The organism is Cytobacillus sp. FSL R5-0569 (assembly GCF_038007265.1).
Lineage (GTDB): Bacteria > Bacillota > Bacilli > Bacillales > Cytobacillaceae > Cytobacillus > Cytobacillus kochii.
In genome coordinates this window covers 4034333-4495705 of the sequence record NZ_JBBOWW010000001.1, presented here as the reverse complement: position 1 = coordinate 4495705, position 461373 = coordinate 4034333, and the positions used below count along the sequence as shown (strand labels likewise).

Genomic DNA, 461373 nt, shown 5'->3' with positions numbered 1-461373 from the left:
CTTGTGCTAGTTTTTTCATTTCGAGTTTTATTTTATCTTCTGGTGTTAACTCTATTTCTGTTTTATTCCTCCCTCGTTTGTCTTGAAGACCTTCCTCTCCACTCTCTTCATATTTTTTAACCCATGTATAAACTTGTTGGTAAGACACTTCAAAAGTGTCAGCTGTCTTCTGATAATCTTTTCCGTTCCCCAAGCAATCAAGTACCACTTGAATTCGTTCCTTCCAAGTTGTTTTTCTTCCTTTAGTCATAGAGCTCGTCCTTTCTTTTGACGTATCCTTTATTTCACTATGACTATTATACTTCTTCAACCATAACCTGAGGACAGACTCATCTGATATTTTATATCTTTTGGCAATTTCCTCTAAAGAATAGTGGCCGGACAGATAGTCCTTCATGGCTAATATTTTTAAATGCTTCGGGTACGTTTTCCAGGAGGTCGATTCTTTAAGACCTTCAAATCCATACATATCAAATTTATACTTCCAAATTCGAATGGCACTTCTACTAACTTTATACTTTCTCATTATCTCCGCTACAGATAAAATACCATCTTTTAATGTATTTATTACTTCTATCCTAACTTCGAGTGGATGAGCTCTTTTAGACATAAATATACTCCCCTTTTAGTAGCCAGATTTTATTTTTTTATCTGTCTACCTATAGGGGAGCATATCATAGGGGTATGAAGTGTCTAATCATTCGGTTTTTTTGTGATTTATATCCTTATATGAAAAAAATAGAGGAATAGAGCAAAAGACACTCGACTCCCTCAGGGAAATAGAGGGAAATTTGAGACCTCACAGGTAATGCAGAGAAGGCTCAAGCGTTCCCTCCCCGTGGAAAGCAAATGTCTGTAGTGAAATGGAACGGGCTTTTTGGCAACTGATTTTTTATAGATTACAATTTGTTTTTGTTCGTTTTGAAGTTAGGTCATTTAGTTTTGCTCCACCCTGTTTTTATCCATTCAGTTCGGGTTTTTGTATGGCCGGTTTTATATATTTACATAGTAATTTCCTCGAGATAGGGCCAACGATTAATAACTGTGAAGGAAGGGCAACAATAATATTTAAGGCTAATGTCTTTAGATAAGCGGTAAAAATAGAACCTTCAATCCCTGTTGTTATCAAGGTCAAGATGATTCCGTATGCTGACATGATGGCAACCATTATAGGAACCATACAAAAAGCAAAAACAATAATAAAGTTGAATTCTTTTGATTGGTCATAAGGTAGAGACCTTGCAAGTTTGTGTGCGACTGGCTCAACGAAAGACTCTGCGATAAAAGCAACAATAAAAGTTATTGCAAATTGAATCAATGCACTACCTAAGCTATACGATGAAAAGCCGTGTAAAGCTGAGTTGTAAACGGACATGATTAAAACCATCCCAAAACACATGAATAGGCCAAAAATAAGGCCTTCTTTTTTATTACTAGGCAAATGAAAAACAACCTTTCTTTTAAGAGAATAAATGTAATTATATCGGTTCAAATTTTTCTTCATAAGTGACATATTTGTGAATTTTACTAAGAGATTTCATTTCCTTATATATCTTTTGGGGGTTTTTAAAGGTTATGAAATTAGTTTTGCTAGTTTAAAAATAAAACATATAAGTTTAACTAATAGGGCTCTCGTTAAAACCGTTCTTTTGAGGGCATTTTTCATTTGTCCATAGAAGGAGAGAAAATTGAAGTTGAGAAATTGTTTAATAAATAGCGATGGAAGCTTCTCATTACGAATTTGCTTTTTAACTAAATATTTAAAATTTATAAATAACTACTATATTGAATGTTGAGGAATATGTTATGGTAAAGTTACACAATGAAAAAATATTGCGAAATGAGAGGATGACCATTAAAAAGACTAAATATTGGACAGTTGGAGACTTATCAAAACTAACGGGGCTTACGTTTCGAACTTTACGATATTATGATCAAATTAGTTTATTATCTCCATCTGAATATTCCGAATCTGGACATAGGTTATATGATGAGGAAGACATTTTAATTTTATTTCAAATTCTTACTCTGAAAGATTTGGGGTTATCACTCGAAGAGATTAAATCTACTTTGAAAGATGAAGATTACACACCTAAGAAAGTCATTAACCTTCATATAGAGCGGTTGAAAATTGCGATAAAAAATCAGGAAGGTCTTTTAAAAGAATTACAAAATTTATCTTCTCTTATGCAACTAGAACAACATATAACGTTTGATGATTTAGCCCAGGTCTTAATGATGAAAAAGAATGCAACCCCTACCCAGAGAAGAAGTAAAGCATTAACCTTTAAAGAAATCACATAGTATGATATTTGTTAGGAAGAAGGAGCCCATTTTTCAACATATGTATTATTACTTTGATATTTGCATGGATTGAATCATAGGTTCAAAAAAGTAAGTAAAAAGCCCGATTACCCTCAAAAAACTGGTAAACGGACTTTTGTTTTATAAAGTGATGGAAAATCATTTCTAATTATGACGATGCGTGTTTTTTCGATTCTTTTGGAAAAATTGTGTAGGAAAAAGAAATTAATCCATCAATAACTAAAATAATTGTCCAAATCCTACTTAAGTTATTTGTTGCTGAATGATCAAAAGGGAACGCAGCGTTACTTGATGCAAACCATTGTTGAAAGAAGTCCCCTATAGAACTAATCGTGGAGAATTGGTTTGATAATCCAAGAAACAGGGCTAAAAGAATATGCACACCTAAAAATATGAGAAGATGCATAAAAAAGTGTTTTCTTTCTACAGCAGCAAATTCCTTTCCATCCAACTCTTTTACTTGATCTTCTATATTAATTGTTTCGCCTCTCCAGTTTGCTACTTTTTTCTGTATAAATCGATCAAGCTTTCTGAAATCTGATTTCCCATAGGTAAATGCGTATACAATCACAATTAATATAACAACCTGGTAGCTTGTAAATTCACCAGTTCTCATATAATCCATAAAGCCCATTGTGGCAATCCATAGGTCGTTCACTATAAAAATGCCGAAGAAAAGAAAACTGAGCTTATTTAACTTGAACCAATATCTTAAAATGAGAAAAGATAGTATTGAAATCCAGAAAATAACTTCAGCAGCAATAAAAAACTCCCATTTATGGTCTAAAATAAAATCCATTTAGTAAACCCTCCTAATTTTCTGTTAGCATTTCTATCCATTTCATTTCAGCTTCAAGATGCAGTATCTTACCATCAATTAAATAATGAATGGCCTCATTTTCTTCAGAAAATACGTGACTATTTCTTAGTTGTTGTAATTGAAAGATGTTTTTAATGATGAGTTCCTTATGTTGTTTAATCATCTCGCCAAGATTTTTAAATGATAGTTGTTTTGCACAAAGTAATTTAAAGTAAAACTCATCTTGAAGGAGGGAGCTTTCAACCGGTAGCAATAGCCATTTTTGAAGCTCAGCTTTCCCCTTTGGTGTAATGCGATAAATTTTCAGTTCTGACTCTTTTTCTTGTGCTTCTTGTACAAATTCATCTCTAATTAATCGATCAATCGTTGTATATATTTGTCCAGCGTTTAAATCCCACTGTTTATAAACCATAGATTCGAAAGAGACTTTTAAATCATAACGATGGCGAGGAGACTGGGATAAAAGCGTCAATATGGCATGCTTTACTGACATATAAATTCCTCTTTCCTCTTTTTAATAATATGAATGGGTAGTTGTAAAAATTCTACCCATCTAATCTTGTTTAAGTGATTTTGATATCGTTATTTTATTGACTGTATATGAAGGTAATACTGAAGCTGCTATGCTGACAATTAAGCCACAAATGATAGAAATAAGTATTGTCTCTAATGGTACAATAAATTCTATCAGTATATCCTCTGAGGTTTTGGCGTTTAAATAGATTGTGGCAATTCCAAGAAATATGCCAATCAAAATACCGTTTAACCCAATAATAAGCCCTTCACTTATGATGGTTTTATAGATTTGCCATCTTGTAAAAGCAATAGCTCTCATCACGCCAATTTCCCTAACTCGGTCCATTACATTCATTGTTAATGTGTTTAATATACCAATTCCCGTTATGATGATAGCAATCATTAATAATCCACTGAAGAGTGATTTTACGCCTGGAAGGGCACGCTCTTGTTTAGATATTTCTTCATTTAAAGTCTGTACAGAGCTTAAATCAAAAGGAAAAGTGTTAAGAAGTTCATTTTTTACAGAGCTTTCATCTGTATGTTCATCTAAGACTATTAATCCCTTAGAAGGAGAAACATTTGGATGCAGTTGGTTGATATTCTCTTCTGAAATAAACGCAGTATAGCCACCATATTGTGTTGTATTAACTTTCCCAACAACTCTTAAGCTGTTTTCTTTTCCATTTTGATAAATAGTCATAGTATCGCCTATTTTTCCGCCCCACTCACGAAACGCATATTCTCCTAGTAAAATGGTATCTTTTTCTTCAAGTGCATCCAATATTTGCTTTTGCTCAGATTCATGAGCGTAAAATAAAGGATTATTACTATACCAATCATTCTTCACTTCTATCATTGTAAATTGGCGATTCTCATCGCCTATGCTCCAAGTGGCTGGGCTTTCGCTATAAGCCATAACATCTTTTACACCATCCATCTGACTAATCTGTTCTAGTTTTTCATTAGAGATCGGAGTCTCGCTGCTAAACTGAATATTACCACCAAAGGAACGGATGACATCTCGGCTTATGTTTTGTTCTAAAGAAGTAAAGATAGATGAAACGAGTAAGCCAAGACAAATAGCAATTGCAAGAATTAATGACATATTTGAAGAACGATTTAATGTAAGCAATGTGCTCTTTCCGGCAATACTTCCCTCGTATCCCAAAAATGAAGTTTTAGAAAAGAGAATCGTCAAAGCCTTCATCATTATAGGATATAGAAGTATAACAGCTACTAAAAGAAAAACGATGGATATGGCATGAGGAATAAACACACCTAATAATACAATACACCCAATGATCGTTCGCTTTTTTTGACCGCTGACCTTTTCAGTAGGTATGGACTTTAAACTACTAATTACATCTACTTTGCTAGCATAAGTAACTGGAATTAAAGATGCGAGCATAGGTATGATAATACCTAATAAAATGGAAAGGGGAAGTGCATACATGAATTGCATTTTGACTTCAATGTTTGTTTGGAAAGAACCGAATAACCCATCTTGGAGCAAGTTTGCTAGCATAAACCCTGCTGGAATGCCAAGAATAAGTCCAATAATTACGAGATATAAGACTTCCATAAGAAATAGGATTTTGACTTGATTAGGTGTATAGCCGACAGTCTTCATGATGGCTATTTCATTCTTTCGTTCCGATACACTAACATAAAGGGTGTTGTATAAAATGAAAGCCCCAATAAGCATGGCGAGTCCACCAATGGCATAAAGCATGAAATACAACTCTTCTAATTGATTGGTTTGTCTTTCATCTAAAACGACCTTTTGAAATATGAGTTCTTCATTTTGTAAGCTGTCCTTTATTGCTGTTATACTGCTTATTTGTTCCACATTCTCTTTAAACTTTATTCTTATTTCACCAATTTGGTTTGGTGCATTATACAATTCTTGAATATTATCTAAAGTTGTAAGAGCTCGCCAATTCTTATTACTTGCCTCATTCCAGCTTGCTGGACCTTCCAACAAAGCTGTATCAGCTACAATTGCTGATATGGCTACATCTTTATTACCTTTAGGAAGTTGTATATTCAATATTTCTCCTGCGCGTAGATTCCACAATTCGGCGGTAGTCTCTGATATAATAATGCCCTTTTGATCAAGGTTACCAGCAATGACATCTAATGATAATAACTCGTTATCAAAGGAAGAAAGCCCGGTTAATCTCAGATTGCTTTCAGCGGAATGATGTGCACTATCTAAATTAATTTTTGTTTGTCTATGGACTAGCCCTGTTATGCTACTAATATCTGAGTTTGTTTCAACTTCATCCAATATTTCTTCTGAAAAAGTATTGGATGTTGAATGGATAGTATAATCAGCGTTCCCTGTGAACTCCTTTAGTTGCTCCGTTGTAAGATATTTTGCCGTTTCGACAGTGCTGATAACTGCGAACATAGTGGTAATCCCAATGAGAATGGCCAATAAAGTAAAGAAGGAACGTGATTTTTTACGAATTAAGTTTCGTAATGATGCTAGCCATAGCATTTTGATCCCCGCCTTCTGCTTGCTTAATATCTGATTCAATCATTCCGTCTTTTAACAAAATAATACGATTCGCAAAGCTTGCTGCATACATATCATGAGTAACCATGATAATCGTGAGTTTCTGGTCTTGGTGAAGAGAAGAGAGTAGTCTTAATATTTCTGTTCCCATTTTTCTGTCAAGATTGCCAGTCGGTTCGTCTGCGAGTACTAATTTTGGTTCCATTGATAATGCTCTTGCTATAGAAACACGTTGTTGTTGACCACCACTTAATTGCGAAGGATAATTTTTTTCTTTGCCTTCCAGTTTTGTGGATTGGATGAGATTAGTAACAGTTGTTTGAATACTTGCTTTTGGCAAACGATCGGCGTGCATAGGAAAAGCAATATTTTCTTCAACTGTCATGTTAGGAAGAAGCTGATAATTCTGAAATACAAATCCAATATTCTTTCTGCGGAAAAGTGTTCTTTCCTTTTCTGACATGTCTTGAAGTTTTGCATGATTAACTTGGATGTTTCCAATATCCGCTTGGTCAAGGCCACCAAGAAGGTTCAATAGCGTACTTTTTCCAGAACCTGAGGGTCCCATAATTGCAATAAATTCCCCTTCATTTATTGTTAAATCAATGCCCTTTAATACTTCGTATGATTCCTTTCCAATTTCATAAGTTTTCTTTATACCTTCTATTTGAATCATATAAAGCCTCCTATTCAGTATATACTCAGTATATATATTGTATACTCAGTATATACCACTAATTTATACTGAGTATACACTAAATGCCAATTTTTAATAAAAATAGTTCAATCTCCCTGTTAAAACATTTCACTAAAAGAATGAATCATACTTATAAAAGAAGGGGGAGACAGGCTGTGATGTACAAAGCGACAATATATAACTGGAAAGAGTGTAAGTATTTAAAAATAATGAATCGGTAGGATAGTTTCTTAAACAAACATCCTTTGAAATGATGGTATGAATTAATTTAGGGTCAGTATAAAAACCAACACCTAAATGTTTTAGTATGGATTCCTTTTGTGTCCAGCAGTGGATGAAAGCTCGTTCGCCATCTGATTCTATTTTCTTCAACTGGTCCAATTCTGTATTGGTCATGAATAGCTTAGCAGTATCATTCATATCTAGTTGGTAAGGTTTGAGTTCCTCGATATCAATTCCAACTGAATGGCTTAAACTAATTGCAATACAGGCCCAATTATTTGAGTGGCTTATATTAAAAGTATAAGGATGTTTATGCTTGTTAGATATGTACGGTTTGCCGTATTTAGAGTATTGGATATGGATTGAAGCAGGAGGAGTATGCAAATAATACCCGAGCAGATTTCTAAGTGCATATCTACAGGTTAAATAGCGATGTCTTTCCGTCTTATGTATAAATTGATTGGCTTTAGTGATTTCGACTGCTGAAAGTATACTGTATTGTTCCGTGTATGTTTTACTCAGGTCAATTAACCATATGGCACATTCCCCGTCGATGATGTGATGCATCTTCTCTTTAAAAACAACCATTTTCCCACCTTCTCGTTTTTTTATTTTACATTCTCATACTAATAACTTACTAAAATATGGCTATAACGCAATAGAATCAATTTAATTTTGCGTAAAATACGGATTTTTGAAACCCTTTAGACTATTAAACTTTAGGAGAAATAGTACAAGAAAAGGAGCCGTGATATGGGAAATGAGATGCATATATTTATAAAAATGTTAGTAGTTTTTATCCTAATATTGATTGCCTCCAGAAGTGTTGGAAGGCTATGCACTTATGTCGGACAACCACGTGTATTAGGGGAAATGTTAGCAGGGGTAATATTAGGACCAACATTATTTGGAGCAGTATTTCCGGGCCTGTATGCAAATTTGTTTGATGCTGATATTAAAAATATCCTGTACATGTTTAGTCATTTAGGACTGGCACTTTATATGTTTCTAGTTGGAATAGAGGTTAATTTTAAAAAGTATGATAAAAAGTTTTATCGAAACTCAGCAAAATTATCGCTATCAGGTTTTTTGGTACCCTTTGTAGCAGGAATCGCTTTGGCTTTTATTTTGAAGGATGCTTTCTTTCAAGGAGATAATTTCCTCCATTTTGCATTGTTTATTGCCATTGCAGTTTCCATGACAGCTTTTCCTATGTTGGCACGTATTCTCCAAGAAAAAAACATGATGAAGACAAAAATAGGTGGGATTACACTTTTATCTGCGAGTGTGATAGATGTCTTAGGTTGGTTGTCGCTAGCTGCAGTTATTGCTTTAGTAGAGACAAATTCCCTCAAAGGTGGAGGAGTGACATTTCTCGGAACTATAATCTTTGTCATTGTTTTATTTAAAGTATGTAAACCATTACTAGAGAGAATATTTGTAAGCGTAGTAGAAACAGGAAAGATGCATCAGGGGCTTTTAGCGCTGATACTTGTCCTCGTTTTAAGTGCAGCAGCATTTACTGATTATATAGGGGTGTATTCAGTATTTGGTGGTTTTATGATGGGGCTCATTATGCCTAAGAATAAAGTGTTTGAACAGCAGGTTCGCTCAAAATTAGAAGACATTGTAGTGGTCTTCCTTGTCCCCATTTTCTTTACGTACTCTGGGATCAACACGCAATTTACTACACTGAACGTCTCGCTGCTCATCATGTTTTTAATCATTCTTATTTTTTCATCTATCAGTAAATATGCTAGCTGTTTGATTACTATGAGGGCAGCTGGATTTGGATGGAGGGAGTCATCAGGGGTAGGTTCATTAATGAATGCCAGAGGATTAATGGAATTAATCGTACTTAATGTTGGCTTAACATATAACATTATTTCTCAAGACTTATTTAGTTTAATGGTTTGGATGGCAATTATCACGACTGCGATGGCGTTACCTGCTTATCATTTTTCGGAAAAATTCAAATTCAAGAAGGCGCTACCTTCAAATACTATCACAATAAAATAAAAGGAGAGATTTATATATGGAAGTAAAAATGGACAATCATATCTATGATGTATTAATTATTGGTGGAGGACCTGGTGGAATACAAACGGCACTTACTTATTCAGAGATATGTAGAGAAAATGGGGCTGAACCTAATATGGTTGTTCTAGAGGCTTTTAACAGAGCTGGATATAGCTTCACAAAGTATCCCGTTCACGAAAAACTTATTAGTAATAATAAATTGTATACTGGTAAACCATTTAAAAGCCGATATGCAGAAAGGTTCGATTGGAATAGCTTAATTACAAAAGAGAAGAATATATTAATGAGAAATTATAGCCAGGATTTTTATCCAAATAGGAAAGCAATTGTTGATATGTTAAATGATCTTATTGACGAATGTAATATCCCGATTAGTTATGATACTCAATGGATTCAAACGAATAAAACAGAACAAGGGTTATTTGAGGTCATTACTACTAAAGGAACTTTTACAAGCAAAGCAGTTGTTGTAGCAACAGGTCTAAAACCTGTTATCCCAAAAATAGAGGGAATAGAGCATATAACCATGTATGAAAATATGAAAACAAAAGAATCATACAGGGACAAGCGTGTTCTAATCTTAGGGAAAGGCAATAGTGGACTTGAATGTGCACAGGAGATATTAAATGAAGCGAATGTGATTATGGTAGCAAGCCCTTCCTCAGCAAAAATGGCTTACAAAACCCACTATGTTGGAAATATCCGAGCGGTTAATTCGATTTTTGCAGAAAACTATCAACTTAAACATCAAGCAGCACTGCTTGATTGCCATATAAAGAGTATAGAGAAAGTAGCAACAGGTTTTAATGTAACCGTTGAATATATTCATGCAGACGGTGAAGTTGAAACACTTTTCTTCAATGAAGTAATTGCAGCAACAGGCTTTAAGTCAAATATAGATCAACTGATAAAGGATTTTAACATCCAGTTGTTGCATAAAAAATTCCCATCGATTAATGGGGTATTTGAATCGACAGAGGTATCCAATTTGTATTTTGCAGGAGCACAAACACATGGTCTAGATTATAGAGGATATTCTACAAGTGGATTTATTCACGGATTCCGTTATAACTCACAAATACTTGCGAACCATCTAGCTGAAAAATTTAATATCAGCAAAATGGAAAAATCATTAGAACAAGATCCATCAAAGAGAATACTAGATGAGTTGAATGAATCGCCAGAATTATGGCTTCAGCCTGGATATGTTGGCTATCAATTAAAATTTGATGGGCAGCATTGGTATGAAAATGGTCATCGGACAATTAATGAATTCAAAGATTCAACATTGAACACTAATGAATTAACCATCTTTATTTCGCTGGAATATGGGGACATTAGTAAATTTGAAGAAACATTTAGTATTCCAAGAGTACCAGGGGATGCTACACAAAGTGTGCATATTCATCCAGTTATTAGAGTGAAACAAGGTGACGAAATAATTAAATATGACTTGGAAGAACATTTGGAATCAAAATTTGATGCTGATCTTTATGTTCCAGTAATAAAAGAGATAGTGACAAATGCAGTGGAAAAAGAGTCGTCATTATCCTACTAGACTATTGATTTTTTTTACAAGTTTAAAAATCTATTTTTGCAGTAATTAGGGAGGATAAAAATTGAAACAAAAAGCAGTTGTAACCGGAATGGGCGTTGTAACTCCTATTGGAATTGGGGTAGAGCAATTTTGGGCAAATTTAATTCGTGGTAAAAGTGGGGTAGAGCCCATTTCTAATTTTGATACCGAGCATTTTACTACTAAGTTTGCAGCACAAATCAAAGATTACCAAGCCGAAGACTATTTTAATAGTAAGGAAATTAAACGTATGGATGCATATACTCAATATGCATTAATTGCGACAAAAGAGGCACTCAAACAATCGCGTTTGCCCTTACAAAATATTGACCCCTATCGGATAGGTGTAATCGTTGGTTCGGGTTCTGGTGGGCTCAAGACAGTATTAGAAAATGATAAAAGGCTGATTGAACGAGGGGCTAAAAGGGTCAGCCCCTATCTTGTTTCATCTATGGTAGTAGATGCAGCCTCTAGTGAAATCACTTTATTAACTGGGGCTAAAGGGAAGAGTGGAGCCTTTGTTACTGCTTGTGCCACGGGTACAAATTGTATAGGTGAAGGTTTAAGAGCAATCCAGTGGGGTGAAGCGGATGTAATGATTGTTGGCGGAGCAGAAGGAGATTTGACCCCATTAGATCTTGCGGGATTTTCTAATATTAAAGCGTTATCAACTAGAAATGACGACCCACAAGGTGCAAGTAGACCATTTGATAAAGATAGGGATGGATTTGTACTAGGAAGTGGTGGGGGAGTTCTTATTCTTGAGTCTGAAGATTTTGCAAGAAACAGAGGGGCTACTATTCTTGCTGAAATCGCTGGATATGGCTCTACTTCAGATGCCTATCATCAGACTGCTCCTGACCCAAATGCTGAGGGAATGATGATGTCAATGAAGAAAGCTATTGAGGATGCTGGCGTAGAACTCTCTGAAATTGATTATATCAATGCTCATGGTACGAGTACAAAATACAATGATTATTATGAAACCATGGCCATTAAAAAACTGTGGGGAGAAGCAGCAACAAATATTCCTATAAGTGCAACAAAATCAATGACAGGCCATTTATTGGGGGGAGCAGGAGCGGTTGAACTAGTAGCAAGTATCTGCTCTATAAGGGAAAATCTTATACATCCTACAATCAATTGTGATCATATTGATCCTGAATTAAATCTTAACTTTGTCCCACATGAGGCATTAGCGAAACAGGTAAAAGTGGCTTTGAGTAACTCATTTGGGTTTGGTGGTCATAACGCAAGTTTAGTAGCGAAAGAATGGAATGAGTAAAGGGAGGGTGGATTATGGATATAACGAAGATGGGTTCATCATCAGCTGAAATAAATTTTCCAAACAGTGAGAAAAGTATTCATGAATTAATTGAAATGCAAGCGATTCAAACACCTAACCTTCCTGCAATTATTTTTGAAAACAAAGCTATGTCATATGCTGATTTAAATCAAAAAGCAAATCAGTTGGCAAATTATCTACTCAGTGAAGGTCTTCAGCCTGAAGAACCTGTACTTGTATGTTTAGATCGTTCCTTTAATATGGTGATTACGCTTTTAGGTATTTTAAAAGCAGGAGGCGCTTATGTGCCGTTAGATTCAGATTACCCATCAGATAGGCTCTCATATATGGTGGAGGATATTCATTCTCCATTTTTAATTACCTCAAAAGAAAAAGAAAACTTATTTATAGCAATGAATCAATTAATAAATAAAAAAATTCTAGTAGATGAGGAGAAATGGAAAGTTCACTCTGGAGAATCCCCTTTGGTACAAGGAGATAATAATCGTTTAATGTATATTATTTACACTTCGGGCTCAACAGGAGAACCTAAAGGAGTGGCAAATACACATCAAGCATTAAACAACCGCTTACAGTGGATGCAGAATGAACATGTCTTAGGAACTGCCGATAGAGTACTCCAGAAAACCCCGTACAGTTTTGATGTTTCAGTATGGGAAATCTTTTTGCCATTAATGACCGGTGCTGCTATCGTACTGGCTAAGCCAGGAGGACATAAAGATCCCACTTACTTGTTGAATTTAATTAAAGAACAGAACGTAACAACCATACATTTTGTCCCGTCCATGTTATCTGTCTTTCTTGAAGTAATTCCAGCTAAACAGATAACATCATTGAAAAGGGTGATTTGCAGTGGTGAAGCCCTAACAAAGAAAATTGAATTAGATTTTTTTTCTAAATATGAAAATACCAATTTATATAACTACTATGGTCCAACAGAAGCAGCAATAGATGTTTCATTTTGGAAATGTACGGGTGATGAAAGTGAAAGAGTTGTACCTATTGGTTATCCGATAAGTAATACTCAATTATATATTTTAAATGAAAATCTGGCACCAGTTGTTCCTGGTGAGAGTGGCGAATTATATATCGGAGGGATTGGCCTTGCAAGAGGCTATTACAACAGAGAGGAATTAACTAGACATTCCTTTATACATCATCCAAATAAAGAGAGGGGTCGTTTATATAAAACAGGGGACTGGTGTAAGGAAAGGTCAGACGGAGCAATAGAATATATAGGAAGAAAAGATTTTCAAGTAAAGGTTCGTGGTTTTCGAGTTGAACTTGGAGAAATTGAAGCTTCTCTAGAAAAAAGAAAAGAAATAAAAAAGTGCATAGCAACACCGTGGGACCAATCTGGTGAAATGAGTATAGTAGCATATGTGCAATTTAGTAAAGGTTTTGTGCTCGAGGAGTCTGAATTGAGAGATTATCTTAATACTAAGTTGCCTGAACATATGATTCCTTCCGTATTTATAGAAGTGGAATCTATTCCATTATCATTAAATGGAAAAGTCGATAGGAAAAAGCTGCCAACTCCTTATAGAAGCAATATAGAAAGTGTCCCAACCAATGTAACGGAGCAAAAGGTGGCTGGGATTTGGAAACAACTTCTATACTTAGAGGCTGTTGATATGGATACGCCTTTTATCAAATTAGGTGGTAACTCTCTTTTCGTAGCAAGATTAGTAGGAAGAATTAATGGAACATTTAACCTTTTCCTTACTATTAAAGATGTTTTCGAAGCAAAGACTATAAGACAATTATCTATTCTCATAAATGAAAAGTATCAGGATGGTAAAAATGAGGAGTTGGTATGCAAAGAAGTACAGAAAGGCGAAGCATCTTGGCTATCTGATGCACAAAAACGTTTATGGTTTTTAAATAAATTGGATGGTGACAGTGCTCTATATAATTTACCTCATTATATAGAAATCAATGGGTTCTTGGATACTGCTGGTTTAAAGGCGAGTCTCCATCAAACATGTATAGAAAATGATATTTTTTCATACCGGTTTGGTGACAAGGATGGAGAACCTTACCAATATAAAGAAGTCATTGAAGGTATAACTGTATCGGAAGTTGATCTGTCAGACTATCCATTAGAATTGGCAAGAGAACAGGCAGTTAATTTTATGAAAATCGATGCAAAAATTCCTTTCTATATACAAAAAGAAAGGGTTTTTCGATTCAAGCTTTATAAATTAGCAGAAAATACGCATATTTTTTATTTTAATTTCCATCATATCATTTCAGATGGTTGGTCTGATCATGTTTTTATTCAAGCGCTCTTTAGACATTATCAATCATATATTCAAGAAAAAGAATTGAAAGAAAAAACGAAGGTAACATACCAAGATTATATTTCAATGCAATCTGCCCATTGGAATCAGCCATATATGGATGAGCAACTTGCCTTTTGGAAAAAGGAACTAGAAAAAGAGCAACCGATAGTAAACTTATCAGCTGGTAAGCAAAAGCAATCCAATTCAATGCAAGGTGAAGAGATTACCTTTTCATTACCAGAAGGAATAATAAAGGAGCTAAAAAACTATTGCAAGCATAAAGATGTAACGGTGTACACTGTATTTTTGGCTATTTATATTATATTTCTACATAGACTTTCAGGTGAACATGATATTTCTGTAGGGTCCCCTGTGGCCGGAAGAAAGCAAGCAAATTTTGAAGACATTATCGGCTTATTTGTTAATACGGTTGTTATACGAAATGAAATAGATAATGATCACAGCTTTGAACAATTCTTAAAGCAAATAAAAAATAAAGCGATGAATGTGTTTTCAAATGATGATGTTCCTTTTGAAAAGGTTGTTGAAGAGGTTAGGCCTAATAGGAAGTTGTTTGGAAGTCCTTTCTTTCAATATATGTTTGCTTTTGAAGAAATGCCAAATACAGATGTTACAGTTGAAGATTTAAACCTCAGTCCCATTAAATCTGTTTTTAATGGTTTATCGAAATTCGATTTAACATTATTTATTAAAAAAGAAGGGGCAGAATATCTAGGCAAGTGGGAATATAGAAGTGATTTATTTAGTGAAAAGATTATGAAGCAATATAATAATATTTTTCTTCAAATCCTTCAATCGGTGATGGAAAACACGCAGATTAAAATTAAAGATATTTCTATCATTAAGGAAGAGAGTAAAAGGGAGTTAATAGTAGATTTAAATAATTCGAAGGTGGATTTTCCTAACTGTTGCCTACATGAGCTTTTTGAAGAACAGGTCAAAAGAACACCTTCTGCTACTGCAGCAATTTTCGAAAATGAGATTTTAACTTATGAAGAACTAGATAAGCGCGCCAATCAATTAGCACATGTTTTGATAGAAAGAGGTGTGCAACCTGATCAACCGGTAGGGTTAAGGATGGATAGGTCGTTGGGGCTTGTGGTTGCTATGCTTGGTATTTTAAAGGCAGGAGGCGCCTATTTGCCAATCGATAAGGAAGCACCTGTACAACGTGTGTATAGTTTATTAAAAAGTGCTAAATCAATTGTTTGTATCACAGATGAAAAGGGATTAGCAGCTAAAAATACTACATTTATAGAATATGAATTAATAGATTCTTTCAGTACCTACAAGAGTGAAAAGCCAACGGTGAAAATATCTCCAGATCATTTGGTATCTGTATATTATACTTCGGGATCAACTGGGGCCCCTAAAGGAGTGAGTAGTACACATAGGGGTTGGGTTAATCGTATGTGTTGGATGCAAAATAAACATAAACTACAAGAAAATGAAGTAGCCTTGCAGAAGACAACTTTAACTTTCGATGATTCAGCAGTAGAGTTTTTCTGGCCATTGATGATAGGAGGAGCAGTCGCATTCATTCCTGCAGGTGCACATCGTGAACCGACAAGTATTATCGAATATGCAATACGATACAAGGTGGCTCTGCTACAATTTGTGCCAAGTATGCTCAAGATGGTTATTGAAGAAATCACACCTTTGCAGAAAGAGAAATTATCTAATTTAAGGGTTGTTGTTTCTAGTGGCGAAGCATTAAAGGCTTCATTGGTCAAAAAATTCTACGAAAAAATGCCTGGTAAATTATTTAATACCTGGGGAGCAACAGAGGTATCTATTGATTCAACGTGCTATGATTGCACGCCTGATGACGAATTTGAAACAGATATTGTATCAGTTGGACGCCCTATTGATAATAATCGGGTATACGTGCTTGATCATCAATTAAATCCACTTCCATATGGGGTCCCAGGAGATCTTTATATAGCTGGCATTGGTCTTGCCAGAGACTATTTGTATGACCCTAAAAAAACAAATGAGTCCTTTGTTGCTGATCCTTTTTTTGAAGGGGAGAAGATGTATAGAACAGGGGACAGAGGATATTTAAATGAACATGGCGAGATTATGTTCCTTGGAAGAGATGATAATCAAATTAAAATTCGAGGAATGAGAGTAGAACTTGGAGAGATAGAAAGTAGTATTGCAGCTTTAGATTTTATAAAAGAAGCCATTGTCACTGCAAATGGACAGCAATTAAGTTGTTATTACATTTTAAATGTAGGTGAAGATAAGCAGGCTGTTGATATAAGAGAACATCTAACAGAACACTTACCTTCTTATATGATACCTGCCTATTATATGAAGTTAGAGAGTTTTCCGCTGAATGCAAATGGAAAAGTAGATAGAAAAGTTCTTCCTCAACCCAATGCGGAACATCTTATGATTAATCAGGATTACGCAATCCCTGAAAGTGAGATAGAGAAAAAAGTAGCAGATATTTGGAGTGAAAGATTAGGCATTGATTCTGTTGGACTGAATGATCATTTTTTTGAATTAGGCGGCCATTCCTTATTAGGCGTACAGATTATCTCGCAAATAAACAAAGCCTTTCAAATCTCTTTAACCGTACGATCATTATTTGAAAATCCTACAGTTAAACAATTATCCAATTTGATTCAAGCTTCTACTTCTATTTCAGAATTGTCACCGATTGTTAAGGTAGCAGATAGACAAGTTTGGCATCCTTTGACTGATGCACAGCAAAGAATTTGGTTTTTAGAAAAATTAAATACAGATAATACGAGTTATAACCTTCCGCTTATCTTAAAATCAACTGGCAGGTTTGATATAAATCGTTTAAATGATGCAATAAACAAACTTATTATTCGGCATGAATCATTGAGGACTCAATTTTTAGAAATCGATGGTTTTCCTTTTCAGAAGGTCATTCCTGGATATGAACAGTGTGTGAAGGTTATAGAGGCAAGTGAGGCTACTTTACAAGAGTGCATTAATCTTGAGATGAAAATGAAATTTAACCTAGAAGACCCTCCGTTAATTAGAGGAAGTGTTTTGCGATGTGAGGAACGAGATATCTTCGTACTAATACTTCACCATATTATTTGTGACGGTTGGTCTATAAATGTACTAAAAAATGAGCTTATTCAAGTTTATATGGGGAATGAGGATTGTTTTGCAGAAGAGCCAATTCAGTATTTAGATTATACTTATTGGTTGTCTAATAAGCAGAGTAAAATCCAACATCAACTAGAATATTGGAAAAAGATATTTAATGAAGATATTCCAATTATTCAGCTTCCAATGGATCATTTAGAAAATAACACAAGATATAATCATACGATTCACAAAAAAATTGATTTGAATAAAGCCAATGAAATTAGGGCTTTTGTTAGAAGCAATAAAGTAACCCCATTTATGTTTTTCTTGAGTGCATTTTATGTTCTTTTATCCCGCTTAAGTGGGCAAAAGGAAATTACTCTAGGTACACCGATTATTAATAGAAGTAATACCGAATTAGAAAAGGCAGTAGGGTTATATTTAAATACGCTACCACTTAAAGCGGATATCAATGAGCATTTGAGTTTTACCGAGTTTTTAATGAAGACAAAAGCAATTGTCTTGGGCGCATTCGAAAATCAAGATATTCCTTTTGAACAAATTGTTGAGGCTGTTCAACCTGAAAGAAATATAGACCGGAATCCGTTATTTGACATATTAATAAATTATCGGAAGTTTGAAGAGCAAAAAACGTTCAGCGTTCATGGTGAGGAAATAGCTGAACTAGAAGTAGCGGATATAACGTCTAAATTCCTGATGACTTTATATATTGAAGAGACAGCAGATCAATTTAAATTCAGTATAGCTTATCAAAATCATTTATTTTCAGTTGAGCGAATGGAAGACTTTTTTGAACAATACTTGAGTCTATTAAATACTTTTATCGCTAACAAAGAACAATCGATCCTACAACCGAGTTTAATGACGGGAAAATCAAAAAAAATATTACCTAACCCAGAGAAACCACTGTACAAAAAAAGCTATCCTTCTGTTACCGAACAGGTTGAATATTGGGCAAAGAACACGCCCGAGAAAATCGCCGTGGAAGAAGGTAATAAATTTTACTCGTATACGCAATTATCTAATTATTCTAATAAAGTGAGCGTTGGTTTACGAAGATGTGGCATTAAACCAGGGGATGTTATTGCTATTCAAGGCAAAAGAAGTTATTCGATGATAGGCACAATCGTAGGTGTATTAAAGGCAGGCGCAACATTTTTAAATATTGATAATGATCTACCTGCACAACGGGTTACTCAAATGATTGAGCAGTCAAAAGCTAAGGCTATTATTCTTACTGACAATTTAGGCATTCATCAGAGCGTTTTTTCAATTAGTACTCTCGCTACATACCATGTAGATGAGTTTGTTAATAGGTTGGAGAATTCAAGAAGTATGAAACCTATCAATCATGACAATGCTTATATATTCTTTACTTCAGGTACTACAGGTCAACCGAAAGGAATATTAGGATCGCATAATAGCCTTTCACATTTTCTCAATTGGCAAAGAAACCATTTTAGTGTCAGTAATGAAGATAGAAGTGCCCAGCTGACTCATACAACGTTTGATGTATACTTACGTGATATATTTTTACCGTTAACAAGTGGATCTACAGTTTGTGTACCTGTAGAGGATGAGGAGGAAGATATTTTTCATTGGCTCAATGAGAAAAAAATCACGCTCCTTCACGCTGTCCCGTCTATTACCATGCACTGGTTTAGAAGCGGTTTGAAGATAAAATTGCCTTCATTAAGGCACATATTTTTTGCCGGTGAACCGTTACCTGATTATTTGGTAGAGAAGTGGAGAGAGGTAACATGTGCCCAGGTCAATAATTTTTACGGTCAAACGGAAACAACTTTAGCCAAGAGCAGTTGTCCCATCGATTCAGCATTACAAAGTAATACAGTAATGCCTATTGGTAGCCCTATTTCTGATGCTCAACTTCTTATTGTGAATAAAAGTGGTGATCAATGTGGAGTTGGTGAAATGGGTGAAATTACAATAAGAACACCTTATATGTCTAAGGGCTATATTAATTCCCGAGACAAGATATTTGAACAACATAAATGGTCAGGTTCTTCAGATGATGTGTTATATAGGACAGGTGATTTGGGGAGATATCGTCCAGATGGATTAATTGAGATTTTGGGTAGGAAAGATCATCAAATAAAAATAAGAGGTGTAAGAGTAGATAAGAATGAAGTAGCAGCTGCTATCGTTAATGAAACTCAAATCACTGATTGTGCAGTAATAGATGTAAATACAGATGACGATGTTCACTTAATTGCTTTTGTTGTAGTAAACAAGGAAATGTTTAATCCGAATGAACTACGGATTCGGTTGAGAGAAGTACTGACATTGTCGATGATACCTAATAAATTTATATCCATACCAGAAATTCCTGTTACGAAAAATGGAAAAGTAGATGTATCGAAGTTAATGGCTTGGTCTAGTCAACAGGAACACATCACTGGCTCTTATTCTTTTCAAACAAATATGGAAAAGGATATGAAAAGAATATGGGATCATCTTCTACCAGGAAAAGTGATACGTCCCGATGACAATTTCTTTGAATTGGGTGGCTATTCTTTGCTAATTGTACGTATGATTGCCGCTGTAAAAGATGAAATTGGCAAGGATTTATCCTTAATTGATATTTTTAAATACCCTACGATACGAAGCTTAACGGCCTATCTTTCTCTAAAATCAGGTCAAAGTGGTAATAAGACCGTAGCTGTGAGAAAAGTTGAGCGAATAAAAAGAACAGTTACTTATAGTGGAAAGGAGTGAAAAAATGGACGAGTCATTAGAAGAAAATGTGTACCTTCTCCCGGCTTCTTTTGGACAAAAGAGAATATGGTATTTTGAAAAGTTATTTCAAAAGAGTCCAACTTATAATATTCCTTTTATCTTTAAGCTTAGTGGTAGATTAAATGAAAACATACTAGAACATTCAATTATGAAAATGATTGAAAGGCATGAAATATTTCGAACGACATTTCTTGAAGTGGGCGGAGAGCCAGTACAAAAAGTTTCTGTCTCTTCTCCAACTTTTAAATTGATAATGAAAAATAAGCAAGAAATTGAAGAGGAAGTAAAGTTAGAAGAGTATATACAGAGCTTTGCCAAAAAAGCATTTGATATCGAAAAGGGTCCTCTCATTAATTTTGAATTAATTAAAATCGATGAGCATTTTCATTACTTTCTTTTTAATGTACACCATATTATTTATGATGCGTGGTCCTTAGATATATTCAAAAAAGAACTTTTAAATATATATACACACTTAGAAAAAGGGGATGAGCTTCAAATTAGCGATCCTGAATATCACTATGCGGATTTTGCTAATTGGGAAAGTGAGTCACTTCTTGATGGGAAACTAGAACAGAGTATTGGCTTCTGGAAGGAGTACTTGAAAGATGCTTCTCCCTTTTTACAATTACAAGCCGATTTCCCAAGACCAAGAGAACAGACCTACAGCGGTAACAATATTAGGCTATCTTTTCCTAACGAGTTGGTAGGAAAGGTAAGGGAGTATACTCAAAAGAGTGGATCCACAATGAACGCCTTTTTTATGGCAGCCTATTTTATTTTGCTTTATAGATATACCGGTCAAAAAGATATTGTCATAGGTAGTCCAATATCTAATAGAAAAGCAGCATTTACCGAAGATATGATTGGATTTATTGTTAATACACTTCCTATTCGTATGTCTTTAAAACCCTATAGTAAATTTTCATCCGTATTGAAAAAGACAATCAAATCTTTTCTAAATGTATACGAAAACAGTACGGTTCCATTTGAGAGAATTGTCCAAGAGGTTAATCCCAAAAGGGAAAACTCTTATCATCCTATATTTCAGGTTCTATTTACTTACCATGAGCAAAGAACAGAAGTTGAACAATGTTTAAAAGTCGAGTATGAAAAAATTAATACAGGTACATCAAAGTTTGATAAGGTGCTGTATATAAATGCTGAAGGAAATCAAGCATATGCAGAAATTGAGTACAACCCTGATATTTTAAGCAAGCAATCAATGGAAAGGTTCATTAACCATTATATTCAATTAGTTCAAGATATTATGGCGGATCCTAATAAGCCAATATCTAAATTGAGCTTTATGAGTAAGCATGAAATTGCCGAATTAACAAGCTTTAATATGAAGGGAAGGCCGCCATCTTATATCCATGATAGGATTGCCTATCACTCTCTTCATAAGCCAAATGCCTGCGCTGTCAAAACAGATTCAGGCAGTTATACTTTTGCAGAATTGGAGAGAAAGAGTAATCAAATTGCAGCCATAATAAGAAGAAGCGGTAGTAAACAAGGGAGCATAATAGGTCTTTCCATGAGTCGGACTTTAGAACAAATAGCGGCAATATTGGGAATTATCAAAAGTGGGTGTGCGTATTTACCAATTGATCCGTCGCTTCCTGTAAACAGGATGAATTTTATGCTTAGTGATGCAAATGCTCCGCTTTTGTTGACTGATAAAGTAGTGAATCAACATGGGGTTCCTTATCAGATTATCAACATAAAAGAAGCAATGCAATCAGAGCTGGATAAACCACTTCTGTGTTTAAAGGAATTGCCTCCAGATGAGATGCTAGCATATGTAATATATACATCGGGTTCATCCGGCAAACCAAAAGGAGTTAAAGTTACACATGCATCATTGCTCAATCATATTGATGATTACTTAGAAGTGTTTCCTTATCAAGGAAGTGAAAGGGTCTTACAAAACATAAATTTTACATTTGATGCGTCAATAACCGAAATATTTGGTTCGCTGATAGGAGGAGGTACACTGGTTCTCACGAAACAAGAGAATCAATTTGATATCGCTTATTTAGCGAATTTAATGTATCAAGAAAGAGTCACGAGAGCACAGCTGTTTCATAGTTTAATAGATAAATTGAATGATCAACCTCTATTTAATAATAATGACTCGCTTCGAATGGTTTTCACAGGAGGTGAAGCACTTAATAGGAAAATAGTGGAAAAATTCTATGAATCGATTAATATCGATGCAACACTAGTCAACTTATATGGACCAACAGAAGCGACTGTTGCGGCAAGTTATCATATATGTAGTAAAACATATCCTAACGTTACGATGCCAATAGGGAAAAACTTTGGAGGTTACCGACTAATAGTATTAGATGAGAATCTTCAACTCGTTCCTAAAGGCGTTGAAGGAGAATTGTTTATTGGTGGTCCAAGTGTATCACAGGGGTATATGAACAATGAAGAGTTAACAAAAAACACATTTATTACTTTAGATGTAATTGGACAAAATCAAATGTTTTACAAAACAGGGGATATTGTGAAGCAACTGGCAAACAATGAGTTTTTGTTTATATCAAGGAAGGATTCCCAAGTAAAGATTAGAGGTTTTCGAATAGAATTAAACGAGATAAAAAGTACCATTCTAGATTACCCTGAGATAACAGATGCTGCAGTCGTTACACATATAAATAATGGAGAAAATCAAATCTATGCTTTTCTTGTTAAAAATAAAGATAGTCAAATAATAGCTGCAAACATAAAACGGAGACTGCAACAAGTGCTTCCGCATTATATGGTACCAGCATCCTTTGTTTGGGTGGATGAAATTCCCCTCTCCTCAAATGGTAAACTTCTCGTCAACGAATTGCCTTTTGAGCGAAATGACCTTGTGAACAAAGTGAAGTTAATGCCAAAGAGCAATGTGGAAGTCAAACTTTGTCACATTTGGCAAGAGGTATTAGGTATTAAAGAATTGGGGGTTAAAGAGGATTTCTTTGATCTCGGTGGTTACAGTATTAAAGCCATTGAAGTAGTTGCCGCCGTTCGAAAAGAGTTTAATGTCAGTATGACGATTTCTGACTTATTTAAGTATAGAACGATTGAGCAATTGAGTGAATTTATTGAAGATGGGAACAAAGTGAAAGTTGATAATAATGTAGTTGTTTTAAAGCAATCAGATACAACTCACCCTCCATTATTTTTGATTCATCCGGGAGGTGGGGGGGCACTCTGTTATATGCCACTCGTGAAAGATATGTCTATAAATCTTACTATATATGGAATAGAATCCATTGGATATGGAGATAATCAGCAGCCATTAAATACTATACAAGAGATGGCAGTTAAATATGTGGAGGAAGTATTACAAATTCAAACGGAAGGTCCATACAGAATAGCTGGTTGGTCCATGGGTGGGACAATTGCGGTAGAAATGGCAAGAATATTAGAAGAGCGAAACTATCATGTGTCATCAGTTATACTTTTTGATGCTCACCCTTTTCATAACTTGCAGTCAGTAGCTAATAGGGATCCATTAATCGTATGGGCACATAGTTTAGGGATGGACTTAGAGGCATTTAGTCAACTTTCAAATAAGGATAAATATACAGAAGTCTTAGAGAGAGCGATTAGAAAAGGTGTACTACCTAAAGGCTCAGAACAAGAGGATGTAAAAAGAATCATTGAAGTAATGGGGAAGAATAACATTGCATGTGAGTCGTATAAGTTTGTTCAAGAAATTACTTCAGATTTAGTTCTTTTTAAATGTAAAAAAATTGATGAGACTCAGCCTCATGCACTTGTAGATGAAAATATTTGGCGGAATAGGACGTTAGGCAAGGTAACGGTCATACCAGTTGATGGTAATCATAATAATTTACTGGAATCTCCACATTCTGTAGTAATAGGAACAATGATGGATCAATTATTATCGTTAAAGGAGATGAAGCAAATTGAGAATGACAGGAAGAGTCAAGAGTCCCCCGCATGAAATCATGAATAAGCTTATATTATATCCGCAGCTATTGTTTGAGTCAGATAACTATCTAGAACATTATCTATCTATTGAAAAAGTGCTCATAAAATCTTATGAGGAAATGAATTTAATTAATACAACAGATGCTGTAAAACTCTTAGAAAGTGTAAAATCTGTACAAAAAGAAAATATTATTAAAAGCGCCTATTCTAATATGAATGATATTGCCTTTTCTATTGAAAAGGCAATTGATGAGAACTTGGGTAAGCCAGTATTAAATTGGCATTTAGACAGAAGCAGAAATGATTTACAGGCATGCGGACAGTTAATGTATGCAAGGGATTCATGGATCAGTCTAATTCAAAAATTTCAAAAGCTCTTGATAGAGTTATGGGCACTGGCTTCTAAGTATAAAAGGACGATTATGCCAGGCTATACACACTTTCAAACGGCGCAGGTGATGAGTGTCGGATTCTATTTGACTGCCATAAGCCGTCATATACAGAAGACATTGGAGAAAATGGTTCTTTGTTTGGAGTCTATAAATGAAAGTTGTCCATTAGGCTCTGGGGCAATGTCAGGTCAGGAGTATCCATGGGATTTGGAAATGATGGCAAATGATCTAGGTTTCGATTCATTTGGTGGACATGCTTTAGTATGTGTGGCATCACGGGATTGGATTTTAGAAATAGGAGAGAGTCTGGCATTCTTTGGTGTTAATATGAGCCGTTTCATGACAGATATGATGAACTGGGGGAGTAGTGAATATCAATTCCTTCATTTTCCTGATGAACTAGTAGGTATCTCTTCCTCCATGCCACAAAAAAGAAATCTTCCTATACTAGAGAGAATTAGAGGAAAAACAAGTCATCTAATTAGTTATTATCAGGATTTTATGTTGGGTCAACGGAATACACCCTTTAGTAATCTAGTGGAGGTTTCAAAGGAATCATCGAGCAACCTTCCACGGCTTTTCCAAACAGCAAATGACATTGCCGATCTTCTGCTACTTATTTTTGAGAATATTGATTTCAATATAAATAAGATGAAAAAAAGGTGTGAAGAGGATTACCTTGGTGGATTTACGTTAGCCAATTATTTATCAGCTAAAGAAGGCATTCCTTATCGTAAGGCCCAAGTCATTTCAGGTGAATTCATCACCTTAGCAATCAATGAGGGAATTGCGCCAAAAAAACTACCCATTTTATTATTATCACAAGTCTGCGAGCGGTATGGCTATAAACAGCTTCAGATAAATCAAGCTACTTTAGTTGATATATTTGACCCAGAAAAAGCCTTGTTTGTAAAAATTACAGCCGGCTCTGTTCACCCTGAAGAAGTAAATGAAATCATAGAGTGTCAGAAAAGGCAAAACGCAGAGTTTATTCGTCGTTTTAATCGGATAACAGAAAAGGTGACCGAGGCAAAGCAGAGATTGAATAAATGGGTGCCCGGAAAGGAAAATGTAAATGATTAAGGAAGCCAAAATGGTATGTGATAACGAAGTGATTACCGGTGTTGGTAGAGCATGTGGTACCTTTGGAGAATTCCTACAAGGGATCCTACCAGATAATCAGGAATTTTTAGTCACTTTTCCAATTAATCGGTTTTCGACTTGCTATTTTAACTCATCCCCATCTGCTCAAGAGTTAGAAGTTTTTCCTCCCCATAAGAAAAAAACTAGACAATTAGCTATTAATATTTTGTCTTATTTTAACTTACCTACAGGAGGAAGACTGGAAATAGATAGTGAGCTTGTTGAGGGGAAAGGGTTGGCGAGCTCGACTGCTGATATGGTGGCAGCTATAAGGGCAATAGAAGACTGTTACCCAATTAAGATTCCTATTTATCTTTTAGAAGAGATGATGAGAAGAATTGAGCCCTCCGATGGCATTATGTATGAAGGCGTTGTGTCTTATTACCATCGCGAAGTTAAGATTAGAGGCAACTTTGGTAGTTGTCCACCATTAACCGTTCTTGCAATTGATGAAGGTGGGGTAGTAGATACAATTGAGTTCAACAACCAAATTAAACCATTTGATCAAAAAGAAAAGGTAGAATATGAACGTCTTTTACAACAGGCAGAAGGTGCTATTGTAGTAGGCGATGTGAACTTATTGGGGCAGGTAGCGACAAGAAGTACAGAGATGAATCAAAAGGTTAGACCGAAATTGTTAATAGATAAAATGAAAAGAATTAATCAAGAAATAGGAGGGGTTGGTATAGTTACAGCTCATAGTGGTACTTATATTGGAGTTTTACTATCGGATACGGATCCCAATTATATAGATAAATTGAAAAAGGGTATTGAAAAGTTTAAATCCTTTGGACTAAGTGCTGAAGTCTTTCACTCCCTACCCTCTACAAGAGAAGGCGGGGGGTGGCTTTGGTGAATGATAGTATGATCAATCTGATAGGTAGGACACCAGCAGTCAGGCTACGGCTGGAAGCAAATAGTGTCGCACCGGTTTATGCAAAGTTAGAGATGAATAATCCTTTCGGTATGAAGGATCGCGTAGCAAAAAAGGCAATTTATGAAGCAATCAATGCGGGAATTTTAAAACCTGGAGGCGTCATTGTAGAAAGTTCTTCAGGTACATTGGCTATGGGAGTCACATTAGTAGGAACGTATCTTGGCTATGATGTGCATATTATTACGGATCCACGTATTGATCAGTTAACGTTGGCGAAAATGAAGGCTTTGGGAGCCAATGTTCATATTGTAAAAGAAATGGAAGAGGAGGGAGGGTGGCAAAGGGCGAGACTTAATTACCTTCATCGCTTTATGGAAAGCCACCCCAATGCCTTTTGGCCAAGACAATATGAAAATCCTAATAACCCCCTTGCTTATGAGGATTTGGCCAATGACTTAATCAATGATATCGGTAGAGTTGATTATTTGGTAGCGGCAGTGGGAAGTGGAGGGTCCTTATGTGGAACGGCTAAAGCTTTAAAAAAGGAGAATCCCTCATTAAAGGTAATTGCAGTAGATGCAGTAGGAAGTGCGATTTTCCAACAAAAAGATCAGCCTCACAGACTCCAAGGAGGATTGGGGAATAGCTTGAAGCCGCAAAATGTTGATTACTCCATAATAGATATTGTGCATTGGCTGAATGATCAGGAAGCTTTTTCATGGACTTTAGAACTTGCTAGACATGAGAAGATATTTGCTGGAAACAGTTCGGGGAGTGTTTATGCTGTAAGCAGATGGCTAAGTACACAAGTCAACAAAGACAATGTGATTGTTGGCATTTTTCCAGACAGAGGAGATCGATATTTTCATTCAATATATGATGAGAAGTATTTAAGGAAACACGGTATCATAAGCAATTGTTTAAACATGAATCCTGTCGAGGAAAAGGATATTAAGGATGTGTGTAATTGGTCATATACCCATATCAATCGAGGGGAGAAAGTGAATGAAAAAGTTGCTGTTTATTGAATCTAATACGACTGGTACAGGAATGCTGGCACTGGAAAAAACGGTGGAACTAGGGTTAAGGCCAGTGTTCATAACAAATAATTCTAGCCGTTATGAGCAATTGACATTAATTGATTGTGAGGTTGTTATAGCAGAAACGAATGATTTAGAAGGCTTGAAAAATACAATTTTGAATCACTTTACATTAGAAGAGATTGCAGGTATTACAACAACAAGTGAATTTTATATTTATACTGTCGCATGTTTGAATCGCCTTTTTCATTTTTCTGGTAATTCGCCAGATACAATCAAAATTGTAAGAAATAAGTCTGCTGTTAGACAGGTATTAAGAGAATGCTCAGAACTCTATCAGCCATATTTTAGATTAGTAGAATCAGAGCAAGACTTAGAATTATTAAAAGGTGAACTTATTTATCCAGTCATTGTAAAGCCAATTGATGATAGCGGGTCCAATTTCGTACGTAAATGTATGGACTATCCATCATTATCTGCATATGCAAAAGAGATAATGAGAATTACTCATAATGTCAGAGGTCAAACGAAAAAACAAGGAGCTTTGATCGAAGAGTATATAGAAGGGCAAGAATACAGCGTAGAAGTTTTTTCCGTTAAAGGTAAACATCATCTGATAGGAGTGACCGAAAAACAATTAAATAAGGGAGATTTTTTTATAGAAAGTGGTCATGTATTTCCAGCTAGGATAGATGAAAATCTTAAAGGAATAATTGAAAAAGGGGTTTTACTTATTCTTGAAAGTTTACTTTGGAAATCAGGACCTGCTCATCTAGAGATAAAGATAAAAGGTAATAAAGTATTTTTAGTGGAGTTTAATGGGAGACTTGCAGGAGGTATGATACCTGAACTTATAAAATATGCAACTGGAGTGGATCTGCTTAAAGAACAATTAAAGAATGCATCAGGAATTGAACCGTTAATTGAGGAAAAAAAGTCATTAACTGCAGGTATCAAATTTTTAGTGCCTAGTGTGTCAGGGGAAATAAAAGAATTGCATAATGTTAAATCTCATAGTGATATAAAAGAGGTTCGTTATTCTAAAGTACCTGGTGACTATGTAAAGAAAGCGGAAAATGCGTATGGCCGAATAGGTTATATGGTGGTAGCCTCACGAACTTATAGTGAAATGAAATGTTTATTGGATGGTTTTGAACAATCAATGCTAATTGAGGAGTGTGTACATGATCAATTATTTAAGTGATACAATTACGTTGCCAACAGATGCCATGATGCAATCAATACAAGAAGCAAAGCTAGGTGATGATGTCTATGGGCAGGATGAAACAGTAAATCATCTTGAAGAATTTGCTGCAAAGTTAACAGGGAAAGAAGCGGCCTGCTTTATGCCGAGTGGTACAATGGCGAATTTAGCATCTATCATGGCTTACTGTCCAAGAGGAACAAAAGCACTCGTTGGTGATGAATCTGATATCTATATTTTTGAAGCTGGAGGAGCTTCAGTTTGCGGGGGGATTATGTACGAACCTATTCGTACACAGTCAGATGGAAGTCTCTCTATAGAAGATTTAACCAACGCTATTCCAATCGATAAGAACGATCCTCAATTTGCTCTGCCGGCGTTAATCTGTCTTGAGAATACACATAACAGGTGTGGAGGGAAAGCGTTAAGCTTAGATTACTTAAGTGAGATAAAGCGTTTTGGGGATGAAAATCATATCCCTATCTATATGGACGGGGCCCGTGTCTTTAATGCAGCTCTCTCATTAGGTGTCGATATAAAAGAGATTACACAGCATGTGGACTCTTTACAATTTTGTTTATCAAAAGGGTTATCGGCACCTGTAGGCTCGATTGTATCAGGTACAAAACAACACATTAACGAAGTACGAAGAATTAGAAAAATGTTGGGTGGAGGAATGCGCCAGGCGGGAATTTTAGCAGCTCCCGCCTTGGTGGCCCTTCAAACCATGATAGATAGACTGACAGAAGATCATCAGAAAGCGAAAAGACTTGCGAAAGAATTAGAAGCGATTGATGGGATTGAGGTTGAAACAAAGGATGTACATTCAAATATAATCATGTTCAAAATCATTAATGAAAATTTCACTTGGAAGTCATTTCTTGAGGCTGCAGAAAAAAATAATGTAATATTTTCTGAGATGGGATATGGTAGAATACGAGCGGTTATTCATAGACATATTACAGATGACGATATCACTTCAACAATTAAGATCATAAAAGAGATACTACATTCTAATATTATTAAAGCCTACTAGCATACTGTTTTATAGTATGCTTTATTTCTTCTTTGATGGCGTTAGATATTTCTTGATCATTAATTGAATCTGCTATGCTTAATGCTTTGTTAACATGTAACTCACCATTTCTGGAATCCCCTTTTAAATAGTGAATTTCAGCAAGGGAGTGTAGTGATTGGCTACAGAAAGCATATTTCCTTTCAAAAGAAAATATATTTACTGCTTCATCGAAGTATTGTTGGGCGATATCTAAATCGTTTTTTCGCTTATGTAGAATGCCCAATAGATATCTTACTTCTCCTGCACAATAAAATAAGTGATTAGATTGTAAGTAGTACTCTAGGCGATAACAAATATCAAAGCATTCACTATCTCTATGATTTTCATAGTAAAGACAGGCCAGATTATAGGCTACTCTAGGGAAGAGGGACTTATCCTCAATATAGGGACTATTTTCTAAAGCTTTGTATGATGAAATAAAAAGACGAAGAGCCTCTTTTAGTTTATTTTGTTCTAAGAGTAATAATCCAAGAGAATTCGTAATATTAATATCTATTTCGTTAATTATTTTTCCGTTTTGGATGAGTTTCCGCAGCAGTATTTCAGCTTTTTCAGGGTTTTGGTCTCGTTTATGATAAAGAACTGCCTCAATCCAACTTAGAAATCTGAGGAATTGTCGGTTGTTTAATAAAGGGTTGTTATTAGAGAAATTTTTTGCCTCTTCATAGTGGTATTGTAAAGTGATAAAATCTAATTGATAGAGACTCTCTCGGCAAAGCCTCTTAAATTTTTGTACGTAGGATATAAGTTCTGCTTCATCATTATCTGATAAAATGTATTCAATAGGGATATTAAGTTTCATGCAGATCTCTTTCAGTATATCCAATCTAGGCAGTTGCTGTCCTTTTTCGATACGATATAAAGTGGATTCATCACATATATTATCAGCTAAATATTGCCTAGAAAACCCGTTTTTCTTTCGATAATAGGCAATTTTTTCACCTGTTTTCTCCAAAAGACCAATCCTCCTAATGAAATATGTCTAAATATTGCGTAAATACATATACATTTTAACAAATTTTTGGGTGATAATGGTATTAGATAATCAAAAGGAGGGGAAAAAGAGGATGAAAGTCCTAAATAAATTTATTATTGGTTTACTACTTACTATAGGCGTATTTAATGGAGTGATTAAATCTGAAGTAGTACAAAGTAATGGTGCTGATAACATCGGTATAGGTATATTCGAAGATAAACCTATCCCAGGCCATCACTAGGAGAAAAAGTTATGAAGCCTAAAAAAGTTTTGATTGTGGGGAAAGAGAAGGCGTTCAAAAAAGGCTCGATACATTCCGTATTATTGAATAAGGAGAAATATCAGCTTCATTACTTAAACAATGAAAATCTTTTACAAGATCCACTATTTTTAAAGGGATTCTCCTTGGCAATTATTAATAAAGTTAAAAGCATTTATATAGACAGTCTTCTAGAAAATAAAGTTCCTAGCATTGTATTAATTGGAAAAAGGGAGCAGCATTTAATCTCTGTTGTAAGTAATGTCCAAGGAATCGTTTCAAAGGAAAAACCAGAAGAGATACATTTTGCCATTGAAATGATAGAAAAGGGCGGCTTTTACTTTTCGACAGCTTTAAAGCAATATATCTTTCCTTTAATGGGTAATAAAATTCCGTTTGATCTTGACGAAGAGTTGAAGTATATACCTACGATTTTAACTGAAATGGAGTTAAAAGTCGTAGAAGAGTTAATAAATGATAAAACCAATCAACAAATCGCAGATACCTTGTATTTAAGTAAGCGGACAGTTGAATACTATATTACATCTAGTATGCAAAAATTAAAAGTAAACTCAAGAGTAGGTCTGGCGGTTAAGATGACGAAGGCCATACTATTGCAGAATCAATCAATAAGTATAAGAAAAGTTCAAACGGTATATGCCTAGAGTCTGACCAAATGTCAGACTTTTTTTTATGGAAAAAGAAAAAATAGAGGGAAGTAGTTCAAAAGTGAGATTGGCATCCAATTTATTTATACAGTATACACATCTCAACTAGTAACACAGAACTAAGATAGGAGAATGTAAGAAGACGACTTACATTTGCGTGATTTACGGGTTCTTTTGACCCACTCCTATTTTATGATGAGCTTAATAAATACAAATAGGAGGAAATTATGAAAGGTAATTTTGTTAAACTACAGGCTCTTGAAGAAGAAGATTTTAAGTTGTTCTCAAAATGGGTTTGTCCATCAAAAGTAAGTGCATTGGCGAGAGGGGCCCAAGACTTTGCCACATTGGAGGACATTAAGGCTGATATTAGAACAGGGAATACAAATTATGCCACAGTGCTTACACATGACAATGAAAAGATAGGATTTATCTCCTGGCAGCCTCAGAAGTATGAAGGAAGTTATTTACTTGGTGGTGTAATAGGAAATCCCGATTTATGGGATATGGGTTACGGGGCAGAAGCCTCATTATTGATTTTAGATTATTTATTTCATTTTAAAAATGCTCACAAAGTTCAATTCATTAATGGTTTATACAATTTGAGGACTATTCGTTTTCTAATAAAGAATAAAGTCACAATAGAAGGGGTTCTACGTGATTATTTCTTCTTAGATGGAGAGTATCATGATGCTGTGGTTTCTTCTATTTTGAGGGAGGAATATTACTCTCAGGATGAGGGGAATCTGCCAGAGGATATGATCCCCAAAAGTGAAAAAGAGAAAACTAGAAAAGAATTATATGAATATCTCAATCATCAATGGAAGGATGAGTGCTTTCCAAGTTTGGTAAAAGGTGTTGGCGTTAATGTGGAGTGAAAAGGTAGTAGTCATAACAGGAGCTTCAAAAGGAATAGGAAAAAGTATGTCAAAGCATTTTACTGAATTAGGTGCAACTGTAATCATGCTTTATCGATCTTCGTTATCAGAAATCAAACAAGTAGTTGAGGAGATAAAAAAAGAAACGGGTCATGAGCGCGTGTTTTTTGAAAAACTGGATGTCAATGATATTGAAATGGTCAAAAATGTTTTTCAAAATATAATATCCACGCATAAGCGAATTGATGTACTTGTTAATAATGCGGGTATCAGTTTTGGTGGTGCATTAATTCCAAGTAATCCGGTAGAGAAGTGGAAAGAGATTGTGGACACCAACATTATGGGAACAATTAATTGCATTCATGCTGTTTCTTTTCACATGTTGTTAGCACAAAGCGGTTCAATTATTAATATATCATCCCTTTCAGGGTTGGTAGGAATAGAACGACTAAGTGCGTATAGCGCAAGTAAAGCGGGAGTAATTGGTTTAACACGCTCACTTGGAAAGGAGTATGCCCCTTATAATGTCAGGGTGAATGCAGTTGCTCCAGGATATATTGAAGACACTGGAATGGTAGATCGAATTCCAGAAAAGCAGATGACTGAGTTTCGAAAGAAAATCGCCATGGGCAGATTAGGGACTGCAAAAGAAGTTGCTGAAGCTGTATCATTTCTTGCTTCAGATAAATCAAGTTATATCACGGGGCAAACGTTAGTCGTTGATGGAGGACTAATGTGAATGGATGGAGGTAGAAAAATTGAGAACAGCCATATTGTTTCCACCTTTAATGAAACTTAAAAAGGGAGATTTCAAAAATTTATATGATCGTTTCCCTTTAGTAAGAGAACAGTTTGAACAAGCAAGTGACATTATCGGTAAAGACTTAGCAAAAAGTTTTTTTTTAGAAAATGAGGCCATGACAAATCGTGGAGATATTGCCCGAACGAGCATTGTAACAATCAGTTCAGCTTTATATAAGCTGATTAGAAATGAAATTAGTCAGCCAGATTTTTATTTAGGTCCAAGTCTAGGCCAAGTAAATGCTATCCATTGTAGTGGAAGTCTTGATTTTACAGATACTGTTAAAATGATTCAAGCTATGTGCTTAATGGAGGCTGAGGAGAAGAGAAATAAGGGCAATGGAGTTTATTTCTTCTACAACATTGATACCGAGGTACTGGATGATCATATTACTGAATTACGTAATAAAGGCTGTACGCTAGAACCATGTATGTACGGAACTTCCAATCAAATGATTGTTAATGGAGATACAAAAAGTCTTGAGGAGCTAAGTAGCAAAATATCACCTCTTGGGGGCCTTGGAATCACAATTCCTTATGGACCACCAGGTCATTGTTCTCTTCTTCAATCTGTTAAAGAGAGATTTGAGAATGAATTCATGCCCATGATCAAGCCGGTGAATCCCATTAAACCTTTGGTTAGTAACGTAACTGCCACACCCTTATATACCGGGAAAGAGATAGCGAATGAGCTAGTTAATCAGTACACCAAACCTGTTCAATGGTATCAATCGCTAAAGTTTTTAGCAGAAAATAATGTGCAAAAGTTGATTGTGGTAGGGCCTGGGAATTTTGTAGCCAAATCACTACAATTTACAGATATTGATTTTGAAGTGGAATCATATCTTGTGGCGGAGGAGATCAATAAAATATGTACAAGAAGTAGTAGTTCGTCTATTGGAGGTTAAAAGATGATAGGTCTAGTGTTTCCCGGTTTAGCACCATCATACTATGAAGATATTAAAACTTTTATGCAAAATAGTCCATTTTCAAAAAGAAGATTTGAAGAGGCGAGTGAAGTTTTAGGTTTTTCATTGATTGAGGCTTTCAAAAATGTAGGAGATAAAGATTACGTAGTGATGGAATGTGCTTTCCTTGCCAATACAATGGCTGTGTTAGACCATTTCTATGAGGAATATAGCCTTTCTCCTCAAGTGGTAATTGGTCCGAGTTTTGGTGGAATTGTTGCAGCGATTTACGTGAAAAGCATTTCTTATAAAGAAGCTGTATGGATAACAAAAGAATCCAATAAATTATCAGGTGAATGGTATGAACGGCTGGGGGATTTCAAAACCCACTTTGTTTATAATCTTTCATTGAATGAGTCCAATAAAATCATTGAGGATTTCAAGTCGAAAGGGCATTTTTTAGAATTGGTTGGAAATATGGAGAGTGTAATGTGTTTTTGCGGTAGCGCTTCTACAATTGATCTATTAAAAAGAACCTTAAATAATAGGCCAAAGTGTTTTTCTCTTCATACTATGGGACATCCAATCCATAGTGAGGTATTAACTCCTTTACGACTAGATGTAGAAAGGGAAGTTTTTGCTAATGTTCAATTTAAGCCCCCTACTCTACCCATCATCTCGGATGTAGATGGAAGATTAATTAATCAGTCAGAGCAATTAAAAGTGATGATGTCGGAAGGATATGACCTCCCTGTACGTTGGGACTTAGTAACTGAACAGATGGAATCTCTCGGAATCAAAGAGGTGTATGTTGTAGGTCCTAAAAATTTATTTTACCAACTTCTGAAAAATAAAATTAAGACCATTAAGGTTGATCCTGATTCGATAATTAAACAGGCAGTGACCCATTAAAGGACGGAATAAAATGATATTTACAGAGAGTGGATCCTATACAAAACAAATACTCTTCCACGATATAAGACAATCTATCGAAAGTTTATCTTTTCACAGTATCTCCAGTGGAGATCGAGTTGTAATTTCCGCAGAAAATTCTTATGAGTTTATTGTTACCCTATTTTCACTAATCCATTTAGACTGCTCCATTATACTTCTAGATGGACAGGTAGGTGAACAAAAAATTAAGAGAGTTATGGAAGAAACCAATGCAAAGATTTGCTTAATAGATCGTGATTTGCCTATCGTGAATTCAATAAGTATAAAGTCATTGGCATCATCAGATGAAATATCGTATATAGAATTTAAATTAAATATCGAAAAATGGAAATCAAGAAAGGATGCACTAATACTATATACATCAGGCTCAACGGGACAATCAAAAGCAATAATAAAGTCTGGACAGTCCATGTTTATCAATTTAGAAAGTACGATGAAAAGCATGTGCTACCTTCGAAACGACATATTATTACCGGTTATTCCTTTTTCGCATTTTTACGGATTATCTTTAGTGTTCATTTGGTGGATGATGGATTGTCATTTGGTCTTATGTGATTACAAGAAAGTAAGGAAAATTCTAAAGGCTATTTCTGATTACAAAGTAACGGTTGTTGATGCTATTCCTTCTACGTATCATGTTTTAATACAGCTAATGGAAAAAAGGCAAGAGGTTAGAAATGATTTAAAAAGATCAAGTGTTAGATTGTGGTGTATTGGAGGTTCTCCATTATCGGCTAAATTAGCTGCTGATTTTGAAGGTTATGTAGGCAGGCCCTTGCTTGACGGCTATGGTCTATCTGAAGCAGGAAATATAGCTTTAAATACAGGTAACGAGAAAGGCTGCGGTAAACCTTTAGAGGGTGTAACAATAATGATAATGGATGAATATGGAAAAGAAGCTCCAACTGGAAACATTGGTGAAGTGTTAATAAAAAGCCCCGGATTAATGGAAGGATACCTTGGTTTAAAGAAAGAAACAGAAAGAGCCTTTCTAGATGGATGGTATCGTACAAGTGATTTGGGATATATGACACAAGATCAGCATCTTTACGTAGTTGGGCGAAAAGGGGAGGGGTTCCTAAGGAAAGGTTATCTCATATACCCAGCAACAATTGAAAAAGAAATATTTGATTCTTTGGGATATAGAGGGAAGGTCTTTTCCTTTAGAGACGAAAAGAAAGATTCATATGTACTTATCTTTATAGAGGAAGATCCTGCAAAAATAGCTGAAATTAAACGAAATATTTATACACATATAGATCCTTTCTATCAGCCAAATAAAATCTTAGTGTTAAAGGAATTTCCATACTTGTTAAATGGAAAGGTTGATCAGGTTGGATTACAAAAACTTGCATCACAATGGAATCAAAATAGAGAGGAGGATTCAAATTGCATAGCACTATCATAGTTGATTCTTTCCCATCTTTAGTTCTGGAGAGAAAGGAAGCGATTGAGCGTACAATTGAATATCTCGAAAAAAACAGAGAATGTATGATGGAAATATTGACAGAGGTTTCACCTTATCATACAGCTAAAGATGAAATAAATATATCTATTCAAGCTCTCACCCGCGCGATTGCAGAGGTCAATGAAAATAGGCCACCAACATTGAATAGTATGTCAGTATTTATGCCATCAAACGTTTTGTTATACTCATATGTCCTCTACTTGTTAATCCCTTCGCTTTATGTAGAAAAAATTGAATTTAGGGGATCAGGGCTTGTTATTGAACAAGTTAGAAAGCTACACAATTTGTTAAAAGAAATACATCAGTTGCCTATTCACTTATTAGAATTGTCTCATCGAAAGTACATTAAAGAATCAGCTCTACAGGCGGAACTAGTCATTTTTACTGGTGCCTATAAAAATGCTGAGGAAATTAAATTCCAACTTTCAGAAGATCAATTCTTTGTTTTCTTTGGTCACGGAGTCAATCCATTTATCTTAACTGAATCAGCGGATGTAGAAAAATCCATCAATGACCTTGTTTCTATACGGACATATAATTCCGGGCAAGACTGCTTAGGTCCAGATGTTATTTATGTGCCAGAACATTTGAAAGAACCATTCGTTTCAATGTTAAAACAAAGATTAGAGATACTCAAATTCGGTAGCAATAAGGACGAAGTAATGGATTATGGCCCTATTCACTACCTATCTGCAATAGACGTTGTGGCCGTACATTTAAATCAGTTTAGTAACTATATCTACTCAGGAGGTAATATTCATTATCGTGAAAGAAGAATAGAACCAACGATCTTGTTAAGCAAAATAGAGGATGATTTGCCAATGGCTGAATTCTTTTCTCCTATCTTTAATGTGGTTACGTATAAGAATGTTGACGAAATCTTGGAGGTTTTTAATACAGGTTATTTTCTTGAGAGAGCGATGGGGGCAACGGTGTATGGAGATTGCAATAAAAATTTAATCGATGCATTACATAAGAGGCATACGGTATCAATAAATGAAACCTTATTAGATATAGAAAATGGAAATGCCCCGTTCGGAGGTTATGGTCCGATGGCTAATTATGTTTCTTATAAAGGTCAATTAATCATTAAGCCTATTTTACTTTCGAAAATCCTCCATGATTATTGGGAGTCGAAGCATGACTAGTAATACAGTGTGGTATGCAATTACACAAGCCCTAAAATGCAATGGAGTAACTCAAGTTTTTGGTTTACCTAGTGATGATCTTGCACTAATGATAGAAATAAAAAAGAATAACATTAATTTTTTAATAACAAAGGATCAAAGAAATGCGATGTTCATGGCAACTGGTTATAGTTTGGCCATGAATCAATTAGGTGTATGTGTTGTTGGAAAAGGACCAGCAATGATGAATTGTATGACGGGTGTCCTTGAGGCAGATGCACAATGTGCACCGGTTTTAATCATTGCAACTAGCACTAAAACAGAAAAATATGGCTTTAATAGGTCCTTCCAGGAAGCTAATCAATACGAAGTTGTGTCTCCTCTAGCAAAGTGGGCCCACCGTGTGGAGAGCGCTGATTCAATTCATTGGGTAATGAAGAAAGCAATATTTCTTGCCACATCAGGATCACCTGGACCTGTTTATATAGAAATACCAGAGGACATTGGTTTTCAACAGGTGCAGAAAAATGAATTTTCCTCATATATACCTACCATTCATTCAAAGCTTTCTGCAGATGTAGAAAATATAAACAAAGCAAGAAGGATGATTAAAGAATCAACAAAGCCGATCATCATTTACGGGGGCGGAACGAAACGGGGAAGAGATAGACATATATTAAAGGCATTTGCGGAATGGCTTAGGGCACCTATCTTTGTAACAGCTTCAGGACGTGGTGCGATTTCTGAAGAGGATCCTCTTTTTTGTGGTTTAGCAGGATTATATTGTCCAGCTCATATGATGGAACTTATCACACAATCAGATTTATTTATATCAGTGGGTAGTAGACTCGAAGAAACAGCTACTTTCGGTTGGGAAGCCTCACTAAAAGCAAATAAAATAATTCAAATTAATATCAGTGAGCAAGGTTTCAATCTTTTGTATGATAGTTTCAATCTCCAGGGGGATGCAGAAGAAATTTTAAGTAAATTAATGGAGACTAGTATTCCAAGAGAAGATTCATATCAGTGGATAGAATTTGCGGAAAATTTAAAGATTCATCTCTTTAGAGAAAAGGATGCAGTAACTTATCATTATAATCAATTAAGGGTTGCTGACATTCTTAACGTGTTAAATAGTTATTTACCTAAAGAGGTTGTTTTTGTTCATGAAAATGGTTTGCAAGACATGTGGAGTTATTTTTATCCTTATCATGCTCTAAAAGCGGGTCAGGATGCTATTACTCCTAGCGAACAAACGCCCTTAGGGTTTGGAGCAGCAGCAGCAGTAGGGGTTGCCCAAGCTCAAAAAGACAAAATGGTTGTGGCTATAGTAGGCGACGGTGCATTTAATCTTTTCCAAAGCGATCTTTCAACTGTAGTACAAAATAAAATTCCCATCATATATGTTGTTTTAAATAATGGTGGATATGGATGGTTAGCTTATCAAAATAAAAATAATGGGGCATCTTCCGTTTTTATTCATGAAGAGGAATCGGCGCTTATAGGTGTACATTCAAATCTGCATCACCTACAAGTAAAATCCTGTCATGAACTCGTAGATTCAATTAAAGAAGCTATGGCTGCGTATAGAGTAGGTAAATCAGTTATACTAGAATGCTTTGTACAAGTAAATGATGTAGCATCTGCTTTAAAAGATATATATGGGGATTTTCCAATAAAGGAGAGGTGAATAAGGTAAATGGAAGCATTACTCACTGAAAAAATATTGAATCAAACGGGTTTAGAAATCCCAGTTAATATTCAAGGGATAGGATTTCGTGTACCAGGCAAAATTGTAAAAAATGAAGATCTGGTGAAAGAACTAGATACAAGTGATCAATGGATACAGGACAAAACCGGAATAAAGGAAAGGAGGTACTTAGAAGATGAGTATGTGACTTCTGACCTCTGTGCAAGTGCAGCGGCGGAGGCACTCTTGGATGCCGATATTCAAGCAGAAGAGATTGATGCCATTATTGTAACCACTACATCACCTGATCAAGCATTACCTTCAACTGCAATGATTATCAAAGAAAAAATAGGTGCAGAAAAAGCGATTCCGATTGATCTTACGCAAAGTGGCTGTGCAGGTGGGATATATGCTATGTATGTCGGGACTCATCTACTCCAAAATAGCAATGTGAAAAATGTATTAGTGATCGGTTGTGAAATCCTTTCGAGGATTAGTGATCCAAAGGATCGCACTACACGTGTGTTTTTTGGTGATGCAGCTGGAGCAATGGTGTTGCAAAAAACAAGAGAGGGTGGAGGCATTCTTTCCTTCCATTTAGATTCAGAGCTTAATTATGCAGTTCAAATCCCTGGAGGCGGGACAGTACCATTGGGTGAAAATGAAGATTATAGAACAAGCCAATTTGTTAAGATGAATGGTCGTGAAGTCTGGAATACTGCAACAAGGGTAGTTCCAACCTCTATAAGGGAAGCCATATTATCTGCAGGATTAACAATAGGTGATATTGATCATTTCTTAGTCCATCAGGCAAATCTTAATATAGTAAAAGAAGTTATGCATGATTTAAATGTCCCACTCGAAAAAACGACCATAACTGTACAAGAATATGCCAATACTGGTTCAGCGACATTATATTCAGTTTTATATAAAGCCTTGAAAGATGGAAAAGTGAAAGAGGATGATACGATTGTTCTTTCAGCTATTGGTGCGGGTTTCTTATGGGGTTCTATCTGCTTAAAATATACTAAAAATGAGAAAAGGGGTTAGGAAAATGAAAGAAAAAATAAAAGAAAAATTTATTGAGGTCTACAAAATGGACATTAAACCGGAGGAATTATTGGATGATAGCTATTTATTTGGGCCAGATTCAGTATATGGTTTAGATTCTATGGATGTTTTGGTTTTCATTAATGAATTAAAAAAAGAATTTGGCTTAGAATATAGCACACTAGATACTGATTCCTTTATGACTATCAATAATATTATTAGTTTTATTGAGAAACAAAAAAAATCTGAATCTGTTTAAGGTTATGGAAAGCTTATCGTATTTACCGCACAAATACCCTTTCCTATACGTAGATCGAGTAGTTGAAAGAGACCCGATGAAGTGGGTAAAGGGTTATAAAAATATAAGCAATAACGAATGGTTTATCAGTGAAAGTCAAAAAAGTATGCCCTCTACACTTATTATTGAAGCAATTGGTCAAATAGGCGCTTTTGTCCGTATTGAAAAATCAGAAAAATATGAAATATTAGCTGGGATTAATGGTGCTCAAATACATGGTTCAGCCTATCCAGGGGATAAGTTAGATTTGTACTTTGAGGTTACAAGGATAAGAAATGGATTAATGAAAGGGAAGGGTATTGCTTCAGTTAATGGTTCTGTAATTGTTTCTATAGATGAAATTACAACTGTTTACCTATGAAAAAACCTCCTTTTTTAGGAGGTTTTTAGCATTTTTTAATAACAGGCGAAATTTGCGTGATACTCTAATCTTTTTGTTGTTCAAACTGAATACAATAGAGAGGTGTTTGTAGGTGATAATAAGTAAAATATAGAAGGAGTCGAAGAATGAAGTCAATCATTAATTTTTCAATTAAGAACAAGCTCGCAATTTGGATCGTCACAATCTTTATTATAGTCTTTGGTATGTTTTCTGCCTTTCAAATGAAAATGGAGCAACTCCCAAATATTAACGAGCCAATCGTTGATATTACAACTATTTATCCCGGTGCATCGTCTGAAGAAGTTTCGGATAAAATTACCAATCAGATAGAAAATGGTGTGCGGAATTTAGATGGGGTAAAAAATGTGGTATCAACTTCCATGCAAGACGCGTCATCGATCCAAGTAGAATATGGATTTGACAAGGATCTTAAGGAAGCAGAGCAGGAAATTGAAGAAACGATAAAAAACCTGAATCTTCCGGAGGATGCCCAGACACCAAAGGTTGCGAGACTTAGCTTTAATGATTTACCAATTTTAGTAGTATCCGTATTAAATCAGAATAGTAACCTTTCGGAAGTAAGCAATCTCGTAAAAAATGAAATACAGCCGGCTTTTGAAGAAATTCAGGGAATCTCTACAGTAAATATCGTTGGGAATGAGACGAAAGAGGTCAGAATCAATCTTTTACCGGAAAGACTACAAGAATATCAACTGCGTGATCAAGACGTAGCAGAATATTTGAATAGCGTGTTAAATGAATTTTCATTAGGTGTGAAAGAGGTTGATAATCAAGAAAAGGTCGTTGCGATTCAAAGCGAATTGGATATAGAAAAACTAAAGGATATTAGTGTGCCAATTAATCCGCAATCTGTAATAGAAGGAGTAGATCAAACAGCAGAAGCAACACCTACCCTTAGTGATATTGCCGAAATTGAGTTAGAGCAAAGCTCTTCGTCCATCTCTAGATTTAATGGGGAAGAGTCAATTGGTATCCAAGTAGTACAAGGAGTAAACGGGAATACGGTTGAAATTATTGACGCAATAACCAATAAAATGGATGAATTAGAAAAACAGTATGACGGTTTAACATTTGAAACAGTATTGAATAGTGGCGATCCAATAAAAGATTCCATCAGTATGATGTTCAAAAAGGCTCTAATAGGAGCCGCCTTTGCAGTATTGATTATATTACTGTTTCTGAGAGATATAAAATCTACCCTTATATCGGTTATTTCAATTCCACTATCATTACTCATTGCATTATTGTTACTTCATCGAATTGGAATTAGCTTGAACTTAATGACAATTGGAGCGATGACAGTTGCCATTGGAAGAGTAGTTGATGACTCAATTGTTGTTATTGAGAACATTCATAGAAAAATAAAGTTATCTAAAGAACCATTGAGTGGAAATGCATTAATTGTAGCAGCTACAAAGGAAATGTTTTCACCAATTATGTCCTCTACGATTGTAACAATTGCAGTGTTCCTTCCATTAGGGCTTGTTGATGGTCCAGTAGGAGAACTATTTTATCCTTTTGGATTAACAATCGTATTTGCCCTTTTAGCCTCACTGTTAGTTTCTATAACAATTGTGCCAATGATGGCTCATTTTATGATGAGTAGAAAAGTTGAAAAGCGTGCTTCTAGAGATAAGAAACATAAAGGAGAAACGTATAGAAAGATACTAAGATGGAGTCTTAATCATAAAATCGTATCTTTCACATGTATCAATATTCTTTTAATTGGTAGTTTGTTTTTGATTCCATTTATTGGCGTCACCTTCATACAAGAAGATGAAAATAATTTACTTATTATCACTTATGATCCAAAAACAGGTGATACAAGAGAAGAAATTAATGAGCAAGTGGAGACTGTAGAAGATTATTTGCTTGGCAGGGAACATATTGAGCTCGTTCAATCATCACAAGGTGGAGGAAATCCACTTAACCCAGCGGATACGCGACAAGTTTTATTCTTCATTAAATATAAAGGAAGCGTTGAAGACTTTGGAAAAGAGCAGGAAGTAATCTCTGCTGAAATTCGGAAGCAAACCGAGGGAGAATGGAGTTTTCAGGATTCTGGTTCAGGCAATAGTCAAATGAATATTTATGTTTACGGTAATAATTTTGAAGAGATTAATCAGTCAATAGGTCAGATTGAAGATAAACTATCAAATAGAGAAGAAGTAAAGAGCATAAAAACTAATGTCTCTGAGTTGCATGATAAGCTTGGTTTTCAGCTGAAACTGGATGAATTAATTGATAATGGTGTGCACCCAGAACAGGTTTATTCAGCACTAGGTGGAGGGGTTGACATGAGACTCACCACTATAAATGAGGAAGGAGACGACTTACCTGTTTACTTGAATACAGCAAAAGCGATTGAAAAACAGGAGGATTATCTTAAGTTGCCTATTTCCACTTTGTCTGGTGAAGAGATAGAACTATCAGAGGTGACAGAACTTATTGAGCAAGAAGCTCCCTCAGCTATATACAATCGTAATGGCAAGCAATATGGTGAAGTAACGATTAATGTTCAAAGCAATGATATCAATAAGACAATCAAAGGTTTAGAAAGTGAATTAAAAGGGATTTCATTTGGGAATGGAGTCAACCTCGAATTTGGCGGTGTTTCAGATCAAATTGAAGACTCTTTTAATCAATTAATTATTGCTTCAGGTCTTGCTATCTTCGTTGTATTTTTCGTTTTAATTGTCACATTTGGAGGTGGTCTAGCACCATTTGCTATCCTATTCTCCTTGCCATATGCAATTATTGGGAGTTTGGTTGGACTCTTGTTAACTAGAGAACCAATTAGTATTTCAGTAATGATTGGTGCCTTAATGTTAATCGGAATAGTTGTAACAAATGCGATCGTTTTAGTGGCGAGAATTATTCAGAATGAAAAAGAAGGTATTGATTTAAGGGAGGCAATATTAGAAGCGGGTACAACACGTTTGAGACCGATATTAATGACCGCTTTTGCAACTGTAGGGGCATTGGTTCCACTTGTGTTTACTGGTGAGACGGATGGAAGTGGCTTAATTTCGAGGGGGTTAGGGATAACAGTCATTGGTGGTCTTACAACTTCAACAATACTCACTTTGATTGTAGTTCCAGTTGTTTATGAAGCTTTAATGAAGATGAAAAAGAAGTTTAAAAAGAAAAGAGCTCAAAAAGAAGAAGTAAACATTGAGGCTTAGTGGTGTTTTCACTAGGCTTTCTTTTTCTCAATTCTGTGGGTATTTTGGACGAGAATAAGATCGTTTATGCTTTTAAATTTGTGTGAAAGTATTCAAAAAGGAGAATGAAAGGTGAGTTCAATTTTTAATAACCGCTTTATTTATTGTATCCTTTTCTCTGCCTTATTTCTTCAAATGGGTATTTGGATTAGGAACTTTTCGATATTACTATTTGTTACTGAACAAACGAATGGGAACGCTATAGCCATTTCTTTTATTATGCTTGCGGAGTATGCCCCCATTTTCTTGTTTTCTTTCCTAGGAGGAACATTTGCAGACCGTTGGCGACCAAAGAAGACGATGGTATGGTGTGATATTCTTACGGCAATATCAATTTTTGCTATTTTTGCTGCGCTACTTTTTAGTACTTGGAAAGTTGTCTTTTTTATTACTTTAATTTCTGCAGTACTTTCCCAGCTTTCACAACCAGCGGGTATGAAGTTATTTAAGCAAAATCTCCCAGACAAACTATTACAGCCTGCGATGTCTCTTTATCAAACCTTATCTGCTGTTTTTATGATAATGGGGCCGGTCATTGGTACCATTGTTTATGAAAACTTAGGCCTTCTCCCTTCCATTTTAATAACTGGAAGTGCCTTTCTATTATCTGCTTTTTCGTTGTTTTTCATTACAGAGAGTAAAAATATTGAAAGGGAGTCGTCCATACATATAGCCAATATTTTGGATGATATGAGGGGTGGAATAAAATACGTCCTTAAAAATAATCAATTAAAAGCGCTGGGAGCATGTTTCTTATTTGCAGGACTAGCAGTAGGGCTCATTCAACCAATGAACATTTTTATTGTCATGGAAAAATTGTCATTAGGAACAGAGTATTTACAGTGGCTTCTCATGATAAATGGCTTAGGAATGGTGATTGGTGGAGTAATATCATTTACTTTATCTAGTAAGATACAACCGATGAAGTTTTTAGCAATAGGAGTGGCAATGACCGCGATATCTATAAGTATAATTGGCTATTCAACAGTACTTATGCTAACACTATTAGGACAATTTTTATATGGGGTATTTCTTCCGGTTATTCAAATTGGCATTCATACAATGGTATTAAAAAATACGAATGATCATCTTATAGGGAGGGTCAACGGTATTTTAGTGCCTCTGTTTAGTGGGTCTATGGTAATGAGTATAACATTAGTAGGCATATTAAAAAGTGTGGTATCAGTAACTTTTATCTTTCAAGTGTCTGCTTGTTTATTCCTTGTTGCTTTGGCGATTATTTTACGAAACACAAAGCAGCAGTCATTGAATGAACCAGGACAAGCTAGAAATGTTTAATGTGTGAAGCTACTAAATAGTGAGCAACTACTATATGAATTTATCATTCCTTGTGAATAGGTGGCTTCATTTGAATCCGTATCGATACAAACATTTCTTAATAAAAATGAACAGTAGAGCAATTTAGTAAATAAAAGAAACAAGCAGTGATTATGCTTGTTTCTTAAATCATTTTTGCAGTATATATTGAAAACACCGTTTCGCAGTTGCTTCCGGTGCAACAAGAATAGGGGTGTTGGGTGTTACTTGGTTAGCTACATGTGCCATGCTGTATTGCGAGAGGACGATGACATCTACCTTTCCATCCATTTCCGCCACCATTCTCCTGACTCTTTCGTCATGCTCTTCTTTTTTTCCTTCAAAAAGTAGATGGATGATGCCAGGATCAACAACAGATTCAATGGCACAGTTCGGTTGACGTGCTTGTAGGTAATTAATTAGCGCTTCGGGTGTTTCTCTGACGGTAGAGATTAAACCGATACGATTATATTCTAAAGCCTCATCTAGCATCGCTTCGTCTGAACGGAACATTTTCACTCGACAAAGTGGTTGAAGGATAGCTGTTAAAGGATTGAATGCCGAACAAGTTAGCTGAATACAATCAGGGCGAGCTTCCGCTGCTAAAGAGACAGATTTTGAAAAGCGTCGAGCAATTTCTGGTGTCAATGAGCCGCTTTCTTCAATCATCGTCAGTAAGTGAGTATCCATGAAATGTAATAATTCAACCTCAGGCGCCACTTTTCTAAACGCTTCTTCTATAGGCTTTAAAGCAGTCGTTGTTGCGTGTATTAAGGCAACCTTCATTTTATCTATCACCTCATCCTTTCCGCTTTCGTGCTTTCATTTCCGAGCAGTTAATTGTATTCTCTATAGTATATCTAATAATCAATGAAAATAGTATAAAAACTAATGAAGGAGAGAAAGAGATGAATTCGGATTGGCAGAATAGACTTTCTCCGGAGAAAGAAAAGCCTTACTTCCAAAAGTTGATGAGCTTTTTAGAACAGGAATATCGGCATCATACGATTTATCCTGTAAAGGGAAATATCTTTAATGCATTGGAATATACGAGCTTTGAAGAGACAAAGGTGGTTATCCTTGGTCAAGACCCATATCATGGTGCCAATCAGGCGCATGGCTTAAGCTTTTCGGTACAACCTGGTGTGAAAATTCCGCCCTCTCTACGAAATATATATAAAGAATTAGAAGCAGATATTGGTTGTCCCATACCTAACCATGGTTGCCTCATTTCTTGGGCGAAGCAGGGGGTATTATTATTAAATACGGTATTAACAGTAAGAGAAGGAGAGGCCAATGCTCATCGTGGACAAGGGTGGGAAGAGTTTACGAATCATATTATTACTTCTTTAAATCATAGAGAGAAGCCTATTATTTTTGTGTTGTGGGGGAAGCCCGCGCAAGCGAAGTTAAAGTTAATTAATACAGAAAAACATGCCACTATCCTCGCGCCCCATCCGAGTCCGTTATCTGCTCATAGAGGCTTCTTTGGTAGCAAGCCATTCTCAAAAATTAATCAAAAATTGTTAGAATGGGGAGAGAAACCGATAGATTGGAAAATAGACAATTTATAAGACTTTTCGTCATGTTTCACGTGAAACGAGAGGGGTGCTGTCGAAATGCCGGAGAAAAAGGTAAGCTGTGTCAAATGTAAATTTTTCTATGTTACATGGGATCAAAGATTTCCCAGAGGCTGCAAGGCATTTGGTTTTAAAACAAAAAAATGGCCATCGATGGAGGTTCATACTGCGTCAGGGCAATCGTGTTTGCGTTTTGAAAAGAAGAACTGATACACTATAAGAAGAAAAAGATGGTAGATGAAGTAGGTGAATACATGAGTATTTCAATCGAGAAAATGCTAAGTAAAATGGAAGCTGAGATTAGTGAGGCGAAGGGGTTAAATGAATCGGCAGTAAGAGAAAGAGTCCATGCTATTAAAACGTTGTGTGAAGTGATTCTTGATCAACAATCAACGGGAGCAGTCCGGGCGGCGCAAACGCAGCAACAACCGATGGTAACTACCCAGACGAATATCCCCAGTCCTCAACAGGTAAGCCTGAATGAAAAACCAATGAAAATGGGTGATGAGGCAAACGGTGAGTCAATTTTTGACTTTTAAGGAGTGGCTTTGCTTTACCTGTTATACTAAATATATACTTAAAAGAAAGAGGCTGAAAATAAATGAAGCTTTTCATCATTATTGGGGCGATTTTTGCCTTTCTAGCAGTTGCATTTGGTGCATTTGGTGCCCATGCTTTAGAAGGTAAAGTAGTAGGCAAGTATATGGATAATTGGCAAACGGCTGTACAATATCAAATGTTCCATGCTATTGGAATTTTTATTGTTGCTTTATTATTATCGAAAATGCCAGACTCTTCCTTATTAACTTGGTCGGGCTGGTTAATGGCATTTGGTATCTTATTTTTCTCTGGAAGTTTATATATCTTAGCATTAACGAAAATATCCATATTAGGCGCCATTACACCTATTGGTGGTGTAGCATTCCTTGTAGGTTGGGTACTTATTCTTGTATTTGCTGTAAAACACCTATAATAATGAAGGGCTGAACATTTATGATGTTCAGCCCTTTTTCAAAAGAAAGTATAAAATTGTTCAATGAGTTATCATGTCTAGCTCCAGCGTCATGGAGCTCGAGGTCATAAGTCAAAGCTGTCTATGAGGTAAAGGACAACCTCACAGCCATCTTCGTCTTATGCTTGTCGCTCCAGAGCGAGCCGCTTCCGCTTTTCATCATGTCTAGCTCCAGCGTCATGGAGCTCGAGGTCATAAGTCAAAGCTGTCAAAAAGGTTAAAGAACAACCTTTCCGCCGGCTCGTCTTATGCTTGTCGCCGAAAGGCGGGCGCCTTCCGCTTTTCTGCTTACCTTGGGTTGTATTGTGTTAATTGTGCTGGATAATAGTATTCAATCTCCTCAGGAAAAACAACATAATCTAAATAAATCATTGGGATTAAGTAGCGCTCACCCGTTTCGGGGTCACTAATAATGACATGATCACGTCCAGCTGCTTCAATGATTCCTTTAAACACTTTGGCATTCCATTGTGAATTATTTTCAAATGTTGTATAAATGGATGCAAGCTTGCCGCGATTTAATCTGAGAATATTTTCAATAAAGGATTGTTCCATTGGCAGTTGACCTGTTGATTGACCTTGAACGTTTGTTGGCATCCCTTGTGTTGGTATGTTTACTTGAGGTGGTTGAGTGTTGTAATTCTGTTGAGGCTGCTGCTGATATTGGTTGCTGTATTGCTGTTGTTGTTGGGGATACCCACCATAATAAGGATAACCTTGTTGAGTCATTGCACTTCCCTCCAAATAAATTAATAAACAGATGGGCAATCTGATTCGGTAGGGATATAGAAACAGTGTGATTTGAACCTACCTGAATTCCATTGGTTATACCATTGTGCTGGACAATCGCCACCTGGTCTAAAAAACCATAAAGCATTACTAGCAGGGTGTTGCCTTTCGCCTTTTAAAACTCTTCTTGCTAAGTTCAATTCATTCGATCGTGCCGCTTGATAAAAATAGCCTTTCTGCGTTGCTTCAAACCCACCAGGATTTTGAAAAACCATTTGCCTAATGGATGTAATGTCTTTAAAATCCAAGCAATTACCAAGGACGCGATTGACGCCGACATTGCCAACCATTAACATACCAAGATTTCCTTCACCTTCTGCTTCTGCACGCAAAAGTCTTGCTAGTAGCTTTACATCTGCTTCTGTGTAGGCTATCACGCCCATACAATCACCTCTTAAAAGTTTTGCCATGTTGCTAGATAGAGGCTTATTCATAAACTCACTATTTATAACTATGTATAAGCCTTTTCTTTTATGACAAAAAAACTCCCGCCAATAAATTGACGGGAACAATATCGATTAATTAACATGTAAAAACTTACTTAAGCCACTTTCTGGTAATAGGTTGCCTACATAGAAGGCACCGAACTCTCCGTAACGAGCACTTACTTCATCAAAACGCATTTCGTATACGAGCTTTTTGAATTGTAGCACATCGTCGGCAAATAAAGTGACGCCCCACTCATAATCGTCAAATCCAACTGAGCCAGTGATGATTTGTTTAACTTTGCCAGCATAAGAGCGCCCGATGAGACCATGGCTGCGCATTAATTCACGACGTTGATCCATTGGGAGCATATACCAGTTATCCTCACCTTGTCTACGCTTATCCATTGGATAGAAACAAACATATTTCGCTTGTGGAAGTGTTGGATATAGTCGACTTCTCACATGAGGATTCTGATAAGGGTCTTCATTAGAATCTCCTGCCATATAGTTACTTAATTCTACGACAGAAACATAAGAGAAAGTCGGAATCGTATATTCTGCTAATTTTGTTTTATTGAATTCGTTTTCTAGCTCATTTAATTCTTCCATTGTTGGGCGTAAAAGCATCATCATAAAGTCTGCTTTTTGACCGACAATTGTATATAGTGCATGGCTACCTTGCTCGGCAGCTTGCGTGGTGTTCCATTTATCAACCAGTGATAGAAATTCGTGAATAGCGGCTTCACGCTCATCGCTAGAAATCATTTTCCATGTAGTCCAATCGATGGCACGGAAGTCATGGAGACAATACCAGCCGTCAAGAGTTTTTGCTGCTTCGTTCATTGTCATCGCTCCTCATATATGTACTATTTACTTCATGTTTACTATACCATAGTTTAGCCAGCAAACCACACGATTAAAACTAGCTAGTGTTGATTAGTTATTTTGCTTAATGGATAGGTTATAAGTATGATATGAATGAAGAGCTTCAGTGCACTGTTTTATTTAAGAGAATTCATTTTTTGGAATTAACCGACATTTGCCTTTTCTATTGCTATTTAACGAGCGGTCTATTGTAATGGAAGAAGAGAAGAAATAATTGCATTTAAATGATTAATTGGAGGGGCTTAATATGAGCAACTTATTTGAAATAATGAAAGCAAAAATAAACGGGAAGAGCTTGAAAATCGTTTTTCCTGAAGGTACAGACGATAGAATTCTTATTGCTGCCAGTCGCTTAGCTGAGGAAGGCATTCTTGTACCTATTTTACTTGGAGATGAAGAGGGAATTACTAATCAGGCCACTAAATTAGGGGTTTCTTTAGAAAATTGTACAATCATTGACCCAAAAAATAGTGAGTATATGGATGAATTGCTTCCTGTATTCGTCGACCGGAGAAAAGGGAAAGTAACAGCGGAAGCAGCAAAGGAAATTCTTTTGGATGAAAACTATTTTGGAACGATGCTTGTTTATGCAAACAAAGCGGACGGCTTGGTAAGTGGAGCGGCACATTCAACAGCAGACACTGTCAGACCGGCATTACAAATTATTAAAACAAAAGCAGGGGTGAAAAGGACCTCTGGTGTATTTATTATGGTTCGTGGGGAAGAACAATATGTTTTTGCTGACTGTGCGATCAATATTTCCCCTGATGCAGAAGGATTAGCAGAAATCGCTGTAGAGAGTGCAAAAACAGCAAAAATGATGGATATTGATCCTCGTGTGGCTATGTTGAGCTTTTCGACAAAAGGATCTGCAAATTCTCCAGAAACTGATAAGGTCATTGAGGCAGTAACTATGGCAAAAGAAAAAAATTCAGAGCTTGTCATTGATGGAGAGCTTCAGTTTGACGCAGCGTTCGTACCTTCTGTCGCAGAGAAAAAAGCGCCGGGTTCACCAATCAATGGACAAGCAAATGTCTTTGTATTCCCAAGCCTCGAAGCAGGAAATATTGGCTATAAGTTAGCGCAAAGATTAGGTGGATTTGAAGCGGTAGGTCCGATTTTACAAGGTTTGAATCAACCGGTTAATGATCTTTCCCGCGGTTGTAATGAGGAAGATGTCTATAAGCTTGCGATTATTACGGCTAGCCAAGCTTTAGTCGAATAGTTCTTAAATGGTAAAGGAGCAGAAGGAATGGAAGAGGCTTTAAATTTATTAGAACAAAAAGAATGGCGTATAATTGATCAGTCGCAATCAGGGCGATTTGTCAGTGCACTTCACTCTTTCGGTATGGATGATACTTTATGCGCTTCGGTTGGGGCGGGACTCTCTCCTGCTACTGCGAGAAGCTGGGTGCATGACCGCACAGTCGTACTTGGTATTCAAGATACAAAACTGCCTTTTATTAACGCAGGGGTTCAATTTTTACAGCAACAAGGTTATGACTGTATTGTGCGGAATTCAGGTGGGCTTGCGGTTGTTCTCGATGAAGGTGTCTTGAATATTACTTTAGTGCTGCAGGAAACGGAAAAAGGTATTGATATTAACCGTGGATATGATGCGATGTGGTTTTTAGTGAAAGAAATGTTCGCCGATTTTCCCGTAGAAATTGAAGCGAAAGAGATCACCAAGTCCTACTGTCCGGGGAGTTATGATCTAAGCATTGGCGACCAGAAATTTGCAGGCATTTCACAACGCAGATTGAGAAAGGGTGTCGCTGTGCAAATCTACCTTTGTGTAAATGGCAGCGGCAGTGAACGAGCGCAGATCATTCAAGAATTTTACCGTATTAGTAAAGAGGATGAGAAGACTAAGTTTACTTATCCTGACATTGATCCAACAGTGATGGCTTCGCTAGCTGAACTACTCCAAACGGAATTCACCATAGAAGATGTGATGCTCCGCTTCCTACAAACATTAAAGAAACATAGTGGCACGCTTCATTCAGGTCAGTTAACCGTCACTGAAGCACCAATGTTTGAAAACTATTTCGACCGTGTAGTCGATAGAAACGAAAAAATCATGAACAAGAAATAATATGGGTCCAGGCAACTCCCGAATAATTTGCAGATTTTAGAATGAAAACAGGTGCTCTTTTGCTCGTTTTACCACTGGTGGAGGGCCTATCAAATGTACGAATAAATCTTAATCTAGTAAGTCACGCTAAATAGAAAATAACTGAGTAAGCTGGTTCAGCCTTTTACTCAGTTATTTTTGTATGTGTTTGTGGTAAACCACAGTCTAATCATTTATTCTGCTAGTTTTTCTAAATTGCCATTACGATCCATTTTGAATTTAGTGGCGGTTCTTTCCTCATCATCTAAAATCGCTAATTTTCGAGCACGGTTCATAATATTCATTAATGTCTCGTAATCTTCTTGGATAGTGACACTATTCTGCTCTAGCTTGCTTACTCTTGCCGCTAATTCTTGGTTTCTAGCCTTTAAAGAAGCATTCTCGCGCTTAAGTCTTTCATTCTCATTTTTTAAGATATCCAGTTTAATACTTGAGTGACTTAATGATTCAAGGTATTGAATGACACTTGCCATCGTCATATTAGATGATGAAGTTTCCTCCGTTTTGAATACAGGTGTCTTCACTTCTTCAGTAGGAGCCGCATTAGGTGTTGTGACTTCAGGTTCTTCAAATAGCAAATCATTCATCGGCTCCATCGCTGTTTCTACGTCATCTAATGTAGGAACTGGTGGTGAATATAATAGTTTTTTCTTTCCACCTTGCTCTTTGCCAAGCATTCTTTGTCGTTGCTTTCGTTGTTTTTTTGCTAGTTGAAGGGCTTTTTCATATTGGTGCCGTACAACTGCATTCCAGCGAAACCCGCAAGCTGCTGATGTGCGATTCAACTTATCTCCAACTTCTTCAAATGCATTTAATTGCGTACTACCTTCACGGACATGCCTTAAAACCGTTTCTGCTAATAATAAATCATTTTCCTCTGACCATGCATCTTGACGTACTTTCATGATCTCAACTCCCTAAATTTTTATAATAGTTAAGCTTTAGCAATAGGATTGTCAAGAATACAAGGTTTTATACATTCTATGTTTGAAAGGATAGTAGAAGATGGTTTCTAATAGATACGTATGGTAAATCATGTTAAAAATGTCGAAAAAAATTCTCATTTCGCCAAAAAACAACTAGGACAGGGGTTCGTATGTGCAGGAGAGGTTGGTCTATTACATTCGGGGGGTGAAACAAGAGAAAGAGAAAGATATAATAGGGGAAGTAAAAAAAAACTGATGAAGAGCAATCAAATGTTTAAAGGTAAAAAAAGAAGTTAATATATTGGTTATGTCTATATAAAAAGGGAGGTGTCATGATGTCATATGCGACAGAAAAATTAACTGAAGAAAAGGTATTTAAAGATCCTGTTCACCGTTATATTCACGTGAAAGATCGTCTTATCTGGGATTTGATTGGTACTAAAGAATTCCAACGTCTAAGAAGGATTAAACAATTAGGAACAACCTTTCTTACCTTTCACGGAGCGGAACATAGCCGATTTAATCATTCGCTTGGTGTCTATGAAATTGTTAGGCGAATTGTCGATGATGTCTTCAAAGGACGTCCAGAGTGGAATGATGACGATCGTTTATTAACCCTTTGTGCAGCATTGTTACATGATTTAGGTCATGGGCCGTTCTCGCATTCCTTTGAAAAGGTATTTGGCTTAGATCATGAAAATTTTACAAAGAAAATTATTCTCAGTAACACAGAAGTCAACAATGTGTTAAGAAGAGTAAGTGATGATTTTCCAAAAAAAGTAGAAGAAATAATTGCGAAAACGTCTAAAAACAAATTAGTTATCAGTTTAATCTCTAGTCAAATTGATGCCGACCGGATGGATTACTTACAAAGAGATGCCTATTTTACAGGCGTGAGTTATGGTCATTTTGATATGGAACGTATTTTACGAGTGATGAGGCCAAGGGAAGACCAGGTTGTGATTAAACAAAGTGGCATGCATGCTGTTGAGGATTACATAATGAGTCGATACCAAATGTATTGGCAAGTGTATTTTCACCCTGTAACGAGAAGTGCAGAGGTGATCTTAACAAAAATACTCCATAGGGCAAAGGCTCTATATGAAGAATCTTATCAGTTCAAACAAGCCCCTGCTCATTTTTATTCTTTATTTAAAGGCGAAATAACGGTGGATGATTACATTCATCTGGATGAATCAATTGTTCTATACTATTTCCAAATGTGGCAGTGGGAAGAAGATGAGATTTTAAGTGATTTAGCGCAACGTTTCTTAGACCGTCATCTCTTTAAGTATGTTGAATTTGACCCAGCCAAGGAATATAAGAAACTGTCAGAGCTGTCTATCTTATTTTTAAAAGCGGGAATTGACCCTGAATATTACTTAGTTGTCGATTCTTCCTCTGATTTACCTTATGATTTTTATCGACCGGGTGAAGAAGAGGAGCGTTTACCGATTCATTTATTATCGAAAAATGGAGAGGTAAGGGAATTATCTCGGGAATCATCGATTGTTGATGCTATCTCAGGTAAAAGAAGGACCGATCATAAATTATACTATCCTGCCAATCTCCTTCATGATGAAGGGCCACATAAAGAGATTAAGAAACAAATACGAAAATTACTAGACTTAGAATAAAAAAGTTCGAATGGAACGTAATAAATAATTAGGAGATGAATCAATGTGCTGAAAGACCATGCAAAAATCATTCATGCCATTGCTGCCTCGGATGAAATTGTCGGCCGTAAAAAGCTACAAAAAATGATTTACATTGCAAAAAAAATCAATTACCCTTTTCATGAGAAATTTGCCTTTCACTTTTATGGACCTTATTCAGAAGAACTCACTCTTCGTATTGAAGAGCTATGCAATATGGGATTCTTGAATGAAATTAAAGAAAAAAAAGGTGGATACTATCAATATCGTTATACACTAACCGAATCGGGAACAGAATTTCTAGAATTAAATGAAGTAAGTATGCCTCATTTAAAAGACTGTCTCGTTGATATGAATGGCCAATCAGCAAGATTTCTAGAGCTAGTATCCACTGTCTTATACTTCGAGGAACTGCCTAAAGAAGAAGTAAAGGAAAAGATCTTCACGCTCAAAAGCAAACAACGATATACAGAAGAAGAGATTAACCAAGCTTATCACTATATCGATGCCTTAAATACAAAAGCCGCTATCCTATCATAGGAGCGGTCTTTTTAATATTGAGGTTGTTCATATATATGCTCGTGTGAAAATGATATTGCGTGCCTTAATCGGTAATATGAACTGAGTGCTTCTGTTTTGATGGATTAGAGTTTGTGAGTCACTCAAGTTGAGCAAAGAGAATGAGCGCTTCGCAAATGAAGTTTGCAAGTCACTCAAGTTGAGCAAAGAGAATGAGCGCTTCGCAAATGAAGTTTGTGAGTCACTCAAGTTGAGAAAAGAGAATGAGCGCTTTGTAAATGAAGTTTGTGAGTCACTCAAGTTGAGAAAAGAGAATGAGCGCTTCGTAAATGAAGTTTGCAAGTCACTCAAGTTGAGAAAAGAGAATGAGCGCTTCGCAAATGAAGTTTGCAAGTCACTCAAGTTGAGAAAAGAGAATGAGCGCTTCGCAAAAGAAGTTTGCAAGTCACTCAAGTTGAGAAAAGGAACTGAGCGCTTCGCAAAAGAAGTATGCGATTCACTCAAGTTGAGCAAAGAGAATGAGTGCTTCACAAATGAAGTTCGCGAGTCACTCAAGATGAGCAAAGAGAATGAGCGCTTCGCAAAAGAAGTTTGTGAGTCACTCAAGTTGAGAAAAGAGAATGAGCGCTTCGCAAAAGAAGTTTGCAAGTCACTCAAGGTAAGAAAAGGAACTGAGCGCTTCGCAAAAGAAGTTTGTGAGTCACTCAAAGTAAGAAAAGGAACTGAGCGCTTCGCAAAAGAAGTTTGTGAGTCACTCAAGGTAAGAAAAGGAACTGTGCGCTTCGCAAAAGAAGTTTGTGAGTCACTCAAGTTGAGAAAAGAGAATGAGTGCTTCACAAATGAAGTTCGCGAGTCACTCAAGTTGAGCAAAGAGAATGAGCGCTTCGCAAATGAAGTATGCGAGTCACTCAGAAAGAAAAATGGAGATGAGAGCACAACTAAACCGTAAATATACACATATCTCATGCTGTATTTTTACGCTCTTACGATTTATAGTTATACACGCATAAAATTTAATTTGTTCCGGCTTCTCCTCACCCTGGGAAGTTTCTTTTCTTGTCTGAAAAGAAAACGTTGTATTTCCCTCAGAATTGGGTAGTTCTCTTAAATCTAATGGGATCCGGAAGGGAACGTTACAAAAAAAGGTGGCAGAGCCAAAGTTTGATTGGGTTCGGTCGAAAATGAGTCAAAAAGAGGAAGCGAGATGGAATTTTGATATGGAGAACCTAGGCAAAATCAATAATAGTGTACAAGAACAATAGAGAATCCTACATTAAGGGATTCACCAAAAAAAATAACCGGCACCAATGAATAACTAACATTGTCAGTGCCGATATATTTAATCTTGTATTTTATTGGTCGCTCAGACGCTTGCCACCAACAGCATAATGGTTCTTGCTCATTTCTTCGATAAATACAGTGATTTTTTCATTTGGAGCACCTGTTGTTTCGCTCACGGCTACTGTGACTTTTTCTACGAGTGCTTTCTTTTGATCTTCTGTACGTCCTTCAAGCATTTTAACAGTTACGTATGGCATAAGTTCTTCCTCCTAAATGAATTCGCGCTGTTTCTGAACAACGATTATTTTAAGTTTTCCATATTTTCTTCATTTAGACAAGCAAATTTATAGTAGCGCATGATTTCCTTATTGCAGGAATGATGCGTTATACTTTAATATGTATGACAAAGATAAGGTTTACATATGGTTAATGAAAAGGTATAAAACACTCATTCATGAGTTAAAAAAGGGGATTAAAGTGTGGAACAATTCTTAGCCTATCCACTTAGGGATATTCCCTATGTAGCTATCACGTTAATTATTGCCTTCACTCTTCATGAGCTTGCCCATGCGTGGGTCGCCTATAAATTTGGTGATCCCACGGCAAAAAATCAAGGCAGATTGACGTTGAATCCCATTAGTCATTTAGATCCGATTGGGACACTCTTAATTTTTATAGCGGGTTTTGGGTGGGCGAGACCAGTCCCTGTTAACCGCTTCTTTTTTAAAAATCCGAGGCTTGCTGGTGTATGCGTTTCTTTAGCTGGTCCATTGAGTAATTTTGTTTTGGCTACATTTGCTTTAGGTTTATGGTATTGGTTAATTGGAAATGGTTATACAGTGCCGGAGTCGTTGCTCGCGTTTCTCAATATTTTTATTGGTCTAAATATGCTTCTTTTCATATTTAATTTAATCCCTTTGCCGCCTTTAGATGGCTATCGGGTGATTGCAGATTTAGTACCAAATGATTGGCGAGCGAAGATGACGTCAATTGAGAATTATGGAGGTCTTATTTTTCTCATCCTTGTGATTACACCGCTCAGTCAATATACGATTAGCCCTATCCTGAATACATTACTTCCAGCGATTATGGAAAACCTAAGCGCATTCTTTTATACATTATTTATGAGAGCATAGATGAAGGAGGAGTTTCAAATGGCAGAGAATAAGAAAAAAATGGAGTTTAATATTATTAAAAGTGACCCAACTGAGGGGCATGGTGGATTCGGGGCCGGTGCTTTTAGTTTAGATAATGTTTCGCCGGTTATTATAGATGTCAATGAAAAAGAGGCTTCAATCGAGGTTGGGGCAATGCATGCCCGCAGCCCACAAGAAAAAGGCATTAAGTTTTTAAAAACAAAAGAAGAAGTCCCTAATGGTAAGCCATACTGGTTAATCTGGGTAACGGTAGAACGTGGAGCAGAAGGTACGTATTATGCGGGTGTAACAGCTTGTGAGTTTACAGTTGATCGATCAATTAGAAGAGGGTATAAGTCACTTCCTGAACATGTGAATCGAATGGATAAATCAATTAAAGGTCAAGTGATCGTGGATCATATGGATGTTTCTTCTAAAGAAGTATTAGCTAAATTCCTACAAGATTATGATGCAGGTATGTGGGAGAGATCATCAGAACAACTAAAAACAGATTTGCAAGCATAAGAGACAAATTCAGCCATAATTGTGGCGTATTTGTGACAGTTTATTGAAGGAATTTACAAAGTATTGCTTCAAGTGGATAAAAAAAGTAAACTTAATATTAGTGCAAAGCACTGTATAGAACTAGGACACGAAAAACCTCGACAGCTACTGTCGAGGTTTTTCATTATTTCTACTATTGTCATGTTTGTGTGCGAATTATGAAGTCCATGGTAATATCTTCTTGTACCAAGGCTTTTTTTCCTTAGGGGCTGGCCCTTTCTCTTTTTGTTTTTCCTCTGCTTGGTATTCAGGCAGGTGAAGCGAACAGTATTCAGTTGGTTCGGTTCCCTTAATAAAGTAGGTAAAACGTTTGACAGGGCAATTTTCTGTTGCTAGTTTGCCAGTGAAAGGTTCAACATAAACGCCTACTGTATTTTTTGTTGGTGTGAACTGGCGGATTGGTAGGCCCTGGTGCGCATCTTCCATATAATTCCCCCAAATTTCCTTTGCAAACGCCTTTTCCTTCACAAGGTCGATCGTTTGATTATCATCGTAACCTGTCCATACAGCAGTAACGAGCTGGGGAGAGAACCCAGCCATCCAGCTATCAGTCTCCGTCGAACCAGATTTTGCTGCGTATGGTCTTGTGAGTTGATTGCTAATAGTAGATCCAGTCACACTAGCATATCCATTTAATGTCTGATCAAAAATGCCCGTCATCATCTCTGTTACGACAAAAGCTGTATCCTCATCTAATACTTGCTCATGTGACCCCTTAGCCTCGTAAAGGACATCGCCTTTATAATCCTCAACTCTTGTTATAAAAACAGGGTCAGTACGCTTCCCACCATTAGCTAACATGCTGTATGCATTGGCAAGCTCTGTTACTCTTAATCCGGATGTACCCAGGGCGAGTGAAGGGACTTTGGCCATCTTAGACTGAATACCAAAATCTTTAGCGGTCTTAACGAGTGTTTCTTCACCTAAAAAAAGGTGGGTTTTCACAGCATATATATTATCCGAGAGCGCTAGTGCCTGCGCCATTGTTATATCCCCATCTGCATACTTATTATTATAATTATGAGGTGCATATGTTGATTGTCCATCGTCAAACCGAAAAGTAGTAGGTTTGCTCATTACTGTTGATGCTGGTGTAAATCCTTGTTTAATGGCCGCGTAATATAAAAGGGGCTTCATCGTAGATCCAGGCTGTCTAATCGCTTGTAAAGCTCTATTAAATGAGCTCTCTTCATAATCTGTTCCTCCAACCATGGCTTCTACATGTCCATTTTTAGGATTCATTGATACAAGCCCGACTTGCATTGAAGTATCTTCTGTCATCACTTCTTCAATTGTTTTCTCTGCTATCTCTTGTTTTTGGCGATCTAGTGTTGTGTAAACTCGTAATCCACCAAGTTCAATCATTCTTTCATCAAGGTCTAATTGGGATTTTAGTACGGCTTTGACTGCATCTTGAAAGTAGGGGGCAACAGTGTTCACGTAATATTGATGCTCACCAACGAAAGTAAGCTCTTCATTGAAAGCATTTGCCATTTCCTTTTTCGTAATATATTGATTCCCTACCATAGAAGTTAAGATTAACTTTTGCCTTTGTTTCGCTTTCTCAAATGAGGCAAGAGGTGAATAGGCACTTGGTCCTTTTGGAATACCTGCGAGCATAGCGGATTCGGCTAAAGTTAAATCAGCTGCATCTTTTCCAAAATAAAACTGACTAGCTGCTTGTGCACCGTAAGCCCTGTTACCGTAATAGATTGTATTTAAATAGCCTTCTAGTATTTGCTCTTTTGTGTAACTCATTTCTATTCTTAGGGTATAAAACGCTTCTTTTATTTTCCTTGTCCACGTTTTATCTTGATCGAGAAAGAGGTTTTTAGCGTATTGCTGACTAATAGTACTCGCACCTTGTACCTTTGCCATTGCTTTGAGGTCTGCCAGCAAGGCGCCAGCAATTCTTTTATAATCAAAGCCATGATGTTCATAAAAACTCTGATCCTCAATCGCGATCGTCGCATGAATTAAGTCTGGGGAAATATCAGTAATATCTGCCCAATACCTTTTCTCCCCTGTGTGACTTTCACCAATAATAGACTCGTCACTTGCCATATATAAAGTGGATTGTGGTACGGCAAGTGGTGGTGGACCTAAAATTTTGGCATAAATGAAAATACCGATGAGCAGGCAGACCATTAACGCTAAACCTATTAAGCTACAAATGACGAGTGCTCGCAAATATTTACCTGCATTTCTAAAGCGCTGATTTGTCATGATTTCCACATATACCACCCCCATTTTAATGTGCTTCGTTTACATATAGTATTGAAAACTATAGGGTATTTTAAACATGCATATTTGTGATTACACGAATATCTAAAGTCTGCATGAAAACCCCCCGATTGGGTCAAACATGAATAGTAGAGAGAGCCAGGTCAGCAAACATCTACATCGGTTCAATCATATAGCTGAAACGCCAAAGACTGTTCCGATTTCACAATGAATGAGTGCGAAGATTCTATTAGCCCATTCCTCTTTTTAGCGGGTATCTGCTTTTTAACAAAATTTTCACTTGCAATTTTGCTAGAATCCTCTATACTTTTCTCATGTTTGTCATTTTGCTTTTCGGGAACGATAAGGTTAAATGAGGCACTTTTTTAATAGAAAGGATTGAAGAATAATGAGCATTTGGTTTACTGAAAAACAAACAGAGAACTTCGGTATCACGATGAAGGTGAATCGAACTTTACATACGGAACAGACAGATTTTCAAAAGCTAGACATGGTAGAAACAGAAGAGTGGGGCAATATGCTTCTTCTTGATGATATGGTCATGACTTCTGTGAAGGATGAGTTTGTTTATCATGAAATGGTCGCTCATGTGCCTTTATTTACTCACCCAAACCCTGAGAATATCCTCGTTGTCGGTGGTGGAGACGGAGGCGTTATTCGTGAAGTGTTAAAGCACCCTAGCGTGAAAAAGGCGACACTTGTAGATATTGATGGGAAGGTTATTGAATTCTCGAAAAAATACTTGCCAGAAATTGCAGGAAAGCTTGAAGACCCGCGTGTAGAAGTAAAAGTGGGCGACGGCTTCATGCATATTGCTGAAAGTGAAAACGAATATGACGTTATTATGGTCGATTCAACAGAACCAGTGGGTCCGGCAGTTAACTTATTTACTAAAGGTTTCTATGCAGGTATTGCTAAAGCATTGAAGGAAGATGGTTTATTCGTAGCGCAGTCAGATAATCCGTGGTTTAAAGCAGACTTAATCCGCAATGTTCAAAAGGATGTAAAAGAAATTTTCCCAATTACACGTCTGTATGTGGCGAATATCCCTACTTATCCTAGTGGATTATGGGCATTCACTATCGGTTCGAAAAAGCACGATCCACTAAAAGTAGAAGAAGAGCGTTTCCACGAAATTGAGACGAAATATTATACAAAAGAACTACATCAGGCTGCATTTGTACTACCGAAATTTGTTAAAGATTTAGTGGAATAAGGAGGGCTCACTATGCGTTTTGATGAAGCTTATTCAGGAAATGTGTTTATTAAAAGTCATCCGCATTATGAAGACAGCAGTGCTGTAATTTATGGGATGCCAATGGACTGGACAGTTAGTTATCGTCCGGGTTCAAGATTCGGCCCAACCAGAATAAGAGAAGTGTCCATCGGCCTTGAAGAGTATAGTCCTTATTTAGATCGAGATCTAGAAGAAGTGAAATTTTTCGATGCAGGAGATATTCCATTACCATTTGGAAACCCGCAAAAAAGTATCGATATGATAGAGGAATACATTGACGGACTACTTGCAGATAATAAATTCCCTATTGGTATGGGTGGGGAGCATTTAGTTAGCTGGCCAGTCATAAAGGCGATGTATAAGAAATACCCTGACTTAGCGATTATCCATATGGATGCACATACAGATTTACGAGACGATTACGAAGGCGAACCACTTTCTCATAGCACACCAATCAAGAAAGCGGCTAATCTCATTGGTCCAACAAACGTCTATTCATTTGGGATTCGTTCTGGGATGAAAGAAGAGTTTCAATGGGCTAAAGAAGTAGGGATGCATATTTCTAAATTTGAAGTATTAGCACCTTTGAAGGAAGTTTTGCCACAATTAGCTGGTCGTCCTGTCTATGTGACAATTGACATCGATGTCCTTGATCCTGCACATGCGCCGGGTACAGGTACTGTTGATGCTGGAGGCATTACTTCTAAGGAGCTTTTAGCCTCTATTCATGAAATTGCTCGTGCCAATGTGAATGTGGTTGGCTGTGACCTAGTTGAAGTGGCACCCATTTATGACCCTTCAGAACAAACTGCGAATACAGCTAGTAAGCTTATTCGTGAAATGATTTTAGGTTGGGTGAAATAAATTGATGATGCGAACAAATTCTATTATAGGAGAATTTGTTCGTTTTTTATTTGGTTTTGTGTGATATCTGGTGTTTAGTTCAAAAATACTAACTACGTGAAAAGCTTTATCATACGCTTTTCATCAGAAAAGTTCTGTGGATGCCCGTGGTATACTAGTGGTCAAAGTTGTTGTTGTATAATTATTCATGACTGGAAGATAACATTAATTTGTTTTATACTAATAAGGTTATAGAAATTTCGTTTGAAACGGTATAAAAGGATGTGGAGGGATTGTCGAAAGTTTTAGATGATCAAATTCCTGTAAAAATAAATGTGAAAACGACCATCCATGATGGGAATAGTAAGGATACTTTTGAATTAACGGCGGCTGGTCGATACTATAAAAAAGGAAATGCCAGATATCTTCAATATGAAGAAGAGATGGATGTAGGCATGGTGAAAACCATTGTAAAAATGACTGAGGATGACGGTTTAATCTTACGAAGTGGTTCGATAAAAATGCGCTTGCCATTTAAAATGCATCAGTCTTTAAGAGGTAATTATACGACCCCATATGGTGTATTTAATTTAAAAACTTTAACGAAGAGAATGGTGCATGAGTTTAAAGAAGAGACAAACATTGGCTCTATTGATTTGATGTATGATTTAAACATGCAAGGATCTAAAGCAGGAACCTATCATCTAACCATTGCATTTGAGGAGGAAAACTGAGTGAATATCGTTGAACAGGTGCAACAAAATCTGAAACAAGAAATTAAACAAGCGGTCATAAAAGCTGGCTTAGCTGAAGAGGGACAAATTCCTGATGTTATTCTAGAAATACCAAAAGACAAAACGCATGGTGATTATTCTACAAATATGGCGATGCAACTTGCAAGAGTGGCAAAAAAAGCGCCAAAAATGATTGCTGAAGATATCATTACTCACTTTGATCAATCAAAAGCTTCGATTGAAAAGATGGAAATCGCTGGGCCAGGATTTCTGAATTTTTACATGGATAATCGTTATTTAACGAACTTAATTCCTACCGTGTTAGAAGCAGATGAAGCCTACGGTCAAACAAATGTAGGTAATGGCACAAAAGTTCAAGTAGAGTTCGTATCTGCTAATCCAACAGGTGATTTACACCTAGGCCATGCGCGCGGGGCAGCTGTTGGTGATTCATTATCCAACATTCTAGCGAAGGCAGGCTATGATGTTACGCGTGAATACTATATTAACGATGCCGGCAACCAAATTAATAATCTCGCTTATTCTGTAGAAGCCCGTTATTTCCAAGCATTAGGTATGGAAAAGGAGATGCCGCAAGACGGTTATCATGGGGAAGATATTATTAATATCGGTAAAACACTTGCTAAAGAACATGGTAATGAGTATGTCGATTACGATGCCCAAGAGCGTTTTGACACTTTCCGTGAGTATGGTTTGAAATATGAAATGGAAAAATTAAAAAATGACTTGGAAGATTTCCGTGTTCCTTATGATGTATGGTATTCAGAGACTTCACTTTATCATAATGGAAAAATCGACCGTGCATTGGAAGCATTAAAAGAAAATGGTCATATATACGAAGAAGATGGTGCGACATGGTTCCGCTCTACTACTTTTGGTGATGATAAAGATCGTGTTTTGATTAAAAATGACGGCTCCTATACGTATTTAACGCCAGATATTGCTTATCATAAAGATAAATTAGAGCGTGGCTTTGAGAAAATTATTAACGTTTGGGGTGCAGACCATCATGGTTATATACCGCGTATGAAAGCTGCCATTCAAGCACTTGGCTATAGTAAAGAAGCCCTTGAAGTTGAAATTATTCAGCTCGTTCATTTATATAAAAATGGCGAGAAAATGAAAATGAGTAAACGTACAGGTAAAGCAGTAACCATGCGTGATCTTGTAGAGGAAGTCGGTTTAGATGCGACTCGTTATTTCTTCGCGATGAGAAGTGCGGACACTCATTTAGATTTTGATTTAGATTTAGCTGTATCACAGTCTAACGAGAACCCAGTATATTATGCACAATACGCACATGCGCGTATTTCAAGCATCTTAAGACAAGGTGAAGAACAAGGGTTAGTTCTTGACGCCCAAGCTGACTTATCATTAATCGGAGCAGAAAAAGAACTAGATGTATTGAAGAAAATTGGCGAATTTCCACAAGCAGTAGGTGAAGCTGCTGAAAAGCGCATGCCTCATCGAATTACCAATTATATCTTTGACTTAGCATCTACTTTCCATAGCTTCTATAATGCCGAAAAAGTTTTAGATAGCGAACAGCCTGAAAAGTCAAAAGCAAGACTAGCACTAATTAAAGCGGTACAAACAACATTGAAAAATGCATTAGCGTTAATCGGTGTGTCAGCTCCTGAAAAAATGTAAGAGACGTACAGCAAGCGCCCCACTCGTGTAGTGGGCGCTTTTTTTCTTGAAATAGAATTAAATTCACAAAGAGTAGTAATGGAGGAGAATTAAAACGTTTCATATAAAAAGGTACGAATTGCACGGTAGAGGATTATCTACCATGACCTTATTTTATATTAGGATGGGGAAAATACAGGTAGATTTCCTTAACCGAAAAAGTAAATAGATGCTGGTAGACTAAATAACGCTATCATGCCCACCTCTCTTTATAAAATTTAAGGTCCGTACCCTTCAAAATATTGAAAAATTCATTCCAATCAGTAGAGTAACTAAGTTGTGTTTGTACGCAAAAGGCAAAGGGAGAAGGAGAAGAATTGCGCGAAAGTCGTGTTAGCGCGCAAAAGACGAAGGGAGAAGGAGGAGAATTGCGCGAAAGTCGTGTTAGCGCGCAAAAGACGAAGGGAGAAGAAGAAGAATTGCGTGAAAGTCGTGTTTGCACGCAAAAAGGTAAAGGGAGAAGGAGAAGAATTGCGCGAAAGTTATGATTGCGCGAAAAAGACGAAGGGAGAAGGAGGAGAATTGCGCGAAAGTTATGATTGCGCGCAAAAGACGAAGGGAGAAGGAGAAGAATTGCGCGAAATCCATGTTTACGCGCAAAAGACGAAGGGAGAAGAAGAAGAATTGCACGTAAGTCGTGTTTGCGCGCAAAAGGCAAAGGGAGAAGGAGGAGAATTGCGCGAAATCCATGTTTACGCGCAAAAGGCAAAGGGAGAAGGAGAAGAATTGCGCGAAAGTCATGATTACGCGCAAAAGACGAAGGGAGAAGGAGAAGAATTGCGTGTAAGTTATGTCTCCACAGTAAAAGACAGAAGAAAGGGGATTGGTGTTATTAAGTTTTACATGGCACTTCTAACATTACACATAGAAAGAACCTAAAGCAGATAAAAAGATCATTAGTATACTTTAGGTTCTATTTATTTTTATAGGTATGAATCAGAGCATATATTGTCTTATCCACTACTTCCATTCAACCGTTCCGCCACCAACACGCTTGACTCCGCGAATGCTAGCGACATCCTCAACAAGTTGTAAACATGCTAAGTTCTTTGCTTTCGCTTCAATCATTAAATCCACATCTTGACCTACTTCGCGAATGGCCGTTAGCAGGGGTTGTACAAACTGGAAATCCACATAATCAGCATGCGACCGATAGGCTTTATCTGATTTAGGCGAAGACACATGGATTTTAGGTCGCAAACCCTTATGGCTCCATGTTTGAAATACGCGTGGTAATAATTCTCTTAAAGGAATGTCCACGAGATTAGCCATATGGTGATGATAATCAAAAATCATTGGCACCTTTTCCTCTTCACATACAGCAAGTGTTTCCTCGGCATTATAGGTTTTATCATCGTTTTCTAACGTCATTCTCGCTTTAATATGTGAGGGTAAAGTTTTAAGATTTTCCTCGAAACGTTTTAAGGATGTCATCTTATCACCATAAGCACCGCCTATATGTATATTGATAATAGCGGTCTGGCTTAAACCCATTGCTTCGAGCATGTCAAAATGATATTGCATGTCGATTACGGCATTTTCGGTTACTTCCTGTCTAGGAGAAGTAAATAAAGTAAACTGATTAGGGTGGAAGCTTACACGTAAATGATGGTCTTTAATCAATTTACCCAATTCATACCATTCATTCTTAAAGGGCGATTGGAAATCCCATTTCACATCGGGGTGAGTAGCAAGTGGCACTATCGAACTTGATAATCGGTATAATGGGATTTCATGAGCAATATTATAATGAAGCATTCGCTTTGTGTGAGCAAGATTAAGTGCAGTAATTTCCCTCAGTTTATCTAATCTTTCATGAGCATTTAATTGTTGATAGCGAGCGTAAGTAAGTGTTTTTGCAGGGGAGGCATCCCATAATGTAATCGCATGAGATACATACCCGAAACGTATTGAAATCAATAGTTATCGGCTCCTTATAAAAAGAGATCTACACATCGTGCTAATAATTCTTTCCCTTGTCTCTTCAGGTTGAAACCAGAAATATCTTGATATTGCAGTTTTTCTGCATTCGCTAAATCCTTATGAAATACTTCGCTTAGTTCTTTATGAAAATGAAGATCCTCACTATAACAATTTATTTCATCATTAAGAAAGAAGCTTCTTTTATCAAAATTAGCTGTTCCGACGACAGCAACTTCATCGACGATCATTGCTTTTGCATGATAGAAACCTTTTTTATACTCATACACTTCTGCTCCTGCCTTCAGTAATGGACGTAAGTAACGATGGGAAGCTTCTTTGACAAGAAAGTGGTCACTCGTATAGGGAATCATAATCGTTACTTTTACCCCTCTTGTTAATGCGGACAATAGATGCTGCATTACTTCTACATCGGGAATAAAATAGGGTGTACCAATTTCAATGAATTGTTCAGCATTTTCAATCAGTGCGATATATTCCTCCTTCAAGAATGCACCATCATTCACTTTAAACTGATGTTCTACACTGCCTTTTGTTATATCTTCTGGAAAATACTTTTCAGTTTTACTTATTAGTTGGTTGCTAGCATCTGCCCAATCTTGTAGGAAAACACTTTGTAAAGTATGTGCACCTTCTCCACTTACTTTTAAATGGTAGTCTCGCCATGGTGTAAGTTTACGGTCAAGGTTGATATACTCAGGGCCTACGTTAAATCCACCTAAATATCCTACTTTTCCATCAATTACAGAAATTTTCCTATGATTTCTTGCTTGTACGTTGTAGAATAGAAAGGGAAACGTAGGTGTATGGGCAAAGGCTAATTGAATACCATGAGAACGTAGCTCTTTTTTGAGTTTAAAATTCAGAATAATCGGTAAACTACCAGCCCAATCTAATAGCAGACGTACCTCTACACCTTCATTTGCTTTTTGTTTTAAGATAGTTAAAAATTCCTGTCCTATTCCTTCGTCTTTAACAATATAAAAGAGAATATGGATATGGTGTTTTGCTTTTTTTAATTCCGTAAAATAATCATCAAATAATGAAGGTCCGTCCGCAAAAAGGACAAAGTTAGCGAAAGCGGGGGAGGGGTTCATTCGGCTGACTGTTTTTAAATGTTTTTTACGACCAAGGGCATAATCGACCCATAGAAGAAAAATAAATACGATAGCAATCAGCAAGATGACCGCAACAGAAAGAAGGATTGTCAAGTTGATCATCTCCCAAAACAGTATGTTTAAATAGTATCTCCATAGAGACCTATTCTATTATCGCTTTTATTGCCTGAAGAAAAAAGGATAAAATAAATAAAAAGTAGTTGACTGAATGCTCATTCATTATATAATGGAACTAAGATTTAAATTCAGAAAATTTTAATACGATAAAATTTTCTTTTTACATTGAATAATCTTCTTATACACATGGATTAGTCGAGAAAGGAGTAGAACACACGTGAATGGATTATTATGGGTTAACCTTATTGCGACCGTTCTTGTAATCGCTTACGCACTTAGTTTGTTTGCTTATTTGCTCAAGACCAGATATGAGTACATTAAGCTTGGAAAGAAAACGGCATTTGACAATAATGTTAAAGAGCGTATGAACAAAATTTGGGTCAATGTATTTGGACAAAAGAAGCTTTTAAAGGATAAAAAAAGTGGCGCTATCCACGTCATGTTCTTCTATGGCTTTATTTTAGTCCAGTTTGGTGCAATCGATTTTATTATCAAAGGAATTTCGCCTGGATCACATCTTCCATTAGGTCCGTTGTATCCAGGATTCACTTTTTTCCAAGAAATCGTTACTTTAATGATTTTGGTTGCCGTCATCTGGGCATTTCACAGAAGATATGTTGAAAAGCTTGTTCGTCTAAAAAGAGGTTTTAAATCAGGGATTGTTTTAATTTTTATTGGCGGCTTGATGTTATCTGTTTTATTAGGAAATGGCATGTCGATGATTTGGCACGGACATGATCCTGTATGGACGGAACCGGTCGCTTCGCTTTTCGCCATCGCCTTATCATGGATTGGTGAAACAGCTTCTATTGTAGTCTTTTATGTTTCTTGGTGGATTCACTTATTATTCCTACTCGCTTTCCTAGTCTATATTCCGCAATCGAAGCATGCTCATTTGATTGCAGGACCAGTAAATGTATATTTCAATAGATTAGATAACCCAGGAAAGTTAAAACCAATCGATTTCGAAGATGAATCACAAGAGACATTTGGTGTTGGACATATTGAGGAGTTTTCGCAATTACAAATGATCGACTTTTATGCTTGTGTTGAGTGTGGTCGTTGTACAAATATGTGTCCGGCGACTGGAACAGGTAAAATGCTTTCTCCGATGGATCTTATTATTAAGTTGCGTGACCATTTAACATTCCACGGGGCAGCGGTGACTAGAAAACAACCATGGGTACCGACATTTGCCTTTTCGAATACGAAGGGAAATCAAATTGCTTTATCAGCTGGGGCAGAGGGTGCTGAAGAGGCGGCAGCGGGCCTCGCTTATAGTCCGAGTTTGATTGGGGAAGTCATTACAGAAGAAGAAATATGGGCATGTACAACTTGCCGTAATTGTGAAGACCAATGCCCAGTTATGAACGAACATGTAGATAAAATTATTGACCTACGCCGATATCTTGTTTTAACAGAAGGTAAAATGGATGCCGATGCACAACGTGCGATGACGAATATCGAACGTCAAGGAAATCCTTGGGGACTAAACAGGAAAGAGCGAGAAGATTGGAGAAGTCTTCGTGAAGATGTACATGTTCCTACAGTGAAAGAAATGAAGAAAGCAGATGAATCTTATGAGTATCTGTTCTGGGTAGGAGCAATGGGTTCTTATGATAACCGTAGCCAAAAGATTGCCCTTTCCTTTGCTCGTCTTTTGAATGAGGCAGGAGTTAAATTTGCTATCCTTGGCAATAAAGAAAAGAACTCAGGTGATACACCAAGACGTCTAGGGAATGAGTTCTTATTCCAAGAGTTAGCAACAAAGAATATCGAAGAGTTTGAGAAAAATGAAGTGAAGAAAATCGTAACAATCGATCCACATGCTTATAATATCTTTAAAAATGAATATCCAGACTTTGGGCTTAAAGCCGAGGTATACCACCATACGGAAGTATTAGCGAAATTGGTGAAGGACGGTGTGTTAAAACCACAATATGCCGTTGAAGAAACGATTACCTTCCATGATTCTTGTTATCTAGGGCGCTATAACGAAGTGTATGATCCACCTCGTGAAATTTTAAAATCGATTTCAGGTGTGAAACTAATTGAAATGGAGAGAAATCGCGAAAAAGGAATGTGCTGCGGTGCTGGTGGTGGATTAATGTGGATGGAAGAAGAAACAGGTAATCGTGTCAATGTTTCACGTACAGAACAAGCATTAGCGGTCAATCCAACGATTATTAGTTCAGGGTGTCCATATTGCTTAACGATGTTATCAGATGGAACAAAAGCAAAAGAAGTAGAAGAAAATGTACAAACATATGATGTAGCTGAGCTTTTAGAAAAAGCTGTTATCGGTGAACAAACACTCGCTTCATAGAAATAAGGAGAGAGGAATTGAAACGTATAAAAATTCAGTAAAAATAAATTTTATGAATTTTTAGGATATTGTTTTAATTCTTCTCTTTTTTCGTGTAAAATAAAGTAAATAAAGCGCTTTCATGATATTTGTAGAAATTTTACTTTTTTCTATGGACATCCTTTGAGCGAGCGTTCAGTCAATAGCCTCTTTAGTTAAAAGAAAATTTAGTGAATAAGAGATATATAGGAATGGAGTGAAAGTTTTGAGTAAAACAGTCATTGTTGCAGGTGCGAGAACACCTTTTGGTAAGTTTGCTGGTGGGTTAAGCTCTTTCACCGCTTCAGATTTAGGTGGAATCGTTGTTAAAGAAGCTCTAAAACGAGCGAATGTTGCTGGGCAAGATGTAGGCGAAGTAATTTTAGGCTCAGTCTTACAAGGAGGACAAGGACAGCTCCCGTCAAGGCAAGCAGCGCGAAAAGCTGACTTACCTTGGGAAGTGAAAACGGAAACAATCAATAAGGTATGTGCTTCAGGAATGAGGAGTGTGACCTTAGCAGATCAAATTTTAAGATTAGGTGAAGAAGAGATCATTGTTGCCGGTGGAATGGAATCGATGAGTAATGCTCCTTATCTTCTGCCAAAGGCTAGATGGGGATTAAGAATGGGCGATGGCAAAGTGCAGGATTTAATGACATATGATGGTTTAACTTGCAGCTTTTCTGGTGTGCATATGGGCACTTATGGGAATGAAACAGCAGAAGCATTCAACATTAGTAGAGAAGAACAAGATAGATGGGCATTGAGAAGTCATCAGCGAGCAGCAGAAGCAATTAAATCAGGTAAATTAGCTGAAGAAATTGTGCCAGTTGAAGTACCGCAAAGAAAAGGTGAGAGCATCGTCGTTTCAGAAGATGAAGCGCCTAGGAAAGATACATCCTTAGAAAAGTTAGCTAAACTAGGTTCCGCGTTTGGTCCAGGTGGAAGTATTACTGCAGGGAATGCTCCTGGTGTAAATGACGGTGCGGCTGCCCTTGTACTGATGAGTGCAGAAAAGGCAGAGCGTGAAGGAAAAGAGATAGGGGCAGTAATTCTCGGTCATACAGCAATTGCGGTAGAAGCAAAGGACTTTCCGCAAACACCTGGCTTAGTCATTAATGAGTTATTAAAAAAGACAGGTAAAAGCTTAGATGATATTGATTTATTTGAAATAAACGAAGCCTTTGCAGCAGTTGCCTTAACAAGTGGAAGAATTGCTAAATTAGATGAAGAGAAGGTAAATGTGAATGGCGGTGCGGTTGCCCTCGGTCACCCGATTGGTGCAAGTGGTGCAAGGATTATTTTAACACTCATGCATGAATTAAAGCGTAGAGGTGGCGGTATTGGCATTGCTGCTATTTGTTCAGGTGGAGGTCAGGGTGACGCAGTAATGATAGAAGTAGCTAAACAATAAATTCCTGGAGGGGATAAATAAATGAGTATCAATACAGTAATGGTTATCGGTGCAGGACAAATGGGTTCAGGGATCGCGCAAGTTTGTGCGCAAGCGGGATTTAGTGTTTATTTAAATGATTTAAAGCAGGAGTTTTTAGACCGTGGATTAAGTGTGATTAAAAAGAATTTAACTAGACAAGTAGATAAGGGCAGAATGCAAGCAGAAGAAATGGAAAAAGTTCTTGCTAATCTGATTCCCTCTACTTCATTAGAAGATGCAAAACAGGTTGATTTAGTGATAGAAGCAGCTGTTGAAAATATGGAAGTGAAGACAAAGATATTTAACCAACTAGATGAAATTACGCCAGCACATACGATATTAGCATCAAATACATCTTCTTTACCGATTACGGAAATTGCCGCAGCGACTAAACGTCCCGAAAAAGTGATTGGTATGCATTTTATGAACCCTGTACCAGTCATGAAATTAGTCGAAATTATACGTGGTTTAGCAACAACAGATGAAGTGTATCAAGCAATTGAGGACATGACGAAACAATTAAACAAGGTGCCAGTAGAAGTGGAGGACTTTCCAGGTTTTGTGTCTAACCGCATTCTCATGCCGATGATTAATGAGGCTGTCTATACATTATATGAGGGAGTTGCAACGAAAGAAGCAATCGATGACGTTATGAAACTGGGTATGAACCATCCGATGGGACCGTTGACTTTAGCAGATTTCATCGGTTTAGATACGTGTCTCTATATTATGGAAATTTTACACGAAGGCTTCGGTGATGATAAGTATCGTCCATGTCCTTTATTAAGAAAGTATGTAAAGGCTGGATGGCTAGGTAAGAAAACTGGTAAAGGTTTTTACGAATACGCTTAATGATTAAGTAAGTTAAATAATTAGTCGAAGTGGATAAAAATCTTTTTTGAACCTTGCTAAGACACATACAATTGACGACATCGGGGGTTAAGTATATGCATTTAAAGTTTACTGTAGAGCAAGAGATGATGAGAAAAATGGTGAGGGATTTTGCTCAAGCCGAGATAGCTCCATATGTGGATAGGATGGAAGCTGGCGAGTTTCCAAGGGAAGTCTTGAGGAAAATGGGAGAGCTTGGATTAATGGGGATTCCCATTCCAGAAAAATACGGTGGCTCTGAAATGGATTTTATGTCCTATATCATTGCTATTAATGAAATCTCTAAAGTAAGTGCAACAATTGGTGTGATTTTATCTGTCCATACATCTGTAGGTACGAATCCAATTGTTTATTTTGGTACAGAAACACAAAAACAAAAGTATGTTCCCAAGTTAGCTAGTGGAGAATATTTGGGTGCGTTTTGCTTGACTGAACCAAGTGCTGGTTCTGATGCAGGAAGCTTAAAGTCAAAAGCGGTAAAAAAAGGAGATCAATATATTATCAATGGCTCCAAAGTATTTATTACAAACGGTGGAGAAGCGGATGTCTATATTGTCTTTGCTTCCACAAACACAGCATTAGGAACAAAAGGAATATCGGCTTTTATTGTTGACAAGGATACCCCTGGACTAGTCATCGGAAAAGATGAACATAAAATGGGACTTCATGGTTCAAGAACTTTACAGCTTAGCTTTGAAGATATGGAGGTACCTTCGGAAAACCTTTTAGGTGAAGAAGGTGAAGGCTTTAAGATTGCCATGTCTAATTTAGATGTGGGGAGGATTGGCATTGCTGCCCAAGCCCTGGGGATTTCTGAAGCTGCCCTTGAGGCATCCACTCGTTATGCTAAAGAAAGAGTCCAATTTGGTAAGCCGATTGCAGCCCAGCAAGGTATTGGCTTTAAGTTAGCGGATATGGCAACGGCAGTTGAAGGAGCAAGACTACTAATCTATCGTGCTGCTCATATGAGACAAAACGGTCAAAAATGTGGGAAAGAAGCATCAATGGCTAAATTATTCGCTTCTAAAACAGCTGTTGAAGTCACAACGGATGCGATTCAAGTATTTGGTGGCTATGGCTATACAGAAGATTATCCAGTAGAAAGATATTTCCGTGATGCAAAAATAACGGAAATATACGAAGGTACAAGTGAAATTCAAAAGCTAGTAATCAGTAAACAACTTTAACAACTTATCTTGGAGGAGTAATCATGAATTTTCAATTAAGTGAAGAACATGAAATGATTAGAAAAATGGTAAGAGATTTTGCTGAAAACGAAGTGGCGCCGACCGCTGCTAGTCGTGATGAAGAGGAACGCTTTGATCGCAATATATTTAATAAAATGGCTGAACTAGGTTTAACAGGTATTCCTTGGCCAGAGGAATACGGTGGTATTGGGAGTGATTATTTAGCATACTGTATAGCGGTGGAAGAACTGTCACGTGTATGTGCATCTACCGGTGTAACTTTATCTGCACATACATCCCTAGCCGGATGGCCAATTTATAAATTTGGTTCAGAGGAACAAAAACAAAAATATTTAAAGCCGATGGCACAAGGTGAAAAAATAGGTGCTTATGGTCTAACGGAACCAGGTAGCGGATCTGATGCTGGCGGTATGAAAACAACGGCGAGATTAGAGGGCAGTCATTACATTCTTAATGGCTCAAAAATTTTCATCACAAATGGTGGTGAAGCAGAAATCTATGTTGTATTTGCTTTAACTGATACTTCAAATAAACATAAAGGAACAACGGCCTTTATAGTCGAGTCTAATTATGAAGGATTCTCTGTCGGTAAAAAAGAGAAAAAGTTAGGTATTCGTTCTTCTCCTACAACTGAAATCATTTTCGAAGAGTGTAAAGTACCAGTTGAAAATGTGCTCGGCGAAGTCGGTGAGGGCTTTAAGATTGCGATGATGACGTTAGATGGTGGTCGTAATGGTATTGCTGCACAAGCTGTCGGAATTGCTCAAGGTGCGTTAGATGCGGCAACTGCTTATGCAAAAGAGCGTGTTCAATTTGGAAAACCGATTGCGGCCCAGCAAGGAATTGGTTTTAAATTAGCAGATATGGCAACAAGTGTAGAAGCAGCTAGACTATTGACCTATCAAGCAGCTTGGTTGGAATCTGCCGGACTGCCTTATGGAAAAGAATCAGCTATGTCTAAACTTTTTGCTGGCGATGCGGCGATGAAGGTGACAACGGATGCTGTGCAAGTATTTGGTGGCTATGGTTATACAAAGGATTATCCTGTCGAGCGTTACATGAGAGACGCAAAGATTACACAAATTTATGAGGGTACTCAAGAAATTCAAAGATTAGTCATTTCAAGAATGGTTACGAAATAACAAATAAAGAAATGGGGCGCCGATTATGTTTAGGTACGCAATTAGATCGTTGCCCCGCATTAAATGATTCTTCTCATAGATCCATTAAGTAAAGAGAGGTTTATACAGTCATCAACATGGATGGAGGGTATAAAAGGACGGTAGATAATCATGTCAAAGAGAGAAGTACAGGCCTCTGTCAAAGATGAAAAGCTTGTAAAAAAAAGAAGAGATCAAATGATCAAAGGCGCGGTGAACCTATTCATCGAAAAGGGGTTCCACCGAACGACGACAAGAGAGATTGCGAAAGCTTCTGGATTTAGTATTGGTACATTATATGAATATATCGGAACAAAAGAAGACGTACTATATCTTGTCTGTGACAGTATTTATGATAAGGTTCGAGAGCATCTACAAAAGGGGCTAGACACAAAAAAGGGAACGATTGATAGCCTGAGACAAGGGATAGCAGATTATTTCCGAGTCGTTGATGGTATGCAGGATGAAGTGCTAGTGATGTATCAGGAAGTAAAGTCTTTATCGAAAGACGCGTTACCTTATGTTTTAGAAAAAGAAATTGAAATGGTGGCAATGTTTGAGAAAGTAATCGTTCTTTGCATAGAAAATGGAGAGCTTTCATTACCTGAGACAAAGGTCAAGATGATCGCTCATAATATTTTTGTCCAAGGACAAATGTGGGCGTTTAGGCGTTGGTCATTACAAAGAATGTTTACGATTGAGGAATATATTGAACTACAAACAGATTTACTTTTTCAAGCAATTCATGCAGAGAAACGATAATAGATTAACTGTAAAAATAACTGAAAATAAAATATTTTCACAACTAAGATTACCTTCACCGAAAGAAAGAACAGTGATGATTAATGCTGGATGAAGAGGAGGATTTATCCATGAGTACGATAGAGGTTTATAAACCAAAGAATCATGTCCGATTTGTAACAGCTTCAAGTTTATTTGATGGTCATGATGCATCTATTAATATCATGAGGCGTATTATTCAAGCGAGCGGGGCAGAGGTCATTCATCTTGGGCATAATCGGTCAGTTGAAGAAGTAGTGAATGCTGCCATACAAGAGGATGTCCAAGGAATTGCCATGTCTTCCTATCAAGGAGGTCATGTTGAATATTTCAAGTACATGTATGACCTCTTACAAGAAAAGGGAGCACCTCACATTCGCATCTATGGTGGCGGTGGAGGCGTTATTATTCCACGTGAAATTAGAGAATTGCACGAATATGGGATAGCAAGAATTTTTTCACCTGAAGACGGCAGAAAGAATGGCTTGCAAGGAATGATCAATGAAATGCTAGAAGAATGTGATTTTCCTACGTTTACTCAACAAGATGATAACCTAGTTAAGAAGCTTCCAGAAGGCAATGTGAACTCGATAGCAAGGTTAATTACAATCGCCGAACATCACATTAGTTTAGAGAAAGAACTTGCGGCCAGTCTGGATCCCGTAATGGATAAAGTGAAGAAACTAGAGAAACAAGTCCCAGTCGTTGGTATCACTGGAACAGGGGGAGCGGGTAAAAGTTCATTAACGGATGAACTAATTAGAAGGTTTATCCATGATATCCCTGATAAGAAAGTAGCTATTCTTTCAGTTGATCCGACAAAACAAAAAACAGGTGGGGCATTACTCGGAGATCGGATAAGAATGAATGCGATTTTTCATCCGAGAGTCTATATGCGAAGCCTGGCAACAAGAAAAGCGAGAAGTGAATTGTCACTGGCTATTAAGGATGCGATTTCAGTAGTAAAAGCTGCTGGTTTTGATTTAGTCATTGTCGAAACAAGTGGTATCGGTCAAGGGGATGCAGGTATTACGGATATTTGTGATGTCTCTATGTATGTGATGACTAGTGAATTTGGCGCTCCTTCACAGTTAGAAAAGATTGATATGATTGATTATGCTGATTTAATTGTTATCAATAAATTTGAACGTAAAGGGTCGGAAGATGCGAAAAGACAAGTGCAAAAGCAATATCAGCGCAGTCACATGCTATTTGAAAAAGAACTTGATGACATGCCTGTCTTCGGTACGATTGCCAGTCAATTTAATGACCCGGGCACGAATGCCGTATTTGCTAATCTTGTTGAAATCATAAATAAACAAGCGGGTTTAAATTGGGTAACCACTTATGAGAAAACGGCTGATGTAGAAAAACAAAATGTCATCATTCCGAATGATCAACGTTACTATTTAAGAGAAGTTTCTGATACGGTACGCACCTATCATAAAAAAGCCGAAGAACAAGCGGATTTAGCAAGAAAGCTTTTTCAGCTAGAGGGTGCAATGACCATGTTATCTGAAGAAAAAGATACAAGTGCGCACAGTGCCCTGCAAATGTTAAAAGATAAGACATATGAACAATTAACAATTGAATCTAAGAAGATATTAGAAGGTTGGGAGCAGTTAAGAGAGCAATACAAAGGTGATAAGTTTGTCACAAAAATAAGAGATAAAGAGATAGTAACTATTCTGCGGACGAAGAGCTTATCTGGCTTAGAGATCCCGAAAGTGGCTCTACCGAGTTATAAAGATTACGGGGAAATTATCAATTGGGTTTATAAAGAAAATGTACCAGGCTCTTTCCCTTATACAGCTGGTGTTTTCCCTTTTAAACGAGAAGGAGAAGATCCGAAGAGACAATTTGCAGGTGAAGGTACACCTGAAAGAACCAACCGTCGTTTTCATTATTTATCTAAAGATGACGATGCGAAGCGATTAAGTACAGCTTTTGATTCAGTTACTTTATATGGAGAAGACCCGGACTATCGCCCAGATATATATGGAAAAGTAGGAGAGAGTGGCGTTAGTATTTGTACACTTGATGATATGAGGAAGCTCTATGCGGGCTTTGATCTTTGTCACCCAACGACTTCTGTCTCTATGACAATAAATGGTCCGGCCCCTATCATCCTAGCGATGTTTATGAACACAGCCATTTCTCAGCAAGTTGAAAAGAAAGAAAAAGAATTAGGTAGGAATCTCACAGTAGAAGAGTTTGCAGAAGTCAGAGCTTTCACTTTACAAACTGTACGCGGAACCGTTCAGGCTGATATTTTAAAAGAAGACCAAGGCCAGAATACTTGCATATTCTCCACTGAGTTTGCCTTAAGAATGATGGGAGATATTCAACAATATTTTATTGATCAAAAGGTTCGAAATTATTATTCTGTTTCCATTTCAGGCTATCATATTGCCGAGGCGGGAGCGAACCCTATCTCTCAATTGGCGTTTACCTTAGCCAACGGTTTTACTTATGTGGAATATTATTTAAGCAGAGGGATGAATATCAATGACTTTGCGCCAAACCTTTCATTTTTCTTCTCGAACGGTTTAGACCCAGAATACACTGTTCTCGGTCGAGTCGCGAGACGTATATGGGCGACGGTTATGCGCGACAAATATGGTGCAAATGAGAGAAGTCAAAAATTAAAATACCACATTCAAACGTCTGGTCGTTCTTTACATGCACAAGAAATAGACTTTAATGATATTCGTACAACGCTGCAAGCATTAATGGCACTCCAAGATAATTGTAATTCTCTTCATACTAATGCATATGACGAGGCGATTACAACACCGACAGAAGAATCAGTTAGGCGAGCGATGGCTATCCAAATGATAATTACTAAGGAACATGGATTGTCTAAAAATGAAAATCCTTTACAAGGTGCATTCATTATTGATGAATTAACAGATTTAGTCGAAGAGCAAGTATTGGTTGAATTTGAGCGAATGAATGATCGCGGTGGCGTACTAGGTGCGATGGAGACACAATATCAACGCGGTAAAATTCAAGATGAATCGATGTATTATGAAATGAAAAAACATACAGGAGAGCTGCCGATTATTGGTGTCAATACGTATATCAATCCAAATCCACCAGCAGATGATGCAGTTGACAGTATGGAGATTGCCAGGGCATCTAAAGAAGAAAAAGAAACACAAATACGTAATCTGCAACTTTTCCAAGAAAGAAATCAAGCAGTTGCTCAAGAAGCACTGCAACGATTAAAAGAGGTTGCAGTAAGCGGTGGGAATATTTTTGACGAACTAATGGAAACGGTTAACGTAGCAAGTTTAGGACAGATAACAAATGCATTATATGAAGTGGGCGGACAATACAGACGGAATATGTAAATTGTCATAATTGAATAATAACCCGGACCATCTAAAAATGTTAAAAGGTGAGTTCGGGTTTTTAAACGTCTAGAGAGGATATTTTATTCATTGACTTTTCCGGAATGAATAAATTGGGTACAATGGAGTAAAGTGATCGTATTCAACAAAATTTCTTGAGTAAATAAGATATACAATTGCTAACCATCATCATATAATAGTATCGGTATGGATTTTGTTTTTTAAGGTGGGTGCGAGTGTGAAGCAAATTATGATTGTTTTTGCATTCATAGTGTTTATCATATGTGCACGATATCTTTATTCAATACAACTAGGGGCCATCCCCTTCTTTTTGTTGTCTGTCTTTTTTACTCTTTTAGCAATAAGATTGTATCAAAAGGAGAGACAACTCGAAGGTCAATGTAAAAAGTAGGAAAACTTATCGTTAAAGGTAGCATAAACACTAATAATTTGTTTATAATGAAGAATATGCGTTTTTTTCTTTTAAGAAGGCACCGCTGCTTGTAACCTAGAGATTGGACGAGTATGTTTAGGTTGTCTTTTTTATTTTTAGCGTTATACTATTAGGCACGAAATATTTGATTACATGTTGCTAATACATAGCTTGATATAGGGAAAGGAAGTGCTGGTCTTGAGTTTAAAAGGATACTCAAAAGAGCAATTAAAAGAAATGGCATTAATTGAAGTGGCTCATGAATTATTAAATGAAAGAAAAGAGCCTTTGGCGTTTGCTGACATTGTGAGTGAATTAAAAAACCTTTTGGATCTTAGTGAAAAAGAATTCCAAGAGAAGATTGCCCAGTTCTATACAGATTTAAATATCGAAGGGCATTTCATTGGTCTTGGAGACAATCGTTGGGGACTGCGTGCATGGTACCCTGTAGAACAGTATGAAGAGGAAGTTGTTACAGTTATTAAGCCGAAGAAGAAAAAGGCGAAAAAATCTGTAATAGATGAGGAAGAGGAAGATTTTGAAGAAGAAGACATCGATTACGATGATTTAGAGGATTACGATGATCTAGATGAAGACGATGATGTGGATGATCTTCTTGATGATGAAGACGATGACGATGAAGATATCGAAGAAGATTTCGATGAAGACGATGATCTCATCGATGATTTAGAAGATGATGATTTAGATGAAGATGAAGACGATGAGGACAGAAAATAATAGCCTTGACTTTTTTCTTGTAGCCTTGTAGAATCATTTTTGGGCTCCTTTAAAAAGGAACGATCATAAATTGATACGCTAAAAGCGCTCCCTTACTTAATTAAAGTAAGCGGGGCGCTTTTTATTTTTTTGAGTAAGGCTTGATAGTTGAGCATGTGCTGCTTCTACCAAGTTTTTCAAATAAAAGGTCGTGCATGGGACAATTTTTTATGAAAGATAAGATTCATCTTTTTAAACAAAGGATAAATGCACAAGCTATGAATAGTTAAGGGGGAATCATTCATGACAAAATATATTTTTGTTACAGGCGGCGTTGTTTCGTCATTAGGTAAAGGAATCGTTGCAGCATCTTTAGGACGTTTGTTAAAAAATAGAGGGCTTAGCGTAACGATACAAAAGTTTGACCCGTATATCAATGTGGACCCAGGTACAATGAGTCCTTATCAACACGGTGAAGTTTATGTAACAGGAGATGGCGCAGAAACGGATTTAGACTTAGGTCACTATGAGCGTTTCGTAGACATAAACTTAACTAAATACAGCAGTGTAACAACTGGGAAGATCTACTCAACGGTTCTACGTAAAGAGCGTCGTGGAGATTATAACGGAGGAACGGTTCAAGTAATCCCTCATGTTACAAATGAAATTAAAGATAAAGTTTTCCGTGCGGGACATGAAACGAATGCAGATGTCGTTATTACTGAAATCGGTGGAACTGTCGGTGATATCGAATCATTACCATTCCTAGAGGCGATTCGCCAAATTAAGAGTGATATCGGCCGAGATAATGTTATGTATATTCATTGTACATTGGTGCCGTATATTAAAGCGGCTGGAGAAATGAAAACAAAGCCGACACAACACAGTGTAAAAGAATTAAGAAGCTTAGGTATTCAACCAAATGTTGTCGTTGTCCGTACAGAAATGCCTATCTCTCAAGAAATGAAAGACAAGCTTGCACTCTTCTGTGATATTGATAAAGAAGCAGTTATTGAATGTAGAGACGCTGAAACACTTTACACTATTCCATTAGCTTTACAAGAACAAGGCTTAGATAAACGTGTATGCAAAGAGATGAAATTAGATTGTGCAGAAGCAGATATGACTGAGTGGAAACAACTTGTAGACAAAGTGCTTCACTTAACGAAGAAAACAAAAATTGCACTTGTAGGGAAATACGTTGCTCTTCAAGATGCTTATATTTCTGTTGTTGAAGCATTAAAACATGCAGGTTATGCACATGATGCAGATATTGATGTAAAATGGATCAATGCAGAGCATGTCACTAAAGAAAATGTTGCTGAACTTTTAGGGGATGTTGACGGTGTTCTTGTACCAGGTGGATTTGGGGATCGTGGGATTGAAGGAAAAATCCTAGCAACACAATATGCCCGTGAAAACAATAAACCATTCTTAGGCATTTGTCTGGGTATGCAACTGGCTACTGTTGAATTTGCTCGTAACGTTCTTGGATTAGATGGTGCACACTCAGCGGAAATCAATCCTGAAACGAACCACCCAATCATTGACCTTTTACCTGAACAAAAAGATGTTGAAGATTTAGGTGGTACACTACGTTTAGGCTTACAAGCATGTAAACTAGAAGAAGGTACAGCTGCTTATGAAGCATACCAAGATGAAGTCGTTTACGAACGTCATCGTCACCGTTATGAATTTAATAATCACTACCGTCAAGAAATGGAAGAAAAGGGTCTTGTCTTCTCTGGTACAAGCCCAGATGGTCGACTAGTAGAAATCATTGAATTGAAAGATCACCCATGGTTCGTGGCATCTCAATTCCATCCAGAATTCACATCTAGACCAACACGTCCACAACCACTTTTCCGTGACTTTGTCGGTGCTACAATCAATATCAATGAATAAATTGTTATAAGGAGGAGATTTCCGGATCTCTTCCTTTTTTTGTGTAAAATCAAGAATTCAAAAGGGTACAAAAATAAAATTTGGTATTTTTATTACAATCAATCTTCATGAAGCTAGCTTCTGTAAGTGGTATGACATTACTCAGAAGGAAAAACCAAAGGTGAGCGCTTCGCAAAAGGGGTTTGCAAGTCACTCAGAGAGAAAAGCAAAGGTGAGCGCTTCGCAAAAGGGGTTTGCAAGTCACTCAGAGAGAAAACCAAAGGTGAGCGCTTCGCAAAAGGGGTTTGCAAGTCACTCAGAGAGAAAACCAAAGGTGAGCGCTTCGCAAAAGGGGTTTGCAAGTCACTCAGAGAGAAAACCAAAGGTGAGCGCTTCGCAAAAGGGGTTTGCAAGCCGCTCAGAGAGAAAACCAAAGGTGAGCGCTTTACAAAAGGGGTTTGCAAGTCACTCAGAGAGAAAAGCAAAGGTGAGCGCTTCGCAAAAGGGGTTTGCAAGTCACTCAGAGAGAAAAGCAAAGGTGAGCGCTTCGCAAAAGGGGTTTGCAAGTCACTCAGAGAGAAAAGCAAAGGTGAGCGCTTCGCAAAAGGGGTTTGCAAGCCACTCAGAGAGAAAAGCAAAGGTGAGCGCTTCGCAAAAGGGGTTTGCAAGTCACTCAGAGAGAAAAGCAAAGGTGAGCGCTTCGCAAAAGGGGTTTGCAAGTCACTCAGAGAGAAAAGCAAAGGTGAGCGCTTCGCAAAAGGGATTTGCAAGCCACTCAGAGAGAAAACCAAAGGTGAACGCTTCGCAAAAGGGGTTTGCAAGTCACTCAGAGAGAAAACCAAAGGTGAGCGCTTCGCAAAAGGGGTTTGCAAGTCACTCGGAGAGAAAACCAAAGGTGAGCGCTTTACAAAAGGGGTTTGCAAGTCACTCAGAGAGAAAACCAAAGGTGAGCGCTTCGCAAAAGGGGTTTGCAAGTCACTCAGAGAGAAAACCAAAGGTGAGCGCTTCGCAAAAGGGGTTTGCAAGTCACTCAGAAGGAACACTAAAGGTGAGCGCTTTACAAAAGAGGCCCGCATGTCATTCAGAAAGAGAAAGAAACATGTATCAGTGTATATCGTAAATTTGTCACTGAAAAATGTATGAACGAAACAAAAAAGTTCACAGTAAATAATTTAGAATCGCTTCACACTTGCAAAGAAAAGTAATATTGGTTTAAAGAGACAATGAAACAAACACTAATCATTTATTTCAAAGCCGTTGTGTAGTTAAGAATATATGCGCCCGAGAAATGAGCCCTTCTATAACATATAAAAAAAGCAAGGAACCCCGTCAAAATGGAATCCCTTGCCTCATATAAATACACATATTAATAATCTGCTAATATCTCGTCTAACGTAAATTTAATTCCATGATAGATAAATAATGCTCCTATCGCAGATGGATAACCAACTCGTTCCCCGCTTTCATTTGGAACAAGTCCTTGCTTCAGTTGTAAGTCGAAATGTACATCGGAATAGGAGGCTAATTGCTCCGTGTTATCAGATGGAAGGGCACTTATTGTTGCAAAAGGTATGAATTGATTACTCAAATGTTGTGCTAATAGGAGTGCTTCCTTGTCATCACTCTCTCTGGTGATAATGAGAAAACGGTCACTAGCTGAGATATCATCAAATGATGCAGAAGAATCCCAGACTTTTGCGTTTGCCAGTGCGTCTACTCCCTCAGTTGCTTCGATACCGACAGCTTGCATCTCCTGTTTTCCGTAAATATATATATGGCCCTCACCGACACTCGCTTGAGCTAAAATTCGAGCAGCATCTTCTATTGATTCTTCATGATTGTCTTGCCATTTTTTAAATAAACCGAATAATTGTGTAGAAAAAATCTTTAACATTAATAATTCCTCCTGTACTTCTCCCAATATTATCATTATATTGAAATAAGACGAAATCACAAAATAATCAGGCTGCTCACTTTGGTTTTTTGGTGCTACAGTAATTGATTGATACACAACGAAAAGAGAACCATCAACTTGTCGAAATATAGCAATTAACGGCGATGACTCATTCTAGTTATTTTCCTAACAAATGCAGGAAAAAAACACTTAGAGTCGAATTTAAAAACATTAAGTATTCTTGATTAAACGAGAATGGGGTGTATTATGAAAGGGAAAATATTGATTGTCGATGATCAGTTTGGTATAAGGATTCTATTAAATGAAGTTTTACAGAAGGAGGGCTATGAAACGTACCAAGCAGCAAACGGAATTCAAGCCCTTGATATTGTAGCGAAGCATGACCCAGACTTAGTATTATTAGATATGAAAATCCCAGGTATGGATGGGATTGAAATTCTAAAGAGAATGAGAGAAGGGCATCATGATATAAGAGTCATCATTATGACTGCTTATGGAGAATTAGATATGATTCAAGAGGCAAAAGATTTAGGTGCTTTAACACATTTTGCTAAACCATTCGACATAGATGACATTCGGGCGGCAGTTAAGAAATATTTACCAGTACCTAAATAAGGTTATACAATTATGCCTTTTTTAATTAATAGTACATCTTATTTATGAAAAGTTATAACCTAATCATAGATTTTCTCTGCACATTTTGGTATGATACAAATGGAATTTATATGTTCATTTCATTTTTTCCGTTTGATGGAGAGCTATTAGGGTACATAAACATGTAGCTGGAAGGAAATCCTTTAAAAGGAATGACTGAAGTGAATAAGACAAGGAGGATTTTTACATATGCCTTTAGTTTCTATGACTGAAATGTTGAAAAAAGCAAATGCAGAGGGCTATGCAGTTGGTCAATTCAACTTAAATAATTTAGAGTTTACACAAGCAATTTTACAAGCAGCTGAGGAAGAAAAATCACCTGTAATTCTTGGTGTTTCTGAGGGTGCAGGTCGTTATATGGGTGGATTTAAAACGGTTGTTAAAATGGTAGAAGGTCTAATGGAAGACTATAATATTACTGTTCCAGTGGCCATTCATCTTGATCATGGTTCAAGTTATGATAAATGTAAAGAAGCAATCGATGCAGGATTTACTTCTGTTATGATTGATGCTTCTCATGATCCATTTGAGCAAAATATCGAAATCACTTCTAAAGTAGTAGAATATGCGCATTCAAAAGGAGTATCTGTTGAGGCTGAGCTTGGCACTGTTGGTGGACAAGAAGATGACGTTGTTGCAGATGGCGTTATTTATGCAGATGCAAAAGAATGTGAAGAATTAGTTCAGAGAACAGGGATTGACTGCTTAGCGCCTGCTCTTGGGTCTGTTCATGGACCATACAAAGGTGAGCCTAACTTAGGGTTTACAGAAATGGAAGAAATTCGTGGCTTAACAGGTGTACCACTTGTATTGCATGGTGGGACAGGTATCCCAACGAAAGATATTCAAAGAGCAATTTCTCTAGGAACAGCAAAGATTAACGTAAATACAGAGAACCAAATTGCATCTGCGAAAAAAGTACGTGAAGTCCTTGCAGCAGATGAAAAAATGTACGATCCACGTAAATATTTAGGGCCTGCTCGGGAAGCGATTAAAGCAACAGTAATTGGCAAAATGCGCGAGTTTGGTTCTGCTAACAAGGCATAAAATAGAAAAGAAGCCGTTGTCCATTCAACGGTTTCTTAAGCTTATTTAAAGCAACTTCTCAATTCAATCCCTCTTGACTCTCGGAAAACTCATTAGTCAACAATTTCCATCGGTGAATGAATCCATGATGCAAATGTTTCCTTAAAAATTTACATATTCATAACAATTCGAAACAACAACTACATTTCCAATTGTTATGGTGTAAAATAGGAGAAGGAAGATGCATCTAAATGCCTATCATATGTGAGCTTTTTAAAAATTGTTAGACATGTTAACATAAAGATGCTTATTTTTTCAATAGATAGACAACAATGGTAATGTAGATTACACCTGTGTTTTTTTAAAATGCGGGTTTGTTTTATGACTGATAGAGCAAAAGATTCCACATAGGACAAGCTTATTCTTATAGAGCATCCTCTATAAAGGGGTTGCGTTAACGGCTTAGAAGGGAGTTCAAAATGGAAAAGCTTATGATTGCAGGCGGGTACCCATTAAAAGGAACAGTGAGAATTAGCGGCGCGAAGAATAGTGCAGTTGCCTTAATACCGGCAACAATACTAGCAGATTCGCCTGTAACAATAGAAGGTTTACCAGATATTTCGGATGTGCAAATCTTAAAAGGTTTACTAGAGGAAATCGGTGGTGAAGTAACATTCGCTGATGGAGATATGCAGGTTGATCCTTCTGCAATGATCTCCATGCCTATGCCTAATGGCAAGGTGAAAAAGCTTCGTGCTTCTTATTATTTAATGGGGGCCATGCTTGGACGATTTAATAAAGCAGTCATTGGACTTCCGGGTGGTTGTCATTTAGGACCGAGACCGATTGATCAGCATATTAAGGGTTTTGAGGCACTCGGCGCAAGTGTAACAAATGAACAAGGCGCGATTTATTTACGTGCAGATGAACTAAGAGGTGCACGTATTTATTTAGATGTCGTCAGTGTTGGTGCAACCATTAATATTATGCTCGCTGCTGTAAAGGCAAAGGGTCGTACGGTTATAGAAAATGCGGCTAAAGAACCTGAAATTATTGATGTTGCTACATTGCTGAATAATATGGGTGCAAAAATAAAAGGCGCAGGTACTGATGTCATCCGTATTGACGGTGTAGATCAGCTCCATGGATGCCAACATACAATTATTCCTGATCGTATTGAAGCAGGGACTTATATGGTGCTTGCTGCAGCTTCTGGAGAGGGCGTTTTAATTGATAATGTTATTCCCCATCATCTTGAATCATTAACAGCAAAGCTAAGAGAAATGGGTGTACAAATTGAAGCGGGTGATGATCAAATTTTTGTCGGTCCCGCTGAAAAAATGAAGGCAGTAGATATTAAGACACTTGTATATCCTGGTTTTCCAACCGATCTTCAGCAACCATTAACGGCATTGTTAACGAATGCAGAAGGAACAAGCATGGTAACTGATACGATATATGGGGCTAGATTTAAGCATATTGATGAATTGAGAAGAATGAACGCCAATATTAAAGTAGAAGGTCGTTCGGCTATTATTAACGGCCCTATGAAGTTACAAGGTGCCAAAGTAAAGGCAAGTGATTTACGTGCTGGAGCGGCGCTAGTCATCGCAGGCCTTATGGCTGAAGGTGTAACAGAGGTTACAGGCGTTGATCACATTGATAGAGGTTATAGTCATTTAGTTGAAAAACTCAATGGTTTAGGGGCAACGATTTGGAGAGAAAAGCTAACTGATCAAGAAATTGAACAAATGAATAATGCTTAATGATGAATTGACAATGTTAAAAATGTACATCTAGATTCCGCATCGATTTCAGTACATACTGAGACGAAGTGAATATTGGGGAGGAAGTAAAAATGGAAAGAAGTTTATCAATGGAGTTGGTTCGTGTTACAGAAGGTGCAGCACTAGCATCTGCTCGTTGGATGGGCCGTGGATTAAAAGATGAAGCTGATGGTGCAGCAACTGAAGCAATGAGAGATATCTTTAATACAGTTCCTATGCAGGGCAGAGTAGTGATTGGTGAAGGTGAAATGGATGAAGCACCAATGCTATATATTGGCGAAGAGCTTGGAACAGGTTCTGGCCCTCAAGTTGATATTGCAGTCGATCCTGTAGAAGGTACAAGTATTGTTGCCTCTGGTGGTTGGAATGCGCTTGCGGTTCTGGCTGTGGCAGATAGAGGTAACTTACTATATGCACCAGATATGTATATGGATAAAATTGCCGTTGGACCTGAGGCGGTTGGGCAAATCGATATCAATGCTCCAGTGATTGATAACTTGAGAGCTGTTGCGAAAGCAAAAAACAAAGATATTGAGGACGTTGTTGCAACTGTACTTAATCGTGATCGCCACCAACATATTATAGAGCAATTGCGTGACGCTGGCGCTAGAATTAAGCTAATTAATGAAGGTGATGTAGCAGGAGCCATTAATACGGCATTCGATCATACAGGCGTAGATATTTTATTTGGAGCAGGTGGTGCCCCTGAAGGTGTTGTTGCAGCTGTAGCATTGAAATGTCTTGGTGGTGAATTGCAAGGTAAACTGCTTCCCCAAAACGATGCGGAACTAGAAAGATGTATTAAAATGGGATTAGATGTTAACAAAGTATTATTGATGGAAGACCTAGTTAAAGGCGATGACGCAATCTTTGCTGCGACAGGTATTACGGATGGAGAACTTTTGAAAGGCGTTCAATTTAAAGGATCTTACGGTTCGACGTCTTCTGTCGTTATGCGTGCTAAATCGGGCACAGTAAGGTTTATTGATGGTCGTCATAGCTTGAAGAAAAAACCTAATCTTGTAATTAAATAATTGATGATAGACCTAAGAAGTGCATCCTTGCATTTCTTAGGTTAAATTAAAATAGAAAGAATCCTTCCAAATATCCTACTATAAAATGTAGTTGCCTAACATAGAGGTTAGGGGTAAAATAAAAGATATTTTCAAAGGAAGACCAATCATTCCTCTATTACAAAGTAGAGTTGATTAAATCAAACTCTTCGTTTACTTCAGGAAGCCTCAAACATACTTTCCTTTCCAACCATATTCGAATGTATAATGAATCTTATTTCTTTAGCATATGGGGGAAATAATCGAAAAATCTAAAGAGTGGTGTAGAAATGGGACTAAATATTTCAAGTCTAGAGAATATGAAATTGAAAGAACTTTATGAACATGCAAGAGAATATAAAGTTTCTTATTATAGTAAATTATCAAAGAAAGAACTTATTTTTGCGATATTAAAAGCGAGAGCGGAACAAGAAGGATACTTCTTTATGGAAGGTGTTCTAGAAATCATTCAATCAGAAGGTTTCGGTTTCTTAAGACCGATTAACTATTCGCCTAGTTCAGAGGATATTTATATCTCTGCATCGCAAATTCGTCGCTTTGATTTAAGAAATGGTGACAAAGTTTCTGGTAAAGTTCGTCCGCCGAAGGAAAATGAACGTTATTTTGGTTTGTTACAAGTGGAAGCGGTTAACGGAGATGATCCAGAGACATCAAAGGAACGTGTTCATTTCCCAGGTTTAACGCCTCTATATCCTGATCGTCATATGAATTTAGAGACAAAAACAAGACATATTTCAACTAGAATTATGGACTTAATTTCACCAGTTGGTTTTGGACAACGTGGCTTAATCGTCGCTCCTCCAAAAGCAGGGAAAACGATGTTGTTAAAAGAAATTGCCAACAGTATTACAACGAATCATCCTGAAGCAGAGCTTATCGTATTACTTATTGATGAAAGACCGGAAGAAGTAACCGATATTGAACGCTCTGTTGCTGGTGATGTTGTTAGTTCAACATTTGACGAAGTGCCGGAAAATCATATTAAAGTGGCCGAGCTCGTATTAGAGAGAGCGATGCGTCTAGTTGAGCATAAGCGCGATGTTGTCATCTTAATGGATAGTATTACACGTTTAGCTAGAGCTTATAACTTGGTCATTCCTCCAAGTGGTCGTACGTTATCAGGCGGTATTGACCCAGCCGCATTCCACCGTCCGAAAAGGTTTTTCGGTGCCGCAAGAAATATTGAGGAAGGCGGAAGCTTAACCATCTTAGCTACTGCTCTAGTTGATACGGGATCACGTATGGATGATGTGATTTATGAAGAGTTTAAAGGAACGGGGAATATGGAATTGCATCTTGATCGTTCGCTTGCGGAAAGAAGAATTTTCCCTGCAATTGATATTAGACGATCTGGTACACGTAAGGAAGAATTGTTGATTCCTAAGGATCATCTTGATAAACTATGGGCAATCCGTAAATCAATGACTGATTCTCCTGATTTTGCGGAAAAACTCATGAGAAAATTAAAGCAAACGAAATCAAATGAGGATTTCTTTGCCTTATTGAGTGAAGAGATGAAAGCAAAACGCTCACATTAGGTTTGGAATCAAATGGTAAAGCTGATTCGTAATCGATGATTGCAAATTAAGCTCGACCTTGTTATAATGATTCCAGTGCGTTTCTAAGATTACGGTGAATCCGTAACTATATAACTCTGTTTCAGAATGATTCAGGGCGGAAGGAGATGAAAAGAATGAAAGCAGGAATTCATCCTAACTATAAAACAGCAATGGTGAAATGTGCATGCGGTAACGAATTCGAAACGGGTTCTGTACAAGAAGAAATCCGTGTAGAAACTTGCTCAGAATGCCACCCATTCTATACTGGACGTCAAAAATTCGCTGAAGCTGGCGGACGTGTTGACCGTTTCAATAAAAAATACGGCATCAAACAGAAGTAATTTAAATAACAATCAAAGCAGGCAAGTCATGATACTTGCCTGTTTTTTCATGAATGTCGAAAAATAGTGGTGCACACCACCACTATTTTTCGGCATTTAACATAAGAATGTTTCTTTTGTGAGACCTTAACAGTAAGGACTGTAATAGGTGTTTATAGATAGATTAGATTGTTGCGGAAGGAGAGACCTTTCATGTATGTTATCAATCATCATGGATGGGTTGAGGTAATTTGCGGGAGTATGTTCTCTGGTAAGTCAGAGGAGCTTATTCGCAGAGTAAGGAGAGCGCAATTTGCCAAACAGCAAATTGCTGTATTCAAGCCTCAAATCGATAAACGTTATAGTGAAGAATCAGTTGTTTCTCATAATGGGGCATCGTTTATTGCTCAACCTGTAGCCTGTTCAGAGGATATTTTGTCATTTGTTATGTCTGATACAGAAGTCGTAGCTATTGATGAAGTTCAGTTTTTTGATAATCAAATCATTGAAGTTGTGGAGATGCTTGCGGGGAACGGTCATCGTGTCATTGTGGCTGGGTTAGACGTTGATTTTCGTGGTGAGCCTTTTGGTCCGATGCCGGATTTAATGGCTACTGCTGAGTTAGTGACAAAACTACAAGCCGTATGTGCTGTTTGTGGTTCACCTGCTAGTCGAACGCAGCGTTTAATTGATGGTAAACCAGCATCATATACAGATCCCACCATTCTTGTTGGCGCATCGGAATCGTATGAACCTCGGTGCCGTGAACATCATGAAGTGATTGGCAAACCAAAAAGTATTAAAAATCACACGGAAATGATGAAATAACACATTTTTAATTGGAGACGCTAACTTTGGCGTCTTTTTTGGAACGAAAAAACTCCCTGGCATACATTTTTTTACATAGGAAATATTGCTTGCTGAAATTTTAAAATGAATGGGCATTTTATTTAGTAGGGGGTGCCATTCATTCATGAAAAAAACCATTACAGGTGTTTTGTTAATCAGTCTACTAACTGGTTGTTCTTATAATTACGGTGCAAACGCTGATAAAACTTATGATATCAACAAACATACCGATACCGTTAGAATAAGCAGCCCTTCTGGTCATCGTTCCGAAGATGTTCAGGAATGGTCGATGTATGAACAAAATCCCAACTTATTAAATACCAATGGCGATAAAAAATCAGACCGTAGTGATATTAATCAAGCAAGATCAACGATTAATAAGCTTACTGATTATGAACCAGGTGGTATATGGATTGACGGGGAATATATGCATGTAACTGTGTATACGAATAAAGACTTTTCATCAAAAGCAGAACGTGAAAAAGCTGAGGAAAGTTTGCAAAAAAAATTAGTTGGTGCGGTGCCGACCTATTATATAAATGTGAAAATTAGAGAAGACCATACAGACTAAAGAGACGGTGAATTAAACCGTCTCTTCCTTTTCCTTTTTAAATCCCTTTTGAGGTAAATTGGATACATAACTATGAAGTGCCATTCCTAGTATTACTAAACTGATTCCAACCGTAGCAGTGGCAGAAGGAAGAGGAGCAGATAAAATGATCACTTCACCAATCATTGCGAAAAGCACTTCAAAGGACTGTGTTGCCTCCACAGCTCCAAGTTTTTGCATGTTGCCTTGAACGAGATCGGTGGCAGCAAAGAATAGTACCGTTGCAAAAACACCTGAAAATAAGGCTACTAACCCCGATTGATAAACTTGACTCATCGATGGCATGCCAGCTGTTTGTAAACCAATAAATGCAAGTAAGAGCCAAAAGGGAAGGCTAGCTATTGTCATACCAAGCACTCTTTGATAAGGATCTAAGCGCTTGTTTGTTAAGGCCATCATTTTTCGATTCCCTAGAGGGTAAGCAAACGATGCAATAAGAATGGCTAAGGTGCAAATAAAAGTATCTTTCACCGATACAACAGAGGCATGGTCCCATTGGATAACAAATACGCCAACTAAAATAATGAGACTCATGAGTAGTCCTCTAAAAGGAATTTGCCCTTTTATGCGAATGACTCCTTGAGAAGTGTGGCGCATTTCATAAAATAATGGGGCAAGTAGACTGCCAGAAATAATCGTGATTTGCCAGGTGGCAGCAATTAGCCAGCCGGGACCATAGGCAGCAGCAAAACATATAGGGGCATAAAATAGCCCAAAGCCAATTGTGCTCCATAGCATCCATTTTCCAGGAGCTTTTTTCAATTCAATCATAAGTGCACGTAAGCTCTTACGGTATAAAACAATGATAAGTAGAAGTGGAATCATAAAGAAGTAACGGAGCGATGCACTCCAATACCAGCTTCCTCCATTCATTTCCATAGCTGCATTTAAAACAAATGTAAAAGCAAAAAAGAATGCGGAGAGTATTCCAATCATAATGGCTTTCATGTGCTGCACCTCATTTTTAATTAGATAACTTTACTATAGTAAACGATGAAAGATTCATCAATCGAATAACAGAAATTTCTAAAATAATCTAAAGTGGTTTTGACTGAACAAGGCGGCTATACTATAATTAGAATGTTATACGTTGGAAATAAAACTGCATACTGATAGCAGTGATAAGATAGATGCTTGTTAATAATGAATTAGAGGTGAATAACCGTGTTTGATCGTCTTCAATCTGTAGAGGAACGCTATGAACGTCTTAATGAATTGCTTAGTGATCCAGAAATAGTAAATGACCCAAAAAAATTACGTGAGTATTCAAAAGAACAGTCTGATATCCAAGAAACAGTGGATACATATCGTGAATATAAAGAAATACATGAACAATATACAGACGCAAAGGCCATGTTGGAAGAGAAATTAGATGCTGAAATGCGTGATATGGTGAAAGAAGAGATTTCTGAATTAGAGGGAAAAGTGGAGCAATTTGAAGAAAAATTAAAAATCCTTCTCATTCCAAAGGACCCTAATGATGACAAAAACGTTATCGTAGAAGTTCGTGGCGCAGCTGGTGGAGATGAAGCTGCACTGTTTGCGGGTGATTTGTACCGTATGTATAGTCGCTATGCAGAGGTCCAAGGTTGGAAAATTGACGTCATTGAAGCAAGTAGTACAGGAGTCGGTGGCTATAAAGAAATTATCTTCATGGTAAACGGAAACGGTGCTTACTCTAAATTAAAATATGAGAATGGTGCGCATCGCGTGCAACGTGTACCGGAAACAGAATCAGGCGGTCGCATTCATACGTCTACGGCAACAGTAGCGGTGTTACCTGAAGCAGAAGAAGTGGAAATTGAGCTTCATGATAAAGATATCCGTGTCGATACTTTTGCATCTAGTGGACCGGGTGGACAAAGTGTTAATACGACTATGTCCGCAGTAAGACTTACCCACCTTCCTACGGGAACTGTCGTTTCTTGTCAGGATGAAAAGTCGCAAATTAAGAACAAAGAAAAAGCGATGAAAGTTTTGCGTGCACGTGTATACGATAAATTCCAACGAGAGGCACAAGCTGAATACGATCAGCAGCGTAAATCAGCTGTAGGGACAGGGGATCGTTCTGAACGTATCCGTACGTATAATTTCCCACAAAACCGTGTAACTGATCACCGAATTGGTTTAACTATCCAAAAGTTAGACCAGATCCTACACGGTAAGATTGATGAAATTATTGATGCTCTTATTTTAGAAGAGCAATCGGCTAAACTAGAGAGTGCGACTAATGAGTAATCGCAGAGTATTCGAAGCCCTTAACTGGGCTTCTTCTTTTTTAGAAGAAAATCAACGGGAAGCATATGCTGCTGAAATTTTACTAAGACATTATATGAAGATGAGTCGAGCTGAATTCTTAACAAGATTACGTGAAGAACTTCCTGAGGAGATCGATCAACTTTTTTCAAAGGCGATACTCACTCATATTGCTGGTGAGCCTATTCAGTATATTATGGGCTATGAGGAGTTTTATGGTAGAAAATTTAAGGTGAACAAGGAAGTTCTAATTCCTAGGCCAGAAACAGAAGAGTTAGTCCTTGCTACGCTTGAGCGTATTCGTGCACGTTGGCAAGATGATACAGGGTTAAAAGTGGCCGATGTTGGCACAGGTAGCGGTGCAATTGCTATTACTCTGAAACGGGAAAACCCTCAGCTTGATTGTTTTGGAACTGATCTATATCCTGCAAGTTTAGAAGTAGCTAAGGGTAATGGGGCTTATTTAGACGCAGACATAAATTGGATAGTAGGGGACTTGCTGCAGCCTTTTATCAACTCTGGAGTAAAATTAGATGTAGTTATCTCCAATCCCCCTTATATTCCAACTGCAGATCGTTCGTGGATGTCAGAGATTGTAACTGAACATGAGCCTAATCGTGCCTTGTTTGCTGGAGAGGATGGTTTAGACATCTATCGCCGTTTAGTAAATGAATTACCATATGTACTAAACGAACAAGCACTTGTTGGATTTGAAGTAGGTGCAGGTCAAGGGGAATTGGTCGCAAACTTATTAAAAGGTGCCCTCCCACAAGCACAGGTCGAAGTCGTCTTTGACATTAACGGGAAAGATCGAATGGTATTCGCTGAAATAAGTAGCTAATGAGGATTTATAGCATTAGGAACTGATTGAAACCACCGCTCTCGGTAAGGAAATAGGAACCGAGAGCGGTGGAAAAAGAAAAATGACGGCACTTGGTGAAACGTCCAAGAGTGAGAGCGTTGTAAAGTGAACTGTCCTCGGTAAAAAAAGCTAACAGTCGTAAAAATTTAAAAATCCCCAAAGATACTTTCTGCAAGCTTCTCCCATTATAAAAGAAAAAGACTCGCCATGGACATATGTATGGATTATAAACAAAGTAACGCTTTGTACATGTTAACTTAATCCGTTCACCATCTAAATTTAGTCTATCTTGCCTTCTTATTTTTATAACTTTTTAATTTTAATAGTTTAAGATGTTCTCTTTCTGACCACACTGTGGATAGTGAAGGGATGGTGCAGGAAGATGAAAACGAAATCGATTGTGAACTTATATATCTTAATTTTATCATTAGGTACTTTATTTAGTTTATATATACCGCAAACAGAGGTAGTGGCTGATGAATCACTAGTCATTCCTAACGAAGCGATCCGTTTAAGAATTCTAGCGAATAGCGATATGGAGAAAGATCAAAAGATTAAACGTGCGGTGAGAGACGAAGTAAATGCAAATATAACAGAGTGGGTATCCGATTTAACCTCTTTAGAAGAAGCAAGAGCATTGATTCAATCAAAATTACCAGAAATCCAAAAAATAGCCGAACGAGTAGTAGCTGAAGCAGGCTCTAAACAAACAGTTAAGACGGAGTTTGATAAAGTAGATTTTCCGACGAAACTTTATGGCCAGTTTTTATACCCTGCTGGTGAGTATGAAGCGATTCTAATTACGCTTGGTGAAGGAGACGGTGCGAACTGGTGGTGTGTTTTATTTCCACCATTATGCTTTCTTGATTTTTCAAATGGTGTGGCTGTGAGCGAAGGGTTTAGTGATGAAGAACAGCAAGAGGAAGAATTAGTAGTGGAAGAAGAGAACGTAGAAGAAGAAATGACCGAAAAAGAAGAAGATCCTGTTTATGCAGGTGAACAAGATGAAGAAGAAGTGGAAGTAAAATTCTTTTTAGCAGAGATATGGGATAAGCTATTCGGATAATATTTTAACTCTAGCAAATTTTTAGTTCTATCAATTTCAATTAACTCATATTCATAGACTATAAAATGAGGTAGAGGGTGAAGTGAATGAAAACAAGTATTGTAAGAGTTGCACAGAAGCAAGATGAAAACGAGCTCATGAAATTTTTAACAGAAGCGTCAGTTCGATCGGAAGGTGTAGCGGACTTAATTGATTACTTTTTAATTATGGAAGATGAAGAGGGAGAAATAAAAGCGACAATTGGCATCGAACCTTATGATACGGTTGGTTTGTTACGCTCGCTTGTTATGAAGTCAGAAACAACCGTGCAGACAGATTTATTGTATTTATTGCAACAAATTTTTCTATTAGCAAAAGAAAAAGGGTTATCCACAGTATATTTAGGGTCAAATCGCAAAAGTACACTACAATTATTTTTATTAATGGGTTTTCAACAAGTGGATAAATCGGAATTGCCAACATTTTTAGTAGAAAAAGAACATATTAAAAATGTCCAATCTGTGGATAACTCTTTCTTTTTAAAATATTCACTCGAATAATGTGGATATATCCACAAAGTTATACACAAAAACGATGTGTTTATTCACAATTTGTGGATAATACCTTGAGTTATCACCTTGCTTCTTTTATACTGTCTTAGATGATAGACTGAAAATAGGGGGATTTCTCCTATTTAGAATGAAAGATATTGAAGGTGGATAACAATGAAAACAATTAGATGGTCAGTGGATAATAATGTGGATAATTTGAATAGTTACCCACAAATTGTCCAAGCCTCTGATTTACTTAAAGAAAATGAGGTTGTTGCTTTTCCAACTGAAACCGTATATGGGTTAGGTGGGAATGCAAAGAGTGACGGTGCCGTAGAGAAGATCTTTGCTGCCAAAGGAAGACCGGCAGATAATCCCTTAATTATTCATATAGCAAAGAGAATGCAACTGCAGGAACTGGCTGAAGAGATACCATTAAAGGCAGAACAATTGATGAATGCCTTTTGGCCAGGGCCATTAACGATAATTCTTAAGAAAAAAAAGGGTAGCCTTTCTGATTTAGCAACAGCAGGATTAAAAACTGTTGGCTTCCGTATGCCTGATCATCCTGTAGCATTAGCCATTCTTGCCCAAACGGATTTACCAATAGCTGCTCCAAGTGCAAATAGCTCAGGAAGACCGAGTCCAACAACAGCGGATCACGTGTGGGAAGATTTAGAAGGAAAAATTGCTGGTCTGGTAGACGGAGGAGCCACTGGTGTTGGTGTGGAGTCAACCGTAATTGATTGCACAGAAGAGATACCTGTTATTTTACGGCCGGGTGGTGTGACCAAGGAACAGATAATTGCGGTGATAGGTGAGGTAAAATTAGATCCCGCGCTACATAATCAACAAGCCAAACCAAAATCGCCTGGTATGAAATATACACATTACGCACCAGATGCACCATTAACATTAGTCGATTCAACTCCGATACAGTTGCAACAATTGATCAATGAAAAAAGGGCAGAAGGACTGCGAGTAGGTGTACTGACAACAGATGAAAATAAAGATTTCTATGAAACGGATGTTGTTCTTTCTATGGGAGCGCGGGAAACGCTAGATACCGTGGCTGCAGGTTTATACTATGCATTGAGAGCATTTAATCATGAGAATGTCGATATCATTTTAGGTGAGGTTTTCCCATATGAAGGTGTCGGTGTGGCGATTATGAATCGCTTAGAGAAAGCTGCAGGCCATAGGCGCATTCAATTATAAGTAGACTTGGGAATGAGTGTTTCAGAACCTGAACAAAAAATTGTTCAGGTTCTGATTTGTTATCCCTTTTCACCTTAGAAGCTAAAAACAGAGGCTCAGTTTTTTTAAATGATTCTTATAGCGTGCTATTTCAGCAGAAATCCGGTAAGCTGTGTGGGTAAAATGATCATATTCCGATTGTATTACTTATGAGCGGAGCTTTTTTATTTTGTGCGTAAAAAAGAAAATCTGTCCTTGACAGCTCATAAAAAGAGGAAATCCGCGACTAAAAAAGCGGTGAAACTCTTAATAAGTCGCAAAAAGGCAAGAATCGCGACTAAAAAAAGAGACCGGTCTATGATCAGTCGTGAAAAGGTCAAATCCGCGACTAAAAAAGCAGTGAAACTCTTTATAAGTCGCAGAAAGGCAAGAATCGCGACTAAAAAAGGAGAACCGTCTATGATCAGTCGTGAAAAGGTCAAATCCGCGACTAAAAAAGCAGAGACACTCTTTATAAGTCGCAGAAAGGCAAGAATCGCGACTAAAAAAGGAGAACCAACTATGATAAGTCGTGAAAAGGTCAAATCCGCGACTAAAAAAGCAGAGACACTCTTTATAAGTCGCAAAAAGCCAAGGATCGCGACTAAAAAAAGAGACCCGCCAATGATAAGTCGCGAAAAGAGGCAAATCCACGACTAAAAAAGAAATCTCATCCAAAATCACTCGCGAAAAGCCCTACTAAAAATGATTTACCCTGCAAATAATGTACATTTCAGCATCCATAAACAACGGTGGTTTCCTTCTGCACTACACGATATCCGCCGGCAATCAACTCTATTGATGCATCTTCGCTAGTGAAAATCACTATGAAAACAGAAAGAACCTGCCTTAATTGTGAGTCCTCTTATGGCAAAACAAGCATACAAAAAATCCCCATATGTATGCACTTTGCATTATCCTGCCGCGTAACTACATCCCTAGCCTATAGAGATGCGCTGAGATTTTTGCAACCATCATATTTCGATCTATCGAAGCAGTTTTGTTTTCGCCTAAAAAAACAATTCTAATTCTCCTTGGACATGCATATCTTCAAAAGAGCAAGTCCCGAGGAGGCTAAAGAGATGACGTTGTTAGTAGGTGAAGTCTTAACTTTAAGTTTAATGGCGTTTGCCTTAGGAATGGATGCATTTTCAGTTGGATTAGGTATGGGGATGTACAAATTAAGGTATCGGCAAATATTATATATAGGCTTTACGATTGGAGTATTTCATGTCATCATGCCATTGTTAGGAATGATGGCAGGGAAGTTTTTATCAGTTTATTTTAGTGAGATTGCTGCCTATATTGGTGCCGGTTTGTTGATGCTTTTAGGCCTGCAAATGTTCTGGTCAAGCTTAAAGGCTGAAAAAGAAAGTCTGTTGACCCCTGTTGGTTTTGGCTTATTAATTTTTGCTTTAAGTGTAAGTTTAGACAGCTTTTCAGTTGGGCTTACATTAGGTGTGTTGGGGGCAAAAGCGGCTCTTGTTCTTACATTATTTGGTGTGATTGCCATGGTTCTTACTTGGGCAGGATTAATGATAGGAAGAAGAATGCAAGGGTGGTTCGGTAAATATAGTGAGACACTTGGAGGGGCGATTCTTTTTGCTTTTGGCGTCAAAATGTTATTCATGTAATATGGTTAAAATTTCCTAATAAAAATCAGTTAAGGTGCGTATTATTGATGTGTTTCGACAAAAAATTCTTAAAATTGTCGAAATATGTCGGTGATAGACACCTTATTTTGTCTATATCAAATAGGAGTTTTGGATTATAATGTAAGAGAAGGAGGCGAGCTTTATGGCTCACGTTTTATTTATTTGTACAGGTAACACATGTCGAAGCCCCATGGCTGAAGCGATATTACGTCATATAGACATTCCAGATGTAAAGGTGAAATCTGCGGGCATTTTTGCAAGTCAAGGTGGACCTGCATCTGCTTATACATCTCAAGTTTTAAAAGAAGAAGGCATAAGCATCAATCATCAATCAGCTCAATTGAATGAAGAGCTTATTCAATGGGCGACACATATATTAGTGATGACAAATGGACATAAACATGCGATTTTATCACATTTTCCTAATGCTATGGGAAAAGTTTTTCTAATAAAAGAGTTTGCTTATGATGGTAAACAAGAAGATATCATTGATCCATTCGGTGGGACGTTGCAACAATATAAAGAAACCTATCATGAACTACATGGAAGCATAAAAAAAATAGCAGAAGTATTAAAAGATAGTAATCAAGATAAACAAAGATGAACAGGTTGAAGTAGGGGGCAATCATGGAGACGCGTAAGATGAAATTTAGTTTAAGAAAAAAATTGGTTCTTCTCATCTCAGTATTAGCCGTTATTACATACTCAATAAGTGCGATATGTATTCAGTTCGTATATCCTTTAATGGGAAATGTGCCGATAAGTAAAGAATTTTTTACGATTATTGTTCTTTTGCTTGGAGCGATTTGGTCTGCGATCTTAGCATTTATTGCAGCAGGGCTTATTACAAAACCACTTAAAGACTTAGAGCATTCTGCTATAAAAGCAGCGAATGGTAATTTACAAGAAAAGGCACAGGTTTCGCGTTCGGATGATGAAATACGTTCTTTAGGATTAGCCTTTAATCAAATGCTAACGAGTTTAAGAGAAATGATTGAACGAATTGATGAGAACTTTGCTATGACAAATAAAAAAGTGCACGAAATTTCCGCGGAGTCTTCGGTTGCTAATGAGCAAGCTGAAGCAATTGCTACAACTATCTCAGAAATATCTCAAGGAGCAGAAAACTCAGCGGTCGCAACTCAGTCTGTTGCCGAACTTGTTGATGAAGTCATTCGAATTGCTGAAGAAGTTCAGGTGCAGGCAAAGCAATCTGAGCAAGTATCTGAAGAGCTTTTCGGTGATCTGAATAAATCCAAACATGCCATGCATTCACTTATTTCTGGAATAGAAAAACTAGCAGTAGGTAATCAGAAATCGTTAGAGACTGTAAAAATTTTAGAAGAAAATGCAGTCAAAGTAGAACAAATTATCCAACTTGTTGGCGATATTGCCACGCAAACAAACTTATTAGCATTAAATGCTTCTATTGAAGCGGCGAGAGCAGGAGAGCATGGTAAGGGCTTTGCTGTGGTAGCCGAAGAAGTGCGTAAGTTGGCTGATGAAAGTGCGAAAGCTGTGCAAGGAATATCGGAATTAATTAAAAATATTCAAGAAGAAGTGCGTAATGTGGTCAGTCAAATTTCCAATCAAGTGGAGTCTGCTAATCAAGAAGCACAAAAAGGGACCGAGACACATGCCGTCATTGAAGAGATGACGCAAACTGTAGATCAAATGAATGCTGCAGTGACCATGATTAAAGATTTAGTAGATAAACAAATGCATGCTATGCAGGAAACTTCAGCTCAATCGCAACAAGTAGCAGCGATTGCGGAGGAAACGTCTGCCGGTGCACAACAAGTTGCTGCTTCAACTGAGGCTCAAACATCTGTGATTGATACAGTCGACATACTAGTAAAAGAATTACAAGAGCAAGCCAACCAGTTAAAAACAGATATGAATAAATTTAAAGTGTAGCCTACCCAACTGAAAAGTAATTGCATCTTTATAATTTTTAAATTTTGTGTCAGAATAAAGTGATAATCATACAATCAAGTTTGATTGGAGGCATAAAAAATGAAAGTTGCAATTGCATCAGATCACGGTGGATTAAACATTCGTGCGGAAATAAAGTCATTATTAGAAGAACTCAATATTGAATATGAAGATTTTGGTTGTGAGTGTAGTACTTCTGTAGATTACCCTGATTATGCTTTGCCGGTTGCTGAAAAAGTAGCGAGCGGTGAATTTGATAAAGGTATTCTCGTTTGTGGGACAGGGATTGGGATGTCTATAGCAGCCAATAAAGTGAAAGGCATTCGCTGTGCGCTTGTTCATGATACTTTCAGTGCGAAAGCAACAAGACAGCATAATGATAGTAATATGTTAGCGATGGGAGAAAGAGTCATTGGCCCAGGGCTTGCAAGAGAGATTGCCCAAGTATGGCTTGGCACGGATTATGAAGGCGGTCGTCATCAAAACCGTATTGGGAAGATAGATCAATACGAAAAAGAAAATTTATAAAACTTTGTTGCATATGTTGACTTCATGAAAGGAAGGAAGACATATGCATCTTTTTTATCTTGAGAAGAGAGGGAGCATATGATGATGGAAGAGTTAAAACAACAATGGCGGGATATTTTAACAGAGTTTACACAAAAAGTATCACTTAACGAAGACAAATTAATTGTTATTGGCTGTAGTACGAGTGAAGTGATGAGTAATCATATCGGCACGGCTGGTTCAGAGGATGTGGCTGAATTCATCTTTTCAGAACTAATGAACTTACAAAAACAAACAAATGTTCAAATCGCTTTTCAATGCTGTGAGCATTTAAATCGCGCCATTGTTCTCGAACGAGCATCCGCTAAGAAGTATAACTTAGAAGAGGTGAGTGTTGTGCCAATCCGAAAAGCGGGTGGTGCGATGGCGACTTATGCGTTTCAACATTTCGATGCCCCTGTTGTAGTCGAGCATATAAAAGCTGATGCAGGGATAGATATCGGTGATACCTTCATTGGCATGCACTTGAAGCATGTGGTTGTACCTATTCGTCTTTCATTAAAAGAAGTAGGTGGTGCACACGTCACATTAGCAACGACTAGGCCGAAGTTGATTGGGGGAGAAAGAGCGGTCTACCAATAAAAATAGTCATTGTCTGATAATGCGCCGCTAGCGATAAGTAGATAAATGACGTATGTACCTAATTATTTCTGCATAACTTTTATTCGAAAATACCAACTTTACCCTACATTTCATAATCATTTACATGTAACCGTTTTCCGTTAATATGGATAATTTTTTTCTCTTAATAAACAGTAAGCTTGCCTGTATCCTCCCGAAAAAACATGATAGAATAAAGGAGAATTTTCATAATAGCTATTCATTTTTGATAGTGTGGTAGAGATAAGGGAGGATTATTGTATGAAGCATTTAGCGCAGCAGGACGAGCAAGTTTTCAAATCAATTCAAGATGAATTAGGACGTCAGAGAAGTAAGATTGAATTAATCGCTTCAGAGAACTTTGTGTCAGAGGCGGTAATGGAGGCACAAGGATCTGTTCTCACGAATAAATATGCTGAAGGGTATCCTGGTCGTCGTTACTATGGTGGCTGTGAGCATGTTGATGTAGTGGAAGATTTAGCTAGAGATCGCGCGAAGCAAATCTTTGGAGCCGAGCATGCGAATGTTCAGCCTCATTCAGGTGCGCAAGCAAACATGGCAGTGTACTTCACGATTTTAGAACAAGGAGATACTGTCCTTGGTATGAATCTATCCCACGGTGGCCACTTAACGCACGGGAGTCCTGTAAACTTTAGTGGTGTCCAATATAATTTCGTTGAATATGGTGTAGACGAAACATCTCATACCATCAATTACGATGATGTATTAGCAAAAGCGAAAGAGCATAAACCGAAGCTAATTGTAGCAGGTGCAAGTGCGTATCCTCGTGTGATTGACTTCAAGCGTTTCCGTGAAATTGCAGATGAGGTTGGCGCTTATTTAATGGTCGATATGGCTCATATTGCGGGCTTAGTGGCAGCTGGTCTTCACCCTAATCCAGTACCATACGCTGATTTCGTGACAACAACAACTCATAAAACATTAAGAGGTCCACGTGGTGGTATGATTCTTTGTAAAGAAGAATTTGCGAAAAAAATCGATAAATCGATTTTCCCAGGTATTCAAGGTGGTCCATTAATGCATGTCATTGCCGCTAAAGCTGTAGCTTTCGGAGAAGCATTAGAAGATAGCTTTAAAGAATATGCGGAAAGCATTATCACAAATGCTAAGCATTTAGCAGAGTCACTTAAAAAAGAAGGCATCGACTTAGTATCTGGTGGAACAGATAACCATCTTTTACTTGTAGATGTTCGTTCATTAGGTTTAACGGGTAAAGTAGCAGAAAAAGTACTTGATGAAGTAGGTATTACGGTTAATAAAAATACAATTCCATTTGATCCAGAAAGCCCATTTGTGACAAGTGGTATACGTATTGGTACAGCAGCAGTTACTTCTCGTGGATTTGCAAAGAACGATATGGAAGAGATTGCTTCTATTATCGCGTTCACGTTGAAAAATGCGGAAGACGAAGAAAAGTTAGCTAAAGCTTCACAACGAGTAGAAGCATTAACAAGCAAATTTATTTTATATCCAGAAAGATAATCATCTAGTTTATCCAGCCTTCGCTTGAGGGCTGGATTTTTGTTAAGTTATGCCAACTATAACGAATGTTCTAAAAGCATCTTCTACATTTTCTTTTCTTCCAATGGAAATAAATGTTTCTATGTCAAGAATCGTAGTTGCCCCACAAACATTTTTTCTGTAAAATAGTACGAAGTGTGATTTGTACAATCAGTAAAAGGAGAGATATTTATGGCAAAAGTATATGTTTTCGATCATCCATTAATCCAACATAAGCTTACATACATTCGTGAAAAAAATACAGGTACGAAAGAATTCCGTGAACTCGTTGATGAAGTATCAACTTTGATGGCTTTCGAAATCACGAGAGATATGCCTTTAGAAGAAATTGAAATAGATACACCTGTTCAAAAAACAAATTCAAAAGTTCTTTCTGGAAAGAAAATGGGAATTGTGCCGATTTTACGTGCAGGTATTGGGATGGTAGACGGTATTTTGAAATTAATCCCTGCAGCTAAAGTAGGTCATGTTGGCTTATATCGTGATCCAGAGACTTTAAAACCAGTTGAGTACTATGCAAAATTCCCTGGTGATATTGAAGAGCGTGATTTCATTGTAGTTGATCCAATGCTTGCAACAGGCGGATCTGCAATTGAAGCAATCAATTCTTTGAAAAAACGCGGTGGAAAAAGCATTAAATTTATGTGTTTAATTGCTGCACCTGAAGGGGTAGAAGCATTAAAAGAAGCACATCCAGATGTAGATATATATATCGCTGCATTAGATGAAATGTTAAACGAAAAAGGCTACATCGTTCCTGGTCTTGGGGATGCGGGAGATCGTTTATTCGGTACAAAATAAAAAAATAAAGTTAATTATAGAAAATGAGCCCGTCCTAGGACGGGCTTTTTTACAAGAATGCTTCCCTTTAAGTGGATCTGATAAAGATCTGTTCGACAAATGTTTGTCGGAAGGTGAGTGCAACCAGCACTTCTTTTAGAAAGGTGGACGAGTGTTTTATGCAAAGACCGATTAAGGTAATGAGTATATTTGGAACAAGACCTGAAGCGATAAAGATGGCACCGCTTATTCTTGAGCTCAACAAGCACCCACAAGACTTTCATTCTATCGTTACAGTGACTGCTCAACATCGAGAAATGCTTGATCAGGTGCTTAAAATTTTTCAAATAGAACCGGATTTTGATTTAAATATTATGAGAGCAAGACAAACGTTAGTAGAAGTGACAAACCGTGTATTGTCTGGTTTAGATGAAGTAATGAAAGAGGTTGAACCAGACATTGTTCTTGTTCATGGGGATACAACAACATCATTTGCGGCCAGTTTAGCAGCTTTTTATAACGGGATTACTGTCGGCCACGTGGAGGCAGGCTTACGCACTTGGAACAAATTTTCTCCTTACCCAGAAGAAATGAATCGTCAGCTGACAGGTGTAATCAGTGATCTTCATTTCTCGCCAACAGAGAAATCGGCCGATAATCTATTGCGGGAAAATAAATCTGCAGAGCAAATATTCATTACAGGTAATACGGCGATTGATGCGTTAAAAACAACAGTGCGACCGGAATATCAGCATGAGATTTTAGAGAAAATTGGTGACGATCGCTTAATCTTGATGACAGCCCATCGCAGGGAAAATCTTGGCGAGCCGATGAGACATATGTTTAAAGCGATCAAAAAAATTGTCGAAACGCATGAAGATGTACAATTAGTATATCCTGTTCACCTAAACCCTGCTGTAAGAGAAGTTGCGAATGAAATTTTACAAGGGCATCCACGGATTCATTTGATTGAGCCACTAGGGATGATCGACTTTCATAATTTTTCCTCGCGTGCCCATTTAATTTTAACTGATTCAGGTGGTGTACAAGAAGAAGCACCATCGCTAGGAGTGCCTGTGTTAGTGTTGCGTGATACAACAGAACGCCCTGAAGGTATTCAAGCAGGCACATTGAAACTCGTTGGTACAGATGAAGAAGTTATCTATGCAAACGCTCATAAACTGTTAACTAGTAAACAGGCGTACAATGCGATGTCGAAAGCTTCTAATCCATACGGGGATGGTCACGCTTCTGAAAGAATTGCAGAGGCCATTAAGTATTATTTTCGTGAAGGTTTAAAGAAGCCAGCTCCATTTAAGCCCTTAATATAAGAACGCTATTTTCGTAATGGTTGTAGCTTTTAACTCACTTACGATACTAGATTCTTTTTATTGTGCACTAGACACTCGCTTTTTCGCGAAGTTCCTCGGATTTTTCCTGCACGGCAACTCGAGGATTTCTGCAGCATTACACATTGGTTTTAAACGGCCTATAATAAAAAAGGTGATTACCTAAGTTTTAAAAAGGGTATTCACCTTTTTTATTTGCGCTTCCCATTAAATTCCGTAGTATAGGGAAGCTAGAAATCGAAGACGCTAACAAAAAAAGGAGGCGTCGTAATGAAGAAAAATCTATTTATTCTCGTTATTATTCTTTTTCTTTTTCCTTGTACGTTAGGTATGACTGCGTCTTCATCTCAACTAATTGTGCCTTCCTTGGATGAAATTCAAACAGAAGAACAAGTAGCTATCATCGTTTATAGTGATGACGCTGACTTACAAGTAGAAAAGGAGAAGCTCAAAGCACAAGGTATCGCAATAAGATACATATTTAACTATGCCCTAAAAGGGTTTTCTGTTGAAGCAACAAATGATAAGTTAGCACAAATAGAAAGGAATCAAACAATTCATCACCTTACGACCGTAAAAAATTATACTGTGCAAGCAGAGAATGACAATATTCAGCTTATTGGTGGAGAGGCTATTAGAGGATATTTTGATGATGATAATCACCGCCTTACTGGAGAAGGTGTTAAGGTTGGCGTCATTGATACGGGGATTGATTATCGTCATCCAGATTTACGCATTAGTTATGGTGGTGGGAAAGACCTCGTGGACCAAGATGACGATCCGATGGAAACAGTGAATATGGGACGGTTGGATACATTGCACGGCACCCATGTGGCAGGTATCATTGCAGCCAACGGAAAAGTTAAAGGTGTGGCACCAAAAGCAGAGGTTATTGCATATCGTGCTTTAGGCCCAGGAGGAAGCGGGACGACAGAGCAAGTGTTACAAGCAATAGAACAAGCGATGAAAGATAAAGTGGATGTCATTAATCTTTCATTGGGAAATAATGTGAACGGACCTGATCTCCCTATTAGTCTTGCTTTAAATAAGGCAGTCGATAGTGGAATTGTTGCTGTTACATCATCGGGTAATTCAGGGCCTGGCATTTGGAGTGTTGGCTCACCGGGTACGGCTGCCAAAGCGATATCTGTAGGAGCTTCTACCCCTACATTAAAAGTACCTTATTTACATATTGGTAAAAAAGAAATGAAGTTGTATCCACTGCAAGGAACGATTCCGTGGGATTTAAACAAATCATTTGAGTTATATAACGGTGGCATTGGGAAAGAGGAGCAATTAAAAGGAGCTAATGGAAAAGTAGTTATTGTGGAGAGAGGGGAATTAACTTTTACGGAAAAAAGTAAGAATGCCAAGGAAGCAGGAGCACTTGCTTTGCTCATTTACAATAATACACCGGGCTCCTTCATGGGCAATTTAGATGGGGTGTTAGATATCCCGGTTGTGTCATTAACGAAGGAAGATGGGGAAGAGATTAATCAAGAGCTTTCACAAGCTAAAAGATTATATGGACAAACAGTGATAAAGGAAGAAAAAGACATCTTAGCTGAATTTAGCTCAAGGGGTCCTGTGACTTCTACTTGGGAAATAAAACCTGATGTGGTTGCACCAGGAGTAGCCATTAATAGTACGGTACCTGGTGGGTACACACCATTACAAGGAACAAGTATGGCAGCGCCTCATGTGGCAGGGGCAGCCGCTTTGTTAATACAGGCTCATCCTGAATGGCGCCCTGAGCAAGTAAAAGCAGCACTAATGAATACGGCCTTATCTATGGTGAATGAAGATGGTACGCCATACCGGACCTTTGAACAAGGTGCGGGCCGGATTCAATTGAAGGAAGCATTAATGACATCTACATTAATCTATCCATCGTCCATACAGTTTGGTAAGTTTAAGTTATCAGAACAACATCATGACCATGTAGCAAAAATTACGGTAGAAAATACAACCGATGAAAAGCAGTCCTATGCTTTTGAAATCCCGAAAAAACAAAAGGGGATTGAATGGCGTCTACCATTATCATTTATGCTTGAGCCTAAGGAGAAGAAAACCATTCGATTACATATGATCGTTAATCCAAAGGAACTCACTGAAAAACTGGCAGACGGTACGATTCGATTGAATAGTAATAAGCAAACGATTCAGCTTCCTTATTTATACGTATTGGAAGAACCGGATTATCCCCGTGTCATGGGCTTTAGTTTTGGTAAAGGTGATAGTAAGAAAACGTATCGCTATGAAGTATATTTACCAGGTGGAGCTGAAGAGTTTGGGATTGCTTTATTCGATTCAACTTCATTAACTTTTATAGGCATGCTCGATTGGAAGAAAGATGTAAAGAAAGGCCAGGTAGAAGAGGATTTAGTCATAAGCGATTTACCACAACCTGGTTTGTATATTGCAAAAGTATTTGCTCGCAAATCTGGACAAGAAGATTGGATAGAGACCCGTTTATTCATTGGGGCTAATGGTGAATTAGAAATGATAGGAAATTAAGCAGTATAAAAATATTATAATTGAAAAACAATAGCCGAAAAGAACGCATAAATTTTCAGAATTTGCAAGAAAAATCTAGTGAAGATTTTATGAAAAAAGTGTGAACATCCATATTTTGCCCAAAAGAGAACTGGCGAAATTCCCATTAAACGCATTGACATTGACATGCCCCTATTGTATGCTTACAAAGGGTATTATTGATAAGGTTTTCATGAGCAGATTTTATAGTTTTATATCATATGAAATAGACGATTTATCATACTGCTTTCCTCAGAAAACCTCTTACCATTCTCGATTGAGAGGATGCGTTTTAATGCGTCATAATGACCGTCGCCCTTTTAAAGCGATGGCACTCATGTCCGCCATTCTTTCCCAATTAGTAGGCGCCATCCTTCTAGGTGTTTTTGCTGGAAGATGGTTCGATCGGTTACTAGAGACCGAACCACTGTTTCTAATAATCGGTTTATTACTAGGTTTGACAGTGGGCATTTATGCCATGCTTCGTTTAATCCAACAATTTTTTTCAGGAGAATAAACAAATATGCCGGAAATACAAGAAAGATTTAGTAGACAACGTAAATACATGCTTTTCTTGTTGTCGTTCTTTGTACTCGGCTGGGGCTTTACGTCTTATCAATCTATCTTTCTTGGCCTGATTTTGGGAACCGTTCTCAGCTTCTTTAATCTTTGGTTAATTGTAAGGAAGATGATTCAGTTCCGAGAAGCAGTAGAGAAAGAGCAAAAGGTGCGTTCACTAGGAACGATGTCGCGAATGGCATCTGCCGCTTTGGCAGTTATCATCGCACTGGAGTATCCAGCGTATTTTCACCTTATAAGTGTAGTGTTGGGATTAATGACGTCCTATTTAGTCATTATGATAGATTTTTTTCTTCAATCTTTTCATTTACGTAAAAAGCGGGAAGAGAGGTGAATAATTTATGGATCATGGAGCTCCATTGATAAAATTTATGGGGTTAACCTTCAACTTATCTAATATTTTGATGATAACAGTAGCAAGTGCGATAGTTTTCTTAATTGCTGTCATTTCAACTCGTCGTTTAGCAATGAAGCCGACAGGCATGCAAAACTTTTTTGAATGGGTGATGGACTTCGTTAAGAACATCATCAACAGCAACATGGCATGGAAAGATGGTGGTAGATTCCACGTACTTGGAATCACACTCATCATGTACGTATTTGTATCGAACATGCTAGGACTTCCATTTGCAGTCACCTATAACCACGAGCTATGGTGGAAATCACCAACAGCTGATCCGGTCGTAACGCTTACACTAGCAGCGATGGTGGTAGGTCTTTCACATTATTATGGTGTGAGAGTGAAGGGTCTGAAAGAATATGGGAAAGATTTCTTCAAGCCAATGTGGTTTATGTTCCCATTGAAAATCATTGAAGAGTTTGCCAACACATTAACACTTGGTTTGCGTCTTTACGGTAATATTTATGCAGGGGAAATCCTACTGACATTACTAGCAGGCTCACTTGCAACAGGGTTCTTAGGAACGGCTGTAGCAGTATTACCAACATTATTATGGATGGGATTCTCCGTATTTATCGGTGCTATCCAAGCATTTATTTTCTGTATGTTAACAATGGTTTATATGTCTCACAAAGTGAGTCACGACCATTAATATATACCTGTTCATTACATGAACAAAACATGTTTGTTAAAAATAATTTTATTCCAAAATTTTAAGGAGGAAACAAATAATGGGTCTTATAGCAGCAGCAATCGCAATCGGTTTAGCAGCACTTGGTGCAGGTATTGGTAACGGATTAATCGTTTCAAAAACAGTTGAAGGTATGGCACGTCAACCAGAAGCTCGTGGTATGCTTCAAACTACTATGTTCATCGGGGTAGCGTTAGTTGAGGCGATTCCGATCATCGGCGTAGTTATCGCATTCATGGTTATCGGTGGCTAATTTTTTGTATTTGTAAAATGGCGAAGATCATCACAAGTGGACCTTCGCCTTTCCTTTATGTAAATTCAATCGAATGACTTTAAAATAGTTTGACCTTAAGTGAACGTCTCTTGAAGGGAGTGAATCGAGGGTGTTATTAGATAGTTATGTATTAGGTGCATCTGGCGGCTTTAATGGTGGCGATATCATTTTCCAATTGATTATGTTCATCATTTTGTTAGCTTTAATTAAAAAGTTTGCATGGGGCCCACTTATGGGAATCATGAACCAACGTGAAGAACATATCGCTGGTGAAATTGAAGCAGCAGAAGCAAGTCGTGTAGAGGCGAAGAAATTACTAGAAGAACAAAAACTTCTATTAAAAGAAGCGCGTACAGAAGCGCAAACGTTAATTGAAAGCGCGAAAAAGCAAGGTGAAGCGCAACGCGAAGAGATAATTGTTGCGGCACGTGCTGAAGGCGATCGTTTGAAAAATTCTGCAAAACTTGAAATCGAGCAGCAAAAAGAACAAGCTGTATCAGCTATTCGTGAACAAGTTGCTTCATTATCTGTCCTAGTTGCTTCGAAAGTCATTGAGAAGGAATTAAGTGCAGCCGATCAAGAAAAACTAATTAACGAATATATTCAAGAGGCAGGCGAGAAGCAATGACGAGCTCAATAGTGGCAAAACGTTACGCGTTAGCTCTATTCCAGCTTGCGAATGAACATCAGCTTCTTGACCAAATGGAAGATGAGCTTCGTGCAGTGAAAGACGTAGTGAATCATGACTCTGAATTTAAAGCAGTGCTAAAGACTCCTAAGCTCTCTATTCAAAAAAAGAAAGAGATCGTAAAGGAAGCTTTTGCATCTGTTAACACATATGTGATAAACACTTTACTCATCATGGTGGAGCGTCATCGTGAAGATGAAATCACAGGTATGGTCGAGCATTTCTTAGACCTATCAGATGAGCAAAAAGGAATTGCTGAAGCGAAAGTTTACTCTGTTCGTCCTTTAACTGATGAAGAGAGAAACGCTTTATCTGCAACATTTGCAGCTAAAGTGGGCAAGCAATCCCTTCGTATAGAAAATATCGTTGATTCAAATTTATTGGGCGGTGTCAAGCTTCGCATAGGAAACAAGATTTTCGATGGCAGCTTACGTGGCAAGCTAGATAGACTTGAGCGACAATTGTTAGGCTAAGATTCGTAGATAGGGGTGAAACTCATGAGCATCAAAGCTGAAGAAATCAGTGCGCTGATAAAAAAGCAAATTGAAGGTTATCAGTCGGAAATTCAAGTGAGTGATGTCGGTACAGTTATCTCAGTAGGTGATGGTATCGCGCGTGTTCATGGTTTAGATAACGCCATGGCTGGCGAACTTGTTGAATTTTCGAATGGCGTTATGGGTATGGCGCAAAACCTTGAAGAAAGTAACGTCGGTATTGTTATTTTAGGACCATTCACAGAGATCAAAGAAGGCGATGAAGTACGCCGCACAGGACGTATCATGGAGGTACCAGTAGGTGAAGAACTTATTGGCCGTGTTGTAAACCCTCTTGGACACCCTGTTGATGGAATGGGACCAATCAATACAACAAAAACTCGTCCGATTGAAGGACCGGCTCCAGGTGTTATGGATCGTAAATCTGTACATGAGCCATTACAAACAGGTATTAAAGCGATTGACGCATTAGTGCCAATCGGTCGTGGTCAACGTGAGTTAATCATCGGGGACCGTCAAACAGGTAAAACATCTGTTGCAATCGACACAATTTTAAACCAAGCTGACCAAGATATGATTTGTATCTATGTTGCAATTGGTCAAAAAGAATCAACTGTACGTAATGCTGTTGAAACATTACGTAAAACAGGTGCACTAGATTACACGATTGTTGTAACTGCATCTGCATCTCAACCAGCTCCATTACTTTACTTAGCACCATACGCTGGGGTAGCAATGGGTGAAGAGTTCATGTATAACGGTAAACATGTACTAGTTGTTTATGATGACTTAACAAAACAAGCATCTGCTTACCGTGAACTTTCATTATTATTACGTCGTCCTCCAGGTCGTGAAGCATATCCAGGGGATGTATTCTACTTGCACAGCCGTCTTTTAGAGCGTGCAGCTAAACTAAGTGACGCAAAAGGTGCCGGTTCAATCACTGCGCTACCTTTCATTGAAACACAAGCAGGTGACGTTTCTGCCTATATTCCAACAAACGTTATTTCTATCACTGACGGACAAATCTTCCTTCAGTCTGACCTATTCTTCTCTGGTGTTCGTCCAGCGATTAACGCAGGTCTTTCTGTATCACGTGTTGGTGGTTCTGCACAAATCAAGGCAATGAAAAAAGTAGCTGGTACATTACGTCTAGACCTTGCTTCATTCCGTGAACTTGAATCATTCTCTCAATTTGGTTCAGATTTAGATGCAGCAACACAAGCGAAGTTAAACCGTGGTGCTCGTACAGTTGAGGTTCTTAAACAAGACCTTAATAAACCACTTAAAGTAGAAAAGCAAGTTGCGATTCTTTATGCGTTAACTCGTGGTTTCCTTGATGATATTCCAGTTGAAGATATCCGTCGTTTTGAAGAAGAATATCTTACTTGGTTAGATCAAAATCATAAAGAATTGCTTGACCATATCGCTACAACTCAAGGCCTTCCGGCTGATGAAGATATGGCAGCTGCAATTAACGAATTCAAGAAAACGTTTGTGGTTTCTGAATAATCATTGCAGAGTTAGACAGGATGGGATCGTTGTCCCTTCCTGCCTTTTCATGCATTGTTTTTACAGGATCTAATGATATATAAGGATTGGGACAGCCTACGCGCTAACCAATCAAACACACTTAAGTATAAGGGTGGTGAGAACCTGTGGCATCATTACGTGATATAAAGAACCGAATCAATTCTACGAAGAAAACAAGTCAAATTACAAAAGCTATGCAAATGGTATCAGCTTCAAAGATGACTCGTGCGGAAATGAATGCAAAAGCATTTGTACCTTATATGGAAAAAATCCAAGAGGTAACAGCGTCTATCGCAATTGGTAGTGCAGATGCATCACATCCAATGTTAGTGAGCCGTCCGGTTAAGAAAACGGGTTATGTCGTCATTACATCTGACCGTGGACTAGCTGGGGCATTTAACAGTAGAGTTCTAAAAGCCGTTAACCAAACAATTCAACAAAGACATAAGTCTAATGATGAGTTTGCGATAATAGCGATTGGTAGAATGGCCGTTGATTTCTTCAAAGGAAAAGGGATGAATGTAATCGTCGATATCGTCGGCGTAGCAGACCAGCCATCATTTGCTGAAATCAAAGACTTAACAACTAAAACGGTTGGTATGTTCTCTGATGAAACATATGATGAGCTATACATTTATTACAATCACTATGTCAGCGCAATTACTCAAGAAGTAACATCGAAAAAAATCTTACCACTAACAGATATTTCTAGTGGGTCAGACCAGTTAACTTCGTATGAATTTGAGCCTTCCGCTGAAGAAATTTTGAAAGTATTGCTACCTCAGTATGCTGAAAGCTTAATCTATGGTGCATTATTAGATAGTAAAGCTAGTGAGCATGCCGCGCGTATGACAGCGATGAAAAATGCTACGGATAATGCGAAGGATCTAATCAATGCATTAGACTTAAGCTATAACCGTGCGCGTCAGGCTGCAATTACTCAAGAGATTACTGAAATTGTCGGTGGAGCAGCTGCTCTAGAATAATTAAATAGCATTTCTTATTAGGAGGGAAAAAGATGAACAAAGGACGCGTTCTTCAAGTTATGGGTCCGGTTGTTGACGTAAAGTTCGAAAACGGTCAATTACCAGCAATCTATAACGCATTGCAAATTGATAACACTTCGCGTAACGAATCTGAAGTTGGAATCAACTTAACCCTTGAAGTTGCCCTTCATTTAGGTGATGACACTGTACGTACAATTGCTATGTCTTCAACAGATGGTTTACAACGTGGAACTGAAGTAATAGATACAGGTGCAGCCATCTCTGTACCAGTAGGTGATATCACTCTTGGCCGTGTATTTAACGTACTAGGTGATACAATTGACCTGGATCCAGCCATTACTGGTGATGCTCGTCGTGACTCTATTCATAGAGAAGCACCTACATTCGAAAAACTTTCTACAGAAGTAGAAATTCTTGAAACAGGAATTAAAGTAGTAGACTTACTTGCTCCTTACATCAAAGGTGGTAAAATCGGTCTATTCGGTGGTGCCGGTGTTGGTAAAACCGTTTTAATTCAAGAGTTAATCAATAACATCGCTCAAGAGCACGGTGGTATTTCTGTATTCGCTGGTGTTGGTGAGCGTACACGTGAAGGTAATGACCTTTACTATGAAATGACTGACTCAGGCGTTATTAAGAAAACTGCGATGGTATTCGGACAAATGAATGAGCCACCTGGAGCACGTATGCGTGTTGCCCTAACTGGTTTAACAATGGCTGAATATTTCCGTGATGAGCAAGGACAAGACGTTCTTTTCTTCATGGATAACATCTTCCGTTTCACGCAAGCAGGTTCTGAGGTATCTGCCCTACTTGGTCGTATGCCATCTGCCGTTGGTTACCAACCAACACTTGCAACTGAAATGGGTAAATTACAAGAACGTATTACTTCAACGAATGTTGGATCTGTTACATCAATTCAAGCGATTTATGTACCTGCCGATGACTATACTGACCCGGCTCCAGCAACAACTTTCGCTCACTTAGATGCAACAACAAACTTAGAGCGTAAATTATCTGAAATGGGTATTTACCCTGCCGTGGATCCATTAGCATCTACATCACGTGCACTTTCACCTGAAACAGTTGGTGAAGAGCATTATGAAGTAGCTCGTACTGTACAACAAACGTTACAACGTTACAGAGAGCTTCAAGATATTATCGCGATCCTAGGTATGGACGAGCTTGGAGACGAAGATAAGCTTATCGTTGAACGTGCGCGTCGTATCCAATTCTTCTTATCTCAAAACTTCCACGTAGCAGAGCAATTTACAGGCCAACCAGGTTCTTATGTTCCTGTAAAAGAAACTGTTAAAGGATTTAAAGAAATCCTTGAAGGTAAATATGACCACCTACCAGAAGATGCTTTCCGTCTAGTTGGTCGTATTGAAGAAGTAATTGAAGCTGCTAAAAAAATGGGCGTAGAGGTATAATTTAGGACCAGGAGGGTAAAAAATGAAGACGATTAAAGTCAGTGTTGTTACTCCCGATGGCCCGGTGTATGAATCCGATGTGGAAATGGTAAGTACCAAAGCTGAAAGTGGAGAGCTAGGTATTTTAGCAGGTCACGTCCCTATGGTTGCACCGTTACAAATTGGAGCTGTCCGTCTAAAGAAAGAAAATCAATCTGATTTGGTTGCTGTTAGCGGTGGTTTCCTCGAAGTACGTCCGGACCAAGTAACGATTTTAGCGCAATCTGCGGAACAAGCGACTGATATCGATCTTGATCGTGCCAAAAGTGCAAAAGATCGTGCAGAACAACGTTTGAATGAAACAAAGCGTGAAAACGTCGACTTCAAACGTGCAGAACTTGCACTAAAACGTGCGATGAATCGTATCAATGTTTCGGAGAGAAATATATAATCATCATGAAAACGAATCAATCCTGTTTTTATCATCAGGATTGGTTCGTTTTTTGTTTTGCGTGGGTCTATTTAAGCGTGTCTTTCGGGTGGTAAACGAACCGTGGAATGAATCGATGACATAAATTTGTGCTGTGATGCCTCTATAATACCAATACGTTTCAGAAATCCCGTGAGTGAATTAAATTGATTGGATGAGTTCAGCTGATAAACCAAAACGAGGCAAATAATGTGTGGTTGGAAAAATATGATTTGATTCGATGATAAACGAGTCAAAAAAATGAGGTAGCGGAAAAATTTGATTGGATTCAGTGATAAACGAGTCAAAAAAATGAGGTAGCAGAAAATATGATAGTATTCGGTGCTAAACGAGTCAAGAAAAATGAGGTAGCGGAAAAATATGAGTGTATCCAGTGTTAAATAAGTCAATTACGCTCAGTTTCTCAGCCTTCATCTTTTTGTAATTGCAAGCAAACATGCTCATAGTGAATTGAATTTCACTCATCCTGCTGATAAGATTTCTGACCCCTTGTGAGCAAAAGCTATATAGATCTATCTATTTCCTCACAATAATATAAACCTTCTCTTTATCCTACCAACAGTTCTTATTTTTTTCGGATAAGATTCAGTAAAAAAGATATATCCTATACAACTTGTCATATAAATGAAGTATGGGATAGATGGAAATGACTAGTGGCTTATCGACAGAATATGGCAAGGGTGTTATAATGTATCCGATTACATTTTAAAAATTTTGAATAGTCTCTATATTATGGAGGGGATGATATTGGAATTATGGCATCTGTATCAAAATAATTATTTGATAGTCCTTTCTTTTATAATTATCGGTGTGCTATTACCATTAGTTGCTCTATTTTTCGGGAAATTGTTGCGACCATATCAACCTAATGAGAATAAGTATACTACTTATGAAAGTGGAATTGATCCCTTTCAAGACTCAAGGGTACAATTCACGGTTCGTTATTACATGTTTGCTCTTCTTTTCGTCATTTTTGATGTGGAGACAGTGTTTTTATATCCATGGGCCGTAGCATATGAAAAATTAGGCATATTTGCTTTAATAGAGATGCTGATTTTCGTGTTTATGTTAGTGATAGGTTTAATATATGCTTGGAAAAAGAAGGTGCTGAAATGGATTTAAAATTAGATCAAATGAGTGAAAAAGAAATGGCTGAAATTCAGCGTAATATATTCATGTCTACATTAGAGCAGTTAAAAGGATGGGCTAGAAGTAATTCATTATGGCCGATGACGTTTGGCCTCGCCTGTTGTGCCATTGAAATGATGGGTGTGGGTTCTTCTCACTATGATCTCGATCGTTTTGGCTCTTTTTTCCGCACTTCTCCACGACAATCTGATGTCATGATTGTATCTGGTACCGTCACGAAAAAAATGGCTCCAGTAATTAGACGGCTTTATGATCAAATGCCTGAACCGAAGTGGGTGATTGCTATGGGCTCTTGTGCAACTGCAGGTGGTCCATATGTTTATTCTTATTCTGTTGTAAAAGGGGTAGACCAAGTGGTCCCAGTTGATGTGTACATACCAGGTTGTCCACCTAATCCTGCAGCACTCATATACGGTGTCAATAAGTTAAAGGCAAAAATCCGTTATGAGGCGAAAACAGGAAAGCGGGTGATCTGACTTGGATGAAAAAGATAAAGAGCAGTTAAAAAAGGAAGCAGCCGAAAAAGCAAGAGCAGCTGCACAAAGAAAACGGGAAGAGAGGGAAAAGAAAAAAGAAGAATCGCATGACTCAGTATCCGAAGTGAACCAAACAAAAGATGATGTTACCTCCAATCAAGATCTAGAAAAACAAAAAGCAGCGGCCGCCGCCAAGGCAAAAGCAGCCGCAATAGCAAAGAAAAAAGCAAAAGAGACAGAAAGAAAAGAAACAGAGCCAACCTCCAATCAAGATCTAGAAAAACAAAAAGCAGCGGCCGCCGCCAAGGCAAAAGCAGCCGCGATAGCAAAGAAAAAAGCAAAAGAGACAGAAGGAAAAGAAACAGAGCCAACCTCCAATCAAGATCTAGAAAAACAAAAAGCAGCGGCCGCCGCCAAGGCAAAAGCAGCCGCAATAGCAAAGAAAAAAGCAAAAGAGACAGAAGGAAAAGAAACAGAGCCAACATCTAACCAAGACTTAGAAAAACAAAAGGCAATCGCTATTGCCAAAGCCAAAGCAGCCGCTGCAGCGAAACGAAAGGCAAAGAACGCGAATGAAAGTGGCGATTCAGAGAAGGCTAAAGCCATCGCAGCCGCCAAAGCAAAGGCAGCTGCAGCAGCAAAGGCAAGAGGGAAAACAACTCAAGCAAAAGAAACAGAAGAGCCAGAACCTATCACACCATCACCTCAACAACCAATCTTAGATCGTTACCTCAACATTGTAAAAGAACACTACAAAGAAGATATTTTAGAAGATTCCTATATTAATCGTATGAGCAAGCATGTGCCCACTATTGTTGTTAAGCTAGAACATTACTATTCCCTTGCCTTGTTATTCAAACAACATAGCGGTCTTCATTTTGAATTTTTATCAGAATTACATGGAACTGATTTTGAAACATATATGGAGATTTATGTTCATTTATACTCCTTTAAAAATAAGCAGTCTGTCGCTTTGAAAGTGAAAATGGATCGTGAAAATCCAAGAGTTGATTCTATTGCAACTATATGGCCAGGTGCGAACTGGCCAGAGTGTGAAGCATATGACCTCCTTGGTATTCAATTTACCAACCACCCTGACCTACATCGCATTATGCTTGGGGAAGATTGGGTTGGTCATCCTCTCCGCAAGGATTATGAACCTTATGATGTGGAGGTGTAAAAGGCAATGATCAGAACAGAAGAGATGCTATTGAATGTAGGACCACAGCATCCCAGTACACATGGCGTTTTTCGTCTTGTTATCAAAATAGATGGAGAAATGATTATTGATGCCAAACCAGTCATCGGTTATCTCCATAGAGGAACAGAAAAAATAGCTGAAAATCTGCAATATACACAAATCATTCCCTATACAGATCGCTTAGATTACTTGGCCGCGATGACAAATAATTATGTGCTTTGCCACGCAGTTGAAACGATGATGGAGCTAGACATTCCTGAACGAGCGGAATACCTTCGCATCATCACGATGGAACTCGGTAGAATTGCTAGTCATCTTGTTTGGTGGGGTACATATTTGCTTGATTTAGGGGCGACAAGTCCATTTTTATACGCTTTTAGAGAAAGAGAAATGATCATCAATTTGTTAAATGAAATCTCAGGTGGCCGCCTAACATTTAATTATATGAGAGTAGGCGGAGTGAAATGGGATGCACCAGACGGTTGGATAGAAAAAGTGAAGGCGTTTATTCCTTACATGAGAGAGCAGTTAGCGGGTTACGGAGATCTCGTAACCGGCAATGAAATTTTCCTTAATCGTGTAAAGGGTATCGGTCAATACACAAAAGAAGAGGCAATGGACTATTCCTTAAGCGGAGCCAATTTACGTTGTACTGGGCTTGCTTGGGATTTACGGAAAAGTGAACCTTATTCCATTTACGACCGGTTTTCTTTTGAAATATGTACAGCTGATACAGGTGATGCATGGGGAAGGTACCAAGTGCGTATCCAGGAAATAGAACAAAGTTTACGGATACTTGAGCAAGCGGTGGAGCAATTCCCTGAAACAGGTGAGGTCATGGGTAAGGTTCCTAAGGTCATTAAACCGCCTAAAGGAGAAACGTTTGTACGCATCGAGTCTCCTCGAGGAGAAATCGGTTGTTATATTGCCAGTGAAGGTAAGAAAGAGCCATATCGTCTGAAATTTAGGCGGCCGTCTTTTTATAATCTGCAAATCTTACCGAAGTTACTAGTTGGTCAGAATATGGCTAATTTAATCGCAATCCTTGGCGCAATTGATATCGTGCTTGGGGAGGTGGACGGATAATGATTGAGGGATTATTAACTTCTGAAGCGACATGGCTCCATTTCTTCATTTATTTTGCATTAACGGTTCTGCTGTTATTTATTGTTCTAGGGTTTGTCACTTATGCCATTTTAGCAGAAAGAAAGGTTATGGGCTTTATGCAATTGCGGCATGGGCCTAACCAAGTAGGAGGAAGATGGGGACTATTACAAACAGTTGCGGATGTCTTGAAGCTACTGATTAAGGAAGATGCCATTCCACGGGCAGCAGACAAACCATTATTTATTCTTGCACCGTTAATTGCTTTTACACCTGCTTTTATGGTATTAGCAATCATTCCATTCACTGATCGATTTCAATTCGCTGATATCGGTGTTGGTTTGCTTTATTATATTGCTGTCTCGGGTATTACGACTGTCGGAGTTGTGACCGCAGGGTGGGCTTCTAATAATAAATATGCATTAATGGGGGCAATGAGGGCAGCCGCACAGATGATATCATATGAAATTCCACTAGTTATGTCGGTCATTGGTGTCATTCTTCTGACAGGAAGTATGAACTTAAATGATATTGTGTTAGCGCAAGAAAATGGCTGGTATATTCTTTGGCAACCGATTGCCTTTATCGTCTTCTTTATTGCAGCAGTAGCTGAATTGAATCGGGTGCCGTTTGATTTGGCTGAAGCGGAGTCGGAACTTGTTGCAGGTTATTTTGTTGAGTATACCGGTTTTCGTTGGGCGTTCTTTATGTTAGCTGAGTATGTGTATATGTTCGCAATGTCAGCGTTAATAACTGTCGTCTTTTTAGGTGGTTGGCTACCATTACCCTATTTAGGGTTTATACCGGGAGCCGTTTGGTTTGCACTTAAATTTATGGTTGTTATCTTTCTGCTTATTTGGTTCCGTGTTACTTTCCCAAGGATACGTGCCGACCAACTAATGGAGTTCGGCTGGAAGGTATTATTGCCAGTAGCTATAGCGAATATCTTCCTCACTGCATTATTAAAAGAATGGATCAATCTATTTTAAAAGGGGTGACAAAGGTATGTTTGGATTAGCAAAAGGATTGAAATACACGTTGAAAAATATGACGCGCAAGAAACTAACCTATGATTATCCTAATGAACCCTTACCACTTCCCGATCGCTTTAGGGGAATTCAAAAATTTTATCCAGAAAAATGCATCGTCTGTAATCAATGTGCCAATATATGTCCGACAGATTGCATTACACTCACGGGGAAAAAGCATCCCGATTCAAGTAAGCGGGGGAAAATTATTGATACGTATGATATAAATTTCGAAATTTGTATACTATGTGACTTATGTACGGAAGTTTGTCCTACTGAGGCAATCATTATGACAAATCATTTTGAACTCGCAGAATATAGTCGTGATGAATTATTTAAAGATCTTGTGTGGTTGGATGAAAATGATACCCAATTACGAAAGGAGAATAAGGCATGAGCGGCGAGTTTTTCATATTTATTGTTTTATCACTCATCGCTATAGGCGGTGGGATCATGATGATCAACTTAACAAAGGTTGTTCATATGGTCGTCGCTCTCGTCTTTACTTTCATTAGTATTGCTGGCATTTACGTCATGCTTTCTGCAGAATTTATTGCAGTAGTCCAAATCCTTATCTATTCAGGTGCGATCACAATTATGATGCTTTTTGGCATTATGTTAACGCGTCATAATGACAAGAGCGAGACGAGTGGAGGAGGCTTTAGAAAATTTCTCATCTTTCTAGCCATCCTTGGGTTCGGGCTCGTCTTTTACTTAGGTATATACCAACTTGAACTAGGGGAACCATCCACTTCATTGCATGAAAATAATACAGAGCAAATAGGGATTGCCCTTTATTCGAAATATATTATTCCTTTTGAATTAACTTCGGTTATTTTACTCGTCGCCCTTATTGGTGCGATAGTGTTAGCGAAACGGGATGATGAGGAGGGGGAAGAACGTGAGTAGTGTGCCGTTATCTGCCTATTTAACACTAGCCATTATCCTCTTTTGTATCGGATTATACGGGGCATTAACGAAGAAGAATACTGTCATTGTACTTATTGCCATTGAATTAATGTTAAATGCGGTTAATATTAACCTCGTTGCTTTTAGTAAGTATGGCATGATGCCTTCAATAGATGGCCAAATATTTGCCCTTTTTGCCATTGCAGTTGCTGCGGCTGAGGCGGCAGTCGGGCTCGCTATCCTCATAGCTATCTATCGAAATCGTAAATCCGTCAATGTAGATGATTACAACTCTTTGAAAAATTAACTTGAATGAACATACGTCATTCGTATGAATAAAAGGGGACATGAAGAAATGATGGAGATTGCATGGATCATACCGCTTTTTCCGCTTTTCTCCTTCTTAGTGCTACTTATTTTTGGAAGGAAGTGGCGGAGAGGGCAAATTGATTTCGCAGTAATTCTTTCCTTAGTTAGTTTTATATGTGCTTTACTGGTTTTATTTGCGCGTTTCACGCAGGAAAATGTAAAGGTAGAGTTCATATGGCTAACCATAGGAGAGACTCAATTGACTGCAGGTTTTGAGGTCAATCAATTAAATGCCCTTATGCTTGTCATTGTCTCGCTCGTTAGCTTCCTCGTACATATGTATTCAAAGGCATACATGGAGGGAGATGAGCGCATAACAGTATTTTTCTCATACTTAGGATTATTCACCTTTGCGATGCTTGGACTTGTTCTTTCTCCTAATCTATTACAAACATATATATTCTGGGAGCTTGTGGGCGTTGGCTCATTTCTATTGATTGGTTTTTATTTTTATAAAGAAGAGGCAAAAGTAGCTGCCAAGAAAGCATTTATCATGACGAGAATTGGTGATATCGGCCTTCTCATTGGTATGATTCTTCTCTTTTGGCAAGTAGGGAGCTTTGAGTATGATGAGATTTTTGCTGCTATCTCAGCGGGTGGTCTATCAGAAACGATGGCTACCTTAACAGCTATTCTTATCTTTATCGGAGCCGTTGGGAAGTCTGGTCAGTTCCCGTTGCATTCGTGGTTACCTGATGCGATGGAAGGACCCACGCCTGTATCGGCATTAATTCATGCTGCCACAATGGTAGCAGCTGGTGTTTACCTTGTAGCAGCACTTTATCCGTTATTCGCCTTCAGTGAGGTGGCCATGCTTACCATAGCTATTGTTGGTGGATTTACCGCCATTTTTGCTGCAACGATTGGGATGACCCAAAAAGATATTAAAAGAGCTTTAGCGTATTCTACTGTAAGTCAGCTAGGTTATATGATGCTTGCATTAGGGGTGGGAGGTTACGTGGCCGGTGTATTCCATTTAACAACACACGCCTTTTTTAAGGCACTATTGTTTTTAGCAGCTGGTAGTGTCATTCATGCTGTTCATACCCAAGATATTGAGAAAATGGGTGGCTTATGGAAGAAGATGAAATGGACTGCACCGTTCTTTCTAATTGGGACAATGGCGATTAGCGGAGTACCTTTATTATCAGGCTTTTTTAGTAAAGAAGAAATATTAGTGTCTGCCTGGGTGAGTGGTCATTACTTATTATTCACACTTGCAATCATTGCTGCTTTCTTCACTGCATTTTACATGTTCCGCTTATTTTTCTTAGTATTTGGTGGAGAAGAAAAGAAAGAGCATTCAATGGTAAAAGATTCATCCAATTGGATGACCGTTCCCATGCTGGTTCTTGCGTTGTTAGCGATTGTTGCTGGTTATATACAAACCCCTTGGTTCGGAACATTTTTAGGAGATTGGTTAACAACGGGGATAGCTGCAAATGTGCATGGTCATCTCGATGGTCCGCTTTGGGTGATGATTGTAGCCACGATTGTAGCATTCTTAGGTATCTTGCTTGCTTGGTTGATGTATAGTAAGAAAGTTATTTCCAGAGATTGGTTTACATCAAGAGCTCCTTATACGTATCAGCTTGTAGTAAATAAATATTATATCGATGAAGTGTATCAGTATATCTTTGTTAAAGGTAGCCGCTTTGTAAGTCAAGTTCTACATTTCGTGGAGGTTTATTTAATTGAAGGTCTCATTTCTCTTGTAACCATCACCATTAAACAGTTGAGCATGATTGGTTCAAAGTTTCAAAATGGGCAGACTCAATTGTATGGAACGGTTGCTTTTGTTGGGTTAGCCATTCTGATCGTAGTGTTTGCAGTGACAGGAGGTGGCTTATAGTGGGATTCCCGTTTATATTGAGCATTATTGTATTTGCGCCCCTTCTCGGTGTCTTATTATTAACACTGGTTGCAAAAACGAAGGAGAAAACGATTAAAACAGTCGCTACACTTAGTACCCTTCCTTCTCTTTTTCTATCAATCTACTTAATTATCTCATCTAAGATGGGTGTAGAGTTAGTTAGTTTTTCTGGGAAATTAAGTTGGATGCAATTTGGTAATCCCGAAGTCTTTGGCAAATTATACAGTATTGATTATGAATTAGGAGTAGACGGTTTTTCTCTTATTCTATTGTTATTAACTGCCTTACTCTCTACGTTAGCCGCCTTTGCTTCATTTCAGATCAAAGCAGGGTGGAAAGGTTATTACATGCTATTTCTATTATTAGAAGTTGGCATGCTCGGGGTGTTTGCTGCTGAGAACTTAGTATTATTCTTTATCTTTTTTGAAGTGACTTTAGTGGCAACCTTCTTTTTAATAGGCAAATGGGGGCTATATGAAAAAGAACGAACAGCCTTCTCTTTGCTCATTTATAACGGGATTGGGTCAGCAATCCTTTTAGTTGTCATCATGGTATTGTTTGCTAAAACAGGTACGGCGAATATCGAGGCCTTAATGTCTATTTTAAGTGCAGATGATGGAACGGTTTTTTCATCAAAAGAGAAAACGGGCTTGCTGCTTGCCTTATTCATTGCCTTTGGGATTAAGCTTCCTATTTGGCCGTTTCACAGCTGGATGGTTAAGGTTCATGCTGAAGCGCCAGCAGCAATTGTCATGCTTCATGCGGGTGTACTGTTGAAAATTGGCGCCTATGGTCTCATCCATTTTGGTTTAGGCTTCTTTCCAAACCAGTTTCAATCGCTCACTTTATGGCTGGCGATACTTGGTGTAATCAACTTGCTTTATGGTGCGTTTTTAGCATTATCCCAACAAGAACTGAGAAAAATTTTAGCTTACTCATCGATTTCGCATATGGGTATCGTGCTTATCGGATTGGCTGCATTAAATGAAGCGGGGATACAAGGAGCGATGTTTCAAGTGGTCTCACATGGGTTAATTGCCGCCTTGTTCTTCTATCTTATCGGTATCTTTTACGAGAGATATCAATCTAGTTCCATGGATGATTTAAATGGGCTAGCGAAAACAATGCCAATCGCTTCAGGTTTTTTGTTAGTAGCAGGTCTCGCCTCATTAGGTTTACCCGGTATGTCAGGGTTTGTCGCGGAATTTCTCGTGTTCCTGGGTCTATTTCAAGAATGGCCAGTGCTTGCAGTTATCGCATGTTTAGGCATTATATTGACGGCTGTATATATATTACGAGCAGTGCTAGGGATTACTTTTGGCCAACAAGAGAAGGCGAAAAGGGTAAGAGATATGACGTCATTAGAGATTTGGCCAGCAATTATTTTGCTTTTATGTATTGTTGGTATTGGTGTTTATCCAGATATTATCGGTTCAACTTTAAAATCAATCATCATTGGATTAGGGGGGTGAAATAAAAATGGATCTTGATACATTATTATCATTTAGTTGGCATGCGATGGTTCCAGAATTCATTATTCTTGGTACAGCTACTCTACTATCCCTCCTAGATTTATTTCTACCGAGGTCGTTTCATCGGAAATGGCTCGGTTGGCTTGGTGTAGGAAGTATCGTTGCAGCTTTAATCTTTTTACTTACACTCATAGGGGACACACCTTTTGCGATCCTCTATGACACCTTCCGATTAGATTCCTTTGCGATTGCTTTTAAATTAGTGTTATTAGTTGCTGCCGGCTTTGTGTTGTTGTTAGCTATTTCATATGAACCGAAAGAAGAATTAACGGAGTTCAGGGGAGAGTTTTTCTATTTATTTTTAGTGGCATTACTTGGTGCGATGATTATGTCCTCCAGCGCTGATTTAATTACTCTTTTTGTAGGTTTAGAGCTAATGACCTTATCATCCTATATATTAGTAGGAATAAGAAAGAAGCATCTCCCTTCAAACGAGTCAGCAATGAAATATGTCATTAATGGTGGAATTGCCACAGCTATTACTTTGTTCGGTATGAGTTATTTATATGGGATTGCTGGGACAACCAATATTTTAGAAATGGCGGGTAGGCTTCAAGAGTTAACGAATACTCAACATCTATTTTTATTAGCACTAGCTTTTCTGATGATTTTAGCTGGTTTAGCATTTAAAATCGCTGCAGCACCTTTTCATATGTGGACACCAGATGTTTATGAAGGAGCGCCGATACCAGTTACCGCTTTTTTGAGTATTATTTCAAAAGCAGCAGGGTTTATTTTAATCATTCGAATGTTCATCACGGTTTTTTATCATATTCCGGATGTGAGTAACAATTCTTCTTTATTAATGGCGCTGCAAAACTTTTTAGCCGTTCTTGCTGCCGTGACGATGATATGGGGGAATTTAGTGGCACTAAGGCAAACGAAGATTAAGCGGATGCTTGCCTATTCAAGCATTGCACATGCGGGATATTTATTAGTTGCGGTAACGGCTTTCTCCGCCTTTATGGTAGAGACGATTTGGTTTTATTTAACGGCCTATTTATTTATGACAATCGCTGTTTTTTCCTTGTTACAATTAATGAATATTGAAGAGCTAAAGCAATTGTCTGGGCTTTCCAAACGCGCTCCCCTTTTAGCTGTTGCACTCGCACTTACTATGCTAGGGTTAGCGGGGATACCAGGAACATCAGGGTTTATTGGCAAACTGAATATTTTTCTAGGCGCATTAAGCACAGAACCAACGCATTATCTATTAGCTGTTATCCTAATCGCCACTACGGTGATATCTTATATATATTATTTTAAATTGATTATTTACGCTTTCTTCCGAGAAGCGAATCATACTTTTCAAATGAGTGGGAAGAAGTTGAATAGCATTATCATAAGTATTTGCGTGATGATGACAGTATTACTAGGCGTTTTTCCACAATTAGCTTATGATTTCCTCCATCAAAATTTTTTATCATTTTATGATTTCTTACAGTAGAAACGGGTATAGAAGAAGGGAGAGCTCCTTCTTCTTTTTTATTTATGGAAAGCAAAGAGCTTAAAGTAAAGTAAATTATGGAAAAATAAATTTAGGTGAAACGAAAACTGAAACAAAAACGTCAATTGTTAAGAGGGTGTGTGCTATCTTTCTGAAGGTGATTTGAGTTAAAATAAATGGTGTAGTTTTTGATTGAAGGAGTGGGTCATGTGATCTCTGGATTTGGCCAACAGGCATTGGTTAGTATTATTGTACATTTAATATTTATTGCTGTAGCTTGGTATGCTTTGCAAGCGATTAAAATTGATACGTGGATCAAGGCGAACCATGTTTTGCAAGCAAGGGTATTATATGTATTGTTATCGATCGCACTTGGATCGATTGTCGGTAACTTTGTGCTTGATTATCTTCTTTGGTCTCAACAACTTCCATTTATTTTGCAATAATCCATTTGTCAAAAAATAGACCTTAAATATAGGTCTTCGTACATGTTTTCATTTGCTCAAAGTTTGAGTACAATGCATGATGTTGCTATAAATTTTCTTAAAACTATACATATAATCTGACTTAATATTCACTCAACTAGTGGATGTCAAAATGTGACGATAATTCCCAAGTATGCCGATCTCTCCTTTGGTAACAATGGTAGTAAGGGAGGGAGTTAAATGAAGAAGTATTCATTTATATTTTCTATAATGGGAATTGTCGGGTTAGTTTGGATTATTTTCGGCAATCATTCGGATGCAGCATCTGTAGAAGAGCTTTCACTAATACAAATCGCTCAAACTGTTCAGGACGAGAATATTTTGATTCAAGAATGGTCAGTTCATGCAAGGGAAAACTTGGAAACACTACAAACCTTTGCAGAAGTAAAAGCATATACTAAAGAGATGAAAAAGAGTTTTACGGACTGGAAATGGTCTGTCCAAAAGGAATCTCAAGAAAGATATGAAGTCATAGGAACGCTTAAAAAAAATGATCTGACTGAAACGATAAAAATACTTTCAACCGACACAAAAAACAATGTACAAACGTATGTCATTTATGAGGCGAAAGGTGCTGGCTACGAAGGCAGTATCCAGGAAAATATGGGGAACTATATGAAAAGTCAGATGTCTGACATTTTTACTAAAAAACCCAATATTTTCTCTTGTATCATTGGTCATTATGATGGTAATATGAGGGAGTCTATGCTTGAACAAATGAACGGATTATTGTCCACATTTAATGCGAAAGAAATAGAAGCGTTAGAAGAAGAGCAATTTATTTCGACATCGGCATATTCACCTATGTTCAAAGAGTCTGTTACAACGGATGGCAAAGATATGAATTTACAAATTGGCTTAAGAAAAGAAGGGTTGGGCGCTAAGACAACTATTGTTATCGGCACACCCATCATAACGATTGAATATTAATATAGAGAAAATGGACGCGGAGGGGAATACACTTTGGAAAAAATCATCGTCCGCGGCGGAAATCGGTTAAGTGGCACAGTCAAAGTAGAAGGCGCAAAAAATGCTGTTTTACCGGTAATCGCTGCAACATTGTTAGCAAGTGATGGAAAAAGCGTAATTCGTGATGTCCCAACTCTCTCCGATGTATATACAATTAATGAAGTATTACGTTTTTTAAACGCCGAAGTGGGGTTTGATAACAATACAGTAACTGTTGATGCATCTAGAGAGTTAAAAGTAGAAGCACCATTTGAATATGTTCGAAAAATGCGTGCATCTGTTTTAGTCATGGGTTCACTATTAGCGAGAAATGGAAGAGCAAGAGTAGCATTGCCAGGCGGCTGTGCGATTGGTTCACGCCCGATAGATCAACATTTAAAGGGTTTTGAAGCAATGGGTGCAACAGTTAAGGTTGGCAACGGTTTTATTGAAGCAGAAGCTCCAGAAGGAAAACTGCATGGTGCGAAAATATATCTTGATTTTCCTAGCGTAGGCGCAACAGAAAATATTATGATGGCTGCTACATTAGCAAAGGGTACAACGATTCTAGAAAATGTAGCAAAAGAGCCAGAAATTGTGGACCTTGCGAACTTCCTTAATAAAATGGGTGCAAAAGTTCGTGGTGCTGGAACAGGAACGATTCGTATTGAAGGTGTGGATGTATTATTTGGTGCTGAGCATCATATTATTCCAGACCGAATTGAAGCAGGTACATTTATGGTAGCAGCAGCCATTACAGGCGGCGATGTTCTTGTCAAAGGCGTTGTACCAGAACATGCAACATCTTTAATAGCAAAAATGGAAGAAATGGGCGTTCAGTTTATCGAAGAGGAAGAAGGCGTTCGCGTCATCGGCCCGTCAGAACTTAAAGCTGTCGATATTAAAACGATGCCTCACCCAGGTTTTCCAACAGATATGCAATCTCAAATGATGGCACTATTGCTTCATGCCAAAGGCACAAGTGTTATTACGGAGACTGTATTTGAAAACCGCTTCATGCATGTGGAAGAATTCCGTCGCATGAATGCAGATGTGAAAATCGAAGGTCGCTCTGTTATTATGGAAGGACCATCCAACCTACAAGGTGCAGAAGTTGCCGCAACCGATTTACGTGCTGCAGCTGCTCTCATCTTAACAGGACTTGTAGCAGACGGCATAACACGTGTAACAGAATTAAAACATCTTGACCGTGGCTATGTCGATTTCCATAAGAAACTAGCGAGCTTAGGTGCAGACATTGAACGTGTGACTGAAGCAGACGAAGATATGTCTACAACTGAACAAACCATCATTACTGATTTGAATGCATAAAAATGGCGAACCACTAATCTTTTTAGAGATTGGTGGTTTTTTTTAGCTAAGGATGAAAATGTAGATGTACATATATGTGAGATCAAAAAAGCCAAGTTATATTAGGGAATGGGTGCACAGAGTATATAAAACTGATGAGATGTTGGGCAAACAGGAAATGCGCACAAATGAAGTCACATAACCATCGAGATGTGATTGAGGGCAAAAAAGGACAAAGGTTCATCCACAATTTTTTTTAGGTGTTGTAGGACTCTATCTATGATTTGGTTGTGGACTCAAAACTATTCATTACCATAGTGAAGGTGAACATTTAGCTCTCGCAATTAGCCCTAACTCCATTTTCACTCGGTTCTCTATCTCTACCATTACACAAGAAATAGCTACTTTACTAGAGAAATTCAATAGTGGGATTTTGTCATAATGGCTCTATTTCGACCATATGATTGAATGAGACGTGAATCTTGATGGAGGCTAGCATATGACAAAATTCAAACCATTCATCGTACTATCAGCATTACTCTTTACACTTGTATTAATTATTCCAGCCTTACTAGTAGTTCTTCCTTTGGGAAATGATGAGAAGCAAGAGAATCGAGAAACTGTAACTGCGGAGAAGAAGAAGGGGGAGGCAACACCTTTCACCTCGATGGAACCTGCAGTTGATGTGGCTGTTTACCGTACCGATGCCAACAAAGTGGAAACCTTTGCTTTTGAAGACTATCTTATTGGGGTTGTTGCTTCTGAGATGCCTGCTGAGTTTGAGCTAGAGGCGTTGAAGGCACAAGCATTAGCAGCGCGAACGTATACAATGCAGCATCTACTGGCAGATGAGGGTTCATTACCAGATGGTGCCATGATTACTGATTCCACTGATGATCAAGTTTTTAAAAACAAAGAAGAGCTCAAGAAAATATGGAAGTCCGATTATGATTGGAAAATCGAGAAAATTACGCAAGCAGTTCAAGAAACAAGTGGGCAAATTCTTACCTATGATGGTAATCCTATAACAGCAGCGTTCTTTTCAACAAGTAATGGCTATACGGAAAATGCAGAAAATGTTTGGGCTAATGCGACCCCGTATTTAAAAAGTGTCAAAAGCCCCTGGGACATTGATACACCAAAATTTGCTGATCAAATCTCTATCCCTGTGTCCGAATTTGAAAAAAAATTAGATGTGAAAGTACCTTCGGGTCAAACTGTTGCTAAAATTGTTGAGAAAACAGATGGTAATCGAATAGGGAAAGTAAATATTAATGGAACCATGATTAAAGGAACAGATGTTAGAATGAAATTAGGATTGCAATCAACTGACTTTACCCTGAAGAGAAATGGCGATCAGATTAATATACAAACAAAAGGATATGGACATGGGGTTGGCATGAGTCAGTATGGTGCAAACGGTATGGCGAAAGAAGGTAAATCATATAAAGAAATCGTTTCTTATTATTATAAAGGAATCGAAATAAGTGAATCTGATACGATGGTGGCAAAATTAACTGCACAAAAGTAAGTTTAAACAAACAGCTTCAATCGGAGCTGTTTGTTTTCTGTTTGAATGTAGATCTCTTAGTACTTAAGTATTCAGAAAATAATTATTTTGATAAAACATGTATATAAAAATCGAGTTAGTAAAAAATAAATCCAAAAAAATTTTTAGATGATGTATATATCTTCTGGAATCTGTTCAAACTGATGCCAGAGGTGATGAAAAATGAGAGAGGAAGAAAAAAAGACTTCTCAAGATTCTAGTTTTAAAAAGTTTATGAAGAAACGTTGGGCATATCCAGCAATTTACATCGCGAGTGCAGCACTCATACTTAGTGGCGTTCTATGGTTCCAAAACAGCAATGAAAATGCTTCAGACACAGATGGATTCGATTACGGTGAGACAGATCTTACTGGCAAAGGTAATGAGGATGCAGTTGAAGTAAATAATGCAATGGAGAACTTTGTGCTACCGGTAGAAAAAGCGGACGGAGCAGTAATCCAAACTAAATTCTATGATGTACATGGTGAGGAAGCGGCTCAAGAAGAAGCTTTGGTATTCTACAATAACACATACCAACCAAATGCAGGTATTGACATTGTTATGGAAGATGGGAAAACATTTGAAGTTCGTGCAGCATTAAGTGGAACAGTTACTAAGGTGGAAGAAGATGCAACACTAGGTAATGTCGTTGAAATTCAGCATGCTGAAGGAATTGTGACACGCTACCAATCCATTACTGATATGAAAGTAAAAGAAGGTAGTGTAGTGGAGCAAGGAGATACAATTGCTCAATCTGGTCAAAGCCAAATTAACCAAGAAGCTGGAGAGCACGTACATTTTGAAATCCGTAAAGATGGTGTAGCTGTAAACCCAGAAGAGTTTGTTGGTAAAACGTTAAGTCAATTGGAAAAAGCTGAAATAGCTGAAGAGAGTACACCTGCTGAAGATGCAGCCCAAGAAGGTTCAACGGAAAGTGCTGATGATGAATCAGATGCTGCGCCAAGTGATGAAGGCCAATCAGAAGATGATGGTGCAAGCAATGAAGATGAAACAGACGCTGATACTTCTTCGGATTCACAAGAATCATAAATAATGTTGAGACAAAAATGGAAAAGTTTCGACATTTCTCGGGAAATATTCATTCGTGAATATTTCCCTTTTTATTTCTTATGGTGTTTGAGTAGAATGTATTGATAGTAATGAATTTTTTTTATATGTAATGAATAAATCTTGACCAGTAAATGCTTGAAGTCTAGAAGCAGACTGTAGAGGTGCCAGTAAAGTGAAGAACTCTTCATCGGCTTGGAATTCGAGCACACGATCATCTGCAGCTCCAATAAGTTTAGCTTGCGATGTATACATTTCATCAATGATGGTTAATGGCTGAAAAGCGTTAATATGATTATCTTTAAGGTTGTTGAGTGTTTTTAATTCTTCAACGCTTAGTCCGTATCTACCGGCAATTCTCCATAATGTTTCCCCAGGAGCGACAATATGTATAAATGGTTCACCTGATAAACCTTGATAGTTTGTAGGATATGGAATGTCTAGCAATTGCCCTACAGTAATATAATTGTCTACAAGTTGGTTATGTATTTTTAATTCTTCGACAGAAAGATTATGTTTTTTGGCAATACGATAGAGTGTATCATTTTTTTTAACTTTATAAGTAGCGGCTTCTGATGATTGCTCATTCAAGCTGAAAATGACAGCAAGAATAATGACTGTAGCAGCCAAGATGCCTGTTAATTTCATTCTTCTTATTTTCATCCTTCTTTGTCTCGCTTCAAAGATTCTCTCTTTCCGTGGCTTTAACACTGTCAAAATAAATCACCCTTCAATTGGAAAATAATTGTTATATAACCATGTTTTATCTATTGGCTCGATTTTTAGTGTAAGTCAGGGATGGATTAAACAACAATAGGAATAAAGAATCTCTTGTTCATTATAAAGAATTGGGTATTTGGATTTTATGTATGGACTTTTATCACTTTTCATTGGTTACTGAAATACATTTAATTGAGTGATTAGAACTAAAAAATGCTCTTTTGTAATATAGAGTAAGAAAAAGGGTTTGCGAAACTTGTCGAAAAATAAGAATTTATAATCAGGTCTAATCACCCTTTTTTAAGTCATAAGTCGCAGGTATTAAATAACAACCATGTTTTATAGAGAATGTCTTCTTGAAAAAGATTGCTTAAAATGAAAAAAACATACAGCTACTTGTCCTACTTGTGTTTTTTGTGCATATATTTTAATCCAAGCTAATAAACTGTTACAAACCTTACAAAGAGAATGTTTGAGGTGAGGGATCGTTTGTTTAGTAACAGCTGTATAATCTCTAGGATATGTTTAGCTACTGCTCGGCAGGTTTACCTGCTACTCTTTTAACAACTAGTAAAAAACACACTATAAGACAAAGTAAAAACGAGTCTCATTTCACACTTCTCACATCCAATTTAGGGAGGGCGAGTAGTGTGCACGATTACATCAAAGAGAGAACCATCAAGATTGGAAAGTATATCGTGGAGACGAGAAAAACGGTTCGCGTAATTGCGAAGGAGTTTGGCGTATCCAAAAGTACAGTCCATAAAGATCTTACAGAAAGATTGCCTGAAATAAATCCTGACCTTGCTAATGAAGTAAAAGAAATATTAGATTATCATAAGTCCATTCGTCATTTGCGAGGGGGAGAAGCAACAAAGTTAAAGTATAAAAAAGAAGAGCTTGAAGAAGAACCCATCAAATAATGTATGAAGCGGGCAGAGGGAGGTAAGATACAACCACCATCTGCCCGTTTAACCATCACTCCTTTATTACTTCAAAGTGTTCTCACCAGCTTTTATCCCAAGAATCAACCAATTCGACAATTTCTCCTTAAAAAGTCACAATATATTTTGACAAATAGTTATTTATTCTCCTAGAGATGTGCTAAAATAATTAACTAGGATATAATGAACTTGATATGTGCTTTTGTTAACGTGGAAGCCCTAGGATATACATAAAACAACTCTTTTCTCAGGTTGCTTGAGAAAGGCTTTTGTATGGGGAAATATTCGTGCGGAAACGAAAAATCAATGATAGATTGCTTACATAAGCAAAAAACACAAAAGGCATTTTACATGCCTATTAAGCCATTTGAACTGTAAAAATGAGAAGAAGATTTAGTTGCGAGGAGGAAGTTAGGAACAATGTTTGCAAGAGATATTGGAATTGACTTAGGTACGGCAAATGTACTGATACACGTAAAAGGAAGAGGGATCGTATTAAACGAACCTTCTGTTGTAGCCATTGATAAAAACACGAATAGAGTACTAGCTGTTGGTGAAGAAGCACGCCGTATGGTGGGGAGAACACCTGGAAATATTATTGCTATTCGCCCGCTAAAAGATGGTGTTATTGCTGACTTTGATGTAACTGAAGCGATGCTTAAGCACTTTATTAACAAATTAAATGTAAAGGGCTTTCTATCTAAACCACGTATTCTTATTTGTTGCCCTACAAATGTAACGAGCGTCGAGCAAAAAGCGATTAGAGAAGCCGCAGAAAAAAGTGGCGGTAAGAAAGTCTATCTTGAAGAAGAACCGAAAGTTGCTGCAATTGGTGCGGGAATGGATATTTTCCAACCAAGTGGTAATATGGTCGTAGATATTGGTGGAGGAACAACGGATGTGGCTGTTCTATCTATGGGTGATATTGTTACATCTTCTTCAATTAAAATGGCCGGTGATAAATTTGACAATGAAATTCTCCAATACATTAAAAAGGAGTATAAGCTTTTAATTGGTGAGCGTACGGCTGAAGATATTAAAACTTCTATTGCAACAGTATTCCCTGACTCTAGAAATGAGAGCATGGAAATTCGTGGACGTGATATGGTTTCTGGATTACCTCGCACAATTACTGTTCATTCAAAAGAAATCGAACAAGCTTTAAAAGAGCCTGTAGACGTGATTGTTCAAGCTGCAAAAAGCGTTTTAGAGCGGACACCACCTGAACTATCAGCAGATATTATTGATCGTGGCGTTATTCTGACTGGTGGAGGAGCATTGCTTCATGGTATCGATATGCTTCTTGCTGAAGAATTAAAAGTACCTGTTCTCATTGCTGAAAATCCGATGGACTGTGTCGCAATTGGAACTGGAATTATGCTTGATAACATTGATCGTTTACCACGGAAAAAATTAAGTTAACAAATGATTAAGGCTGACCTAATGCTTCTCCTATAGGCCAGCCTTTTCGTTGAAGAGGAATGCATTTACCACTAAGTAAATAATGTTAATTAATTATGCAGCCTTTCCGATATAAAAGGGAGACGATAATATACGGGAGTGACCGATATGTTTAGAGGGTTTTACACTGCAGCATCAGGTATGTTAACGCAGCAAAGAAGAACGGAAATGTTAGCTAACAATATGGCCAATGCAAATACACCTGGTTTTAAAGCAGATCAAACAGCAATTAGCAGTTTCTCTGATATGTTACTGCAAAGAATAGATAGTCAAAATATCCCTACTGAAAACGGATTTCGTATACCAGTTAACGAAACAGTTGGAAGTATTAGTACAGGTGTATATTTACAAGAAGCAATGCCTTTATATACCCAGGGTGATTTGAATGAAACAGGTCTGGCTACAGACTTATCGCTTGAAAATGGTAATCTTCCGGACGGTAGTGCATTGTTTTTTACTGTTGCTGGTGAAGATGGGAATACAAAATATACACGCAATGGTAATTTTACATTAGATAGCCAAGGGTATTTGACTTCAGCAAGTGGTTTATACGTCTTAGATACAAACGGGAACAGAATCCAACCAGGTAGTGAATCATTTACCGTTAATGATGAAGGGTATTTAACAAATGCAGCTGGAAATACCACACGAATTGGCGTAGCTTATGCGGAAACAACAGAGAATCTTCTAAAACAAGGAGATGGACTCTTCGCTACGGAAGATAATACTGCTTTGCAAAATGGTTACGGTAATGTAGCCTTTCGTATCCACCAAGGTTTCTTAGAACGTTCCAATGTTGATACCTCAAGAACGATGACAGATATGATGGCAAGCTATCGTACGTTTGAAGCCAACCAAAAAGTGTTACAAGCATACGACCGCAGTATGGAGAAAGCAGTAAACGAAGTTGGCCGTCTTGGATAACAACCAGGAAGTTATAAGGAGGCGATGAAATGAACCGTGTAATGATTACAGCAACAAACACCTTATCACAATTACAAAAGCAAATGGATATACACGCCAATAATATGGCGAATGTCGATACTACAGGTTTTAAAAGAAGAGAAGCGTCTTTTGGTGAACTTCTCGTTCAACAATTTAATAATCAACCTGCTGAAGAACTAATGGGCGTACAGAGAATGACTCCAGAAGGCGTTAGACAAGGTGTAGGGGCTAAACTTGCCCAAGCTAAGCTAGTGAGCACACAAGGCAGTCTAAAATCAACTGATCGGGCATTAGACTTCGCTTTAACAGGAGAAGGTCAATACTTCCGCATTCTTCAACAAACCGAAAACGGTGCTGAAATCCGTTATACCAGAGACGGCTCTTTCCATCTTACGCCGTCAGGGAATAATGAAGTGATGCTTGTAACTGGGAATGGTGATGCCGTTTTAGGACAGAATAATGAACCCATTACTTTTTCTTCAGATGTAAACCAGTTTACATTATTGGAGCAAGGCAGACTCCAAGCTCATACTGCTAATGGAGGCATTGAAACGGTAAATCTCGGGATTACGGTCGTACATAAACCACAATATTTAACACAAATCGGTGAAAATATGTTAAGCTTGCCTGCAGAGGCTGAAATGGATGGCATTGATATTTATACTGATTTAGCTGGGCAGTTCAGTGGCGATATTTCACTATCACAAGGTGTCCTAGAACAATCAAATGTCGACCTTTCAAAGGAAATGACCGACCTAATGAACACACAACGTTCATACCAATTTCAATCACGTTCAATAACGATGGCTGATCAAATGATGGGCCTCATTAATGGAATTCGTTAAAGGGGAAGAAAACGATGTCACTTAATAACGAGCAAGATTCGTCAACAAGAATAACTAAACAAAAAGCGCAACATAATTCAACTACTACACGTGAAGATAAAACCACAGTGAACCGAATTAGAGTGCGACTTATACCGATCTGGCTACGAATTATTATTGTGCTAGTTTTACTTGCCATTTGTATCATCGCGGGTGCAGCGTTCGGATATAGTGTGCTTGGTGATGGCCAGGCAACAGATATTTTTAAAAAAGAAACGTGGATGCATATGATTGATTTGGTTAATAAAGAGAACTGAAGAATGGGGAGCGCATGTATATGCCTCCTTTTTGTTTTGACTTATTTTAAGAATTTGAAAATGAAATTGTTTTATCTTTGCATTTGGGCTTTTTTTTAGTACAATAATAATTAATATTATACCTATTATTAGTAGGAGGTGCTAAAAATGCTTGATATTAATGAAATAAAAGAAATTATTCCTCATCGTTATCCCTTTTTATTAGTAGATAAAATCCTTGAAGTGGAAGAAGGTCAAAGAGCTATTGGCATTAAAAATGTTACGGCTAATGAAGAATTCTTTAATGGCCATTTTCCTGATTACCCCGTCATGCCTGGTGTTTTAATTGTGGAAGCATTAGCACAAGTAGGCGGAGTGGCGATGCTGAAAAAAGAAGAAAATAAAGGAAAGCTCGCTTTTTTCACCGGGATTGATAAATGTCGATTTAAAAAACAAGTGAAGCCGGGCGATCAGCTGCGATTAGAGGTCGAAATGACTCGTGTGAAGGGCCCGATTGGTAAAGGAAAAGGTGTTGCAACCGTCGACGGCGAACTAGTTTGTGAAACAGAAATGATGTTTGCATTGAAATAACATCAAAAGAAGTAATGCCCGCTTTATATAGGGCATTACTTCTTTTTTTCTCTGCAAGGCACTATCACAGGCGGAAAATTTTACAATCAATCAATTTGAAATTTTGTTCAGGTTTTCGGGAACGATAACAAAAGACCACAATAGAGGTCAAAAATTTTTGAAATTGGAAGGGAGTTTTACCCATGAATACAAAGCTGTTAAAATTACTGTCTGCATCTGCTTTAGCGGCGACAATGCTTGTTGGTTGTGGAGCAAACAATGAGCAAGAGCCACCGCCAGAAGATAATGATAACATTGAAGAGCCAGCAGAATTAGAGGATGGAAATGACATTAATAATAATGATCAAGACGATCTAAACAATGATGATGATGGTATGCTTGAAGATGACAATAATACAGATGAAAATTTAAATGAAGATGCACCTGCGGACGAAGAAAACAAAGATAATATGTAAATAAAAAAGAGGTTCCGATTAAACAATCGGAGCCTCATTAAAGTTTAAAGATATCCACGCGAATATTACGAGTATGAACATCTCGAAAAATCGGGTGGAGATCCTCGGAGAAAGCATATATTAGCTTTTCCTTATTTTTTATTACTCGTCAATCTTTGTGCTCTTTTCATTTGGCCTTTAAACTCAGCAAGAAGTTTTTCGCCACTTAACCCTTTAGAAACGAGGTCACTAAGTAATATCTCTGCGAATTCATTTCTTTTATGACGAATGCTCCCTAAGAAAAGGACACTCATATGTTCTTCAAATTCATTAATGGATGCAATTTTAGTAATGAAATGTGCTGGATCATTATCTTTTTTCGTAATTACTACTTGTAGCGGTACATCGATTTCTTTTTTGCGGAGATTGGAAAAGAAGGAAAGGTGCTTTTTATCAATAAAGGCCTCGAGTAGCCACCGACTATTCTCATCCTCTTTATTAATAATGAGTCCGTCCTCCAATTCGACATCTACTAACTCATCCTCATCCCAAACCTGCATGGAAACTAGCTTAAATGTCTTCATGCGACCCCTCCCTTTCTCAAAAGTTAACTGAGTTGTCTAAATTATATCATAGAAGATATACAAAACGAAAATATCTTACAAAAGGTAAGTTATAGTTTATTTACCCCTTTTTAGGTCCCCTTTACACATATAAAAAGAAATAGGATATGCTTAAGGAAAACAGTTTGAAGGAGATAAATATTGGAAAAATATCGGACCAATACCTTACATTTTACATACCATTTCACATGCTCTCCCAATGAAATAACAGCAAGCGATAAACGTGACACTGCAAAAATTCTGTCGATAGATATTTTTTTTACAATAAAGATTAACAATCAATTATATTTCCAAGCAGATTTACCTGCCTTTGAATTTTATAAAGCATTGGCGAAATGGCAAAAAATGGTTGAAAAATCAACAAGCGGCATTTTATTATTTTTCAATTGAGTATGATGAAGGAGCTATTTTGGAAATGATTCCTTTTCATCAGTTAGCACGATTGAACACTAGCTGGCCAGAAGCTGAGGTTTATAATGTTTTTGCCCACCAATTTCTTGTAAACGAGCTAAGCTTACTAGAAGGAAATTTAAAAAACGATATAGAACGTTATTTTGATATTAAAATCAGTTCATTTATGCCTCATATTCCTTATAGAGAAAAATGTTGAAATATGTCGAAATTTATCTTACCTTTATTGCAAAAGTTAATTTTTTGCCATATTTTTATGGGAAAATTTAAATTCTGACCGTCTATCCGCAGTTTTGAAAGCCAATCGTAAATGAAAATTATTTTTCCGTTTTTTTACAAGTTATACAAGCTATATTAACCTAGTGTCAGAAAGGAGGAGGATGATGAATCAAGTTGGCATTGTTGGAAGGTTAACAAAAGAGCCGGATTTAAGACTTGTATCAGATGGAAGGTCGGTGGCAAATATAACGGTTGCGGTCAATCGTCAATTTCGCAATCAAAATGGAGAGATAGAAACTGATTTTATTCAATGTACACTTTGGCATAAATCTGCGGAAAATCTCGTTCAGTATTGTACGAAAGGGTCACTTATAAGTGTTGTTGGCAGATTACAATCAAGATCATATGAAAAGGATGGAAAAAGGAAGTATGTGATGGAAGTGATTGTCGAGCAAGTACGTTTCCTCGATAATCGAAAGAAAGAAAAACAACAAAGGGAGGAGATGAATCCAGATGACTCAAGAACAAAAAGTGATGGAAACACTCATAGAGAGTCTTATCAAAATGCTTGGTAATGCAAACTATCGAATGAGTGAGATGGAGAGTAGACTGGCACAATTAGAATGTATATTGAAAGAATCGTATGATAGAGGAAGAAAAAGAGCTTAAAGGAACCTCAATTTACTTTTATCCCCTTATTACCTTCTATTAGAAAGAATCAATGAACATCCTCATAATATCCCCAACTTGAAGCAGTGCCTATCGCACTGTTTTTTTCTTGTAAGTATTAGGACGTATAGGATATTTAAAAGTAAATTTTGAAGTCAACAAAATAAGGAAGCAAGTGGAGAATGGAGAAACCCCACACTCAAATAGGAAGGCTAAAAGCATTGTAGCAAAAGGGTACAATAACAGACTTAGCAGAATAGGACCATGACAATATATCATTTTTCGTTTCCTTTACCATTTGATGCTGAAAACAAGTGCGCTTGTTATAGTTACATTTCTCCACTATACCATTTATGATTTCCCGTTTGTTTTTATTTTGAGAGAGGAAAAAGTGGGTATATGTGAATGGTTCATTAATAAAAAATATTTAGAATTATAAAATAATTATATTTTACTAGGCAAATTAGCATAAATTGGTACTTTAGTACTCTAAAACTAAATTTTTCCTTATGTTAATTTAATAGAGAAACGAAAAATTCTGAATTTTATTTACAGAGGGGGAGTTGAATGTTGAAAAAAAGCAGGATTCTTGTCGTATTAATGGCCTTTTTACTTATTTTCTCTGGGTCAGTGTCAGCAGCAGTACCTGAGAAGAAGGTAGAAAATACTAAAGGGAAAGAAAATCAGCTCAATCTACAAAAAATAGAAAAAACGGATGCCGAGGAACAGTATAAGAAGTCTGATATTGTTCGTGTAATTGTCGAAATGGATAGTGAGCCGACCATTGCATACGCACAGAAAACAAAAAAAACATTTAAAGAACTACCCGCAGCAACGAAAAAGAAACTGACAAACGAGAAACTAGCAGAACAAAAAGCGGTGAAGCAAAAAGTTAAAGACAACAAAGTGAAGCTCGTCGAACATGAAAGTTTCACAACAGTTGTGAATGGATTTAGTGCAGATGTAATGTATGGGGATATTGAGAAAATTAAAGAAGTAAAAAATGTATCCTCTGTTGAAATAGTGAATGAATATGAACGCCCAGAGGAAAAACCTGACATGGTTTACAGTAAAGAATTGGTACAAGCTCAAGAGGCTTGGAGAGAATATGGCTACAAAGGCAACGGTATGGTTGTCGGGGTTATTGATACAGGTATTGATCCAGATCATCAAGATATGATTTTATCAGATGAGACGGAAGTCGATTTAACAGAATCTAAGGTTAATAGAATAAAAGCAGATAACGAGCTACCGGGAAGCTATTATACTGAAAAAGTACCATATGCTTACAATTATATGGATGAAGACGAAGTAATCGGTGATGTGGCTGAAGGAGCAAGTATGCATGGTATGCACGTATCAGGGACAGTAGGCGCAAATGGAGATGAAGAAGATGGTGGAATTAAAGGTATTGCACCGGAAGCGCAAATTCTCGGTTTGAAAGTATTTGGTAACGATCCTGAATTCGGTTCTACATATGGAGATATCTATGTAAAAGCCATTGATGATGCGATTATTTTAGGAGCGGACGTATTAAATATGAGTCTTGGGTCAACAGCAGGATTTGTCTCGCCAGAATCTGCCGAATATAAAGCGATTGAGCGAGCAGTTGATAATGGCGTCCTTATGTCTATTTCAGCTGGTAACTCTGCTCATTTTGGTAATGGCTTTGCCAACCCAACGCCAGAAAATCCGGACTTTGGTGTAGTTGGTTCGCCAGGAGTATACACAGATTCATTACAAGTGGCATCTTCTGAGAATTCATTTATGGATCTCGATGCCATTAAGGTGAATATAAATGGCGAAGAGGTGGATGCTCCATTTCTTTCAGCTGGTGACAAGCACCCTAACGATGTCGACACAAAAACGTTCGATGTTGCAGATGGAGGACTTGGCTACCCTGATCAATTAACAGAAGTTGCAGGGAAATATGCAATGATTCAACGTGGAGAATTGTCATTCGTTGATAAGGCGATAAATGCACAAGCGGCAGGTGCTGTTGGCGTAATTATCTATAATAATACAGATGGTTTCGTCAATATGCAGTCAGATCCAGCTATTACAATTCCACAATTATTTATGCCAAAAGTGAATGGTGATCCAATTGTTGAAGCGCTTCGTGCTGGAGAAGAAGTAACATTTACTTTTACTGGTGAAAAAACAACAGCACCAAACCCTGAAGCAGGCAAGATGAGTGCCTTCACTTCATGGGGTGTGACACCGAACTTAGACTTTAAGCCTGAAATTACGGCGCCTGGTGGGCAAATTTACTCGACATTAGAAAATGGCCAATACGGCATGATGAGTGGTACATCCATGGCAGCTCCACATGTGTCTGGTGGTGCAGCACTCGTTCTACAAAGAGTAGATGCTGACTTTGATTTAACTGGTTATGATCGTGTATATACAGCGAAAAATATTATGATGAACACATCTCAACCAATCGATGATCAAGGCCTTGTTAATGAGTCACTTGAGTGGGATGTTCCTTATTCACCTCGTAGACAAGGATCGGGCATCATGCAATTGCACTCAGCTCTTTCTACACCAGTCGTTGTAACAGAGGTAGAAACGGATGAGGCAAAGGTGGCCTTAAAAGAAGTTGGGGATACTTTTGAGTTCACATTGCAAGCAGAAAACTTTAGTGATGAAGACGTCACTTATGACGCAGCTGCGAATATCCAAACAGATTTTGCTGCATATGGAGAATTAGGCTGGAATCCAAATGAACTTGAAGCACAAGAATTATTGAATGTTGAGGTCACTGTTGATGGTCAAGAATCGGCTGAAATTACTGTTCCTGCAGGAGAAACAGTTACGTTTACCGTTCAAGCCGATGTAAGTGATGCACAAGTAGTTGAACCGAGCCAAACGGGTAATTGGACAACACCAGTTGATGTTGATGAAGTATTTCCGAACGGTTATTTTGTGGAGGGGTATGTGACATTAACTGATTCAGCAGATACTCACCCAGAACTTTCTGTACCATATGTAGGATTCAAAGGTGAATGGGATCAATCCCCGATATTAGATGGATTAAAGTATGATGAATCATCCTTCTATGGTATGGGTGGTGCTGTTTATGAATCTGGCGACAGTTACTATTATCTTGGTTATGACCCGATAGCTGATGCATATAAAGCGGATAAAGTAGCAATTTCTCCAAACGGAGATGGTGTACAAGATGCCATCATTCCTGCTCTATCATTCTTGAGAAATGCCCATCAAGTGGTATTTAATGTATTAGATGAAGATGGTAAGCAATTGCGCAAGTTGAGAACAGACAATGATCTGAGAAAAGACTATTATGACGCTGGTCAAGGTAGTTATTACAAAATTAACTCAGCATGGAAATGGGATGGAAAAGTAAAAAATAAACTTGCTGCAGATGGTAAGTATTATTTTGAAATTAAATCTGTCATTGACTTCCCTGGTGCCGAATGGCAGTCAGTAAAAATTCCTGTTATCATTGATACAAAAGCACCGGAATTGGCTTTCAAAGTGACTGAAGGTAATAAAAAGTTAACGATTAATGCATCAGATCATGAAAAAGGTTCTGGCGTATCTTATCTTGATATTTTAGTAGATGGTGAGTCTGTATTAGAAACACCGCTTGCAGGGGATACAGAGGAATATACATTCTCAGAACCATTAGAGGTTGGTTCGACTGTAACTGTACAAGCATTTGACTATGCGGGCAATGTAACAACGAAGGAGCTAGAAGTGAAACCTGCCGATCAAAAGGCACCAACCGTTCGTTTAACGACTCCCGAAGCTTTAAGCACAGTGAATACAAATGATATTCAATTTACTGGTACCATTACTGATGAATCTGAGATTAGTGAATTTACTATTGCAGGTGAGGAAGTAGAACTGACTTATGATCAAGAGAAGAAACAATATACTTTTGATACAATTCTTCATTCTGAAGATGGTGCACCTTCCTTTGCCATTAAGGCAGTCGATGCAGCAGGGAATGTGGCCCAGTTCAAACGAACAATTTTAGTAGATGCAACCGCACCAGAGGTTGAGGTACTTGGATTACCTGAAAGTGAATATATTGAACATGATGCTGAAAATCCAGTTGTGGATGTAAGAGTAGCCGATAATTTTGATCAAATTCGTCTTTATTTAGATGGCGATGAGGTTTATTTCAAAGAATTCCAAGAACCTTATGAAATGAGAAGCTTTGAACATGTTGTGGCAGATATTGAGCTTGAATTACAAGACGGAGCGAATGAATTTACGTTCGAGGCAATTGACATTGCAGGCAACAAAACGGTACAAACAGTGGAATTATACAAATTAGGTGAAGGAGAAGAAGCACCTAATGGAGACGGACCAAACAACCAATTCCCGATTTCTCCAGAAAAGCCTGGAAATGTTGTGAAACCAACACTACCAGGTAGCGGAGGTGGCATTAAAGCACCGAATCCACTACCAACAAATCCAATTGCACCAGGAAAACCTGTGATTGGTGGTAAAATAGGGTTCTAAATAAGCGTAAGAGTCTAGCAGATTGCTAGGCTCTTATTTATTACGTATAGAAAAGACTAGAAATGGGTGAGGGGGGGCAATACAGTAGTTAAATGAAAATAAGGGCCAGTGGTATTAGCAAGTCTCTTAGAAGGGAAACTAGAGCTGAGCGCGTAGCAAATAGGAGTTGTGAGTCATTCAGAAGAAAACCAAGAGCTGAGCGCGTAGCAAATAGGAGTTGTGAGTCATTCAGAAGAAAACCAAGAGCTGAGCGCCTTGCAAATAGTGTTTGTGAGTCTCTCAGAAGTGAACCCAGAGTTGAGCGCGTAGCAAATAGGATTTGAGAGTCTCTCAGAAGAAAACCCAGAGCTGAGCGCCCTGCAAATAGAGTTTGTGAGTCATTCAGAAGGAAACCAAGAGCTGAGCGCCTAGCAAATAGTGTTTGTGAGTCTCTCAGAAGTGAACCCAGAGTTGAGCGCGTAGCAAATAGGATTTGAGAGTCTCTCAGAAGAAAACCAAGAGCTGAGCGCGTAGCAAATAGGATTTGAGAGTCACTCAGAAGTGAACCAAGAGCAGAGCGCCTTGCAAATAGGATTTGAGAGTCACTCAGAAGAAAACCAAGAGTTGAGCGCCTAGCAAATAGAGTTTGTGAGTCATTCAGAAGAAAACCAAGAGCTGAGCGCCCTGCAAATAGGATTTGAGAGTCACTCAGAAGAAAACCCAGAGCTGAGCGCGTAGCAAATAGGATTTGTGAGTCTCTCAGAAGTGAACCCAGGGTTGAGCGCGTAGTAAATAGGATTTGAGAGTCTCTCAGAAGAAAACCCAGAGCTGAGCGCCCTGCAAATAGAGTTTGTGAGTCATTCAGAAGGAAACCAAGAGCTGAGCGCCTAGCAAATAGGATTTGAGAGTCACTCAGAAGAAAACCAAGAGCTGAGCGCCCTGCAAATAGAGTTTGTGAGTCCTTCAGAAGAAAACCAAGAGCAGAGCGCCCTGCAAATAGAGTTTGTGAGTCCTTCAGAAGAAAACCAAGAGCAGAGCGCCCTGCAAATAGGATTTGAGAGTCATTCAGAAGAAAACCAAGAGCAGAGCGCCTAGCAAATAGTGTTTGTGAATCATTCAGAAGGAAACCAAGAGCAGAGCGCCTAGCAAATAGAGTTTGTGAGTCCTTCGGAAGAAAACCAAGAGCAGAGCGCCTAGCAAATAGAGTTTGTGAGTCATTCAGAAGAAAACCAAGAGCAGAGCGCCCTGCAAATAGGATTTGAGAGTCTCTCAGAAGAAAACCAAGAGCAGAGCGCGTAGCAAATAGTGTTTAAGAGTCATTCAGAAGAAAACCAAGAGCATAGCGCCTTGCAAATAGGATTTGAGAGTCACTCAGAAGAAAACCCAGAGCTGAGCGCGTAGCAAATAGAGTTTGTGAGTCATTCAGAAGAAAACCAAGAGCTGAGCGCCGCGCAAATAGGTTAAGCAAGTCACTCAGAAGCAATAACAAAAATGAGAGCGTAACACAACCCATACAGACATGCCATCACATTTGCGAACTGCCATCTAATTAAAAAAGTAAAAACAACCATTTTCCAAAAGGATATTCAGCAAACTTTGTCGAAATGGTCATAAATACCTATAGAGAGGAGGTGAAGTTATGAATGAACCTCTTGTCTACCAAAGAAAAGAAGTTCTATGTCCGATTAGTTTTTACGATGCCCTCCAATTAATCTCAAATCCAACTTCTAAAGATTTCCACCGTGTTTCCTTCCAACAACGCACACCCATCCAAAGAACTACTCCCATCAATGATCCGTTATTGAAGCAAACGCTATTTATGTGTAACGAAGCGGTTATCTTCTTAAGTAATCATAAGAAAGATAGGCAGGAATTAAAGGTTTAAAAAGAAGAAGCTGCCCGAATAAGGCAGCTTTTTCAACACACTATGACAGCAAGATCAAATCGCGTAACTCATCCGTAGATAATTCTGTTAGCCAGGCTTCGCTTTGAATAATTTGTTCATTAAGTGATTGCTTCTGATCAAGCATGCGGTCAATTTTTTCTTCTAATGTTCCTGTGCATATTAACTTATGGACATGGACAAATCGTTTCTGCCCAATTCGATAAGCGCGGTCAGTCGCTTGATTTTCAACAGCAGGATTCCACCAGCGGTCATAATGAATGACGTGGTTTGCAGCGGTAAGGTTTAGCCCCGTTCCACCAGCTTTTAATGATAAAAGAAAGACCGGGAACTCCTTGTTTTGGAAACGTTCAATCATGATATCACGATTCCCTTTAGGCACACTGCCATTTAAAAAAGGGACTTCAAAGCCATATTTCTTCTCAAGCAGTTGCTGAATCATATGACCCATCTCGATGTATTGCGTAAACACTAAGCAGCTTTCTCCTTGCTCGTGGACAGCAGCAATTAATTCATCAAGTTTCTCTAATTTTGAAGAGCGGGAAATTAATGCATGATTTTCGACTTTTTCCTTTAAATAGAGAGCTGGGTGATTACATAATTGCTTTAGGCGACTAAGTAACTGTAAGATAAGACCCTTTCTTTCAAAACCAGTTAGCTTTTCAATCTGCGCAAATGTATCTTGCACCAATTGCTCATAAAGAGCAGCCTGTTCTGAAGTGAGTGGACAATATTCCTTCTGTTCGAGCTTGTCGGGCAGATTTAACGCCACTTCTTCATCTTTCTTCGTTCTGCGTAAAAGGAAGGGACGAATATATGCTTGCAGTTGTTTAACTTTTTCCTCATCCTGGTCTTTTTCAATCGGAAGAACAAAGCGTTTATGAAAAGCACCTAGACTACCAAGGTAACCATGGTTGGTAAAGTCAAAAATGGACCAAAGCTCAGAGAGACGGTTCTCCATGGGTGTTCCTGTCAAGGCGATATGATGCGTTCCCTGTAATTGCCTGACGGCTTGCGATTGCTTTGTTTGTGCATTTTTAATATTCTGTGCCTCATCAATACTTACAGAACTCCATTCGATTTCCTTTAGGCTATCAATATCTAAGTGAGTTAGCCCATACGAAGTAAGCACAACATCTGCTTCCTTCACTGCTTTTTCTAATACTTTTCCTTTGGCACGATAAGAACCGTAATGAAGATAAACATTTAAATCAGGGGCAAACTTTTCAAATTCCTTTTGCCAATTTCCTAAAACAGAAGTAGGACAGACAATTAGGGCAGGTTGTGTATGGTTTCCGTCCTCTTGCTCTTTTACTGCCAGTATATATGAAATCAATTGGATCGTTTTTCCAAGGCCCATATCATCAGCAAGGATGGCACCAAATTTAAACGAACGTAAAAATAATAACCAGCTCATGCCGAGTTTTTGATATGGTCGTAAGTCTCCTGCCAATCCAGCTGGAATAGGCTCAATGGGGATATCATGAATATTCCGTAGTTGATTAACCATTTTCCTCCATTGACGATTTAATTCTATTTGTACTTTTGCGAATGCCCGCTGGCTTTGTGCTTGATCTTCATCATTTTCCCCACCAAGCAATTCTTGTTCGATTAAATCCCGGACATGAAGTCCTTCTTGCTCGGCTTTCTTCATTAAACTTTGAATATGCTTTACAAAATGGGGATCAAGCTTAATCCATCGGCCGCGAATATATACAAGGCGACGTTTCTCTTCAACCATTTGCCGAAATTCTTCTTCAGATAGTTCGACACCATTCATCGAGAAGCGCCAATCATAATCAAGCATAGCCTGCAATCCAACAAAGGATGGCCTGTGACTGCTTGATGCTTTAACCTTTGCCTTTACATTCATGCTTGCCTTTTTCATTGCTTGCCACCAAGAAGGGAGAAGGATTTCAACGTCAAGAGCAAGTAAGGTCTCACTCGCTTCAGTTAAGAATAACCATGCTTCTTCTTCTGTAAGTTGAGTGGTCAATTGTTGTTTCTTTCCTTCTAACCATGGAAACATCTCGAGAATACGAATCATTTCCTTGTCTACTTCCCCCTCGTAATCGAGCCAACCAGGAGGATAATTCCCTTCATCTTTGTAATCAACAAAGAGATCTGGATTTTCTCTTCCTCTTAAAAATACGGAAAGGGACCATGTGAGGTCATCTTCTGCTGGCTCCTCAAGTTTAATCCCGAGTGAAAATGGTGTAGGAATTTCTTTTATCCCTATCCATTCCTGCCACTTTTCTTCATCAAAATACGCAGCTAATGCTCGTGCAGAGAGATATTCGTTGCGTAAAGTAAGTAGCTTCTCTCCGAACGCCGCTTTCGCCTGCTTGTTTTTTTGTAAATAATGGTCAAGGGCATGATGGAAAAGCTGCTGAATCATCGGTTTGATTGGTTCATCTAACAATGACTGTTCCCAAAAATCAGGGTGAAATTCATTAATGACATCAGCTGGCAATGCCCAGCGAAAGTGGTCACTTTCCCAAGCGTCAAAATCGGGCATCCATTGACGCTCATCGATGCAATCTTTGAGGATTGGAGCAGCAGCTAGTAGAATCTCAGCTGTTTCATCCCATTTCCAATGAATAAAACGATTAAACTGCTCGTTGGAAAATAATGTAACAATCTCCCAACTATCTAAAAGAAAACCACTGATACCATCGATAGTTTTTTCATTAATCATCGTGCCAAAGAAGCTTTCGCTATGAGAGTAAAAAAGCATGGGCTTCCAGTCAACAGGAGGTATCGTTCTTTCCTTATCATCTTTAGCGAAAATGAAAAAGGCATCCGCTTTAATCATATTTATTTGTATGGAGATCATCCTCGTTTTAAGCATGAATTAGTTTCCCTCTTTTACATTCTTCCTGAAAAGCACGTAGTCGTTTTGTGCTTTCTAACAGCTCCTCTAGGAATTGTTCCCATTCACTAGCCAATGATAATTTTTCATAAAGTGAACGAAGTTTTTGCATTTTCTTCACTGCTTGACGGTATTGCTCACGACTTTTTAAATGGATATCGTGTTGAATTGCTTGATGGTATAAGGGAAGTAGCAATGTGGGCTCTGCTTTTTCAAGACGCTCTAGCCGCTCTTGTGAAATGTCAGTGAGTCGGATGCTGAGCAGTGCTTGGAGATCAACCCATTTCTCCCATTGTTCATATTCATATAAGAAATCATCGTAATAATAAAAGCTATAAGGTAATGTTTCAGTTAAAACTTTTTCGTATAAGTCATTCCGTTTTGTTTGTTGGCAATAAGGTGTAATGACCTCTAAAACCATTTTTACGAGGTCTGAGCATTTATGAAAGTCATCTTCTTCCTCTAAGTATTTAATTGCATAAGGAAGGAGTGTTTCGATATATTGTTCTGCACGTTTCCATTCTTTTTGAGCATTTAGTTGATATATCCAATAAAAGAAATAAGGTGTATAATCATAATCGCCCTCATCGATCAATTGAAACACTTTTTGATCATCATGTAGTAAAAAATGTAAATGGGCCATGCCGATAGTACATGATAGCGAGGCATCAGTTTCATATAGTGTACGTAGTTTCTCTAACTCTTCTTCACGCCAACTCTTTTGTTTGAAAAATTGTGTCCAAAGTCTACGGTATAGTTGAATTCTTTCAAATTGAACTATCTCAGAACGGTGGTCTATTAAGGCTGTTGCTTCATTTCTTAACCGTTCGATAAATGGATCAAAGGCAAATGGGACTGTTTGCTGGGAAAGTCTTTCCATCATGACAGAGGACTCTTCCATTAAGTCTTGAAAAAGGTGGAGATAATGGCGTTCTATCTCCTTTTCACTATGTTTACATTCAGTGGCAAATTGTTCGAGTAGCATAAATGTATGCATGCTACCAATTAATTGGTATAGCAATTTCCATTCTTTTTTTATAGGGGCATAGGCATTTATTTTTCGTAAATATATATAAAATAAATCAGAAACGACGTATGGCTTTGGATATTGTCCAGATTGATACATAATTTGCTGGAAATTCTCTGTAAAGGTACGAATCCAATTATCATAATCAGGTTGTTTTGTTGGGTTCGTTTGCATAAGGTCACGTGCGCGCTTCAAGCCAAGGTCTGCTAAGGTCTTCCGTTCCTTAATGGGGGCACGCCAACTCTCTATCCAATTAGAAACACTGTTATTTTTCGCTAACAGATAAAAGAATACCGCCATCATATGTCTACAAGTATCTTCTGCAGGACAAGAACAACGACTTATATGATAATCTTCTATATTAAGGGACACTTGGACTCGGTTTACATCTAATACAGCTGCTGTGATGGAGTGTGACTCATAGCGAATCTGCTTCACGAGCCCTTGACGGTATAGAATTAACCCTTTTTGCACAAGTGCTTGATCAGTAGCTGCGTGTGCGTCTAGCTCTTCCTTCACTTTGCGTGCCATATCCTCTAACGGCTCTAAAAAACGCTCAGGAATCCCATTATCCATAGCCTTCACTCCATTCACATCAATTATTGTACCTTTTTAGCATTCCTCCATTATACCATTTTCTAGGCAAAGGTTGAAGCCGCCCGCAGGATTATGGAAAGAACGACTTTCGTAAAAATATACTCTTTAATCAAACGAAAATATCCATTTCTTAATCGGTCTATTTATGTAAAAAGAACGATAGATGACGAATCGTGTCGAACCTTGACATAAAAGGGTTTTTCGTGCCTTAATGGTACCTTTAAACTATTCAAATATATGATTTTTCAGTTACAATATAAATAGACTAGAAATTTTTGGCTTGGGGGACATAGTATGAGTGAACGAGTACCTCTTTTCCGTGGATTGAAACAGCCGCAATTTGTCGCTTATCAATTGGGAAAAGAGGAGGAAGTTGTCGGTTTATGGAAACCGGTTGTTTGGCTTACTTTAGCGAGTATCATTATTGCAGGCATTTCAGCTTTTTTCGGTATAGGTAGTGAGTATGTTTCAAGATCATTGCCGGATTTAACGAGGAGTGGATATGAAGCCTATCAAACTTTTTTTGCTGTGGGACAGGTAACATGGGGACTCATCTGGATATTATTAGCTATCTTTATTCCTTCACTCTTTTTTTGGACCATATTAGAAGTAGATTATCGTAAATTATTATTTGTACAACTGATTATTACGATGATATTTTTAATAGAAAAATTAGTTCTCATTCCAGTACATTTGTTTTTAGGAATCAGTGCTGAATCGAATATATTTTCACTAGGAATTATTGCCCAAACGTTTACTTCGATTGAGCTCATTATATTCTTTCTAGGCAATATTACGTTATTCAAAGTATGGGCTATCATTCTTACATATAAGTATTATCGCCACTTATCTGAGCGATCCCCACGTTTTATTATTGGGACTTTAATAGGTTTTTATTTATTTGTTGCAGTTATATCATCCTTACTTTCATACATTAAATTCGAAAATATTATTTAAGAAGGGGTTCTCTCATGAAGCTGAAATGGAAGCTTTTGATAGCAGCAGTGATTACGTTATTCATTGCTTTGAATATCACACTTATATTTACAAGTGAAAAAGAGATTAACCGCGTAAACTATATTTCAAAATGGACCGTTGCCAACGAACAGGATTTAATAGAAACGCTACCTGTTGCTGGTATGTTTATGCCAAAAGAAGAGCAGTTTTTCTACCACGATCAAGATAAAGGGAGTTTTCAGGGCTTTCTTGTGGAAAAAGGTCAGGCAGTAGAACCAGGAACAGCCGTACTTGAATATTCCCCACAAAATATTAATGCAACAAAGAGTGCTTTTCAAATGGAAATCGATCGTCTCAATCAGGAAGTGGCGAGTTTAGATCAGCATATTTCTCAGATGGAACAGTTACTTGCCACATCAAACACAATGCCAGCTTCGTCAACAGGTACGAGTCAGCAATTGCAGACCCCAAATGATGATTCAATTATTGTACAAGTAGAGCCCTTTGATAGCACAGCGTATATACAACAATCGATCGCTCGCGATATAGAGAATAAAGAATTGGATAAAAGTAAGTTGGAAAGTGAAATCGAGAAATACGAAGAAATGCTAACCGCAGCTGATTCAAGCATGATAGAACTCACTGCAGAAAGCATGATTTCAGGAACGGTAAAGGAACTAAAGCATACGCTTGAAAATCCGATTCTCACAATCATCTCTAACGAGCAAAAAATCGAAGGGGAATTAACAGAGGATGAAGTGCAACAAATCTTACCGGGCATGAAGGTCCTGATTACATATGAAAATAGTAATAAACAATTAGAAGGGACTATTGATACCGTTTCCGTATATCCAGAAGAAACACCAGAGATTGGCAAGGAGAATAGTTACTTGTATACGGTACAATTAACCGAGCCAGAAGATGGAACAAGCGTTTTTGGCCAGCATGTCAATGTAAAAATCGTTACCAATGAAGTACAGGGAGCAACGACTGTTCCCGTAAAAACGATTAAACACACAGATAAAAAACAAGTGAGTTATATCCTTGGTGCTGGAGGTTATGTCGAACGAAGACAGTTGGATACAGGGATGAAACTCGACCATACAGTAGAGGTACAAAAGGGAGTAGAAGCAGGAGAACTAATTGTACTCGACCGTCCACTACTAATCAAATCTAACCACCCGTTCATTACACCACTCTCGCCAACCAAAAACACAAAGGCCAGCTACGGGGCTATGTCAGGTATGGAGATCTTTAAAACAATCTCTAAAGGATTTTTATCTAGATAAATTGGAGGCACGAGCAAATTTTTTTGTTCGTGCTTTTTCGTGGTACAAGCGGGTTCTAAAAAGAGCGGTTGGTAAAATAAAATAAGTAAGTCAGGAGGTTAAGAGAGATAAAACCAAGCGGGTAGACTGATCAAGTGGAATGGGAATGAGCCACAAAATGAGTCGAAATTAGCAGGAAGTATGAGTGAATAGGTAATACTCACACGAGCGGGTACAAAATGAGCAAGAAGTATGGCAAATTAGGAATGCCCACACAAGAGGGTACCAAATGAGCAGGAAGTGTGGGCAAACAGGGAATGCCCACACAAGTGGAAACAAAATGATTAAGAAGTGTGAGCAAATATGTTTAGTTTTCTCCTAATCTGTTAGAGTGAAGTGATTCATAATCATCCACTTTTAATCGGATGGTAGGTTGCTTTTCCTTCACGATTTTCAAAGTCGCGACAATCAGAAAACTCACGATAACAAGTAAGAGCCATGAACTTACTTTTCCTAAATGAACTAAACTCCATGCTTCTGTTTGGTTTGGATATTGCCACGCCCCAAAATAGGTGGCAATATTTTCAGCAATCCAAATAAAGAAGCCAATGAGTACAAACGAGAGGGCCAGTGGCATATGGTAAAACTTGTGACCAACTTTATACGCTACCGCAGTCCTGAAGAATACAACTATTACAGCCGCGCCCAACCACCAACGTATATCAATCCAGAAATGATGAGTGAAAAAGTTTAAATAGATAGCTGTAGCGAGTGGCACTGACAATATAAAAGGTGGCCATTTGATCAATTTAACATCTAGTCTTCGCCAAGCCTGACATAAATAACTCGCCACACTTGCATACATAAAGCCACTATACAAGGGAACCCCGAAAACCTTCGAGTAAGCTTCCTCTGGATAAGCCCATGACCCCATATGTACTTTGAAGATCTCCAATGCCAACCCAATGATATGAAAAAGAGTGATGACTTTCAACTCATCTTTTGTTTCAAGTCCAGAGCGAATCATTAACCACTGAGTCACTATACAAATGAGCAGGAGCCAATCGTATCTTGGTAATAGAGGGAGGGGGATGATCTGCGTAATCGCCAATGATGCAAAAATAACAACTGGAAAAATACAAGATAACGCCTGTGACCAACCAAATCGTACGAGCTGTTGTATGGAAAAAAACATGAATGGATACCTCCGAATTTTGTTAATGTTACTTTAACAGGTTATTTATTGTTTTTCAATAAAAAAATAATGAAATAAGAAAAATAATTATTCTTTTGCTGCGTACTTAACTAGGTTCAACAGCGTATCTGATAATGGAAGACTACTGAATCACATCAAGAAAGACAAAATTTATTGAGCATGAATCCGACTTGCGCGCAAAACCAAAATACGCGCAAAAGCGAAAGGAAGTTCGAGTAGAATTGCGCGCAAAGCTAGAATATGCGCAAAAGTGAAAGGAAGTCTGAGAAGAATTGCGCGCAAAGCTAGAATACGCGCAAAAGCGAAAGGAAGTCCGAGCAGAATTGCGCGCAAAACCAAAATACGCGCAAAAGCGAAAGGAAGTCTGAGCAGAATTGCGCGCAAAACCAAAATACGCGCAAAAGCGGAAGGAAGTCCGAGTAGAATTGCGCGCAAAGCTAGAATACGCGCAAAAGCGAAAGGAAGTCCGAGCAGAATTGCGCACAAAACCAAAATACGCGCAAAAGCGGAAGGAAGTCCGAGCAGAATTGCGAGCAAAACCAAAATACGCGCAAAAGCGGAAGGAAGTCAGAGCAGAATTGCGCGCAAAACCAAAATACGCGCAAAAGCGAAAGGAAGTTCGAGTAGAATTGCGAGCAAAACCAAAATACGCGCAAAAGCGGAAGGAAGTCCGAGTAGAATTGCGAGCAAAACCAAAATACGCGCAAAAGCGAAAGGAAGTCAGAGCAGAATTGCGCGCAAAACCAAAATACGCGCAAAAGCGAAAGGAAGTCAGAGCAGAATTGCGCGCAAAACCAAAATACGCGCAAAAGCGGAAGGAAGTCCGAGCAGAATTGCGCGCAAAAGCGAAAGGAAGTCCGAGCACAATTGCGTGGAAAGCCAAAATACGCGCAATACATCAATAGATACATTCGTTCTTTTGCATGAAAGCAGTAGATCACATTAGAAAAGGAAAGTTATCTGCCAAAACACCTAGCCTAAAGTAAGTACAGATTCACTGAGGTGAAGCGACCGACATGATAAAACTACTCACAATATCTTCATCCATTTAATTCAATCCATTCCCGCAAAAATAGGGGTTCTGTGCTCACAGAGATTTCATTATAACGGTGTATCAAGTACACGAAACGATCAAATGTACCTTGCTCTGCATAATCAGTTATTGTAAAGTAAACTTAACATTTAATATGGATAAACAAATGCATGATTATCTAGATTGTTTTGAAAGGGAAGTGGGGAAGATGGTAGGTAAAGCGAAAGAAAATCGTTATCTGTACTTAAGTTTAGGTGTGTTACTAACTATTTTAGGTATTTATTTTTCTTATGAAGATTTTGCTCGAGGGGAGTTTGTTGATTCTGTCATGATCTTGGCATTGGGTGTGAGTCAACTTTTCTTTGCATATTTATCTCCGCATATTTTTCCTAGGGATGAACGAGCAAAAGCAATTATTGGTAAGGCAATGACTGCGAATTATTTTATTTTGTTTGTTGTTATTTTGATATTATTCTTAATTACTGGACAAGGGTCTTTAGGTATGTGGCAATTGAGCGCGAACCAAGTATTAATTATCCTTTTCAGTATAATGATTATTGCGATTCCTGGGACAATGGTTGTTTTTACGAGATTGATGTAAAAAAGAGAAAGAAATTCCCATATTTAAATGAACTTCAGGTGAATTCAGTTCATCGGGAGGCACCAATCTAATAAAATGAGTGCGGTTCGTCGATCGTTTAATCTTTTCTCTTTCTCATTAAATCAGTATTTAGTTAACTTTTGACTGCTTCGCTATTGCTCTATCAAAAGGAAAAGGTGCATGGTTAATTGCGGGTTTTAATACAATGTCGGATAGTGAGAAAGCTAAATACAATCGGGTCGCTTTGTGTAAATTCATGAGCAAGGTAATCTATGGTATATGTTTAAGCCTCCTATTATGGGCATTAAGTGATCTATTGAAATTAACTTGGCTCTATATACTAGGTATGGTTCTATTTGTAGCCCTTCTTCTTTTTACCATCATTTATGCAAACACAGGAGATCGTTTTAAGAAATGAAACTTTATTCCATTTAAAACGTAAAGATATCATTAGAACCTTTCCAAGGGGGATGGCAATGTTTCAGAATATTAATGAGCGTTTGGCTAAAACGAAGGATAATCAAAGAAAAAAACAAAAATACGAAATGCATATAGAACGTCTGACGGACCATATTCGAGAAGAGGGCCAGAAGAAGGAACAATTACAAATTCAGTTAGAAAAAGAAAAAGAAGATGTGAAAAAGCTAGAAGGATTTAGTTTAACAAACATTTTCTATACGATTACAGGCCAAAAACTTGAGAAGTTAGATAAAGAACAACAAGAGGTCTTAGCGGCCAAATTGAAATATACAGAAGCGATTGAAGCGATTGATGATATGAATGCAGAGCTTATTGAATATAAAGGGAAGTGGCAAGAAGTTGCCGATGCAGATGTGCAATATAAGTCATTATTAAAAGAAAAAGAGCGAATGATTCACTCTCATGATGAGATGGGAAGTAAGCGATTATTTGATTTGGCAAATGAAGAAGCGGAAGTGCACGCGAATTTAAAGGAATTTGAAGAAGCGATTGAAGTTGGTAGCAGGACAGTAAGAGCATTTGATCAAGCTTTAGATTCACTCTCTTCGTCAAAAAGTTGGTCCACTTTTGATATGTTCGGTGGCGGAGCCCTTTCTACTGCGATGAAGCATAGCCATTTAGATCAGGCGAAATCAGCGATCCATATTGCACAACGGTTGTTAAGACAGTTCCAAGAAGAGCTTTTGGATATAGACAACCATTTTTCCTCTCAACATGAGATTGGTAATCTGTTAACCTTTGCTGATTATTTCTTCGACGGTATCATTGTTGATTGGGTCGTTCATGGAAAGATTAATGATAGTTACGACGAGACAGAGAAAACAAAAAGAAAAGTGCAGGCAGTGCTTCATCAAATTAGGGGTGAAAAAGATGTCATGCAGAATAAACTACAGGAAATAGAGAAAAAGCGTATGCAAATATTTGAAAGGTAACGTTATAGGTCTCTTCTATTGTGTTTTTGCACATACATTGCACTTGTTTGATTCGCATATTGGCCAATAATACTAGCGATGCATATGAATAACCCTCCAACAAAAAAACCGACAAGATAATATCCGATAAAGAAGAGTACAAAAGAGGAAACAAGTGAGGCGATCAAAATTAAGATGATAGCAATTTTGAATTTTTCTTTCATCTGTATTTCACTCCTTATGACTAATAGGTAAAGAGTATAAAAATGAATGTTGATACAAACTAATAAGGAAATCAATAGAAAGGACAAGAGTGGATGATTTCCTTAGTTATCACAATAGGCCGACTGCTGTCGGCGGTGTATAGAGCAATGAAGGAACCTGTATTTAAATCGCTATTAACAACTCTGCTATTTATTCTTTTTTCTGGTACGATGTTTTATCACAATCAAGAGGGGTGGAATTGGATTGATTCTTTTTATTATGCATTTGTCAGTCTTATTCCTTCCAGTGTAAATACAGGTCTAGTGCCAGATACAACAATAAGTAAATGGTTTACGATTCTTTATTTAGTCGTAGGTGTAGGAGTAATGCTGATGCTATTAGTAACAATTGGGCAAGCTGTCATCAAATTCGAAAAGAAGGAAGATCAAAAACGTCACAAATAAGCATGGCGTTTCTAGTTAGCTGTTATAATCTTCTCCTGTTTCATCTCTTTCCACTCTTTATATATATTGATGGAGGCAATGATGCTTGAAAACCAGAATAGATAACCATCAAAAGAAAAGCCGATTTGGGATTTCCCCCCTAGAAAAGTGAATAGACTCATTAAAAAGATCATATAAAGAAAGGAAATGATTTGATCTTTCAAACTGTAGGCATGTTTGTCCAGATACCCCTTCCCAATTAGGGTGCCAATTAACAAAAGAAGTAAAATGCCTTGTGGTATTGTCTCTGCTACGATACTTTTAGGAAAATAATCAGCAAAGAAAAGAACGGTGAATAATATGAGAGTCAGACTATTTAATACAGTTATCCATTTCATTTCATCATCCCTCAATTAAGACCAAGCTGGATTCCATACAACTTCCCAAAGATGTCCATCCGGATCTTGAAAATATCCAGCATATCCGCCCCAAAAAGTCTCATGCGCATCCTTTGTAATCGTCGCACCTGCTTCTTTTGCACGCTGCATGATTGTATTTACTTCTTCCTTACTACTCACATTGTGACCAAGTGAACACTCCGTGGCACTAGCTGGCCCCTGCTGAATATGAGCATCATGAGCCAAATCCTCCCGTTTCCATAATGCCATTTTCAAACCTGGTTGTAAGTCAAAAAAAGCGACAGCACCATGTTCATATTCTGTACCAGCAATTCCGTCTGTTGGAAATCCAAGACCATGATGATAAAAATAAACAGCCTTCTCTAAATCATCGACTCCTAGTGTAATCACAGTGATCTGAGGTTTCATGCACATCACGTCCTCTACTAGATTAATAGTAAGATTTTTCTTAATTGTACTAAAAATGGATAAAGGAAACAATAAAAGATAGATGATAAATGGAATTGAAAAAAAGAATTATTAGATGTGAAAGTGATTTTTACTATCATTTCACCCTCGGACTCTTTCAAATAGAAAATAATATAATGTCGTCTAAACACCGTTTTTTTCTAAGATAAGTAGCGCAAAAGCGAGAACCGCGACTAAAAAAAGAAGAGAGGAGAAGATAAGTAGCGCAAAAGCGAGAATCAGGACTAAAAAAAGAAGAGAGGAAAAGATAAGTAGCGTAAAAGTAAGAATTGCGACTAAAAAAAGAAGAGAGGAGAAGATAAGTAGCGTAAAAGCGAGAATCAGGACTAATAAAAGAAGAGAGGAGAAGATAAGTAGCGTAAAAGCGAGAATCGCGACTAATAAAAGAAGAGAGGAGAAGATAAGTAGCGCAGTAGCGAGAATCACGACTAATAAAAGAAGAGAGGAAAAGATAAGTAGCGTAAAAGCGAGAATCGCGACTAAAAAAAGAAGAGAGGAGAAGATAAGTAGCGCAAAAGCGAGAACCGCGACTAAAAAAAGAAGAGAGGAGAAGATAAGTAGCGCAAAAGTGAGAATCGCGACTAATAAAAGGAGAAAGGAAAAGATAAGTAGCGTAAAAGCGAGAACCGCGACTAATAAAAGGAGAAAGGAAAAGATAAGTAGCGCAAAAGTGAGAACCGCGACTAATAAAAGAAGAAAGGAAAAGATAAGTAGCGCAAAAGCGAGAACCGCGACTAATAAAAGAAAAGAGGTTTATGGAGAATTGACCACAGCGAATATATGAGATTCAACTAGCTCAGATTCGTTATAAATGCGATAAATTTGTCCAGTTTCATCATGATATGTCCGCATTGCCAAAACTGTTGACGATAAAATGGTTGGATGCATTGAAAACAAATCAAAGGTTAGTCATTTAATTAGAAAATCGCTACTAACAAACAAGCAGAACTTGCAGATTAGTAGCGAACGAATCATATTTATATCACACCAATGACTACAGCAGTCAGAACGAGCACAATACTTAGTCCCCAAAGCCAGAAGAGCGAATAGCGTAAATGTTTGCCCATCTCTAGGCCAGCAAGACCTAGGGCAAGCCAAACAGCTGGAGCAAGTGGACTGACAAAGGTACCAACAATATTACCAATAATCATAGCATAAGCCGTTGATAAAGAGGCGACTCCGTATGTGGCTGCAATTTGATCAACTACTGGTAATAAAGCAAAGTAATATGCATCAGTACTCAAGACTAGATCAAAAGGAACACCAAATATTCCAACGATAATATGGACAAATGGGCCAATAAAGGCAGGTAGAATACTAGCTGCATCCTCAGCAATAGCTGTTAACATACCGGTTCCATTGAGGACACCTAAAAATAGACCTGCTGCGATGATAATGGATGCCATTGTCATTGCTCCTGGTGCATGAGCTTTAACTCTCGCCATTTGCTCATCGACTGTTCTAAAGTTAATAGGTAAGATGATACTAACACCAATTAAAAAGGCCAGTCCTGCAGGGATAATACCTGATACGAGAACCCCTAAGACGAGCAGGGCTAAGATTGCATTGACCCAAATTAGCTTGGGTCTAGCGAGGTGATTTGCCGCTGCCTTTTCTGCTTCTTGATCATGGAAGTCTTCAGCAACTTCAATCGCAGCAGCTGCTTCTAAGGAACCATACATTTTTGTAATACGTTTCTTCTCCCTTATACCCATATAAACAGCCAATGAGAGTATTAATAATAATCCAATTAATTGGATAGGAATAAGCGGCTTCCAAAGCTCCGTTACATCCATTTCTAATACCGACGCTGTTCTTCCTAATGGGCCGGCCCAAGGAATCATATTGACAATCCCTGCACTTCCCGCAATTAACAGAAGTAATAGGTAAGGATTCATTTTTAATCGTTTGTACAGAGGTAATAGTGCAGGAATGGTTAATAAAAATGTTGATGCACCAGAGCCATCTAAGTGAGCAACTGTTGCGACCAATACAGTACCGACCGTTACAGCGATAATATTTCCATTTGAAAAGGAAACAAGCTTATTAATTAATGGATCAAATAGGCCAACATCTTGTAATATACCAAAGAAAATAATAGCAAACATAAACATGACTGCGACGTTAATAACAGAACTTATACCGCTTTCAAAAAATCCCCCAACCTCAGCAAAACTATACCCTGCAAGCATAGCGCCGATAATTGGTGGAATCACCATCGCAACAATCGGACTGACTTTTCCACTAATCAGTAAAGCGACAATAATTATAATTGTAATAATACCTATTAAACTCAAACTCAATTTTTTCCTTCCCCTCTTCGTTCATTCATTGATGAATGCGTTTTCAAATATCATAAAAATAAGATTAGTATGAAAATAACACGAGGAGGAAAAAGAAAGAATATTTTGTTCATAATCTGAATATTATTCTTTCTTATCTATTTTGTTCATAAGTTTCATGAACAGATCACGTACTTTCTTTGTGGTCGACCGACACTACCGTAAATGAGTCGCGTCTCTACCCGATTCATAGATACGAGATATTCTAAATATCTACGAGAGGTTGAGCGACTTATACCAGTTTGCTCACTTAATTCAACTGCTGTTAAACCTTCTTCTACTAATCCTTCAAACAAGTGTAGGATCTTTTCTAGCGTAATCGCATCAATGCCCTTTGGGAGTAATTGCTCTTCTTCCACATGGGTAGGATGAATATGAAATACGTTTGTTAGTTCATCCACTTGTTCTTGATCTAATTGCTCATCTGTCCATTGTTGTCTAAAACGTTCATAGCGATTTAAACTTTGGAGGAGTCGATCCATACTAACGGGTTTCACTACATAATCAAATACCCCTGCTCTTAATGCGACTCTAACAGAGTGGGCTTGTTTTTCAGCACTAATAATAATGATATCAATGGATGGATAAAGCGAACGTATTTTCCAAAGTAATGACATACCCTCCACATCAGGAATATATATATCTAGAAAAATAACATCAATTTCATGAGCATTCTTTTCTAAATAAAATAGTGCATCCGCAGCGCTTCGAGCAACCTCTTTAACGGAGAATTGATGATTTTGCTCAATATAACTTTTGTTAATATCTGCTACTCGGAAATCATCTTCAATAATGAATACGTGGTATTTTTCCATCCTTACTCTTCCCCTTCTTTGGTAAAATAATGATAAAACTCGTTCCACTATTTTCCCCACTTTCTACAAGGATCTCGCCGTCTACGTCGTTAATCATTTTTTTAGAAATAGCTAAGCCTACCCCACGATAGTCGCCTTCTTTCATCGTAAATCCTTGATCAAAGATTTTCTCCAGCAACTTGTCTTCAATGCCAGTACCTGAATCTTGAACCTCGAAAACACAATCATTTCCGATATCTGTAAAGTAAATACTTACTTCGCGCACGCCATTTTTTTGGCCTCTTACAGCTTCTAAGGCATTTTCAATAATATTCCCTAGTGCTGTTAAAATAGCATTCTGTCTTTCTAGCGAAAATGATATCATCATTCTACTCTCTTCATGGATCGTCATCTCGATGCCCCACTCATTTGCCTGATTGTACTTACCTTGTAATAATGCTTGCAATAGGGGATCAGCAATCCTTTTCGTTAAAAAATTTAAACGGGTCATTTGCGAATGATTTTCTTTACGAATAAAGGACATCGCTTTTTGCGTTTCATTATTTTGTAATAGTCCAAGAATGATATGCATTTTGTTAGAAAATTCATGGGTGAATGCCCTTTGCGCATGAGCATATTGTTTAATTCGACTCAATTCTTTGACTACGCCTGCTAACTCTGTTTTTTTCCTAAAGGTATAAACGGCCCCAGGCTGTTCTCCTTGAAGGGAGACTCCGTTTAGGAGAATAATCGTCTCACCTAATATTAATTCTTGATCACGAATAAGTCCTGTTATCTGCTGAGGAACTGGCAGTAATGCGCGAATCTCGCGCCCTATAAATTCGCTTTCTTCGGCATCTGTCCCGATAATCTCTCTCGCGTTCTTATTAACGGCAGTGATGTGTCCTAAATGATCAACAGCGATCATTCCTTCATGTGTGGACTGTAGAATCGCTTTATTTTGATAATATAATTGAGAGATCTGCTCCGGCTCCATATGAAATAATATTCTTTTTATATAGTTAGTAATTAAAACGGCCCCAGCCATACCTAATAAAATCGCTAATACGAGTGCAACGAATAGTGGTTTGCTCTTATCTTGAATAATTTCTTGAATATTCCCGTTGAGAAAACCAACGGAAACGACACCAATGATTTCCCCATCCTTTTTAATCGGTACTTTCCCCCGAATAGATAATCCCAATGTTCCCTCTTTTTTAGATTGATAAGATTCACCGTTCAAAATCGCCCGTTTATTATCGCCGCCAACCATTTTCTTCCCAATAAAATCAGGGTTAGGGTGAGAATATCTAATGCCATCTCTATTGCCAACAACAATAAACTCAGCTCCTGATGCCTCTTGAATAGGTGTAATGATTTTCTGAATGGTAGAAGCGGGATTACTTAGCTCAAAGGCATCCTGAATTTCAGGTATATTGGCAACTGTATGTGCTAAGCTTAACGCTTTTTGTCCTGTTTGTTCTTCAACCATATCGGATAGGTAGCGAAATAAATAAATAGTAAAAATCAAAAATACAAGCAAAATGAGTAAGCTAATTAAAGCAATCATTTTTCCTTTTAAGCCAAAGTTTTTCCACTTCATCTGCTCCGCCCCTACTGAATTTGTAATAGTGAAAATAATGATATTATAACACGAGATAGTCGTTACTTTAACAAATAGAAAGCGCCCGAAAATGGACCTCGGGGCGCCTTCTATTTATTATCAATTTCCCTTACAACATCTTCAAGCGTCACATTTAAGAGAACCTTTTCCATGGCAAGCTGTGCTGAGATAAAAATAGGTTCTATCGTTTGTTGAATATTTCTCCCTACAAAACAATCAGGGTTCGGTTGGTCATGGAGACTGAATAACTCATTTTCCGAAACGACTTCAACGGCTTGATAGACGTCAAGTAGAGTAATGTCTGCTAAGCCTTTTTTAAGTTTAGCCCCAGCTTTCCCAGGGTGGACTTCAACGAGATCGGCTTTTTTCAGCATCCCGATAATTTTGCGAATGACGGCTGGATTTGTATTAACACTGCCTGCTATCGTTTCAGAGGTATTAATCTCTTTATTTAATTCAAGTAATGTTAATATATGAATTCCCACAGCAAATCGACTGCTTATGGTCATGTTTATCACCTTTCTTTAAAAGGAAGAATCATAGTGAATATTATTATACCGCAATCACAAGAAAAGGAAAAAGGTGAGAATTGACAAAAAAGATACCTGTAACTATAATGATTACATGTAATTAACTTAATTACAACATGGAGGTATTTTTATTATGAAAATAGGCATTATCGGGGCAAGTGGAAAAGCAGGTCAATTCATTTTGGATGAAGCAGTAGCCAGAGAACATGAAGTAACGGCAATCGTAAGAAATGCAGGAAGAATAAATAATAGCCAAGTAGAAGTGATAGAAAAAAACATTTTCGATATACAAGCTAAGGACGTAAAAAAATACGATATCATTGTGAATGCTTTTAAATCACCTCAAGGCCAAGAGGAACAACATGTGGAAGCAGGCAAAGTACTAATTGATGCGCTAAAAGGTCAGCAATCTAGGCTAATCGTTGTTGGTGGTGCAGGCAGTTTATATGTAGACGAAGAAACTCGTTTATATGAAACAGCAGATTTTCCTAAAGCTTACCTGCCAACTGCTACACAAATGGGGAAAGATTTAGCGCAACTTCAAAACAGCCAAAACGTCAATTGGACATATATTAGCCCAGGTGCTTTCTTCGACGCAGAAGGTAAACGAAGCGGAAGCTATCAAAAAGGAAAAGATAAACTATTCTTCAACAATCAAGGAGATAGTTATATAAGCTATGCAGACTTTGCTATCGCTGTCCTTGATGAGGCTGAACAAGGCAAACATGTAAATGAACGCATTGCTGTTGTTGGCGACAGAGCATAAAGGAATCGAGAAAAATGAACTTACCCCTTCTATATAGATGGGGTATTTTTTATGAGCAAATGAAGATGCGAACACAAGAGAGGAGAAAAAACAAAATAGCCCAGGTTAGTCCTGAAATAAGTGAATTCAAGTTGTAGGGTGTGTATGGAGCTTATCCTCTTTTCCTAGGTGTTTAAATTGATTCTCCAACAAACGGACGTGAAAGTAGAGGTGCTTGGGCGCAAATCACTAGTTGGACGTATATAAATAAATCCAGCCCACCTCAATAGCGAAAACTCATCACATACTCGTAATCCCGCTGCTTAAAACCCTGTTATTATTATAGTAAGTGAACAAGTATCTTTCATTATGATTTCCCTGTTCTGGCGATAAAAATTAGTACTTACTGGCAGGATTCGACATGTTTCTACCGAATGTATAGCCTAGACATAGCGATAAAGTGAGGAAAGAATAACATGGAATTAACCATTTGTAAGTCTACATTGCAGGGCATACTAAAAAATATTAGTAAGGTGTTAAAAAATAGTCAATCTCCTATGAAAATAATTGTAAACAGTCATCAAGTCACGTTCATTGCTGGAAATGAAGATGTGCTTATGGAAATAAATATACCCTCCGAAACGGACGAGGGGCTCATCATTAAACGCACAGGCTCTGTTATTATTTCTGCCAAATACTTTTCTGATATTATTAAGAAGTTACCAGCCAATATACATATTTACTTGAGTGAGCATAGTACGATTAACATTCAATCAGAAGAAATTCATACAAGAATTTTCGCTTTAACAGACGTAAAGACACTAAATATTCCTGATGTGCCAGCAGAAGGGGTTCTTTCATTGAATGCAGCAGAACTTCATACGCTCATCCGGCAAACAGTGTTTGCTGCTGCTGTTCATGACAATCGTCCGGTCTTAACGGGTGTTAAAATCGTTGCTCGTCATGGCGAGCTCACTTTCATAAGTACAGATGCTCATCGTTATTCTATTAGTTCATTGACGATACCTTCACAGTTAGAAACAGAAATGATTGTTCCAAGTGAAAGTCTACTTGAATGGTCGAAACTTAGCTTACATACAGAGGAAGAGGTTGCATTATCACTTTCTAAAAACCATCTAGCTTTGAAAAGTAAACATTGTCATTTTTATATAAGACTGATAGAAGGACGATATCCGGTCACAAGTGATTTTATTCCAAAGCAAAAGGTCAGTTCTTTTCATATCCATACTGAAACCTTTTTACATGGAATTGAGCGAGCAGCACTCTTTTCGGATGCTAAAAAGAATCATCATATTAAATTACAAATACAAAATGGGAGACTGCTGATATCTTCCAATGCCAAACAAATAGGCAGGATTGAAGAATGGCAACCAATTGAAGAGTTATCAGGGAAAGGTGATGTAGAAGTATTTCTTGATAATCACTTTTTATTAGATTATTTGCGCGTAATAGATGATGAATATATTTGCTGTACATACAGTGGAACGATGAAGCCCGTTTTATTTGAACCAGTGAAGGGTTCTCATTTCCAACATCTGATATCGCAAGTGCGATCTTTTTAAGAAATCATGTTCATTTACCTTTTAATAACCAAAAACCAACCAATATCACTACAATTCCGAACCCTGTCCGAAGAGTAGGTGTTTCTTTAAAAAAGAGGTACCCAATGATTAGACTAACAAGAATCTCAATCCCTTTAGAGGCGATGAGGGAAAAAGAAAGGTTATCGACATGTTTGCTTAAAAACTTTACACCATAGCCAATCATTAAACTGGCAGCAATAAATAAAGGAACAAGTTTAATATAGTACCAAAGTGTAGAAAGAAAAAAGGTATCAATGTGCTTCGTTTGATAGGCATAAATGCCGTTGATAATAAATAATCCACAAACCATCAATAGAATCGCTAAGAATATCATATGTTGAGCTCCCTATATAAAAAGAATACTTTAGTTTGCTCAGTTTGTTATTTAACTATGTGTTTGAGTAAGGAGGGATGAAAATGCAAAAAGACAAGGTAAAATTACTTATATTATTATTAGGAAGTGTGTTTATCCTGGGTGCAGCGATGGTTATTATGCTCAAAATATATAACCAACATGTCGAAAATGAACAGATTATTGAGCGCTGTTATGAGGAGTCAGGTGACCGATCATTAACGATTGAGAAAAACGGTGTATTTTCAGAAGTATCTTGCAAGTATCATTAAAGTAGGGATGGTGGAGAAGGATGTGGAAAAGAAAAATGCTCCAAACCCAAAGAGGTGTGTTTGAAATCTTTCAAAAGGGAGTTGGAAAGCCTTTATGCGTTGCGCATCTTTATGCCGTCTTTAATGAAACAGGAGACTATTTTGCTGATACATTCTCTAAGCGTTTTTGCGTAACGTTAATAAATATACGCGGGGTGGGAGAATCAGAGCAAGCTCATGAGCCATATGAATATAGTATGGTAGATAGCGTATTAGATATAGAGGCAATAAGAGTAGCATTAGGCTATGAAAGATGGATTTATGCCGGTCATTCAACAGGTGGAATGATTGGCCTTCTTTATGCACTGCTTCATCAGTCTTCGTTAGAATCACTTGTTATTGTGGGTTCAGCAGCAAGAGACTACACAGAGTCCTCAGCATGCATCTATAATGAAAAACATCCCAAATTTGCTGAAATGCAACAGTATCAATTTGCATTAACTCAGCCAAATGTAACTGCAATAGATAAAGAACAGTTAAAAAAGAAACGTATCCAGCTTTCTCTATTTGAACCCGAAAAATACACCCAATATTTTACGGGCAACATATGTAAGGATATGTCAGGGGTGAGGTTGGATTTTTTCAGTAGAGAAGCCGTTCTTTTTGATATAACAAGGAAATTAAAGCAAATCAACATACCGACGAACATTTGTTGTGGACGTTATGATGTCCAGTGCCCGGTTGAGTATTCGAAGGAAATCCACCAAGAAATACCCCAATCACAGCTATTTATTTTTGAAAATAGCAATCATTATCCATTTTTGGAGGAGAAAGACTTATTCCAGAAAGTAATCGTTCAAGCCTTGAATTAATGACGGTACATCTCACTTTCTTCGGAAATATTCACACGGAAACGAAAGAAAATACCTCCAAGAAGTGTAATGACAACTAAAGTCCAAGTAAGAAAAAAGACGGTTCCGATTGTTGAAAAATCAATTAGATAATTCGTTGTTCGCACTTGGTACATCACAGAAAACAGAGGAAAAGAGACGGCACCGAAAAGTAAAATCAATAGACTTAATCGTGTAGCTGTTTTTCGATAGAGCTTTGAAAAGATCAGTAGAAAACTAATTAAAAGCAATATCAATGTCATGATGCTAATAAACATAAAGATACTCAATTCGATTCACCTCTTTTAGAAATTGAAAGGGGGTGAATTGACATGGACCCCCCTTTTATTTATTTACCATTGACGGTAAAGATAAACTTGTTTAATAAAGTCGCTTGAAACTATCAAAATGTTTGCTCCAATAAGGGTTGTCTAAGCTGGTAATCATAACACCACTTGATGAAGCATGGATGAATTGATTATTTCCGATATAAAACCCTAAGTGAGAGATTCCTTTTTTATAAGTACCCTCAAAGAAAACAATATCACCCGGTACAGGGTCGTTTACATAATACGAACGGCTAAAATAACCCTCGGCGTTTGTTCTCGCAATGTTTGTTCCTGTTTGCTTCAGTACGTAATAGATAAATCCACTACAATCAAACCCACTTGGCGTTGATCCGCCCCAAACATAGCGCGTATTTAAGTGCTTCTTAGCCTCATTAATTATGGCAGCGGCATTTCCTGAGATATTGTCATTTGTTGGATTAGACGGCTTCGTCTCTGTATCCTTACCAGCATTATTACTGGTTACATATAATTTTTTTCCGGCAAAAATTAAATCAGAACTTAACTGATTCCACTTTTTTAAATTGCTAACAGTCGTGTTTGTCTTTTTAGCGATGCCACTTAGTGTGTCTCCAGGCTGAATAACATATGTATCCTTCTTGGAATTGGAATTCCCGCTACTTCCATTTGAACCGCTTGATGGTTTGGAAGAAGCATTTCCAGAATTACTTGAGGATGAACCATTCACTTTAAGTGCTTGTCCTGGGAAAATGAGATCGCCTTTTAAATTATTGAGATCTACTAAAGCTTTGACAGTCATATTATGTTGGCGTGCAATCTTAGATAAAGTATCTCCTGACACCACTTTATATGTACCTGAACTAGACTGATTAGAAGAATTATTCTCTTTTGCAGGTGCTGAGTTTTCACTAGAGACAATGAGCTTTTGGTTAATTTGTAAGAAGTCTGAGTTTAAATCATTCCATTTTTTTAGCTGAGAAACAGATGTATTGTATTTCTTAGCTATATCCCATAATGTATCTCCTTGTTTTACAGTATGAGTTGAGTCAGCGGACGCTTGAGCGGCAAAAGCAGAGGAAACGACAGCAATCGTGGCCATCGACACCATATGTTTTTTCACGTCTAGTAATCTCTCCTTTACTCCAAGATTTCGTCAATTCTATCATAATATCGTCTATAGAATTATATTTTTTACAACCTTTTACAAAATAAGATGAAAAAACATTATTTTCGAGGACTTTCGACTTGGTTCTTGAAACATACGACATAATGTGACAGCTTATGATAAAGTTCTTGTCGAAGAAAAATGTCGACTATCATCGAATGAGCAGACATATGTCAAATGATGTTGAAAAATGGGGGTAAATTAGGTGGAAGGATATATTTAAATGCTTCCATATAAGTATATTTACAAAAACGGAAATTTTTTGACAATTTAATATTGATTCATATTGGGAATTTTAGTATAATATTCCTAAGAAATACTAGGAGGATAGTTTGGTTTGGATGCAGAAAACCCTATTAATCTACTAGAATTATTATTGAAGGCGCACGAAAATGGAATGAGTCAAGGGGATGTAGATGTAGAGAAATATGTCGAACAATTGGCAGTGGATCTTAAACACTTACTAAGCCCACGGCGTTCCTTTTAACAAGAAAAAGCACCTTCTGGCGGGAAAGTGCTTTTGCTCAAACCTTATTAATGTTGGGTAGGTAGTGGTGCACCATGTTGAGTCGGCAGCGGTTCAGCGCCATGTTGAGTTGGTAGTGGTGAAGATCCGTGTTGAGTTGGAAGCGGCTCAGCACCGTGCTGAGTAGGAAGTGGTTCAGCGCCATGTTGGGTCGGTAGCGGTTCAGCTCCAACAAATCCTCCGAAAGCAACCATTGAAAGTGCAACAACTGATGCAGAAACGAATTTTTTCATTTTCCTTTCTCCTTTCAATATAGAAATATCTTACAATACAAATATTAACACTTTTCTAATAATTTATCTAGCTCTATCCCTACTAATTTGGCAAATTTTTCATCATTTTGTAGTAAAAAGATAGATTTTGCCCGATTAATATACTCCGTACCTATATCTATCTCACCAATTTTGATGTAACTTTCGCCCGATTGGAAGTAAAATTCCCCAAATAAATAGAGAATCTCATTATTAATGCAATAATTAATCCCTAAATTACTATATTTCAACGAGTCCTCATAATTATTCATTGCTGCTAATGTTTGTGACAGCCCATACAAAATCCGCAATTTCACTTTCGGATCCAGTATATGCGGAAGCGAATCCAAATTATCTAACGCATCCTCAAACATATTAGAAGCAAATATGAAGTCCTTTTCTTCAAGTTTAATAATCGCTAAGCTCGTAAGAATTTCAATTTCGTTCTCTGTCAGTCTACTTCTATCAGGGTTCGTTAAATCGATTGCTTGATAAAGGAGTTTTACCGCATCATCCTCATTTTGGTGTAAATAATACTCACAAATCCCCTCATGCCAAAGCATAAATTGCATAGAAATTCGCTGCTTAAATAAAGGGTTGTCCCTCTCTTGTTCAATAATCCCATAAATCGCTTGATAATCACGTTCACGCTTATACTTCTTAATTAATAAAAAAACAGCCGTAACATAATTGAAGGTACTTGATGATGCATAGTCAATGAAATGGCTGACTTCTACATTCAACCGTTCAGCCAATTCATATAACTGATCTAATGTTGGATACTTCTTGCCTTTTTCATATTCGATGATTTCTTCTGACGAACAAATTCCTTGTGCTAAATCCTCAATTGATAGTTTTTTAAATTGACGAAGATCGCTGAGAATTTCTCCAAAACTTACTGGTGCAAGGCTCATAAACATACCTCCTTTTCCTTTTATAATAAGTAAATTTTGTATATTTATCAATAATTTTAAATGTTCAGATATAGGTAAAATTAAGTATTTTTTCGATTTTTTATATTAAGTATGAAATTATATTGCGGTGGATAAACTGTTAGTCGGGTAAGAATACCAAAAAAAGGTCAATAAATCGACATTATTTCCTAGCGTTTTTTTGTTATAATACTGTCAGTAAGAAAATGGTGTAAAAAACCTATTGAACCATTATATCTTGCAAATATAAAAAGAATAGGTGAAGAAAATGGAAGGAAAGAATAACTATCGCGTATTGTTATACTACATGTACGTACCAATTGAAAACGGAGAAGAGTTCGCGATTGAACACAAAGCATTTTGTAACGAACTAGGATTAAAAGGCCGTATTTTGATTGCAGATGAAGGAATTAATGGGACTTGTTCAGGTACTGTAGAACAAACAGACCGCTACATCGAGCATATGAAAGCAGACCCACGTTTTGCTGATATGATTTTCAAAATCGATGAAGCAGATGAACATGCGTTTCCAAAAATGAAAGTACGTTATCGTCCAGAGCTAGTTACTCTTCGATTAGAAGACGATATCAATCCAAATCAATTAACAGGTAAACATTTAAGCGCGAAAGAATTCTACGAGAGCTTAAATGATGAAAATACAGTTGTTTTAGACGCAAGAAATGATTATGAATATGACCTAGGTCACTTCCGTGGTGCCATTCGCCCAGATATTACAAACTTCCGCGACCTCCCTCAATGGGTAAGAGATAATAAAGAATTGTTAGGCGAGAAGAAAATTGTCACTTATTGTACTGGTGGTATTCGTTGTGAAAAATTCTCTGGCTGGTTACTTCAAGAAGGCTTTAAAGATGTAGGTCAACTGAATGGCGGTATCGTCACTTACGGAAAAGATCCCGAAGTCCAAGGCGATCTATGGGATGGCCAATTATATGTATTCGATGAAAGAATCGCAGTACCCGTCAACCGCAAAGAACATGTAGTTGTAGGGAAGGATTACTATTCTGGTGAGCCATGTGAACGTTACGTTAACTGTGCCAACCCAGAATGTAACAAAAAAATCCTTTGTTCTGAGGAAAATGAACACAAACATTTACGTAGCTGTTCCGAAGAATGCCGTTCACACCCACGCAACCGCTACATCGCAGAGCACGGGTTAACTGAAGAAGAAGTTAAAGAAAGATTAGCAGTATTATCATAATTAATGGAACCCCCGCAGGCTTTGGTCTGTGGGGGTTTTTGTGTTTTTGGAAAAGGTATTTGTGTAGGTGCGTAATTGATTGATATATGTAAATGAAAGTTGATTTGGGGTAAATATTGCGCGCGAAAGAGAAAGGGAAGAAAGCAGGAATTGTTCGTAAATGGTGGATACGCGCAAAAGGGAAAGGAAAGAAAACGGGAATTGCGCGCGTGTAAGATATCAAAAAGGTAGATGCGTAATCGTAACAAATGGTTTTTCCTCTTAGATCCTAAGTTACAGTCAATATTTGTTTTGTTTATAATAAGTAGATTTTCCTAAGCCATGACTTTCAAATTTGTTAAGCATGAAATAGTTAATGAATCTTTTACTAACCTCTCCACCAATCCAGTCAAAAATATTAGCCGTAGTTACCTTACGTTCTGGAAAAAGTGCCATATAATCTTGAATATTGTATAAGACAGTATCGTTGACTGTAGCAGAGTGATGACATTTCATGCAGGAAAATGTCTTTTTATGTTTTCTTTTCATCTTCCCTCCACAAACCCCGCAAAATAGCCCTTTCGCCATCTGATCAAAGTGATATTCAGGTTTATGGAGCAAGTGGATATCGTTTATGTGATTTGTTAATAAGGTATCAATAATTTTTGTGTGCATCCGTTGGGGTGAAAAGGTTTGTTGTTTGAGACCATCCAAGAATTCAGGGATTTGTCCTGGAAGAATGAGTTGTTCTTGATGAGAGGCACCGTAGAGGATAAAAGTAGGGTGGACGAAAATAAGGTAATAGTCAAACGGCATGTTAAGTTGGTACTTTTTTAAGAATTGATGGAATAAGGGTTCGGCACGTTTGATCTGGTTGAGGGGATTTTTCATTTCTTTGTGAGAGGGACTATACCACTTATCTCCATCTACTGAAAAATTTCCTTGGAAGTTTTTTACTTCAAAAAGTACTAGTTTGTTTTGGAGAATACAGAGGGCATCAATTTGAATCGTAGATTGGTTCACTTCAAATTGAAGATCATATAGAATCGGGATGTTCTTCGGGAGTTCATTCAGATAGGTGGCCCAATTCTTCTCACCATTATAGCCTTTTTGTAAAGATTGAAGATAGTACGCAGATTCTGGAGGTAATTCGGTGCGACTGTGGATTGCTCGATAAAAACGGAGAGTAGTCGAAACTTCGAGTGGTTTATAAATAGTCAAAAACATCATCCTTTCTTTTCCAAAATTATAACCGATAAGAGTGCCACTGTCATTCTTTTTCACCAGTAAGTCCAGTCCTTCATATGTTATAAAAGGACATGCTCAGATAGGAGTGAACATGATGGTTTCGGTTTCAACTTTTGCAGAACTGCAAACGGCAATTAGTAATCAAGAGGATGTTATTACGGTTACGGATAGTTTTGATCTTGAAACAACTCTATCAATTAACTACACAGTGGAGATAAGTGGGGAAAATACATCTATTATCTTGACCAGACTTACGGGGTTTACAGGATACCTTTTTAATGTTGCTACAAATGGGAACCTACTTTTGCAAGGTTTAACTATAGATGGTAATAAACAAAATACTGTCGCCTCTTCGATTGTTTTTTGTACAGGTACGGGTATTGTAACGCTTAACGATTCATCCTTGCAAAATTCTTCTGTGCCAAGGGGAGGTGCCTTCTATCTAACTGGATCTGCTATTTGTAATGTAAACAATTCAACCATTTATAATTGTGATGCCTCAGAGTTTGGTGGAGGTATATATATTGCTTCAAGTGCACATGCGAATATCACCGATTCAATGTTAGTGCAGAATGTTTGTGCTAGCTTTGGTGGAGCTATTTTTGTGAACCAAGGAAGTGCCACTATTAATGGGTCAGTTATCTCCAATAATATCGCGACCGTTGGTGGGGGCATTTACTTTAATACAGGTACAAGTTTTACTATTGCTGATACGGATATTATCGGGAATCAATCAACAGAACCAACTGATACGAGGGGGGCAGGTGGGGTCTTAATCAACCCGGACGTTATTGGAAGCTTCATGAGAGGTAGCATCGCAAACAATACTGCGTTAAAAAATGGAGGCGGCTTGTATATTAACCAGCGATCTCAAATCGCCTTTAACGATGTTTTGCTAACTGGAAATTCGACATCAAGTAATGGTGGAGCTTTCTTTGCTAACATTAATAGTGTGATAAATATCGTTAACTGTGAAGTGGCGGACAATATTGCCAGTAATGGAGCTGGTTTATTTATCAATTCAAATGCAACGATTACTCTATCTCTTTGCCGTATTTTCTCTAATCAAGCCAACCTTAATGGCGGTGGGGTATACTTTAATAATGAAACAAGTACGATATTCGACCAATGCACGATATTCGAAAATATTGCTGCTAATGGTGGAGGTGTGTTTGTCAATTTAAATGCGGGGCTTCAAATCATGGAGAGTATCATAAGAAATAATCGGGTAACTGAAAGTGGCGGCGGTGTGTTTGTTAATGATATTACAGAAGTCGTTCTCACTAATATTCAAGTAACTGATAACTATGCTGGTGAAACAGGTGGAGGCATATTTACGAATACAAATAGCCAAACAAGGATAACAGAATCTCTAGTTGAACGTAATGAAGCTGCCCTAGTTGGCGGAGGTATTTTTAATACAGGTGAAATTTCTTTTGTAGGTAGTAATAGTGTTGGGGATATTGGTGTGAATATGGCTGAAACTGCACCAGGTATATATAATGGTGGTATTCTACTCATGCAAGATCAGCTTGGGGATGCGAACGGGCTTTATATTGTTGGTCGAAGTAACGTAGCCTACATTACCGCACCGCTTATCCAAGGGACTGTTGTGCAATTAGATTTAACCAATTATGTCACACCAAATGATGCTGGTACACCAATCGTAGTTGCTGAATCGACCGCAACTTATCCGATCTTAGTACAATCAGATGCGGATAAATTTTTTAAGCCGACAACCGAGTTTGAGGATTGGGTGATTCGTTTAAGTGATGACAATACGCAAGTCCTGTTGGTCAGATTACCTAATGATACAATTACTTATCAAAATATATTTAGAACGGTGAGTCCAAACCCACAAACGTACACAGCCTCAGAACTGCCAATTATATTAAATCCACCAGGACCAGTACGTGGTTACCGATTTGTGAATTGGTATAATACTGCGGGGCAGGTGGTAACGGTTATTCCAGCAGGGACAACAGGGGATCTTATTCTTTATGCAAGGTGGGCTCCAGCTAGTGATATGTTATCATCCACTTCTGATGTTCGATTGAAACAACATCATTCCAGTGCTAAAATAAATAATCGTTAAAATCAGACGAAACAGGAGATAGAATACAAGATGTATCATGCAGAAACGTGGAATGAGAAAATTAAGCTATTTTTGCAAGTGCTATGGCCGATTATGGTGACGCAAATAGGGCTATATGCAATGAATTTAACGGATACGATGATGTCTGGCCGCGTTGGAACGGATGATTTGGCTGGAGTGGCAATTGGGTCCAACATATGGATGCCGGTATTTACAGGGATCAATGGGATTATGCTTGCTATAACTCCTATTGTGTCGCATTTACTAGGACAAGGTAAAAAGGAGAAAATATCCTATAGTGTGACACAAGCGTTATACTTAGCTGCTATTATTGCTGTTATTATACTTTTAATCGGTATTTTTTTCCTGGAGCCGATTTTAAGTTTAATGGGCTTGGCTCCAAATGTTGAATATATTGCTTTTCATTATTTACTTGGATTATCTATCGGGATTGTGCCGTTATTTTTATACAATGTGCTAAGGAACTTCTTTGATGCACAAGGATTCACACAAATCACGATGATTATTACCATATTAGCGGTACCAGTAAATATATTCTTGAACTACTGCTTAGTTTTTGGTCACTTTGGTTTTCCAAGGCTCGGCGGAGTTGGTGCAGGTTATACAACGGGCTTTACGTATTGGTTCATTCTAATTATTAGTATATTGATCAGTTTTAAAATCGGTAAAATAAGAAACTACAAAATTGGGAAAGTTTGGTTTAAGCCATCAATAAAAGCATGGAGAGAACAATTATCCATTGGAATTCCAATAGGATTAACAATTTTCTTTGAGTCTAGTATTTTTGCGGTTGTGACCCTTTTAGTTGGTATGATGTTTTCAACGATTACAGTAGCAGCCAACCAAGTGGCGTTTAGTTTCACTTCCTTATTATTTATGATTCCTCTTAGTCTATCAATGGCGATGACAATTATGATCGGGTACTCTGTTGGGGGCAGACGTTTAGACAACGCAAAAAAATACAGTTTGCTTGGTGTTATAGGTGGAATGGCATTTATGGGCTTTGCTTCTATCTTCTTGTTGTTCTTCAAAGAACAAATTGCCGCCATCTATTCGAATGATCCACAAGTGATTTTACTTGCGGCTAACTTTTTTGTGATTGCTATTTTTTATCAGATTTCAGATGCGGCTCAAGCGGGATTACAAGGTGTCTTACGAGGCTATAAAGATGTGAAAATACCATTTATCATTGCTTTTATATCCTATTGGGTGATTGGTATTCCAGTTGGCTATGGTTTAGCTGCCTTTACAGAGCTTGAGGCATACGGTTTTTGGATTGGTATTTCCGTAGGGCTAACTGCAGCGGCAATCGGTTTCTACATTCGTTTGAAAACCATTCATCATAAGGAAAAGGAAAAACAAGTAGGCATATCCGAGCTGTCATAAAGGCTCGGATTTTTTTGTTCATAAAATGTTCGCATGAAACCGTTGTTCTATATATGGTATGAAAGTGACCGTAGTGTTAAAATGGTTGATGAGGGGGAGAGACATGAAAAAGATAGTCTATTTATTTGTGGCCATTACGGTTTTAGCCATTCTTAGCGCATGCAATAAAGAGGTTGATCCAGAACAACGGTTATCTCAATATATAGAATATTGGAATAAAGAAGAGTTCGCAAAAATGTATGGCATGCTCTCAAAAGAGGCAAAGGAATCAGTTAGTGAAGAAGACTTTGTCAGTCGCTATGAAAAAGTATATACAGATTTAGGCATTGCTAACTTAGACATTTCACATAAAAAATCAGAGAAAGAACAAGATACAGATCAGCAATCATTACAACTACCATTTTCGGCAAAAATGGACAGTTTAGCAGGAGAGATTGCCTTTGATCATCAAGCAACATTAGTTAAAGAAGAGAGAGACGATGAGGAAAATTGGTATATTGAATGGGATACGACTTATATTTTCCCTGAACTTGGCCCGAATGATGAAATTACATACAACACAGTGAAGGCAAAACGGGGAGAAATTGTCGATCGTTCAGGCGATCCACTTGCTTTCAATGGGACGATTTTAGAAATCGGCATTGTCCCAGAACAAATGGACTCTGAAGATGAAACGGTTAAGCAAGTGGCAAAATTACTTGAGATCTCAGAGAACTCTGTTAAGGATAAACTAGGCGCGAGTTGGGTACAGGCAAATCAATTTGTGCCAATCAAGAAAATTGCGACGAATCAAGAAGAACTATTAAATAACTTGATGAGCATACCAGGTGTATTAAAAAAGGATATTGAAGGTCGAGTATACCCTGGCGGCGAGGCGGCCTCACACTTAATTGGTAATGTCGCTCAAGTGACGGCTGACGACTTGGAGGAACACGAAGGAAAAGGATATGGCAGTAATGATGTCATCGGACGCCGCGGCTTAGAGAAAGTATATGAGGAAAAGCTGCGTGGTTCAAATGGTGTCTTAATAGGGATTAAGAAAGAGGACGGTTCAGAGGTAGTAGTGGCCGAAACACCAGTAGAAAATGGTAGCAACGTTCAGTTAACCATTGACCTCACATTACAAGAGGACTTGTATAAAGAACTGGATCATAAGCCAGGCACTGCGGCCGCCATTGACCCTGTTACTGGTGAAACATTGGCCCTTGTCTCTAGTCCAGGGTTCGATCCGAATCAAGCAACACTTGGATACTCTGCCTCGCAATTAGAAGAACTAGAAGAGAGTGGTGATAATCCATTCTTGAACCGTTTTCAACACACGTATGCACCAGGTTCCGTGATTAAACCAATTACAGGTGCGCTTGCACTAAAAGAAGGAGCCATTAAACCTGAAGATACAATAGAAGTGAAGGGCTTGCAGTGGCCGGATGATAATCGCTGGGGTGATTACCGAATCACAAGGGTAAGCGATCCTGGAAAGCCAGTCAATTTCGATTTGGCGATGATGTATTCGGATAATATTTACTTTGCAAGGGCAGCATTAGAGCTAGGAAAAGACAAATTAACTGCTGGGTTAAAAGAATTTGGCTTTACAGAGGATATTCCCTTTGCCTATCCACTCGAATCTTCTACAATCGGCGAGCTGGATAAAGAAACATTAATTGCCGATTCCGGTTACGGGCAAGGACATGTTGAAATGAGCATCCTTCACTTGGCTACTTCTTATACACCTTTTATCAATAATGGGTCAATGATTAAACCGATCTTGCTCCTGAATGATGAAGAAAAGAGCCAAGTATGGAAGGAAAATATAATTGATGAAGCTACCGTTAAAACTGTAGCTGAATCGATGAATAAAGTAGTGAACGAACCAGGCGGTACAGCACGTACGGCACGTATTGAAGGCTACCCGCTAGCAGGGAAAACGGGGACAGCGGAACTGAAACAAACCGCTGATGAAGAGGGTAAAGAAAACGGCTGGTTTGTTGCCTATAACCCGGATGACCCTCGTCTCCTTATCTCAATGATGGTTGAAGGTGTCGAAGAACAAGGTGGCAGTAAAATCGTCATCGAAAAAGTGAAAGATACATTTGAGAAAAACAAAGATCGTTTCTAATAAAGAACAAAGTTGAAGGTTGGGACTCGGTGGTTCCAGCCTTTTATTATTTTTAGATGCTTGATGTAATAACATGGGGGTGTAGTGGAAAAGAGAGGGGTGCTGCGTTGAGGGGGGGTGTGGAAATGTACCAAAAACCTGAGTGAGCAAGAAAAAATGGTAGGGTACGGCGGAAAGCGTACCAAAAACCGGAGAGAGCAAGAAAATATGGTAGGAAACGTCGAGAAGCGTATCAAAAACCGGAGAGAGCAAGAAAAGATGGTAGGAAAAGCCGAGAAGCGTACCAAAAATCAGAGTGATCCGAAAAATATGGTAGGAAACGCCGAGAAATGTGCCAAAAATCAGAGTGAGCAAGAAAATATCGTAGGGAAAGACGAGAAGCGAACCAAAAACCAGAGAGAGCATGAAAAGTTGGTAGGAAACAGCGAGAAGCGTACCAAAAACTGGGGTGAGCCAAAAAATATGGTAGGATTCGTCGAGAAGCGAACCAAAAACCAGAGAGAGCATGAAAAGTTGGTAGGAAACAGCGAGAAGCATACCAAAAACTGGGGTGAGCCAAAAATATGGTAGGAAAAGCCGAGAAGCGTACCAAAACCAGAGCGAGCATAAAAAAAATGTAGGAAAAGACGAGAAACGAACCAAAAATCAAAGTAAGCCAAAAAAATGGTAGGATAACGGACAGAATCGCCTCAACAGAGCTTATCCCTATGGCTACCAACCCGATCCACGATTCTCCTTTCTCGAGGAGTTACCTTTCAAAAAAATTTATCACTCCTATAACCACCCCCAACCGATCAAATCTTCGGGAGAGATAAGCAGCACATGCCGTGACTACATCGTAAATCAACGATCAAAACATCCTCTGACGTATCCCGCGCAATCGCTTATCAAACAAGTACTCCGGTGATTGGGATAGCAACCTAGCCAAGTCATGTTTCGACAAAAACCTTTATTTTCCTCAAGGGATGATGTCGAAAAATATTTTATCGTAAGTATCTATACAAGCCCATCTATTCGTTATATGATACATCTGTATTGAAAGGAATATATTTCTAAAAATAGAGAGAATAGGGGAATTGGGAATGAAAAAAGCTATCCATCTACTTTTATCCATGATGCTCGTTTTTTCTTTCATCCCTGCATCCGTTCTAGCGGAGACAGAGAGTACGGAGGAAACACCGACTTCACCAGGAACAACTGATGTGGAAAAACCATTAGATATTCAATTGCAAAATCCAGAATATATTGATGGGCAAGTGAAATTGAAATGGCGAGTGAAATATGAAGAATCTGCAAATGAGAATGCAGAATTGTTCACCCTCGTTAAAAACGGAGAACGTTCGGTTCTTGCCAGCCAACCAGAAATGAGTCAAGAACAAACTGGGGAAGATGGCGTTTATCGTATATATGAATTGATTGATTCTGAGGTGAAACCTGGAGATACAGTGACTTATGCGATTGCGCAAGGTAAGGCGCAAAGTAACGAAACAACGTTAACGGTTGAAATGCCGGTTGTAGAAGAGGAAGCTAGCGAAGAGTCACCAAAAGAAGATGAAACAGTTGTTGAGGAAGAAGAACAAGTTGCGGATGAAGAAGCAGCAGTAAAAGATGAAACTGTCCTTTCCTTAAATATTGTTGCACATAAGATAACTGATACAACAGCTGACATTTCGTGGAGTTTAGTGGATGTTGATGAATTTAGATTATACGTTGATGGCAATTTAAAAGAAGTCGTTTCACCAAATAAAACAACCTATGCATTAACGAAATTAGCCCCTGCTACTACATATAAAGTGAAAGTAGAAGGTGTTCAAAAAGGTAGTGTAGTATCTTCAGCAGAGGTAGAAGTAACAACATCGGCAGTACCTACAGGAGAAGTTATTCCATTCGAAGACAGTACCCTTGAGCAAGCAATTAAAGATGAATTAGGGTTAAAGCGCGCTATTTATCAAGCTGACTTAGACCGTTTAACCAGTCTATCAATCTCGAATTTATGGGTAACATCTATTGAAGGATTACAATTTGCGACAAATTTAGAAACATTGCATCTCGGTTATAATGACATTGCTGATTTAACACCAATCAAAGCATTAACAAAGTTAAAAGACCTTGATGTCACAGGATTAGCTATTAAAGATACAAGTATTTTTAGTACAAGTTTAGTGGAATTAAATATCTCTCATACTTCACTAGCCAACCTGGATTTCCTAAAAAAATTAACGAATCTTCAAACAGTTTATGCTTATGGTCTGCCTTGGATTGGTGAAAATGCTGGGGCACAAGCTGTACTGAAAGATTTAACTGCAAAAGGCGTAACCGTGTACAGCAATGAAGCAGATGATGTAAATATGATGGTAGAGCGTGGATTTGTCAATGAATCAAGTATCCAAGTGTATTGGAGTTACTGGCCTGAAGCCAATTTCAATTTGTACCCAGATCATTATATTGTTTCTATTGACGGGAAAGAAACGAAAGTATCTGGTTTAGAAGAACATGTATTTAAGAACTTAAAGGCAGATACAACCTATAATATCGTTATTAAGGCTTACGACGGTAAACAATTAATTGGTCGGGCAACAATGGATGTGAAAACGGCAAAATTACCTGAAGGAAAAAAAGTGTCGATTAAGGATAAAGGGTTAAGAGACATGATTAAGATGACTCTTGGCATTAGCCGTGACATATATGAAAGTGATATGAAAAATTTAACTTCACTGTATGTTGATTATGAAGGTGTTCGGAATTTAGCTGGACTAGAGCTGGCTACAAACCTTGAAGAGCTATCGATAACAGGGAACCCAGTCAGTGATCTAACAGCGATTAAAGGCTTGAGTAAGTTATCGGTATTATTTATTGATGACACGAAAGTGAAAGATTTAAAACCATTGTCGGGCTTAACAAACTTAAATATGCTTGTTGCTTCCTACAATCCTGGACTCGATTTATCACCAATACAAGGTTTACCTAACTTACAATCGCTTTCAGCAGATAGCAATGGATATAAGAAGCTCCCTGTTTTGCCAAGTAGCTTAATCGAATTATCACTATATGATAATGAACTAACAAGTCTTAAAGGAATCGAAAAAGCAGCCAATCTGCAATACTTAATCGTATCGGATAATCCAATTAGTGATTTCAAATCACTAGCGAAATTACAGTTACTATTCTTACTTGCAGATTATACAAATATGACGAATCTTGATTGGTTAAATTCTGAGAATGCTCATGTTTTACAAGGTCTTATTATTTCGGGTAATGCTATTACTGACATTACGCCACTTAAGAATGGTAATAATCTATTATTCTTAGCAATGGATGAAACAGCTATTACGGATATTTCGCCATTACTAGATTTACCTTACTTAGCTATTGTCTCTTTCATCTCGGTCCCAACGCTTGACATTTCGGAAGGATCGAAAGCGATGGAAGTGATTAAAGAATTAAGAATGCGCGGTGTGGAAGTTTTCTATGAAGAAGAAATGGGGAACTTAAGCTTTACCTCTTTAACAGCGACGCATGATTCAATCTATGCAGAATGGGAATATATTGGGGAAGAAGAAGTAGCAGATTATGAATTGTATATAGATGGTGAATTAGTAGATACAGTACCTGGAACAGAATCTAGTTATGTATTTACTGGACTATCTCCGGGAACGCCGTATGAAGTTGCTATTGCAGCACTAAATGCGGATGGAGAAGAAATTGAAATTTATTTCGATTATGTATTCACGATTAGTGAAGATCTTTACTTCACAAAAGTAGAAGCAACAGAGGACTCTATTGAAACAGAATGGATATACGATGGTGAAGGAGCAGTCTATGAATATGAAATCTCTCTAAATGGAGAAGAGTATGAAATCGTGGATGCAGATACACTCTCGCATATTTGGACAGAACTTGAGAAAGACACAACATACACTATTGAATTGATGGCATATGACGAAGAATATGAAATCCTTGGTTATACTTATGTAGAAGCAACAACTACAGTAGATGAAGACGGAACGGGCGAGGGCAACACCCCTCCTCCACCAACGAAAAAACCAGACCCAGGCAATGGTAATAAAAAACCAACTGATGGTAAAACACCATCAGATGTCATCAAAGGGAAAAAAGAACAAATGAAATCTGGCGCCAAACCAGAGGAGAAAACAGGTAAGTCTCTACCAAATACGTCAACCAACAGCTATAACTATTTAGCAATGGGTATGACGATCTTACTAGCAGGTACCATCATGTTATTCCTTGCAAGGAAAAAACACCCGTCAGTGAAATGATGAACAAAGAGTGACCCTAAAATGGTGTCACTCTTTATTAAGTTCCGGCGAACAATGTGAGGAAAATTAGTTTCTATTGTGTTTGTTTTGCTCTAGCCTCTTTACAACCAAACACATGAGCATAAGTTATACCTATACCTTTGGGGAAAAGGTATGGGCAAAGCCAAAATGCGAACAACAGGTATGAAGATGTGCAAGTTACCTAGAAACAATTGGTTTGAATCGGATAGGAAATCATGGCGCGAATTTCCTTAAACTTCTTTCATGCCATAGAAATGTATAAATACTTAAAGAATAACCTCAAAGGGTCCGGTCGACTTTCATTACTTCCACCTGCTATTAGTGTCTTATCTGTCATTCTTTTTATGGTAATATTTGGTTGAAAACTTCTCCGCCATTACCGTGAATTTTTATCACTTTAAGTCGATTTGTTTTCTTGATGAAGATAGTTTTATATTGTTTTTCACCATTTTGCTCAATAATAAACACGCGTTTACTTCCAGTATCTGATTCTTTTGTGAAGAGATAATCTTGATCACCGATTAGTTCTATGATTTTGCCGTATTCTGGTAATGAAGACAAATCCTTTTCGTTAGAAATCTTATCATTTGCTATGTTTTGTACAGGGACTGAATGGTTACCTGATTTTGAGTTTGCCTCTTTTTCATCAGATGATTGAGACACTTCATGGGTCTTCTCTTTATTCATGTCCGATTCCTCACCGGAATTACTGTTACAAGCAGAGAGGAGAAGTATCCCAGTAATTAGTGCAAGTTGCCATTTATACATGATGCAATTTCATCTCCTGTAAATATAATTTTAATTAACCATAACAAATGCTCCGGTTAAATTCATCCAATAAAAGTCTCAATTCAAAAACAAACGATTGTACTAGATAAGTCCTTTCAAAAAAAGAAAGCTCATATTTAATTGCCTCTTTTAAAAAATGATGAGAAATGAGCCATTTGGCCGTTTAATAAACACGGATTTTAACAGAAACTGGGGTTGAAAGGTATTAATATAAATATATTCATAAAGTAATAGAATCTTAATAAAAAGAATCTACAATCAATCATAAAGTGGATTGTAAAGGGTGGGTATTTAATGGACAAAAAATCAATTCTCGTCATTGAAGATGAAGAAAAAATTGCACGGTTATTAGAATTAGAGCTGGAATATGAAGGATATGAAGTGACAAAAGCGCTTGATGGGTTAGAAGGATTCCATACTTATAAAAGCAAAATATGGGATCTCGTATTATTAGATATTATGCTTCCGGGGATTAGCGGAATAGAGTTGTTAAGAAGAATTAGGGCTAATGATAACCATACACCGGTCATACTTTTAACTGCGAAAAGCTCAGTTGAAGACAAAGTCTCTGGATTAGATTTAGGTGCGAATGATTATATAACAAAGCCTTTTCAAATAGAAGAGTTGCTGGCCAGAGTCCGTGTGGCATTCCGAAATAAAGTCACTGAGGAAGTAGAAAATGAAGAAGATGTGCTTACGATTGCTAATTTAAAAGTGAATGAGAAAACAAGAGAAGTTTTTCGTGGGGATACATCTATTGAATTGACACCGAGGGAGTTTGATTTGCTTGTTTATTTATTGGTAAATAAACGACAAGTACTGAATCGTGATCAAATTGTTGAAGCAGTCTGGGGATATGATTTTATTGGTGATACAAATGTTGTTGATGTTTATATTCGTTATATAAGGAAGAAAATTGACGTTGAAAATCTCCCTGCGCTTATCCATACGGTACGAGGTGTAGGTTATGTAATAAGGGAGATGAAATGAAGTTAAAAAACAAAATCAATCTATATACTTCTATCTTGTTCATCATATTACTAATCGTCATGAATATCTCTATTTATTTGCTGTTTAGCAATATGATGATGAATAGTGAACTTGACCGTGGGAAACTGGAATTGGAAAGAAATGCTGCTGAAATCGATCAGTCACTTGCCACGGTACCAATGGACACGTTACTTCGGGCTTATATTCCTATCGACGGTATGGTTCGTATCGTTTATGAGGATAGCCAAAAAGCAGCTAGTACATTTGTGGATCCTTCTTTTAATAAAGAGGCTCATAACATAGAGAAATCATTTAGTTCCTCATTAAATGTCGAGATTAAAGAGGGTGAAACCTCATATACTTTTGGTTCGATTCCGATTATTTTGAGCAATGGTGAAATAGCTAACCTGCAAATCGCCAAAAGCATTGTAAGAACGACAGAAAATTTAAAAGTATTACGGTTGGTTTTAATCATTGTAACCTTAGTTGCAATGATTCCAGTTATTATTTCTAGTAGGTTATTAGGCAACCTTATTATTGCGCCGATTACTTCAATGATTAAGACGATGAGTGAAATTAGAGAAAGTGGGAAATTTAAACGGCTGCCATTAAATAAAGATTCCAATGACGAATTGCATGAAATGGGTACGACTTTTAATCATATGATTGATTTACTCGAGGTCAACTTTGATAAGCAAAAACAATTTGCTTCAAGTGCTTCCCATGAACTAAAAACACCACTAACTGTAATTGAAAGCTATACCAGTCTTTTAAAAAGACGAGGATTGCATGATGAGGAACTTTTTAAAGAATCAATTGAAGCGATTCATTCTGAAGCCATTAGAATGAAAAATTTGACAGAACAACTATTACTCCTAGCACAACATAATCAACAATGGAATATAGAAACAACCAAAATTAGCCTAAGCGACTTTTTGGTAGATTCAGCAAAAGCTTTCCAGAACGGCTACAATCGAAGGATTATTTTTGAAAGTGAAATTGATGGCAATGCGTCCATTTACTCAGATGAACAAAAGTTAAAGCAATTACTTTTTATATTCCTTGATAACGCAAGAAAGTATAGTAATGATGAAATTACAATCACTTTGAGTGAGAAAAGTAACGAAGAAATACTTATTCATGTTTCTGACCGTGGAATAGGTATAGATGAGAATGAGCTTCCCAAAATATTTGAACGTTTTTACCGTATTGATAAAGCAAGGTCCAGAAAAACAGGAGGAGTCGGACTTGGACTTTCTTTAGCGAAGGAAATTGCCGAGGCTTTAGCCATTGAGATAAAATTACAAAGTGTTGAAAATCTAGGAACAACGGTTACTATGGTGTTTAATAACGAACATAGGAAAACAAAAATTAATTAATCGATCAGTGCTTTCTCATTTTCTTTTAATTTTTTTATTAGATAATAAAGGAAAGGGATATAGAATGGAGGATAATAATGAGAAGAAAAGGGTTATGGATTACTCTTGGGTTAGTTGTCATCGCAACCTTTATTATTATTGTTACATGGCAAGGAGTAACTACTTCTGCGAAAACAATTACTAAAGATGACGCCCTTTCCTTAATTGAGGAAAGGTATAAAGGCAGCAAAGTAACAAATATCGAATTACAACAAAGTGCTTATCACATAAAAATGACGAGAGAAAGCGGAATATATGAAGTTTCTTTAAATGCAGAAAATGGAGATATAATATCTTTAAAGAAACTTGGAGATAACTCAAGTGGCGGTGATGATCGTAATAAAACGATAAAGAATGAAAAGGAAATAGAAAGTATCTTATTACTGTCAAGCGATGATATTTTATCTATTAGTAAAAAAACCGAAAATCAGAAAGATGTTTATGTAGCTAAAGTTCTGGAGAATAAAGAGGAGTATATTGTTAAAGTAGATGCAGTAACAGGTTCAATTGTTTCAAAAGATAAAGCTGAAAAACCTAAAGAAGAAAACCCGGAAGAAGGCAAACAAAAAGAAGAAGATCGTCCAGTGGCTATTTCTAAAGATGAAGCAATTAAAATCGCGTTGGAACATGTAAAAGGGGCAGTCGATGATGATATCGAAATTGAAAATATTGGAGGCCAAACTTATTATCTCATTGAAATTGAAACCGATGATGATAATGAGGCAACCGTACAAGTTCATACTTTAACAGGGAAAGCTACTATTTCATTTGATGATTAATCTTACTTTTTAGCAAATTCTAATGTTACTCACCTCATTCCTTAATCATACGCGATTATATTATAAGTAATCAGAAGATTAAAGGAGGATATTAATCATGAAAAATAAAATTTTTGTTGGTTTAATCATAACTGGTGTAATTATGGGTGGAGCGGTTGCTGTTGGGGCTACAAATAATGATGAAACAAATGCTACTTCTATCAATACAGAATTAGATGAAAAAGTATCTCAGGCCGGAGAGGCGGATGTCATTGCCATCAGTAAACAAGATGATGGGGAGAATCAATCTGACGATAGGGGATACGATGACGATAACGATGATGTACAGGACGTAAAAGTAGATGCCTCTTCAGGTGATTCTATCCAAAGGGATCAAGGTAATGAAGATGATGATATCGAAAGAGATAGAGACGACGCTAACGATGATGATAAGCAATTAATCAAGCAACGGATCATACAAGAAAAAGATGCGATAGCAATTGCAGAAAAGGCGTCTAACGGTAAAGTGAATGAAATTGAACTGGATGAAGAAGATGGTCTCATTGTTTATGAAATTGAAGCTGATTCCAAAAAAGGCGAAGTGGAAATAGAGGTTAATGCAAAAACTGGAGAGATAATAAAAAAAGAGTTGGATTAATGAGGCCTGGCATGTATTTGGTGAGAACCATTTACATGCCTTTTTTATTACGGTTGATTATTTGGGTTCATTCTTATTGATTTCTAATCTAACTATCATAGTTCTTACATAGAGTTCTCATCTTCAAAAACTAGTATAGAAGATAACAAGGAAAGTGAAAAAGCTTAGAAGTGACGGATTTAAATGGAAATGGCTCATTTTCCTAATAAAAAAATGACTTGGAGGCAGTAAAATGAAAATAGTGATTATCCCATCTGGTTTTAAGGAGTGTTTGGAAGCTGAGGAAGTAGCGAGTGCGATTGATAAAGGGATCAGGCGTTTTGATTCCGCTGTGGATACGCATGTTATTCCAATGGTTGATGGTGGAGAAGGTTTTGTCAAAACAATTATTAAAATTAAGAAAGGTGAACTTAAATTTATTGACGCCACAAATCCTGTAGGTGAAAAAGTACAGACATACTTTGGGTTGTATGAGGAAAACAACGTAAAAACAGCCGTAATTGAAATGGCCGCTATTGCTGGGCTTAGAATGGTTCCTCTTCACAAACGTAACCCTTTAAATACTCATACTTATGGTGTAGGAGAATTAATTTTAGCTGCCTTAGAATCAGGAGCGACTCATATTTTATTTGGCTGTGGTGATTCGGGTACATCCGATGGTGGGGCGGGTATGGCACAAGCGTTGGGTGCTAAATTTTTTAATCAAAATCATCAACCAATAGAAATTACGGGAGGGGGCTGCTTAAGTGATATTGCATATATGGATTTAACCAATATAGATCCTAGATTATCTCAAGTACAAATAAATGTCGCGTGTAATTGGCATAATGTACTTTGTGGTCCAAAGGGAGTGGCGCACGTATTTGCACCCCAAAAAGGAGCTTCCTTACTAGAAGTAGAGATATTGGCTAATGGTTTATCGCACTTTGCTAATTTAATAGAGAAGGCTACGGGGCATGATGTGAAAACGCTACCAGGTAGTGGCGCATCTGGGGGATTAGGGGCAGGTTTAGTGGCATTTGCAGGTGCAAAACTATTTCCACGTTATGAAATTATTATGAAATATATTCAAATTGAAGAACATCTAGAAGGTGCTGACCTTGTATTAACTGCGGAAGGGTGTATAGATAGACAGACACCAAACGGAAAGATTCCTGCGGAAGTTGCTAGATTAGCAAAACAATTGGGCATACCGGTGATTGCAATTACTGGGTCCATTGGAAAGGATGCATGGGTAAACTATACAAGTGGGATTGATGCTTATATGAGCATTATTCAGAAGCCAACTTCATTAGAAAAGGCGATGGAAGACGCAGCAAATTTAATTGCTGATTGTGCAGAGGCAGCTGTACGTCAAATTCAGGTTGGCTATCGTATTGCTGAAAGGAAATTGGGTAAAGGTATCATATGAAATCTAATCGTTTACTAGAAAACAAGCAACAATCTACTAAAACATACTTAACTAAGCTGCCAAATGTAACACAAATCATCGTCATTCTTCTCTCATTTGTGTGTTCATTTATTGTTTTCACAGACAATATAGCTTATGATGCAAAGGTTTCTATGATTGTTTTCATTATTACACTAGCTTTATGGGTATGTACAAAACTTCCTGCCGCTTATGTGGCTTTAGGTGCATTACTATTACTCATTTTATTAAATGGTGCAAATACGGATGTGCTCTATTCGTCCTTTTCTTCGGAGATCATTTGGTTGATGATTGGTGCTTTTATTATTGGAGAAGCATTTAGTTCTTCTGGTCTATCTCTTCGAATGACACGAGTGATTATTCATAAAGCTAAAAACACAAACCAACTATTATTGTATTTGATGTTGTCTCTGTTTCCATTGGCTATCTTTATTCCTTCCACTTCCGGCAGGGCGGTACTCATGTTGCCAATTGTAAGAGAAATAGCGAATCTTGTTAAGAATAAGCAACAAAGAGAAATCATTGCATTGTTCGTACCAGTCATTATTTTAATGACAACCTCTTCAACTTTATTAGGAGCGGGTTCACATTTAATCGGGATTGAAATATTAGAGAAGACCACAGGAGATAGTATCTCTTATATAAATTGGTTGATATGGGGGCTCCCTTTTACCTTGATCATCAGTTTCATCACATATTTTGTTTTTAAATTATTTTTTTCAAAGGAATTAACTGCAGCCCCATTTGACGCGAACAATATCAACAATATATATGAAGTAAAGCCTGTTTCCAAAAAGGAGAAGCAAACCCTTATTCTTTTAACTGTCTTGATTTTGTTGTGGCTAACAGAAGCACTTCATGGATATGAAATAGGTTTGATTACAATTGTAGGTGCCTTTATTTTTATGCTGCCTAAGTATGGCGTCATTACCTGGAAGAAGGGTTTACAGGCTGTATCGTGGAATTTGATTTTATTTGTCGCTGCTGCAACAGCATTAGGTAAGAACCTGGTGGAAACAGGTGCGGTAAGCTGGATAGAGCAGGGGGTATTTCAGTTAATAGGAGCTTTTCCCCCTATCCCTGCATGGGGACTTGTGATTCTTATTATCCTCATCGCTATAACCAGTCACATCTACATTACCTCACATACGACAAGGGCGGTAGTAATGGTACCAGGTATATTAATGCTTAGTATGACACTTAATTTAGAGCCATCCTCTATGCTCTTTTTAAGCTTAGTAGGGATGAACTATTGCTTAACTTTCCCGGTCAGTTCGAAGGCATTATTAGTATACTATGAGCATGACACGATGAGTTATCGTGCCAATATTTTATTAAAGTTAAATATGTTCTTAATGCCGATTTATTTTATATTGATGATTTTGTTTTACTTTACTTATTGGAACTGGACAGGGTTATAAGTGTAAAAAAAGAGCCTTTATTCGGCTCCTTTTGCATTATATTAGTAAAGCTATAATCATTGAGCGTGAGATGTATGTGCAGTTTTAATCACTCTTCTGCTATAAAATATTCTCGTAAATATTCTACCCATAGATGATGACCTTGTTCATTCGGGTAGTAATCTTCCTCCAAGTACTCTCGTATGAATGGATCATTAGTATTTGGCCTAGCTTGCCAATGGTCGAGATATGTTAAATGATTTTCCTCAGCAAAAGCTTTAATTGCCTTGACTTGCTCGTTATATTTTTGTGGTAAATAAAATGGGTTAGCTGGCTGAAATATGACAGTGGTTGCAGGGTTCACTTTTTCTAAAGCTTCTAGCCACTTCTCAATGTGATGTATCGGTGCTTCTACATCCTCTTACCAATCATTATCCCTCTTTAAGAAGGGTTTTAATAAGACAAGGTCAGGTCCAAATTTGCTTACATCTGCGATATCAAATTCACCTGAAATACCATCAAAAGGAACAATCTCGACTGTTATTGTCTTTTGATAGGCTTGATTTATTTCTTGTTCTAATTGATTTGTCCAACTTTTATCTTCCTCGATATCGTTGATGGTGATCCAAATCAAGGTTTTTATTAAAGTAGTTTAGAGTTCTTTTGCCTACTTGGTATAGTAGAAAGCTAACGTTATTTGATTTGACTATAAATATTTTGAAAAGATGAAAAATTTACTGGAAGAGGTATCTAACATTTCTCTATGTTGACCTGTAACGCAAACAACAGTATCCAAATTTTCTCGTGATTTTAATTCCTTTACAAGGGGATACATTTTAATAGCCTCTCGCCTTGTTCTGAATACAACCATGACTTCCTCCTCAAATAATATAATAAATAACTAAGCCAGCAAAAATATTTGGCCAATAAAAACTTGATAGCTGCTTTTTAGTGATACTTTGTCTATGAATTATTGCATTAGACATTCCCATATCAGCAAATGCTTGTGAAACAACTATAAACAATCATGATCCTACCCATTAAACCTAAAGCTGATGGTCCTAATATCCTACGATTAGTGGAAAATAGGAGTAAATCATGATCCGGAAACCAATAAATTAATTCTTGAATCTTTGGCTCTTGGTAAAAGGATGAGACAAAAGGAGAGATTAAGAACAAGAGGGTTCATTTAAACAGTTTTTTTTGGAGATAGAAGATTTAGACGTTAAGCATGTAATTTTTCATAATGTAACACAAGAAATTATATCTAATTTATATTCTTACAGAGGATGGTACTTGTATCAGAGATTATATTCATGTAATGGATTTAGCATCTGCTCACTATTTAGCTTTAGAATATTTAAGAAAAGATAATACAAGTGATATTTTTAATCTAGGTAATGGTAGTGGCTACTCAGTTAAAGAAGTAATTGAGGTAGCAAGAAAGGTCACAAATCATCCGATTCCTGCGGAAGTAAAAGAGAGAAGAGCGGGAGATCCAGCTGTACTAATTGCTTCATCGGAAAAAGCAAGAAAGGTATTAGGATGGAAACCACAATTTAATTCATTAGAAAAAATTATCTCTGATGCATGGAATTGGCATAAGACTCACCCCAATGGTTATTTAAGCAAATAAATATCTATGTAAATAAAAATTACCCGCTAGCCTTAATGGCTCGGCGGGCTTAATTGTGTTGTTTACTGTTTTCTGAAAATGCAATCCTCATTATCACTTCCCTGTGAAAAATGATATTCGCCTCAATGTCTAAATGAACCGTTTAATTTGAATGAATTGCTCTATTAATACACGTTTACATAACTATCGAGTTATTTTGTAATTGGTTTATTATATACAGCAAGCCTTTCCAAACTTAGAAGTAACTATTGTCTTCTCATTACAGTTGGCTACTTACTAACATCTCTGGTATAAAGAAATTTAATATGCCATATTTCTTTCCCCTTGTTTGCAACAATAGCTCCTACAGAACCTTATATCCCTGTGAAATTAAGTTTGGAGTTATATATAAGACTGTATAATTACACCGGTACCTCCACCCCCAACAAAGGAGGATACTGCTGACACCCAAATATATCTCCTTCACCTGGACTACCACTCGGGGCGGTTCTGCTGATTGTAAATTTAATGGCGTAGGCAGGGTCAAACTCTACTAAATCAGTGATGCGATCTTTGTTGATATGGAAGAGTGCGGCAATGCTTTCTTTGTTTATTACACCGCTATTTTTGACTAAATCATAGTTTTCTTGTTCTCGAAAAATAATGTCAAATGTGATGCGATCGGTTCCTGCGTTTTTACTACGAATGGTCTTGGCTAATTCGCCTAAGGGTATTGTGTTCATGTTATTCACTCCTCATTACACTTTAATGGTTTCTTGTATTGTTTCAATGTTTAGTTTGAAAAGGGACATAGGGTCTTTAACTGGTAAAGTATGATTAATGGTCCACGAATAAGAAGCGGTGGAAGGAAGGACCTCGTCTACAATAAATGCAGCTGTACCAGCCGTTCCCTTTACTTCTGGTAAGCGTGCGTAGAAGATTTGTCTTGTGCCCATGAGTGTAATCGCTTCGGCTAGTTCTTTTGTGTCTGCAATCCCTTCGACTACAATGCCGAGTTCGTGTGATTGAATATCTCGAATAGGTTCCATTTCACCCATCACACCATTTTTGCCGAATATACGGTAGTTCAGATGATAGTTTGTAGTTGGGAATTCTTCTTTTACTTGTTCTTTGCTTAACTGTATGACTTTATCAATATGTTGAATGGTATAGGGGTCACGAACTCCTGCGATGCCAATATATTTTTCGCCGACTTTACCAGAGCCTTCTATTTTTATTTTTGTGTCTCCCTGAATAGGTATATATTTTTGTCCTGTAATTCTTGTTGTCTTTTCATCATATTGTTCGTACTTGCAATGGGTCATGTCAAGCATACCCCCGGCAAAGTATTCAAAATAAGGATTTGACCTCTCATACATTGCATGGCCCGCAACGCTAGCAATGGTACATTTTTGATGTGGTGCCATTGCAGTAACCTTTACATCATTATGTGTAATCGTACCAATTACACTTTCTTTAGCGCCGTAAGGTTCTGCACAAAATGAGGCACATTCGAGAACTTTACCTAAATAATAGGCATGTTCCTCTGGAAATCCTTCAAAAATAGCTGGGGCTGCGAAAACAGCGCAATCGCTTGAGCGACCACCTATAATAACATCTGCCCCCATTTCTAAAGCTTTTATATAAGGGTGGATGCCTGCTACCGCTACCGCCCTAGTTGTCTTTTCAACATCTACTTTTGTTAAATCCTCTCGATTATCTAAACCTTCTATTCGAGCACCTTCTTTGATTCTGTCAGCTAAATATACAGTGTCTACATCAGAGTAGAAATAGGCAATCTTGAAAGGTGGAAGTTGATGTTCCTTAGCTAAATCCTTTATGATCTCTACATATAAATCTACTCTACTTTTCGTACCGCAATCACCCGCAGAACCGACAATCATTGGTACATTTTGTTCACGTGAGGCGAGCAACATTAGCTCAAGATCATGCTTTTGCCATTGGTACATACTTACTGATCGGTCTGCACCTAAAGCGGCAGCTCCAATATCGTCGCTTCCTGAATCGCAACAATAATAATCAGGTTTTGTAGCAGCTGCAATACGAAAGCTCTCCTCTTTTGTTGGGGCAAATCCTAAATGTCCATTCGGACTAACGATTCTTAATTGTTCTTTTGTCATAAAGATTCCTCCTTGCGCTAAGTTGTTATAACCACTTAATACAATATAATACACTGATAAAATTATTTGTCAATTCAGAATTTAATTAACAAATAAAAAAGCCAACAAAAAAGTTGGCTAGGCAGGTTTCACAGTTTTCTTTTTATAAAAAAGCGATATTGGTCACCACGATAGAAGGCTTCCCTATATTCTAAAGGATAAGCATCTTTATACATGATAGAAGTTACTTGGAAAATGGGCCAACCTTCTTCAATTTGCATTGTAGATGCAAGTTCCTTATTTGCTGTATGAGCTTCAAATGTTTGTTCTAAGTGAGTTGGCTGATATGTATTTGTTAAAGGGTAGAGATCCAATGTTGAAAAAGGTTTACCTTGTGTTTCCATTGCTTGTGCATTTGGCATGATGGATTGCCCGACAGGTATAGAAAAATAACTATTATAATAGACCATTGGTTGTTCATCACCGTATCCGATGAGCTGAAGATTACTAACATAATCGGTCGGTTGAAGATTAAGTATTTTAGCCATTTGGACAGAACTGAGTACTTGTTTGTTTGCTAATATTTTGGTTGAAGCAATGACCCCTTGTTGTTCTAACATTTGTTGAAAACTATTGATTTGCTCTAAAGGTTGTTGTAACTTGGTTTTTCGTGAAATAAAAGTGCCCACTCCATGTGTTCTATAAAGAATACCTTGGTCTTCTAATTGTTTAATAGCTTGACGAATGGTAATGCGGCTTACAGCAAAAAGATCGCAAAGTTCCCTTTCGGAAGGGAGTTTTTTACCGGCCTGCCAAGTTTCTTCATTTACTTTTTCTTGAATAAGCTGTGCAACTTGTTCGTAGAGTGGTGTAGAACTATGACGATTAAGCATTTTTAACACCTTCCTGATCCAACTTAGTTTATGTGATTATAACATCTAAAGGGAAATAACTACCATATTTTAATATGATTTAGAAACTTCTGAATACTTATTGAAAAAATAAAAATACCTGCTATAATATCAAATAAATTGATATAACCACTTATGACAAATTGGGGAAAGAGGGATGTTAATGCCTGCTGCTTTATGGATACTATTAGCATTATTAGTCTTTGTAGCTGTATTTTTTGTGGTTTTTAAGCGACCTATGTATGAAATAATGGCTCTTACCTTTGTTTTTATCATTGCGATTACAGGACAGTGGAATAAGTTTTTAGAGTATTTATTGTATCCTTCCACAAGTAGTTTATTTTATGTGATCTTTGCTTTTATGGTCATTGCTGTACTTTTCGATGCAACAAATGTTGTTAATAGAATTGTGCAGATTATAATTTCCTTAGTTGGAAGATTTAGAGGAGGATCAGGCTATGTTGCCTTATTAGGGAGTACATTTATGGCATCATTGTCGGGGACAGGTCCAGGTAATGTTGCAACAACTGGTGTATTTACGATTCCGATGATGAAAAGGACAGGATTTCCCCCACATTTTGCAGCAACAACAGAGATGTCAGCAAGTATGTTAGGTAATATTATCCCTCCAGCTGGAATTATTATTTTGTCCTATGGTGTGCTTGAAAAAGTCTCGCCTGGTAGTATCACATTAAGTGGTTGGATGATTGCTGCTTATAGTATCGGTATTTGGTTTTTTGTTCAAAGGTGGCTCACATTGTATGTACTTTGTCGGGTATATAAAGTACAACCAATTCCCTCTACAGAAATTCCTTCATTTAAAAAAAGTTTAAAGTCAGGTTGGGCTACTGTATTCATTCCAATCATCATATTCTTGCCTCTTTTCATAGATGCGCAGGCAAAGGAGTGGTTGCTAGGTAGAATTGGGGAAAGTGGGAGTGGGGCTTATTCTAGCTCTGTATTAATGTTTACCCCTGGAATAGCTGGAGCTTATGCTGTGATTATTGGTAGAAAGGCATTTGCAGAAAAAAGAGAATTTTTTTCTAAAATATTGTCTACTTTTTCGGGCTCACTTCAACAAGTAGTACCTATTGCAGTTACTATTTACTTTGCATATGCCACTTCTCAAGCTTTTTCAGGAATTGGTGCCGAAAAGGCAATCGAAGAATGGTTTGTTTCATTAGGTTTAAGCATTACCCTCCTGATCGTTATGATTCCTATATTTTTTATGGTTCTTGGAATGGTGTTACCTGGAACCGCGCAAGTAGCTATTCTAGGTGGGGCTGTAATTGCGGCCGCCAGTGCACTTGGAGGTGACCCTGTTCTGTTTGCTGCATTATTACCAGCTATGACTGGTGCGCTTGAGGGTATGACCCCTCCGCTCGCCTTAGGAATGTACGTAGCGATGGGGATTGCAAACTCAGATTTCACCAAAACTGTGAAGTTATCCGTTATATGGGTCATCCTTCATCTAATATTAAGCATGATTTTACTAACTGGTATACTACCAATCTTAGGATTATAGGGGTGATGATATGAGTATATTTAAAAAGATCTATGGAATGATTGCATTGATTACATTAGCGTTGGGGTTCGTTGTAGCTATCCTTTTTCTGATAGCGATTATTATTGGTGGGAATCAGGGAGAGTTAATAGCCGTTTTTGCAGGTGATGTTATGAATTGGTGCATTAAGTTAGCAGCAATAGCAGTATTGTTCGGTATTATTGATATGTATATTCGAAAGGAACACTCATTAACCATGAAAAGTGAAGAGAAGAAGGATGATAAGTTATTTATGTAATGTTTGCTATTAATGCATTTGATAACGAGACATAAGATATTTAAAAAATCAACGTATGATTTTTATTGTTTTTAGCGTTCCTTATCGTTATTTCCCGGAAAATGATTATTTATGTCGAAGGTTAACTTTTTAGGGGGAATGGACTCTGTTTAACATAATAACTGGTTGTCCATTCCCTATAGAATTTCTTCAACTTTTTCCCCTCAACTAACTATATCCCGAAATATCCGCACTATCATAAGCACTGTACCGATCGAGTGACTTGAAAACACCTTGGGTTTGCCCGTTAACATCATGTATTGTGATCTGTGTATTAATAGAATCTGTCCGTCAGTTAATTGGATGATGCTTCATTTTTTTACACACGCAAACCTTTGTTTTTACGATGTGTTTGACTGTTGGAAGTTATTAGAGTAATGGAGGTAAGGGAGAACATAGACTTTACATCAACAAACTAGTAGTTTACAAAGGCCAATCGTCGAAGTTCTTCACATTCAACAAAAAATCGACGAAATCGAGAATACCTTAACCATTACCCCACATTACTCTTTCCCTTAACGATAAGTGGGATTGCTACCAGCATCATATAAGAGAAGAGATGATTTACACAATGACCTCTAAGTCGCGAAATATACCATCTGTCACCAAGCAATGGGGAAAGAAAGCATTTTCATAAAGGAATGAAACAAAAACGTATTATGGAACCTTTTAATTAAACATCTATTTGAATTTCAAACAGTTGAAGAAGATCTGAAGAAAGAGAAGGTGAAAATGCCTATTTAGTTATATAAATGAAATTTTAAGAGGGGAGATACTGCTACATGATCTTTCGTCAATGATGAAAGATGTAATGGTTACAGTAAAAGAAATGAATATTACAGTAACCCCATGAAGAATAATGCAAAAGGTGTTAATTTGTTAACATAATTTCACTGATTTTCCTGTTTATAATAGTATTAAATTCGAAGAGAAAAATGAATATTCTGATTGGTTCGCGGTGTTATAAAAGCTAAAGAAGATAATGATGGAGGAGATACTTTAATGGAGACGATTGTACAAACAAATATTAATACGATTAAATTCAAAGAAAAATATGGTCCGATTATCAATGGTGAAATGATAGAGCCTGTAAATGGATATATGGATGCGGTTGATGCGGCTTCAGGTAAAGTTCTTTCAAAAATTGGGCGTGGAGGGAAGGAAGATGTAGATCGTGCTGTAGAAGCTGCGAGGTCGGCATTTCCTGCATGGTCTAATACAACAATTGAAGAACGCTCTCTGCTACTTAACAAAATTGCCGATGTACTTGAAGAAAATCAAGAGCGTTTGAAATTAATGGAATCTATGGATACAGGTAGAGCTATACATGAATTCGATCCAGATTATAAAATTGCGATTTCCCAATTTCGTTATTTTGCCTCCGCTATTCTAACTTATTATGAAGGTTCTTCCCGTTCTGTAGAAAACGGATATTTAATTACGAAAAAAGAACCATTAGGCGTTTGCGCTCAAATAATTCCTTGGAATGTCCCAATGGTTATGACATCATTTAAACTAGCGCCTGCCTTAGCAGCTGGTAACACTGTTGTATTAAAGCCTGCAGAAGATGCCTGTTTATCAGTGATGGAGTTTACTAAACTCGCAGCGGAAATTCTCCCAAAAGGCGTTCTAAATGTGGTTCCAGGATACGGACATGAAGCTGGACAAGCATTGATTGATCATCAAGACACAAATAAGCTTGCGTTTACAGGCAGTACTCAGGTAGGGCGCTTAATTGGTAAAACAGCGGGTGAGAGAATTATTCCTGTCACTCTCGAACTTGGTGGCAAATCACCTCATATTGTCTTTCCTGATGTCGATATAGATAGAGCAGTAGAAAATGCTACTTTTGCTTATACAAGTTTCAATGGACAAAGTTGTATTCTTGGATCTCGCTTATTTATTCATGAAGATATTTATGATGAGTTTGTTGAAAAATTAATACAAAGAGCAAAACAAGTCAAAATCGGTCCTCCGACAGACCGTTCAACAAGAGTAGCGGCAATCATTAATGAAAAACAAGGGAAACGGGTCTTAGAATTTTTTGAAATTGCTAAAGAAGAGGGGGCAAAAATCCTTTATGGAGGAAAGCGAGTTACGGTGTCTGGTTATGAGCATGGATATTTTATCGAGCCAACAATCATAGAGGCTGATTCTAATATGAGGATTGCCCAAGAAGAAATTTTTGGACCAGCTGTGACTTTAACTCGTTGGAGCGAAATTGATGACGTGATCAAAATGGCTAATTCCGTAGATTATGGACTGGCAGCAGGTATCATGACAGAAAATCTAGAACTGGCTTTAAAGACTGCCAATCAAATTGAAGCAGGAAGTGTTTGGATTAACTCTTATTTTAATTTCCAAACAGGTGCGCCATTTGGAGGTTATAAAAGTAGCGGTGTAGGAAGAGAATATAGCAAAGAAGCTTTAGATGCTTATAGTCAGTCAAAAACGATTGTAGCAGGCTATCAACTTCCTTCATCAGGTTTCTTTATCTAAGTAGAAGAATAGTTATTAATAAAACATCCCTCAGTTGTATAAATGGTTTGACAACCTGACAACTGAGGGATGTTTTTGAATAGTAAAGGACTTTTGCGAAATAAAGAATGCCTTTGTTTTTTTCTATGGCAATAAGAAGCAAAGTATAGTAATCAAAAATGATAATAAATTTACTAGATATGTTAATTATTTAACTAAAAGATTGTGAAGTTGTATTTATTATATAGTTAGGGTTTGGGAGGAATTAAAATATATTTTAGGAGGAATAGCATTGTACACAACTGGTACGGCATTTTTAGAGGCCCTAAAAGAGGCAGGTGTTTCTTATATTTTTGCTAACTTAGGAAGTGATCACCCGTCTATTATTGAAAGCTTGGCTGTGGCGAAGCAAGAGAATCAAGAATTACCGACAGTGATTACATGCCCTCATGAATTTGTAGCTTTGAGTGCAGCGCAAGGTTATGCGCAGGCAACAGGTGAACCACAAGCGGTTATTGTCCATGTAGAATGTGGTACACAAAACATGGGTGGAGCGATTCATAATGTTTATAAAAGCAGAACACCTGTATTGATTTTTGCAGGGGCTTCTCCTTATACGCAAGAGAATGAACTACTTGGTAGCAGAAATGAATTCATTCACTGGATTCAAGACGTATTTGATCAGCGCGGAATAATGCGGGGTTATACAAAATATGACAATGAAATACGAACTGGTACAAATGTGAAACAGCTTGTACATCGTTCATTACAAATTGCTAAGAGTGAACCAAAAGGGCCGGTTTATTTAATGGGACCTAGAGAAGTGATGGAAGAGGAAGCAACACCAGTAACAATACAAAAAGAACTATGGGAGCCGATTGTTCCGGCAGCGATCCCCCCTCGACAGGTTGGAGAATTAGCCAATGATCTATTGGCAGCAAAGAATCCTGTTATAGTCGTTTCTTATTTAGGAAAAAACGAGCAAGCAGTATGGGAGCTGGTTCGTTTAAGCGACCGTTTAGCTATACCTGTCATTGAATCTGTTCCGAATCGCATGAATTTTCCGGCTAGTCATGAGATGCATTGCGGATCTTATTGGAATAACCCAAAACAAAATGATATTCTTGCTGAGGCGGATTTTGTACTTGTACTCGATAGTGATGTGCCATGGATTCCTGTAAAAAATAAGCCATCAGATGATGCAGTTATTTATTATATAGATGTGGATCCGCTAAAGGAGCAAATGCCTTTGTGGTATATCCCATCTAAGCGTTTCTTTAAAGCAGATTCATATACGGCCTTACAACAAATTAATGACTATTTAGAAAAAATCGATGATATCGATAAGGAACTTGTCTCTCAACGTTGGCAAAAATATGCGAATTATCATAAGCATTTGCTCGAGAAAAGACGCGAGATCGAACAGGTGGAAAGCGAAGTCATCACTCCTGAATATCTTACAGCCTGTGTGAGGGAATTGATAGATGATAATACCATTGTAATCAACGAGGGGATTACAAGCCATGAGGTCATATCTAACCATCTTGAGACAACTGTTCCGGGCTCCTATTATGGAAGTAGCGCAGGTTCTCTAGGATGGCATGGGGGAGCTGCGATTGGCATGAAATTAGCAAATCCAGATAAGACCATCATCAGTCTTACTGGAGATGGTACCTATTTATTTAGTATTCCATCGACTGTACACTGGATGGCGAAGCGGTATAATACGCCATTTTTAACCGTTATTTATAACAACTCTGGTTGGAAAGCGCCGAAAGAATCGACTTTAGGTGTTCATCCACATGGTGTAGCAAATGAGAACCAAGATTTCCATGTACATTTTGATCCACCGGCGGATTTGTCAGGGATTGCTTCAGCAGCTGGTGAAGCGTATGCTGTAACGATAAAAGACAAGAAAAGTTTGCAAATAGCACTTAAAGAAGCATTGAAGATGATAAAAATGGGTCGTTCTGCAGTGTTAGATGTGTATATTCCACATGTCTATGAAGAGGGGAAAACAACTTTGTTAGAGCAGGAGGTTATCCAATGATTGTAAAAAATAACATTTTAGAAGAGCTTATAAAAAGCATTGGAGACGAAACAATTGAAGTAGTAGACCTCTCTCAAACTTTAAGTGAAAATACACCTGTTATTCAATTACCTGAGTCTCTTGCTAGAACAGCGGGCTTTAAGTTAAAGCAACTCTCAAAATATGATGAGAAAGGTCCAACCTCTTATTGGAACGATTTTGTTGCTGGCGAACATTGCGGAACACATTTTGATGCACCTATTCATTGGATCAGCGGAAGAGACAATGACAGTGTGGATAGGATTCCATTGAAAAATATGATTGGCCAAGCTTATGTAATTGATATCAGTCAAGAAGCGAAACAAAATCCAGATTATTGTTTAACTGTGGAAGATATACAGTTATTTGAGGAGAGAAATGGATCGATAAAAGAACATTCCTGGGTCTTGATACGATCCGGGTGGTCAAATTATGTTAGTGATCATGAGAAATTCTATAATATCGGTCAAGACGGACAACCTCATACACCTGGGATCACGAAAGAGGCCTCTATTTTCTTAGCAGAAGAAAGGGATATTTTAGGGGTGGGCGTGGAGACTGTTGGAACGGATGCAGGGATTGCTGGGACATTCAATCCTCCTTTTCCTAATCACCATTATATGCACGGGGCAAATAAGTATGGTCTGGCACAATTAACAAATCTAGAAAGGTTACCCGAAAAAGGGGCTATCTTAATTGTTAATCCTCTTAAAATAGAAAATGGAAGTGGAAGTCCTGTTAGAGTGCTGGCACTAGTTAGAAACTGAATCCGTGGTGTTTGATAAATACTCTTAAATTACTAACAGTCAAGTTTTTTTGGGAAGAACAAGAGATTATATGTTTGTACGACTAATATCATACTTGTTCTTCTCAATTGTTTTAACAAAATTTATTGCATCCTATGAAGAATTTGTAGTATTTTTAGTGATTGAATCATCCATTTGGTAGTCTTGTTTCAGGATCATCTATTTAACTGCAAATAATTGCACTTAAACAAAAGGGGTACTTTAGTTACATAATAAATTTAAAAGTCTTTTGTCTCTTTAATAGACAGAAGGCTTTTAAAGCTGTTTGAAGTGAAGGTTAAATAACTTTATTGATATAGTGTTACTTTAGTTAAATAAAACGTAAAGTCCAGAATTGATAGTTTTTAAAATTTTGGGAGATAAAGTGTATAACTTATGTATGGATTATCTGTCATTATAGTAGACATATTTTTAACATAGTAAATATAAAAGATGCTGATTATACTATTAATATAGTAATTTTTTTTTGAGTAATTCTATATTTTTAATGGAAATTTTTTTGTTATAAAGCTCGATGATATGCTCAGATGACCAATTTTTTAAGATTTTATAAATGGTGATCCTAGATAATCCAACATATTGAGATAGCTCTTGCTGCGTTAAATTAATATCTGTACCTTTATAGATGTTTATCAAGTGCAAAAGTGAGTAAGCAATCTGATATTCTGTACCAGTACTGGATGCATTCAAATTATTCAAAAGCGATCTTTGCTTTTGAAAAAGAGACTGAAAGAATAGAGCTGTTGTTTCTGGATGTTGGTAAATGAGCTTTTCATAATCATCCTTAGAAAAAAAGTATAGAATACAGTCTTCGTGGCAAACAGCTGAAGAAAAATATGGTTTACTATCAGTGTCTCCAACTAAATCCCCTTGTCCAACAATATCTAGTATTCTTTTATCATTTCTAGAATTTGTAGAAGTTATTTTTATGATTCCTTTAAAAAGATAATAAAATCCATTTCTTACATCCCCTTGTTGAAAAATAATTGAGTTCTTTTTGTAAAAGAGCCTCTTTCCGTATTTCAAGTAATCATTCCACGAGTATTCTGAAGTAATCAAAAGCTCCATTCCCTTCATCTAAAGTTGAATATTACGACCCTTCAATCTAGCTATCTAATACAGATAGATTGAAACAAATGTATGTTATTTTATAATTTAGATTGAATATTACGAATGTTTAGTGCCTAAAACTAGGGATGAAAAATTATTAGACGTTTGATTAAATTTTTATAAAAGCAATTTGATTTTATTAAGGTCTAAAATATCAATTTGATTCTTTCCTTGGGATACTATTCCATCTTTAGACCACTTTTGTATGATTTTATAGACAGTTATTCGAGAGGTGCCCATATATTGGGCTAAAGAAACTTGGGTAATTGGTACAGAAAGATTATTATGCTTATTATAAAGCTGCACTAGGAAATGAGCCATTTGCTTTTCATAAGACTTATCCATTATAGCAACTGTTTCTGTTAACAATTTGATTTGATTGCTAACAGATTTAATAAACACCTTCTTTGCATCTGGATGTTTTTCACAAATAGAATTAAAAATTTTAGTTGGGTAATAATAGAGTATTACATCCGTTTTGCATTTTGCAGAAGTTGGATAAGGTTGTCCGTAAATTCCTGTAGCTCCTAAAAAAGATTTTTCTAGAAGATAATCGACAATTCTTTCTTTCCCATCTTCCGAAAGCAGCAAAATACTCATTTTTCCATTTTCTAAGAAGTAAACCCCACTCCCTTCTTCTCCTTGTAAAAACAATGTGTCACCTTTAAAAAACACTGTTTTTTGACCGAATTTGAGATAAGGATCCCATTCGTGATTCATTTCATTTTCCCCCATCATTTATAAAGTATTTTGCGAGAATTTATTCTTTATTTGAGCGCTAAAAAAGCACAAAATAAAAATCTAGGTAGATAAAAGTTAGAGAAAAATATAGATTAGAAAATCTATTTGTTAATTATGTATGAGTCTATTAAATAAAAAATATATAAGATAACTCCCACTCTATATATGATATACCATTTGTCCTTCAAGACGATTAGTTTCCCATCAGTTACTTCCTTTTCTTATTAGCTTCCATACTCGTCATTAACTCCCGATGGGCCCTTTAGAGGCTTTTTTTACTTAAACAAGAGAAATTTCGGATGAAGTTTGAAATAGAGATTTTAAGCAAAATGTTATTTTACGATTATATCGATACTAACATATTTAGAATTATTCAGTAAAATAAATGGCGATAAATCGGATGTTATTGTATGTACTGAAGGCATTGAAATGAATGCTTATATTCTTCAAATAAGATTGATAATTTGGGAAGATATTGGTGATGGACCCTTATTTATTTAATCATCAGAATTTTAGCATTACAAGAACGTAGATTCCCCATTCACGATATTTGGAAGAAACACAGAAGATAAAAAAGTTTAGAAAGAGAAGATTGTACATAAAATTATCTGAACATTAAATTAATTTTTAAAAATTAAAAAATATGTTAATCAGTTAACATGTCCCTTCATTAAAAAAACCTATAATAAATTATATCAGAGAATGATTGATTTGTAGAATGACAGTTTTTAAATAATTTACAAAGGGGGAAGAGGTTAGCTCTATTCTTTACTAACTCATTTTTCTGTATGAACACAGTTTAGCTTATAAGTGAACCAAAAAACATTCTTTAGCCACGTGGAGGTGCAAAAAAATGTGCAACGAAACTTCCCTTGAAAAAAACAGTAATAATAAAATGTCTGTCAAAGCAATCGCAGGAGCAGCATTTGGAACCCTTATTGAATGGTATGACTTTTTTCTATATGCTACAGCGGCTGCATTAATTTTTCCAAAGCTTTTTTTTCCAGGTTCTGACCCGTATGTAGCAACTTTATTATCGTTTGCTACTCTGGCAACAGGATTTCTTGCAAGACCTTTAGGAGCAGCAATTTTTGGGCATTTTGGAGATCGGATAGGAAGAAAGACTGCTTTAGTGATTACATTGTGGATCATTGGTATAAGTAGTACTCTAATCGGGTTATTACCTACATATGATTCCATTGGGATCTGGGCTGCAATTATCTTACTACTTATGCGCATTCTCCAGGGAATCGGAGTAGGAGGAGAATGGGCCGGAGCTGTCTTGTTGTCAATGGAATGGGGAGATCGCAAGAAGAGAGGGTTTACGGCTAGTATACCGAATGCAGCTATAGGTGGGGGCATGTTATTATCATCTGCAGTAATAGGTCTTTGCATGTATTTAACGGCAGATAATTTTTATGTTTGGGGATGGAGAATTCCTTTCCTATTAAGTTTTGTTTTATTAATAGTAGGAATAGTGATTCGTAATAAAGTGAACGAAACGCCTTCCTTTCAACGGGCATCCGATGAAAATCAAGTGGTGAAAACACCTATTCTAGAGGTGCTCAAAAGACACCCGAGACAAATTTTATTTGTGGCAATGGCGAAGTTTTCTGAGCATGTTCCTCATGCGATATTTGCAACTTTTATGATTACATATGCTACAGGTAATTTTAACGTCAGTTCGGGCTTCATGGTTAATGTAATCGCTTTCGGAAGCTTATTATCTTGTTTTGGAATTCCTTTATTTGGCTACATTGCCGATAGAACAGGGGTTAAACGAACCTATATTTTGGGCATTGTTCTAACCTTTTTATGGGCTTTCCCTTATATAGGATTAATTAATACAGAATCACCGATGTTTATTTTACTTGCTACTATTGTTTTTTATCTTGCACACAACATTCAAGCAGGTGCACAGCCAGCATTGGTTGCTCAAGCTTTCCCAGCACATCTACGTTATAGCGGTACGGCACTAGGTACTCAAGTAGCTTCAGTTTTTGCAGGTGGTATCGCTCCGATGGTTTGCACGTACCTAATTCATACTACTGGGACTTTGTATTCTATTGCCATATATATCGGGATTGCTACAGCCATTGGTTTTACAGGTTCTATTTTTCTGAAAAATTTATCTAGTACAGCAATTAAAAATAAAGAAGAAGAGATAAAGAGACCTATGACTTTTATGTAGTCGATTTATTTTCTCATTATCAATATTCTCTGAAACGATACAAACAAGAAAGAAGATTTGGAGGGGAAGAGATTGGAACGCTCACTAAGAGATCGATCATGCATTATAGGTGTTGGTGAAACTGAATTTGTTAGGGGAACAGAAAAATCTTTAGCTCAACTTTGTATTGAAGCATCACTTAACGCCTGTAAGGATGCTGGGATTGATCCTGCAGAAATTGATGGGGTCATTTCCCCTTGGAAATTTAATATTCGACATGAAGAATTTGTCCATGGGTTAGGAATGAAAGAGCTTAAATTTAGTGGACGCTTTGAATTAGGGGGAGCTAGTGTAATAGCTGCCATCCAAAGTGCTGCAATGGCGGTTGACTCGGGTGTTGCCGAATTTGTTCTTGTAGCTACTGGGCAAAGGGGCTATTCGGGAACAAGGCTGGGAGCAGGAGACTCCGGTATTTTAAATTTAAACAATGAATTTATGCCTAATAGCGAATACCGTGATAATTTAGAATATCCTTATGGACTTAGTGTCCCTTTACAATACTATTCGCTTCATGCAAATAGATGGTTTCATGAATATAATCCTGATCCGGTTGGGATGCAAATTGTAGCTATGACTTGCAGAGAGCATGCACAGTTGAATGAAAAAGCATATATGAAAGGACGTGCAATGACAGAAGAGGACTATCAAAACTCACCAGTGCTTGTTGCTCCTTTCCGCTTATTTGATTGCTCCTTGGAGACAGATGGGGCTGGAGCGGTTATTGTAACTTCCAAAAAAAATGCACATCGTTTTAAAAAGCCAATATATATTGGAGGAATTGCAGAAGGACATCCAACTTATCCTGATGATTTGGCAACAAGGCCAGATATTTTGGATATGGGCATTACTCATGCTGCACCACGTGCATTCGATATGGCAGGGGTGAGACATGATGAGATTGATTTTGCAGAAGTTTACGATTGCTTTACCTTTGTTCTGCTTAGGCAACTTGAAGAAATGGGTTTTTGTGATCGTGGAGAGGCGCCTGAGTTTGTAAAAGGTGGTCGTATTAAACTTGGAGGACAACTGCCAATAAATACACATGGAGGATTGCTCTCGCAAGCTCACATTGTTGGGATCAATCATGTAACAGAAGCAGTTTATCAGTTAAGAGGAGAAGCTGGAAAAGCGCAGGTCAAAGATGCGAAAGTGGGTCTTGTGACAGGTTACGGAGACCTTAGTGATGGCTCGATTGCCATATTACACAACTAGTGTAATCCAAATGAAAAAGTTTATGGAAAGGAAGTTTTAATATGGAAGTCACTGAAACTGTTCAGCGACCATTACCTACCCGAGCTAATGATCGAGATTGGAATTTGTTTGCTCCATTTTGGGAAGCAACTCGTAATGGAGAACTGATAGTACAAGAATGTTCAGTCACAAAAAAGAAAGTTTGGCCACCAAGGTTTGTTTCTCCGTATTCCCCTGGAGCTGATCTCTTATGGGTCCCTGTAAATAGAAAGGGAACAGTTTATACGTATAACATTTCAAACAGAGGATTCCTTTCTTACTTTGAAGATAAAACACCTTATTCTTTGGTTGTGGTTGAATTGGAAGAAGGAGTGAGAATGTTAGGAAAAGCAGTTGGAGTAGATCCAACTGAAATACATTGTGGTATGGAAATGGAAGTAGCATTTGAAAAAATAAATGATGAAATGACATTAGTAAATTGGACACCTTCGGAAAGGAGTTAAAAAATAATATGGCTAATCAGAAAGAAGTACTTAGCGGAGTTCGAGTGTTAGATTTTACTTGGAGTGTTTCCGGTTCTACTACGGCAAGAATTTTAGGGACTTTAGGTGCCGAAGTTATAAAGGTTGAATGGCCGAAAAATCCGGATTACATGCGGTTTTCTATGTATGCAGAAGGTGATAAGCCAGGACTTGATAATGGAGCATTCTTTAATAATTTAAATGCCGGCAAAAAAAGCTTAACGCTGAATGTTAAGTCCGAGCAAGGAATGGAAATTGTTCATGAGTTACTAAAAAAATCAGATATTGTATTAGAGAATTTTAGTGCAGGTGTTTTTGAGAAATGGGGATTAAGTTATAAAAACTTAGAAAAAATTTCACCAGGTATTATTTATATGAGTATATCTGGATTGGGGCATACAGGTCGTAACAAAATGTATGGAACATGGGGACCAACAGCTGCAGGTCTAAACGGCATGACGTATATTTCTGGACTTCCTAATACACACCCAGCAGGTTGGGGATATTCGGTTATGGATGTTGTAGCAGGATATACGGGTGCTTTTAGCGTATTGACAGCCCTATTTCATAAAAAGCGAACCGGAGAGGGCCAATCTATCGATATTTCTCAAGTAGAATCAGGACTACACCTAACTGGGGCAAATTTATTAGACTTTACTGTCAATCAAAGGTCATCAAAAAGACCTGGTTTCCCACCGGGTAATCGATCAATCACCTCTAAAGAACACCCAGAAAATAACTATCGTGGTAAAGTAGGATGCCCACATAATATCTATCGTTGTAAAGGAGAGGGCGATAACGATTGGTGTACGATTGCCGTTTTTTCTGATGAAGAGTGGGTTTCTTTAAAAAAAGGAATGGGTAATCCAGAATGGGCAATGGATGCGAAATATGACACATTTGAAGGGCGACTAAGCCATCAGGATGAATTAGATCGAAACATTGAGGCTTTTACAATTAATAGAAACAAGTATGAAGTAATGGAACTTCTCCAAAAGTATGATATTTCGAGTGCAGCTGTTCAAATGAACGAAGATTTGATGGAGAAAGATCCTCAACTGAAAGCACGTAATTTATTTGAAAGACTTAATCACTCATTATTAGGTGAACGGAACTTCGTAGGTATTCCTATAAAAATGTCAGAGACACAGCCCTATATACACAAATCAGCACCTTTAATGGGAGAGGACAATAGCTATGTACTACGTGAAGTGCTTGGGCTTAGCGATGAAGAAATAAAGACTCTAGATGATGAAGGGGTTCTATGGCCTAAAGATATGCCGAAAGATGAATTCAAAGAAGTTAGATCACTATGGTAAGGAGGATGATGTTTTTATGCAAAGAGCTTTAGAAGGTATAAAGGTTCTTGAGATAGGCGATCAATTAACTCAGTTTGCAGGTAAAATGTTGGCAGATATGGGGGCAGAGGTTATAAAAGTGGAACCTCCTAGTGGCGTTGAATCTCGACGAGTAGGCCCTTTTTATAACGATGAACAAGACCCTAACAAAAGTCTTTACTTTTGGCATTACAACACATCAAAAAAATCTATCATTCTCGATCTTAGTAAAGAATCAGACAGAGAAGAGTACATTAAAATATTGCCTGAGTTTGATTTAGTCCTAGAAGATTTTAGGCCCGGATTATTGAAAGAATGGGGACTTGACTATGAGACATTATCTAGTCAATATCCGGAATTAATCGTTTGTTCCATTACACCATTCGGGCAAGCTGGACCATGGAGTCAGTATAAAATGTGTGATCTTACCCAATTAGCACTTGGTGGAGTCATGGCTGTAAATGGATATGATGATGTGGAGGGCGCCCCACCAATTGCTCCAACAGGAGGGCAAGCGGCCCACATGACTGCATATTTTGCTGCTATAGGAATTATTAGTGCCTTATTTCATAGAGATATTGGGCAGGGAAAGGGCCAGCATATAGATATAGCTGTTCATGAATGCGTAACTGTTTCAACGGAAATGTCCCTTCCATATTGGGAGTACCAAAAAGCTCATGTGAAACGTCATACAGCTCGCCATGCCTTACCAAATAAATCAAGCAGATGGATATTTAAATGTAATGATGGAAGGTATATCCTTTGTTTGAATACTTACCTTAATGAAAAGCGTTGGCGAGAATTGGTGAAGTGGCTTTCTTCCAAAGGAATGGAAGGAGTATTAAGTGATGAAAGGTATGTGGATGATCAATTCCGTGCAAGCCGGATGGATACTGTATGTGAGGTACTAGAGAAGTTTTGTTCAGTTCATGAGTCCGAATATATTTTCCATTTTGCTCAAAGTATCAATTTGCCATGGTCCCCTATCCGTGTTCCAGAGGAAATGTTGGCGGATCCACATTTGACTGAGGATCGAAATGCCTTTATTGAAGTTGAGCATCCGGAATTAGAGAAATCATTTGTTTATCCTGGATCTCCTTACATTTTTAATAAGACTCCGTGGGAAATTTCTTCAAGAGCACCTATGTTAGGTGAACATAATGATGAAATAGAAAGTCTTAATAAAGTTTTAATGGAGTCAAATGAATAAAACCCGCATTCAAACGAGGTATTGCCAAAGATTAATGAGTTAAACAAAACGTTAGATGCCTATAGTAAGAATAATGCTACAAACATGAGACTCTGTATGGGCGGAGCTGAGCTTCCTCGGCATTGCCCGCCTGCAAGGTTGAGTGCCCTCCGCTCCATTCCTAAGGAGATCCGAATGATTAGATAATCGATACCCCTAATTACTCGGAGCAATCTTTAGCTAGCGTGTTTATGTCCTGAGTCTTTTTAACTACTTATTATAGTCATTTCTTCTATAATGCTATCTAGATAATTTTGTATTTATGAAATCTAGGGGTAGCTATTAAATAAAGGGTATATTAAGCATTCATTTTAACTTTCAAACAAGAATTTGCTTGCACTTCTTCACAAGAAGGGCTGCTAACTTGAAGGGGGAGTCTAGTATGATTGGATCTGTGAAGAAGGCTTGTCAAATAATCAGTTGTTTTTCTAATGAAGATCCTGCATTAGGTATTAGGGAGATCTCTCATAAACTAGGCATGAATCCCAGTACAACGCATCATTTAGTTAGCACACTCTGCTATGAAGGAGTGTTAATGAAGGATAATCGAAAAAGGTATCGACTGGGATGGAAATTGCTTGAATGGAATAATCACGTGATGTTTCAGCAAGATATTTATGATAAAGCTTTCCCTTTGGTGAAAGAATTGATTTATAGATTTAAGGGGACAGTTCATATTGCCATGTTTGATAAAGGAACGGTTGTTTTTGTATTGAGGGTATCTTCACAGGAAGAAACACCGATCCAAACATATGTAGGGTCTAGGAAACCAGCTTATGCTACTAGTTCGGGAAAGGTATTACTATCCTACAATCCAACATATTTGCAAGAGACGATAGAAAGGGGTTTAGCAAGTGAGACTCCAAATACTATCACTGATATTCATCAATTGAAAGAGGAATTAGAAACAATCCGTAAAAATGGCTATTCCATAAGTAATAATGAAAATTCAGATGGCATGTATGGAGTAGCAGCCCCTATCTTATCATATTCGGGGGGAGTCATCGCAGCAGTTAATTTAGTTGGTCCTACTTCCTATATGCAAAGTGGTCAACGGAATATGATTATTCAGAGCGTAAAGAACACAGCGCAATCTATTTCAAAAGAATTGGGCTACATTGAAGTGTAACCTTTGTAGATTCATTTATAGTGACTGAATAGGAAGCAGGTGATTTATGGTGTAAAGCATTCTATCAAACACTTAAATTACCATTTAAGTGTTTAATTTAGCCCCCTGCTGACTCCAAATTCATTTCACCTTTTTTCTAATGAGTTTGTCTCTTCGTCACTAATAGCCTGAACCGCTGTAGCAAGGATGGGGAAACATAATAAGGTTCAAGTGAATGGACAAAATGGCAATCGAATATAACGGCTATTCTAACGATTGTGGACACCATCTCTCATGCGATGATGCTGATAAAGTAATATGAAACATAGTCTTATCCCGTATTTAGTTTTTTAGGAAAAATACTTAAGTTCTAAGCGCTCAAGGAGCTTGAATGATTTGAGGTTTCTGTTTTGTACATTAACACAGACTGATGATCTCAGTTAATACTAACCTTTGTATCAATCTTTATTTTATTTTTATATTATTTCACATGATGAAATAACTATGTTTTGCTGTGAAGGTATTTTCATTATATTAGTGGCAGAGCATTAAATGCATCATAAAGAAGAAGTCGGCTAGATAAAACACAACTGGAATTGCTCAAGTTTTTAGGTAACTGTCTATGTGGTGAAGATTTATTAATTTGCTAGTAAACAATTAAAACAGTGGAGGTAAGATGACAATGACGAAATCTACAATGACTAAATTAGCAGCATTTAACTTATTGAGCTGGATTGACGAAAATAAGGACCAACTTAAACCACCGGTCAATAATAAAGTTCTTTGGGAAGACTCTGAATTTATTTGTATGATTCTCGGTGGACCGAACAAGCGTCGTGATTTTCATGTGGACCCTTCAGATGAGTTCTTTTATCAAATTAAAGGTGATTGTTATGTTGAAGTCATTAATAAAGAAGGAAAACGTGAAGTGGTGACGGTTAAAGAGGGTGAAGTATTTATGTTACCAGCTAATGTCCCGCATTCCCCTCATCGCGTGGCTGATACGTATGGCTTAGTAATTGAACGGAAACGGGATCAAGGTGAATTAGAAGATTTTGTTTGGTTCTGTGATAACTGTGATCAAGAAATGCATCGTGTATCTGTTCAATTAACAAATATTGAGAAACAAGTAAAAAGCGCAATTGAAGGATTTAATGGGGATAAGGAAGTACGGACATGTAAGAATTGTAGTCACATTATGCCTGAGGAAGTTGAGGTATGGAAATGCGAGTAGATTTCCATACGCACATTATTCCCGAAGATATTCCGGATTTCACAGAAAAATATGGCGGTGAACGGTGGCCAACAATGGAAAAAACCTGTTCATGCGGTGCAAATATTATGGTTGCCGGAAAAGTATTCCGAGAAGTAACAGATCAAGTGTGGAGCCCAGAGAAAAGAATTCAAGATATGGATGCTGAAGGGGTCGACATTCAAGTATTGTCACCAATACCTGTGACTTTTTCATACTGGGCAGATGCGACTGCCTCAGAAGAAATGGCCAAGATCCAAAATGATTTCATTGCTAAAACCGTTAATGAATATCCAGATCGTTTTATTGGCTTAGGGACAGTCCCATTACAGGATGTAGAAGTATCTATTCGCGAAATGGATCGCTGTATACATGAGCTTGGTCTGAAAGGCATAGAAATTGGCACAAATATTAATGGTAAAAACTTGGATGATCCTGAGTTTACTAAATTTTTTGAAATGGCTGAAAAATGGCAGGTGCCATTATTTGTTCATCCGTGGGAAACGTTAGGAAGAGAACGGATGCCCCGCCATAACTTTATGTATACGGTCGGGATGCCAAGTGAAACCGCTTTGGCTGCAGCGAGTTTAGTAAACGGCGGTGTAATGGAGAAATTCCCGGGCTTGAAAATCTGTTTTGCCCACGGAGGAGGGTCATTCCCTTATATTTTGCCCCGTTTAGATCAAGGGTGGAAAGTTTGGCCACATTTGCGTCAAACCGAGCATCCGCCTAGTACTTATGTGAAGAATTTTTACTTTGACTCTTTAAATTACGATCCGTTAAATCTCAAATATTTAGTTGATCGTTTTGGTTACCACAACATTGTCATGGGTTCTGACTATCCGTTTCTATTAAGAGAAATCCCACCCGGGAACGTAATCGATAAAACGGATGAGTTAACTGAAGAACAAAAACAAGCTATTCTAGGTAAAAATGCCCTGGAGTTTTTAAATATAGCGGTAAAGGAAGAGATAAAGCGATGAGTACACCTGAAGAAAAGCTTGCGAGATTAGGCTTAGAGCTTCCGCCCTTAAGACCTGCGGTTGGGAGCTATGTAAGCTGTGTGAGAACTGGAAATTTACTTTTTACAGCCGGACAAGGCGTCGACCAATATCATGGGAAACTTGGCAGAGAATTAACGACAGAAGAAGGTTACTTGGCTGCTCAACAATCGATGCTTAATCTACTAAGTGTGGTCAAAAATGAAATTGGCGAACTAAGCAAGGTAAAACAATTTGTTAAAGTACTTGGAATGGTGAATTCTACGGAAGAATTTACTGAGCAGCCAAAAGTAATGAATGGTGCCTCCGATTTAATTGGGCAAGTTTTTGGAGAAAAGGGCAAGCATGGACGTTCTGCTGTGGGGATGGCACAACTTCCGAATAATACAGCAATTGAAATTGAGATGGTTATTGAAATAGAAGAATAGGAGGAATGATGGTGACCAAAGGCGTAGTAGCAGAGAATACAATGATTCAAGACGCAAAACTTTTTATCAATGGTGAATATGTCGATGCCCTTTCAGGAGATACGTTTGATTCCCTGAACCCGGCTACGAATAAAAAGCTAGCTACAGTTGCTAATGGCGGAATTGAAGATGCAAAATTAGCAATCGATGTTGCCCAAAAGACATTTGCAAGTGGTATTTGGAGCAATATGGCTGTTGAGGAAAGATCGAGAATCTTGTGTAAAATAGCAGATTTAATAATGGAAAACGTAGACAAACTTGCTTACGTTGAAACGTTAGATGTTGGAAAGCCAATTAAAGAAAGTCGCGGATTTGATATACCACGTGCTGCTTCCAACTTCCGCTTTTTTGCTGAAATGGCGAAGTATATGGTGCATGAGCATTATGATATGAATAAGCATATGTCTTACGTACAATATGCTCCTGCAGGTGTCACGAGTTTAATCATCCCTTGGAACCTTCCATTTATGCAAATGACTTGGAAAGCTTCTGCTGCCTTAGCAGCTGGAAATACTGTTGTCATTAAGCCAGCTTCTTATACACCTTTAAGTGCTGTTTTACTTGGGGAGATTGCGAATGAGGCCGGCTTGCCCCCCGGTGTACTGAACATTTTAACAGGACCGGGAAGTACGGTTGGAACAGTTATGGCGACACATCCATCTGTTCGCAGAATTTCATTTGTCGGTGAATCGAATACAGGAAAAACAGTTATGCGTAACGCAGCAGAAAATTTAATTCCTGTTTCATTAGAACTTGGAGGCAAGTCTGCAAATATTGTTTTTGAAGATGCCGATTTAGATGAGGCAGTGGCTGGTTCCATTGAAGCCATTTACCGTAATCAAGGTGAAATCTGTTTGGCGGGTTCAAGAATTCTTGTTCAAGAAAGTATTTATGATCAATTTTTAGATAAGTTCGTTGCAGCTGTAAAGAAAATTAAAGTGGGAGATCCAACAGACGAATCGACAGACATGGGAGCGCTTGTGTCGCGAGGGCATTTGCAGGTGGTTGATGAGTATGTTCAAATTGGGCTCACAGAAGGTGCAAAGCTTGCACATGGAGGCAAGGTTAAGGTTGTTTCTGGATTGGAAAAAGGGAATTTTTATGAGCCGACCGTACTGTATGATGTAAATAATAAAATGCGAGTAGCGCAGGAAGAAATTTTTGGTCCTGTACCGGTGATCATACCATTTAAAACGGAAGAAGAGGCAATTGACATTGCGAATGATTCAATATACGGATTGGCAGGCGTTGTCTGGACAAATGATTTGCGCCGTGGTCAGCGTGTCACATCGCTTATTCATTCAGGTTTGCTATGGGTGAATTGCTGGTATGTTCGTGATTTACGTACGCCTTTTGGCGGTGCAAAGGCAAGCGGAATTGGTCGTGAAGGTGGACGTCATAGTTTTGATTTTTATACGGAAGCAAAAACAATTACGTTAAAAAAATAAACACAAATGAAAGGTGGCATGACGTCCGCCTTTTGTTTGTTTTAGTAGTGTGGGGAGGGTTTTTAGATGACAGTAAAGAGTGCAGAGTTTGCATCGGAATTATTAGAGGCAGAGGAGTCTTGTCAAGGTTTATTGCCTTTAACAGAAAGAGATAAAAGTCTAACGGTGGAAGATGCCTATAGAATTCAGTTGGAAACGGTCCAACTGAAGTTAGCTAAGGGAAAAGAAGTAATCGGTAAAAAGGTAGGACTAACAAGTGTAGCGATGCAAAAAATGTTGAATGTCAATGAACCAGATTACGGTCATTTACTAAACGATATGCGCGTAGAAGACGGGGCTGCAGTTAAAGTGCATTCGATGATTTCTCCTAAAGTGGAAGCTGAAATAGGTTTTGTTTTAGCGGAGGATTTGGTAGGGCCGAACGTCACTTACCTAGACGTTATGATGGCAACGAAATATGTTGTGCCGACCATTGAAGTGATCGATAGTCGGATAGCTGATTGGAAAATTAAATTAGTAGATACAGTGGCTGATAATGGCTCGTCAGGAAAAGTAGTTGTTGGTGATAAAAAGACAATGTTAGACTCGATCGATTTACGCACGAATAGCATGGTGCTATTTAAGAACGAGGAGCTTATTGCCACAGGTGCTGGGGCGGCTGCTTTGGGTCATCCAGCTCAAGCGATTGCCTGGCTAGCAAATAAATTACATCAGTTTGGGATTACATTGAAAAAAGGTGAATTGATTCTCCCAGGTGCTTTATCTGGGGCAGTGGCAGTTTCTGCTGGAGACACGATTGAAGCGAAGTTCGGTACTCTTGGATCAGTGACGGTTCATTTCGAATAATATTTCTACCAAGAGAGTATGGGAATAAATGCAGGTATTCATTAATATCAATTGCTGGATGTAGCTGAGGGTATTGTTGGAGCAAAGATATCCCGCCGAGCACACCAGCCTTTTGGAACGGTCATCTTGTTTTAACAGGCGTGTATTCCCTTTTCATTCCACACTGAACGTACGGGGGAGAAGTTTGAGAATCCCGCGAGTCATATTTATTGAGTAAGAGAAAATGAAAGTTGTTGGCGGACAGGAAGAGAGGATTCTGAACGTTGCAATTAAACTAGCAAAATAAAGTGAGGGTATAAGCTATGACTCTACTAACGAATAAAGAGAAAGACATTATTGAATATTTATATACTGCTGAACGTGACGTACGTGAGGTGGTTAAAGTAACTGACCAATATCAAGAACTAACGATAGAACAAGCTTATGAACTACAAGACGGCTTGCTTGCCCGAAAGATGGTAGAGGATGGAACAAAACGTGTGGGGATTAAGTTAGGTTTAACAAGTAAGGCGAAGCAACAAATGATGAAAGTTAATGAAGCTATCTATGGTTATTTGCTTGACGATATGTTGGCATTCGAGTGGGAGCCAATCAAGCAATCACAGCTTATTCATCCAAAAGCTGAGCCGGAAATTGCCTTCTTAATGGCTGAGGATTTACAAGGTGAGAATATAACCGCTGAAGACGTAATCAAGGCAACAAAATATATTGCACCAGCTATTGAAATTATTGATAGCCGCTATAAAGACTTCCTTTTTACTTTAGTAGATGTTGTAGCAGATAACTGTTCATCTGCTAAATTTATTGTGGGCAGTCAATGGGTTTCACCAAACTCTATTGATCTCGGAAACATCGGCATGGTAATGTCCAAAAATGGTCAGGTAGAACAAACAGGTTCAAGCGCAGCTGTATTGGGACATCCAGCAACGGCAATTGCCTGGGCTGTAAACCAACTTTCCATCCAAGGAAAGGGATTGAAAAAAGGAGATATTATCCTAAGTGGTGCCATGTCTGAGGCTATTGCGTTCAATTCGGGAGATTCAATTGTTGCGGAGTTTGGTGGATTAGGTAGTGTATCTATGTATTGTGAATAAGAAAAAAAAAGAGGAGGGGTTTCACGCTTGTTAATATGCCGCTGCTCTTTTTTTAGGATGATAATATATGAATTCTATAGTAGAAAGAAATCATACAGACTCTATTAGCGACGCTTGGAAAATGCTTATCTGGTTGCTAGTGGCTCAAATCGCAGTTGCTTTTGTAGGAAGAAGCTTGGCGCCATTAAGTATCTTAATTGGAAAAGACTTATCGCTTACAAATGCACAAATAGGTATGATGCCAGCAGCCCTGTTTTTTGGGCAATTACTCGTCTCCATTCCATCCGGTCTTTTAGTTGATCGAATTGGAACGAGAAAACAATTGTTAACCATCACCTTTTGTCTTGGGTGTAGTTTCACTATCATTACACTAAGCAATTCATTTTGGCTTCTTTTAATGGCTGTAGTGTTAGGAGGCGGTGCATATGGTGCCATGCATCCAGCGACAAATCGCGGTATTTTTAATTGGTTTTCACAACAAAAAAGAGGAACGGCGATGGGGATTAAACAAATGGGAGTCACATTTGGTGCCGCATTAACAGCATTACTTTTATTACCTATCTCAAAGGAAATTGGTTGGAGACCCGTTCTTTTTATGAGTTGCATTTTCCTCATTTGTATAGGTGTACTGACCAATTGTTTTTATCGGGACGCAATGCCTATTCAGAAACATGAGGCTTCAGTTCAACCTCCAGAGAAAAAGCAATCGATTATCAAGCAAGTAATGACGATGTTTCAACATAAACCGCTTCTTTTTATTAGCATAAGTTTAATGGGGCTGCAAGGCGCACAGCTATGTTTAACCACTTACCTTGTCATTTTTGCTTATGAAAAATTAGGCCTTTCTCTTTTAACAGCTGGTATACTCCTTGTGATTGCTGAGATTGGAGGGTCATGCGGAAGAATCGCATGGGGAGGAATTAGTGATTTTTTCTTCCGTGGTGAACGGCTAATCATATTAATCATCATAACTGCTTTTTCAGGAGTGTTTGCTTTTATTTTTGCCTTTTTAGGAGAGGGAACACCATTATTTGTTGTAGGCATATGTGTTTTCTTATTTGGTTTTTGTATTTCTGGATACAATGGTATATGGATGAATATCGCAACAGAGCTAGTGCCGCGTGAACAGACAGGGTTAGCAACAGGGGTGACCATTACAATTAGCTCATGGGGAGTCATTTTCATCCCGCCATTATTTGGCTACATTATTGATAGGAGTGGGTCTTTTTCAGGAGGATGGATTTTTTTACTAATATTAATGGGGTTGGTCTTTCTACTATTAAAACACACGGACAAACATTTACAACAAATGAAAAATGATGTCAGTTAAATTTATTTATGCTATTTATCTTAATAACTAGGATGTTTTTACACGATTAATAAATGTAAGACGTGCTTGTCTAAGTGAATACTTAGATGTAAAGGAATAAAACAGGTAAAAATAGTGTAGAGAAAAAGATGGATCATGCTAAATAGTGATCAAATTTAAAGGTACGGTGTTGAGGATGGAAGTTCTACGATAGCAGCATTTGATAAATGAAGGAGTACTATTGTTTTAAAATTATTACAAAATATTAGGAGTTTTTTTATGCCAATTATCCAAATCCAAGTGTTAGAAGGCAGAAGTAATGAACAAATTAAGAGTTTGATTAAAGATGTAACTCAAGCCGTAGTGGAAAATCTTTCTGTAAATTCTGAGCAAGTTAGAGTGTTAGTAACAGAAATTCCAGATACTCATTGGGGAGCTGGTGGTTTTACGATGAATGTTATGCGAAAGCAAGGGGACTGAAGAAGTAACAAAGGATCAGTGAATTCTTAATGTGGTGAGAACGAAGTCTTGATCGATGAACTTATTTCTAATGCATTATTAGTTGGTTATCATTTATTTTGTCAATAACACATTCAAAAAAGAGGTAGTAGGAAAAGGTGGATGAAAAAGATAATCAAAAAGGCCGCCATCTCTAGGCGACCTTCATCCACTCATTCCCCGCAACTATACCCCGAAATATCGCTACTACCAAATGCACCATATCGGCCAGATGGCCAAAATATCCCTTGTGTTTGCCCGTTTGCATCGTGTCTTGTGATATACATGAGTAGAATTTGTCCGTCTGTTAGTTGGATGACGCTCCATTTGTTGACGCAGGAGGAACCTTTGCTTTGTAGAATGTTTTTGGCGGTTTGTGGGTTTTTTAGTAAAGAATGATATTTGTTGACGATATAGTGTGATGGTGGTTCGGGTAAGGAAGGTGCAGCTGATCCTTCCTCGCCAGCGCTTTCACCTGAGTGTCCGTTGCCATTTGTCCCGCTACTGCCTTGTGATTGCCCGTTTGACTCGTTCGGTTGTGGAAGAAGTTCGCTCAGGTCCTCTAAGTTTGGCATGCCGCCATTTGATCCGGAATCCCCTTGTCCAGGAAGGATGTCTTGTAAGTTCGGTAACCCTCCGCCATTACTGTTCGATCCGTTTTGTCCTGGTAATAATTCTTGGAGGTTCGGCATGCCCCCTCCATTCCCGTTTTGCCCTGGTAGGAAGTCAGCTGGATTGGGTATACCGCCCCCATTATTTTGTCCTGGCATAAAGTCACCTAAGTTTGGCATGCCACCGATATTTGGTGAGCCTTGGCCAGGCATGAAATCATCTAAGTGCGGGGCACCGCCTGATGGGGGCCCATCTCCTCCAGGAAATCCACCAGCTCCAGGAAATCCTCCCGGTAAGCCGCGAACGTTATGGTTATAGCTCTGAAGTTGATAATAAGGTTGTGGCCCGAACGGACCGTAATAATAATACATATTGTGCCTCCTCATGTAAATCTCCGTATAGTGTCTAGATAATTTATGATGAAATCACCCATTTGTGCTTCGCCAAAAAAGGAATCCTTCGATCATACTAATAAAAATCTTATATTCTTCTCCATGCCTGGTATTTTTCGTACGCTTAGTAAAGGGAATTCACTAGGGTAGATTTGTCAGTAGTTATCACTATTCAATCATTATAAAAAGTCTCTTCTTCATGCAGCCATCTCAATTTGCCCTCTGCCTATTCATTCGGAATCTTGAGAAAATCGGGGCATGTCGCTCATTAAACGTTATCGCTAGTAGCGTCCAGTAGGAAGAGAATAGGGTTTAATTGAAGTGACTAACTATATAGCCGATTGATATGTTTAAAAATTTAATAATATCTGAAAATAATATTGACATCTTATCAGTTACCGTATAAGATATGGTTAATTTATTAAACCGTTCGGTAGCCGACTAGATCACTAGAGGCTCTCTACACAGCTTGCGCAAAGGCTGAGTGGAGAGTCTTTTTATTTTTATAATTCCAACTAAAACAGTTGGAATAAATGGATTAAAACAGTAAAGGGGAGTCGTGATGATGACTGATAAAGCGATAGCATCTAAAGGACCAATTGCAATAGATTCCCATGAAATGGATGAAATCTTAACAGCAATCGCGCAAGATGCAAGAAAGAGAAGAGAGGAGAATAGTGAAGCTAGACCTTTTTATGCTTTGAGATTAATTAAGGAAAAGAAAATTGGTGCGTTACGAGTACCAAAAGTGCTTGGTGGTGGTGGGATTCAACTAAGAGAATTGCTGCAAGTAGTCATTCGATTAGCCGAAGCGGACCCAGACGTGGCTCATTTATTAAGATCTCATTTTTCACATGTGGAAAGATTGCTTCAATTAGGGGACGAAACGAAGCGTCAACAAGGGATAGAGAAAATTGTCAACGGTGAAATCATCGGTAATGCCTATACAGAAATCTCGAAAAACGCAGCAGGCAGCTCAAAATTCGAAACTACCTTAACCGAAAGCGGAGAGAATTTTCGATTAAATGGCACAAAGTATTTTTGCACTGGAACGATGTATGCTGACTGGGTTAGTGTCATGGCAGAAACGCCGACAGGCAAAGTTGTCTCTGCTTTTATTCCGACAGATAGAGAGGGCGTCATCATCAAGGATGATTGGGATGGATTTGGTCAAAAAGGCACAGGAAGTGGCACGACCATCTTCAAAAATGTCACGGTCTATCCAGAAGAAATGAAGGAACTTCAGGAAGACAAGAAATCATTTAATGCTTTTCTACAACTGATTCTACAAGCCGTGATTGCTGGTATTGTCCGTAATGTGGTGACAGATGCAAAGGAATTGGTACATAAACGAAAACGAACATTTAGTTATGCACCAGCAGAACAACCGAAGGACGATCCGTTATTGCAACATAAAATCGGTGAGATTGCGAGTATTGCCTTTGCTGTAGAAGCAACAGTGTTAGCAGCTGCGGAGGCGTTAGAGAAGGCGACGAATAAAACAGGTGATTACGAGCTTGATCACGAGGCATCATTACAGGCAGCAAAGGCAAAAGTAGTAGTGGATGAATTAGCCTTAAAGGCAGCGACCCTTCTTTTTGAAGTGGGAGGTGCATCTGCGACGAAACAGTCAGCCTACCTAGATCGCCATTGGCGTAATATCCGTACGATTTCTTCTCATAATCCAACTGTTTATAAAGCACAAGCGGTTGGGAAGTACATCATTAACGATGAAAAACTCCCAGTAGGAGTTGTTTATTTCTAATTACATCTAAGATAAGCCGACTAGACCAACTAAAGGCAGACTTCTTTCATAGAGGGCTGTCTTTTTTGTTGTATAAAGATTTGAGTTTGTAGGGGGGAGAATGGTTTGATTCGATTTACGAATGTAAGTAAAACATTTGGAACAAAGGACAACGTCGTCAAAGCCGTCCAAAATGTGAGTTTAGAAGTAGAAAAAGGGGAAATCTTTGGCGTGATTGGCTTCAGTGGCGCAGGGAAAAGTACATTATTACGTTTAGTTAACCTGCTTGAGCGACCCACTTCAGGGGAAATCATTGTCAATGAAAAGAGAATAGATGCACTCTCGCAGAAGGAGCTGCGCCAATTAAGAAGTCGCATCGGGATGATCTTTCAATCTTTTAATCTCTTTAGTTCGAGAACGGTGTATGGCAATATTGCCTACCCGCTTAAGCTTGCCGGTTGGCCGAAAGCAAAACTCGATCAAAGAGTGAAGGAAATGTTGAAGTTCGTAGGTTTAGAGGATAAGGCAAGTAAATATCCGGAAAGCCTTTCAGGGGGACAAAAGCAAAGGGTGGGCATCGCACGTGCTTTGGCAACATCACCAGACATTCTCATTTGTGATGAAGCTACATCTGCTCTTGATCCAGAAACAACGGAAGAAATCCTCCAGCTTCTACGGAAGGTGAATAAAGAGTATAACATCACGATTATGCTCATTACCCATGAGATGCATGTGATTAAGAGAGTTTGTAACCGTGTGGCTGTGATGGAGGATGGCAGAGTAATAGAGGAAGGTCAAGTATTTAATGTGTTCACAAAACCACAGCACGCGACAACTAAGAATTTCATTCGTTCCGTTCAAAATGACCAACTCCCCTCACATCTGTTAAGGAAATTACAAGAGGGTCAGCATGGGAAACTGTATCGCATCATTTATAAAGAGGGGGTTAGTAATCAGCCTATCCTATCAAAAATTAGTAAGAAATATCAAGTAGACTTCAATATCCTCTACGGCAATATTAGTGAGCTGCAAGAAAGGTTGTTTGGTAGTTTAATAGTCGAATTTATTGGTGAGGAAGCAGAAGTAAATCTGGTGATTGAGGAATTAGAAAAAATTGTTGAGTTGAAGGAGGTATATGATGCAAGTTGATTGGGCGACATTTTGGCCAAGAATTATAGAAGCCACTGGGGAAACGATATTGATGGTGATTCTGACTTTAATTTTTGCTACCATTCTTGGCCTTGTAATTGGTTTGTTACTCTTTGTCTCGCGTAAAGGCAATATTTTAGAGAATCGTTTGGTGTTTTATTCATTGAACTTATTGATTAATATTATCCGACCAATCCCATTTATCATTTTTCTCGTTGCCATTAGTCCCTTTACGAGAATGATTATGGGGACGACGATAGGAACGGCAGCCGCGGTATTGCCAATGACGATCGCAGCTGCTTTTGCCGTCGCACGAATTGTAGAAAATAATCTCGTATCAATCGACCCTGGAATTATTGAAGCAGCACAGGCGATGGGTGCTAGTCCATTAAGAATTATATTTACGGTACTTATACCGGAAGCACTTGGTCCGTTGATTCTTGGCATTACCTTTATCACTGTCGGTTTGATCGACTTCTCCGCGATGGCAGGTACTGTAGGTGGTGGTGGATTGGGTGATTTAGCCATGACGTATGGTTATCAACGATTTGATACATCAGTCATGATCGTCACAGTGGTGATTCTTATTTTACTTGTACAAATTGCACAGTTTTTAGGAAATATACTTTCAAGGTTCTTTTTAAGAAGATAAGGGGTGTTCAAATGGGGAAAAGAAAATTTGTTTTCATGTTATTACTATTGCTTGCAGCATTTTTAAGTGGCTGTGGGTCTGATTCAGCTTCGGGTGATACGAAGCATGTCAAAGTTGGTGTCACAGGATCAGATGGTCAGTATTGGCAAATTATTCAGGAGAGAGCGAAGGAAGAAGGAATTGAAGTTGAATTGGTCGAGTTTTCCGATTATACATTACCGAATAATGCCTTGATAAACGGGGAAATTGATGTGAACTCCTTTCAGCATTTGGCGTTTTTAAGTCAATTTATCGTTGAGAATGACGATGCGGATATTAAACCTATTGGCTCAACGGTTGTTGCACCAATGGGGTTGTATTCGGAGAAATATGATAGCCCAGAAGACATTCCAGATGGCGCCACGATTGCTATCCCTAATGACCCTGCCAATACGGGTCGAGGATTAAAAGTGTTAGAAGAAGCGGGTCTGATTACATTGAAAGAGAATGTTGGTTTATACCCAACACCTGATGATATTGTTGAAAACCCGCGAAATATAGAAATCTTAACGGTTGTTGCCCAGCAAACACCTAGAGTCTTACCTGATGTCGCGGCTTCGATTATCAATAGTGGAATTGCGGGTCAAGCAGGTTATCTTTTAGAGGATGCGATTTATCATGACGATCCACATAGTGAAAAAACAAGACCTTATTTAAACGTTTTTGCGGTTCGTGGGGAGGATGCGGATGATGAGACCTATCAAACGATTGCCAGAATTTATCAAGAAGAAAAAGTTGTAGAAGCTGTGAAGGAAGATTCGAATGGCGGGAATGTTGTTGTTGATATTCCTATTCCTGAATTGCAGGATACACTTGATCAATTATTAGAGGACATCAAATCTGGTAAACAGTAGAAAGGAGAGAGTCGATGAGTAAGCAGATCCAATTAAATGCTTTTGAAATGGCAGGTGCGATGCATAATTCACATGGGTTATGGAAGCATCCGCAAAGTAAGCGGCATCTCCATTACAATGATTTGTCTTATTGGACAGATTTAGCAAAGCTATTAGAAAGGGGCAAGTTTGATGCCCTTTTCTTTGCTGATGTGGCTGGAGTGTATGATGTGTATCGTGGCAGTAAAGAACCAGCTATAAGAGACGGTTTGCAATTTCCCTTAAATGATCCAGCGATGATCATTTCGGCGATGGCAAGTGTGACAAAAGATTTATCATTTGCTGTGACAGTGAGTACGACATATGAACATCCCTTTAGTCACGCCCGTCGTTTTTCGACATTGGATCATCTAACAAAAGGAAGATTGGCATGGAATATAGTGACGTCTTATTTGCCGAATGCAGCAAGAAATTATGGTTTAACAAATATGGTTAAACATGATGAACGTTACGAGCGTGCAGATGAATTTTTAGATGTTACCTATCAATTATGGGAAGGTAGTTGGGAGGATGGCGCACTAATAGCGGATGTCGAAAGTGGCACTTTAGTCGACCCGGCAAAAGTACATCCTATTAACCATGAAGGTCATTATTATCAAGTCGAAGGGCCACATCTGACAGATCCCTCTTTACAAAGAACGCCTGTGATCTATCAAGCGGGTACTTCTGAGAGAGGAAAAGAATTTGCTGCTAAGCATGCGGAGTGTGTATTCATTGGCGGACCAACAAATGAGAAAATACGTGAGCATATTAAAGATATTAAGGCACGTGCAGAAAAGTATGGCAGAAACCCTGAACATGTGAAGTTGTATACATTCTTAAATGTGATTGTAGCGGAAACGACGGAAGAGGCAGAAGCGAAGTATATCATGTATCAAAAGCTGTGGAGTGCGGAGGCCGCAAAGGCGCAGTATGGTGGATCAAGTGGATATGATTTATCACAGTATACCGATTTAGATGGTTATTTTGAATATAAGCATACTGAGCATGGTCAATCTCGAGCAGCATCACTAACGAAGGATGCGCCAAAAAAACTAACGGTACGGGAAGTATTGAACCGTTTTGAAACCATCAATCGCGATCATGTAATTGTCGGTAATCCTAAGGAAGTAGCCGATGCCATCCATTTTTTCTTTGAAGATACGGGAATCGACGGTTTTAACTTAGCTCATTTTGTCACTCCACAAAATTTACAGGAGTTTATTGACTTAGTGGTTCCGGAATTACAAGCAAGAGGCGTGTATAAAAAGGATTATTCAGAGGGAACTTTCCGCGAAAAAATATTTGGTCAAGGCCAACGGTTATTACCTAGCGGACATCCGGGGAGTAAATATCGAAGAACATATACGACAAAACTTTAAGGAGCGATAACAGTGACGGAGCGATTAGTAGGGAAGACGGGTATTAAGGTGTCCAATCTTTGTTTTGGCACAATGTCTTTCGGTGGAAATGCAGATGAACAAACATCGAAGGAAATGTTCCATTTAACAAGAGAGGCAGGCATTAATTTTTTTGATACAGCGAATGTTTATAGTCAGGGGAGATCAGAAGAAATTTTAGGAGAATGCATAGCAGATTGTCGCAATGAGGTGATTATTTCTTCTAAAGTAGGTTTTCCTGTTGGTAAAGATATGAATAGTAAAGGGGCCTCAAGGCGTCATATTTTTCAAGCAGTGGAAGATAGTTTAAGGCGATTAAAGACGGATCGGATTGAGTTTTATTTCATCCATTTGTTTGACCCTCATACAGATATAGAAGAAACGGTTCGCGCACTTGATGATTTACAAAGGCAAGGAAAGATTCTTTATCCGGCGGTAAGTAATTGGTCAGCATGGCAAATCATGAAGGCACTTGGTATATCTGGAAAAAAAGAGCTGGCGCGATTTGAACTTATTCAACCGATGTACAATTTAGTAAAGCGCCAAGCGGAAGTGGAACTGTTACCGTTAGCTAAGGAGGAGCAGTTAGGGGTTATTTCATATAGTCCTTTAGGTGGTGGATTATTAACTGGAAAGTATAATCATAAAAACTTACCAACTCAAGGCAGATTGATAGAACTAAAAAACTATGCAAGACGGTATGGAACGAAGCAATATTATACGACGACCGAACAATTTATAAAATTGGCAGAAGATTACGGTTATCACCCAGCTTCATTGGCCATAGCCTGGGTACTGAAGAATCCTGTGATTACAGCCCCAATCATCGGCGCACGGAATGTGAGACAATTACAAGATGCTATCCGTGCAAGGGAGATAGAGTTAAGTGATGAATTATATGATGCTATTACTAATTTATCAGACACACCACCTCTTTCAACGGACCATAGTCGTGAAGAGGATTTATTCAAAGGGGTGAGACGATAAATGCTCCAAACTAAAATAAAGGATGTACAAATTCGGAATGAACGAGAAGCAGCTTTAGCGGAGAAATACGACGAAATCGCAGCGCGACTGGAGGATTACGCAGCCGGAAATGATGAACAGGGTACGTTTCCTTACGCTTCTTTTGACCTTTTAAGAGAAGCAGGCTTCTTTTCCTTAACCGTCCCGCAGAAATATGGTGGGTACGAGGCGTCATTATATGAAATGACCATTGCCTTAGAGCGGTTAGCTAAAGGAGATGGTGCGGTTGCTCTTGCGGCCGGTTGGCAATCTTGTTTATTCCTGAATTATCGTGAAGGCAACCGTTGGAGGGAGGAGATATTTGCAACGGTCTGTCAAGGTGTTGTGCAAAACGGAGACATCCTTAATATCTTTGCCACTGAAAAGAAAGGCGGAAATATTTTTAGAGGAAGCCAACCGGAAACAGTTGCGAGAAGAACTGCAGGTGGATACCTCATTTCAGGGGAAAAGACGTTTGCCACATTAGCACCGATTGCTGATCCATTGATTGTGATGGCATGGGTGGAGGATGAAGGTGTACTTGGGGAATTCCTCATTCGTAAATCGGATAAGGTAGTAGTGAAAGAAACGTGGAACACAATTGGCATGCGTTCGACAGGTAGTGATACAATTGTATTAAATGAAGTGTTCGTACCAGAGGAGGCACTGCTGGCAAAAGCAACTGGCAAGGATGGTGGATTAAAAAACCGCTCGACCTTTTTATTTATCGCCTCTGTCTTTCTTGGTGTCGCCCATGCAGCCAGAGACTTTATAATTGATTTCGCAAAACATCAACAAGCTGGGAGTTTACAAAAGCCAATCGCCGAAGTTCCGCATATTCAACAAAAAATCGGCGAAATCGAGATTGCCTTAACTACATCTCGCACACTACTCTTTTCACTCGCCGACAAGTGGGATCGCTACCCCCATCTAAGAGATGATTTACTCAATGACTTCCAAGCAGCGAAATACACCATCTGTCACCAAGCAATCCAAATTGTAGAACGAGCCATGAGAGTCGCCGGAGGAAGAGGATTGTCTAAAGACTTTAAATTAGAGCGCCTTTTCAGAGACGTGCAATGTGGCTTGTCAATGCATCCAGCTGACGATATGATAGTGCAGGCGTTGGCAAAATCGGTTTTAGCTTAGAGAGAATGCTTTTTTTATAGCATACAAAGGAATTTGAAAAGTCCAATGTATGCTATAAATGCCATCTTGGATACAGAAATGAGCTTAGGTAATGTATTTTTTTTAACCAGTATTGTAAGTTGCTAGTTATTCTGATTCACTCTTTATTTTAAATGATAGGTATTTAATACAGCTCGATAAAGAATATCTACCCCATTCATCAAATAATCCTTATCGAATGACATTTCCGGGTGATGCAGGCCTGGACTTAAATTACATCCTAGTCCAAGCATGGTTGCTTTAAGATTAGGCTTTTTAACTGTGTAAAAATGAAAGTCGTCTCCTCCTGGAGTGACCAATGGTTTGTCTAGATTTACTTCTCCGATTGCTTCAATGATAGATTGTTTCATGATCTTAGTAGCTTCATCATTAGTTAAAGCGGCTACTATACCATCTACGTGTGTAACGTTGATATCTAAATCGTAAAGGTTACGCATAGATTGAAAGATATCATTTACTTTGCTTTCTAACTTTTCCATTAATGAATTGTTTTGTGCTCGTAGGTCTAGTGAAAACGAAGCGTTTCCAGGTATGATATTGGTGTTTTTTCCTCCTGATTGTATCTTTGTCATCTTCACAGAATGTGGAATACGAGGATCTAGGTGTATTTGACTAATCATATTTAGTATTTGCGCTGCAATTTCTATGGCGTTATGGTTCAAATGGGGTCTTGCTCCGTGAGCGTCTTCTCCTAAGATTTCCACATCATACATTTTTGTTGCCCCATGAACAATCACTGGTGTAGCTCGACCAGCTTCAGTTTCCTGAACTGGGCGTAAATGAATGCCAAATAGGTAGTCGACATTATCAATGACACCTTTATCAACCATTTTAAGAGCGCCCGTTCCATTTTCTTCTGCTGGTTGAAAAATGAATTTAATTGCGATTTTATCTTTTAGTTCCTTGATAGATTGTAGTTTCCATAATACGCCTAAAACAATAGACATATGAGCATCATGTCCACATGAATGGTTTGGTTGGAAAAAGCCATCTACTTCCTGCCATAGAGCATCCATATCTGCTCTAATACCCACAATAGGTAAGTCACGATCGAAGTTTCCATACTCACCAATTACCCCTGTACAATCATCAAACCTGACAACATTACATCCGTTTTCTTCAAGCAACTCACTAATATAATCGGTCGTATTTTTTTCTTCCCAACTTATTTCTGGATGACTGTGTAAGTAATTGAAAGACTCTAGTACTTTCTGTTTTATTGTGCTCAACATAGCGTTCCCCTCTCTAATTTTCAATTGAATTCTCCTTTATAAAATATTTGAATGTTGAAGTGGTTTCCCCAACATGATCCACTTTTATTAGCAATTCATGTAGAAGTGCGTTCATGATTGATAGTGTAATAGGGCCTTTACGGAAAATAGAATGGTTATCTACTTGAATAGGAATGATTGCATCGGCATGTTCAGTGATGGGTGATATTTTTGAGTCGGTAAAGGCTATAACTTTTAGCCCCTGTGCCTTTGCATCTTTAGCGAATTTAATCGTGTCAAGAGCATATCTGTAGAATGAAAAAACAATAACACAAGAATTTATTGGGAGTAGTTCTAGGAGACGAGCATCCGATTCAGGTCTGTATAATGTGGCATTTCCTAAGATGTAATTTAAATTAAAATATAGCCAGTGTGCGAAGCTATAAGATTGGTAGTAACCTAATACGATGATTCTCTCACTATCTAAAATTTGATCAATGGCTTTATGAACTTCTTCTATATCTATACTTTCAATATTTTTTTTAATCAGTTCTCCATCTATTAATAGTTCATTAGTGAAATGATTAAACTGATTGCTGTTTATATTTGAACTACTGCTAATTGTCATTAAGCTCTTTCGTACCTCTTTTTGAAGAGCAGTAAATCCATCAAAACCAATTGAACAACAAAATCTAATAATCATGGTTTCGCTTACACCAATAACTTCGCCAATTTTTTTTGCAGGATGAATAGCAAAAATAGTTGGGTCTTGTAAAAGGTGATTAGCTACTTTTTTTAAGCCTTTAGTTAAAGAGGCATAATGGATTTCTGTTTTTTCAACATATGTAGAGATAGTCTCACCACCTTTTGAAGTATAGACATTATTTTATGTTTATTTGAATTATACACTTTACTATAAGAAAGAAACAAGTTATAATTTTCTGAAATAAAGAAAATTCAAAAAAAATGAAAATATAAGGAGGATTAGTATGGTGAGTTTAAAAAAGAGGTTAATCATAATATTTGGTTTGATGATTGCATTAGTAATTAGTGGCTGTTCGAATGAGACAAGTTCATCTGGTGAAACAGGTGAGGGAACTCCAGCAGGTGGAACTTTGAATGTTGCATATCCTACCCAACCTCAAACAATTGATCCTCATGAAACGACGGCTGAAGCTACACGTGATGCAGCGAAAGTAATATATGAATCATTAGTAACTTTAGATGAGAACTATCAAGTGATACCTCAACTAGCTGAATCTTATGAAGAAAATGAAGATGGTACAGTTATAACATTTAAATTAAGAGAGAATGTTAAATTCCATAATGGTGAGACAATGGAGGCGGATGATGTTGTAGCATCAATGAAGAAATGGGGAAAGAAAACCCCTGAGCTAGGAGAGCATGAATGGAAAGAAGTAGATAAACAAACTGTGGAACTACATCTTAAAGAGCCCTCCTCTTTAACAACTTACTTCTTGGCGGATGTAAGCAGAATTGCAGCTATCATGCCAAAGGAAATTGCTGAGGATGCAGGTGCTACAGGTGCATCAGAATATATAGGGACTGGGCCTTTTAAATTTGTTGAATGGAAACAAGATGAAGTTATCAAGTTTGAGAAGTTTGAGGATTACCAGAGTGTAACGACCGAAGCAAGTGGTCTAGGTGGTAAGAAGGAAGCAATTGTTGATGCTATTAATTGGAATTTTGTTCCTGATTCCTCGACGAGAGTAAATGGACTGATGAGTGGTCAATATGATTTTGCTCATATGCTAAATTATGATTCCATCCCACAAGTAGAGAGTGCAAATGGGGTAACAGTGGATATTTGGTCTTATGGAATCGAAGCTTTGATTTTCAATAAAAAAGAGGGATTATTCTCTGATGTAAAAGCACGTCAAGCGGTGAACTATGCATTAGATATGGACGAGATTATGGGGGCAGCGTTTGTAGGTCCAGATTATTATGAACTTGATTCAGCGTTATTTCTATCAAGCCAAAAGAATTGGTATAGTGAATCAGGTAAAGACAAATATAATCAACAGAACCCTGAGAAAGCAAAGGAGCTGTTAAAAGAAGCAGGATATAACGGAGAGGAAATTGTTATTTTAACAAGTCGTGACTATGAGCATCATTACAATGCAGCAGTGGCAACACAACAAGAGTTAGAGAAGATAGGAATGAATGTTAAATTAGATGTGTATGATTGGCCAACATTATTAGAGAGAAGAGATAATCCATCGACTTATGATATTTTCTTTACTGGCTTTTCAACTACTACTACACCAAATCAGTATGTTTTCTTAAATTCTGAAACAGAGTGGGCAGGTTGGACAAATAGTCCTGAAATAGATGAGTTGTTAGATCAAATCAGAGTAGCAAAGGAAGAAGAGATCCAAGGGTTGAATGATCAATTACACGAAGAATTATGGGAGTACCTCCCAGTTGTGAACCTTGGTAAAAACTCTCGTGTGTCTGGATACTCAGAAAAGATTAGTGGCTATACTAATTTCTTAGGCCCTAACTTCTGGAACGTCAGCAAAAGTAATTAATAGATAAAGTACTTCCTTAACTAGGGAGTACTTTATTGGAGGTGGTTAAATTGAAAGCATATATTTTGAAACGATTATTATCAATGATCCCTGTTCTATTTTTAGTAGCCGTTTTTGTGTTCTTTCTTATCCATTTTATTCCGGGAGACCCTGCGGCAGTTATGCTTGGACCGGACGCAACCCCTGGCGAAATAGAGTCACTAAGACAGGAGTTAGGTCTCAACCTACCAATCTACCAACAATTTACCCAGTGGATTGGAAATGTATTACAAGGTGATTTAGGTACTTCATTATATATGAATACGACTGTAGTAGCTGCTTTTTTTAGCCATATCGGTCCGACTCTTTCTCTGGCACTTTTAGCGCAGGGTGTATCCATATTGATTGCTATTCCTATAGGTGTTATTGCAGCAAGAAAAAGAGGAACAGGTATTGATAGTACATTTATGTTAATTGCTATGATAGGAATGTCTATACCTAGTTTTTTATTAGGGTTAATGCTTATGTTGGTGTTTGGAGTGAAGATGCAAATACTTCCTGTAGCAGGATATGAATCATTAGCAAACGGATTGTGGAATCATTTGAAATATTTAATCTTACCAGCTATTTCTCTAGGTGCCATTCAAGCTGCGGTTATTACTAGAATGACAAGATCATCTATGGTCGATATTCTCTCGACCAATTACATTAAAACAGCGAGGGCAAAAGGTGTAAAAGAAAGAATGGTTATATATAAGCACGCTTTTAGAAATGCTTTTATACCTATATTAACGATACTAGGGGAGACCTTTGGTTCGTTAATTACAGGTGCTGTAGTAACAGAGACGGTATTTAATTTACCAGGAATTGGGCAATTAGTTGTTAACGCAATAACGAGAAGGGATTATGCTGTCATTCAAGGAACGATTCTCATTATAGCCCTAACCTATTTGTTTTTGAACTTGTTCATTGACTTACTGTATGGTGTTGTGGATCCTAGGGTACGATTAAATCGCAAGTGATGGGAGGATAGATAATGGAAATAAAAACAAACTCAATTGACATCGGGAAAATTTCTAATTTAAAGCATAATACTCAATCAGAAAGAAGAAAACTAATAGTTAAACGGTTTTTTTCAAATAAGTCAATCGTTATTGGTAGTAGTATTTTAATAGTGTTGTTACTTTTTACATTAATAGCTCCAATTATCTCTCCACATTCACCGCTAGAAATGGAGAATGCGAATAGATTACAGCCTCCTAGCGCGGATCATTGGTTTGGAACTGATAACTTCGGAAGGGATTTATTTAGTAGGGTAGCGAATGGGGCGCAGGTGTCTTTAACAGTTGGTTTATCAGTGGCGATAGTTACAGCCGTAATAGGTTTATTAATTGGATTATATTCCTCCTATTATTCTGTTTTGGATCATATATTGATGAGAATTTGTGATGCTTTAATGGCATTTCCAGATATTTTGTTGGCAGTTGCTATTATGGCGGTGCTTGGCCCGCAACCAATGAATGTAGTAATTGCTGTTTCCTTAGCCAAGATTCCAGTTGTTGCAAGGGTTGTACGTTCATCCTCATTAGTGATTAAAGAACAAACGTATATAGAGGCGCTTAAGTCACAAGGTGCTAGCTCCTATCGGATTATTTGGAAACATATTTTACCGAATATTTTGTCTCCTTTAGTTGTTCAAGTCACTTATGTTTTCGCCATAGCGATTATTTTAGAAGCATCCCTAAGTTTTTTAGGGGCAGGTATTCCCGCACCAGATCCAAGTTGGGGGAACATATTATTAGATGGGAAAATTGTTATATTTAACGCTTCTTGGATGACGATCTTTCCTGGGATATTTATTATCTTGGCTGTGTTAGGCCTAAACTTATTTGGAGATGGGTTGCGCGATTTATTAGATCCACACTCTAATAAATCATTGAAATAAATTCCCTCTATTCCTACAAGCAAAACGAATAGGTATGAATTGATAATAAGGGGAGATAGAAATGAATGATTATCTATTAGAAGTAGAGAATCTAAAAACTGTTTTTTCTTCAGAAAGAGGGCCGGTTACTGCAGTAGACGGTGTTACTTTTAAGGTGAAACATGGTGAGGTATTGGGATTGGTTGGAGAATCTGGCTGTGGAAAAAGTGTTACAGCGGAATCAATAATGAGGTTATTAAATGAAAAGCATACGAAATATGAAGGCAAAATCCATTTCAATAATACAGATCTACTAAAGCTATCGATGAATGAAATGTTAGATATTAGAGGAAATCAAATCTCAATGATATTTCAAGATGCTATGACATCATTAAATCCAGTCTATACCATAGGAAACCAAATAGTCGAAGCAATAATGATTCATCAGAATTTAAGCAAAAAAGCTGCTTATGAAAAGGCAATAGAAATGTTAAGACTCACTGGAATTCCTTCACCGGAAAAAAGGATTTTTGAGTATCCCCATGAAATATCAGGTGGGATGCGTCAGAGAGTTATGATTGCGATGGCCCTTTCGTGTAAACCAAATTTATTAATTGCTGACGAACCAACAACCGCTTTAGATGTTACCATTCAAGCGCAAATTTTAGATGTCATTAATGACCTGAAAGAAGAGCTGAATATGGGTGTGATTATGATTACACATGATTTAGGTGTTGTTGCGGAAGTTTGTACACGTGTAGTGGTGATGTATTTAGGACAAATCATCGAGGAAGCAGAAGTAGATGAATTATTTACTAACCCTCTTCATCCTTATACTAAGGGGCTGCTTAAATCTATTCCTAAAATGGATGGAGATAGAAATGTAAGGTTACACACAATTCAAGGTGTCGTGCCATCGTTAAACGAGGTACCTGAAGGATGTAGGTTCGCACCAAGATGTGAGTTTGCAACAGAAAGGTGTTTAAATGAAGCGCCAATGATAGAAGAGTATGAAGAAGAACATAAAATTAGATGTTGGAATTATCGAGATATTTTAGTAGAGGAGGAGCAATATGTCCCAATCATTACTAGCTAAAGATTATCAAGAGGCCTCTTCTCCAGTATTAGAAGTGAAAGATATGCAAAAGTATTTTCCGATTCAGAGTCCTTTTGGTAGAACAAAGGGTTATGTACAGGCTGTAGAAAAAATAAATTTTACATTATACGAAAGAAAAACACTTGGTATTGTAGGAGAGTCTGGTTGTGGAAAGTCAACTACAGGACGCACTTTATTGCGTCTGATTGAACCAACTAGAGGTGAAGCCATCTATAAAGGCAAGGATATATTTAAATTAAAAGGAAAAGAATTAATGAACGTTCGAAAAGATATTCAAATGGTCTTTCAGGATCCCCACTCTTCGCTAAATCCTAAGAAAAGAATTGGCTCGATTATAGAAGAGCCCATGAAAATTCATCAAATGGGGTCAAAGTCTGATCGGATAGAGAAAGCAATGGATTTATTGAAAAAAACGGGTATACGGGAGGATCAATATTATCGTTTCCCACATGAATTTTCGGGTGGCCAAAGACAAAGAATTGGCATTGCACGAGCATTAGCGGTAAACCCTTCAATTGTCGTTCTCGACGAGCCGGTTTCTGCTTTAGATGTTTCTATACAATCACAGGTAATTAACTTATTAGAGGATGTTCAAGATGAATTTAATTTAGCTTACTTATTTATTTCGCATGATTTAAGTGTAGTGCGTCACATTGCTGATGAAGTTGGAGTGATGTATTTAGGTAATTTAGTAGAAATAACCTCAACTGACGAACTTTTTAATAATCCACTCCATCCATATACGAAAGCATTGTTGTCAGCGATACCTATACCAGATACAACAAAGAAAAGAGAGAGAATCATTATTAAAGGAGATATACCATCTCCAATTAATCCACCTCCTGGATGTGTTTTTCATACTCGATGTCCATATGTGATGGACGAATGCAAAAAAATCAAACCAACGTTATTAGATAAGGGAAGTGAGCATAAGGTTGCATGTCACCTCTACAAATAATTATTAGGAGGAAAAGAGGATATGAAGATAAAGAATATAAGCTTAAGAAAAATGAAATTAAAACTAAAGGAGCCATTTCAAACAAGCTTCGGTACACAAACTGAAAGAGAGTTCATTATAGTTGAAGTACAGGGGGAAAATCATGTTGGATATGGTGAGTGTGTAGTTAACTCAGCACCTCTTTATAATGAAGAGACAGTAAAAACAGCTTGGCATATAATGGAGGATTTTCTTATTCCGAGGATATATAGTCAATCGGAAATTAACCATCCAGATGAAGTGAGTCAATTATTTAAACCTTTTAGAAGAAATAATATGGCTAAAGCAGCAATTGAAGGTGCAATATGGGATTTATTTGCGAAAGAAAATCAAATGACGCTAGCTAAAGCTCTCGGTGGTAGTAAAAAATCAATAGATGTAGGAATAAGTATAGGAATTCAACCTTCAGTACAAGAACTTGTTCGTGTTGTCGGGAAGTATGTAAATGAGGGATATAAACGAATAAAAATTAAGATTAAACCTGGTACAGATGTCGAGGCATTAAAAGCTGTGAGAAAACAATACCCGATGATTCAAATGATGGCAGATGCCAACTCTGCATATACCATTGATGATATTGAAACCTTTAAAGAACTCGATAAACTAAATCTAATGATGATCGAACAACCATTGGCTCATGATGATATTATTGATCACGCAAAGCTCCAAGCACAAATAAAAACACCAATATGTCTTGATGAAAGCATTCATTCATTAGAGGATGCTAAAAAAGCAATCGAACTAGGTAGTTGTAAAATCATTAATCTGAAGATTGGTAGAGTAGGAGGACTAACTGAATCTAAGAAGATACATGATTATTGTAATGAAAAAGGAATCCCATTATGGTGTGGTGGTATGTTAGAGTCAGGTATTGGTCGTGCACATAATATTGCAATTACTAGTTTATCGAATTTCACTTTACCAGGCGACACTGCAAGTTCATCCCGTTATTGGGATGAAGATATTGTACATCCAGAAGTTACTGCAGTAGAAGGTGTTATTCAGATTCCAACATCACCAGGGATTGGTTATGCTCCTCAACAGGAATTACTAGATAAATATACAGAAGAAGTTATAAATGTTGGAGAAGGATATTACGTAAAGTAGAAAAATCTTGCTAAATACGAAATCGCACCGACCTCTACAATAACGCGATCAATCCCAATATAAGGATTTGATCGCGTTTGATTTTATTTATTCCAATCAATTTTTTAAATAAAAACCTAGCCATGAAAGGTAGAAATTTCTTTAATTATAAAGGATGATACGATAGAAACGAATACCAAGGTCGCTTACAATCAGAAGCAGGCTTATTCTAGCTGGGGGAACATGGTCCAGAGAATTGGGGAAAATGATTGCTGTTCATATTCCTATGAATCAAGTAAGAGGACAAATATTAGTTTCTGAACCGCTTAAACCTTTCCTAAATTATACAGTGAGCGGCTTAAGACAAGCTAATAATGGTGAGGTCTTGATGGGTATTCGCTGGAGAATAAAGGGTTTAATTGTTCCACTACGCTCAATGTGATGCAAGAAACAGCCAATATGGCCATCCGCTATGTGCCAGCCATCAAAAAAGCAAAAATTGTGCGTGCATTCTCTGGCATACGTGCCATGTCGGAAGATGGATTTCCTATCATTGGTGCCGTGCCTAATATTGAGAATCTTTATGTAGCAGCTACTCACAGTGGTGTAACCTTATCACCGCTAATAGGCACATTAATTACTGAGTTAATAATTGATAAGGAAACATCCATTCCGATTGAGAGATATGGAAATAGTCGGTTTGGCTGAAGTGTGTGAAGTATTTTAAAGTTCATTTTTATTTACTGACGGAAAATAATTACTGTTAGTCGAATGCTTATCTTATTTCCCGAGAAATGATTGATGATGTCGGAATTTGTTTAAAAGTTATTGTCGGTATAGAAAATAAATGAGAAATAGCACTTGAAAGGGAGTCATTTCATCTTATTTTATAGTCCAAAAAAGTCTTTAAACCCGGATTTTCCCACGGTGGATATAGTGATTTCTCGTGAGTTTGCTTTAGATTCTATCCACTCCAATTCGATATATCTTTCAAATAGAGCATTCCCTAAAGCGCCGCCTAAATGATGTGTGCGTTCACTCCAGTCAAGGCAGGCATGACAAAAGGAACGACGCTTTTTAGATAAAGCAATTAAATCTAATCCTAAGTCTTTGAAAAAGAGCTCTCCTTTTGTTGTTACGATAAACTTCTTGTTGGATCTCTCAATATATCCTTCTTCTTGCATAATATTTGTTAGCTTCACACTCAGGCGTCCGGCTAAATGGTCGTAACAAGTTCGGGCATTTTCTAATCTTTTTAATTGGCTTGATTGTTTTAAAGAGCGAACTTCAGGTGGAGAGGAGATGGACATAAATATTTCTAGTGTGTTTGCCACTTCATCATTTGCTATGCGGAAGTAGCGAAATCGACCATTTTTTTCACTGATTACGAGATTGTTTTCTAGCAGTTTGGCAAGATGAAAACTGGCTGTCTGGGGTTTAATGGTGGCCATGTAGGCTAATTCGCTTGCTGTATGGAATTTCCCATCCATTAAAGCTGCAAGTATAGTGGCTCTAGATTTTTCAGCAAGTAGAGCGGTTAGTGCCGTAATGTTCGGATGTATACTCATTTTTCTCACCTCTGTAATCCATACTTCGATAAGTATCGTATGATATAGGATTTATAATAATACGAAGAAGACCTATTTACAAGGTAGATGGGGAAATGGTTTGGGAGGGGAAGTATACATGAAAAAATTTAACTTTTTTACTTTAATTATTTTGACAACAGCACTAATGGGTTCATCTTTTGCTATCGGAAAAATAGGGTTAGACTACTCATCTCCTTTGTTATTGGCAGGGTTACGCTTTTTTCTAGCTGGTTTAATTATGGTGGTAATTGTAATGATGCAAAAGAGGGAGCATCCTAGTAGTATGAAAAATTGGGGGAGAGTGCTATTAATAGGGTCTTTTCAAACGGCAGGGGTCATGGGGTGCATATTTATCAGTTTAAGAACGATCACAGCAAGTGAATCTTCTATTTTAACTTTTATGAATCCGCTATTAGTCATTATTTTAGGCACTATTTTAATAGGTAACCGTTATAAATGGTATCAATGGAGTGGTGTGGTCTTAGGTTTTATAGGTGTAGGAATTACATTAGGAGGCATTAATGATTTTAGAATAGGTCTAGTGTTTGGTGCCTTTTCTGCGGTTTTTTGGGCTATTTCAACTTTATTAGTTAATCGTTGGAGTGGACATTTCGATACATGGGTGCTATCCGCCTATCAAATGTTGTTTGGCGGTAGTATTCTCTTATTTTTAAGTAGCATACTGGAAGAGCCGTTCTTCCATGTGACGAAGCATTCAGTATTTATTTTGTTATGGCTAAGTATCATGTCTTCTATCGTGCAATTTGCGGTTTGGTATTTCCTTTTACAAAAAGGTGATCCAGGTAGGACGAGTTCCTATTTATTTTTAGCTCCATTCTTTGGTGTTTTAACGGGTTATGTCCTGCTTGATGAACCTATTTCTTATTCACTGTTAGTTGGGGGCTCATTTATTTTAATTGGTATCTATCTTGTCAATAATACATTCAAAAAAGAGGTAGTAGGCAATACCCGTCTCGATCAAAATAAAGCAAAAAGTGAATGATAAAAGATAAACAAAAAGGCCGCCTTCTCTAGGCGACCTTCATCCACTCTTTCCCGCAACTATACTTCGAAATATCACTATTATCAAATGCACCATATCGCCCAGATAGCAAAAATACCCCTTGGATTTGTTCGGTTGTGGAAGAAGTCCGCGATCATTTACGATTAGGTTGCTAGGCTCTCTACACAGTGTTTTGAAAAGAATGTATGGAGTGGTCTTTATCAAAAGGTTTAAGAGATATGCAATGCGGGCATTATCAAATGATTAGAGGCTTGAGAGACGAGGGTTACTTCTTTTCAATTATATAGGAGCCAAGTCTTTCTTGATGAGGTTGCCCACTTTTAGACAGATGTCATTAAGATTGGCGTTTTCTCAGGGGGTGAAGGGGAATCCTCTGTTTTCTAAACAAAGCTTGTCCTAACCTCTTCTCCTAAAAGAATAGGAGAAACAACAGTGGTTCATTCATGATAAAGCTTGAATATATGGTTGAGTCCACTGAGGGATTCTTTTTGTAAGAATCTTGAGGTTACCTTCGTGATATTTCGCTATTACGATGGCTGTTAAGGATGAGTTATCAAGTAAAACGAGCGAGTCAATAAGTGGTGCGACTCTTTGGAAGTTTTCTGCCCCTTGTTGTCGTGATTGTTCGACTTCTTCTATAGTTGTTCTGTTGCCTTCCCCTTGTTCAGCGCGTAAATTGATCCGTAATAAATTGACAGTCACGTCGTTGATGCCAATATAGATCATGGCAATTTGGAAACCATTTCTTTTCGCTTGGTGAATATAATCCAATGTTTGTGCGGATAAAGGGGAGGTGAGGGAAAAGTCTATGCGATTTTTTATGCAATGGTGTATAAGCGTATCGGCTTCCTCCTCCGCCTTTTGTTTTGCGGCTGGAATCTCACATATTTCATATTTTCTTTCTAACATATCTGTTTCAATATGCACTGCTATTCCGAAGTTTACTAGGTATAAATCTCGAAATGTACTTTTCCCTGCACCGTTTTCGCCAGAGATGACATACATAATCGGTTTAGTAGCGGTCATTTTCATCTACCACCTTTTTATTACCATTTGCTGATAAAATAATAATATTGCCACTTCTACGATCATAATAAACGACGCTGCTATCATGAATTTTTGCATCTAAAAGAGCACTTAGTCCCATTAACCGACCTGTTTGTTTCACTGCTTTCATATCAAACGGAAAACAATCCATCGATCCAACTCCTTCCTTCCATTCAATGTAGTATATGTGCCTCATGACATTATGTGTTTGTACTGTGGTTCTAGAATGAATGACTATCTGTTATGGGATGAATAATAATTAATCAATTGAAGGATTCGTTAAACCACATTCTCTCTCTTATCGTTTGCTTTTTTCTCTTTTTCGGTCATTATGGAAATAACCCTTTTAGAAATCCATCATAAATAAATAGGTTCAGAAGGAGAAGAGTATAGATGTCATTAATCTTTGAAGGTTTTGGGAAGGTGGTTGGCAATCAGGTTGTCCTCCCGTCAATCCAATTGATTGTTGAACAAAAAGATGTGGTTGCGATTCAAACTGATATGGAATATATGCATGCATTTTTAACGCTCATGGAAGAAGATCGAAGTTATTTGGCAAATGAAATTCGTCTCTCAGACGGTGTCATTCGTGGTATGGAAGACTTATTTTTCTACCGTACGGAGATGGGAGAATATAAACGGTTAACGCCTGATGAGACCGTTCGATTTTGGTGCGATTTGTATAGTGTAAAAGTAGATATCGATCGTATGATGACATTAGCTGAATTAAATGAAGTACGGAAAAAAAAGAATAAAGGTTTGACTTACTCTGAGAAAAAAAGATTACAATTTGTCCGTAGTCTGATTCAGCCAGCGACTATTTTTATTTTCCAAGAACCTACTTACCAACTTGATCTTCAATCGAAGCAAGTGTTTAACCGAATAGTCAATGAATTAGTGAAAAGAGAAGGGAAGATTATGATATTCACTTCGTCTTTAGAGGAAAGTATTCGTATGGGTACAAAAGTATTTCGTTTGACGAGTAGAGGGCTGCAGCAGCTCGAATACAACGATGATGCCGAAGAAGTAATAGTGGAGAAAGAAGCGAATGATCCAGATGAAGAACCGACTTATCAACAAAGGTTTGAGAAAATATCAGCGAAATTAGATGATAAATACATTTTGTTTGATCCATTAGAAATTGATTTTGTTGAAACGAGAGATAGACAAACGATATTGCATGTGAATAATGAAGAGTTTATTTCAACTATTTCAATGAAGGATATCGAGAACAAGCTTCATATTTATGGTTTTTTCCGATGCCACAGGTCTTATCTCGTGAATCTACAAAGAGTTAGAGAAGTGGTGGTCTGGAGTAAAAATAGTTATAGCTTAACGTTGGATCAAGCGAATGAAAAAACAGTGCCGCTATCGAAGTCGCGATATGGTGACCTAAAGGATCTATTGAATTGGTAAAAGGGGTGATATGAAGATGAACTTACGACATATACGGTTATTAATGGTCAGAGAAATGAAGGATATACGCTTCAATGGGCAAGTATTACTCCTTTTTTTCACTGCCTTTGCGATGATTTTTTTCATTTATGTGTTAAATAATCTTACAATCACCTTTTCAAATCAACAAGTTATCTTGTTTCAGGGGATGACCTCAATGTTAAGCTTTATTAGTATATTGGTAACGATGTATACACAAGGGAATTTAATGGTTGAGGAAAAAGAGCAGGGAACAGGGATGCTCTATCGCATAATGAAAATGAGACCTATCAATATATTTTTAGCGAAAGCGATTGTCACTTTTCTTATGTCATATTTGTTATTTGTCATGGGTATGGTGATTTACGGTTATAGTTCTCTTCAAATACTAATGGCAAGTTTCTTTACGCTCCCCTTTTTTTGTATGTGGCTCATTATAGGCACAACTATCGCTGAATATGCCAAAAATACAATCGATGTGAGCTTATATGGTTGGCCGATTATGATTATTTATTTCTTTTTAGAAGGCATGGTGTCTGCTTCTTTATTAAAACCAGTAACTATTCTCTTTCCAAACTTTCATATGCAAAGAGGACTTATGTTGATAGAGAATGATGAATTTGGCTCTGTGTTAAAGTTCATGATTGTCCCGTTGTTATGGGTCGGTCTCTCTTACGTTTTTCTGAAAAAGGGAAGACGAAAATCCATCTCCATTCAGGCATAATTAGTCTCCATTCGTACCAAATTCCCCTCCTTTTATGCAGAAAGTGCTGTTATAGAAGGGTCTATCCTTCATACTAAAAGTAGGTAAAAACGAAAGGAGAGATGGGCATGCAAGAGATACAAGAATTCTATATAAACTTATTGCCAGCATTAGAAGACAACATATTCCTTCAATTATTAAGCATTTTTGTTCTATCATTTATTCCATTTTTCGAATCATATGGGGCGATCCCATTTGGCCTTTTATTAGGATTTCCTTCTATTCCTGTTATCATTGTTGCGATTGCAGGGAACTGGGTTTCTGTTATGGCTTTCATTTGGATTATCAATGCACTGAGGACAAAAGTGATAAAGGGTAAGAAAAAAGAGAAGGAACCGAGCAAACGAATGTTGAAGGCGAAAAAATATTTTGACAAGTATGGTGTCCCCGGTGTTTCTTTAGCTGGAATCGTGTGGGGCTTCCATATATCAGCTGCGATTGCTTTGGCAGCTGGCTCAAATAAGGGGAATGTTTCCTTGTGGAACACGATTGCCATCATTGTTTGGGCATTAGCCATTGGGATATTACTTATGTCTGGCATCAGTTTCTTAGCGTAAGTCACGCGGTATTTCCAGATATGATGTATTTTCAGCATTCATCGTCTAATGGCCCATTGATCTTTTGAATACGCTTAACAACCAATTTGTAAGGGGTGTTAAAACATGTTTAAGAAAAGGGAGACTCGCTTTGTAGAAATATTGAAGGAAAGTTACTCTTCTGGGCTACTTTCTATCCTGGTAGACCGTGAAACAGGCGTCCATTATCTTCATACATGGGCCAGTACAGGGGGAAGTGGACTCACACCATTATTAGATGAAAAGGGGAATATTGTAGTGCAGAAGCCGGAATAAGAAAAGTGCAGGCTTTTGAATCGAGCTAGACATCAATACTCATACTTTTCCTTTAAAGAGGTTGGGACATAAGTAATCTAGCTAACGATTGATCCGAGTGATTAGACGTATCTATTATCTAATCACTCGGCTTTTTTATAATGATCTCCTTATATAATGAGCGGAAGACACCCGACTCCTGCGGGAGATAGAGGGAAAGGCTCAGACCCTGCAGGTAACTTAGCCTATCCCCGAGGAAAGCGAGTGTCTGTAGCGCAATGGAACGGACTTTTTTGCAAATGATATTCTTAGGATCATCAGTGTTATTGTTCGTTTTTAAGGTTATGACCCACTCCCTTTGATTTACTTAAATTTCTATTTCCATTTCTAATAGGGCGCTACTTATGCTTTTGCCATGGGCATCCCATGCGACGGAAGTAGTCACACCGCCTAGAAGGGAATTTGTGCAAACGAAATTAAAAGCGTGTATGTTAGGAAGGTCATATCTGACTACTTCACCCTTTATTATTGCTTGTAAATGGCCTTTCACTTTTTCACTTGTTATCTGTTCGGCGATAGAAGCGTAATCTTTTTTATTATAGGGAATAAGAGAAAAATTCAATGTATCTCCTTTATCGCCTGTTCGACTATGTGCAATGTGCAATAATTTCACTGTTGCCATCTTATCACTCCATTATCTCAGTATGAATCGTTATTGCTGAGCGATTAATAAAGGTAGAAACGATTCCTATCACTTCTTCTGTATTTTTTCGTGCGCCTCCTCCTCCAGCAGGTCCGTTAGTATAGAGTGCTTCCACTTCATGTCCAATCATTTTAGCTGTCTGCTCTTCTTTACATAAAGCGGCAGCTCTCACAGTGACTTCGTAAGGTGTTGTGTGAGTATAAGTTGTATGATGAAGAGCCGTTAAGCCGATTAGGTCTGTTCGTAATTGAGGTACATTGGCACGTAATCTCTCGTTTATCACCCATTCTGCCAGTTTGGCGCGATTGACGGCAGTTGATCCGGCATAAGAAATCATACCTTCTCCAAGGTAACCTGCATGGTAACCGATAGATACTTTCAGTGTATCTGGTTTTCTTTTACCTGTAGCTCCCCAAACAAGCACTTCGTTTGGTTTTATTTCTTCCATTTGTGTTGTACTAAAATTCGCAATACAATCAGGGGTATAGTACTGACTTGGGTCATGCACCTCATAAAGTAATTGCTCTTTTACTGTTTGAGTATTGACGACACCACCACTATTAGGGAGTTTTGTAATTATCGCCTTGCCATCTTCAGCTACGATGGCGAAGGGGAATCCAAGATCTGCTAGGTTATTTACTTCTTTCAGGCCAGGGTCAGCAAAATATCCACCTGTCACTTGCCCTGCACATTCAAGTAAATGTCCAATTAAAGTCCCTTGTCCCATCAAGTCAAAATCATCTTGATTCCATTGAAAGTGATGAACCAGTGGGGCTAAAAAAAGTGAAGGGTCAGCCACTCTGCCAGTGATAATTATATCTACATTCGCTTCTAAAGCAGGTAAAATCGCTTCGACACCAAGGTAGGCATTAGCAGAAACAATCGGTTCAAATGTCATCAAGTTTTTTCCATCTTCTGTTTCGAAATGATGAAAGTTCAAATCGTTTAAGACATCGTCGCCTGAAATCGCTGCCACTTTACAAGTAAGGTTTAAATCGCGAGCCATTTGTAAAATAGTCTTTGCTGCGGCAATTGGATTAGCCGCCCCCATATTAGTAATAAGTGTGACTTTATTTTTTAAAAGAGAAGGGAGTAATGGGCGAACCCTGTCTTCGAGATATTCGTTATAACCTTTGTTGGCATCCTTCTGTTTCTGTTTTTGAGATAGCGCAATGGTTCGTTCTGCTAATCCTTCTAGTACTAGGTAGTCAAGTTGTGCATTTTCTACTAAAGAAATGGCAGGATCAATACGGTCACCCGCAAACCCTGCTCCTGATCCGATTCGAAGCAAGTCGAACACTCCTTTGTTATTAATATTAGATGGTGATCGCCCCAGTAATAAGAGCAACAATGGTCATTACAATGGTTGTGCCAAAGGCCCAGATAAAAATAAATCGTTGATGATCAGCTAACTCTACTCTTGCTAATCCTAAAAGTAAAAAAGTAGAAGCAGTTAATGGACTAAGAGGAAAGCCCGTTGTCATTTGTCCAAGTACAGCTGCACGACCAATATTTTCAGCGGCGATCCCGTAGTTAGCGGCTGTTTCACTCAGAACGGGCAAGACTCCGAAATAGTAAGCATCTGGAGTGAATACGAGGCTAAGAGGCATGCTTGTAATAGCAACAATTAGGCTCATAAAGGAACCTGTGCTCTCAGGAATAATAGATACAAGTGTATTGGCCATTGCTTCGATCATGCCTGTGCCTGAAAGAACACCAGTAAAAATACCTGCTGCAAAAATAATTGAAACGACAGTAACCATCCCTGTAGCCTGTTCGGTAATTCGCTCCTGTTGATCTTTTGGATTCGGGTAATTCATAACTAATGCCAGGGCGAATGCGACCATGAATATGACGGGTAAAGGAAGCCAGACATTTACTAAGGCAACAATGGTTAAAATGGTAAGCAACATGTTGAGCCAAAGAAGTTTAGGTCTTCTTGCCTTTTTTTCCTCTTCACTTAATTCCTGATTAAAATCATATTGGAAATTCTGAATACCGATGCGTTTTCTTTCTTTTTTACCAAAGTAATAACTAACAAATACCACCCAAATAAGCCCGGCGATCATAGCGGGAATCAGGGGATTGAATAATGTTGCAGTATCTATACCAAGTGCACTTGCTGCGCGTGCAGTTGGACCACCCCATGGAACAATATTCATGGTCCCGGCACTAAGGGCAACCACACCAGCGAGCACGAGTCGGCTCATTCCTAAACGTTCATATAAAGGAAGGAGGGCAGGAATGGTGTTAAGAAATGTAGAAGCACCTGAGCCATCTAAATGTGTGACCATTCCAATAATGGCTGTACCAATGACAATTTTTAACGGATCCCCTTTCACAAGCTTTAGTATTCGAGAAATAATGGGATCGAAAAGGCCTGCTTTACTCATAAGACCAAAGAAAAGAATGGCAAAGGCGAGCATAATCCCTGTTGGTGCTACAGAAGTAACCCCTTCAAGAATCATCGCACCGAGCCTGTTTAAGTCAGTTGTGAAGAGTCCAAAGAAAACGGGGACTAATATTAAAGCGACAATCACAGACACTTTTTTCGATAAAATTAAATATAGAAAAATGGCGATGGTTAAGAACCCCATAATGGATAACAAATAAAAACCTCCTTAACTGTATGAAGCGCTTACATTTCGTAATGCATGATTTATGCCAAAAAGTAAGCCTTGATAGGAAGGGGATTTTTTAAAATGATAAATGGTCATTTCTAAAGAATTAGAAACATGAAGGTTTAAAAGAGCCCTTCATACAAGTGATGGCGTCATTTCTAGAAAATTAGAAAAGGGTTTATGCTTTCTAATTTCTTAGAAAGAAGGCTTAAATATGATATTTCGTTAATTTATTGTATAAGGAAGCAAGTGATATACCTAAGATTTTTGCTGCTTTCTTTTTTCCTTTCACTGTCGTTCCTGTTTGATTAAGTACACTTTGTATGGCTGTTCTCTCTGTATCATTCAATATCTTTTCTAGTGGTTGGAGCGTGATTGATTGTTGTTGAGTGGTATTAAACGCTTTCTTTATTGTGTCAGGTAGATGTTCCTGGCGAATGACTTGATGATCACACATACTAATGGCGTATTGAATCGCATTCTTCAGTTCTCTGATATTCCCTGGCCAATGGTAGTGTTGAAGGATAAAAATGGTTTCTGGATCAAAAGTAATGTGTGCTTCATTTTTTAATAAAAAGGCGATAATTTCTGTAATATCATTTCTTCTTTCTCTAAGAGGAGGTATGGTTAAATGAACCGTATTAATTCGATAAAAAAGGTCTTCGCGGAATCGTTCTTTTTCTACCATGCTTTGCAATTCCTTATTCGTTGCTGCAATTACTCGAACATCAACCGTTTGTTCCTCGAGACCCCCAATTTTTCTAAAAGAGCCCTCTTGTAAGACCCGCAAAAGCTTGGCCTGCAGTTCAAATGACATATCACCGATTTCATCGAGAAATAGCGTGCCATGATTGGCTAGCTCAAATAACCCAATCTTTCCGCCGCGGTTAGAGTTAGTAAAAGCTCCTTCCTCATAGCCAAAAAGCTCGCTTTCTAATAAGGTGCTTGGGATAGCAGCGCAATTAACTGGAACAAAGGGTGCTACACGTCTTTTACTTTCATTATGGATGGCCTGTGCGAATAGCTCTTTGCCAGTACCAGATTCACCGGATAATAAGATATTCATATCTGTTTGTGCAGTTCTTTTGGCTTGTTCTATCGTCTGCTTTAATTGGACATCACTACCGATGATATTTGCAAAGGTGTATTTTGCCTGATGAATTCTATCAACAGCTCTCTCAAGCATAGTGACTCGTTTACGACTTTTTTTCAGCTCTTTATTTAATCTGTAAACTTCAGGAATACTTTTACAAACAGAAACGGCACCAATGATTTCCCCTTGGTCCCAAATGGGAGCCATATCAACAACATATTCCATTGTCATTTCTTTTCGGAAAACACCTTCTCGTGCCAAGCCGTCTTTTAAAACAGTGGGCAAAAGCGCTCCTGGTCGTACCTCTTGTAATAGCTTACCTACTATCTGTTCTGCACTGACACCTGTAATATGTGTATACTCCTCATTTATTAATTGCACCACACCAATGTGATCGATTACCAGAATCCCATCATGGATGGCCTCAATAATCCCTTCAAGCCAGCCAATCTTATTATTTTGTAATTGCATAATTCTCAACTCCTTAAAAAATACGGAATATTTAAATTATATGGCAATTGAAGAGTTTGTACTACCTACGAATCTAGTTGTTTAAAACACCATAGTAAATTCCCTGAGAATGAGATGAAGTGATATTTGCAGACTTAAAATAGCAACCTGTAAATGAGGGTACTATTTGAATAGTGATGGGGATGTCAGATGAGAAAATACAAAGGTTTGTGATACTTATGGTAAGATTTCAACATACGGAAGTAAATTTTAAAAATTAGATTTAAGTGTTGGAGGATTAATTTATACATGAGTAAACTGCATTTTAAAGATATAGATGTTACAAATGAATACAACGTTAGAAATATAAAATTAAAGTCTGGGCAAGAAAAGTTCATTGAAACCGTAGATGAATGTTTAAATGAAGCGAATGCCCATCGAGAGTGGCATCCAGTAGCTATATATTTGGATGAAGAAATGATCGGATTTGCTATGTACGGTTCTTTTGGTCCTAATAAAGAGACTTGGATTGATAGAATAATGATCGATGAAAACTATCAAGGCAAAGGCTATGGGAAAACTGCGATGAAGAAACTTATTGATATCGTGTCAAAAGAATATGGGGTAAACGTGATATATTTAAGTATCATTGATGAAAATAAAACGGCCTATCGCTTATACGAAAGTATTGGGTTCGAATGTATGAATGAAAGGGACCCTAATAATGGGGAACTCTTATTTAAGTACACAATTAAATGAGAGTAAATAAAATCTAAACCCTTTGCTTTAAATGTAGAACAACTTATTAAAGACACCAAAAAGCTTTGAAATCCAAGGCTTTTTGGTGTACTAAATATTTTGTTGTTTTAATTGATATTTTTTCTTTGTCCTCATAATAATGCCTATCTCGGTTGCTGTTTAAACCGACCATGAATATTATTCCACTTATACGTACCAGCTTCGCTAAATTCATACAGTTCCATTGATACAGCAAAATAGCGTTGATTATATAGTTCCTTGAAGTGATCCTTCATCATAGTAAAGAGTTCGTCACATACAGATGCCTTTACCTGCTCACTTCGTCCGGAGCCGATTTTGAGTGTTGCATGAACGAAGGCATCGTCTGCCTGACCATCTGCAATATAATAGTCTTCTAGTTCAATGGCCCTTGAACGGATCCCACCTATTGGAAAAGTAGGCGATTTACTGATGAGGATTTTGTTCGCTTTCTCTAATAAGGCGGGAATATGTGCAGCGTTTTTGATGTTGCTCGTATATTCAATAATGAAATGTGGCATGAAAATCCTCCTTTCACTGATAGACAGGTTCGCTTATAATGGTGTTCTTGAGTCGGCCGATGCCTTCGATTTCAGTGATGACCGTGTCGCCCACTTTCGTATCGACTGAACCTTTTGGTGTCCCAGTGAGAATGATATCGTTTTTATTGAGTGTCATGAAACTGCTTAAATAGGCGATGAGCTTTGGAATACTAAAAATCATATCTTTCGTTGTTCCTTCTTGGACGACACTGTCATTTACATAGGTGCGTAAAGTGAGATTCATTGGATTTTTTATCTCATCTGCACTGACAAACCAGGGGCCGATGGGTGTCAATGTATCACGATTTTTCACACGTAGGTTCGGGCGATAGTAGTTTTCCAAATAATCGCGGATGGCGTAATCATTGGCCACAGTATATCCAGCGACATAGTTATAAGCATCCTTTTCTTGAATATTTTTACCAGATTGACCAATGACAACTGCTAATTCACATTCATAATGCATATAGGTAACATCGGCAGGGCGGAAAGTTTCCCCGTTGTGACCGATAAGTGTATTAGGTCCTTTTAAAAAAACGAGGGGCTCTTTCGGTGCGTTAAAAGAAAGCTCTGCCGCATGATCGGCGTAATTGAGTCCTAATGCAAAAATCGTTTGTGGCACAATTGGAGGGAGCCAAACAACATCATCCTCTGAAACGATGGCGCCCGTATCTAATTGTAGCTTACTGTACCATTCTATTGCCTCATGGATATTCCCTTTATAGGCGACACGTGCGGTTTTCATATCGTATTCTCCTTTACTTGTTGTTTTGTGATAACAACTTGGTTTTCAAGTGAGCCGATGCCAGCAATCGTTATTCTGACAATATCCCCATTACGAGCAAGTGGAGGGTTTTCTGGTACACCGACTAGTAATGTATCGCCTTCAAATAAGGTCATAAAGGAAGTAACCTCTGCGATCAGCTCAGCGACGGGGCGGATTAAGTTTCTAGTTGTTTGCTGTTGCTTTAACTCTCCGTTGATATGGACGGTAATGTCTAAGTCGTCAGGGTTCGCCACCTCTTTTTGATCAACAATCCATGGACCGATTGGGCAGAATCCATCTTGCGCTTTTTCTTTGATGGCAGGACGGTAAACACTGCTATGTGGAATACTGACATCATTAGCAATTGTGTAGCCTAAAATGTAATTTTGTACTTCATCTTTTGATACTTTGCTTGCTTTTTTACCGATGACTACTGCAAGGGCAGCGCCTATTTGTAAGGTATCTTCTTCTTTTGGCATAGGAATGCTCGCTTGATGGTAATTGATTGTATTGACTGGTTTGATATAAAGAATGGGTGCTTTCGGTGGTTGTTGGTAAGGGCTTTCATAAACAGCTGAACCAATTGCTTCTAACTCACCTTTGTAATTAAGTAATGTTCCGTAAATCGTTCCAGATACTGGAGGATGGACGACAAGCTGTTCAATTGGGGTTGTCTCTTCTCCTCGGGTTATTACTTGTTTAGTAGAATCGACATAAACCTCTTGTAAAAAGAATTGTCCATTATATCTCATCATTGCTTTCATCAATGTGATCAACACTCCTTTAACAAAATAATGATTAAATCATAATTTATTATTTTAAATATTTCAAATAATGTAAAATAAAATGTAAAATCTATCCTTTTATATTTGAAATCTCTGAAATTTGTCTTTTGATTACTTCAAATCTAGTGGTAAGAGAGGGAATCGAGTCAGACATACAAAAAAACATAATATACCAAACTTCACTTTAGAAGGTGTTCTCTTCTAATTGCTGTTAGAAAATATTCAATCAAACGTTTGTTTGAAAGGTCTCTATCATCCGACTCGCACTTTTGGAGAGGTAACGATTTTTCAACCAAATAATGGCTGATTCCGATTGGATGGTTGCATCTTCTAGCTCTATGACAATCGCTTTATCTGCATAATAGGATTGCAATGTAGACTTAGGTACTATTGTTGCACCAACCCCAGCAGTAACAAGAGATAAAAGCATAGAGGCATCGGGACATTCCAAAATCACTTTCGGTTCAAAGCCGTGACGACGGCATTCATTTGTGACGATTTCGAATTGACCTTTGCCATTGATGCGATGGAGTAAGAGTAATGGGAAGTTTTTGATATCTATCATTTTGATGGAGGTCTTGTTGTGGATATGTTGTTGCCATGATTCTGGAATGACTAGTACGTAAGGTTCTGTCGGAAAGCGAATCATCTCAATATCATCCATCTCTAGCGGAAGGCGAGTGACAGCTAGTTCGATTTCGCGATTTTTCAACAGCTCGCCAATGTAGTAAGTATCGCCTTCTCTTAACTGAAAGGTAACAAGAGGATATTTTTCACGAAACGCCCGTAAGCGGTCTGGTAAAAAGGCGAAACAAGATTTGCTCGCACCAATAGAAAGCTTTCCTTTCACGCCTTCATTTGTTTCTTTGACTTCGTTTTTAGCTTCATCTAACTCAGATAATATTTGCAAGGCACGATCATAAAGGACGCTACCTGATTTGGTCAGTTCCATCTTCCTACCAATGCGATCGAATAATTTAACGTCGAGTTCTTCTTCTAGTTGTTTTAGTTGGTGGCTAAGTGGGGGTTGTGCCATATGTAACTTCTTTGCTGCGCGTGTGATTTGCCCTTCTTGAACAATTGTACAAAAGTATTGCAGCTGCTTTATGTCCATATTGTCCCTCCTTGAAACGATACTTTTTTTATATCCAAAACAAACAAAAACAATATTTTTTATATAATCTAACACATGTTAAACTGCAAATGAAAGAGCTTACAATAAAAATATTCAAAAATTTCAGAAATAACTTTAAAGAAGGAGTGTTTGTAAATGACGAAGTTTGCTGAAGTAAAACAAAGATTAAGAGGTTCGATCGCACCGATTATTACACCATTTCATGAAGATGAATCGATAGACTTTGAATCATTTAAAAAGCTCATCCATTGGCATATTGAAAGCGGAAGTCATGGTATTTCTGTTACAGGAACAACTGGAGAACCAAGTTCATTAACAATCGATGAACGATTGAAAGTGATGGAAGTGGCGAAAGAAACAATTAACGGAAGAGTACCATTTGTACCAGGTACAGGCTCAACAAACCATCAGGAAACATTGTACTTAACGAAAAAAGCAGCGGAGATGGGTGCAGATGCTGCCCTTATCATCGTTCCTTATTATAATAAACCTTCGCAACATGCGCTATATAAGCACTTTAAACTTGTCGCTGAATCTGTACCAGATCTCCCCCTCATCGTTTATAACATCCCAGGTCGAACAGGCACAAATATGCATGTGGAAACACTTGCGAAGTTAAGTAAAGATTGTCCAAATATTATTGGTGTAAAAGAATCAAATAAAGATTTCGAACATGTGAATCGTGTGTTATTAAATTGCGGTCGTGACTTCCTACTCTATTCAGGAATTGAACTGTTATGTTATCCGATGCTGGCCATTGGTGGCGCAGGACATATTAGCGCAACAGCAAATATTGTCCCAGATAAGGTGGCAGCGATTTATGATGCATGGAAAGCTGGCGATGTAGAACGATCGCAAAACTTGCATTACGAACTCATGCAGTTGAATGATGTTTTGTTCAAAGATACGAATCCTGCACCATTAAAAGCAGCACTTGGTCAAATGGGCAAAATTAAGCCGGTACTTAGACTGCCGATGGATTTACCTACGCAGAGCTTACAAGATGAAATTGCAGAAGTCTTAAAACATTATGTGGACCTTCCTGGTAGTGTCGTGCAGAAGTAAAGTGATTTAAACAAGGAGTGAAACAATATGACTAATCATGTGACTGAGACGAATCAATCAAAGCAAAATTTTGCAGTTGAGGATGTATCCCTATTTATCAATGGTGAATTTGTTGATAGTGTTTCAAAGAAAACATTTGCCAATCTAAGTCCCTTTTCAAATGAAACGATTAATCTTGTAGCTGAAGGCGATAAGGAAGATATTAATGTTGCAGTGGAGAGTGCGAAAACAGCTTTCGAGACCATTTGGAAAACGATGAAAATTTCAGAGCGGATGGAATATATTAACCGCATTGCTGACCTTATTGATGAAGAAGCGGAAGAGATTGCGAGATTAGAAGCGATTGATACAGGGTTGCCTATCAGCCAAACGAAAAAACAAGCGGCACGTGCAGCGATGAACTTCCGATTTTACGCGAAAATGGTTGAATCGACCTTGCATGGTGAAGCCTACCAAGTGGACGATGAATTTATCAATTATACGATCTACAAACCGCTTGGGGTGGTGGGGTTAATTACGCCATGGAATGCCCCATTTATGTTAGAGACATGGAAGGTGGCGCCGGCATTAGCGACTGGGAATACGGTCGTCCTTAAACCTGCGGAGCTATCTCCATTAACGGCGAATAAACTGGCTGAAGTGATTCAAAAAGCAGGTTTACCTAAAGGGGTATTCAATATTGTCCATGGCTTCGGGGAAACAGCAGGTGATGCCCTTGTTCGTCATCCTGATGTGGAAGCGATTTCATTTACGGGTGAAACAACGACTGGTTCAACCATTATTAAAAATGCTGCCGATACGTTGAAGAAAACCTCAATGGAATTAGGGGGGAAATCACCGTTGATTGTTTTTGAGGATGCCGATTTAGATCGCGCCCTTGATGCAGCTGTTTGGGGGATATTCTCCTTTAACGGTGAACGCTGTACATCGAACTCCCGCGTGTTTTTGCACAAAAATATTAAAGAAAAGTTCGTTGCAGCACTTAAAGAGCGGGTGAAGAATATCGTCGTTGGTGATCCCATGGATAAGGCCACTGAACTTGGCCCGCTGATTGAAACAGCCCATTATAACAAAGTGAAAAAATATATTGAAATCGCGGGAGAAGAAGGCTGTGACGTTTTCCAAGGGGATGTGCCAGCAGCATTCTCTGCCGGTAATTATGTTCCACCAACTTTATTATTAAACGCAACGAATGATATGAAAGTTTGCCAAGAAGAAATCTTCGGACCAGTGATGGCTGTGATTGAATTTGAAACAGAAGAAGAGGTCATCAAAGTGGCAAACGACGTAAAATACGGCTTAGCTGGCTTCGTTTGGACGAATGATATTAAGCGTGGTCATCGTGTGGCCCAAGCTGTAGAGGCAGGAATGATTTGGATTAATTCGCAAAACACACGGGATTTACGAATTCCGTTTGGTGGAACGAAGGCGAGTGGTATCGGCCGAGAAGGTGGACATTATGCCATTTTCGAATTTTATACAGAACCTAAGGTCATTCATGTCGCCATCAGTGATCACCATATTCCACAATTCGGTAAGAAAAAATAAGGAGGGGAATAGATGGGGGCAAAGAATGGAAAGCAATATATCGAGCGGCTAAAAAAGGCGAGCAATAACATTTATTTGCACGGCGAAAGAGTGCAAGACGTAACAGCACATCCTGGTTTAAAAGGTGTCGTGAAATCAATGGCAGATCTATATGATTTGCAGTTTGAAAAACCGGAAAAAATGCTTTACACGTCACCAACAACAGGTGAACAAGTAGGAATGACATGGCTGCAACCAAAAACGATTGAAGATGTAATAAAAAGACGAGAAGCCATTCAAGAGTGGGCCCTTACATCAGGTGGTATGATGGGCCGTTCACCCGATTACTTGAATGCAGAAGTGATGGCTATGGGTGTATCAAATGAATTATTTGCTGAAGCAGATCCGATGTTCGCAGAAAACGCACGTAAGTATTACGAATTTGCTAGGGAAAATGATATTAGTTTGACACATACATTGATTCATCCACAAGTGAACAGGGCTAAGGCACAACATGAACAGAAGGATGCCAATGTCGCTCTCCATTTAGTGAAGAAAACAGATGAAGGAATATATGTGGATGGTATCCGTTTATTAGCAACGCAAGGCGGTATCACTGATGAAATTCTTGTATTTCCATCGACTGTGAAAAAAGCAGGTGAATTGGATGATCCGTATTCTTTAGCGTTTGCTATTCCGAATAATACCCCAGGATTGAAGTTTATTAGTAGGGAATCATTCGATTATGGGAGGAATAGTTATGACCATCCACTTAGCTCCCGTTTTGAAGAAGGAGATGCAATTGTATCATTTGAAAATGTATTTGTTCCGTGGGAGCGTGTATTTGTGTGCGGGAATTCATCAATTTGTAACCGCACCTTCCGCGAAACAAATGCGGTCGTGCATATGTCGCACCAAGTCGTTTCAAAAAATATCATTAAGACAGAATTTATACTCGGAGTAGCTTTGTCGATGATGGATGCCATTGGTATTGATACTTTCCAACATGTGAAGGACAAAGGAACAGAAATCATGTTGGCACTTGAAACGATGAAATCTCATATGTACCGTGCTGAACATAATGCAAAGCTCGATAAGTGGGGGACCATGACACCTGATTACGAGGCACTCGATGCTGCACGCAACTGGTACCCAAGAGTTTATCCTCGTCTCATAGAAATTCTACGTGTACTAGGTGCATCTGGATTAATGGGAATTCCGACACAAGCTGATTTTCAAAATGAAGAAATTGGTGATATTATTCACCGTGGATTACAAGGGAAGAATCTAGAAGGTTACGAGAGAGTTCAACTATTTAGGTTGGCTTGGGATATCACGATGAGTGCATTTGGCAGCAGGCAAATGCATTATGAATACTACTTCTTCGGCGATCCTATCCGTATGGGGATGACCTACTTTGATCATTATCAAGCAAAGGATGAGCTAAAGGCCAGAGTACAAGACTTTTTAGGCAAAGCGTCCAATTCAAAGTTTTTAAACGTATAAGGGGGAGCGCGTGATGAGTGTAGATTTTGATATTATTCGCACGGCTAGAGCGATTTTACATGTGACCGATTTAGAGCGATCTCGTGATTTTTATATCAAAGGACTTGGTTTAGTAGAAACCGAATCGGATGAAAATACGATTTATTTAAGAGGCTTAGAGGAACATGTTCATCATAGTCTAGTGTTGAAGAAAGCAGACGCACCACATGTTGAAGTCACTAGCTATAAGGTAAGATCAGATGCCGATTTAGATGCATTGGCAGCTATGTTTGAAAAGCACGGTATGAAGACAAAGTGGTTAGAAGAGGGCAGCCAGCATGCCATTGGCAGGGCTTTACGGGTACAGGATGTCTCAGGAATCCCGTTAGAATTTTTTGCGAAAATGGATACAGTTGAGCGCCTATTACAACGCTACGATTTATATCAAGGCGCAAGGGCCCAACGGATTGACCATTTCAATAATATGGTCTCTGATGTGGAAGCCGCTTATGTTTTTTATACAAAAGAACTCGGTTTCTCTTGTTCAGAATACACGGCAACTGAAGAGGATAAAATCTGGGCAGCCTGGATTCATCGAAAACCATCCGTCCATGATGTCGCCTTTATGAATGGGGAAGGCCCTCGTGTACATCACGTCGCCTATTGGCTCAGCGATCCGATGAGCCTAATTCATGGTTGTGATGTGCTAGCAGCACTGGGTTATGCAGAAAATATTGAACGTGGCCCAGCAAGACACGGCTTATCCAATGCCTTTTTCCTCTATTTAAGAGACCCAGATGGCCACCGTATCGAGCTATATAATGGCGATTATTTAACGAGCGATCCCGACTTCAAACCAATCCGTTGGGAGCTCAACGACAAACGCCGCCAAACATTCTGGGGTGCAGCAGCACCGGACTGTTGGTTTAATGAAGCATCAACCGTTCTAGATGTACACACTGGCAAACCACTTGAAACTGTGGCAGGGAAATTGAAGCAGGCTAAACCGATATTTATTGTGTAATGGGAGTGAGTGAGTCTTCATTGGAAGCACTCCCTCTATTTCTAGTAAGAAAGCTAATTTTTTTGAAAATAGAATGACTGCGAGTCGTTTCATCTAAAAAAGGAATAGTCGCGACTGATCTGGATGGGAAAGAAAAGAAAAGTAGAGGAAAAGAGAGAGTCGCGACTAATCTCGTTGGGAAGGAAAAGATAAGTAGGGTAAAGGGAAGAATCGCGACTAATCTAGTTGTGAAGGAAAAGATAAGTAAGGTAAAAGGAAGAATCGCGACTAATCTCGTTGTGAAAGAAAAGATAAGTAGGGCAAAGGGAAGAATCGCGATTAATCTCGTTGGGAAAGAAAAGATAAGTAGGGCAAAGGGAAGAATCGCGCCTAATCTAGTTATGAAAGAAAAGATAAGTAGGGCAAAGGGAAGAATCGCGCCTAATCTCGTTGTGAAGGAAAAGATAAGTAGGGCAAAGGGAAGAATCGCGACTAATCTGGCAGTGAAAGAAAAGATAAGTAGGGCAAAGGGAAGAATCGCGACTAATCTCGTTGTGAAAGAAAAGATAAGTAAGGTAAAAGGAAGAATCGCGACTAATCTGGCAGTGAAAGAAAAGATAAGTAGGGCAAAGGGAAGAATCGCGACTAATCTGGCAGTGAAAGAAAAGATAAGTAGGGTAAAAGGAAGAATCGCGACTAATCTAGTTACGAAAGAAAAGATAAGTAGGGAAAAAAGGTAAAGCCACGACTTTTCCTCCTTCCGGTCATTTGTTTATGGCTTTGCCCCAAATCGCCAAAAAAGTGTTTAGCCTCTTGTTTAATCAAGGACTTTCATGACCTGAGGTACGGTTAAAAATTGCTATTTATGAGTTCATAATAGGTTGCTCGGCCATTTCCGAGTCTTTTAGCGTTTTTCTGCAAAATTCTATGAATAATGGCAGTGCTTACTTGCTTCCCAATCCAATCGTATATATCTAATGTTTTAATTTTCCTTTCAGGAAATAGGATTGAATAGTCTTTAATATTGTTGAAGATGATGTCATTTACAAATCCCGAATGGGAGCATTTCTTGCATTTAAACCTTTTTTTACTCAATCGCTCCATCCTCCCACAACACTTACTACAAAACACACCCTTCGCTAATTCTTCATAATGATATTCTGGTTTAACAAGCATGTTTAGTTTGTTTTTGTGGTTGTTTAATAATGTCTCGATGATTTTAGTGTGAAGTAATGTTGGAGAGATAGTTTGTTTTTTTAATGAGTCAAGGTATTGAGGAATTTGTCCAGGAAAAATGATACTTTCATTTGGTTTTGCACCATATAAAATAAATTTGGGATTAACGAATATGAGGTGGTATTCAAAGGGAATGGGGAGCTGGTACCTCTTAAGAAACTGGTGAATGAGTGGTTCATTTCGTTTGATTTGGATGAGTGGACTTTTCATTTCTTTTTTTGAAGGACTAAGCCATTGGTCACCAACCAGTGTATAATTTCCACTGAAATTTTTAATTTCGAAAATAACTATTTTATTCTGCAGAATACAAAGAGCATCCAATTGAATAATGGATTGGTTTATCTCTAAATTGAGATCATAAAGAATGGGAATGTCATCTGGCAGTTCGCTTAAGAGGGTTGTCCAACGTATTTCACCATCTGCTCCTTTTTTCATTGCTTGTAGGTGATGAAGGTGGTCTGACGATAATTCCTTTCGAGCATGGAGTGCAAGAAGAAAACGGAGTTGTTGGGGAGGGTATAGAGGTTTCATAATGGGCAATCAAAATCATCCTTTCCTACTTTTTCTTATATTATAAAGGAGAAAGTTCGCCATGTTAACTATTACATTAGAGCATGTGAAAGATTCTTAAGTGTGTTTCATAATTAAAGTTTTGTAACCAAATAGAGTTTGGACAAACTTTTTGGGAAAATAAAGCGTATATCCCTTTTCTCTCGTTCATACCATGTACTACAGCCTAGTGCTGACGAGCATGTTAGGGGGAGTAGGGAATGAATCGATTAGCACACCGTTTTTCAAAAATGGTTGAGAGATTTTTACCGGATGCCTTTGTCATTGCTGTTATTCTGATGTTACTCATGATGGGTCTTGCTTTAATCATGAATCCAAGTGAGCCATTGGTGATTGTGGAGTCTTTCGGTGATGGCTTTTGGACTTATTTAACCTTTACTATGCAAATGGTTTTATTATTAATGACGGGAATGGCATTAGCTAAAGTCCCTTTTATCCAACGTTTTCTCAGCCGTGTAGCATCATTAGCCAAAAGTGCAAATCAAGCTTATATTCTCACCTTTCTCGTATCCTCATTTGCCTATTATATTAACTGGGGATTGGCGGTCATTGTCGGTGCAATCATCGCCCGAGAGGTTGGTAAAAGAAATCAGCAGGCGCATTTTCCATTACTGGTAGCAGCTGCATATGCACCCACGGTATTGTACACAGCTGGTTTATCGAGTTCAATTGGATTATCAGTGGCAACAGAAGGTCATTTTCTTCAAAGTGTTATTGGTGTCATTCCAACTTCCGAGACAATATTTCATCCAGGTACAATGACGATTCTTATTGCCTTAGTGATAACGATGCCACTATTCATCATATTAATGGCACCAAAAAAAGACATTATTCCTTTTGTAGAAAAAGAAAAAAAGGTAACTTCTCGACAAAAGGAACAGAAAATAGATAGTCCGGCTATGAAGTTAGAGCGATCGAAGGTTTGGGGAACGGTAACAGGTTTGATTGGACTCATTTATTTACTGGTTTCATTTTGGAATGGTAGAGATTTAGATTTAAATATTATTAATCTTGCGTTTCTATCTTTAGGTTTATTATTTCATCAGTCGCTTACTCAATATGCAGAAGCGTTTAAGGATGCGGCCTCATCGATATCACCGATTATTTTGCAATTTCCGTTCTATGCTGGCATTATTGCGGTACTCGGTAGCTCAGGGATAGCCGAGTCTATTATCAATTGGATAACCAATGTGGCCACATCAGATACTTTTGTTGTTTTTACTTATTGGACTGCAGGCGCGGTGAACCTACTCGCCCCGTCTGGTGGGGGACAATGGGCATTACAAGGTCCATTACAAGTAGCGGCAGGAGCACAACTAGGAGTAAATCATGCCATCACTGCAATGGCTGTCGGTTGGGGAGATGGTTGGACGAATCTCATTCAACCCTTTTGGGCTCTACCTATATTAAGTGTTGTTGGTCTGCATATTCGCCATATAATGGGTTATTGTATTTTGTTGAGTGTTTGGGTCGGCGTGATTACTACTATTCTTATCTATTTTGTCTACTAGAGAATCCCCTATAAGAAAAGCCGACCGAAAATGAATGGCCGGCTTTTCTTTTATATTCCCACTGTTACCTTCGGCTGAGCAACCCAATGCCCAGGCGTTACTTCCACAAGTTCAGCATTATCGAGTTGATATTCCTCACGTCGCTCTTCTTGTGCGGACAAAGTTTCGCGTTTCTTCTGCCGTTCAATCGCTGGGTCAGGGATTGGGATGGCAGCGAGTAGCGATTTTGTATATGGGTGCAGCGGGTTAGCATAGAGTTCTTCACTTTCTGCGAGTTCGACGATTTTTCCCCCGAACATGACGGCTACACGGTCACTAATATGTTTAACCATGGAGAGGTCGTGGGCAATAAATAGGTAAGTCAATCCAAGCTTTTGCTGTAAGTCTTCAAGTAATTTAACGATTTGCGCTTGGATGGATACGTCTAGTGCAGAGAGTGGTTCATCACAGACGATGAATTTTGGTTCGACGGCAAGTGCGCGGGCAATCCCAATTCGCTGTCTTTGTCCCCCTGAAAATTCATGGGGATAACGCATTGCATGTTCCTTCTCCAAACCCACCATTTCTAGTAACTCTTCTACGCGTTTCCGGCGTTCTTGCTTATTTTTTACGAGCTTATGAATATCTAGTGCTTGACCGATGATATCAATTACTTTAAAGCGCGGATTTAATGAAGCATAAGGATCTTGAAAAATCATTTGCATATGTCTGCGCATCATCTTCATTTCCTTTGCTGTTAGTTGATTCACAGGAATACCCTGGTACAACACTTCACCAGCAGTTGGTTCATTTAATCTTAAAATCGCACGCCCGGTGGTGGACTTTCCTGAACCAGACTCTCCGACAAGACCAAGTGTTTCACCAGGTTTAATAAAGAAGCTAATATCATCAACAGCCTTCAACACTTGGCCTTTGCCTAAATCGAAGTGTTGTTTCAATGCTTTTACTTCGAGAAGGGGTTCTTTTGCATTGATCTCTTCACTAATACGCGGTGCTGGTTTTGCTTTCTTTTTCTCATGAAGCTTTGGTAAAGCGTTGAGTAATCGTAATGTATAAGGGTGAGTGGCATGCTCAAAGATTTCTTCGGTTGTGCCTTTTTCAACGATTTCCCCGTCCTTCATTACGACAACACGGTCACACATGCCAGCAACAACGCCAAGGTCATGGGTGATTAAAATAATCGCAGTACCAAATTTTTCTTGCATATGCTTCATTAGGTTCAGTATTTGCGCTTGTATGGTTACATCAAGTGCTGTTGTTGGTTCGTCAGCGATGAGTAGCTTAGGACGACAAGCAAGAGCGATAGCAATCATTGCCCGTTGCCGCATCCCGCCAGAAAACTCATGTGGGTATTGGGCAAAACGAACTTCTGGCTTTGGAATCCCTACTAATCTTAAAAGCTCAATGGCTTCAGCCTTTGCTTGTGTTTTACCTAGTCCTTTTGTATGTTTTAGCATCGTTTCAGTTAATTGTTGACCAATACGCATCGTCGGATTCAACGAGGTCATTGGATCTTGGAAGATCATGCTAATATCTTTCCCTCTGATTGCTTCCATTTCTTGATCACTTGCATTGACCAAATCTTTACCGAGAAACATAATTTCGCCGTCTTTTAAAAGGGAAGGAGGAGACGGGAGCAGTCTCATAATCGAGCGGGCAGTGACACTCTTGCCACTGCCTGATTCACCGACAATGCCTAATGTTTCTCCTTTATTGACAGTAAAGCTGACACCTTTGACAGCTTCAAATTCCTTCTCTCGAGACATAAAGGATACTTGTAAATTTTCTATTTTTAATAACGGTTCCACATTCTCCACCTACCAAACTTTGATGTTTACTCTCGAACAATATTGACAGTCATATTATACTAGAATTAAAATATAGTATACAACTAGGAATTATCGGGACTAAAGGGGGTGAACGGATGAATGAATACAGTCAATAATGCGCCACAGAGACATTCATCTAGCGTTCCTAATGTGCTTTCGACACTCAGTCAAACCTTTGGGAAAATGAACCAATACCCATTTTTAAAATGGGTGATGTTGATTATAGGATTACCAGTTTATGTGATTAGCTTCATTATTTACCTAATAAAGAGAAAAGATGACGCTTATCAGCGGTTATGGCGTGAGCTCCATCAAGCATGCACAGAAGCCGGTTTAAAGGAAAAATTAATTACGAAGCATATAGAACAGCAAAGGCGAAAGCAAACGTTCTTTCAGCAAAAGATAGATGAGTTGAAAATGAAACAAGTGGCTGAAAAGAGAGCAGAAGATGAGTTTCTTCAGGTAGTAGAGGATAAAGTTCAGGAGGAATTAGCGCAGCGAGGAGATGATCAATTAACTTTTGCAAGTATCATGCGATCATTATTAGAACATCCAGTATTTGTTGTTCTAACGTTCATACCTGGATTATTGTTCTATATCCTCCTTTTCTTGTATATGAATCCGTATATAAAGTATATTTTTGAAAGGCTTGTTTCCACCCTATTTGTTATTGTTGGGGTCGCTTTTTTTGTGTTTACGATTTTGTATATTTCACCGTTTGATCCAGCTGCCAATATTTTGGGAGTAACGGCTACAAAGGAACAGATCGCGACATTTAACCAAATTTACGGGTTAGATCAACCGTATTGGATTCAATTATGGCAAGCAATTCAAGGTATTTTCACATTTGATTTAGGTGCTTCTTTTGCCGGAAATGAAAATGTTGTGGATGCCATCGCTAGAAAAATTCCAATTACATTATTACTAACGTTTATTGCCTTAATTTTAGCGATTGTTATTGCCATTCCTATTGGAATCATTTCCGCTACAAGGTCAAATACTTTTTTAGATTATACGCTTATGTTCGTAGCTTTAATTGGGTTATCGATTCCGAATTTTTGGCAAGGTTTAATCTTTATTTTAACATTTTCGATTGAGTTACAGTGGCTGCCGGCTACTTTTACACCAGGTAATTTGCTTTCGATTATCATGCCAGCGGTTGTCCTGGGAACCGGTTTAATGGCTTCCATTGCTCGGATGACTCGCTCATCTACGCTAGAAGTCATCCATGAAGATTATATTATTACAGCAAGAGCAAAAGGTCTTAATGAACGCCGAATACTTTGGCGCCATGCTTTTGGAAATGCTTTGATACCAATTATTACTGTAATTGGTTTAATGTTTGGCGGTATGCTCGGTGGAGCTGCTGTTACAGAAAAAGTTTTTAATATTAGTGGAATTGGAAGTTATATTGTTGATAAACAATTTATCCCTGATATTCCCGCTATTATGGGCGGTGTTGTATACATTGCCATTACAATCTCATTAGTGAACTTATTGATTGATATTTTATATGCATTTATCGATCCAAGAATTCGTTCAAAAATGAAACAATATTAAAAGTAGGTGCAGCATGTCTACTCATAAAGATAGCTTGTTAAAAAAATTCGCCTTAAAGGCGACATCTGAATATGCGCAGGCCAACTTTGCCCTTGTTGTCTCTATTGCCTTAACGCTGATCTTTTTGCTTGCAGGTATTGATTTTTCAACAGGGGCAATCAAGCCAGTTTTCTTTTCATTATTTATTGCTTATGCCGTTTTCTCTTTCATTCAAGCTTTTATTGCTTACCAAGTGAAGCGGGATTTGAAAAGAGATGGCGTTATACGCTCGTCGACAAGAATTTGGGGTTATATCCAACTATTAAGTGTATTGGTCGGTAATATTTTCACAGCCGCTTTTGCATTTGGTCTTATTAAAAAGAAAAAAAGCCCACAATACTTATTTACTATGTTTATGTTGATGACGCAATTCTACGTGATTGCGGTATCTTCATTAAACTTGTTTAAACCTTACGTAGCTAATACATTCCTTATGGGTATGTTTTTGTTACTGGCCATTTTCGTTTTTCAGTTGGTTGTACTCCTTTTAGTAATAAAAGATAACGGACAATCATCGAAATGGAAGTTGTATGTAGGAATCCTATTAATACTTACTTCTTTAACCGGTAATTTATTTGCCCTTGCCTTAGGTTTATTTATGCTATTAGAAGTGCTCAGCAAAACGCCATCTACTGTTGCTAAATGGTATGCGATGTGGGAGAAAATTGCGAGTAATATGACAGCGATGCTAGGATTATTTTTCATTCTGTTTATTTTCACCTTATCGATTTGCAGTTATTGGACCTTCGATTATGGTATGGCGGTTGATAATAATTATGGTGCTACATTACAAATGCCAAGTCTTACCTATCCTTTAGGTACAGATAATTTTGGTCGCGATGTGTTCTCACGCATTGTCTTTGGGGCCAGGATATCTCTGATTGTAGGGGTTTTATCGACCTTCATTCCGTTTGTGGTTGGTGGGATTCTAGGTGCTATCTCTGGTTATTATGGGAAACGCACTGATAATATTTTAATGCGATTACTCGATGTATTATATGCTATTCCAGGTATTTTACTTGCGATCGTCATTATCGCAGCTTTCGGGGCAAGCACAACGACACTAGTGATTGCCTTAAGTGTTGGTTCAATTCCAACGTATGCAAGAACGATGCGAGCAAATGTGCTGATGATTTCCAATATGGAATATGTTATGTCGGCTCGTGCGCTCGGAGCAAGTAATCTATCGATTATTTTTAAACAAATTGTCCCAAATAGTATGGCACCAATGATTGTAAAGGCAACGTTAACAATTGGAGGAGCAGTAATTGCTACAAGTAGTTTAAGTTACTTAGGATTAGGAATTGAGCCGCATATACCGGAGTGGGGTAATATCTTAAAAGTAGGTAGTGCTTATCTAGAATCACATTCCTACTTAGCAATTTATCCTGGTATTGCTATTATTGCATTAGTTTTATCGTTTAACTTTCTTGGGGACGGGTTGCGTGATGCACTTGACCCTAAGCTTGATTAATAAATAAAAGACTTTCAGGGGGGAAAGCAGATGAAAAAGGCGATACTATCATTCTTGTTAATATTTACATTGATTCTAACAGGATGTGTGAATACAAAATCTGATGTTGAGAATGAAGGTTCAGGTAGTGGTGATGGCTCTAAGCCAACAATAGAGATTCTGGGCATGAGCAGTAGTGAAGAGGACATGAACATTGTTCGTGACCAATTAACGAAAAACGGTTTTGATGTAAAATTAAACATCCAACCTGACTATGGTAGCTTTAAAGCACAACAAGATGCAGGAAACTATGATGTTGCTTTATCAAGTTGGACGACTGTAACAGGAAACCCAGATTACGCTGTGCGTTCATTGTTTATTAGCGGTGGAGATTACAGCATTATGGCTGATAAAGAGATTGATGAGTTAATAGATAAAGCAAGTACTGAAACACCAGAAGAATACGCAAAAACATATAAGGAATTTGAGGAAAAACTTGTATTTGATAAAGCTTATATTGCACCATTATATAGCTCTTACAAAACACAAGCATTGAATAAAGATGTGTTAGTACCAGATTCTGTTCGCCTTTCTAAATCGCGCTCTTTAGCATGGGAAACGATTGATTTCCAAGATGAAGCGAAGAGAGAATCAGATCCACTCGTATTATCGCAAACACTTTCAACACTGACTTCCCTTGACCCAATTAAAGGGAACGATGGTTCTATTAATATGTTGAATTCGAATATGTATATTCGCCTTGTAAACTTAAAAGATGATGATGTTGTGACGGCTGATGGTTCCCTATCTCGTAATTTTAGTATTGCAGATGGCAATTCTGAGTATTATTTCTTATTAAGAGATGACGTTAATTTTGCCAAAGTTACTGATAAAAAAGCAGAAGAAACAGATGACCTTGTTGGTGCAGAGGATGTTGTCTTCTCACTAGAACGTGCGAAGGATAAAAATTCTGTACCAGATCACCGCACATATAGCTTACATGAGCATATTGAGACAGCTGAAGTTGTGACAGATGTTTCAGAATTAGAGAAAGTACAAACTTCAGGTGGCGAGGGAACGGTTAAAGCAGCACTTGAAGAAGGATTAGATACAAAGATTGCCGAGTTAGTTGCTGAAGATGTTGCAGCAGATAACGCAGCAGGTAAATACCAAGTGGTGAAAGTAACAACTACAGAACCATTCCCACAAGTATTAAACTACCTTGCGCACCAATCTGCAGGTATTGTATCAAAAGAACAAGTCGAATCAATCAACACATATAAAGTGGAAGACTTTGATGTGAACAAGGACATCGCTTATGGTGACCAAAACACAGTAACTGAAGGCGATAGCTATGACAATACGTTATATGCAAGTGGCCCATACATCTTATCTCATAAAAATGATTATGAAGCTGTATTCTACAAAAACCCAGGTTATATGACGGACACTGAAAATGAACCAAATATTAATCAAGTAAATGTTCGTTTCATTGCCGATATTGATAGCTCACTTTCTGCCTTACGTAACGGAGAAACACATATCCAATACAGCGTACCAGAAAATAAATATGAGACAGTAGAAGGCGATAGCAAACTACAATTACAAAGCATTCCAAGTAATGCTGTATCATACCTTCTATTCAATACAGAAGGTCGTGCCGTTTCTGAAAGTGCCGATCTAAGAAGAGCCGTACTTTACTCTATCAACCAAGAGGAAATCATTGACTACTACCAAGGTAATAAAATCAAAGCCTCATCTACAGTAAGTCCACTAGTAGATACTGGCAATGAACTAAAAGCCGATGCTGATAAAGTGAAGGAATTCTTAGGTAAGTATCAAGCTGAATAATGGATAAAAATGAAAGATACCCCTCACAGGAATTTGTGGGGGTTTTTTTTGTATGGAGCTATCGTTCTAGATGTGTGATGGGGTCAGTAAAAGGAGGAGAACAAATTTCAGTGTGACATATCGCGCTAGCAAGAGTAATCATTGCTTTCGATATAAAATACTGATTGGTTACTTGATAATAAAGTAATTTAATATTGAAGCAACAAATTCGTATTCCAACGTTCACAAATGCATGAACCCTGTGGTAACTAATTATTTTTTTCGTTTGTCAACTTCATTCGCAATGAACAGTGGCAAATAGCTGGGAGTACAACCTTTTGCTACCTTTTCATCTTTGTAAAGACCCGTTTTCTCACCAAGATTCATACAACGTGTACGATTCTTTTCATCATAAACGCCTATCCAGCCTGCGGTAAAATTCATAGCCCATTGAACTTCCGGTTCCTCCTGCATAATATTAGCTTCTAATGCAGATAGCAAGTCTGCGGTGTTATCAGGCGGTGTTTGTCCAGTCCATCTCAATCGCCCTTGATAATACCAGAAAGCTCGCCTTTGAAGAGCAGAAGGACTATTTTGCCATGACTCCATCAATGCAATTTTCTTCTTGTCTTTGGTGAGTTGATTAGCCATTAACCAATCCATTAAGTTATTTCGCTCATCAAAAGTGTGAGTCTGCATATCCTTATCAAGCTTATTTAGCACATCTTGAGAAAGAAGTTTTTTGTCCATAATTAAGATTGCTAATAGTCTAGGCAAAAACTCTTCAGTTGACCAAAGTTCCATAGCTAGTTCGTGATCTTTTTTAATATCCTTCGCGATCTTTCGTAAGTCGCCTAGCTTTGTTTTACTATTGATCTGAAGTAGAATGTCTTCTGCTTTTGAAGATCGCTTTATTTCTGTATCTTTGTTTTTATCCATTTTATCCAACTCCTTTTTAAAAGCACTGTTTCACAATATGTCCGTGATGGTCTATATAATTTTAATCCGTGGTGGTGTGCCCCCAAAGTTCCCCGTTTTTTATATGTTAGCATATATCGTATTAATGCATTAGGTGTATATGTAGTACGTTTCGTACACATTACAAAATTGTCCTTTCCCATATAATTTCTTTATATTATTATTCAACATCAATAATCATGTACCTTCTCAATTAACCGTCCCTTTAGATAAACAAAAATATCTATTCCATTGATTCTTGTAACCAAAAGTTAATTTTAAGTTTATATTCCTTAAGTATGATTACATTCGAATACTTTAAGGAGGTTTGATTGTGAACAAACTGCTATATCCTATTACAAATTGGGTTTCAACTAAGCGAGGAATGTGGATAACGATTATTGCTTGGTTAGTACTAATGGTTGGATTAAGTGCTGGACCAAATCTTGGTGATTTTAAAGTAACAAATTTCCAGTCTCTGCCTGATGAAGCGAAATCCATCATCGCTGAAAAAAAAGTAGAAGACATTTTCCCAAATGAGCAAGGAACACCAGGAATACTTGTATTTCATAATGAAAATGGAGAAGACATAAATATCGACGAATCTAAACAGATTTTAGATGGCATACTAGCTGAAGAAATTAATGGGGTCGAATCAATTCTCAATATTAACCAACTCCAGCCACAAGCGTTGAATACCTTTATCTCTGAAGATGGTTCAACTTTAATTGTTCCAATGGAGCTAGAACAAGGGCTTGGTAATGACGAATATTCGCAAATCAATGAACAAGCTTCTGAAATTGGTAATCATATTGCTAAAAATCTTGAAAGCACTTCCTTTTACATCACAGGCCCGGCAGGAATTGCGGGAGATACGGTTAAATTGTTCGAACAAGCTGATTTTGTCTTACTTATTGCTACAATTGTCATTATTTTAATATTGCTTATTGTCATCTATCGCTCACCATTACTTGCCTTTATTCCTTTACTCGCTACAATTATTGTTTACCAGGTAGTAAATCAAAGTGTGGCCTTAATGGGTGCAGCGGGCCTTGAGATTAATAACTCAACGACTTCAATTATGAGCATCTTGTTGTTTGCAGCTGTCATTGATTATTCATTATTTGTTTTCTCTCGTTACCGTGAGGAACTTAACAAATATGAAAGTAAGTACGAGGCGATGAAATATGCGATGTATGCAACTGGAGAACCTGTATTCTTTGCAGGTGGAACAGTTTTAGCTGCGATGCTCATTTTATTCTTCGCTGATTTTCGTGATTATCAAAACTTTGCTCCTATTTTCGGGATAGCAATGTTCATTATTATGCTGGCATCAATTACGTTAGTTCCAGCTTTATTTACGTTGTTTGGCCGTAGAGCATTCTGGCCAAAGGTGCCGAAATTCAAGATGGAAAAAGAAGTGAAACATGGTATTTGGGGCCCAATTGCAAAATTTGTTGTTAATAAACCCGTCTTATCCGGTGTATTCGTTGCCTTATTTATGTTGATCACTGCTTTGAATGTCATAAATCTTAATTATGAATTTGACACAGTGAAAAACTTCCCAGAAGACCTTCCTTCGAGAGTAGGATATGAAATTGTTGAAACAAAATATGACAAAGGAGAGCTGGCTCCTTCCATATTTCTGATTGATAGTGATGAAGCTCTGACACAAGAAGAGCAAACGGCAATTATTGAAGAACTGTATACCTTTGACGAAGTTGCAGCTGTCCGATTGACTGCAATAAATGATGATACAAGCGCCATAAAATTGAATGTAGCTTTGTCTATCAGTCCCTATTCTACAGAAGCCATTGACTTTATTCAGGAATTACAGGATCAAACACCTGAGATTCTTAAGGACCTTTCAGTGGATGGAGAAGCCTATATTAGTGGAGTTACTGCCAAGTTAGTAGATGAGCGAGCAATTAATAACAATGATCTTATTAAGATTGTTATTTTAGAAACTTTACTAATATTAGCGTTATTATTCGTTCTTACACGTTCCATTAAGATGCCAATTTATATGATAGCAACAATCTTACTTTCCTACGTCTCAGCTTTAGGCCTCGGGATATTTCTCATAGATACCCTGTTTGGCTATGAGGCATTAAGTACTCGTGTCCCAATTTATGCTTTTATCTTCCTCGTAGCATTAGGAATAGATTATAACATCATTCTTGTTTCACGTTTTATTGAAGAAAGGAAAACACATCGAGTAAAAAAGGCACTTGAAATCTCAATACGAAATACAGGAGGAGTCATTTCATCCGCCGGTATTATTTTGGCCGCTACTTTTTCTGCTTTAACAACTATGCCCATTGCGGATCTGTTTGTTTTTGGATTCATAGTAGCAATTGGGATTCTGATAGATACATTCCTTGTTCGCGGAATGCTACTACCAGCTTTAATGCTGTTATTTGAGAAAGAAAAAAATCCTTCTCACAATGATCAGTAGACTACAAAGAGATTCTTCTTTGTATAATAACTTTAAGGAGGGTCTCTTTATGAAAATACTTGTTGTAGATGATGATATCTACATTCAACAACTAGTTTCTATACACTTAAGCCGAGAGGGCTATCATGTATATCGGGCTAATCACGCTGAAGAAGCACTATCTTTTTTAGAAGATTCGATAGTTGATTTAGCTATTGTTGACGTCATGATGCCAGGGATGAATGGATTTGAATTGACCAAGCTGTTATCAGAAGACTTTCTTATCCCAGTCATCCTACTAACTGCGAAGGATCAACTGGATGATAAGGAAAAAGGCTTCCTATCCGGTTCGGAAGATTATATTGTTAAGCCATTCGAAGTGAAAGAATTATTGTTCCGTGTTGCTGTCATATTACGGCGTACGCAACGGGCTATGGAAACTGTGATTAAAGTGGGGAATTTAATGATGGATCGTCGAAGCTTCGAGGTAATGATTAATCAACAAACCATTCTTCTACCGTTAAAGGAGTTTGAACTACTCAGTCTCCTTGCTTCACGTGTAAATAAAATTACACCTCGTGCTGCTCTAATCGAGCAAGCGTGGGGATTGGAATATGAAGGCAGCGAACAAACACTTAATACGCATATCAATCGCATCCGAGAACGATTAAAAAGAAATCAATCATTGGTGGAAATTCAAACGATACGAGGAATTGGCTATAAGCTTAAGGTCATACAATGAAGACGCTTTATAGAAAATTCATCTTTGCCACAATTGTCATTTTAACTATAAGTATCATAATTGGGTTTTTATTAGCCAATTGGGTTTACATGACTTCGACAAAAGATAAAGTTGATCAGCAAAATGTAGAGATTGCAGAAGAAATTGCTTCGGGAATTGAGAAAATGCATTCCTCGAGCACCTCTTTTAAGCCTTATTTAGAATCACTTTCTAACCTGGGATATCAGATTTATGTGCTAAGTGAATCGGGTGAAGAGTACTATTTTGGCCAACCTTTTTCTGACAAGGAACTCCCTGAAGAAGCCTTAAAAGTGCTTAATAATAATGAGATTTATCATGGAATGAATAATTTCTCAAATCAATTTTTCATGATGGGTCATTTTTCAAATGAATTAAAAAATACTGTAGGTGTGCCCTTAACCAAGAATGGACAACAATATGGTCTATTCCTACGCCCCGATAACAAGCTGCTTTTTTCTGATATTCACATGATTCTCATGGGTTTCATTGTTGCTGTTGCTTTTGTAAGTATTAGTGGGATGATTTGGTTTGCTAAATACCTTATACAACCAATAACAAAGTTAACTGAAGCGGTAAAAGAAGTAGCACAAGAGAACTTCCATTACTCTTTAAAAATTAAAAGAAACGACGAGATTGGCCAGTTGATAGACAGCTTCATCAGGATGCAAACACAATTGAAACATAATGATGAAGCCCGAAAAGCCTTCATCAATAATGTATCGCATGATTTCCAATCACCATTGATGAATATTCAGGGATATGCAGAAATTTTGAAAGGGAATAAGTTAACAGAAAGGGAGCGTAACGAATATCTGCAAATTATTAACGACGAATCTAAGCGCCTTTCAAATCTTACTAAGCAACTGTTGCTTTTAACATCGCTTGATCAAAGATCTTATCCTATTAAGCTTTCGAACGTCCGATTAGATAAACAGCTTATACAAACGATACGTAGATATCAATGGAGGTTAGAAGAAAAAGAAATTGATATATCTTATAAGCTTCCCCCTCTTTATTTTAGAGCGGACCCTGAACTGATGATTAATGTTTGGGACAACCTGCTTACAAATGCGATAAAATATAATGTTCATGGGGGGAGTATTTTAATTAACCTTTCTCAAACAGATTCTCTGATTACAATTATTATTAAAGATACAGGTATTGGGATGAATGTTGAAGCTATCAGTCAGGTTTTTGATCGCTTTTATCGTGTTGACTCAGCAAGAAGAAAAGATGGGACAGGACTAGGGCTGGCTATAGTTAAGCAAATTCTCGATTTGCATGAAGGGAAAATTACAGTCGACAGTACGGAGGGCGAAGGAACGGCGTTTACAATTTTACTAAAAACAAAAAAAAATAAGGGAGAATGAAGAAATGGAACAAATATGGAGTATTCGATTAATTCGTTTCGCTGCGATATTTGGAATAATAGGCACATTCATTGGCTCTCAAATGTCTGGGAATATGGATTATTCATTAAGGCCCATCCATGCACATATTCTGCTAGTAGGATGGCTATCTGTCTTTGCATGGGGAATTTTTTATCGTGTATATACAATTAAGTATAAAAAGCTTGTTTCTATCCACAGTATTTTGGGAATGATAGGGGCCTTCGGATTGACTATAGGGATGTGGATGTACAACCTAAATCCATTTAATTTAAATGACATTTTTGTGATGGTACTTTTTATTATTGGAGGAACATTACTATTGATGGCATTTTTATTATTCGTCCCTATTACTTTTCTTATTGAAAAACAGGATAAAGATTTATAACTCTTTTATTTTTATATAAATGCGTTCTAGATATCGATTTAGGGCGCATTATTTTTATTGCAAGGCGTCAACTTTAGATGCATGGCAGCGTTGAATTCATTTGTCATTTCTCCTTTTTTATCACCTTGTGTTAGATTGATAGAATTAGATTAAGTTACTATCATAACATTTACCGAACCTGCTCCGTTACCTTAGCAACAGATTAATTTTCGACCTTCATTTCTATCCTCATGATAAAGTAACAAATAAACATAATATAAAAGTAATACCTGATAATGGTGTCATAATAAGCCTTTCTTTCTTGCTTCGAGATATTAGGTTTGCTATTGTATTAAAACCGAGGAATAGGGTAATAACCCATACTAATATGTTTGTAGGTAAAGAACTAAACCCATTCAAGACACCTGTATGTTGCAGAAAAACAAAGCCCATAAATAAGAGAATTATGGCATTTATTACACTCACAATACGTAATTTTTGGGGTAAAACCTTATAATAGCCACCCATTGCGTATTCACCTAATGGATAACCAAGTGAAAGTAATATTTGAAAGACTGATATGGATATAAAGATAATTGCTACAATAATTGATGATAGAGACGCGAATTCCATTTCCTTATCTTTCCTCCAAACTCTTTTTAGTTTTTCTTTTGGTTAAAGCACCCTGCCCTAAGACGAAAAAGAGCTGACGATCCATTTTGATTCCACACTATTAATTCCTGGGCGCTCTTTTCAATGAATACCTCTTACCAAAACATATCTATTTTCCTACTAAAATTTATATTCTCTCTTGGCTAAAAATATCCTTGTTCAACTAACCTGCTCCATGAGTAGAAGGAAAATATTTAAAAAACTATTTTTTAAAAGAGACTTTATTTTATCTCTACACTGATTAGAGAACGTTGCAAAATGCGAATCACGCATTCGAGAGAGAAAGTTGAACTGAGAGTGGTGCAAAAGAAGAAACCTCCACAATTGATAAGGAGAATAATGAGCAAAAAGTGATAAACCGGTCATCAAAGAGCTATTCACACCTTGTCTACCACCAAATTCATTGCATTGATTTCAACAATAATCTTTTCGCATTTCCCCATTGCCCACAAGTAGTGCTTGGATGTATTCGCAGCAAAATAGCTATATAGATTGCTTGTTTTTGTCCATTTGTAATGCTTTTTGGTTATGATTTCTTCAGTGGTATGGGTCCTGATAATGTTCATGATTCGCTCATGGCTTAATTTACATTTCATGATTGCTTGGTTGAGTTTCATATCTTGGTAGTTTTCCCAAATTTGTTGATTAAGCGGTTGAATATCTCGCCACTTATACCCGGGTGCCGGCATGGATGGTGTATCTCCGGCCATGCCTTCTCTATACCAGCGTTCCAACATCGCATGCCATTCATATAGGTGCATAAGAATATCACGAAAATTTTTATCCCGCTCAGCTGTCTCGATAGAAAGGCTTCTCTTTCTTACAGGAACAGATTCAATCAGTTTCATTAATGAGTGGAAATGTTGTTCACTTTCCTGTATGAGGCGTTCCTTTGTATCATCCATTTCGGCCATATCCCTCCATTTTCAAATCTATTGTTGCACCCCGTAAATAATAATGCTTAAAAAAACACTAATAAATAAAGTAATCAGCCAGTCTCTTTTTCTTGTCATTTTCAACAGAATATTAAGCATAGCACTAATAAGAAATAGAATAAGAAAAATAATAAAAACGTATATTAATTCCATAGTATACCCCTATAAACGATATTTTGTATGAAAACAATCATATATATGAACATCACAATGGCGCAAAATAAAGCGATCCCTTTATGACCTTGTTGAAATAGAGTAATAGTCATAATAAGTAACATCAACCCTAATAGCAGTAACGACAATGGCTGCAATGTGAAATCTTCCGTTATGAAAATATATGTAATGGTAATTAAAGCGAGAATAGATAAGATCATTTGTAGAATTTTAAGCACACTTTCTCTCCATTCTTAAATTCTTATAAAGGCAGAATAAAAGATTCTTCTACTACAAAAATAATAACAAATATTTCCTTGTTTTACATGATAATGTTTTTAAATTTTGAAAAAATGTGTATGTTCAGTCCATAAAGTCAATAATTGTTCAAATTACCTTGTAATACGATGTACATCGCATTACAATATAGTTAGATACTTTCCAAATAAAGGAGAAACAGAATGGACAAAGAAATCATGAAGGGTAGTATTGATATTTTATTGCTTTCATTATTATCTAAAAAAAATATGTACGGATATGAGATGGTGAAGAGCTTAAAGGAAAACAGTCATGAGTTGTATAACATGAGTGAAGGGACATTGTATCCGGCTTTAAAGAGGCTGGAGAAGAATGGCTGGATTGAAGCGTATTGGGAAGATTCACAGCTTGGTGGTCGAAGGAAGTATTATCAATTAACAAACGGGGGAAAAACAGAATTAAGTAGGAAACTAGGCGAGTGGCAAAAAGTAAATGATTTGATTAACGTAACAACGGAGGGGCTCAAGTGGACAAAGAGATTGAATCCTATATCAACCAAATTGTAAATACAATTGATTGTGATCATGTTGAAAAACAAGAGATCATTGATGAAATGAAAGACCATATTTTTTTACTGAAACAAGAACATAGGCAAAATGGCAAGAGTGAAAAAGAGGCCGTACAGTTGGCTCTAGCTGATTTTGGCAATCAGAAAAGTATTGCACATGGTTATAATCAATCTATCTTCCCATTCTATCGGCTCTATAAAGTGAGTAGCTGGTTGCTGTTTTCATTGTTTACGCTAGTCGTCTTATGGCAGTTAATTATCGGTCGGCTCTTGGAGAGAGTAATGAATTACGCTAATGGTTATGTAGATAATTTTTATTTTTTCTCAAGAGAAGCACAAATGAGCTTTTTTAACTTTAATTTATCTGAATGGGGCATGAATGTAAATATTATCCCTTTTAAAACGACAATCACCTATCTTTTAGGTGCTGATCGCTTTAATTTGGATATTATTATCACTAACACAATTGGAAATATCCTTATTTTTCTGCCATTAGGATTATTGCTCCCGGTGCTTTTTAAACATTGTCGTCTTTTTTCAGTCGTAACCATCACGGCCATTACTGCGAGTTTTTCTATTGAGCTTCTACAGTTTTTCTTGCAGGTCGGCCAGTTTGATATTGATGATATTACCCTCAATACGATGGGTGCAATGGTAGGTTACTTGATGTTTAAAACGATCTTTAAGGTGAATTTGTTCATAAAGGAAGCTAATTTAAAACTGAATAAAGGATAAAAGAAGAGTTGGTTCGAGTTTACGAACCAACTCTTTTTAGGTATTTATTCTCAAAAATTAGATTTTTCATAAATAAACGTTTCTAAACGAGCTTGAAAAGTGTATAATTACACTAAATTAAACAAAATGAGGTATAAGATGATTGTGATCATTTGTTTACTTCTTGGCTCGGTATTGGCCATTTTTGGTCAAGATTTTGCTTATTCCCTTCATGCCATTTTGCCTAATGTTTATCCACTCACTTTTTTAGCAATCGTAACGATAAGCAGTTATTTATTTTATATGCTAGCGATTGCGATAACATTTTACAGAGTAATTAAACATAAAATGAAGGTAAAATACTTGGAGATTCTTGGAGTGGTAGTTATTATAAGCTTCATCATGTCAAGCTGGTCAACTTTTGTGTTAGCCATGTGGTGGAGTTAAGAAAGGTGGAGGTTATATTGTCGAGTGATGAAGAGTTGATGGTAGAAAAGGCGAAAAAGACTAGTAATAAAGGGAAAGAAGAAAGAAAAGAAGGGGAACCATCAGCAGCTTTTAAAGGTGCTTCATGGGCAGCCCTATTAGTAGGTGTGACTGCTTATATAATTGGTCTATTTAATGCTGCAATGGAACTCAATGAGAAGGGCTATTATTTTGCTGTTCTAATATTTGGATTGTATGCCGCTGTTTCTTTACAAAAGGCGGTAAGAGACAAGGAAGATGGTATTTCTGTGACGGGTATTTATTACGGGATCAGTTGGTTCGCTTTAATTGTCGCCGTTTCATTAATGGCCATTGGGTTATATAACGCTGGTAGTATTATTCTAAGTGAAAAGGGATTTTATGCGATGGCTTTTGTCCTTAGCCTATTTGCAAGTGTGGCAGTGCAAAAGAATATTCGTGATACACAAGCTGCAAGGGATCGAGAATAATAGAGGAAAAAAGGGAAAATGCAGTAAATATAGCTATCTATTGCTTTTCCCTACAGTCCGAAACAAAAAGGGGTGTATGAATGCCATCAGAAGATAGAAAGAAAAAGGAAGAGAACCAACCCACAGTTACGCTAAATGATAGCATCAATAAAAGTCAGAGTCCGTCCCCTGATGTAAGTGGGATGGGTTGGAAAGATGTATTGTTACTCATAATCATTGTTATTGGGGGTTTTTTCTTTTATCAGTGGTTCTTTTGATACTGGGAAAAGTAGCTCTCGATAGAAACCTTTATTATCCCTGTTTTAACAAATAGCGTCTAATCGGTGGTGGGTATATCAATAAACAAACAATATTCGAACAGTTAATGGAAAAAAGGGAAAATCTATATCATCCCATGCCTTTTGAAGACTTAACAAAGATCTATCATGATTTTGGTGATTCATATCCATTAGAAGATTTATCTGCAGATTTAAATACATACTGGATGAATATAGCAGGTAGTCTAAGTTACATTGCCAATAACCGCATAGATCAGCTTTCACAAAGGCAAGTATCATTATTGACATCCAACTTTTTTGAGCATTTCCCTACATATGAATTTTTAAAATGGATAATGAGAAATTATCCTCATTTTTTAGATGAATATAGGATGTACGATGAGGTACGTGTGTTACTGTTAACTTATTTGGTGGAATAAAAGTTAATGAATATGGAAACAAATTTTTATTAGCTGAAGTTTCAGTTTATGCTATTAGTTGTTTCTTATATATTTAGGTACATAAAGAGTGGCTATAGGAAAATGTGTCCTATATACTAATTAAGCAATAAGATTTTCATTTAGTTGGGAGTAGAAGCCATGGGGTTTGGGGATATGTTTTCATTGGTGAATGGAATCATAATATGGACATTTGTTCTTATCATTCCTACCTTACTTATCATTGTATTTGTAGCAGCGAGTAAGGTCATAAAAAGGTATTTAAAAAACGGAGAATTGATGGAGGAGAAATTAAGAATGGAGCTTGATGAAAGGCAGAAACTAGAGCATCGTGTAACGGAGCTAGAAAATCAATTGAAGATGAAGCAAAAATAAAGTAAACCGTTATTTTGCAATAACGGCTTAAAGGTGTTCAAGTCATTTCTATCAATACTCCCCCTATTGCGCCAGCTAAAACAATGAGCCACGGGGGGAGTTTCCAATAAACCAACATAAAGAATAATATAGCTGCTAAGGAAAAATCTAATGGCGTAATAATAGCACTCGTCCATATGGGCATATAAAAGGCTGATATTAGTATTCCAACAACAGCTGCGTTAATGGCAATAAATGCTCCTCTTATGTGATGATTCTTCCTTAATGCATGCCAAAAAGGTAAGACACCAAAGATAAGTAGTATGGCAGGTAAAAAGATAGAAAATGTTGCAATCATGCCTCCTAACCATCCATTCATATCAGCGCCAATAAATGCTGCGAAGGTAAATAGTGGACCAGGCACAGCCTGCGCAGCGGCATAACCAGATAAAAAGGCTTCCTCACTAATGAATCCAGTAGGAACAAATTCTCTTTCTAATAAGGGAAGAACTACATGTCCTCCTCCAAATACCAATGCCCCAGCCCGGTAGAAACTGTCAACCATACTTAGCCAAGTACTTGAAATTAAACTGTTTAAAATCGGAAGGATGGTTAAAAGCCCGAAAAATAAACTTAAACAAACCAATCCTACCTTCTTTGATAACGGTACTTGTAATGATAAACCGTCATGCTCCTCTTTTTTACTAAACATAAAATAACCAAGCAATCCAGCTACCAGAATGACCCCAATCTGCGATAGGTTATGGGGAATAAGTAAGGTAATTAATAGCGCGAATAAAGCGATTGATTTTCGAGTCAAGTCAGGGGTTAAACTCTTAGCCATCCCTAAAATGGCATGAGCAACAATGACTACAGCAACTATTTTCAACCCTTGGATGATGCCAAATTCCACTAGACCAAGCTGTTGAGCAAAATAAGCGAATAAAATAAGAGCAATGACTGAGGGCATTGTAAAGCCAATAAAAGATACAATCCCACCTAAAACGCCACCTCTCATGACACCAATGCCAATTCCGACTTGACTGCTTGCAGGGCCAGGTAGAAATTGACTTAATGCTACGAGATCAGCATAACTTTTTTCGTCCATCCATTTTCTTTTTCGAACATATTCCTGATGAAAATAACCTAAATGTGCGACTGGTCCTCCAAAAGAAGTGAAACCAAGTCTTGTTGATACAATGAAAATCTCAAGTAGTTTTTTAAAGTATTGCATGCAGGACTCCTTTACTCTTTAATTTCTTTGAATAATTCATAGGCCTTTGCTCTTGCTTCAATTAAAATAGCTTCACCTTTTTCAGTAATGCGATAATATTTTCTTATTTTCCCATCTACCAATTGGTCTTCTTTTAGCAACAAACCATCAGCTTCCATTCCGTGGAATATAGGGTATAGTGTACCTGCACTAATGGTATAACCATGTTCTCTTAATTCGTCTAACATCCAGCTTCCATATATGGGATGCTCTTTGGCATGATGTAAAATATGAATATGGATAAAGCCTAAAAATAACTTTCTTAATATCTTATTGTTTTCCAACCATAAGGACTCCCTTTGTTTTCTAATAACGATATCGGTTTTCGATAACAATATTAATATAAAAGACTTTAGATGTAAATAATTAATAAATGAAAATTAACTTTGACTACTTATTGTTTTTTCTGATAATATAAATATGTTAAAACAAAATATATAAAAAATTACGGTCATGTGTTGACGTGAGACCTCATAAATACATTAGCTAATGTTTAGTTAATGGGTATTTATGAGGTCTTTTTTATTTGAAAAGGAGAGATTGGATGTCTAAGAAGAGAAGAATGCGTCGAATATTTGCTGAAGACGGTAAAGCATTAGTGCTTGCCCTAGATGGCTATTACTTTTCTAACAGTACAGAGGGGATTGATAGGGCCATTCATGTGTTACCTCAAATGGTAAACCAAGGTTTAGATGCCATATTAGTTACTTACGGAATGGCCAATATCTATGAGGAAGACTTTCCAGATGTAGGGATGCTTTTGCGAGTGGATATGTCGAGTAAAATTTATGATCCAAGTGTACCGTATACACAAGCTGCTTTTTCAGTTGAAGATGCAGTGCGCTTAGGAGCAGATGGGGTCATTTCTATGACTTTCCCTGGTGCTGAAAATGAGGAAGTAGCTCATGATATTGCTTTGAAATTAGCGAAAGAAGCAGATCACTGGCAGATGCCTTATATGTGTGAAACATTACCTTATGGTTATGCTGTAACAAATGAGGCTTCCAAAAGTCCTGACGTTATTGCTACTGCTGCTAGACTAGGAACGGAACTAGGTGCAGATATTATAAAAACTAGATTTACTGGTACAAAAGATGATCAGTTAATTATTCAAGCTGCTAAACGGCCTGTATTAGCATTAGGCGGGCCTAAAACAAATGATTTTCAAGAATATCTTGAATTTGTTCATCATTGTATGAGTGTGGGAGCGAAAGGAGTTGCGGTAGGGAGAAACGTAACGCAAAATGATCATCCTGTTGCTGCTATAGCGGCACTCTATACGATTATTCATAAAGGTGGCACTGTTGCCGATGCCTATCAGGATTATAAGGCATTAAGCCAAAGATAGGATCATAGACTTGAAGTAAAACAGATTGACACTATTATGTAAGCGTTTTACGATAAAATTATCAAAAAATAGAAGGTGTCATATGTTTAATGAAAAAACAGTTATCCCATCCATTCGACAGTTAAAATATTTAGATGATGCTTTAAAGAGTCAGTCACCATTTATATTGTTATCTGATGTTCATATTGGGAACTTAGGTCAATTAACAAAAAGATGCCATGAACATAATAAAAAGGTACTTGTTCATATTGATTTAGTCGAAGGGTTAACAAAGGATGCAAAAGGAGTAAAGTGGTTGAAGGATTTATTTAAAGTGGATGGGGTCATTTCACCTAATCAGCGTGTACTTCAACAAGCGAGGAAGATAGGATTAATAGCAATCTATCGAATTTTTCTATTGGATTCACGTTCTTTTGAACAATCTCTCAGTGCTTTAAATGGATCGCAATTCGATGCAGTAGAAGTCTTACCAGGTCCATTTGCAACACAGTATATTAAACGTATTAGAGAGGTTTTACCACATACACCTTTGTTGGCAGGTGGATTTATTGATCAAAAAGAACAACTTGATTCTGTTTTTAAAGCTGGCTTTTTGGCTGTAACAACTAGTCAATCTTCTTTATGGTTATTTTGACAACAAAATAGATTTGAGGGTTCAGTGTCCATGAGAAATAACCCCCATAAGGAATTGGTATGTCTAGTACCGTTTCTTTGTGGGGGATTTTTTATTTAAAAAAAGTTTAGGGGGAGCGTTATGGAGCTTATAAATTGGGTTATTGATTTAGGTCCATCTGTCATGATGCCGATTATTTTCTTTCTATTGGCATTATGCTTTAGGGTACCTATTGGTAAAGCGTTTAAAGCAGCCATGCTAGTTGGGATTGGTTTTGTGGGTATTAATCTCATTATTACCTTATTGCTTGAAAGCATTGGACCAGCAGCAGAATCTATGGTTGAGCGTTTTAATTTGAACTTAACGATTATAGACCCAGGCTGGCCAGTAGCTGCAGCAATTGGTTGGGGGTCACCAATAGTGCCATTCGCTGTTTTTGGGCTTATACTAGTAAATATAATTTTGCTTTTCTTGAAGGCAACAAAAACAGTGAATATTGATATCTTTAATTTTTGGATTTTTATGATTGTTGGCGCAATTGTTTACACGCTATCAGGGAATATTTGGTTAGGAGTTATAGCATCGATTGTCCATTTTCTGGTAACACTCTATATCGCTGATAAGACGGCTTCACGTATACAAGAAGATTATCAATTAAAAGGGATTTCATTTCCGCATGGGACCACAGCCATTTTTGTTCCTGTAGGTATAGCGATTAATTGGATCATAGAAAGAATTCCAGGTTTAAGGGATGTAAAGGCAGATCCTGAAACGGTTACAAAGAAGTTTGGGATATTTGGAGAGCCCATGACATTGGGCGCATTAATTGGAACATTATTGGGGATTTTAGCTGGTTTCGATGTAGCTGCTGTCCTGACTCTTGGTATAACGGTTGCGGCAGTAATGGTTCTACTACCTAAAATGGTCGATGTGCTTGTGGAAGGATTAAATATTATTAGAGAAGCTGCCGAGGCGTTTTTAAAAAGAAGGTTCCCAGATCGAGAGTTTTATATTGCGATGGACACGGCATTATTGATTGCAAGACCGTCGGTGTTAGCTACGGGTTTACTAATGATACCAACGACATTATTACTTGCTGTTATTTTACCAGGTAATCGTTTATTGCCATTCACTGATTTGGCATCGCTTTCATTTCTGTTTGCCATGTGTGCGCCCTACCTTAAACAAAATATGGTGAGATTATATATAACCGGAATAGCGATTATGACATTAGTGCTCTATATAGGGACCGATATTGCTGCTGGATTTACAGAAGCTGCTAACCTATCTAATGTCGCTTTACCTAGTAGTTTTCATAAAGAGACCGAGCTTGCTAATCTTGTTGGGGGAGCGACCACACCGTTAGGGTGGATAATTATTAAGATTGTTGGATTATTATCTTAGGGGGTAGAACAATGGAGAAGTATATTATGGGAATCGATAATGGAGGTACGATCACAAAAGCAGCATTATATACTTTGGGTGGCAAAGAAGTTGGCATAGCATCTAAGAAGACAAAAATGATTATGCCAAAACCCTATCATACAGAGCGTGATATGTATGAGTTATGGGAAGCGAATCTAGCAGTCATTCGAGAGTTAATTAATCATTGTTCAATTGATACAAGTAAAATTGTTGGTCTTGCGATTACTGGACATGGGAATGGTTTATATCTTTCAGATAAAAAAGGAGAGCCAGTATATAACGGGATTATCTCAACAGATAATCGTGCCAAGAAATATATAGAAGAATGGTACGGCGATAGTGATTTTGAAGAAAAGGTGCTACCAAAGACAATGCAATCTGTTTGGGCGGGTCAGCCTGTAGCATTACTGCGATGGTTAAAGGATTACCAACCATCTGTTATAGAAGAAGCAGATTATATATTTACAGTGAAAGATTATGTACGTTTTAAATTAACGGGCGAAGCTTTTTTAGAACTAACAGATGTCTCAGGAACAAATTTGTTAAATGTCCGTGACCGCTGTTATGATCAACAATTATTATCCTTTTTTGGTATCGACGATCTCATTGATAAATTGCCACCACTTAAACAGTCAACAGATTATTGTGGGGCCATTACTAAAGAGATTGCTGAAATGACAGGGTTACAGGAAGGGACGCCTGTAGCAGGTGGGATTTTTGATATTGCAGCTTCGGCAGTTGCCTCTGGTTTGGTAAAAGAAGACCGATTAGCGATTGTTGCAGGTACATGGAGTATAAATGAATATATTACGAAAAAACCAGTTATTGATTGTGAACTATTTATGACATCGATTTACTGCTTGGATGACTATTGGCTAACCACGGAAGCAAGCCCAACCTCAGCAAGTAACCTGGAGTGGTTTATTGATCATTTTATGATAGAGGAAAAACAACAATGTGCACTGACAGGACAATCGATTTATGATATTTGCAATGAGTTGGTGGAAGAAACGACACCAGAGGAGAGTCAGCTTGTATTCTTTCCGTTTTTATTCGGTTCGAATACAGTGCCACATGCGACATCATGCTTTATTGGAATGAATAGTTGGCATGAAAAGAAACATTTTATTCAAGCTGTTTATGAGGGGATTGTTTTTGGACATATCTATCATATTGAAAGATTATTAAAATATATTGAAAAACCTGAAGCCTCTAGAATAGCTGGCGGTGTGACAAAATCTGATGTGTGGTTACAGATATTTGCTGATAGCTTGCAAATACCATTAGAAATTGTTGAAGTAAAAGAACATGGAACGCTGGGAACTGCGATGTGTGCAGCCGTTATGAACGGGGACTACGAATCAATTAAAGAAGCGGCTGAAGCAATGGTGAAAGTGAATCGTATGATTCAACCTCGCCCTGAGAACAAGGCAATCTATGAAAAAAAATATCAACAATATAAACAGACACTAGCGAAAATGGAAGAGGTATGGAAGGTAGGGATATAAGAATGGATTTAGGTTTAAGAGGAAAAACAGCTGTTGTGACCGGCGCCTCTCGTGGCGTAGGCAAAGAGATTGCTAGAACCATCGGTAAAGAGGGGGCGAATGTGGTCCTTACTTACCAAGGGAACAGAGAACAAGCAGAGGCAGTAGTTAAAGAGATACAAGGATATGGACAAAAATCAGTGGCCATTCAACTCGACCTTTCGAATGAGAAAGCAGTAGCAGAGTTAATGGAAAAGGCAAGTGAACGGATAGAGGAATCGATTGATATTTTAGTGAATAATGCTGCAGTATGGCCAACCAATTATATTAAAGATATGTCCTTACAAGAATGGCAGAAGACAATCGGAATTAATCTTGATAGTGTGTTTCTAACTTCACAAGGGTTTATAAAACACTGTTTATTTCATAAGAAAAGTGGTCGTATCCTCAATATTACGTCACAGGCAGCGTTTTATGGCTCAACAACAGGTCATTCACACTATGCAGCTAGTAAGTCTGGGATGATTGCGTTTGCGATTTCACTTGCTAGAGAACATGCAAAGGATGATATTACAGTTAATAACTTGGCACTCGGTATTGTAGAAACCGATATGATTAAAGATTCCTTGCAGCAAAAAGGTGATTATTATGTCAATCGAATTCCAGTTGGGAGAGTAGCAAAACCAGAAGAAATGGCAGATATTGCAGCTTTTTTAGTATCAGAAAAATCTAAGTATATGACCGGGGCGACAGTTGATGCTACTGGTGGAATGTTAATGAGATAAGGAGAGAAGCACAGATGAAATGCTTAGCAATTGCGGATTTATTTATTACGAAGGAAATGATGGAACAAGGATTAAAAACTTTAATAGATAACGGTATCGAGCTGGCGATTCGAGAATGGCGACATGAGAATTTAGAAGCGTTGCAAAAGGATAATCTTGCTATTGAGCAACAAGGTAGTGAAGCAGTATGTTTACCAGAAAACTTATATGACGATATCGATCAGTATGAGGTGATTATTACACAATTTGCACCAATTGGTCAAAAAGTGATCGAGAAAGCCACAAATCTTAAATTGATAGGGGTTTTACGTGGAGGTGTAGAAAATATTCACATTAATGAGGCTAAAGCAAGAGGGGTAGAAGTGATTAATACACCCGGTAGAAATGCAAGAAGTGTAGCTGAATTTACGGTGGGGATGATTCTATCTGAAATTCGAAATATTGCCCGTTCACATGCTGCCTTAAAACAAGGAGATTGGCGCAAAGATTTTAGTAATGCTGATTTCGTACCAGAATTAGAAGATAGAACAATAGGAATCATTGGCTATGGTCATATTGGTCAACTTGTTGGCAAATTTCTAAGTGGATTTGATACTAGAATTATTTTCTATGATCCCTATTTTCAGGGGGAAACGGCTTTTGAACAAGTAGATTTAGAAACTATATTGTCAGATTCAGATGTTGTGACTCTACATGGGAGATTAACGGAGGAAACGAAGCATCTTATCGGGTATGAACAGTTAGCGATGATGAAAAGTACTGCTGTTCTTATCAATACAGCTAGATCAGGACTAGTATGTGAAGAAGATCTTATTCGAGCATTAAATGAGAAACAAATTGCTGGTGCAGCGATTGATACTTTTGACCATGAACCTTTAGGAGAGGCAAGTCCGTTTTTAGATCTTGATAATGTAACAATTACTGCACATTTAGCTGGGAGCACAATAGACGCTTTTAAAAATACGCCAAAAAAGTTAGCTAAATCGATTGTACAATGGAAAGAAAGTCAGAAAGCATAAGAACGTTTATATTCGAAAGAGGAAGTCGGGCTTGTTATGTTTAAGGGGCAGCCCGACTTTAACTTTTAATATAAAATAGTTGCTTTATTTCACCCGCAAAACTTGCCCAGGATAAATCGTATAATTAGCGTCTAATCCATTCCAGCTTCGAATTTGTGCAATTGTGCTTCCATACCTTTGAGATAAGGCGTAGACAGTATCTCCGCTGACAACTGTATGATAGATAGCTCCTCCTGATGGAACCAGGTTGAAGGCACGTACGAGTCCATTTACATGTCCTTGGGCAATGGCTTGAATAAATGACGCTTGTTTTAATTTGTTGGCATCAGCAACTGTGTCAATAAAACCGTTCTCTGTTAAAATAGCAGGCATATTGCTTTCTCTTAATACGTGAAAATTGGCTTGCTTTCTGCCACGATCGGCGAAGTTAACGACTTTCATTATTTCTTCATGGATGATATTTTGATAGGTTGTTGTAGGTGTGCCGGATCCAGGATAGATATAATCCTCATAGCCAGTACCGCCACCGGCATTAATATGAATGGATAAGAAGTAATTGGCCCCCCAAGCGTTGGCATCGTTTGTTCTTTGGGCAAGAGAAACGGTTTGGTCACCTGTTCGACTCATTCGTACCTCAGCATTACTATATCCTAATAATAAATCTCTTACCTTTGTAGCTATTTGTAGTGTAAGGTTCTTTTCCTGTAAACCATTACCTACTGCTCCAGGGTCAGTACCACCATGACCAGGATCGATATATATTTTTACCATATGAAAATACCTCCTTTTCTAATAGTTTTATGCAAAGGATGCATTTAGTGCTTGTACACTTAAACTACTTTTTAACCATTTGATTGATTCGCACAAGGAAGGTTGGTAGGAAGAGGTAGATTCTAAACAAGGCCATTAAAGAGGTATGGAGATATTTAGCTTATAAAAGCGGGAATGACTATGCTGTCAAAGAGAGAAGAGGAGACTTTCGTCTAATAGGAATGTTAAGACATGGGAACGTGAAGAAGAGCAGTAGGAGTTACTGCTCTTCTTCACGTTCCACAATTTGATAACCTAATTTTTTTAGTCCATCTTCAATACTTCTGACAAATGTTACTTCTAAATCTTGGAATTGGTCTCTCATTCTTGTTGAGCTAGCAAGTGCTGTTGGAATACCAGAAAGCATTACCTTCACGCCCATAAGTTTAAGAGCCGAGACTAATCGATTAAGTGCATCAGAAAATTCATAATTAGAGATTTGCATTTCAGATAAGTCAATGAGAAAAGAAGAAATTTTATGGCTTAATGTATAATTTAATGTATCTTCAAGAATTTTTCTTTCCCTTTTATCGTTGACGTTGCCTTGTAGTGCCAAGATAGCAATCCCTTTTGATATCGGAATAATGGGTACGCTGAGTAAATCAATATCTTCATAAAGGTCATCGAGTTCAATAATATAGGAGAGGACATCGGCAATGGACAGGACCATTTCCACTTGTTCATTGGTAAAGGTTTTTTCATCTTTATCCATTAAACAGAGCGTGCCGAAGTTTGATCCATCTGTGCGATTTAACGGAACCCCAATAAAGGCTTTCACACCAAGCTCATCGGTGATTTTTCGCTTTTTTGTTTCTTCATTAGCCATTAAATTCATCACGGTTTTCGCAGGTTCATTATTTTCTAATACAAGTTTGCAATTCGATTCTTGATAATCAACAGCAATATCGTCTGGTATGATAAATTCCACTTTATTATAGGAATTAATAACAGTCATTTTATTGCCTACTTTTTTGGCTATATATGCAGAATTGACATCTAAGTTTTTAGTTAACAACTCAAATAATTTAGTAGACGTAACCACTAGTGATTGGTAAATTGTTTTATCCTTTACTTTACTGATCATCGAACATCTCTCCAAAATTGATTGATACTATAATTTTAGCATAAAAATAGAATCACTGATTACAGATGCAAGAACTTAATTCTTTTCGCACTTCATCAATTCTTCTTCAAAGAAAAATGTACCAGGATATTTATTAACGACATAAGAGTATCTTTTCATATTTTTTACATACTGGCTTTTTGATATAATCACTTGCTCTTTCGTCCTTTTTATATTTACCATTTCCCCGATACGAAACATTTCTACGCTCATAATCTCAATCCCTTTCATTAGTGAAGATAATGTGTCCTTACCGTTAATGAAAAAAAGACTCCTAGATGGAGTCTTTTTTTCTATAGTAATTATGCTTTGTTAACGTTAGCTGCTTGAAGACCACGTTGACCTTGTTCGATGTCAAATGTAACTTTTTGACCTTCGTCTAAAGATTTGAAGCCTTCGCTTTGAATTGCGCTGAAATGTACGAATACATCTTCTCCGCCTTCTTGCTCGATAAATCCAAAACCTTTTTCTGCGTTAAACCATTTTACTGTACCTGTTTCCATGTTATCGTCTCCTGTTGTGGGGTTACCACAAATGTATTACTACCCTTGTTCAAACATACGATTTTAAGACAAAAAATTCCTTAGAAGAGATTTCCTCTCTCTCAATTTTACACCGAACAAAAATAATTATATTCATCATACCATTTATCAATGATATTAGCAAATACAGGAAGGTGTTATTTACTGTAAAAAAAAGAAACTCGCTCATTTTACAGAAGCGAGTTTCTTGTTCTTATAACGATTCATTTACTTGTACATGGTATCTGCCCCTAGGTACAACCATAGGTGAGAGGGAGACAGGGTCAGTGATGACAGTGCAATCTAGACCAAAGACTTGTTTCACAAGATCAGTTGTGATGACTTGAGAAGGTTCACCTTCTGCGATGAGCTGCCCTTTTTCTAATGCAAAAATGTAATCTGCGTAACGTGCAGATAAGTTAATGTCATGCAAAACCATGACGATAGTTGTCCCGTATTTACGATTGAGATCGGTTAATAAATCTAAAATTTCTACTTGATAGGCAATGTCCAAAAACGTAGTCGGCTCGTCTAAAAATAAAATATCTGTTTGTTGTGTAAGTGCCATGGCGATCCATACTCGTTGTCTCTGACCACCAGATAGTTCGTCAATATTACGATCGGCAAGTTCTGCGATATTCATAATTTCCATTGCTTCAGCTACCGCTTCATAATCCTTCTTAGACCAACCACTGAACATTTTCTGGTGAGGATAACGCCCTCTACCAACGAGGTCAGTTACTGTAATTCCCTCTGGAACAATAGGGGACTGTGGTAAAATACCGAGTACCCGAGCGAGTTGCTTCGGTGGAATTTGATCAATTGATTTCCCATCAAGAATAACCTGACCAGACTGTGGTTTAATTAGTCTCGCCATCGTTTTTAACAAAGTTGATTTTCCACAAGCATTTGCCCCGATAATGACATTTATTTTATTGCTTGGAATCTCCACATCCAACCCATGAAGAATCGTTTTCTGATCATAACCGGCTACGACTTCCTTCGTTTCAAATTGGTGTATTGTTTTCATTATAAACTACCCTTTCGATTCATACGGATAAGTAAGTAAATTAGATATGGTGCCCCGAGTAAACCAGTAATAATACCAACAGGATATCTAGTTGTAAAAGCAAACTGACCAATCAAGTCAGCTGCTAAAACAAGATTCACACCAACGAGACCTGCAGGAATGACATTAGAATACCCGACACCAACTAGTCTTTTGGCAATCGGTCCAGCTAAAAAGGCAACGAAAGCAATTGGTCCGGTCGTTGCGGTGGCAATGGCTAGCATGGCAACCGAAGTTAGTACAAGGAGTATTCTTGTTTGATTCGTATTGAGTCCGAGCGATGTCGCGGATTCTTCACCTAATTCAAGAATGCCGAGCTGTCTACCCAAAATGGCAACAATAGGCGCGCATAGGATGACAGTAATCATTAATGGAATCGTTGAATCTAGCTGAGCACCATTCAAGCTGCCGTTTAACCATCGTAAGGCAGTAGGTATATCTTCTTGCGCCCCTCGCATTAATAGAAAAGAAATGGCTGCACTCAACATAGCTTGAATACCAATACCGACTAGTATTAATCGTCCGATGGAAAAAGATTTTCCTTTAGATAAAATAAAAATAAGGAAAACCGTTAATAATCCGGCAATGACAGATGCAATAGATACGACCGTGTTACTTGTATGGAAAATAAGAATACAAATTAGAGCAGCCACACTTGAACCAGCAGTAATACCCAGAATATCGGGGTTAGCAAGCGGGTTCCTTAGCATCGTTTGAAATGTATTCCCTGCTATGCCGAAAGCAATACCAGCAAAAAAACCAGCTAACATTCTCGGGAAACGGATTGTATTGACGGCAAAGGAAGCACCGCCAGCAGCATTCCCTGTTAGTGCACTCCAAATCTCTTGTGGCGGATAATAGGAGTTACCAAACATGAGTATGGCACAGCATAATGCTAAGGCTGTAGCAAAGAGTATGCTATTAATCAGTAACCAGCGCTGTCTTCTTTTTATTCGTCCTTGTTTAATAACGGTTAATAATGGATGTCTCATAGTGAACGCACCTTCATTCTAATCGCTAAAAATATTAATAAAGGCGCTCCAATAAAGGCTGTAACAACTCCAGCTTCTAACTCCCCTGGGCTACCGATGATACGACCAGCGATATCTGCGATTGTTAAAATGACTGCACCTGATATTGCCGACATGGGAATGGTGAATCTAAGATCAGCACCTAGAATGAGTCGCATCAAATGCATCGCTAATAAACCGACAAAGCCAATTGGACCGGCTAGCGCAGTTGCGGCACCACATAAAATGACCCCTGCAAATGCAGCGATTAAACGAATCATACCGGTTCTGACACCTTGTCCGGTAGCCACTTCGTCACCGAGTGCTAATGCATTCAAAGCAGAAGCAGTCATGATCGCAAGCAAAATCCCTGCAACTAAAAAAGGTAAAAAAGTGAGGATTAAGTTCCAGTTAGCAGATCCTACACTACCTACTTGCCAAAATCTAAATTGATCCATGACATATGTACGAGATAGCATAATGGCACTAACGAGGGAAGAGAGAGCGGCACTTGTTGCTGCCCCAGCTAAGACGAGCTTAAGTGGGGTCGCACCTGAACTCCCCATTGAACCAATTCCATATACAAAAATCGCTGTTAGCATAGCTCCAACAATCGCAAACCAAATATATTCAGCTGCACTGCTAATTTGAAAAAAAGCTATCCCACAGACGACAAAAAGCGCTGCCCCTGTATTTACGCCAAGAATACTAGGGTCAGCAATTGGATTTCTTGTTACAGATTGCATGAGTGCACCGGAAACACCAAGAGCAGCACCGCATAATAAACTAAAAATCGTACGAGGGATGCGTTCTTGCACAACACTTGAACTAAATGATTCTATTTCTGGGTGAAATAGACCGGTAAGTAACTCATTCCATGATACAAACCTTGCGCCAAATGCCAAAGAGGCAACAACACATAAGCATAGTAGAATGATAGATGCGACGAGCACAATTATCAAATGCTTTGGTAGATGCCTTTTTGGGACTTGCTTTTCAATTAAATTATTCATCAACTTTCTCAACAGCATCTGCGATTAATTCTAAGTATTCATCGATTGTATATTCGATAGAAAGCGGGTTAGGGTTCCCGGAAGCTGCAAGTGGTGTGTTGTTACCAATAAAGACAACCGATCCTCTTTCTATAGCTTTAATTTTGCCAAGACGAGCGTCTGCTTTTACTGCGTCATATGTGCTTTCATCATTATAACCGATGATAATATCAGCATCATTAAGTACATCAGCATTTTCAGCACTTAGAGATAAAGAGAATGCATTTTCATCTTGGATTAGATTGGTAATACTCTCAGGTGTTTCTAATCCCATTTCCTTTAGGAATGCCACACGTGGATCAGCAGGTGTATAGAGGTGGAACTGAGACAAATCGTTTGCTGAGAAGTTAGCCCAAACTACTTTTTTCCCCTTTAATTCAGGATACTCTGCAACTTTTTCCGCAACTAAATCCTCTGTATCTTTAATGAGTTGTTCTCCTTCTTTCTCCATACCCATCCCTTTGGCATTAAGAAGCACTTGTTCACGCCATGTTGTTGTCCAAGGAGTAGTTGGATATGCGACAACTGGTGCAATTTGTGTTAATAAATCGTAATCTTCTTGTGTAATTCCAGAGTAACCAGCAAGGATAACATCAGGGTTGGAGTCTGCAATCGCTTCAAAATCAAGACCATCTGTATCTTGATAAATATTAGGATCTTTAATATCAAGTTCTTCAAGTTTCTTCGTAGTCCATGGAAGTAAGCCACTACCATCTTCTACACCATAGTTTGCTGCAGAAAAACCGACAGGCTCAACGCCAAGGGCTAGTACAACATCATGGTTCGCCCATTGAATTGTTGCCACTCTTTCAGGTTTTTCTTCTATCACTGTTTCACCAAAAGCATGTTCAATCGTAATTGGATATTCTGTTTCGGATGATTGATCTGTAGTTGTTTCCGCCTCTTTATCTTTTTCATCTTCAGAAGCGGTTGATTCATTATTTGAGCAACCAATTAAGGCAAACATGGCGGTAGATACAAGTAATAGTAGTAATAAGAACGACTTCTTTGCTTTCATTTTTTTCCCCTTCTCTTCTATTAAACTGTGACAATCGTATGTAGTAATTTAATAACGATAATCATTCTCATTCAGTGTATAATTACCTAGAGTAGAAGTCAATCATTTTCGGAAATTTATAATAACTTTAAAGATATGTGATAGAGAGGATCTAGCTATTTTTGGAAGATTGCTATAATGTGGGGAATTAACGAAAGGAAAAACCATAGTTACAAGGGGAAATTCATGAATGGGGGAGCATAGTAAGTAGAATCACCGGAAATATGATTTAAGGGGTGAAATACATCATATGAGAAGATTGATTGTCAAGATGTGTTGGCAAAAGTGAAATACCCACATGGGCAACCAATTTAGCAGAAGAATTGCGTGTATATGGTATTTGCACGCAAAAGCCACCGGGTTCCGTAGAAGAATTGCGCGTAAAGGTTGTTTGCACGCAAAAGTGGCCTGGTTAAGCAGGTGAACTGCGCGTAAAGGTTGTTTGCACGTAAAAGTGGCCTGGTTAAGCAGGTGAACTGCGCGTAAAGGTTGTTTGTACGCAAAAGTGGCCTGGTTGAGCAAGTGAATTGCGCGTAAAGGTTGTTTGCACGCAAAAGCGGCCTGGTTAAGCAGGTGAACTGCGCGTAAAGGTTGTTTGTACGCAAAAGTGGCCTAGATAAGCAGGTGAACTGCGCGTAAAGGTTGTTTGCACGCAAAAGTGGCCTGGTTGAGCAAGTGAATTGCGCGTAAAGGTTGTTTGTACGCAAAAGTCGCCGGATTTAACAGATGAATTGCGTGTATTTCAGTTTGTATCTACTGAAATAGTCAAATAGGTAAATAGAAAGCCCACACCAACAGATGTAATAAGAGAGTGCGGCAATAAGAGAAGTCACTGTTCTTAGTCATAGAGAGTAGCAAACATAAGCACGCCTATCCTTCCCTTATCGAGTAAAAACAAACTTCTACTATTACTTCATGGAATGTATAATAATACCAAATGAATAAAAGGAGCATATTTAAATCTATGAAGTTCACTCAAGCAGTTTTACCTCTTCTAGTTATCGTAACGATAATGTACGTGATGGTTAATCTTTTGCTATTAATTTTGTTTTCGATGACTGATGCCAATTTGAATCTGGATTCGGTGTTATATGTCATTTTACCAAGTGTGTTGTATGTAATATGTGTATGGTTTGCTATAAGAATCATGCGCCCAGATAGGAGGAAAAAGCGTAAGCAACTTTGGTGGTTTTCTTTAGCATTGGTATTACCAATCGCTTTGATTAGCCTTCTACTTGTCAATGAAGTAAAAGCCAAATTTAATGAAGAGTATTGGAAAAGTAATCCACATAAACGAGTGGAAATGATAGACGATTTGTTGCATACATATGATTTGGATAATAGGCATTATAATGAGGTAATTGCAAGATTAGGAGAACCAACTAAAAATGCGCTTTTTAAGGAGGAGCATAACATCGTTTATTATCTAGGTAATGAAAGAAGTTTGATTAGCATTGATAGTGAATGGTTAGTTATTACGTTTGAAGATCAGCGCGTATCCAAATATGAGTTGAGAACAGACTGAAAAAAGGGGCTGCAATCTAATGCGCCCCTTTTTCAACCTCATTATGCTTTTACTAAAGCTTGATCCACTACCTTACCTTCGAAGGCGGCTTTATAAATTGTATATATATCCTCTTTACACAATTCCATTGGACTTCGCGCGAGTAAACGAGTTTGTTTTGTCGCATCTTCTGTTAACGAATCAAGTGCATCATGGCCAATGTTAAAGCCTTTTAAAGAAGACGGGATGCCAACATCTTCGACTAAGCGTTTTAATTCTTCTACACAACGGTGGGAAGCTTCTTCTTGTGAAAGATGGGTAGAGCTAAAGCCCATTGTATCGAGAATATCCTTCATCCTTTTTTCACATGCAGAACGAATATAGCCCATCACATATGGCAGAAGAACAGCGTTTGAATCACCATGGGCAATATGGAATTGCCCGCCTAATGGATAAGCAAGTGCATGAACCCCAGCTACACCTGCGTTAAAGAAAGCAATACCAGCTAAATAACTACCATAGCTCAAGTCAATGCGTGCTTGTTTATTGTCGCCATGATGAACAGCTGTGCGGATGGATTGACTGATTAGGCGAATGGCCTGTAGTGCTAAAGCGTCCGTGACTGGGCTAGCATTTTTAGACACATATGCTTCAATCGCATGTGTAAGGGCATCGATCCCAGTAGCAGCTGTTACCTTTGCAGGAAGAGACATTGTGAGTGCTGGGTCAACAATAGCTACATCTGCAAGTAAATAATCATGCGTGACGACATCTTTTGTTGTTTCCAATGAAAGGACGGAGATATTTGTTACTTCTGATCCTGTTCCAGATGTAGTTGGAATTAAGATACTCGGTAATCCTTTTTTTGTAATCGATTTTGTGCCGGTTAGATTTAAATAATCAGCTACATCACCTTCATGAACAGCGATAACACCAGCTAATTTTGTTAAGTCAAGTGCACTTCCGCCACCGATGCCAATGACCATATCAAAAGCGTGTTCGCGCGTATAGGAGACCAGTTTTTCCCCAACGGCAAGTGGTGGTTCAGGAACAACATCAGTGTAAACATCAGTGATATATCCTGCCTCATTAAGTGGATGCGTCACTTTATCCGTTAAGCCAATTTCTTTTAAAAAAGGGTCAGTAATCACAAGGATTTTTTTGACGTTAAACTTTTCTACTTCTTCAACGAGGTGGGAAAGAGCATCCCAGCCTGTGTAGCTTATAGGTGTAAAGGTGATTTTCTCAGACATGATGGTCACTCCTCTAATTAATTTTGGTTCCAAACAATTAATTTAGTTTCAGTCATTTCGTGAATCGCGTATTTCAAACCTTCTTTGCCCGTACCGCTTTCTTTCACTCCGCCATATGGCATTTGGTCTACACGATAGGTCGGAATATCATTAATCATCACGCCGCCCACTTCAAGTGCTTTAGAAGCATGGAAGGCAGTTTGAATATCATTAGTGAAAATACCAGCCTGCAAACCATAGTCAGAATCATTGATTGCAATAATACCATCTTCAATTGAAGAGATACGGTTAACAATAACAATAGGGGCAAACACTTCTTGGCAAGAAACCTTTGCAGTCGCATCGACATTCGTTAAGATGGTTGGTAAAAATACGCCATTTTCAATTTTTCCGCCTGTAATAATCTCTGCTCCTAAGGAGACTGCTTCATCAACCCAACTCAATGCTCGCTCCTGTTCAGCTGGATGAATCATCGCTGATAGGTCAGTTGTTGCATGCATTGGATCTCCGATTGTTAACGCCTGAGTAGCTTCGGCAAACTTTTCAACGAACGCAGGAAAAATCTCTTCTAGTACGTAAGTGCGTTGCAGAGAAATACAGACTTGCCCTTGGTTAGAAAAGGCACCTGTTACACATTTAGCTACGATTTCTTCTAAGTCTACGTTTCTATCAATAATCAGTCCTGCATTAGAGCCGAGTTCTAAAGCAACTTTCTTTAGTCCTGCTTTATTGCGAATACCAATACCAACGGCTGGGCTACCAGTGAAAGTAATCATTTTCACAAGCGGATTCTCGACAAGGGCATCTCCGACAATACGACCACTGCCAGTAACTACGTTAAATGCACCCTTAGGTAAAGAAGTTTGGTCAAGGAGTTCAGCAAGAAATAGAGCAGATAATGGTGTTTGCGATGCTGGTTTCAATACAATCGGGTTTCCAGAGGCAATCGCTGGTCCCACTTTATGTGCTACTAAATTTTGTGGAAAATTAAATGGTGTAATGGCACCGATTACGCCAATCGGTTCCTCGATTGTATAACCGAATCGGTTAGCCCCGTTTTTAGCTGCGTCCATCGGAATCATTTCACCTGTTAAGCGTTTTGCTTCCTCAGCCGCGAATTTATATGTCTCAATCGTACGGTCAATTTCACCTAGTGAGAATTTCAATGGTTTCGCTGATTCTAAAGAAATGATTTCAGCAGCTTTTTGTCGATTTTCCTTAAATAATAGAACAAGCTCTTCTAGTATTTCTGCACGCTCGTAGGCAGTCAAACGAGCCATCGCTGTTCTTTTTTGATGCGCCATCTCAATGGTTTCTTCCACTTCCTCCTTTGAAGCTTGTGGAATTTCCGCAATCACTTTATTTGTATAGGGGGAAAGGAGTTCAGCATAGTTTGCTGAGTCTCTCCATTCACCATTGATATATAATTGTTTCTTCATATTAACTCACCTGCTTTTCTTGTTTTTTGAGATCTTCACTATCTTTATTAAACGTTTTGTCTACTTCTCCTTTAAAGAAATCTTTTCCGTATAATAATAGACAAAGAATAATACCTACAGCAAACGCCCAAGCAGCGCCTTTAATACATAGAACAGCTGCGACAATCCCAGCTACACCAAGATCTTTTTGACTTCGTGCTTCTAAAATACCAACTTTCACACTTACATATCCTTGAATGAGAAGAGTTAATGCCATCGCAACACCTAGTATAGGCTCAACGAAACTTACGATTGGCAGTAACCATAAGCCGGTATTCGTTCCCCAGCGGAATGAACCCATACCACCGAAAATCGAGTCCATAGCTTTTCTTCCTTTTTTGAAACGCTCAACCATTACCACCTGCATCGCACTCCATACGGGTCCTGCCATCGTGACGTCAGGTCCAATAATACTCATGGCACCATTACGAATACCGAAAATCCAGTGAGATCGGTTAGGGTTGTAATCAACCTTTTCATCAGGGCGGATAGATTGACCATCTTCCACTAATGCTTTTACTTGTAATACATCACCGAAAAGAACAATATAAGCAGCGAGAACAGTAGGGATGGCTGTAATAAACATCATGAATGGGGGTAAGCCTAATCCGAATACCGTGTACTCATTCCACAATGTAATAAAATCTGGAGATGAGAATCCCCATTCAATTGTTGGCCACTTTGCTTCCCCAAATAATGGGGCAATAAATACGGCTACAAGTATCACAGGGAAAATACCTAGTTTAGCAATGGTTTTCCAAAAGGCATTGCGGTTTTGAAATTGAATAAAATGTTTTGAAAATAAAAGATAAAACCCAATTCCAATAGCAATCGAGATGGTCCAAGGGAACAATTCAAAACGGCCACCAACTTGGAAAACAGAGATGACAGCTGCTAAACCAGCTCCTAGGATAACACCAGCTTTTAATGCGGGCGGAATAAAGCGAACAACCTTTGATGCCAACCCAGTAGCACCGAGTAATAATGATAGAATACCGAGTGTTAATTGGAAGGCGATCAGTGAGTGAACACGTTCAGGTCCTTCAGGGAATTGCTGACAGTACAGCATGATTAAAGGAATGGCTGGTGTAATCCAACCAGGTACAGCCGGATCACCTAGTAAATGATGTAATAAGTAAAAAAGTCCATTTAAAACAACAATAGCGAGTGCTACTTCAAAAGGCATACCGAGTAATTCCATTAAAAGCGGGATGGCTGATAAATCAACAGCACACATTAATAGTCCTTGCACATAATCGGGCCATTCAAAACGGTAATGGATAAAAGGTAAGCGAACCTTAAAAGGTCCTGCTGGGATATACGGTGATTCTTCGCCGTATTTTCTGTTTTTCCATTTCATGACGGTTTTTCTCCTCCTTAATTGTAAACCCTTACAAGTTAGAATATTAAATTATGAATACGTAACCATTTTTATGTAAAGCGATTCCACATGAGTCGTTCAAGCTCATATGGAAGAGGGTAAGGGATTATGCTTCCAAAATGGTTACGTATTCATTTTTGCATAAATAAAAACTATTGATATGCCTTTGTTGTTTTCCTATTAAATACTTTAACAGATTCAGTGATTTTTACGCAACTGTTTTTTTTATTTTCAATCATTTCAATCAGTTCATTGATGGCTAGAAAACCTAAATTTTGCTCAGAGATACTTCCGACGGTTGTTAACTCGATACTACCGTGTTTACTTAAGTCAACATTATCGATACCGACTACGCTAATATCGCCTGGGACACGAAAACCGGCCTTTGTTGCTTCATCAATTGTCTGTAGAGCGATTGCATCTGTTGCAGCACAAATAGCTGTCGGTGGAGTCGGTAATTGCATCAGTTTTTCAAATGCTTCTTTTACCGCTTGTTTTGATGTATTCGTTTGAATCACATATTGCGATGCAAGGTACTCAGTGTTCATCCCTTCAACGAAGCCATCGTATCTATTTTTAAATGTACTAACGGTAGAGGGACCTCCAATCCAAGCAATTTGTTTATGACCTAACTCTAGCATATGACGAGCTGAAAGTATGCCAGCCTGAAAATTATCGATTTCAACAAAATGTTTATTATTAATATGTTTTCGATTATATGTAATAAATGGTATATCCATTTTCTCAAACTTCTCGAAAATAGGATCATCAAGTAAGATACAGGACATCACGACTCCATCTACCTTATTTTCAACTACTGAAGTATATGCCTCATTTAATTTCTCATCATTCACAAATTGAACATGCACACGATAACCTTTGCTATTAGCGTAATTAACAATTGCAGCTGTTGTATCGACAAAAAAAGGATTATGAAGGGGTCCGGAAAGTAACGCAATCGTGTTTGTTTTATTTTGTACAAGAGAACGGGCATGGGCGTTCGGAATGTAATGAAGTTCTTCAATCGCAGCCATCACTTTATCTACTGTTGGTTTTTTGACTAGGTTTGGAGTATTAAGTACACGTGATACGGTCGTTTGAGAAACGCCAGCATGTTTGGCAACATCCTTAGAAGAGACCATCTAGTTTCCTCCTTTCAAGAAAAACTGTGCTTCCTTATTTTATCAGATTCCCATGGGAGAGAGAAGTCAAAATGACCTAGATTAAGTACCAGTGAAAAGGGTAAGCAGAGAGTATGAAAGGAAGCGAATAAAATGAAAAAAACGATGATTTTAGTGTTTACGAGTATTTTATTGTTTTCTGGCTCTGCTGTGTCGGCTAAAACAATCCATTCATTTAGCGACCAGACAACAATTTATGATTATATTGTCTCTGAAAGCTACAGTAAGAACGGTGCAAAAGTAGCCGTTATTGGCAGTAGTGTTGCTCGTGGGAAAGGGGCATCTCATCCGATGTTTTCTTGGTTTCGTTTATTAGAAAAGGAAGTGCGAGAACGCCATTTGCCACATAAAAAAAAGCTGTCATTTCATAACTTTGCTAAAAGCGGTTACACCTTAAATATGCTACTTAAGGATGGAACGGTTGAAAAGTTGGTAAAATCAGAGCCTGATTTGGTAATGATTGAAACAGGTGTCGTTAATAGTTATCAATATCATCAAAGCATAAAAGAAACGGAGCAAGCGATTAAAAAAACCGTTGATAAAATTAAAAAGGCCTCTCCTGATACGAAAATTCTATTTCTTTCTCCCAATCCGACAACTGTTCTTTATAACGGAAAAATTGATAATAAGCGCAATCATTCTTATCAAGACTATTTAAAAGCAACAGAACAGTATATTAAAGAAAACGAGTGGCCATATATAGATATTTATCGACCGATGGCAAAAAAAATGGCGGACAGTTCCATTGATTTACAAGACACATTGGCAGATGGGGTGCATCCGAATAATATTGGTTACTATATTTGGTTTCAAGTAATGAATGAGTACTTCAATCAGCCAATCCCGTGGTAAAATGAAAGAAAACCTCGGAGCTGATGAATGTTGAAACAACAATTAACTTTAATGGAAGCATATATGATTGAGCTGTTACGTAATCAAGGTGTAACGGATGAAGAAATTATAAGAAAATCTTTGTCAAAGGAAGTGACAGAGTGGAGGAAGTATAACGAGCAGTTCGATTTTGAACAATTAGCTCATCTGGCCCAAAAAGATGAGGCAAACTTTGCTTCAATGATTAACAATGGTTACCGCATCAAATTCCTTACTTTTCCTGGATTGCAACGCATGTTAAGTATGAAGTTCGGATTAGAGAAAGACCAAGATTACAAGCTCGTAGAAAACGGAGTAACTAATGTAAAAGTAAGTGAGAGTCAATTAAAAGAGATAGAAAAAGTTTTATCGCTCAACTGGTAAATAAAGAGAGAAGAAACTTCGGTTTCTATCCAAAATGGCTAAAGAAAGATAGCATTCGTTTCTTCATTAGGCGAATGCTTTTATCATTTTTCTTTACTAGAAGACCATAAATAATAGAATATAGAAAAGAATAAAGAAGCTCCTATTGCGTATGGTATGGGAGAACGAAAAAGAATTAATAGACAAAAGGGCATGGTAATCAGAATGGTTTTTTTCCAAAACAAGCAATGATCTTCCTTTCCAAAAAAGGTTGAATATGTGAAAGAGAAAACTTAGGAGGAAATATCACTTGATGAATTATAAATTTTCACCTGAATTAAGTCAGGCGATTGTTGATGGGATATTAAAAGGATATAGGCATTACATTCATGAGCGTGAACAGAAGAAACGTGAAATGCTTATTAGTACAGGTTATGCATGGGTAAAAGGCAATCATATTGAAGATGCCGTAGCACAAGAATGCCGCAAACTTGGGATTCAATTTGAATTTTCTAAAGCCGGTTATGCATGGGGTTATCTTAAATTCGAAAATAAGGCAACAAACTCTTTATTTATCATTAAAAGTGGAGGACCTTCACCACAATCATCACCGAGTCGAAAAGAGGAGCACTATTTAGTTGAACTCTCCAAGATTAATCGTCATATTGATTGGCAGCAATTAGAACAAATGAATGAAGTAGGAGAACAGTTAATGTTAGAAGACGTCACTTCTCAGAATTTTGAACAATTAAGCTTCGGTGAATTCGATTCTCTTAAACAAACGTTTGATCAATTTTATATTGTCTCCTATGAAATGGATGAAACAAAACTATTATCAAAAATTCAACTGCTTATGCCAACTCCGGGCATGAAGAAAATTCATTTAGTTGAAGACTGGTTACCTCTGGCATTTCATTCATCTTATCATATTACAGAGATTGAAGTAGAAGGAATTAGAGGAGAATAACAGGAGGGCTATCTATAGGAGATAGCCCTTCTTAATTATTGTTTTTGTTCTTTTATCCAGTGAGTAATGGTATCGATGATCGTTTCTTGTTGTTTCTTAATAGAAATGTCGGCTGGGTTGTCACCAGATTGTTCTCCGTATACACCAAAATAGGCATGGTTTCCTCCTTCGATTTCTACGAAGTCTGCTTCATCTGGAAGAAAAACCTTCTTCTCGTCAACTTTAGCGGGCGTACTTAGTCCATCATTTGAGCCACTTATGGATAAGACAGGTAGTTTCGAATTTGTCAGTGTATCATTATCAGAGGCATAGGCACCCAGTAGTATTAAACCATGTACTTGATCTATGTTTTTATCGGCGTACATGGCTGCTGCTGCACCACCCATTGAATGGCCTCCAACAAACCAATCTACATCTTTATACGTACTAATGATTTCGTTAGCTTTAGAAACATCAAGTATGGCGATGTTTAGTGTTACATGTGGTATAGCGATAAATAGATTTTCTTTAGCTAATTCTTGACCGATATAAGCATAAGCTTCGGGTTCTACTTTTGCACCCGGATAAAGAATCAGACCTATTTGACTATTAGGGTCACCGAATAAGAGCCAATCATCTTCAACGCTTATTTGGTTGTCTACGGGGATCGTTGGCTCATTCACTGAATGATAAGTGAGCTGAGTCCAGATGAAAAATCCACCGATTGCTGTAACTACTAGAGCTGATAGGATAAGGAATACTTTTGATTTGATTATTTTCTTCATAATTTGCCTCTTAAGTTGTATTTACTTTTTGAAAAATTTGTAGAGCGTATAGATAAAAATAACGATTAATAAAAGGATGAGGATCATCACAAAGGTTTTCACAGCATCATTAGGTGTTTCTGCATATATACCAATGTATGCCCAGATGAAAACAAGTGTATATATAAAGTCTTTAAATCGAATAGAGAAAACAATCGCTAATATTGTAGCAACTGCTAACATAATAAAGGTCCAAGTCACTTCATTCAATCCGAGAAAAACAGTCTGTTCCATCCCTACAAACCAAACAAATACATTTAAAATACTTGCTACAGAAACCCAACCAATATAAATGGAAAATGGTAGTTTTTCAAAGAAAGTATGAGTGGTATCGTTTATTCTGCCATAGATCAGAATTAAGGTGACAAGTAAAGCAAAAATGATGATTACTGATGTAAGTAGTGCTTGAGCAGTAAAAGCTAGAATCCAACAGCCATTTAATAAAAAGTTAAGAGCTGGTAGGTAGCTAGTTTTTACATAAACAGCATCACCTTTCACGAAAAAAGCTCTGATAATCCAAATAAATAAAAGGAAATAAATGAACCCCCAAATGGAAAATGCAAAACCAGCAGGTTGTAATAAAGGTTGATTAGCATCAGCAACATTGCCAACATTTGTAGCGGACCAATAATTTAAGAAAATCATTATAGCGAAAGTAATAAGGTAGACAATACCTAGTTTCTTTGACTGATTCATGAATGAGCCTCCCCTTGATAAATATAATGATGGTATTAATTGTAATACCCTAAAGTGAACGGTAATAATCATAGTTATCTACCATAGGGAAGGCGAAGTGACATATGTCTTAATTTGATAGTAGTTGTTTTATTTTTTCCTCAAAATCACTTGGTTTGTCTGTAGGGCCGAAGCGCTCTACCACATTACCATTTTGATCAATGAGAAACTTAGTAAAGTTCCATTTAATGCTTTTGCTCAGAAAACCTTTTGCTTCTGTCGTTAAATAATTGAATAAAGGGTGTGCTTCTTTTCCATTCACTTTAATGATTTCATGCATAGGAAATGAAACACCATAGGTCATCCGACAAGCTTCACTCGCTTCCTCAGCAGAGTCGAGTTCTTGTTTAAATTGATCCGAAGGAAATCCTAATATAACCAGTCCCGCATCTTTATATTTTTGATATAGGTTCTCAAGTTCTGCAAATTGTGGGGCCAAACCACATTTTGTTGCGGTATTGACAATTAGTAATACCTTGCCTTCATATTGCTCCAATTGATAATTGGTACCGTTTTCGAGTTTTACGTTTATATCATATAAATTCATTTTTTCTCCTCCCCGTCATTTAATTGAGATAACTGTGTATTCAATTCTTGTAATTTTAATTTGAATTGGTCATCAAATATAGCAAATGAATCCCATTTTGTAGCCTTAGTTGCAATCATTTCTGATATCGTACTTTCGGAGTTTCTTCCTTTTGTGGTCAATGAAATGACTACAGATCTTTTGTCCATTGGTGAGGGTGTTTTCGTTATATAATCTTTTGTTACTAGTTTAGAAATAATGGGGTTTAAGGTACCAATCCCTAACGATAACTTTTCACTTAATTGTTTAATAATCATATGATCATTTTCCCACAGAGCGAGTAAGACAATATATTGAGGGTAAGTGAGGTCAAACGGTTCCAGTGCTTTCCGGTATAACTTAGTATATTGATTTGTTGCTTTATAAATAGCAAAACATAATTGATTCTCTAAGGTCTGTGCTTTTACTTTGGCCACCTCCTTATTTACATCGTACACGATACATTATATATCGGGTACGATGTAAATGCAAAAATAAGATGACAATTAAATCATATGTAACAGTTGTTTTCAGTTTCTGTAAATTCCTCCTTTACAATAACTCAGTGATGTTATAATACGAGCAATAATTGTAAGGAGGTCCATTTTTATGATACTTCAAGAAGAAATTAAAGGACTAACGACGAAAGTATTTGGAAAAAACAATCAACTATTATACGATGAAGAATCGTTTGTTTTTAAAAATGCTGAATTAAAAATCACTGGTTCAAATAATAAAATCCATATTGGAAAAGGGACAAAACTATCCAATATATTAATTCACATACGAGGTTCAAATAATGAAATTATGATAGGGGAAAATACCGACTTAATTGGTCATATATTATTAAAAGGCAAAAAACAATCAATTAAAGTGGGTGACCGAACGACCTTTAAGAATGTCTATCTATTATCACAAGAAGGAAAGAATATTTCCATTGGAGCGGACTGTATGTTTTCTTATGATATAGCCGTGAGAACAACAGATGCTCATTCCGTTCTTGACCTTGAAACAAATGAAAGATTGAACGGTGCAAAGGATGTGGTCATTGGTAATCATGTTTGGGTTGCTGCTAGTTGCTTGATCTCCAAAGGCGCGGTGATTCCCGACGATACGATCATCGGAGCAAGATCAGTTGTTACTAAACCTTTCTCCGAAGCACATACAACCATTGCAGGCTCTCCAGCTAAGATAATCAAAACAGGGACAACTTGGAGTCGAGAGCGGTTATAGGAGTGGAGTGATAATTATGATGAATTTTATTTCAATAATGAAGAGCCTTATTATATTTCAAATGTAATAAGGCTTAAAATTTATAAATTAAATGGAATAGTGCTTATTGGTCAAGCTTAAGTGAGTAGTATGATAATCTTATAATCTCTTGAGTTATCAGTTGGGTTTGTATTATTCATACTTTACCAAGTTTTGCAGGAGTACAATTAAAGGAGTTAGAAATGCGTGGAAGGTCGTAAGAAAAATAGAATAACTTTTACTCTTGATTATTTAATATATCCAAGTTACAATTGGATATATTTTTCAATATAGGAGTTTTGCCTCGATGTTGGTATTTGTTCTTAACTAATCAACCAATTTTATATGGTTCTTTCTATTACATGGAAAAATCCACTTTTTGAAGTGGTTTGTTTGTCTTGGACAAAAATAGATGAATCAATATAGGTTAAGAACACAACGGCCATCCTTAATTTATAATTGACTACAAAAGCCGTGCTCGTTTGCACGGTTATATTTTTTACTCTCACGTTAGAAATAGGTTTTTTTAACGACCGGTATCATTCTGACAAAAAAGTCATTTGGTAGTCAATATCCTAAAAAGGACAGAAGATGGACTATATGTTCATTTTCTGTCCTTTTTTATTTGGGATTAAGTATCTGTTTGGATGACGTGTGTGTTTATCCACAATGAATAAAGCACATTAAAATATCGACAATAAGCGAGTGATTCCATGAATAATTATATTGAACAAGTTAATGCAAAGGTATGTCTTCAAGAGGGTCCTTTGGTAATTGAACAACTTTTGGTTGAATGTTTTATACAACCTGGGATATCAACAAAAGAACTAGCACGAAAAGTCCTTCTTCCAGTTCCAGTGGCTACTGCGGTTAAGAAGGAACTTATAAAGGCAGGTGCATTAATCCAGGATCGTGGGGTGCGTTGTACCTATAAAGGGCTTTCATATATCGAAAATGAATTAGGATATGATGGATTAGACAAAGCCTTATATCAAAGGCTTATGACTAATGAGACAGATTGGAAGGTAGAGCTTGAAGGTATATTATCGTTACTAACAAGGTTATTTCAATTACGCCCACAAGTTAATGTGCAAATTGATCAATCAAAATGCACACCCGAAACAAGTTTGCGTCGGGCAATACTTTGCCTAAGAGAGCATGCGTTGATAGGAAAAAAAATCTTGTGTGTTGGTGATGACGACCTAGTCAGTGTGTCGCTCGGCCTTCTTCTTAACCGGTTATTTCCGGATAAGAGGAATAAAAAAACCATGATTACCGTCATAGATAATGATTACCGATTCTTACAATATATTCTTCATATAAATGAACGAGAAGGCCTATCTATTAATGACCTTCATATGGATTTGCGACAATTACTACCAGAGTATTTTCACGAACAATACGATTGCTTTTTTACAGATCCGCCTTATACGTTACAAGGAATGTCTTTGTTCCTTTCTCGCGGAATAAGCGCTTTAAAGAAAGAAAAAGGCTTCCCAATCTTTTTGTCATTTGCCCATAAATCACCAGACTTTATGCTGGCATTGCAGCATGAGCTAATACACATGAGTCTCTCAATTAAAGAGATTATAGTAAATTTTAATGAATACGAAGGGGCACAAATGATTGGAAATAAAGGACAAATGATCGTTCTTCAAACAACAGAATCAACGAAGCCTAATATTATAGGTCGATTCGAAGATGCAATCTATACAGGTGAGGTAAGGCAAACAATCCGTACTTACCAATGTAAGTCGTGTAATAGAGCAACCCTTGTTGGCATCCAGGGAGACTTTCCTACAATAGAAGCGTTGAAAAATCAAGGATGTCCGGTGTGCAATCAAAATAAATTTGTGTTAGTAAAAAAACAAGTTAGGAGGAAATGAAGTTGAATAATATTGATATGAAAAATTTAGGACTTACTGAAGAATTTATACAGGAGTCTAAAAAATATAAAGACCTTTTTATTGGTAGAGTTTCATCACAATCTAAAAACTTATATAAGGTAATCACAGAAAAAAGTGAGATAGTTGCTGAGATTTCTGGTAAATATCACTATAATGTAAAAGGAATTTCTGAATATCCTGCTGTGGGAGATTTTGTAATGATTGATAGAACAAATAATTCACAGGGGAACGGAATTATTCATCACATACTTTCACGAAAAAGCGCATTTGCACGTAAAATGGCAGGAACTAAAGAAGATATACAGATGGTAGCTACAAATATTGATACGGTTTTTATTTGTATGTCATTGAACGATGATTATAATCTACGTAGACTAGAGCGTTATCTTTCTATCGCATGGGATAGTGGTGCAACACCGGTTATTGTACTTACAAAATCAGATTTATGTAATGAAATAGAAGCAAGGCTTAATGAAATATCTTCTATTGCAATAGGTGTAGCAGTACATGTTACAACAAGTGTTTCTGATGAAGGGTACCATTCCTTAAAAAGTTATCTCTCTAGCGGTAAGACAGTAGCGTTTATAGGTTCATCTGGAGTTGGAAAATCAACCTTAATCAATTGTCTGATAGGGCAAAAAATATTAGATACGAATGGTTTAAGAAATGATGATAAGGGCAGACACACTACTACAAGACGAGAACTGATTATGTTGCCAAATTTAGGTGTTGTTATAGATACCCCCGGTATGAGGGAACTTGGGATTATAAGTGCAGATTTAACGACATCCTTTTCTGATATTAATCAACTTGCTTTTGATTGTAAATTTAATGATTGTACACATCAACATGAGCCGAACTGTGCAGTACAAAAGGCAATTAAAGATGGTTTTTTGTCTGTTGAGAGGTTAGAAAGCTATTGGAAACTAAAAAAAGAGACTAAGTATCAAGGTTTGAATTCTAAAATGATTGAAAAAGAAAAGACAAATGAAATGCTTAGTAGTATGGGCGGCATGAAAAACTTTAGGAATTTCAGAAAGTCCATCAAAGAACAGAGTAGAGATAAAAAAAGATGAAGTCTAAGAAAGGATTAAAATAAAGAATAGGGTAACATCTCCATGTTGAGCTGTTACCCTATTTTTTGATAGATAGGTTGTATAGTTAAATAGGATTTTTATTTTTGAAATAGTGTACATAAACTGAAGGACGAGATTGACACGCAATATCTTATGAACATAGAAAGAATAAGTTCTGAAGATAAAAGAACTGAAAAATGACTCTGTTTATTCCAAAAAGATCCATTTAATAGAAGCTATTTAATACAAATGTTGATATCTCTTATTTAGATATCGTTATCTATTCACATCTACCAAAAATTGCTATACTTAAGAATAGACCAACCATTATATATTAAGTACCTCAAAAACTCTTCCATTCCAAAATTTGAAATGCAGGTGAAGCTTGTGTTAATTAAAGATTCTTGGTTTACTGTGCAATTAATTGATAGTAAAACGTATGCGATTAGTGAATATGGCCACTGGGAAAAAGTACATTCGTTTTTGCTCATTGGTGAAGAAAAAGCGGTACTCATTGATACAGGTCTTGGAATAGATAACATTAAACGTATAACCGATCAATTAACTTCCTTACCTATTGAGGTCATAACAACGCATGTTCATGTCGATCATATTGGTGGACATGGATTGTACGATACGATTTACGTTCATGAGCTAGATAAAGACTGGTTAGTTAATGGTATTAGTGGTCTTACGCTCCAACAAATCCGCACTGATATACAAAGAGATATTACAATCCCCAAACCGAAAACATTTAATCCTGAAACATATCAGCCTTTTACAGGAGAGCCGACCGCTTTACTAGCGGATGGTGATGTGCTGCAATTAGGGAATCGAAAACTTAAAATCTATCATACGCCAGGACACTCACCGGGGCATATTACTATTTATGATGAAACACATAACTACCTATTTACAGGCGATTTATTGTATGATACCGAGCCTATATTCGCTTTTTATCCTTCTACGAGTCCATCTGATCTCGTGCGATCAATTGAAAAAATAGCGATGATTCCCAATGTAGCAAAAGTGTTCGGATCACATCATACATTAGGATTAGCACCGACTGTTTTGCAGGAAGCTTATGATGCAGTTCAGTATTTAAAGAGTCATCAATTGGATCAATTTGGGACAGGTATACATTCCTTTCAACAGATAAGCTTTCGATTTTAGTTTTTGTACAGAAAGAAGGGTGAATGGTGAAAATATACATGACAAGACATGGTCAGACAGAATGGAATAGAGAAAGAAGGCTACAGGGAAGATTAGATTCTGACCTAACAACAATTGGGAGTGAGAACGCCAAATTATTAGGAGAACATTTAAGCAAAGTCCCGTTTGATGCGATTTATGCCAGTCCAAGTGGAAGAACGATGATGACGGCGAGCCTGATTAAAGGCAATCGCCCAATTAAGGTTTTTACTGATGAGGATTTACAAGAGATTTATATGGGAAGTTGGGAAGGGCAGCAACAATCAGATGTCCAAAAACAATACGCAGATGAATTCCATGCCTTTTGGTGTGCGCCTCATCTCTATCATCCAACAGAACGAGAAAGTTTTCAGCAAGTACAGGATCGAGCAGTAAAAGTGCTAAAAAGAGTGATGACAAACCATAAGAATGGAAATGTTTTGCTTGTTACACATACGGTCGTAATCAAAACGCTTCTTGCCTACTTGAAACAAATACCTATGGAAAAACTTTGGGATGCCCCGTACATTCATGATACTTGTCTTTCAGTAATTGAAATTGTAAATGGTCAGAAAAACATCCTATTGGAAGCAGATATGTCTCATCTTCAACCTGACCAATATGAATTCACTTAGGGAGGTTATGTTGTGCAGAGAGAAATGACGGAAGCGGGCCATCTATTAAATGATAAAGGGGAACTTGTTCAATCAGGGTATGCAAAACAACTCCTGCTTACATATGATCGAAAGGCCATCAAGGCTCAAGCGTGGAGAATAAAGGAATGGGATTATTATTTAGTTTGTAATGATGATTTTGGTGTGGCTCTGACCATTGCCGACAATTCCTACATGGCTTTATTGAGTGTGTCTTTTCTTGATTTTAAGCGTGCTTCCTATCGAACGACAAGCATTATGAAGCCTCTTACATTTGGGAAGTTGAACTTACCGTCGACTTCAAAGGAAGGCGATATTGTTTATGAAGATAAGCGAATTAAGATGTCTTTTTCGCATATAAAGAATGGTAGGAAATTATGTTGTCATATGAAAAATTTCGATGGTAAAACTGACTTTGCCTGTGACATTGATTTAGTTAATGTGGCTAAAGATTCTATTGTAATGGCTATTCCATTTAAGGAAGATCGACAAGCGTTTTACTATAATCAAAAGATCAATGGGATGCGTGCAAAGGGCAGTGTCCACTATGGGCAAACAGAATATCAATTTCAGGAAAAGAATAGCTTTGCTACATTAGACTGGGGCAGGGGGGTATGGACATATAAAAATACGTGGTATTGGGGATCAGCATCTGGCGTTGTCGAGGGGAAAACATTCGGCTTTAATATCGGCTATGGTTTTGGCGATACTTCACTTGCCAGTGAAAATATGCTCTTCTATGATGGAGTGGCCCATAAACTGGAAGAGGTTACTTTCCATATCCCACAGAATAATGGAATCTTTGACTATCTCTCACCTTGGCGATTCACTTCAAGCGATGGAAGGTTCGAAATGGACTTCATCCCCATTTTAGATCGTAAAGATTACACCTCGGTCATAGTTATTTCTAGTGATCAGCATCAAGTATTTGGTCATTTCACTGGTAAAGCGGTATTAGATGATGGAACAACCATTGTACTGAAAGACTTTCTTGGTTTTGCTGAGAGGGTGGAGAATAAATGGTGAGCAAAAGGTGGTTATTATGGGTTGGTTAAATATAGGGAGTCTGGTTTTAGGCATAGTTGCTTGGATCTTACCGTTGCTTAATCTTGGTCGAGAACAAGAAAATGCCAAACGGTGGATGACGTATTCATTTTTAAGTTTCATCTGTTGTAGTACGGCTATTTTATTTCAATTAATGGTGCAAAAATTTCTTATAGAAATAGAAGATTTTAGTGCCTTGATGGATATAACAAGTTCGGTTGTCCTTGCTTCAAGTGTGCTTTTAATCGTGACAATTCTATTGAATGTATTGGCATGGGTAAAATATACGAAAACGATATAGAAGGGGAATGAGGTAGGGTCGATGATAAACGGAGAATTTATCAAAGTGTGGAGTCATTACTTATCGCGTCTATTAAGTGATCGTTTTTATGAACTTATCCTTCCCCTCATTGTTCTCGGTATGTCTGGGTCTCCTATTGTAACGACGGCTGTATTAATGGTGCAAAAGGCGGCATCGATTCTCTTTGCCATTCCAGTAGGAACGTTTATTGAAAGAATCAATGTGGTGACTGTAGCTTGGGTTGCCAATTTCGTATACGGCTGTTTGTTATTTTTTCTTTCTTATATTTTCGCTAGAGATATAGGGGATCTATGGTTGATTACTATCATTATATTTTTACTCGGTTTTGTTGGTCTTGTTATTCAAATTGCCCAACAAGCAATGATTCCCCGCATTGTTTCGAGGGAAAGGCTTTTAAGTGCGAATAATTTACTTGAGGCAGCGGATGCCATTGTTACATTCATTGGCCCAGCCTTAGGTGGCTATCTCTTTGCAACATATGGTGGCTCGACTACCCTCATCATTTGTGGCACGCTCTATCTCGCAGCCATGCTTCTGCTAATTTTCACAAAATACAATCATCAACCAACGGTGAAAAAACAACAAACTTTAGTAAAAAGTGTAAGGACTTTTATCGAAGAATCGAAAGCAGGAATGGGCCATCTTTTTATTAATACGCCACAAATGTTAATTACTTTAACAGCGATATCTCTCTCTTTTAGTACCACCTTTATCATCCTCAGTGTCATCATGCATGCAGATTTAACGCTATCTTTTTCAGAAACACAAATTGGACTGTTACTGTCATGCGCCGGTATTGGTAATCTGCTAGGTGTTTTTCTCATGCCGCGGTTTAAGCAGATGAATTGGCTACCTTTCCTAGGTATCCTCATGGCTGTCTCAGGGGTTGGGATTATACTTTTGACCACTAGTCATTTTTATTTGATGTGTTTGGGGATGGTTCTATTTGATGGTGCGCTATCAATGGGATTTGTTGTCCAAATCTCTGTCCAACAAGGAATTACACCCGATCATTTAATCGCCCGCGTCAGAAGCGCAGTATATGTTCTGACAAGTCTTACCGGAATGCTCGCTACTTTCTTAGCAGGTGTGATAACTGAATGGAACACTTATTTGCCCTTCTTAATCGGGACCACAATATTAAGCTTATTATCTCTGTTTCTATTCAAATATAGACACAATGGTGTGAGGCTAAGTGAAATGAGACCACTGGATTGAAGGAAAATAGGGATAGTGAAGGTAATTAGGTAAAAAAAAGATAAAAAGAAGCCTTGGGAAATGTAAAAGGTTCAATACGAACACAACTAGGATGAAAAGCAGATAGATGAGTTGTCAAATTGGAGATACGAACACAACTCGGATGGAAAGCAGGTAGATGAGTTGCCAAATTAGGAATACGAACATAACTCGGATGAAAAGCAGGTAGATGAGTTGTCAAATGGGGGATACGAACACAACTCGGGTGAAAAGCAGGTAGATGAGTTGTCAAATGGGGGATACGAACACAACTAGGATGAAAAGCAGGTAGATGAGTTGTCAAATGGGAGATACGAACACAACTAGGATGGAGAGCAGTGAGATGAGTTGTCAAATTGGAGATACGGACACAACTAGAATGGAAAGCAGTGAGGTGAGTTGTCAAAATGGGAATACGAACATAACTCGGACGAAAAGCAGTGAGATGAGTTGTCAAATTAGGAATACGAACACAACTTGTATGAAAAGCAAGTAGGTGAGTTGCCAAAATGGGAATACGAACATAACTCGGACGAAAAGCAAGTAGGTGTGTTGCCAAAAACGAAATCCGAACACATCCCAAATAAAAAGCAAAAAGATGTGGGGACGGACCTAAAATAGTCATTAGTAAAAGCAAGCGGTAAGATAGATTGCCAAATTCGTGATGACAAAACATTACAAGTGACAAAGATGCGCTGAGTCGAAGTCCTCAATTTCCCTACTAATCCCCACAGTTTTAAAATACTCAACTCCTTACAAAACTCTCCCCTAACGCCACAAAAAAAGACACGGAGAAATCTCATTTTGGAATTCCCGCGTGTCTGATTTTAGCTTGCCCTTATTTATACTGAGCAATCGCTGATTCGGCAAGTTTTTGAATGGTGATATTGTCCATTGGCGGATTATGAAGACCAGCACGGACGTCTCGGTAATATCTTTGAAGTGGATTATTACGTTGTAAGCTTTTTGCTCCTGCGACACGCATCGCTTTATCGACAACGGTAAGTGCTGCATGTGTGACTTGGTATTTAGCAACAGATAGTTCGTTTTCAATATATTTTCTTCTATCTATATCATCGTATACTTCGGCCACGTGATAGAGTAGGTGTCTTGCGGCAAGCAAAGCGGCATCGATTTCACCGAGAAGTGTTTGTACATTCGGTAATTCACTAATAGACCCCTTTATACTATTTGGTTTATGCTCTAAGGCAAATTGTACGGCATAATCTCTAGCTGCTTGAGCAATTCCGAGATAGCAGGCGGGGATATGTAATACCCATCCATTTAAAGATTTTCCCCTGTCAGCAATTGTTTCAACGAGTGCCTCTTCAGGAATGACTACTTGATCTAATACGAGATCATGACTTCCTGTTCCTCTCATAGCCACGACGTCCCATGTTTCGTCAATAGATAATCCTGGCGTATCTTTATGAATTAAGAAAAAGCCAATCGTTTGTTTCTCCTCTATCCAGGCAGAAGTGAGAAAATAGGTTAAAGCAGGCGACATGGTTGTAAAATTTTTACGGCCATTAATAACCCACGAACCTTTTTGGCGCACAGCAGTTGTTCCGGGTCTGCCACCTCTTGTCGGGCTACCTGTTTGTGCTTCGCTCACAGACCGGTTCACAAGTGCGCCTTTTTGTACATCATTTGCAAAAGAGGCAAGTTGTTTCTCTGTCCATAATTGCTTTTCATAGATTTCACCTAATCCACCAACATGCCAGCCGATACTTAAGGCAGTGGCACTATCGTAGGAAGCAAGGGTTTCTTGGAAAAGAACCATGTCATACACACCAAGCCCCTCACCCCCATATTTTTTAGGTAATGTCACTTTTGTATAACCTAATTCCACTAATTCACGAATATTCTCATGAGGGAATTTCGCCTCTTCATCTATCTCTTGTGAACGACTAAGAAACGTCGCTTTTTTTGTCTGTAATGCATGTAACCACTTTCTCTGCTCTTCCGTCTTCACGAATAATTGTGAAACCAATGTCTCTTCCTCCTCTAATGAACGATCTAATCCCTACTTCCTTTGTTGGTTTAAATGTTAAACAAGTGGTTCAGGTTCGTCAAGGAGGGGATACTGGTTTGTTGAAATATTTAAAAAATAATAAAATTCCGACTTTACATATAGAAATTGTTTTGTTAATCTTTTTTTATAAAATTCTAACACCGATGCAGTAATGCAGGAAAGTGAGGTTTAAATGATCTTACTGAAGCATATTCATAAAAAGTTTAAAAATAACCATGTATTAAAAGGTATTGATTTAGAAGTATCAAAAGGGGATGTTGTTACAATTATTGGTCCGAGCGGTTCAGGAAAAACAACGCTCCTTAGATGTGTGAACTATTTGGAAAAACCAGACGAAGGAACAATATCAATCCATGATTTAACGATACAAACAAAAAAACCAGTAAAGAAAGACATTCTCCAATTAAGAAGAAGGACGGCGATGGTTTTTCAACACTATAATCTTTTTGAGAATAAAACGGTTCTAGAAAACGTCACAGAAGGTTTAATCGTCGCACAAAAGAAATCGAAAAAAATAGCGAGAGAAATCGGGATAGACATTCTAACTAAGGTAGGTTTAGCAGATAAGATCAATGCGTATCCACAACAACTTTCTGGAGGTCAAAAACAAAGAGTGGGGATTGCCCGGGCATTAGCGCTCAATCCGGACGTTATATTGTTTGACGAGCCAACTTCAGCACTTGACCCGGAAATGGTAGGAGAAGTGCTAGAAATTATTCGAGAAATTGCTAGTGGTGGGGTTACGATGATGATTGTCACCCATGAGATAGATTTTGCTCGTGAGGTTTCGAATAGAGTGGTATTTATGGATGATGGCCAGATTATCGAACAAGGGCCGCCTAACGACATTCTTATTCACCCGAAACAAGAGAGAACAAGGAAGTTTTTAAAAAGAATAATGAAAGAACCAGACTTTACTATCTAAGAGAATGGAGGACTAAAATGAAAGGGTTAAATATTGCATTTTTAATTATAATAAGCGTTTTATTCATTGCTGGGTGCTCGTCTTCAAGTAATGGGACAACTGAAGATGGTAAGAAAGTTATTACTGTCGCCATAAGTGACGAGGTGAATCCACCATTCCTATATGCGGACGATAATAATGAGCCAATTGGTTACGATATGGATTATTTGAAAGAAGTAGAAAAGAAATTAGAAGACTACCATTTTGAATATGTTTGGGGAGAAGAGGAAGCAAATTTAGTTGGTGTGGATACAGGCAAATATGATTTTGCGATTAATTGGTTTTTTAAAAACCCTGAAAGAGAAGAAAAGTTCCTTTATCCAGAACAGGAATTTGGTTATTCACTCACTTCTCTTGTAACACAACCAGATCGTGAAGATATCAAAACATTAGAAGATATGGTAGGCAAAAAATTAGCACCGATGTCTCCTAGTGGTGGTTTAAGAACAATATTAAATAGTTATAACAAAAACAATCCTGATGAGCAAATTGATATTGAGAGTATTGAATTTCCTTCTAATGCAGATAACCTAGAGCGGGTTAATGATGGTAAGGATGATGCCATGTTTATTAATGTAACAACATTCAATGCTGTCCAAAAAGAGTTGGATTTAAATTTGAAAGTGGCTGGGATTGTGTCAAAAGAGCCTGTTTATGCCGTTTTTAATAAAGAACACACAGAATTAGCTAAAGAGTTCGATGATGTGACGAAAGAGCTGATTGAGGATGGTACCTTACCAGATTTGGCTGAAAAATGGTTTGAAGTCAATTTCTTCGAGAACTTAGATTATATCAATGAGGAAAACTATAAATTTAATCCGTAATCACATCGAATTACGGATTATTCTTTGTTATTAGAAAGGGGAGAAGGTTGAATGTCTGTGGTGAATGATTGGTTTAGTTTGTTTATACAAGTATTAGATAAGCTACCAATCACCTTATTTATGTTACTCATTTCATTAGTTTGTTCATTAGTCTTAGGCGTAGCTATAGCGATTATCCGTATTAAGAGATTCAAAGTACTTTATCAAATCGCAACATTTTATCTCTCATTCTGTCGATCGACACCTTTATTAGTGCAATTATTTCTTGTTTATTTTGGGTTACCACAGCTGTTATTAGCTTTTCAAATTGATATTAATAGTATGGATCGGATGATTTTTGTTTTAATTAGTCTCTCCCTGCATAATGCTGCTTATCTTTCAGAAGTTGTACGTTCTGCCTATTTGGCAGTTGGTGAGGATCAATTTGAAGCAGCATATAGTGTAGGAATGACTTATACACAAGCATTATGGAGAGTGGTGTTGCCTCAAGCCTTCGTTTTATCCTTACCGAATTTAGGTAATAACATTATCGAGCTATTAAAAGATACTTCCTTAGCATTCACGATTGGTATTATCGATATTATGGGTCAAGTAAGGATTATATTAGGTAATAACCATGGTATAGGTATGTTTGAGATTTATGTCGTCATTTCTCTTATATACTGGGGCACTTGTATTTTAATAGAAATGGTCATTAGTACATTAGAAAAGGTTTTAAAGAAAGGAAAGATCAGTTTATCCAAATCATAATGAAGGAATGAACACTTAATGCCTATGATCAATTTTGAATTTGCTATTGAGCAGATTCCAGAGGTTTTAAAAGGGGTGCCTATCACCTTAGCGATTGCTGTTGTTGCAATGGTGTTTGGATTGATATTCGGTCTGCTAATTGCTCTTTGCCGAATTTATCGCGTCCCTATCCTTAATCGCCTCTTCATTATTTATATATCATTTATTAGAGGTACGCCATTATTGGTACAATTATATGTATTCTTCTACGGTGTGCCTGTTCTATTAGAAAAAATGAATCAATCTTTCGGTACAGCCTATAATGCTGATCATATTTCACCACTGCTTTACGCTTTTATTGCATTCACAATTAATGTATCAGCTTATCAAGCAGAAATTATGCGGGCATCCTTAAATGCTGTACAAATCGGACAAATGGAAGCGGCCCATTCTGTGGGAATGACTACTTTTCAAGCGTTAAAAAGAATTGTCCTACCGCAAGCTTTCTTAGTGGCCTTACCAAACTTGGGAAATACATTTATTGGTTTAATTAAGGCGACCTCACTAGCATTTGCGGTAAAAGTTGTAGAAGTGATGGCACTGGCAAAAATCATTGCTAATGATGGTTATCACTTTTTGGAAATGTACTTAGTCGCTGCTCTGATCTATTGGTTGATTTGTTGGTTATTGGAAGTGCTATTTACCTATATAGAAGGAAAAATGAGGAATAAAGAGATAAAGCAAAAGAAAATGAACACAACGATTAGTAAAGATGTTCCTTTAAGAGTCTAAAGCTAAAATGAAGTCTACGGGCTTCTTTTTTTTGGAAAATTTCATTCAGTACCTTGCAATGTATAATACTACCTGCTATAGTATGATTACAGAATTTAATAACACATATTGTTTAGTACTATATAATATATAGTAGTGGAAGGAGGAAGAAAATGAACGTCCAGTTTAAGAAGGGTGTGCTCGAGTTATGCGTCTTAGTTTTGCTTGATAAGCAGGATCATTATGGATATGAGCTCGTACAGAAGATATCTGATCAAATTCAAATATCTGAAGGTACAGTTTATCCATTATTGCGCAGGTTAACGAAGGAAGAGTATTTTACAACTTATTTACAGGAATCTAAAGAAGGTCCACCAAGAAAATATTATCAGTTAACAGATAAAGGACGCATCTATTTACAGGCGTTGTTAGCAGAGTGGTACGAATTTACAAACGGGGTTAATCATTTAATAAAAGAAGGTGTTAAAGATGAATAAACGGGAATTTCTCATCACCTTAGAAGCGGAATTAAAAGATATTGATAAACAAGAAAGAATAGAATTACTTCAAGATTATGAAGCCCATTTCGAATTTGGATTAGAAGAAGGGAAAAAAGAGGAGGAAATTGCTAAAGATCTCGGTTCACCGAGAGGCATTGCTAAGGAGGTTAAGGCGAGTTACCATATCGAGCAAGCAAAAGGTGATGGTGGCATCCAAAATATTTTGCAGGCGACATTGGCTGTCATTGGTTTAGGTCTATTTAATCTAATCATTGTCCTCGGTCCCTTCCTTGCCCTCGTTAGTATAATCTTTTCCGGTTGGATTGTAAGTTTTGCAGGTATTATTTCACCCTTATTAGTGCTCATCGACATTTTTATAACCTCATCATTTGAATTAGTGAACTTATTTGCTGCTATTCTTTTTTGTGGGTTGGGGTTATTATTATTGGTCGCTATGATGTATGTTACTAAATTCATGAAGAAAATTTTTATTCGTTATCTTTCTTATAACGTCTCGATTGTTAAAGGAGGTATGAAGGGTGATTAAGAAGTTATTATTAATTGGTGGATTGCTCGTTTGCGTTGGTGGAGTAGGGTTTGCGTTTACCTATGGGCAATTGCAAGCAGAAAATGTTTCGGAGACGAAAACAATTGAAGAAGCCTTTAACAATGTAGAGGTTAAAACAGAAAATGCCCAAGTTATCCTCGCTCCAACCGACGGCGAAGCAGAGGTGAGATTAAGTGGTGAAATGAAAGGAAAAGAACATGAGGATTTCAAAGTATCCGTTGCAGGAGATACTTTGAAAGTAGAGCATCAAACGGATAAAAGAACGTTTCGCTTATTTAATTTTGATTTAGAAGAGTTTAATAAACAAATAGAAGTTTATTTACCAAGAGAAGCATATGAAGAAATAAGTGTCGAAAGCAGCAATGGTGTCATAGATGTATCGGAGTTGAATGCCAATCAAGTCATATTAGATACGAAGAATGGAAAGCTACGATTAAAGCAACTTGATAGTGATTATATTCATGCAAAAACGAGTAATGGTGCAATCATTGCAAATGATATACAAGGTGAAATAAAAGCTCAAACGAGTAATGGCGCTATCCAAATGTCACTACCAACTATTCACTCTCCGTTAGACTTGGCCACTTCCAATGGTGCGATTATTGTTGAGGTAGAAGAAGCAGTTAACAATACAACCATCACAGCTAACACGAGCAATGGTTCGGTGCATATCCTTGGATCGAATGAAGGAAATCGAACCATTGGTGACGGGTCGGTCGAAGTGAAGTTGAAGACAAGTAATGGGAGAATTGAATTAACGGAAAAATAAGGAAGGTAGGAGGCAGTCCCCCTGAGGCTGTCTCTTTTTTCTCGGCAGAAACCCATTTGTGGTAAATGTTGTAATTTAGTATGTTAGGGGAGGTTGTCCGGGTGATTAAGAGTTGCTAAAAGGAAGGAACGTTGTACTCCGCTTGGAATCGAGGGTTAGTATAGAAAAATAAGTAATCACGACACTCAGACAGGAGGGAAAAACGAATGCGGTGTGCGCAAAAGGGAAATACGCGCAAAAACTAAACAAAACTCAGTGCAAACTGCGCGTAAAAGGGAGATACGCGCAAAAGCAAAGGAAGACCCAGTGGCAACTGCGCGAAAAAGGGAAATACGCGCAAAAGCAAAGGAAGACCCAGTGGCAACTGCGCGTAAAAGGGAAATACGCGCAAAAACAAAGGAAAACTTAGAGCCAACTGCGCGTAAAAAGGAAATACGCGCAAAAGCAAAGGAAAACTTAGAGCCAACTGCGCGTAAAAGAGAAATACGCGCAAAAGCAAAGGAAAACCCAGAGCCAACTGCGCGTAAAAGGGAGATACGCGCAAAAGCAAAGGAAAACCCAGAGCCAACTGCGCGTAAAAGGGAGATACGCGCAAAAGCAAAGAAAAACATAGAGTCAACTGCGCGTAAAAGGGAAATACGCGCAAAAAAAAAGGAAAACATAGAGCCAACTGCGCGTAAAAGGGAAATACGCGCAAAAGCAAAGGAAAACTTAGAGCCAAGTGCGCGTAAAAGAGAGATACGCGCAAAAACAAAGGAAAACGCAGAGCTAACTGCGTGTAAAAAGGGAATACGCGCAAAAGCAAAGAAAAACCCAGAGCCAACTGCGCGTAAAAGGGGAATACGCGCTAAAGCAAAGGAAAACATAGAGTCAACTGCGCGCAAAAGGGAGATACGCGCAAAAACAAAGGAAAACGCAGAGCTAACTGCGTGTAAAAGGGTAATACGCGCAAAAGCAAAGGAAAACGCAGAGCTAACTGCGTGTAAAAGGGAAATACGCGCAAAAGCAAAGGAAAACGCAGAGCCAACTGCGCATAAAAGGGGAATACGCGCAAAAGCAAAGAAAAACCCAGAGCCAACTGCGCGTAAAAGAGAGGTACGCGCAAAAGCAAAGGAAAACATAGAGCTAACTGCGCGTAATACGATCTTATTGCATATGGTATTCCTCGTTTTGTAGAAGGCGACTTATGACAACGCACATAAAGTGGTAAGAGATTGCTGCCACAAGTGTATAAAAAGAAGCATTCGCCGCCCTCAGTAAACCCTACACCCTCTTAGAGTGGATCACATCAATCATGATTCTAAAACAAAGTGCCTCAGAACAGATTAAAGCGTCTCAATAACTGTGGTATCCACTACACCTTGCTGTTCCATATACTTTACTGTTGCTGTGGCGAGCATATTTGCTGCAATGAGCATGCCTCTTTCATCAATATCAAATTTAGGGTGATGATGAGGGTATGGTGTTCTTCCAACAATAGCTGCACCGGTATTGAAGAAGGTGCCAGGTACTTTTTGTAAATAGTAAGCGAAGTCTTCACCACCCATACGAGGGGCAATTTCAACAGCCGCAGTTACACCAGGAACCTCACTAGCTAATTGAGCAACAAACTTTGTTTCAGCTGCATGGTTGACAAGAGCTGGGTAGCCATGAACATAGTTATAATCATAACTTGCAGCTGCAGTTAAGCAGGTTCCTTCAATTACTCGCTCGATTTCTCTTTCCATCTTATTCCTTATGTTTTCGTTAAAGGTTCGAACTGTTCCTGTAAGTGTGACAGAATCAGCTATGACATTGAATGCATTTTTGGCATCGAATTCACCAATAGAAAGAACAGCAGATTCGAGTGGATCAATACGGCGGCTAACGATTTGTTGAAGATTAACAATGAGTTGAGCGCCGAGAACGATACTGTCATTGGCTTCGTGAGGATGGGCGCCATGTCCACCTCTTCCCTGGAGTTTAATATGGAAGCGGTCAGCTGCTGCCATGAGTGGTCCAGAACGATAGCCGATTTCACCTAATGGTTCACCGGATGAAATATGTTGACCGAAAATAACATCGACCCCTTCCAAGCAACCATCTTCAATCATCGCAATCGCACCACCCGGCATATATTCTTCCGCATGTTGATGAATGAAGACAATTGTGCCCTCAATTTCATTTTGAAGTTTATTGAGTACTTTTGCTAAAACAAGTAATGTCGCTGTGTGTGTATCGTGACCGCAAGCATGCATGACACCGGGTTTTTTAGACTTATAAGGAAAATCATTTTCCTCATGAATGGGTAATGCATCGAAATCCGCTCTTAAAGCGATGGTTTTTCCGGGCTTTGCTCCATGTAATTTAGCGACAACACCACGCTCTCCTACACCAGTTCGGACTTCATGTCCAAGCTTTTGGTGATAGTTAGCAATGAACTTGGGTGTTTCTACTTCTTGAAAAGAAAGTTCAGGGTGCTGGTGCAAATGTCTTCTGATTTCAACCATCTCGTTATAATGTTCTTGTAGTAATGAATAAAGCTTTTCTAACATATACATCCTCCTTCTATGTAAAAAAATATGGTGAATCCTTCATCACGTTTGAGTGAATAAGTTTATAATAGTTGAAGAGGAGAATAAATTCCAATATATTTTTTGAATATTTCGTTTCATTTCTTGCAGGAGGTGCCTTTCATGTTTATTGAAGACCGTTCAAATACAAGGGAAAAGCTAGAAAGAGAGGAATTCTTGAAAGTAAGGTATTGGATGTCGCCTGATCCACCTTGTATTTCTTTAGGAGAAACATTAGGACAAGCTGGTGAAAAGATGAATCGATATCAAGTAAGTAGCTTACCAGTCATTGATGATTATAAGAAGCTAGTTGGCATCGTATCTATGAAAAAATTATTTTCTTATCTACTTAAAGGTCAAGATAGAGATATCAACATTCATCCGGTGCCAACGAGGAATTTTGCCTATGTCCGGTTGGATGATTCCATCCTCTATGCAGCTTCCTTTCCTTATGAGGAACTGCCAGTAGTAGATGAAAATGATTGTGTTGTCGGAATGATTCATACAAGAGAGATGATGGATGGATATAAAAAATGGATTCATCGCCTTGAACAGCAAGAGAATGCCACAGAAGTATTGAAGGTTATTTTAGAACGAGCCTACGAAGGGATCGCTGTTGTTGATCAGTATGGGGTCGTGCAGGAATTTAATGAAGCTTATAGTCAGTTTGTTGGTGTGAAGAGAGAGGATGCGATTGGCCGTCATGTGACTGAAGTGATTGAAAATACGAATCTTCATCAAACGGTTAAAACAGCTACACCAGAACGTGGGGTAGTCCAAAGAATAAATGGCCAAGATATGATCGTTCACCGTATTCCACTATGGCAAGATGGGAAAGTGATTGGTGCCATTGGCATGCTTATTTTTGAGGGTGTGACAGAAGTATACAAAATCTATCAATCATTACAAAAGAATCAACATGAAAACAGTAATAATCGTCCGCCCTTTGTCGAACAACTTAAAAACGATCGCCATGTTACATTAGACGATATTGTTGGTGAAAGTAGGGAAATTAAAGAGATTAAACGATTAACAAGGCGTGCTGCGCGTACAATGGCTACCACACTGATTACGGGAGAAAGCGGAACAGGAAAAGAAATGGTTGCGAAAAGCATGCATGTATTGAGTCCGTTTGCCGAGGGCCTTTTATTAGTGTGAATTGCGGGGCAATCCCAGAAAGTCTGTTTGAATCAGAGCTATTTGGCTATGAAGAAGGTGCTTTTACTGGAGCAAAGAAAGGTGGGAAATTAGGTAAATTTGAATTGGCGCAGTATGGAACGCTCTTTTTAGATGAGATTGGCGAATTACCTTTAGTCATGCAAACGAAACTATTACGAGTCTTGCAAGAAAAAGAAGCGGAGAGAATTGGTGGTAACAAGAAATACCCGATTCGTGCGCGGATCATTGCCGCAACTAATCGTAACTTGAAAAAATGTATTCAAGAGGGGAGCTTCCGTGAGGATTTATATTATCGTCTAAATATCATCGAAATTCTTCTTCCTTCCTTGAAAGAGAGGAAAACAGACATTCCGTTATTATTAAATGAATATACGAAAAAAATCTGCAAGCAATATCAAATCAAAGAGAAGATCTACACACCTGAAGCAATTGGAATACTTGTACAACGGGATTGGCCGGGGAATATTCGTGAACTTGTTAATGTCATAGAAAGGTTAGTTACCCTCGTCGAACAATCCGTGATTGACATTACCCATATACATACTTATTTAGAAGAACAACCAAAATCTATCACAAAGGAACCTTCTTTAATAGAAGAAGCGAAAGATATGGGGAGAAAACGGGAAAGAGACCTTATTATAGATACTTTGCGTCAAGTTGGTGGCAATAAGAAAAAAGCAGCGGAACGTTTAGGTATTCATCGAACCACATTATATCAAAAGTTGAGAAAGTATCAAATATGAATGAGTGTAGATGTTTCACTACATAAAATCTACACATGTAGTGATTCTACTACACTACAACCCTTACAATCTTTTGAATGTAAGGGTTTTCTTTTTGGCACATCAATTGCATATAAATAAATGTATAGAGGAGGGAGAAAAATGAGTACGCAGATTTTTAGAACACCACAAACGGTCTTATATGGGAAAGGTTCTTTTGAAAAACTTGGCGAGGAAGCCAGTTTAAGAGGAAAGAAAGCCCTTATTATTAGTGACCAAATTATTGATGGCCTAGGGTGGACGAAAAAAGCGAAAGCCAACTTAGCAAAATCTAATGTTGAAACTATTCTTTATTTAGGTGTATCTACTGAACCAACTGATAAGTTTGTGGCAGAGGCATTATCTCTTTTTCAAAAGGAAGCCTGTGATTTAATTATTTCGCTTGGAGGTGGAAGTTGCATTGACACAGCCAAAGCGGTAGCTGTATTAGCTACTAACGGTGGATATATTGGTGACTATATGGGCGCAGATAAATTAGCAAGTAGTGCGGCTATCGATCATATTTCTATTCCAACAACTGCTGGAACTGGATCTGAAGCAACAGATGCAACCATCATTACGAATACGACTAATGATGTCAAAATGATGATTAAACAACCAGTCTTTATGCCGACTGTAGCTATTGTGGATCCAGTGCTTTCGATGTCATCTCCCCAACATGTCACTGCAGCTACCGGGGTCGATGCGCTCAGTCACGCGATAGAAGCGTACATATCGAGAAAAGCACACCCAATGACAGATATGATGGCTTTATCAGCTATGAAATTAATTGTCGAGAATATCGAGACAGCTTTTACAGATGGTGAGGATTTAGAGGCAAGAGAGGCAATGGCATTAGGTTCAATGCAAGCAGGGATGGCATTTTCTAACGCAAGTGTTTGTCTTGTGCACGGGATGTCAAGACCGATAGGTGCCCTTTTCCATGTGCCCCATGGCTACTCCAATGCTATGCTATTGCCGGCTGTTCTAGAGTTTAGTAGAGAATCTTGTGTCGATCGGCTAGCCGATTTAGGAAGAATCTTTACTAAAGGAAGTGAGCCTCTAACAAATGAGCAAGCAGCTGATTTGGCAGTAGAATCCGTTAAAACGTTATGTGTGAACTTAAATATTCCTAATCTGTCTGGATGGGGAATAGATGAGAGTCTATTTAAACAATCGATTAGTAAAATGACGCATGATGCCATGGCAAGCGGTAGTCCTGGGAATAACCCAAGAGTGCCAACAGTTCCTGAGTTAGAAGATTTATATCTTGCTTGCTATCATTATCAATTTGCTCAAAAGGAACAAGTGAAGTAATAGTCCGGGGGAGGGCGTTTAAATGTTAGGAATGCTAGGGTTAATATTAGGTTTAGTCCTACTGATGTTTTTAACATTAAGAGGCATTAATATCATTATTGCTGCCATTCTAAGCTCGATTGTTGTTGCCATAACAGGTGGCTTAAATTTAGAGACGGCACTGGCAGGTTATTATATGGACGGCTTCACAAATTATTTTGCCTCTTGGTTCTTAATTTTCTTACTAGGAGCGATTTTTGGGAAGATAATGCATGAGACAGGTGCCGCTGAGAGCATTGCCCAATGGATTAAGAGAACATTAGGCGCGAAAAGGGCTGTATTTGCCGTAGTGGCTGCAGCCGCAATCATGACTTATGGTGGAGTAAGTTTATTTGTGGTCGGTTTTGCTGTTTATCCTATTGCTGTTTCATTATTTAGAGCGGCGAATCTTCCACATCGATTTATCCCTGCTGCTCTTGTGTTTGGATCGATTTCATTTACGATGACCGCACCAGGTAGTCCAGAAATTCAAAACTTAATCCCAACTGAGTTTTTCGGTACAACTCCCACGGCTGGCGGTTGGGTCGGGGTACTCATGGCACTTCTTGTAATGATTACGGGAGGCCTGTTATTAAGCAAATTCGTTCAAAATGCTGTTAAAAGAGGGGAAACTTTCTCATTGCCAGGAAATAGGGCAAAAGAAGAAGTATCTGCAGGTTTGGCGGAGAAAACAGAAGGAGAACTCTTGGTAGAGGAAAAAACATTACCTCATATTGTTTTCTCAATTTTGCCATTAGTCTGTGTTATTGTTATGCTAAATATTATTGCACAGTTTGCTTCTTCTACTGCAGCAGCCCTTATTTCATTAACGGCTGGTATTGTCCTTGCATGTCTGACAATGTACAAGTTTTTAGCACAATTTTGGAATGCGTTAGCAAAAGGAGCACAAGATGCACTTGTCGCCGTTGCGAATACTTGTGCGGTCGTTGGCTTTGGTAGTGTAGCTGCTCAAGTGTCTGCATTCGATACCGTAGTCGATGGACTTGTAAGTTTGCCAGGTCCACCTATATTAGGTTTGGCGGTGGCGGTCACATTAATTTGTGGAATTACAGGATCAGCCTCAGGTGGTCTAGGTATTGCTCTACCTATTTTAGCGCCGATCTATTTAGCTCAAGGTGTCGATCCAGGAGCCATGCACCGTGTAGCGACATTGGCTTCAGGTGGTCTAGATTCTATGCCGCATAACGGTTATGTTGTTACAACAGTGCGAGCGATTTGTGGAGAAACACATAAACGTGCGTACTGGCCAATATTCTGGCTCAGTGTAGTTATTCCAACCATTGCTATGTTACTAGCAGTAGTCTTGTATTCTATATTTTAAAATTTGAGAGGAGTATAACAAATGACAACAACTACAACATCTACATTAAAGAATTTTATTAACGGACAATGGGTAGAGGCAAAGACAGAAAACTATCAACCGGTTCCTAATCCAGCAACTGGTGAAGAGTTAGCGCAAGTACCGATCTCAACTATTGATGATGTCAATGAAGCAGTAAAAGCAGCAAGCGAGGCATTCAAAACGTGGAGTCAAACGCCAGTACCAAAAAGGGCACGCGTACTTTTTAAATATCAACAACTACTGGTCGACCACTGGGATGAGTTGGCACAGCTTGTAACCGAAGAAAATGGAAAAAGCTTTAAAGAAGCATATGGTGAAGTACAACGTGGGATTGAGTGTGTAGAATTTGCTGCGGGTGCACCGTCGTTAATGATGGGTAAACAATTACCTGATATTGCATCAAATATCGAATCGGGTATGTATCGCTATCCTGTGGGGGTAGTGGGTGGTATTACACCTTTTAATTTCCCGATGATGGTCCCATGCTGGATGTTCCCATTAGCCATCGCTTGTGGTAACTCATTTGTATTGAAGCCATCAGAAAGAACACCTTTACTTGCTAATCGCTTAGCAGAATTATTTAAAGAAGCAGGATTGCCAGATGGCGTATTGAATATCGTTCACGGTGCACATGATGTCGTGAATGGTTTATTGGAACATAAGGACGTTCCAGCTATTTCATTCGTTGGTTCCCAACCTGTTGCTGAATATGTATACAAAACAGCTTCCTCTCACGGCAAGCGAGTACAGGCGTTGGCGGGAGCGAAAAACCATTCTATCGTTATGCCAACAGCTGATTTAGACGCTGCAGTTAAAGAAATTATTGGTGCAGCATATGGCTCTGCAGGAGAGCGTTGCATGGCATGTTCAGTTGTCGTGGCAGTAGATGATGTGATTGAGCCCTTATTGCAAAAATTAAATACCGCTGCTGATCAAATTACAATTGGTAATGGTATGGACGAAAATGTATTCTTAGGACCAGTGATTCGCCCAGAGCATAAAGCACGTACAGCTAGTTATATTGAATCAGGGGAAGAAGAAGGTGCCGTTTTGGTACGTGATGGACGTAAGGATGAAGCTTACCATGAAGATGGTTATTTTATCGGGCCAACCATTTTTGATAAAGTAACACCGGAAATGAAGATTTGGAAGGATGAAATCTTCGCACCCGTTTTATCAATTATCCGTGTATCATCTCTCCAAGAAGCAATTGATCTAACGAACCAATCAGAATTCGGAAACGGTGCTTGCTTGTTTACAAAAAGCGGCAGCGATGTCCGTCAGTTCAGAGAACGTATCCAAGTGGGTATGCTAGGGGTAAATATTGGGGTACCAGCACCAATGGCCTTCTTCCCATTCTCAGGTTGGAAAAATTCATTCTATGGTGATCTTCACGCAAATGGTAGTGATGGTGTGGAATTTTACACACGTAGAAAAATGCTCACTCAACGCTGGGAGTTTTGATCGATTTAAAAGGAATTTGTCGAAAATAAAGGATTCTCTTCCTTTTTTCAAGAATATTTCTGGGGAAATAAAATGAATCGGAGGGGAATATGTTGGCAAATGACAGTTTGTATCAAAAATCAAAGATTAGAAGAATTGGAGAATTAGGAAAGTCAGCAGCGGAAGCCAATAAAACCTTTTTTGCCTTTGATAAGGCAGCATTAGCGGATGGCGCCATTACGGAAAGAACGAAAGAAATTATTGCTGTCGCCTGTGCTCATGTTACGGGGTGTCCATATTGCATTGAAATCCATGTAGGTAATGCAAAGAAATTGGGGGTTTCAAAAGAGGAAATTACAGAAGCAGTCTTAGTAGCGACCGCTCTTAAAGCAGGCTCTGCCTTCGCACATGGCACTCATGCGTTAAATGCTTATGAGGAAGTAGAAGCAGATAACCTCTACCAAGCGGCTAATATGAAGAAAATGACTGAGTTGAAAGACTATGCTCCAGATGCGGTAAAAGGTTTCTTTGGCTTTGATGAAGCAGCTATGAAAGACGGGGCTATCAATAAAAAAGATAAAGAGCTAATTGCTGTCGCCGTTGCTCATATTACAGGTTGCGCCTACTGTATTGACATACACACAAAGAATGCGAAAAGACTCGGAATTACAAAAGAAGAACTTGTCGAAAGCATCTTTGTCGCAACTGCTTTAAAAGCAGGTTCCGCGCTAGCACACGGTATCAATGCATTAAATGCCTATGACGAATAGGTGAAATTAGATCACTCCACGGACATCATTGCCCGTGGGGTTTTTTTGATAGGTTAAATGGGGAGTCTAATAGTTTAGATTAGGGTTACAACTAAGAGAATTGGCGTAGCTGTTAGCGTATGGGGGTCACGAGCACAAGAGGGAGGGGGACTGTTAGAAGTGTTAGCAGAATGAGAAATGTACACAAAAGAATAGAAAAATACCAGTTGTACTGACAAATCACAAATGTGAACAAATGCTCTTTTTAGAAAACCGTCACTTGCCATATCTGTGCGTAATAACCGTGAAGGATGTCATCTACTAAGGTATAATAGAGTTATGACATATAAAGGACGACATGCTTATGAAAAAACAATTATATTGGCTCCCTAGTATTTTGTGGATGGCAATGATCTTTATTTTATCTCATCAACCAGGGACACAATCAAGTCAATTAAGTGGTGGGATTACAGAAGTTATCGCTGCTTGGGTTCCATTTTCAATTGAAAACTTACATACTTTAGAGACTTTTATTCGCAAAAACGCGCATTTTTTTGCTTATTTTATTTTAGGGATATTTATTCTTTTTGCTATAAGACAAGGGAATATACTTACTCGTCAAAAGCTGCTTATATCCTGGATTCTCACAACAGTTTATGCGGCGTCTGATGAATGTCATCAACTTTTTATTCCAGGGCGTTCGGGTGAAGTAAGGGATGTATTAATTGATAGTGTCGGCGCAGCAACAGGGCTTATTTTATTTTCTATCGTTTATTATTGGCGGAAAAGTAAAAATCGTGGGTCCGTATAGTTACAAGAAGGTTTAAAAGGGAAACGCCCACACAAAGACGGTTCAAAATCAGCATGAGATCGAAAATCACAAGAAGTGTGGGCAAATTTATAAAGTCCGCACTTGCTCCAATCACCCATTATGCAGACATCAGTCGCTTTTATCTAGAAAGACTTTTACATTACAATTAAACTAAGCACCAATACAGCATTAATCACATGCTTAATGACGAGGCGCTAGTAACATCACGCCAACACCAACCAAGCAGATGGCAGCTCCAATCCAGTCATACATATCAGGTGCTTTTTTATCAATGCCCCAGCCCCAAAGGACAGACAAAATAATGAATACACCACCATAGGCAGCATACACACGTCCGAAAGATGGGAAGGTTTGAAAGGTAGCAATCACACCATATAAGGCTAAGGCAACACCACCGCCAATTCCCCAATAAAAAGGTTTCCCCTCCCTTAGCCATAGCCAAATGAAATAACCGCCGCCAATTTCTGCAATTCCGGCTAATAAAAATAGTATAATCGCACTCAAGATTTACTCAACTCCTATTTTCTATTTATGGTAAAATATAGGTAAAGATAACAAGGAGAGGTCATCTGATGAAAAAATTTTTAATATTCTTACTAAGTTTCATCGTACTTATTTATGTATTTGAAATCGGATCCGGTCTAATCATGACACTTATGTATACACCAGAGATTACATTTGCTACAACACAAAGCCAAACAGTTGAATTTGGCACAATTTCTCATCCATTCTCCTATGTATTTGCATTATTCGCTAGCTGTATTGCTTATTTTCTATCTCAACGATTATATCATGCGAAGTAAACTTGAGGTCATGGTCATTGAAAAAGAAAAAAGATGAAGGGAGCAAAATAGAGACAGATGATGATTGGAAGAACTTTTTACGATGCATCAACTGTTGGGGGAATGGCTATTGTTCTTGCCATCATAGGGTATATCACTTATCTAATGAGTTAGTACAATCATGATGTTCTTTAAGAGCATCTTTTTTTATGGAGCATGAATATAAGGAGTGATTCAATGCTAACCTACAGTTTCATCGGCATCTATTTGATGCCAGTCCTATGTATTGTTTTTTGCTTAAATTTGGTTTCCCTTTTGAAGAAAATCCGTGATGAAAAAGAAACAGAGAAAAATACTTTTTGGCTGACAGTATCGTTTAGCTTAATCATTTATACGATTATGAGTCTAGCAGCTAGGTAGAAAACAAAAAAAGCCCCTTCGATTGAAGGGCTACTCCTTTTTCACTAATTGCGGAGCTTTACGGCCACCGGCAACTTTTTCATAGGCATAGGCCATACCAAGTATGTCACCTTCGCTCCACATTGTACTGAAAAAAGCGAGGTTAAAGGGGGAGCCGTTACTATAAAACCCTGCTGGTATTGTTATGAGTGGCAATCCACTAATATTAATTTCGGATATGGTAGAAGTCGCAACATCCTCACGATCTAAAGTTGGTACATCTTCTAGCATTGTTGGGTAAACAAAAGCATCTAATTGTTGCTCAGCCATAATGTAGGTAATGGTGCGTAACAGTTCGTTCTTCGTTTCTTTAAAGCATGTTAAATCAGGTAAGCGTTCAGCATTTTCGAAAGCTTTGTCGGTTTCAAGTGGTCGGACAAAGGAAGTTAAGGGCTGGTCTTCTTCCCAAGGTATCGCTCCTGCTTTTAAGAAAACTTTTTCCATATTTAACGAAGGATCAAGGTTTTTGAAGTATTGATTAAGGTCGTAAAAGAAGGATTCTCTTCCAATCATTGTATCAATAGTTTTCATATATGGAGCCAGTGGCTTTACATGAAAAGGATCTTCAATCACCTCTGCACCCAGTGATTGCAATATTGAAATACTTTTTTTATAAAGTGCTTCCGTTTCTGCCGTCATTTTCGTTTCTCGCCAACTAGGGCCGTATAAACCAATCTTTTTCCCTTTCAAAGCATGTGATGAAAGGAAAGAGGTATAGCCCTTCTCTGGAATCGTACTAGAAATGGTTTTAGCATCATCAGGTGAATAGCCAGCGATAACATCAAGCATAATCGCTGCATCCCGCACCGTTCTGGCATGCGGCCCTAGTACATCTCTTGTACTGCCAGCAAGCGGAGTCACACCTGTAGTAGGAATGAGTCCGAATGAAGGTTTAATGCCAACAATTCCTTGCGCTGCTGCTGGTACTTGTATGGAACCCGCTGTTTCTTCTGCTACTCCAAGAACGGTAAAATTACCAGATACGGCAGTAGCCGTGCCACTACTACTACCACCAGGTGTTAATTTTCTATTTACCGCGTTGTATGTAGGACCTTTCCAACTAGTATTTGCGTGGTATGCACAACTAAAGGCAGGGATATTTGTTTTGCCGAGTATGATGGCATCAGCTGCTTTTAATCTAGAGATAATGGTGGCATCTTTCTGCGGTAATAATTCTATTCCACCTGTATGTTTAGAGAGTGGAGCCCAGCCAAATGTAGATGGAAAACCAACCATATCGACAGCTTCTTTCACAACTACGGGGATACCTGCTAATGGACCCACCTTTTCCCCACGCATCCGTTTCGCATCGATGGTTTTCGCATCAGTAAGCGCCTGTTCGTTCATAAATGTAAAAGCATTATATGTCGATTCATATTGTTCAATGCGCTCAAGAAAAGATCGAATGACTTCTTCAACTGTATACTCACCTGTATCATACAATTTGTGAAGCTGTTCAATTGTTATTTCCTCAAATAAAAATAAATGCTGATTTTCTGATCGTAACGAGTGCGTTTTCATCACATCATCTCCCTTCAACATTTGTGTATTTAATCTATACTATTACAATTGAGGAGAATTTGCATGATTATTGTTAGAAAATTTAACAAAATATGTTATTGTGTTTGTGAGATGGGTTGATTCAAATCGGCCAGGAGGTGGTTAAATGTTATCGAGAAAGAACTTTTTTATTTTACTCTTGCCATTCTTTCTTCTCTTTGGTTGCCAAGGTGCAGAAGAAGAAGAATTATTCCGATATAAGGGTGCCTATATTGGTGACAATAGTGCCGTTGGAAATATACTGAATGAGACAACGGACTCGATCGATTATTTTGAATTAAAGACAGATCAAGAACCGTATGGTTTAGAAGTATTTTATCATGAAGTCAATGATGGAGAGGCATTAATGAAAAAACAAGCGACTGTTCTTTTTTCCTTAGTGCGAAACGTGGAATGGATAAGTTTTCATGTAAATGGAAGTGAAACGAAAGTAACGAGAGGTGAAGTAAACAGTTGGTATGAAAAAGATATAGCAGGTGTAGGGAGCCAAAAGGAGCTAGAGCAATTAATAAACAGTTGGAACTAGATCCATTCTACCTATGACTGCTGAACTACAGGCCTGCACCGTCACTTTTGCAGGTCTTTTTTTATACTAAAACTACCTAGTAAATTGGAATGAGAGATAAGTATTTGGTAGAACAAGTGACCTATTAAATGGATGTGGAAGGTTGAATATTTTTCCTTATTTTTCTTGTTGTACATATAGGTAATTGGATTTAAAAGTCTTGCTAGCAAAGGAGTGGAAGCACTTCTTCTCTATTATTCAAGTGTGAATGAGTGTAAATAATAGGAAAAAAGAGAAAAACATAGATATCAATAATATATTCTGAATTTTTGGTAAATTATTACGTTTTTCATTATGATGCGTCTCATTTATACTACGTGTAGTGTTTTTTATCAAGAACAATATAGAACATATGAAAGAACAAATGACAAATGAAAGGGGGAAAGTGATGATTCTAGGATAAAAGTCACAGCAGTTGAATACTAGCTTTACTTTGTCCTAAAAATGAACACACATCTATGGTTGATTCCCCTATGAAAAATAAATGTGAGCAAGAAAGGACAGTATGAGAGTGAAAAAGGTAACGACCATCACAATCATTATTTGTCTCATGATTGGTCTAACAGGTGTCTTCGTTCAAGCATTTTCGAGCGAATCTCTAGGAAAGTGGAGTAATGCATTATTCGAGATAAGTGAGGAACAGACCAACAATGAGCTGGCAACCGCCTATGAATCTTGGTCTGAACAAATGAAACAGCAAAAGCTAGATGCACAACTAACCTATGAAAAAGCAATGGAAAAAAACGTAGTAGTTTCAAGTGAAGAAGCGAAAAAAGAGATTAACCAATACTTAACTTTATACAAAGTAGATATTCAAAACATAAAAAAAGAACTAAGCGACTCATTTGATACGTATGAAGGTGAAAAGAAGGAAGAACTTAAATCTGAGATGGATCAAGAAATACTATTATTTTTAGAAGAAACGTTAGAAAAATAAATTTCGACAAAGGGGTCGGGAAGATGAAAAAGAAAATCATAGCTGGTGCAGTTACAGTCGGATTGCTAACCGGAGCAGGCTTTTCGTTAGCGAATACAGATGCGGGACAGGCTTTGAAAACTTGGTATGATAACTTATTTAACCAAACAAGTGCTGAGGTTCTGAGTGAATCGGATGCCAATTTTGAACAGTTATTAACAGAGCTCAGAGCAGAAAATGAAACATTAAAGGAATTAGCAGCCAGTCAAATTGACGAGAAAACATTGCGTGAAATTGAAGGTTCTACTTTAGCTATTGACCAGGCCAAATATGAACATATTGCATCCCTAGATGGTGAGAAATTGTTGATCTTGGAAAATATGGATTATCAATTCTATCAACTATTTTTAGAAGGCTATTTTCATATTAAGGCAAAAGGCGATTTAATGCAGGAGGAAGCAACGGCTGGTTTCCAAGCTTTTGCTAGTGAGAAGGGCCAGTCGGCTTTAGAGCAAGTCACAGCGGAATTAAATCAAGCGAAAGCTGATGCAGTAACAGAACTTGAGCAAGAGATTGTAGCAGCGAAACAGGAAATTGTTACAAAAGTGGAATCTCAAGTTGAAATTAGTAGCCGAAATCTTCGTAATCAGGCGAATTGGAAGGCTGAAGAAATTCGAGAGGCATTAGATGCCATCCTAGCTAATTTAGTCGCAGAACAAGAGGCTGCTATAACAGCGAAAGCTGCTGAATTAGAGGCAGATGCAAAGATGAGTTTAGATGACGTTGTCAACAATATTGTCAATGATTAATTCGTTTCAGGGCCAGCTTGCTTGGCCCTGGAAATCTCGTAAAGGGAGGAAAACAAAATGAGTCATAAAAAAAGGAAATATATCAAAATATTGTTTAGTTGCCTTTTCGCAGGTTTCCTTCTTTCTGTTAGTTTTCGATTTGTTTCTGCAGGTGAAGATATGGAATCGATGCTAACGAATTGGTTTTCTGCAAAAAAAGCAGCGTCCATTGCCGAGATAGAAACGGCTGTCAACGAAGAAAAAAATAAACAAATTGCTAAATTAAAAGAAGAAATCCCACAAAAACTAGCGGAAGCAGATCAACAAATAAAAGAAAAAACACAGTCAGAAGTGGCAAAACGTGTAGCTGAATTAGATGCGTACACAAATGAACTGATCAAAAATTACGATCCAACCATTGAGGAGAATCAGAAAAAAATCGCTGAGTTAGAAGCCATAATGGAAGCAGCAAAGGCTGATATGACGGCAGTAGCTGAGGAATAGTTGAGTTGATCCATTCTTAACTGATTCCACTAATTCATCACTAACAGGGGCCTGTCTTTTATTGTTAAACTTTGAATCGATGTGGGTTGAAACCGTTCAAACTGAAATCCGCATTTGAAAGCTTGACGCGATACCGGGTTAAACGAATCAAATTTACCGATGTCTCCAGTTAATTAACGTGTTTCCAACCTAATCTAACAAAAAAATAATCCAAACCCTTCCCTATATTGCTGCTTTTTCATTTTAATCAAATCCAAGATTATTAAAATTTAAAACATCATCTGTCCTTATCTAAACAAAATCAAACTCCAATCTGAACTCTTATCGATTCCAATTTCAATTTCAATCCATAAAGATCATATACCGCACCATAAAAAAGAACAAAGACCAAAAAGTCTTTGTTCACACATAACTTACTTTTCAATGGTTCTCATTGATAGTCGGTGTCATTTCTATACGATTAATAAAACTTCACTACGCGCTCAAGAGGTAGTCTAGTTGTATTAAAGGCAGGTGCAGCGCTTTTGCCGATAGCGATTAATGTAATGGGGAATATGTTTTCTTCTAGCTCAAATTGTTTGGCGAAGGCAGCTTTATCGAAGCCTCCCATTACGATTGTATCTAGCTCACGTTCTTTTGCGAGCAGAAGCAATTGCATTGAAATCAGACCAGCATCATAGCTTGCGATGTTCATTAGTCCTTCTTTCGGTTGGCCAGGATAAAATTGGTGTGTATTGCTGATGGTACGGTCAGCAATGGATTGATCCATGTAACCAGCTTCGACATTTTGAGTATAGATTTCCTCAACATTTTTATAAGCTTCCGTATCACCAAGTACGGCAATAACAGCAGAAGCATTTTCTACAATTTTTTGGTTGTTGCCAAATACAGGTAATGCCTTTTTCATTGCTTCATCTTGGATAGCGATAAATCTCCATGATTGTAAATTACTAGAAGAAGGAGCTGAAATAGCATGTGCTAATAGTTCTTCTAAACTTTCTTGATTTATTTTAAAAGAAGGGTCGAATACCCTCACAGACTTGCGTTCATTCATAAGAGTAACTAATTCTGACATTTATTTCTCCACCTTTACTTATGTTTAGTAAGTTTATTTCGTTTATAAACTTACCATTCGTAAGTTATGTTGTCAACTAATGAATATATGGTACTATTTAATGAGGACAGGTAAAGGAGCTATAAAGAATGGATTGTAACCATAAATTGAAAACGGATTCTAAGCATATCTGTAGCAACTACCATGAAGCGATTGAATTTATAGGTCGTAGATGGATGGGCATGGTCATCTATTCCTTAATGGACGGACCGAAGAGATTTTCTGAATTAGCAGATGAAATTAATGGTATTTCTGACCGATTACTTACAGAACGGTTGAATGAACTCATTAAGGAAGAACTTGTGAGTAAAACATTTTTAGAAGATTCTTCGAAAAAAGTTGAATATGCCTTAACAGAAAGAGGAATGAGCTTGAAGAAAGTTATTGAAGCCATTCTTGCTTGGATTGCCGAAAACGAGAAGTAATAACCAAGACAAATATTGTAGCTGAAGAACGAACAGATCTATAGAGGATTTGTTCTTTTTTTTGGCTCTTTTTTATATTAGAAGGAGTTAATAATTCTTTTGTTGAAAGCTATAGATTGAATAATAAATTGAGCTTGAAGAGGGGGGGAGGGGAAATGAAAAGTATCTATGATCCGGTATATTTAGAGGAAATCATAACACGTATAGATCATTTGAGCTCCAATTCAAAACGGCAATGGGGGAAGATGAATGTCGCCCAAATGCTGGCTCATTGCTCAGCCTTTCAAGATATTGCGATGGGGGAATCTTCTCCTAAAAGGAGTTGGTTGGGAATCTTTGTAGGAAACTTCGCCAAACCGATTTTTTATAACGAAAAGACTTTACCTAAAAATATGTCTACGATTCCGACCATTTTAATTGTCAATGATAGGGACTTTAGCAAAGAGAAGGAAAAGTTGAAACAAAAATTGTTGCAATTCCATGCTGATGGACCAGAAAAGTGTACAACCCATCCCCATTCTTTTTTTGGTAAACTAACCGCTGAGCAATGGGGAAAGGGTATATACAAGCATCTAGACCATCATCTCAAACAGTTTGGTCTATAACTCATCATCTTCGTTCTTCCTTTATTTTCTTCATCAAGGCTTCACAACCAGCGCTCACTAAATCATATGTTTCCTGGAAATTCCCGGTATAGTAAGGGTCCGGCACATCTTTTGCATCTTCAGTTAAATCTAATAAACGGAATATTTTTGGATGCTGAGGTTGACCAAGTATACGGTATATATCTTTTATATTCGATTCATCCATTGCCACAATATAATCAAATGCTTCGAAGTCTTCTTTCTGTAATTGACGTCCTTTTAATCCTTTAGAGGAAATACGATAGTCTTTTAAAATCGCGAGTGTCCCTTTATGTGGAGGCGCGTCAATGTGCCAAGAGCTCGTCGCTGCTGAATCTACGAATATTTCTTTCTCTAGTCCAACTTGTTCCACCTTATGTCTAAATATCGCCTCTGCCATTGGTGAACGACAAATATTACCTAAACAAACGAATAACACTTTAATCATGAGGATGCCCCTTTCCTTTTACAAAAAATGATTCAGTCGAAACGACCATAAGTTCAACAATTTGTTCAGCCATATATGTGGGTGTATGTGGGAAGTCCTCTTCAATCCAGCGAATAATGAGACCAGCAATGCCATTGGCTCGATAAATATATAACCATTTAGCGTCAACTGAACTATCCTTAGGCAACACATAGTCGTATTCATCTAAAAAGAGTTGTTCAATTGCTTGTGCCATTTGATAGCGGAAATCGACACGAATATGGTCACTTAATAATAATTGATATAGAGATGCATGTTCTTTGAAATAATTGAATAAAGTAATCTCCTCAATCGGAAGTTCTCGTAAATAAACTTGTTCATAAGCTTGATAAGGAATACCAATTTGTTCAATCATCTCATGTAATGTCTCATCAATGACCTCTTTTAGTAACTCGTCCATCGAATGAAAATTGGCGTAAAATGTTCCACGATTATAATTTGTCTCTCTTGCAATCTCAGATATAGTAATTTGGGCGAAAGGCTTTTTGTATAATAATTCAATAAATTTTGTTTTAATAGCTGCGCGTGACCGTTGTACGCGTTTATCTAAAAAATCATGCTCCAAGAGAATCACCTCTTCTCTTATTATGTTGAATTCCTACATATTTTGCAATTTTACTGAACAAAATAAAATCGGTTGCACATTACTGAACAAAATGCCCCAGTTTGTATATTGAGACACTAAAAATGATGAGATTTAATAGAAACTGAACAAAGGAAAGGGAGGAAAGAACAATGACATTTCCAGTATTAGAAGGTAAAGTCGCTATCATTACAGGCGCAGCAATGGGTATGGGGGAAGCGACGGCTAAACTTTTTGCAGAGGCAAAAGCGAAAGTAGTCGTAGCTGATTTTAATGAGGAAAAAGGCCAAGCAGTAGTAGAAGAAATCAAAGCTAGTGGCGGAGAGGCCGCTTTTGTAAAAGTAGATATCTCGAAATCAAAGGAAGTACAAAACATGGTGCAATTTGTTGTAGACACATATGGTAAATTAGATGTAGCTGTAAATAATGCTGCGCTAACACCAGATGATAAATTAGCCGCTGAGTTCGATGAAGATTATTGGCACCGTTTAATGTCTGTAGACTTAACAGGTACGGCTCTTTGTATGAAATATGAGCTCCAACAATTAGAAAAACAAGGAAACGGTGGTTCGATTGTTAATATCTCATCTGTAAGCGGATTCCGTCCACAACCACAAAATATTGCTTATGTAGCAGCCAAGCACGGAGTAGTTGGAATGACTAAAGTAGCTGCAATGGAATATGGTCCAAAAAATATACGTGTGAATTCAGTAGCTCCTGGTGCAATTGATACACCAATGCTTAGAGGTGCGCTTGATCAGTTTGGATTTACGGAAGAAGAATATGCTCCACAACTAAGCTTGTTGAATCGCTTTGGTCAACCAAGAGAGATTGCTCAAGCAAGTCTATGGTTAGCATCAGATGCATCATCTTATATTACAGGTACCACTATTCATGCGGACGCTGGATATACATCTAGATAAGGTACAATTATTAGAGCTCTTTTTAAAAGGGGCTCTATTTTTTTACTCCTCATAACGATTCATCCTCACCCATATCGCCTTTGTATAGGCAACCCTCATTCCTGCTCGCTCCATATTCCTCTGACTACCTGAACCATAGGAGGCCTGCCCAACTATCCATTTGCAGCCGATTTCCTGCGCATGTTGAAATCTTTGTTGAATAAGTGCAGACTGCACACCTTTTTGACGAAAAGTAGGTAAGGTAGAGGCAGCGGCGAGGTTCCCCCCTTTTTCATTACAAAAAAGTACGCCGACACCAGCCGGTTCATGATCCACTAACGCTAAGTAAAAAGTCCATTCTGGTAACGAATAAAGGACAGCATTGTTTTGTGCTACGCCTTCAAGTAAGAAAGAAGGCATTTGAAAGCCTTGTGTGTATATGTCAGCAAAAGTTTGGAATTCATCTTGATGTAAGGCGCGAATTTCTATTGCGTTATTAACAGGTTTTATGGTATCTGGTAACTGCTTATATAAAGTGGTATGAAAGTCTATCTGATAAAAACCACGTTTATGCAATGCCTTTAATAATGATTGGGAATGATGACTCGGTGCAATTTCGAAGCGAGCAGGAATATGTTTTTCATCATAAAAATCAATTATTTCATCAAGCAATAACTCGTCATCTCCACAAAGCCCTTTGATCACATTAAAAGCTGGCCCCGGAATACTTTTAACAGTGTAAGCCATCGTTTGTCCGAATGATTGAATGGATACGCCCATTGGATTATTTTGTAGGTTTCCAATAGCAAGAAGGCGTGAAGTTAGTGTATCCATTTCGATTTGTTCCCATAATTTTTCATTCATACATTTCACATCCTTGTTCAACTTTTTTTCGACACCCTTCTGGATATTTCCTCTTTGAGAAGTTTTTTTCTATCTTATGTCAGCATTGATTTCACCTGTCATCTAATTTTTATAAATGAAATACCTACCTACGGACATAAAAAATGTTTTATAAGAAAAACGGTTTGAACAACTAGAAAAAATTGTTTATTAATAGTGATTTATCCCTCCGAAATTGTTGTTTTAAGTCAAATCTGGTTGTCATCTATCGGTAAAAAAAGTTTATTTCCATGTGATGGCTATGAAATATTTATATATTAATATATTAATCGTGCCAATTTGACAATGAAAAAAAAGGAAAAGAGGAGGCGGGCATATGTGGATTATTGTTGTTTGCTGTCTCATTTTATTAACGGCAGGAATTATGGAGAAGAGAAAACATCGTAAGAGGCTAGATGCGTTAAAGATACGAGTAAATATTAATGGAATCCGCGGGAAATCAACAGTCACAAGGCTTATTACCGGGATATTATTCGAAGCTGGTTATAAGACAGTAGGAAAAACAACCGGAACGGATGCGAGGATGATTTATTGGAATGATCCAGAAGAGAAACCAATCGTAAGAAAGCCTCAAGGGCCTAACATTGGTGAACAGAAGGAAGTGATTAAAGAGACGGTTGAGCGTGGGGCGGAAGCATTGGTCAGTGAATGTATGGCGGTTAACCCCGATTACCAAATCACTTTCCAAGAAGAATTACTACAAGCGAACATCGGCGTTATCGTTAATGTATTAGAGGATCATATGGATGTCATGGGACCAACATTAGATGAAGTTGCGGAGGCTTTTACAGCGACTATCCCACATAATGGTTATCTAATTATTACCGATGATGCATATCGTGATTATTATGAAAAAGTAGCTGCGGAACGTAACACGACCGTGATTGTTGCAGATAATAGCAAGATTTCAGAAACATTTCTAAAACAGTTCGATTACATGGTTTTCCCTGATAATGCCTCTTTAGCACTGGCTGTAGCAGAAGCGATTGGTATTGATGAAAAAACGGCAAGACAAGGGATGCTCAATGCGCCACCAGATCCAGGAGCGATGAGAATTTCGCCAATTGGACATTCGAAAGAACCATCCTATTTTGTTAATGGTTTTGCGGCAAATGATGCGTCTTCAACTTTGAATATTTGGAAGCGCGTAGAAGAGGTTGGATATCCGACAAAGGAACCCATTGTTATCATGAATTGCCGTGCAGACCGCGTTGATCGTACGGAACAATTTGCAAGAGATGTTTTACCATTTATCCCAATGAAAACACTTGTTGTGATTGGGGAATCGGCGGAACCGATTGTGAAAGCATACGAACTAGGACTTATACCTGCCCATTCATTAGAAAACTTAGAAGGGTCGGATACGGGAGAAATTCTCGAGCATTTAAAAGGAGAAATGAAAGGTTCTACCATTTATGGAGTCGGCAATATACATGGTGCTGCAGAACCGTTAATAGAAGAAATTCAACATTTGAAAATAAAACAATTAGTCAGTTAAGGAGCGTTTTCCATGTTTGGTGATGATTTATACATATCTCTTATTCTAGGCGTCCTACTCAGTCTCTTATTTGCTGAGAAATTTGGGATTATGCCTGCTGGGTTAGTCGTGCCAGGTTATCTGGCTCTTGTATTAGACCAGCCAATCTTTGTTTTAATTATTTTGCTCGTCAGTTTATTAACTTATGTGATTGTAAAATACGGTGTATCAAAGGTCGTTATTTTATACGGACGTCGCAAGTTTGCTGCGATGCTGATTACCGGGATATGTCTCAAATTGATATTAGATTATTTTTACCCGATATTACCGTTTGAGATTAATGAATTTAGAGGGCTGGGGGTTATTGTACCAGGATTGATTGCAAATACGATTCAAAAACAAGGAGTTACCATTACATTAGGTAGCACACTGCTTTTATCCGCTGCCACATTTGGCATTATGTACGTGTATTACCTATTTTAAAGGAGAGAGAAGACCACAATGGAACATAAAAAGAAACCTAGGAAGCTTAATTTTCATGAACAACTTCTTCGTTTCTTAAAGAAGCAGAAAAGGCGTATTCCTGTGCATATCATGATTCTTTTTCCGGTGTTAATAGTCGCATTTGCTATTATCTATAGTTTTGATATTCGTACGGATGCAGATGCTGAGCCAGAAGAGAATGCGCAAGTAACGGGCGTGGCTGTTGGAGATGTGATGGTAGGGAGACATGTGGAAGAAGTAACAAACCGTTATGACTATGAATATTTATTCCGTTATGTTCAGCCTTTGTTTAATCAAGCGGACTATGCGACAGGGAATTTTGAAAATGTAGCAAGCGACAGAGAGCTCGAACCGATGGAAAACAAAGAGATTACATTGCAAGCCAATCGTGAATCGGTTGCGGCGATGAAGGATGCTGGATTTAAAACGATGGCCATGGCGAATAACCATATGATGGATTACGGAGAACAGGGAATGATTGATACCCTTGATACCTTTCATGAACAAGGAATCGATGCCGTTGGCGCTGGGACAAATAGTACCGATGCTAGTAATCGTATTTCTTATCAGGAAATCAATGGATTAACGATTGCCACACTTAGTTTTTCCGACATAAGTTCTGAAGAAACGAAGGCAGGAGAAAAGCAAGCCGGGATATTAGATTTTGATCCAGCCACTTTTATCCCATTAACCGCAGAGGCAAAGAAAAAAGCAGATTACGTGATTGTCCATGCCCATTGGGGACGTGAATATAATAGTCGAGCGAGTGATCGACAAAAAGAGTTGGGAAGAGCGTTAGCAGATGCTGGAGCCGATTTAGTTATTGGACACCACCCCCATGTATTAGAGTCGATTGAGGTCTATGATGACACAGTTATTTTTTATAGCTTGGGTAACTTTATTTTCGACCAAGGCTGGTCAAGAACGAGAGAAACAGCACTCGTACAATTTCATCTCATGCCCACAGGGGAAACGAATTTCGAAATTACCCCTATGAAAATACGAGAAGCTACACCGGCCCCTCTATCAAACTGGGACAAGCTCTCACAGCAGTCAATTATCCGACAATTAACGAGAGACTTGGATGTGGATCACGCGACAGTTGATGATAAATTAACGTTTACGGTTAAACAAAGGGAGGGAGAAGAATGAAGAAGTTCTTCACACGTTTATTGCCTTATTTATTTGTAGCCAGTTTATTCCTTTTTATCGTTGGCTTCAGTCAAACAGATACGCTAACAGAAAAAGAGGAACAAGAAATACAAATCGAGTTATTGAAGGTGAAGGTGCAAGAAAACCAAGATTAAAGAAGGAGGAACAATGAAGAAAAAACTTATACTGCTAGGATTGCTGGTCGTTATTCTCATTGTGATTGTTCTTCTGCGGGTATTTGATGGAAAGGGTGAAGAAGAGGTGAGCCTCCCGATGATAGGAACAGAGAGCGGTGAATACGGGGTAAGTGCAAGCCACCCGTTAGCTGTAAAGGTAGGAATGGAAGTATTAAACGAAGGGGGTAATGCAGTTGATGCAGCTGTTGCTGTGTCTTATGCATTAGCCGTTGTCGAACCATATGGCTCAGGCCTTGGCGGTGGCGGGGAGACACTTGTATATCAAGAAGGCGCAAAGCCATTCGTTCAGCAATATAGAGAAATGGCTCCGCTCTCTTCGGAGGAAGTAGAATCAGATTCAGGCATTCCTGGATTTGTAAAGGGAATGGAAGATATTCATGAGGCTGAAGGAAGTATGTCGTTTAAGAAGATTATGGATAAAGTGATCCCACTAGCTGCAGACGGCTTCGAGGTAGATGAGGATTTATCGTATCGCTTTAAGGTAGCGCTAAAAAATCGGATAGACGAGGATGAAGATTCACCTTTTATTATTGATGGGGAGCCGATAGAACCAGGTGATCGTCTCGTACAACCAGCTCTTGCTGAGACGCTTAAAAACATCCGTGATGGCGGTGCGGCAGCATTTTACCGAGGTGAGATGGCAGAATCATTCGCTGAGCAACATGACTCTTTTGACCGCAGTGATTTTAGTAAGTATACTTCACAAAAAATGAAAGCAGTGCAGGGAGAGTTTATGGGCTATGATGTTTTTTCATCTGCCCCCCCATACTCAGGGCTGACCGTCATTCAATCATTGCAGATGGCAGAGAAAGTATTAGAAGAACAAGAATGGGAAGATGAACCTTCATTTGTCGCCTCTTTCGGAGAAATTAGTAAAATTGCCTACGAGCAGAGATTATCACAAATAGGGGATATGGATTATACCGATCTTGATTTGGAAAAATCAATGAGTAAAGAGTTTACTGATGAGTTGGTGGAGGAGCATAAGGATATTTTCAAAAGTGCCCGATTAAATGATTCAGAGGCAGAGCGTAAAGATTATGGGCATACCACTCATTTTGTTGTCGTAGATGATAACGGTATGATGGTATCAACAACGAATTCATTAGGGAACTTCTTTGGAACAGGAGAGTATATGGAGGAAGGATTCTTCCTGAATAACGCACTCACGAATTACAGTGAAAATGAAAAAAGTCCGAATGTGTTTGAACCAGGTAAACGGCCAAGAAGCTTTATCTCGCCAACGATTCTAGCAAATGATAAAGAAGTTATCGGCATAGGCTCACCTGGAGGAAGAAGAATTCCTGCAGTGGTCACCGAATCCATTCTCTATCATCTTGTGTATGGTTATAGTTTACAACAAGCTGTGGAGCGACCACGCTTCTATTTAGAAGACGACAAAATTGAAATTGAACCAGGCTTCAAACGGGAAACCTATAACGAACTACAAAGTAAAGGCTATAAAGTGAAAATCAATGACAACGCCACTTACTTCGGCAGTGTCAATGCCTTATCCCTACAACTAAATGACCGTACATTAGATGGAGCTGCAGATCCTCGTAGAATAGGAGAATGGAAGAAAGCTGAATAAATGAAAAAGGCATTCAATCAAACGTTTGATTGAATGCCTTTTTTTGCTGAATGACTCCGATATCTGAAGGGTTTCGGGTGAAAATAGTTGCATGAGTAAAACTGTGTGAGTGCTATTAACTTTATGAGGAGAGGGGGTTGCTAAATTGGAAGGATATTTAATAGTAGGTCAATCAGATTTAAGGGAAGTAGATGGTGTGGGGGAAATCCAAGAACGTAGCAAAGAAGTGTGTGCAAGTTGATTACACTTAGAAGTAACGAAGAAGGGGAAAAAATAATATCCAGATACATGAAGTGTGAAAATCCATAGAAGTGTTAGGAAACCGAAAATACGAACATAAGAAGAGGAAGAATCGGCAAGTGGTGTTGGTAAACTGGGAATACGAACATAAAAAAAGAAAAAACCAGCAAGTGGTGTGAGCGAATCGAGATTACAACTATAAGAAGGAGTACATTCTTCCTAACTACACAAGTTACAAAAAACACAGATGAAGTTTGTGTTTATCTATAGAATATACACCAAGAATGATTGCTTTCTTAGAGTAGGAAATATCAAAATCTACACCATTAGTTTGAGGTTTACACTTAAAACAATTTGTTTAACTAAACTAAGTATTCAATAACGTATCATCGAAGCGGAGATTATTGTAAAAGAAAATCTAAAGCTAGCTCCTCTATTGAAAAGACTTCCCCTAAATTGTAAACCCTCCATTAACTATTATGAAAATTTTCTAACAAATGTAAATATCTATTAAATGGTTTGTAAATAATCGGTAAATCCATCATTTTTCGGCGATTGTCATGATACACTCTAGGCAAATAAAGCGTTAAATACAGCCGATGAATTTGGAGGATGCTAATGGCTCATTTCATGTTTATTCGAGGCAACCGCAATAAGAGGCTTTTTCATGATATTGGGGCTGAGTTGGAGCGAAAAGGTCATCAAGTTCATTTAATCCAGCTTGAATTAAATGAGTTACTAATGAAAACGACCATTCCGACCGTTTTTTTACCTAATCATGTGGCGAAAGAGGAATACCCGATTAGTGACAAGGAGTTAATGGATCTACAGATATATAATATTACTTTTACAAAAAGGGTACTGCATAAGGAAATTCCGCTAAGTGAGCTTAGGATGTATAAGCGGTACATGGCAGCACTAGATCACCTGCTTGATAAGTACAACATAGAAGTAATTTGCTTGTTTAATGGCTATCACTGGATTGACCAAATATGTCGTTATTTAGCAAAGAAGAAGGGTTTGCGGACGTATTTCTTTGAAGATGGGTTGTTCAGGCCGTATACGATTACGTGTGACCCGAATGGGATTAATGCCTGTTCAAGCGTCCCGAGAGACTTCTCCTTCTATCAGGATATGGAGGTCGACCGTCCGCGTCTGATGAAATTTATGTTTCGCCCGGAGGAAGAATCACTGAAGCAACTAAAAAGGGAAAATCTAGTGAAGGTTGCTTCAGCAAAACTATTATCAATGGCAGGGTCACTTTTGCGTATTCACCCAAACTATTTTGCTCATATTAATTTCTGGCAAGGACTCAAATATTTCGTTCATAAGAAATGGTATAGCCGAAGAAAGGAAGATGAGGTTGACTTGCGGGGTGAATATATCTTTCTCCCGTTTCAAGTGTCTCGTGATACGCAAATTTTTTATCATTCACCACATATTCAATCAATGGAGCAATTACTAGAAATTACTTTAAAAGCGGTGGAACAATATAACCAGACGTATCACAGGCAAATCAAAGTCATTGTAAAGGAACATCCTGAAGACTTATCAAGACAAAACTATCAATCATTAAAGAACAAATATACAAATGTACAATTTGTGCAAAAATATCGGATGGACAAGCTTTTGAAGGCTAGCTTAGCTGTGGTGACGGTCAATTCAACAGTCGGAATAGAAGCGCTTGCTCATTACAAAAAGGTGATTACATTAGGAGATGCCTTATACAATATTGACCCACTAGTGGAAAGATGTCCGCATCCAGATCTTTTATATCAAAGTTTGCAAAAGTCATTATCGACGCCTTTATCTATAGATAAAATTGAAAAATTTCTCTATTATTTACGATTTCATTACCAAACGGAAGGTGTGCTCAATCGACCTAATAAACAAACAGCAAAGAATTTAGCGAATAGATTAGAAGATTATGAGAGAGGTGTATTGGATGAAAGCGATTGGAATCATTCCCGCAAGGTACGCATCGACTAGATTCCCAGGTAAACCACTTGCACTTATTGCTGGTGTACCAATGATTGAACGGGTATATCGCCAAGTGTGCCAATCGGAAGAATTAGAACGCGTCATTGTCGCTACTGATCATGAAGAAATTAAGAGAGTAGTAGAATCAATCGGGGGTGAGGCGATATTAACAAGCGCCGCCCATGAAACGGGCTCTGACCGTATGGCTGAAGTAGCATCCAATATAGAAGGTGACTTTTTCATTAATATTCAAGGAGATGAGCCCCTCATCCAGCCTACACTAATTAATGAGATGGTTCGTACCTCTCGAAAACAGCAAAATAGGGCTGTAATCACCGCTATGAAAAAAATTAATCGCCCTGAAGATATCACGGACCCAAATGTGGTAAAAGTCGTTACAAATGAGCAAAATGAGGCACTCTACTTTTCGAGAGCACCGATTCCTTTTCAAAGAGGCGAGAAAACCGATTATTTTAAACATATTGGTGTCTATGGTTATCCACGTGAAATATTAATGAGATTCGTTATGCTCCCACAAACACCGCTTGAACAAGCAGAAATGCTTGAGCAACTAAGACTGATAGAAAATAATATCCTGATTAAAATGATTGCAACAGATGACCCGTTCCACGGTGTAGACACAAAGGAAGATATTCAAAAAATAGAAGAGATTCTAGGGGGAAAACAGTATGTCTAAAACAGTCAGATTAAATGATGAAATCGTATTTGGCGGTGAGCGTCCTTTTGTATTAATTGCCGGACCATGTATGTTAGAAAGCAAAGAAGTAGTGATGGAGACAGCGGCAAGATTAAAAGAAATTACCTCTCATTTAGGCATTCCATTTATCTTCAAAGGGTCATTTGATAAAGCGAATCGATCTTCTATTTTTTCCGAAAGAGGGCCTGGACTTCAAGCGGGATTAAACATGTTAGCAAATGTGAAGGATGCCTTTCGCATTCCTGTGTTATCAGATATTCATGAGCCTAGCCAAGCGGCTTTAGCTAGTCAAGTACTGGATATTATCCAAATCCCAGCCTTTCTTTGTAGACAAACAGACTTGCTTACTGCTGCAGCGAAAACAGGAAAAGTTATCAATGTAAAAAAAGGTCAATTCCTCTCTCCTACTGACATGAACAATGTTGTAACAAAGTTAAAGGAAGCAGGCAATGACCGAATATTACTTACAGAAAGAGGTTCAACATTTGGTTATAACAATTTAGTTGTGGATATGCGTTCATTACCAATGATGAGAGAAATGGCACCAGTTGTATTTGATGCCACACATAGTGTGCAAATCCCAGGAGGCAATGGTACAAGTACAGGAGGGAAGCGTGAATTTGTTCCTTACTTATCTCGTGCCGCAGCAGCAGTTGGTGTCGACGCTATTTTTATGGAGGTTCACCCTAACCCTGAAAAAGCGTTATCTGATGGACCGAATATGGTGAAATTAAGTGATGTAGAACAAATATTAAAACCGATTGTAGCCATGGATTGTTTATTAAAAGCGTCATCCTATGCAGGAGGGAATGAGCATGCTGAATATGAAAACGAACCAGCTGGATTATACTAATCACGTAATTTCTGTCTTGGAAAAAGAAGCAACAGCTATTATGCAGTTAAAAGATCAAGTCGGTCCACATATCAATGAAGCGATTGCCATGATTCTCCAATGTGAAGGAAGAGTGGTTATTACAGGCATAGGCAAATCAGGCATAATTGCCAGAAAAATCAATGCTACTATGGCGAGTACAGGTACACCTTCTATTTTCCTTCATCCATCGGAAGGGTTGCATGGAGATTTAGGGATGGTTACGGCAAAGGATGTAGTGATAGCGATATCAAATAGTGGGGAATCGGAAGAAGTATTACAGCTCATCCCGTCCATAAAAAGAATCGGTGCAAAAATGATTAGTATTGTGAAAAACCCATTATCAACATTGGCTAGAAAGTCAGAGATCGTCCTTTGTATAGGTAATGTAGTAGAAGCCTGCCCACATGGTTTAGCTCCTACAACAAGCACGACGGTTACTTTAGCTTTAGGAGACGCCTTAGCCATTGCCTTACTAGAAGCAAGAAACTTTCAGCCAGAAGATTTTGCAGTCTTTCATCCGGCAGGCTCATTAGGTAGAAGATTATTACTTAAAACAGCTGATGTGGTCGCTAATACCCGCAAAAACCCGATTATTGCAACACATGCAACCGTTCAAGAAGCACTATTCTCTATGACTTTACAAGGAATGGGCGCGATTAGTGTAGTCACAGAGAAAAATGAATTATTCGGGATTTTAACAGATGGTGATATTCGAAGAGCATTTGCGATGACAAATACAATACTTGAAGAACAAGTCCTTCAATATTGTAATCCACAACCATATTTCCTATCAGAAAATCACCTTGCTTCTGAAGCGAAGACATTAATGGAGCAGCATAAAGTAAATGTGCTGCCGATAGTCAATGACAAACATGAGCCCACTGGTATGATTCATATTCATGACCTTATGCATCTTGGGTTGTAGGAGGCACACTGATGAAAAATATTCGCTTAATCGTGTTAGATGTTGATGGTGTGTTAACCGATGGCAAACTCTTGTTATCAAGCAGTGGTGAAGAAGTAAAGGCATTTCATGTACATGATGGCATGGGAATTAGCCTAGCGAAGTTTGTTGGGATAGAGGTTGCGATTATTACAGGCAGACGATCTGCGGCAGTTGAGAAACGAGCAGCGGAACTGAACATCAACTATGTGCAGCAAGGTGTGAAAGATAAAGTATCCGCCCTTTTACAATTAGCGGGAGAAATAGATATTGATGTGAATCAAATGTGTTATATCGGTGATGATCTCAATGATATAGAAGCAATGAATATGGTCGGGTTAGCTGCATGTCCAGCAAACGCGATTGAGGAAGTGAAGCAAGAAGCGGAAATCGTTGCGGAACGGATGGGCGGTAATGGCGCAGTGCGGGAGATTATAGAATCCATTCTTCGTCAAAGTTTTGATTACACGGCACTTGTAAAGGATTTTCTTAACCAACAGGCGGTCAGACAGTAAGGAGTGTTTCTCTTGAATAGCTGTGCAATTTGTGAAAAACAGTTCACTCATAAGCGTGAAGTAATTTACAGTAATGATCGGTGGATGCTTGTTGCGGTTGAATCAAGAACTGCATTAGGCTATTTACACTTGGAAACGAAGAGACATATTGAACATTGGCACGATTTAAACGAGGCAGAACAGCATGATTTTTTTCATATCGTCAAAGTGGTTGAAATCGCATTGAAAGAAGTAATTGGCAGTGAACGTTTATATATGACTTCAATGAATGAGCTTGTACGGCATCTTCATTTTCATCTTATCCCACGACTAAAAGGTAGTGCTAAGCGGGGGCTGCCATTTATTTCCGAAGTCATTGGAGGAGCCCCATCCGTATCCCTAAAGGAAATGGATTGGGTCAAAGGGCTGAAAACACATTTCGTACAAGTATAAAGGAAGGAGGTATTGTACGTATGGGTTGGAAAAAAACAATAAAAAAAGGTTTAAAACAACTTTCACTGAAAAAAGGGAACGAACAAAAGCCATTTATTGAAATGGGAGAGAATTGGAGCAAAAGTGAGGCAGTGCCTGTCGCCTTTATGTTCGGCTTTAATCCTTGGAAAAGGGAACATAGCAGCAAATTTTTCTCAGAATATCGCACCGCGTTTGTTTTTGGTCAAGGGGATTTAAAAAGATTGCAACCTTTCATCAATAAGGCTTCTCAGGTAGTGTTTATCGTCTGGGGATTCAAAGAACCTGAAGGGCTAACAGCTTATGCAGCTAAGAAAGGTATTAAAGTCCTTCGTGTGGAAGATGGTTTTGTCCGCTCAGTAGGCTTAGGTGCAGCCCATACGTTTCCTCTATCCATCGCTGTTGATTCGAAGACCCTTTATTTCAATGCTCGGCAGCCATCAGATTTAGAAGAATTATTAAATACTTACGAGGTATCGGCAGAAATGTTGCAGCGTGCAAGAGAATGTCGGCTACAGCTTATTCAGCAGGGCGTATCAAAATATAACCATACGGCGCAAACTGATATCAATAAGATTTATGGTGAGAAAAAGTCAAAGAGAATTTTAGTCATAGGGCAAGTAGAAGATGACGCATCGATCCAATATGGTCTAGAAGCGAAAATGACCAATAATGATCTCGTTCGTGCAGCTGCAAAAGAGCATCCAGAATGTGAAATCATTTATAAGCCACATCCTGATGTTCTCGGCGGATATCGTAAAGCATTTTCTAATCCAATGGATGTGACCGATGTGGCGAAAGTTGTAACTGAACCGCTTGGTATCGTTGATGCACTCCAGACGATTGATCATGTATACACGATGACTTCTCTCGTTGGCTTCGAGGCACTTATTCGCGGTATACCAGTTACCTGTTACGGATCGCCATTTTATGCAGGCTGGAGCCTCACAACAGATAGGCAGCCCAACGCTAGAAGGCAAAGGAAACGTACGATTGACGAGTTATTTGCAATCAGCTATCTTGTGTATCCGCGGTATATGAACCCAGATACCGGTGAACATATTCAGCTAGAAGAAGCAATGAAAATCTTAATTAGACAACGTGCAGAAAGTATGGAGCTAGAGGGTGATAAGAAAAGACAAGCACTTGCCTTTTCTGAAGCTGAACAATTATATAAACAAGCATTAAATTTAGTTTATCAACCTGGAAGAGAGCAAGTGTATATTGAACTCCTAAATGATGCGAGACAATACGAAAAATCCTTGCGGCTAATAGAAGAAAAGCAGCGACAGAACAGCTTACCTGACTCTTTATATTGTGAAAAGGGCATTGCTTATGCCGGTCTTGGGCATTATCAAGCAGCACTTTCCTCCATATTAAAAGTAGAAAAAAAATCTAAGCGACAAATGCTTGCTTTAATCAGATTACTATGGAAAATTGAAGGCCCATCAGATAGGTTATTACAAGCAACAGAAGAGACATTAAAAATGTTGGATGTAGATTTTTCTAAAGAAGATATCATGCAGTTTGCAGCTATCCTTAATCATTGCGGTCATCCCTATAAGGCGAAACGGCTTTTACGGGAGAAGCAAATAGAACCAATAGAGGTACCTTATCTTTCTTTGGCAGTCAATTTTGATTTTGATCAACTAAACGCCTCTACTTATAGTGAAAAAGTGGTTGTCAATCAATTGATCCAATCAGAAGGTCAGTTTCAACAACTGCTGACCACTCAAAAAAAGATAGGTATTGTACTAGAAGCGACATCACAAGAGGCACTGCATCATTTCTGCCAAAAATTTGATACCCTCATCTTTGTCACAAAACCAACCTTTCCATTGGTTGATCGGAACCGTTCATTCGTTATATTTAGTGCCATTCATCCCGAATTGCATGAGCAGGTTAACTTATCACAGGTGGAATTATTATTATGTAATGAGCCGGGCCTTATTCATCGCTATCCCCATGGCTCAGATTATATGCGTACATTGATAGAACGAGGTGTGAAGCTAGAGTCTTACCCACAAGGTTTGTATCGTGAGTTAGTCAATCAACTTGGCAGAAAACCAAGCGATCGTGAATTATTACTCTTCTGGATCGTTCAACAAACAGGAGAAAAAATAGCCGAGGAACAAATTCTATACTCAGGCAACAGTGAAGACAAGGATATGCTCAAATCCTACATCGTAGAAGGTGTCCTACAGTGAAAAAATGGAGAGTATTAGCAAAGAAAGGTGTTAGGAAAGTAAAAGAGCTACGAAAGTATTCACAAAGTGTTCGCCAAGTGAAAAGGAATAGTGGAACAAAACCGATTGCGCTAGCATTTTACTTTTCCCATTGGAAACAAGAGTGTGTGAAGGAATTTTTTCGTGAATATGAGATTATTTTTATCCCCCATACTTTTACTACTGTTTTTTTACACAGGTTGCTCCGTGTAAACAGGGAAAAAGTGTTTTTAATATGGGGATCTAAACAAAATGTACAGCTAGAAGATATAGCTGAAGCCTATCAAGTTCCCATATATCGTGTGGAGGATGGCTTTGTCCGCTCTGTTGGTTTAGGGGCGCTGCATACATTGCCATACTCCTTATGCATAGACAAGACAGGTATTTATTATGATAGTACACAACCAAGTGACTTAGAGCACTTACTGAATCATCATCATTTTGACCAAGATATCTTAGATCGGGCAGCGCGCATCATAGAAGAAATAAAAGAAAACGGCTTAAGTAAATATAACCATCTTTCAACAAAAGATGTGAATGTAGTCTATGGCAGGAAAGCGAACAAGCGGATACTAGTCATTGGACAAGTAGAGGATGACGCTTCGATTTTGATGGGAGCAGCTACACGTTGGACGAACAATGACTTGGTCCGCTTAGCTCGGGAGGAAAATCCTCATGCGCAAATTATATATAAGCCGCATCCTGACGTATTATCTGGTAAAAGACCGCTGCAATCCAATCCAAAAGACGTCACACATCTAGCACAGATTGTCAGCGAACCAATTAGCTTGCATGATTCACTAAAAACCGTTGACCATGTTTATACTATTACTTCTTTATCCGGTTTCGAAGCACTCATGCGAGGCATTCCCGTTACAACAGTCGGAGCCCCTTTTTACTCCAACTGGGGCTTAACAGATGATCGTCAAATGGTAGCCAGAAGAAGAAGGCAACGCACACTTGTAGAAGTATTCGCTGCCGCCTATTTACTTTATCCCAAATATATGAACCCGAATACCAAAGAACCTATCACTCTAGAAGAGACAATCCAATTAATTAATGAAGAGAGGAATGCTCCCGTTCACACTTAATGGCGCGTTCCTTCTCGCCCCATCTTCTTCCTTAAGGATCTCCGTGCCCCTTCCCGCCACTGCTTCACAGCAGAAATAGACACCCCCTCTTTAATGGCAATCTCTCGAATCGAGTGATCATACATGAGTGTATACCATACCCACTTAAACTGCTTCTCCGTCAAACATCCTCGACAAACCCGCAAAAACTCAAGCTCTACAGTAGAATCATCACTCGTTTCATCATCAGCCACCAATAACCAAAACTCTTCCTCAGCCACTACCCACCGCTCTGCGTAGTTAATCGACCGCTTCAACTCATTCAACAATTTCCCCCTCACACAAGCATAAGCATAACTAATAAAAGGCTTTCCCAACCCTTCATCATATCGCTCCCAAGCCTCCCACAAAGCAATCACACCCACCTGATAATATTCCTCTTTCTCCCGATAAATCCCCAAACTTCTCATAATCTTAAAAATCATTGGCTCATACGACTTAAGCACAACCTCAAACTCCTGCACTCTCTAATCATCCTTAAAGGAAGCGCGCTTACCGGTTTTTTCCTAGGTAGGGGTAGTTTAAGATATGGAATAGGAAATGAGCAAAACAAAAAAAGTATGGGAACATCAGTGATTCCAATAAATTTGACATAAAAAAACCGAAAATTGACCGGTTTTTTTAAAAAAAAACAAGATACCTGTAATTTTCTCACTTTTTCGATTTAAGTCTCATTACTAAGTTTGTTTGATATAATCATGTATTGAATATAATCATTTTGGAGGATAAGTTTTTGAAACAATTACAGCTCGAGAGTTTTTATCAGAATGTGTCAAAATATGTGGAGATGGAAGAATGGCAAAATGTCTATAATATATTGAGTGATCGAATAGATGCATTTTTAATGAAGGAAGAACAATTGCTAGACGAACTTAAGAAAATAGAATCCAAAGATAATGAGATATTTCTTCAGTTAGGTTTATATAAGTTTAAAAGTAATAAACAATTTAAGGTACTTAGTTTAAAAAAATATTTTTTACAGCCAAGTATATATTTGAGAACAAAGGTGCAAATAAGTAAACTTAAACTAAAATTAAGTAATATCCTTATATGGTATATTAACAGTCTAATAGAATTAAAAAAATATAATGAGGCTAAGATAATAATTAGTAAGAATGCTACGAACCCTTCAGATGAAATTCTTACATTAGAGGCGAAGCTTGGTTTTTTATTAAACGAGAAAGAGTGGAGTATGAATTGCTATCAAAAATTAATAGCAAACAATGTAAAGTTAATAGAAGAAGATTATGTTAACTATCTCGATATTGCAATAGACGATAATATAGATACTGCATATAAAATGGCTAATCAGGCATATGAATATTATCCGAGCAATGAAAAAATTGCATTATACTTCGTAAAAACATCATTTTTACAAATGAACTGGAAAGAAACTATTAATAGGTTCGAAGAAGTAAAAGAGAATATAAATCTTTATAATGAAGTTTTATTAATTGGTAGCGTTACAAACCAAATATTAGGAGATAGTAAACAAGCTGAGAGTATAATGAAAGATTTTCTAACAGAAAATGAAGGAGAGTCCATTTATAAATATGATAAACCCTATCTAAAAGTTAATTTGTTAGATAATGGAGAAAGTAGAATTGAATATTATAAGATGACAAAACAAACTAAAGAAATTTGTTTAACATTCGATTCTATAAATATAACTTGGGATAGAAATCCATTTTCCTTTAATTTTATACAAAAATTTGATTTAGATATTATTGCTTTAAGAAGGAGAACAAAAGATAACTATTATCAAGATTTACAGATAGAAAAGTATCATCTTGCTGTAAGGGATATTTTGAAAGGGTATGATAAAACATTTGCATATGGATTTAGTTTAGGTGCTTATGCTGCACTATATTATGCATCAGAACTAAATGCTAGCATTTTATCCTTGTCTCCTAGATTATCGGTGCATCCAAATTATAATGGAAAGCCTAGAAAGAAGACAGTTTTCACACATCAATCTTTTTTACCTAAAAATGAGTCTATTAAGCCAATAATTATTTATGATCCAAAGGATCAGTTAGATAATAAATATATAGAGACTAATGTAAAAAAATCTTTTCCTAATGGACAATTCATAAAAACACCTTATTCTGGTCACTCGACAGCACCTTATTTGTTATCAATTGGATTATTAAAGAAAACAGTACAAAGTGTACTAGAAGGAGAACCAATTCCTATAATTGATAGAAAAAAGAACTTACACTCGTATATATATATTAATGAGTTAGCTTCACATTGCTTAAGGAGAAATAAGTTAAATTGGGCGAAGAAATTAATAGACTACTCCTTATCTCTAGAGCCTGATAAAGCAGATACAAAGAAAATAAGTAAAAAAATTTTACAAAAGATGGCTAAATAAATTTAGCCATCTTCTTTGTTTAACACTTCTAATATGTAACAGAAAATTTTGTTAAATCTTATTTGAAAAACTTACATTTTATGATATTATAAAACATTATTATCAGTATGAAAAATTAGGTAGAAAAATGTAAAATAAATGTTATAATGTAATTTGATTGTATTTTTATATAGGTATTTATAATTATATCGAAATAATGTTATGGGAGGATGTGTTTATATGAAAAAAGTAAGAAAAGCCATCATTCCTGCTGCCGGACTTGGAACACGTTTTTTACCTGCTACTAAGGCTATGCCTAAGGAGATGCTTCCAATTGTTGATAAACCAACAATTCAGTACATAATTGAAGAAGCAGTAGCTGCGGGAATAGAGGATATCTTAATCATAACCGGCAAAGGGAAAAGGGCTATCGAAGATCATTTTGACCATGCTCCAGAACTAGAGTCTAATTTGTTGGAAAAAGGGAAGATAGATTTACTGAATAAGGTACAATATGCATCAAACCTTGCAAATATACATTATATTAGGCAAAAAGAACCAAAAGGTTTGGGTCATGCTGTTTGGTGTGCACGTAATTTTATCGGTGAGGAGCCTTTTGCAGTGTTATTAGGTGATGATATTGTAGAAAGTGAAACACCTTGCATTAAACAGTTAATTTATCAATATGAAATCTTACAAAGCTCAGTGATCGGAGTTCAACAGGTACCTGAAAATGAAACAGATAGGTACGGTATAATAGACCCTTTAAATCGTGAAGGTAGAAGGTATAAAGTGAATAATTTTATAGAAAAACCAGTTAAAGGCCTAGCCCCATCTAATTTAGCAATTATGGGTCGATATATTTTAACACCTGATATTTTTGAATTACTGGAGAGACAAGAAAAAGGTTCTGGCGGAGAAGTGCAATTAACAGATGCTATTCAAAAATTAAACGAGTTTCAGAGTGTATATGCCTATGATTTCGATGGGACGAGGTATGATGTTGGTGAGAAATTAGGCTTTATCAAAACAACAATCAATTTTGCGTTAAAGGAAGAAAATTTAAGGAAAGATATAATGGAGTATATGGAACAATTAATAATTAATAAGAAGATTGTAAATTGATATAGTATCGGAACTGATAGTTATTGTATTCGTATCATCTATACTAGCTGGGGCTTTCTTAAAATGAAATGATAAATACGGTTTATAAACTTTTAAGGGAGTTTTACTATTATAATTGTTATACATATTATATAAAAGATAGGTTACCCCATCTTCAATCCATGAAGAGGGGTCTTCTCATGTATGGGAATAAAATTGTAAAATATAGTAACTTTTTTGTTTGATCGGAGGATTAACGTTGAATTTATTAAGTTTGTTATGGAAAGAAAGGCAAAGAGAAAAATGTAATTTGTACGATATATCTTATTCTAATAATGAAGTGGAAGTCTTATTAAAAGAAGAGGGTTTTGAAGAAAGTGTGAAAAGTAATAGTTGTTTATTGCTAGTCAACCGACATACAAAGGAAAGAAAAGAATTCACATTAAAACATAAAATTGTAGGAAATGTTAATGTTTTTTTTGTCAAGTTGTCACTCGGTGAAATACAAAGTTTATTTGCTACATTTAACGAAGTTTGGGATGCATATTATCTAAAAAAAACAAACAATAAAATAACTAATGTTAGAATTAAAAATATTAATAACGAGTATAATAAATATCCTATATATAATAGCGATATTAATAGAGAAACAATTTTTTACTCTACCGTAAAAGGTAATTTGTCTATTAAGATTGAAGAAAGTAACCCTGAGTTTCTTGTAAATAATATTATTCTTAGTAAAAATGGAACTGCGTTTATTGAAGGTACCTTCTCTTTATCATATATAAAACTAGAAAATCTAAATATTTCGAATAACATTTTTATGAAGGATGGATTAAATTTTGAAGTATTAGGAGAATTGTTATTAGATAAGGAAGATGGGGTACTCACAAGTACTTCATTTAAAAAAACTTCATTTAAGATCGATCTAAAAAGAGTAGTCAATAATGTAAAAAAAGGAATACCAATTCACATGTATCTTAAAGTTTCTGATGATGAAACAATTAGGTACATTCCTATAAAACATCATGAAATCTTTAATGAAAAAGCTTCATTTTATTTAGAAAACAAAATACAGGAGATTAGTTTAAAGGCCAATAGTCCTGAATTTGGTATACATATGGAAGTATTAAATGATGATATTCAGGTAGAAGTTAGTGAAATTTATCCAATTGGTAACCAAATAGAATTAAAAGGTAAATTGTTGAATACGTCAAGTGAACTTATTCACATGATGAAAGATCCCCAGATATTTTTTGTGAAAAGAGAAAAGCCTGCGTGTTTTATTCAATACCCAGTTTTAATTAATAATAATCATACTTTTCATTTTGTATTAGATGTAGATGATATAAACCTAAACTTTGAGGAAGATTTATACGGTATTTTCGATGTTTATCTTATCTTATCAGGTATAAAGTACAGGTTAACTAACAGATCTGATGGTATTGTAAATAAACAAAAAATAATCAACCTTCCTCAAATCTTACAACCAAATAATTCAGGTAATTTAATGGCGGTCAAGCCCTATTATACAATTAATAATGAGTTCTCAATGCTCATAAGAGATATATGTCACCTTAAGAAAATAGATAGTGTAAGTATTTTAAAAGATGGTATTAGATTTGAAGGTAAATTAAATATTCAACCACCAAACAATAATGTTAGTGATATATGTCAAGGCCAGTTGAAGGTTAAAGGTGATTTCGGAAGAGTGTTTGAATGCCCTGTTGAATGGACTTTTGAAAAGACTGAAAAGACACCTTTAGAATTTGCGTTTAAAACCGAAATGAAATTTAATGATAGTTTTATTAGCCCTGATAATATTATTGAAGCAATTACTATGAATGCTATTGAATGTAAGGTCTTATTCGGTGATCATCACTCGACATTCCAAATGTCTGTAGACCCTCTTAAAATATATAAATATAAAGATAATAAGTCAGAAACACCTCTTTTTTTAAAAAAGATAGAGACTAAACTTATTGAAAATAGCTATAGAATATTTAACAAGTTATTGCCAATTAAGAAAAACACTATTATCTTTCAAAGTTTTCATGGCAAATCATATTCATGTAATCCAAAAGCCATATATAAATATATGAAAGAACATCATATAGACATGAATTTTGTTTGGGTCTTAAATAATCAATATAAGAAAATAGAAGGAAACCCACAAATAGTCAAACCTAAATCTTTAAAATATTATTATTATATGGCAAGAGCTAAATATTTTGTAAACAATGGTAACTTTCCTGATTTTTATAATAAACGGAAAGGTGCTGTTCATATACAAACTTGGCATGGTACACCTCTGAAAAAATTAGGGTTTGATATAGATATGTCATCGCCTTCCTATAAAGAGAATACGTCACCAGCACTTATGAGAAGGAATAAACGATGGGATTATCTAATTGGTCCTAACGATTATACATCTGAAATATTAAAAAGGGCTTTTAAATACGAAGGTAAAATGTTAGATATAGGTTATCCGAGAAATGATATTTTCTACAATTATAAGGAAGATGTTATTGCGGAATTAAAGAATAGGTTAGGTATACCTCTATCAAAGAAGGTTATTTTATATGCACCAACATGGCGTGATTATGAATTTCATAATGGAAGACCAGAAGAAAACTTTAATGTTAAATTTGATATTGAGAAATTCAGATCTGAGTTCGGAGAAGATTATGTACTTCTTTTAAGGCTCCATTATAGAGATGCTAATAGGCTTAAAATAAATGTTAATAATAATGTTGTTTTGAATGTATCGAATTATGATGATATACAAGAATTATATCTTATAAGTGATATTTTAATAACGGATTATTCATCAGTAATGTTTGACTATGCTAACTTAAATAGACCAATTTTATTTTATGCTTATGATTATAAGAGGTATAGTTCAGAGCTTAGGGGATTTTATTTGAATTTTAAAGAAGAAGCGCCCGGACCAATTGTTACTAGTGAGGCTCGATTATTTCAAGAAATAAGAAATATAGATCAGGTGAAAAATAGATATGCAAGCAGATACAAGAAATTTCAAGGTAAATTCTGTCATTTAGATGATGGTGAGGCATCTAAAAGAGTAATTAATACTGTATTTAAGAGTGGGTGAGGAAAAGTGAAAATAAATTTTTTGATTTTTGATGTGTACGGAATGGGAGGTACAGTCAGGACTGTGCTTAATGTAACAAATTATTTAGCAAGAACAGGGTATGATGTTGAAATTATAAGTGTTTTTAGGCATAGACAGAAGGCTTTTTTCAATATTGACCCTCGAATTAAAGTAACCGTATTACATGATGTCGTTAATCGAGATAAAAATCAAAAGGGATTAAGAAATAAGGTTTCGAATTTCTTGATGAATCGAAAAAGTAGGTTAATACATTCGGATGATGAAGCTTACCACTTTTTTTCTTTGTTAACGGATATTAAAATGTTTAATTACATTAAAACGATACAAGAAGGTATTATTGTATCAACACGCCCTAGCTTTAATATCTTTACAGCAAAGTATGCTAATAAAGGTGTTAAGATAATTGGTCAAGAACATTTGAATTTTTCAATATATCCACCAAGAATGAAAAAATCACTTTTAAAAAATTATATACACTTAGATTTTTTAGCTACATTAACGGATGAAGATACAGATGATTATAAAAAGCTATTGAAAAAGGGAAAAGTCAAGGTTGAGAAGTTAACAAATTCAATACCTGCTTTGCAGGGAGTAACATCGAATGTTGATTCAAAGGTTATAATTGCAGCTGGTAGGCTTGTAGAACAAAAGGGATTTGACTTATTAATAGAGTCTTTTAGTATTGTTAATCAAATTCACCCTGATTGGCAGTTGAAAATATTTGGTAGTGGAAGGGATAAACAAAAGCTCGAAGATTTAATAACAGAAAAAAAACTATATAATCACGTCTTCTTAATGGGACCAACACAAAATATAGAGATAGAATTGGCTAATTCATCTATTTATGCATTAAGTTCACGTTTTGAAGGATTTGGTATGGTTATAATTGAAGCAATGCAATGCGGTGTGCCTGTTGTTAGCTTTGATTGTCCTAAAGGGCCAAGTGAGATAATATCTCATAATGTTGATGGATTACTAATCGAAAATGGAAATACAGAGAAGTTGGCAAACGGTATGATTGAGCTGATAGAAAATAAAGAAAAAAGAAGAGCATTTTCAGTGAAGGCAATGAAAAATGTTAAAAGGTATGAAATTGAGAATATAGGACAATTATGGGAAAAGTTGATTGATGGAATCTTTTCGGAAAATGAGGAGCATAAACTTAGAATTAGTGAAACTACTAAGACGTTCTAATAATTGTGAAGGAGTTAATATGATAGGAAACAAAATATTAAACGATGTAAACTATATATCTTTTGATGAAAATTTACTAATTGTTGATTTTAACAAGAATGTCGATGAATTTAACATAAAAATAACTGTAAAAAAAAGAAAAAATCATAATGATTTTAGGTATGAATCCGAAATTGAGTTTGTAAGTATTGACAACACAACTAATACTTTTTTTATTAACATAAGTAAATTGCCAATATCAAAAGACGGTGAAAATATTTGGGATGTTTTTGCAGAAGTAATAGATAAAGATGGTTTTACTATAGAACAGGATTTGTTGCTACTTAAAAACAATTATAATTTTAATTATTTTAGTTATTTTCAAGACGGTTATTTACTTAAAAGTAAACCATATATTACTAGTAAATTTAATAGTTTATCAATACTTATTAAAGTTGATCAGATAAAGGCAAATATCTTTAGAGTTTCTAATAATGACAAGGACTTATTGTTAGAAGGTGAGCTACAATCCGAAGAGATGGATATTTTCACTATATTAGAAGAACCTGTAAATTTTGAAATTATTTCAAATCAAAATGATATTCTTAATGTAGAAAAATCAAGTGTGTTATTACTAAACTCATATTTTACTATTAAGATTAATTTAGAAGGTTTGTTGAAGTGTATAAAATCTGGAGAAGGAGAGTATAGTGTTATCTTGAATTTGTGGATTTCAAACTTCAATGAAAGAAAAGTCCCAATTTCAGATGAATCGAATACCTTTAGTATAAAATATAAAGATTCTTCTATAATTTATCATAAAGGGAAGATCTTATTAAATTAAAAAAAGAGGTTAAGTTATGGGACATGAGTTTACCGTTTCTGAAACAAATATTTTAGATTTTAAACCTGATTACACAAAGGATAAACTATTTATAAATACATTTCAGAATAAGAGCCTTTTAAATCTTGCAAGAGAATATGAAAATGCTTATAAAATGTATAAAGAGATAATATCTAAAGATTATATTTTGTACTATCATGATAAAAATAATTCTAGGTTTTGTAAAAGGGGGTTATTTGAAAATTTATGGGTAAGAAAAGATTTAATAAAACAGGGAGAGCTTTTTTATTCGATTGATGAACAGATAGAGAATAAGGAAACCATTTTGCAAAGAAAGAAATTATTAGTCATTTTTTCCTGTATGCCCAGACCTGAGGATTATGATAGTAGCTTAACAGCAGATAGGTGCTTTACACCGTTTTTTAAATCCATAGCTAGAAGTTTAGTTAAGGATGTAATTATTATGAGAATAATGGATCTTAACCTATCACACGGATCTCATTACATTAATACATATAACTATCCAAATATGGAAGATGACGTGCAGGCAGCGATAGAAATAGTGTCATCTCAATATAATATAGAGAAAGAAAACATCTTATTATATGGAGTCTCTAAAGGAGGGACAGGAGCACTTTATCATGGTAGTAAAAACGATTATAAAGTGGTTGCTGTTGACCCTATAATTAGTTTAGAGGAATATAATAATAATAACGATGAGCATTTTTTAGTAGGATTAAGAAAAGTAGACCTAATTGAAGATATAAATAGTTTTCTATCAGAAAGTAAACTAACTAAATTTGTAATAGGAAATGAAAATGTTAAGTTTAACTATAAGAAAATCATGGAATTAAACGATAAGGTAGAAAAGGTTATTTTGAAAGACGACAAAATAACCCATCATAATGAAGTATCAAGAAATTGTGTGCCCGAACAACTAACTCTCCTGAATATGTTATTATCTGAGACTATAAATGTTACTGTTGGAAAAGAATTAATGTTATTATAGAATTAGAATATTTTTACATTGAAGTTTGTACTTTAAAACCGAGAGGAGCACTATACTTGGCCAAGAGTGTCATTAAATACTTCAGTCGCAAAGTTCCTTTTATTAAACAACCTATACGTGATTATATTAAGAATGAACGGTTTAAGATTCGCGCGAAGTATAATTATTATGTGAATCATTTAAAAGTGGAAGATCGAGTGATTTTGTATGAGGCATATCATGGTAAAAGTTTTACGTGTAATCCATTAGCTATTTTTTTAGCGTTTGAAAAAAGAACTGATTTCGATCAGTTTCTTCATATTATAGTGGTGAATGAAAACGATTCTTTTGTAGACACATTACCAAAAAGAAAAAATATAAAATTTGTAGCAGTAGATGATGATCTTTATTTAAGATACTTAGCTACTGCCAAATATCTAATTAATAATACGTCCTTTCCTTATTATTTCATTAAACGAGAAGGTCAGGTATATGTGAATACATGGCATGGGACCCCCCTTAAGACGTTAGGAAGAGATATTAAACAAGCGGGCATGACTGATCATATGAATATCCAGCGGAATTTATTACAAACGGATATATTGGTTAGTCCTAATCAATTTACATATGAAAAACTATTGTCTTCACATGATATTTACGAAATTTTTCCAGGATGGGTTGCTGATATTGGTTATCCTCGTGTCGATCGAACGCTAGCTGCTTCAAGTAAGGATGTATTATCTCAGTTAGGGGTAACGAGTGGAACTAAGGTGATCTTATATGCCCCAACGTGGCGGGGGACGGTAGGAAATGAGGCAGATATGAGTGAGCAACTACTTAAGGATGTCCTCCATTTAAAGAGGGAATTAGGCAGTGACTATACTGTATTATTGAAGTCTCATTATTTTACCTTTAAGTACTTTGAGGAAAACCAAAAACAAGAGCTATGTGTACCAAATGGCATGGACACAAATTTATTGCTATCAGCAGTCGATATTTTAATAACTGATTATTCTAGCATCTTTTTTGACTTCTTACCGACCGGGCGTTCAGTCATTTTCTATGGAGATGATATTGAACAATATAGTCATGAAAGAGGATTCTACCTCCCGATTGATCAATTACCTGGACTACTCACTCAAAAGCTAGAAGAAGTGATTGTGCATATTAAAAATATCGACTTAGAGCAAGAGAAATATAATGAGAAGTACAAAGAATATCAAGAACAGTTTTGTTATAATGATGATGGACAGGCTGCTTCAAGACTGTTATCAATCTTATTAGACAAAGAACAGAAGCATTTAATTAAAACGGAAACAAATAAAGAGAAAATTATTATGTATTGCGGAGCTTTCTATAATAATGGTATAACGATGTCTGCTTTAACCTTATTAAATGCGATTGATTATGATAAATACGAAGTGGTTGTCATAGAGAATCCGAAAGGTTCTGAAGAAAAATGGGTAAATATTAAAAGAGCTAATCCTAATGTTCATTTTATTTATCGACCTGGTGTTCTCGGTAGAACAGTTCTTGATAGCTATAAACATCAATGGATCTTGAATCGTGGTGTCAGTGGACAAATTGTAGAAAAGGTACTTCCAGCACATTTATATTATAATGAGTTTCGCCGGTTAGTTGGAGACGTGAAATTTGATCATGCAATAAATTTTGGTGGTTATAATGATTTTTGGAGTCTCCTATTTGCCTTTTCGCGAATAAAGAATAAATCTATTTATCTTCATAACGATATGATGGAAGAATTTAATAAGAAAATCAAAGGCAAATTTAAACATAAAAAGAATCTAAAAGTGATTTTTTCTATTTATAAATATTATGATAGAATCATCTCAGTAGCAGAATCGACACACGAAACGAATATGAAAAACTTAGAGCAGTTAGTACCAGATAGTCACAAAAAAATGACATATGTTAATAATCTTGTTGATAGTAACCGTGTGAAGACACTGATGAATCAGTATGATTATATCGAAGTGAACGGGAATAATTATCTTGTTACGGACCAATTAGCAGAGTCTGTTAAGTTAACTATTCAAGGAGTCATAGCTCCTGAAGAGGTAGATGTAAACTTTGTCACTGTTGGTAGACTTTCACCTGAAAAGGGTCATGAAAAATTAATTCATGCATTTTGGGCTTTATACCAATATGATCAGCATGTTAAGCTTTATATCGTTGGGGAAGGACCACTAAAAGAATCATTGCAATCTCTTATTAAGAAGCTAAAAATGAATGATCGCATTATATTGGTGGGACAATTATCTAATCCCTTTGCTCTTATTAATCAGTGTGATTGTTTTGTTCTTTCTTCAAATTATGAGGGTCAAGGACTCGTTCTACTCGAAACATTGATTATAGGTAAACCGATTATAGCAACAGATGTAACAGGTGTTAGAAGTGTCCTTAAAGAAGGCTATGGTGAGTTAGTAGAGAACAATCAAGAAGCATTGGCTGAAAAGTTAATTCAATTTGTTGAGCGTTACCGACAAAAATGTTTACCTAAGAGAAGTTCTTTTCATGATGAACAATATAATCAAGAAGCCTTAAACCAATTTTATGGTAAAGTACTAGGGAAATCATTATAATATTGTTATCGGCAATGTAAGGGAATTATTCATCTTTTAATTCCCTTTTTATTTTTGCTCTGTCGCAACAGAAAATGACAATTTCATCATTCAATGATAAAATATTTTCTCGGGGAGAGTAATTCATTGTTAAAAGAAAATTAAAGGCACGGAAAGGAAAAACGCATGCGTTCTGTAGTGACAGTTTTAAAAGAACAAATCAAAAGTTTTTATTTAGTTAGACGCCTTTCTGTTTATGAAATGAAAAGTGCGAACAGAAACAACTATTTAGGGATTCTATGGGAAATTATAAACCCTATGATTCAAATTGCGATTTATTGGTTTGTGTTTGGCTATGGGATATTTAAAGCTGTTGGTAGACCTGATGTGAATATAGGTGATGAGGTTTATATCCCCTATTTTTCATGGATGTTATCAGGCATAGTCGTTTGGTTCTTTATTAATCAATCGATCACAATGGGCTCGAAATCGGTTTATTCGAGAATTAAGATGGTATCCAAAATGAGTTTCCCAATGAGTGTCATACCTACCTATGTGATTTTTGCAAAGCTTTATCAACATTTAATGTTACTAGTTATTGTACTCATTATGTTCCAATTTATGGGTTATCCAATTTCTGTATATTATATACAATTACCTTATATGATGTTAGCGACCTTAATATTCTTGGTTTCGCTATCACTGATCACCTCTACTATTTCAACAATTGTACGTGATTTTCAAATGGCTATTCAATCAGTAGTGAGGATTCTCATCTATGTATCACCATTCTTATGGCCACCATATGAACTTGAGCCTGAGATTGTGCCAACATTAATGCAGCTGAACCCGATTTATTACTTAGCAGAAGGATATCGTGCGACAATCTTAGGTCTAAATTGGTATCCATTTGTGAATTGGGAATATAGCCTTTATTTCTGGGGAATTACTATACTATTATTTGTCGTTGGTTCGATTTTACATGTGAAATTTAGAGATCGCTTCGTAGACTTTCTATAAGATGGATGTGAATTATGGAACATTCAGTTGTTTTAAACAATATAACGAAAAAATATAAAATGTATGATGGTAATAAGGAAAAGTTATTAGATATCTTATTACCGAAAAGTTATGGTGAAGATTTTTACGCGTTGCAAAATGTTAGTTTTACAGCTGAAAAAGGTGACGTTGTTGGATTTATTGGAGTGAATGGTTCGGGTAAATCCACTCTGTCCAATATCCTTGCCGGCATTATCCCACCTACTACAGGTGAGGTAACCATCAATGGGAAGACGGCATTAATTGCTGTCAATTCAGGTTTGAATAATCAATTGACCGGGCGCGAAAATATCGAATTAAAATGTCTGATGCTCGGTTTTAGTAAAGCGCAGATTAAAGAGTTAGAACCGGAAATTATTGATTTTGCTGATATAGGTAAATTTATTGATCAACCGGTCAAAAGCTATTCCAGTGGGATGAAATCACGTTTAGGCTTTGCTATTTCTGTAAATATTGATCCGGATATATTAGTGATTGATGAAGCACTTTCAGTCGGTGATCAGACATTTGCCGATAAATGTTTAGATAAGATGAATGAGTTTAAAGCAAAAGGGAAAACAATTTTCTTTATTAGTCACTCGATTGGTCAAATGAATCGTTTCTGTGAGAAAGCACTTTGGCTGGAGTATGGTGAAGTGAGAGAGTTTGGGCCGATTAAAGAAGTCATGCCAAAATATCAGGCTTTCTTAAAGGAATATAAAGCGATGAGTGCTTCTGAGAAGCGTGCCTTTAAAGAAAAGGCAATGAAGAAGCAAGCAGGACTTGTTACAAATTAAATAAATGTTTATGAAGAGTGAGGCTAAATTGATTTTTAGCCTTTTTTTCTTTGCAAAATTTGGTATAGTAAAAAGGACTAATTTAATAAATAATGGGGAAAAAGATATGGCCATTGAATCAGTTCATTTTGAGAATGTAACGAAGCGTTTTAAAATGTATCAAAACAATAAAGAAAAACTATTAGATATATTCGTACCTAAAGGATACGGTGAAGATTTCTACGGATTGCAGCATATCAACTTCACTGCTTATCAAGGCGATGTCATTGGTGTGATTGGTATTAATGGTGCTGGAAAATCTACACTGTCCAATCTTATTACAGGAGTAGTACCTCCTACCACTGGTGATATAACGATTAATGGTAGTGCATCGCTTATTGCTATTGCATCAGGTCTTAACAATCAATTAACAGGTCGAGAGAATATTGAATTAAAATGTCTCATGCTAGGGTTTAATAAGAGAGAAATTCAGCAATTGATGCCTGAGATTATTGACTTTGCTGATATAGGTAAGTTTATTGACCAACCAGTTAAAAACTATTCTAGTGGTATGAAGTCACGATTAGGCTTTGCCATTTCTGTAAATATTGATCCTGATATTATTGTCATTGATGAAGCCCTCTCGGTTGGTGACCAAACCTTTACTGATAAATGTTTAGATAAGATGAATGAATTTAAACAAAAAGGTAAAACCATCTTCTTTATTAGTCATAGTATTGCACAGGTAAAGAAATTCTGTGATAAAGCATTATGGCTAGAGGCGGGAGAAGTGAGAGATTACGGCACTATCGGTGAAATTATTCCAAAATATGAAAAGTTCCTAAAGGATTTTAAATCACTAACCAAAGAGGAACAGAAGAAATTCAGACAGGATATTTTAGATAGGCGCAGTCAGTTGAATAATTATACTGACAACATTGAAACCAATAATGCTAACGTTGTTTCTAGTGATATTCAGCGAAGTTCAAGAGTAAAAAAACGTACAAAACCTAGTCGTAAAAAATGGAAATTTATTTTAGGATTAAGTACACTCTTAATACTCCTATCCGTTAGCACTCTATTTCTTATAAATAACTATCACTCATCGAATTCGACTGTGAAGACCAACCAAAATGAATCACCTGTAGCATCAGAAGAACCAAAAGCTGTAGAAGAAGGTTTAAAGGATAAATCATTAGATATTAGGTATGTAACGGTCTCAAGTGCTAATATAAGACAAGAACCAACAATGGAGAGTGAAGCTATAGACTTTGCTGTTTTTGGTTTTCCATATGAAGTATTAGAAGAAGAAGAAGGATGGGCTAAAATCCAACTAAATGATAATGAAGAAGGCTGGGTTAGTACAACGGTTTTGGCAAGATTAAATAATACAGTTGTTGACCAAGAGATTGAGACCAAATTAAATGGCATTGTCGGTCCTAATTTCCCTCTAGAAACTGTTGTGAACACTTTAGGGAAAGGGCAAGTGATGGAGGAACCTTTTGAACATGCAGAATATATTTACAAAGATGAAGCAATCAATGGTGTGATTATTGATATGAATGGTCCATCTACAGATACCTTATTTAATCAATTGGGAGAACCAGATATGGAGTTAGAGGAGACGAAATCTTTCTTATATCATGGAGAAGAATTTGATTACTTATTTCAAGGAGTAGAAGATGGAACAATAAGCTCACTTCAGTTGATTAAAAGAAGTTAAAAAAAGGTCTTATTCTTCACCTCATAGGTTGATAGAATAAGACCTTTTTTCTTATATATCTAAGTGTGATTTCAATTCTTCTTGTACTTTTAATTGCTCTTCATTTGAAACGATTAAATACCAAACATCATTGATACGCTGACCATTGCCGGATATGGTTAGCTGGTCAATTTTTCCGACTGCATTTTTATAATTTTTTTGGATATCACGCATTTCATTGAAAGACAAGTTCGTTCTAACATTCTTACCTAACGCATCTAAGATGTCATCATAGTTTGTGAGTGTGTTAAGGCTCATCCCTTTTTTAATGACTCCTTGAATCACTTGACGCTGACGGTCTTGACGACCGAAGTCACCGTTTGGATCTTCTTTTCTCATCCTGACATAGGATAATGCTTCGTCGCCATTTAAGGTGTTTGCTCCTTCTGTAAAGGAAGAATTCCCTTGTTCAAATGAGAGGGAACTGTTAACTGTAATGCCTCCAACCGCATCAACAATATCTTTAAATCCTTCCATATTTACCTTGATATAATAATCAATTGGGATATCAAGGAAGTTTTCCACCGTGGCCATCGCCATTTCCTCATTGCCGAACGCATAAGCATGGTTAATCTTATCATCAAAGCCCTTACCGACAATTTCTGTACGTGTATCTCTTGGGATGCTTAACATTTTCATTGATTGGTCATTTGGATTAACAGTGATAACAATGATTGTATCTGAACGCCCTTTGTCTCCGCTTCTTTCATCTACTCCGAGCATTAAAACAGAAAATGGCTCTTGTTTAGTCAGTGTAAGCTCCTGCTCTCTTTTCTCTGTTTTATACTTGATTGGTTGATGCATCGTTTCTACAGCCCCTGAAACAGAACGATAGACCATAAACCCATAGATGCCAACTGCAATGACCATTAACAGAACAATAGAACCAGTTATTTTTAACCATAACGGCTTCTTTTTCTTAGGTTGGCTACGCATTTCTTTTCCCCCATACGAATGTTAATTTGATTGATATATGTTATAGAATACCAAATTATTAGTTCGGTGGATATAAAATAAATGTAAAATAGACAATATTAGACAAAAGTTCTTCTTATTCGTAAAGTGAATGTAAAAAAAATAATAAATACTGTCATATTTTAATATGTTAATATGAATGTGGGGTATGTAGAATTTAGCACTACTGGAAAATTAGTTATAAAGTATCATAACTTTAGAAGAGGAGGAGAAAATGACTAAACTAAAGAAACATATTTCCATGTTTCTTATTGCTTTATTAGTATTCGGTTTAACTTCGAATATAGGATATGCGAATGAGATAAATAATAAAAGTGTTGAACAAGAACCAATTACATATGTTGTAAATGAAGAGCAACAAGTTGCTGTATATCTTGAAGATTCACAAGAAAGCGAGATTTTATTTCATTTAATTAAAGATTCAGTATTTGATATCGTAGAACTAGGGGACGAGTACTCTTATATTCAAACAAAGGACGAAGAAGATAATGAAGTACTAGGTTACGTCCTTAATGAAGAAATTGATCAATATGCGATTGTTCAAGATAAACCTGATGAAGAAGAGTTAAGCGGTGAGAAACAGGAAGAAACGATTGAGACCCCTTTGACAGAAGAAGCGCAAGAGAATGCTCCTAATGAGGAAGAGGCGGTAAGTGAGGAGAATACTCCTATCGACTCAACAGAAGGACAAGATAATCTTACTGAAGAGGATGAACTCACTGAAGAAGAAAGTCAAACAGATGAATTAAAAGAAGATGAAGCACAACAAGCGCTACCAGATGAACAGGAAGTAAGTGATGAGCAACCTGTAAAATCAAGAATGCTTATGAGTAAAGCTTTAGTTACTGTACAAGGTGTCGCACTTAAAAACCCCACAAATGTTTACACAGAATCCAGTCGAAATTCTACAGTGTTAAAGAGCTACTCTCAAGGTAAAATTCTTAAATTTGAAAAGTCGAATAATCAATGGCTACAAGCAACTGTTTATGTAAATGGTAAGGCAGTAGCAGGTTACATCAATAGTGATGATGTTGACTTACTTGTTGAAAAGCAAGAGAGTTCGAGAGGAATCGTTTATAACGAGAATCTACATGTTTATTCTACACCGTCTAAAAACTCGAATGTCTTAAAGAGTTATAATGAAGGACATACGGTAGTGTATCAAACATATTCTTCTCAATGGAATGAAGCGAAAGTTTATGCTAATGGTAAATGGCAATATGGCTTCATTCATGAAGATGATGTGATTCCAGAAAACACACCACAATCTACGTTAAATGGTGTGGTGAAAAATGAAAAACTCAATGTGTATAGCGGATTATCAAAATCATCTAATGTGCTGAAAAGCTATAATGAAGGTACAAGTGTTAAATACAGAACACATACTGCGAATTGGTATGAAGCGACTGTCTATGTGAATGGAAAAGCGACTACAGGTTATATTCATAAAAGTGATGTAATCAATGATGATGCGAAGCAAGAGACACTCAGTGGCATTGCAAAAAAACGTGTCAATGTATATAGCAGTACTTCAACAAGCTCAAGTATCCTAAAAAGCTATAATGAAGGTAGTACCCTTAAATATAAAACTTTCACGAAGAATTGGTATGAAGCAACTGTCTATGTAAATGGAAAAGCAACAACAGGCTATATTCAAAAAAGCGCAACTATTGACGAGGATGCAGCTAGAACTGATTATAGAGGAGTGGCTTTGGCCTCGCCAACAAAGGTGTATGCAAACGAATCAACTTCAGCTAATGTGCTGAAAAGCTATGGTTCTGGATCCATCCTTAAGTATCGTTCGTATACTGACAACTGGTACGAAGCAACTGTTTATGTAAATGGAAAAGCAACAACAGGTTATATCAATAAAAAAGATGTTGAAAATAGTAAGAACCCACAACAAACATTAACAGGTACAGCACAATCAAAAGTGACAGTTTATACAAAGGCCTCTAATACGTCTAGTGTCTTGAAAACTTATAGTAAAGGTTCCAAAATTAAATATAAAACCTTTACATCGAATTGGTATGAAGTGACTGTGTTTGTAAATGGAAAAGCTCAAACTGGTTATATTAAAACGAATACGATGGAAAAAGGATTACAAGGAAAAGTTATTGTGCTTGATCCTGGACATGGTGGTCATGACCCAGGGGCAATGGGCATAGAAAAAGACTTGAATCTTAACACCGCTAATTATCTGCGTTCTTATTTAAATGCCGCAGGAGCTGAGGTAATCATGACTCGATCTACTGATGTATATTTAACATTAGCTGAACGTGTAGAAATTAGCCATCAATATAGTGCAGATGCTTTCATTAGCATTCACTATAATTCAAATCCAGACCCTAGTCCTAATGGAATTGAAACCTATTATTTACCTTCTAATGAGAATGAACGAGAGCTAGCCCAATTGATTCAAGATGGCGTTGTCGCTGAAACAGGGTTACGAGATCGTGGGGTTAAAAATAATGGGAACTTCCATGTCATTCGTGAGAATCAAAATGTGGCAGTCTTAGTAGAGTTAGGATTTCTTTCAAACCCTAAAGAATATGATGTTGTTACGAAAGCAGCTTATCAGAAAAAAGCAGCTAAGGGGATTTATAACGGTTTGAATCAGTACTTTAATTAAAATAAGTATAAAGGAAGAGCGTAACTATTGGTTACGCTCTACTTTTTTATGTTCAGAATGTAAGTCTGCTTGTAAATATTTCACGAATCGATAACTCGCTTTACCGTCATTATTAGTATTCCACTCATGATTAAATGTATTTATTAAATGGTAATCAAAACTTTGCTGACGAATGACTTCAATTAGCTCATTAGTGGAAGAAACAACGGGACCGGGTACAAGTTCTTTATATTCGGTCCAAAACCCTCTACTTTCTTTATAATGATTTAAATCATATGGATAAAAAATCATAGGTTTATTCAGTAATGAAAATTCAAATGGAATAGAAGAATAATCTGTTACTAAAATATCTGTTATGAAAAGTAATTCATTGGTGTTAGCAAAGTGAGAGAAATCATAAACAAAATCTTTCATACTGTCATCGATAGTTACTGTATTTCTGATTGCTGGATGAAGCTTTAAAAGTATGAGGTAATCGGAATCTCTTAGATCTTGATACAATAGTTCTAAGTCAATTTTGAGCTCATAAGTCTCTAAGTTCTCATCCCTAAATGTAGGGGCATATAGTATTAATTTCTTGGTACGCAGTTCAGGATATTGTTGCAGTAATCGCTCTTTTTTCTTATAAATACTTTCTTCGTGAAAAAACACATCTGTTCTTGGTATCCCAATAGGTAGGAAGTGATTTTCGTTTAGGTTAAACGCTTCTTTAAAAATTTCCTTCATTTTATCCGATCCAACAATGACTTGGTGGAACTGTTTATATACTTTTTGAAAACGTATTAATGCTTGTTTACTTCTTTTTTTATTTGAAGGATCCTTCAATCCGAAACGTTTAATCGCTCCATTCGCATGCCAAAGTTGGTAACACTTCACCTCTGTTTTAAATCGAATATTTGCTAAAAAACCATAGTAATTATCGACTAAAACAATTTTTGTCGTTGCCAGATGAAACAAGCCTTCTAAAAAGGCGATGGGTGATGATGGGGTGAATTGTAAAATTTGATCATCATCTTGTTTAATAGCATTGAATTCAGATGTTAATGAACTTTTCGTCAATAAAAAAATAGTGCGACAAGATTGCTCTTGTCGCTTCCATTCTTTATATATATTTATGCTATTCTCAGAAAAAGAAACTACATGAACAACTTTATCCTTAGTTGGAAAAAGAATATTAAAAAATTTAAAGACCATTCCAAAAAAGAATAAGTAGATATTTATAGCAATTTCTCTAGCCATTTTGTACTTCGAAAAGATCGTTTTTAATTTTAGATGTAGAAATACCTACTGTTCGAGGCAAGTATACTACTTCACAATATTCTTCCAAGAAATCAAATTTTCCTTCCCAATCATCGCCCATAACAAAAACATCAATATCGTTATTAATTACATCTTGAACTTTTTGATCCCAGTTATCTTCAGCAATGACCTTATCTACATAACGAATAGATTCTAGAATCATTTTTCTGTTTTCAAAACTGTGGTAAGCTTCTTTACCTTTAATTTTGTTAAATTCGTCAGAAGAAATAGCAACTGTTAAATGATCTCCAAGGTCCTTTGCTCTTTTTAATAGATTAATATGGCCCCAGTGCAATAAATCAAAAGTGCCATATGTTAATACCTTTTTCATACGAAAAACCTCCTCTGAAGCTAAAACGTCTTAGTATATCTATTTTAATATCGTCCAAAAGTCAGTCAATAATAGTCATAATATATATATTAAGGTAGTTATGGTCTGATTTCAAGTAAGATCAATGGTTGAAATAGCATATTTTTCTTCCTCAAAAATCTTAATAATCTTAATTATATTACCACTAAATATACTTACTTTAAACGCCATTCTAGAAATTGTAAGAAAAGTTACATATATGTTAAGAGTTTATTTAATTATTTCACATATATAAGTGATACGATAATATGGTTAAGGGAAGTATAATGGATTAGATGTACAAATAATAAAAAAAGCTTTATTATGATAAAATATTAACATTGATTATGAATGTCTGGGTGATTACACATGTTCTTATTTAACAAACGAAAAAAGAAGCAAAAGCCAAAATTAAAAGAACGTTTAATAATGATGCAAACTGAAGAGGAATTGTCAATTAAAGGTAAGTTATTACATTCTAAGTATAGAGTAGTTAGTTTGCTATTAAAAGCTCGTCTATCCGAAGAAGAGTGGGCGTTTACTAACGATGAAACCAACGATGGTTCTTTTTCATTTGAAGTTGGCCTAGCTAAATTGGTCAAAGATTTATCTAATAGTATAGATGAAAATTTTGATTGGTTCTTAAAAGTTATGGTTTCTACAGAAGACTTAACTGAGAACCAAATCCAAAAATTAGAATTAAAAGCAGAATTCGTAGAAGAGGATGGTAAATTATACGCTGTTTATCCTATTCGCCTCGGAAGATTTGCTTACACAGAAAATCATGGATTTCATTACGTTTATCATAATCAGAATAGTGGAGTTTGTTATTTAACGGATAAAGGAAACTTGTCTTTCTTGTTGAATAAAACACCACTTGTCAAAGTTAAATCACAAATAGATCGAATGAAAACAGGTGAGAATTCTTTTAATATCGAAGGAAAGATATTCACAAAGGGTTCTAAAATCATTACATCGAAAATCGTCTTAAAATCAAGGAATACAAGTGATGAAATTGAATTAGGAATAAACCTTTCTTTCAACAAAGACCAAACATCAGAAAAATACGGTCTAAATCGTTATTACTATTCCTCTAAAATAAACCTAAATACAGTTAATAAAGGTTCGATACTTGAAGAAGATATTTATGACTTTTATTTGGTTATACAATTAAGCGATCAACTTGAGGAAAAATACATTCGCATAGGTAGACCAACTTTTAGAGCTAGACATTTTGTTAAGGAAAGTTACGGTATAAATGGACAAGAAGTAGCCATTGTAACACCTTACTATACATTTAAAGGATCAAATTTATCTTTAGAGGTCTTTAGTTTCGACTTTGATACTTTTAAGTTCTTACAGAAGAAATTAAAGTTTGCCTGGCTCCATCGATTATTAAATAGGCAAAAGGATATATGGTTAGTGGGTGAAAGGCCGTACAAAGCGCAAGATACAGGATATCATTTCTTTAAATATATGAGAGAGAATCATCCTGAAAAAAATGTTTATTATGTTATTGAATCAGATTCTCCTGAAAGAAAAAATATTGAACAGCTAGGAAATATTATTGATTTTAAATCTAAAGATCATATAATTAAGGCTTTAACTGCTCGAAGGATTATTGGTTCACATCATCCTGATTATTTATTCCCTATTCGCTCTAAAAGATTTAAAAATGCTGCAAAAGGGATTAAAGTTTTTCTTCAACACGGGGTTATGGGAACAAAAAATATGATTGCTAACTATGGTAAATCATCACAAGGTTTCGAAACGGATATGTTCATTGTTAGTTCTGAGTTTGAAAAAGAAATGATTGTTAATGATTTTGGATATAATCCTAAGGATGTTTTTGTTACTGGATTATCCAGATTCGATAGCCTTTTGAGTGATGATGTTTTGAAAAAAGAACAAATCTTAATTATTCCTACATGGAGAGACTGGATTACGAATGATGAAAGTTTTATCGAGAGTGAGTACTTTGCCCGGTACAAGGAATTGGTCAATCATCCTCACTTACACAAGCTAGCTGAACAGGGTAATGTTGAATTAATATTTTGTTTGCATCCTAATATGCAAAAATTTACGAACTATTTCTCAGATTCTCCTGTGAAAGTTATTAGTCAAGGTGAAGTTGATGTACAACATTTATTAAAAGAAAGTGCACTTATGGTTACTGATTATTCGAGTGTGGGCTTTGACTTTAGCTTTTTGCATAAACCAATTGTCTATTATCAATTTGACCGAGAGAGGTTTATTGGCAAACGCCCTTCTCATCTAGACCTAGATAATGACTTGCCTGGAGACATTTTTTCAGATGTTGATGGTGTATTATCGAGAATTGGATTTTATATTGAAAATGGATTTAAATCTTCCGAGGAAAATATCAAAAAAGCTAATAAATTTATGACATTTAGAGATAGACAATCCAGTCAAAGGATTTATCAAGCGATTTCTTCTTATCCAGGTAAGAGTTTTTATATGCAATTAATAGAAAATGATCTAGTAATGGGATTAGGAAATAGATTTAGAAAAAGTCGATACTACTTTCCGGCAATGAAGCTATTTTATAAAATGGCTAGAGTCATCATTCCGAAAGATAAAAAACTTATTGTTTTTGAAAGTGGAGTAGGTAAGCAGTTTGCAGATAGCCCAAGAAATATATATGAAGAAATTGTAGAACGTCAGTTAGATTATAAAAAAGTATGGATTATAAATAACAATATACGTTTCAAAGATAAAACAACTAGGAAAGTAAAAAGACTTAGTCCTAGATATTATTATTATTTAGCGAGAGCTGGTTATTGGATTAACAACCAAAATTTCCCAACTTATATTGAAAAAAGTAAACGTACGACATATATTCAAACATGGCATGGTACACCTTTAAAGAAAATGTTATTTGATATAGAAAACATACAAGGTAGGGATGAAACATATCTCGAGCGTGTACATCATGCTACTAAAAATTGGGATTATCTTGTTTCACCTAGTAAGTATGCTACAGAAGCGTTTCGAAGTGCATTTAGATATAAAGGTGAAGTATTAGAGGTTGGTTATCCAAGAAATGATATTTTTTATAAGCCAGAGCAATTTGAAATCATCCCTGAAGTAAAAAAGAAATTAAATCTACCTGAAGGTAAAAAAATTATTTTGTATGCGCCCACCTTTCGAGATAATGATACTAAAGGAAAGAATAAATTTCAGTTTAACCTTAAGATGGATTTACAGAGGATGAAAGAGGAATTAGGAGATGAATTTATTCTCCTAGTAAGAATGCATGTTGTCATCAGTAACCGTTTGGTTATAGATGATGAGTTAAGCGATTTTGTTTATAATGTATCCAACTATTCTGATATTAGTGATTTATATCTAATTAGTGATGTACTAATGACAGATTATTCCTCTGTTATGTTTGATTTTGCTAACACAGGAAAACCTTTATTGTTTTTCACGTATGATTTGGAAGAATATAAAAATGATATTAGAGGCTTTTATATGGATTTCGAAAATGAAGCACCAGGCCCATTTGTATTTAATACAGATGATATAATACAGGTGTTACACAAGTTACCAGCAATTGAAGAAAATTATGCTCAAAAGTATCAATTATTTAGAGAGAAGTTTTGTGGTCTAGAAGATGGTAATGCTGCTAATCGGATAGTGAATAAATTCTTCGTAAAATGAAAGGTTTAATAAAATGATCAAAAGGTTTTTAACGAGGGTAAAAAGATCACGTTATATTAAGCTACTATATAAAGTGATTTTTCAATTAATAGGTCTGTTACCAGCCAAAAAGAAGTTAATTATATTTGAAAGTTACCTTGGAAAACAATACAGTTGTAACCCAAGAGCGATATTTGAGTATTTACAAAAGAATTATCCAGATTATGATATGTATTGGAGTGTAGATCCGAGATATCATACAGCATTTTCAGAAAAAGGTTTAAAAACATTGAATCGGTTTTCAATCAAGTGGCTAATTGCAATGGCAAGGGCCAAGTACTGGGTCTTCAATAGTAGAACGCCAGGATGGATTCCAAAACCGAAACATACTGTCTATTTACAAACATGGCATGGGACACCATTAAAGAAATTAGCAGCAGATATGGATGAAGTGCATATGCCAGGTACGACAACAGAAAAATATAAAAGAAATTTTTTAAATGAGTCAAAGAGGTGGGACTTTTTAGTCTCGCCTAACCAGTATTCTTCAGAAATATTTGAACGTGCTTTTGATTTTAGTAAACAAATGCTGGAAACTGGATATCCAAGAAATGATTATTTATATACACATAATAACGAATCAACCATCCAACATTTAAAATTGCAATTAAATATTCCTCAAGACAAAAAGGTAATACTATATGCACCTACATGGAGAGATAATGAGTATTACGAAGTTGGAAAGTATAAGTTCAATCTTAAACTGGATTTGCAGAAGATGAAAGAAATATTAGGGGATGAATATATTATTCTTATGCGAATGCACTATCTAGTAGCTGAGAGCATGGATATAAGCGCATACGAAGGGTTTGCTCGAGATGTGTCTAAGCATGAGGACATTAGAGAATTATATTTAATTTCTGATATATTAATCACTGATTACTCCTCAGTATTTTTTGACTATGCTAATTTAAAGCGTCCGATGCTTTTTTATGTGTATGATATTGATAGTTATAGGGATAACTTAAGAGGATTCTATTTTGATTTTGAAAGAGAAGCACCTGGTCCATTAGTAAAAACAACAGAAGAAGTAATAAAGCAAATTCAGCATTTCAATCAAGTGGATAGTAATATACAATATAACTCTTTTTATCAAAGGTTTTGTTATTTAGAAAATGGTGAATCAAGTCGCAAAGTAGTAGAAAAGGTATTCAAAAAAAGCTGAATTTTTTCAGCTTTTTTTGTTTAAATAAGGATATATTATTTTGCCTTTATTGAAAGTCCAAGATTATTAGCAATAGTAGAATAAAATTTAATTGTTTTATCTTGATATGTTACTTGGTTGTGTAAAATTCTTTTAATATTAATAATCTGATAATCATTATATCTGATAAAGACTGTAAATAGTGAGTTATCCATTTTTTTTAAATCTTCTAATGGTACAATGAACTTCCCAATATTGTTATCAATCCATTCTATTGATACAATCAAATCATTTTCTACATTACTTCTGTCTCTTATTAATATCGATTGAACATTTTTTAAATTGTCGCCGTATATTTCAAAGGTTTGGTGATATTTATTGTTAACAATATATGAATCAAGGGCCCGGGAAAACATAGGTATTCTAATGAGATTAAATGGTTCTTCTAAGAACGGTACTTCATAGTAAGGGAGTCCATCTTTAATTAGGTATTTTTTATTTGTATCTCTCTTATTCCATTCAAAAAGTTGAATGAATTCTCCTATTCTATTATCCGTATATAATTTGAATGCGGTTTTGAATAGAGGATTTTCAAAGTTATCTATGAAGTTATACTCTAGGTTAAAAGTAGTTTCATACATATCTTTTAGAATATTAATAAATGGTGTCTTATCTTTTGCTTTAAGAAATTCAGTGCTTTCGAATATTCTCATAAAGTCATACTCATAAATCCGATTTAGGGCAATTTTTTCGTATTCTAATGGTAATTTCTTTTGCTTAAGGAATTCGATTACATTTAAATCGGCTTTTCTTTTATCAAGAATTTCAGTAGTTTTAGTAAGAGATTGATTATTTTCTTCCATTCTATTTACATAATAAATTGGCCTTGTAGTTGTTGATACATTATTACATTCTGTTAAAAAATCAAAGAAAAATTGTTTATCTTCCCCAAACTTTCCATCCGGGAATCCAATATCATTTTGATTAATAATACTCAATTTCATCATTCTAGCAGTTGGGCCCATATGATAGAAAAAGTGAGGTATATCGAATGGAGATATTGACCTTCTCTCCTTCACAGATGCGTATTCTCCAATAATACTTAGAGACTTATCTTTCACCTTTATCGTTTTACCTACAACATAATCATCATTCGTTTCTTCTAAAATGTTTAATAAATTTTCTAATCCGTTTGTATCAAACCAATCATCAGAATCTAAGAATGTTACATATTTACTATTAGATAATTCAAGTCCTATATTTCTGGGTGTTCCTGGTGATCCAGTATTAGTTGATAGTGTTACGACAGTTATATTTTTATGTTTTTCAGCATAGCTCAGGGCAATATTTCTTGTATTATCTGTAGAACAATCATCTACTATTATATATTCTATATGTTTTGAATCTAAAGATTGATTTACAACAGAAAGTATCGTTTTTTCTAGTGATTTTTCTGCATTATATGCAGCAGTAATAACTGTAATTAGTTTTTCTTGTTTTTTAAAGAATTTGCTCATTAGTTTATTAGAATAGTTAACGATGCTAATTTTATTACTGTTTAGAAGTTCTCTTGCATGTGCTCTATTTATACTTGTCATTTTATTTGTACTCCTTAGCACTGTGATTTTAACCATATTATAATTTATTTCCCTATTATTTCATATTCAAACACTGTATGACCAGGTTAAAAGAACTGCAATCTATAAAAAATTGTAAAAATATAAGACAAATTGTCGATATTAAAAGTAATGCTGGTTACTAGTCAATGGCTTTGGTAAAGTGAATTTTGTGAGTTTAGGAGGTGTAGAGTTTTATTTAGTATTAGGTGGGCGTGTAGAGGAAATCTCTTATGATAGCTACCGGTTTTTTGAAAAATTAAATATTTGCTTCAAGTGTAAATCTGATAGTTATGTAAGGACCGCTACATGTATCCCTAAGATAAAGTATAGATTTACATGGGGGAAAAGTAGTGAAAAAAATATTTGTTAGTTTTTTAGTCTTGCTATTAATTTTACAGAGTATACCACAGAATATTTCGTTTGTTAAAGCGGAATCTCTACCTGAAACATATGAGGCAATGGTATTTGCTGAAGAAATTGATGGTGATATTTCTGTCTATGAAGAAGAAAATAGTGAATCAGAAGTTTTATTTACTATAAAAGATGATTCTGAAGTATTGGTATTAAACTGGGGACAATATTTTTCCTTTGTAGAATATTCTTTTGAGGATGAAACAGAAACAAAACAAGGTTATATAGAGAATAGTAGAATTGTAGAAAAAGCGGAAGCGAATGAATTCCGCGAAGCAAGGCTATTTGATTTAAACAATCATGATGAAGAGGCAAAGAATGAGCCAGGCGAAACGGAAGAAATCGATGTGGCTGAAGACCATGAGGTTCCTCAAAACAACTCACAAGAAAACTTAGATAAAAGTAAGGATTTAACAGTAGAAGAACCTGAGGACAACGCTTCCTCTTTAGAAGAAACTGATTCTATTGAGATGGAAGAAAGTACACCAAGTGAAGATCTCGATGGAGAATTGGAAGTTAGCCAAGTAGAAAAAGAAGAGGTTGTAGAGCCTAAAGCAAGAATGTCTACATTTGCTGCAACTGTCAGTCAAACACTCTATGGTGCTGCACTTAAAAGCCCGACTGTAATTTATGATAGCGCTAATCAAAGTGCCAAGCCTTTAAAAAATTATGCTCAAGGGTCAATCCTGAAATATGAAGCTTATAATAACGATTGGTATAAAGCGGTTGTATCAGTAAATGGAAAGTGGCGCGACGGTTTCATTAAAAAGACAGACGTAGAGAACATTCAAGATAAGAAAACACTTCGAGGAGTAGCAACTACAACTACAAAGGTTTATTCTAAGGCATCAAAAAATGCAAGTGTACTAAGATCATATAATACTGGAAGCGTCTTGAAGTATACTACCCTAACTTCAAGTTGGTATGAGGCTACCGTTTCTGTAAATGGAAAATGGCAAACGGGTTATATATACAAAGGTGATGTAGAAAATATTACTTCTCAGCCAAATACTTATCAGGGTGTAGGTTTACAATCACCAACAAAAGTTTATCAACAAGTAACTACAAGTTCTAAAACTTTAAAAACCTATTCACAAGGTAGTATCTTGAAGTTCCAAAGTTTTATTTCTGGATGGTATTCTGCCACGGTCTATATTAATGGTAAAGCAACCACTGGGTACATAAAGTCTTCAGATGTTTCCTTACCTACAACTAATCCAGAAACATTACATGGCGTAGCATCGAAAGATTCTGTTAATGTGTATAAAAGTGCTTCTAGAAGCTCTGGTTCCCATAAGTCATATGCTAAAGGAACATTATTAAAATTTGAGACATTTATTACAGGGTGGTATAAGGCTACTGTTTATATTGGTGGCAAGCCACAAACAGGATATATCCATGCCTCTGATGTGGAAATCCCTGTAAAAAATCCTGCTACTTATCAAGGGGTGGCATTGAAATCATCTACTCCTATTTATAAAATGGCGAATGTAACTTCCGGTACATGGAAATCATATAAGATCGGTAGCATATTGAAATATGAATCCTTTATTAGTGGTTGGTATAAGGCAACGGTCTATGTGAATGGGAAAAAACAAACAGGTTATATTGCAGCTAGTCATGTAGAAAATGCTTCGCAATCAACGAAGGATGTACGATTATATGCAGTGCCAGACACTTTGAACGTATATAACATTGCGTCAAAATCTTCTAGTGCAATTAAAAAATACAAACAAGGTGATTTACTAAAAGTTTATCCATTTACTTCAGAATGGTACAGGGCTACTGTTTCTGTAAACGGAAATTGGGTAACAGGCTACATCCACAAAGATGACCTCAGTACAGAAAAACCAGGTTATCTCAATCTTGACTTAAGAAAACCTGCAAAGCTGACTGTACAGGAAATCAAAGCTTTATTTGATCGCAAAGGTCATGGGGATAGTAAGTTAAAGGATTATGCCCAAGAATTTATTAATGTTCAAAATAAATATGGGGTAAACGCAACTTACTTAGTAGCGCATACAATTTTAGAGACTGGTTGGGGAAAGCAATCCAACTTGTTCGATTATAAAAATAACTTATATGGATATGGGGCGTATGATGTTTGTCCATTCACTTGCGGTTACTATTTTGATAGTGTAGAAGATAGTATTAGTAATGTAGCGTACCAAGTGAAATCCGATTATTTAACTCCTAATGGTAAATGGTACAATGGACCAGACTTAATTGGCATGAATGTGAAATATGCTACGGATAAAGATTGGCAAAATAAAATTGCTCGGTTAATGGAAGATTTACAGCCGTATGACGCTAAGTACTACTCGTCTACAAATGTTGTAACGAGCAATGGTCCTGCACCATCAGGTAATTGGAGTAGGGATATTCCAGCAGGCAAGCCATATCCATCAGATGTTGTTAAAAACATGCCGGCTGGTACGAAGGCAACAATCAACACCAATGCGAATTGGAGATCGTTCCCTTATGTTAATAATAATAGTAATGTCATTGGCACATTAAAAGTTTCAACTGAAGTGATTGTATTAGGATATAACACGGATGTAAAAACTAATGGCAGTTATCCATATGATACAACTTGGTATCGCATTTCAGTTAATGGTAAACAAGGTTGGATTTACGGTGACTATTTAACCTTTACAAATGCAAAACAAGCAAAAGTTTATACTTCTTCTTATGATTTACTACAGCAATTTAAATAATGACTATACCGAGGGGAATACCCTCGGTTTTTTGTGTTTACATGTTTCTCTTTTCTAAAATAGTACGGGAAAATCTAATGAACATATTTTGCACCTCTTATAGTAAATTCCCAATTTCCTCACATACTAAAACCATACAAATTCCACCAGTGAGGTTGTTTATTTATGCTGAAGACTGAAAAGAGAAATAAGGTGTTGTGGCTGAGTATGCTTTTTTTGTTATTACAGCCAATTATTGATGTGCTTACATCTTTGTCTATTCGTTTGAATGATCAGGCATTTACGCTTGGTTTAGCGATGCGTTTTTGTTTCTTATTATTTATATGTGTTTACTTATTATTTACATCATATGTAAGAAAACCCGTGATTTTAGGCTATCTGTTGTTATTTGGCTTGTTTATTGTGATTTCGATTGGGGTTCAGTTTACGATGAAACCTGTTTTTATGTGGGGAACTGAGCTGAAATGGTTATTGAAAAATGTTTATTTTGTTGTCTGTTTTCTATTCTTTCTAGTGGTTTTTCGCAGAGGGTTTAGGATTTCTCCGCTCTATTATTTGATGATAGCTGTGATTTTGACTGGGGCGATGATGACGGTGGCGGGGCTTTCTGATACTGCGTTTCCTAGTTATGATTATTGGAAGAGTGGTCATGTTGGCTGGTTTTATGCTGGCAATGAGATTGGAGCCATTTTGGCTATGGGGTTACCGGTTGTACTATATTTTGCTTTAAAACGTTCGTGGTGGTTAATGGTAGGATTACTCACGGTTATGTATGGGTTGCTGGCTTTAGGGACGAAAGTGGGTTATGGGGCGATTTTGATTACATTGCTTATCAGCATTGGTACCTCTATTGTTCTTCGTTTGGTAAAAAGAGAATACATACAAAGAACTAAATTAGTTACACTTGGCATTTTGTTTGTTGTTTTTATTCTTATGACACCATATACTCCAGTTGCCCATAACATGGAGCTACAGCTTGATTGGCTTGGTGTTTCAAAAGAAGAAGGGAAAACACAAGTGATAACAAGTGAACAAAAGGATAACATTGTCTATAGCGGCAGGGAAACTTACTGGGAAGAGTATCAAGCTTATTTTCAAGAGGCGCCTTGGATGCAAAAGCTTTTTGGCATGGGTTATGGTGGCAACTTTACGGATGAAGCTAAAACGATTGAGATGGATTTTTTAGATTTATTCTATTCATTAGGAATGATAGGGTTTAGCTTATATTTGCTGCCCTTTGTCTATATGCTTTGGCAATTGATTAAACAAGCATTTCAAAATATGAAACGAATGATGGACTTAGAGGTCATTTTAGTACTCACTGGAATAGCTCTAGGTCTTGGTATCGCTTTTATCGCTGGTCATGTATTAACAGCGCCTGGTGTGAGTATTTATTTAGCTGTACTAATGGCTTGGCTAGCCTGTGGAATCCAATACGTGCAGCTTGAGAATTCTATGAACTAAGAATTCTCAAGCTGCACATTTCGAATGAACGCAATTTTTAAACAAACGTTTGATTGATTATGTTAGAATTTTCTCTTGAGTGTCCTTGCCCATTCAGTCAACTTTTCCATTTCGGATATTCTCAATAATGTAGCGACTAGTATAGTGAAAATGACGGCGATGAAGGTTGTCACTGATATCGACAGCAGTGCTGGTAAGTAGGAATGATAGAGCTTATGTAAGCCGAAAAGAACGCCAGTTACGAGTAAGAACATCGTGAGTACTTTCCCTTGAGAAAATAATAAATCCTTCATCTCTTTTCTCGGTATGTCTAATTCCTTCCGTAAAAAATATAGCAAAACAGCCGTCTGTGAGACCATGCTGATAGAAGTAGCCAAGGCTACACCACCAATGCCCATTAAAGGTGTTAAAATCAAACTAAAAATGATATTGACGATAATAGAGACGATTGCAGCTATCATGGTCATTTTCTCATTTTGTAAGGCAATAAATGAACGATTTAAAAATTCCTTTAATGCGATTGCGATCATACCGATGGAATAAAAGAAAAAGGCAATGCTCGTTATAGTAGTAGCGTTCGTATTGAATGCGCCTCTCTCATAAGCTACTTCAATTAATGTCCGGCTTTCTATTAACATGACCGCACTAATAGGTATGCCTACTAAGCTAATAATCGTCATACCGCTAATGATCAGTGGTATAAGCTCTTTCTTATTCTCTGCCGCCGTATCAATAATGGATGGAAACAACACGGTGATAAAGGATAGGAGAATGATACTTAATGGCAGAAACATCAGCTTGTTTGCATAGTTTAACGCTGAAACACTACCATCTATCAATCCAGATGCAAAAAAGCGATCAATGACTGTATTAAACTGAAAAGCAATGGACGTAATAATTAATGGCATAAAAGAAAAAAAGGTTCTTTTAATGAATAGAGAATAGGTTTTAAAATGAAAATTAAGTCGAATTACTTTATACTTCTTTATAAATGGGTATTGTACAAGAAATTGACTAATGGCTCCTAACAAAGTGGCAATGGCTACACCGTATATCCCATAGAACTGTGAGAGTACGACAATACTAATGATAATCAGGATATTTTGCGGGATGGCTCCCATTGCTGGTGGTGCGAATTCCTTTTCGTATTCTAAAATGCCAGTTGAAACGGCAGATAAAACGTAGAAGCAGAAGCTTGGTAGCATGATAATCGTTAATACATTTGTTACATACCACTGTTCTTCGGTAAACCCTGGTGCCATCCATTGGGTAATGATAGGGGTGAATAGAATTGCGATGACAGTAATCGCTAATGCAAGAATGAGGAATAAAGTCGTAAGTACCCCTACTACGTTTCGTGCTTCTAGTGAATGCTGTTTTTTTAATTCAGCATATAGAGGGATGATACCTGTTGTAATGGACATGCCAACTGCTGAGAATAATAAAACAGGGATAATGGATGCTACAAAGTAAGCATCAGCCACTGTTGAAGTACCGAAATAAGAGGCCATAAGCAATTCTCTTACAAAACCCAGAACCTTACTAATGATTGCAATACCTGTTATGAGTCCCGCAGCTTGGATAAGCTGTTTTTTCATCATGAATCTCCTTTAAGGAAAAGTGCTTTTTATTATTAGTATAATCAGAACGGTATAAACTAAAACACCGACTATTAAGATAAAGATTGAGGTTATAAAATGAGTCATGATTACGTAAATATACTTGGGGTTCCCTTTATTAATACAAGCTTTGCAGAAATGGAATCCATTTTAACCAACCATATAGATAAACAAGAAAAAACATTTGTTGTGACAGCGAACCCGGAAATCGTTATGTATGCCAAAGAGAATAAAGATTATCAAAAGATCATTCAGTCTGCTCATTACGTGGTGCCTGATGGTAATGGGATTCTACTTGCTGCTAATATGCTTCAAAAGCCGATAAAAGAGCGTGTAACAGGCTTTGATTTAACAATGTCCTTATTAGAAGAAGGAAATAAAAAAGGCTGGCATGTATATCTTCTCGGAGGAAGGGAACAAGTAAATAAAAGAGCAGCTGAAAATATAGAAAAAGATTATCCGGGAATTAACCTTGTCGGTAGACATAATGGTTATTTTGATTGGGAAGATGGGCAAGTGGCTGAAGAAGTAGCAGCTAAAGCGCCAGATATCGTCTTGGTTGCTTTAGGCTTTCCACGTCAGGAAGAATGGATTACCACTAATTATCATCGCTTCTCTAAAGGGTTATTCATGGGGGTCGGTGGCACGATTGACATTATATCTGGTGAAATGAAACGAGCGCCTGAATTTTGGCAAAACCTTAAGTTAGAGTGGTTTTACCGCCTATTGAAGCAGCCCTCTCGTTGGAGAAGGGTGCTCGTTTTACCTCAATTTGTGAAGCAAGTACGGCAATCCAGAAAGCGAGATTGATGTAAAATCCCTAGAATCTGCAACTATTTTCTAAGCTGTTCCGTCTGATACTATGAAGAAGGATGGAATCAACGATGAAAGTACTCCATTTAAATGCAGGGAATGATACAGGTGGGGGCATGACACATATTCTTGATTTATTAGAGAATAGTGACCCTACTGTTTTTACGCTAGGGATTTTTGAACCTGGGCCGATTTATCAGAAGGCACTAGAGCGAGGGATTCGCGTAAAGCTTTTCGCTACGAAAAAAAGATATGATCTATCAGTCATTCAGCGTTTAAAGAAATATATTGAAGCAGAACAAATGACCATGATTCATACACATGGTGCGCGAGCAAATCTTTACGGTTATTTGCTAAAAAAAACCTACCGAGAATGTAAGTGGGTGACAACATTACATAGCAATCCCTATGATGATTTTCTTAATCAGGGCTTGAAAGGAAAAGCCTTTACTAAGTTGCATTTATGGCTTTTGAAGCACCCTGATTATTATTTCGCCATTTCTAATCGTTCTAAAGAGCTCTTGCTCTCACATGGTGTGGATGGGAGTAAAGTGAAGACTATTTTCAATGGCATAGATTTTAACAGACAAATGCAGTCTTGTACGCTTGAACGCAAAGGGTTAGGGCTTGAGGCGAATGATTTTGTGATTGCTATGGTGGCGAGACTCACACCTGTAAAGGGCCATCGGATTGCCTTAGAAGCCATCAGCCGTGTCATGGCTAAAGCACCTCAGGTCAAACTCCTTTTAATAGGAGATGGCTTTTTAGAACAAGAATTAAAAGCTTTTGTGAACAACAAAGGATTAGCTAAACAAATAAAATTTCTAGGATATAGACAGGATATTGATGCCTTATTACAAATTTCAGATCTTCATCTATTATCATCATTAAGTGAGAATTTTCCAATTGTCTTATTAGAGGCAGCAAGAGCGAAAAAGCCGGTGATTTCAACCGATGTTGGTGGAGTCTGTGAATTGATTCCATCGAAAGATTATGGCTGGCTTGTTCCAGTGAAAGATGTGGACGCATTAGCTCTGGCAATTGAAGAGGCGATAAATGCCCATTATGTAGGGTCCTTGAAAAAAATCGGTGAAAATCTCTATAAACATGCATCAAGGTGGTTTAGCGTGGAGCATTTTCGGGAAAATGTGATGGACGCCTACAAAAATTGGACATAAATCTTGCGGATTTTGTCAAAAAAAGTACCTTTTTAAATGGTACAACTATGATATAATAGGTTCGATATACATTTGTACGAATTTGTAAATTATGCCTGGTTCCAAGTGTGAAAGAGGGGCATGCTATCCATAAGGAGGGTCTTTATGATTTATTTGACCTTAATATTATGTTTTATATGCTCCGTTCTTTTAACACCGCTGGTAAAACGACTGGCCTTTAAGATAGGAGCAACAGACAAACCAAATAATCGAAAAGTCCATGAAAAAGTGATGCCTCGTTTAGGTGGTTTAGCAATTTATTTAAGCTTCATGCTCGGTGTGCTAATCTTCTCACCAAATAAAGAAGTGCATATCCCAATCATGGTCGGTGCATTTATCATCGTTGTAATCGGTATGTTAGATGATAAATATCAATTACCTGCTAAATATAAATTGCTAGGGCAAATTGCTGCTGCATTAATCGTAGTTTTTTGGGGAAATGTGGAAGTTGAATTTATTAACAATCCATTCTTCGGCGATAATCGAATCGACTTTGGTTATTTTGCCATCCCTATTACAATCTTATGGATTGTTGGTGTGACGAATGCAATTAACCTAATTGATGGTCTTGACGGATTAGCAGCTGGAGTATCATCGATTGCGCTATTTACGATTGCTGGGATGGCTGTATTCATGGGGAATACGTATGTAATTGCCATGGCTTCTTTGTTAATGGTAGCTACACTCGGGTTTCTTGTCTTTAACTTTCATCCAGCGAAAATATTTATGGGTGATACAGGTGCTCTCTTTTTAGGATATATGATTGCTGTCTTGTCATTGCTCGGCTTTAAAAATGTAACAGTGATTTCGTTTATTATCCCTATTTTAATTTTAGGTGTCCCATTATCCGATACGATTTTTGCGATATTTAGAAGGATTTTAAACAAACAACCGATATCAGCACCAGATAAATCACATCTCCATCATTGCTTATTGAATGCAGGCTTTACCCATCGCCAAACAGTCTTATTAATTTACGCGATGGCAGCTACTTTTGGCATGATTGCCATTATCTTCTCTCAAGCAAAAGTATGGGGAGCCATCTTACTAATAGCCGTTGTCCTTGTCATGCTCGAATTATTTGCCGAACTGATCGGTCTACTCGGCAAAGACTACCAGCCCTTATTGAAAAGACTCAAAGGAAAAGGCAACTGATACAAAAGCTAACCAATTTGGTTAGCTTTTTTTGTAGATTAAGAGGTTGATAAGGTTGATAAGGGAAAAAAGCTTTATCTAGAGCCATTGGTTAACTACAAAAGTGGCGAGAGCTGTTAGAAGGATGATGCCGAATAGAAGGTAGAATGGGAACTGCGCACGAGCCGTGGATCCTATTTGTGTAAAAGTGAAAGAGAATAAGAGAGAACTGCGCGTAAATAGTATATGCGCGCAAAAAGAAGAAGGAAGAGCCTGAGTACTGCGCGTAAATCGAGTATACGCGCAAAAGTAAGAGAGAAAGATCACGAAATTGCGCGCAAGCGGTGTATACGCGCAAAAATGAGAGGAAAAAGCCAGGGAACTGCGCACAAATGGCATATACGCGCAAAAGTAAGGGAGAAAAATCACAGAATTGCGCGCAAGCGGTGTATACGCGCAAAAGCAAGAGGGAAAAGTCGGAGAACTGCGCGCAAGCGGTGTATACGCGCAAAAATGAGAGGGAAAAGCCAGGGAACTGCGCACAAATGGCATATACGCGCAAAAGTAAGGGAGAAAAATCACGGAATTGCGCGCAAGCCGTGTATACGCGCAAAAATGAGAGGAAAAAGCCAGGGAATTGCGCGCAAATGGCATATACGCGCAAAAGTAAGGGAGAAAAATCACAGAATTGCGCGCAAGCGGTGTATACGCGCAAAAGCAAGAGGGAAAAGTCGGAGAACTGCGCGCAAATGGCATATACGCGCAAAAGTAAGGGAGAAAGATCACGGAATTGCGCGCAAGCCGTGTATACGCGCAAAAGCAAGAGGGAAAAGCCAGGGAACTGCGCACAAATGGCATATACGCGCAGAAGTAAGGGAGAAAGATCACGGAATTGCGCGCAAGCCGTGTATACGCGCAAAAGCAAGAGGGAAAAGCCAGGGAACTGCGCGCAAATGGCATATACGCGCAAAAGTAAGAGAGAAAGATCACAGAATTGCGCGCAAGCGGTGTATACGCGCAAAAATGAGAGGAAAAAGCCAGGGAACTGCGCACAAATGGCATATACGCGCAGAAGCAAGGGAGAAAAATCACGGAATTGCGCGCAAGCGGTGTATACGCGCAAAAATGAGAGGGAAAAACCGGAGAACTGCCGCAAATGGCATATACGCGCAAAAATAAGGGAGAAAAATCACGGAATTGCGCGGAAGCCGAGTATATGCGCAAAACAGAGAGAGAAAAGCCAGGGAACTGCGCACAAGCCGTGTATAAGTGCAAAAGCCAAAAGGAGAAGGCTGAGAAGTGCGGGAAAGCCATGTATAAGTGTAAAGTAACAAGAAACGGAATGCATGTATAAATTCCCGTACATTCTTATAAAAAGGCTATCAATAGCTTTATAAGGTGCCCCTTTAATTGAAGAGAAAAAAATAGAAAGAAGTCTGGACAAACGAGATATGCCCATACCACTAGCTAGAAAATAAGAGAGAATGAGCCCACCCAAAAGAGAACATACACGTACAACAGAACAGTATGAGTAAGGTGTGTCTGAATAAAAACCCCCAAACAGTTTTTTGTTTGGGGGTTCCTATAAAGCATAATTCTATTAATATCCGCTATTGTAACCAGCTTCACTTGATTCTGTAGAAATTTCGCCGTCTGTTGAACTCTCGCCATTTGTCGGATCAGTAGATTCATTTTGTCCGAGGTTCGTAGTCCCTAAATCAAGATGGCTTTGTAGTTCTGAAATAACTTCTTGTAATCCAGTATCATCTATTTGATAATAATACACACGATTACCATTAGAGTTGGGTAAGTACATATCTTGACCTTTGAGATTGAGCATTTCAATATCTGGAGTCATGCCACTAGAAGTCGCATAACTAATAAGTGATTTCATTTGGTCGAAGGAAAGGTCTGTTTCCATATTGTTTCCGACTGCTTCGATGACATCCCCGTATTTCGAAATAGCATCTACTGATACGGCTTTTTTCATCATCGCTTTAACGATTTCTTGTTGTCTTTGCCCGCGCATAATATCATTATCTTGCTTTCTCGTACGTGCTAGCGCTAATGCTTCTTCCCCATTTAATGTTTGCAAGCCTTCTTCTAATTGAATAGCCCCTGCGTTGTCATTTGAGTCTTGCTCAGATAAGGCATAAGGTACTTCTACTTCTACTCCACCTAGAGCATCAATAATCTCAATGAATGCATCAAAATTTAACTTTAAGTAAAAATCAATGGGAATATCGAGTAGCTGCTCAACCGTTTCAATAGAAGTGAGTGGTCCGCCGTGAGCGTGAGCATGGGTGATTTTGTCTTGATAACCAAGCTTAGGAATCTGAACATAAGAATCACGAGGGATGCTTAATAGTTTAATAGATTTTGATTCCTTATTAAATGTTGCGACCATTAATGCATCTGAACGCGCTGAATTACTAAAGCCCCGTTTACTACTATCATCAACTCCGATAATGAGTAGTGAAAAGTTATCAACATCAGGTTGTACAGCTACATCTCGCTTGGTTTCTCTTTCTAGTGGGTTATATGTGCTGTTCATCGCTGTCTCTGCTTTATTATAGAGATAGGCACCGTAGGCAGTGGCACTTAGGGCAAGGACTAGTAGAGGAAGAAGGATAAATGCGAAAACACGTCTTCTGCGCTTCACTTTACGTCTCCTCACCTTTTGGGCATTACGACCATCATAAGACATATGATTGCTCCTTTATTAGTAAAAATTTAATCGATTCTTTACATAGTTAATGTTTATTTTACAATGGATTTGCATATACGTAAAATATTTACTCAGAAATTGTCGATTCTAAATATAACACGTCACCTTCAGTTATTTCTGCTTGTCCATTTGTTAATTCGATCATCCAGGCATTGAAGTTAGCTGTTTCTTCATCTTTTACATAAGTTTCAATTTCAACAATATCGGCATAATGGATTTCTTTTATTGGATAAATGGAAGCGCGTAATTCATTTTCTAGTTTTCCAAGAAAGGTATAATCAACTTTTGTATGCATGATGCGCATTAGCTTTCTTTCAACTATACCTGTAGCAAGTAAACCTTCGGATGTAGCTCTACCGTAAGCGCGAATTAAACCGCCGGCACCAAGTTTAATGCCACCAAAATAGCGGGTGACTACCACAACAGTATCCTTTAATTGCCTCTTTTTTAACACTTCAAGCATCGGTACACCAGCTGTACCACTCGGTTCACCATCATCGTTAGCTTTCTGAATTAAATCATGCTCACCAATTAAATAGGCAGAACAATTATGAGTGGCATTCCAGTTTTGCTTCTTTATTTTCTGAATAAATTCTTGCGCTTCTTCTTCTGTTTCTGCTCGGTCAATATATGCAATAAATCTAGATTTTTGTATAATAATTTCATGTTCCCCGTACCCTTTGACGGTATGATATTGTGGAAGCAAAAATATCGCTCCTTCCTGCAAGTCTCTTCCTATTATAATTCGACAATCTTCGGAAAACATAAATATTAATAGATTGTAAACAAACTTTAATATTGTCGAATCGCTGAAGTGATATAATAAGTTTATATCTGAGGATAACTATAGATATTGCCAATAATCCTCTTTTTTTAACATAAAATTAGGATATATGACATATAAATAATTTTCAAGCGTGCGACTATTTATCGAATTTTGTGTCAAATGGTATTATTTTCTGCCGCTACACATGGTCGAATACCGCTTTTCAAGGTAAAATAAGGAATAGCAACAACAGGGTATACCCTTGGAGGAATCGCGAATGAGTATAAAAAAATTTGATACGAAGTCGCTCGATTTAATTTTAGAAAAAATGATAGAAACGGTCGGTACGAGTAAGAATGAAATTTTCCGGATTGGTGAGCAATGTCGAAAAGATTATGAGACCTTAACCGAAGAACTGAAAGATGTAAAGGTAATGGTTATTAAAGTCATTGATGAAGGCGACCGTTTAGAAAGTCAAACACGTTTTGCGCGTAAACGATTATCTGAAGTCAGTATGCATTTCAAAGATTATACTGAAGCGCAAGTACGTGATGCATATGAAAAAGCCCATCAATTACAAATGGATCTATCGATGAATCGGCAAATGGAAAAGCAGCTTCGTGACCGGAGAGACGACATTGAAAGAAGATTAGTGGGCGTTAGTGATACGATTGAGCGTGCTGAGCATTTAATTTCCCAAATTACTGTTGTCATGAACTACTTGATGAGTGACATCAAACAAATGGGTGAGATGCTTGAAGATGCGAAGATGAAACAAGAGTTTGGCTTACAAATTATTGAGGCGCAAGAAGAGGAGCGTAAAAGGCTCTCACGTGAAATACATGACGGCCCGGCGCAAATGATGGCGAATGTGATGATGCGCTCTGATTTGATTGAACGTGTTTATAAAGAGCGTGGCACAGATGAAGCCATGGAGGAAATAAGGAATTTAAAGAAAATGGTCAGAAGTGCTTTATATGAGGTCAGAAGAATTATTTATGACCTGAGACCAATGGCTTTAGATGACTTAGGTCTTGTTCCTACATTAAAGAAGTATCTACAAACAATCGAAGAATATCATAATTCGACCAAAATCACTTTCATGAATGTTGGTAAAGAGGTTCGTTTACCAAGTCAATATGAAGTGGCGCTATTCCGACTCATTCAAGAAGCTGTGCAGAATGCGATGAAGCATGCTGATGCAGAAGAGATTATTGTTAAAACTGAAATTAATAATGAAAGAATAGCAGTCGTAATTAGAGATAATGGTAAAGGGTTTGATATTAATAAGAAAAAAGCACAATCCTTTGGTATTATCGGCATGAGAGAAAGAGTTGAACTTCTGGAGGGCCAGCTTTCGATAGATTCCAATATTGGTAAAGGCACAATTATTATTATTCAAGTACCTTATATGAAATAATATTTAATTGATGATGAAACTGGTCAAACATCATGATAGATATAAAACAGTTGAAGATTGGGAGGGGAAGAACTTGAATACTAAAATAGTAATTATTGACGACCATCAACTTTTCCGAGAGGGCGTAAAACGTATTCTTGATTTTGAAAAAACATTTAACGTGGTAGCAGAAGGTGACGATGGCGACGAAGCGATCAGACTCGTTGAAGAAAATCAACCAGACGTAGTTATCATGGATATTAACATGCCGAATATTAATGGCGTGGAAGCAACGCGTCAATTAGTAGAGAAATATCCAGATTCTAAAGTAATCATTCTTTCAATCCATGATGATGAAAATTATGTAACGCACGCTTTAAAAACCGGAGCAAGTGGTTACCTACTTAAAGAAATGGATGCAGATGCATTAGTTGAGGCAGTAAAAGTAGTTGCAGAGGGTGGTTCTTACCTTCATCCGAAAGTAACGCACAATCTTGTCAACGAATACCGTCGCCTTGCTTCAGAAGGAACTGGCACAACAGGCGCTTATGGACAAATCGAAATCCGTCGTCCGCTACATTTACTTACTCGACGCGAGTGTGAAGTGCTCCAACTTCTTGCAGACGGAAAAAGTAACCGCGGCATCGGTGAAGCATTATATATTAGTGAAAAAACAGTCAAAAACCATGTAAGTAACATCCTGCAAAAAATGAACGTCAATGACCGTACACAAGCGGTTGTCGTAGCCATCAAAAACGGTTGGGTAGAAGTTCGCTAATCCCAGCCTTTCATACATATGAAGAAACACTCCGCATTGGGGTGTTTTTTTGTTGAAAATGCGGATCGGTTCGAAGATAAAAAGGTGGGACAAGAGAAGGGAAGAAGTCCATTTCATGAAGGGAGAGACATAATTATAAGAAAAATGAGCAATGTAGAAGTTTCGTAGATAATAGGGGAGGAGTAGAACATATGAGTCGCGTGAAAGAAGAAATTGCGATTAAAAAAGAGGACGAGAGCGCAAAAGGTTCGCGACTAGTAAAAGAAGAGAGTGAAAGATAAGTAGGGAAAAAGTGAGAATCGCCACTAATAAAAGAAAAGAGTGAAAGATAAGTAGGGCAAAGGCAAGAATCGCGACTAATAAAAGAAGAAAGTGAAAGATAAGTAGGGAAAAAGTGAGAATCGCGACTAAAAAAAGAAGAGAGGAGAAGATAAGTAGGGCAAAGATGAGAATTGCGACTAATAAAAGAAGAAAGTGAAAGATAAGTAGGGCAAAGGCAAGAATCGCGACTGAAAAAAGAAGAGAGGAGAAGATAAGTAGGGCAAAGGCAAGAATCGCGACTAAAAAAAGAAAGGAGTGAAAGATAAGTAGGGAAAAAGTGAGAATCGCGACTAAAAAAAGAAGAGAGGAGAAGATAAGTAGGGCAAAGGCAAGAATCGCGACTAAAAAAAGAAGAAAGTGAAAGATAAGTAGGGAAAAAGTGAGAATCGCGACTAAAAAAAGAAGAGAGGAGAAGATAAGTAGGGTAAAGGCGAGAATCGCGACTAATAAAAGAAGAAAGTGAAAGATAAGTAGGGCAAAGGCAAGAATCGCGACTAAAAAAAGAAGAAAGTGAAAGATAAGTAGGGAAAAAGTGAGAATCGCGACTAAAAAAAGAAGAGAGTAGAAGATAAGTAGCGCAAAGATGAGAATCGCGACTAATAAAAAAGAGAGTGAAAGATAAGTAGCGTAAAAGCGAGAATCCCGACTAATAAAAGAAGAAAGGAGAAGATAAGTAGCTTAAAAGAAGGAACCGCATTAATTTCTCCGATCCCTCTCGAGTCTAAGATATTCGATATAAATATCGCCAAGTCCCCAAGAAAAGGAACCTGAGCTGAGAGTTGCGACACACATAAAAGGGGGATTATCAAATAAAATGTCTAAATCCTAATTTACTCTAGGTGTTTCATAACTGGATCATGGAGGAAGAGTAGACTCATGACCGGAGAAGGAGCTACCATACAATATACAATCAAAGCCTGCGCTCTTACACCATCGCAAAAGTTAAACCCCAGCCTTCGAGTATGAATCAAACCAACCACCCCAAAAGCCCACCAAAAAGTAAAAGATTTCCCCTTAAACCTCTCTAAACTTAATGCATTTTTATTAACTTTCATATAGAATGGTAACAGAACATATAGTAGAGAAAAAAGTGAAGGAGTCACTCTATTTATGAAAACGGCCGTAGTAACGGATAGTACATCTTATATCCCACAAGAATTGAGAGAAAAGCTGAATATTCACATGATCCCGCTGAGTGTGATATTTGGCAATGAATCATATAAAGAAGAAATAGAAATCACTGCAGAAAGTTTTTATGAGGAAGTCAAACATAAGGATTTGCCGAAAACATCACAGCCATCCGTAGGTGATTTTGTCACATTGTTTGAAACGTTGAAGCAAGACTATGATGCCATCATCTCCATCCACTTATCAAGCGGTATTAGTGGCACCTATCAAGGGGCAGTCTCTGCCGGTAATATGGTTGAAGGCATTACCGTCTATCCTTTTGACTCAGAAATTAGCGCACGTGTACAAGGTTTCTATGTCGTCAAAGCAGCCGAAATGGCAGCTGACGGGAAGTCGCCAGCAGAAATTATGGACAAACTGAATGAAATGAAACAATCCATTCGTGCTTATTTTATGGTTGATGATCTGTCACATCTACAAAGAGGTGGCCGCTTATCAAGTGCGCAAGCAATCTTAGGAAGTCTTCTCCAAGTGAAACCATTGCTTCATTTTGAAAATAAGCTCATCGTGCCATTCGAAAAAATCCGTACCCGTAAAAAAGCAATGAAACGGATCGTGGATTTGTTAGCGGAAGATGCAGCGAGTGGAGAAGCTTATGAAGCCTCTATTATTCATGCAAACCGTTTAGAGGAAGCGCAGAAATGGAAGGAAGAGCTAGAAGCACAATTACCGAATGTCACTTTTGGTATTAGCTATTTTGGTGCAGTTATTGGTACACATCTTGGCGAAGGCTCAATGGGTCTTGGCTGGGTAAAAAAATAATACATCTACTAAGGAGTTATTATCGCAGACAAAACGAACCACTGCTGAAATAACTCCTTTTTTTAGCCACGAAAGGAGTCTATATGCGAATACTCATGAAAGATCACCTACTCATCCCCGTATTTCACCACGACTCAGCTTCTTACACTATTACAGAACTTCCGAACATCCCTCACCATAATCACAACCCTACATACCGCTTCAATCCACAAATTCAGACATTCCTATTTGGTAAACAATTACTGCTAGATGAAATTTCTCACCCTGTAGAAGAATTATTCACCCATGTGAACGAAGGTTATATCACGCTTCGTCGACCCTTCATAAAAGAAGGTAGAAAAATCAAATGTGCTCGCTGTGGCAGTAGTCATCATTTAGCGACATATCCTTGTGCTCGTTGTGGAAATGAGCAATGCCATTATTGTCGCAATTGCTTGATGATGGGGAGAGTGTCGGCTTGTACTCCACTTTTTAGTTGGAATGGACCAAGCCCGAGCACCCTAATAGTCGACCAACCGTTAAAATGGGATGGGACGCTTTCTACAGGACAGCAACAAGCATCTACAGCAGTTGTCGCAGCCATTGATAACAAAAAAGAGTACCTGGTTTGGGCGGTATGTGGCGCAGGTAAAACCGAAGTGCTTTTTGCAGGAATCGCTCATGCACTAAAGCAAGGCCAGCGAGTGTGCCTTGCTACTCCAAGAACAGATGTCGTCTTAGAACTCGCACCCCGTCTGAAAAAAGTTTTTCCCCACACCACGGTTGCCGCACTGTATGGTGGAAGTGAAGACCGGCACCTTTTTGCCAATCTAGTCATCAGTACAACACATCAGTTGTTCCGCTTTTATCGTGCTTTTGATACAGTCATTGTTGATGAAGTGGATGCCTTTCCTTACACAATGGATGCCACACTCCAGTATGCTGTTCAGCAAGCGAAAAAGTCTGCAGCTGCCACGATTTATTTAACAGCTACTCCTTCAAGGAAGTGGCAAAAAGAATGTCGGCAAAATAAAAGAGCATATATGACCATCCCTGCTCGTTTCCATCGCTTTCCTTTACCGATTCCTCAATTTAAATGGATTGGACAATGGACAATCCCCCTAAAAAACGCCCGTCTCCCTTTTGTGTTAAAAAAATGGTTACAGCAACGCATTGAAAAAGAGAAACAGGTTTTGCTGTTTATTCCTAAAATTAAGCTAATAGATGATATGCTACCTCTCATACAAAAAATTCATCCTAAAGTGGAGGCAGTGCATGCGGAAGATCCTTTACGAAAAGAAAAAGTCCAGAAAATGAGAAAGCAAGAGACGCTTATTTTACTCACAACAACGATTTTAGAAAGAGGGGTGACTTTTCCTCATATAGATGTTGCTGTATTAGGAGCGGAAGAGCGTATTTTCACAGAAAGTGCACTTGTTCAAATAGCTGGAAGGGTTGGGAGAAGTGTTGAGGCACCAACAGGGGATGTTGTTTTTTTTCATTATGGTAAAACAACTGCAATGGTACGGGCTAAAAAGCAAATACTGCAAATGAATAATGAAGCAAAACAAAGGGGCTTACTTCATGAATAGCTGTCTCTATTGTCAAAAAGAAATGCAACTTCCTGGTGGATTTCAAGCATTGTTTCAAAAAGCTGCGCAGTCATTTTGGTGTGAAGACTGTATAGCAAAATGGACATTTATCAAAGGTCCCACTTGCCCAACTTGCCACCGGTGGATGGAAACGGCTGAAATCTGTCTCGACTGTAAGAAGTGGCAGGCGGATCCAATATATAGCGGTTGTCTGGACGAGAATATTTCTGTATTAGCATACAACTCTTTTTGTCAGCAAGTGCTCGCTCAATATAAGTATCGGGGTGATTATATCCTCGCAGTTGCAATTGCTGATTTGCTAAAATCGAAATTAAAACAGATAAGCTTTGATCTTATTACACCGATTCCGCTGAGTGAAGAAAGACGCTATGAAAGAGGGTTCAATCAATCAGAAGCACTGATCACCGCATTAGGCAAAAAGCCCACCATTCTCCTCACCCGTATGCATACAGAAAAACAATCGAAGAAAACAAGAAAGGAAAGATTAGAGACACCACAAGTTTTTCGATTCACGGGTCAACAAGAAATAAGCGGGAAGAAAGTGTTAATCGTCGACGATATTTATACAACAGGTACGACTCTTTATCATGCAGCTAAATTGCTAAAAGAGGCAGGAGCAAGTGAGGTTCGATCATTGACGATTGCAAGAAGTTAAAAAAGTTAGCCGATGCTGACGATATATAGAATAGAAGCTATCAGTAGAGGTGAAAAGAATGGCGGAGATCGCAAACTGCCCTAGATGTAATGCCTTATTTATGAAAAATCAAGTCAGCACCATTTGCCAAGCGTGTTTTAAAAAAGAAGAAGAAGCATACGAAGTCGTATATGCCTTTCTAAGGAAAAGAGAAAATCGTGCTGCTACTATGCAAAGAATAACAGAAGCAACAGGAGTAGAGGAGTGGCTCCTGCAGAAGTTTGTTCGATCAGGTCGATTAAAGGTGGCGCAATTTCCCCAGCTAGGCTATCCTTGCGATCAGTGTGGTACATTAATTCAAGAAGGAAGAATTTGTGAGTCTTGTCGCAAAGCATTACAAAAAGAATTAGAGCAATTTGAACGAGAGCAGGATCGGATAAAAGAAAGAGAGAGAACCTACTATTCTTATAGAGGTAAACAGTCTTAAAGAAGGAAGTCTAAAGAACTAATGTTTACTTTCGGAACGATAGTATGTATGTAAAATTTACTAAAAGTGTAATATCACTTTAAACTCATTCTATTTATACCGATAATAGGAGTAATAAAAGGGACGAAGAAAGCGGGGGATTTATAATGAAGGTTAATCATTTTAACGCGGCAAACCAGGTCAATCCCTACCAACGCCAAGCGAATATGACAAAGCAAGTAGAACAAGCGAAAACGAATCAAGCAGATAAACTCGAAATTTCTTCAAAAGCATTAGAAATGCAAAAAACATCACAATCAGATCCTGCTCGCCAAGCGAAGGTGGAGCAATTAAAAATGCAAGTGGAAAATGGTACGTATCATGTTGATGCGAATGAATTGGCGAAAAGCCTAGTTCAACATTTTCAACAAAAACGCTCTTAAGGAGGGTGTGGTATGTCTGCAGAAGCACTTCTCACTGCGATGGAACGCTTAATATCTTATCATCAAAGCCTTTATGAGCTTGCAGGCCAGAAGACAGATATGATTAAAAAGGGTGATATGGCTGCATTAGATCAGATGCTAAAAGATGAACAAACCCATGTCGCAACAATAAAGAAGCTTGAACAAGCGCGTATCCAGATTGCAGCAAGTCTTGTACCTAGTATAGATAAGCCAACAATAGCAGACTGTATATTAGTACTGGAACAACATGAACAACAAGCTTTACTTGAAAAAAGAGAGCAGTTATCATCCGTTATTGACAAATTAAAAGAGAAAAATCAATTGAATCAACAACTGATTTATCACTCCTTACAATATGTGAATTTATCTATGAATCTCGTCAATCCGAAAGCAGCTGCGCAAAATATGAATTATATTCATCCGCAAAAAGCGAAATCTCAAGCTGCAACAGGAATGTTCCAGTCTAAAGTGTAGGATAGAGAAAAGAGAGGAAACGTTATGAAATCTACTTTTATGGGGTTAGAAACGGCGAAGAGAGCCATACATACACAACAAAGTGCACTCTATACAACCGGGCATAATATTGCCAATGCGAATACTGTAGGATATACGAGACAACGGGTGAACTTTACACAAACAAATGCTTTTCCGTCTGTTGGAATGAATGCGCCATACATGCCAGGACAAATTGGAACGGGTGTTCAGGCAGGATCGGTTCAACGCATACGCGAAGACTATTTGGATGTACAGTACCGTAATGAGCACAATAAATTCGGTTATTGGAATACGAGAAGCAGTGAGCTTTCCCGAATTGAAAGTGTCATGAATGAGCCGTCAGATACTGGCCTTGCGAATACATTAGATCAATTTTGGAATGCTTTGCAAGACTTATCAACTAACCCTGAAGATTCAGGTGCTCGTTCGGTTGTTCGTCAGCGTGGGATTGCCGTGAGTGATACTTTTAATTATTTGGCAGGACAACTGAGCGCTCAGAAAGCAGATGTCGGTGAGCAAATTGATATGAATGTGAAAACAATTAATTCAATCCTCACACAAATTAACCAGATCAATGAGCAAATTGCCAGCGTAGAACCACATGGCTATTTGCCGAATGATTTATATGATAAAAGGGATGTACTTGTTGATCAACTCTCAGGCTTAGTCAACATTAAAGTGAGTGCTACACCAAGTGGTGGGAATGCAAGTAGTCAAGCTGCCGGGAAATATTCGATTGAATTAGTCGATGGGAATGGTAAAAGTGTCGGTACTTTACTCGATGGGAAAAATGATATCGTCCAATCATTGAGTGTCAAAAAAGACCCTGAAACACAAGCTGTTGCTAGTCTGCAAATCGGTAATAAATCGATGGCGGCATCAGATTTTACTTCGAAAGGGAGCTTACTTGCGAATATAGATATGTACGGCAAAATAGATGCCACTGGGAAGGAAACAGGTGTTTATTCTGATATGCTTGCGAATCTGGACTTAATGGCTTTCCGCTTTGCCACGGCCTTTAATGCTGTCCATCAAAGTGGCTGGAGTTTATCTGAAATTGAGAGCGGCGTAAAGAACGGTGTGGACTTCTTTGAAATTGGCGATAATGCAGCAGGGGCCGCAGCCAATATAAAAGTGTCTGATTCAATCATGAATAATTTAAATCATATTGCCGCTTCCTCAAGTAGTGAGTTATTTACGGGTTCTATTACGAAACATGCGGACAACCCATCGACTGGTAACCCAACGATTCTGGGTGCGTTCAGTGGTATTCAAACATATGACACCCCGCCGATCACGATTAGTGAGGCAAAAATTGAGCTGACTTATGATAATGGCTCATGGAAGTACTCCGCTTATGATTTAGACGGCAATCCAATAGCTGACCATCAAAATCAAGCAGTGAAAGAAAATATGAATCTCTTTGGCCTTAAAATCGATACTAGTACAATCGCTAACTTACAATCTGGTTCTACTTGGTCATTTGAGTTAACAGGTATTGGACAAAACCCTTCGAGCGAAAGTTTTGTTGGTGACGGTTCTAATGCAGTTGCTCTGGCAAATGTAAAAGACATGATGCTCGATTTTAATGGATCAGATACAAATATGATGAGCTTCTACCAAGGGATGATTGGGGAGTTAGGAGTAACTACACAAGAGGCTAATCGAATGACGGAAAATGCTGCTACGCTAACCGACACGGTCCAATTTAACCGTTCTTCTGTAAGTTCGGTTTCTCTTGATGAAGAAATGTCCAATATGATCATGTTTCAACATGCTTATAGTGCAGCGGCTAGACAAATCACTGCAATAGACGAAATGCTTGATACCATCATTAATGGTATGGGCAGAGTTGGAAGATAAGGAGGTAATGACTGATGCGCGTAACACAATCCATGCTTTCACAAAATTCACTAAAACATATTCAAAACAACTATCAAAAGCTTGGTAAGTTAGAAGAGCAGCTATATACCGGCAAAAAAGTGAATCGCCCGTCTGATGATCCTGTAGCAGCGATGAAAGGGGTCAATTACCGTTCCCAAGTAACGGCTGTATCCCAATATCAACGCAATTTAGGTGAAGTATATAACTGGATGGATAATACGGAATCGGCACTGGATGAAACGAATAAAATTATCCAGCGTATCCGTGATCTTACGGTACAGGCTTCCAGTGATTCATATGATGCGGGTCAACGTAAGAACGTGGCTAGTGAAATTGAACAGCTGCGAAATCAATTAGAGACGATCGCCAATACAAAAGTGAATAATAAGTATATTTTTAACGGCTCAGATACAACGAATAAGCCAGTAGATTTAAAGAAAATTGATCAAAATGTTGATATCAGCACAATTGATGCGAATAATGCCAAGGATTATGTACTTTTCGATGAGAAGGGTAGTCAGCTTGTTTGGAATGAATCTTCGAATGCATTTAAAGCTCAAGATGGCACTGAAATCGGATTCCCGATACCAGATTCTTTTGTAGCGAAAGAAAAAGGAGCGGTTGCTAGCAATGCTGAAGGCGTAAAAATTGAAGTTTCTGCAGGCATTCATCTCGATGTGAATAGTAAGCCGCAAAATGTCTTTTCATTAGATTTATTTAAAGATATTGGCAACTTAATTGATAAGTTGAATTCACCTGATACAACAGCGGATGATTTATCTGGGGAGCTGGATATGATTGATCATCACCATAATAATGTAATCTCTGAAATGGCAGATATCGGTGCTAAATCTAATCGAGTAGAGATGGTTGAAAGTCGTTTAGGGAATCAAGAGATACTTGCCAAAACCATGATGTCTAATAATGAAGATATCGATGCAGAGAAGGTCATTATTGAATTAACATCCCAAGAAGCCCTCCACCGTGCTTCTTTAGCAGTAGGAGCAAGCATTATTCAACCAACATTAATGGACTTTTTACGATAAAAAACGCTGACGACGGTTCATCTCTAGAGATGGGCCGCTCGTCATGTAAAGAGCGGTGAATCTATGCATACACCTTATTTAGAAATAACGACAAAACAGGCGCAACTTGGTATCAATTATTATCAACCTGTGATGAAAATCAAACAGTCGCAAGCAGACGTTTCGATGCATCAGCCACCAGCAAAGCTTACAATTAGTCATGAAGCATCCCGGCTTTTTATTGATCAATCAGAGGCGCGAGCTGATCTGGATAATAAAGGGGCAGGCAGGCGAGTCGCAGAAGCGGCTGAACAGGCAAAGATGACGGCAATTACAGGGATCTCTAGGCGGGTTCGTGAAGGTGATGCGATGATGAAAATTGAAAACGGAGCAGGTGCCATTCCACAAATTGCGAAACAAAATAGTGAGCCCAACCAAAAGACACCAGGGATCGGCTATTTACCGAAAAACCATTTCCGGGTACAAATCGATTATGATCCAGGGAGCGTCGATGTGAACGTAACCCCGCAAACGCCAGTCATTGATGTAAGTATCAATCGACCACAAATCGCTCATGAAAACTGGCAAGCGCAAATTTATTTACAGCAAAAAGAAGCGATTAACTTTGAACTAAGAGATTTTCAAGTGGATCAGCTTATTTAAGGAAGTGTTACGATGAAAATTGAGACAAAATATCAAGGGACAGTTGAAGTGTCAGCAGAGCAACACCTTCATTTTCCGGTAGGCTTGCCAGGGTTTCCAGAAGAACAGCAATATGTGCTTCTTCCCTTTTTAGAAGAACTCCCTTATTTTATTTTACAATCAATCAATACGGCTGAGTTAGCGTTTGTCGTTGTCGACCCGTATGCCTTTTTTGCTGATTACGAATTTCAGCTCAATGAAGCATCGCAACATGCGCTGCAAATTGAACAACCGGAAGATGTAGCTACTTTTGTCATTCTCACGTTAAAGGAACCGTTTAAGTCATCAACGGCGAATTTGCAAGGTCCATTGGTGATTAATATGAAAAAACGAATGGGGAAACAGCTTGTCTTAAATGATGCGCGCTACAAGACGAAGCATCCGTTATTCCAGCTTATGGAGGAGGATGCCTCATGCTCGTATTAACCCGTCGCAAAAACGAATCGATTATCATTAATGAAAACATCGAAATCACGATCGTCGCCGTCGAAGGAGACCAAATCAAACTTGGCATCCAAGCACCAAAAGACATCGACATCTACAGAAAAGAAGTATACCTACAGATCCAGACAGAAAACAACGAAGCCGCACAAAACCCTGTTGATTTAATGGCACTATTGAAAAATAATACTGAGAAATAAACCGGTTGGAGATATCGATTTATTTTTTTTATATTTGTCTGAAGATAAACAAAGGAAACAAGAATTCATGTTGGAGTAATGAGAAGGCAATATTGACAAGTATTTTTTTAATTATTAATTTTTTATAAAAAAGTATTAAACAAACTTTATAGCACTCCGATAATAAATAAGAATAAAGCGACAAGCTTTACTTCAATCCACAAGGACGTGGAAAAATACAACTCATGGAGGAATTCAAATGATTATCAACAATAATATTTCAGCATTAAACACGTATCGTCAATTAGGCGTAAACAACAATGCAAACGCTAAAGCGATGGAGAAATTATCTTCAGGTCTTCGTATTAACCGTGCAGGAGATGACGCAGCAGGTCTTGCAATCTCTGAAAAAATGCGCGCGCAAATCCGCGGTTTAGACCAAGCTAGCCGTAACTCTCAAGATGGTATCTCAATGATCCAAACTGCTGAAGGAGCGCTACAAGAATCACAAAACATTCTTCAACGTATGCGTGAGCTTGCTACACAAGCAGCCAATGACTCAAACGTTGGATCTGACCGTGAAGAAATCCAAAAAGAAATCAACCAATTAACTTCAGAAATCAACCGTATCGGTAATACAACAGAATTCAATACACAAAAATTAATCGATGGTGGGAAAGATGGTTCAGAAGCAGTAGCAGCTGTTGCTGGAACAACATCATTTGTTGCAGCTACTGGTGCTGACTCCACTCTAACGATTGATGGTACTGACGTTACTATTGAGGCTGCTGATGATTTAGCTGCAATTGTAGGTAAAATTAATGGAGATGCAGAATTAAGCGCAAAATATACTGCTGCAATTGATCCTGATGATAATACAAAAATATTATTAACACAAAATGCTGGCCAAGAGTCTGCAACAGCAGCAACTGTAGTTGGTGGCACTGATGTTGTTAATACAGCTGGAGCAGAAGGAAAAGCTGCTGGAGCAGGTTCTAGCATTACTTTCCAAATTGGTGCAAACGAAAACCAAAGCATGAGCATCAATATTTCTGATATGAGAGCATCTGCTTTAGGAATCACTACTGCTGATACAACTGATTCTAAATTAGGTGTAACTGACGGGACAAGCTCAACAATTCAAGAATCTGCACTAAGTGTATTAACTCACGAAGATGCAGCTGCAGCGGTTACTAAATTCCAAGAAGCAATTGATAAAGTATCTGCAGAGCGTTCTAAACTAGGTGCTAGTCAAAACCGTCTAGAGCACACAATCTCTAACTTAAACAACTCATCTGAAAACCTTCAAGCAGCTGAATCACGTATCCGTGACGTTGATATGGCGCAAGAAGTAATGGAGATGACTCGTACGAACATTCTTTCTCAAGCTTCTCAAGCGATGCTTGCGCAAGCAAATCAAAAACCACAAGCGGTTCTTCAATTATTAGGTTAATTCGTCGCTTATTGGTATTTTCATCTAAGAAGTCTCAGCTTTGTCTGGGGCTTCTTTTTGTCTTTTTAGGTAAAAAGACCTTGTGTATAAGAAAAAGGTCGCTGTTTTTTCTCTAATAAAAACCGAACTTTAGATTGATAGAGAGCCTTATGGTTGTTTCCGATATAAAGAGAAAATAGGTGATTTCGGTAAGGGGCGAATAGGGATGAGAGTAGAGTCGAATATGAGAATGATGGTGGACTCGCCTTTTGTTATTCAGCAGAAAGAAAAAAGTCAACCTGAAAGAAATTTTACAATAAAAGATAAAGCAAAGGTGTCTGCTCATGACGTACAAAAAGACTTCTTGCAATCAAAGGTGGAGCAGGCAAATAGTCATTTGCAGACGCATTATACTTCGGTACAGTTCCAATTACATGAAAAGCTCGATCGCTATTATGTAGAAGTTGTTGATGCGGATACTAAAGAAGTCGTTCGTGAAATACCACCGAAGGATTTCCTTGATATGATTGCAGAAATGACAGAATTTCAAGGGCTTATGGTGGATCAAAAAGTCTAGAAGCTACTGGCTGATGCTAGTGGCTTTTTATTCGTGAACAGTGGCAATTAGTCATATTTTTACTGTAAACGATAGGACTATAGTCGATATAATAAATAGATAGAGAGAAAAGGGGACGGATGGTCATGGCGAATTTTCGAATAGGTGGTTTAGCATCTGGTTTAGATACAGAATCCTTAATTAATGATTTAATGAGAGTACAGAGAGTGCCGATTGATAAATTGTCACAAAAGAAACAAACGCTCGAATGGCAGCGCGATTCATATAGAGATATTAACTTAAAACTAGCATCATTCCGCGATATGACTTTAAATATGCGCTTGCAATCTTCATTTTTATCAAAAATTACGACTTCTTCTAATAGCAACAAAGTCACAGCAACGGCAGATTCGACAGCAGGGAACGGATCTTATACATTGTCTGCCGTGAGTAGATTGGCGACTTCTGCTACGAATGCGAGTGCGGGAAGAATAACTAGTACAGGTGAAAAGCTAGATACAACGAAAAGTCTATATAGCCAAAAGGACATTTTTGAAAATAGTTCATTTGATTGGAAGAGTACCGAACAAAGTATAAACGAAGAAATCACAGTAAAGAAAGCAGGAACCGAATTTTCATTACAAAAGCTTGGTAAGCATAATATAGAACAAATGGATAGTGTTACAGTTGGTACAGACAACTACCAAGTGGTGACGAGCCTAGATGACTTAGATGCTAGTCAAAAGCAAGTGTTTGTAGATGAGAAAACAGGCAAAATGACTTTCAGCCAACAAATTCCCGCCGACAGTAAAATTGAAGTGGAATACAGTATGGTTCAAAAAGATACAATTTCTGTTGGCTCTGCAACAAAAGAAGTGCAACTTTCACAAATAGGGATCACAGAATTTGAGGATAGCATTACTTTTACATGGGACAAAAAAGATGCAGCTGGTAACATCATTAAAGACACGAATGGTGACCCAATAAAAGAAACGAAAACATTTACTACTGGTACAGATGTGAATAATCTAGCAGAAGATCAATTTTATTTAGATAAAGAAACAGGCAAAATCACTTTCGGCTCTGACCTACAAGCAGGTGCAAAAGCGGAAGTGAGTTATGACCACCAATACTTTGAATTCAGTATGTCTACATACAATGAAACAGGTGAAGTGAGCCAAACATTTACTTTCGATGCCCGTGATTCTTTAACGACAGTGATCGATAAAGTGAATAAATCGTCCTTAGGTGTCAATATGTTTTATGACCAACATTCTGATAAAGTAACGATTGCCCGAACGTCAACAGGTGATTTTAATCAAAGTGGCGATGGGAAAGAGATTTCTTTTAATGGTAGTCCGTTTTTAAATAATGTTCTAAAACTTGATAGCAATAATGAAAAAGGTGGAGAAAATGCGAAGTTTACTTTAAATGGTTTAGAAACGGAGAGAACCTCTAATACGTTTACAGTAAACGGTGTTTCTTTTACTTTGAAGGGTACATTTGATGCTGTTAATGGCGATTCGCCTGTTACAATCTCAATCAATAACGACACCGATAAAGCCGTAGAAAAAATCAAAGAATTCGTAGAAAAATACAATGAATTAATAGATAATATACAAGGACAGTTATCTGAAGAAAAATATCGTGATTATGCACCGTTAACAAGTGAGCAACGTGAGGCGATGTCTGAGAAGGATATTGAGCTTTGGGAAGAAAAAGCGAAAAGCGGTTTACTTCGTTCAGATCAACAATTAAGTAGTTTACTAAGTAATATGCGGATGAACTTTTATACACCGCTAGAAGGTGCTACGAGTGAATATAACCAGCTGTCAGCTATTGGTATTACCACAACGAAAAATTATTTAGAAGGTGGTAAGCTTGAAATCAATGAAGATAAGCTGAAGGAAGCATTGGAAAATGATGCAGAAGGTGTATTTAATTTGTTTGCAGCAGATGGGGATACACTTGGTGAACAAGGGATTTCTAGACGATTGCGAGATACCGTTACACAATCAATCGATGCGCTTACCTTAAAAGCGGGTAATGGCATGAAGACAAATAGTCAATTTACTATTGGAAAAAATTTAGATGATATCAATAATCGTATAACTGAACTAGAATCGAAATTAGCAGATAAAGAGCAAAGGTATTGGTCACAATTTGCAGCGATGGAGACCCAAATGCAAAAAATGAATGAGCAAATGAATTATATGCTCACACAATTCGGTTATAGCTCGCAATAAGGAGTGAAAAGATGACAACCAACCCGTACCAAAAATATCAACAAACTTCTATTAATACAGCCACACCGGCAGAACTAACGATGATGCTTTACAACGGTTGTTTGAAGTTTATTAGCATTGCCAAGCAAGCAATGGAGCAAGGTGAAGTTGCAAAGCGCAATGAAAATATGCAGAAGGCGCAAAACATCATACAAGAATTTATGGTGACACTCAATCAAGAGGTTGAAATATCTAGTGATCTGCTACGAATCTATGATTATGTGTTGAGAACCTTAGTTGACGCCAATACACGCAATGATCTAACAGCCTTAAAAGAAGCGGAATCAATGATTATGGATCTTCGTAATACATGGAAAGAAATGATGTTAGCGCAGAAAAAACCCCAAATGGTTAGCAGTGAACAATCATGACAGCGACAACTGATTTGATCGTTTGTACGCGTGAGTTATTGCTTCATTTAAACCAAGGCTTACCTGAACATGAACGAGAAGCTTACATAAAGAAGACGGATGATTTGCTTGATCAACGATTTATTTTAATGAGACAAGTTGATTTTCAGTCAACAGAAGCTCAGAAGATGAAAGACGTGCTATTGAAGCAGGATCGCGCCATTAAACAATTATTAGATCAGCACCAGCAAATCATTAAGGATGATATCAAAAGATTGAAGGTGCAGAAAGTAAAGAGTAAGCAATATGCGAATCCGTATGAAGCTGTTGGGATGAGCGACGGTGTTTTTTATGATAAACGAAATTAGGTGATGAAGTTGAAGGAGGAGCAGTATATTCTCCTAAGAGAGTATTGTTCTGTGTTAAATACACTAGAAGAAAGCTTTACCTATATTGTAGATAGCTTCACAGATTTAGATAAAGACGATGGTGATGCGCTTCTTTTTGAGGTTATTGATTCTTTTCCACAAATCAAAGCAGTGAACGAGCAATTACTGCATTTGTTTAAGGAAAACAGTGAAATGGTTCATATTATGCATGTGTTTGAAAAGGTGCAGGAACAAGCTGATCGACTGGAGCAAACCATCGGTAACGCGCCAGAAAAACAAGAAATATTACGTGAGCAATTTTTCCCTTTGTTTGCAGCTTGGCACCGAATGATAGACTATGAATTGCAACCTTATTTATTTTCTTAATTACGTTAAAAAGGTTTTAGCAGGACTTTTTACGGGTAACATAGAAATATAGAGTATAGTCTTATTTAAAGACTAGCTGATAAGGATTAGCTGAAGAAGGACAGGCTAAATCATCCTTATGACTCTTATAAAGAGAAGGAGGAGTTCACTTATGAATTTTAACATTCGGGGTGAAAACATTGAGGTAACTCCAGCAATCAGAGACTACGTCGAGAAGAAAATTATGAAGTTGGAAAGATATTTTACTGAAACTCCTAATGTAAATGTAAACGTAAACCTGAAAACCAATAATGATAAAACGTCAAAAGTTGAAGTAACGATTCCGATGACGAATCTTGTACTTCGAGCAGAAGAGGCTCATGCTGATATGTATGCAGCCATCGACTTAATCAACGACAAGTTGGAGAGACAGATTCGTAAACATAAAACGAAAGTCAATCGAAAATTCCGCGAAAAAGGCGGCATTAACGAATTATTCGCTACTTTTGAGGAGCCTGAAGAACACCCAGAAGAAGACAATGACTTAGAGGTCGTTCGCCAAAAGCATTTTGACCTTAAGCCAATGGACAGTGAAGAGGCCATTTTACAAATGAACATGCTCGGCCATAGCTTCTTCGTCTTCACCAACGCAGCCACAAGCTTAACAAACGTTGTATACAAACGAAAAGATGGGCGCTACGGACTCATCGAAGCGCAATAATATAAAAGGAAGCAGGTAGGTGCTATGGCACTGCCTGCTTTTTTCATGTGCGAAAGAAGTTTATACCACAGAAGATAAATACTAGCAGAACATTAATATGTCTTCCCTTCGTAAGTTATGCAAGTATTCATATAGCTCCCATTATTAAGATACGTTCTCTAATTTGAGCTCGCCATTCTTTTAGTAGTTCTTTTGTTTGTTCGTATTCCTTTGCTTCAATGGATAGGTAAAGTGCTTCATTATAATGAGCACCAGAAAAAATCCGTTTTTCTGGGTAAAGCAAGTAACTGGCCATAGAACCAATGATGATTTTGTCCATATGCTGATCCATAATTTGAAGCATGATTTGGTTTTGTCCAGCAGCTATGATTTGTCTTATGAATTGTAATGAGTGAGTCGCATAAGAGAAATAACGATCGTTCTCTTTATCTAGTAGTTGTTGCTCTAAATGTTCATTTAAAAGTGATAAATTAAATGAATAAAGCGGATTTGTTTCTACCTTTTCAAGCGCATACATTTGATGGGTGAAAATGACTTCGAACATATCTAGTATCTCTTTAGATGATACTTCCTTCACCATCACACCTCTATTTTTTAAGGAGATCACTAACCCTTCTAGTTCAAGTTTAGCAATCGCATTAGAGATGGGTGTTCGACTCATAGCTAATTCCTCTGATAATTTATATATGGATAGTAGGCTTCCCGGTAGGTATTCGCAAGTAAGAATTTTCGTTCGAATGGTGTGATAAGCGGTATCTATTAAAGATTTTGTCATTGTCCTAATTCCTCTCTGTCTAAATTCATTAATTGAACATCCTATGATTATACAATTATAGCGATGATTTCCTAAGAATACATCTTGTAACCTTTGAATTTACACTAAATTTAAAAATTTCACCAAACTCATAAAATGATTCATGTTAGATTAACATCTTATTAACATGCTAGTTGTATACTTCAGTTGTATTTAAATAAAGGAGGACAACTGGATGCATGTTATAGATCAAAAAAAGCTTGGGACGCAACATTATTTTAAAGAAGATTTTTCTAAGAATGGTAAGAGACCTTGGTTTGGAGACATGTCCACTCACCTTGAAAATGATTTTTCGTTTGCAGTTGTTGGTGATCGCTGTGGGATTACAACACCAGGCATTTTTGAGAAAGGTTTGCAGGTGGTAAAAGGCCTTAATCCTGATTTTGTCCTTTCAGTAGGTGATTTCATTGAAGGTTATTGGGATCAAGAGGAAGCGGCCCATGGAGAGTGGGACTATATTGATCAGTTAATTAAAGAGGTAGACATCCCATTTTATTTAACAGTTGGTAACCATGACTATGGAAATGACACTATGGTTAAAGTTTGGCGTGAGCGAAAAGGTTTTGAGTATTACGCTTTTCGATTAAATGATTATTTATTTTTAGTGCTGAATACAGAGGAAAATCCTTTAGGTATGCCTGAATCTTTTGTAAAGAGTTTTAGGGATATTACCAATCAAGTAGTTGAAAATCCAGCAAAAGCTAGAGGGTACATTGAAGAATTCTTCGGACAAATGACTGAAGGGGCTTCGGAGGAAGATATTGAGAAGGGTAACTTACCTCATATTTCAGATGAGCAATTACAGTTTTTTGCTGAAGTGTTACATGAAAATAATGATGTGAAACATACTTTTGTATTTATGCATAAGCCAGCTTGGAAAACGAAGGATCCTAAGTTCAGCCAATTTGAGAATATGCTTGAATCAAGAATGTATACGATGTTTGCAGGACACCTTCATCAATTGGAAGTAACGAAAAAAAATAACAGAAATTATATTCAAATGGGTCGTACGGGTGCATGTTGGCACGGTGATAGTGTTGGATCGATCGATCATATTCTTTTTGTAACAGTAAAAAATGGCGAAGTTGGTTTTCAAGTTATCGAACTAGATGGTGTCAGTGATTTGGAAAAGTATGAGGTGAATCAATGACAACAACTGGACTTTATTCACAAACTGTTCCCCTAAAAGGGGCTCTGAATTTTCGTGATATGGGAGGGCTCGTTACCGTAGATGGTCGAAAAGTACGAAGAGGCATCTTATATAGAGCGGGAGATTTAAGTGGATTAACAACAGATGATATTGCTCAATTGTCTAAACAAAAGATTAAATATATATTTGACTATCGTAGAGAAGATGAAGCAAATGAAAAACCTGATCCGGAAATTGGTAGTGCCAAGCTTTTACGAGTACCGGTAATCGCTGAGGATAATATCGCCGAGCAAGTATCGAAAGTAAAGAAAAAAGAAGATGTATTCAAACACTATACTAAAGAAACATTTTTAACACTCTATTCTACTTTTCCGGTTCGAAATGCTTCTTACCAAGCTTTGATGAATTTATTAAAAGAACCAGAGAAAAACTTGCCGCTAATCCATCATTGTGCTGGAGGAAGAGATCGAACAGGTATAGGCGCTATGATTATTTTACTTACACTCGGTGTGCCATTTTCAACTGTGATGGAAGATTACCTTTATTCTAATGTTGCTTTAGCCACCTTTCATGAGCAAATGTTTCTGCAGGCAGAAGCAGCACTTGTGGAAGAGGAGTTCTTGCAATTAAAAGCAGCCTTTTTATTGCAAGAAGAATATTTACTTGCAACTAAATCTGCTATAGAAGAAATATACGGCGATTTTGACACTTATTTGTACCTAGAGTTTGGAATAACAAATGAAATAAGGAAAAAAATAAAAGATTTCTGCTTGCAAGAGTAATTTTCTAAAGGGGGAAATGAACATGGATAAATTAAGGTTTGCTCATTTATCAGATACACATATTCTAAGAGAATATAAAGGCAGTTTAATTGAAACATTAACAGGTGTTGACAATAATCCAACTGAAACGTTGAAAGGAATACTACAAGCAATCACACAAGATGAAAAAGCGCCAGATTTCATTTTAATTAGTGGGGACCTTGTTCACGAAGGGACAGTTGAAGATTATGCTTTCTTAGCTAAATTACTAGAAGATCATATCATAGATATTCCTTATTATTTAGCTTTAGGGAATCATGATGTGACAGAAGCTTACTGGGAAGGTATAGGCAACGTAAAAGGAGAGAAGCGGGACTTATTTTACGAAGCAATTATTCAAGGCTATCGCCTAATCGTACTAGATTCTAGCTATGATCATAGTGGAAAAGGTGTAGTGAGTGAGGAACAACTCCAATGGTTAAAGGAGACATTAGCTCAGCCTGCCCCTAATGGTTCGATTGTTGTTGTCCATCATCCATTGGAAGCTGGACATGTGGTCGATGGCCATAGCTTATCGAATTCAGCAGAGGTATTGGCTATTATAAAAAATACCGATGTCAAACTAGTTCTTAGTGGTCATACTCATCAGAATAAAGTAACTACCTATGAAAATATTCTATTATCTACTGCGGGAGGAACTTCTTTTAGTATGGAAATTGGTCAAGAATTAGCTTCGTTTAATAATCGTACGGGCTATAGCATATGTACATTAGGCGAAAATGGTGCAAGTGTAGAACAAGTTAGGTACCCAGATAAGTTTGATACATTTTTATCAGTAGAATTGAAGCAGATGCTTCAGTATTCTTAAGTGAAGGGGGAGAGGTAAATGGTTAAATTAAAAAGTAAGAGGCTCTTTATTATGCTCATTCTATTGTTAGGTATCGCTTCAGTGTTAAGTGCTTGTAGCTCTTCTGACGCTTCAACCGTCTCACAGGAAATGGGAGAATTAGACCCAGAGAATCCTACAAAGATAACTTTTTATTCTTATAGTTTAGCTGCTCCAACAATGAAAGAGGGTATGGAACATCTAATTAATGAGTTCAATGAAACAATTGGAAAAGAAAAGGGTGTCATTGTTGAAGGGGTTGCTGATGCCTCTTATCAACAGTTTAAGGCAGATATTGCGGCTGGAAAAGCGGTTGATATTGTTCAACATACTTTTTCAACATTAGATAATTCAAGAGAAACTCTCGGATTCCAAGCTTATGAAGATGTGTTTCCAGCAGAAGAATTAAACAATCATTTCAATGGCATTTCAGATAATGCATTGAGTTTAGGGAAAATTGATGGAAAGACATATGGGTTGGCATTTACATTTAGCACACCGATTGTTTTTATGAATGGAAAATTATTCGAAGAAGCAGGCTTAGATCCAACAAAGCCACCACAAACGTGGGATGAGATTAAGGAATATTCACTTAAAATAAATGAAGCGACAGGCAAAGATGGCTTTGCGTTAGCACCGGATAATGGTTGGACAACTGAAGGTGTGATATTAAGTAATGGAGGCAAAGTACTTTCTGATGATCGTAAGGAAGCGCAATTCGCAAATCAAGAAAGTATTGAAGCGATTGAAATGTGGAAGGATCTCTATCAAAACGGTGCCCATGCAGTTGGGAGTGATACGGAGTTACCCGAGCAATTTATGGCTGGTAATCTAGGAATGTACATTACTTCTACTGCATTGCATAGCGGATTTAAAAATGCTTCCGAAGCAGGTGGCTGGGAACTTTACGGCGCTGGTTTACCATCATTCGGAAACAATCCGTCTGTACCAGTGAACTCTGGAAGTGTTTTAGCTGTTAGACCAGATAATGATGTGAAAAAGGCAGCGGTGTGGGAGTTTATTAAATATGTTACTGGTAATGAAGGCTATACAATCATAACTTCTGAGGTAGGCTATTTACCGCTCAGAACAGAGTTAGCTGATGATCCCAATTATTTAAAAGGATTTATTGACGAAAATCCATTATATAAAATCAACTTGGAGCAATTGAAAAACATCCAACCAGCAGTAATTTGGCCAGCGGAATATGCAACTGAAATGTCCAATATATTTAGAGATGCGATTGTTCAATCGGTTTCAACGGATGCAGATGTAGAAAAAACTTTAAAAGCAGCAGAAGAAGAAATTAACCAATTAATACAATAGGTGTTCATGAGAGAAGGGAATCTTATGAGTGAGGTAAAAAGCATAATCGTATCAGAGCAAGGAAAAAAAGTGAACGGGCAGAAAAACAGACGTGTTGCTCGTTCACTTATAAAATGGAAACCTTATTTATTTTTACTACCTGCAATTCTTTTATTAGGGGTTTGGATGTATAAACCGTTACTATCTACTTTTGTTTTAGCCTTTCAAAAGTGGAGTATGGTCCCAGGCACAGAACCTATTGCAGTAGGGTTAGATAATTTTATTCGCTTGTTCCAAACTAAGGACTTCGTTCAATCTATTGAAAATACAGTTTTTTATACAGTGGGTATACTACCTTTCTCTATCATCATTCCAATGCTTTTAGCTGTAGCAACAAATGGGTTAAATGGCAGAGTGAAAAATGTGTATCGGGCAATGTTTTTCATCCCAATGATATTGGCACCAGTAACTGTAGGGGCAATCTGGAGATGGCTCTTTCATCCTGCCAATGGATTAGTCAATATTACATTACAAAAACTTGGAATCACCGATGCAAACATCTCTTTCTTTACTGATCCAGTCTATGCGAAATGGCTCATTCTTTTGATGACAGGATGGGGCTTGATTGGATTTAGTACGATTATTTTCTCTGCAGCATTGACCAATATTAACAGAGATTATTTCGAAGCAGCAGCTTTAGATGGTGCGACGAAATGGAAGCAATTAATGACGATCACTATTCCTTTATTGTCACCAACAATATTGTTTATGCTCACAATGAGTATTCTATTTTCTAGTCAATTTACCTTCGCTTATATTGATATTTTAACAGCAGGCGGTCCGTTCGGTACGTCAACGAATATTTATTATGAGATGTATAAATATGGATTCAGTAACTTAAATGCAGGATTAAGTTCAGCAGCCGCGACGTTATTTTTTATTGTATTTGCGATCATTGCTATCGGTTTAAATGTGTTAACGAAAAAATTTGCATTCTATGATAATTAAGGGAGTAAAAGTGATGAAACGGATAAAATCAGTAACGGTACTTCAGCATTTTCTATTAATAATGATGAGTATCATCGCTATTTTCCCACTATATTGGATGATTATCTCTTCATTTAAAAATGAATCTGAAATTTTCACAAGTTCTTTTATACCACAGGCACCAACATGGCAAAATTATCTATATGCATTCGCAGAAATGCCTATTATACAAATGTTATTTAACTCATTTGTAGTTGCTACTTTAATGACGATTTTGCATTTGTCAACCAGTTTATTAGCGGGGTATGCATTAGTCCGATGGAGTTTTAAAGGGAAACTTTTAATTTTTACATTACTTAGCTTAACTTGGCTGATTCCTTTTCAAGCGGTAATGATTCCAAACTATGTGTTGATTAATCAAATAGGCTTAAATGAAAATCCATTAGGTATTGTCTTACCATTCGCTGCATCAACCTTTGCTATTTTATCAATCTATCAAAGTTTTAAGTCATTTCCTACAGCACTAATTGATGCGGCAAGGTTAGATGGAGAGTCTGACCTCGGTATTTTATTAAGAATTATCCTTCCAAATATTCGTTCGACCGTCATTTCATTGGGCATTATTCTTTTTATTAATGCTTGGAATGAGTATTTATGGCCAATGTTAGTGACGAAAGAAATGGAGAATGCACCCATTCAAATTGGATTGAAGTCTTTTGTCAATTCGGATGTGAATATGTGGGGATCACTGATGGCAGCTACAACTATCTCATGTATACCGATATTACTTATCTACTTATTTTTACAAAAACATATCGTTGACTCTTTTGTTCGATTTGGCATCAAATAAATAAGCTGGAGGCGTAAATTATGGGGAGTATTAAAGTTGAACAAATGAAGAAATCTTTCGGTCAAAAAGAAATACTAAAAGGAATCGATGTTGATATACCAGATGGATCCTTTGCCATTTTACTAGGTCCTTCAGGATGCGGTAAGTCAACGCTATTGCGTATGATTGCTGGTTTAGAAGAACCGACAAGTGGGTCTATTTTTATTAATGACCAAGATATTACCTATAGCGAGCCTAAAGACCGTGATATCGGCATGGTTTTTCAAAATTATGCATTGTATCCGCATATGACAGTATTTAAGAACATTGAATACGGATTAAAAATAAAAAAAATAGAGAAAAACAAACGTCTGATCATGGTAAATAAAGTGATTGAGATGGTGGAGTTAACAGAACACGCTAATAAGCGTCCAGGTGAGTTATCAGGGGGGCAAAGGCAAAGGGTGGCGTTAGCGAGGGCTATTGTTAAAAGGCCGCACGCGTTTCTAATGGACGAGCCTTTGTCCAACTTGGATGCAAAACTGAGGAATCAAATGAGACAAGAACTTATTGAATTACAAAAAGAATTACAAACTACCTTTCTTTATGTCACACATGACCAAATTGAAGCGATGTCAATGGGGTCATATATCATTATTATGAACAATGGTCATATCATGCAAAAAGGGACACCGAAGGAGATCTATACAAATCCAGCCAATCTATTCGTAGCACAATTTATCGGCTCACCCCCCACAAATATATTGTCTTATGGTGATTATTCCATCGGTATCCGACCAGAAAATATGAGTATGAAGGAAGATGACCTTAATGTGAATGCTGATTATGTATTAACAGGTGCCGTTGTTTCTACTGAACATTTAGGTGGAGAATCTATCTATTGTCTTACAACGGATTGGGGGAAAGTTTTTGTAAAAGGTGAGTCCACTTGGCAAACACCTACTAAAGAATCCCTAATCGCATTTTCAAAAGAAGATGTCTTGGTATTTGATAAGAGTGGGGAAAGAGTGAGAGATGTTAATTTGGTAGAAAATCTTTTAGCAGATATGAAGGTAAGTAATAATAGAAGAGAACCAGTAGTTTTATAACAGGTATGCGCAATTCCAGGTAGGAGATTGCGCTTTTTTAAGTTTTGTAGGGGCCACCGGGAATTATTCATTTGCCGAATCGAATTTTTTCTGGTGCTTCTTTTATTTGTGCCCCCACAGTAAAATTTCGACGTTTGTTGTATCGCTCACAACCTTTGCTAAATATCGCTTATTTTAGGATACATGATCAAAAAGCTGAATAAACAAAAGCCCCTTCTAAAGTAGAAGAAAGGGCTGATTTACATTAGTCTTGCGGAAGAGCTGAAACTTGCCACTCTACTCCATATTTATCAGTTACTTGTCCATATGATGGGCTCCAAAACGTTTCTTGTAGAGGCATTGTAACTTTCCCCTCTTTAGACAATTTCTCAAATATTTGTTTTGATGAATCCACTGAATCGATTTGAATGGCAATGGTTACTTGATTTCCAATCGTATAAGGAGCTCCAGGAAAATTATCGGAAAGCATCATAGTGGTATTGCCTACTTTAAATTGAGCATTCAATACACGGTCCTGTGCTTCACTTGGAAGTGGGTGATCCGGATCCTCTGGCATCTCTCCAAATGTTTGCAACGAAATAAGCTCTGCGTTAAAGACATCAACATAAAATTGCACTGCTTCTTTTCCATTTCCGTTTGTTACTACATAAGGGTTTACTGCTACAATCATTTTTAGCACCTCATCGTCTCATTTTTTTACCACAGAATATTTATTTGTATACCTTGTATCAAACTTTATTTCTATATTTCTACTAAAACAGATTTACACCTTCTATTTCGTAAAAAAAAGAGAAGCATTTAAGCTCTCTCTTAACTTCATACTTTAGATAATCCGAAAATAGTGTTAATAAGTACCCTCTACCATAGCCTTTATCTGCCTGGGAAAATCAACAGGCATAAGTTTCTTTAGATTCCCCTTCATAGGAGATTACGAAAGGAATATTCTTTCAAAAGTCACTTCGACTTCACTTCTTACCGACAGCCTTGAGTAAACAAGATTTTTGCTTCAATAGCTTACATTGATTCATTGTCTTAATTAAACGCAAAAAAAGCCCTCAACAAGAACAGAGGGCAATCCACATATAAGCATTTATTTCTTCACGGGTTTCTGGTTGTCATCCAAGAGCTTCGAGTACTTCAGTTTCAACCGGTCCGGTGCATATTTAACCATGCTTTGGAGGATAAAGGTTGTGAAGAGTACATCATCTGTGATACCGATGATATAAAGAAAGTCTGGAATGAGATCTATTGGAATGAGAATATAGGCAATCGATACGCCTACAGGAAGTAGTTTCTTCCATAAAGGAATATCTTTAGCTGCTAAGTATTCAAAGAAAAAAGGAATGAATCTCCAGAAGGTTAGGACAAACCCAACACGTTTAAAGAATTTCTTCATCTTCCTCTTCCTTTCCGAGTGTTGTCTGTTATTTCCCTCATCATACCTGTTGAGATGATTATTGACAATCTAAATGCTGTTTATGTTCATTACCCCTACTCTTTAGAAGATATCCTTTACTCTATCAGTTGAATTATACTGAATCATTCCATCTTTTCTAATTTTCTATTAAATGACCTTAGCCCTAGATTAATGTTAGTATAGAATAGCGATAATTTTGTAGGTTAGCCGGGGGCACTTATTGTGAGTCGGCTTTTAGTTGAGTTGGTATATCCGCGATCAACGAAAGTAGATAACTAATCATATATAATAGAACAAGCTGTTCCTAGGTGATGAGAGGAGAATGAAATATGCAAACAGCTGTGAAAATTAATCGAAATGACCCTTGTCCTTGTGGCAGTGGAAAAAAATACAAAAAATGCTGTGCGAAAAAGGAAACAATTACTATTACAGAACTCATTGATAATGAAGTGAGCGAGTTACAAAAAGAATTACGTATTTTTGCGTATCAAAGATATGGTAACGCCATTAGAAGTGAGTATCAACAACTAATGGAAAAATTGGAAGATACCGATAAAGATGACGCGGAATTTTTCGAATTTATGATGCCTTTCTGGTATATTCCGTTTAAAACGGTTGAAGACGGTGAAACGATTCTTCATAAGTTTATTGAACATAAAGAATCAGCTGTCTTAAGACCAAGATTACATGAAATTCTACAATCTTGGAAAGTGGCGATCCCGGTAGCTGGGAAAGTGATTGGACTTGATGATAGAGACCTACATTTTGTAGATACACTGACAAATGAATCGTATACAGTCGTATTAGATGAAGCAATGAATGATTTTTCTGAAGGTTGGTTTGCTTTCGGTGTATTATTCCCATATGAGGACAAATATACCGCTTTCCCTTGCCTATTCGAAGTATCAGAAGGAAAAGCAGCAGATTATGAAGGTTATCTAAAAGATGATTTTGCAGCGATCGGAAATAATCATGCTATCCAATATCTCGAAGATCATTTCTTGGAGCTCATGCATCGCCTTCCAGAGGCAGCAGCAAGTGTAGATATGGATGCTTATGAATGGCCAACCGAAGGGGCTAAACAAGTGGCAGAGCAATTTGAAAAAGATATGACTACAGCGGGAGAATCGCAATGGGTCATTAACTTCGGTGTAGGTGTGTGGGTAGAATACATTAAACAAACGAATAAACGTATTCAAAAAGCAGAAAATTATATTGCTGCACTACGTTATTTTGTTTATGAACAGTCAGGTGTCGAATCAAGTATGACACAAAAAGAGCTTGGGGAAAAATACGGGCTAACAGCTGGCCGCGTATCCACTTACTATAGGGATATTCAGAGCCAAGTAGCTGCATTTATTGACGATATTTTTAATAAAACAAAGCAAGATATTTAAATGGGAGAGAAGCTAGTAATGAATCTAGCTTCTTTCTTTATTATTTCGCCGCCCTATATGACAAAAATTACACCCTCACACCTGACAAAAGTTGTCTCTACCCATGCGAAGTGGTATCATTAATACCATATATCATTGTTTCAGGATGACACATTAAATAGACATCTCCAATAGATAAAGGAGCGTTTGTATGCTTGGGATTTTAAATAAGGTTTTTGATGTGAATAAACGTGAATTAAAACGCCTAACGAAAACGGCGGAACAAATAGAAGCATTAGCTTCGAAGATGGAAGCGCTGAGTGATGAACACTTAAAAGCGAAAACGGGTGAGTTCAAAGAGCGTCATCAAAAAGGTGAATCGCTTGATGATTTACTAGTAGAAGCATTTGCTGTGGTAAGAGAAGCGTCAAGACGTGTGTTTGGCTTATATCCTTATCCCGTACAGTTAATGGGTGGGGCAGCACTTCATGATGGCAATATATCTGAAATGAAAACCGGTGAAGGTAAAACTTTAACTTCGACGATGCCGGTTTATTTAAATGCGATTTCAGGAAAAGGTGTACATGTTGTAACAGTCAATGAATACTTAGTGACTCGTGATGCTACTGAAATGGGACAACTATATGATTTCCTTGGACTAACTGTTGGTTTGAACTTAAATGGTATGTCTAAAGAGGAAAAACAAGCAGCCTATGCAGCTGATATTACTTATAGTACAAACAATGAATTAGGTTTTGATTATTTACGAGACAATATGGTGCTTTATAAAGAGCAAAAAGTGCAACGGCCGTTAAATTTTGCAGTTATTGATGAGGTTGACTCGATTTTAATTGATGAAGCGCGTACACCATTAATTATTTCTGGATCCGCACAAAAATCAACGAAACTTTATTTACAAGCGAATGCCTTTGTTAGCCGCTTAAAGGTAGAGGAAGACTTCACTTACGATGAAAAAACAAAAGGTGTGCAATTAACGGAAGAAGGGATGACAAAGGCCGAGAAAGCTTTTGGCATTGAAAATTTGTTTGATGTTTCTCATGTTTCTTTGAATCACCATATTACGCAAGCGCTAAAGGCACACACAAGTATGCATAAAGATGTGGACTACGTTGTACAAGAAGGCGAAATTGTGATTGTCGACCAATTCACTGGCCGTCTCATGAAAGGTCGTCGTTATAGTGATGGTCTTCACCAATCAATTGAAGCGAAGGAAGGCTTAGAAATTCAGAATGAAAGTATGACCCTTGCTTCCATTACATTCCAGAACTACTTCCGTATGTATGAGAAATTATCAGGTATGACAGGTACAGCAAAAACAGAAGAAGAGGAATTCCGTAACATTTACAATATGAATGTCATTGCAATTCCGACAAACCGTCCTGTTGCACGTGATGATCGTTCTGATTTAATTTATGCAACGGTGGATGGAAAATATCGTGCTTTAGTGGAAGACATAGCAGAACGCCATAAAAATGGGCAACCAGTCCTTGTTGGTACAGTTGCCATTGAAACGTCTGAAATTATCTCAAAATACTTAACGAAAAAAGGGATTCCGCATAATGTCTTGAATGCGAAAAACCATGGTCGTGAAGCAGATATTATTTTAGATGCTGGTAAGTCTGGCGCCGTTACGATTGCTACAAATATGGCTGGTCGTGGTACTGATATCAAACTTGGTGAAGGTGTCAAAGAAGTTGGCGGCTTAGCTGTTATCGGTACAGAGCGACATGAAAGTCGTCGAATTGATAACCAGCTCCGTGGTCGTTCTGGTCGTCAAGGTGATCCTGGTGTCACCCAGTTCTATTTATCAATGGAAGATGAATTAATGCGTCGTTTTGGCTCGGATAATATGAAAAACATGATGTCGAAGCTCGGCATGGATGATTCGCAACCGATTCAAAGTAAAATGGTTTCACGTGCAGTTGAATCCGCCCAAAAACGTGTAGAAGGAAATAACTTCGACGCACGTAAACAATTGCTTTCATATGATGATGTTTTGCGTCAGCAACGTGAGATTATTTATACACAAAGAAATGAAGTGCTTGATTCAGAGAACTTAAGAGAAATTGTCGAGCGTATGGTTCATAGTGTCTTAACACGGAACGTCCACGCTTTTGCTTCACAAACAGAAGAAGATGGTGACGATGAATGGAACTATGAAGGATTAATTGATTACGTTAAAGGAAATCTTCTTCCAGAAGGAACGGTTACGGTGGAAGATATTCGCAGAAAAGAAGCGGATGAAGTAATCGATCATATTTGGGATAAAATCATTGCCTTCTATAATGAAAAAGAAGAAAAAATGCAAAGTGAACAAATGCGCGAATTCGAAAAAGTAATTATGCTTCGTGCTGTTGATACAAAATGGATTGATCATATTGATGCCATGGATCAACTTCGTCAAGGGATTCACCTGCGTGCGTATGGACAAATTGATCCACTGCGCGAATATCAAAAAGAAGGATTCCACATGTTTGAAATGATGATTGCTGCTATTGAAGAAGATGTAGCGAAATATGTGATGAAAGCAGAAATTCGTGACAATCTTCAACGTCAAGAAGTAGCAAAAGGCCAAGCTGTCAACCCGAAAGAAAGTGAAGACGGTAAACAGAAGAAGAAAAAGCCTGTTGTCAAACAAATGGATGTTGGTCGTAATGATCCATGTATTTGCGGCAGTGGAAAAAAATATAAAAACTGCTGTGGTGCAAAAGGTTAACAATATCTGAATAAGAGCCGGCAAAAACCTGTTTATAAGGGTCGCTGCCGGCTTTTTACACGAAGTGTTTCACTTTGCCTGGAGAAGTTATATAATATAAAGGTTAAAAATATGTGTAGAGGTGACCAAGATGGAATTAGCAGAGATTCGTCATGAGTTAGAGAAAACAGCTAAAATTTTAGCGGACTTTAGGGGGTCTCTTTGACTTAGAAAACAAAGAGGCACGTATTGCAGAACTTGATAACGAGATGCTTCATCCTAGTTTTTGGGATGATCAACAAGCCGCACAAGTAGTGATCAATGAGTCCAATGCATTAAAAGAACAAGTCAATGAGTTCAATGATTTAAATGAGACGTTCGAGAATCTCGAATTAACATATGAATTAGTAAAAGAAGAAGCAGATGCAGAGCTACAAGAAGAGCTTGAAACGGAGATCGTCGCTTTATCTAAGCGTTTAGCTGATTTTGAGCTGCAATTGCTTTTAAGTGAAGAATACGATAAAAATAACGCGATTTTAGAACTTCATCCAGGTGCTGGTGGTACAGAGTCTCAGGACTGGGGTTCGATGTTATTACGTATGTACACTCGTTGGGCAGAGAAAAAAGGATTTAAAGTAGAAACATTAGATTACCTGCCAGGTGACGAAGCGGGAATTAAGAGCGTAACATTGTCTATTAAAGGACATAATGCATACGGCTATTTAAAAGCGGAGAAAGGCGTTCATCGACTCGTACGAATTTCGCCATTCGATTCTTCTGGCCGTCGCCATACTTCCTTCGTATCTTGTGAAGTAATGCCAGAATTTAACGATGAAATTGAAATTGATATCCGGACAGAGGATTTGAAAATTGATACGTACCGTGCCAGTGGAGCAGGTGGACAGCATATCAATACAACGGATTCAGCGGTAAGGATTACGCATTTACCGACAAATGTCGTTGTTACATGCCAATCAGAACGTTCCCAAATTAAAAACCGCGAACAAGCAATGAAAATGCTGAAAGCGAAACTTTACCAAAAGAAAATCGAAGAACAAGAGCAAGAATTACTAGAGATCCGTGGAGAACAAAAAGAAATTGGTTGGGGAAGCCAAATTCGTTCCTACGTTTTCCACCCATACTCTATGGTCAAAGACCACCGTACAAACACCGAATCAGGCAATGTACAAGGCGTCATGGACGGAGACCTAGACATCTTCATCAACGCTTACCTACGTTCTAAATTGAGCTTAGGTGAATAAGAAGGAAAGCAGCGTCCGCAATGGAGGACGTTGCTTTTCTTATATTGGTGATAGTTTTAAGTTGGAAACGAGGTTTGGTAAGTGGGGCAGAAGTGAGGGGGGATGAACGCTATGTGAAGCGGGGTTTGCGAGTCACTTGGAAAGAAGAAGGGGAATGAGAATGAGAGCTTTGTAAAGTGGATTAGTGAGCCGCTCAGCAGGAAAATTGGGAATGAGAGCTTCGCAAATTGGAATTGTGAGTTACTCAGCAGGAAAAATGGAAATGAGGGCTTCGCAAATTGGATTAGTGAGTCACTCAGAAAGAGAACCGAAAATGAGAGCTTCACAAGCTGGAATAGCAAGTCACTCAGAAAGAGAAGCGAAAATGAGAGCTTCACAAACTGAATTAGCAAGTCGCTCAGAAAGAAAACGGAAGCTGAGAGCTTCACAAACGGGAATAGCAAGTCGCTCAGAAAGAAAACGGAAGCTGAGAGCTTCACAAACTGGAATAGCAAGTCACTCAGAAAGAAAACCGAAGCTGAGAGCTTCACAAACTGGAATAGCAAGTCACTCAGGAAGAAAACCGAAGCTGAGAGCTTCACAAACTGGAATAGCAAGTCGCTCAGAAAGAAAACGGAAGCTGAGAGCTTTACAAACTGGAATAGCAAGTCACTCAGAAAGAAAACCGAAGCTGAGAGCTTCACAAACTGGAATAGCAAGTCACTCAGGAAGAAAACCGAAGCTGAGAGCTTCACAAACTGGAATAGCAAGTCACTCAGAAAGAAAACGGAAGCTGAGAGCTTCGCAAACTGGAATAGCAAGTCACTCAGAAAGAGAACCGAAAATGAGAGGTTCGCAAACAGAAATAGCAAGTCACTCAGTAAGAGAACCGAAAATGAGAGCTTCACAAACAGGAATAGCAAGTCACTCAGAAAGAGAACCGAAAATGAGAGCTTCGCAAACAGAAATAGCAAGTCACTCAGAAAGAGAACTGAAAATGAGAGCTTCGCAAACTGGATTAGTAAGTCACTCAGCAGGAAAATTAGAAATGAGAGCTTCACAAACTGGATTAGTGAGTCACTCAGAAAGAGAACCGAAGCTGAGAGCCTCACAAACAGAAATAGCAAGTCACTCAGAAAGAGAACCGAAGCTGAGAGCTTCACAAACAGGAATAGCAAGTCACTCAGAAAGAGAACCGAAAATGAGAGGTTCGCAAACAGAAATAGCAAGTCACTCAGCAAGAGAACCGAAAATGAGAGCTTCGCAAACTGGATTAGTAAGTCACTCAGCAGGAAAATTGGAAATGAGAGCTTCACAAACTGGTATTGTGAGTCACTCAGAAAGAGAACCGAAAATGAGAGGTTCGCAAACAGGAATAGCAAGTCCCTCAGAAAGAAAACCGAAAATGAGAGCTTCACAAACTGAAATAGCAAGTCACTCAAAATGAAATCAGAAGTGGAAGCACAGCTACCGTATCCCTTGAAAGGTTTTCACATCTATGTTGAGGAAGAACAATTAGCGCATCCAGTCAAGAAGATTCCACAATGGAAAAAGGATTGAGTTTCTATACGAATTAGAATTATCCGGCTATTCATGGCTACAAAAAATCAAAAAATACAACTAGCTGAAACCAAGCAGCTCCCTTTAAAGTAAGCCTCTCCTTACACCCACCACATGTATCCCTAAAATAAATCTAAATAGAGAACGTATAGTCTTCCCGCATAATCCCATCCACCACAACTCATAATAAAATTTATATCTTTGTTTATTTACCCCTTTAACACAGTAGTTGAATGTCATTTACATAGGATAAAAGCCATGCTATACTCACTCTCTGAAAAGACAAAGGTGATGAAAAGATTGAATTGTGTGCATTTACTCGTAATTGAGACGATTTCTTATTGCCTCGTGTCCTTTAGCAAATGAACATCATATAAGACTTGGCACTAAGGAGGCATTTTACGTAAATGAATACTCAAAAAGTAAATAAAAAGAAACGAATGACAGGATCAGGGAACTCAAAGCTAGTTGAATACGTATTCGTATTGATTGGATCGGCACTTGTCGCTATCAGTTTTAACTTATTCTTACTACCAAATGAAGTGGCCTCAGGGGGAGTAAGCGGGATTAGTACAATATTGAAGGCAATTACAGGATGGGAGCCAGCTTATGTGCAGTGGGCACTAAACATTCCCCTATTTATTGCTGGCGTCATATTATTAGGTGGATCATTCGGTATTAAAACATTAGTAGGAACCATATTCCTTCCTTTCGTCGTTTTCTTAACAAAAGACTTGGAGCCTTGGACTATGGATCCGTTACTTGCCTCTTTGTTCGGTTGTATTGGTGTCGGTTTGGGTCTAGGTATTACTTTCCGCGGGAAGGCATCTACAGGTGGGACTGACTTAGCAGCTCAGATTATTCATAAATATACCGGATTATCTCTCGGTGTATGTGTGGCACTTATTGATGGATTGATTGTGATAGCAGCTGCTGTAGTGTTTGATATTGAAAAAGGTTTATATGCATTAATTGGCCTATATGTAACGAGTAAAACCATTGATATAGTTCAGGTTGGCCTTGGTAGGAAAAAAATGGCGCTTATTATTACTAACCGTCAAGATGAAGTTCGTGATGGAATTTTGAATAAAATTGATAGAGGTGTGACAAAACTATCAGCATACGGTGGATATACAGATCATGAACGTCCTGTTTTAATGTGTGTGGTTGATCAGACAGAGTTCACGAAATTGAAACAACTGGTTCAATCAATTGACCCATCTGCTTTTATCATTGTTAGCGATGCTTCAGAGGTACTTGGAGAGGGTTTTAAACGGGCGTAATATTGGTATAATTTCACTGTAATCTGTAAATTTTCCTATAAAGGGAGGTAAATGTAATGAAGAAAAAGCTTTTATCAATTCTTTTCGGCTCAGCTCTTGTTTTTTCACTCGCTGCATGTGGTGGCAATGATGAGGCAGGTGAAGACACTGCAACAGATGATAATACGAGTGGTGAAGAGTCAACAGCAGATGCGGGAGATGCACAAAAACTGTATGACAATAACTGTATGAGTTGTCATGGTGGCGATCTTTCAGGGGGCGCTGGACCTGCGCTAGATAAAATCGGTGCTAACTACTCTGCTGATGAAATTCACGATATTATTATCAACGGTAAAGGTGCAATGCCTGGCGGACTCTTGAATGAAGAAGAAGCAAATACAGTTGCTGAATGGCTTGCAGCTAAAAAGTAATAAAAGAGAAAAATCGCGCTCACTCACAGCGCGTTTTTTCTTTGGGAAAAATAAAGAAAAATCGACAAATGTGTCATTACCTTAGGGTGAAAAACGTCACTAGCATATCCAGTCAACAATAGAGCTGCTTACATAATATTAAACGGAAAATTGCGACAAAAGAAAGGTCTAATTATCTAATATTGGAAAATAATTCTATTATAATTCCTCAAAAGTAGACATATTTACCTATAATATTACTGTGTTGAAAAGAAAATGTAATAATTTTATGCGTTATTTTGACAATATATGATGTTATAATGGGTGAAGTAAACGTAAGAAATGTTGTTTGATCCCTCGAGTCAATGGTTTTTAGAAGAAGATGTCAGTTTATGTCGATTAAATGCATCTTTATCATTCACACACCGCAATTGCCCCGCCTAAGGAAAAGAAACCCACTTTAACTGATGATTATTTTATAAAAAATAATTGGGTTAGGCTTGCGCAATTTTTACTAAAAATAAACTCCGGATATAAGGTGATCTACATGTTAGAAATGAAAAATGTATATAAAAAATATAAAAATGGTGTTACTGCAACAAATGGCATTGACGTGAAGATCGACCAAGGTGAGTTTGTCTATATCGTTGGTCCAAGTGGTGCAGGTAAATCTACATTTATAAAAATGATGTATCGAGAAGAAAAGCCAACAAGCGGTACAATCACTTTAAATGGAATAGATATGGGTTCATTAAAGAACAGTAAAGTTCCACTCATTAGGCGTAATATCGGAGTTGTCTTCCAGGACTTTAAGTTGCTACCGAAGTTGAATGTATATGAAAATGTAGCGTATACACTTGAAGTTATTGAAGAGAATCCGAAAAATATAAAGAAAAAAGTAATGGATACATTAGATTTAGTTGGTTTGAAGCATAAGGTGCGCATGTTTCCAGATGAGCTTTCAGGTGGAGAGCAACAGCGTGTTTCCATCGCACGATCGATTGTCAATCAGCCTAAGTTGGTTATTGCCGATGAACCAACAGGAAACTTAGACCCTGATACATCTTGGGAAATCATGAATATCTTTGAGGAAATCAACACGAGAGGTACAACGGTTATCATGGCTACCCACAACAAAACGATCGTTAATACGATTAAGCATCGTGTCATAGCGATTGAGAGTGGCAGAATTGTCCGTGATGAGCAAAGAGGTGATTACGGATATGAAATCTAATACTTTTTTAAGGCATATAAGAGAAAGTTTCAAAAGCTTAGGTCGTAACGGTTGGATGACATTTGCTTCTGCAAGTGCCGTCACGGTTACATTGATTCTTGTTGGTGTATTCTTTGCCATTATGATGAACCTTAACCATATGGCTAGCAGTATTGAAAGTGATGTTGAGATTCGAGTTTATATTGACCGAACCGCAACAGAAGAAGATGCCACAGCATTAGAAGAGAAGATAGCTGCACTGCCGAAAGTTGATTCTGTGACATTCTCTGGGAAAGATGAAGAACTAGATAGTTTAATTAGTAGCTTAGGTGAAGAGGGAGAAGCGTTTAAGCTTTTCCAACAGGACAACCCATTAAATGATGTTTACGTTGTGCAAGCAAAAACACCAAGTGATACGATTCCATTAGCTGAGGAAATCGATGAAATGGAATTCACTGCTAACGTGAATTATGGACAAGGAACGGTTGAGAATTTATTTTCTACCATTAACTTTGGCCGTAATATAGGCATTATTTTAATTGTTGGTTTATTATTTACTGCTATGTTCTTAATCTCAAACACGATTAAAATCACTATCGTTTCAAGACGTCACGAAATTGAGATTATGAGATTAGTTGGGGCAACAAATTCCTTTATACGCTGGCCATTCTTTTTAGAAGGGTTATGGCTAGGGTTACTCGGTTCGATTATTCCTGTCGCCGCTGTAGGTACAGCTTATTATTACTTTTATGATTACGTATCGCCAAAACTTCAAGGCCATTTTATTCAACTGTTAGAGGTAACACCATTTGTTTATCAAGTAGGTGCGATTCTCATACTATTAGGCGCAATTATTGGCGTTTGGGGAAGTTTAATGTCTGTTCGTAAGTTTTTGAAAATATAAGGATGCTTGAGCTGAGTTGGCATGAGATGCTGACTTCAGCTCTTTATACATATTTGCCACGGGGAGAAACATACGAGAGGGGAAAATGAAATTGAAGAAAAAGATGGTTACATTATCTTTAGCCGCAATGATGAGTGTTGGAACGGTTACGGCAACATTGCCAACGAATGCTTTTGCCGATAAGCTTGGCGATTTAGAAAGTCAAAGTGAAGAACTTAAGAAAGAGCAATCTAATATTGATTCGCAGATTGATAAGTCTCAAAAAGAGATTGAAAGATTAGTAGGCGAACAAGAGGATGCTAAGACTGCTGTAGAAAGACTAACGAAAGAAATCTCAGATGCAGAAGCGCAAATAGATGAGAAAAACAAAGAAATTGAAGCAAAGAAAGCAGAAATTAAAAAGCTTGAACAAGAAATAGAAGATTTAAAAGAACGTATTAAACAAAGAAATGAACTTTTAAAAGACCGAGCACGTTCGATGCAAGAATCAGGTGGAACAGTTAATTACATAGACGTATTACTTGGCGCACAAAGTTTCAGTGATTTTATTGGACGAGTTGGTGCAGTAGCAACAATTGTTGAAGCTGACCAAGAGATTGTAAGACAGCAAGAAGAAGATAAGAAATCACTAGAACAAAAACAAGCAAAAGTAAAAGAAGATTTAGCTTCGCTTGAAGGTATGCGTAAAGAATTAGAAAAAATGAAAGCAAATCTTGATAACCAGAAAAAAGAGAAGGCTAATCTTATTACAATCTTAAAAGAAGAAGAGGACCATCATCACGCTGAAAAAATAAGTGGTGAAGAAGAAAAAGAATTATTAGCTGCACAAGAGAAAGCTGTTGCAAAAGCAATACAGGCAGAAAAAGATCGTCAAGCTGAAGCAGCACGAAAAGCTGAAGAAGCGAGACAAGCCGAACTCGCAAGACAGGCGGAAGCAAAAAAAGCAGCTGAAGCAGCCAAATCAGCAAAACAAAATGCAGGTACAACTAGCAGTTCCGGCAACAGTGGTTCCGATAGTTCTTCAGAATCTAGTGGTGGACAAGAACAAGTACAAACACCACCTCCGTCAAGTGGAGATTGGATTCGTCCTTCAGCAGGTGTATTAACTTCAGGTTTAGGACAAAGATGGGGCTCATACCATGCTGGAATTGATCTAGCAGCTGCAGGAACAGTGCCTATTTATGCCGCAGCTGATGGTGTGGTCATTCAATCTTACCATTCATCTAGCTATGGTGAAGTCGTGTTTATTGCACATTCTATTAATGGACAAACGTATACAACGGTTTATGCACATATGAGAAGTGGCTCAAGATCTGTTAGTAATGGCCAAACGGTTTCACAAGGTCAACAAATTGGTTTAATGGGTAATACAGGACAATCGACAGGACAACATTTACACTTTGAATTGCATAAAGGTGGTTGGAACCAATCGAAATCCAACGCAATTAACCCAGTTGGAATTGTACCATTGTAAGAGAGGAGCTTTTAAAGCTTCTCTTTTTTCTTTTACCCATCGTACGATATATAAAACAATTTTAGCATAAAAATGGCTCTTTTGATACCTCGATCGAGGTGAAAAAGAGTCATTTTTCACTTTTTTGGATATTTAAAGACTTGTGTTGCCTTTTTTAAGAACAGGAAGGATATGACATCGAGCTTTCTTGGCTAACTTTATGGTTAAACAATTTCACAATCATAACTCGTCCTATTCATTCATATATTGATGAAAGAGCCACAGTTGCTTAAAGAAGGGACGGCGGTTAAGTGGGCAAAAAGAAAGTAGTCATATTAATGGTCATATCATTACTTGTGGGCGCGATAGGTTCCTATGCAGGCTTTCAATTAAAGTTAAATATATCGCAAACAAAACAGCTAGAAGAAATGGGAGGTAGTCAACAGCTTGCATCTGATTTGGAGAAAATGAACGCGGCTTATCAGCTCATTTACAAAAATTATGTTGAAGAAGTTGATGCACATAAGTTAACAGAAGGCGCGATTCAAGGGATGCTTACCACGTTAAATGATGATTATTCCGTTTATATGGATGAAAGTACAGCAAAACAATTTAGTGAAACACTCGATTCTTCATTTGAAGGAATTGGAGCCGAGGTTAGTTTAGTAGATGGTAAGATCATTATTGTATCTCCAGTAAAAAATTCACCAGCAGAGCAAGCTGGTTTGAAACCAAATGACCAAATCATCAAGATTGATGATGAGAGTGTTGAAGGCTTTAATTTATTGCAAGCGACCTTAAAGATAAAAGGAAAAAAAGGGACAAAAGTCAAATTGACCATTATGAGAGAAGGTTTGCAAAACCCGTTAGAAATAGAAATTGTTCGGGCAGAAATACCTCATATTACAGTCAATTCTGAAGTTATAATGCACGACAATGAAAAAGTTGGCTATGTTGAGATTACTTCTTTTGCAACAGATACAGCTAAGGAATTTAAGATTGCTCTCAAGGACCTAGAAGAACAGGGAATGGACAGTTTGTTAATTGATGTACGAAATAACCCTGGTGGACTATTAAAAGTAGTTGACGAAATATTGGAAGAGTTGGTTACGAAGGATAAACCATATGTGCAGATAGAACAAAGAAACGGTGAAAGAATGATGAATTTCTCTCCTTTAGAAGAGAAGAAATCGTACCCTATCGGCGTTCTTATTGATAAGGGTAGTGCATCTGCCTCAGAAATATTAGCAGCAGCCCTCAAGGAAGCAGGTGATTATCCGTTAATTGGTACACAAACATTTGGTAAAGGAACAGTTCAACAACCTGTTCCAATGGGGGATGGCAGTAATATTAAATTGACCTTATATAAATGGCTTACACCTGACGGAAATTGGATTCATAAAAAAGGTGTCGCACCTACTTATGAAGTAAAACAATCTGAACTGTATGAGACTCACCCGATCCAAGTGGAGAAAACGTTAAAAACGGACATGAATAATAATCAAGTGAAGAATGCGCAATTCATATTAAAAAGCTTAGGTTATGCACCTGGTCGAGAGGATGGCTATTATAGTGCTGCAACTGCAACAGCAGTTAGAGCGTTTCAACATGCGGCCGGACTAACAGCAAACGGACAAATTGATGAAAAAACAGCCGAATCTCTTGAAAAAGAAGTCATTAAGCAAAGAAATAACCAGGACAATGATATGCAATTACAAACAGGCTTGCGTATTATGGCAAACCAATAGTGTTTACTCTATATATCAAAGCCGGACAAACTCAATGTTTGTTCGGCTTTTTAATGTGAGGTTGATGAAAAGGCTCCGGAATAAATGGGAAAATAGGAGAAATGTAGCAAATATAGAAGTGCCTGTATATGGTGGATGAACGAAAGCGAAAATCATCGCTTTTTGGGAATTGCGAGTTACTCAAATATAAAAAGGTAATAGCGTTAACGTGTCTTCAAGTTAAAAAACAGAAACGAGAAACAGCTCGGAAACTGCGCGATAGAAGAAACCCTTCTCCCATACGAAAGTAAATTCTAGCGGAAAGAGATTTTCTCTCACTATTTGTCTATATTTTGAATATCGGACACCTATTCCTTGTCATCACTTCTATTATAAGAAAATGTATTTACAAGTAGGAAGAAGACAATGGGTTGGCTATGTTTTTAAAGGGATATTTGGTAGAATATAGTCAGATTAGTAGATTAGATTAATGGTAGAGGTTGGTGGGAAGCTTGGCTGAGGCTTGGGCAATAGAGTTATTGAAGGGGTTAGGAAGGTTATTTCTAAACCCGGTCTTTTATTTAGTATTTCTAGCAGCTGCTTATTACGGTATACAAAGAGTCAACAGGGAAAGACAGCATTTCTTAGTCCGTGCTGAAAATGCCTATTTTGAGCTGAAGCAATTATTGCCTTTAGGGCTCATTCTCGGTATTTCTCTTTCCCTTATTACCGTACTAGCTGGTTTAACTGTTCCTATTGAGTTACTTGTTTTTGCAACTATTGCAACAATTATCATGATACTGACTCCAAAAGCAAGATGGGCGACACCGGCTTATACGGTAAGTATTGGTTTTATTCTTACCTTCTTTGCATTAGAACAGAACTGGCCACTGCCTGCCTTCATCTCAACACAAGTGGAAGGCGTAGAGTACCTATTGCCAGCTGCCGCAATGATTATTGCCTTGCTTGTGATTGCTGAAGGAATAATGATCACCATCAATGGTCCAAAAGGGACGTCTCCAAGACTAATGAAGAGTCGCCGTGGTCAGGTTGTGGGTATGCATGAAGCAAAAAGAATGTGGCTTTTACCACTGTTTTTACTAATACCTGGTGACGCCATTAGTTTGGACTCAACATGGTGGCCATTATTTTCAATTGGAGATCAATCTTATGCTTTAGTAGCTGTTCCTTTCGCTATTGGTTTTCAACAACAAATCCAAAGCAAATTTCCGGCTGTAGCCGTCGCAGCTTATGGAAAAAAAGTAATCTTCTTTGGTGCATTGCTGCTCATTATTGCCAGTGGCGCATTTGTTTATCCAATTGTAAGCTTAGCGATACCAGTACTAGCAATAGTAGGGAGAGAGTGGTTAAATTATCGCCAACGATCTGTAGATGCAAAGGCGGCGTTTTACTTTGCTAAAAAGAATGATGGTTTAATGATTATTGGTGTTGTTCCTCATTCACCAGCAGACAAAATGGGATTAAAAGTAGGAGAAACTGTTCTTAAAGTGAATGGTTTGCAAGTGAATGACGAAAAGGGATTTTATCAAGCATTGCAAAAAAATGCAGCTCATTGCAAACTTGAAGTCATTGACACCAATAATGAAAACCGATTTGTGCAAAGGGCACTTTATAAAACAGATCATCATGAATTAGGTATTCTCTTTATTAAAGAGGAATTTAAGAAAAGTCACCAAGCAGTTTAATATTTTTACCGGTTGTCTCTATGGGGCAATCGGTTTTTTTATTCAATAGATTGTGAAAAGAACATGTCCTTGATTCATTCTATTTATATTCCTAATTTGAGGAAATTAAGATAAAATATAACAAAATTCAGATAACTTGTGTTAAGTTAATCAAAAGGAGGTATTTCATTGACCCATTCGATTTTAATTAAAAATATTTCTTTTCAGTATCATTCAATGGATAAAAGGATTTTTAGTGATGTGAATGTAAGTATTGATGAGCACTGGAAGCTTGCGCTGCTAGGGCGTAATGGTCGCGGAAAAACGACATTTATGAACATTTTAACAAATAAACTTCAATATAGAGGGACGATTCAAACGCCACTGACATTTAAATATTTCCCTGCCTTTCCACCACAAGAGGAGAATTTAACAGTATTAGAGTTATTGCTTAAAGAAAACCCTAATGTTGACCGGTGGAGAATTGATTATGAATTATCACTCATCGGATTACCACCTCATATTAGTCAAAGAAAGTTCCATCAATTAAGTGGTGGGGAACAAGTGAGAGTGTTACTTGTAGAGCTATTCTTAAATGAGGATGCTTTTCCTTTAATTGATGAACCGACAAATAATCTTGATAAAGAGGGACGTAACATGATTGGGAATTATTTGAGAATGAAAGAAGGGTTTATTGTAATTAGTCATGATGAATCCTTTTTAAACCAATTCGTCGATCATGTGTTAGCAATTGAAAAGCAGTCGCTCACCTTAATTAAGGGAAATGTGGATGTGTGGCGAAGAGAGAAAGAGAATGCGGATCAGCTTGCGGAATCTAGAAATAGTAAGTTATAGTCAGAAATCAAACGGTTAAATGAAGTATCTGGTAAGGTAAACTAATGGGGAATGAAGCGAGAAAACAGCACAAAGGATGCGTCGGAAAGACGTTTAGCCGCGAAACAAATGAAAAGGGCGAAGGCAATAAAAAACGCACAGAAGCGATGGTTTCTGAAAAAGAAGGACTTATCGATAATCGGGAGAGGGTCTCACAATTGAAAATGCTTGTGAAACAACCTGAAAAGCAAGTTTTATACTTCCGTGTTTTTCGATATTAAGAGACGGAACCCCCTTATTCCAACCAATTTCCATCGATATGTATCCTAATGATCGCTTATTTATTGAAGGGAGTAATGGTGTCGGGAAGTCAACACTACTCCAATTTATATTAGGGGTAAAGTATTTAGAGACAGTAGGGGAGTATCGCATTCATTTACCGCGAAAGATATCCATTTTAAATCAAAAAAATGAGCAAGATGTAGATTATGCTTCTTATTTACAACAATTGACTATAAAAGAAGAAAAACAAGCTTTTTGGCATTTGCTTTATCAGTTAGGCATAGATAGACACAGTTTCACTGATACATCTAGTCAGCATTGGAGTGCTGGCGAGCAGAAGAAAGTATTTTTAGCTCATGCTTTATTAGGGGAAAATAATTTATTTATATGGGATGAAGTCACCAATTACTTAGACATATTTGTCATTCAGCAATTAGTTGAGACGATTAAGGTGTATCAGCCGACGATGATTGCAGTTGATCATAATGAATCTTACATAAATGCAATTGCAACAAAGACGATATCATTAATTCCCTACGAATAGAGGTTCTTGCATCATGTTATAGGCAATATATTATCAAGAGAAGAAGCGGATAGGAAAAAAACAATGCAGTTATTGCTATTTATCTATCGACAGCGAATCGTTTATATTGTATGTATTAATAGAAGTTAGCAATATTTCTTTTTCATTCAAACGGAATATGTTTGTTGTCTAGGCTAGTCGGGGTGAAGAAAAATGTCTCTGTTTTCACAAGGTAAAAACTGGATTTTGAAATGTCGAGAAAGTCATTTGAAAATGATGCACCAGCAATATGAGTAGGCGTCCTTTACCTATTGAAAACTTTGCTAGAAGATAAGGATGCTACCGATGCTACCTATTCTAAAAGCAGTAAAACGACTTAGTTATTTAGTTTTTTCTACCTATATTAGAAGAGCAAGTGCCCCTAGAATGAACACTATGGTTAGAAATTTAAAAAAAGTTGAAAATGGGATTGACATTAGTTTGAATTCGAGATATTATTATCTCATATTCAAGATAATTAAATTAAAGATAAAAAGTGAGGCGATGAAAATGGTTCATAAGAAGACATTAGATTCATTCGCTTGCTTAATGCAAACCAACAGATACATGCAAGATCAGATGAAAGACTGGTTACACAAATATAAGCTCACCTTTACAGAGTATTCCGTACTCCAAGTGCTGCATCAAAAGGGGAGACAATCGGTCCAGCAAATTAGTAAAAGCGTTTGGTTAACGAGCGGCAGTATGACATATGTGATTGACCGCTTGCAAGAAAAGGGCTATTTATCTAGAAGTGATTGCAAAGAGGATCGCCGGGTTGTTTTTGTAACTATAACAAATGCAGGGAAGGAATTAATGGATCTAATCAGTCCATATTTATTAGAACAGATTTCAACCTTATTTCAACAAACAACAGAAGAAGAACAACAATTATTAATTGATATTCTTCATAAAATAACACAAAATAAACTAACTCATACCTAATATCTCAATTTCGAGATACTTGAAGGTTAGGGACATGGAAGGATGTTCGAAATGGAAAAACAAACGATGGGAATTCATCACATTACAGCTATTGTCGGTCACCCACAGGAAAATGTTGATTTTTATGCTGGTATTTTAGGTTTACGTCTTGTTAAAAAAACAGTTAACTTTGATGACCCGGGAACGTATCATCTTTATTTCGGTGATGAAGGAGGTAAACCAGGTACAATTATTACTTTCTTCCCATGGGCAGATGCGTACCCGGGCATCATTGGTGACGGGCAAGTGGGAATTACTGCATATGCTGTTCCATCTGGCGCCCTACCATTTTGGGAGGAACGCTTAACGAGTAAAGGCATTTCTTTTGAAAAACAAGTACGTTTTGGCGAACAAGTACTAAGCTTCGATGATCCACATGGCTTACATTTAGAGCTTGTTGAAAGAGAAGCTGGGGACGAGAATACTTGGACATTTAATGGGATAACTCCGGATGTGGCGATTAAAGGTTTCGCCGGGGCCGTTCTTTATTCTAGCAATGGTGGAAAAACAGGTGAGCTAATTGAAACAATGGGTTTAACCAAAGTGGCTGAAGAAGGAGCATTCGTCAGATATCAATCAAAAAGCGACATAGGTAATATTGTCGATGTGAAGATAACAAGCTCAGGAAAAGGAAGAATGGGTGTAGGAACTGTCCACCACATTGCATGGCGCGCAGCAGATGATGCTGACCAATTAGATTGGAAGAAATATATTGAAAGCTTTGGTTATGGTGTCACACCCGTGCAAGACAGAAACTATTTTAACGCGATTTACTTCAGAGAATACGGCGACATTCTTTTTGAAATTGCTACTGATCCGCCAGGTTTTGCTCATGATGAAAGTCAGGAAACGATGGGGACAGAATTAATGCTTCCTGAGCAATATGAAAAATACCGTGGACAATTACAGAGAAGGTTAATTCCGATTGATGTGAGGGAAGTGTAATTGCAAAAGGAGGAGTTACGCAATGGTAAGTATTGATCCGAACGCGCAAACCGAGAGGGAGAATTACAAATTATTGATCGGAAGTATTATCCCGAGGCCGATTGCCTTCGTCACTTCACAATCAAACACTGGTGTGATGAATGGTGCACCATTTAGTTTCTTTAATATCGTGTCTTCTAATCCGCCGATGATTGCTGTTTCAGTAGCAAGAAGAGCGGGTGAGATGAAAGATACTGCTAAAAATTTGTGTGATACGAAGGAGTTTGTCGTTCATATTGTTGATGAGTCGAATGTTACGCAAATTAATGAAACAGCGGCTACTGTCTCACCAAATGTGGATGAATTAAAGCTCAGTGGATTAGAGACAATTTCAAGTACAGTTGTCAATGTACCAGGAATCGTGAAAGCGAAAGTGAGGATGGAATGTCAGCTTGCTCATCATATTGAACTTGAAGGGAATGCTGATCTTCTTATCGGTAAAGTTGTCTACTTCCATTTCGATGATGGCATTTATGAAGCGGGCAAAATCAACGCTAAGAATTTAGGGGCAATCAGTCGCTTGGCTGGAAATGATTATGCGAAAGTAGGAGAAATATTTACAATGGTTCGACCGAAATAATGGAGGGGATTTACATGAAACATATTTTTGAAAAGGGTAGTGACGCATCAAAACCAACCCTATTATTACTTCATGGTACAGGGGGAAATGAGCTAGACCTTCTACCGTTAGCTGGCAAAATAGATGAAAGTGCATCAGTGCTAAGTGTTCGAGGTAATGTGCTTGAAAATGGGATGCCGCGCTTTTTTAGAAGGTTAGCAGAAGGGGTCTTTGATGAAGAGGACTTAATCTTTCGTACGAAAGAGCTTTATCAATTTTTAGATGAAGCAGCTGACAAATATGGTTTTGACCGCCATAATATCGTTGCTTTAGGATATTCAAATGGTGCTAATATTGCAGCCAGTATGATGTTCCATTATAAAGATGCTGTGAAAGCAGCAATCTTACACCATCCAATGGTACCAAGAAGAGGTATAGAATTGCCTGATTTAACAGGACAAAAGGTGTTCATTGGAGCAGGGACAAATGATCCAATTTGTTCATCCGAAGAATCTGAAGAGTTAAAGAGATTATTAGAAAAAGCGGGAGCCGATGTTCATCTTCATTGGGAACATATGGGACATCAGCTTTCATTCAAAGAAGTTGAAGAAGCAGCAAAATGGTTTAAAGCCAGCATCTAAGAAATGGGGAGAAACAATATGGGCTTTTTAAATAAATTATTCAATAAAAATAATCAACATCCTAAGGAGGAAATGAAAATGGAAAAATTAAATATCGGTATTATTTTAGGAAGTACAAGAGAAGGTCGCGTAAGTCCACAAGTTGGTCAATGGGTGAAAGAAATAGCTGATGCACGTGGGGATGCAAATTATGAAATTATTGATATTGCTGACTTTCATCTTCCGTTCCTTGGTACAACAGATGGCACAGAGCCTGGTATTGCAGCATGGGGAGATAAATTAGATAGTATGGATGGATTTGTGTTTATCGTACAGGAATACAACCATAGTATTAGTGGTGCTTTGAAAAATGCAATCGACTTTGCTCGTGATCAATGGGCGAATAAAGCAGCAGGTATTGTCAGTTATGGATCTACTGGTGGTGCCCGTGCGGCAGAACATCTACGTGGCATTTTAGGCGAGCTACAAGTCGCAGATGTACGCACACATCCAACACTTTCCCTTTTTACTGATTTCGTAAATGGTAATGAATTTAAGCCTCAGGACTTGCACCAAGCAAATATGAAAATGATGCTTGATCAAGTGCTAGCATGGAGCGGTGCATTAAAAACATTAAGATAAGTTTAATGTATAGAGCTGAAAGGAATAGAAACAATATAGATGTATGTGAGAGATCAAGGAGGATTCTATTCAAATGAGTATTAAATTAGCAGTCATTTATTATAGTTCAACAGGCACCAACTACCAAATGGCACAGTGGGCAGAACAAGGGGCAAAAGAAGCCGGCGCTGAAGTGAAGTTGTTAAAGATTCCTGAAACAGCACCTGAAGCAGCCATCGATTCCAATCCTGCATGGCGTGCCAATGCTGATGCTACGAAAGATGTACCAGAAGTTACACTTGCTGACCTTGAATGGGCAGACGCGATTGTTTTTAGTTTCCCAACTCGTTTTGGTAACATTGCTTCACAAGTGCAAGCTTTTATTGATACTGCTGGAGGCCTTTGGGCACAAGGCAAACTTGCGAACAAAGTAGTGAGTGCAATGAGCTCTGCTTCTAATCCTCACGGAGGTCAAGAAGCAACCCTTCTTTCATTTTATACAACTATGTTCCATTGGGGCGCGATTGTTGCCGCACCGGGCTTCACTGACCCAAGCATATTTGCTGGTGGCGGAAATCCTTACGGCGCAAGTTCAACTCAAGGACAAGATGGTAAAATCGTTGAAGATAATGAAGCAGCAGTTAAACATCAAGCCAAACGTACGGCAACTGTTGCTGAATGGATTCAAAAAGGCCAAGAATAATCAAGCTTTAAAAAGGTATTTTAGGGAGACTCCTAAGATACCTTTTTTTAACTTGGGGATATAAGTGAAATTTTCTATCTAGTTCCCATGTCGTTGTGTGAATGGATAAAAGGATTTCCTTAACACATGGCTGATTATATAAATGTCTGTTGGTTAAAATAACCAAAAGGAAATATTTGTCGAAAAAAATTCACGGAAAATATCCTTATGAGGCGACATTTTGTGGTGGAATGCATTACAATAATACATACAAATAAATCCTAGTGGTTTTACTTTTTTGGAAAAAGGGAACTACGAATGAAAATGTAGTCTATAGAGAAAAATTTATTTTTTGGGAAAAGGTGAGAATGTGAACAAGAAGAAATTCCAGTACTGGTCTCTTCAAATTCTAATTATTGTATCCGTCATTTTTGTAGCTTCAAAAATTTCTTTTTTATTTGAACCGATTGGAATCTTTTTTTCCACGTTGTTCTTCCCTATTATTATCTCGGGGTTCTTATTCTTCATTTTAAATCCATTTGTGCATTTAATTGAAAAAGCAAAAATTCCTAAGATATTATCGATCATATTACTATTTGCAATTGTTGCTGGATTGCTGGTGCTTGTCGTTAGTATTTTTGTACCAAAAATTTCAGCCCAATTGGCAGGGTTATTAAATGAACTACCTACCTATGTTAAACAAACAGAACAGTTCTTTAACAACTTCTCGCAATCTGAAGGTTATCGCTGGTTAATGAATCAAGATTATGTAACACAAGAAGAAATTATGGGTTATTTAGTTGATTATGCTAATCAACTTCCACAAAGGATTACGAATGGTCTCAGCGATTTAGTTGGATTAGTTGCAAATATAGCCATTACGATTATTACTGTACCATTCCTTTTATTCTTTATGTTAAAAGACGGGGAGAAGTTCCCACCTGCACTAGGGAAATTTGTTCCCAAAAGTTATCGTGCTGAAGCAATTGATACATTAAAAGAAACAGGTAAAACTCTTTCTTCCTATATTCAAGGTCAGATTACGGTCGCATTATTCGTCGGGACAGCGTCTTTTATCGGTTTCTTAATTATTGACCTACCATACGCAATTGTTTTGGCATTAATTATTTCAGTAACGAATATTATTCCTTATGTTGGACCATTTATTGGTGGTGCACCGGCGGTTATAGTTGGGCTATTTGAATCACCTACGATGGCGATTTTAGCAATAATAGTCATCGTCGCCGCACAACAATTAGAAGGTAATTTAATTTCACCATTAATTTTAGGGAAAACATTAAATACCCATCCAGCAACAATCATTATTATCTTATTGGTAGCAGGAAACTTAGCTGGTATATTAGGCATGTTACTTGCTGTACCAACATACGCCGTTGGGAAAACCATTGTATTAAGCGGTGTTCAATTTATAAAAGCAAGGAAAATGGCAAAAGAGATGGAAGCAGAAAAAGGTCCGCATCCAGCAGATATATAAATAAGTAGAACCCCATCAAAGTGAGATGGGGTTCTACTTTTCTTAGGGAAAAGCGTTTAGTTTTTAAGTTTTTAATAAAAAGAAAGGTTAACTAATTAGAATGAGAAATATGAGCTGACGTGTGTGTTGTTGATTAATAAGAAGGGTTTTAGTGGGTAGGTGTAATTGACTTGTATAACTCCTTGATTCAATCATTGTATGTGTTCAATTAAACCTGTTTATCTATTCAAATTTACTAGATGCCCCCAACTATGGACTAATTCTATAACTCATTTATGTAGAAGGAAATTTCATTTAGCTAACCCAAATCCAAATACTAAATACACCTATTGGGAATAGAAAAAAGACAGGGATAAGCCATTTTCGATATTTATAACTAAAAGTATAATCTCCTTTTTTACGGTCAAAGGTGTTTTTAGAGAAGAGTATCCTGTAGGTGAAAAAGACGTAACTGACAACGAAAAGCAGTAGAAATGTAATGAGAAAGAGCCATTTCATATCAACGAAGCCCAAGTTTGTGACACGAAGTATTTCTGCTATAACAAAAAGCCCCGAAAGGCATACAGCACCAACAATTTTAATGACGAAGTCTTTTTCATATGCTTTTTCCTCGTCATTACTGTTTATATAATCTTTAATGGTTTTTAGGGCATAAATAAAAACGGCTAGCCACGCAAATGCAAAAATAAAACCAAACAAAAAATCACCTCGTCTATTTCGCCATATAACAAAAGACGATTTTATATAGAATAAAGTTTCAAAATAAATGAAAAGTTAATTTGTACCTTCATACCCGTTTATTTTAATCCTAACCTTCTTTTCATCTCTTTGTCGAATGGATATCGAATATTTGTTCGCTTTTTTGTGGTTTAGATAAGAGGATTTGTGGTAGAATGAGGATATAGAAAATCGGAATGCAATAATGATTAGACACGCTTTACTTTTTACATAGAGGAGGTTTCTGATTTGGATCAAACATTTGAGTTAGTTTCAAAATATTCCCCACAAGGTGATCAACCTGCAGCTATTAAAGAGCTTGTAAATGGGATTCAAGAGGGGAAAAAGCATCAGACATTACTAGGTGCAACTGGAACCGGGAAAACGTTCACTGTTTCTAACGTCATTAAAGAAGTGAACAAACCAACGTTAGTAATTGCTCATAATAAGACGTTAGCAGGTCAATTATATAGTGAATTTAAAGAGTTCTTTCCCAATAATGCGGTAGAGTATTTTGTTAGTTACTATGACTACTATCAACCAGAAGCATATGTACCATCCACTGACACATTTATTGAGAAAGATGCGAGTATTAATGATGAAATAGATAAGCTCCGCCATTCAGCTACCTCCTCATTATTTGAAAGAAATGATGTTATCATCATCGCCAGTGTTTCTTGCATCTATGGTTTGGGATCTCCTGAAGAATATAGAGAGCTTGTCTTAAGTTTAAGGACGGGAATGGAAATAGAGCGAAATCAATTATTAAGGAAGCTAGTCGACATACAATATGAGCGCAATGATATGAACTTTATACGTGGGACATTTCGTGTACGCGGTGATGTCGTAGAGATATTCCCTGCTTCGAGAGACGAGCACTGTTTACGTGTGGAGTTTTTTGGAGATGAAATAGATCGGATTCGTGAAGTCGATGCTTTGACCGGTGAAATTTTAGGTGATCGTGATCATGTAGCCATTTTCCCGGCATCTCACTTCGTTACCAGAGAAGAGAAAATGCGTGTAGCCATCGAAAATATTGAAAAAGAATTAGAAGAAAGGCTGGCTACCTTACATGAAGAAGGCCATTTATTACAGGCACAACGCCTAGAACAAAGAACGCGATATGATCTAGAAATGATGAGAGAGATGGGTTTTTGTTCAGGGATTGAAAACTACTCCCGTCATTTAACTCTTCGTCCAGCTGGTTCGACTCCTTATACTTTACTTGATTACTTCCCAAAGGACTTCTTACTTGTTATTGATGAATCTCATGTGACATTGCCGCAAATAAGAGGGATGTATAATGGTGACCAAGCCCGTAAGAATGTATTAGTAGAACATGGTTTTCGTCTTCCTTCTGCAATGGATAACCGTCCTCTTACTTTTTCTGAGTTTGAAGATCATATTAGCCAGATTGTTTATGTTTCTGCGACTCCAGGTCCGTATGAATTAGAACAAACACCTGAAATGATTGAACAAATCATTAGACCTACTGGATTGTTAGATCCTATTATTGATGTCCGACCGATAGAGGGACAGATTGATGATTTAATTGGTGAAATTAATGATAGAATTGAGAAAAATGAACGTGTACTCATTACCACTTTAACGAAAAAAATGTCTGAGGATTTAACGGATTATTTAAAGGAAATTGGTATGAAGGTTCAATACCTACATTCCGAAGTGAAAACCCTTGAGAGAATCGAGATTATTAGGGAGCTTCGTATGGGTACCTATGATGTGTTAATAGGTATTAATTTGTTGCGAGAAGGGCTTGATATTCCAGAAGTTTCACTCGTAGCGATTCTTGATGCCGACAAAGAAGGATTTTTACGTTCAGAACGTTCACTTATCCAAACGATTGGGCGTGCTGCTCGTAATGCAAATGGTCAAGTTATAATGTATGCTGACCGAATGACAGACTCCATGACAAAAGCTATAAGTGAAACAAAACGCCGCCGTAGCATTCAAGAAGATTACAACACAGAACACGGTATCACGCCACAGACGATACAAAAAGAAATTCGTGATGTGATTAGAGCGACACAAGCAGCGGAAACGCCAGAGGAGTATAATAGTGCTGATAAATTAAGTCAATTAAATAAAAAAGAACGTCAAAAATTAATAGCAGATATGGAGAAAGAGATGAAGTCTGCAGCAAAGGATTTAAATTTCGAACGAGCGGCAGAGCTTCGTGATCTTATTCTTGAACTGAAGGCGGAAGGATGATGAACGGAAATGGCAATGGAGAAATTGATTGTTAAAGGTGCAAGGGCACATAATTTAAAAAATGTCGATGTAACAATCCCAAGGGATAAGCTTGTTGTCTTAACGGGATTATCAGGATCGGGAAAATCGTCCTTAGCGTTTGATACGATTTATGCAGAAGGACAGCGCCGTTATGTTGAATCCCTCTCTGCCTATGCAAGACAGTTCTTAGGACAAATGGATAAGCCGGATGTGGATACGATTGAAGGTTTATCTCCTGCGATTTCTATAGACCAGAAAACAACTAGTAAAAACCCTCGTTCAACGGTAGGAACTGTAACAGAAATCTATGATTATTTGCGTCTATTATTTGCGAGAGTAGGACACCCAACCTGCCCTAATCATAATATAGAAATTTCTTCTCAAACTGTTGAACAAATGGTAGATCGTATTATGGAATATCCGGAAAGAACAAGATTGCAAGTACTGGGACCTGTTGTTTCTGGTAGAAAAGGAACACATGTAAAGGTATTAGAAGAGGTAAAGAAACAAGGGTTTGTTCGTGTTCGGGTTGATGGTGATATGCTCGATTTAGGAGAAGAAATCGAGCTTGAGAAAAATAAAAAACATTCTATTGAAGTGGTTATTGACAGAATTGTTGTGAAGGAAGGCGTGGAGGCCAGATTAGCTGACTCGCTCGAAACAGCACTGAAAATGGGAGAAGGAAAAGTCATAGTTGATGTGATTGGAGAAGAGGAATTATTATTCAGTGAAAATCATGCATGTCCTATTTGTGGTTTTTCAATTGGAGAACTTGAACCGAGAATGTTCTCTTTTAATAGTCCTTTCGGTGCCTGTCCCGATTGTGATGGCTTAGGTGTAAAGTTAGAAGTAGATCCGGATTTAGTCATCCCTAATAAAGATCTCACATTGAAGCAGCATGCGATTGCACCTTGGGAACCGAATAGCTCACAATACTACCCGCAGCTTTTGGAAGCAGTATGTACGCACTATGGCATTGATATGGATATCCCCGTATCAGCTATTCCAGATGAACAAATAGATAAAATCCTTTATGGTTCTGGTAAGGAAAAAATATATTTTAAATATGAAAATGATTATGGCCAAGTGCGTGAATCACATATTGTCTTTGAAGGTGTGATGAATAATATCAAGAGAAGATATAAGGAGACAAGCTCTGATTATATTCGTGAACAGATGGAGAAGTACATGGGGGAACATAAATGTCCTACGTGTAAAGGCTACCGTCTTAAGAAAGAAAGCTTAGCAGTCTTGATTGATGGTCATCATGTTGGGAAGCTTACAGATTTATCTGTTGAAGAAGCTTATGACTTTTTTGGGCAATTACACTTAACAGAAAAAGAAATGAAAATTGCTAATTTGATCATGAGAGAAATTAAAGAACGTCTTGGATTTCTTATTAATGTTGGCTTGGATTATTTAACGCTGAGCCGGACTGCTGGAACTCTCTCAGGTGGGGAAGCCCAACGAATTCGTTTAGCCACCCAAATTGGTTCACGGTTGACTGGAGTGTTGTATATTCTTGATGAACCTTCTATTGGATTGCATCAAAGGGATAATGACCGATTAATCGAAACGTTAAAGAACATGCGTGATATCGGTAATACGTTAATTGTGGTAGAGCATGATGAAGATACGATGCTTGCAGCGGATTATTTAATTGATGTGGGTCCAGGTGCAGGGGTGCATGGTGGTGAAATTGTTTCCAAAGGTACACCAGAAGAAGTAATGAAAGATGATTACTCTTTAACCGGTCAATATTTATCAGGGAAAAGATTTATCCCACTGCCGATAGAAAGAAGAAAAGGTGACGGTCGTTTTATTGAGATTAAAGGGGCTAAAGAGAATAACTTGAAGAATGTGAACGTCAAGTTCCCTCTTGGTACTTTCACGGCTGTGACTGGTGTCTCAGGCTCAGGGAAGAGTACGTTAATCAATGAGATTCTCCATAAAAGCTTAGCGCAAAAACTACATCGAGCGAAAAGTAAGCCGGGTGCACATAAGGAAGTGAAAGGAATTGATCAATTAGACAAAGTCATAGATATTGATCAATCGCCTATCGGAAGAACGCCACGTTCTAATCCGGCTACCTATACAGGAGTATTCGATGACATTCGTGATGTGTATGCTTCTACAAATGAAGCAAAAGTTAGGGGCTATAAGAAGGGGCGCTTTAGTTTTAACGTCAAAGGTGGCCGTTGTGAGGCCTGTCGTGGAGATGGGATTATTAAAATCGAAATGCATTTTCTTCCTGATGTATATGTGCCATGTGAAGTCTGCCATGGAAAACGTTATAATCGCGAGACGTTAGAAGTAAAATATAAAGGGAAGAGTATTGCAGAAATCTTAGAAATGACAGTGGAAGATGCACTTACCTTCTTTGAAAATATTCCTAAAATTCGTCGTAAGTTGCAAACCATCTATGATGTTGGATTGAGTTATGTCAAATTGGGCCAACCAGCGACAACCTTATCAGGTGGAGAAGCACAAAGGGTAAAACTGGCTTCTGAACTACATCGTCGTTCTAATGGTAAATCATTTTATATATTAGATGAACCAACAACGGGCTTGCATGTGGATGATATCGCTCGTTTACTTAATGTCTTGCAGCGTCTTGTTGAAAATGGGGATACTGTGCTCGTGATAGAACATAATCTAGATGTAATTAAAGCTGCTGACCATTTAATTGATTTAGGTCCTGAAGGTGGACTTAAGGGGGGGACAATCCTAGCTACAGGTACCCCTGAAGTGATTGCAGAAACAGCCGAGTCTTATACAGGAAAATATTTAAAACCGATTCTTGAACGTGATCGCAAAAGAATGAAAGAGCAAATTGAGCATAAAGAAGCAAGTGTAACGAATGCTTAATGGTTTTAATAGAAAATACCACGGGTCTATCGGCTCGTGGTATTTCCTATTAAAAAAGATAAAGATTTGTAACTCTATAGCAAAAGGGATGTAACTATCCTTCGTTATAATCATAGTATTATAAGGGGAGAGGGTGACTATACGATTATGGAAGATTATTTAGCTAAATCATTAGAGGAATGGAAAGAAGATATCTCTGAAGTGCTTAGTCAAATTAATGAGGAATATGATCAAATTAAGCTTGAGCTAAAACTTTACTCCTATAAATATGGAATAACTAAACAAGTCATTCAATCTACTGTCAACGATGAGATTATTGAAAGTATAAGAGAACGTTATCACAGACCGTTTGAAGAGAAGTATAATGATTTGAAAGAGCATGCAAAAGATTTGGAAGAAAAAAGAAAAGTATTTCAAATGTTCGTTAACAAGATTGATGAGGTTAAGCGTAAGGAATCTCCTCGCACAACTGACTTGGCGGCCTATCAATAAATTTTTAAAGGTACATAGCTTAAGCAGGTCCTAGGTCATAAATATCCAGGACCTGTTTGGGTTTTACTAAAATTTAATTAGCAACGATTTACCTTCTTTACTCTTCATTTTCCCCTATACCACAGAAAACGAACCTTCAAATCTAGACCTCATGACATAAATCCCAGTCAGACTTGAGACTGGTTTTTTTATTTAAGTGAAACTTTTGCCCCTGACTATCGTACAATTGAGTAAAGAAAAATTGAAGTATAAGCCTAATTTTCGCTGATTAAGGGTAAAAATGAAATATAACCAACTTTCATTTTTCAATACTAATCATGCTGGAGATTGTCCTAAGCATACTTATTAGATATTGATACTTATTTAGCCTAATATAAAAAGGATAATAGGGCATAGACAAAATGAACCTTATGGAGGGAATAGAATGAAGGAAGAAAGAAAACGCATTTTAAAAATGGTGGAGGATGGAAAATTATCTGTTGAAGAAGCTTTAACTTTATTAGAGAAATTAGAAAAAGCCGAAGATACGGCTGAGCAAAAGCAAGAAGAAATTATTAAAGAATTATCTACAGCAGTAAAATTTGAAGAAGAGAAAAAAGAAGAGCCTTTTAATTATAAATTTAATTCAGCAAAAGATAAGATCATTGATTTTGTCGACTCTGCATTTAAAAAGATTAAAGATGTCGATTTAGACTTTAACTTCGGACAGTCACATAGTATATCCCATATTTTCCATCAATCTGACGGTACCTTTAATGAAATTGAAGTAGATGTCGCAAACGGAGCTATCAAAGTTGTACCGTGGTCACAGACTGATGTAAGAGCAGAGTGTGAAGTAAAAGTGTATCGTGCGGAGTCTCAAGATGAGGCTCGGAAAAAATTCTTGGAGGATGCTGTATTTACCGTTGTAGATGATAAACTGAAGTTCTCTACTCAACAAAAATGGATAAAGTTAGATGCGGTACTATATGTACCTGAGAAGGAATATAATAAATTAAAACTTCGTACCTTTAATGGACCGATTGAAAGTGAAAAGCTAAAAGCGAAAACCTTTAAGGCAAAAACGGCAAACGGTAAAATTACAGCAAAGCAATTACAAAGTAAACATGCAGAGTTAGAAACCGTTCATGGAAAAATTCATGTTGAAAACGGTACGGTTGATATACTTGAAGCAGAGACGATAAACGGTGCTGTACATGTAGATGGAGATTATGAGAGAGTGAATGCACATTCTTTTAATGGGAATGTAGCTTGTGCTGTTGGGGGTTCCCGTTGTGAATCGATTGAAGCAAAAGCAACAACTGGCAATGTAGAAGTAACGCTTCCCCCATTTGCAGAAGTAAGTGGTGAACTAAAAACGAATTTAGGAAGTTTTGATATTCATATTGAGGGAATTGAGATATTAGAGGAAAAGAGTGATGTTATTCAGAAGGTGCTTCGTTTCCGCTCTATTAAAGATCCTCAAGGTGGTTTAAGGTTAAATGCAGATACAAAAACAGGGTCTGTCACAGTAAAAAAATCTAGCTCAGTTTTCTAATGGAAAGGTGTCATATGTATGAAATGGTTAATTGGTATTGTTATTAATGCCATATTATTTATTGCTTTATCTGGCTTTATAGGAGATTCTTTTTATTTATCAGGCTTCGGGTCTGCCTTGTTAGCTAGTTTTATCCTATCCATTCTTAATATAATTGTTAGACCGATATTGATTTTATTGACATTACCAATTACGGTCATTTCGTTAGGGTTATTTTTATTCGTTATCAATGCAGTAACCTTAATGATTACGAGTGGATTAATGGGAGATACTTTTGAGATTGCCGGTTTTGGCACAGCTATTCTGGTGGCAATTATTATGTCTGTAGCAAATTTAATTATACAAAAGGTTCTCTGGGATTAAGTAAAAACACACCGCCTTTTTTAAATGGGTGGTGTGTTTTTGCTTTTAGTTGCAATTGAAAACTCCTTAGCAAATGAATGTAATATTTGAATTAAGCGGAGACTCATGTTATCAGGGCTGACATCATAACCATTTTCAATCCAGTTGAAGAGTAGTCCTGCTGTCCCATGGGCCATATAGAGTTTATGGACCGAGTAGTTAATATCTAGTTGATTAATCGCTGATAAGATAAAGCTCTCTTCCAATACTTCATAAATCGCTTTAGGTAGATCTCGATGCAATCCTGGGATGGTATCGTTTTTTAATAAAAGATTGAAATAAGCTTGCTCAGAGTATATGAAGTGTGTTAGTTCGAATGATTTTGGATCCATCTCGGTAATACTAATGGCTTTGCCTTTTTCATATTTATTCATGCTTTTTTCTTTTACTTGTTCGAACATTTCTCTTTGCAATTCATCCGTTAGACCTTGCTTATCTTGAAAATGAAGATAAAAAGTCGTGCGATTATAATCGGCTCGTTTAATAATATCCGTCACTGTTACATGGCTATAGCCTTTTTCATGAATAAGGTCAATGAAAGCTTTTTTGAAAGAGGATTTCGTCCGCTCACTTTGCTTAGAGATACTACTTTTATACTCAACCAATGTATTTTTCCTCCTAAAATAAACACATTATAGTAATGTGTAGATTCTATCGACAAATTCAAAAGAATTACTGATTGTTGCTAATTATGAATCCGTTTACACTAAAAGAGAAGTTGTGAAAATAGTACCACAACGCATATGAAAGGGGTAGTTTTATATGAATCGTTTTGAAGATAAAGTCGTTATCATTACAGGTGGGGGATCTGGACTTGGTAGAGCGGCAGCAAAACAAGTAGCAGTAGAAGGCGGTAAACTTGTTTTAGTAGATTTAAATGCAAAAGGCTTAGAGGAAAGTAAACAAGAAATACTTACAGCAGCACCTCAAGCAGAGATAGAAACAATCGAAGCGAACGTAGCGAATGAAGAAGATGTAAAAAAATACGTGGCGTTTGCTGTTGAGAAATTTGGTAAAATCGATGGCTTCTTTAATAATGCAGGCATCGAAGGGAAACAAAACTTAACAGAAGACTTCGGTATCGAAGAATTCCAACGTGTAGTTGATATTAACTTAAACGGTGTATTTTACGGTATGAAGCATGTGTTAAAAGTGATGAAAGAACAAGGTCATGGTTCAATTGTTAATACCGCTTCCGTTGGTGGAATCCGTGGAGTTGGTAATCAATCAGGGTATGCTGCAAGTAAACATGGTGTAGTAGGCTTAACAAGAAACTCTGGAATCGAATATGGCCAATTTGGTGTAAGTATTAAAGCAATCGCTCCTGGTGCGATTATGACGCCGATGGTTGAAGGATCATTGAAACAAATGGGCGGAGACAATTGGGAAGAAGCAGGAAAAGAATTTGTTAGCGTCAATCCAATGAAACGCTTTGGTAAACCAGAAGAAGTCGGCTACCTAGTAGCATTCTTACTATCAAACCAAGCAGACTTCATTAATGCAACGGTTGTACCGATCGATGGTGGACAATCTTATAAATATTAATAATGATGAATGAAGCAGGGAGATGAGACATCTTCCTGCTTTTTTGAGCTTAAAATCTAATAACACCTTCGTTTCAAGCAAAAACCACGTCGACTACCAAAGAGCCTATAAATCACCGTACAATATAGAATAGTCTTTGAATCCCAGGGCAGAATGCCTTAATTACATCCTTTCACCTTTACAAAAGGTATCTATTACATTTAATTCCCTATTTAAAATCACTAAATCAGCTTCCTTGCCACGATCGATACTACCGATGCAATGAAACTGTCCGATTTTCTTTGCTGGGTTGACGGTAGCCATATGGACGGCTTCATGCAAAGCGATATCAGTAAAATGTATCATATTTTTAATCGCATCATTCATCTTTAGTATACTTCCAGCAAGCGTTCCATCGACTAATGTCGCTACACCTGATTGCAGATGAACTGTTTGTCCACCTAACTCATATTCTCCATCTTCCATATGCTTTGCCCTTATACTGTCAGTAATTAATATCAGGCTTTGATATCCTTTAACCTTCAACAGCAGTTGAATCATTTCTGGGCTAATATGTAGACCATCAGCGATGATTTCGGCAGTAAAGGAATCAAGCAAAAGTGCGGCACCTGCTGTCCCAATTTCGCGATGATGTATGCCGAGCATACCATTGAATAGGTGAGTCATATGGGATACGCCGTAAGAATGAACGGTTTCGACTTGTTCGTAAGTAGCTTCTGAATGACCAATTGATGGGATGGCTCCGTCTGCAATTATTTGTTGTAATAACCTTTGGCGTGGATCCATTTCGGGTGCATATGTAACCAGTTTTATTTGACCTTGAGCGAGTGATTGCCAGTAGGAAAATAAATGGGGATTGGACTCTTGTATATCTGCTTTTGGCTGTGCACCTGCCTGATGTAGATTGATAAAAGGGCCCTCTAGATGTATGCCAAGAATTTTTGCCCCTTTATAAGAATGAAAATGGGCGATGCTTTCAATGGCTTGACTTATTTTTTTTGTTGGAGAAGTAATGGTTGTTGCTAAGAAACTTGTTGTTCCTTCTTTAGGTAATATTTGTGAAATGGTCTTTAAGGCAGTGACTGTCCCATCCATTGCATCCGCACCAGCCACACCATGTATATGGAGATCAATAAAGCCAGGACTTATATAGCTACTGTTTTTTAAATCATAAATGTAATCGTAGCGAGTAGTCTGTGGACATGAAGCCATTTCACCGAAATCTTCAATCAGATGGCCATTTAATGTCAGATAACTGTTTGGTGAAACATAATGTTGAAAAATAATATCGGCATTAATAAAAAGGGTCTTCTTATCCATTAACTAAAATCCCTCCCTTTTGTTCAATGTATTGATTAGTCATTCTCTCCATTTATTTCGTTTCAGTGTATAATAAACAACGAGAGTCGACAATGATATGGAACGGGTTTTTTCGTATACAATGACAGTTTCAATTTAAAGCGTTTGGTTCTCGCGTAAAAAGTGCTAAAATAAAAAACGTATCAGATGAGAATGGATGAAAGAAGAATAGATAACTACAGGATAAGGAGGGGTAAGAGTGGCAAAGGTTCGCACAAAGGATGTTATCGAAAAATTCGGGTTAGAATTACTAAGCGGTGAAGAAGGTATCAACCGTCCGATTGTTACGAGTGATATTTCTCGACCAGGCCTTGAATTGGCTGGCTATTTTGATTATTTTCCGGCAGAACGCATACAATTATTAGGGAAAACAGAACTGTCATTTGCTGAAAAACTAAATGACGAAGAGAGAGAAGCAAGACTGGAGATGCTATGCTCTGACATTACTCCAGCAATCATTATTACGAGAGAGCTAGAAGTACCAGAAGAATTACTTGAAGCGGCTGAAAGAGAAGCCGTACCGATTTTAAGAACAAAGCAAAAAACGACGCGTTTTTCTAGCCTTTTGACGAATTTCCTAGAAAGTAAGTTAGCCCCTACTACTGCCATTCATGGAGTGTTAGTCGATATATATGGCGTGGGAGTCCTCATTACAGGAAAGAGTGGTGTCGGTAAGAGTGAGACGGCATTAGAACTTGTCAAAAGAGGACATCGCTTAGTAGCGGACGATTGTGTAGAAATTAGACAAGAAGATGAGGACACATTAGTCGGTAGTGCACCAGAACTCATTGAGC

The 461373-nt window shown here is 37.5% G+C and carries 429 protein-coding genes and 4 pseudogenes (2 of these 433 only partly in view); 326 read left to right on the top strand and 107 right to left on the bottom strand.

Features of this window, described 5'->3' with window-relative positions:
- Window positions 1-610 (bottom strand): IS3 family transposase gene (locus MKX78_RS22770; protein ID WP_341051231.1); it reaches 949 nt to the left of the window's first position. Within the gene, window positions 1-610 belong to an annotated coding region that runs on past the window's edge; the region does not span the whole gene.
- A gap of 348 nt (window positions 611-958) precedes the next feature.
- Complete coding sequence (locus MKX78_RS22765) at window positions 959-1399, bottom strand: DUF2798 domain-containing protein (RefSeq protein WP_307316600.1); 441 nt, start codon at window positions 1397-1399, stop codon at window positions 959-961.
- Window positions 1400-1806: 407 nt separating this feature from the next.
- Between MKX78_RS22765 and MKX78_RS22760 the strand changes: the two genes are divergently transcribed.
- Window positions 1807-2304, top strand: a complete 498-nt coding sequence (locus MKX78_RS22760; RefSeq protein ID WP_233435182.1) for a MerR family transcriptional regulator — start codon at window positions 1807-1809, stop codon at window positions 2302-2304.
- 169 nt (window positions 2305-2473) lie between these two features.
- Here MKX78_RS22760 and MKX78_RS22755 read toward each other — a convergent pair whose 3' ends face one another.
- From MKX78_RS22755 to MKX78_RS22735, 5 genes are all read right to left on the bottom strand, one after another.
- Entirely contained in the window at window positions 2474-3124 is a 651-nt protein-coding gene (locus tag MKX78_RS22755) for a hypothetical protein (protein WP_095371501.1), read from the bottom strand.
- A 13-nt stretch (window positions 3125-3137) separates the two neighbouring features.
- A complete protein-coding gene (locus tag MKX78_RS22750; protein WP_341052539.1) occupies window positions 3138-3638 on the bottom strand; it encodes a PadR family transcriptional regulator in 501 nt (166 codons plus the stop codon).
- A 60-nt stretch (window positions 3639-3698) separates the two neighbouring features.
- Window positions 3699-6167, bottom strand: coding sequence for an ABC transporter permease (locus MKX78_RS22745; RefSeq protein ID WP_341052538.1), 2469 nt, complete (start codon window positions 6165-6167; stop codon window positions 3699-3701).
- Window positions 6130-6861 carry an ABC transporter ATP-binding protein gene (locus MKX78_RS22740; RefSeq protein WP_095371504.1) on the bottom strand — a complete coding sequence of 244 codons (732 nt, stop codon included), beginning with the start codon at window positions 6859-6861 and terminating at the stop codon, window positions 6130-6132. Before MKX78_RS22740 ends, MKX78_RS22745 begins: the two co-directional genes overlap by 38 nt.
- A 132-nt stretch (window positions 6862-6993) precedes the next feature.
- Entirely contained in the window at window positions 6994-7692 is a 699-nt protein-coding gene (locus tag MKX78_RS22735; RefSeq protein WP_307316496.1) for a 4'-phosphopantetheinyl transferase family protein, read from the bottom strand.
- 165 nt (window positions 7693-7857) lie between these two features.
- Between MKX78_RS22735 and MKX78_RS22730 the strand changes: the two genes are divergently transcribed.
- The 10 genes from MKX78_RS22730 (at window position 7858) to MKX78_RS22685 (ending at window position 29831) form a co-directional block, all read left to right on the top strand.
- Complete coding sequence (locus MKX78_RS22730; RefSeq protein ID WP_095371506.1) at window positions 7858-9123, top strand: cation:proton antiporter; 1266 nt, start codon at window positions 7858-7860, stop codon at window positions 9121-9123.
- Between the two features lie 16 nt (window positions 9124-9139).
- Complete coding sequence (locus MKX78_RS22725; protein ID WP_233435183.1) at window positions 9140-10702, top strand: NAD(P)-binding domain-containing protein; 1563 nt, start codon at window positions 9140-9142, stop codon at window positions 10700-10702.
- A 61-nt stretch (window positions 10703-10763) separates the two neighbouring features.
- Window positions 10764-12005, top strand: coding sequence for a beta-ketoacyl-ACP synthase II (gene fabF, locus MKX78_RS22720; protein WP_307316500.1), 1242 nt, complete (start codon window positions 10764-10766; stop codon window positions 12003-12005).
- Window positions 12006-12019: 14 nt separating this feature from the next.
- Window positions 12020-20164, top strand: coding sequence for a non-ribosomal peptide synthetase (locus MKX78_RS22715; RefSeq protein WP_341052535.1), 8145 nt, complete (start codon window positions 12020-12022; stop codon window positions 20162-20164).
- A gap of 4 nt (window positions 20165-20168) precedes the next feature.
- Window positions 20169-24152, top strand: coding sequence for an amino acid adenylation domain-containing protein (locus MKX78_RS22710; RefSeq protein WP_341052532.1), 3984 nt, complete (start codon window positions 20169-20171; stop codon window positions 24150-24152).
- Window positions 24121-25614 carry an argininosuccinate lyase gene (locus MKX78_RS22705; RefSeq protein ID WP_307316603.1) on the top strand — a complete coding sequence of 498 codons (1494 nt, stop codon included), beginning with the start codon at window positions 24121-24123 and terminating at the stop codon, window positions 25612-25614. Before MKX78_RS22710 ends, MKX78_RS22705 begins: the two co-directional genes overlap by 32 nt.
- A complete protein-coding gene (locus tag MKX78_RS22700; protein WP_341052529.1) occupies window positions 25607-26530 on the top strand; it encodes a GHMP family kinase ATP-binding protein in 924 nt (307 codons plus the stop codon). The genes MKX78_RS22705 and MKX78_RS22700 overlap by 8 nt, the downstream gene beginning before the upstream one ends.
- Window positions 26524-27579 carry a PLP-dependent cysteine synthase family protein gene (locus tag MKX78_RS22695; RefSeq protein WP_341052809.1) on the top strand — a complete coding sequence of 352 codons (1056 nt, stop codon included), beginning with the start codon at window positions 26524-26526 and terminating at the stop codon, window positions 27577-27579. Before MKX78_RS22700 ends, MKX78_RS22695 begins: the two co-directional genes overlap by 7 nt.
- On the top strand, window positions 27557-28795 hold the full coding sequence (locus tag MKX78_RS22690; protein ID WP_341052526.1) for an ATP-grasp domain-containing protein: 1239 nt from the start codon (window positions 27557-27559) through the stop codon (window positions 28793-28795). Before MKX78_RS22695 ends, MKX78_RS22690 begins: the two co-directional genes overlap by 23 nt.
- The gene (locus MKX78_RS22685; protein WP_095371513.1) at window positions 28776-29831 is read left to right on the top strand and encodes a GntG family PLP-dependent aldolase; all 1056 of its coding nucleotides are present in this window, start codon (window positions 28776-28778) and stop codon (window positions 29829-29831) included. The genes MKX78_RS22690 and MKX78_RS22685 overlap by 20 nt, the downstream gene beginning before the upstream one ends.
- On the opposite strand, the gene MKX78_RS22680 is transcribed toward MKX78_RS22685, so the two are convergent.
- Window positions 29818-30828, bottom strand: a complete 1011-nt coding sequence (locus MKX78_RS22680) for a helix-turn-helix domain-containing protein (RefSeq protein WP_157733856.1) — start codon at window positions 30826-30828, stop codon at window positions 29818-29820. The genes MKX78_RS22685 and MKX78_RS22680 overlap by 14 nt on opposite strands.
- A gap of 112 nt (window positions 30829-30940) precedes the next feature.
- Here MKX78_RS22680 and MKX78_RS22675 point away from each other — a divergent pair, with 112 nt between their 5' ends.
- From MKX78_RS22675 to MKX78_RS22610, 14 genes are all read left to right on the top strand, one after another.
- Complete coding sequence (locus MKX78_RS22675; RefSeq protein WP_157733857.1) at window positions 30941-31090, top strand: hypothetical protein; 150 nt, start codon at window positions 30941-30943, stop codon at window positions 31088-31090.
- An 11-nt stretch (window positions 31091-31101) separates the two neighbouring features.
- Entirely contained in the window at window positions 31102-31773 is a 672-nt protein-coding gene (locus tag MKX78_RS22670) for a response regulator transcription factor (protein ID WP_095371515.1), read from the top strand.
- A 230-nt stretch (window positions 31774-32003) separates the two neighbouring features.
- On the top strand, window positions 32004-32654 hold the full coding sequence (locus MKX78_RS22665; RefSeq protein ID WP_095371516.1) for a GNAT family N-acetyltransferase: 651 nt from the start codon (window positions 32004-32006) through the stop codon (window positions 32652-32654).
- The gene (locus tag MKX78_RS22660) at window positions 32644-33393 is read left to right on the top strand and encodes an SDR family NAD(P)-dependent oxidoreductase (protein ID WP_322909857.1); all 750 of its coding nucleotides are present in this window, start codon (window positions 32644-32646) and stop codon (window positions 33391-33393) included. The genes MKX78_RS22665 and MKX78_RS22660 overlap by 11 nt, the downstream gene beginning before the upstream one ends.
- Window positions 33394-33412: 19 nt before the next feature.
- Complete coding sequence (locus MKX78_RS22655) at window positions 33413-34363, top strand: ACP S-malonyltransferase (protein WP_307316521.1); 951 nt, start codon at window positions 33413-33415, stop codon at window positions 34361-34363.
- A gap of 3 nt (window positions 34364-34366) precedes the next feature.
- On the top strand, window positions 34367-35275 hold the full coding sequence (locus MKX78_RS22650; protein ID WP_307316523.1) for a hypothetical protein: 909 nt from the start codon (window positions 34367-34369) through the stop codon (window positions 35273-35275).
- Window positions 35276-35288: 13 nt separating this feature from the next.
- Window positions 35289-36725, top strand: coding sequence for a class I adenylate-forming enzyme family protein (locus MKX78_RS22645; protein ID WP_322909856.1), 1437 nt, complete (start codon window positions 35289-35291; stop codon window positions 36723-36725).
- A complete protein-coding gene (locus MKX78_RS22640) occupies window positions 36707-37933 on the top strand; it encodes an aldehyde dehydrogenase family protein (protein WP_095373583.1) in 1227 nt (408 codons plus the stop codon). Before MKX78_RS22645 ends, MKX78_RS22640 begins: the two co-directional genes overlap by 19 nt.
- Entirely contained in the window at window positions 37926-39602 is a 1677-nt protein-coding gene (locus tag MKX78_RS22635; protein ID WP_341052521.1) for a thiamine pyrophosphate-binding protein, read from the top strand. The genes MKX78_RS22640 and MKX78_RS22635 overlap by 8 nt, the downstream gene beginning before the upstream one ends.
- A gap of 9 nt (window positions 39603-39611) precedes the next feature.
- Window positions 39612-40652: a 3-oxoacyl-ACP synthase III family protein gene (locus MKX78_RS22630; protein WP_307316530.1), complete on the top strand. Its 1041-nt coding sequence runs from the start codon at window positions 39612-39614 to the stop codon at window positions 40650-40652.
- A gap of 4 nt (window positions 40653-40656) precedes the next feature.
- Entirely contained in the window at window positions 40657-40911 is a 255-nt protein-coding gene (locus tag MKX78_RS22625; protein ID WP_095371523.1) for an acyl carrier protein, read from the top strand.
- Window positions 40912-40915: 4 nt separating this feature from the next.
- Window positions 40916-41311 carry a 3-hydroxyacyl-ACP dehydratase FabZ family protein gene (locus tag MKX78_RS22620; RefSeq protein ID WP_095371524.1) on the top strand — a complete coding sequence of 132 codons (396 nt, stop codon included), beginning with the start codon at window positions 40916-40918 and terminating at the stop codon, window positions 41309-41311.
- A gap of 146 nt (window positions 41312-41457) precedes the next feature.
- Complete coding sequence (locus tag MKX78_RS22615) at window positions 41458-44538, top strand: efflux RND transporter permease subunit (protein ID WP_307316534.1); 3081 nt, start codon at window positions 41458-41460, stop codon at window positions 44536-44538.
- 111 nt (window positions 44539-44649) lie between these two features.
- The gene (locus tag MKX78_RS22610; RefSeq protein ID WP_095371526.1) at window positions 44650-45876 is read left to right on the top strand and encodes an MFS transporter; all 1227 of its coding nucleotides are present in this window, start codon (window positions 44650-44652) and stop codon (window positions 45874-45876) included.
- Between the two features lie 168 nt (window positions 45877-46044).
- Here the strand turns inward: MKX78_RS22610 and MKX78_RS22605 are convergent, their stop codons facing one another.
- Window positions 46045-46680 (bottom strand): aspartate/glutamate racemase family protein, encoded by a 636-nt coding sequence (locus MKX78_RS22605; RefSeq protein WP_095371527.1) that lies wholly within the window; start codon window positions 46678-46680, stop codon window positions 46045-46047.
- 122 nt (window positions 46681-46802) lie between these two features.
- On the opposite strand from MKX78_RS22605, the gene MKX78_RS22600 reads away from it, so the two are divergent.
- The 3 genes from MKX78_RS22600 (at window position 46803) to MKX78_RS22590 (ending at window position 48447) form a co-directional block, all read left to right on the top strand.
- Window positions 46803-47468, top strand: coding sequence for a uracil-DNA glycosylase (locus MKX78_RS22600; protein ID WP_322909853.1), 666 nt, complete (start codon window positions 46803-46805; stop codon window positions 47466-47468).
- Between the two features lie 260 nt (window positions 47469-47728).
- Window positions 47729-48013 carry a YwdI family protein gene (locus MKX78_RS22595; RefSeq protein ID WP_157733858.1) on the top strand — a complete coding sequence of 95 codons (285 nt, stop codon included), beginning with the start codon at window positions 47729-47731 and terminating at the stop codon, window positions 48011-48013.
- 62 nt (window positions 48014-48075) lie between these two features.
- Complete coding sequence (locus MKX78_RS22590; protein ID WP_095371531.1) at window positions 48076-48447, top strand: DUF423 domain-containing protein; 372 nt, start codon at window positions 48076-48078, stop codon at window positions 48445-48447.
- Between the two features lie 327 nt (window positions 48448-48774).
- Here the strand turns inward: MKX78_RS22590 and gerQ are convergent, their stop codons facing one another.
- The 3 genes from gerQ to hemQ all read right to left on the bottom strand — a co-directional run bounded on the left by gerQ (window position 48775) and on the right by hemQ (window position 50546).
- On the bottom strand, window positions 48775-49215 hold the full coding sequence (gene gerQ, locus MKX78_RS22585) for a spore coat protein GerQ (protein WP_307316542.1): 441 nt from the start codon (window positions 49213-49215) through the stop codon (window positions 48775-48777).
- Between the two features lie 20 nt (window positions 49216-49235).
- Window positions 49236-49658, bottom strand: a complete 423-nt coding sequence (locus MKX78_RS22580; RefSeq protein WP_095371533.1) for a cell wall hydrolase — start codon at window positions 49656-49658, stop codon at window positions 49236-49238.
- Between the two features lie 135 nt (window positions 49659-49793).
- A complete protein-coding gene (gene hemQ, locus MKX78_RS22575; RefSeq protein WP_095371534.1) occupies window positions 49794-50546 on the bottom strand; it encodes a hydrogen peroxide-dependent heme synthase in 753 nt (250 codons plus the stop codon).
- A 289-nt stretch (window positions 50547-50835) separates the two neighbouring features.
- Between hemQ and pta the strand changes: the two genes are divergently transcribed.
- Window positions 50836-51813, top strand: coding sequence for a phosphate acetyltransferase (pta, locus tag MKX78_RS22570; RefSeq protein WP_095371535.1), 978 nt, complete (start codon window positions 50836-50838; stop codon window positions 51811-51813).
- A gap of 27 nt (window positions 51814-51840) precedes the next feature.
- Window positions 51841-52683: a lipoate--protein ligase family protein gene (locus tag MKX78_RS22565; RefSeq protein ID WP_322909851.1), complete on the top strand. Its 843-nt coding sequence runs from the start codon at window positions 51841-51843 to the stop codon at window positions 52681-52683.
- Window positions 52684-52895: 212 nt separating this feature from the next.
- Here the strand turns inward: MKX78_RS22565 and MKX78_RS22560 are convergent, their stop codons facing one another.
- The gene (locus MKX78_RS22560; RefSeq protein WP_095371537.1) at window positions 52896-53627 is read right to left on the bottom strand and encodes an RsfA family transcriptional regulator; all 732 of its coding nucleotides are present in this window, start codon (window positions 53625-53627) and stop codon (window positions 52896-52898) included.
- A gap of 356 nt (window positions 53628-53983) precedes the next feature.
- Here MKX78_RS22560 and MKX78_RS22555 point away from each other — a divergent pair, with 356 nt between their 5' ends.
- The 3 genes from MKX78_RS22555 to MKX78_RS22545 all read left to right on the top strand — a co-directional run bounded on the left by MKX78_RS22555 (window position 53984) and on the right by MKX78_RS22545 (window position 56771).
- The gene (locus MKX78_RS22555) at window positions 53984-55285 is read left to right on the top strand and encodes an HD domain-containing protein (RefSeq protein WP_095371539.1); all 1302 of its coding nucleotides are present in this window, start codon (window positions 53984-53986) and stop codon (window positions 55283-55285) included.
- Between the two features lie 45 nt (window positions 55286-55330).
- Window positions 55331-55843, top strand: a complete 513-nt coding sequence (locus MKX78_RS22550) for a YwgA family protein (protein ID WP_095371540.1) — start codon at window positions 55331-55333, stop codon at window positions 55841-55843.
- A 127-nt stretch (window positions 55844-55970) separates the two neighbouring features.
- Window positions 55971-56771 carry a hypothetical protein gene (locus MKX78_RS22545; protein WP_341052517.1) on the top strand — a complete coding sequence of 267 codons (801 nt, stop codon included), beginning with the start codon at window positions 55971-55973 and terminating at the stop codon, window positions 56769-56771.
- A gap of 403 nt (window positions 56772-57174) precedes the next feature.
- Here the strand turns inward: MKX78_RS22545 and MKX78_RS22540 are convergent, their stop codons facing one another.
- On the bottom strand, window positions 57175-57360 hold the full coding sequence (locus tag MKX78_RS22540; protein WP_095371543.1) for a 2-hydroxymuconate tautomerase: 186 nt from the start codon (window positions 57358-57360) through the stop codon (window positions 57175-57177).
- Between the two features lie 222 nt (window positions 57361-57582).
- Here MKX78_RS22540 and MKX78_RS22535 point away from each other — a divergent pair, with 222 nt between their 5' ends.
- The gene (locus tag MKX78_RS22535) at window positions 57583-58239 is read left to right on the top strand and encodes a site-2 protease family protein (protein ID WP_341052514.1); all 657 of its coding nucleotides are present in this window, start codon (window positions 57583-57585) and stop codon (window positions 58237-58239) included.
- A gap of 18 nt (window positions 58240-58257) precedes the next feature.
- The gene (locus MKX78_RS22530) at window positions 58258-58764 is read left to right on the top strand and encodes a YwhD family protein (protein WP_095371545.1); all 507 of its coding nucleotides are present in this window, start codon (window positions 58258-58260) and stop codon (window positions 58762-58764) included.
- A gap of 195 nt (window positions 58765-58959) precedes the next feature.
- Here MKX78_RS22530 and MKX78_RS22525 read toward each other — a convergent pair whose 3' ends face one another.
- Complete coding sequence (locus MKX78_RS22525) at window positions 58960-61038, bottom strand: transglycosylase domain-containing protein (protein ID WP_341052511.1); 2079 nt, start codon at window positions 61036-61038, stop codon at window positions 58960-58962.
- Window positions 61039-61435: 397 nt separating this feature from the next.
- On the opposite strand from MKX78_RS22525, the gene speE reads away from it, so the two are divergent.
- From speE to MKX78_RS22495, 6 genes are all read left to right on the top strand, one after another.
- Window positions 61436-62263, top strand: coding sequence for a spermidine synthase (gene speE, locus MKX78_RS22520; protein WP_322909847.1), 828 nt, complete (start codon window positions 61436-61438; stop codon window positions 62261-62263).
- A gap of 12 nt (window positions 62264-62275) precedes the next feature.
- Window positions 62276-63148: an agmatinase gene (gene speB / locus MKX78_RS22515; protein ID WP_095371548.1), complete on the top strand. Its 873-nt coding sequence runs from the start codon at window positions 62276-62278 to the stop codon at window positions 63146-63148.
- Between the two features lie 272 nt (window positions 63149-63420).
- Window positions 63421-63861: a DUF1934 domain-containing protein gene (locus tag MKX78_RS22510; protein WP_233435184.1), complete on the top strand. Its 441-nt coding sequence runs from the start codon at window positions 63421-63423 to the stop codon at window positions 63859-63861.
- A complete protein-coding gene (gene argS / locus MKX78_RS22505; RefSeq protein WP_340976867.1) occupies window positions 63862-65532 on the top strand; it encodes an arginine--tRNA ligase in 1671 nt (556 codons plus the stop codon). It abuts the gene before it with no gap.
- Window positions 65533-65888: 356 nt separating this feature from the next.
- Window positions 65889-66059: a hypothetical protein gene (locus MKX78_RS22500; protein WP_340976865.1), complete on the top strand. Its 171-nt coding sequence runs from the start codon at window positions 65889-65891 to the stop codon at window positions 66057-66059.
- Window positions 66043-66450, top strand: a complete 408-nt coding sequence (locus tag MKX78_RS22495) for a hypothetical protein (RefSeq protein WP_341052508.1) — start codon at window positions 66043-66045, stop codon at window positions 66448-66450. The genes MKX78_RS22500 and MKX78_RS22495 overlap by 17 nt, the downstream gene beginning before the upstream one ends.
- Before the next feature lie 81 nt (window positions 66451-66531).
- On the opposite strand, the gene uvsE is transcribed toward MKX78_RS22495, so the two are convergent.
- The gene (gene uvsE / locus MKX78_RS22490; RefSeq protein WP_322909915.1) at window positions 66532-67488 is read right to left on the bottom strand and encodes a UV DNA damage repair endonuclease UvsE; all 957 of its coding nucleotides are present in this window, start codon (window positions 67486-67488) and stop codon (window positions 66532-66534) included.
- A gap of 17 nt (window positions 67489-67505) precedes the next feature.
- The gene (gene cls / locus MKX78_RS22485) at window positions 67506-68723 is read right to left on the bottom strand and encodes a cardiolipin synthase (protein WP_307316575.1); all 1218 of its coding nucleotides are present in this window, start codon (window positions 68721-68723) and stop codon (window positions 67506-67508) included.
- 241 nt (window positions 68724-68964) lie between these two features.
- On the opposite strand from cls, the gene MKX78_RS22480 reads away from it, so the two are divergent.
- The 10 genes from MKX78_RS22480 (at window position 68965) to MKX78_RS22435 (ending at window position 84075) form a co-directional block, all read left to right on the top strand.
- Window positions 68965-71073 carry a (Fe-S)-binding protein gene (locus MKX78_RS22480; protein WP_341052506.1) on the top strand — a complete coding sequence of 703 codons (2109 nt, stop codon included), beginning with the start codon at window positions 68965-68967 and terminating at the stop codon, window positions 71071-71073.
- A gap of 244 nt (window positions 71074-71317) precedes the next feature.
- Window positions 71318-72505: an acetyl-CoA C-acetyltransferase gene (locus MKX78_RS22475; protein ID WP_095371554.1), complete on the top strand. Its 1188-nt coding sequence runs from the start codon at window positions 71318-71320 to the stop codon at window positions 72503-72505.
- A 21-nt stretch (window positions 72506-72526) separates the two neighbouring features.
- On the top strand, window positions 72527-73378 hold the full coding sequence (locus tag MKX78_RS22470; RefSeq protein WP_095371555.1) for a 3-hydroxybutyryl-CoA dehydrogenase: 852 nt from the start codon (window positions 72527-72529) through the stop codon (window positions 73376-73378).
- A gap of 95 nt (window positions 73379-73473) precedes the next feature.
- On the top strand, window positions 73474-74604 hold the full coding sequence (locus tag MKX78_RS22465; RefSeq protein ID WP_341052504.1) for an acyl-CoA dehydrogenase: 1131 nt from the start codon (window positions 73474-73476) through the stop codon (window positions 74602-74604).
- A 23-nt stretch (window positions 74605-74627) separates the two neighbouring features.
- Window positions 74628-75767, top strand: a complete 1140-nt coding sequence (locus MKX78_RS22460; protein WP_341052502.1) for an acyl-CoA dehydrogenase — start codon at window positions 74628-74630, stop codon at window positions 75765-75767.
- Window positions 75768-75917: 150 nt separating this feature from the next.
- Window positions 75918-76547: a TetR/AcrR family transcriptional regulator gene (locus MKX78_RS22455; protein ID WP_095371558.1), complete on the top strand. Its 630-nt coding sequence runs from the start codon at window positions 75918-75920 to the stop codon at window positions 76545-76547.
- A gap of 110 nt (window positions 76548-76657) precedes the next feature.
- Complete coding sequence (icmF, locus tag MKX78_RS22450) at window positions 76658-79921, top strand: fused isobutyryl-CoA mutase/GTPase IcmF (RefSeq protein WP_341052501.1); 3264 nt, start codon at window positions 76658-76660, stop codon at window positions 79919-79921.
- A gap of 631 nt (window positions 79922-80552) precedes the next feature.
- Window positions 80553-81092, top strand: a complete 540-nt coding sequence (gene rpoE, locus MKX78_RS22445; protein ID WP_095371560.1) for a DNA-directed RNA polymerase subunit delta — start codon at window positions 80553-80555, stop codon at window positions 81090-81092.
- 282 nt (window positions 81093-81374) lie between these two features.
- A complete protein-coding gene (locus tag MKX78_RS22440; protein ID WP_095371561.1) occupies window positions 81375-82976 on the top strand; it encodes a CTP synthase in 1602 nt (533 codons plus the stop codon).
- A gap of 160 nt (window positions 82977-83136) precedes the next feature.
- Complete coding sequence (locus tag MKX78_RS22435) at window positions 83137-84075, top strand: hypothetical protein (RefSeq protein ID WP_341052499.1); 939 nt, start codon at window positions 83137-83139, stop codon at window positions 84073-84075.
- Between the two features lie 246 nt (window positions 84076-84321).
- On the opposite strand, the gene MKX78_RS22430 is transcribed toward MKX78_RS22435, so the two are convergent.
- A complete protein-coding gene (locus tag MKX78_RS22430) occupies window positions 84322-84849 on the bottom strand; it encodes a DUF2529 domain-containing protein (protein WP_307318189.1) in 528 nt (175 codons plus the stop codon).
- A gap of 267 nt (window positions 84850-85116) precedes the next feature.
- Between MKX78_RS22430 and MKX78_RS22425 the strand changes: the two genes are divergently transcribed.
- The 8 genes from MKX78_RS22425 (at window position 85117) to MKX78_RS22390 (ending at window position 92709) form a co-directional block, all read left to right on the top strand.
- The gene (locus tag MKX78_RS22425) at window positions 85117-85485 is read left to right on the top strand and encodes a response regulator (RefSeq protein WP_095371562.1); all 369 of its coding nucleotides are present in this window, start codon (window positions 85117-85119) and stop codon (window positions 85483-85485) included.
- A 228-nt stretch (window positions 85486-85713) separates the two neighbouring features.
- Window positions 85714-86571 carry a class II fructose-bisphosphate aldolase gene (locus MKX78_RS22420; protein WP_095371563.1) on the top strand — a complete coding sequence of 286 codons (858 nt, stop codon included), beginning with the start codon at window positions 85714-85716 and terminating at the stop codon, window positions 86569-86571.
- A 458-nt stretch (window positions 86572-87029) separates the two neighbouring features.
- On the top strand, window positions 87030-88316 hold the full coding sequence (locus MKX78_RS22415) for a UDP-N-acetylglucosamine 1-carboxyvinyltransferase (protein ID WP_095371564.1): 1287 nt from the start codon (window positions 87030-87032) through the stop codon (window positions 88314-88316).
- 92 nt (window positions 88317-88408) lie between these two features.
- A complete protein-coding gene (gene glpX, locus MKX78_RS22410; RefSeq protein ID WP_095371565.1) occupies window positions 88409-89371 on the top strand; it encodes a class II fructose-bisphosphatase in 963 nt (320 codons plus the stop codon).
- Window positions 89372-89679: 308 nt separating this feature from the next.
- Window positions 89680-90948: a transcription termination factor Rho gene (gene rho / locus MKX78_RS22405; protein WP_095371566.1), complete on the top strand. Its 1269-nt coding sequence runs from the start codon at window positions 89680-89682 to the stop codon at window positions 90946-90948.
- A 155-nt stretch (window positions 90949-91103) separates the two neighbouring features.
- A complete protein-coding gene (gene rpmE / locus MKX78_RS22400; protein ID WP_095371567.1) occupies window positions 91104-91310 on the top strand; it encodes a 50S ribosomal protein L31 in 207 nt (68 codons plus the stop codon).
- Window positions 91311-91502: 192 nt separating this feature from the next.
- Complete coding sequence (locus MKX78_RS22395; RefSeq protein ID WP_341052495.1) at window positions 91503-92117, top strand: thymidine kinase; 615 nt, start codon at window positions 91503-91505, stop codon at window positions 92115-92117.
- Between the two features lie 145 nt (window positions 92118-92262).
- A complete protein-coding gene (locus MKX78_RS22390; RefSeq protein ID WP_095371569.1) occupies window positions 92263-92709 on the top strand; it encodes a hypothetical protein in 447 nt (148 codons plus the stop codon).
- Window positions 92710-92721: 12 nt separating this feature from the next.
- Here the strand turns inward: MKX78_RS22390 and MKX78_RS22385 are convergent, their stop codons facing one another.
- Window positions 92722-93696 carry a DMT family transporter gene (locus tag MKX78_RS22385; RefSeq protein ID WP_095371570.1) on the bottom strand — a complete coding sequence of 325 codons (975 nt, stop codon included), beginning with the start codon at window positions 93694-93696 and terminating at the stop codon, window positions 92722-92724.
- Window positions 93697-93912: 216 nt separating this feature from the next.
- Here MKX78_RS22385 and prfA point away from each other — a divergent pair, with 216 nt between their 5' ends.
- The 41 genes from prfA (at window position 93913) to MKX78_RS22180 (ending at window position 133660) form a co-directional block, all read left to right on the top strand.
- Entirely contained in the window at window positions 93913-94986 is a 1074-nt protein-coding gene (gene prfA, locus MKX78_RS22380) for a peptide chain release factor 1 (protein WP_095371571.1), read from the top strand.
- Window positions 94979-95845: a peptide chain release factor N(5)-glutamine methyltransferase gene (gene prmC / locus MKX78_RS22375; protein WP_307318195.1), complete on the top strand. Its 867-nt coding sequence runs from the start codon at window positions 94979-94981 to the stop codon at window positions 95843-95845. Before prfA ends, prmC begins: the two co-directional genes overlap by 8 nt.
- Window positions 95846-96248: 403 nt before the next feature.
- Window positions 96249-96932: a stage II sporulation protein R gene (gene spoIIR, locus MKX78_RS22370; protein ID WP_095371573.1), complete on the top strand. Its 684-nt coding sequence runs from the start codon at window positions 96249-96251 to the stop codon at window positions 96930-96932.
- A gap of 86 nt (window positions 96933-97018) precedes the next feature.
- Window positions 97019-97471, top strand: a complete 453-nt coding sequence (locus MKX78_RS22365; RefSeq protein WP_095371574.1) for a GNAT family N-acetyltransferase — start codon at window positions 97019-97021, stop codon at window positions 97469-97471.
- A 165-nt stretch (window positions 97472-97636) separates the two neighbouring features.
- The gene (locus tag MKX78_RS22360) at window positions 97637-98680 is read left to right on the top strand and encodes an L-threonylcarbamoyladenylate synthase (RefSeq protein ID WP_340976843.1); all 1044 of its coding nucleotides are present in this window, start codon (window positions 97637-97639) and stop codon (window positions 98678-98680) included.
- Window positions 98681-99016: 336 nt separating this feature from the next.
- Window positions 99017-99358: a hypothetical protein gene (locus tag MKX78_RS22355; RefSeq protein WP_341052486.1), complete on the top strand. Its 342-nt coding sequence runs from the start codon at window positions 99017-99019 to the stop codon at window positions 99356-99358.
- Window positions 99359-99780: 422 nt separating this feature from the next.
- Complete coding sequence (locus MKX78_RS22350) at window positions 99781-100332, top strand: manganese efflux pump MntP (RefSeq protein WP_341052484.1); 552 nt, start codon at window positions 99781-99783, stop codon at window positions 100330-100332.
- 163 nt (window positions 100333-100495) lie between these two features.
- Entirely contained in the window at window positions 100496-100957 is a 462-nt protein-coding gene (locus MKX78_RS22345) for a low molecular weight protein arginine phosphatase (RefSeq protein WP_307318198.1), read from the top strand.
- Window positions 100958-100980: 23 nt separating this feature from the next.
- Window positions 100981-102270 (top strand): methyl-accepting chemotaxis protein, encoded by a 1290-nt coding sequence (locus tag MKX78_RS22340; protein ID WP_307318200.1) that lies wholly within the window; start codon window positions 100981-100983, stop codon window positions 102268-102270.
- Between the two features lie 99 nt (window positions 102271-102369).
- Entirely contained in the window at window positions 102370-102816 is a 447-nt protein-coding gene (gene rpiB, locus MKX78_RS22335) for a ribose 5-phosphate isomerase B (protein ID WP_095371580.1), read from the top strand.
- A 78-nt stretch (window positions 102817-102894) separates the two neighbouring features.
- On the top strand, window positions 102895-103437 hold the full coding sequence (locus MKX78_RS22330; RefSeq protein WP_341052482.1) for a TIGR01440 family protein: 543 nt from the start codon (window positions 102895-102897) through the stop codon (window positions 103435-103437).
- A gap of 279 nt (window positions 103438-103716) precedes the next feature.
- Window positions 103717-104958 carry a serine hydroxymethyltransferase gene (gene glyA, locus MKX78_RS22325; protein ID WP_341052481.1) on the top strand — a complete coding sequence of 414 codons (1242 nt, stop codon included), beginning with the start codon at window positions 103717-103719 and terminating at the stop codon, window positions 104956-104958.
- A 210-nt stretch (window positions 104959-105168) separates the two neighbouring features.
- On the top strand, window positions 105169-105798 hold the full coding sequence (upp, locus tag MKX78_RS22320; RefSeq protein WP_095371583.1) for a uracil phosphoribosyltransferase: 630 nt from the start codon (window positions 105169-105171) through the stop codon (window positions 105796-105798).
- A gap of 158 nt (window positions 105799-105956) precedes the next feature.
- On the top strand, window positions 105957-107108 hold the full coding sequence (wecB, locus tag MKX78_RS22315) for a non-hydrolyzing UDP-N-acetylglucosamine 2-epimerase (RefSeq protein WP_341052479.1): 1152 nt from the start codon (window positions 105957-105959) through the stop codon (window positions 107106-107108).
- A gap of 288 nt (window positions 107109-107396) precedes the next feature.
- Window positions 107397-109643 (top strand): S8 family serine peptidase, encoded by a 2247-nt coding sequence (locus tag MKX78_RS22310; protein ID WP_341052477.1) that lies wholly within the window; start codon window positions 107397-107399, stop codon window positions 109641-109643.
- Between the two features lie 313 nt (window positions 109644-109956).
- Window positions 109957-110178: an AtpZ/AtpI family protein gene (locus MKX78_RS22305; protein WP_095371586.1), complete on the top strand. Its 222-nt coding sequence runs from the start codon at window positions 109957-109959 to the stop codon at window positions 110176-110178.
- A gap of 6 nt (window positions 110179-110184) precedes the next feature.
- Window positions 110185-110574 (top strand): ATP synthase subunit I, encoded by a 390-nt coding sequence (locus MKX78_RS22300; RefSeq protein ID WP_095371587.1) that lies wholly within the window; start codon window positions 110185-110187, stop codon window positions 110572-110574.
- A 7-nt stretch (window positions 110575-110581) separates the two neighbouring features.
- Window positions 110582-111292, top strand: a complete 711-nt coding sequence (atpB, locus tag MKX78_RS22295) for a F0F1 ATP synthase subunit A (protein ID WP_095371588.1) — start codon at window positions 110582-110584, stop codon at window positions 111290-111292.
- Between the two features lie 79 nt (window positions 111293-111371).
- Window positions 111372-111584 (top strand): F0F1 ATP synthase subunit C, encoded by a 213-nt coding sequence (atpE, locus tag MKX78_RS22290; RefSeq protein WP_095371589.1) that lies wholly within the window; start codon window positions 111372-111374, stop codon window positions 111582-111584.
- Between the two features lie 130 nt (window positions 111585-111714).
- Complete coding sequence (locus tag MKX78_RS22285) at window positions 111715-112233, top strand: F0F1 ATP synthase subunit B (protein ID WP_095371590.1); 519 nt, start codon at window positions 111715-111717, stop codon at window positions 112231-112233.
- Window positions 112230-112766 carry a F0F1 ATP synthase subunit delta gene (locus MKX78_RS22280; RefSeq protein ID WP_095371591.1) on the top strand — a complete coding sequence of 179 codons (537 nt, stop codon included), beginning with the start codon at window positions 112230-112232 and terminating at the stop codon, window positions 112764-112766. The genes MKX78_RS22285 and MKX78_RS22280 overlap by 4 nt, the downstream gene beginning before the upstream one ends.
- Window positions 112767-112790: 24 nt before the next feature.
- Window positions 112791-114299, top strand: a complete 1509-nt coding sequence (atpA, locus tag MKX78_RS22275; protein WP_095371592.1) for a F0F1 ATP synthase subunit alpha — start codon at window positions 112791-112793, stop codon at window positions 114297-114299.
- A gap of 146 nt (window positions 114300-114445) precedes the next feature.
- Entirely contained in the window at window positions 114446-115306 is an 861-nt protein-coding gene (locus MKX78_RS22270; RefSeq protein ID WP_095371593.1) for a F0F1 ATP synthase subunit gamma, read from the top strand.
- Window positions 115307-115338: 32 nt separating this feature from the next.
- A complete protein-coding gene (atpD, locus tag MKX78_RS22265) occupies window positions 115339-116760 on the top strand; it encodes a F0F1 ATP synthase subunit beta (protein ID WP_095371594.1) in 1422 nt (473 codons plus the stop codon).
- Window positions 116761-116782: 22 nt separating this feature from the next.
- The gene (locus MKX78_RS22260; protein WP_095371595.1) at window positions 116783-117190 is read left to right on the top strand and encodes a F0F1 ATP synthase subunit epsilon; all 408 of its coding nucleotides are present in this window, start codon (window positions 116783-116785) and stop codon (window positions 117188-117190) included.
- A gap of 786 nt (window positions 117191-117976) precedes the next feature.
- Window positions 117977-118351 carry an NADH-quinone oxidoreductase subunit A gene (locus tag MKX78_RS22255; RefSeq protein WP_095371596.1) on the top strand — a complete coding sequence of 125 codons (375 nt, stop codon included), beginning with the start codon at window positions 117977-117979 and terminating at the stop codon, window positions 118349-118351.
- Window positions 118342-118854, top strand: a complete 513-nt coding sequence (locus tag MKX78_RS22250; protein WP_157733862.1) for a NuoB/complex I 20 kDa subunit family protein — start codon at window positions 118342-118344, stop codon at window positions 118852-118854. The genes MKX78_RS22255 and MKX78_RS22250 overlap by 10 nt, the downstream gene beginning before the upstream one ends.
- A 1-nt stretch (window position 118855) precedes the next feature.
- Entirely contained in the window at window positions 118856-120034 is a 1179-nt protein-coding gene (locus MKX78_RS22245) for an NADH-quinone oxidoreductase subunit C (RefSeq protein WP_341052471.1), read from the top strand.
- A 6-nt stretch (window positions 120035-120040) separates the two neighbouring features.
- A complete protein-coding gene (locus MKX78_RS22240) occupies window positions 120041-121141 on the top strand; it encodes an NADH-quinone oxidoreductase subunit D (RefSeq protein ID WP_095371599.1) in 1101 nt (366 codons plus the stop codon).
- Entirely contained in the window at window positions 121141-122148 is a 1008-nt protein-coding gene (gene nuoH / locus MKX78_RS22235) for an NADH-quinone oxidoreductase subunit NuoH (RefSeq protein ID WP_095371600.1), read from the top strand. Before MKX78_RS22240 ends, nuoH begins: the two co-directional genes overlap by 1 nt.
- 16 nt (window positions 122149-122164) lie before the next feature.
- Window positions 122165-122584 (top strand): NADH-quinone oxidoreductase subunit NuoI, encoded by a 420-nt coding sequence (nuoI, locus tag MKX78_RS22230; protein ID WP_095371601.1) that lies wholly within the window; start codon window positions 122165-122167, stop codon window positions 122582-122584.
- Window positions 122581-123096 (top strand): NADH-quinone oxidoreductase subunit J, encoded by a 516-nt coding sequence (locus MKX78_RS22225; protein ID WP_095371602.1) that lies wholly within the window; start codon window positions 122581-122583, stop codon window positions 123094-123096. The genes nuoI and MKX78_RS22225 overlap by 4 nt, the downstream gene beginning before the upstream one ends.
- On the top strand, window positions 123089-123403 hold the full coding sequence (gene nuoK / locus MKX78_RS22220; RefSeq protein WP_095371603.1) for an NADH-quinone oxidoreductase subunit NuoK: 315 nt from the start codon (window positions 123089-123091) through the stop codon (window positions 123401-123403). Before MKX78_RS22225 ends, nuoK begins: the two co-directional genes overlap by 8 nt.
- 48 nt (window positions 123404-123451) lie before the next feature.
- Entirely contained in the window at window positions 123452-125317 is a 1866-nt protein-coding gene (gene nuoL / locus MKX78_RS22215) for an NADH-quinone oxidoreductase subunit L (RefSeq protein ID WP_307318217.1), read from the top strand.
- Window positions 125317-126810, top strand: coding sequence for a complex I subunit 4 family protein (locus MKX78_RS22210; RefSeq protein WP_307318218.1), 1494 nt, complete (start codon window positions 125317-125319; stop codon window positions 126808-126810). The genes nuoL and MKX78_RS22210 overlap by 1 nt, the downstream gene beginning before the upstream one ends.
- 7 nt (window positions 126811-126817) lie before the next feature.
- Entirely contained in the window at window positions 126818-128317 is a 1500-nt protein-coding gene (gene nuoN / locus MKX78_RS22205; protein WP_095371606.1) for an NADH-quinone oxidoreductase subunit NuoN, read from the top strand.
- A gap of 209 nt (window positions 128318-128526) precedes the next feature.
- Window positions 128527-128763 carry a DUF1146 family protein gene (locus tag MKX78_RS22200; RefSeq protein ID WP_095371607.1) on the top strand — a complete coding sequence of 79 codons (237 nt, stop codon included), beginning with the start codon at window positions 128527-128529 and terminating at the stop codon, window positions 128761-128763.
- A 219-nt stretch (window positions 128764-128982) separates the two neighbouring features.
- Window positions 128983-129732, top strand: a complete 750-nt coding sequence (locus MKX78_RS22195; RefSeq protein WP_095371608.1) for a YwmB family TATA-box binding protein — start codon at window positions 128983-128985, stop codon at window positions 129730-129732.
- 33 nt (window positions 129733-129765) lie between these two features.
- Window positions 129766-131082: a UDP-N-acetylglucosamine 1-carboxyvinyltransferase gene (murA, locus tag MKX78_RS22190; protein WP_341052468.1), complete on the top strand. Its 1317-nt coding sequence runs from the start codon at window positions 129766-129768 to the stop codon at window positions 131080-131082.
- A 478-nt stretch (window positions 131083-131560) separates the two neighbouring features.
- Window positions 131561-132592, top strand: coding sequence for a stage II sporulation protein D (spoIID, locus tag MKX78_RS22185; protein WP_095371610.1), 1032 nt, complete (start codon window positions 131561-131563; stop codon window positions 132590-132592).
- A gap of 201 nt (window positions 132593-132793) precedes the next feature.
- Window positions 132794-133660, top strand: coding sequence for a M23 family metallopeptidase (locus MKX78_RS22180; RefSeq protein ID WP_095371611.1), 867 nt, complete (start codon window positions 132794-132796; stop codon window positions 133658-133660).
- Between the two features lie 78 nt (window positions 133661-133738).
- On the opposite strand, the gene MKX78_RS22175 is transcribed toward MKX78_RS22180, so the two are convergent.
- Window positions 133739-134395, bottom strand: coding sequence for a LysM peptidoglycan-binding domain-containing protein (locus MKX78_RS22175; RefSeq protein ID WP_445662667.1), 657 nt, complete (start codon window positions 134393-134395; stop codon window positions 133739-133741).
- Window positions 134396-135048: 653 nt separating this feature from the next.
- Between MKX78_RS22175 and spoIIID the strand changes: the two genes are divergently transcribed.
- The 7 genes from spoIIID to MKX78_RS22140 all read left to right on the top strand — a co-directional run bounded on the left by spoIIID (window position 135049) and on the right by MKX78_RS22140 (window position 139914).
- Window positions 135049-135321, top strand: a complete 273-nt coding sequence (gene spoIIID, locus MKX78_RS22170) for a sporulation transcriptional regulator SpoIIID (protein ID WP_095371613.1) — start codon at window positions 135049-135051, stop codon at window positions 135319-135321.
- 441 nt (window positions 135322-135762) lie between these two features.
- Window positions 135763-136764: a rod shape-determining protein gene (locus MKX78_RS22165; RefSeq protein ID WP_095371614.1), complete on the top strand. Its 1002-nt coding sequence runs from the start codon at window positions 135763-135765 to the stop codon at window positions 136762-136764.
- A gap of 147 nt (window positions 136765-136911) precedes the next feature.
- Complete coding sequence (locus tag MKX78_RS22160; RefSeq protein WP_095371615.1) at window positions 136912-137727, top strand: flagellar hook-basal body protein; 816 nt, start codon at window positions 136912-136914, stop codon at window positions 137725-137727.
- Window positions 137728-137756: 29 nt separating this feature from the next.
- Window positions 137757-138593, top strand: coding sequence for a flagellar hook-basal body protein (locus MKX78_RS22155; protein WP_307318227.1), 837 nt, complete (start codon window positions 137757-137759; stop codon window positions 138591-138593).
- A 14-nt stretch (window positions 138594-138607) separates the two neighbouring features.
- Window positions 138608-138889 carry a DNA-directed RNA polymerase subunit beta gene (locus tag MKX78_RS22150; protein WP_095371617.1) on the top strand — a complete coding sequence of 94 codons (282 nt, stop codon included), beginning with the start codon at window positions 138608-138610 and terminating at the stop codon, window positions 138887-138889.
- 147 nt (window positions 138890-139036) lie between these two features.
- Window positions 139037-139459 carry a 3-hydroxyacyl-ACP dehydratase FabZ gene (gene fabZ / locus MKX78_RS22145; RefSeq protein ID WP_095371618.1) on the top strand — a complete coding sequence of 141 codons (423 nt, stop codon included), beginning with the start codon at window positions 139037-139039 and terminating at the stop codon, window positions 139457-139459.
- A gap of 182 nt (window positions 139460-139641) precedes the next feature.
- Window positions 139642-139914: a hypothetical protein gene (locus MKX78_RS22140; RefSeq protein WP_095371619.1), complete on the top strand. Its 273-nt coding sequence runs from the start codon at window positions 139642-139644 to the stop codon at window positions 139912-139914.
- 131 nt (window positions 139915-140045) lie between these two features.
- On the opposite strand, the gene MKX78_RS22135 is transcribed toward MKX78_RS22140, so the two are convergent.
- On the bottom strand, window positions 140046-140477 hold the full coding sequence (locus MKX78_RS22135; RefSeq protein WP_095371620.1) for a YwpF-like family protein: 432 nt from the start codon (window positions 140475-140477) through the stop codon (window positions 140046-140048).
- 180 nt (window positions 140478-140657) lie between these two features.
- On the opposite strand from MKX78_RS22135, the gene MKX78_RS22130 reads away from it, so the two are divergent.
- The 5 genes from MKX78_RS22130 to MKX78_RS22110 all read left to right on the top strand — a co-directional run bounded on the left by MKX78_RS22130 (window position 140658) and on the right by MKX78_RS22110 (window position 148176).
- A complete protein-coding gene (locus MKX78_RS22130; protein WP_341052466.1) occupies window positions 140658-140906 on the top strand; it encodes a DUF7878 domain-containing protein in 249 nt (82 codons plus the stop codon).
- Window positions 140866-141126, top strand: a complete 261-nt coding sequence (locus MKX78_RS22125) for a DUF7878 domain-containing protein (RefSeq protein ID WP_341052464.1) — start codon at window positions 140866-140868, stop codon at window positions 141124-141126. The genes MKX78_RS22130 and MKX78_RS22125 overlap by 41 nt, the downstream gene beginning before the upstream one ends.
- Before the next feature lie 184 nt (window positions 141127-141310).
- Window positions 141311-141721 carry a single-stranded DNA-binding protein gene (locus tag MKX78_RS22120; RefSeq protein WP_307318234.1) on the top strand — a complete coding sequence of 137 codons (411 nt, stop codon included), beginning with the start codon at window positions 141311-141313 and terminating at the stop codon, window positions 141719-141721.
- A 661-nt stretch (window positions 141722-142382) separates the two neighbouring features.
- Window positions 142383-146312 carry a S8 family serine peptidase gene (locus MKX78_RS22115; RefSeq protein ID WP_341052461.1) on the top strand — a complete coding sequence of 1310 codons (3930 nt, stop codon included), beginning with the start codon at window positions 142383-142385 and terminating at the stop codon, window positions 146310-146312.
- 1618 nt (window positions 146313-147930) lie between these two features.
- A complete protein-coding gene (locus MKX78_RS22110) occupies window positions 147931-148176 on the top strand; it encodes a hypothetical protein (protein ID WP_095371625.1) in 246 nt (81 codons plus the stop codon).
- A gap of 40 nt (window positions 148177-148216) precedes the next feature.
- Here MKX78_RS22110 and MKX78_RS22105 read toward each other — a convergent pair whose 3' ends face one another.
- Window positions 148217-151045 carry a DEAD/DEAH box helicase gene (locus tag MKX78_RS22105; RefSeq protein ID WP_341052458.1) on the bottom strand — a complete coding sequence of 943 codons (2829 nt, stop codon included), beginning with the start codon at window positions 151043-151045 and terminating at the stop codon, window positions 148217-148219.
- Window positions 151038-152669 (bottom strand): SWIM zinc finger family protein, encoded by a 1632-nt coding sequence (locus MKX78_RS22100; protein ID WP_095371627.1) that lies wholly within the window; start codon window positions 152667-152669, stop codon window positions 151038-151040. The genes MKX78_RS22105 and MKX78_RS22100 overlap by 8 nt, the downstream gene beginning before the upstream one ends.
- A 315-nt stretch (window positions 152670-152984) precedes the next feature.
- Here MKX78_RS22100 and MKX78_RS22095 point away from each other — a divergent pair, with 315 nt between their 5' ends.
- The gene (locus tag MKX78_RS22095; RefSeq protein WP_341052453.1) at window positions 152985-153647 is read left to right on the top strand and encodes a hypothetical protein; all 663 of its coding nucleotides are present in this window, start codon (window positions 152985-152987) and stop codon (window positions 153645-153647) included.
- Window positions 153648-153661: 14 nt separating this feature from the next.
- A complete protein-coding gene (locus tag MKX78_RS22090; RefSeq protein ID WP_341052451.1) occupies window positions 153662-154936 on the top strand; it encodes an efflux RND transporter periplasmic adaptor subunit in 1275 nt (424 codons plus the stop codon).
- A 346-nt stretch (window positions 154937-155282) separates the two neighbouring features.
- Here the strand turns inward: MKX78_RS22090 and MKX78_RS22085 are convergent, their stop codons facing one another.
- Complete coding sequence (locus tag MKX78_RS22085) at window positions 155283-156110, bottom strand: DUF817 domain-containing protein (RefSeq protein WP_341052448.1); 828 nt, start codon at window positions 156108-156110, stop codon at window positions 155283-155285.
- Window positions 156111-156505: 395 nt separating this feature from the next.
- Between MKX78_RS22085 and MKX78_RS22080 the strand changes: the two genes are divergently transcribed.
- From MKX78_RS22080 to MKX78_RS22065, 4 genes are all read left to right on the top strand, one after another.
- On the top strand, window positions 156506-157036 hold the full coding sequence (locus tag MKX78_RS22080) for a hypothetical protein (RefSeq protein WP_341052444.1): 531 nt from the start codon (window positions 156506-156508) through the stop codon (window positions 157034-157036).
- Window positions 157037-157372: 336 nt separating this feature from the next.
- Window positions 157373-157765 carry a hypothetical protein gene (locus MKX78_RS22075; RefSeq protein WP_095371632.1) on the top strand — a complete coding sequence of 131 codons (393 nt, stop codon included), beginning with the start codon at window positions 157373-157375 and terminating at the stop codon, window positions 157763-157765.
- A gap of 154 nt (window positions 157766-157919) precedes the next feature.
- A complete protein-coding gene (locus MKX78_RS22070) occupies window positions 157920-158183 on the top strand; it encodes a DUF3784 domain-containing protein (protein ID WP_095371633.1) in 264 nt (87 codons plus the stop codon).
- A gap of 58 nt (window positions 158184-158241) precedes the next feature.
- Window positions 158242-159177, top strand: coding sequence for a hypothetical protein (locus MKX78_RS22065; RefSeq protein ID WP_341052437.1), 936 nt, complete (start codon window positions 158242-158244; stop codon window positions 159175-159177).
- A 2-nt stretch (window positions 159178-159179) separates the two neighbouring features.
- Here the strand turns inward: MKX78_RS22065 and MKX78_RS22060 are convergent, their stop codons facing one another.
- Window positions 159180-159380 carry a hypothetical protein gene (locus tag MKX78_RS22060; protein ID WP_095371635.1) on the bottom strand — a complete coding sequence of 67 codons (201 nt, stop codon included), beginning with the start codon at window positions 159378-159380 and terminating at the stop codon, window positions 159180-159182.
- 147 nt (window positions 159381-159527) lie between these two features.
- Between MKX78_RS22060 and MKX78_RS22055 the strand changes: the two genes are divergently transcribed.
- The gene (locus MKX78_RS22055) at window positions 159528-159824 is read left to right on the top strand and encodes a potassium channel family protein (protein WP_341052434.1); all 297 of its coding nucleotides are present in this window, start codon (window positions 159528-159530) and stop codon (window positions 159822-159824) included.
- Between the two features lie 11 nt (window positions 159825-159835).
- On the opposite strand, the gene MKX78_RS22050 is transcribed toward MKX78_RS22055, so the two are convergent.
- From MKX78_RS22050 to MKX78_RS22025, 6 genes are all read right to left on the bottom strand, one after another.
- Entirely contained in the window at window positions 159836-160201 is a 366-nt protein-coding gene (locus tag MKX78_RS22050; protein ID WP_307318250.1) for a hypothetical protein, read from the bottom strand.
- Window positions 160202-160216: 15 nt separating this feature from the next.
- On the bottom strand, window positions 160217-160630 hold the full coding sequence (locus MKX78_RS22045) for a VOC family protein (protein ID WP_095371638.1): 414 nt from the start codon (window positions 160628-160630) through the stop codon (window positions 160217-160219).
- 1037 nt (window positions 160631-161667) lie between these two features.
- A complete protein-coding gene (locus MKX78_RS22040) occupies window positions 161668-162993 on the bottom strand; it encodes a CitMHS family transporter (RefSeq protein ID WP_095371640.1) in 1326 nt (441 codons plus the stop codon).
- Between the two features lie 155 nt (window positions 162994-163148).
- Entirely contained in the window at window positions 163149-163847 is a 699-nt protein-coding gene (locus tag MKX78_RS22035; protein WP_341052430.1) for a response regulator, read from the bottom strand.
- Window positions 163819-165429, bottom strand: coding sequence for an ATP-binding protein (locus MKX78_RS22030; RefSeq protein ID WP_307318256.1), 1611 nt, complete (start codon window positions 165427-165429; stop codon window positions 163819-163821). Before MKX78_RS22030 ends, MKX78_RS22035 begins: the two co-directional genes overlap by 29 nt.
- 110 nt (window positions 165430-165539) lie before the next feature.
- Window positions 165540-165959: an Rrf2 family transcriptional regulator gene (locus MKX78_RS22025; RefSeq protein WP_095371644.1), complete on the bottom strand. Its 420-nt coding sequence runs from the start codon at window positions 165957-165959 to the stop codon at window positions 165540-165542.
- A gap of 154 nt (window positions 165960-166113) precedes the next feature.
- Between MKX78_RS22025 and MKX78_RS22020 the strand changes: the two genes are divergently transcribed.
- Both MKX78_RS22020 and dnaN read left to right on the top strand, forming a co-directional pair.
- Window positions 166114-166746 carry an NAD(P)-dependent oxidoreductase gene (locus MKX78_RS22020; RefSeq protein WP_307318258.1) on the top strand — a complete coding sequence of 211 codons (633 nt, stop codon included), beginning with the start codon at window positions 166114-166116 and terminating at the stop codon, window positions 166744-166746.
- Between the two features lie 455 nt (window positions 166747-167201).
- Window positions 167202-168308, top strand: coding sequence for a DNA polymerase III subunit beta (gene dnaN / locus MKX78_RS22015; RefSeq protein WP_307318259.1), 1107 nt, complete (start codon window positions 167202-167204; stop codon window positions 168306-168308).
- A 10-nt stretch (window positions 168309-168318) separates the two neighbouring features.
- Here dnaN and MKX78_RS22010 read toward each other — a convergent pair whose 3' ends face one another.
- Window positions 168319-168663, bottom strand: a complete 345-nt coding sequence (locus tag MKX78_RS22010) for a hypothetical protein (RefSeq protein WP_095371647.1) — start codon at window positions 168661-168663, stop codon at window positions 168319-168321.
- A gap of 83 nt (window positions 168664-168746) precedes the next feature.
- Here MKX78_RS22010 and MKX78_RS22005 point away from each other — a divergent pair, with 83 nt between their 5' ends.
- Together MKX78_RS22005 and MKX78_RS22000 are read left to right on the top strand one after the other, a co-directional pair.
- Window positions 168747-168953 (top strand): hypothetical protein, encoded by a 207-nt coding sequence (locus MKX78_RS22005; RefSeq protein WP_307318260.1) that lies wholly within the window; start codon window positions 168747-168749, stop codon window positions 168951-168953.
- 20 nt (window positions 168954-168973) lie between these two features.
- Window positions 168974-169804 carry an alpha/beta fold hydrolase gene (locus tag MKX78_RS22000; RefSeq protein WP_307318261.1) on the top strand — a complete coding sequence of 277 codons (831 nt, stop codon included), beginning with the start codon at window positions 168974-168976 and terminating at the stop codon, window positions 169802-169804.
- Here the strand turns inward: MKX78_RS22000 and MKX78_RS21995 are convergent.
- Window positions 169801-170112, bottom strand: coding sequence for a hypothetical protein (locus MKX78_RS21995; protein ID WP_095371650.1), 312 nt, complete (start codon window positions 170110-170112; stop codon window positions 169801-169803). The two genes, MKX78_RS22000 and MKX78_RS21995, sit on opposite strands and share 4 nt — an antisense overlap.
- Window positions 170113-170203: 91 nt before the next feature.
- Window positions 170204-171250, bottom strand: a complete 1047-nt coding sequence (locus MKX78_RS21990) for a C40 family peptidase (RefSeq protein WP_095371651.1) — start codon at window positions 171248-171250, stop codon at window positions 170204-170206.
- 382 nt (window positions 171251-171632) lie between these two features.
- Between MKX78_RS21990 and MKX78_RS21985 the strand changes: the two genes are divergently transcribed.
- Entirely contained in the window at window positions 171633-171782 is a 150-nt protein-coding gene (locus MKX78_RS21985; protein WP_281203165.1) for a hypothetical protein, read from the top strand.
- Between the two features lie 47 nt (window positions 171783-171829).
- On the opposite strand, the gene MKX78_RS21980 is transcribed toward MKX78_RS21985, so the two are convergent.
- Together MKX78_RS21980 and MKX78_RS21975 are read right to left on the bottom strand one after the other, a co-directional pair.
- Window positions 171830-172054, bottom strand: a complete 225-nt coding sequence (locus MKX78_RS21980; RefSeq protein ID WP_095371652.1) for a hypothetical protein — start codon at window positions 172052-172054, stop codon at window positions 171830-171832.
- A 44-nt stretch (window positions 172055-172098) separates the two neighbouring features.
- The gene (locus MKX78_RS21975) at window positions 172099-172986 is read right to left on the bottom strand and encodes a helix-turn-helix domain-containing protein (RefSeq protein ID WP_095371653.1); all 888 of its coding nucleotides are present in this window, start codon (window positions 172984-172986) and stop codon (window positions 172099-172101) included.
- A gap of 286 nt (window positions 172987-173272) precedes the next feature.
- On the opposite strand from MKX78_RS21975, the gene trhO reads away from it, so the two are divergent.
- The gene (gene trhO, locus MKX78_RS21970; RefSeq protein WP_341052425.1) at window positions 173273-174223 is read left to right on the top strand and encodes an oxygen-dependent tRNA uridine(34) hydroxylase TrhO; all 951 of its coding nucleotides are present in this window, start codon (window positions 173273-173275) and stop codon (window positions 174221-174223) included.
- Window positions 174224-174502: 279 nt separating this feature from the next.
- Here trhO and MKX78_RS21965 read toward each other — a convergent pair whose 3' ends face one another.
- Window positions 174503-175423 carry an NERD domain-containing protein gene (locus MKX78_RS21965; protein WP_341052424.1) on the bottom strand — a complete coding sequence of 307 codons (921 nt, stop codon included), beginning with the start codon at window positions 175421-175423 and terminating at the stop codon, window positions 174503-174505.
- Between the two features lie 121 nt (window positions 175424-175544).
- Here MKX78_RS21965 and MKX78_RS21960 point away from each other — a divergent pair, with 121 nt between their 5' ends.
- From MKX78_RS21960 to MKX78_RS21940, 5 genes are all read left to right on the top strand, one after another.
- Window positions 175545-177545, top strand: coding sequence for a hypothetical protein (locus MKX78_RS21960; RefSeq protein WP_322909814.1), 2001 nt, complete (start codon window positions 175545-175547; stop codon window positions 177543-177545).
- A gap of 30 nt (window positions 177546-177575) precedes the next feature.
- Window positions 177576-178952: an MATE family efflux transporter gene (locus MKX78_RS21955; RefSeq protein WP_340976748.1), complete on the top strand. Its 1377-nt coding sequence runs from the start codon at window positions 177576-177578 to the stop codon at window positions 178950-178952.
- Between the two features lie 103 nt (window positions 178953-179055).
- Entirely contained in the window at window positions 179056-181068 is a 2013-nt protein-coding gene (locus MKX78_RS21950) for a penicillin-binding transpeptidase domain-containing protein (RefSeq protein WP_341052419.1), read from the top strand.
- 117 nt (window positions 181069-181185) lie between these two features.
- Complete coding sequence (locus MKX78_RS21945; protein WP_341052418.1) at window positions 181186-181638, top strand: hypothetical protein; 453 nt, start codon at window positions 181186-181188, stop codon at window positions 181636-181638.
- 512 nt (window positions 181639-182150) lie between these two features.
- The gene (locus MKX78_RS21940) at window positions 182151-185345 is read left to right on the top strand and encodes a fibronectin type III domain-containing protein (protein ID WP_307316274.1); all 3195 of its coding nucleotides are present in this window, start codon (window positions 182151-182153) and stop codon (window positions 185343-185345) included.
- A gap of 363 nt (window positions 185346-185708) precedes the next feature.
- Here the strand turns inward: MKX78_RS21940 and MKX78_RS21935 are convergent, their stop codons facing one another.
- A complete protein-coding gene (locus MKX78_RS21935; RefSeq protein ID WP_307316272.1) occupies window positions 185709-186134 on the bottom strand; it encodes a hypothetical protein in 426 nt (141 codons plus the stop codon).
- Window positions 186135-186449: 315 nt separating this feature from the next.
- On the opposite strand from MKX78_RS21935, the gene MKX78_RS21930 reads away from it, so the two are divergent.
- From MKX78_RS21930 to MKX78_RS21905, 6 genes are all read left to right on the top strand, one after another.
- Window positions 186450-187145 (top strand): response regulator transcription factor, encoded by a 696-nt coding sequence (locus tag MKX78_RS21930; RefSeq protein WP_307316269.1) that lies wholly within the window; start codon window positions 186450-186452, stop codon window positions 187143-187145.
- Window positions 187142-188524, top strand: coding sequence for a sensor histidine kinase (locus MKX78_RS21925; protein WP_307316268.1), 1383 nt, complete (start codon window positions 187142-187144; stop codon window positions 188522-188524). Before MKX78_RS21930 ends, MKX78_RS21925 begins: the two co-directional genes overlap by 4 nt.
- Window positions 188525-188601: 77 nt before the next feature.
- The gene (locus tag MKX78_RS21920; protein ID WP_224936699.1) at window positions 188602-189342 is read left to right on the top strand and encodes a PepSY domain-containing protein; all 741 of its coding nucleotides are present in this window, start codon (window positions 188602-188604) and stop codon (window positions 189340-189342) included.
- A 97-nt stretch (window positions 189343-189439) separates the two neighbouring features.
- Window positions 189440-189979, top strand: a complete 540-nt coding sequence (locus MKX78_RS21915) for a PepSY domain-containing protein (RefSeq protein WP_307316265.1) — start codon at window positions 189440-189442, stop codon at window positions 189977-189979.
- 232 nt (window positions 189980-190211) lie between these two features.
- Window positions 190212-191390: a glycerate kinase family protein gene (locus MKX78_RS21910; protein ID WP_307316263.1), complete on the top strand. Its 1179-nt coding sequence runs from the start codon at window positions 190212-190214 to the stop codon at window positions 191388-191390.
- Window positions 191387-192829: an SLC13 family permease gene (locus tag MKX78_RS21905; RefSeq protein ID WP_307316261.1), complete on the top strand. Its 1443-nt coding sequence runs from the start codon at window positions 191387-191389 to the stop codon at window positions 192827-192829. The genes MKX78_RS21910 and MKX78_RS21905 overlap by 4 nt, the downstream gene beginning before the upstream one ends.
- 88 nt (window positions 192830-192917) lie before the next feature.
- Here MKX78_RS21905 and MKX78_RS21900 read toward each other — a convergent pair whose 3' ends face one another.
- The 3 genes from MKX78_RS21900 to MKX78_RS24535 all read right to left on the bottom strand — a co-directional run bounded on the left by MKX78_RS21900 (window position 192918) and on the right by MKX78_RS24535 (window position 193833).
- Window positions 192918-193172 (bottom strand): SGNH/GDSL hydrolase family protein, encoded by a 255-nt coding sequence (locus tag MKX78_RS21900; RefSeq protein ID WP_307316260.1) that lies wholly within the window; start codon window positions 193170-193172, stop codon window positions 192918-192920.
- A 57-nt stretch (window positions 193173-193229) separates the two neighbouring features.
- Window positions 193230-193442: a hypothetical protein gene (locus MKX78_RS21895; protein WP_307316257.1), complete on the bottom strand. Its 213-nt coding sequence runs from the start codon at window positions 193440-193442 to the stop codon at window positions 193230-193232.
- Between the two features lie 247 nt (window positions 193443-193689).
- A complete protein-coding gene (locus MKX78_RS24535; RefSeq protein ID WP_370873346.1) occupies window positions 193690-193833 on the bottom strand; it encodes an oligosaccharide flippase family protein in 144 nt (47 codons plus the stop codon).
- A gap of 257 nt (window positions 193834-194090) precedes the next feature.
- Here MKX78_RS24535 and MKX78_RS21890 point away from each other — a divergent pair.
- Window positions 194091-194444 (top strand): annotated as a pseudogene (locus MKX78_RS21890) (GDP-mannose 4,6-dehydratase); the annotation flags it as partial.
- A gap of 401 nt (window positions 194445-194845) precedes the next feature.
- Here MKX78_RS21890 and MKX78_RS21885 read toward each other — a convergent pair.
- The 3 genes from MKX78_RS21885 to MKX78_RS21875 form a co-directional block, all read right to left on the bottom strand.
- Window positions 194846-195166 carry a DUF4387 domain-containing protein gene (locus tag MKX78_RS21885; RefSeq protein ID WP_307316254.1) on the bottom strand — a complete coding sequence of 107 codons (321 nt, stop codon included), beginning with the start codon at window positions 195164-195166 and terminating at the stop codon, window positions 194846-194848.
- Between the two features lie 15 nt (window positions 195167-195181).
- The gene (locus tag MKX78_RS21880; RefSeq protein ID WP_307316252.1) at window positions 195182-196564 is read right to left on the bottom strand and encodes an acyclic terpene utilization AtuA family protein; all 1383 of its coding nucleotides are present in this window, start codon (window positions 196562-196564) and stop codon (window positions 195182-195184) included.
- A 128-nt stretch (window positions 196565-196692) separates the two neighbouring features.
- Complete coding sequence (locus tag MKX78_RS21875) at window positions 196693-197436, bottom strand: GntR family transcriptional regulator (protein ID WP_251162263.1); 744 nt, start codon at window positions 197434-197436, stop codon at window positions 196693-196695.
- Between the two features lie 181 nt (window positions 197437-197617).
- On the opposite strand from MKX78_RS21875, the gene MKX78_RS21870 reads away from it, so the two are divergent.
- From MKX78_RS21870 to MKX78_RS21850, 5 genes are all read left to right on the top strand, one after another.
- On the top strand, window positions 197618-198979 hold the full coding sequence (locus MKX78_RS21870; protein WP_307316248.1) for a TRAP transporter large permease subunit: 1362 nt from the start codon (window positions 197618-197620) through the stop codon (window positions 198977-198979).
- A gap of 10 nt (window positions 198980-198989) precedes the next feature.
- Window positions 198990-199256 (top strand): hypothetical protein, encoded by a 267-nt coding sequence (locus MKX78_RS21865; protein WP_307316245.1) that lies wholly within the window; start codon window positions 198990-198992, stop codon window positions 199254-199256.
- 1041 nt (window positions 199257-200297) lie between these two features.
- Window positions 200298-201794: an aldehyde dehydrogenase family protein gene (locus MKX78_RS21860; protein WP_307316244.1), complete on the top strand. Its 1497-nt coding sequence runs from the start codon at window positions 200298-200300 to the stop codon at window positions 201792-201794.
- A 271-nt stretch (window positions 201795-202065) separates the two neighbouring features.
- On the top strand, window positions 202066-203823 hold the full coding sequence (locus tag MKX78_RS21855) for a thiamine pyrophosphate-requiring protein (protein ID WP_341052402.1): 1758 nt from the start codon (window positions 202066-202068) through the stop codon (window positions 203821-203823).
- Window positions 203820-204608, top strand: coding sequence for a cyclase family protein (locus MKX78_RS21850; RefSeq protein ID WP_341052398.1), 789 nt, complete (start codon window positions 203820-203822; stop codon window positions 204606-204608). Before MKX78_RS21855 ends, MKX78_RS21850 begins: the two co-directional genes overlap by 4 nt.
- Before the next feature lie 486 nt (window positions 204609-205094).
- Here MKX78_RS21850 and MKX78_RS21845 read toward each other — a convergent pair whose 3' ends face one another.
- On the bottom strand, window positions 205095-205706 hold the full coding sequence (locus MKX78_RS21845; RefSeq protein WP_307316237.1) for a Crp/Fnr family transcriptional regulator: 612 nt from the start codon (window positions 205704-205706) through the stop codon (window positions 205095-205097).
- A gap of 168 nt (window positions 205707-205874) precedes the next feature.
- Complete coding sequence (locus MKX78_RS21840) at window positions 205875-206477, bottom strand: Crp/Fnr family transcriptional regulator (protein ID WP_307316235.1); 603 nt, start codon at window positions 206475-206477, stop codon at window positions 205875-205877.
- Window positions 206478-207351: 874 nt separating this feature from the next.
- Here MKX78_RS21840 and MKX78_RS21835 point away from each other — a divergent pair.
- From MKX78_RS21835 to MKX78_RS21770, 14 genes are all read left to right on the top strand, one after another.
- Window positions 207352-208689, top strand: coding sequence for an MFS transporter (locus tag MKX78_RS21835; RefSeq protein WP_307316232.1), 1338 nt, complete (start codon window positions 207352-207354; stop codon window positions 208687-208689).
- A gap of 72 nt (window positions 208690-208761) precedes the next feature.
- Window positions 208762-209940: a thiolase C-terminal domain-containing protein gene (locus MKX78_RS21830; protein ID WP_307316230.1), complete on the top strand. Its 1179-nt coding sequence runs from the start codon at window positions 208762-208764 to the stop codon at window positions 209938-209940.
- A 41-nt stretch (window positions 209941-209981) separates the two neighbouring features.
- Window positions 209982-210422 (top strand): Zn-ribbon domain-containing OB-fold protein, encoded by a 441-nt coding sequence (locus MKX78_RS21825; protein WP_307316229.1) that lies wholly within the window; start codon window positions 209982-209984, stop codon window positions 210420-210422.
- 8 nt (window positions 210423-210430) lie between these two features.
- Window positions 210431-211759: a CaiB/BaiF CoA transferase family protein gene (locus MKX78_RS21820; RefSeq protein ID WP_307316227.1), complete on the top strand. Its 1329-nt coding sequence runs from the start codon at window positions 210431-210433 to the stop codon at window positions 211757-211759.
- Window positions 211760-211775: 16 nt separating this feature from the next.
- Complete coding sequence (locus tag MKX78_RS21815; protein ID WP_307316225.1) at window positions 211776-212987, top strand: CaiB/BaiF CoA transferase family protein; 1212 nt, start codon at window positions 211776-211778, stop codon at window positions 212985-212987.
- A gap of 421 nt (window positions 212988-213408) precedes the next feature.
- Window positions 213409-214155, top strand: coding sequence for an IclR family transcriptional regulator (locus MKX78_RS21810; protein WP_307316223.1), 747 nt, complete (start codon window positions 213409-213411; stop codon window positions 214153-214155).
- A gap of 661 nt (window positions 214156-214816) precedes the next feature.
- On the top strand, window positions 214817-215368 hold the full coding sequence (locus MKX78_RS21805; RefSeq protein WP_370873345.1) for a 3-hydroxyanthranilate 3,4-dioxygenase: 552 nt from the start codon (window positions 214817-214819) through the stop codon (window positions 215366-215368).
- Complete coding sequence (locus MKX78_RS21800; RefSeq protein ID WP_307316220.1) at window positions 215353-216369, top strand: amidohydrolase family protein; 1017 nt, start codon at window positions 215353-215355, stop codon at window positions 216367-216369. Before MKX78_RS21805 ends, MKX78_RS21800 begins: the two co-directional genes overlap by 16 nt.
- On the top strand, window positions 216366-216815 hold the full coding sequence (locus MKX78_RS21795; RefSeq protein ID WP_307316218.1) for a RidA family protein: 450 nt from the start codon (window positions 216366-216368) through the stop codon (window positions 216813-216815). Before MKX78_RS21800 ends, MKX78_RS21795 begins: the two co-directional genes overlap by 4 nt.
- A gap of 41 nt (window positions 216816-216856) precedes the next feature.
- On the top strand, window positions 216857-218302 hold the full coding sequence (locus tag MKX78_RS21790; protein WP_445662677.1) for an aldehyde dehydrogenase: 1446 nt from the start codon (window positions 216857-216859) through the stop codon (window positions 218300-218302).
- A 66-nt stretch (window positions 218303-218368) separates the two neighbouring features.
- Window positions 218369-219148: a 2-keto-4-pentenoate hydratase gene (locus MKX78_RS21785; protein WP_307316213.1), complete on the top strand. Its 780-nt coding sequence runs from the start codon at window positions 218369-218371 to the stop codon at window positions 219146-219148.
- Between the two features lie 302 nt (window positions 219149-219450).
- Window positions 219451-220242 (top strand): 2-keto-4-pentenoate hydratase, encoded by a 792-nt coding sequence (locus MKX78_RS21780; protein WP_307316210.1) that lies wholly within the window; start codon window positions 219451-219453, stop codon window positions 220240-220242.
- Between the two features lie 67 nt (window positions 220243-220309).
- Window positions 220310-221572 (top strand): MFS transporter, encoded by a 1263-nt coding sequence (locus MKX78_RS21775; protein ID WP_307316208.1) that lies wholly within the window; start codon window positions 220310-220312, stop codon window positions 221570-221572.
- 219 nt (window positions 221573-221791) lie between these two features.
- A complete protein-coding gene (locus tag MKX78_RS21770; protein ID WP_370873350.1) occupies window positions 221792-222031 on the top strand; it encodes a 4-oxalocrotonate tautomerase in 240 nt (79 codons plus the stop codon).
- 191 nt (window positions 222032-222222) lie between these two features.
- On the opposite strand, the gene MKX78_RS21765 is transcribed toward MKX78_RS21770, so the two are convergent.
- Window positions 222223-223032: a hypothetical protein gene (locus tag MKX78_RS21765; protein ID WP_307316205.1), complete on the bottom strand. Its 810-nt coding sequence runs from the start codon at window positions 223030-223032 to the stop codon at window positions 222223-222225.
- Window positions 223033-223618: 586 nt separating this feature from the next.
- On the opposite strand from MKX78_RS21765, the gene MKX78_RS21760 reads away from it, so the two are divergent.
- From MKX78_RS21760 to MKX78_RS21730, 7 genes are all read left to right on the top strand, one after another.
- The gene (locus MKX78_RS21760; protein WP_307316202.1) at window positions 223619-224818 is read left to right on the top strand and encodes an acyl-CoA dehydrogenase family protein; all 1200 of its coding nucleotides are present in this window, start codon (window positions 223619-223621) and stop codon (window positions 224816-224818) included.
- A 105-nt stretch (window positions 224819-224923) separates the two neighbouring features.
- Window positions 224924-225946: a methionine ABC transporter ATP-binding protein gene (locus tag MKX78_RS21755; protein ID WP_307316198.1), complete on the top strand. Its 1023-nt coding sequence runs from the start codon at window positions 224924-224926 to the stop codon at window positions 225944-225946.
- Window positions 225936-226598, top strand: coding sequence for a methionine ABC transporter permease (locus MKX78_RS21750; RefSeq protein ID WP_307316195.1), 663 nt, complete (start codon window positions 225936-225938; stop codon window positions 226596-226598). The genes MKX78_RS21755 and MKX78_RS21750 overlap by 11 nt, the downstream gene beginning before the upstream one ends.
- Window positions 226599-226609: 11 nt before the next feature.
- A complete protein-coding gene (locus MKX78_RS21745; RefSeq protein WP_307316191.1) occupies window positions 226610-227491 on the top strand; it encodes a MetQ/NlpA family ABC transporter substrate-binding protein in 882 nt (293 codons plus the stop codon).
- A 14-nt stretch (window positions 227492-227505) separates the two neighbouring features.
- The gene (locus tag MKX78_RS21740; RefSeq protein WP_307316188.1) at window positions 227506-228891 is read left to right on the top strand and encodes an LLM class flavin-dependent oxidoreductase; all 1386 of its coding nucleotides are present in this window, start codon (window positions 227506-227508) and stop codon (window positions 228889-228891) included.
- A 12-nt stretch (window positions 228892-228903) separates the two neighbouring features.
- Complete coding sequence (locus MKX78_RS21735; protein ID WP_307316185.1) at window positions 228904-229896, top strand: aldo/keto reductase; 993 nt, start codon at window positions 228904-228906, stop codon at window positions 229894-229896.
- Window positions 229897-231063: an acyl-CoA dehydrogenase family protein gene (locus MKX78_RS21730; RefSeq protein WP_307316183.1), complete on the top strand. Its 1167-nt coding sequence runs from the start codon at window positions 229897-229899 to the stop codon at window positions 231061-231063. It begins immediately after the preceding gene.
- Window positions 231064-231206: 143 nt separating this feature from the next.
- On the opposite strand, the gene MKX78_RS21725 is transcribed toward MKX78_RS21730, so the two are convergent.
- Together MKX78_RS21725 and MKX78_RS21720 are read right to left on the bottom strand one after the other, a co-directional pair.
- Complete coding sequence (locus MKX78_RS21725; RefSeq protein ID WP_307316286.1) at window positions 231207-232334, bottom strand: M20 peptidase aminoacylase family protein; 1128 nt, start codon at window positions 232332-232334, stop codon at window positions 231207-231209.
- A gap of 13 nt (window positions 232335-232347) precedes the next feature.
- Window positions 232348-233166 carry a MurR/RpiR family transcriptional regulator gene (locus MKX78_RS21720; protein WP_307316283.1) on the bottom strand — a complete coding sequence of 273 codons (819 nt, stop codon included), beginning with the start codon at window positions 233164-233166 and terminating at the stop codon, window positions 232348-232350.
- Between the two features lie 136 nt (window positions 233167-233302).
- Here MKX78_RS21720 and MKX78_RS21715 point away from each other — a divergent pair, with 136 nt between their 5' ends.
- The 7 genes from MKX78_RS21715 to MKX78_RS21685 all read left to right on the top strand — a co-directional run bounded on the left by MKX78_RS21715 (window position 233303) and on the right by MKX78_RS21685 (window position 240676).
- Window positions 233303-234865, top strand: a complete 1563-nt coding sequence (locus tag MKX78_RS21715; protein WP_307316180.1) for an ABC transporter substrate-binding protein — start codon at window positions 233303-233305, stop codon at window positions 234863-234865.
- Window positions 234866-234915: 50 nt separating this feature from the next.
- The gene (locus MKX78_RS21710) at window positions 234916-235866 is read left to right on the top strand and encodes an ABC transporter permease (RefSeq protein WP_307316177.1); all 951 of its coding nucleotides are present in this window, start codon (window positions 234916-234918) and stop codon (window positions 235864-235866) included.
- Window positions 235867-235880: 14 nt separating this feature from the next.
- Complete coding sequence (locus MKX78_RS21705) at window positions 235881-236789, top strand: ABC transporter permease (RefSeq protein ID WP_307316175.1); 909 nt, start codon at window positions 235881-235883, stop codon at window positions 236787-236789.
- A 61-nt stretch (window positions 236790-236850) separates the two neighbouring features.
- Window positions 236851-237864: an ABC transporter ATP-binding protein gene (locus MKX78_RS21700; RefSeq protein ID WP_307316172.1), complete on the top strand. Its 1014-nt coding sequence runs from the start codon at window positions 236851-236853 to the stop codon at window positions 237862-237864.
- A complete protein-coding gene (locus tag MKX78_RS21695; protein WP_307316169.1) occupies window positions 237842-238843 on the top strand; it encodes an ABC transporter ATP-binding protein in 1002 nt (333 codons plus the stop codon). The genes MKX78_RS21700 and MKX78_RS21695 overlap by 23 nt, the downstream gene beginning before the upstream one ends.
- 21 nt (window positions 238844-238864) lie before the next feature.
- A complete protein-coding gene (menC, locus tag MKX78_RS21690; protein WP_307316165.1) occupies window positions 238865-239989 on the top strand; it encodes an o-succinylbenzoate synthase in 1125 nt (374 codons plus the stop codon).
- 438 nt (window positions 239990-240427) lie between these two features.
- Window positions 240428-240676 carry an NAD(P)/FAD-dependent oxidoreductase gene (locus MKX78_RS21685; RefSeq protein ID WP_307316163.1) on the top strand — a complete coding sequence of 83 codons (249 nt, stop codon included), beginning with the start codon at window positions 240428-240430 and terminating at the stop codon, window positions 240674-240676.
- 179 nt (window positions 240677-240855) lie between these two features.
- Here MKX78_RS21685 and MKX78_RS21680 read toward each other — a convergent pair whose 3' ends face one another.
- The gene (locus MKX78_RS21680) at window positions 240856-241536 is read right to left on the bottom strand and encodes an ArsR/SmtB family transcription factor (protein ID WP_307316161.1); all 681 of its coding nucleotides are present in this window, start codon (window positions 241534-241536) and stop codon (window positions 240856-240858) included.
- A 118-nt stretch (window positions 241537-241654) separates the two neighbouring features.
- Between MKX78_RS21680 and MKX78_RS21675 the strand changes: the two genes are divergently transcribed.
- Complete coding sequence (locus tag MKX78_RS21675; RefSeq protein ID WP_307316159.1) at window positions 241655-242560, top strand: DMT family transporter; 906 nt, start codon at window positions 241655-241657, stop codon at window positions 242558-242560.
- Between the two features lie 462 nt (window positions 242561-243022).
- Here MKX78_RS21675 and MKX78_RS21670 read toward each other — a convergent pair whose 3' ends face one another.
- Both MKX78_RS21670 and MKX78_RS21665 read right to left on the bottom strand, forming a co-directional pair.
- Complete coding sequence (locus tag MKX78_RS21670; RefSeq protein WP_307316156.1) at window positions 243023-243607, bottom strand: zeta toxin family protein; 585 nt, start codon at window positions 243605-243607, stop codon at window positions 243023-243025.
- The gene (locus MKX78_RS21665) at window positions 243594-243779 is read right to left on the bottom strand and encodes a hypothetical protein (protein WP_307316153.1); all 186 of its coding nucleotides are present in this window, start codon (window positions 243777-243779) and stop codon (window positions 243594-243596) included. The genes MKX78_RS21670 and MKX78_RS21665 overlap by 14 nt, the downstream gene beginning before the upstream one ends.
- Window positions 243780-244021: 242 nt before the next feature.
- Between MKX78_RS21665 and MKX78_RS21660 the strand changes: the two genes are divergently transcribed.
- The 4 genes from MKX78_RS21660 (at window position 244022) to MKX78_RS21645 (ending at window position 246676) form a co-directional block, all read left to right on the top strand.
- The gene (locus MKX78_RS21660; protein WP_307316149.1) at window positions 244022-245044 is read left to right on the top strand and encodes a response regulator transcription factor; all 1023 of its coding nucleotides are present in this window, start codon (window positions 244022-244024) and stop codon (window positions 245042-245044) included.
- A 16-nt stretch (window positions 245045-245060) separates the two neighbouring features.
- On the top strand, window positions 245061-245786 hold the full coding sequence (locus MKX78_RS21655; RefSeq protein WP_307316145.1) for a hypothetical protein: 726 nt from the start codon (window positions 245061-245063) through the stop codon (window positions 245784-245786).
- 107 nt (window positions 245787-245893) lie between these two features.
- Window positions 245894-246382 (top strand): small multi-drug export protein, encoded by a 489-nt coding sequence (locus MKX78_RS21650; protein WP_307316142.1) that lies wholly within the window; start codon window positions 245894-245896, stop codon window positions 246380-246382.
- A gap of 105 nt (window positions 246383-246487) precedes the next feature.
- Entirely contained in the window at window positions 246488-246676 is a 189-nt protein-coding gene (locus MKX78_RS21645; protein WP_307316139.1) for a DUF6440 family protein, read from the top strand.
- A gap of 346 nt (window positions 246677-247022) precedes the next feature.
- Here the strand turns inward: MKX78_RS21645 and MKX78_RS21640 are convergent, their stop codons facing one another.
- From MKX78_RS21640 to MKX78_RS21625, 4 genes are all read right to left on the bottom strand, one after another.
- Window positions 247023-247337: an AtuA-related protein gene (locus tag MKX78_RS21640; RefSeq protein ID WP_307316137.1), complete on the bottom strand. Its 315-nt coding sequence runs from the start codon at window positions 247335-247337 to the stop codon at window positions 247023-247025.
- Window positions 247338-247341: 4 nt separating this feature from the next.
- On the bottom strand, window positions 247342-248658 hold the full coding sequence (locus MKX78_RS21635; RefSeq protein ID WP_445662676.1) for an acyclic terpene utilization AtuA family protein: 1317 nt from the start codon (window positions 248656-248658) through the stop codon (window positions 247342-247344).
- A gap of 16 nt (window positions 248659-248674) precedes the next feature.
- Window positions 248675-249967, bottom strand: a complete 1293-nt coding sequence (locus MKX78_RS21630; protein WP_341052358.1) for a CitMHS family transporter — start codon at window positions 249965-249967, stop codon at window positions 248675-248677.
- 220 nt (window positions 249968-250187) lie between these two features.
- On the bottom strand, window positions 250188-251543 hold the full coding sequence (locus MKX78_RS21625) for a sigma-54 interaction domain-containing protein (RefSeq protein WP_307316130.1): 1356 nt from the start codon (window positions 251541-251543) through the stop codon (window positions 250188-250190).
- A 288-nt stretch (window positions 251544-251831) separates the two neighbouring features.
- Here MKX78_RS21625 and MKX78_RS21620 point away from each other — a divergent pair, with 288 nt between their 5' ends.
- Window positions 251832-252281, top strand: coding sequence for a GNAT family N-acetyltransferase (locus MKX78_RS21620; RefSeq protein ID WP_095371695.1), 450 nt, complete (start codon window positions 251832-251834; stop codon window positions 252279-252281).
- A gap of 143 nt (window positions 252282-252424) precedes the next feature.
- Here MKX78_RS21620 and MKX78_RS21615 read toward each other — a convergent pair whose 3' ends face one another.
- The 4 genes from MKX78_RS21615 to MKX78_RS21600 all read right to left on the bottom strand — a co-directional run bounded on the left by MKX78_RS21615 (window position 252425) and on the right by MKX78_RS21600 (window position 255506).
- Entirely contained in the window at window positions 252425-252820 is a 396-nt protein-coding gene (locus tag MKX78_RS21615; protein ID WP_307316129.1) for a 5-carboxymethyl-2-hydroxymuconate Delta-isomerase, read from the bottom strand.
- Between the two features lie 13 nt (window positions 252821-252833).
- Entirely contained in the window at window positions 252834-253586 is a 753-nt protein-coding gene (locus tag MKX78_RS21610) for a fumarylacetoacetate hydrolase family protein (protein WP_307316127.1), read from the bottom strand.
- A complete protein-coding gene (locus MKX78_RS21605; RefSeq protein ID WP_370873344.1) occupies window positions 253583-254374 on the bottom strand; it encodes a fumarylacetoacetate hydrolase family protein in 792 nt (263 codons plus the stop codon). The genes MKX78_RS21610 and MKX78_RS21605 overlap by 4 nt, the downstream gene beginning before the upstream one ends.
- Before the next feature lie 244 nt (window positions 254375-254618).
- On the bottom strand, window positions 254619-255506 hold the full coding sequence (locus MKX78_RS21600; RefSeq protein WP_307316125.1) for a LysR family transcriptional regulator: 888 nt from the start codon (window positions 255504-255506) through the stop codon (window positions 254619-254621).
- Between the two features lie 156 nt (window positions 255507-255662).
- Here MKX78_RS21600 and hpaI point away from each other — a divergent pair, with 156 nt between their 5' ends.
- The 5 genes from hpaI to MKX78_RS21575 all read left to right on the top strand — a co-directional run bounded on the left by hpaI (window position 255663) and on the right by MKX78_RS21575 (window position 261347).
- Complete coding sequence (gene hpaI, locus MKX78_RS21595; protein WP_307316121.1) at window positions 255663-256592, top strand: 2,4-dihydroxyhept-2-ene-1,7-dioic acid aldolase; 930 nt, start codon at window positions 255663-255665, stop codon at window positions 256590-256592.
- A 27-nt stretch (window positions 256593-256619) separates the two neighbouring features.
- Window positions 256620-258140: a 5-carboxymethyl-2-hydroxymuconate semialdehyde dehydrogenase gene (gene hpaE / locus MKX78_RS21590; RefSeq protein ID WP_341052353.1), complete on the top strand. Its 1521-nt coding sequence runs from the start codon at window positions 256620-256622 to the stop codon at window positions 258138-258140.
- Window positions 258141-258152: 12 nt separating this feature from the next.
- Window positions 258153-259625 (top strand): 4-hydroxyphenylacetate 3-monooxygenase, oxygenase component, encoded by a 1473-nt coding sequence (gene hpaB / locus MKX78_RS21585; RefSeq protein WP_341052350.1) that lies wholly within the window; start codon window positions 258153-258155, stop codon window positions 259623-259625.
- 13 nt (window positions 259626-259638) lie between these two features.
- On the top strand, window positions 259639-260628 hold the full coding sequence (gene hpaD, locus MKX78_RS21580) for a 3,4-dihydroxyphenylacetate 2,3-dioxygenase (protein ID WP_341052347.1): 990 nt from the start codon (window positions 259639-259641) through the stop codon (window positions 260626-260628).
- A 227-nt stretch (window positions 260629-260855) separates the two neighbouring features.
- Window positions 260856-261347 carry a hypothetical protein gene (locus tag MKX78_RS21575; RefSeq protein WP_341052346.1) on the top strand — a complete coding sequence of 164 codons (492 nt, stop codon included), beginning with the start codon at window positions 260856-260858 and terminating at the stop codon, window positions 261345-261347.
- Window positions 261348-261456: 109 nt separating this feature from the next.
- Here MKX78_RS21575 and MKX78_RS21570 read toward each other — a convergent pair whose 3' ends face one another.
- Complete coding sequence (locus MKX78_RS21570; RefSeq protein WP_341052802.1) at window positions 261457-262374, bottom strand: nuclease-related domain-containing protein; 918 nt, start codon at window positions 262372-262374, stop codon at window positions 261457-261459.
- Between the two features lie 239 nt (window positions 262375-262613).
- Here MKX78_RS21570 and MKX78_RS21565 point away from each other — a divergent pair, with 239 nt between their 5' ends.
- Complete coding sequence (locus tag MKX78_RS21565; protein WP_341052345.1) at window positions 262614-263924, top strand: short-chain fatty acid transporter; 1311 nt, start codon at window positions 262614-262616, stop codon at window positions 263922-263924.
- 50 nt (window positions 263925-263974) lie between these two features.
- On the opposite strand, the gene MKX78_RS21560 is transcribed toward MKX78_RS21565, so the two are convergent.
- A complete protein-coding gene (locus tag MKX78_RS21560; protein WP_341052342.1) occupies window positions 263975-265732 on the bottom strand; it encodes an ABC transporter ATP-binding protein in 1758 nt (585 codons plus the stop codon).
- A 120-nt stretch (window positions 265733-265852) separates the two neighbouring features.
- On the opposite strand from MKX78_RS21560, the gene MKX78_RS21555 reads away from it, so the two are divergent.
- The 3 genes from MKX78_RS21555 to MKX78_RS21545 are packed head-to-tail and all read left to right on the top strand — an operon-like array spanning window position 265853 to window position 270656.
- Entirely contained in the window at window positions 265853-267313 is a 1461-nt protein-coding gene (locus MKX78_RS21555; RefSeq protein ID WP_307316102.1) for an ABC transporter permease, read from the top strand.
- 13 nt (window positions 267314-267326) lie between these two features.
- The gene (locus MKX78_RS21550) at window positions 267327-268826 is read left to right on the top strand and encodes an ABC transporter permease (RefSeq protein WP_307316099.1); all 1500 of its coding nucleotides are present in this window, start codon (window positions 267327-267329) and stop codon (window positions 268824-268826) included.
- A 30-nt stretch (window positions 268827-268856) separates the two neighbouring features.
- Complete coding sequence (locus MKX78_RS21545) at window positions 268857-270656, top strand: ABC transporter substrate-binding protein (protein ID WP_307316097.1); 1800 nt, start codon at window positions 268857-268859, stop codon at window positions 270654-270656.
- Window positions 270657-270908: 252 nt separating this feature from the next.
- Here MKX78_RS21545 and MKX78_RS21540 read toward each other — a convergent pair whose 3' ends face one another.
- Window positions 270909-271574, bottom strand: coding sequence for a DNA alkylation repair protein (locus tag MKX78_RS21540; protein ID WP_307316094.1), 666 nt, complete (start codon window positions 271572-271574; stop codon window positions 270909-270911).
- Between the two features lie 352 nt (window positions 271575-271926).
- Here MKX78_RS21540 and MKX78_RS21535 point away from each other — a divergent pair, with 352 nt between their 5' ends.
- From MKX78_RS21535 to MKX78_RS21520, 4 genes are read left to right on the top strand one after another with little or no spacing between them, the layout of a single operon-like run.
- Window positions 271927-274050 (top strand): MMPL family transporter, encoded by a 2124-nt coding sequence (locus MKX78_RS21535; protein WP_307316092.1) that lies wholly within the window; start codon window positions 271927-271929, stop codon window positions 274048-274050.
- A gap of 49 nt (window positions 274051-274099) precedes the next feature.
- A complete protein-coding gene (locus MKX78_RS21530; protein ID WP_307316091.1) occupies window positions 274100-274771 on the top strand; it encodes a response regulator transcription factor in 672 nt (223 codons plus the stop codon).
- On the top strand, window positions 274768-276162 hold the full coding sequence (locus MKX78_RS21525; protein WP_307316090.1) for a sensor histidine kinase: 1395 nt from the start codon (window positions 274768-274770) through the stop codon (window positions 276160-276162). Before MKX78_RS21530 ends, MKX78_RS21525 begins: the two co-directional genes overlap by 4 nt.
- A 4-nt stretch (window positions 276163-276166) precedes the next feature.
- Entirely contained in the window at window positions 276167-276568 is a 402-nt protein-coding gene (locus tag MKX78_RS21520; RefSeq protein ID WP_307316089.1) for a hypothetical protein, read from the top strand.
- A 228-nt stretch (window positions 276569-276796) separates the two neighbouring features.
- Here the strand turns inward: MKX78_RS21520 and MKX78_RS21515 are convergent, their stop codons facing one another.
- The 4 genes from MKX78_RS21515 to MKX78_RS21500 form a co-directional block, all read right to left on the bottom strand.
- Window positions 276797-277180 (bottom strand): hypothetical protein, encoded by a 384-nt coding sequence (locus tag MKX78_RS21515; protein WP_307316088.1) that lies wholly within the window; start codon window positions 277178-277180, stop codon window positions 276797-276799.
- A gap of 416 nt (window positions 277181-277596) precedes the next feature.
- On the bottom strand, window positions 277597-278124 hold the full coding sequence (locus MKX78_RS21510) for a ClbS/DfsB family four-helix bundle protein (protein WP_307316087.1): 528 nt from the start codon (window positions 278122-278124) through the stop codon (window positions 277597-277599).
- A 27-nt stretch (window positions 278125-278151) separates the two neighbouring features.
- Entirely contained in the window at window positions 278152-278307 is a 156-nt protein-coding gene (locus MKX78_RS21505; RefSeq protein ID WP_307316085.1) for a hypothetical protein, read from the bottom strand.
- Window positions 278298-278546: a hypothetical protein gene (locus MKX78_RS21500; protein WP_289434757.1), complete on the bottom strand. Its 249-nt coding sequence runs from the start codon at window positions 278544-278546 to the stop codon at window positions 278298-278300. The genes MKX78_RS21505 and MKX78_RS21500 overlap by 10 nt, the downstream gene beginning before the upstream one ends.
- A 222-nt stretch (window positions 278547-278768) precedes the next feature.
- Here MKX78_RS21500 and MKX78_RS21495 point away from each other — a divergent pair, with 222 nt between their 5' ends.
- The 7 genes from MKX78_RS21495 to MKX78_RS21465 all read left to right on the top strand — a co-directional run bounded on the left by MKX78_RS21495 (window position 278769) and on the right by MKX78_RS21465 (window position 281872).
- A complete protein-coding gene (locus MKX78_RS21495; RefSeq protein ID WP_307316080.1) occupies window positions 278769-279131 on the top strand; it encodes a PadR family transcriptional regulator in 363 nt (120 codons plus the stop codon).
- The gene (locus MKX78_RS21490; protein WP_307316077.1) at window positions 279092-279868 is read left to right on the top strand and encodes a VanZ family protein; all 777 of its coding nucleotides are present in this window, start codon (window positions 279092-279094) and stop codon (window positions 279866-279868) included. The genes MKX78_RS21495 and MKX78_RS21490 overlap by 40 nt, the downstream gene beginning before the upstream one ends.
- Window positions 279869-280006: 138 nt before the next feature.
- Complete coding sequence (locus tag MKX78_RS21485) at window positions 280007-280294, top strand: hypothetical protein (protein WP_307316074.1); 288 nt, start codon at window positions 280007-280009, stop codon at window positions 280292-280294.
- 38 nt (window positions 280295-280332) lie between these two features.
- Window positions 280333-280782, top strand: coding sequence for an inner membrane protein YiaA (gene yiaA, locus MKX78_RS21480; RefSeq protein WP_412728603.1), 450 nt, complete (start codon window positions 280333-280335; stop codon window positions 280780-280782).
- A gap of 80 nt (window positions 280783-280862) precedes the next feature.
- Complete coding sequence (locus tag MKX78_RS21475; RefSeq protein WP_307316069.1) at window positions 280863-281039, top strand: DUF6366 family protein; 177 nt, start codon at window positions 280863-280865, stop codon at window positions 281037-281039.
- 107 nt (window positions 281040-281146) lie between these two features.
- Window positions 281147-281479: a YxiJ family protein gene (locus tag MKX78_RS21470; RefSeq protein ID WP_307316066.1), complete on the top strand. Its 333-nt coding sequence runs from the start codon at window positions 281147-281149 to the stop codon at window positions 281477-281479.
- A 159-nt stretch (window positions 281480-281638) separates the two neighbouring features.
- Window positions 281639-281872: a hypothetical protein gene (locus MKX78_RS21465; protein ID WP_307316063.1), complete on the top strand. Its 234-nt coding sequence runs from the start codon at window positions 281639-281641 to the stop codon at window positions 281870-281872.
- A gap of 37 nt (window positions 281873-281909) precedes the next feature.
- Here MKX78_RS21465 and chrA read toward each other — a convergent pair whose 3' ends face one another.
- Together chrA and MKX78_RS21455 are read right to left on the bottom strand one after the other, a co-directional pair.
- Window positions 281910-283085, bottom strand: coding sequence for a chromate efflux transporter (gene chrA / locus MKX78_RS21460; RefSeq protein ID WP_307316061.1), 1176 nt, complete (start codon window positions 283083-283085; stop codon window positions 281910-281912).
- A gap of 11 nt (window positions 283086-283096) precedes the next feature.
- Window positions 283097-283408 (bottom strand): PadR family transcriptional regulator, encoded by a 312-nt coding sequence (locus MKX78_RS21455; RefSeq protein ID WP_180316920.1) that lies wholly within the window; start codon window positions 283406-283408, stop codon window positions 283097-283099.
- A gap of 260 nt (window positions 283409-283668) precedes the next feature.
- Here MKX78_RS21455 and MKX78_RS21450 point away from each other — a divergent pair, with 260 nt between their 5' ends.
- The 6 genes from MKX78_RS21450 (at window position 283669) to MKX78_RS21425 (ending at window position 289801) form a co-directional block, all read left to right on the top strand.
- Entirely contained in the window at window positions 283669-284472 is an 804-nt protein-coding gene (locus MKX78_RS21450; protein WP_307316059.1) for a class I fructose-bisphosphate aldolase, read from the top strand.
- Window positions 284473-284554: 82 nt separating this feature from the next.
- Window positions 284555-285106 (top strand): glycerol-3-phosphate responsive antiterminator, encoded by a 552-nt coding sequence (locus MKX78_RS21445; RefSeq protein WP_095371719.1) that lies wholly within the window; start codon window positions 284555-284557, stop codon window positions 285104-285106.
- Window positions 285107-285226: 120 nt separating this feature from the next.
- Window positions 285227-286489, top strand: a complete 1263-nt coding sequence (locus tag MKX78_RS21440) for a PTS galactitol transporter subunit IIC (protein ID WP_307316055.1) — start codon at window positions 285227-285229, stop codon at window positions 286487-286489.
- Window positions 286490-286500: 11 nt separating this feature from the next.
- A complete protein-coding gene (locus tag MKX78_RS21435; RefSeq protein ID WP_307316052.1) occupies window positions 286501-288018 on the top strand; it encodes an FGGY-family carbohydrate kinase in 1518 nt (505 codons plus the stop codon).
- 2 nt (window positions 288019-288020) lie between these two features.
- Window positions 288021-288782: an SDR family NAD(P)-dependent oxidoreductase gene (locus MKX78_RS21430; protein ID WP_095371722.1), complete on the top strand. Its 762-nt coding sequence runs from the start codon at window positions 288021-288023 to the stop codon at window positions 288780-288782.
- Window positions 288783-288796: 14 nt separating this feature from the next.
- Window positions 288797-289801, top strand: coding sequence for a 2-hydroxyacid dehydrogenase (locus tag MKX78_RS21425; protein WP_307316051.1), 1005 nt, complete (start codon window positions 288797-288799; stop codon window positions 289799-289801).
- Between the two features lie 84 nt (window positions 289802-289885).
- On the opposite strand, the gene MKX78_RS21420 is transcribed toward MKX78_RS21425, so the two are convergent.
- From MKX78_RS21420 to MKX78_RS21385, 8 genes are all read right to left on the bottom strand, one after another.
- Window positions 289886-290572, bottom strand: a complete 687-nt coding sequence (locus MKX78_RS21420) for an N-acetylmuramoyl-L-alanine amidase (RefSeq protein WP_095371724.1) — start codon at window positions 290570-290572, stop codon at window positions 289886-289888.
- 259 nt (window positions 290573-290831) lie between these two features.
- On the bottom strand, window positions 290832-291695 hold the full coding sequence (locus MKX78_RS21415; protein WP_307316049.1) for a GAF domain-containing protein: 864 nt from the start codon (window positions 291693-291695) through the stop codon (window positions 290832-290834).
- 75 nt (window positions 291696-291770) lie between these two features.
- Entirely contained in the window at window positions 291771-291947 is a 177-nt protein-coding gene (locus tag MKX78_RS21410; protein ID WP_180316921.1) for a hypothetical protein, read from the bottom strand.
- Between the two features lie 89 nt (window positions 291948-292036).
- Window positions 292037-292237: a cold-shock protein gene (locus tag MKX78_RS21405; protein ID WP_095371726.1), complete on the bottom strand. Its 201-nt coding sequence runs from the start codon at window positions 292235-292237 to the stop codon at window positions 292037-292039.
- Between the two features lie 232 nt (window positions 292238-292469).
- Window positions 292470-293285, bottom strand: a complete 816-nt coding sequence (locus MKX78_RS21400; protein WP_307316046.1) for an ABC transporter ATP-binding protein — start codon at window positions 293283-293285, stop codon at window positions 292470-292472.
- Window positions 293285-294316: a FecCD family ABC transporter permease gene (locus MKX78_RS21395; protein ID WP_341052324.1), complete on the bottom strand. Its 1032-nt coding sequence runs from the start codon at window positions 294314-294316 to the stop codon at window positions 293285-293287. Before MKX78_RS21395 ends, MKX78_RS21400 begins: the two co-directional genes overlap by 1 nt.
- Complete coding sequence (locus tag MKX78_RS21390; protein ID WP_307316040.1) at window positions 294313-295347, bottom strand: FecCD family ABC transporter permease; 1035 nt, start codon at window positions 295345-295347, stop codon at window positions 294313-294315. The genes MKX78_RS21395 and MKX78_RS21390 overlap by 4 nt, the downstream gene beginning before the upstream one ends.
- Window positions 295340-296404 carry an ABC transporter substrate-binding protein gene (locus MKX78_RS21385; protein ID WP_307316036.1) on the bottom strand — a complete coding sequence of 355 codons (1065 nt, stop codon included), beginning with the start codon at window positions 296402-296404 and terminating at the stop codon, window positions 295340-295342. The genes MKX78_RS21390 and MKX78_RS21385 overlap by 8 nt, the downstream gene beginning before the upstream one ends.
- Before the next feature lie 302 nt (window positions 296405-296706).
- On the opposite strand from MKX78_RS21385, the gene MKX78_RS21380 reads away from it, so the two are divergent.
- Together MKX78_RS21380 and MKX78_RS21375 are read left to right on the top strand one after the other, a co-directional pair.
- Window positions 296707-296859 (top strand): hypothetical protein, encoded by a 153-nt coding sequence (locus tag MKX78_RS21380; RefSeq protein WP_307316033.1) that lies wholly within the window; start codon window positions 296707-296709, stop codon window positions 296857-296859.
- Window positions 296860-297407: 548 nt separating this feature from the next.
- Window positions 297408-297968 (top strand): hypothetical protein, encoded by a 561-nt coding sequence (locus tag MKX78_RS21375; protein ID WP_307316030.1) that lies wholly within the window; start codon window positions 297408-297410, stop codon window positions 297966-297968.
- Between the two features lie 41 nt (window positions 297969-298009).
- Here the strand turns inward: MKX78_RS21375 and MKX78_RS21370 are convergent, their stop codons facing one another.
- From MKX78_RS21370 to MKX78_RS21355, 4 genes are all read right to left on the bottom strand, one after another.
- Window positions 298010-299200 carry an iron-containing alcohol dehydrogenase gene (locus tag MKX78_RS21370; protein ID WP_307316027.1) on the bottom strand — a complete coding sequence of 397 codons (1191 nt, stop codon included), beginning with the start codon at window positions 299198-299200 and terminating at the stop codon, window positions 298010-298012.
- A gap of 17 nt (window positions 299201-299217) precedes the next feature.
- Window positions 299218-300639 (bottom strand): aldehyde dehydrogenase family protein, encoded by a 1422-nt coding sequence (locus MKX78_RS21365; RefSeq protein ID WP_307316025.1) that lies wholly within the window; start codon window positions 300637-300639, stop codon window positions 299218-299220.
- Between the two features lies 1 nt (window position 300640).
- Window positions 300641-302038 (bottom strand): hypothetical protein, encoded by a 1398-nt coding sequence (locus MKX78_RS21360; RefSeq protein WP_341052317.1) that lies wholly within the window; start codon window positions 302036-302038, stop codon window positions 300641-300643.
- A 173-nt stretch (window positions 302039-302211) separates the two neighbouring features.
- On the bottom strand, window positions 302212-303201 hold the full coding sequence (locus tag MKX78_RS21355; RefSeq protein WP_341052315.1) for a LacI family DNA-binding transcriptional regulator: 990 nt from the start codon (window positions 303199-303201) through the stop codon (window positions 302212-302214).
- A gap of 132 nt (window positions 303202-303333) precedes the next feature.
- Between MKX78_RS21355 and MKX78_RS21350 the strand changes: the two genes are divergently transcribed.
- The 3 genes from MKX78_RS21350 (at window position 303334) to MKX78_RS21340 (ending at window position 305440) form a co-directional block, all read left to right on the top strand.
- On the top strand, window positions 303334-304092 hold the full coding sequence (locus MKX78_RS21350) for an SGNH/GDSL hydrolase family protein (RefSeq protein ID WP_341052313.1): 759 nt from the start codon (window positions 303334-303336) through the stop codon (window positions 304090-304092).
- A 27-nt stretch (window positions 304093-304119) separates the two neighbouring features.
- The gene (locus MKX78_RS21345) at window positions 304120-304494 is read left to right on the top strand and encodes a hypothetical protein (RefSeq protein WP_341052311.1); all 375 of its coding nucleotides are present in this window, start codon (window positions 304120-304122) and stop codon (window positions 304492-304494) included.
- A gap of 292 nt (window positions 304495-304786) precedes the next feature.
- Window positions 304787-305440, top strand: coding sequence for a spr1630 family ClpXP-sensitive toxin (locus MKX78_RS21340; protein ID WP_307316013.1), 654 nt, complete (start codon window positions 304787-304789; stop codon window positions 305438-305440).
- 35 nt (window positions 305441-305475) lie between these two features.
- Here the strand turns inward: MKX78_RS21340 and MKX78_RS21335 are convergent, their stop codons facing one another.
- The 4 genes from MKX78_RS21335 to MKX78_RS21320 form a co-directional block, all read right to left on the bottom strand.
- Entirely contained in the window at window positions 305476-306204 is a 729-nt protein-coding gene (locus tag MKX78_RS21335) for an alpha/beta family hydrolase (RefSeq protein WP_341052308.1), read from the bottom strand.
- Window positions 306205-306225: 21 nt separating this feature from the next.
- On the bottom strand, window positions 306226-306939 hold the full coding sequence (locus tag MKX78_RS21330) for a tryptophan-rich sensory protein (RefSeq protein ID WP_224937239.1): 714 nt from the start codon (window positions 306937-306939) through the stop codon (window positions 306226-306228).
- Window positions 306940-307048: 109 nt separating this feature from the next.
- Window positions 307049-307525 carry a glutathione peroxidase gene (locus MKX78_RS21325; RefSeq protein ID WP_224937238.1) on the bottom strand — a complete coding sequence of 159 codons (477 nt, stop codon included), beginning with the start codon at window positions 307523-307525 and terminating at the stop codon, window positions 307049-307051.
- A complete protein-coding gene (locus tag MKX78_RS21320) occupies window positions 307522-307980 on the bottom strand; it encodes a MarR family winged helix-turn-helix transcriptional regulator (RefSeq protein ID WP_341052305.1) in 459 nt (152 codons plus the stop codon). Before MKX78_RS21320 ends, MKX78_RS21325 begins: the two co-directional genes overlap by 4 nt.
- Before the next feature lie 172 nt (window positions 307981-308152).
- Between MKX78_RS21320 and MKX78_RS21315 the strand changes: the two genes are divergently transcribed.
- The 8 genes from MKX78_RS21315 (at window position 308153) to MKX78_RS21280 (ending at window position 316205) form a co-directional block, all read left to right on the top strand.
- Complete coding sequence (locus tag MKX78_RS21315; protein ID WP_341052304.1) at window positions 308153-308776, top strand: acyltransferase; 624 nt, start codon at window positions 308153-308155, stop codon at window positions 308774-308776.
- A 731-nt stretch (window positions 308777-309507) separates the two neighbouring features.
- Window positions 309508-310680: a bis-aminopropyl spermidine synthase family protein gene (locus MKX78_RS21310; RefSeq protein ID WP_281202722.1), complete on the top strand. Its 1173-nt coding sequence runs from the start codon at window positions 309508-309510 to the stop codon at window positions 310678-310680.
- A gap of 2 nt (window positions 310681-310682) precedes the next feature.
- Complete coding sequence (gene rsgA, locus MKX78_RS21305; RefSeq protein ID WP_289434734.1) at window positions 310683-311777, top strand: ribosome small subunit-dependent GTPase A; 1095 nt, start codon at window positions 310683-310685, stop codon at window positions 311775-311777.
- 372 nt (window positions 311778-312149) lie between these two features.
- Window positions 312150-312950, top strand: coding sequence for an MBL fold metallo-hydrolase (locus MKX78_RS21300; protein WP_322909745.1), 801 nt, complete (start codon window positions 312150-312152; stop codon window positions 312948-312950).
- Window positions 312951-312976: 26 nt separating this feature from the next.
- Window positions 312977-313603 carry a histidine phosphatase family protein gene (locus tag MKX78_RS21295; protein WP_322909744.1) on the top strand — a complete coding sequence of 209 codons (627 nt, stop codon included), beginning with the start codon at window positions 312977-312979 and terminating at the stop codon, window positions 313601-313603.
- Window positions 313604-313615: 12 nt separating this feature from the next.
- Window positions 313616-314647, top strand: a complete 1032-nt coding sequence (locus MKX78_RS21290; RefSeq protein WP_340976620.1) for a DUF2804 domain-containing protein — start codon at window positions 313616-313618, stop codon at window positions 314645-314647.
- A 16-nt stretch (window positions 314648-314663) separates the two neighbouring features.
- Window positions 314664-314966: a hypothetical protein gene (locus MKX78_RS21285; protein ID WP_322909742.1), complete on the top strand. Its 303-nt coding sequence runs from the start codon at window positions 314664-314666 to the stop codon at window positions 314964-314966.
- A gap of 21 nt (window positions 314967-314987) precedes the next feature.
- Complete coding sequence (locus MKX78_RS21280; RefSeq protein WP_341052298.1) at window positions 314988-316205, top strand: MFS transporter; 1218 nt, start codon at window positions 314988-314990, stop codon at window positions 316203-316205.
- Between the two features lie 856 nt (window positions 316206-317061).
- Here MKX78_RS21280 and MKX78_RS21275 read toward each other — a convergent pair.
- The gene (locus tag MKX78_RS21275) at window positions 317062-318216 is read right to left on the bottom strand and encodes an acyl-CoA dehydrogenase family protein (RefSeq protein WP_341052295.1); all 1155 of its coding nucleotides are present in this window, start codon (window positions 318214-318216) and stop codon (window positions 317062-317064) included.
- Between the two features lie 214 nt (window positions 318217-318430).
- Between MKX78_RS21275 and MKX78_RS21270 the strand changes: the two genes are divergently transcribed.
- The 8 genes from MKX78_RS21270 (at window position 318431) to MKX78_RS21235 (ending at window position 324559) form a co-directional block, all read left to right on the top strand.
- Window positions 318431-319183 (top strand): amino acid ABC transporter ATP-binding protein, encoded by a 753-nt coding sequence (locus MKX78_RS21270; protein ID WP_341052292.1) that lies wholly within the window; start codon window positions 318431-318433, stop codon window positions 319181-319183.
- A 17-nt stretch (window positions 319184-319200) separates the two neighbouring features.
- Window positions 319201-320046, top strand: a complete 846-nt coding sequence (locus tag MKX78_RS21265; RefSeq protein WP_341052290.1) for a transporter substrate-binding domain-containing protein — start codon at window positions 319201-319203, stop codon at window positions 320044-320046.
- Window positions 320047-320097: 51 nt separating this feature from the next.
- Window positions 320098-320796 (top strand): amino acid ABC transporter permease, encoded by a 699-nt coding sequence (locus MKX78_RS21260; RefSeq protein WP_281202719.1) that lies wholly within the window; start codon window positions 320098-320100, stop codon window positions 320794-320796.
- Window positions 320797-320814: 18 nt separating this feature from the next.
- Entirely contained in the window at window positions 320815-321567 is a 753-nt protein-coding gene (locus tag MKX78_RS21255) for an amino acid ABC transporter permease (protein WP_341052289.1), read from the top strand.
- Window positions 321568-321719: 152 nt separating this feature from the next.
- Window positions 321720-322043 (top strand): PadR family transcriptional regulator, encoded by a 324-nt coding sequence (locus tag MKX78_RS21250; protein ID WP_095371757.1) that lies wholly within the window; start codon window positions 321720-321722, stop codon window positions 322041-322043.
- A complete protein-coding gene (locus MKX78_RS21245) occupies window positions 322036-322593 on the top strand; it encodes an HAAS signaling domain-containing protein (RefSeq protein ID WP_341052288.1) in 558 nt (185 codons plus the stop codon). The genes MKX78_RS21250 and MKX78_RS21245 overlap by 8 nt, the downstream gene beginning before the upstream one ends.
- Window positions 322586-323383, top strand: a complete 798-nt coding sequence (locus MKX78_RS21240) for a DUF4097 family beta strand repeat-containing protein (RefSeq protein WP_341052286.1) — start codon at window positions 322586-322588, stop codon at window positions 323381-323383. The genes MKX78_RS21245 and MKX78_RS21240 overlap by 8 nt, the downstream gene beginning before the upstream one ends.
- A 213-nt stretch (window positions 323384-323596) precedes the next feature.
- Window positions 323597-324559 carry a hypothetical protein gene (locus MKX78_RS21235; protein WP_341052284.1) on the top strand — a complete coding sequence of 321 codons (963 nt, stop codon included), beginning with the start codon at window positions 323597-323599 and terminating at the stop codon, window positions 324557-324559.
- Between the two features lie 149 nt (window positions 324560-324708).
- Here MKX78_RS21235 and MKX78_RS21230 read toward each other — a convergent pair whose 3' ends face one another.
- Window positions 324709-325917: a M20 family metallopeptidase gene (locus MKX78_RS21230; protein WP_095371761.1), complete on the bottom strand. Its 1209-nt coding sequence runs from the start codon at window positions 325915-325917 to the stop codon at window positions 324709-324711.
- A gap of 141 nt (window positions 325918-326058) precedes the next feature.
- On the opposite strand from MKX78_RS21230, the pseudogene MKX78_RS21225 reads away from it, so the two are divergent.
- From MKX78_RS21225 to MKX78_RS21195, 7 genes and pseudogenes are all read left to right on the top strand, one after another.
- Window positions 326059-327626, top strand: a pseudogene (locus tag MKX78_RS21225) (sigma 54-interacting transcriptional regulator); the annotation flags it as partial.
- A 96-nt stretch (window positions 327627-327722) separates the two neighbouring features.
- Window positions 327723-327857 carry a helix-turn-helix domain-containing protein gene (locus MKX78_RS21220; protein ID WP_341052800.1) on the top strand — a complete coding sequence of 45 codons (135 nt, stop codon included), beginning with the start codon at window positions 327723-327725 and terminating at the stop codon, window positions 327855-327857.
- Between the two features lie 141 nt (window positions 327858-327998).
- The gene (locus MKX78_RS21215; RefSeq protein WP_307315970.1) at window positions 327999-329192 is read left to right on the top strand and encodes an iron-containing alcohol dehydrogenase; all 1194 of its coding nucleotides are present in this window, start codon (window positions 327999-328001) and stop codon (window positions 329190-329192) included.
- 22 nt (window positions 329193-329214) lie between these two features.
- Window positions 329215-330552: a GntP family permease gene (locus MKX78_RS21210; RefSeq protein ID WP_095371763.1), complete on the top strand. Its 1338-nt coding sequence runs from the start codon at window positions 329215-329217 to the stop codon at window positions 330550-330552.
- A 21-nt stretch (window positions 330553-330573) separates the two neighbouring features.
- Window positions 330574-332037, top strand: a complete 1464-nt coding sequence (locus MKX78_RS21205; RefSeq protein WP_341052280.1) for a CoA-acylating methylmalonate-semialdehyde dehydrogenase — start codon at window positions 330574-330576, stop codon at window positions 332035-332037.
- An 89-nt stretch (window positions 332038-332126) separates the two neighbouring features.
- The gene (locus tag MKX78_RS21200) at window positions 332127-332786 is read left to right on the top strand and encodes a carboxymuconolactone decarboxylase family protein (RefSeq protein ID WP_445662666.1); all 660 of its coding nucleotides are present in this window, start codon (window positions 332127-332129) and stop codon (window positions 332784-332786) included.
- 343 nt (window positions 332787-333129) lie between these two features.
- Window positions 333130-333576: a VanZ family protein gene (locus tag MKX78_RS21195; protein WP_307315960.1), complete on the top strand. Its 447-nt coding sequence runs from the start codon at window positions 333130-333132 to the stop codon at window positions 333574-333576.
- Window positions 333577-333777: 201 nt separating this feature from the next.
- Here the strand turns inward: MKX78_RS21195 and MKX78_RS21190 are convergent, their stop codons facing one another.
- A complete protein-coding gene (locus MKX78_RS21190; RefSeq protein ID WP_251162482.1) occupies window positions 333778-334104 on the bottom strand; it encodes a YnfA family protein in 327 nt (108 codons plus the stop codon).
- Window positions 334105-334169: 65 nt separating this feature from the next.
- On the opposite strand from MKX78_RS21190, the gene MKX78_RS21185 reads away from it, so the two are divergent.
- Window positions 334170-334400: a hypothetical protein gene (locus MKX78_RS21185; protein ID WP_307315957.1), complete on the top strand. Its 231-nt coding sequence runs from the start codon at window positions 334170-334172 to the stop codon at window positions 334398-334400.
- A 216-nt stretch (window positions 334401-334616) separates the two neighbouring features.
- A complete protein-coding gene (locus MKX78_RS21180; protein ID WP_341052272.1) occupies window positions 334617-334799 on the top strand; it encodes a hypothetical protein in 183 nt (60 codons plus the stop codon).
- A gap of 30 nt (window positions 334800-334829) precedes the next feature.
- Here MKX78_RS21180 and MKX78_RS21175 read toward each other — a convergent pair whose 3' ends face one another.
- Window positions 334830-336359 carry an amidase gene (locus MKX78_RS21175; protein ID WP_307315953.1) on the bottom strand — a complete coding sequence of 510 codons (1530 nt, stop codon included), beginning with the start codon at window positions 336357-336359 and terminating at the stop codon, window positions 334830-334832.
- A 145-nt stretch (window positions 336360-336504) separates the two neighbouring features.
- On the opposite strand from MKX78_RS21175, the gene MKX78_RS21170 reads away from it, so the two are divergent.
- The 4 genes from MKX78_RS21170 to MKX78_RS21155 all read left to right on the top strand — a co-directional run bounded on the left by MKX78_RS21170 (window position 336505) and on the right by MKX78_RS21155 (window position 339171).
- Window positions 336505-336924 carry a DUF4825 domain-containing protein gene (locus MKX78_RS21170; protein WP_224937209.1) on the top strand — a complete coding sequence of 140 codons (420 nt, stop codon included), beginning with the start codon at window positions 336505-336507 and terminating at the stop codon, window positions 336922-336924.
- 550 nt (window positions 336925-337474) lie between these two features.
- Window positions 337475-337900: a hypothetical protein gene (locus tag MKX78_RS21165; RefSeq protein ID WP_328198187.1), complete on the top strand. Its 426-nt coding sequence runs from the start codon at window positions 337475-337477 to the stop codon at window positions 337898-337900.
- Window positions 337901-337923: 23 nt separating this feature from the next.
- Window positions 337924-338688 carry a hypothetical protein gene (locus tag MKX78_RS21160; RefSeq protein WP_095371773.1) on the top strand — a complete coding sequence of 255 codons (765 nt, stop codon included), beginning with the start codon at window positions 337924-337926 and terminating at the stop codon, window positions 338686-338688.
- A 57-nt stretch (window positions 338689-338745) separates the two neighbouring features.
- On the top strand, window positions 338746-339171 hold the full coding sequence (locus MKX78_RS21155; RefSeq protein ID WP_322909730.1) for a hypothetical protein: 426 nt from the start codon (window positions 338746-338748) through the stop codon (window positions 339169-339171).
- A 460-nt stretch (window positions 339172-339631) separates the two neighbouring features.
- On the opposite strand, the gene MKX78_RS21150 is transcribed toward MKX78_RS21155, so the two are convergent.
- Entirely contained in the window at window positions 339632-340246 is a 615-nt protein-coding gene (locus MKX78_RS21150) for a nitroreductase family protein (protein ID WP_095371775.1), read from the bottom strand.
- Between the two features lie 128 nt (window positions 340247-340374).
- Between MKX78_RS21150 and MKX78_RS21145 the strand changes: the two genes are divergently transcribed.
- Both MKX78_RS21145 and MKX78_RS21140 read left to right on the top strand, forming a co-directional pair.
- The gene (locus tag MKX78_RS21145; protein ID WP_095371776.1) at window positions 340375-340710 is read left to right on the top strand and encodes a winged helix-turn-helix transcriptional regulator; all 336 of its coding nucleotides are present in this window, start codon (window positions 340375-340377) and stop codon (window positions 340708-340710) included.
- Window positions 340711-340865: 155 nt separating this feature from the next.
- Complete coding sequence (locus MKX78_RS21140; protein ID WP_095371777.1) at window positions 340866-341315, top strand: DUF1569 domain-containing protein; 450 nt, start codon at window positions 340866-340868, stop codon at window positions 341313-341315.
- Between the two features lie 4 nt (window positions 341316-341319).
- On the opposite strand, the gene MKX78_RS21135 is transcribed toward MKX78_RS21140, so the two are convergent.
- On the bottom strand, window positions 341320-341781 hold the full coding sequence (locus MKX78_RS21135) for a low molecular weight protein-tyrosine-phosphatase (protein ID WP_307315938.1): 462 nt from the start codon (window positions 341779-341781) through the stop codon (window positions 341320-341322).
- Window positions 341774-342385, bottom strand: a complete 612-nt coding sequence (locus MKX78_RS21130; RefSeq protein WP_251162174.1) for a TetR/AcrR family transcriptional regulator — start codon at window positions 342383-342385, stop codon at window positions 341774-341776. Before MKX78_RS21130 ends, MKX78_RS21135 begins: the two co-directional genes overlap by 8 nt.
- A 170-nt stretch (window positions 342386-342555) precedes the next feature.
- On the opposite strand from MKX78_RS21130, the gene MKX78_RS21125 reads away from it, so the two are divergent.
- Entirely contained in the window at window positions 342556-343326 is a 771-nt protein-coding gene (locus MKX78_RS21125; protein WP_341052266.1) for an SDR family NAD(P)-dependent oxidoreductase, read from the top strand.
- Between the two features lie 42 nt (window positions 343327-343368).
- Here the strand turns inward: MKX78_RS21125 and MKX78_RS21120 are convergent, their stop codons facing one another.
- Window positions 343369-344169, bottom strand: coding sequence for a GNAT family N-acetyltransferase (locus tag MKX78_RS21120; RefSeq protein ID WP_341052264.1), 801 nt, complete (start codon window positions 344167-344169; stop codon window positions 343369-343371).
- Between the two features lie 355 nt (window positions 344170-344524).
- Between MKX78_RS21120 and pgsB the strand changes: the two genes are divergently transcribed.
- From pgsB to MKX78_RS21055, 13 genes are all read left to right on the top strand, one after another.
- Window positions 344525-345706, top strand: a complete 1182-nt coding sequence (gene pgsB, locus MKX78_RS21115; RefSeq protein ID WP_095371782.1) for a poly-gamma-glutamate synthase PgsB — start codon at window positions 344525-344527, stop codon at window positions 345704-345706.
- A gap of 12 nt (window positions 345707-345718) precedes the next feature.
- The gene (pgsC, locus tag MKX78_RS21110; protein ID WP_095371783.1) at window positions 345719-346168 is read left to right on the top strand and encodes a poly-gamma-glutamate biosynthesis protein PgsC; all 450 of its coding nucleotides are present in this window, start codon (window positions 345719-345721) and stop codon (window positions 346166-346168) included.
- A gap of 18 nt (window positions 346169-346186) precedes the next feature.
- Window positions 346187-347341: a CapA family protein gene (locus tag MKX78_RS21105; RefSeq protein ID WP_341052263.1), complete on the top strand. Its 1155-nt coding sequence runs from the start codon at window positions 346187-346189 to the stop codon at window positions 347339-347341.
- Window positions 347338-347496, top strand: a complete 159-nt coding sequence (locus MKX78_RS21100) for a hypothetical protein (protein ID WP_157733881.1) — start codon at window positions 347338-347340, stop codon at window positions 347494-347496. Before MKX78_RS21105 ends, MKX78_RS21100 begins: the two co-directional genes overlap by 4 nt.
- Window positions 347497-347509: 13 nt before the next feature.
- Complete coding sequence (locus MKX78_RS21095; RefSeq protein WP_341052262.1) at window positions 347510-349129, top strand: gamma-glutamyltransferase family protein; 1620 nt, start codon at window positions 347510-347512, stop codon at window positions 349127-349129.
- 858 nt (window positions 349130-349987) lie between these two features.
- A complete protein-coding gene (locus tag MKX78_RS21090) occupies window positions 349988-351358 on the top strand; it encodes a capsular polysaccharide export protein, LipB/KpsS family (RefSeq protein ID WP_341052260.1) in 1371 nt (456 codons plus the stop codon).
- Window positions 351315-352046 (top strand): 3-deoxy-manno-octulosonate cytidylyltransferase, encoded by a 732-nt coding sequence (kdsB, locus tag MKX78_RS21085; RefSeq protein ID WP_095371787.1) that lies wholly within the window; start codon window positions 351315-351317, stop codon window positions 352044-352046. The genes MKX78_RS21090 and kdsB overlap by 44 nt, the downstream gene beginning before the upstream one ends.
- The gene (gene kdsA / locus MKX78_RS21080; RefSeq protein WP_095371788.1) at window positions 352039-352920 is read left to right on the top strand and encodes a 3-deoxy-8-phosphooctulonate synthase; all 882 of its coding nucleotides are present in this window, start codon (window positions 352039-352041) and stop codon (window positions 352918-352920) included. The genes kdsB and kdsA overlap by 8 nt, the downstream gene beginning before the upstream one ends.
- Entirely contained in the window at window positions 352883-353866 is a 984-nt protein-coding gene (locus MKX78_RS21075) for a KpsF/GutQ family sugar-phosphate isomerase (RefSeq protein WP_341052256.1), read from the top strand. The genes kdsA and MKX78_RS21075 overlap by 38 nt, the downstream gene beginning before the upstream one ends.
- Window positions 353867-353877: 11 nt before the next feature.
- Complete coding sequence (locus MKX78_RS21070) at window positions 353878-354399, top strand: KdsC family phosphatase (protein ID WP_307315913.1); 522 nt, start codon at window positions 353878-353880, stop codon at window positions 354397-354399.
- A 12-nt stretch (window positions 354400-354411) separates the two neighbouring features.
- Window positions 354412-354831, top strand: a complete 420-nt coding sequence (locus MKX78_RS21065; RefSeq protein WP_095371791.1) for an HIT family protein — start codon at window positions 354412-354414, stop codon at window positions 354829-354831.
- A 20-nt stretch (window positions 354832-354851) separates the two neighbouring features.
- On the top strand, window positions 354852-357056 hold the full coding sequence (locus MKX78_RS21060) for a capsular polysaccharide export protein, LipB/KpsS family (protein WP_341052254.1): 2205 nt from the start codon (window positions 354852-354854) through the stop codon (window positions 357054-357056).
- Entirely contained in the window at window positions 357053-358165 is a 1113-nt protein-coding gene (locus MKX78_RS21055; RefSeq protein ID WP_322909724.1) for a capsular polysaccharide export protein, LipB/KpsS family, read from the top strand. Before MKX78_RS21060 ends, MKX78_RS21055 begins: the two co-directional genes overlap by 4 nt.
- Here MKX78_RS21055 and MKX78_RS21050 read toward each other — a convergent pair.
- The gene (locus tag MKX78_RS21050; RefSeq protein WP_289434682.1) at window positions 358162-358668 is read right to left on the bottom strand and encodes a sigma-70 family RNA polymerase sigma factor; all 507 of its coding nucleotides are present in this window, start codon (window positions 358666-358668) and stop codon (window positions 358162-358164) included. The two genes, MKX78_RS21055 and MKX78_RS21050, sit on opposite strands and share 4 nt — an antisense overlap.
- Window positions 358669-358937: 269 nt before the next feature.
- On the opposite strand from MKX78_RS21050, the gene MKX78_RS21045 reads away from it, so the two are divergent.
- The 10 genes and pseudogenes from MKX78_RS21045 to tagH (MKX78_RS21000) all read left to right on the top strand — a co-directional run bounded on the left by MKX78_RS21045 (window position 358938) and on the right by tagH (MKX78_RS21000) (window position 373924).
- Entirely contained in the window at window positions 358938-360581 is a 1644-nt protein-coding gene (locus MKX78_RS21045; RefSeq protein WP_341052249.1) for a hypothetical protein, read from the top strand.
- A 219-nt stretch (window positions 360582-360800) separates the two neighbouring features.
- Window positions 360801-361685, top strand: coding sequence for a UTP--glucose-1-phosphate uridylyltransferase GalU (gene galU / locus MKX78_RS21040; protein WP_289434680.1), 885 nt, complete (start codon window positions 360801-360803; stop codon window positions 361683-361685).
- Between the two features lie 238 nt (window positions 361686-361923).
- A complete protein-coding gene (locus tag MKX78_RS21035) occupies window positions 361924-364779 on the top strand; it encodes a CDP-glycerol glycerophosphotransferase family protein (RefSeq protein WP_341052245.1) in 2856 nt (951 codons plus the stop codon).
- Between the two features lie 6 nt (window positions 364780-364785).
- Window positions 364786-365994: a glycosyltransferase family 4 protein gene (locus MKX78_RS21030; RefSeq protein WP_341052242.1), complete on the top strand. Its 1209-nt coding sequence runs from the start codon at window positions 364786-364788 to the stop codon at window positions 365992-365994.
- 19 nt (window positions 365995-366013) lie between these two features.
- Window positions 366014-366817 carry a hypothetical protein gene (locus MKX78_RS21025; protein ID WP_341052240.1) on the top strand — a complete coding sequence of 268 codons (804 nt, stop codon included), beginning with the start codon at window positions 366014-366016 and terminating at the stop codon, window positions 366815-366817.
- Window positions 366818-366833: 16 nt separating this feature from the next.
- Complete coding sequence (locus MKX78_RS21020) at window positions 366834-367826, top strand: XcbB/CpsF family capsular polysaccharide biosynthesis protein (RefSeq protein WP_341052239.1); 993 nt, start codon at window positions 366834-366836, stop codon at window positions 367824-367826.
- A 56-nt stretch (window positions 367827-367882) separates the two neighbouring features.
- Window positions 367883-370408, top strand: coding sequence for a glycosyltransferase (locus MKX78_RS21015; protein ID WP_341052237.1), 2526 nt, complete (start codon window positions 367883-367885; stop codon window positions 370406-370408).
- Between the two features lie 165 nt (window positions 370409-370573).
- Window positions 370574-371407 (top strand): ABC transporter permease, encoded by an 834-nt coding sequence (locus MKX78_RS21010; protein WP_341052235.1) that lies wholly within the window; start codon window positions 370574-370576, stop codon window positions 371405-371407.
- Window positions 371408-371421: 14 nt separating this feature from the next.
- Window positions 371422-372207 (top strand): annotated as a pseudogene (tagH, locus tag MKX78_RS21005) (teichoic acids export ABC transporter ATP-binding subunit TagH); the annotation flags it as partial.
- Between the two features lie 121 nt (window positions 372208-372328).
- Window positions 372329-373924 carry a teichoic acids export ABC transporter ATP-binding subunit TagH gene (gene tagH, locus MKX78_RS21000; protein ID WP_341052234.1) on the top strand — a complete coding sequence of 532 codons (1596 nt, stop codon included), beginning with the start codon at window positions 372329-372331 and terminating at the stop codon, window positions 373922-373924.
- A 51-nt stretch (window positions 373925-373975) separates the two neighbouring features.
- On the opposite strand, the gene tagU is transcribed toward tagH (MKX78_RS21000), so the two are convergent.
- Window positions 373976-374899, bottom strand: a complete 924-nt coding sequence (tagU, locus tag MKX78_RS20995; RefSeq protein WP_251162155.1) for a polyisoprenyl-teichoic acid--peptidoglycan teichoic acid transferase TagU — start codon at window positions 374897-374899, stop codon at window positions 373976-373978.
- 253 nt (window positions 374900-375152) lie between these two features.
- Here tagU and MKX78_RS20990 point away from each other — a divergent pair, with 253 nt between their 5' ends.
- Complete coding sequence (locus MKX78_RS20990) at window positions 375153-377570, top strand: N-acetylmuramoyl-L-alanine amidase (protein WP_341052233.1); 2418 nt, start codon at window positions 375153-375155, stop codon at window positions 377568-377570.
- Between the two features lie 24 nt (window positions 377571-377594).
- Here MKX78_RS20990 and MKX78_RS20985 read toward each other — a convergent pair whose 3' ends face one another.
- Window positions 377595-378809 carry a CDP-glycerol glycerophosphotransferase family protein gene (locus tag MKX78_RS20985; RefSeq protein ID WP_307315883.1) on the bottom strand — a complete coding sequence of 405 codons (1215 nt, stop codon included), beginning with the start codon at window positions 378807-378809 and terminating at the stop codon, window positions 377595-377597.
- Window positions 378802-379200, bottom strand: a complete 399-nt coding sequence (gene tagD / locus MKX78_RS20980) for a glycerol-3-phosphate cytidylyltransferase (protein ID WP_307315881.1) — start codon at window positions 379198-379200, stop codon at window positions 378802-378804. The genes MKX78_RS20985 and tagD overlap by 8 nt, the downstream gene beginning before the upstream one ends.
- 387 nt (window positions 379201-379587) lie before the next feature.
- Between tagD and MKX78_RS20975 the strand changes: the two genes are divergently transcribed.
- Together MKX78_RS20975 and MKX78_RS20970 are read left to right on the top strand one after the other, a co-directional pair.
- Complete coding sequence (locus MKX78_RS20975) at window positions 379588-382902, top strand: CDP-glycerol glycerophosphotransferase family protein (RefSeq protein WP_341052231.1); 3315 nt, start codon at window positions 379588-379590, stop codon at window positions 382900-382902.
- Between the two features lie 19 nt (window positions 382903-382921).
- A pseudogene (locus tag MKX78_RS20970) lies at window positions 382922-384106 on the top strand (CDP-glycerol glycerophosphotransferase family protein); the annotation flags it as partial.
- Window positions 384107-384141: 35 nt separating this feature from the next.
- Here MKX78_RS20970 and MKX78_RS20965 read toward each other — a convergent pair.
- Entirely contained in the window at window positions 384142-385683 is a 1542-nt protein-coding gene (locus tag MKX78_RS20965; protein ID WP_341052228.1) for a glycosyltransferase family 2 protein, read from the bottom strand.
- Between the two features lie 371 nt (window positions 385684-386054).
- Here MKX78_RS20965 and MKX78_RS20960 point away from each other — a divergent pair, with 371 nt between their 5' ends.
- The gene (locus tag MKX78_RS20960) at window positions 386055-388832 is read left to right on the top strand and encodes a glucosaminidase domain-containing protein (RefSeq protein ID WP_341052226.1); all 2778 of its coding nucleotides are present in this window, start codon (window positions 386055-386057) and stop codon (window positions 388830-388832) included.
- 165 nt (window positions 388833-388997) lie between these two features.
- Entirely contained in the window at window positions 388998-390296 is a 1299-nt protein-coding gene (locus tag MKX78_RS20955; protein WP_307319524.1) for an O-antigen ligase family protein, read from the top strand.
- A 62-nt stretch (window positions 390297-390358) separates the two neighbouring features.
- Here the strand turns inward: MKX78_RS20955 and murJ are convergent, their stop codons facing one another.
- Window positions 390359-391894, bottom strand: coding sequence for a murein biosynthesis integral membrane protein MurJ (murJ, locus tag MKX78_RS20950; RefSeq protein WP_307319521.1), 1536 nt, complete (start codon window positions 391892-391894; stop codon window positions 390359-390361).
- Window positions 391895-391993: 99 nt separating this feature from the next.
- Between murJ and MKX78_RS20945 the strand changes: the two genes are divergently transcribed.
- From MKX78_RS20945 to MKX78_RS20930, 4 genes are all read left to right on the top strand, one after another.
- Complete coding sequence (locus MKX78_RS20945; protein ID WP_095371816.1) at window positions 391994-392725, top strand: WecB/TagA/CpsF family glycosyltransferase; 732 nt, start codon at window positions 391994-391996, stop codon at window positions 392723-392725.
- A 74-nt stretch (window positions 392726-392799) separates the two neighbouring features.
- On the top strand, window positions 392800-393906 hold the full coding sequence (locus MKX78_RS20940; RefSeq protein WP_341052220.1) for a glycosyltransferase: 1107 nt from the start codon (window positions 392800-392802) through the stop codon (window positions 393904-393906).
- 144 nt (window positions 393907-394050) lie between these two features.
- Window positions 394051-395100: an MraY family glycosyltransferase gene (locus tag MKX78_RS20935; protein ID WP_307319514.1), complete on the top strand. Its 1050-nt coding sequence runs from the start codon at window positions 394051-394053 to the stop codon at window positions 395098-395100.
- A gap of 225 nt (window positions 395101-395325) precedes the next feature.
- Window positions 395326-396258 carry a hypothetical protein gene (locus MKX78_RS20930; RefSeq protein WP_341052218.1) on the top strand — a complete coding sequence of 311 codons (933 nt, stop codon included), beginning with the start codon at window positions 395326-395328 and terminating at the stop codon, window positions 396256-396258.
- A 421-nt stretch (window positions 396259-396679) separates the two neighbouring features.
- Here the strand turns inward: MKX78_RS20930 and MKX78_RS20925 are convergent, their stop codons facing one another.
- Both MKX78_RS20925 and MKX78_RS20920 read right to left on the bottom strand, forming a co-directional pair.
- Entirely contained in the window at window positions 396680-397786 is a 1107-nt protein-coding gene (locus MKX78_RS20925; RefSeq protein ID WP_307319510.1) for an LCP family protein, read from the bottom strand.
- 88 nt (window positions 397787-397874) lie between these two features.
- Window positions 397875-398513, bottom strand: coding sequence for a YigZ family protein (locus MKX78_RS20920; protein ID WP_341052214.1), 639 nt, complete (start codon window positions 398511-398513; stop codon window positions 397875-397877).
- 337 nt (window positions 398514-398850) lie between these two features.
- On the opposite strand from MKX78_RS20920, the gene MKX78_RS20915 reads away from it, so the two are divergent.
- The 20 genes from MKX78_RS20915 to hpf all read left to right on the top strand — a co-directional run bounded on the left by MKX78_RS20915 (window position 398851) and on the right by hpf (window position 416981).
- Window positions 398851-399993: a sensor histidine kinase gene (locus MKX78_RS20915; RefSeq protein WP_095371820.1), complete on the top strand. Its 1143-nt coding sequence runs from the start codon at window positions 398851-398853 to the stop codon at window positions 399991-399993.
- 73 nt (window positions 399994-400066) lie between these two features.
- Window positions 400067-400750, top strand: coding sequence for a response regulator (locus MKX78_RS20910; protein ID WP_224937162.1), 684 nt, complete (start codon window positions 400067-400069; stop codon window positions 400748-400750).
- Between the two features lie 1431 nt (window positions 400751-402181).
- Window positions 402182-403021, top strand: coding sequence for a DegV family protein (locus MKX78_RS20905; protein ID WP_341052212.1), 840 nt, complete (start codon window positions 402182-402184; stop codon window positions 403019-403021).
- A gap of 83 nt (window positions 403022-403104) precedes the next feature.
- Window positions 403105-404592: a DEAD/DEAH box helicase gene (locus tag MKX78_RS20900; RefSeq protein ID WP_341052209.1), complete on the top strand. Its 1488-nt coding sequence runs from the start codon at window positions 403105-403107 to the stop codon at window positions 404590-404592.
- Window positions 404585-405268 carry a ComF family protein gene (locus MKX78_RS20895; RefSeq protein WP_095371823.1) on the top strand — a complete coding sequence of 228 codons (684 nt, stop codon included), beginning with the start codon at window positions 404585-404587 and terminating at the stop codon, window positions 405266-405268. The genes MKX78_RS20900 and MKX78_RS20895 overlap by 8 nt, the downstream gene beginning before the upstream one ends.
- 58 nt (window positions 405269-405326) lie before the next feature.
- Window positions 405327-405734: a TIGR03826 family flagellar region protein gene (locus MKX78_RS20890; RefSeq protein ID WP_095371824.1), complete on the top strand. Its 408-nt coding sequence runs from the start codon at window positions 405327-405329 to the stop codon at window positions 405732-405734.
- Window positions 405735-405880: 146 nt separating this feature from the next.
- Complete coding sequence (gene flgM, locus MKX78_RS20885; RefSeq protein WP_095371825.1) at window positions 405881-406156, top strand: flagellar biosynthesis anti-sigma factor FlgM; 276 nt, start codon at window positions 405881-405883, stop codon at window positions 406154-406156.
- A 12-nt stretch (window positions 406157-406168) separates the two neighbouring features.
- Complete coding sequence (locus MKX78_RS20880; RefSeq protein ID WP_095371826.1) at window positions 406169-406651, top strand: flagellar protein FlgN; 483 nt, start codon at window positions 406169-406171, stop codon at window positions 406649-406651.
- Between the two features lie 24 nt (window positions 406652-406675).
- Window positions 406676-408535 (top strand): flagellar hook-associated protein FlgK, encoded by a 1860-nt coding sequence (flgK, locus tag MKX78_RS20875; RefSeq protein ID WP_224937155.1) that lies wholly within the window; start codon window positions 406676-406678, stop codon window positions 408533-408535.
- Between the two features lie 14 nt (window positions 408536-408549).
- On the top strand, window positions 408550-409602 hold the full coding sequence (gene flgL / locus MKX78_RS20870) for a flagellar hook-associated protein FlgL (protein WP_322909706.1): 1053 nt from the start codon (window positions 408550-408552) through the stop codon (window positions 409600-409602).
- Between the two features lie 63 nt (window positions 409603-409665).
- Window positions 409666-410244, top strand: a complete 579-nt coding sequence (locus MKX78_RS20865) for a DUF6470 family protein (protein WP_322909705.1) — start codon at window positions 409666-409668, stop codon at window positions 410242-410244.
- A gap of 12 nt (window positions 410245-410256) precedes the next feature.
- Window positions 410257-410709, top strand: a complete 453-nt coding sequence (gene fliW / locus MKX78_RS20860; protein WP_322909704.1) for a flagellar assembly protein FliW — start codon at window positions 410257-410259, stop codon at window positions 410707-410709.
- Window positions 410697-410924: a carbon storage regulator CsrA gene (gene csrA / locus MKX78_RS20855; protein ID WP_095371831.1), complete on the top strand. Its 228-nt coding sequence runs from the start codon at window positions 410697-410699 to the stop codon at window positions 410922-410924. Before fliW ends, csrA begins: the two co-directional genes overlap by 13 nt.
- Before the next feature lie 238 nt (window positions 410925-411162).
- Window positions 411163-412356, top strand: coding sequence for a flagellin N-terminal helical domain-containing protein (locus tag MKX78_RS20850; RefSeq protein WP_307319400.1), 1194 nt, complete (start codon window positions 411163-411165; stop codon window positions 412354-412356).
- A gap of 205 nt (window positions 412357-412561) precedes the next feature.
- Window positions 412562-412912 carry a flagellar protein FlaG gene (locus MKX78_RS20845; protein ID WP_095371833.1) on the top strand — a complete coding sequence of 117 codons (351 nt, stop codon included), beginning with the start codon at window positions 412562-412564 and terminating at the stop codon, window positions 412910-412912.
- 125 nt (window positions 412913-413037) lie between these two features.
- Window positions 413038-415137: a flagellar filament capping protein FliD gene (gene fliD / locus MKX78_RS20840; protein WP_341052203.1), complete on the top strand. Its 2100-nt coding sequence runs from the start codon at window positions 413038-413040 to the stop codon at window positions 415135-415137.
- Between the two features lie 11 nt (window positions 415138-415148).
- Window positions 415149-415547 carry a flagellar export chaperone FliS gene (fliS, locus tag MKX78_RS20835; protein ID WP_095371835.1) on the top strand — a complete coding sequence of 133 codons (399 nt, stop codon included), beginning with the start codon at window positions 415149-415151 and terminating at the stop codon, window positions 415545-415547.
- The gene (locus tag MKX78_RS20830) at window positions 415544-415894 is read left to right on the top strand and encodes a hypothetical protein (RefSeq protein ID WP_251162128.1); all 351 of its coding nucleotides are present in this window, start codon (window positions 415544-415546) and stop codon (window positions 415892-415894) included. The genes fliS and MKX78_RS20830 overlap by 4 nt, the downstream gene beginning before the upstream one ends.
- A 9-nt stretch (window positions 415895-415903) precedes the next feature.
- Complete coding sequence (locus tag MKX78_RS20825; protein ID WP_180316929.1) at window positions 415904-416281, top strand: hypothetical protein; 378 nt, start codon at window positions 415904-415906, stop codon at window positions 416279-416281.
- Window positions 416282-416432: 151 nt separating this feature from the next.
- On the top strand, window positions 416433-416981 hold the full coding sequence (hpf, locus tag MKX78_RS20820; RefSeq protein ID WP_095371838.1) for a ribosome hibernation-promoting factor, HPF/YfiA family: 549 nt from the start codon (window positions 416433-416435) through the stop codon (window positions 416979-416981).
- A gap of 127 nt (window positions 416982-417108) precedes the next feature.
- On the opposite strand, the gene MKX78_RS20815 is transcribed toward hpf, so the two are convergent.
- A complete protein-coding gene (locus MKX78_RS20815; RefSeq protein ID WP_095371839.1) occupies window positions 417109-417756 on the bottom strand; it encodes a GntR family transcriptional regulator in 648 nt (215 codons plus the stop codon).
- 214 nt (window positions 417757-417970) lie between these two features.
- Here MKX78_RS20815 and MKX78_RS20810 point away from each other — a divergent pair, with 214 nt between their 5' ends.
- The 7 genes from MKX78_RS20810 to MKX78_RS20780 are packed head-to-tail and all read left to right on the top strand — an operon-like array spanning window position 417971 to window position 424822.
- Window positions 417971-418945, top strand: coding sequence for a metallophosphoesterase family protein (locus MKX78_RS20810; RefSeq protein ID WP_328198148.1), 975 nt, complete (start codon window positions 417971-417973; stop codon window positions 418943-418945).
- On the top strand, window positions 418942-419727 hold the full coding sequence (locus MKX78_RS20805; protein WP_341052199.1) for a tyrosine-protein phosphatase: 786 nt from the start codon (window positions 418942-418944) through the stop codon (window positions 419725-419727). Before MKX78_RS20810 ends, MKX78_RS20805 begins: the two co-directional genes overlap by 4 nt.
- Before the next feature lie 22 nt (window positions 419728-419749).
- The gene (locus MKX78_RS20800; protein ID WP_341052197.1) at window positions 419750-420574 is read left to right on the top strand and encodes a metallophosphoesterase family protein; all 825 of its coding nucleotides are present in this window, start codon (window positions 419750-419752) and stop codon (window positions 420572-420574) included.
- An 18-nt stretch (window positions 420575-420592) separates the two neighbouring features.
- The gene (locus MKX78_RS20795) at window positions 420593-421918 is read left to right on the top strand and encodes an ABC transporter substrate-binding protein (RefSeq protein WP_341052194.1); all 1326 of its coding nucleotides are present in this window, start codon (window positions 420593-420595) and stop codon (window positions 421916-421918) included.
- 24 nt (window positions 421919-421942) lie between these two features.
- Window positions 421943-422905 carry a carbohydrate ABC transporter permease gene (locus MKX78_RS20790; RefSeq protein ID WP_095373598.1) on the top strand — a complete coding sequence of 321 codons (963 nt, stop codon included), beginning with the start codon at window positions 421943-421945 and terminating at the stop codon, window positions 422903-422905.
- A 13-nt stretch (window positions 422906-422918) separates the two neighbouring features.
- A complete protein-coding gene (locus MKX78_RS20785; protein WP_341052192.1) occupies window positions 422919-423734 on the top strand; it encodes a carbohydrate ABC transporter permease in 816 nt (271 codons plus the stop codon).
- A 20-nt stretch (window positions 423735-423754) separates the two neighbouring features.
- On the top strand, window positions 423755-424822 hold the full coding sequence (locus MKX78_RS20780; protein ID WP_095371845.1) for an ABC transporter ATP-binding protein: 1068 nt from the start codon (window positions 423755-423757) through the stop codon (window positions 424820-424822).
- A gap of 244 nt (window positions 424823-425066) precedes the next feature.
- On the opposite strand, the gene MKX78_RS20775 is transcribed toward MKX78_RS20780, so the two are convergent.
- Together MKX78_RS20775 and MKX78_RS20770 are read right to left on the bottom strand one after the other, a co-directional pair.
- Window positions 425067-425492 (bottom strand): VOC family protein, encoded by a 426-nt coding sequence (locus MKX78_RS20775; protein WP_095371846.1) that lies wholly within the window; start codon window positions 425490-425492, stop codon window positions 425067-425069.
- A gap of 420 nt (window positions 425493-425912) precedes the next feature.
- Window positions 425913-426218 carry a YkvA family protein gene (locus MKX78_RS20770; RefSeq protein ID WP_095371847.1) on the bottom strand — a complete coding sequence of 102 codons (306 nt, stop codon included), beginning with the start codon at window positions 426216-426218 and terminating at the stop codon, window positions 425913-425915.
- A gap of 350 nt (window positions 426219-426568) precedes the next feature.
- Here MKX78_RS20770 and MKX78_RS20765 point away from each other — a divergent pair, with 350 nt between their 5' ends.
- The 21 genes from MKX78_RS20765 to MKX78_RS20665 all read left to right on the top strand — a co-directional run bounded on the left by MKX78_RS20765 (window position 426569) and on the right by MKX78_RS20665 (window position 449409).
- Window positions 426569-427636 carry a YecA family protein gene (locus MKX78_RS20765; protein WP_307319554.1) on the top strand — a complete coding sequence of 356 codons (1068 nt, stop codon included), beginning with the start codon at window positions 426569-426571 and terminating at the stop codon, window positions 427634-427636.
- A gap of 190 nt (window positions 427637-427826) precedes the next feature.
- On the top strand, window positions 427827-430352 hold the full coding sequence (gene secA / locus MKX78_RS20760) for a preprotein translocase subunit SecA (RefSeq protein WP_307319552.1): 2526 nt from the start codon (window positions 427827-427829) through the stop codon (window positions 430350-430352).
- 130 nt (window positions 430353-430482) lie between these two features.
- Window positions 430483-431593, top strand: a protein-coding gene (gene prfB, locus MKX78_RS20755; RefSeq protein WP_157733891.1) for a peptide chain release factor 2 whose coding sequence is annotated in 2 segments (ribosomal slippage) — window positions 430483-430554 and window positions 430556-431593 — 1110 coding nt in all. Because the reading frame shifts where the segments join, the coding sequence is not laid out codon by codon here.
- A gap of 211 nt (window positions 431594-431804) precedes the next feature.
- Complete coding sequence (locus MKX78_RS20750) at window positions 431805-433019, top strand: hypothetical protein (RefSeq protein ID WP_341052186.1); 1215 nt, start codon at window positions 431805-431807, stop codon at window positions 433017-433019.
- Window positions 433020-433572: 553 nt separating this feature from the next.
- Window positions 433573-434415 carry a YitT family protein gene (locus MKX78_RS20745; RefSeq protein ID WP_370873423.1) on the top strand — a complete coding sequence of 281 codons (843 nt, stop codon included), beginning with the start codon at window positions 433573-433575 and terminating at the stop codon, window positions 434413-434415.
- Between the two features lie 56 nt (window positions 434416-434471).
- Window positions 434472-434825 (top strand): cytochrome c551, encoded by a 354-nt coding sequence (gene cccB / locus MKX78_RS20740; protein ID WP_095371853.1) that lies wholly within the window; start codon window positions 434472-434474, stop codon window positions 434823-434825.
- 526 nt (window positions 434826-435351) lie between these two features.
- Window positions 435352-436038 carry a cell division ATP-binding protein FtsE gene (ftsE, locus tag MKX78_RS20735; RefSeq protein WP_095371854.1) on the top strand — a complete coding sequence of 229 codons (687 nt, stop codon included), beginning with the start codon at window positions 435352-435354 and terminating at the stop codon, window positions 436036-436038.
- The gene (gene ftsX, locus MKX78_RS20730) at window positions 436028-436921 is read left to right on the top strand and encodes a permease-like cell division protein FtsX (protein ID WP_095371855.1); all 894 of its coding nucleotides are present in this window, start codon (window positions 436028-436030) and stop codon (window positions 436919-436921) included. The genes ftsE and ftsX overlap by 11 nt, the downstream gene beginning before the upstream one ends.
- Before the next feature lie 91 nt (window positions 436922-437012).
- A complete protein-coding gene (locus tag MKX78_RS20725) occupies window positions 437013-438395 on the top strand; it encodes a murein hydrolase activator EnvC family protein (protein WP_307318912.1) in 1383 nt (460 codons plus the stop codon).
- Window positions 438396-438685: 290 nt separating this feature from the next.
- Window positions 438686-440122, top strand: coding sequence for a S41 family peptidase (locus MKX78_RS20720; RefSeq protein WP_307318907.1), 1437 nt, complete (start codon window positions 438686-438688; stop codon window positions 440120-440122).
- A gap of 482 nt (window positions 440123-440604) precedes the next feature.
- The gene (locus tag MKX78_RS20715) at window positions 440605-441807 is read left to right on the top strand and encodes a PDZ domain-containing protein (protein ID WP_370873422.1); all 1203 of its coding nucleotides are present in this window, start codon (window positions 440605-440607) and stop codon (window positions 441805-441807) included.
- Between the two features lie 168 nt (window positions 441808-441975).
- Entirely contained in the window at window positions 441976-442641 is a 666-nt protein-coding gene (locus tag MKX78_RS20710; RefSeq protein ID WP_307318902.1) for an ATP-binding cassette domain-containing protein, read from the top strand.
- A gap of 44 nt (window positions 442642-442685) precedes the next feature.
- Window positions 442686-442901: a hypothetical protein gene (locus MKX78_RS20705; protein ID WP_307318899.1), complete on the top strand. Its 216-nt coding sequence runs from the start codon at window positions 442686-442688 to the stop codon at window positions 442899-442901.
- A gap of 38 nt (window positions 442902-442939) precedes the next feature.
- On the top strand, window positions 442940-443446 hold the full coding sequence (locus MKX78_RS20700; RefSeq protein ID WP_307318897.1) for an ATP-binding cassette domain-containing protein: 507 nt from the start codon (window positions 442940-442942) through the stop codon (window positions 443444-443446).
- 324 nt (window positions 443447-443770) lie between these two features.
- Window positions 443771-444409 carry a MarR family winged helix-turn-helix transcriptional regulator gene (locus tag MKX78_RS20695; RefSeq protein WP_307318895.1) on the top strand — a complete coding sequence of 213 codons (639 nt, stop codon included), beginning with the start codon at window positions 443771-443773 and terminating at the stop codon, window positions 444407-444409.
- 42 nt (window positions 444410-444451) lie between these two features.
- On the top strand, window positions 444452-445393 hold the full coding sequence (locus MKX78_RS20690) for a ring-cleaving dioxygenase (RefSeq protein WP_307318892.1): 942 nt from the start codon (window positions 444452-444454) through the stop codon (window positions 445391-445393).
- A 22-nt stretch (window positions 445394-445415) separates the two neighbouring features.
- Complete coding sequence (locus MKX78_RS20685) at window positions 445416-446012, top strand: flavin reductase family protein (protein ID WP_307318888.1); 597 nt, start codon at window positions 445416-445418, stop codon at window positions 446010-446012.
- A 14-nt stretch (window positions 446013-446026) separates the two neighbouring features.
- Entirely contained in the window at window positions 446027-446632 is a 606-nt protein-coding gene (locus MKX78_RS20680; RefSeq protein WP_224937120.1) for an alpha/beta hydrolase, read from the top strand.
- Window positions 446633-446650: 18 nt separating this feature from the next.
- Complete coding sequence (locus tag MKX78_RS20675) at window positions 446651-447253, top strand: NADPH-dependent FMN reductase (protein ID WP_224937119.1); 603 nt, start codon at window positions 446651-446653, stop codon at window positions 447251-447253.
- Window positions 447254-447326: 73 nt separating this feature from the next.
- Window positions 447327-447935 carry an NAD(P)H:quinone oxidoreductase gene (gene wrbA, locus MKX78_RS20670; protein ID WP_095371864.1) on the top strand — a complete coding sequence of 203 codons (609 nt, stop codon included), beginning with the start codon at window positions 447327-447329 and terminating at the stop codon, window positions 447933-447935.
- Window positions 447936-448284: 349 nt separating this feature from the next.
- Window positions 448285-449409, top strand: coding sequence for an AI-2E family transporter (locus MKX78_RS20665; RefSeq protein ID WP_095373600.1), 1125 nt, complete (start codon window positions 448285-448287; stop codon window positions 449407-449409).
- Window positions 449410-449703: 294 nt separating this feature from the next.
- Here the strand turns inward: MKX78_RS20665 and MKX78_RS20660 are convergent, their stop codons facing one another.
- Entirely contained in the window at window positions 449704-450108 is a 405-nt protein-coding gene (locus tag MKX78_RS20660) for a hypothetical protein (protein WP_307318878.1), read from the bottom strand.
- A 267-nt stretch (window positions 450109-450375) separates the two neighbouring features.
- On the opposite strand from MKX78_RS20660, the gene uvrB reads away from it, so the two are divergent.
- From uvrB to MKX78_RS20635, 5 genes are all read left to right on the top strand, one after another.
- Complete coding sequence (gene uvrB, locus MKX78_RS20655; protein ID WP_307318874.1) at window positions 450376-452355, top strand: excinuclease ABC subunit UvrB; 1980 nt, start codon at window positions 450376-450378, stop codon at window positions 452353-452355.
- A 9-nt stretch (window positions 452356-452364) separates the two neighbouring features.
- A complete protein-coding gene (uvrA, locus tag MKX78_RS20650; protein WP_307318871.1) occupies window positions 452365-455244 on the top strand; it encodes an excinuclease ABC subunit UvrA in 2880 nt (959 codons plus the stop codon).
- A gap of 147 nt (window positions 455245-455391) precedes the next feature.
- Entirely contained in the window at window positions 455392-455736 is a 345-nt protein-coding gene (locus MKX78_RS20645) for a hypothetical protein (protein WP_095371868.1), read from the top strand.
- A gap of 424 nt (window positions 455737-456160) precedes the next feature.
- Window positions 456161-457273, top strand: coding sequence for a DUF4097 family beta strand repeat-containing protein (locus MKX78_RS20640; protein WP_307318869.1), 1113 nt, complete (start codon window positions 456161-456163; stop codon window positions 457271-457273).
- An 18-nt stretch (window positions 457274-457291) separates the two neighbouring features.
- Complete coding sequence (locus tag MKX78_RS20635) at window positions 457292-457636, top strand: phage holin family protein (protein ID WP_095371870.1); 345 nt, start codon at window positions 457292-457294, stop codon at window positions 457634-457636.
- 20 nt (window positions 457637-457656) lie between these two features.
- Here the strand turns inward: MKX78_RS20635 and MKX78_RS20630 are convergent, their stop codons facing one another.
- Complete coding sequence (locus tag MKX78_RS20630) at window positions 457657-458280, bottom strand: TetR/AcrR family transcriptional regulator (protein ID WP_307318867.1); 624 nt, start codon at window positions 458278-458280, stop codon at window positions 457657-457659.
- 157 nt (window positions 458281-458437) lie between these two features.
- Between MKX78_RS20630 and MKX78_RS20625 the strand changes: the two genes are divergently transcribed.
- Complete coding sequence (locus tag MKX78_RS20625) at window positions 458438-459220, top strand: SDR family oxidoreductase (protein ID WP_307318865.1); 783 nt, start codon at window positions 458438-458440, stop codon at window positions 459218-459220.
- Window positions 459221-459382: 162 nt separating this feature from the next.
- Here MKX78_RS20625 and nagA read toward each other — a convergent pair whose 3' ends face one another.
- Window positions 459383-460540 (bottom strand): N-acetylglucosamine-6-phosphate deacetylase, encoded by a 1158-nt coding sequence (gene nagA / locus MKX78_RS20620; RefSeq protein WP_307318863.1) that lies wholly within the window; start codon window positions 460538-460540, stop codon window positions 459383-459385.
- A gap of 238 nt (window positions 460541-460778) precedes the next feature.
- Between nagA and hprK the strand changes: the two genes are divergently transcribed.
- Window positions 460779-461373, top strand: the 5' portion of a protein-coding gene (gene hprK / locus MKX78_RS20615) for an HPr(Ser) kinase/phosphatase (RefSeq protein WP_095371874.1). It continues 341 nt past the right edge of the window; 595 of the gene's 936 nt are visible here — the first part of the coding sequence; the start codon lies at window positions 460779-460781; its stop codon lies off the right edge, out of view.

What these genes read in the sequence shown, in the direction of transcription:
- MKX78_RS22765 (WP_307316600.1), bottom strand. Translation starts at nt 1,399, where the DNA reads ATGTGTTTTGGGATGGTTTTAATCATGTCCGTTTACAACTCAGCTTTA.
- MKX78_RS22760 (WP_233435182.1), top strand. Translation starts at nt 1,807, where the DNA reads ATGGTAAAGTTACACAATGAAAAAATATTGCGAAATGAGAGGATGACC.
- MKX78_RS22755 (WP_095371501.1), bottom strand. Translation starts at nt 3,124, where the DNA reads ATGGATTTTATTTTAGACCATAAATGGGAGTTTTTTATTGCTGCTGAA.
- MKX78_RS22750 (WP_341052539.1), bottom strand. Translation starts at nt 3,638, where the DNA reads ATGTCAGTAAAGCATGCCATATTGACGCTTTTATCCCAGTCTCCTCGC.
- MKX78_RS22745 (WP_341052538.1), bottom strand. Translation starts at nt 6,167, where the DNA reads ATGCTATGGCTAGCATCATTACGAAACTTAATTCGTAAAAAATCACGT.
- MKX78_RS22740 (WP_095371504.1), bottom strand. Translation starts at nt 6,861, where the DNA reads ATGATTCAAATAGAAGGTATAAAGAAAACTTATGAAATTGGAAAGGAA.
- MKX78_RS22735 (WP_307316496.1), bottom strand. Translation starts at nt 7,692, where the DNA reads ATGGTTGTTTTTAAAGAGAAGATGCATCACATCATCGACGGGGAATGT.
- MKX78_RS22730 (WP_095371506.1), top strand. Translation starts at nt 7,858, where the DNA reads ATGGGAAATGAGATGCATATATTTATAAAAATGTTAGTAGTTTTTATC.
- MKX78_RS22725 (WP_233435183.1), top strand. Translation starts at nt 9,140, where the DNA reads ATGGAAGTAAAAATGGACAATCATATCTATGATGTATTAATTATTGGT.
- MKX78_RS22715 (WP_341052535.1), top strand. Translation starts at nt 12,020, where the DNA reads ATGGATATAACGAAGATGGGTTCATCATCAGCTGAAATAAATTTTCCA.
- MKX78_RS22710 (WP_341052532.1), top strand. Translation starts at nt 20,169, where the DNA reads ATGGACGAGTCATTAGAAGAAAATGTGTACCTTCTCCCGGCTTCTTTT.
- MKX78_RS22705 (WP_307316603.1), top strand. Translation starts at nt 24,121, where the DNA reads ATGACAGGAAGAGTCAAGAGTCCCCCGCATGAAATCATGAATAAGCTT.
- MKX78_RS22700 (WP_341052529.1), top strand. Translation starts at nt 25,607, where the DNA reads ATGATTAAGGAAGCCAAAATGGTATGTGATAACGAAGTGATTACCGGT.
- MKX78_RS22690 (WP_341052526.1), top strand. Translation starts at nt 27,557, where the DNA reads ATGAAAAAGTTGCTGTTTATTGAATCTAATACGACTGGTACAGGAATG.
- MKX78_RS22685 (WP_095371513.1), top strand. Translation starts at nt 28,776, where the DNA reads ATGATCAATTATTTAAGTGATACAATTACGTTGCCAACAGATGCCATG.
- MKX78_RS22675 (WP_157733857.1), top strand. Translation starts at nt 30,941, where the DNA reads ATGAAAGTCCTAAATAAATTTATTATTGGTTTACTACTTACTATAGGC.
- MKX78_RS22670 (WP_095371515.1), top strand. Translation starts at nt 31,102, where the DNA reads ATGAAGCCTAAAAAAGTTTTGATTGTGGGGAAAGAGAAGGCGTTCAAA.
- MKX78_RS22665 (WP_095371516.1), top strand. Translation starts at nt 32,004, where the DNA reads ATGAAAGGTAATTTTGTTAAACTACAGGCTCTTGAAGAAGAAGATTTT.
- MKX78_RS22660 (WP_322909857.1), top strand. Translation starts at nt 32,644, where the DNA reads ATGTGGAGTGAAAAGGTAGTAGTCATAACAGGAGCTTCAAAAGGAATA.
- MKX78_RS22650 (WP_307316523.1), top strand. Translation starts at nt 34,367, where the DNA reads ATGATAGGTCTAGTGTTTCCCGGTTTAGCACCATCATACTATGAAGAT.
- MKX78_RS22645 (WP_322909856.1), top strand. Translation starts at nt 35,289, where the DNA reads ATGATATTTACAGAGAGTGGATCCTATACAAAACAAATACTCTTCCAC.
- MKX78_RS22635 (WP_341052521.1), top strand. Translation starts at nt 37,926, where the DNA reads ATGACTAGTAATACAGTGTGGTATGCAATTACACAAGCCCTAAAATGC.
- MKX78_RS22630 (WP_307316530.1), top strand. Translation starts at nt 39,612, where the DNA reads ATGGAAGCATTACTCACTGAAAAAATATTGAATCAAACGGGTTTAGAA.
- MKX78_RS22625 (WP_095371523.1), top strand. Translation starts at nt 40,657, where the DNA reads ATGAAAGAAAAAATAAAAGAAAAATTTATTGAGGTCTACAAAATGGAC.
- MKX78_RS22620 (WP_095371524.1), top strand. Translation starts at nt 40,916, where the DNA reads ATGGAAAGCTTATCGTATTTACCGCACAAATACCCTTTCCTATACGTA.
- MKX78_RS22615 (WP_307316534.1), top strand. Translation starts at nt 41,458, where the DNA reads ATGAAGTCAATCATTAATTTTTCAATTAAGAACAAGCTCGCAATTTGG.
- MKX78_RS22605 (WP_095371527.1), bottom strand. Translation starts at nt 46,680, where the DNA reads ATGAAGGTTGCCTTAATACACGCAACAACGACTGCTTTAAAGCCTATA.
- MKX78_RS22600 (WP_322909853.1), top strand. Translation starts at nt 46,803, where the DNA reads ATGAATTCGGATTGGCAGAATAGACTTTCTCCGGAGAAAGAAAAGCCT.
- MKX78_RS22595 (WP_157733858.1), top strand. Translation starts at nt 47,729, where the DNA reads ATGAGTATTTCAATCGAGAAAATGCTAAGTAAAATGGAAGCTGAGATT.
- MKX78_RS22590 (WP_095371531.1), top strand. Translation starts at nt 48,076, where the DNA reads ATGAAGCTTTTCATCATTATTGGGGCGATTTTTGCCTTTCTAGCAGTT.
- gerQ (WP_307316542.1), bottom strand. Translation starts at nt 49,215, where the DNA reads ATGACTCAACAAGGTTATCCTTATTATGGTGGGTATCCCCAACAACAA.
- MKX78_RS22580 (WP_095371533.1), bottom strand. Translation starts at nt 49,658, where the DNA reads ATGGGCGTGATAGCCTACACAGAAGCAGATGTAAAGCTACTAGCAAGA.
- hemQ (WP_095371534.1), bottom strand. Translation starts at nt 50,546, where the DNA reads ATGAACGAAGCAGCAAAAACTCTTGACGGCTGGTATTGTCTCCATGAC.
- pta (WP_095371535.1), top strand. Translation starts at nt 50,836, where the DNA reads ATGAGCAACTTATTTGAAATAATGAAAGCAAAAATAAACGGGAAGAGC.
- MKX78_RS22565 (WP_322909851.1), top strand. Translation starts at nt 51,841, where the DNA reads ATGGAAGAGGCTTTAAATTTATTAGAACAAAAAGAATGGCGTATAATT.
- MKX78_RS22560 (WP_095371537.1), bottom strand. Translation starts at nt 53,627, where the DNA reads ATGAAAGTACGTCAAGATGCATGGTCAGAGGAAAATGATTTATTATTA.
- MKX78_RS22555 (WP_095371539.1), top strand. Translation starts at nt 53,984, where the DNA reads ATGTCATATGCGACAGAAAAATTAACTGAAGAAAAGGTATTTAAAGAT.
- MKX78_RS22540 (WP_095371543.1), bottom strand. Translation starts at nt 57,360, where the DNA reads ATGCCATACGTAACTGTTAAAATGCTTGAAGGACGTACAGAAGATCAA.
- MKX78_RS22530 (WP_095371545.1), top strand. Translation starts at nt 58,258, where the DNA reads ATGGCAGAGAATAAGAAAAAAATGGAGTTTAATATTATTAAAAGTGAC.
- speE (WP_322909847.1), top strand. Translation starts at nt 61,436, where the DNA reads ATGAGCATTTGGTTTACTGAAAAACAAACAGAGAACTTCGGTATCACG.
- speB (WP_095371548.1), top strand. Translation starts at nt 62,276, where the DNA reads ATGCGTTTTGATGAAGCTTATTCAGGAAATGTGTTTATTAAAAGTCAT.
- MKX78_RS22470 (WP_095371555.1), top strand. Translation starts at nt 72,527, where the DNA reads ATGAGTATCAATACAGTAATGGTTATCGGTGCAGGACAAATGGGTTCA.
- MKX78_RS22465 (WP_341052504.1), top strand. Translation starts at nt 73,474, where the DNA reads ATGCATTTAAAGTTTACTGTAGAGCAAGAGATGATGAGAAAAATGGTG.
- MKX78_RS22460 (WP_341052502.1), top strand. Translation starts at nt 74,628, where the DNA reads ATGAATTTTCAATTAAGTGAAGAACATGAAATGATTAGAAAAATGGTA.
- MKX78_RS22455 (WP_095371558.1), top strand. Translation starts at nt 75,918, where the DNA reads ATGTCAAAGAGAGAAGTACAGGCCTCTGTCAAAGATGAAAAGCTTGTA.
- icmF (WP_341052501.1), top strand. Translation starts at nt 76,658, where the DNA reads ATGAGTACGATAGAGGTTTATAAACCAAAGAATCATGTCCGATTTGTA.
- MKX78_RS22440 (WP_095371561.1), top strand. Translation starts at nt 81,375, where the DNA reads ATGACAAAATATATTTTTGTTACAGGCGGCGTTGTTTCGTCATTAGGT.
- MKX78_RS22430 (WP_307318189.1), bottom strand. Translation starts at nt 84,849, where the DNA reads ATGTTAAAGATTTTTTCTACACAATTATTCGGTTTATTTAAAAAATGG.
- MKX78_RS22425 (WP_095371562.1), top strand. Translation starts at nt 85,117, where the DNA reads ATGAAAGGGAAAATATTGATTGTCGATGATCAGTTTGGTATAAGGATT.
- MKX78_RS22420 (WP_095371563.1), top strand. Translation starts at nt 85,714, where the DNA reads ATGCCTTTAGTTTCTATGACTGAAATGTTGAAAAAAGCAAATGCAGAG.
- MKX78_RS22415 (WP_095371564.1), top strand. Translation starts at nt 87,030, where the DNA reads ATGGAAAAGCTTATGATTGCAGGCGGGTACCCATTAAAAGGAACAGTG.
- glpX (WP_095371565.1), top strand. Translation starts at nt 88,409, where the DNA reads ATGGAAAGAAGTTTATCAATGGAGTTGGTTCGTGTTACAGAAGGTGCA.
- rho (WP_095371566.1), top strand. Translation starts at nt 89,680, where the DNA reads ATGGGACTAAATATTTCAAGTCTAGAGAATATGAAATTGAAAGAACTT.
- rpmE (WP_095371567.1), top strand. Translation starts at nt 91,104, where the DNA reads ATGAAAGCAGGAATTCATCCTAACTATAAAACAGCAATGGTGAAATGT.
- MKX78_RS22395 (WP_341052495.1), top strand. Translation starts at nt 91,503, where the DNA reads ATGTATGTTATCAATCATCATGGATGGGTTGAGGTAATTTGCGGGAGT.
- MKX78_RS22390 (WP_095371569.1), top strand. Translation starts at nt 92,263, where the DNA reads ATGAAAAAAACCATTACAGGTGTTTTGTTAATCAGTCTACTAACTGGT.
- MKX78_RS22385 (WP_095371570.1), bottom strand. Translation starts at nt 93,696, where the DNA reads ATGAAAGCCATTATGATTGGAATACTCTCCGCATTCTTTTTTGCTTTT.
- prmC (WP_307318195.1), top strand. Translation starts at nt 94,979, where the DNA reads ATGAGTAATCGCAGAGTATTCGAAGCCCTTAACTGGGCTTCTTCTTTT.
- spoIIR (WP_095371573.1), top strand. Translation starts at nt 96,249, where the DNA reads ATGAAAACGAAATCGATTGTGAACTTATATATCTTAATTTTATCATTA.
- MKX78_RS22365 (WP_095371574.1), top strand. Translation starts at nt 97,019, where the DNA reads ATGAAAACAAGTATTGTAAGAGTTGCACAGAAGCAAGATGAAAACGAG.
- MKX78_RS22360 (WP_340976843.1), top strand. Translation starts at nt 97,637, where the DNA reads ATGAAAACAATTAGATGGTCAGTGGATAATAATGTGGATAATTTGAAT.
- MKX78_RS22355 (WP_341052486.1), top strand. Translation starts at nt 99,017, where the DNA reads ATGATCAGTCGTGAAAAGGTCAAATCCGCGACTAAAAAAGCAGTGAAA.
- MKX78_RS22350 (WP_341052484.1), top strand. Translation starts at nt 99,781, where the DNA reads ATGACGTTGTTAGTAGGTGAAGTCTTAACTTTAAGTTTAATGGCGTTT.
- MKX78_RS22345 (WP_307318198.1), top strand. Translation starts at nt 100,496, where the DNA reads ATGGCTCACGTTTTATTTATTTGTACAGGTAACACATGTCGAAGCCCC.
- MKX78_RS22340 (WP_307318200.1), top strand. Translation starts at nt 100,981, where the DNA reads ATGGAGACGCGTAAGATGAAATTTAGTTTAAGAAAAAAATTGGTTCTT.
- rpiB (WP_095371580.1), top strand. Translation starts at nt 102,370, where the DNA reads ATGAAAGTTGCAATTGCATCAGATCACGGTGGATTAAACATTCGTGCG.
- MKX78_RS22330 (WP_341052482.1), top strand. Translation starts at nt 102,895, where the DNA reads ATGATGATGGAAGAGTTAAAACAACAATGGCGGGATATTTTAACAGAG.
- glyA (WP_341052481.1), top strand. Translation starts at nt 103,717, where the DNA reads ATGAAGCATTTAGCGCAGCAGGACGAGCAAGTTTTCAAATCAATTCAA.
- upp (WP_095371583.1), top strand. Translation starts at nt 105,169, where the DNA reads ATGGCAAAAGTATATGTTTTCGATCATCCATTAATCCAACATAAGCTT.
- wecB (WP_341052479.1), top strand. Translation starts at nt 105,957, where the DNA reads ATGCAAAGACCGATTAAGGTAATGAGTATATTTGGAACAAGACCTGAA.
- MKX78_RS22310 (WP_341052477.1), top strand. Translation starts at nt 107,397, where the DNA reads ATGAAGAAAAATCTATTTATTCTCGTTATTATTCTTTTTCTTTTTCCT.
- MKX78_RS22305 (WP_095371586.1), top strand. Translation starts at nt 109,957, where the DNA reads ATGCGTCATAATGACCGTCGCCCTTTTAAAGCGATGGCACTCATGTCC.
- MKX78_RS22300 (WP_095371587.1), top strand. Translation starts at nt 110,185, where the DNA reads ATGCCGGAAATACAAGAAAGATTTAGTAGACAACGTAAATACATGCTT.
- atpB (WP_095371588.1), top strand. Translation starts at nt 110,582, where the DNA reads ATGGATCATGGAGCTCCATTGATAAAATTTATGGGGTTAACCTTCAAC.
- atpE (WP_095371589.1), top strand. Translation starts at nt 111,372, where the DNA reads ATGGGTCTTATAGCAGCAGCAATCGCAATCGGTTTAGCAGCACTTGGT.
- MKX78_RS22280 (WP_095371591.1), top strand. Translation starts at nt 112,230, where the DNA reads ATGACGAGCTCAATAGTGGCAAAACGTTACGCGTTAGCTCTATTCCAG.
- atpA (WP_095371592.1), top strand. Translation starts at nt 112,791, where the DNA reads ATGAGCATCAAAGCTGAAGAAATCAGTGCGCTGATAAAAAAGCAAATT.
- atpD (WP_095371594.1), top strand. Translation starts at nt 115,339, where the DNA reads ATGAACAAAGGACGCGTTCTTCAAGTTATGGGTCCGGTTGTTGACGTA.
- MKX78_RS22260 (WP_095371595.1), top strand. Translation starts at nt 116,783, where the DNA reads ATGAAGACGATTAAAGTCAGTGTTGTTACTCCCGATGGCCCGGTGTAT.
- MKX78_RS22250 (WP_157733862.1), top strand. Translation starts at nt 118,342, where the DNA reads ATGGATTTAAAATTAGATCAAATGAGTGAAAAAGAAATGGCTGAAATT.
- MKX78_RS22240 (WP_095371599.1), top strand. Translation starts at nt 120,041, where the DNA reads ATGATCAGAACAGAAGAGATGCTATTGAATGTAGGACCACAGCATCCC.
- nuoH (WP_095371600.1), top strand. Translation starts at nt 121,141, where the DNA reads ATGATTGAGGGATTATTAACTTCTGAAGCGACATGGCTCCATTTCTTC.
- nuoI (WP_095371601.1), top strand. Translation starts at nt 122,165, where the DNA reads ATGTTTGGATTAGCAAAAGGATTGAAATACACGTTGAAAAATATGACG.
- MKX78_RS22225 (WP_095371602.1), top strand. Translation starts at nt 122,581, where the DNA reads ATGAGCGGCGAGTTTTTCATATTTATTGTTTTATCACTCATCGCTATA.
- nuoL (WP_307318217.1), top strand. Translation starts at nt 123,452, where the DNA reads ATGATGGAGATTGCATGGATCATACCGCTTTTTCCGCTTTTCTCCTTC.
- nuoN (WP_095371606.1), top strand. Translation starts at nt 126,818, where the DNA reads ATGGATCTTGATACATTATTATCATTTAGTTGGCATGCGATGGTTCCA.
- MKX78_RS22195 (WP_095371608.1), top strand. Translation starts at nt 128,983, where the DNA reads ATGAAGAAGTATTCATTTATATTTTCTATAATGGGAATTGTCGGGTTA.
- spoIID (WP_095371610.1), top strand. Translation starts at nt 131,561, where the DNA reads ATGACAAAATTCAAACCATTCATCGTACTATCAGCATTACTCTTTACA.
- MKX78_RS22180 (WP_095371611.1), top strand. Translation starts at nt 132,794, where the DNA reads ATGAGAGAGGAAGAAAAAAAGACTTCTCAAGATTCTAGTTTTAAAAAG.
- MKX78_RS22165 (WP_095371614.1), top strand. Translation starts at nt 135,763, where the DNA reads ATGTTTGCAAGAGATATTGGAATTGACTTAGGTACGGCAAATGTACTG.
- MKX78_RS22160 (WP_095371615.1), top strand. Translation starts at nt 136,912, where the DNA reads ATGTTTAGAGGGTTTTACACTGCAGCATCAGGTATGTTAACGCAGCAA.
- MKX78_RS22155 (WP_307318227.1), top strand. Translation starts at nt 137,757, where the DNA reads ATGAACCGTGTAATGATTACAGCAACAAACACCTTATCACAATTACAA.
- MKX78_RS22150 (WP_095371617.1), top strand. Translation starts at nt 138,608, where the DNA reads ATGTCACTTAATAACGAGCAAGATTCGTCAACAAGAATAACTAAACAA.
- fabZ (WP_095371618.1), top strand. Translation starts at nt 139,037, where the DNA reads ATGCTTGATATTAATGAAATAAAAGAAATTATTCCTCATCGTTATCCC.
- MKX78_RS22140 (WP_095371619.1), top strand. Translation starts at nt 139,642, where the DNA reads ATGAATACAAAGCTGTTAAAATTACTGTCTGCATCTGCTTTAGCGGCG.
- MKX78_RS22135 (WP_095371620.1), bottom strand. Translation starts at nt 140,477, where the DNA reads ATGAAGACATTTAAGCTAGTTTCCATGCAGGTTTGGGATGAGGATGAG.
- MKX78_RS22120 (WP_307318234.1), top strand. Translation starts at nt 141,311, where the DNA reads ATGAATCAAGTTGGCATTGTTGGAAGGTTAACAAAAGAGCCGGATTTA.
- MKX78_RS22115 (WP_341052461.1), top strand. Translation starts at nt 142,383, where the DNA reads ATGTTGAAAAAAAGCAGGATTCTTGTCGTATTAATGGCCTTTTTACTT.
- MKX78_RS22110 (WP_095371625.1), top strand. Translation starts at nt 147,931, where the DNA reads ATGAATGAACCTCTTGTCTACCAAAGAAAAGAAGTTCTATGTCCGATT.
- MKX78_RS22105 (WP_341052458.1), bottom strand. Translation starts at nt 151,045, where the DNA reads ATGCTTAAAACGAGGATGATCTCCATACAAATAAATATGATTAAAGCG.
- MKX78_RS22100 (WP_095371627.1), bottom strand. Translation starts at nt 152,669, where the DNA reads ATGGATAATGGGATTCCTGAGCGTTTTTTAGAGCCGTTAGAGGATATG.
- MKX78_RS22095 (WP_341052453.1), top strand. Translation starts at nt 152,985, where the DNA reads ATGAGTGAACGAGTACCTCTTTTCCGTGGATTGAAACAGCCGCAATTT.
- MKX78_RS22090 (WP_341052451.1), top strand. Translation starts at nt 153,662, where the DNA reads ATGAAGCTGAAATGGAAGCTTTTGATAGCAGCAGTGATTACGTTATTC.
- MKX78_RS22085 (WP_341052448.1), bottom strand. Translation starts at nt 156,110, where the DNA reads ATGTTTTTTTCCATACAACAGCTCGTACGATTTGGTTGGTCACAGGCG.
- MKX78_RS22075 (WP_095371632.1), top strand. Translation starts at nt 157,373, where the DNA reads ATGGTAGGTAAAGCGAAAGAAAATCGTTATCTGTACTTAAGTTTAGGT.
- MKX78_RS22065 (WP_341052437.1), top strand. Translation starts at nt 158,242, where the DNA reads ATGTTTCAGAATATTAATGAGCGTTTGGCTAAAACGAAGGATAATCAA.
- MKX78_RS22060 (WP_095371635.1), bottom strand. Translation starts at nt 159,380, where the DNA reads ATGAAAGAAAAATTCAAAATTGCTATCATCTTAATTTTGATCGCCTCA.
- MKX78_RS22055 (WP_341052434.1), top strand. Translation starts at nt 159,528, where the DNA reads ATGAAGGAACCTGTATTTAAATCGCTATTAACAACTCTGCTATTTATT.
- MKX78_RS22050 (WP_307318250.1), bottom strand. Translation starts at nt 160,201, where the DNA reads ATGAAATGGATAACTGTATTAAATAGTCTGACTCTCATATTATTCACC.
- MKX78_RS22045 (WP_095371638.1), bottom strand. Translation starts at nt 160,630, where the DNA reads ATGAAACCTCAGATCACTGTGATTACACTAGGAGTCGATGATTTAGAG.
- MKX78_RS22035 (WP_341052430.1), bottom strand. Translation starts at nt 163,847, where the DNA reads ATGGAAAAATACCACGTATTCATTATTGAAGATGATTTCCGAGTAGCA.
- MKX78_RS22030 (WP_307318256.1), bottom strand. Translation starts at nt 165,429, where the DNA reads ATGAAGTGGAAAAACTTTGGCTTAAAAGGAAAAATGATTGCTTTAATT.
- MKX78_RS22025 (WP_095371644.1), bottom strand. Translation starts at nt 165,959, where the DNA reads ATGACCATAAGCAGTCGATTTGCTGTGGGAATTCATATATTAACATTA.
- MKX78_RS22020 (WP_307318258.1), top strand. Translation starts at nt 166,114, where the DNA reads ATGAAAATAGGCATTATCGGGGCAAGTGGAAAAGCAGGTCAATTCATT.
- dnaN (WP_307318259.1), top strand. Translation starts at nt 167,202, where the DNA reads ATGGAATTAACCATTTGTAAGTCTACATTGCAGGGCATACTAAAAAAT.
- MKX78_RS22010 (WP_095371647.1), bottom strand. Translation starts at nt 168,663, where the DNA reads ATGATATTCTTAGCGATTCTATTGATGGTTTGTGGATTATTTATTATC.
- MKX78_RS22005 (WP_307318260.1), top strand. Translation starts at nt 168,747, where the DNA reads ATGCAAAAAGACAAGGTAAAATTACTTATATTATTATTAGGAAGTGTG.
- MKX78_RS22000 (WP_307318261.1), top strand. Translation starts at nt 168,974, where the DNA reads ATGTGGAAAAGAAAAATGCTCCAAACCCAAAGAGGTGTGTTTGAAATC.
- MKX78_RS21980 (WP_095371652.1), bottom strand. Translation starts at nt 172,054, where the DNA reads ATGAAAAAATTCGTTTCTGCATCAGTTGTTGCACTTTCAATGGTTGCT.
- MKX78_RS21975 (WP_095371653.1), bottom strand. Translation starts at nt 172,986, where the DNA reads ATGAGCCTTGCACCAGTAAGTTTTGGAGAAATTCTCAGCGATCTTCGT.
- trhO (WP_341052425.1), top strand. Translation starts at nt 173,273, where the DNA reads ATGGAAGGAAAGAATAACTATCGCGTATTGTTATACTACATGTACGTA.
- MKX78_RS21960 (WP_322909814.1), top strand. Translation starts at nt 175,545, where the DNA reads ATGGTTTCGGTTTCAACTTTTGCAGAACTGCAAACGGCAATTAGTAAT.
- MKX78_RS21955 (WP_340976748.1), top strand. Translation starts at nt 177,576, where the DNA reads ATGTATCATGCAGAAACGTGGAATGAGAAAATTAAGCTATTTTTGCAA.
- MKX78_RS21950 (WP_341052419.1), top strand. Translation starts at nt 179,056, where the DNA reads ATGAAAAAGATAGTCTATTTATTTGTGGCCATTACGGTTTTAGCCATT.
- MKX78_RS21940 (WP_307316274.1), top strand. Translation starts at nt 182,151, where the DNA reads ATGAAAAAAGCTATCCATCTACTTTTATCCATGATGCTCGTTTTTTCT.
- MKX78_RS21935 (WP_307316272.1), bottom strand. Translation starts at nt 186,134, where the DNA reads ATGTATAAATGGCAACTTGCACTAATTACTGGGATACTTCTCCTCTCT.
- MKX78_RS21930 (WP_307316269.1), top strand. Translation starts at nt 186,450, where the DNA reads ATGGACAAAAAATCAATTCTCGTCATTGAAGATGAAGAAAAAATTGCA.
- MKX78_RS21925 (WP_307316268.1), top strand. Translation starts at nt 187,142, where the DNA reads ATGAAGTTAAAAAACAAAATCAATCTATATACTTCTATCTTGTTCATC.
- MKX78_RS21920 (WP_224936699.1), top strand. Translation starts at nt 188,602, where the DNA reads ATGAGAAGAAAAGGGTTATGGATTACTCTTGGGTTAGTTGTCATCGCA.
- MKX78_RS21915 (WP_307316265.1), top strand. Translation starts at nt 189,440, where the DNA reads ATGAAAAATAAAATTTTTGTTGGTTTAATCATAACTGGTGTAATTATG.
- MKX78_RS21910 (WP_307316263.1), top strand. Translation starts at nt 190,212, where the DNA reads ATGAAAATAGTGATTATCCCATCTGGTTTTAAGGAGTGTTTGGAAGCT.
- MKX78_RS21905 (WP_307316261.1), top strand. Translation starts at nt 191,387, where the DNA reads ATGAAATCTAATCGTTTACTAGAAAACAAGCAACAATCTACTAAAACA.
- MKX78_RS21885 (WP_307316254.1), bottom strand. Translation starts at nt 195,166, where the DNA reads ATGAACACAATACCCTTAGGCGAATTAGCCAAGACCATTCGTAGTAAA.
- MKX78_RS21880 (WP_307316252.1), bottom strand. Translation starts at nt 196,564, where the DNA reads ATGACAAAAGAACAATTAAGAATCGTTAGTCCGAATGGACATTTAGGA.
- MKX78_RS21875 (WP_251162263.1), bottom strand. Translation starts at nt 197,436, where the DNA reads ATGCTTAATCGTCATAGTTCTACACCACTCTACGAACAAGTTGCACAG.
- MKX78_RS21870 (WP_307316248.1), top strand. Translation starts at nt 197,618, where the DNA reads ATGCCTGCTGCTTTATGGATACTATTAGCATTATTAGTCTTTGTAGCT.
- MKX78_RS21865 (WP_307316245.1), top strand. Translation starts at nt 198,990, where the DNA reads ATGAGTATATTTAAAAAGATCTATGGAATGATTGCATTGATTACATTA.
- MKX78_RS21860 (WP_307316244.1), top strand. Translation starts at nt 200,298, where the DNA reads ATGGAGACGATTGTACAAACAAATATTAATACGATTAAATTCAAAGAA.
- MKX78_RS21850 (WP_341052398.1), top strand. Translation starts at nt 203,820, where the DNA reads ATGATTGTAAAAAATAACATTTTAGAAGAGCTTATAAAAAGCATTGGA.
- MKX78_RS21840 (WP_307316235.1), bottom strand. Translation starts at nt 206,477, where the DNA reads ATGAATCACGAATGGGATCCTTATCTCAAATTCGGTCAAAAAACAGTG.
- MKX78_RS21835 (WP_307316232.1), top strand. Translation starts at nt 207,352, where the DNA reads ATGTGCAACGAAACTTCCCTTGAAAAAAACAGTAATAATAAAATGTCT.
- MKX78_RS21825 (WP_307316229.1), top strand. Translation starts at nt 209,982, where the DNA reads ATGGAAGTCACTGAAACTGTTCAGCGACCATTACCTACCCGAGCTAAT.
- MKX78_RS21820 (WP_307316227.1), top strand. Translation starts at nt 210,431, where the DNA reads ATGGCTAATCAGAAAGAAGTACTTAGCGGAGTTCGAGTGTTAGATTTT.
- MKX78_RS21815 (WP_307316225.1), top strand. Translation starts at nt 211,776, where the DNA reads ATGCAAAGAGCTTTAGAAGGTATAAAGGTTCTTGAGATAGGCGATCAA.
- MKX78_RS21810 (WP_307316223.1), top strand. Translation starts at nt 213,409, where the DNA reads ATGATTGGATCTGTGAAGAAGGCTTGTCAAATAATCAGTTGTTTTTCT.
- MKX78_RS21805 (WP_370873345.1), top strand. Translation starts at nt 214,817, where the DNA reads ATGACGAAATCTACAATGACTAAATTAGCAGCATTTAACTTATTGAGC.
- MKX78_RS21800 (WP_307316220.1), top strand. Translation starts at nt 215,353, where the DNA reads ATGGAAATGCGAGTAGATTTCCATACGCACATTATTCCCGAAGATATT.
- MKX78_RS21795 (WP_307316218.1), top strand. Translation starts at nt 216,366, where the DNA reads ATGAGTACACCTGAAGAAAAGCTTGCGAGATTAGGCTTAGAGCTTCCG.
- MKX78_RS21790 (WP_445662677.1), top strand. Translation starts at nt 216,857, where the DNA reads ATGATTCAAGACGCAAAACTTTTTATCAATGGTGAATATGTCGATGCC.
- MKX78_RS21785 (WP_307316213.1), top strand. Translation starts at nt 218,369, where the DNA reads ATGACAGTAAAGAGTGCAGAGTTTGCATCGGAATTATTAGAGGCAGAG.
- MKX78_RS21780 (WP_307316210.1), top strand. Translation starts at nt 219,451, where the DNA reads ATGACTCTACTAACGAATAAAGAGAAAGACATTATTGAATATTTATAT.
- MKX78_RS21775 (WP_307316208.1), top strand. Translation starts at nt 220,310, where the DNA reads ATGAATTCTATAGTAGAAAGAAATCATACAGACTCTATTAGCGACGCT.
- MKX78_RS21765 (WP_307316205.1), bottom strand. Translation starts at nt 223,032, where the DNA reads ATGTATTATTATTACGGTCCGTTCGGGCCACAACCTTATTATCAACTT.
- MKX78_RS21760 (WP_307316202.1), top strand. Translation starts at nt 223,619, where the DNA reads ATGACTGATAAAGCGATAGCATCTAAAGGACCAATTGCAATAGATTCC.
- MKX78_RS21750 (WP_307316195.1), top strand. Translation starts at nt 225,936, where the DNA reads ATGCAAGTTGATTGGGCGACATTTTGGCCAAGAATTATAGAAGCCACT.
- MKX78_RS21745 (WP_307316191.1), top strand. Translation starts at nt 226,610, where the DNA reads ATGGGGAAAAGAAAATTTGTTTTCATGTTATTACTATTGCTTGCAGCA.
- MKX78_RS21740 (WP_307316188.1), top strand. Translation starts at nt 227,506, where the DNA reads ATGAGTAAGCAGATCCAATTAAATGCTTTTGAAATGGCAGGTGCGATG.
- MKX78_RS21730 (WP_307316183.1), top strand. Translation starts at nt 229,897, where the DNA reads ATGCTCCAAACTAAAATAAAGGATGTACAAATTCGGAATGAACGAGAA.
- MKX78_RS21725 (WP_307316286.1), bottom strand. Translation starts at nt 232,334, where the DNA reads ATGTTGAGCACAATAAAACAGAAAGTACTAGAGTCTTTCAATTACTTA.
- MKX78_RS21715 (WP_307316180.1), top strand. Translation starts at nt 233,303, where the DNA reads ATGGTGAGTTTAAAAAAGAGGTTAATCATAATATTTGGTTTGATGATT.
- MKX78_RS21705 (WP_307316175.1), top strand. Translation starts at nt 235,881, where the DNA reads ATGGAAATAAAAACAAACTCAATTGACATCGGGAAAATTTCTAATTTA.
- MKX78_RS21700 (WP_307316172.1), top strand. Translation starts at nt 236,851, where the DNA reads ATGAATGATTATCTATTAGAAGTAGAGAATCTAAAAACTGTTTTTTCT.
- MKX78_RS21695 (WP_307316169.1), top strand. Translation starts at nt 237,842, where the DNA reads ATGTCCCAATCATTACTAGCTAAAGATTATCAAGAGGCCTCTTCTCCA.
- menC (WP_307316165.1), top strand. Translation starts at nt 238,865, where the DNA reads ATGAAGATAAAGAATATAAGCTTAAGAAAAATGAAATTAAAACTAAAG.
- MKX78_RS21685 (WP_307316163.1), top strand. Translation starts at nt 240,428, where the DNA reads ATGGCCATCCGCTATGTGCCAGCCATCAAAAAAGCAAAAATTGTGCGT.
- MKX78_RS21680 (WP_307316161.1), bottom strand. Translation starts at nt 241,536, where the DNA reads ATGAGTATACATCCGAACATTACGGCACTAACCGCTCTACTTGCTGAA.
- MKX78_RS21675 (WP_307316159.1), top strand. Translation starts at nt 241,655, where the DNA reads ATGAAAAAATTTAACTTTTTTACTTTAATTATTTTGACAACAGCACTA.
- MKX78_RS21670 (WP_307316156.1), bottom strand. Translation starts at nt 243,607, where the DNA reads ATGACCGCTACTAAACCGATTATGTATGTCATCTCTGGCGAAAACGGT.
- MKX78_RS21665 (WP_307316153.1), bottom strand. Translation starts at nt 243,779, where the DNA reads ATGGATTGTTTTCCGTTTGATATGAAAGCAGTGAAACAAACAGGTCGG.
- MKX78_RS21660 (WP_307316149.1), top strand. Translation starts at nt 244,022, where the DNA reads ATGTCATTAATCTTTGAAGGTTTTGGGAAGGTGGTTGGCAATCAGGTT.
- MKX78_RS21655 (WP_307316145.1), top strand. Translation starts at nt 245,061, where the DNA reads ATGAACTTACGACATATACGGTTATTAATGGTCAGAGAAATGAAGGAT.
- MKX78_RS21650 (WP_307316142.1), top strand. Translation starts at nt 245,894, where the DNA reads ATGCAAGAGATACAAGAATTCTATATAAACTTATTGCCAGCATTAGAA.
- MKX78_RS21645 (WP_307316139.1), top strand. Translation starts at nt 246,488, where the DNA reads ATGTTTAAGAAAAGGGAGACTCGCTTTGTAGAAATATTGAAGGAAAGT.
- MKX78_RS21640 (WP_307316137.1), bottom strand. Translation starts at nt 247,337, where the DNA reads ATGGCAACAGTGAAATTATTGCACATTGCACATAGTCGAACAGGCGAT.
- MKX78_RS21625 (WP_307316130.1), bottom strand. Translation starts at nt 251,543, where the DNA reads ATGCAATTACAAAATAATAAGATTGGCTGGCTTGAAGGGATTATTGAG.
- MKX78_RS21620 (WP_095371695.1), top strand. Translation starts at nt 251,832, where the DNA reads ATGAGTAAACTGCATTTTAAAGATATAGATGTTACAAATGAATACAAC.
- MKX78_RS21615 (WP_307316129.1), bottom strand. Translation starts at nt 252,820, where the DNA reads ATGCCACATTTCATTATTGAATATACGAGCAACATCAAAAACGCTGCA.
- MKX78_RS21610 (WP_307316127.1), bottom strand. Translation starts at nt 253,586, where the DNA reads ATGAAAACCGCACGTGTCGCCTATAAAGGGAATATCCATGAGGCAATA.
- MKX78_RS21600 (WP_307316125.1), bottom strand. Translation starts at nt 255,506, where the DNA reads ATGGACATAAAGCAGCTGCAATACTTTTGTACAATTGTTCAAGAAGGG.
- hpaI (WP_307316121.1), top strand. Translation starts at nt 255,663, where the DNA reads ATGACGAAGTTTGCTGAAGTAAAACAAAGATTAAGAGGTTCGATCGCA.
- hpaE (WP_341052353.1), top strand. Translation starts at nt 256,620, where the DNA reads ATGACTAATCATGTGACTGAGACGAATCAATCAAAGCAAAATTTTGCA.
- hpaB (WP_341052350.1), top strand. Translation starts at nt 258,153, where the DNA reads ATGGGGGCAAAGAATGGAAAGCAATATATCGAGCGGCTAAAAAAGGCG.
- hpaD (WP_341052347.1), top strand. Translation starts at nt 259,639, where the DNA reads ATGAGTGTAGATTTTGATATTATTCGCACGGCTAGAGCGATTTTACAT.
- MKX78_RS21570 (WP_341052802.1), bottom strand. Translation starts at nt 262,374, where the DNA reads ATGAAACCTCTATACCCTCCCCAACAACTCCGTTTTCTTCTTGCACTC.
- MKX78_RS21565 (WP_341052345.1), top strand. Translation starts at nt 262,614, where the DNA reads ATGAATCGATTAGCACACCGTTTTTCAAAAATGGTTGAGAGATTTTTA.
- MKX78_RS21555 (WP_307316102.1), top strand. Translation starts at nt 265,853, where the DNA reads ATGAATACAGTCAATAATGCGCCACAGAGACATTCATCTAGCGTTCCT.
- MKX78_RS21550 (WP_307316099.1), top strand. Translation starts at nt 267,327, where the DNA reads ATGTCTACTCATAAAGATAGCTTGTTAAAAAAATTCGCCTTAAAGGCG.
- MKX78_RS21545 (WP_307316097.1), top strand. Translation starts at nt 268,857, where the DNA reads ATGAAAAAGGCGATACTATCATTCTTGTTAATATTTACATTGATTCTA.
- MKX78_RS21540 (WP_307316094.1), bottom strand. Translation starts at nt 271,574, where the DNA reads ATGGATAAAAACAAAGATACAGAAATAAAGCGATCTTCAAAAGCAGAA.
- MKX78_RS21530 (WP_307316091.1), top strand. Translation starts at nt 274,100, where the DNA reads ATGAAAATACTTGTTGTAGATGATGATATCTACATTCAACAACTAGTT.
- MKX78_RS21525 (WP_307316090.1), top strand. Translation starts at nt 274,768, where the DNA reads ATGAAGACGCTTTATAGAAAATTCATCTTTGCCACAATTGTCATTTTA.
- MKX78_RS21520 (WP_307316089.1), top strand. Translation starts at nt 276,167, where the DNA reads ATGGAACAAATATGGAGTATTCGATTAATTCGTTTCGCTGCGATATTT.
- MKX78_RS21515 (WP_307316088.1), bottom strand. Translation starts at nt 277,180, where the DNA reads ATGGAATTCGCGTCTCTATCATCAATTATTGTAGCAATTATCTTTATA.
- MKX78_RS21510 (WP_307316087.1), bottom strand. Translation starts at nt 278,124, where the DNA reads ATGGATGATACAAAGGAACGCCTCATACAGGAAAGTGAACAACATTTC.
- MKX78_RS21505 (WP_307316085.1), bottom strand. Translation starts at nt 278,307, where the DNA reads ATGGAATTAATATACGTTTTTATTATTTTTCTTATTCTATTTCTTATT.
- MKX78_RS21495 (WP_307316080.1), top strand. Translation starts at nt 278,769, where the DNA reads ATGGACAAAGAAATCATGAAGGGTAGTATTGATATTTTATTGCTTTCA.
- MKX78_RS21485 (WP_307316074.1), top strand. Translation starts at nt 280,007, where the DNA reads ATGATTGTGATCATTTGTTTACTTCTTGGCTCGGTATTGGCCATTTTT.
- yiaA (WP_412728603.1), top strand. Translation starts at nt 280,333, where the DNA reads ATGGTAGAAAAGGCGAAAAAGACTAGTAATAAAGGGAAAGAAGAAAGA.
- MKX78_RS21475 (WP_307316069.1), top strand. Translation starts at nt 280,863, where the DNA reads ATGCCATCAGAAGATAGAAAGAAAAAGGAAGAGAACCAACCCACAGTT.
- MKX78_RS21470 (WP_307316066.1), top strand. Translation starts at nt 281,147, where the DNA reads ATGGAAAAAAGGGAAAATCTATATCATCCCATGCCTTTTGAAGACTTA.
- MKX78_RS21465 (WP_307316063.1), top strand. Translation starts at nt 281,639, where the DNA reads ATGGGGTTTGGGGATATGTTTTCATTGGTGAATGGAATCATAATATGG.
- chrA (WP_307316061.1), bottom strand. Translation starts at nt 283,085, where the DNA reads ATGCAATACTTTAAAAAACTACTTGAGATTTTCATTGTATCAACAAGA.
- MKX78_RS21450 (WP_307316059.1), top strand. Translation starts at nt 283,669, where the DNA reads ATGTCTAAGAAGAGAAGAATGCGTCGAATATTTGCTGAAGACGGTAAA.
- MKX78_RS21445 (WP_095371719.1), top strand. Translation starts at nt 284,555, where the DNA reads ATGTTTAATGAAAAAACAGTTATCCCATCCATTCGACAGTTAAAATAT.
- MKX78_RS21440 (WP_307316055.1), top strand. Translation starts at nt 285,227, where the DNA reads ATGGAGCTTATAAATTGGGTTATTGATTTAGGTCCATCTGTCATGATG.
- MKX78_RS21435 (WP_307316052.1), top strand. Translation starts at nt 286,501, where the DNA reads ATGGAGAAGTATATTATGGGAATCGATAATGGAGGTACGATCACAAAA.
- MKX78_RS21430 (WP_095371722.1), top strand. Translation starts at nt 288,021, where the DNA reads ATGGATTTAGGTTTAAGAGGAAAAACAGCTGTTGTGACCGGCGCCTCT.
- MKX78_RS21425 (WP_307316051.1), top strand. Translation starts at nt 288,797, where the DNA reads ATGAAATGCTTAGCAATTGCGGATTTATTTATTACGAAGGAAATGATG.
- MKX78_RS21420 (WP_095371724.1), bottom strand. Translation starts at nt 290,572, where the DNA reads ATGGTAAAAATATATATCGATCCTGGTCATGGTGGTACTGACCCTGGA.
- MKX78_RS21415 (WP_307316049.1), bottom strand. Translation starts at nt 291,695, where the DNA reads ATGATCAGTAAAGTAAAGGATAAAACAATTTACCAATCACTAGTGGTT.
- MKX78_RS21410 (WP_180316921.1), bottom strand. Translation starts at nt 291,947, where the DNA reads ATGAGCGTAGAAATGTTTCGTATCGGGGAAATGGTAAATATAAAAAGG.
- MKX78_RS21405 (WP_095371726.1), bottom strand. Translation starts at nt 292,237, where the DNA reads ATGGAAACAGGTACAGTAAAATGGTTTAACGCAGAAAAAGGTTTTGGA.
- MKX78_RS21400 (WP_307316046.1), bottom strand. Translation starts at nt 293,285, where the DNA reads ATGAAAACAATACACCAATTTGAAACGAAGGAAGTCGTAGCCGGTTAT.
- MKX78_RS21395 (WP_341052324.1), bottom strand. Translation starts at nt 294,316, where the DNA reads ATGAGACATCCATTATTAACCGTTATTAAACAAGGACGAATAAAAAGA.
- MKX78_RS21390 (WP_307316040.1), bottom strand. Translation starts at nt 295,347, where the DNA reads ATGAATAATTTAATTGAAAAGCAAGTCCCAAAAAGGCATCTACCAAAG.
- MKX78_RS21385 (WP_307316036.1), bottom strand. Translation starts at nt 296,404, where the DNA reads ATGAAAGCAAAGAAGTCGTTCTTATTACTACTATTACTTGTATCTACC.
- MKX78_RS21375 (WP_307316030.1), top strand. Translation starts at nt 297,408, where the DNA reads ATGAAGTTCACTCAAGCAGTTTTACCTCTTCTAGTTATCGTAACGATA.
- MKX78_RS21370 (WP_307316027.1), bottom strand. Translation starts at nt 299,200, where the DNA reads ATGTCTGAGAAAATCACCTTTACACCTATAAGCTACACAGGCTGGGAT.
- MKX78_RS21365 (WP_307316025.1), bottom strand. Translation starts at nt 300,639, where the DNA reads ATGAAGAAACAATTATATATCAATGGTGAATGGAGAGACTCAGCAAAC.
- MKX78_RS21360 (WP_341052317.1), bottom strand. Translation starts at nt 302,038, where the DNA reads ATGAAATGGAAAAACAGAAAATACGGCGAAGAATCACCGTATATCCCA.
- MKX78_RS21355 (WP_341052315.1), bottom strand. Translation starts at nt 303,201, where the DNA reads ATGGTCTCTTCTAAGGATGTTGCCAAACATGCTGGCGTTTCTCAAACG.
- MKX78_RS21350 (WP_341052313.1), top strand. Translation starts at nt 303,334, where the DNA reads ATGAAAAAAACGATGATTTTAGTGTTTACGAGTATTTTATTGTTTTCT.
- MKX78_RS21345 (WP_341052311.1), top strand. Translation starts at nt 304,120, where the DNA reads ATGTTGAAACAACAATTAACTTTAATGGAAGCATATATGATTGAGCTG.
- MKX78_RS21340 (WP_307316013.1), top strand. Translation starts at nt 304,787, where the DNA reads ATGAATTATAAATTTTCACCTGAATTAAGTCAGGCGATTGTTGATGGG.
- MKX78_RS21335 (WP_341052308.1), bottom strand. Translation starts at nt 306,204, where the DNA reads ATGAAGAAAATAATCAAATCAAAAGTATTCCTTATCCTATCAGCTCTA.
- MKX78_RS21330 (WP_224937239.1), bottom strand. Translation starts at nt 306,939, where the DNA reads ATGAATCAGTCAAAGAAACTAGGTATTGTCTACCTTATTACTTTCGCT.
- MKX78_RS21325 (WP_224937238.1), bottom strand. Translation starts at nt 307,525, where the DNA reads ATGAATTTATATGATATAAACGTAAAACTCGAAAACGGTACCAATTAT.
- MKX78_RS21315 (WP_341052304.1), top strand. Translation starts at nt 308,153, where the DNA reads ATGATACTTCAAGAAGAAATTAAAGGACTAACGACGAAAGTATTTGGA.
- MKX78_RS21310 (WP_281202722.1), top strand. Translation starts at nt 309,508, where the DNA reads ATGAATAATTATATTGAACAAGTTAATGCAAAGGTATGTCTTCAAGAG.
- MKX78_RS21300 (WP_322909745.1), top strand. Translation starts at nt 312,150, where the DNA reads ATGCAGGTGAAGCTTGTGTTAATTAAAGATTCTTGGTTTACTGTGCAA.
- MKX78_RS21285 (WP_322909742.1), top strand. Translation starts at nt 314,664, where the DNA reads ATGGGTTGGTTAAATATAGGGAGTCTGGTTTTAGGCATAGTTGCTTGG.
- MKX78_RS21280 (WP_341052298.1), top strand. Translation starts at nt 314,988, where the DNA reads ATGATAAACGGAGAATTTATCAAAGTGTGGAGTCATTACTTATCGCGT.
- MKX78_RS21270 (WP_341052292.1), top strand. Translation starts at nt 318,431, where the DNA reads ATGATCTTACTGAAGCATATTCATAAAAAGTTTAAAAATAACCATGTA.
- MKX78_RS21265 (WP_341052290.1), top strand. Translation starts at nt 319,201, where the DNA reads ATGAAAGGGTTAAATATTGCATTTTTAATTATAATAAGCGTTTTATTC.
- MKX78_RS21260 (WP_281202719.1), top strand. Translation starts at nt 320,098, where the DNA reads ATGTCTGTGGTGAATGATTGGTTTAGTTTGTTTATACAAGTATTAGAT.
- MKX78_RS21255 (WP_341052289.1), top strand. Translation starts at nt 320,815, where the DNA reads ATGCCTATGATCAATTTTGAATTTGCTATTGAGCAGATTCCAGAGGTT.
- MKX78_RS21250 (WP_095371757.1), top strand. Translation starts at nt 321,720, where the DNA reads ATGAACGTCCAGTTTAAGAAGGGTGTGCTCGAGTTATGCGTCTTAGTT.
- MKX78_RS21245 (WP_341052288.1), top strand. Translation starts at nt 322,036, where the DNA reads ATGAATAAACGGGAATTTCTCATCACCTTAGAAGCGGAATTAAAAGAT.
- MKX78_RS21230 (WP_095371761.1), bottom strand. Translation starts at nt 325,917, where the DNA reads ATGTTAGAAAAGCTTTATTCATTACTACAAGAACATTATAACGAGATG.
- MKX78_RS21220 (WP_341052800.1), top strand. Translation starts at nt 327,723, where the DNA reads ATGGGGAGAAAACGGGAAAGAGACCTTATTATAGATACTTTGCGTCAA.
- MKX78_RS21215 (WP_307315970.1), top strand. Translation starts at nt 327,999, where the DNA reads ATGAGTACGCAGATTTTTAGAACACCACAAACGGTCTTATATGGGAAA.
- MKX78_RS21210 (WP_095371763.1), top strand. Translation starts at nt 329,215, where the DNA reads ATGTTAGGAATGCTAGGGTTAATATTAGGTTTAGTCCTACTGATGTTT.
- MKX78_RS21205 (WP_341052280.1), top strand. Translation starts at nt 330,574, where the DNA reads ATGACAACAACTACAACATCTACATTAAAGAATTTTATTAACGGACAA.
- MKX78_RS21200 (WP_445662666.1), top strand. Translation starts at nt 332,127, where the DNA reads ATGTTGGCAAATGACAGTTTGTATCAAAAATCAAAGATTAGAAGAATT.
- MKX78_RS21195 (WP_307315960.1), top strand. Translation starts at nt 333,130, where the DNA reads ATGAAAAAACAATTATATTGGCTCCCTAGTATTTTGTGGATGGCAATG.
- MKX78_RS21185 (WP_307315957.1), top strand. Translation starts at nt 334,170, where the DNA reads ATGAAAAAATTTTTAATATTCTTACTAAGTTTCATCGTACTTATTTAT.
- MKX78_RS21180 (WP_341052272.1), top strand. Translation starts at nt 334,617, where the DNA reads ATGCTAACCTACAGTTTCATCGGCATCTATTTGATGCCAGTCCTATGT.
- MKX78_RS21175 (WP_307315953.1), bottom strand. Translation starts at nt 336,359, where the DNA reads ATGAAAACGCACTCGTTACGATCAGAAAATCAGCATTTATTTTTATTT.
- MKX78_RS21170 (WP_224937209.1), top strand. Translation starts at nt 336,505, where the DNA reads ATGTTATCGAGAAAGAACTTTTTTATTTTACTCTTGCCATTCTTTCTT.
- MKX78_RS21160 (WP_095371773.1), top strand. Translation starts at nt 337,924, where the DNA reads ATGAAAAAGAAAATCATAGCTGGTGCAGTTACAGTCGGATTGCTAACC.
- MKX78_RS21155 (WP_322909730.1), top strand. Translation starts at nt 338,746, where the DNA reads ATGAGTCATAAAAAAAGGAAATATATCAAAATATTGTTTAGTTGCCTT.
- MKX78_RS21150 (WP_095371775.1), bottom strand. Translation starts at nt 340,246, where the DNA reads ATGTCAGAATTAGTTACTCTTATGAATGAACGCAAGTCTGTGAGGGTA.
- MKX78_RS21145 (WP_095371776.1), top strand. Translation starts at nt 340,375, where the DNA reads ATGGATTGTAACCATAAATTGAAAACGGATTCTAAGCATATCTGTAGC.
- MKX78_RS21140 (WP_095371777.1), top strand. Translation starts at nt 340,866, where the DNA reads ATGAAAAGTATCTATGATCCGGTATATTTAGAGGAAATCATAACACGT.
- MKX78_RS21135 (WP_307315938.1), bottom strand. Translation starts at nt 341,781, where the DNA reads ATGATTAAAGTGTTATTCGTTTGTTTAGGTAATATTTGTCGTTCACCA.
- MKX78_RS21125 (WP_341052266.1), top strand. Translation starts at nt 342,556, where the DNA reads ATGACATTTCCAGTATTAGAAGGTAAAGTCGCTATCATTACAGGCGCA.
- MKX78_RS21120 (WP_341052264.1), bottom strand. Translation starts at nt 344,169, where the DNA reads ATGAATGAAAAATTATGGGAACAAATCGAAATGGATACACTAACTTCA.
- pgsB (WP_095371782.1), top strand. Translation starts at nt 344,525, where the DNA reads ATGTGGATTATTGTTGTTTGCTGTCTCATTTTATTAACGGCAGGAATT.
- pgsC (WP_095371783.1), top strand. Translation starts at nt 345,719, where the DNA reads ATGTTTGGTGATGATTTATACATATCTCTTATTCTAGGCGTCCTACTC.
- MKX78_RS21105 (WP_341052263.1), top strand. Translation starts at nt 346,187, where the DNA reads ATGGAACATAAAAAGAAACCTAGGAAGCTTAATTTTCATGAACAACTT.
- MKX78_RS21100 (WP_157733881.1), top strand. Translation starts at nt 347,338, where the DNA reads ATGAAGAAGTTCTTCACACGTTTATTGCCTTATTTATTTGTAGCCAGT.
- MKX78_RS21095 (WP_341052262.1), top strand. Translation starts at nt 347,510, where the DNA reads ATGAAGAAAAAACTTATACTGCTAGGATTGCTGGTCGTTATTCTCATT.
- MKX78_RS21090 (WP_341052260.1), top strand. Translation starts at nt 349,988, where the DNA reads ATGGCTCATTTCATGTTTATTCGAGGCAACCGCAATAAGAGGCTTTTT.
- kdsB (WP_095371787.1), top strand. Translation starts at nt 351,315, where the DNA reads ATGAAAGCGATTGGAATCATTCCCGCAAGGTACGCATCGACTAGATTC.
- kdsA (WP_095371788.1), top strand. Translation starts at nt 352,039, where the DNA reads ATGTCTAAAACAGTCAGATTAAATGATGAAATCGTATTTGGCGGTGAG.
- MKX78_RS21075 (WP_341052256.1), top strand. Translation starts at nt 352,883, where the DNA reads ATGCTGAATATGAAAACGAACCAGCTGGATTATACTAATCACGTAATT.
- MKX78_RS21070 (WP_307315913.1), top strand. Translation starts at nt 353,878, where the DNA reads ATGAAAAATATTCGCTTAATCGTGTTAGATGTTGATGGTGTGTTAACC.
- MKX78_RS21060 (WP_341052254.1), top strand. Translation starts at nt 354,852, where the DNA reads ATGGGTTGGAAAAAAACAATAAAAAAAGGTTTAAAACAACTTTCACTG.
- galU (WP_289434680.1), top strand. Translation starts at nt 360,801, where the DNA reads ATGAAAAAAGTAAGAAAAGCCATCATTCCTGCTGCCGGACTTGGAACA.
- MKX78_RS21025 (WP_341052240.1), top strand. Translation starts at nt 366,014, where the DNA reads ATGATAGGAAACAAAATATTAAACGATGTAAACTATATATCTTTTGAT.
- MKX78_RS21020 (WP_341052239.1), top strand. Translation starts at nt 366,834, where the DNA reads ATGGGACATGAGTTTACCGTTTCTGAAACAAATATTTTAGATTTTAAA.
- MKX78_RS21010 (WP_341052235.1), top strand. Translation starts at nt 370,574, where the DNA reads ATGCGTTCTGTAGTGACAGTTTTAAAAGAACAAATCAAAAGTTTTTAT.
- tagH (WP_341052234.1), top strand. Translation starts at nt 372,329, where the DNA reads ATGGCCATTGAATCAGTTCATTTTGAGAATGTAACGAAGCGTTTTAAA.
- tagU (WP_251162155.1), bottom strand. Translation starts at nt 374,899, where the DNA reads ATGCGTAGCCAACCTAAGAAAAAGAAGCCGTTATGGTTAAAAATAACT.
- MKX78_RS20990 (WP_341052233.1), top strand. Translation starts at nt 375,153, where the DNA reads ATGACTAAACTAAAGAAACATATTTCCATGTTTCTTATTGCTTTATTA.
- MKX78_RS20985 (WP_307315883.1), bottom strand. Translation starts at nt 378,809, where the DNA reads ATGGCTAGAGAAATTGCTATAAATATCTACTTATTCTTTTTTGGAATG.
- tagD (WP_307315881.1), bottom strand. Translation starts at nt 379,200, where the DNA reads ATGAAAAAGGTATTAACATATGGCACTTTTGATTTATTGCACTGGGGC.
- MKX78_RS20975 (WP_341052231.1), top strand. Translation starts at nt 379,588, where the DNA reads ATGTTCTTATTTAACAAACGAAAAAAGAAGCAAAAGCCAAAATTAAAA.
- MKX78_RS20965 (WP_341052228.1), bottom strand. Translation starts at nt 385,683, where the DNA reads ATGACAAGTATAAATAGAGCACATGCAAGAGAACTTCTAAACAGTAAT.
- MKX78_RS20955 (WP_307319524.1), top strand. Translation starts at nt 388,998, where the DNA reads ATGCTGAAGACTGAAAAGAGAAATAAGGTGTTGTGGCTGAGTATGCTT.
- murJ (WP_307319521.1), bottom strand. Translation starts at nt 391,894, where the DNA reads ATGAAAAAACAGCTTATCCAAGCTGCGGGACTCATAACAGGTATTGCA.
- MKX78_RS20945 (WP_095371816.1), top strand. Translation starts at nt 391,994, where the DNA reads ATGAGTCATGATTACGTAAATATACTTGGGGTTCCCTTTATTAATACA.
- MKX78_RS20940 (WP_341052220.1), top strand. Translation starts at nt 392,800, where the DNA reads ATGAAAGTACTCCATTTAAATGCAGGGAATGATACAGGTGGGGGCATG.
- MKX78_RS20935 (WP_307319514.1), top strand. Translation starts at nt 394,051, where the DNA reads ATGATTTATTTGACCTTAATATTATGTTTTATATGCTCCGTTCTTTTA.
- MKX78_RS20930 (WP_341052218.1), top strand. Translation starts at nt 395,326, where the DNA reads ATGCGCGCAAAAAGAAGAAGGAAGAGCCTGAGTACTGCGCGTAAATCG.
- MKX78_RS20925 (WP_307319510.1), bottom strand. Translation starts at nt 397,786, where the DNA reads ATGTCTTATGATGGTCGTAATGCCCAAAAGGTGAGGAGACGTAAAGTG.
- MKX78_RS20915 (WP_095371820.1), top strand. Translation starts at nt 398,851, where the DNA reads ATGAGTATAAAAAAATTTGATACGAAGTCGCTCGATTTAATTTTAGAA.
- MKX78_RS20905 (WP_341052212.1), top strand. Translation starts at nt 402,182, where the DNA reads ATGAAAACGGCCGTAGTAACGGATAGTACATCTTATATCCCACAAGAA.
- MKX78_RS20900 (WP_341052209.1), top strand. Translation starts at nt 403,105, where the DNA reads ATGCGAATACTCATGAAAGATCACCTACTCATCCCCGTATTTCACCAC.
- MKX78_RS20895 (WP_095371823.1), top strand. Translation starts at nt 404,585, where the DNA reads ATGAATAGCTGTCTCTATTGTCAAAAAGAAATGCAACTTCCTGGTGGA.
- MKX78_RS20890 (WP_095371824.1), top strand. Translation starts at nt 405,327, where the DNA reads ATGGCGGAGATCGCAAACTGCCCTAGATGTAATGCCTTATTTATGAAA.
- flgM (WP_095371825.1), top strand. Translation starts at nt 405,881, where the DNA reads ATGAAGGTTAATCATTTTAACGCGGCAAACCAGGTCAATCCCTACCAA.
- MKX78_RS20880 (WP_095371826.1), top strand. Translation starts at nt 406,169, where the DNA reads ATGTCTGCAGAAGCACTTCTCACTGCGATGGAACGCTTAATATCTTAT.
- flgK (WP_224937155.1), top strand. Translation starts at nt 406,676, where the DNA reads ATGAAATCTACTTTTATGGGGTTAGAAACGGCGAAGAGAGCCATACAT.
- flgL (WP_322909706.1), top strand. Translation starts at nt 408,550, where the DNA reads ATGCGCGTAACACAATCCATGCTTTCACAAAATTCACTAAAACATATT.
- MKX78_RS20865 (WP_322909705.1), top strand. Translation starts at nt 409,666, where the DNA reads ATGCATACACCTTATTTAGAAATAACGACAAAACAGGCGCAACTTGGT.
- fliW (WP_322909704.1), top strand. Translation starts at nt 410,257, where the DNA reads ATGAAAATTGAGACAAAATATCAAGGGACAGTTGAAGTGTCAGCAGAG.
- csrA (WP_095371831.1), top strand. Translation starts at nt 410,697, where the DNA reads ATGCTCGTATTAACCCGTCGCAAAAACGAATCGATTATCATTAATGAA.
- MKX78_RS20850 (WP_307319400.1), top strand. Translation starts at nt 411,163, where the DNA reads ATGATTATCAACAATAATATTTCAGCATTAAACACGTATCGTCAATTA.
- MKX78_RS20845 (WP_095371833.1), top strand. Translation starts at nt 412,562, where the DNA reads ATGAGAGTAGAGTCGAATATGAGAATGATGGTGGACTCGCCTTTTGTT.
- fliD (WP_341052203.1), top strand. Translation starts at nt 413,038, where the DNA reads ATGGCGAATTTTCGAATAGGTGGTTTAGCATCTGGTTTAGATACAGAA.
- fliS (WP_095371835.1), top strand. Translation starts at nt 415,149, where the DNA reads ATGACAACCAACCCGTACCAAAAATATCAACAAACTTCTATTAATACA.
- MKX78_RS20830 (WP_251162128.1), top strand. Translation starts at nt 415,544, where the DNA reads ATGACAGCGACAACTGATTTGATCGTTTGTACGCGTGAGTTATTGCTT.
- hpf (WP_095371838.1), top strand. Translation starts at nt 416,433, where the DNA reads ATGAATTTTAACATTCGGGGTGAAAACATTGAGGTAACTCCAGCAATC.
- MKX78_RS20815 (WP_095371839.1), bottom strand. Translation starts at nt 417,756, where the DNA reads ATGACAAAATCTTTAATAGATACCGCTTATCACACCATTCGAACGAAA.
- MKX78_RS20810 (WP_328198148.1), top strand. Translation starts at nt 417,971, where the DNA reads ATGCATGTTATAGATCAAAAAAAGCTTGGGACGCAACATTATTTTAAA.
- MKX78_RS20805 (WP_341052199.1), top strand. Translation starts at nt 418,942, where the DNA reads ATGACAACAACTGGACTTTATTCACAAACTGTTCCCCTAAAAGGGGCT.
- MKX78_RS20800 (WP_341052197.1), top strand. Translation starts at nt 419,750, where the DNA reads ATGGATAAATTAAGGTTTGCTCATTTATCAGATACACATATTCTAAGA.
- MKX78_RS20795 (WP_341052194.1), top strand. Translation starts at nt 420,593, where the DNA reads ATGGTTAAATTAAAAAGTAAGAGGCTCTTTATTATGCTCATTCTATTG.
- MKX78_RS20790 (WP_095373598.1), top strand. Translation starts at nt 421,943, where the DNA reads ATGAGTGAGGTAAAAAGCATAATCGTATCAGAGCAAGGAAAAAAAGTG.
- MKX78_RS20785 (WP_341052192.1), top strand. Translation starts at nt 422,919, where the DNA reads ATGAAACGGATAAAATCAGTAACGGTACTTCAGCATTTTCTATTAATA.
- MKX78_RS20780 (WP_095371845.1), top strand. Translation starts at nt 423,755, where the DNA reads ATGGGGAGTATTAAAGTTGAACAAATGAAGAAATCTTTCGGTCAAAAA.
- MKX78_RS20775 (WP_095371846.1), bottom strand. Translation starts at nt 425,492, where the DNA reads ATGATTGTAGCAGTAAACCCTTATGTAGTAACAAACGGAAATGGAAAA.
- MKX78_RS20770 (WP_095371847.1), bottom strand. Translation starts at nt 426,218, where the DNA reads ATGAAGAAATTCTTTAAACGTGTTGGGTTTGTCCTAACCTTCTGGAGA.
- MKX78_RS20765 (WP_307319554.1), top strand. Translation starts at nt 426,569, where the DNA reads ATGCAAACAGCTGTGAAAATTAATCGAAATGACCCTTGTCCTTGTGGC.
- secA (WP_307319552.1), top strand. Translation starts at nt 427,827, where the DNA reads ATGCTTGGGATTTTAAATAAGGTTTTTGATGTGAATAAACGTGAATTA.
- MKX78_RS20750 (WP_341052186.1), top strand. Translation starts at nt 431,805, where the DNA reads ATGAGAGCTTCGCAAATTGGAATTGTGAGTTACTCAGCAGGAAAAATG.
- MKX78_RS20745 (WP_370873423.1), top strand. Translation starts at nt 433,573, where the DNA reads ATGACAGGATCAGGGAACTCAAAGCTAGTTGAATACGTATTCGTATTG.
- cccB (WP_095371853.1), top strand. Translation starts at nt 434,472, where the DNA reads ATGAAGAAAAAGCTTTTATCAATTCTTTTCGGCTCAGCTCTTGTTTTT.
- ftsE (WP_095371854.1), top strand. Translation starts at nt 435,352, where the DNA reads ATGTTAGAAATGAAAAATGTATATAAAAAATATAAAAATGGTGTTACT.
- ftsX (WP_095371855.1), top strand. Translation starts at nt 436,028, where the DNA reads ATGAAATCTAATACTTTTTTAAGGCATATAAGAGAAAGTTTCAAAAGC.
- MKX78_RS20705 (WP_307318899.1), top strand. Translation starts at nt 442,686, where the DNA reads ATGGGGAATGAAGCGAGAAAACAGCACAAAGGATGCGTCGGAAAGACG.
- MKX78_RS20700 (WP_307318897.1), top strand. Translation starts at nt 442,940, where the DNA reads ATGTATCCTAATGATCGCTTATTTATTGAAGGGAGTAATGGTGTCGGG.
- MKX78_RS20695 (WP_307318895.1), top strand. Translation starts at nt 443,771, where the DNA reads ATGCTACCTATTCTAAAAGCAGTAAAACGACTTAGTTATTTAGTTTTT.
- MKX78_RS20690 (WP_307318892.1), top strand. Translation starts at nt 444,452, where the DNA reads ATGTTCGAAATGGAAAAACAAACGATGGGAATTCATCACATTACAGCT.
- MKX78_RS20685 (WP_307318888.1), top strand. Translation starts at nt 445,416, where the DNA reads ATGGTAAGTATTGATCCGAACGCGCAAACCGAGAGGGAGAATTACAAA.
- MKX78_RS20680 (WP_224937120.1), top strand. Translation starts at nt 446,027, where the DNA reads ATGAAACATATTTTTGAAAAGGGTAGTGACGCATCAAAACCAACCCTA.
- MKX78_RS20675 (WP_224937119.1), top strand. Translation starts at nt 446,651, where the DNA reads ATGGGCTTTTTAAATAAATTATTCAATAAAAATAATCAACATCCTAAG.
- wrbA (WP_095371864.1), top strand. Translation starts at nt 447,327, where the DNA reads ATGAGTATTAAATTAGCAGTCATTTATTATAGTTCAACAGGCACCAAC.
- uvrA (WP_307318871.1), top strand. Translation starts at nt 452,365, where the DNA reads ATGGCAATGGAGAAATTGATTGTTAAAGGTGCAAGGGCACATAATTTA.
- MKX78_RS20645 (WP_095371868.1), top strand. Translation starts at nt 455,392, where the DNA reads ATGGAAGATTATTTAGCTAAATCATTAGAGGAATGGAAAGAAGATATC.
- MKX78_RS20640 (WP_307318869.1), top strand. Translation starts at nt 456,161, where the DNA reads ATGAAGGAAGAAAGAAAACGCATTTTAAAAATGGTGGAGGATGGAAAA.
- MKX78_RS20635 (WP_095371870.1), top strand. Translation starts at nt 457,292, where the DNA reads ATGAAATGGTTAATTGGTATTGTTATTAATGCCATATTATTTATTGCT.
- MKX78_RS20625 (WP_307318865.1), top strand. Translation starts at nt 458,438, where the DNA reads ATGAATCGTTTTGAAGATAAAGTCGTTATCATTACAGGTGGGGGATCT.
- nagA (WP_307318863.1), bottom strand. Translation starts at nt 460,540, where the DNA reads ATGGATAAGAAGACCCTTTTTATTAATGCCGATATTATTTTTCAACAT.